General features: G+C 35.2%; 419 protein-coding genes, 1 tRNA gene, 31 pseudogenes, 5 riboswitches and 5 other annotated features (2 of these 461 running past the window's edge). Of the genes and pseudogenes, 119 read left to right on the top strand and 332 right to left on the bottom strand.

The window, feature by feature from the left end; translation table 11 throughout:
- From AB1279_RS11930 to AB1279_RS11910, 5 genes are all read right to left on the bottom strand, one after another.
- Window positions 1-376: the 5' portion of a serine hydrolase gene (locus AB1279_RS11930; protein ID WP_429758945.1), read on the bottom strand. Its footprint begins 284 nt before the window's first position; the window shows 376 of its 660 coding nt (coding positions 1-376); it begins with the start codon at window positions 374-376; its stop codon lies off the left edge, out of view.
- On the bottom strand, window positions 376-1,086 hold the full coding sequence (locus tag AB1279_RS11925) for a nucleotidyltransferase domain-containing protein (protein WP_429761372.1): 711 nt from the start codon (window positions 1,084-1,086) through the stop codon (window positions 376-378). The genes AB1279_RS11930 and AB1279_RS11925 overlap by 1 nt, the downstream gene beginning before the upstream one ends.
- A 764-nt stretch (window positions 1,087-1,850) precedes the next feature.
- A complete protein-coding gene (locus tag AB1279_RS11920; RefSeq protein WP_429749517.1) occupies window positions 1,851-2,222 on the bottom strand; it encodes a DUF1304 domain-containing protein in 372 nt (123 codons plus the stop codon).
- 41 nt (window positions 2,223-2,263) lie between these two features.
- Window positions 2,264-2,902 carry a nitroreductase family protein gene (locus tag AB1279_RS11915; RefSeq protein WP_429758944.1) on the bottom strand — a complete coding sequence of 213 codons (639 nt, stop codon included), beginning with the start codon at window positions 2,900-2,902 and terminating at the stop codon, window positions 2,264-2,266.
- Window positions 2,903-2,916: 14 nt separating this feature from the next.
- Window positions 2,917-3,351, bottom strand: a complete 435-nt coding sequence (locus AB1279_RS11910) for a MarR family winged helix-turn-helix transcriptional regulator (protein WP_429749513.1) — start codon at window positions 3,349-3,351, stop codon at window positions 2,917-2,919.
- Window positions 3,352-4,599: 1,248 nt separating this feature from the next.
- Between AB1279_RS11910 and AB1279_RS11905 the strand changes: the two genes are divergently transcribed.
- Window positions 4,600-5,769, top strand: a complete 1,170-nt coding sequence (locus AB1279_RS11905) for a serine hydrolase domain-containing protein (RefSeq protein WP_429758943.1) — start codon at window positions 4,600-4,602, stop codon at window positions 5,767-5,769.
- A 210-nt stretch (window positions 5,770-5,979) separates the two neighbouring features.
- Here the strand turns inward: AB1279_RS11905 and AB1279_RS11900 are convergent, their stop codons facing one another.
- A complete protein-coding gene (locus tag AB1279_RS11900; protein WP_429758941.1) occupies window positions 5,980-7,395 on the bottom strand; it encodes an amino acid permease in 1,416 nt (471 codons plus the stop codon).
- Between the two features lie 447 nt (window positions 7,396-7,842).
- Here AB1279_RS11900 and AB1279_RS11895 point away from each other — a divergent pair, with 447 nt between their 5' ends.
- Complete coding sequence (locus AB1279_RS11895) at window positions 7,843-7,902, top strand: hypothetical protein (RefSeq protein WP_413789164.1); 60 nt, start codon at window positions 7,843-7,845, stop codon at window positions 7,900-7,902.
- A gap of 84 nt (window positions 7,903-7,986) precedes the next feature.
- On the opposite strand, the gene AB1279_RS11890 is transcribed toward AB1279_RS11895, so the two are convergent.
- Together AB1279_RS11890 and AB1279_RS11885 are read right to left on the bottom strand one after the other, a co-directional pair.
- Entirely contained in the window at window positions 7,987-8,895 is a 909-nt protein-coding gene (locus AB1279_RS11890) for a DMT family transporter (protein ID WP_336480813.1), read from the bottom strand.
- Window positions 8,885-9,297, bottom strand: a pseudogene (locus AB1279_RS11885) (CcdC protein domain-containing protein). The gene AB1279_RS11890 and the pseudogene AB1279_RS11885 overlap by 11 nt, the downstream one beginning before the upstream one ends.
- 281 nt (window positions 9,298-9,578) lie before the next feature.
- Between AB1279_RS11885 and AB1279_RS11880 the strand changes: the two are divergent.
- On the top strand, window positions 9,579-10,115 hold the full coding sequence (locus AB1279_RS11880) for an NAD(P)H-dependent oxidoreductase (RefSeq protein WP_429758940.1): 537 nt from the start codon (window positions 9,579-9,581) through the stop codon (window positions 10,113-10,115).
- Between the two features lie 94 nt (window positions 10,116-10,209).
- Here the strand turns inward: AB1279_RS11880 and AB1279_RS11875 are convergent.
- Window positions 10,210-10,455 (bottom strand): annotated as a pseudogene (locus tag AB1279_RS11875) (hypothetical protein); the annotation flags it as partial.
- Between the two features lie 520 nt (window positions 10,456-10,975).
- Here AB1279_RS11875 and AB1279_RS11870 point away from each other — a divergent pair.
- Window positions 10,976-11,803 carry a peptidoglycan-N-acetylglucosamine deacetylase gene (locus AB1279_RS11870; RefSeq protein ID WP_429758939.1) on the top strand — a complete coding sequence of 276 codons (828 nt, stop codon included), beginning with the start codon at window positions 10,976-10,978 and terminating at the stop codon, window positions 11,801-11,803.
- A 213-nt stretch (window positions 11,804-12,016) separates the two neighbouring features.
- Here AB1279_RS11870 and AB1279_RS11865 read toward each other — a convergent pair whose 3' ends face one another.
- The 5 genes from AB1279_RS11865 to AB1279_RS11845 form a co-directional block, all read right to left on the bottom strand.
- Complete coding sequence (locus AB1279_RS11865) at window positions 12,017-12,910, bottom strand: RNA polymerase sigma-70 factor (RefSeq protein WP_429758937.1); 894 nt, start codon at window positions 12,908-12,910, stop codon at window positions 12,017-12,019.
- A 37-nt stretch (window positions 12,911-12,947) separates the two neighbouring features.
- Complete coding sequence (locus AB1279_RS11860) at window positions 12,948-14,129, bottom strand: NAD(P)/FAD-dependent oxidoreductase (protein WP_429758936.1); 1,182 nt, start codon at window positions 14,127-14,129, stop codon at window positions 12,948-12,950.
- A 144-nt stretch (window positions 14,130-14,273) separates the two neighbouring features.
- Complete coding sequence (locus AB1279_RS11855) at window positions 14,274-14,750, bottom strand: YbaK/EbsC family protein (protein WP_429758934.1); 477 nt, start codon at window positions 14,748-14,750, stop codon at window positions 14,274-14,276.
- A gap of 144 nt (window positions 14,751-14,894) precedes the next feature.
- Complete coding sequence (locus tag AB1279_RS11850; RefSeq protein WP_429749492.1) at window positions 14,895-16,523, bottom strand: ABC-F family ATP-binding cassette domain-containing protein; 1,629 nt, start codon at window positions 16,521-16,523, stop codon at window positions 14,895-14,897.
- Between the two features lie 322 nt (window positions 16,524-16,845).
- Entirely contained in the window at window positions 16,846-17,706 is an 861-nt protein-coding gene (locus AB1279_RS11845; protein ID WP_429758932.1) for a hypothetical protein, read from the bottom strand.
- Between the two features lie 236 nt (window positions 17,707-17,942).
- Here AB1279_RS11845 and AB1279_RS11840 point away from each other — a divergent pair, with 236 nt between their 5' ends.
- The gene (locus AB1279_RS11840; RefSeq protein WP_429758930.1) at window positions 17,943-18,182 is read left to right on the top strand and encodes a helix-turn-helix domain-containing protein; all 240 of its coding nucleotides are present in this window, start codon (window positions 17,943-17,945) and stop codon (window positions 18,180-18,182) included.
- Between the two features lie 91 nt (window positions 18,183-18,273).
- Window positions 18,274-18,753: a PH domain-containing protein gene (locus tag AB1279_RS11835; RefSeq protein WP_429758928.1), complete on the top strand. Its 480-nt coding sequence runs from the start codon at window positions 18,274-18,276 to the stop codon at window positions 18,751-18,753.
- A 35-nt stretch (window positions 18,754-18,788) separates the two neighbouring features.
- Here AB1279_RS11835 and AB1279_RS11830 read toward each other — a convergent pair whose 3' ends face one another.
- A complete protein-coding gene (locus AB1279_RS11830) occupies window positions 18,789-19,160 on the bottom strand; it encodes a hypothetical protein (RefSeq protein ID WP_429758927.1) in 372 nt (123 codons plus the stop codon).
- 266 nt (window positions 19,161-19,426) lie between these two features.
- Between AB1279_RS11830 and AB1279_RS11825 the strand changes: the two genes are divergently transcribed.
- Together AB1279_RS11825 and AB1279_RS11820 are read left to right on the top strand one after the other, a co-directional pair.
- Entirely contained in the window at window positions 19,427-21,022 is a 1,596-nt protein-coding gene (locus AB1279_RS11825) for an AHH domain-containing protein (RefSeq protein ID WP_429758925.1), read from the top strand.
- 22 nt (window positions 21,023-21,044) lie between these two features.
- Window positions 21,045-21,614, top strand: coding sequence for an imm11 family protein (locus tag AB1279_RS11820; protein ID WP_429758924.1), 570 nt, complete (start codon window positions 21,045-21,047; stop codon window positions 21,612-21,614).
- Window positions 21,615-21,730: 116 nt separating this feature from the next.
- On the opposite strand, the gene AB1279_RS11815 is transcribed toward AB1279_RS11820, so the two are convergent.
- The 13 genes from AB1279_RS11815 to AB1279_RS11755 all read right to left on the bottom strand — a co-directional run bounded on the left by AB1279_RS11815 (window position 21,731) and on the right by AB1279_RS11755 (window position 29,834).
- Complete coding sequence (locus tag AB1279_RS11815; protein ID WP_429758922.1) at window positions 21,731-22,540, bottom strand: M15 family metallopeptidase; 810 nt, start codon at window positions 22,538-22,540, stop codon at window positions 21,731-21,733.
- Entirely contained in the window at window positions 22,540-22,767 is a 228-nt protein-coding gene (locus AB1279_RS11810) for a BhlA/UviB family holin-like peptide (RefSeq protein WP_429761370.1), read from the bottom strand. Before AB1279_RS11810 ends, AB1279_RS11815 begins: the two co-directional genes overlap by 1 nt.
- Before the next feature lie 63 nt (window positions 22,768-22,830).
- A complete protein-coding gene (locus AB1279_RS11805; RefSeq protein WP_429758921.1) occupies window positions 22,831-23,067 on the bottom strand; it encodes a hypothetical protein in 237 nt (78 codons plus the stop codon).
- Window positions 23,068-23,210: 143 nt separating this feature from the next.
- On the bottom strand, window positions 23,211-24,077 hold the full coding sequence (locus AB1279_RS11800) for a hypothetical protein (RefSeq protein ID WP_429758919.1): 867 nt from the start codon (window positions 24,075-24,077) through the stop codon (window positions 23,211-23,213).
- 301 nt (window positions 24,078-24,378) lie between these two features.
- On the bottom strand, window positions 24,379-24,756 hold the full coding sequence (locus AB1279_RS11795; protein WP_429758917.1) for a hypothetical protein: 378 nt from the start codon (window positions 24,754-24,756) through the stop codon (window positions 24,379-24,381).
- 79 nt (window positions 24,757-24,835) lie between these two features.
- On the bottom strand, window positions 24,836-25,288 hold the full coding sequence (locus AB1279_RS11790; protein ID WP_429758915.1) for a hypothetical protein: 453 nt from the start codon (window positions 25,286-25,288) through the stop codon (window positions 24,836-24,838).
- A 33-nt stretch (window positions 25,289-25,321) separates the two neighbouring features.
- Window positions 25,322-25,846: a hypothetical protein gene (locus AB1279_RS11785; protein WP_429758913.1), complete on the bottom strand. Its 525-nt coding sequence runs from the start codon at window positions 25,844-25,846 to the stop codon at window positions 25,322-25,324.
- 69 nt (window positions 25,847-25,915) lie between these two features.
- A complete protein-coding gene (locus tag AB1279_RS11780; protein ID WP_429758911.1) occupies window positions 25,916-26,143 on the bottom strand; it encodes a hypothetical protein in 228 nt (75 codons plus the stop codon).
- 41 nt (window positions 26,144-26,184) lie between these two features.
- Window positions 26,185-26,466: a hypothetical protein gene (locus AB1279_RS11775; RefSeq protein ID WP_429758909.1), complete on the bottom strand. Its 282-nt coding sequence runs from the start codon at window positions 26,464-26,466 to the stop codon at window positions 26,185-26,187.
- 31 nt (window positions 26,467-26,497) lie between these two features.
- Window positions 26,498-26,938, bottom strand: coding sequence for a hypothetical protein (locus AB1279_RS11770; protein ID WP_429758908.1), 441 nt, complete (start codon window positions 26,936-26,938; stop codon window positions 26,498-26,500).
- A gap of 199 nt (window positions 26,939-27,137) precedes the next feature.
- The gene (locus AB1279_RS11765; protein ID WP_429758906.1) at window positions 27,138-28,118 is read right to left on the bottom strand and encodes a tyrosine-type recombinase/integrase; all 981 of its coding nucleotides are present in this window, start codon (window positions 28,116-28,118) and stop codon (window positions 27,138-27,140) included.
- A gap of 444 nt (window positions 28,119-28,562) precedes the next feature.
- A complete protein-coding gene (locus AB1279_RS11760) occupies window positions 28,563-28,775 on the bottom strand; it encodes a hypothetical protein (RefSeq protein WP_429758904.1) in 213 nt (70 codons plus the stop codon).
- A 618-nt stretch (window positions 28,776-29,393) separates the two neighbouring features.
- Window positions 29,394-29,834 (bottom strand): Lrp/AsnC family transcriptional regulator, encoded by a 441-nt coding sequence (locus tag AB1279_RS11755; RefSeq protein ID WP_429758903.1) that lies wholly within the window; start codon window positions 29,832-29,834, stop codon window positions 29,394-29,396.
- Window positions 29,835-30,357: 523 nt separating this feature from the next.
- Between AB1279_RS11755 and AB1279_RS11750 the strand changes: the two genes are divergently transcribed.
- Entirely contained in the window at window positions 30,358-31,224 is an 867-nt protein-coding gene (locus AB1279_RS11750) for a GNAT family N-acetyltransferase (RefSeq protein ID WP_429758902.1), read from the top strand.
- A gap of 148 nt (window positions 31,225-31,372) precedes the next feature.
- On the opposite strand, the gene AB1279_RS11745 is transcribed toward AB1279_RS11750, so the two are convergent.
- Window positions 31,373-32,596 carry an MFS transporter gene (locus AB1279_RS11745; protein ID WP_429758900.1) on the bottom strand — a complete coding sequence of 408 codons (1,224 nt, stop codon included), beginning with the start codon at window positions 32,594-32,596 and terminating at the stop codon, window positions 31,373-31,375.
- Window positions 32,597-32,883: 287 nt separating this feature from the next.
- Here AB1279_RS11745 and AB1279_RS11740 point away from each other — a divergent pair, with 287 nt between their 5' ends.
- The gene (locus AB1279_RS11740) at window positions 32,884-33,087 is read left to right on the top strand and encodes a hypothetical protein (RefSeq protein WP_429749421.1); all 204 of its coding nucleotides are present in this window, start codon (window positions 32,884-32,886) and stop codon (window positions 33,085-33,087) included.
- Between the two features lie 78 nt (window positions 33,088-33,165).
- Here the strand turns inward: AB1279_RS11740 and AB1279_RS11735 are convergent, their stop codons facing one another.
- The 8 genes from AB1279_RS11735 to AB1279_RS11700 form a co-directional block, all read right to left on the bottom strand.
- A complete protein-coding gene (locus tag AB1279_RS11735; protein WP_429758898.1) occupies window positions 33,166-34,338 on the bottom strand; it encodes a GNAT family N-acetyltransferase in 1,173 nt (390 codons plus the stop codon).
- Window positions 34,339-34,463: 125 nt separating this feature from the next.
- Entirely contained in the window at window positions 34,464-35,756 is a 1,293-nt protein-coding gene (aroA, locus tag AB1279_RS11730) for a 3-phosphoshikimate 1-carboxyvinyltransferase (protein ID WP_429758897.1), read from the bottom strand.
- Between the two features lie 24 nt (window positions 35,757-35,780).
- Window positions 35,781-36,881 (bottom strand): prephenate dehydrogenase, encoded by a 1,101-nt coding sequence (locus AB1279_RS11725; protein WP_429761369.1) that lies wholly within the window; start codon window positions 36,879-36,881, stop codon window positions 35,781-35,783.
- Window positions 36,874-37,968, bottom strand: coding sequence for a histidinol-phosphate transaminase (hisC, locus tag AB1279_RS11720; RefSeq protein ID WP_429758895.1), 1,095 nt, complete (start codon window positions 37,966-37,968; stop codon window positions 36,874-36,876). The genes AB1279_RS11725 and hisC overlap by 8 nt, the downstream gene beginning before the upstream one ends.
- A 15-nt stretch (window positions 37,969-37,983) precedes the next feature.
- Window positions 37,984-39,156: a chorismate synthase gene (gene aroC, locus AB1279_RS11715; RefSeq protein ID WP_429758894.1), complete on the bottom strand. Its 1,173-nt coding sequence runs from the start codon at window positions 39,154-39,156 to the stop codon at window positions 37,984-37,986.
- A gap of 99 nt (window positions 39,157-39,255) precedes the next feature.
- Window positions 39,256-39,487, bottom strand: a binding site (T-box leader).
- 7 nt (window positions 39,488-39,494) lie between these two features.
- On the bottom strand, window positions 39,495-40,571 hold the full coding sequence (locus tag AB1279_RS11710) for a bifunctional 3-deoxy-7-phosphoheptulonate synthase/chorismate mutase (RefSeq protein ID WP_429758892.1): 1,077 nt from the start codon (window positions 40,569-40,571) through the stop codon (window positions 39,495-39,497).
- A gap of 142 nt (window positions 40,572-40,713) precedes the next feature.
- Window positions 40,714-40,948: a binding site (T-box leader), on the bottom strand.
- Between the two features lie 55 nt (window positions 40,949-41,003).
- Window positions 41,004-41,236: a binding site (T-box leader), on the bottom strand.
- Window positions 41,237-41,335: 99 nt separating this feature from the next.
- Complete coding sequence (locus AB1279_RS11705; protein ID WP_429758890.1) at window positions 41,336-44,851, bottom strand: DUF4020 domain-containing protein; 3,516 nt, start codon at window positions 44,849-44,851, stop codon at window positions 41,336-41,338.
- 206 nt (window positions 44,852-45,057) lie between these two features.
- The gene (locus tag AB1279_RS11700; RefSeq protein WP_429758889.1) at window positions 45,058-45,303 is read right to left on the bottom strand and encodes a DUF2651 family protein; all 246 of its coding nucleotides are present in this window, start codon (window positions 45,301-45,303) and stop codon (window positions 45,058-45,060) included.
- Window positions 45,304-45,414: 111 nt separating this feature from the next.
- Between AB1279_RS11700 and AB1279_RS11695 the strand changes: the two genes are divergently transcribed.
- Window positions 45,415-45,864: a YndM family protein gene (locus tag AB1279_RS11695; protein ID WP_429761367.1), complete on the top strand. Its 450-nt coding sequence runs from the start codon at window positions 45,415-45,417 to the stop codon at window positions 45,862-45,864.
- Between the two features lie 384 nt (window positions 45,865-46,248).
- Window positions 46,249-47,424 (top strand): oxalate decarboxylase family bicupin, encoded by a 1,176-nt coding sequence (locus AB1279_RS11690; RefSeq protein ID WP_429758887.1) that lies wholly within the window; start codon window positions 46,249-46,251, stop codon window positions 47,422-47,424.
- Window positions 47,425-48,050: 626 nt separating this feature from the next.
- Here the strand turns inward: AB1279_RS11690 and AB1279_RS11685 are convergent.
- From AB1279_RS11685 to AB1279_RS11670, 4 genes are all read right to left on the bottom strand, one after another.
- Window positions 48,051-48,755, bottom strand: a complete 705-nt coding sequence (locus AB1279_RS11685) for a YoaK family protein (RefSeq protein WP_429758885.1) — start codon at window positions 48,753-48,755, stop codon at window positions 48,051-48,053.
- Between the two features lie 507 nt (window positions 48,756-49,262).
- Window positions 49,263-50,288 (bottom strand): DUF2332 domain-containing protein, encoded by a 1,026-nt coding sequence (locus AB1279_RS11680; protein WP_429758883.1) that lies wholly within the window; start codon window positions 50,286-50,288, stop codon window positions 49,263-49,265.
- Between the two features lie 495 nt (window positions 50,289-50,783).
- Window positions 50,784-51,764 (bottom strand): NAD(P)-dependent alcohol dehydrogenase, encoded by a 981-nt coding sequence (locus AB1279_RS11675; RefSeq protein WP_429758881.1) that lies wholly within the window; start codon window positions 51,762-51,764, stop codon window positions 50,784-50,786.
- Between the two features lie 537 nt (window positions 51,765-52,301).
- A complete protein-coding gene (locus AB1279_RS11670) occupies window positions 52,302-53,633 on the bottom strand; it encodes a D-serine ammonia-lyase (RefSeq protein ID WP_429758879.1) in 1,332 nt (443 codons plus the stop codon).
- Between the two features lie 184 nt (window positions 53,634-53,817).
- On the opposite strand from AB1279_RS11670, the gene AB1279_RS11665 reads away from it, so the two are divergent.
- The gene (locus AB1279_RS11665) at window positions 53,818-54,372 is read left to right on the top strand and encodes a helix-turn-helix domain-containing protein (protein ID WP_429758877.1); all 555 of its coding nucleotides are present in this window, start codon (window positions 53,818-53,820) and stop codon (window positions 54,370-54,372) included.
- A 511-nt stretch (window positions 54,373-54,883) separates the two neighbouring features.
- On the opposite strand, the gene AB1279_RS11660 is transcribed toward AB1279_RS11665, so the two are convergent.
- The 3 genes from AB1279_RS11660 to AB1279_RS11650 are packed head-to-tail and all read right to left on the bottom strand — an operon-like array spanning window position 54,884 to window position 56,486.
- A complete protein-coding gene (locus tag AB1279_RS11660) occupies window positions 54,884-55,387 on the bottom strand; it encodes a GNAT family N-acetyltransferase (RefSeq protein WP_429758875.1) in 504 nt (167 codons plus the stop codon).
- Between the two features lie 27 nt (window positions 55,388-55,414).
- Window positions 55,415-55,936, bottom strand: a complete 522-nt coding sequence (locus AB1279_RS11655; RefSeq protein ID WP_429749391.1) for a cysteine hydrolase family protein — start codon at window positions 55,934-55,936, stop codon at window positions 55,415-55,417.
- Entirely contained in the window at window positions 55,911-56,486 is a 576-nt protein-coding gene (locus tag AB1279_RS11650) for a GNAT family N-acetyltransferase (RefSeq protein WP_429758873.1), read from the bottom strand. The genes AB1279_RS11655 and AB1279_RS11650 overlap by 26 nt, the downstream gene beginning before the upstream one ends.
- 172 nt (window positions 56,487-56,658) lie before the next feature.
- Here AB1279_RS11650 and AB1279_RS11645 point away from each other — a divergent pair, with 172 nt between their 5' ends.
- A complete protein-coding gene (locus AB1279_RS11645; RefSeq protein WP_429758871.1) occupies window positions 56,659-57,207 on the top strand; it encodes a DUF1572 family protein in 549 nt (182 codons plus the stop codon).
- Between the two features lie 93 nt (window positions 57,208-57,300).
- On the top strand, window positions 57,301-57,582 hold the full coding sequence (locus tag AB1279_RS11640) for a hypothetical protein (protein ID WP_429758869.1): 282 nt from the start codon (window positions 57,301-57,303) through the stop codon (window positions 57,580-57,582).
- A 128-nt stretch (window positions 57,583-57,710) separates the two neighbouring features.
- Here the strand turns inward: AB1279_RS11640 and lsrB are convergent, their stop codons facing one another.
- Genes lsrB through AB1279_RS11620 form a run of 4 tightly spaced genes read right to left on the bottom strand, consistent with a single transcriptional unit; the run spans window position 57,711 to window position 62,201 of the window.
- The gene (gene lsrB / locus AB1279_RS11635; protein ID WP_429758868.1) at window positions 57,711-58,754 is read right to left on the bottom strand and encodes an autoinducer 2 ABC transporter substrate-binding protein LsrB; all 1,044 of its coding nucleotides are present in this window, start codon (window positions 58,752-58,754) and stop codon (window positions 57,711-57,713) included.
- Entirely contained in the window at window positions 58,751-59,746 is a 996-nt protein-coding gene (locus tag AB1279_RS11630; protein WP_429758866.1) for an ABC transporter permease, read from the bottom strand. The genes lsrB and AB1279_RS11630 overlap by 4 nt, the downstream gene beginning before the upstream one ends.
- Window positions 59,743-60,711, bottom strand: coding sequence for an ABC transporter permease subunit (locus AB1279_RS11625; RefSeq protein WP_429758864.1), 969 nt, complete (start codon window positions 60,709-60,711; stop codon window positions 59,743-59,745). Before AB1279_RS11625 ends, AB1279_RS11630 begins: the two co-directional genes overlap by 4 nt.
- The gene (locus AB1279_RS11620; RefSeq protein WP_429758863.1) at window positions 60,708-62,201 is read right to left on the bottom strand and encodes a sugar ABC transporter ATP-binding protein; all 1,494 of its coding nucleotides are present in this window, start codon (window positions 62,199-62,201) and stop codon (window positions 60,708-60,710) included. The genes AB1279_RS11625 and AB1279_RS11620 overlap by 4 nt, the downstream gene beginning before the upstream one ends.
- Before the next feature lie 199 nt (window positions 62,202-62,400).
- On the opposite strand from AB1279_RS11620, the gene AB1279_RS11615 reads away from it, so the two are divergent.
- From AB1279_RS11615 to lsrF, 4 genes are read left to right on the top strand one after another with little or no spacing between them, the layout of a single operon-like run.
- Window positions 62,401-63,333: a sugar-binding transcriptional regulator gene (locus tag AB1279_RS11615; RefSeq protein WP_429758861.1), complete on the top strand. Its 933-nt coding sequence runs from the start codon at window positions 62,401-62,403 to the stop codon at window positions 63,331-63,333.
- On the top strand, window positions 63,333-64,895 hold the full coding sequence (gene lsrK / locus AB1279_RS11610; RefSeq protein ID WP_429758860.1) for an autoinducer-2 kinase: 1,563 nt from the start codon (window positions 63,333-63,335) through the stop codon (window positions 64,893-64,895). Before AB1279_RS11615 ends, lsrK begins: the two co-directional genes overlap by 1 nt.
- Window positions 64,896-64,920: 25 nt before the next feature.
- Window positions 64,921-65,277 (top strand): cupin domain-containing protein, encoded by a 357-nt coding sequence (locus AB1279_RS11605; RefSeq protein WP_098307047.1) that lies wholly within the window; start codon window positions 64,921-64,923, stop codon window positions 65,275-65,277.
- A gap of 13 nt (window positions 65,278-65,290) precedes the next feature.
- Window positions 65,291-66,073, top strand: a complete 783-nt coding sequence (gene lsrF, locus AB1279_RS11600) for a 3-hydroxy-5-phosphonooxypentane-2,4-dione thiolase (protein WP_429758858.1) — start codon at window positions 65,291-65,293, stop codon at window positions 66,071-66,073.
- Window positions 66,074-66,195: 122 nt separating this feature from the next.
- Here lsrF and AB1279_RS11595 read toward each other — a convergent pair whose 3' ends face one another.
- From AB1279_RS11595 to ppsA, 3 genes are all read right to left on the bottom strand, one after another.
- Complete coding sequence (locus tag AB1279_RS11595; protein ID WP_336480851.1) at window positions 66,196-66,393, bottom strand: DUF4083 family protein; 198 nt, start codon at window positions 66,391-66,393, stop codon at window positions 66,196-66,198.
- A gap of 81 nt (window positions 66,394-66,474) precedes the next feature.
- A complete protein-coding gene (locus tag AB1279_RS11590; RefSeq protein WP_429758857.1) occupies window positions 66,475-67,044 on the bottom strand; it encodes a DJ-1/PfpI family protein in 570 nt (189 codons plus the stop codon).
- Window positions 67,045-67,673: 629 nt separating this feature from the next.
- Window positions 67,674-70,274, bottom strand: coding sequence for a phosphoenolpyruvate synthase (gene ppsA, locus AB1279_RS11585; protein WP_429758856.1), 2,601 nt, complete (start codon window positions 70,272-70,274; stop codon window positions 67,674-67,676).
- A 796-nt stretch (window positions 70,275-71,070) separates the two neighbouring features.
- On the opposite strand from ppsA, the gene AB1279_RS11580 reads away from it, so the two are divergent.
- Window positions 71,071-72,489, top strand: coding sequence for a PQQ-dependent sugar dehydrogenase (locus AB1279_RS11580; protein WP_429758855.1), 1,419 nt, complete (start codon window positions 71,071-71,073; stop codon window positions 72,487-72,489).
- Between the two features lie 242 nt (window positions 72,490-72,731).
- Here AB1279_RS11580 and AB1279_RS11575 read toward each other — a convergent pair whose 3' ends face one another.
- The 9 genes and pseudogenes from AB1279_RS11575 to AB1279_RS11535 form a co-directional block, all read right to left on the bottom strand.
- Window positions 72,732-72,944, bottom strand: a complete 213-nt coding sequence (locus AB1279_RS11575; protein ID WP_429758853.1) for a hypothetical protein — start codon at window positions 72,942-72,944, stop codon at window positions 72,732-72,734.
- 256 nt (window positions 72,945-73,200) lie between these two features.
- On the bottom strand, window positions 73,201-73,572 hold the full coding sequence (locus AB1279_RS11570) for a GntR family transcriptional regulator (RefSeq protein ID WP_429758852.1): 372 nt from the start codon (window positions 73,570-73,572) through the stop codon (window positions 73,201-73,203).
- The gene (locus AB1279_RS11565; RefSeq protein WP_429758850.1) at window positions 73,569-74,225 is read right to left on the bottom strand and encodes an ABC-2 transporter permease; all 657 of its coding nucleotides are present in this window, start codon (window positions 74,223-74,225) and stop codon (window positions 73,569-73,571) included. The genes AB1279_RS11570 and AB1279_RS11565 overlap by 4 nt, the downstream gene beginning before the upstream one ends.
- Window positions 74,218-75,072 carry an ABC transporter ATP-binding protein gene (locus tag AB1279_RS11560; RefSeq protein WP_429758849.1) on the bottom strand — a complete coding sequence of 285 codons (855 nt, stop codon included), beginning with the start codon at window positions 75,070-75,072 and terminating at the stop codon, window positions 74,218-74,220. Before AB1279_RS11560 ends, AB1279_RS11565 begins: the two co-directional genes overlap by 8 nt.
- 691 nt (window positions 75,073-75,763) lie before the next feature.
- Window positions 75,764-76,078 carry a DUF3892 domain-containing protein gene (locus tag AB1279_RS11555; protein ID WP_429758847.1) on the bottom strand — a complete coding sequence of 105 codons (315 nt, stop codon included), beginning with the start codon at window positions 76,076-76,078 and terminating at the stop codon, window positions 75,764-75,766.
- A gap of 49 nt (window positions 76,079-76,127) precedes the next feature.
- A pseudogene (locus AB1279_RS11550) lies at window positions 76,128-76,199 on the bottom strand (tyrosine-type recombinase/integrase); the annotation flags it as partial.
- A 12-nt stretch (window positions 76,200-76,211) separates the two neighbouring features.
- Complete coding sequence (gene adaB, locus AB1279_RS11545; protein WP_429758845.1) at window positions 76,212-76,757, bottom strand: methylated-DNA--[protein]-cysteine S-methyltransferase; 546 nt, start codon at window positions 76,755-76,757, stop codon at window positions 76,212-76,214.
- Complete coding sequence (locus AB1279_RS11540) at window positions 76,741-77,379, bottom strand: bifunctional transcriptional activator/DNA repair enzyme AdaA (RefSeq protein WP_429761365.1); 639 nt, start codon at window positions 77,377-77,379, stop codon at window positions 76,741-76,743. The genes adaB and AB1279_RS11540 overlap by 17 nt, the downstream gene beginning before the upstream one ends.
- Window positions 77,380-77,467: 88 nt before the next feature.
- Window positions 77,468-78,181: a 2OG-Fe(II) oxygenase gene (locus tag AB1279_RS11535; protein ID WP_429758843.1), complete on the bottom strand. Its 714-nt coding sequence runs from the start codon at window positions 78,179-78,181 to the stop codon at window positions 77,468-77,470.
- Between the two features lie 207 nt (window positions 78,182-78,388).
- On the opposite strand from AB1279_RS11535, the gene alkA reads away from it, so the two are divergent.
- Window positions 78,389-79,300, top strand: coding sequence for a DNA-3-methyladenine glycosidase II (alkA, locus tag AB1279_RS11530; RefSeq protein ID WP_429758841.1), 912 nt, complete (start codon window positions 78,389-78,391; stop codon window positions 79,298-79,300).
- A 664-nt stretch (window positions 79,301-79,964) separates the two neighbouring features.
- Here the strand turns inward: alkA and AB1279_RS11525 are convergent.
- From AB1279_RS11525 to AB1279_RS11515, 3 genes are all read right to left on the bottom strand, one after another.
- Window positions 79,965-80,459 (bottom strand): GNAT family N-acetyltransferase, encoded by a 495-nt coding sequence (locus AB1279_RS11525; protein WP_429758839.1) that lies wholly within the window; start codon window positions 80,457-80,459, stop codon window positions 79,965-79,967.
- A gap of 158 nt (window positions 80,460-80,617) precedes the next feature.
- Complete coding sequence (locus tag AB1279_RS11520) at window positions 80,618-81,181, bottom strand: GNAT family N-acetyltransferase (protein ID WP_429749358.1); 564 nt, start codon at window positions 81,179-81,181, stop codon at window positions 80,618-80,620.
- Between the two features lie 14 nt (window positions 81,182-81,195).
- A complete protein-coding gene (locus AB1279_RS11515; protein ID WP_429749356.1) occupies window positions 81,196-81,579 on the bottom strand; it encodes a VOC family protein in 384 nt (127 codons plus the stop codon).
- A gap of 121 nt (window positions 81,580-81,700) precedes the next feature.
- On the opposite strand from AB1279_RS11515, the gene AB1279_RS11510 reads away from it, so the two are divergent.
- Window positions 81,701-81,946 (top strand): DNA alkylation repair protein, encoded by a 246-nt coding sequence (locus tag AB1279_RS11510; RefSeq protein WP_098311155.1) that lies wholly within the window; start codon window positions 81,701-81,703, stop codon window positions 81,944-81,946.
- 404 nt (window positions 81,947-82,350) lie between these two features.
- Here AB1279_RS11510 and AB1279_RS11505 read toward each other — a convergent pair whose 3' ends face one another.
- The 5 genes and pseudogenes from AB1279_RS11505 to AB1279_RS11485 form a co-directional block, all read right to left on the bottom strand.
- Entirely contained in the window at window positions 82,351-83,265 is a 915-nt protein-coding gene (locus AB1279_RS11505) for a D-alanine--D-alanine ligase (protein WP_429757444.1), read from the bottom strand.
- Window positions 83,266-83,270: 5 nt separating this feature from the next.
- Window positions 83,271-84,719 carry a PLP-dependent aminotransferase family protein gene (locus AB1279_RS11500; RefSeq protein ID WP_429757445.1) on the bottom strand — a complete coding sequence of 483 codons (1,449 nt, stop codon included), beginning with the start codon at window positions 84,717-84,719 and terminating at the stop codon, window positions 83,271-83,273.
- Window positions 84,720-85,338: 619 nt separating this feature from the next.
- Window positions 85,339-85,566 (bottom strand): annotated as a pseudogene (locus AB1279_RS11495) (DUF4822 domain-containing protein); the annotation flags it as partial.
- 34 nt (window positions 85,567-85,600) lie between these two features.
- On the bottom strand, window positions 85,601-86,062 hold the full coding sequence (locus AB1279_RS11490; protein WP_429757446.1) for a nucleoside deaminase: 462 nt from the start codon (window positions 86,060-86,062) through the stop codon (window positions 85,601-85,603).
- Between the two features lie 44 nt (window positions 86,063-86,106).
- Window positions 86,107-87,399: a purine/pyrimidine permease gene (locus AB1279_RS11485; protein ID WP_429757447.1), complete on the bottom strand. Its 1,293-nt coding sequence runs from the start codon at window positions 87,397-87,399 to the stop codon at window positions 86,107-86,109.
- 292 nt (window positions 87,400-87,691) lie between these two features.
- Here AB1279_RS11485 and AB1279_RS11480 point away from each other — a divergent pair, with 292 nt between their 5' ends.
- The 3 genes from AB1279_RS11480 (at window position 87,692) to AB1279_RS11470 (ending at window position 90,053) form a co-directional block, all read left to right on the top strand.
- The gene (locus AB1279_RS11480; RefSeq protein ID WP_429757448.1) at window positions 87,692-88,591 is read left to right on the top strand and encodes a LysR family transcriptional regulator; all 900 of its coding nucleotides are present in this window, start codon (window positions 87,692-87,694) and stop codon (window positions 88,589-88,591) included.
- Window positions 88,592-89,002: 411 nt separating this feature from the next.
- Window positions 89,003-89,368, top strand: coding sequence for a PH domain-containing protein (locus AB1279_RS11475; protein WP_429757449.1), 366 nt, complete (start codon window positions 89,003-89,005; stop codon window positions 89,366-89,368).
- Between the two features lies 1 nt (window position 89,369).
- Window positions 89,370-90,053, top strand: a complete 684-nt coding sequence (locus AB1279_RS11470) for a DUF4018 domain-containing protein (protein ID WP_429757453.1) — start codon at window positions 89,370-89,372, stop codon at window positions 90,051-90,053.
- Between the two features lie 192 nt (window positions 90,054-90,245).
- Here the strand turns inward: AB1279_RS11470 and AB1279_RS11465 are convergent, their stop codons facing one another.
- The 7 genes from AB1279_RS11465 to AB1279_RS11435 all read right to left on the bottom strand — a co-directional run bounded on the left by AB1279_RS11465 (window position 90,246) and on the right by AB1279_RS11435 (window position 95,154).
- The gene (locus AB1279_RS11465) at window positions 90,246-91,373 is read right to left on the bottom strand and encodes an alkene reductase (protein WP_429757450.1); all 1,128 of its coding nucleotides are present in this window, start codon (window positions 91,371-91,373) and stop codon (window positions 90,246-90,248) included.
- A gap of 123 nt (window positions 91,374-91,496) precedes the next feature.
- Entirely contained in the window at window positions 91,497-91,787 is a 291-nt protein-coding gene (locus tag AB1279_RS11460; RefSeq protein WP_429757451.1) for a putative quinol monooxygenase, read from the bottom strand.
- Window positions 91,788-91,874: 87 nt separating this feature from the next.
- Window positions 91,875-92,513, bottom strand: coding sequence for a nitroreductase family protein (locus AB1279_RS11455; RefSeq protein WP_429758838.1), 639 nt, complete (start codon window positions 92,511-92,513; stop codon window positions 91,875-91,877).
- 35 nt (window positions 92,514-92,548) lie between these two features.
- Window positions 92,549-92,977 carry a MarR family winged helix-turn-helix transcriptional regulator gene (locus AB1279_RS11450; protein WP_429758837.1) on the bottom strand — a complete coding sequence of 143 codons (429 nt, stop codon included), beginning with the start codon at window positions 92,975-92,977 and terminating at the stop codon, window positions 92,549-92,551.
- A 401-nt stretch (window positions 92,978-93,378) separates the two neighbouring features.
- Window positions 93,379-93,843, bottom strand: a complete 465-nt coding sequence (locus tag AB1279_RS11445) for an NUDIX hydrolase (RefSeq protein ID WP_429758836.1) — start codon at window positions 93,841-93,843, stop codon at window positions 93,379-93,381.
- Between the two features lie 71 nt (window positions 93,844-93,914).
- A complete protein-coding gene (locus tag AB1279_RS11440; RefSeq protein ID WP_429758835.1) occupies window positions 93,915-94,556 on the bottom strand; it encodes an FMN-dependent NADH-azoreductase in 642 nt (213 codons plus the stop codon).
- A gap of 127 nt (window positions 94,557-94,683) precedes the next feature.
- Window positions 94,684-95,154 (bottom strand): N-acetyltransferase family protein, encoded by a 471-nt coding sequence (locus AB1279_RS11435; protein WP_429758833.1) that lies wholly within the window; start codon window positions 95,152-95,154, stop codon window positions 94,684-94,686.
- A 146-nt stretch (window positions 95,155-95,300) separates the two neighbouring features.
- Here AB1279_RS11435 and AB1279_RS11430 point away from each other — a divergent pair, with 146 nt between their 5' ends.
- Window positions 95,301-95,753: an NUDIX hydrolase gene (locus AB1279_RS11430; RefSeq protein WP_429758832.1), complete on the top strand. Its 453-nt coding sequence runs from the start codon at window positions 95,301-95,303 to the stop codon at window positions 95,751-95,753.
- A 32-nt stretch (window positions 95,754-95,785) separates the two neighbouring features.
- On the opposite strand, the gene AB1279_RS11425 is transcribed toward AB1279_RS11430, so the two are convergent.
- Window positions 95,786-96,697 carry a DMT family transporter gene (locus AB1279_RS11425; protein ID WP_429758831.1) on the bottom strand — a complete coding sequence of 304 codons (912 nt, stop codon included), beginning with the start codon at window positions 96,695-96,697 and terminating at the stop codon, window positions 95,786-95,788.
- 124 nt (window positions 96,698-96,821) lie between these two features.
- Between AB1279_RS11425 and AB1279_RS11420 the strand changes: the two genes are divergently transcribed.
- Entirely contained in the window at window positions 96,822-98,267 is a 1,446-nt protein-coding gene (locus AB1279_RS11420; protein WP_429758830.1) for a PLP-dependent aminotransferase family protein, read from the top strand.
- Window positions 98,268-98,279: 12 nt separating this feature from the next.
- On the opposite strand, the pseudogene AB1279_RS11415 reads toward AB1279_RS11420, so the two are convergent.
- Window positions 98,280-98,465: pseudogene (locus AB1279_RS11415) on the bottom strand (aminoglycoside phosphotransferase family protein); the annotation flags it as partial.
- 24 nt (window positions 98,466-98,489) lie between these two features.
- Complete coding sequence (locus tag AB1279_RS11410) at window positions 98,490-99,293, bottom strand: VOC family protein (RefSeq protein WP_429758828.1); 804 nt, start codon at window positions 99,291-99,293, stop codon at window positions 98,490-98,492.
- A 365-nt stretch (window positions 99,294-99,658) separates the two neighbouring features.
- On the opposite strand from AB1279_RS11410, the gene AB1279_RS11405 reads away from it, so the two are divergent.
- Both AB1279_RS11405 and AB1279_RS11400 read left to right on the top strand, forming a co-directional pair.
- Entirely contained in the window at window positions 99,659-100,558 is a 900-nt protein-coding gene (locus AB1279_RS11405; RefSeq protein WP_429758826.1) for a sulfite exporter TauE/SafE family protein, read from the top strand.
- Window positions 100,559-100,864: 306 nt separating this feature from the next.
- Window positions 100,865-101,058: riboswitch (Lysine riboswitch) on the top strand.
- Between the two features lie 107 nt (window positions 101,059-101,165).
- Window positions 101,166-102,635, top strand: coding sequence for an amino acid permease (locus tag AB1279_RS11400; protein ID WP_429758824.1), 1,470 nt, complete (start codon window positions 101,166-101,168; stop codon window positions 102,633-102,635).
- A 231-nt stretch (window positions 102,636-102,866) separates the two neighbouring features.
- Here AB1279_RS11400 and AB1279_RS11395 read toward each other — a convergent pair whose 3' ends face one another.
- Window positions 102,867-103,184 (bottom strand): protealysin inhibitor emfourin, encoded by a 318-nt coding sequence (locus AB1279_RS11395; protein WP_429758823.1) that lies wholly within the window; start codon window positions 103,182-103,184, stop codon window positions 102,867-102,869.
- 38 nt (window positions 103,185-103,222) lie between these two features.
- A complete protein-coding gene (locus AB1279_RS11390; protein ID WP_429758821.1) occupies window positions 103,223-104,284 on the bottom strand; it encodes a M4 family metallopeptidase in 1,062 nt (353 codons plus the stop codon).
- Between the two features lie 330 nt (window positions 104,285-104,614).
- Here AB1279_RS11390 and AB1279_RS11385 point away from each other — a divergent pair, with 330 nt between their 5' ends.
- Window positions 104,615-104,917: an iron-sulfur cluster biosynthesis family protein gene (locus tag AB1279_RS11385; protein WP_429758819.1), complete on the top strand. Its 303-nt coding sequence runs from the start codon at window positions 104,615-104,617 to the stop codon at window positions 104,915-104,917.
- 76 nt (window positions 104,918-104,993) lie between these two features.
- On the opposite strand, the gene AB1279_RS11380 is transcribed toward AB1279_RS11385, so the two are convergent.
- From AB1279_RS11380 to AB1279_RS11335, 10 genes and pseudogenes are all read right to left on the bottom strand, one after another.
- Window positions 104,994-105,725, bottom strand: coding sequence for an NAD-dependent protein deacylase (locus AB1279_RS11380; protein ID WP_429758818.1), 732 nt, complete (start codon window positions 105,723-105,725; stop codon window positions 104,994-104,996).
- 68 nt (window positions 105,726-105,793) lie between these two features.
- A complete protein-coding gene (gene pcp / locus AB1279_RS11375; protein WP_429758817.1) occupies window positions 105,794-106,441 on the bottom strand; it encodes a pyroglutamyl-peptidase I in 648 nt (215 codons plus the stop codon).
- A gap of 14 nt (window positions 106,442-106,455) precedes the next feature.
- Window positions 106,456-107,418: a DUF979 domain-containing protein gene (locus AB1279_RS11370; RefSeq protein ID WP_429758815.1), complete on the bottom strand. Its 963-nt coding sequence runs from the start codon at window positions 107,416-107,418 to the stop codon at window positions 106,456-106,458.
- A 1-nt stretch (window position 107,419) separates the two neighbouring features.
- Window positions 107,420-108,115, bottom strand: a complete 696-nt coding sequence (locus AB1279_RS11365; RefSeq protein ID WP_429758814.1) for a DUF969 domain-containing protein — start codon at window positions 108,113-108,115, stop codon at window positions 107,420-107,422.
- Window positions 108,116-108,142: 27 nt separating this feature from the next.
- Window positions 108,143-108,898 (bottom strand): 5-oxoprolinase subunit PxpA, encoded by a 756-nt coding sequence (gene pxpA, locus AB1279_RS11360; protein ID WP_429758813.1) that lies wholly within the window; start codon window positions 108,896-108,898, stop codon window positions 108,143-108,145.
- The gene (locus AB1279_RS11355; protein ID WP_429758812.1) at window positions 108,895-109,893 is read right to left on the bottom strand and encodes a biotin-dependent carboxyltransferase family protein; all 999 of its coding nucleotides are present in this window, start codon (window positions 109,891-109,893) and stop codon (window positions 108,895-108,897) included. The genes pxpA and AB1279_RS11355 overlap by 4 nt, the downstream gene beginning before the upstream one ends.
- Complete coding sequence (gene pxpB / locus AB1279_RS11350; RefSeq protein ID WP_429758811.1) at window positions 109,890-110,597, bottom strand: 5-oxoprolinase subunit PxpB; 708 nt, start codon at window positions 110,595-110,597, stop codon at window positions 109,890-109,892. Before pxpB ends, AB1279_RS11355 begins: the two co-directional genes overlap by 4 nt.
- Window positions 110,597-111,364, bottom strand: a complete 768-nt coding sequence (locus tag AB1279_RS11345; RefSeq protein WP_429758810.1) for an IclR family transcriptional regulator — start codon at window positions 111,362-111,364, stop codon at window positions 110,597-110,599. Before AB1279_RS11345 ends, pxpB begins: the two co-directional genes overlap by 1 nt.
- A 257-nt stretch (window positions 111,365-111,621) precedes the next feature.
- Window positions 111,622-111,735, bottom strand: a pseudogene (locus AB1279_RS11340) (replication-relaxation family protein); the annotation flags it as partial.
- Window positions 111,736-112,232: 497 nt separating this feature from the next.
- Window positions 112,233-112,379 (bottom strand): annotated as a pseudogene (locus AB1279_RS11335) (terminase gpP N-terminus-related DNA-binding protein); the annotation flags it as partial.
- 339 nt (window positions 112,380-112,718) lie between these two features.
- Here AB1279_RS11335 and AB1279_RS11330 point away from each other — a divergent pair.
- Window positions 112,719-113,075: pseudogene (locus tag AB1279_RS11330) on the top strand (DUF3914 domain-containing protein).
- 632 nt (window positions 113,076-113,707) lie between these two features.
- On the opposite strand, the pseudogene AB1279_RS11325 reads toward AB1279_RS11330, so the two are convergent.
- Window positions 113,708-113,791, bottom strand: a pseudogene (locus tag AB1279_RS11325) (IS6 family transposase); the annotation flags it as partial.
- A gap of 89 nt (window positions 113,792-113,880) precedes the next feature.
- Between AB1279_RS11325 and AB1279_RS11320 the strand changes: the two are divergent.
- Together AB1279_RS11320 and AB1279_RS11315 are read left to right on the top strand one after the other, a co-directional pair.
- Complete coding sequence (locus tag AB1279_RS11320; protein ID WP_429758809.1) at window positions 113,881-114,060, top strand: hypothetical protein; 180 nt, start codon at window positions 113,881-113,883, stop codon at window positions 114,058-114,060.
- A 69-nt stretch (window positions 114,061-114,129) separates the two neighbouring features.
- Window positions 114,130-116,442 carry a M20/M25/M40 family metallo-hydrolase gene (locus tag AB1279_RS11315; RefSeq protein ID WP_429761363.1) on the top strand — a complete coding sequence of 771 codons (2,313 nt, stop codon included), beginning with the start codon at window positions 114,130-114,132 and terminating at the stop codon, window positions 116,440-116,442.
- A 156-nt stretch (window positions 116,443-116,598) separates the two neighbouring features.
- Here the strand turns inward: AB1279_RS11315 and AB1279_RS11310 are convergent, their stop codons facing one another.
- From AB1279_RS11310 to AB1279_RS11235, 16 genes and pseudogenes are all read right to left on the bottom strand, one after another.
- Window positions 116,599-116,847, bottom strand: a complete 249-nt coding sequence (locus AB1279_RS11310; RefSeq protein WP_429758808.1) for a hypothetical protein — start codon at window positions 116,845-116,847, stop codon at window positions 116,599-116,601.
- A 338-nt stretch (window positions 116,848-117,185) separates the two neighbouring features.
- Window positions 117,186-117,911 carry a thioesterase II family protein gene (locus AB1279_RS11305; RefSeq protein ID WP_429758807.1) on the bottom strand — a complete coding sequence of 242 codons (726 nt, stop codon included), beginning with the start codon at window positions 117,909-117,911 and terminating at the stop codon, window positions 117,186-117,188.
- Window positions 117,912-117,926: 15 nt separating this feature from the next.
- Window positions 117,927-118,601, bottom strand: a complete 675-nt coding sequence (locus tag AB1279_RS11300; protein ID WP_377884923.1) for a 4'-phosphopantetheinyl transferase family protein — start codon at window positions 118,599-118,601, stop codon at window positions 117,927-117,929.
- Between the two features lie 273 nt (window positions 118,602-118,874).
- The gene (locus tag AB1279_RS11295) at window positions 118,875-133,757 is read right to left on the bottom strand and encodes a non-ribosomal peptide synthase/polyketide synthase (RefSeq protein ID WP_429758806.1); all 14,883 of its coding nucleotides are present in this window, start codon (window positions 133,755-133,757) and stop codon (window positions 118,875-118,877) included.
- Window positions 133,747-140,223, bottom strand: a complete 6,477-nt coding sequence (locus AB1279_RS11290; protein WP_429758805.1) for an amino acid adenylation domain-containing protein — start codon at window positions 140,221-140,223, stop codon at window positions 133,747-133,749. Before AB1279_RS11290 ends, AB1279_RS11295 begins: the two co-directional genes overlap by 11 nt.
- 2 nt (window positions 140,224-140,225) lie before the next feature.
- On the bottom strand, window positions 140,226-144,782 hold the full coding sequence (locus tag AB1279_RS11285; RefSeq protein WP_429758804.1) for an amino acid adenylation domain-containing protein: 4,557 nt from the start codon (window positions 144,780-144,782) through the stop codon (window positions 140,226-140,228).
- A gap of 14 nt (window positions 144,783-144,796) precedes the next feature.
- A complete protein-coding gene (locus AB1279_RS11280; protein ID WP_429758803.1) occupies window positions 144,797-146,050 on the bottom strand; it encodes an MFS transporter in 1,254 nt (417 codons plus the stop codon).
- A gap of 207 nt (window positions 146,051-146,257) precedes the next feature.
- A pseudogene (locus tag AB1279_RS11275) lies at window positions 146,258-146,525 on the bottom strand (DDE-type integrase/transposase/recombinase); the annotation flags it as partial.
- A gap of 367 nt (window positions 146,526-146,892) precedes the next feature.
- Complete coding sequence (locus AB1279_RS11270) at window positions 146,893-147,789, bottom strand: NAD(P)-dependent oxidoreductase (protein WP_429758802.1); 897 nt, start codon at window positions 147,787-147,789, stop codon at window positions 146,893-146,895.
- Window positions 147,790-147,871: 82 nt separating this feature from the next.
- Window positions 147,872-147,951: riboswitch (ZMP/ZTP riboswitch) on the bottom strand.
- A gap of 384 nt (window positions 147,952-148,335) precedes the next feature.
- A pseudogene (locus AB1279_RS11265) lies at window positions 148,336-148,458 on the bottom strand (IS6 family transposase); the annotation flags it as partial.
- Between the two features lie 91 nt (window positions 148,459-148,549).
- Entirely contained in the window at window positions 148,550-149,155 is a 606-nt protein-coding gene (locus tag AB1279_RS11260) for a hypothetical protein (RefSeq protein WP_429758801.1), read from the bottom strand.
- A 272-nt stretch (window positions 149,156-149,427) separates the two neighbouring features.
- Entirely contained in the window at window positions 149,428-149,706 is a 279-nt protein-coding gene (locus AB1279_RS11255) for a hypothetical protein (RefSeq protein WP_429758800.1), read from the bottom strand.
- A 597-nt stretch (window positions 149,707-150,303) separates the two neighbouring features.
- On the bottom strand, window positions 150,304-150,846 hold the full coding sequence (gene lepB / locus AB1279_RS11250) for a signal peptidase I (RefSeq protein WP_429758799.1): 543 nt from the start codon (window positions 150,844-150,846) through the stop codon (window positions 150,304-150,306).
- Between the two features lie 13 nt (window positions 150,847-150,859).
- Window positions 150,860-151,540, bottom strand: coding sequence for a copper homeostasis protein CutC (locus AB1279_RS11245; RefSeq protein ID WP_429758798.1), 681 nt, complete (start codon window positions 151,538-151,540; stop codon window positions 150,860-150,862).
- 60 nt (window positions 151,541-151,600) lie between these two features.
- Complete coding sequence (locus AB1279_RS11240; protein WP_429758797.1) at window positions 151,601-152,755, bottom strand: acyl-CoA dehydrogenase family protein; 1,155 nt, start codon at window positions 152,753-152,755, stop codon at window positions 151,601-151,603.
- A 233-nt stretch (window positions 152,756-152,988) separates the two neighbouring features.
- Window positions 152,989-153,615 carry a YdcF family protein gene (locus AB1279_RS11235; RefSeq protein WP_429758796.1) on the bottom strand — a complete coding sequence of 209 codons (627 nt, stop codon included), beginning with the start codon at window positions 153,613-153,615 and terminating at the stop codon, window positions 152,989-152,991.
- A 538-nt stretch (window positions 153,616-154,153) separates the two neighbouring features.
- On the opposite strand from AB1279_RS11235, the gene AB1279_RS11230 reads away from it, so the two are divergent.
- On the top strand, window positions 154,154-154,582 hold the full coding sequence (locus tag AB1279_RS11230) for a hypothetical protein (RefSeq protein ID WP_429758795.1): 429 nt from the start codon (window positions 154,154-154,156) through the stop codon (window positions 154,580-154,582).
- A 203-nt stretch (window positions 154,583-154,785) separates the two neighbouring features.
- Here AB1279_RS11230 and AB1279_RS11225 read toward each other — a convergent pair whose 3' ends face one another.
- From AB1279_RS11225 to AB1279_RS11210, 4 genes are all read right to left on the bottom strand, one after another.
- On the bottom strand, window positions 154,786-155,283 hold the full coding sequence (locus tag AB1279_RS11225; protein WP_429758794.1) for a GNAT family N-acetyltransferase: 498 nt from the start codon (window positions 155,281-155,283) through the stop codon (window positions 154,786-154,788).
- Window positions 155,284-155,293: 10 nt separating this feature from the next.
- Window positions 155,294-155,878 carry a GNAT family N-acetyltransferase gene (locus AB1279_RS11220; RefSeq protein WP_429758793.1) on the bottom strand — a complete coding sequence of 195 codons (585 nt, stop codon included), beginning with the start codon at window positions 155,876-155,878 and terminating at the stop codon, window positions 155,294-155,296.
- Window positions 155,879-155,983: 105 nt separating this feature from the next.
- Window positions 155,984-157,189: a M20 family metallopeptidase gene (locus AB1279_RS11215; protein WP_429758792.1), complete on the bottom strand. Its 1,206-nt coding sequence runs from the start codon at window positions 157,187-157,189 to the stop codon at window positions 155,984-155,986.
- Window positions 157,190-157,282: 93 nt separating this feature from the next.
- Window positions 157,283-157,387: riboswitch (SAM riboswitch) on the bottom strand.
- A gap of 75 nt (window positions 157,388-157,462) precedes the next feature.
- On the bottom strand, window positions 157,463-159,745 hold the full coding sequence (locus AB1279_RS11210) for an AAA domain-containing protein (protein ID WP_429758791.1): 2,283 nt from the start codon (window positions 159,743-159,745) through the stop codon (window positions 157,463-157,465).
- 171 nt (window positions 159,746-159,916) lie between these two features.
- Here AB1279_RS11210 and AB1279_RS11205 point away from each other — a divergent pair, with 171 nt between their 5' ends.
- From AB1279_RS11205 to AB1279_RS11195, 3 genes are all read left to right on the top strand, one after another.
- Entirely contained in the window at window positions 159,917-160,378 is a 462-nt protein-coding gene (locus AB1279_RS11205; protein WP_429758790.1) for a GNAT family N-acetyltransferase, read from the top strand.
- 82 nt (window positions 160,379-160,460) lie between these two features.
- Entirely contained in the window at window positions 160,461-160,634 is a 174-nt protein-coding gene (locus AB1279_RS11200; RefSeq protein WP_429761361.1) for an IS3 family transposase, read from the top strand.
- An 11-nt stretch (window positions 160,635-160,645) separates the two neighbouring features.
- Window positions 160,646-161,140 (top strand): kinase, encoded by a 495-nt coding sequence (locus AB1279_RS11195; RefSeq protein ID WP_429758789.1) that lies wholly within the window; start codon window positions 160,646-160,648, stop codon window positions 161,138-161,140.
- Window positions 161,141-161,305: 165 nt separating this feature from the next.
- Here AB1279_RS11195 and AB1279_RS11190 read toward each other — a convergent pair whose 3' ends face one another.
- The 10 genes from AB1279_RS11190 to phaZ all read right to left on the bottom strand — a co-directional run bounded on the left by AB1279_RS11190 (window position 161,306) and on the right by phaZ (window position 171,559).
- A complete protein-coding gene (locus AB1279_RS11190; protein ID WP_429758788.1) occupies window positions 161,306-162,685 on the bottom strand; it encodes a sensor histidine kinase in 1,380 nt (459 codons plus the stop codon).
- 1 nt (window position 162,686) lies between these two features.
- Window positions 162,687-163,358 carry a response regulator transcription factor gene (locus AB1279_RS11185; RefSeq protein ID WP_429758787.1) on the bottom strand — a complete coding sequence of 224 codons (672 nt, stop codon included), beginning with the start codon at window positions 163,356-163,358 and terminating at the stop codon, window positions 162,687-162,689.
- A gap of 96 nt (window positions 163,359-163,454) precedes the next feature.
- Window positions 163,455-164,702 carry a DUF1015 domain-containing protein gene (locus AB1279_RS11180; RefSeq protein WP_429758786.1) on the bottom strand — a complete coding sequence of 416 codons (1,248 nt, stop codon included), beginning with the start codon at window positions 164,700-164,702 and terminating at the stop codon, window positions 163,455-163,457.
- A gap of 165 nt (window positions 164,703-164,867) precedes the next feature.
- Window positions 164,868-166,040: a phosphoglycerate dehydrogenase gene (locus tag AB1279_RS11175; RefSeq protein WP_336480920.1), complete on the bottom strand. Its 1,173-nt coding sequence runs from the start codon at window positions 166,038-166,040 to the stop codon at window positions 164,868-164,870.
- A 12-nt stretch (window positions 166,041-166,052) separates the two neighbouring features.
- Complete coding sequence (gene serC, locus AB1279_RS11170) at window positions 166,053-167,135, bottom strand: 3-phosphoserine/phosphohydroxythreonine transaminase (protein ID WP_429758785.1); 1,083 nt, start codon at window positions 167,133-167,135, stop codon at window positions 166,053-166,055.
- A 486-nt stretch (window positions 167,136-167,621) separates the two neighbouring features.
- Complete coding sequence (locus AB1279_RS11165) at window positions 167,622-167,813, bottom strand: DUF378 domain-containing protein (RefSeq protein ID WP_429749242.1); 192 nt, start codon at window positions 167,811-167,813, stop codon at window positions 167,622-167,624.
- 137 nt (window positions 167,814-167,950) lie between these two features.
- On the bottom strand, window positions 167,951-168,151 hold the full coding sequence (locus AB1279_RS11160) for an NETI motif-containing protein (protein ID WP_429758784.1): 201 nt from the start codon (window positions 168,149-168,151) through the stop codon (window positions 167,951-167,953).
- A 4-nt stretch (window positions 168,152-168,155) separates the two neighbouring features.
- Entirely contained in the window at window positions 168,156-169,331 is a 1,176-nt protein-coding gene (locus AB1279_RS11155; RefSeq protein WP_429749240.1) for an MFS transporter, read from the bottom strand.
- A gap of 248 nt (window positions 169,332-169,579) precedes the next feature.
- Complete coding sequence (locus AB1279_RS11150; protein ID WP_429758783.1) at window positions 169,580-170,593, bottom strand: phosphotransferase; 1,014 nt, start codon at window positions 170,591-170,593, stop codon at window positions 169,580-169,582.
- A gap of 69 nt (window positions 170,594-170,662) precedes the next feature.
- Entirely contained in the window at window positions 170,663-171,559 is an 897-nt protein-coding gene (gene phaZ, locus AB1279_RS11145; RefSeq protein WP_429758782.1) for an intracellular short-chain-length polyhydroxyalkanoate depolymerase, read from the bottom strand.
- Between the two features lie 199 nt (window positions 171,560-171,758).
- On the opposite strand from phaZ, the gene AB1279_RS11140 reads away from it, so the two are divergent.
- From AB1279_RS11140 to AB1279_RS11130, 3 genes are all read left to right on the top strand, one after another.
- Window positions 171,759-172,175: a MarR family winged helix-turn-helix transcriptional regulator gene (locus AB1279_RS11140; protein ID WP_429758781.1), complete on the top strand. Its 417-nt coding sequence runs from the start codon at window positions 171,759-171,761 to the stop codon at window positions 172,173-172,175.
- A 17-nt stretch (window positions 172,176-172,192) separates the two neighbouring features.
- Window positions 172,193-173,392, top strand: coding sequence for an MFS transporter (locus AB1279_RS11135; protein ID WP_429758780.1), 1,200 nt, complete (start codon window positions 172,193-172,195; stop codon window positions 173,390-173,392).
- Window positions 173,393-173,485: 93 nt separating this feature from the next.
- Entirely contained in the window at window positions 173,486-174,742 is a 1,257-nt protein-coding gene (locus tag AB1279_RS11130; RefSeq protein WP_429758779.1) for a serine hydrolase domain-containing protein, read from the top strand.
- A 45-nt stretch (window positions 174,743-174,787) separates the two neighbouring features.
- Here the strand turns inward: AB1279_RS11130 and AB1279_RS11125 are convergent, their stop codons facing one another.
- The 4 genes and pseudogenes from AB1279_RS11125 to AB1279_RS11110 form a co-directional block, all read right to left on the bottom strand.
- Window positions 174,788-175,156, bottom strand: coding sequence for a hypothetical protein (locus AB1279_RS11125; protein ID WP_429758778.1), 369 nt, complete (start codon window positions 175,154-175,156; stop codon window positions 174,788-174,790).
- Window positions 175,153-175,314: pseudogene (locus AB1279_RS11120) on the bottom strand (flavodoxin family protein); the annotation flags it as partial. The gene AB1279_RS11125 and the pseudogene AB1279_RS11120, both read right to left, overlap by 4 nt.
- A gap of 91 nt (window positions 175,315-175,405) precedes the next feature.
- Window positions 175,406-175,510 (bottom strand): annotated as a pseudogene (locus AB1279_RS11115) (NAD(P)H-dependent oxidoreductase); the annotation flags it as partial.
- 292 nt (window positions 175,511-175,802) lie between these two features.
- Complete coding sequence (locus tag AB1279_RS11110; protein WP_429758777.1) at window positions 175,803-176,102, bottom strand: hypothetical protein; 300 nt, start codon at window positions 176,100-176,102, stop codon at window positions 175,803-175,805.
- A gap of 68 nt (window positions 176,103-176,170) precedes the next feature.
- A riboswitch (SAM riboswitch) is annotated at window positions 176,171-176,269 on the bottom strand.
- A 147-nt stretch (window positions 176,270-176,416) separates the two neighbouring features.
- Here AB1279_RS11110 and AB1279_RS11105 point away from each other — a divergent pair.
- Window positions 176,417-176,608: a hypothetical protein gene (locus tag AB1279_RS11105; RefSeq protein WP_429758776.1), complete on the top strand. Its 192-nt coding sequence runs from the start codon at window positions 176,417-176,419 to the stop codon at window positions 176,606-176,608.
- Window positions 176,609-176,757: 149 nt separating this feature from the next.
- Here the strand turns inward: AB1279_RS11105 and AB1279_RS11100 are convergent, their stop codons facing one another.
- The 7 genes from AB1279_RS11100 to rraA form a co-directional block, all read right to left on the bottom strand.
- Window positions 176,758-177,228 (bottom strand): VOC family protein, encoded by a 471-nt coding sequence (locus tag AB1279_RS11100; protein ID WP_429758775.1) that lies wholly within the window; start codon window positions 177,226-177,228, stop codon window positions 176,758-176,760.
- A 374-nt stretch (window positions 177,229-177,602) separates the two neighbouring features.
- Window positions 177,603-178,289 carry an ECF transporter S component gene (locus AB1279_RS11095; protein WP_429758774.1) on the bottom strand — a complete coding sequence of 229 codons (687 nt, stop codon included), beginning with the start codon at window positions 178,287-178,289 and terminating at the stop codon, window positions 177,603-177,605.
- A complete protein-coding gene (locus tag AB1279_RS11090; protein ID WP_429758773.1) occupies window positions 178,265-179,917 on the bottom strand; it encodes an ABC transporter ATP-binding protein in 1,653 nt (550 codons plus the stop codon). Before AB1279_RS11090 ends, AB1279_RS11095 begins: the two co-directional genes overlap by 25 nt.
- Entirely contained in the window at window positions 179,896-180,774 is an 879-nt protein-coding gene (locus AB1279_RS11085) for an energy-coupling factor transporter transmembrane component T (RefSeq protein WP_429758772.1), read from the bottom strand. The genes AB1279_RS11090 and AB1279_RS11085 overlap by 22 nt, the downstream gene beginning before the upstream one ends.
- Before the next feature lie 6 nt (window positions 180,775-180,780).
- Window positions 180,781-181,557: a DUF4430 domain-containing protein gene (locus AB1279_RS11080; protein WP_429758771.1), complete on the bottom strand. Its 777-nt coding sequence runs from the start codon at window positions 181,555-181,557 to the stop codon at window positions 180,781-180,783.
- 52 nt (window positions 181,558-181,609) lie between these two features.
- A complete protein-coding gene (locus AB1279_RS11075) occupies window positions 181,610-183,262 on the bottom strand; it encodes a DUF4430 domain-containing protein (RefSeq protein ID WP_429758770.1) in 1,653 nt (550 codons plus the stop codon).
- Between the two features lie 463 nt (window positions 183,263-183,725).
- The gene (gene rraA / locus AB1279_RS11070) at window positions 183,726-184,211 is read right to left on the bottom strand and encodes a ribonuclease E activity regulator RraA (RefSeq protein WP_429758769.1); all 486 of its coding nucleotides are present in this window, start codon (window positions 184,209-184,211) and stop codon (window positions 183,726-183,728) included.
- 121 nt (window positions 184,212-184,332) lie between these two features.
- Between rraA and ybaK the strand changes: the two genes are divergently transcribed.
- Window positions 184,333-184,806, top strand: a complete 474-nt coding sequence (gene ybaK, locus AB1279_RS11065) for a Cys-tRNA(Pro) deacylase (RefSeq protein ID WP_429758768.1) — start codon at window positions 184,333-184,335, stop codon at window positions 184,804-184,806.
- 344 nt (window positions 184,807-185,150) lie between these two features.
- Entirely contained in the window at window positions 185,151-186,449 is a 1,299-nt protein-coding gene (locus AB1279_RS11060) for a histidine--tRNA ligase (RefSeq protein WP_429758767.1), read from the top strand.
- A 226-nt stretch (window positions 186,450-186,675) separates the two neighbouring features.
- On the opposite strand, the gene AB1279_RS11055 is transcribed toward AB1279_RS11060, so the two are convergent.
- The 9 genes and pseudogenes from AB1279_RS11055 to AB1279_RS11015 all read right to left on the bottom strand — a co-directional run bounded on the left by AB1279_RS11055 (window position 186,676) and on the right by AB1279_RS11015 (window position 193,409).
- Window positions 186,676-187,284: a hypothetical protein gene (locus tag AB1279_RS11055; RefSeq protein WP_429758766.1), complete on the bottom strand. Its 609-nt coding sequence runs from the start codon at window positions 187,282-187,284 to the stop codon at window positions 186,676-186,678.
- Between the two features lie 238 nt (window positions 187,285-187,522).
- Window positions 187,523-188,287 carry an SDR family oxidoreductase gene (locus AB1279_RS11050; RefSeq protein WP_429758765.1) on the bottom strand — a complete coding sequence of 255 codons (765 nt, stop codon included), beginning with the start codon at window positions 188,285-188,287 and terminating at the stop codon, window positions 187,523-187,525.
- A 56-nt stretch (window positions 188,288-188,343) separates the two neighbouring features.
- Window positions 188,344-189,999, bottom strand: coding sequence for a putative ABC transporter permease subunit (locus AB1279_RS11045; protein ID WP_429758764.1), 1,656 nt, complete (start codon window positions 189,997-189,999; stop codon window positions 188,344-188,346).
- A complete protein-coding gene (locus AB1279_RS11040; RefSeq protein WP_429749207.1) occupies window positions 189,992-190,717 on the bottom strand; it encodes an ABC transporter ATP-binding protein in 726 nt (241 codons plus the stop codon). Before AB1279_RS11040 ends, AB1279_RS11045 begins: the two co-directional genes overlap by 8 nt.
- Before the next feature lie 243 nt (window positions 190,718-190,960).
- A complete protein-coding gene (locus AB1279_RS11035) occupies window positions 190,961-191,155 on the bottom strand; it encodes a hypothetical protein (protein ID WP_429758763.1) in 195 nt (64 codons plus the stop codon).
- Between the two features lie 38 nt (window positions 191,156-191,193).
- Window positions 191,194-191,499 carry a hypothetical protein gene (locus tag AB1279_RS11030; RefSeq protein ID WP_429758762.1) on the bottom strand — a complete coding sequence of 102 codons (306 nt, stop codon included), beginning with the start codon at window positions 191,497-191,499 and terminating at the stop codon, window positions 191,194-191,196.
- Window positions 191,500-191,672: 173 nt separating this feature from the next.
- Window positions 191,673-191,831, bottom strand: a pseudogene (locus AB1279_RS11025) (tyrosine-protein phosphatase); the annotation flags it as partial.
- Complete coding sequence (locus tag AB1279_RS11020) at window positions 191,828-192,667, bottom strand: hypothetical protein (RefSeq protein WP_429758761.1); 840 nt, start codon at window positions 192,665-192,667, stop codon at window positions 191,828-191,830. The gene AB1279_RS11020 and the pseudogene AB1279_RS11025, both read right to left, overlap by 4 nt.
- 130 nt (window positions 192,668-192,797) lie before the next feature.
- Window positions 192,798-193,409, bottom strand: a complete 612-nt coding sequence (locus AB1279_RS11015; RefSeq protein WP_429758759.1) for a GNAT family N-acetyltransferase — start codon at window positions 193,407-193,409, stop codon at window positions 192,798-192,800.
- 508 nt (window positions 193,410-193,917) lie between these two features.
- Here AB1279_RS11015 and AB1279_RS11010 point away from each other — a divergent pair.
- From AB1279_RS11010 to AB1279_RS11000, 3 genes are all read left to right on the top strand, one after another.
- Window positions 193,918-194,757 (top strand): DUF2785 domain-containing protein, encoded by an 840-nt coding sequence (locus AB1279_RS11010; RefSeq protein WP_429758758.1) that lies wholly within the window; start codon window positions 193,918-193,920, stop codon window positions 194,755-194,757.
- 148 nt (window positions 194,758-194,905) lie between these two features.
- Window positions 194,906-195,355: an NUDIX hydrolase gene (locus tag AB1279_RS11005; RefSeq protein WP_429749193.1), complete on the top strand. Its 450-nt coding sequence runs from the start codon at window positions 194,906-194,908 to the stop codon at window positions 195,353-195,355.
- Window positions 195,356-195,487: 132 nt separating this feature from the next.
- Window positions 195,488-195,778: a hypothetical protein gene (locus AB1279_RS11000; protein ID WP_429758757.1), complete on the top strand. Its 291-nt coding sequence runs from the start codon at window positions 195,488-195,490 to the stop codon at window positions 195,776-195,778.
- Between the two features lie 211 nt (window positions 195,779-195,989).
- On the opposite strand, the gene AB1279_RS10995 is transcribed toward AB1279_RS11000, so the two are convergent.
- A complete protein-coding gene (locus tag AB1279_RS10995) occupies window positions 195,990-196,961 on the bottom strand; it encodes a tryptophan--tRNA ligase (protein ID WP_429761359.1) in 972 nt (323 codons plus the stop codon).
- Between the two features lie 56 nt (window positions 196,962-197,017).
- Window positions 197,018-197,231 (bottom strand) — a binding site (T-box leader).
- Between the two features lie 140 nt (window positions 197,232-197,371).
- Between AB1279_RS10995 and AB1279_RS10990 the strand changes: the two genes are divergently transcribed.
- Together AB1279_RS10990 and AB1279_RS10985 are read left to right on the top strand one after the other, a co-directional pair.
- Complete coding sequence (locus AB1279_RS10990; RefSeq protein WP_429758756.1) at window positions 197,372-198,526, top strand: 1-deoxy-D-xylulose-5-phosphate reductoisomerase; 1,155 nt, start codon at window positions 197,372-197,374, stop codon at window positions 198,524-198,526.
- Window positions 198,527-198,588: 62 nt separating this feature from the next.
- Window positions 198,589-199,038, top strand: coding sequence for a GNAT family N-acetyltransferase (locus AB1279_RS10985; RefSeq protein ID WP_429758755.1), 450 nt, complete (start codon window positions 198,589-198,591; stop codon window positions 199,036-199,038).
- An 86-nt stretch (window positions 199,039-199,124) separates the two neighbouring features.
- On the opposite strand, the gene AB1279_RS10980 is transcribed toward AB1279_RS10985, so the two are convergent.
- Entirely contained in the window at window positions 199,125-199,646 is a 522-nt protein-coding gene (locus tag AB1279_RS10980) for a CGNR zinc finger domain-containing protein (RefSeq protein ID WP_429761357.1), read from the bottom strand.
- A gap of 139 nt (window positions 199,647-199,785) precedes the next feature.
- Between AB1279_RS10980 and AB1279_RS10975 the strand changes: the two genes are divergently transcribed.
- A complete protein-coding gene (locus AB1279_RS10975; RefSeq protein WP_429758754.1) occupies window positions 199,786-200,973 on the top strand; it encodes an MDR family MFS transporter in 1,188 nt (395 codons plus the stop codon).
- Between the two features lie 240 nt (window positions 200,974-201,213).
- Here the strand turns inward: AB1279_RS10975 and AB1279_RS10970 are convergent, their stop codons facing one another.
- From AB1279_RS10970 to AB1279_RS10935, 8 genes and pseudogenes are all read right to left on the bottom strand, one after another.
- The gene (locus AB1279_RS10970; RefSeq protein ID WP_336480963.1) at window positions 201,214-201,762 is read right to left on the bottom strand and encodes a DUF2179 domain-containing protein; all 549 of its coding nucleotides are present in this window, start codon (window positions 201,760-201,762) and stop codon (window positions 201,214-201,216) included.
- A gap of 367 nt (window positions 201,763-202,129) precedes the next feature.
- Entirely contained in the window at window positions 202,130-202,486 is a 357-nt protein-coding gene (locus AB1279_RS10965; protein ID WP_429758753.1) for a MerR family transcriptional regulator, read from the bottom strand.
- A 13-nt stretch (window positions 202,487-202,499) separates the two neighbouring features.
- Complete coding sequence (locus tag AB1279_RS10960; RefSeq protein WP_429758752.1) at window positions 202,500-203,240, bottom strand: SDR family oxidoreductase; 741 nt, start codon at window positions 203,238-203,240, stop codon at window positions 202,500-202,502.
- Window positions 203,241-203,719: 479 nt separating this feature from the next.
- Window positions 203,720-204,439: an MOSC domain-containing protein gene (locus tag AB1279_RS10955; RefSeq protein ID WP_429758751.1), complete on the bottom strand. Its 720-nt coding sequence runs from the start codon at window positions 204,437-204,439 to the stop codon at window positions 203,720-203,722.
- Window positions 204,440-204,918: 479 nt separating this feature from the next.
- Window positions 204,919-205,482 carry a YdhK family protein gene (locus tag AB1279_RS10950; RefSeq protein ID WP_429761355.1) on the bottom strand — a complete coding sequence of 188 codons (564 nt, stop codon included), beginning with the start codon at window positions 205,480-205,482 and terminating at the stop codon, window positions 204,919-204,921.
- Window positions 205,483-206,048: 566 nt separating this feature from the next.
- A pseudogene (locus AB1279_RS10945) lies at window positions 206,049-206,279 on the bottom strand (IS6 family transposase); the annotation flags it as partial.
- 300 nt (window positions 206,280-206,579) lie between these two features.
- A complete protein-coding gene (locus AB1279_RS10940; protein ID WP_429758750.1) occupies window positions 206,580-207,539 on the bottom strand; it encodes an AEC family transporter in 960 nt (319 codons plus the stop codon).
- Between the two features lie 11 nt (window positions 207,540-207,550).
- Complete coding sequence (locus AB1279_RS10935) at window positions 207,551-209,254, bottom strand: NAD-dependent malic enzyme (protein ID WP_429758749.1); 1,704 nt, start codon at window positions 209,252-209,254, stop codon at window positions 207,551-207,553.
- A gap of 371 nt (window positions 209,255-209,625) precedes the next feature.
- Here AB1279_RS10935 and AB1279_RS10930 point away from each other — a divergent pair.
- Window positions 209,626-211,056: pseudogene (locus AB1279_RS10930) on the top strand (IS4 family transposase).
- Between the two features lie 458 nt (window positions 211,057-211,514).
- Here AB1279_RS10930 and AB1279_RS10925 read toward each other — a convergent pair.
- The 5 genes from AB1279_RS10925 to AB1279_RS10905 all read right to left on the bottom strand — a co-directional run bounded on the left by AB1279_RS10925 (window position 211,515) and on the right by AB1279_RS10905 (window position 215,711).
- Complete coding sequence (locus AB1279_RS10925; protein ID WP_429758748.1) at window positions 211,515-212,087, bottom strand: histidine phosphatase family protein; 573 nt, start codon at window positions 212,085-212,087, stop codon at window positions 211,515-211,517.
- Window positions 212,088-212,258: 171 nt separating this feature from the next.
- Window positions 212,259-212,975 carry a class I SAM-dependent methyltransferase gene (locus AB1279_RS10920; RefSeq protein ID WP_429758747.1) on the bottom strand — a complete coding sequence of 239 codons (717 nt, stop codon included), beginning with the start codon at window positions 212,973-212,975 and terminating at the stop codon, window positions 212,259-212,261.
- A 153-nt stretch (window positions 212,976-213,128) separates the two neighbouring features.
- Window positions 213,129-214,451: a hemolysin family protein gene (locus AB1279_RS10915; RefSeq protein ID WP_429758746.1), complete on the bottom strand. Its 1,323-nt coding sequence runs from the start codon at window positions 214,449-214,451 to the stop codon at window positions 213,129-213,131.
- 123 nt (window positions 214,452-214,574) lie between these two features.
- A complete protein-coding gene (locus AB1279_RS10910; RefSeq protein ID WP_429758745.1) occupies window positions 214,575-214,982 on the bottom strand; it encodes a MerR family transcriptional regulator in 408 nt (135 codons plus the stop codon).
- 177 nt (window positions 214,983-215,159) lie between these two features.
- Window positions 215,160-215,711, bottom strand: a complete 552-nt coding sequence (locus AB1279_RS10905) for a cysteine hydrolase family protein (protein ID WP_429758744.1) — start codon at window positions 215,709-215,711, stop codon at window positions 215,160-215,162.
- 125 nt (window positions 215,712-215,836) lie between these two features.
- On the opposite strand from AB1279_RS10905, the gene AB1279_RS10900 reads away from it, so the two are divergent.
- Complete coding sequence (locus AB1279_RS10900) at window positions 215,837-216,259, top strand: Lrp/AsnC family transcriptional regulator (RefSeq protein ID WP_429758743.1); 423 nt, start codon at window positions 215,837-215,839, stop codon at window positions 216,257-216,259.
- 141 nt (window positions 216,260-216,400) lie between these two features.
- Complete coding sequence (locus tag AB1279_RS10895) at window positions 216,401-217,333, top strand: DMT family transporter (protein WP_429758742.1); 933 nt, start codon at window positions 216,401-216,403, stop codon at window positions 217,331-217,333.
- A gap of 55 nt (window positions 217,334-217,388) precedes the next feature.
- On the opposite strand, the gene AB1279_RS10890 is transcribed toward AB1279_RS10895, so the two are convergent.
- On the bottom strand, window positions 217,389-217,847 hold the full coding sequence (locus tag AB1279_RS10890; RefSeq protein ID WP_429758741.1) for an Lrp/AsnC family transcriptional regulator: 459 nt from the start codon (window positions 217,845-217,847) through the stop codon (window positions 217,389-217,391).
- Window positions 217,848-217,985: 138 nt separating this feature from the next.
- On the opposite strand from AB1279_RS10890, the gene AB1279_RS10885 reads away from it, so the two are divergent.
- Window positions 217,986-218,162: a DUF1272 domain-containing protein gene (locus tag AB1279_RS10885; protein WP_429758740.1), complete on the top strand. Its 177-nt coding sequence runs from the start codon at window positions 217,986-217,988 to the stop codon at window positions 218,160-218,162.
- Window positions 218,163-218,307: 145 nt separating this feature from the next.
- Here AB1279_RS10885 and AB1279_RS10880 read toward each other — a convergent pair whose 3' ends face one another.
- Complete coding sequence (locus AB1279_RS10880; protein WP_429758739.1) at window positions 218,308-219,132, bottom strand: hypothetical protein; 825 nt, start codon at window positions 219,130-219,132, stop codon at window positions 218,308-218,310.
- Between the two features lie 472 nt (window positions 219,133-219,604).
- Between AB1279_RS10880 and brnQ the strand changes: the two genes are divergently transcribed.
- Complete coding sequence (brnQ, locus tag AB1279_RS10875) at window positions 219,605-220,972, top strand: branched-chain amino acid transport system II carrier protein (protein ID WP_429758738.1); 1,368 nt, start codon at window positions 219,605-219,607, stop codon at window positions 220,970-220,972.
- Between the two features lie 29 nt (window positions 220,973-221,001).
- On the opposite strand, the gene AB1279_RS10870 is transcribed toward brnQ, so the two are convergent.
- The 3 genes from AB1279_RS10870 to AB1279_RS10860 are packed head-to-tail and all read right to left on the bottom strand — an operon-like array spanning window position 221,002 to window position 223,722.
- Window positions 221,002-221,655: a hypothetical protein gene (locus tag AB1279_RS10870; protein ID WP_429758737.1), complete on the bottom strand. Its 654-nt coding sequence runs from the start codon at window positions 221,653-221,655 to the stop codon at window positions 221,002-221,004.
- Window positions 221,656-221,695: 40 nt separating this feature from the next.
- Window positions 221,696-222,796, bottom strand: coding sequence for a DUF58 domain-containing protein (locus AB1279_RS10865; RefSeq protein ID WP_429758736.1), 1,101 nt, complete (start codon window positions 222,794-222,796; stop codon window positions 221,696-221,698).
- Complete coding sequence (locus tag AB1279_RS10860; protein WP_429758735.1) at window positions 222,793-223,722, bottom strand: AAA family ATPase; 930 nt, start codon at window positions 223,720-223,722, stop codon at window positions 222,793-222,795. The genes AB1279_RS10865 and AB1279_RS10860 overlap by 4 nt, the downstream gene beginning before the upstream one ends.
- 274 nt (window positions 223,723-223,996) lie before the next feature.
- Window positions 223,997-224,228 (top strand) — a binding site (T-box leader).
- Window positions 224,229-224,548: 320 nt separating this feature from the next.
- Between AB1279_RS10860 and thrS the strand changes: the two genes are divergently transcribed.
- Window positions 224,549-226,471, top strand: a complete 1,923-nt coding sequence (thrS, locus tag AB1279_RS10855) for a threonine--tRNA ligase (protein ID WP_429761354.1) — start codon at window positions 224,549-224,551, stop codon at window positions 226,469-226,471.
- 75 nt (window positions 226,472-226,546) lie between these two features.
- Here thrS and AB1279_RS10850 read toward each other — a convergent pair whose 3' ends face one another.
- The 5 genes from AB1279_RS10850 to AB1279_RS10830 form a co-directional block, all read right to left on the bottom strand.
- Window positions 226,547-227,434, bottom strand: coding sequence for a TraB/GumN family protein (locus AB1279_RS10850; protein ID WP_429758734.1), 888 nt, complete (start codon window positions 227,432-227,434; stop codon window positions 226,547-226,549).
- A 276-nt stretch (window positions 227,435-227,710) separates the two neighbouring features.
- The gene (locus AB1279_RS10845) at window positions 227,711-227,959 is read right to left on the bottom strand and encodes a hypothetical protein (protein ID WP_429758733.1); all 249 of its coding nucleotides are present in this window, start codon (window positions 227,957-227,959) and stop codon (window positions 227,711-227,713) included.
- 28 nt (window positions 227,960-227,987) lie between these two features.
- A complete protein-coding gene (locus AB1279_RS10840) occupies window positions 227,988-228,728 on the bottom strand; it encodes a WecB/TagA/CpsF family glycosyltransferase (RefSeq protein WP_429758732.1) in 741 nt (246 codons plus the stop codon).
- Between the two features lie 83 nt (window positions 228,729-228,811).
- Window positions 228,812-229,678, bottom strand: coding sequence for a PhzF family phenazine biosynthesis protein (locus AB1279_RS10835; protein ID WP_429758731.1), 867 nt, complete (start codon window positions 229,676-229,678; stop codon window positions 228,812-228,814).
- A 168-nt stretch (window positions 229,679-229,846) separates the two neighbouring features.
- Window positions 229,847-230,593: a Nif3-like dinuclear metal center hexameric protein gene (locus tag AB1279_RS10830; protein WP_429758730.1), complete on the bottom strand. Its 747-nt coding sequence runs from the start codon at window positions 230,591-230,593 to the stop codon at window positions 229,847-229,849.
- Window positions 230,594-230,764: 171 nt separating this feature from the next.
- Between AB1279_RS10830 and AB1279_RS10825 the strand changes: the two genes are divergently transcribed.
- A complete protein-coding gene (locus tag AB1279_RS10825; protein WP_429758729.1) occupies window positions 230,765-231,808 on the top strand; it encodes an ArsR/SmtB family transcription factor in 1,044 nt (347 codons plus the stop codon).
- A gap of 4 nt (window positions 231,809-231,812) precedes the next feature.
- Window positions 231,813-233,045, top strand: coding sequence for an MFS transporter (locus AB1279_RS10820; RefSeq protein WP_429758728.1), 1,233 nt, complete (start codon window positions 231,813-231,815; stop codon window positions 233,043-233,045).
- A gap of 636 nt (window positions 233,046-233,681) precedes the next feature.
- Here the strand turns inward: AB1279_RS10820 and AB1279_RS10815 are convergent.
- The 6 genes from AB1279_RS10815 to AB1279_RS10790 all read right to left on the bottom strand — a co-directional run bounded on the left by AB1279_RS10815 (window position 233,682) and on the right by AB1279_RS10790 (window position 240,312).
- Window positions 233,682-234,404, bottom strand: coding sequence for a ZinT/AdcA family metal-binding protein (locus AB1279_RS10815; protein ID WP_429758727.1), 723 nt, complete (start codon window positions 234,402-234,404; stop codon window positions 233,682-233,684).
- Between the two features lie 470 nt (window positions 234,405-234,874).
- Complete coding sequence (locus AB1279_RS10810) at window positions 234,875-236,308, bottom strand: IS4 family transposase (protein WP_429758726.1); 1,434 nt, start codon at window positions 236,306-236,308, stop codon at window positions 234,875-234,877.
- 104 nt (window positions 236,309-236,412) lie between these two features.
- A complete protein-coding gene (locus AB1279_RS10805) occupies window positions 236,413-237,123 on the bottom strand; it encodes a class I SAM-dependent methyltransferase (protein WP_429758725.1) in 711 nt (236 codons plus the stop codon).
- A 383-nt stretch (window positions 237,124-237,506) separates the two neighbouring features.
- Window positions 237,507-238,943, bottom strand: a complete 1,437-nt coding sequence (locus AB1279_RS10800; protein ID WP_429758724.1) for an IS4 family transposase — start codon at window positions 238,941-238,943, stop codon at window positions 237,507-237,509.
- Window positions 238,944-239,071: 128 nt separating this feature from the next.
- On the bottom strand, window positions 239,072-239,746 hold the full coding sequence (locus tag AB1279_RS10795; RefSeq protein WP_429758723.1) for a GNAT family N-acetyltransferase: 675 nt from the start codon (window positions 239,744-239,746) through the stop codon (window positions 239,072-239,074).
- Window positions 239,743-240,312, bottom strand: coding sequence for a hypothetical protein (locus tag AB1279_RS10790; RefSeq protein WP_429758722.1), 570 nt, complete (start codon window positions 240,310-240,312; stop codon window positions 239,743-239,745). The genes AB1279_RS10795 and AB1279_RS10790 overlap by 4 nt, the downstream gene beginning before the upstream one ends.
- Before the next feature lie 185 nt (window positions 240,313-240,497).
- On the opposite strand from AB1279_RS10790, the gene AB1279_RS10785 reads away from it, so the two are divergent.
- The 3 genes from AB1279_RS10785 to AB1279_RS10775 all read left to right on the top strand — a co-directional run bounded on the left by AB1279_RS10785 (window position 240,498) and on the right by AB1279_RS10775 (window position 242,473).
- Window positions 240,498-241,094 (top strand): TetR/AcrR family transcriptional regulator, encoded by a 597-nt coding sequence (locus AB1279_RS10785; RefSeq protein WP_429758721.1) that lies wholly within the window; start codon window positions 240,498-240,500, stop codon window positions 241,092-241,094.
- Between the two features lie 229 nt (window positions 241,095-241,323).
- A complete protein-coding gene (locus tag AB1279_RS10780; protein ID WP_098136413.1) occupies window positions 241,324-241,923 on the top strand; it encodes a TetR/AcrR family transcriptional regulator in 600 nt (199 codons plus the stop codon).
- A gap of 4 nt (window positions 241,924-241,927) precedes the next feature.
- A complete protein-coding gene (locus AB1279_RS10775) occupies window positions 241,928-242,473 on the top strand; it encodes a hypothetical protein (protein ID WP_090914491.1) in 546 nt (181 codons plus the stop codon).
- A 369-nt stretch (window positions 242,474-242,842) separates the two neighbouring features.
- Here AB1279_RS10775 and AB1279_RS10770 read toward each other — a convergent pair whose 3' ends face one another.
- The 12 genes from AB1279_RS10770 to AB1279_RS10715 all read right to left on the bottom strand — a co-directional run bounded on the left by AB1279_RS10770 (window position 242,843) and on the right by AB1279_RS10715 (window position 255,787).
- Window positions 242,843-243,856: a DMT family transporter gene (locus AB1279_RS10770; RefSeq protein ID WP_429758720.1), complete on the bottom strand. Its 1,014-nt coding sequence runs from the start codon at window positions 243,854-243,856 to the stop codon at window positions 242,843-242,845.
- A 175-nt stretch (window positions 243,857-244,031) separates the two neighbouring features.
- Window positions 244,032-244,709 carry a GntR family transcriptional regulator gene (locus AB1279_RS10765; RefSeq protein ID WP_429758719.1) on the bottom strand — a complete coding sequence of 226 codons (678 nt, stop codon included), beginning with the start codon at window positions 244,707-244,709 and terminating at the stop codon, window positions 244,032-244,034.
- A gap of 116 nt (window positions 244,710-244,825) precedes the next feature.
- The gene (locus AB1279_RS10760) at window positions 244,826-245,068 is read right to left on the bottom strand and encodes an EamA family transporter (RefSeq protein ID WP_429758718.1); all 243 of its coding nucleotides are present in this window, start codon (window positions 245,066-245,068) and stop codon (window positions 244,826-244,828) included.
- On the bottom strand, window positions 245,032-245,499 hold the full coding sequence (locus AB1279_RS10755) for a hypothetical protein (RefSeq protein WP_429761352.1): 468 nt from the start codon (window positions 245,497-245,499) through the stop codon (window positions 245,032-245,034). Before AB1279_RS10755 ends, AB1279_RS10760 begins: the two co-directional genes overlap by 37 nt.
- A 539-nt stretch (window positions 245,500-246,038) precedes the next feature.
- Window positions 246,039-246,584: an N-acetyltransferase family protein gene (locus tag AB1279_RS10750; protein ID WP_429758717.1), complete on the bottom strand. Its 546-nt coding sequence runs from the start codon at window positions 246,582-246,584 to the stop codon at window positions 246,039-246,041.
- 855 nt (window positions 246,585-247,439) lie between these two features.
- Entirely contained in the window at window positions 247,440-249,782 is a 2,343-nt protein-coding gene (gene helD / locus AB1279_RS10745; protein ID WP_429758716.1) for an RNA polymerase recycling motor HelD, read from the bottom strand.
- 465 nt (window positions 249,783-250,247) lie between these two features.
- Window positions 250,248-251,129 (bottom strand): aminoglycoside 6-adenylyltransferase, encoded by an 882-nt coding sequence (locus AB1279_RS10740; protein ID WP_429758715.1) that lies wholly within the window; start codon window positions 251,127-251,129, stop codon window positions 250,248-250,250.
- Window positions 251,130-251,354: 225 nt separating this feature from the next.
- Window positions 251,355-252,275, bottom strand: a complete 921-nt coding sequence (locus AB1279_RS10735) for an MBL fold metallo-hydrolase (protein WP_429758714.1) — start codon at window positions 252,273-252,275, stop codon at window positions 251,355-251,357.
- Between the two features lie 366 nt (window positions 252,276-252,641).
- Entirely contained in the window at window positions 252,642-253,289 is a 648-nt protein-coding gene (locus AB1279_RS10730; protein WP_429758713.1) for an ABC-2 transporter permease, read from the bottom strand.
- Complete coding sequence (locus tag AB1279_RS10725) at window positions 253,279-254,145, bottom strand: ABC transporter ATP-binding protein (RefSeq protein ID WP_429758712.1); 867 nt, start codon at window positions 254,143-254,145, stop codon at window positions 253,279-253,281. Before AB1279_RS10725 ends, AB1279_RS10730 begins: the two co-directional genes overlap by 11 nt.
- Entirely contained in the window at window positions 254,142-254,525 is a 384-nt protein-coding gene (locus AB1279_RS10720; RefSeq protein WP_429758711.1) for a GntR family transcriptional regulator, read from the bottom strand. The genes AB1279_RS10725 and AB1279_RS10720 overlap by 4 nt, the downstream gene beginning before the upstream one ends.
- A 365-nt stretch (window positions 254,526-254,890) precedes the next feature.
- Window positions 254,891-255,787 (bottom strand): PhzF family phenazine biosynthesis protein, encoded by an 897-nt coding sequence (locus tag AB1279_RS10715; RefSeq protein WP_429758710.1) that lies wholly within the window; start codon window positions 255,785-255,787, stop codon window positions 254,891-254,893.
- 444 nt (window positions 255,788-256,231) lie between these two features.
- Here AB1279_RS10715 and AB1279_RS10710 point away from each other — a divergent pair, with 444 nt between their 5' ends.
- Window positions 256,232-256,639, top strand: coding sequence for a DUF2809 domain-containing protein (locus AB1279_RS10710; protein ID WP_429758709.1), 408 nt, complete (start codon window positions 256,232-256,234; stop codon window positions 256,637-256,639).
- Window positions 256,640-257,042: 403 nt separating this feature from the next.
- Here AB1279_RS10710 and AB1279_RS10705 read toward each other — a convergent pair whose 3' ends face one another.
- A complete protein-coding gene (locus AB1279_RS10705; RefSeq protein WP_429758708.1) occupies window positions 257,043-257,186 on the bottom strand; it encodes a hypothetical protein in 144 nt (47 codons plus the stop codon).
- Window positions 257,187-257,418: 232 nt separating this feature from the next.
- Between AB1279_RS10705 and AB1279_RS10700 the strand changes: the two genes are divergently transcribed.
- Window positions 257,419-257,877 (top strand): GNAT family N-acetyltransferase, encoded by a 459-nt coding sequence (locus AB1279_RS10700; protein WP_429758707.1) that lies wholly within the window; start codon window positions 257,419-257,421, stop codon window positions 257,875-257,877.
- Window positions 257,878-257,935: 58 nt separating this feature from the next.
- On the opposite strand, the gene AB1279_RS10695 is transcribed toward AB1279_RS10700, so the two are convergent.
- The 5 genes from AB1279_RS10695 to yeiL form a co-directional block, all read right to left on the bottom strand.
- Window positions 257,936-258,175 carry a DUF3977 family protein gene (locus tag AB1279_RS10695; RefSeq protein ID WP_429758706.1) on the bottom strand — a complete coding sequence of 80 codons (240 nt, stop codon included), beginning with the start codon at window positions 258,173-258,175 and terminating at the stop codon, window positions 257,936-257,938.
- 370 nt (window positions 258,176-258,545) lie between these two features.
- Window positions 258,546-259,901: an FAD-binding oxidoreductase gene (locus AB1279_RS10690; protein ID WP_429758705.1), complete on the bottom strand. Its 1,356-nt coding sequence runs from the start codon at window positions 259,899-259,901 to the stop codon at window positions 258,546-258,548.
- Between the two features lie 545 nt (window positions 259,902-260,446).
- The gene (locus tag AB1279_RS10685) at window positions 260,447-261,811 is read right to left on the bottom strand and encodes an FAD-binding oxidoreductase (protein ID WP_429758704.1); all 1,365 of its coding nucleotides are present in this window, start codon (window positions 261,809-261,811) and stop codon (window positions 260,447-260,449) included.
- A 509-nt stretch (window positions 261,812-262,320) separates the two neighbouring features.
- On the bottom strand, window positions 262,321-262,812 hold the full coding sequence (pssA, locus tag AB1279_RS10680) for a CDP-diacylglycerol--serine O-phosphatidyltransferase (RefSeq protein WP_429758703.1): 492 nt from the start codon (window positions 262,810-262,812) through the stop codon (window positions 262,321-262,323).
- Window positions 262,813-263,072: 260 nt separating this feature from the next.
- The gene (gene yeiL, locus AB1279_RS10675; RefSeq protein WP_429758702.1) at window positions 263,073-263,771 is read right to left on the bottom strand and encodes a transcriptional regulator YeiL; all 699 of its coding nucleotides are present in this window, start codon (window positions 263,769-263,771) and stop codon (window positions 263,073-263,075) included.
- 95 nt (window positions 263,772-263,866) lie between these two features.
- Here yeiL and AB1279_RS10670 point away from each other — a divergent pair, with 95 nt between their 5' ends.
- Window positions 263,867-264,289, top strand: coding sequence for a DMT family transporter (locus AB1279_RS10670; protein WP_429758701.1), 423 nt, complete (start codon window positions 263,867-263,869; stop codon window positions 264,287-264,289).
- Window positions 264,290-264,302: 13 nt separating this feature from the next.
- Window positions 264,303-264,767, top strand: coding sequence for a DMT family transporter (locus AB1279_RS10665; protein ID WP_429761351.1), 465 nt, complete (start codon window positions 264,303-264,305; stop codon window positions 264,765-264,767).
- 39 nt (window positions 264,768-264,806) lie between these two features.
- Here AB1279_RS10665 and AB1279_RS10660 read toward each other — a convergent pair.
- Window positions 264,807-265,055, bottom strand: a pseudogene (locus AB1279_RS10660) (aminoacyl--tRNA ligase-related protein); the annotation flags it as partial.
- Window positions 265,056-265,116: 61 nt separating this feature from the next.
- A complete protein-coding gene (locus tag AB1279_RS10655; RefSeq protein WP_429758700.1) occupies window positions 265,117-265,626 on the bottom strand; it encodes a GNAT family N-acetyltransferase in 510 nt (169 codons plus the stop codon).
- A gap of 487 nt (window positions 265,627-266,113) precedes the next feature.
- Between AB1279_RS10655 and AB1279_RS10650 the strand changes: the two genes are divergently transcribed.
- Window positions 266,114-267,799, top strand: a complete 1,686-nt coding sequence (locus AB1279_RS10650) for a M4 family metallopeptidase (RefSeq protein ID WP_429758699.1) — start codon at window positions 266,114-266,116, stop codon at window positions 267,797-267,799.
- Window positions 267,800-267,983: 184 nt separating this feature from the next.
- On the opposite strand, the gene AB1279_RS10645 is transcribed toward AB1279_RS10650, so the two are convergent.
- The 8 genes from AB1279_RS10645 to AB1279_RS10610 form a co-directional block, all read right to left on the bottom strand.
- Entirely contained in the window at window positions 267,984-268,418 is a 435-nt protein-coding gene (locus AB1279_RS10645) for an NUDIX hydrolase (RefSeq protein ID WP_429758698.1), read from the bottom strand.
- A gap of 144 nt (window positions 268,419-268,562) precedes the next feature.
- Complete coding sequence (locus tag AB1279_RS10640) at window positions 268,563-269,381, bottom strand: energy-coupling factor transporter transmembrane component T family protein (protein WP_429761349.1); 819 nt, start codon at window positions 269,379-269,381, stop codon at window positions 268,563-268,565.
- A 5-nt stretch (window positions 269,382-269,386) separates the two neighbouring features.
- Window positions 269,387-271,081, bottom strand: coding sequence for a DUF3744 domain-containing protein (locus AB1279_RS10635; RefSeq protein WP_429758697.1), 1,695 nt, complete (start codon window positions 271,079-271,081; stop codon window positions 269,387-269,389).
- A 10-nt stretch (window positions 271,082-271,091) separates the two neighbouring features.
- Complete coding sequence (locus tag AB1279_RS10630) at window positions 271,092-271,643, bottom strand: ECF-type riboflavin transporter substrate-binding protein (protein ID WP_429758696.1); 552 nt, start codon at window positions 271,641-271,643, stop codon at window positions 271,092-271,094.
- 426 nt (window positions 271,644-272,069) lie between these two features.
- Complete coding sequence (locus tag AB1279_RS10625; RefSeq protein WP_429758695.1) at window positions 272,070-272,966, bottom strand: manganese catalase family protein; 897 nt, start codon at window positions 272,964-272,966, stop codon at window positions 272,070-272,072.
- A 77-nt stretch (window positions 272,967-273,043) separates the two neighbouring features.
- On the bottom strand, window positions 273,044-273,304 hold the full coding sequence (locus tag AB1279_RS10620) for a YuzF family protein (RefSeq protein WP_429749098.1): 261 nt from the start codon (window positions 273,302-273,304) through the stop codon (window positions 273,044-273,046).
- Window positions 273,305-273,443: 139 nt separating this feature from the next.
- Window positions 273,444-274,109 (bottom strand): bacillithiol biosynthesis deacetylase BshB2, encoded by a 666-nt coding sequence (bshB2, locus tag AB1279_RS10615; protein ID WP_429758694.1) that lies wholly within the window; start codon window positions 274,107-274,109, stop codon window positions 273,444-273,446.
- A 12-nt stretch (window positions 274,110-274,121) separates the two neighbouring features.
- Window positions 274,122-274,472, bottom strand: coding sequence for a YojF family protein (locus AB1279_RS10610; RefSeq protein WP_429758693.1), 351 nt, complete (start codon window positions 274,470-274,472; stop codon window positions 274,122-274,124).
- 265 nt (window positions 274,473-274,737) lie between these two features.
- Here AB1279_RS10610 and AB1279_RS10605 point away from each other — a divergent pair, with 265 nt between their 5' ends.
- A complete protein-coding gene (locus tag AB1279_RS10605; RefSeq protein ID WP_429758692.1) occupies window positions 274,738-276,063 on the top strand; it encodes an ArsB/NhaD family transporter in 1,326 nt (441 codons plus the stop codon).
- Window positions 276,064-276,098: 35 nt separating this feature from the next.
- On the opposite strand, the gene AB1279_RS10600 is transcribed toward AB1279_RS10605, so the two are convergent.
- The 12 genes from AB1279_RS10600 to AB1279_RS10545 form a co-directional block, all read right to left on the bottom strand.
- Window positions 276,099-276,326 (bottom strand): hypothetical protein, encoded by a 228-nt coding sequence (locus AB1279_RS10600; RefSeq protein ID WP_336481010.1) that lies wholly within the window; start codon window positions 276,324-276,326, stop codon window positions 276,099-276,101.
- A 14-nt stretch (window positions 276,327-276,340) separates the two neighbouring features.
- Window positions 276,341-277,600: a threonine ammonia-lyase IlvA gene (ilvA, locus tag AB1279_RS10595; RefSeq protein ID WP_429758691.1), complete on the bottom strand. Its 1,260-nt coding sequence runs from the start codon at window positions 277,598-277,600 to the stop codon at window positions 276,341-276,343.
- 203 nt (window positions 277,601-277,803) lie between these two features.
- Window positions 277,804-278,505: an MgtC/SapB family protein gene (locus tag AB1279_RS10590; protein ID WP_429758690.1), complete on the bottom strand. Its 702-nt coding sequence runs from the start codon at window positions 278,503-278,505 to the stop codon at window positions 277,804-277,806.
- A gap of 196 nt (window positions 278,506-278,701) precedes the next feature.
- Complete coding sequence (locus AB1279_RS10585) at window positions 278,702-279,898, bottom strand: multidrug effflux MFS transporter (RefSeq protein ID WP_429761347.1); 1,197 nt, start codon at window positions 279,896-279,898, stop codon at window positions 278,702-278,704.
- A 364-nt stretch (window positions 279,899-280,262) separates the two neighbouring features.
- Window positions 280,263-281,711, bottom strand: a complete 1,449-nt coding sequence (locus tag AB1279_RS10580; RefSeq protein WP_429761346.1) for a M36 family metallopeptidase — start codon at window positions 281,709-281,711, stop codon at window positions 280,263-280,265.
- A 255-nt stretch (window positions 281,712-281,966) separates the two neighbouring features.
- The gene (locus AB1279_RS10575; protein ID WP_429758689.1) at window positions 281,967-282,263 is read right to left on the bottom strand and encodes a hypothetical protein; all 297 of its coding nucleotides are present in this window, start codon (window positions 282,261-282,263) and stop codon (window positions 281,967-281,969) included.
- Window positions 282,256-282,828 (bottom strand): MarR family winged helix-turn-helix transcriptional regulator, encoded by a 573-nt coding sequence (locus tag AB1279_RS10570; protein WP_336481014.1) that lies wholly within the window; start codon window positions 282,826-282,828, stop codon window positions 282,256-282,258. Before AB1279_RS10570 ends, AB1279_RS10575 begins: the two co-directional genes overlap by 8 nt.
- A 287-nt stretch (window positions 282,829-283,115) precedes the next feature.
- Complete coding sequence (locus tag AB1279_RS10565; RefSeq protein ID WP_429761345.1) at window positions 283,116-283,610, bottom strand: N-acetyltransferase family protein; 495 nt, start codon at window positions 283,608-283,610, stop codon at window positions 283,116-283,118.
- A 470-nt stretch (window positions 283,611-284,080) separates the two neighbouring features.
- Entirely contained in the window at window positions 284,081-285,427 is a 1,347-nt protein-coding gene (locus AB1279_RS10560; protein ID WP_429758688.1) for a glutamine synthetase family protein, read from the bottom strand.
- The gene (locus tag AB1279_RS10555) at window positions 285,421-286,626 is read right to left on the bottom strand and encodes a M20 metallopeptidase family protein (protein ID WP_429758687.1); all 1,206 of its coding nucleotides are present in this window, start codon (window positions 286,624-286,626) and stop codon (window positions 285,421-285,423) included. The genes AB1279_RS10560 and AB1279_RS10555 overlap by 7 nt, the downstream gene beginning before the upstream one ends.
- Window positions 286,613-287,977 (bottom strand): APC family permease, encoded by a 1,365-nt coding sequence (locus AB1279_RS10550; RefSeq protein ID WP_429758686.1) that lies wholly within the window; start codon window positions 287,975-287,977, stop codon window positions 286,613-286,615. Before AB1279_RS10550 ends, AB1279_RS10555 begins: the two co-directional genes overlap by 14 nt.
- 15 nt (window positions 287,978-287,992) lie before the next feature.
- A complete protein-coding gene (locus tag AB1279_RS10545) occupies window positions 287,993-289,165 on the bottom strand; it encodes an amidohydrolase family protein (protein ID WP_429758685.1) in 1,173 nt (390 codons plus the stop codon).
- Window positions 289,166-289,432: 267 nt separating this feature from the next.
- On the opposite strand from AB1279_RS10545, the gene AB1279_RS10540 reads away from it, so the two are divergent.
- Window positions 289,433-291,217 carry a sigma 54-interacting transcriptional regulator gene (locus AB1279_RS10540; protein ID WP_429758684.1) on the top strand — a complete coding sequence of 595 codons (1,785 nt, stop codon included), beginning with the start codon at window positions 289,433-289,435 and terminating at the stop codon, window positions 291,215-291,217.
- A 281-nt stretch (window positions 291,218-291,498) separates the two neighbouring features.
- On the opposite strand, the gene AB1279_RS10535 is transcribed toward AB1279_RS10540, so the two are convergent.
- Window positions 291,499-291,648 (bottom strand): hypothetical protein, encoded by a 150-nt coding sequence (locus AB1279_RS10535; protein WP_429758683.1) that lies wholly within the window; start codon window positions 291,646-291,648, stop codon window positions 291,499-291,501.
- 198 nt (window positions 291,649-291,846) lie between these two features.
- Between AB1279_RS10535 and AB1279_RS10530 the strand changes: the two genes are divergently transcribed.
- Both AB1279_RS10530 and AB1279_RS10525 read left to right on the top strand, forming a co-directional pair.
- Window positions 291,847-292,365, top strand: a complete 519-nt coding sequence (locus AB1279_RS10530; RefSeq protein WP_429758682.1) for a GNAT family N-acetyltransferase — start codon at window positions 291,847-291,849, stop codon at window positions 292,363-292,365.
- A gap of 53 nt (window positions 292,366-292,418) precedes the next feature.
- Complete coding sequence (locus AB1279_RS10525; protein ID WP_429758681.1) at window positions 292,419-292,862, top strand: DinB family protein; 444 nt, start codon at window positions 292,419-292,421, stop codon at window positions 292,860-292,862.
- Between the two features lie 97 nt (window positions 292,863-292,959).
- Here the strand turns inward: AB1279_RS10525 and AB1279_RS10520 are convergent, their stop codons facing one another.
- The gene (locus AB1279_RS10520) at window positions 292,960-293,871 is read right to left on the bottom strand and encodes a VanW family protein (protein ID WP_429758680.1); all 912 of its coding nucleotides are present in this window, start codon (window positions 293,869-293,871) and stop codon (window positions 292,960-292,962) included.
- Window positions 293,872-294,266: 395 nt separating this feature from the next.
- Between AB1279_RS10520 and AB1279_RS10515 the strand changes: the two are divergent.
- Together AB1279_RS10515 and AB1279_RS10510 are read left to right on the top strand one after the other, a co-directional pair.
- A pseudogene (locus AB1279_RS10515) lies at window positions 294,267-294,484 on the top strand (hypothetical protein); the annotation flags it as partial.
- A gap of 115 nt (window positions 294,485-294,599) precedes the next feature.
- Entirely contained in the window at window positions 294,600-295,661 is a 1,062-nt protein-coding gene (locus AB1279_RS10510; RefSeq protein ID WP_429758679.1) for a DUF3900 domain-containing protein, read from the top strand.
- Window positions 295,662-296,047: 386 nt separating this feature from the next.
- Here the strand turns inward: AB1279_RS10510 and AB1279_RS10505 are convergent, their stop codons facing one another.
- Window positions 296,048-296,356 carry a hypothetical protein gene (locus AB1279_RS10505; protein ID WP_429758678.1) on the bottom strand — a complete coding sequence of 103 codons (309 nt, stop codon included), beginning with the start codon at window positions 296,354-296,356 and terminating at the stop codon, window positions 296,048-296,050.
- Window positions 296,357-296,389: 33 nt separating this feature from the next.
- Window positions 296,390-296,977 carry a hypothetical protein gene (locus AB1279_RS10500; RefSeq protein ID WP_429758677.1) on the bottom strand — a complete coding sequence of 196 codons (588 nt, stop codon included), beginning with the start codon at window positions 296,975-296,977 and terminating at the stop codon, window positions 296,390-296,392.
- Window positions 296,978-297,534: 557 nt separating this feature from the next.
- On the opposite strand from AB1279_RS10500, the gene AB1279_RS10495 reads away from it, so the two are divergent.
- Window positions 297,535-297,601 (top strand) — tRNA-Val (locus tag AB1279_RS10495).
- A gap of 3 nt (window positions 297,602-297,604) precedes the next feature.
- Here the strand turns inward: AB1279_RS10495 and AB1279_RS10490 are convergent.
- From AB1279_RS10490 to AB1279_RS10480, 3 genes are all read right to left on the bottom strand, one after another.
- Complete coding sequence (locus AB1279_RS10490) at window positions 297,605-297,790, bottom strand: IS3 family transposase (protein ID WP_429758676.1); 186 nt, start codon at window positions 297,788-297,790, stop codon at window positions 297,605-297,607.
- 164 nt (window positions 297,791-297,954) lie between these two features.
- Window positions 297,955-298,206, bottom strand: a complete 252-nt coding sequence (locus AB1279_RS10485; RefSeq protein WP_429758675.1) for a hypothetical protein — start codon at window positions 298,204-298,206, stop codon at window positions 297,955-297,957.
- A gap of 214 nt (window positions 298,207-298,420) precedes the next feature.
- Window positions 298,421-299,683: an ATP-binding protein gene (locus AB1279_RS10480; RefSeq protein ID WP_429758674.1), complete on the bottom strand. Its 1,263-nt coding sequence runs from the start codon at window positions 299,681-299,683 to the stop codon at window positions 298,421-298,423.
- Between the two features lie 485 nt (window positions 299,684-300,168).
- On the opposite strand from AB1279_RS10480, the gene AB1279_RS10475 reads away from it, so the two are divergent.
- Window positions 300,169-300,339: a spore germination protein gene (locus tag AB1279_RS10475; protein WP_429761344.1), complete on the top strand. Its 171-nt coding sequence runs from the start codon at window positions 300,169-300,171 to the stop codon at window positions 300,337-300,339.
- Between the two features lie 412 nt (window positions 300,340-300,751).
- Here AB1279_RS10475 and AB1279_RS10470 read toward each other — a convergent pair whose 3' ends face one another.
- The 3 genes and pseudogenes from AB1279_RS10470 to AB1279_RS10460 all read right to left on the bottom strand — a co-directional run bounded on the left by AB1279_RS10470 (window position 300,752) and on the right by AB1279_RS10460 (window position 303,067).
- On the bottom strand, window positions 300,752-300,916 hold the full coding sequence (locus tag AB1279_RS10470) for a hypothetical protein (protein ID WP_429758673.1): 165 nt from the start codon (window positions 300,914-300,916) through the stop codon (window positions 300,752-300,754).
- Window positions 300,917-301,175: 259 nt separating this feature from the next.
- A pseudogene (locus tag AB1279_RS10465) lies at window positions 301,176-301,280 on the bottom strand (Rpn family recombination-promoting nuclease/putative transposase); the annotation flags it as partial.
- 224 nt (window positions 301,281-301,504) lie between these two features.
- On the bottom strand, window positions 301,505-303,067 hold the full coding sequence (locus AB1279_RS10460; RefSeq protein WP_429758672.1) for an alpha/beta fold hydrolase: 1,563 nt from the start codon (window positions 303,065-303,067) through the stop codon (window positions 301,505-301,507).
- A gap of 970 nt (window positions 303,068-304,037) precedes the next feature.
- Between AB1279_RS10460 and AB1279_RS10455 the strand changes: the two genes are divergently transcribed.
- Complete coding sequence (locus tag AB1279_RS10455; RefSeq protein ID WP_429758671.1) at window positions 304,038-305,852, top strand: serine hydrolase domain-containing protein; 1,815 nt, start codon at window positions 304,038-304,040, stop codon at window positions 305,850-305,852.
- A gap of 161 nt (window positions 305,853-306,013) precedes the next feature.
- On the opposite strand, the pseudogene AB1279_RS10450 reads toward AB1279_RS10455, so the two are convergent.
- Window positions 306,014-306,106 (bottom strand): annotated as a pseudogene (locus AB1279_RS10450) (IS6 family transposase); the annotation flags it as partial.
- Between AB1279_RS10450 and AB1279_RS10445 the strand changes: the two are divergent.
- Window positions 306,107-306,245: pseudogene (locus tag AB1279_RS10445) on the top strand (IS6 family transposase); the annotation flags it as partial.
- A 494-nt stretch (window positions 306,246-306,739) separates the two neighbouring features.
- Here AB1279_RS10445 and AB1279_RS10440 read toward each other — a convergent pair.
- Window positions 306,740-306,991, bottom strand: a pseudogene (locus tag AB1279_RS10440) (recombinase family protein); the annotation flags it as partial.
- 126 nt (window positions 306,992-307,117) lie between these two features.
- On the opposite strand from AB1279_RS10440, the gene AB1279_RS10435 reads away from it, so the two are divergent.
- Entirely contained in the window at window positions 307,118-307,624 is a 507-nt protein-coding gene (locus tag AB1279_RS10435) for a GNAT family N-acetyltransferase (RefSeq protein WP_429758670.1), read from the top strand.
- Window positions 307,625-307,839: 215 nt separating this feature from the next.
- Here AB1279_RS10435 and AB1279_RS10430 read toward each other — a convergent pair whose 3' ends face one another.
- Both AB1279_RS10430 and AB1279_RS10425 read right to left on the bottom strand, forming a co-directional pair.
- Entirely contained in the window at window positions 307,840-308,133 is a 294-nt protein-coding gene (locus AB1279_RS10430; RefSeq protein WP_429758669.1) for a hypothetical protein, read from the bottom strand.
- Between the two features lie 1,322 nt (window positions 308,134-309,455).
- On the bottom strand, window positions 309,456-311,420 hold the full coding sequence (locus AB1279_RS10425; RefSeq protein ID WP_429758668.1) for a hypothetical protein: 1,965 nt from the start codon (window positions 311,418-311,420) through the stop codon (window positions 309,456-309,458).
- Window positions 311,421-311,947: 527 nt separating this feature from the next.
- On the opposite strand from AB1279_RS10425, the gene AB1279_RS10420 reads away from it, so the two are divergent.
- The gene (locus tag AB1279_RS10420) at window positions 311,948-312,187 is read left to right on the top strand and encodes a hypothetical protein (RefSeq protein WP_429758667.1); all 240 of its coding nucleotides are present in this window, start codon (window positions 311,948-311,950) and stop codon (window positions 312,185-312,187) included.
- 172 nt (window positions 312,188-312,359) lie between these two features.
- Here AB1279_RS10420 and AB1279_RS10415 read toward each other — a convergent pair whose 3' ends face one another.
- The 3 genes and pseudogenes from AB1279_RS10415 to AB1279_RS10405 form a co-directional block, all read right to left on the bottom strand.
- Entirely contained in the window at window positions 312,360-313,076 is a 717-nt protein-coding gene (locus AB1279_RS10415; protein WP_429758666.1) for a carbonic anhydrase, read from the bottom strand.
- 693 nt (window positions 313,077-313,769) lie between these two features.
- Window positions 313,770-313,958: pseudogene (locus tag AB1279_RS10410) on the bottom strand (IS6 family transposase); the annotation flags it as partial.
- A 9-nt stretch (window positions 313,959-313,967) separates the two neighbouring features.
- Window positions 313,968-314,636: a poly-gamma-glutamate hydrolase family protein gene (locus AB1279_RS10405; RefSeq protein ID WP_429758665.1), complete on the bottom strand. Its 669-nt coding sequence runs from the start codon at window positions 314,634-314,636 to the stop codon at window positions 313,968-313,970.
- Between the two features lie 78 nt (window positions 314,637-314,714).
- On the opposite strand from AB1279_RS10405, the pseudogene AB1279_RS10400 reads away from it, so the two are divergent.
- A pseudogene (locus tag AB1279_RS10400) lies at window positions 314,715-314,822 on the top strand (DDE-type integrase/transposase/recombinase); the annotation flags it as partial.
- Between the two features lie 764 nt (window positions 314,823-315,586).
- Here AB1279_RS10400 and AB1279_RS10395 read toward each other — a convergent pair.
- Complete coding sequence (locus tag AB1279_RS10395; RefSeq protein ID WP_429758664.1) at window positions 315,587-315,787, bottom strand: hypothetical protein; 201 nt, start codon at window positions 315,785-315,787, stop codon at window positions 315,587-315,589.
- 946 nt (window positions 315,788-316,733) lie between these two features.
- Window positions 316,734-317,441: an IS6 family transposase gene (locus tag AB1279_RS10390; protein ID WP_429761342.1), complete on the bottom strand. Its 708-nt coding sequence runs from the start codon at window positions 317,439-317,441 to the stop codon at window positions 316,734-316,736.
- Between the two features lie 195 nt (window positions 317,442-317,636).
- Between AB1279_RS10390 and AB1279_RS10385 the strand changes: the two genes are divergently transcribed.
- Complete coding sequence (locus AB1279_RS10385; protein WP_429758663.1) at window positions 317,637-318,512, top strand: CPBP family intramembrane glutamic endopeptidase; 876 nt, start codon at window positions 317,637-317,639, stop codon at window positions 318,510-318,512.
- Window positions 318,513-319,030: 518 nt separating this feature from the next.
- Here the strand turns inward: AB1279_RS10385 and AB1279_RS10380 are convergent.
- Together AB1279_RS10380 and AB1279_RS10375 are read right to left on the bottom strand one after the other, a co-directional pair.
- Window positions 319,031-319,396 carry a carboxymuconolactone decarboxylase family protein gene (locus AB1279_RS10380; RefSeq protein WP_166703039.1) on the bottom strand — a complete coding sequence of 122 codons (366 nt, stop codon included), beginning with the start codon at window positions 319,394-319,396 and terminating at the stop codon, window positions 319,031-319,033.
- A 74-nt stretch (window positions 319,397-319,470) separates the two neighbouring features.
- Complete coding sequence (locus tag AB1279_RS10375) at window positions 319,471-320,142, bottom strand: Crp/Fnr family transcriptional regulator (RefSeq protein ID WP_429758662.1); 672 nt, start codon at window positions 320,140-320,142, stop codon at window positions 319,471-319,473.
- A 190-nt stretch (window positions 320,143-320,332) separates the two neighbouring features.
- On the opposite strand from AB1279_RS10375, the gene AB1279_RS10370 reads away from it, so the two are divergent.
- Entirely contained in the window at window positions 320,333-321,040 is a 708-nt protein-coding gene (locus AB1279_RS10370; protein WP_429758661.1) for an IS6 family transposase, read from the top strand.
- A gap of 224 nt (window positions 321,041-321,264) precedes the next feature.
- On the opposite strand, the gene AB1279_RS10365 is transcribed toward AB1279_RS10370, so the two are convergent.
- The 4 genes and pseudogenes from AB1279_RS10365 to AB1279_RS10350 form a co-directional block, all read right to left on the bottom strand.
- On the bottom strand, window positions 321,265-321,429 hold the full coding sequence (locus tag AB1279_RS10365; protein ID WP_429758660.1) for an anti-repressor SinI family protein: 165 nt from the start codon (window positions 321,427-321,429) through the stop codon (window positions 321,265-321,267).
- A gap of 16 nt (window positions 321,430-321,445) precedes the next feature.
- A riboswitch (cyclic di-GMP riboswitch) is annotated at window positions 321,446-321,542 on the bottom strand.
- A gap of 149 nt (window positions 321,543-321,691) precedes the next feature.
- Complete coding sequence (locus tag AB1279_RS10360) at window positions 321,692-321,817, bottom strand: hypothetical protein (protein ID WP_377882929.1); 126 nt, start codon at window positions 321,815-321,817, stop codon at window positions 321,692-321,694.
- 558 nt (window positions 321,818-322,375) lie between these two features.
- Window positions 322,376-322,771 (bottom strand): annotated as a pseudogene (locus AB1279_RS10355) (group-specific protein).
- A gap of 64 nt (window positions 322,772-322,835) precedes the next feature.
- Window positions 322,836-323,087 carry a hypothetical protein gene (locus tag AB1279_RS10350; protein WP_429758659.1) on the bottom strand — a complete coding sequence of 84 codons (252 nt, stop codon included), beginning with the start codon at window positions 323,085-323,087 and terminating at the stop codon, window positions 322,836-322,838.
- 340 nt (window positions 323,088-323,427) lie between these two features.
- Here AB1279_RS10350 and AB1279_RS10345 point away from each other — a divergent pair, with 340 nt between their 5' ends.
- Complete coding sequence (locus AB1279_RS10345) at window positions 323,428-324,048, top strand: phosphotransferase enzyme family protein (RefSeq protein WP_429758658.1); 621 nt, start codon at window positions 323,428-323,430, stop codon at window positions 324,046-324,048.
- 293 nt (window positions 324,049-324,341) lie between these two features.
- Here the strand turns inward: AB1279_RS10345 and AB1279_RS10340 are convergent, their stop codons facing one another.
- Window positions 324,342-325,772: an IS4 family transposase gene (locus AB1279_RS10340; protein ID WP_429758657.1), complete on the bottom strand. Its 1,431-nt coding sequence runs from the start codon at window positions 325,770-325,772 to the stop codon at window positions 324,342-324,344.
- Window positions 325,773-326,020: 248 nt separating this feature from the next.
- On the opposite strand from AB1279_RS10340, the gene AB1279_RS10335 reads away from it, so the two are divergent.
- The gene (locus tag AB1279_RS10335; RefSeq protein WP_429758656.1) at window positions 326,021-326,644 is read left to right on the top strand and encodes a kinase; all 624 of its coding nucleotides are present in this window, start codon (window positions 326,021-326,023) and stop codon (window positions 326,642-326,644) included.
- Window positions 326,645-327,188: 544 nt separating this feature from the next.
- Window positions 327,189-327,797, top strand: a complete 609-nt coding sequence (locus AB1279_RS10330) for a GNAT family N-acetyltransferase (protein ID WP_429758655.1) — start codon at window positions 327,189-327,191, stop codon at window positions 327,795-327,797.
- Between the two features lie 293 nt (window positions 327,798-328,090).
- On the opposite strand, the gene AB1279_RS10325 is transcribed toward AB1279_RS10330, so the two are convergent.
- Window positions 328,091-328,792 (bottom strand): MerR family transcriptional regulator, encoded by a 702-nt coding sequence (locus AB1279_RS10325; protein WP_377881883.1) that lies wholly within the window; start codon window positions 328,790-328,792, stop codon window positions 328,091-328,093.
- Between the two features lie 148 nt (window positions 328,793-328,940).
- Here AB1279_RS10325 and AB1279_RS10320 point away from each other — a divergent pair, with 148 nt between their 5' ends.
- The 3 genes and pseudogenes from AB1279_RS10320 to AB1279_RS10310 all read left to right on the top strand — a co-directional run bounded on the left by AB1279_RS10320 (window position 328,941) and on the right by AB1279_RS10310 (window position 332,909).
- Entirely contained in the window at window positions 328,941-329,435 is a 495-nt protein-coding gene (locus AB1279_RS10320; RefSeq protein ID WP_429758654.1) for a DUF6022 family protein, read from the top strand.
- 182 nt (window positions 329,436-329,617) lie between these two features.
- Window positions 329,618-331,053: pseudogene (locus AB1279_RS10315) on the top strand (IS4 family transposase).
- Window positions 331,054-331,559: 506 nt separating this feature from the next.
- The gene (locus tag AB1279_RS10310) at window positions 331,560-332,909 is read left to right on the top strand and encodes an alpha/beta hydrolase family protein (RefSeq protein ID WP_429758653.1); all 1,350 of its coding nucleotides are present in this window, start codon (window positions 331,560-331,562) and stop codon (window positions 332,907-332,909) included.
- A 195-nt stretch (window positions 332,910-333,104) separates the two neighbouring features.
- Here AB1279_RS10310 and AB1279_RS10305 read toward each other — a convergent pair whose 3' ends face one another.
- From AB1279_RS10305 to cspB, 10 genes are all read right to left on the bottom strand, one after another.
- Window positions 333,105-334,016: a DMT family transporter gene (locus tag AB1279_RS10305; protein WP_429758652.1), complete on the bottom strand. Its 912-nt coding sequence runs from the start codon at window positions 334,014-334,016 to the stop codon at window positions 333,105-333,107.
- On the bottom strand, window positions 334,006-334,404 hold the full coding sequence (locus AB1279_RS10300; protein ID WP_429758651.1) for a MerR family transcriptional regulator: 399 nt from the start codon (window positions 334,402-334,404) through the stop codon (window positions 334,006-334,008). The genes AB1279_RS10305 and AB1279_RS10300 overlap by 11 nt, the downstream gene beginning before the upstream one ends.
- 401 nt (window positions 334,405-334,805) lie before the next feature.
- Entirely contained in the window at window positions 334,806-336,134 is a 1,329-nt protein-coding gene (locus tag AB1279_RS10295) for a glycosyltransferase family 4 protein (RefSeq protein WP_429761340.1), read from the bottom strand.
- 39 nt (window positions 336,135-336,173) lie between these two features.
- Complete coding sequence (locus tag AB1279_RS10290; RefSeq protein WP_429758650.1) at window positions 336,174-337,229, bottom strand: phosphotransferase; 1,056 nt, start codon at window positions 337,227-337,229, stop codon at window positions 336,174-336,176.
- A gap of 6 nt (window positions 337,230-337,235) precedes the next feature.
- On the bottom strand, window positions 337,236-338,411 hold the full coding sequence (locus AB1279_RS10285) for a carbamoyl-phosphate synthase (protein ID WP_429758649.1): 1,176 nt from the start codon (window positions 338,409-338,411) through the stop codon (window positions 337,236-337,238).
- 15 nt (window positions 338,412-338,426) lie between these two features.
- Window positions 338,427-339,728: a glycosyltransferase family 4 protein gene (locus AB1279_RS10280; RefSeq protein WP_429758648.1), complete on the bottom strand. Its 1,302-nt coding sequence runs from the start codon at window positions 339,726-339,728 to the stop codon at window positions 338,427-338,429.
- Window positions 339,725-340,381 (bottom strand): PIG-L deacetylase family protein, encoded by a 657-nt coding sequence (locus tag AB1279_RS10275; RefSeq protein ID WP_429758647.1) that lies wholly within the window; start codon window positions 340,379-340,381, stop codon window positions 339,725-339,727. Before AB1279_RS10275 ends, AB1279_RS10280 begins: the two co-directional genes overlap by 4 nt.
- 362 nt (window positions 340,382-340,743) lie before the next feature.
- Window positions 340,744-341,286 (bottom strand): AarF/UbiB family protein, encoded by a 543-nt coding sequence (locus tag AB1279_RS10270; RefSeq protein WP_429758646.1) that lies wholly within the window; start codon window positions 341,284-341,286, stop codon window positions 340,744-340,746.
- Between the two features lie 508 nt (window positions 341,287-341,794).
- Complete coding sequence (locus AB1279_RS10265; protein ID WP_429749040.1) at window positions 341,795-342,649, bottom strand: exonuclease; 855 nt, start codon at window positions 342,647-342,649, stop codon at window positions 341,795-341,797.
- A 135-nt stretch (window positions 342,650-342,784) separates the two neighbouring features.
- Window positions 342,785-342,985, bottom strand: a complete 201-nt coding sequence (cspB, locus tag AB1279_RS10260) for a cold shock-like protein CspB (protein WP_429758645.1) — start codon at window positions 342,983-342,985, stop codon at window positions 342,785-342,787.
- 536 nt (window positions 342,986-343,521) lie between these two features.
- Here cspB and AB1279_RS10255 point away from each other — a divergent pair.
- Window positions 343,522-344,634, top strand: a complete 1,113-nt coding sequence (locus AB1279_RS10255; RefSeq protein WP_429758644.1) for a phosphodiester glycosidase family protein — start codon at window positions 343,522-343,524, stop codon at window positions 344,632-344,634.
- Between the two features lie 54 nt (window positions 344,635-344,688).
- Here the strand turns inward: AB1279_RS10255 and AB1279_RS10250 are convergent, their stop codons facing one another.
- From AB1279_RS10250 to AB1279_RS10240, 3 genes are all read right to left on the bottom strand, one after another.
- On the bottom strand, window positions 344,689-345,306 hold the full coding sequence (locus tag AB1279_RS10250; RefSeq protein WP_429749035.1) for an acetate uptake transporter: 618 nt from the start codon (window positions 345,304-345,306) through the stop codon (window positions 344,689-344,691).
- Between the two features lie 57 nt (window positions 345,307-345,363).
- Window positions 345,364-345,792 carry an NUDIX domain-containing protein gene (locus AB1279_RS10245; RefSeq protein WP_429758643.1) on the bottom strand — a complete coding sequence of 143 codons (429 nt, stop codon included), beginning with the start codon at window positions 345,790-345,792 and terminating at the stop codon, window positions 345,364-345,366.
- 251 nt (window positions 345,793-346,043) lie between these two features.
- The gene (locus AB1279_RS10240) at window positions 346,044-346,499 is read right to left on the bottom strand and encodes a ferritin family protein (RefSeq protein WP_429758642.1); all 456 of its coding nucleotides are present in this window, start codon (window positions 346,497-346,499) and stop codon (window positions 346,044-346,046) included.
- Between the two features lie 130 nt (window positions 346,500-346,629).
- Between AB1279_RS10240 and AB1279_RS10235 the strand changes: the two genes are divergently transcribed.
- Window positions 346,630-347,382 carry a (S)-benzoin forming benzil reductase gene (locus AB1279_RS10235; RefSeq protein WP_429758641.1) on the top strand — a complete coding sequence of 251 codons (753 nt, stop codon included), beginning with the start codon at window positions 346,630-346,632 and terminating at the stop codon, window positions 347,380-347,382.
- 25 nt (window positions 347,383-347,407) lie between these two features.
- Here AB1279_RS10235 and AB1279_RS10230 read toward each other — a convergent pair whose 3' ends face one another.
- From AB1279_RS10230 to AB1279_RS10205, 6 genes are all read right to left on the bottom strand, one after another.
- The gene (locus AB1279_RS10230) at window positions 347,408-348,247 is read right to left on the bottom strand and encodes a GNAT family N-acetyltransferase (RefSeq protein ID WP_429758640.1); all 840 of its coding nucleotides are present in this window, start codon (window positions 348,245-348,247) and stop codon (window positions 347,408-347,410) included.
- 71 nt (window positions 348,248-348,318) lie between these two features.
- The gene (gene argH, locus AB1279_RS10225) at window positions 348,319-349,827 is read right to left on the bottom strand and encodes an argininosuccinate lyase (protein WP_429758639.1); all 1,509 of its coding nucleotides are present in this window, start codon (window positions 349,825-349,827) and stop codon (window positions 348,319-348,321) included.
- 100 nt (window positions 349,828-349,927) lie between these two features.
- Window positions 349,928-351,037, bottom strand: a complete 1,110-nt coding sequence (locus AB1279_RS10220) for a serine hydrolase (RefSeq protein WP_336481053.1) — start codon at window positions 351,035-351,037, stop codon at window positions 349,928-349,930.
- A gap of 113 nt (window positions 351,038-351,150) precedes the next feature.
- Window positions 351,151-352,098 (bottom strand): nucleoside hydrolase, encoded by a 948-nt coding sequence (locus AB1279_RS10215; protein WP_429758638.1) that lies wholly within the window; start codon window positions 352,096-352,098, stop codon window positions 351,151-351,153.
- A gap of 522 nt (window positions 352,099-352,620) precedes the next feature.
- Window positions 352,621-354,063 (bottom strand): sodium/pantothenate symporter, encoded by a 1,443-nt coding sequence (gene panF, locus AB1279_RS10210; protein ID WP_429758637.1) that lies wholly within the window; start codon window positions 354,061-354,063, stop codon window positions 352,621-352,623.
- A gap of 2 nt (window positions 354,064-354,065) precedes the next feature.
- Window positions 354,066-354,344, bottom strand: coding sequence for a YhdT family protein (locus AB1279_RS10205; RefSeq protein ID WP_429749022.1), 279 nt, complete (start codon window positions 354,342-354,344; stop codon window positions 354,066-354,068).
- A 420-nt stretch (window positions 354,345-354,764) separates the two neighbouring features.
- Here AB1279_RS10205 and AB1279_RS10200 point away from each other — a divergent pair, with 420 nt between their 5' ends.
- On the top strand, window positions 354,765-356,249 hold the full coding sequence (locus AB1279_RS10200; protein ID WP_429758636.1) for an aldehyde dehydrogenase family protein: 1,485 nt from the start codon (window positions 354,765-354,767) through the stop codon (window positions 356,247-356,249).
- 491 nt (window positions 356,250-356,740) lie between these two features.
- Complete coding sequence (locus AB1279_RS10195) at window positions 356,741-357,247, top strand: hypothetical protein (protein ID WP_429758635.1); 507 nt, start codon at window positions 356,741-356,743, stop codon at window positions 357,245-357,247.
- A gap of 714 nt (window positions 357,248-357,961) precedes the next feature.
- On the opposite strand, the gene fabG is transcribed toward AB1279_RS10195, so the two are convergent.
- Window positions 357,962-358,702 carry a 3-oxoacyl-ACP reductase FabG gene (fabG, locus tag AB1279_RS10190; RefSeq protein ID WP_429758634.1) on the bottom strand — a complete coding sequence of 247 codons (741 nt, stop codon included), beginning with the start codon at window positions 358,700-358,702 and terminating at the stop codon, window positions 357,962-357,964.
- 134 nt (window positions 358,703-358,836) lie between these two features.
- Between fabG and AB1279_RS10185 the strand changes: the two genes are divergently transcribed.
- Window positions 358,837-358,986, top strand: a complete 150-nt coding sequence (locus tag AB1279_RS10185) for a YfhD family protein (RefSeq protein WP_429758633.1) — start codon at window positions 358,837-358,839, stop codon at window positions 358,984-358,986.
- A gap of 20 nt (window positions 358,987-359,006) precedes the next feature.
- On the opposite strand, the gene shc is transcribed toward AB1279_RS10185, so the two are convergent.
- The 4 genes from shc to AB1279_RS10165 all read right to left on the bottom strand — a co-directional run bounded on the left by shc (window position 359,007) and on the right by AB1279_RS10165 (window position 362,743).
- Window positions 359,007-360,866, bottom strand: a complete 1,860-nt coding sequence (shc, locus tag AB1279_RS10180; RefSeq protein WP_429758632.1) for a squalene--hopene cyclase — start codon at window positions 360,864-360,866, stop codon at window positions 359,007-359,009.
- A gap of 100 nt (window positions 360,867-360,966) precedes the next feature.
- Entirely contained in the window at window positions 360,967-361,392 is a 426-nt protein-coding gene (locus tag AB1279_RS10175; protein ID WP_429758631.1) for a divergent PAP2 family protein, read from the bottom strand.
- A 78-nt stretch (window positions 361,393-361,470) separates the two neighbouring features.
- Window positions 361,471-362,400, bottom strand: coding sequence for an EamA family transporter RarD (gene rarD, locus AB1279_RS10170; RefSeq protein WP_429758630.1), 930 nt, complete (start codon window positions 362,398-362,400; stop codon window positions 361,471-361,473).
- Between the two features lie 94 nt (window positions 362,401-362,494).
- Window positions 362,495-362,743, bottom strand: coding sequence for a DUF1294 domain-containing protein (locus AB1279_RS10165; RefSeq protein WP_429761339.1), 249 nt, complete (start codon window positions 362,741-362,743; stop codon window positions 362,495-362,497).
- Window positions 362,744-362,988: 245 nt separating this feature from the next.
- Here AB1279_RS10165 and AB1279_RS10160 point away from each other — a divergent pair, with 245 nt between their 5' ends.
- A complete protein-coding gene (locus AB1279_RS10160) occupies window positions 362,989-363,480 on the top strand; it encodes a CarD family transcriptional regulator (RefSeq protein WP_429749011.1) in 492 nt (163 codons plus the stop codon).
- A gap of 659 nt (window positions 363,481-364,139) precedes the next feature.
- Here the strand turns inward: AB1279_RS10160 and AB1279_RS10155 are convergent.
- From AB1279_RS10155 to AB1279_RS10135, 5 genes are all read right to left on the bottom strand, one after another.
- Window positions 364,140-364,283: a phosphonate ABC transporter permease gene (locus tag AB1279_RS10155; RefSeq protein ID WP_429749009.1), complete on the bottom strand. Its 144-nt coding sequence runs from the start codon at window positions 364,281-364,283 to the stop codon at window positions 364,140-364,142.
- Window positions 364,284-364,339: 56 nt separating this feature from the next.
- Window positions 364,340-367,702, bottom strand: coding sequence for a tubulin-like doman-containing protein (locus AB1279_RS10150; RefSeq protein ID WP_429758629.1), 3,363 nt, complete (start codon window positions 367,700-367,702; stop codon window positions 364,340-364,342).
- Between the two features lie 17 nt (window positions 367,703-367,719).
- Window positions 367,720-369,822 (bottom strand): vWA domain-containing protein, encoded by a 2,103-nt coding sequence (locus AB1279_RS10145; RefSeq protein ID WP_429758628.1) that lies wholly within the window; start codon window positions 369,820-369,822, stop codon window positions 367,720-367,722.
- A gap of 376 nt (window positions 369,823-370,198) precedes the next feature.
- Entirely contained in the window at window positions 370,199-371,242 is a 1,044-nt protein-coding gene (locus tag AB1279_RS10140; RefSeq protein ID WP_429758627.1) for a P1 family peptidase, read from the bottom strand.
- Window positions 371,243-371,311: 69 nt separating this feature from the next.
- Entirely contained in the window at window positions 371,312-371,647 is a 336-nt protein-coding gene (locus AB1279_RS10135; protein WP_429749001.1) for a hypothetical protein, read from the bottom strand.
- A 177-nt stretch (window positions 371,648-371,824) separates the two neighbouring features.
- Here AB1279_RS10135 and AB1279_RS10130 point away from each other — a divergent pair, with 177 nt between their 5' ends.
- Window positions 371,825-372,232: a hypothetical protein gene (locus AB1279_RS10130; protein WP_429758626.1), complete on the top strand. Its 408-nt coding sequence runs from the start codon at window positions 371,825-371,827 to the stop codon at window positions 372,230-372,232.
- 132 nt (window positions 372,233-372,364) lie between these two features.
- Here the strand turns inward: AB1279_RS10130 and AB1279_RS10125 are convergent, their stop codons facing one another.
- The 5 genes from AB1279_RS10125 to AB1279_RS10105 all read right to left on the bottom strand — a co-directional run bounded on the left by AB1279_RS10125 (window position 372,365) and on the right by AB1279_RS10105 (window position 379,627).
- Window positions 372,365-373,084, bottom strand: coding sequence for a class I SAM-dependent methyltransferase (locus tag AB1279_RS10125; RefSeq protein ID WP_429758625.1), 720 nt, complete (start codon window positions 373,082-373,084; stop codon window positions 372,365-372,367).
- Between the two features lie 221 nt (window positions 373,085-373,305).
- A complete protein-coding gene (locus AB1279_RS10120; protein ID WP_429758624.1) occupies window positions 373,306-375,012 on the bottom strand; it encodes a peptide ABC transporter substrate-binding protein in 1,707 nt (568 codons plus the stop codon).
- Window positions 375,013-375,537: 525 nt separating this feature from the next.
- Window positions 375,538-377,241: a peptide ABC transporter substrate-binding protein gene (locus AB1279_RS10115; protein WP_429758623.1), complete on the bottom strand. Its 1,704-nt coding sequence runs from the start codon at window positions 377,239-377,241 to the stop codon at window positions 375,538-375,540.
- A 692-nt stretch (window positions 377,242-377,933) separates the two neighbouring features.
- A complete protein-coding gene (locus AB1279_RS10110) occupies window positions 377,934-378,740 on the bottom strand; it encodes an ABC transporter permease subunit (protein WP_429748993.1) in 807 nt (268 codons plus the stop codon).
- On the bottom strand, window positions 378,737-379,627 hold the full coding sequence (locus tag AB1279_RS10105; RefSeq protein WP_429748991.1) for an ABC transporter ATP-binding protein: 891 nt from the start codon (window positions 379,625-379,627) through the stop codon (window positions 378,737-378,739). Before AB1279_RS10105 ends, AB1279_RS10110 begins: the two co-directional genes overlap by 4 nt.
- 163 nt (window positions 379,628-379,790) lie before the next feature.
- Here AB1279_RS10105 and AB1279_RS10100 point away from each other — a divergent pair, with 163 nt between their 5' ends.
- Window positions 379,791-380,381 (top strand): TetR/AcrR family transcriptional regulator, encoded by a 591-nt coding sequence (locus AB1279_RS10100; protein ID WP_429748989.1) that lies wholly within the window; start codon window positions 379,791-379,793, stop codon window positions 380,379-380,381.
- Window positions 380,382-380,408: 27 nt separating this feature from the next.
- On the opposite strand, the gene AB1279_RS10095 is transcribed toward AB1279_RS10100, so the two are convergent.
- From AB1279_RS10095 to AB1279_RS10025, 15 genes are all read right to left on the bottom strand, one after another.
- The gene (locus tag AB1279_RS10095) at window positions 380,409-381,560 is read right to left on the bottom strand and encodes a branched-chain amino acid ABC transporter substrate-binding protein (protein WP_429754274.1); all 1,152 of its coding nucleotides are present in this window, start codon (window positions 381,558-381,560) and stop codon (window positions 380,409-380,411) included.
- A gap of 198 nt (window positions 381,561-381,758) precedes the next feature.
- A complete protein-coding gene (locus AB1279_RS10090; protein ID WP_429758622.1) occupies window positions 381,759-382,787 on the bottom strand; it encodes an oxidoreductase in 1,029 nt (342 codons plus the stop codon).
- A gap of 352 nt (window positions 382,788-383,139) precedes the next feature.
- Complete coding sequence (locus tag AB1279_RS10085; RefSeq protein WP_429758621.1) at window positions 383,140-384,609, bottom strand: RNA-guided endonuclease InsQ/TnpB family protein; 1,470 nt, start codon at window positions 384,607-384,609, stop codon at window positions 383,140-383,142.
- Between the two features lie 201 nt (window positions 384,610-384,810).
- On the bottom strand, window positions 384,811-385,539 hold the full coding sequence (locus tag AB1279_RS10080) for an ABC transporter ATP-binding protein (protein ID WP_429758620.1): 729 nt from the start codon (window positions 385,537-385,539) through the stop codon (window positions 384,811-384,813).
- On the bottom strand, window positions 385,539-386,315 hold the full coding sequence (locus AB1279_RS10075; RefSeq protein WP_429758619.1) for an ABC transporter ATP-binding protein: 777 nt from the start codon (window positions 386,313-386,315) through the stop codon (window positions 385,539-385,541). The genes AB1279_RS10080 and AB1279_RS10075 overlap by 1 nt, the downstream gene beginning before the upstream one ends.
- A gap of 10 nt (window positions 386,316-386,325) precedes the next feature.
- Window positions 386,326-387,609 (bottom strand): branched-chain amino acid ABC transporter permease, encoded by a 1,284-nt coding sequence (locus AB1279_RS10070; RefSeq protein WP_429758618.1) that lies wholly within the window; start codon window positions 387,607-387,609, stop codon window positions 386,326-386,328.
- 9 nt (window positions 387,610-387,618) lie between these two features.
- Entirely contained in the window at window positions 387,619-388,605 is a 987-nt protein-coding gene (locus AB1279_RS10065; protein ID WP_429758617.1) for a branched-chain amino acid ABC transporter permease, read from the bottom strand.
- 66 nt (window positions 388,606-388,671) lie between these two features.
- Window positions 388,672-389,874, bottom strand: coding sequence for a branched-chain amino acid ABC transporter substrate-binding protein (locus AB1279_RS10060; protein WP_429758616.1), 1,203 nt, complete (start codon window positions 389,872-389,874; stop codon window positions 388,672-388,674).
- Between the two features lie 142 nt (window positions 389,875-390,016).
- Entirely contained in the window at window positions 390,017-392,440 is a 2,424-nt protein-coding gene (gene parC, locus AB1279_RS10055) for a DNA topoisomerase IV subunit A (RefSeq protein ID WP_429758615.1), read from the bottom strand.
- Between the two features lies 1 nt (window position 392,441).
- Window positions 392,442-394,406 (bottom strand): DNA topoisomerase IV subunit B, encoded by a 1,965-nt coding sequence (parE, locus tag AB1279_RS10050; RefSeq protein WP_429748979.1) that lies wholly within the window; start codon window positions 394,404-394,406, stop codon window positions 392,442-392,444.
- Window positions 394,407-394,929: 523 nt separating this feature from the next.
- The gene (locus tag AB1279_RS10045) at window positions 394,930-395,343 is read right to left on the bottom strand and encodes a CoA-binding protein (protein WP_429748978.1); all 414 of its coding nucleotides are present in this window, start codon (window positions 395,341-395,343) and stop codon (window positions 394,930-394,932) included.
- A gap of 72 nt (window positions 395,344-395,415) precedes the next feature.
- Window positions 395,416-396,630, bottom strand: coding sequence for a S1C family serine protease (locus AB1279_RS10040; protein WP_429748976.1), 1,215 nt, complete (start codon window positions 396,628-396,630; stop codon window positions 395,416-395,418).
- A 176-nt stretch (window positions 396,631-396,806) separates the two neighbouring features.
- Window positions 396,807-397,484: a response regulator transcription factor gene (locus tag AB1279_RS10035; protein WP_429748974.1), complete on the bottom strand. Its 678-nt coding sequence runs from the start codon at window positions 397,482-397,484 to the stop codon at window positions 396,807-396,809.
- Between the two features lie 15 nt (window positions 397,485-397,499).
- Window positions 397,500-397,952: an anaerobic ribonucleoside-triphosphate reductase activating protein gene (gene nrdG, locus AB1279_RS10030; protein ID WP_429758614.1), complete on the bottom strand. Its 453-nt coding sequence runs from the start codon at window positions 397,950-397,952 to the stop codon at window positions 397,500-397,502.
- Window positions 397,949-399,817 (bottom strand): anaerobic ribonucleoside triphosphate reductase, encoded by a 1,869-nt coding sequence (locus AB1279_RS10025; RefSeq protein WP_429758613.1) that lies wholly within the window; start codon window positions 399,815-399,817, stop codon window positions 397,949-397,951. Before AB1279_RS10025 ends, nrdG begins: the two co-directional genes overlap by 4 nt.
- Before the next feature lie 316 nt (window positions 399,818-400,133).
- Between AB1279_RS10025 and plsY the strand changes: the two genes are divergently transcribed.
- Both plsY and AB1279_RS10015 read left to right on the top strand, forming a co-directional pair.
- The gene (gene plsY, locus AB1279_RS10020) at window positions 400,134-400,736 is read left to right on the top strand and encodes a glycerol-3-phosphate 1-O-acyltransferase PlsY (RefSeq protein ID WP_336481090.1); all 603 of its coding nucleotides are present in this window, start codon (window positions 400,134-400,136) and stop codon (window positions 400,734-400,736) included.
- A 107-nt stretch (window positions 400,737-400,843) separates the two neighbouring features.
- Window positions 400,844-401,134: a HesB/YadR/YfhF family protein gene (locus AB1279_RS10015; protein ID WP_429758612.1), complete on the top strand. Its 291-nt coding sequence runs from the start codon at window positions 400,844-400,846 to the stop codon at window positions 401,132-401,134.
- Window positions 401,135-401,158: 24 nt separating this feature from the next.
- Here AB1279_RS10015 and AB1279_RS10010 read toward each other — a convergent pair whose 3' ends face one another.
- A complete protein-coding gene (locus AB1279_RS10010; RefSeq protein WP_429748968.1) occupies window positions 401,159-401,578 on the bottom strand; it encodes an acyl-CoA thioesterase in 420 nt (139 codons plus the stop codon).
- Window positions 401,579-401,687: 109 nt separating this feature from the next.
- Between AB1279_RS10010 and AB1279_RS10005 the strand changes: the two genes are divergently transcribed.
- On the top strand, window positions 401,688-402,977 hold the full coding sequence (locus AB1279_RS10005) for a LysM peptidoglycan-binding domain-containing protein (protein ID WP_429748966.1): 1,290 nt from the start codon (window positions 401,688-401,690) through the stop codon (window positions 402,975-402,977).
- Window positions 402,978-402,994: 17 nt separating this feature from the next.
- Here the strand turns inward: AB1279_RS10005 and tlp are convergent, their stop codons facing one another.
- The 6 genes from tlp to AB1279_RS09975 form a co-directional block, all read right to left on the bottom strand.
- Window positions 402,995-403,222: a small acid-soluble spore protein Tlp gene (tlp, locus tag AB1279_RS10000; RefSeq protein WP_429748964.1), complete on the bottom strand. Its 228-nt coding sequence runs from the start codon at window positions 403,220-403,222 to the stop codon at window positions 402,995-402,997.
- Between the two features lie 105 nt (window positions 403,223-403,327).
- Window positions 403,328-403,462, bottom strand: a complete 135-nt coding sequence (locus AB1279_RS09995; protein ID WP_429748962.1) for an acid-soluble spore protein N — start codon at window positions 403,460-403,462, stop codon at window positions 403,328-403,330.
- Between the two features lie 42 nt (window positions 403,463-403,504).
- Entirely contained in the window at window positions 403,505-403,648 is a 144-nt protein-coding gene (locus AB1279_RS09990; RefSeq protein ID WP_098309921.1) for an FbpB family small basic protein, read from the bottom strand.
- Window positions 403,649-403,921: 273 nt separating this feature from the next.
- Window positions 403,922-404,812, bottom strand: coding sequence for a 3'-5' exonuclease (locus AB1279_RS09985; RefSeq protein WP_429758611.1), 891 nt, complete (start codon window positions 404,810-404,812; stop codon window positions 403,922-403,924).
- Window positions 404,813-404,976: 164 nt separating this feature from the next.
- Complete coding sequence (locus AB1279_RS09980; RefSeq protein ID WP_429758610.1) at window positions 404,977-405,552, bottom strand: TlpA family protein disulfide reductase; 576 nt, start codon at window positions 405,550-405,552, stop codon at window positions 404,977-404,979.
- A gap of 742 nt (window positions 405,553-406,294) precedes the next feature.
- Window positions 406,295-407,050, bottom strand: coding sequence for a sulfite exporter TauE/SafE family protein (locus AB1279_RS09975; protein ID WP_429758609.1), 756 nt, complete (start codon window positions 407,048-407,050; stop codon window positions 406,295-406,297).
- A 572-nt stretch (window positions 407,051-407,622) separates the two neighbouring features.
- Between AB1279_RS09975 and AB1279_RS09970 the strand changes: the two genes are divergently transcribed.
- A complete protein-coding gene (locus tag AB1279_RS09970; RefSeq protein ID WP_429758608.1) occupies window positions 407,623-407,961 on the top strand; it encodes a YmzC family protein in 339 nt (112 codons plus the stop codon).
- Window positions 407,962-408,035: 74 nt separating this feature from the next.
- On the opposite strand, the gene AB1279_RS09965 is transcribed toward AB1279_RS09970, so the two are convergent.
- Window positions 408,036-408,212, bottom strand: a complete 177-nt coding sequence (locus AB1279_RS09965; protein ID WP_429758607.1) for a hypothetical protein — start codon at window positions 408,210-408,212, stop codon at window positions 408,036-408,038.
- Between the two features lie 106 nt (window positions 408,213-408,318).
- A complete protein-coding gene (locus AB1279_RS09960) occupies window positions 408,319-409,152 on the bottom strand; it encodes an alpha/beta hydrolase (protein ID WP_429758606.1) in 834 nt (277 codons plus the stop codon).
- Between the two features lie 343 nt (window positions 409,153-409,495).
- On the opposite strand from AB1279_RS09960, the gene AB1279_RS09955 reads away from it, so the two are divergent.
- On the top strand, window positions 409,496-410,875 hold the full coding sequence (locus AB1279_RS09955; protein ID WP_429758605.1) for an aldehyde dehydrogenase: 1,380 nt from the start codon (window positions 409,496-409,498) through the stop codon (window positions 410,873-410,875).
- Window positions 410,876-411,188: 313 nt separating this feature from the next.
- Here AB1279_RS09955 and AB1279_RS09950 read toward each other — a convergent pair whose 3' ends face one another.
- From AB1279_RS09950 to AB1279_RS09935, 4 genes are all read right to left on the bottom strand, one after another.
- Complete coding sequence (locus AB1279_RS09950) at window positions 411,189-411,554, bottom strand: hypothetical protein (protein WP_429758604.1); 366 nt, start codon at window positions 411,552-411,554, stop codon at window positions 411,189-411,191.
- 478 nt (window positions 411,555-412,032) lie between these two features.
- Entirely contained in the window at window positions 412,033-412,926 is an 894-nt protein-coding gene (locus AB1279_RS09945) for a mechanosensitive ion channel family protein (RefSeq protein WP_429758602.1), read from the bottom strand.
- Window positions 412,927-413,420: 494 nt separating this feature from the next.
- Window positions 413,421-413,849, bottom strand: coding sequence for a YkvA family protein (locus AB1279_RS09940; protein ID WP_429758601.1), 429 nt, complete (start codon window positions 413,847-413,849; stop codon window positions 413,421-413,423).
- 59 nt (window positions 413,850-413,908) lie between these two features.
- Window positions 413,909-414,463 carry a GNAT family N-acetyltransferase gene (locus AB1279_RS09935; protein ID WP_429758600.1) on the bottom strand — a complete coding sequence of 185 codons (555 nt, stop codon included), beginning with the start codon at window positions 414,461-414,463 and terminating at the stop codon, window positions 413,909-413,911.
- Window positions 414,464-414,757: 294 nt separating this feature from the next.
- Between AB1279_RS09935 and AB1279_RS09930 the strand changes: the two genes are divergently transcribed.
- Window positions 414,758-415,093, top strand: a complete 336-nt coding sequence (locus AB1279_RS09930) for a hypothetical protein (RefSeq protein ID WP_429758599.1) — start codon at window positions 414,758-414,760, stop codon at window positions 415,091-415,093.
- Between the two features lie 154 nt (window positions 415,094-415,247).
- Here AB1279_RS09930 and AB1279_RS09925 read toward each other — a convergent pair whose 3' ends face one another.
- The 6 genes from AB1279_RS09925 to AB1279_RS09900 form a co-directional block, all read right to left on the bottom strand.
- On the bottom strand, window positions 415,248-415,751 hold the full coding sequence (locus AB1279_RS09925) for an N-acetyltransferase family protein (RefSeq protein WP_429758598.1): 504 nt from the start codon (window positions 415,749-415,751) through the stop codon (window positions 415,248-415,250).
- Between the two features lie 73 nt (window positions 415,752-415,824).
- The gene (locus AB1279_RS09920; RefSeq protein ID WP_429758597.1) at window positions 415,825-416,496 is read right to left on the bottom strand and encodes an HAD family hydrolase; all 672 of its coding nucleotides are present in this window, start codon (window positions 416,494-416,496) and stop codon (window positions 415,825-415,827) included.
- Window positions 416,497-416,589: 93 nt separating this feature from the next.
- The gene (locus tag AB1279_RS09915; RefSeq protein WP_429758596.1) at window positions 416,590-417,156 is read right to left on the bottom strand and encodes a hypothetical protein; all 567 of its coding nucleotides are present in this window, start codon (window positions 417,154-417,156) and stop codon (window positions 416,590-416,592) included.
- A gap of 309 nt (window positions 417,157-417,465) precedes the next feature.
- Entirely contained in the window at window positions 417,466-418,485 is a 1,020-nt protein-coding gene (locus AB1279_RS09910; protein WP_429758595.1) for a zinc-binding alcohol dehydrogenase family protein, read from the bottom strand.
- 300 nt (window positions 418,486-418,785) lie between these two features.
- Window positions 418,786-420,240 (bottom strand): sodium:solute symporter family protein, encoded by a 1,455-nt coding sequence (locus AB1279_RS09905; RefSeq protein ID WP_429758594.1) that lies wholly within the window; start codon window positions 420,238-420,240, stop codon window positions 418,786-418,788.
- Between the two features lie 16 nt (window positions 420,241-420,256).
- The gene (locus AB1279_RS09900; RefSeq protein ID WP_429758593.1) at window positions 420,257-420,463 is read right to left on the bottom strand and encodes a DUF3311 domain-containing protein; all 207 of its coding nucleotides are present in this window, start codon (window positions 420,461-420,463) and stop codon (window positions 420,257-420,259) included.
- Between the two features lie 397 nt (window positions 420,464-420,860).
- On the opposite strand from AB1279_RS09900, the gene AB1279_RS09895 reads away from it, so the two are divergent.
- Window positions 420,861-421,088 carry a hypothetical protein gene (locus tag AB1279_RS09895; RefSeq protein WP_429758592.1) on the top strand — a complete coding sequence of 76 codons (228 nt, stop codon included), beginning with the start codon at window positions 420,861-420,863 and terminating at the stop codon, window positions 421,086-421,088.
- A 138-nt stretch (window positions 421,089-421,226) separates the two neighbouring features.
- Here AB1279_RS09895 and AB1279_RS09890 read toward each other — a convergent pair whose 3' ends face one another.
- Complete coding sequence (locus AB1279_RS09890) at window positions 421,227-421,508, bottom strand: hypothetical protein (RefSeq protein WP_429758591.1); 282 nt, start codon at window positions 421,506-421,508, stop codon at window positions 421,227-421,229.
- 656 nt (window positions 421,509-422,164) lie between these two features.
- On the opposite strand from AB1279_RS09890, the gene AB1279_RS09885 reads away from it, so the two are divergent.
- The 4 genes from AB1279_RS09885 to AB1279_RS09870 all read left to right on the top strand — a co-directional run bounded on the left by AB1279_RS09885 (window position 422,165) and on the right by AB1279_RS09870 (window position 424,620).
- Window positions 422,165-422,626: a MarR family winged helix-turn-helix transcriptional regulator gene (locus AB1279_RS09885; protein ID WP_429761337.1), complete on the top strand. Its 462-nt coding sequence runs from the start codon at window positions 422,165-422,167 to the stop codon at window positions 422,624-422,626.
- Between the two features lie 157 nt (window positions 422,627-422,783).
- Window positions 422,784-423,608, top strand: a complete 825-nt coding sequence (locus tag AB1279_RS09880) for a class I SAM-dependent methyltransferase (protein ID WP_429758590.1) — start codon at window positions 422,784-422,786, stop codon at window positions 423,606-423,608.
- A gap of 177 nt (window positions 423,609-423,785) precedes the next feature.
- The gene (locus AB1279_RS09875) at window positions 423,786-424,028 is read left to right on the top strand and encodes a hypothetical protein (RefSeq protein ID WP_429758589.1); all 243 of its coding nucleotides are present in this window, start codon (window positions 423,786-423,788) and stop codon (window positions 424,026-424,028) included.
- Between the two features lie 64 nt (window positions 424,029-424,092).
- Window positions 424,093-424,620: an HXXEE domain-containing protein gene (locus AB1279_RS09870; RefSeq protein ID WP_429758588.1), complete on the top strand. Its 528-nt coding sequence runs from the start codon at window positions 424,093-424,095 to the stop codon at window positions 424,618-424,620.
- A gap of 45 nt (window positions 424,621-424,665) precedes the next feature.
- Here the strand turns inward: AB1279_RS09870 and AB1279_RS09865 are convergent, their stop codons facing one another.
- Complete coding sequence (locus AB1279_RS09865; RefSeq protein ID WP_429758587.1) at window positions 424,666-425,439, bottom strand: Cof-type HAD-IIB family hydrolase; 774 nt, start codon at window positions 425,437-425,439, stop codon at window positions 424,666-424,668.
- Between the two features lie 303 nt (window positions 425,440-425,742).
- Window positions 425,743-426,834, bottom strand: a complete 1,092-nt coding sequence (locus AB1279_RS09860; RefSeq protein ID WP_429761336.1) for a DUF3626 domain-containing protein — start codon at window positions 426,832-426,834, stop codon at window positions 425,743-425,745.
- A gap of 683 nt (window positions 426,835-427,517) precedes the next feature.
- Here AB1279_RS09860 and AB1279_RS09855 point away from each other — a divergent pair.
- Window positions 427,518-428,852, top strand: a complete 1,335-nt coding sequence (locus AB1279_RS09855) for an MFS transporter (RefSeq protein WP_429758586.1) — start codon at window positions 427,518-427,520, stop codon at window positions 428,850-428,852.
- Between the two features lie 995 nt (window positions 428,853-429,847).
- On the opposite strand, the gene AB1279_RS09850 is transcribed toward AB1279_RS09855, so the two are convergent.
- Entirely contained in the window at window positions 429,848-430,018 is a 171-nt protein-coding gene (locus tag AB1279_RS09850; protein ID WP_429758585.1) for a hypothetical protein, read from the bottom strand.
- Between the two features lie 51 nt (window positions 430,019-430,069).
- Between AB1279_RS09850 and AB1279_RS09845 the strand changes: the two genes are divergently transcribed.
- The gene (locus AB1279_RS09845) at window positions 430,070-430,219 is read left to right on the top strand and encodes a hypothetical protein (protein WP_429758584.1); all 150 of its coding nucleotides are present in this window, start codon (window positions 430,070-430,072) and stop codon (window positions 430,217-430,219) included.
- 326 nt (window positions 430,220-430,545) lie between these two features.
- Here the strand turns inward: AB1279_RS09845 and AB1279_RS09840 are convergent, their stop codons facing one another.
- The 6 genes and pseudogenes from AB1279_RS09840 to AB1279_RS09815 all read right to left on the bottom strand — a co-directional run bounded on the left by AB1279_RS09840 (window position 430,546) and on the right by AB1279_RS09815 (window position 435,073).
- The gene (locus AB1279_RS09840) at window positions 430,546-431,196 is read right to left on the bottom strand and encodes a 2OG-Fe(II) oxygenase (RefSeq protein ID WP_429758583.1); all 651 of its coding nucleotides are present in this window, start codon (window positions 431,194-431,196) and stop codon (window positions 430,546-430,548) included.
- A 221-nt stretch (window positions 431,197-431,417) separates the two neighbouring features.
- A pseudogene (locus tag AB1279_RS09835) lies at window positions 431,418-431,701 on the bottom strand (Rpn family recombination-promoting nuclease/putative transposase); the annotation flags it as partial.
- A 71-nt stretch (window positions 431,702-431,772) separates the two neighbouring features.
- A complete protein-coding gene (locus tag AB1279_RS09830) occupies window positions 431,773-432,747 on the bottom strand; it encodes an alpha/beta hydrolase (RefSeq protein WP_429758582.1) in 975 nt (324 codons plus the stop codon).
- A 199-nt stretch (window positions 432,748-432,946) separates the two neighbouring features.
- Window positions 432,947-433,294, bottom strand: a complete 348-nt coding sequence (locus AB1279_RS09825) for a VOC family protein (protein WP_098311049.1) — start codon at window positions 433,292-433,294, stop codon at window positions 432,947-432,949.
- A gap of 385 nt (window positions 433,295-433,679) precedes the next feature.
- A complete protein-coding gene (locus AB1279_RS09820) occupies window positions 433,680-434,150 on the bottom strand; it encodes a hypothetical protein (protein ID WP_429758581.1) in 471 nt (156 codons plus the stop codon).
- A 214-nt stretch (window positions 434,151-434,364) separates the two neighbouring features.
- A pseudogene (locus tag AB1279_RS09815) lies at window positions 434,365-435,073 on the bottom strand (IS6 family transposase).
- Between the two features lie 348 nt (window positions 435,074-435,421).
- Between AB1279_RS09815 and AB1279_RS09810 the strand changes: the two are divergent.
- Window positions 435,422-436,189, top strand: coding sequence for an arylamine N-acetyltransferase family protein (locus AB1279_RS09810; RefSeq protein ID WP_429758580.1), 768 nt, complete (start codon window positions 435,422-435,424; stop codon window positions 436,187-436,189).
- A 19-nt stretch (window positions 436,190-436,208) separates the two neighbouring features.
- Here the strand turns inward: AB1279_RS09810 and AB1279_RS09805 are convergent, their stop codons facing one another.
- The 4 genes and pseudogenes from AB1279_RS09805 to AB1279_RS09790 all read right to left on the bottom strand — a co-directional run bounded on the left by AB1279_RS09805 (window position 436,209) and on the right by AB1279_RS09790 (window position 440,234).
- Window positions 436,209-436,391 carry a hypothetical protein gene (locus tag AB1279_RS09805; RefSeq protein WP_377884145.1) on the bottom strand — a complete coding sequence of 61 codons (183 nt, stop codon included), beginning with the start codon at window positions 436,389-436,391 and terminating at the stop codon, window positions 436,209-436,211.
- Between the two features lie 223 nt (window positions 436,392-436,614).
- Window positions 436,615-438,081, bottom strand: coding sequence for an amino acid permease (locus tag AB1279_RS09800; RefSeq protein ID WP_429758579.1), 1,467 nt, complete (start codon window positions 438,079-438,081; stop codon window positions 436,615-436,617).
- A gap of 378 nt (window positions 438,082-438,459) precedes the next feature.
- A pseudogene (locus tag AB1279_RS09795) lies at window positions 438,460-438,990 on the bottom strand (aldehyde dehydrogenase family protein); the annotation flags it as partial.
- A gap of 20 nt (window positions 438,991-439,010) precedes the next feature.
- The gene (locus AB1279_RS09790; RefSeq protein WP_377882335.1) at window positions 439,011-440,234 is read right to left on the bottom strand and encodes a cystathionine gamma-synthase family protein; all 1,224 of its coding nucleotides are present in this window, start codon (window positions 440,232-440,234) and stop codon (window positions 439,011-439,013) included.
- 686 nt (window positions 440,235-440,920) lie between these two features.
- Here AB1279_RS09790 and AB1279_RS09785 point away from each other — a divergent pair.
- The gene (locus AB1279_RS09785) at window positions 440,921-441,565 is read left to right on the top strand and encodes a GntR family transcriptional regulator (protein WP_377882342.1); all 645 of its coding nucleotides are present in this window, start codon (window positions 440,921-440,923) and stop codon (window positions 441,563-441,565) included.
- Between the two features lie 101 nt (window positions 441,566-441,666).
- On the opposite strand, the pseudogene AB1279_RS09780 reads toward AB1279_RS09785, so the two are convergent.
- Window positions 441,667-442,020: pseudogene (locus AB1279_RS09780) on the bottom strand (DDE-type integrase/transposase/recombinase); the annotation flags it as partial.
- Window positions 442,021-442,104: 84 nt separating this feature from the next.
- Between AB1279_RS09780 and AB1279_RS09775 the strand changes: the two are divergent.
- A protein-coding gene (locus tag AB1279_RS09775; RefSeq protein WP_429758578.1) for an IS3 family transposase occupies window positions 442,105-443,294 on the top strand; the annotation gives its coding sequence in 2 pieces (ribosomal slippage) (window positions 442,105-442,405 and window positions 442,405-443,294; 1,191 coding nt in all).
- Window positions 443,295-443,331: 37 nt separating this feature from the next.
- On the opposite strand, the pseudogene AB1279_RS09770 reads toward AB1279_RS09775, so the two are convergent.
- Window positions 443,332-443,688: pseudogene (locus tag AB1279_RS09770) on the bottom strand (IS6 family transposase); the annotation flags it as partial.
- Window positions 443,689-444,329: 641 nt separating this feature from the next.
- Here AB1279_RS09770 and fabZ point away from each other — a divergent pair.
- Window positions 444,330-444,767 (top strand): 3-hydroxyacyl-ACP dehydratase FabZ, encoded by a 438-nt coding sequence (gene fabZ, locus AB1279_RS09765; RefSeq protein WP_429758577.1) that lies wholly within the window; start codon window positions 444,330-444,332, stop codon window positions 444,765-444,767.
- 251 nt (window positions 444,768-445,018) lie between these two features.
- Here fabZ and AB1279_RS09760 read toward each other — a convergent pair whose 3' ends face one another.
- Window positions 445,019-446,119: a hypothetical protein gene (locus tag AB1279_RS09760; RefSeq protein WP_429758576.1), complete on the bottom strand. Its 1,101-nt coding sequence runs from the start codon at window positions 446,117-446,119 to the stop codon at window positions 445,019-445,021.
- A gap of 719 nt (window positions 446,120-446,838) precedes the next feature.
- Between AB1279_RS09760 and AB1279_RS09755 the strand changes: the two genes are divergently transcribed.
- Window positions 446,839-447,174: a darcynin family protein gene (locus tag AB1279_RS09755; RefSeq protein ID WP_429758575.1), complete on the top strand. Its 336-nt coding sequence runs from the start codon at window positions 446,839-446,841 to the stop codon at window positions 447,172-447,174.
- A gap of 454 nt (window positions 447,175-447,628) precedes the next feature.
- Window positions 447,629-447,790: a hypothetical protein gene (locus tag AB1279_RS09750; protein WP_429758574.1), complete on the top strand. Its 162-nt coding sequence runs from the start codon at window positions 447,629-447,631 to the stop codon at window positions 447,788-447,790.
- 685 nt (window positions 447,791-448,475) lie between these two features.
- Here the strand turns inward: AB1279_RS09750 and AB1279_RS09745 are convergent.
- Entirely contained in the window at window positions 448,476-449,096 is a 621-nt protein-coding gene (locus AB1279_RS09745) for a recombinase family protein (protein WP_429758572.1), read from the bottom strand.
- Window positions 449,097-449,588: 492 nt separating this feature from the next.
- Here AB1279_RS09745 and AB1279_RS09740 point away from each other — a divergent pair, with 492 nt between their 5' ends.
- Complete coding sequence (locus AB1279_RS09740; protein ID WP_429758571.1) at window positions 449,589-450,191, top strand: DUF6241 domain-containing protein; 603 nt, start codon at window positions 449,589-449,591, stop codon at window positions 450,189-450,191.
- Window positions 450,192-450,387: 196 nt separating this feature from the next.
- Window positions 450,388-450,549, top strand: coding sequence for a DUF4240 domain-containing protein (locus AB1279_RS09735; RefSeq protein ID WP_429758570.1), 162 nt, complete (start codon window positions 450,388-450,390; stop codon window positions 450,547-450,549).
- A 321-nt stretch (window positions 450,550-450,870) separates the two neighbouring features.
- Here the strand turns inward: AB1279_RS09735 and AB1279_RS09730 are convergent, their stop codons facing one another.
- Window positions 450,871-451,206 (bottom strand): winged helix-turn-helix transcriptional regulator, encoded by a 336-nt coding sequence (locus AB1279_RS09730; RefSeq protein WP_429758569.1) that lies wholly within the window; start codon window positions 451,204-451,206, stop codon window positions 450,871-450,873.
- Window positions 451,207-451,318: 112 nt separating this feature from the next.
- Here AB1279_RS09730 and AB1279_RS09725 point away from each other — a divergent pair, with 112 nt between their 5' ends.
- On the top strand, window positions 451,319-452,191 hold the full coding sequence (locus AB1279_RS09725) for an epimerase (RefSeq protein ID WP_429758568.1): 873 nt from the start codon (window positions 451,319-451,321) through the stop codon (window positions 452,189-452,191).
- Window positions 452,192-453,047: 856 nt separating this feature from the next.
- On the opposite strand, the gene AB1279_RS09720 is transcribed toward AB1279_RS09725, so the two are convergent.
- The 3 genes from AB1279_RS09720 to AB1279_RS09710 are packed head-to-tail and all read right to left on the bottom strand — an operon-like array spanning window position 453,048 to window position 455,266.
- Window positions 453,048-454,313 (bottom strand): FtsW/RodA/SpoVE family cell cycle protein, encoded by a 1,266-nt coding sequence (locus AB1279_RS09720; protein ID WP_429758567.1) that lies wholly within the window; start codon window positions 454,311-454,313, stop codon window positions 453,048-453,050.
- 7 nt (window positions 454,314-454,320) lie between these two features.
- Window positions 454,321-454,728, bottom strand: a complete 408-nt coding sequence (locus AB1279_RS09715) for a PadR family transcriptional regulator (RefSeq protein ID WP_429758566.1) — start codon at window positions 454,726-454,728, stop codon at window positions 454,321-454,323.
- 4 nt (window positions 454,729-454,732) lie between these two features.
- Window positions 454,733-455,266, bottom strand: a complete 534-nt coding sequence (locus AB1279_RS09710) for a sigma-70 family RNA polymerase sigma factor (RefSeq protein WP_429758565.1) — start codon at window positions 455,264-455,266, stop codon at window positions 454,733-454,735.
- A gap of 973 nt (window positions 455,267-456,239) precedes the next feature.
- On the opposite strand from AB1279_RS09710, the gene AB1279_RS09705 reads away from it, so the two are divergent.
- Both AB1279_RS09705 and AB1279_RS09700 read left to right on the top strand, forming a co-directional pair.
- Complete coding sequence (locus AB1279_RS09705) at window positions 456,240-458,054, top strand: M3 family oligoendopeptidase (protein ID WP_429758564.1); 1,815 nt, start codon at window positions 456,240-456,242, stop codon at window positions 458,052-458,054.
- A 24-nt stretch (window positions 458,055-458,078) separates the two neighbouring features.
- Window positions 458,079-458,537 carry an NUDIX hydrolase gene (locus AB1279_RS09700; protein WP_429761334.1) on the top strand — a complete coding sequence of 153 codons (459 nt, stop codon included), beginning with the start codon at window positions 458,079-458,081 and terminating at the stop codon, window positions 458,535-458,537.
- Between the two features lie 742 nt (window positions 458,538-459,279).
- On the opposite strand, the gene AB1279_RS09695 is transcribed toward AB1279_RS09700, so the two are convergent.
- From AB1279_RS09695 to AB1279_RS09685, 3 genes are all read right to left on the bottom strand, one after another.
- On the bottom strand, window positions 459,280-459,726 hold the full coding sequence (locus AB1279_RS09695) for a GNAT family N-acetyltransferase (protein WP_429758563.1): 447 nt from the start codon (window positions 459,724-459,726) through the stop codon (window positions 459,280-459,282).
- Window positions 459,727-459,819: 93 nt separating this feature from the next.
- Window positions 459,820-460,287 (bottom strand): NUDIX hydrolase, encoded by a 468-nt coding sequence (locus AB1279_RS09690; protein ID WP_429758562.1) that lies wholly within the window; start codon window positions 460,285-460,287, stop codon window positions 459,820-459,822.
- A 134-nt stretch (window positions 460,288-460,421) separates the two neighbouring features.
- Window positions 460,422-460,721, bottom strand: a complete 300-nt coding sequence (locus AB1279_RS09685; protein ID WP_429758561.1) for a DUF3888 domain-containing protein — start codon at window positions 460,719-460,721, stop codon at window positions 460,422-460,424.
- Between the two features lie 93 nt (window positions 460,722-460,814).
- Between AB1279_RS09685 and AB1279_RS09680 the strand changes: the two genes are divergently transcribed.
- Window positions 460,815-461,373, top strand: the start of a protein-coding gene (locus AB1279_RS09680) for a translocation protein TolB (protein WP_429758560.1). It continues 656 nt past the right edge of the window; 559 of the gene's 1,215 nt are visible here — the first part of the coding sequence; it begins with the start codon at window positions 460,815-460,817; its stop codon lies off the right edge, out of view.

Raw genomic sequence — 461,373 nt, 5'->3', positions numbered from 1 at the left:
TAAAGTTAAATACACTAGTTGGTGTTCCGCAATTCTCATTTATACTTGTATTATCTTTGTTTACAATAATATCGAGTCCTATGTATTGTAATTCAATATTAATTTCATTTATATCGATTTTTTCTAAAATATAATCATACGCTTTCCTTGAATGTTTACTAATAACTTCTTTGATCATTGTATGTTCTATATATTCACTTTTTTGAAATACAATACTTCCTACAATCCACTTTGCAATATTCGCTAAAGGGAATTTTTTATTTTCATTTATATATAGGCTTTCCTTTGTTTTTGTGTCATATAAATACAAACCCAATTCCATAGAAATTGGAATGAGTTTTTGCACATCTTTTACAAAAAATTTTCTATGCTCCATCACTTTTCCACCTTACCTATACAAAAACCATCAAAGAGCCTTCCTCCATACATATCTAACATGTGATTAACAAATACGATAATTTGACCTTTTTCTCCTGTTTTATAAAATTGTTCAAACACTGCTACAAACTCTGTAGCGAACTGCTCATCGTATTTCTTTAAGGTCTTCATAAACCATTTTGATTGTCCAGTCCAACAATTATTCATTCGCAATACGAATTCATGAACAAGATTTGCAAGATGATTTGCGATAAACAATTCCTCTTCTCGTTTTGTTGCACCTATAAAATCGTCTAACACATCCGTAATAAAATATCGTTTCTGTTGTATCGTTTCTTCTGTCCAAGATTCAGGTCCTTTTTCTAATAGTTGCTGCGCCTCTTTCTTTATCGCTGGTATGTTCCCTTTTATATCTTTTAACACAATTCCTTCTACAACCAGCTGTGGTAAAGAAGGACGACCGCGTTTACAATCACTCTCAAAAAACTCTTTATAAGATGTAAAGTTGTGCACAAACACCTCGACAGGCCACCCATAAGTTATGAAAGATTCACGATATGCAGACGAAAGCGTGCCATCAAAAATAATAATATCCAAATCCGAAGTTCTTGTTCCTTCTCCTCTTGCAATACTTCCTCCTAAAAGTGCCGCATCACAAGTTGGAAATTGAGATACTAGAACTTTTTTAGCTGCCTCCATTGGTTCCATTTTCATATATACCCCTCTTATTTTGTTTTCTCTGTCTTTTATTTAATTCTTACGATATATTCGACATTTATTTCTTTTTTCCTATTTTTAAAAAAATATGGTATGTGAAATTATTAAAAATAAGTACCTAAAATGTTACTCGTCTTAATCATTGATATCTCACTACTTTTAGGCGGTAAAATTCCTCATGTTTCAACCAAACATTAATAAAAAAATGAAAAATTCCTCACTGATTACAACTGAATTTTCATTAGTTACACCTTAAGTTATCTCAAAAAACTCTTAACGATCCTATACAGCTTGCTGTCTACTAAAACTATATTTTATGAGAAGCATGTACTCTTACCTTTCTTTAAACTCTCAGTTTAACTGAAAATTTTTATTTTAGTTATAGAAGAATTTATAAGATGTTAGTAGACCTATTTCTGAAATTTAATTTACAAACTTATTATGGTACGTGAAATTATATAGATTTGATTTAATAAAATATGGATGAAGATACGTTGTTGTCCGTAGAAATTCCACACTTCAAGCGTTAGTTAGGTGGGGGGAGTTCAATTATTTAACGCTATTGATTATTAGCTTAATAAAAAGGGCTCTCATTTTAAATATCTATACAAAAACCATTGATATCCGTACGTATACATGATATCAATGGTTTTCACGAGTTTAACATTTTGTATCTTTTGTAAAACTTAGTATGATTAATTAACATTTTTATATTTTTTTCAAAAATGGGCTCTTATTATTGAAAAGATTGGGTTCTATATCACAGCCAAAAGGATAACCAGTGCTAAAACAGCTGGAAGTCCCTGTTTTACAATAATTGACTTGTTGGATGTAATGCCTCCGAAAACGGCCGCCACCACTACACAAATTACGAAAAACAATTGAATCATATGACCAATTGGATTGAATCCAAGTATGAGTCCCCAAATAAGCCCAGCAGCTAGAAATCCATTATATAGACCCTGATTTGCAAACATGACGGCTACGTTCCGATCTCCTTCTAAATGCTTCGGTAATTTGAAAGATCGTTTTGCCACCTTTGAATCAATAAAAAACATTTCAAGAATCATAATGAATAAATGCTCTAATGCTACGATTCCCACTAAAATCGCCGCAAGTATTTCCACACACTATTCTCCCCTCTCTGTTCCATCATATCAGTTTTATATTATTTCCATTGTGCAATTCTGTCGACTGGGAGACGGTATGAAGCATATCCTTCATCTGCTGCTTTTCCGATGGATAGAAGCATAACTGGTACATAACGTTCTTTATCTAATCCGAAGACTTCAGCGATATTTTCTTTGTCATAGCCCCCAATTGGATTTGTATCGTATCCATGTGCACGCGCTGTCAGCATTAACTGCATGGAGACAAGACCTGAGTCAATCAGAATAGTTTCGCGATTCTCTTGCATTGGAAGCTTTTCAAAATGTGCAGTCAACGCTTGTACTTGTCTGTCTTTTACCTCTTGCGGCATATATCCTAGTTCAACAGCTTTTGAATAAATTTCTTCTATATAGTCACCATTGTTCATATCTGCAAATACTGCTATGACAGCAGATGAAGTGGAAACTTGTGATTGATTAAATTTAGCAAGTTTCGCAAGCTTTTCTTTCCCCTCCGCGCTTTCGATAACAAGAAAACGCCATGGCTGTGCATTAACTGAAGATGGTGCTGTAGTAGCTTCCTTTAATATTTCGGTCATCTCTTCTTTGCTGATTTTGACTGTTGGATCATAATTACGTATGGATCGACGTCCTTTCATGATTTTCATAAAATCGTTTGTTTTTAATGTAGTTCCCATGTATAAACACTCCTCTATGCTTTAATCTTCTCTACATTTTTTTGCATTTGTGACAGTATATAAATAAGTACATTGCGTTCTTCCACACTGACATTAACAAGCATTTCCTTCATAAAACGTTCCTTTTCTTTCTTGGAAGACTCGATTTGTTCTCGTCCTTGCTCAGATAACCGAACAAGTGTTATACGGTTATCTTCAGGTTTCTTTCTTCTTAATACTATTCCTTTGGCTTCAAGCTGTTTAACGTGTCTGGTGATGGCTGCGCCATCAATATTCACCTTTTTTTGAAGGTCGCTTTGACTAATTTCATCAACTTGATAGAGCAATGCGAGTAATTCTAATCGAGATTGACTGATGCCAGTGCATGCTTCAAACTTCGTACCAATTACTTTGTTCAAACTTTGTAGCTTATATAAAATTTCGGCTTCTTCTGAATAATATGTTGCCAAAACTCACCCCTTCTTTCTTACCGAAAATTAATTGATATATCAATAATTGATATATCAATAATATACATCCCTCTTTCTAGTTTTGCAAGTTTTTTTGCTTAATTAGTTTTATTTTGTTCCATCGGCTTTATATTTATCCACAATATCAGTTTGCATCTCTAGAAATCAAAAATATTTTCAGTTTCTTCTGATAATCAGATATAACTAAATATATATAGGAATTCAGCTACATCACCATCAAGTTAAAAGATTAGTTTCCCCAAAACGAAAACTTTATGTCTTTATAATAATGAAACTCATTTTTATTGTTTTGGAGGTAGTCCATTTTGTTAGCTTGATGGGTATGGGGCGAGCCCCCTCTTATAGCTTTTTCATTATTATTCATCTTACAGTTTTAAAGGGCAATACTACATACAAACTGTAGTATTGCCCTTAGTTTTTTAGATTAAAATGCAACTATTTTATTGCCTTTGTACATTTTTTGAAGAATTAGAACGATATGTAACACCCGTATTCTTAGAAAAACTTGCAAGAAAAATCGAATTATTAAACAAACCTTTTCTTGAAATTAAATATAGCATCTACTGCTTTCTTATAACCCCCAGCTTCGTTAAGAGACTTCCTATTTTGATACGCTGCTTCTTACTCAACGGTATTTTGGGAATGATTTTTGGTTGGCTGTATCGGAAGCTAGGATTGCAATATGCGATGATTGCACACGTTTTGTGTCATGTTACTCGTTATGTTGTCCTAGTATGCTTTCTGCTTTAATAGTGATAAAGGTTCGATACAAGCTATCACTTCAAGTGTAGTGACAACCTAGAGTCTTACATAAAGAATAATAAAGAGGAAGGGAAATAAATTCATTTATTTTCCTGTTGAACAAATCCTATTTTTCCGGCACAGAACCTTCTTATACCCTATTATAGAAGCTATTTTGAACGTAAGTAATTTGTAAGGAATGAGTAAGAAAAAAGAAAGTTTCATTGTATATGATAAAAATATAACGAGGTGTGAAAGGCGGAATAGATATGACGTATATATGAAAAACAAACCAGTTAACAAGAGTATTTCAAGAAAAAGAAGTAATTTCTGGAGTTAGCATACATGTGAAAAAAAGAGGGATTTACCGCTTGTTAGGACAGAGTGGCGATAGTAAAACAACATTTATGGAGATGATAGCTGTGTGATTAATATGGAACAGTAAGCAACCACCTATACAATATTAATAGAGGAGAGGAATGCCTTATGAAAATGCGTAGTCAAATTACATTTGCAAGCCTGGCTCTTTTAATAACTGGAAGTTCCCTGCTATACACATCGCCAACTTCAATTGTAAAAGCAGAGCCGACTCAAAATGTATCTAGTTCGTTACACACAAGCACTCAACGAGATCGTAATTCCATCAAACAAGCAATGCGGGATACATTGCAATTTGGATTCCCGGGAATACTTGCTAAAACTTCTGAGGGTGGAAAAACGTGGGGTTATGCGGCTGGGGTAGCGAATCTGAGCACTAAGAAACCAATGAAAACAGATTTTCGTTTTCGTGTTGGTAGCGTGACGAAGACGTTCACCGCAACGGTTGTACTTCAATTAGCTGGAGAGAACCGCCTGAATCTAGACGCCCCCCTCGAAAAATGGTTGCCTGGTGTTATTCAAGGAAACGGATATGATGGTAAACAGATTACTATCCGGCAGATATTGAACCATACAAGTGGTATCGCTGACTACTTAAAGTCAAAAGACGTTGATATGATGAATACAAAAAAAACATATACCGCTGAAGAAATAGTGAAGATTGGGCTTTCTCTGCCTCCAGACTTCGCCCCTGGAAAGGGCTGGTCTTATTCAAACACAGGATACGTATTACTGGGTATCCTTATTGAAAAAGTAACCGGAAACAGCTATGCGGAAGAGATTGAAAATCGGATTATTGAACCACTTGAATTGTCGAATACATTTCTACCTGGCAATTCAAGCGTTATTCCAGGCACTAAGCATGCCCGTGGATATATCCAACCAGACGGAGCAAGTGAGCTAAAAGACGTTACTTATTATAACCCAAGTATAGCTAGCTCGGCTGGAGATATGATTTCTACCGCTGATGACTTAAACAAATTCTTTTCTTCCTTACTCGGTGGCAAATTACTAAAGGAACAGCAACTAAAACAAATGCTTACTACAGTTCCTACAGGACGAGCAGAAATTAATGGATATGGTCTTGGAATCTATGAAACTAAGCTTCCAAGCGGTGCCTCGATATGGGGACACACAGGTGGCATTCCAGGTTTTGTTACTTTTGCTGGAGGTACACTTGGCGGCAAGCATACGTTGGCCGTCAATTTGAACAGTACGGGTAGAACTAACAGTCCCGATCCTTTTAAAAATATTTTACTTGCTGAATTTAGCAAGTAGGCAAAAAAGAAAACCGGATAAATTTTGTCATAGTTTTTATAATTTTAAATATATCTTTCTGGTTCAAAAACCCCCAACTTACTCTAAAAATAAACTTTGGGGTTTTTGGAATTCCAGCGGCAATCCAACGCTATTAAGCTAATAAAAAAGAACGAATTTATATAAAAACGTTCTTTTTTATTATATTTAATTCTACTTTTCCAGTGATTATTATCTCGCTATTTTATCATGTACTTTTGACATTGTTTCCTCTTTTAGATTGCTGTGCTTTATCGAATAAAGAAAATAGATCGTTGCTCCAATGACTAACCAAATACTAAAGTATATCCATGTTCTTAATGGCAAATTTAGCATTAAGAATAAACAACATATAATTGATATGATTGGTAAAACAGGTACAAATGGCACTACAAATCCACGCTTTAAATTTGGATGTGTTTTACGAAGAATAATAACTGATAAACTAACCAGCGAAAACGTTACCAAACCACCAATATTAACTAAATTAACCAGTTCTTTTAAATTGATAAACCCAGCTATCACGGAACTTCCTATTCCTGCCAATCCGACTGTAAAGGTTGGTGCTCCAGTCTTCTTATTAATCTTCGCAAGTGATTTTGGTAACAGTCCATCACGACTCATTGCAAAGAATACTCGAGTTGCTGCGTACATACTCGAGGAAATAACAGCCATAAGGCCAATTACAGCCCCGGCAGCAATTACACCACCGACTTTTCCTTGTCCTACAACTTCCATTGCATAAGCCATAGCTTCAGGTACATTTAATTCTTTATAGGAAACCATCCCTGTCATAACAAGACACACTATAACGTAAATAAGTGTACATATGATTAACGATACAATAATACCAATGGGAAGATTACGTTGTGGATTTTTTACTTCTTCTGCCGAAGTGGCTAATATATCAAAGCCCATAAAAGCAAAGAATACGGCTGCTCCACCAGCAAGAACTCCACTTAAACCGTATGGTGCAAATGGTACCCAATTCTCTGGCTTTACATAGAATATACCAACCATAATAAATAATACAACCATTCCAATTTTAATTAGCACCATTATGTTATTAATACGTTTACTTTCCTTCGTACCACGCGATAACATCCATGTTAATAGCAATGTAATGATTACCGCTGGTAAATTCATAATACCACCTTGTGATGGAATCGTTAACAGAGATTTGGGTATCTCTAATCCAAATCCACTTATTAAATTGTGGAAATATCCTGTCCATCCACCAGCGACAGCCGCTGTTGCCACGATATATATTGAGAGTAACGTCCAACCTACTAAATGAGCCACAAACTCACCGATTGTTGCGTAGGAGTACGTATATACACTACCTGACGTTGGGAGTGTAGAAGCAATTTCTGCGTAACATAATGCTACAAATCCACAAACAATCGCTGCGAGTATAAATGAAAAAATAACTGCTGGACCAGCATCTTTTGCTGCTACTAATCCAGTTAACACCAGAACTCCCGTCCCAATTATCGAGCCTATTCCTAACATAATTAAATCAAATGCTCCTAGTGTTTTCGTTAAGCCCTTGCTTTTATTATGCTCTAACAATTGTGTAACAGATTTCTTTTTTAATATCTTACTCATATCCCCTGCATCCCCTTTAAAAAATACGGTATATTCTTCTTGTTCTTGTTGCATCCCCTTAAGTTTATTTAGAATTTAACTAAAGCCAAGTTATCAATTTTATAGTGTATAGGTGTATGGTATTTGATAGACTTATTAATGCTTTTTCCAAATTCTTTATATGAATCGATTCCATTAGCATTGATTAATTATAGTTATCTAATTCCATTGTTTTACCAACCTTTTTAATTTATAAAACTAATTTGAGTGAAGGCTAAAATGTTTTATTTTTTTGAATATTCAAGTCGGATTTTGATTATCTTTGTCGAATCATACCGATTTATTGTAATTAAGGATCATTTATTTGTAAAGTGTTATTTTTTATGAATCTCTTACGATAAAAAAGATTCATAATCGTTTGAAAGTAGCAAGACCGGAGAAAAAATATCACAGAGAGCATTAGCTGAAATGGTAGAAGTATCTAGGCAAACAATTAGTTCTATTGAAATAACGTTTTACGGCTTTTAATTTCTCTCCAATTGTAAATTTAGCCATAAGAAAAAGCACCCCAATTGTTAGAAAGTGTCTAACAATTGGGGTGCAGTACATTATTTAGGATTCTTTTTGTAGATTTTTAATAGGAACATTTAATTTGATTTTTCGATTAGTCATATAAACTCCCATTAGTATAAAAATTAATCCAATGATTAATTTCCAACTTATAGCTTCACTTAAAAGAATATATCCCCAAAAAATAGCTGATACTGGTACTAAATATGTAGATATTGAAGCAAAATCTGGGCTTCCTTTTTGAATTAAGTAAAAGTAAAGTAAATACGCTATACCTGATCCAAATACACCTATTCCAATTAATGCGCCTATATGATGCCATGATATCTTAGTTAAAATTTGAATTGGATCTTCTAACAATAAAACTATGAAACCGCTACATATACTACCGACTAATAGTGTGCCTAAAGAAATTTGAAACATGGACATTTCTTTAAGATAACGTTTTGTTATATGGGTAGCTAAACCATAGCAAAATGTTGCTGTCAACATAGCGAAAAAATTTAAAGAATTTACTGAAAAAACATTAGACAGATGTAAGTCCGAGAGAATTAAAATACCTATGAATCCAATAAATAAACCTATAAGTTGATTGCGATTAGAACGTATACCAAAAAATAAAATTCCTAAAATCATTGTCCATAAAGGTTGGGTTGCATTTAAAACGGAAGCTAAATTACTAGTCATTTTTTGTTCGCTAAAACAAATAAGTGTCCATGGAATTACAGTATTTAGTATTCCTACAGAAATTAAAGGTATAAATGGAATTTTCCCTTTAAAAGATTTGCGGAAAAACGGTATAAGTACAATTAGTGTTATAACTCCAAAAGTTGAACGTAAAAATGCTACAACTAAAGGGTTAAAATCTGCAACTAACACCTTGAAATAATAGAAAGACCCTCCCCAAATAAGACTTAACATAATGAGTGCAAGGTATAATTTACGAGACATTTCTTCCCCCCTCTTTATTTGTATAGATTCGGTTTTTATATATTCGCCAAAAGTTGAAAAATGAAACAATTTTCCAAGGTAAAATATATCCGAGTGCTGCGGTTACAAACAGTGCTACCTCAGTATCCGTACTGAGCCACTTTAAATAACCGCGAAGTAGAAATCGGATAATAAAAACAATAATAAAGACGATGATGAAACTTCTATTTTTTGTAGCGTAGATATGTTGATCAGACCGGAGTTCATAGTAGTCGTTCGAATAAGTGGAATAGATAAAAGAAATCCAAAGATAAGTGCACAAATCCATTCCCAGCCAGCAGCATGAATCTTTGGATTCAAATTAATGGGAATACTAGGTAATAGCAAATATAATACATAATAATATTTCTTTCCATTTACCACCTATAACATCAAGAGTTTCCTCAATAGGAAAATTGTATTCTTTTGTAAAATCTCCCCTCCCTACAATAGTTTTAAATCTAAAGGTCATGAACAAGGTGCTAAGCCCCTTTCTTCTCGTTTTTATAGGAACCATAAAGTTCCTATAGCACTTTAAAGTGCCTACTTTAAAGTGTATAGTTAAAAGATTAGTATATACCATATAATATCAATATTACCAAATGTTGTACAATATCAAAATGGTATTGATGTTATCTATTATTCTTTGAAAAGAGGGAGAATTTATGAAAACACTTGTAATCATTGCACATCCAAATATTGAAGAATCTCGAGTGAATAAACGTTGGCTCGAGGAAATTAAAAAATATCCAGAAGATTTTACTGTACATGAAATATATAAACGTTATCCAGATTGGAACTTTGATCTTGAATATGAACAAAATCTATTATTAGAACATGATCGTTATATTTTTCAATTTCCATTCTATTGGTACAGCTCTCCCCCGTTGTTAAAAAAATGGTTTGATGATATTTTTACATACGGATTTGCATATGGTTCTAAAGGGGATAAGCTCCAAGGAAAAGAGTTTGGTCTAGCAATTTCTGCTGGTGTAATAGAGAGGGAGTATCAAGCAGGTGAAGCAAATGAGTATACATTAAGTGAATTATTAAAACCTTATCAGGCTTCATGCCTTTATACTGGTATGAAATTCTTACCGACTTTTGCTGTATATGGTGCGGAACATAACTTAACAGATGAAAAGTTAGAAGAAAGTGCTAAAAACTACATTCTTCATATGCAGAATCTTTCTAAAAAATAAGAGTTTAATCATCTTTTTTTTCTTAAAGATAAAATTGTCATTTAGGGTCCTGAATATAGGACCTTTTTTTTGGTTCTGGTGCAAACATGATTTGTTAGAAACATAGAACCTCAATATCCTTTTCATCCATAAAATATGATGCTAATCTAAACAATTTATGTATGAACTCAACTTTATTTCGGGCAGACTTTACCCCTTGGTGAACTTGTCCCTTTTTCATTATATGCATGGCTTCGATACCACTTATCATCCAAGAAGCCGTTTGAAAGGACTTTAATCCTAACATCGAACGAACTGGCTTCTTTATATCTTATGCTATGATATTGTTAAGATATTTAGCTACGGTTAGGTTCCACTTTAACTGGAGCCTCTTTTGGAGCAATCAGTAATACTTTATCTACTGAAACAGCTTACTTATCTGACGCTTCCGCTGCTGCTATAAATTCTACTACTGGAATTAAACTAATAAGCGGACTTGCTAAAGGCGGACAAAGTTCATCATTAGATAATTTTCCTGTTAACATTGTTCTAACAGATGTAACCCCAGTTACGTTAGCTGTGATGCCACTTTCTAGTAGTGCTTGTGTTAACGTAGTTTTTCGTACCCACGAGGATTGGTGATATTTTTATAATTTGTAAAATTACAACTTCATAATTCCCCTCCACTCCAACCTTTTATAGATTCTAAATAGTAACAATTTTACTACCTTATTAATAAATAAAAATTAAAAAATCTCACATGCAATCCATAAATCACTTTCATATTTGTAAACATATTTTTTTACAATACTATACATAAAATTGCTAATATAATAGAATGAAATAGAATGGAATTATTAGAAATAGAAAGAAGGACATTTATGCGTAGCAAATCATCTCTTGTAACCTTATTTAAAAAAGCTTTTATTGTGTGCATAGGAATTTCGTGCATATATGCGGTATCTGGAGGATCGAAACACATTGTAAATGCTAGTACTGAAGATTCCTCACAATCAGTTCAGCCAGTAAGTGAAATACAAACTGTGCTAGCTCCAAAGCAAGTACCCGATCACTATAATGGTCAAGTTAGAAAAGTAGCTTATCTTACTTTTGATGATGGACCAGGAAAGTTTACAGCTCAATTATTAGATATACTAAAGCAAAACGATGCGAAAGCCACTTTTTTCCTGATTGGTTCTAATGTTAAAGCATACCCCGATTTAGTAAAACGTGAAAAATCAGAAGGACACTATGTTGGGATGCACAGTATGTCTCATGACTATAATAAATTGTACAAACAAGGCGGTTACGTAAATGAAATGACAGAGGATCAAACATTAATCGCCAACATTCTTGGTTATGCTCCAAAATTAACACGCCCACCATACGGTTCAATGCCGGGACTTACAGAGGCTGAGAGAAATCAAGTTGTTGAAAAAGGTTTGCGAGTATGGGATTGGACAATTGATTCTTTAGATTGGAAATATAATAAAATACCGGTAGATGCTGCTTCTGCTAAAGTTGTACAAAATGTACTTAACGGTGCTAAATCCGACAGAGAAGTCATTCTTTTACACGATATTCATCCGCAATCCGTTGCTGCTGTACCTGCTATTATTAAAGGGTTAAAGGAAAAAGGTTATGAGATTGACAGTTATAATGAAAATGAACATTTCCCACTAAACTTTTGGCATGATAAACGAATTTAACATGGTAAAAGGCTTAAATTCTATACAACAGAATTTAAGCCTTTTATATTTTCATAATAAAGTGAAACTTTCATCAGTAGGGGACTTATTGCTCTTTAATACGGATAAAGTTACATTTTTCATACAGTATATGAAATTAAATTATATCTAGTTTGCAAAGCAAATGAGCTATAATTAACAGTTCCTAATCATATAATTTATTTCTTAACCGGCTTAATGCGCATCAATATGCAAATGTTTTAACTTATCCGGATTTAAAATATTATAAATAGATTTAATTTTATTTCCTTCAAATTCAAAACTTAATACTGCCTGTATCCCTATATGATTTCTTATTACAATTCCACTCCACCCATTTACTTCTGTTTGGATCATAGAATAATCTTCTTGACTAGTAAGAAATTTAGTTACTAAAGAAATAAGAAGTTGTTTTACACGTGCTACACCATAAATAGGTTTTACTGCAGCTGTAACTTTTCCACCACCATCTGCATAGTAAGCTACATCTTCCCGAAGAATTTCCATAACTTGATTTGCATTACCCTGCTGAATAGCGTTTATAAAACATGTGATTACTTGTTTATGATCTACCTTTACATTTTCAATGGCAATCTGCTTTTCAAGTGCTGGAAGCATTTTTTTCAACCTGCTTAAAATTTTACGGCAATTCGCTTCCTTTTTTTGTACAATTTCAGCAATCGTTCCATAGTCATATTCCAAAATTTCACGGAGTATAAAAATCGCTCTTTCAATTGGATTTAATTGTTCAAATAATACAAGCAAAGCGTATGAAATATCACTTTTCATCAATACTTCCTGCAATGGATCTGTTTCTATCACAACAGTTGGTTCTGGCAGCCATGTCCCAACATATAATTCTCTTTTTTTCTTAGAAGATTTCAATAGATCTAAACAGCGATTCGTAACCAATTTACACAAAAATGCTTTTACATTTGAGGTATGCTTCATTTCATGTTCATTCAACTTTATAAACACATCTTGGATAATATCTTCTGCATCAGCAATGCTCCCCATCATTTTATAAGCAAATGAGAAAAGAAGAGGTTTATATTCGGTATACAATTGACTTAGTTCAGCGTTTTCCATAGAAAGAAAGCCTCACTTTCTATTCGATTCTGCATAATTAGACAAGTAAACTCGCTTGATCCCATGTTCGTTCTCGAATACGAGCACCAATCTTTCCTGATAAAATAAAATCAAGTCCCCATTTTTGGACCCAAACAAAGCCATTATTAGGTCCGAGACTGATACAATATAATTTGACCGGATACGCTTTGTGTGTAACAGAATGAGATATTCCGCATATCTCATTCTTTAAGATTTTACTTAATCTCATTGCTTGAGGAATCGCTTCTTTACATGTCATTCCATCCACTTGATTCGTCTTCTTATCAACAATTCTAGCGCAGTCTCCGACTGCATATATAAGTGAATGTCCTTTTATACAGTACGTATCAGTAACTAATATTTGATTCTCATTTGACAAAGGAAGATGGAATGTTAGGATAATAGGATTCACTTTAACACCTGGTGTCCAAACACATTCTCCCGCTGTATATGTTGTTCCATTTGTACAAATTAATTTACCATTTTCAAATTGCTTCACCCTCGTTTTAGACACAAATTTTATCCCGATTTTTTTAAGTTCGTAAGCTAATCTCTCACTTACCTTTACTGGCACCCCTTGTAATAAATGTTCTTTTGAGTCAAACAAAATGACCGCTATCTCACCAGGATTAAGCCCTGCTTTTTGAGCTTCTTCTTTAAACCAAACGCATATTTCTGCAGAAGTCTCAATACCTGTAATCCCTCCGCCAACAATAGCGATCCGTAGCAGTTCACATCTCACTTCTCTATTCTCTTCTGCTTTGGCTAATTGAATTAAAGAAAGCAATTTTTGTCTTATTTCTAAAGCACTCTTCACGCTTCTTAATGTTGTCCCGCCTAGCGTACTAGGAATTTCTTGGATAACACTCCCTAGAGCCAAAACAAGATAGTCATATTGTATTGTTCTTATTTGTTCATTTTCTATTTTTATAGCAATCTCTTTCTCAGAGTAATTACATGCTATCGCTTCTCCTTTTATATATTCCATTCCATCTGTACAATACCTTTTTAGTGGAACTTTTAAGTCTGCATCTTCAACAACTGATTTAAACAACAAAACTTTTCGGAAATGAAACGAATTTTTATCTACTAAAGTAATTTCCACTTCTTTTCCTATTAAATGACCTAATTCTTTTTTTAATCCATTTAGCAAATTAATACCAGCAAAGCCTCCACCTAAAATAACAATTTGTTTCATTTTAATTCCCCCTTTATCCTTAAAACGATTTCACCTCCTGACTTGTGACATATTGAAAAGGGAAATTAAGAAAAAAACTACCTGTCCCTCCAATGAATATAGGAACAGGTAGTTTTTTTAAAATATGCATTCCATTTTAGTGGTTCATTTTATACAAATTACTTGGCCCTGTGTCATTTGTACTAGTTCATCAGGTGTTAAACGAAATATTGCTTTCGGGTGCCCCGCAGCAACCCAAATCACATCATACTGCAAAAGATCTTCATCAATGAATGTCATAATAGGCTCTGTATGTCCTAATGGCGGAACACCTCCGATTACAAATCCAGTATGTTTACGTACAAAATCAGCATCAGCTTTTCCTAATGTATCATCTAGCTGTTTCGTAATTTTCTTTTCATTAATTCGATTTATTCCACTCGCAACAACTAACAGTGGTTTATCGATTGTTTTGAGTCTAAAAATAATTGATTTACCAATTTGCGCAACTTTGCAGCCAATTGCTTCTGCTGCTTCTTGAGCAGTTCTTGCACTGTCTGGTAATTCTATTACTTGGTTTGCATATCCTAGCTCTAACAATTTATTTTGTACCCGTTGTGCACTTTCTTTCAAATCTTTCATGTATTTCATTCCCTTCAACTTTCTAAAATACTTACTATCTATTCTTTTTAAAAAGCAGAGACTCCTCTTATTGTGCAACATCAATTTTACCTTTTCCATAAAACATAAAAAAGCATCCCCTTCATAATAAGGGGATGCTAGCAGTTATTTTGCTTCTTTATACATCGCTGCTACTTGCTTTTGAAGCTCTTCGTTCTCTAAATACTCATCATATGTCGTTTGTTTATCAACAACACCGCTTGGCGTTACTTCAATAATTCGGTTTGCAATCGTTTCAACGAACTGATGATCATGAGATGTAAATAGAATTGTACCTTTAAATGCCATTAAACCGTTGTTTAATGCTGTAATAGACTCAAGGTCTAAATGGTTCGTTGGATCATCAAATGTTAATACGTTTGCACCGCTTAACATCATTTTAGAAAGCATACAACGTACTTTTTCTCCTCCAGATAAAACAGAAACGTTTTTCTTTACTTCTTCACCAGAGAATAACATACGACCTAAGAAGCCGCGTAAGAAACTTTCAGATTCGTCTTGTGGTGAAAATTGACGTAACCATTCCACTAAGTTATACTCACTATTTTTGAAGAACTCAGAGTTATCTCGTGGGAAGTATGCTTGAGATGTTGTTACACCCCATTTAAATGAACCGCTATCTGGCTCCATTTCACCCATCAGGATTTTGAATAATGTTGTCATCGCAATATCATTACGGCCGATAAATGCAACTTTATCACCTTTATTTAAAGTGAAATACACGTTATCTAATACTTTTTCACCGTCAATTGTTTTTGAGATGCCTTCAACTGTTAATAAATCATTACCTACTTCACGCTCTGGTGTAAAACCAACGAATGGATAACGGCGAGAAGATGGTTTAATATCATCTAATGTGATTTTTTCTAATAATTTTTTACGAGAAGTTGCTTGCTTCGCTTTTGATGCGTTCGAACTAAAGCGCGCAATAAAGTTTTGTAATTCTTTTACTTTCTCTTCTTTTTTCTTATTAGCATCTTGTGTTAACTTTAATGCTAATTGACTAGACTCGTACCAGAAGTCGTAGTTACCAACATAAAGTTGAATTTTACCAAAGTCAAGATCCGCCATATGCGTACATACTTTATTTAAGAAGTGACGGTCATGGGATACAACGATAACTGTGTTTTCAAAGTTCATTAAGAAGTTTTCTAACCACTGAATTGCTTTTAAGTCTAAATGGTTGGTAGGCTCATCTAGTAATAGAATATCTGGCTGACCAAATAACGCTTGTGCAAGTAATACTTTTACTTTCTCTGCCCCTGTTAACTCAGACATTTTTTTCGCATGAAGGTCTTCACCAATGCCTAGCCCTTTTAAAAGGATTGCAGCTTCTGATTCTGCTTCCCAACCATTTAATTCAGCAAATTCGCCTTCTAACTCAGCTGCGCGCATACCGTCTTCATCACTGAAATCTTCCTTCATATAAATCGCATTCTTCTCTTGCATTACTTCATAAAGACGTGTATGCCCCATAATAACTGTTTCTAATACAGGGAATTCTTCATATTCAAAGTGATTCTGTTTTAAAACAGCTAAACGCTCACCTGGTGTAATATGAACATCTCCTGTTGATGGATCAATTTCACCAGATAGAATTTTCAAGAATGTAGATTTACCAGCACCGTTTGCTCCAATTAAACCGTAACAGTTACCTGGTGTAAATTTTATGTTAACATCTTCAAAAAGCTTACGATCTGCAAAACGTAAACTTACGTTACTTACTGTAATCATGTAGTTCCTCCTAGTAATACCGCTGCATCCAGCGTTTTCTCACCCGTTAATTTAAAAAAGACAGATTACGATTCACGTATTTTAAACTGTATCCATATTATACCGTAGTAATTATAGTAAAGACAATAGATATGTTAAACGCTTGATTTTACTGAATTTTTAGCGGAATATTTACACTAGTAACTAAACGTCATTTTTTATATTGATAGCTTACACCCTACTATTTTTCGATTCTACTATCGTTATTCCGAAATAACTATTATACCCATTCTTGTTACTCCCAACAGCCTGTCCTCTTTCGATTCATTAACGTGTTTTCACGTTACTTAAAATTGACGTTAGCTTTTCCTCCACCATCATAATCATACAATTCCTCAAAATATCGTTCCCGAAACTTCTTACGCATAATTCCGTACATATAACCTTTGAGATCTCTCACTTTCCCCATCTTAATCCCTCTGATAGCCTGTCTAAGGCTCTGCACACCAATATCAAGTTTAATATCATGTTCATTCTCATAAGCATTCTTGTAAGCACAGATTTCTACACGTTGCCACAATGACTCAATAGTTTTAGCAGAGTTCCAAAAACAACTTGCTAACTTAGTAAATTCACTTGGTACACGCTCAGATATAAATTCTGCTGTCAATTCTTGTGGTTCTTCATTTACTTTTACACATTCAGATTGATTAACAATGGTATCGTCTATATTACGTTTTTTTATATCTTTTTTGTTGCTAGTTTCAAAAAGATTACTAGTTTCTGCTACGTCAATTTTCTCATCGTTCAGTACGTCAGCTTGTTGAGAAATTGTATTCCCCTTCGCTTCTTGCGATGGATAACGCTGAAATACATAAACATTATGACATTGCTTGCCTTTGCTAAACGTGTTATTAACAACAATCATACCGAACTTCTTTGCCTTCCGAAGCATACGTTCAAATGAAGATCGTGATATCCCGATATCATCTTTATGAGTAGCTGCAATAATAGTTTGTATCTTTGCATTAGATACACCAGGAAACTTGCTACAATATCTGATTAATCGCTTCAATACTACTAATTCAGACTTAGTAAACAACTCTTTTACATCAATCATCCACATTTCAATATGGTCATTGAAATTTTTTAAATCACGAAACTGTGATAACTCTGCATATTGATTAATGTTTCCCGGTTGCATCCTTTTCAGCCTCCTTCTATTAAATTTAGACATAGTTAAAGAAAGGTACCTCTACTCGTTGATAATTTAAAGATGTACCCTTGATATTCTTAAATTAACCCGAAAAGTTTAACTATTTAAGTTAAAAATATAACTCAAATAGTTAAACGTCAACTGTAATTCTTAAAAAGTTTTACTACTTATTAAATTTTATGTAAAATAAACTTAGGATAATGGTTTATCGGAGGTATTAATTTATGATATTCACGTTAGGAAAAACGTTGGATGAATTGGGGATTACAAAGAATAAACTTGCGGTTGAAGCGAAGATTCGCCCAAATACGATTAGTAGTTTAGTTAACGGGGATGCAAATTCTATTCGAATAGATACATTACAAGCCGTACTTGATACTTTGAATATACTAGCTGCTGAAAAAGGTTTTGATAAGGTTTACGGAATTAAAGATGTGGTCAAATACGAGAAGGACGGTGAATAAGGCGTCCTTTTTTTATTTTGGAGAAATTTACCGTTTTTTTTTATATAATTAATCCATATTCAACCAATTATATACACAGGAGTGACTTTAAATGGGAGCAAAGTTTACGAAGTTAAACGAGCGATACGGAATTATAGAATATCCAGTAACACTTACTGAAATGATAGAGATTTCGAAAGAGTTTCCGAAAACAGAACGTAAATTTTATGAATTTGCATTTAACGCTTTGAATAAAGTAATGAAGAAAAATGAAAAGATTTATACATTTGAAGTCGCTCATCCAAAGTTGACGAAAACGGGCTTTATTGTGGTCGGAGAGCATAATCTTTATTTCGTTACGATGAAAGGCGGTTTATTTGGCGGTGCTGATGCGGAACTTGTAAAATATAAAGATATCAAAAACGTAGACTTCGATATAATACAAGGGCCATTTGGTGTATCTCTTATGAACACTGGAATTCTATACTTAGAAATGAAAGGATTACTCGGAGAAAAAAAACGTACAATCCGTAATATTCCTGACTATAATCTTGATTCCGTGGTAAAAGCTGTTCGTGATAGATTAAAATAAGAAAAAAAGAAGCCGCCTCCAAAGGCGGTTTTACTTTACATCGATTCCTCCAACTCAGCTTCCATCTCATCCAATACATTTTCCTTCAGATATAAAAACGCCCCTACCTCTTCCTTAGTCATGCCCCGATAGTCATGTATGCCGTTTAATAACAACCAATCAGCGTCACCTACTATATTTCGATAACGTTTCTGATTTATTTCGTTCGGTATCATCATAAGCATTTCTTCAAGACTAGCAATCATGAATCTACTATGATCTTCACCAATAAAATACACTGTGATACCATCAGTAGCTTTATGAATTTCGAAACGATATGTACTGTTACCACGTTTAACTTCTGCAATGTGCCATATTAACTCTTGCCCTTCTGATACGGATACATCGTACATTTGTGTTTGATTCATTTGTTTCGTTTCCTTTTACTGTAATTAGTTACATGTAAAATTTTAGCGAACAAATATTAACAAGCTGTAAATGCAGTATAAATTTTCCATTAATATAACTACCTATCTATTATTTACTAATATGGTATAATTTTCTTGGCAAATACTTAGACAAGGGTGAATGTCATGGTACAAATAAAAGTAACGCATGAAAAATTGGAAGTAGTAGAAAGTTTAGAAAATGTCCTTCACCATCAACGTCAAAAATTAGCACAGGAGGTGAAGTCATGAGTTTAAACATGTATCTAGGAGAAGTACGAGCTCAATCACAAAGTATGAATGCCATGTGTGTTGCAACGATTCAAGGCATGGAACAAGCCATCAATTCGATTGACGCCTTTGTATTCGATTCTGTTTTGCAAGGACAAACTTACGACAGTGCAAAAACATTCTTTGCACAAACTTTTCGCACTTTAGCGCAAGGGATCATTTACTTATGTGAAGAACTAATTCGTCAAAATGATGCCTTTCCGAATGACTTTCAATCACAGGTAACCTCAACAGATGTCATCGAGCAAGAAATACGTGATCAAATTCGAGAGCTTGAGCAAGCAATAGCAGCGCTGGAAGCAATGAGTGAAGACATGCCGGGCGCGCAAGCGATGCTACAGATTTATTATGCGATGCTACGAAAGCTTCAAGAAAAGTTGGAACATCTGTATGCATTCAATTATACTTCTAGTAGTAACTACGATACAGCACTCCAACTAGCTGCCAACGTCGCGCAAGGTCTTGCGCAAGTTCAAGGCGGGAAAGGTTTCAGTCCCGCAAGTGGTACATTTAGTGTACAAGAATTGAATATGGGATGGACGGCATCTATTCAAAAGATTACAGAGGATAAGGCTCGTGAAGTTGAGAAACTTAAAGAAGAAAATCCTTCTGAAAAATCCAACGTAGAAAAATTTTTGAGTGGCGTGTGGGATGGTGCAGGACAAGCTGTTGAAGATACAATAGATGGTATAGTAGCATTAGGCGATGGGGAAACATGGAAAAACATGGGGGATGCTGCGTTGCACCCTATTGATACCCTTAGTACCATGTATAATGTATTGTCAGATTCATTTATTAATGATGTAATAAATGGTGATTTAGAAAGTGGTACAAGATGGTTTAGTTATGCCTTAACGCAGATAGCAATAGGGGCGCTTGGTGATAAAGGAATAAGTAAAGTAACTACACTAGCAAAAGGTGCGAATCTCTCAAAATTCTCACAAGGCATGTCCCAGGTTGCGAATAGATTAAATATGGGAGATAGACTTGCTTTTGCTGATATGGGTGAGCTTAATGTAAGGTCTAGTTTTGGTTCTACTGCTTTTAATCAAGCTGAGGATGCAATGGTATTTGCTAAAACAGGTGGAGGAACTGGAGTCAAGACTACACAAGAGGTAATTCAAGATTATGCAGATAAAGTTCTCGATAGAGTAGATGTAAAAGGTGAATATAGTTCATCAACTAGTGCATCTAAAGTATTGCGTGAAGAACTTAAGGATGCAGGAATCCAGCCGCCACCATATCCCAATGCGGCACACCATATAACCCCTTGGAATGACAGTAGAGCTGTTGAGGCACAAGAATTATTAGAAGAGTTTGGAATACATCATGACTCTGCCGCTAATGGAGTGTTTTTACCTTATAAAGTTAATGAATATGTGACTAGTGAAACGTTACACATCGGAAGACATTCTCAAGAGTATATAACAGAGGTCATAGACGCACTAACTAGAGTTTCAGAATTTGGTGGTACTCAAGCTGATGCAGTTGAAGCTTTGCATAAAATTAGAGAACGTTTATTAGATGGTACACTAAAGTTGAATAAGGAATAATAATATTTTAAGGATGATGACAATGAGAATTTGGGAATTGAAAAGTTCAACTGATGATTATCAGTCTTTTCACTTATTAAACTATAAAGAGGACAATAAATATTTTAAAAAACAATTTAATTCCAAAGAAAAGTTATCAAATTCTTGGGCGGATATTTTTATTAAATTAGAAGACGAAGGGGCTCGTAGTGATTGCCCTATTTTTTGGGGGAAATCTGGCGTACGAATGATTAGTGAGAAAGCAAAGCAGATACTAGAGCCATTAATAGGTGCTAGCGTTGAGTTTCTACCATTAATTCATAGCATAACAAATGAAAAATATTATGCTATTCATGTTTTAAATGTGTTAGATGCACTTGATAGTGATAATACAGTATTCGAAAAACTAAGCTCTGGGTTAATAATAGGTTGTGAAAAATATTCATTTATTCCTAGTATTGTTCAAAATCAAGCAATTTTTAAAATATATATAAACAAAATTATTCATCCTACCGCTGTTTTTGTATCAGATGAATTTAGAAACGCAATTTTAGAAAGTGACTTAAAAGGTTTTGAGTTTGTTGAGGTATGGGATTCAGAATTGAATATGTGATTAAAGTGCTCGTTCTATCATGTTAATGAGGCATGGAGATCATGATGGTTGATATTACTCAGATAAATGTTAAACTAATAAAAATCCGGCTCAATGTGATATGAGTCGGATTTTTATTACTTAATCATCACGTATTTACCATCTATCCACTCATTAGCACCAATACAGTAGTACCCGTTTAGCTCCGCCCATACAATCCATTCTGTACTTGGAGCAACAGTTTTAACATATTGTCCGCTACTATATGGAGAAGTATAAGTGTTCACCCCGCCCACTGGTGTTACAACTGCAACATACTGTTCCAATGTTAAAGCCGATTCAGGAACCCACGTTTCATTTGCGATACCAATCATTCCATTAGCACGACAATATGCAAGGAATGTTCCACCATGATATGTGGTTTTGTAATAAACACTACTCACTTGTGGGAATTTATAAGCATTTACACCATCAGCGAGCTTCACGCGACCGAATGAACCATCATAAGGATTATTTGCGTTTGTCCAAGGTTTTACTTGTACGTCTTCGACTTCACCTGTGTCTGTGCCATATCCATAATAGTTATATTGTAAATGTGGTGAGTCTACGAAACCGCCTGTCCAGTCGCCACCCCTTTCAAATCCAATTTGTTTTGCGTATTGGACTGCACCGTACCATGGCTGTTTAGTGTAACCGTTCCAGTCTTCTGAGCCGTCAGATTTAATTGGAACAAAATCTAATGCCTGCCCTACAAGATGGTAGCTCCGCATTGTCTGTGAAGCACGGTTAGCAACGTTTTGTTTTTGTTGTTCAACTGTACGAATAGTTTCATAAATTAAGACTTCGATATTTTTATCTAAGCAATACTGATACCATTTGAAAGCTGCTGCTTTTGTATGATCCGCTAACTTATTTAAGTTATTTACATTTCGGGTATGATATTTCATTACTTTGCATCTCCTTCAAAAATTTTTTGCTTAATTTCCGTTACGTCTTTCGATAATGAACCAAAGGCTGCTGCTTGAGTTTCGATTACCTCCTGGTTCTTCTCAATTACTTGCTGGTACTTACCTTCGCGCTCCTTACTTTCCTTACGCGAATCAAAAAATAGCCAAACAAAAAGGACTGCTAACAGTCCCTGCGATAACGCTAATTTAAAAATTTCTTCTTGTATCGTTTTCCACGCTCCTTTTAAGCAAAATAAAAAGACGAGATATCTCGTCTTTTAAAAAAAATATTAATTACAATCTTGATATTTAATTTTTCTACCGTCTGTTCGACCACTTATAAGTGTTACTCTTGGAGAATTACTCGCCCTAACTTTATATTCCTTATAGCACTCAGGACAATAATACTCTTCGGATTCATTATGACCATCTTGCGTAGGTACTTCTACTCTAAATTCACATCCACAAAAGTTGCAATTATCTTTATAATCCCTATAAAATGAGTTTCTTGCTGCCCAGTCTGACATTAGGACCACTCCTCCTTATTTTGTTTTATATGTATATATAAATTATAAGGAATTATCAATCCTAATGCTTAATGAAAATTATTATAGTGCTAATCTTAATTAGTTGCATATTTCGGTTCTAAAGTGCAATAAAAAACTCTCAATTATTGAGTACTTTTTATTGTTTTTTCATAAAAATCTACACCTTCAATAAAATGAAAAATACAATCAACCACTGTATCATATGCAAGTTTAGTTTCTTCTTTTGTTGCAACTAATTTAGTGCCGTGTGCAATATTATTCCTCCATTTTAAAACTTTCTTTTCCCAGTTGTTCCATGAAGAACAAGATGAAAGTTTAATTCCATATAAATTGTTCATTAATGGATTAACCTTTGTTGGCATTTCAGTTGAAACCAAAAACCGTGAGATACTGTCATTGTCTAATCCTATCTTTGTATACCCTTCTGATAGAACCTTATCGATATAAGACTCAAAAGCAATCTCAGACATCATAATACTAGTAAGATACTCTCCAGACTGATAATGATCATATGCATAAGAAAGAAAGTGCATCCAAGGCTCTTCGTAATCTTCTATTTTAGCATGTATAAAAAGCATTAGACGAGAGACTGTTCCAAATACATCTTGATTACTTTCATCAGACAGTGAAGTATAAATCTTAAAACCATTAGTATCTATGTCAGTAGCACCAGCAACAAATGGTCCCATAGGAAAAATAGATATCTTAAATATCTTTTTAATACTAGCTGGTAGTTCAATATACTTGGTATACCCAATCTTAATTTCTATAATTTGCTCAAACATATCATTAGCTAGAAAAGAATTAGGAAAAATTCTTTCCTCTGCTTTAAGTCCATTCTTAACCCCTTCATAAAATGAAAACTCATTTTTACACTCAGGATCTTGGCAAACAATAATTGGTTTATTGAAATCGTCTTCGGTTAATGACCACCCTCTTGTACACTTATTACATTGAATAGAAAAAGCAACAAGTTTTGAATGTTCCATATTTCCTCCTATACTCCATTTAGATTCTATTTTTTTTACAAAATCATATCATATAAGGTTAATATAGAAATTTAATTACAAAATAAAAAAGCCTACTATTGTACGCCTGTGATTAATATTTGAGTGGTCTAGATTATTACATCAATTTAGATATTTACCGTCAAAGGATATGAGAATATTAAAGTATAAGCCTACACTACATAAATAAATTCGTAATATCCTTTTTAGGAAGGGGTTAATTTGAAAACCTTTGTGTTTATTAATTTTCTTTATATTATCCCCCTTCCTAAAAAATTATTTGTTAGGAGTACATGTAAACATCAATAAATTCTGGTGTAATGTTCCATGCTAATTTAGGATAAGGTATTTCATATCCATAAAGAAATTTAAGCGTTGTGTAAGCACGATTAATGATTAATCCAGGCCCACTCTTATTAGTGTAATAGTCTTCAATAATATCTTTTATTTGACACACATTGAGTCCATCTGGTTCATTTAAATAAAAACGTTCAATTAAGATATGTTGCTTATTTTTATCGTCTTCGGCAACTTTCTCTTCTTGAAGAATAGAAGTAGCAACTAAATTAGCAAAATGCTTACTACCATAATCATGAACCCACGCAGTGTCCTTGATATGTTTATTAAAATCTTTTTCAAATTGATCATATAATTCTTCCATTTGCGTACCTCCTATACTAAGAAAATTATTTCTAAGGTATCAATAAATCTATTTGTTGAAAATTCGAATAGTTTATTTGTTATTTTAAGTATTTGTGATAAATATCATGATCTTTTTCTGTTCCGTCCAGACCATCTCCATCAAAGTCTTTTATATATGGATTATCAGGATCGTTATTAGTATCGATATTTGGTCCATCAAACATAGAAGAAACTAATGATATTGCAAACCATATTATTAAACCGATTGGAATCAATATAGCAGCAAGGCATCCTAGAGCTGCAAGATCGCTTGGTAATGATTCTACTTTTCCAGCACTCAATGAAATATCTTTGATAACATTAGTTTTATCAATCTTAATAAATATTGTTTTTTGGTTTTCTCCTTCTTTAAAATAATACCTTTCGTATTTCCCTGCCTTTCCAACTTCAACTTCTGTTGCGTTTGAAAGTTCAAAGAATCTAATTATCTCATCTGCGTTATAAGGTTTTTTGCTAAAATTCTTAACAAATTCATCATATACATTTATCATAATATCCCCCTACCCTAATATAAAATAGGGATTTTATCCAATTACCGTAAATTCATCTGCCTCATATTCGAACTCTTCTTCATCTTCAAATTTAATTACATACGCTTCTCTCTCGTCAACCTCTAACAACGGAGGAAAATAGTCAACAATTATACCTTTCTTCCCTTTGTGCTTCTCCCATTCTCCTTCATAAGACCATTCGTAATCCTTTTCTTGCGGATTACTTATAAGAACCTTCGTTCCATTTTTATATGTCCTAGAACTATGTTTTAAAATTAGATACTGTAAATCATTCTTTTTATCAATTGCCCAATTGTATAAGAGATATATGGGGAGGGAAATCACTAATGCACAATGAAAAAATATTTTATATCCTTTTTCCCCAATATGATCAATAATTTTTGCTTGGTCTTTTGTGCTTTCCCATAACGTATCATCTATTTCTTTATATTTCTGGTTTCTATATAAATTAATTAATTTGTTATTCTCATCAACGATAGACTTACTAGTTATAATACCAATCGCTAGATAAACAATTATTGCTATAATACCAATCATTTCATCACCCCTTTAAATAAAACTCTTATTTTATTCAACTATTGATATGATTGTGAGTTCAGTACTATCTCAAATTATTTTATTTCTTGATCTTCTATCAAAAACAATTGCTGGCAAATCTTTATAAATGCCTAATTCTCCAAAGTCTACTGTATATTCTTGTAGCCTATTCTCCTCTTCACTCTTTCTATCAATAACTATTCCATTTTTCCCTCTTATTTCTTCATTTGCGAAAACTGCTTGTTTGCTTATTCTTACTTTCTTACCTACGTCAAACATCCACGGAATCATACTCATAATATTGGCTCCTTATTATATAAAATTAAACCTTTATTTAATTAGAATCCGATGTATTCAAATGAATCTACTTTTATATATATTATTTCGTTAACCTTAACAGCCTCTTTACCTATAACAAGAAACCCCTCTGCATTAATTGGATCTTCAATAAATTTAAGTAGTTCATGTTGAATCATTTCTTCTTGTTTAGATTCAAGAGAGTTAAGCTGCTGATTAAGCTGGATATCCCTCTTGGTATGAATGCAAATACCATACTGAATTTTTGGTCCATCTGCATCCTCAATATGTTTTAATGAAATGACATCAGTTAACTTTTTCATTACTACATCCCCTTTGTATAAAATATAGTTTTTATTGATCATCTCTTCTATAACGTGGTTTAAGAACACATTGTAATGAACCTTCTAAAGCTAACCTTCTATGATAGCCTGTACATTTTGTCCAATAAATACGAACATTACCTTGAATAGATTTAAAGAAGTTTATTCGAGGTGTTGGTTTATCTTTGTATAGTTTTTCAATGTGTTTATGTATTCGTTTTTGAATCCAACCTTCACCAACGTATACTACTTCTTCTACAGTAGAATCAACAAACACGTACACCCCTCTTTTATCTTTAGGGATAAATTCTACTACTTTGTTCTTAAGCTGCAGACCTTTCCTAGAGGCGTCATTTTCATTATATTTATAATCTATATTAAAGCTAGACCAACTTTTAGATGTAAGTGGGAGTAAAGAATTCTCTAAAAGAAATTGCTCTAGCTTCCTATCAAATTGTTCATTGTTAATCATTCTAAAATATTTCCTTTCACACGATTTAAAAACAATTTTTCTATATTTTTACTATTAAATAATACCATATTTTTCTTTAATTATCTTAATCTACCTCTTATTTCTACTAAATGATTCCTATACGTCTATGGCTCACATATTTTCACAAAAACAAAAAAATAACGCCACTTGTTAAAGTGACGTTTTATTCTTATACTATCTATAATTTTATCGATTTAAGCGGAGAGAATTGTTTATGAAGTTTCGCTACATCGTCGTACATGAATTGTACATACCGTCTCGTCATAGAAATATCGGTGTGTCCAAGAATATGCTGTAACGAAAACAAATCTCCACCGTTCATTAGATATAACTTAGCACATGTATGCCTGAATGTATGCGGACTAACCCTTACGTTTTCTATTTTTGCTTCCCGACCGTAACGCGTAATCATTTGATATAGCCCACGTTGTGTAAATGCTTCTCCTGACATATTACAAAATAGCTGCTTAGTGTGCGCCTCTCCTCTAACGTTTAACCATCGCTTGATAGCCTTTTTCGTTTCTTCTGTAATCGGAACTTTACGCATACGATACGTTTTGGTGTGTTTCACTAATATTGTATTTTCTTCCCATAAGACGTCAGTAACTTCAAGATTTAACAACTCATTTTGACGTAATCCACACTCAATTAACACGATACATATTGCGTAATTACGTACGCCTGTCCAGGTCGTTTTATCTATCGCATTAAAAAATCTCGTAAGTTGCTGCGGTGTAAAAGTGATGATTTCCTTCATTCTATCCTTGAGTAACTTAACGTTTTTCATCGGATAATTAGGAATCATCTCCTTTTCGTATAGCCATTTCACGACCGTTCTGAATGCACGTAATCGAATATTAATAGTTGACGCTGATAACTTCTTTACGTTCTTCATGTAGAGTATTATATTATCCTCTACATTAGTTTTCGTAAATTTATGCGGTGGCATATCGATTATCTCTTGCTCTTCTAGGTATCGAAATATCATCCGCATTTCCTTTTCGTAGTAAAATAAAGTCGCCTCTCTAAGACCGCGTAATTCACCGTCTTTCGTAAACGAATCCATCGCTTTATCCCACGATCCGACATAGTCATGTTTCGCTTCACCAACTAACTCTAACTCTTCGTCATTTGAGTAACGACTGCGTTTTTTCCTCATCGACTACTCCTCCTTTATAGCTTGCGACTAGCTAAAAAGATGAACGTAATCTGTCCGTTGGTACATAAGTACTTGTGAGCGATAAGTTACATTCGAATTCAAACACGATCTGCAAAACGTAAACTTACGTTACTTACTGTAATCATGTAGTTCCTCCTAGTAATACCGCTGCATCCAGCGTTTTCTCACTGAATGTCCTAAAAGTCGCAGTTTGCAACTCACTTATTTTAGACTATAGCCATTATATAGTAGAACTTAGATGGAAGGCAATCATAGATTAACCATCAATAAGGAAATCCAATAGAAAATTATATTTTTTTTAATTCAGATTCAATAGAAACCTAAACTTTGAATTAAATAAACCTAGATACATCTTCATCATACACATACACCTTCTAAGTATAATAAAGTATTAAATTGAATTTCAGGGACATACTAAAGAGATTACAAATTCTTTTCCAAGAATAGAAGAACCTCTGTTAGCAATTTAACAGAAGTTCTAATAGAGTGTTCCTGATTATTATCAATGACATAAAAATTTTCTTTTTCTCCTATTTGGGCCAGGTTATAGTTCATGAAGTTAAAGCTCGCTAAAGATTGCTTTAAATCTGATGCAAATGAAGTTTTAATATTTTTGCTAGGAATATAAATAAACATCTCTTTTTCTTCTATGATAAATAGTAAAAAATATCTATACTAAACATTAGGAATTTTTTATAAAATATTTCTCAATTTACTATATATACCATAATATGTTAAATTAAATTTGAAAAAGGAATACTTTTTCGTCCCTTTTTTAAACCTCGAATGCAATACGATGGTGACACTCGTAGGAGTGTCTTTTCTTTTGTACGTAAAAAACTTCACTATGGAGCATAATTAGGCATTATACTTTTTGGATTTTCTATATTCCCCTGTGTGAAAAACAATTTATATAACAGCTCCTTGTATCCTTCGCATAGCTTCTGTTTTTCCTCTTCATCAATTGGGCACTTCAAAAACTACAAATTTATAGCCATTTTTTGTTTTTCTTTTGGCCATCCCTATCACCACTATTAAATTCGTATTCGGCGATAGAAAAATTTATGTGTGATTTAACGCTTCAATTATTCATCCTTTTATGTAACACTTATAGCGACTATAGATTCATTTTCTACAAGGAAATCAAAGAGCTTTCAGCAGTAATTTCCTCGTCTTTCTTTCATAAATTTCGCTTCACTATACTATACATTTAATGTCGTCTAAACACGATTCTCTTCCTATGAATGTATATTACTATTCTGAAAGAACCTCAGGAAGCATAACTTTTTGTTCAAAACGCGTAGACAATACCATCAAAATGGTTGGACGACCATACTTATTACATGAATCGCTAAAAGTCTCTAGTGATTCCGGAGAACTTGTAGCCACTTTTAGCAAGTAATTATATTGTCCGCTTATTCTGTATAAATCAATGACATGCGGTGACTGTCTACAAAACTCAACAAATTGATTACAGTTATTTGCTTGAAAAAGAATAAATGCAGTTGTATCTTTCCCTAACTTTTTTCGTGAGACAACAGCTTGATAATTCTCAATAATCCCCTTATCTTCTAACTTCCGAACTCTTTCCTTAACGGCTGGCTGAGTCATATTTACTTCTTTTCCCAAGTCCACCATTGACATCCGACCGTTATTTTGTAGTAACTCTAATATCTTTGAATCAACTTGATCCATATGCAACTCCCCTTTATTTTTATAAACTCAACCCACTTATTTAACAATAAAATGAAAGTAATCTAACTAAAACAACTTATTAATTGCATGTAAATTATACATTCTTTCCCATAAAATATCAGTATCAATTAAAAAGTGATCAAAGGAGATGTTAATGTATGAGCTATCGTCACAATCGAAATGGTTCCAATGTTTTAAAGATACAACGCAAAACTTCCAATTTTGATGCTTGGAGATATGAGTCTATTTATAAATATTCTCCTCTATTTTCGTATAAAAAGCTTTTCAAAACTTTTTTTCGTATCTTTTCCACAAAAACAAAAAATTAAATAACTAAAGTTATTGATATGAAGAAAACTATTATAAGTAAACAATTGACTCATCTTTACACCACTAAAGGAATATTTAAATACAACTAATTCTATTAGTTGTATTTATCTAGTTTTTCGACATTTTATTTTTTGAATTTTTCGTAAAATTAAATTATCATGAATTAAGACCTATTGAAGGCGGAGGGATTGTTGTGCAGAGTCAAATTGAGTTTCAAATATACAATTTTTATAAAGAAGATATACTTAGTCTTATTGCTCTTTCAGCTTCAGTTGGTTGGGATTATGACGAGGATGAAATCAATACCATTATGTCAGCAGGTACTATATATGGGCATAAAACAGAGCAAGGTGAAATTATTTCAAGCGCAGCCCTTATTCCTTATGGAAATAAGTTAGCTTCTATAGGAATGGTAATTGTAAATGAAAATTACAGAGGATATGGATTAGGTAAGAAGGTTATACAAGCTTGTATTGATTCAGTACCTAATAATGTCACAATTATGTTAGCTGCAACTGAAGAAGGCTATCCTCTTTATAAAAAATTAGGGTTTCAATCCGTTACTTGTATACATAAATTAATAAGTGATAACAATAATTCATTTTACCACATCAAAAAAAATCATGATTACGACATTGTTCCGTTAACTGATACTTATTTTAATGATGTACATAAATTGGATCAACGTGCAGTCGGAGCAGATAGAAAATTGTTCCTTAAATCTAGAATTAAACAAGCAAAACAAGGAGTAGTAGTCAGAGCAAAAAATGGAGATTTAATTGGCTATGGATTAAGCATAGAGGGACCAATTCATTTAATTCTTGGCCCCATTGTAGCACTTAATCATGATGTAGCAACTCATATCATTCATCACCTTACTACAAGCTACAAAGGAAAACTTAGAATAGATGTGCTTGATGGGCAAAGTTCATTTATAACATACTTAGAACAATGTGGATTTAAAAAAGTAAGCCAACCACCAATAATGATTAAAAACTCAATTCAATTACCAAGAAGAAATGGTACACTTTATGGTATTGCTGCTCAAGCTTTCGGCTAAAAAGTTTACCCCGCATTAACGGACAGTAAAACCCCCACTGATGGAAGCTTCACTTTAGCATTTCAAAAATAACTAAATCCTAATTTCTCGGTTTTATAAACGAGGAATTAGGATTTCTTTAACATTGTAAATTCGTATTTTCTCGGCTCTATCCAATTGTATTATGAACATTTATTTCCTCATTTTTTGTTTTAAGTAAAACAAAAGATAACCCCGCTGATATACAAATAAGTACAGCGCCAAATATATACACCATTCTGATACCTAAGTATTCAGCTATGAGCGCAATTATAAAAATAGAAAGACTCGAAATCGTTGATAATAGAACGCCGCGAGATGCATATACTTTTGGAAGTAATGACACATCTATATTTGTTTGAAATGCAGTTTGCTGCGCAACATCTCGTATTTGATATGCCGGTCCCATCGCAATACAGAGTACAAGGGATAAGAAAGGAATACTACTAAGCCCATATAATAAAGTAAAAATGCTAAATAAAAAAGATCCCGCTGCCATACTGAGTATAAGATTTTTTTGAATCTTTTTTGCTAAATATATTGTTATAACCCCTCCTACAATTGTACCGATATAATAGCAAGCATTAATATAGCCCCACCATTGTTCTCCTTTATGAAGTATTTCTTTTACATAAACCAATGTAATCGTACCAACCCATATTTGACCTGCAATCCCTTCAATTACATCCATTAACGTAACTAATCGCAGAGTTGAGTTACTCCAAAGGTGAATCCACCCTTCCTTCATGAGAGTCCATTTGGATGCATCTTGATTTTGTGTCATCTGATCATAAAGAGAGCGAATTGCTATATACAAACAAACAATAGAAATCCATAACAAGACAGCCGTTATTAGTAAAGTAGGAATATGTCCTATTTTTACGACAATAAATCCTGTCAGAGTATAACCGCCAATTTGTACCGCTTGATTGGAAATGCTTAACAAGCTATTAGCTTTTACGAGTTCTTCCTTTAAAATAATTTGGGGGACTATAGAATTTAACAAGGGACTTCCCCATCCTTCTACGAAAGAAAGTATCAATATGTAAGTGAATAAAATATAAATATGAGAAGTTAAGAATGTAAATCCTAATAGTAATAAAGTAATCAAAATGGTTTTAGTAATTTGTAAGTTTACAAGTGCTTTTGACATTGAAGTATTTTGTAGGATTAGTGGTGCTGAAAAGCCAGCTAGTAATCTTGTAAGGGCCTTAAAAAAGGGAAATAAAGAAGCGAATAATACAGATTCCGTTTTCTGATAAATGTAAGTCGTAATGACCATGATGTATACGACATCAGCTAACGAAATGCTTGTTTGAGCTATCCAAAATGAATAAAATCTATAATTTTTCATCGTCACCTCCAGATAAGAAATATAATTTAATTAAAATAATTATAAAATAAAAAATATTAAAAATAAACAAAAATATAAGATAGATATAAAATTTTTAGGAATAAGCGATGGATAATTGAACTCTTTTATGTATGGGGAGTAAACGCGAAACACCTGCGACTTGAATGAATATGAAGATTACAAACAGAGAGTAGAACTTCTATAAGCTTAACTAAATTTCACTTGCACATTTTAATCAAACAAAAGAATATACTATTGCATATATAACCTTTTGGAGTGAACTTATCATGAACCTCTTTCCAACAAGGGTTGTTGCTGGTACTCCTGTAGTAACCCCTTCCGTTCACGTTGCCGCTTTTCATACGGCAAGTCCTGTTGTAGGAGTTGTAACGCCATTCATCTGGCCATATCCACCCATTCACTTATCGGTAACACATCCACAAATCATCTATCATTTCCATCATATTCCTTCAATATATAGAAGATATTGATGAACCGCTTAATTTTAAGAACGTAAAAAGCGCTGCTTTCACGTAGCACTTTTTACATTCTTTATCTATTTACAACAATTAAAAGAAATCATAAAAAAATGGTTGCTCGGAAGGAATTAGGTTTTCAAATTGTTTTATGTCTTCTTCGGTTCCAGAAATGGTACCTATTTGATTTAATTCCCATGGACTTTTATAGCCGAAAAGAACTGTAGACAAGGCATTAATATTTAGTTGTATACCTCTTTCTTTCAATGTTTCAGCTTCTTCTTTGCTTACCATTACTACTTCTTTATCTCGGAATATGATTGTCTGATTATTCCAAGGTGCAAATGAATCAGAAATATGTAAAATAAGCTCTTCTTCGTTGTTCTCCCATACAAATGGATATTGCTTTAAAAAACGCTCAACATCTACGATTCTAACCATAAAGTAAGGTTTTATTTCAGCCTTAATACGAGGCTCTTGCAGTGAAAACAGCAATGGTTCTTTTTCATGAACGACTATCTCAAGTTCTTTAATCATTGAATCATGCTGGCAAATGAAATTCCATAAAGCCGTTCTAGCTTCACTGTTTAACGGCACAAATTCTTCTACTTTCATCTTAGAACTCTCTATTTTATAAAGCATATAACCTGTAGGCTCATCAACTTGATTATAATAAACCGCTGCATGCAGATCACCATAAACAAAATCCAACCAGAAATCCTGATTACGAACTAACATACCAGAATATTTCTTCGCAAATTGCTCATATACGATTTCAATCTCTTTCAAATGTGATTCCTTATTAAAACGTTTTATTCTTCCTTGTACGTGTTCTTTCATTATTAAATCAGCTTTTGATAATGAACATACAAAGCGATTCGCAAACAACTCCCATCCATACTTCCTGTAAAAAGAAACAGAAAATGGGTGTAACATTGAAACGCTATAACCATCTTGTCTCATCGTATCTAAAACATGTTTTAATAGTTTTTTTACATAACCGTTTCGTCTAAATTCTGGATATGTAGCTACCCCTGCAATTCCACCCATTTTAAATTTTTCTTCACCTAAAAATATTTCAAGCGGGATAAGGTGTAATTTTGCCGCAATCTCTTTTTCTTCTAATATCCCAAATATTTGATGGTATTTTTTAAAAAGCTGCAGACGTTTTTCAATTTGATCTTCTGATACGTTATATTGAAAGGCGTATTCAGATAGTCTGAGTGCCTCTCGGTGTTGTTCTTCCGATAATTGAATAACTTCCATGCTATTCTTCTCCCCTCATCATATCGCTAACTGCGCATGTACAATACATTAAATATAACATACTAATCAGAAAAATATAAAAATACAAACTTTACAAACAAAAACCCGGTAGATTCTATATCAATCTACCGGGTTTTTACCTTCAACTTCTCAATCTCTTCAAAAAAGTTTGGATACGATACTCCAACAGCTTCCGCATCCTGGATCATTGTCTCTCCATTTGCAATGCAGCCAGCTACTGCAAGCATCATTCCAATTCGATGATCACCATGACTATTTACTGTATTTCCCTTTAATGATGTTTTCCCATAAATAATCATACCATCATCCGTCGCTTCGATACGTGCTCCTAATTTTGTTAGTTCTTCTACAACTGTATCAATTCGATTTGTTTCCTTCACCTTTAATTCATGTGCATCTTTGATAATAGTAATCCCATCTGCTTGTGTTGCTGCAAGAGCGATAATTGGAATTTCATCAATTAATCTTGGAATCATATCGCCGCCAATCTCAATCCCTTTTAACTGTGATGTTTCAATTATAAGATCAGCAACAGGTTCTGCAGCATCTGTATCACATAGTTCAATGGTTAACTTTGCTCCCATTTTTGTAAGAACATCAATAATTCCCGTTCTTGTTGGATTGATTCCAACATTTTTTAATGTAAGTTTGCTATTCGGAGTGATGGCACCACTTACTAGGAAAAATGCAGCCGAGGAAATGTCTCCTGGTACATGAATGTTCGTTCCTATAAGCTGTTGCCCACCTTCTATTGAAACTTTTGTTCCATCTCGTTTTACTTGTACACCAAATGCTTGAAGCATTCTTTCCGTATGATCTCGTGATATATGAGGTTCTGTAACACTTGTTACACCCTGCGCTCCTAGACCTGCTAATAAAATAGCAGATTTCACTTGAGCACTTGCAACAGGTGAAATATAATCAATCGCTTGAAGATTTCCTCCTCGTATCGTTAGCGGTGTATACGTTCCGCCTTCTCTTCCATCAATTATTGCTCCCATTAGACTAAGCGGTTTTGTAACACGTTTCATAGGTCGTTTTCCGATTGAAGCATCACCTTGCAAGCAAAAATGAAGGTTTGTATTCGCTAGTATTCCAAGCAATAAACGAATCGTTGTACCAGAGTTTCCAACATCAAGTACACGCTCTGCTTCTTGTAAACCTTCAATTCCTGTTCCAATTACTTCTACCTCATCTCCATTTTGCGTTATCGATACACCCATTTCACGAAAACAAGAGATCGTACTTAAACAGTCTGCCCCTGGTAAAAAGCCTTTAATCGTTGTTTTTCCGTGAGCGATTGCGCCAAACATAACAGAACGATGTGAAATTGATTTATCACCTGGAATAACGATCGTTCCTTGCAAGCCTTCTATAGCAGTTTGTACAGTTTCCATATTTACTACGGCACCTTCTTTCATTTATATACTTTCATATGTTTGATACTCTTCATGCTGTAAAGATTGCGTCGCTTTCATACGATCTTCTTCTGTTTGAAAGCTAATACGTAACACCCCGAGTAATCCTTCACGCGCTTCTAGTATTTGCAAGTTCGTAATACTAATCTCTTGTCTTGCAAGTATGCTTGTAATATGCGCTAACGCCCCTATTTTATCTAAAACATCCACGTATAGATCATGATAAGCAGGAATCGCACCACTTTTACGAACTGGCATGGAATCACGATATTCTTTTGCATTTGCAAAGTAAGTGTGTAGTACTTCGGCATCTCCTTCTGCGACTGTATGCTGCAATTGCTTCATTTCCATAATCCATTCCTCTAATAACTGTAATAAATGCGGACGGTTTTGTCTTACAATATCGCTCCACATTTTTGGACTACTAGAAGCAATACGGGTAATATCTTTAAAACCGCCAGCTGCCAACATATGAATTAATGGATTATCACCCGCATGTTTTTCTACTTGTTTGACTAATCCTGCAGCAATTAAATGAGGAAAATGACTCACAACACCTGTTACATAATCATGTTCTTCTGTATTTAACACAAGAAAATGTGAATGCGTTCCCTTTAACCAATCTTTTAATTGTTCGACTTTCTCCGTCTGAACAGTATTCATTGGCGTTAAAATGTAGTATGCATTTTCAAATAAATGTGCCTTTGCACTTTCTACACCCGTTTTATGAGATCCTGCCATCGGGTGTCCACCAATAAACGGAACACCGTTTGTCAGTAACATTTCTGCTTCCTTCATAATTGTTCCTTTTGTACTTCCAACATCCGTCACAATAACATCTTCACGTAATTGGAATGATGCAAGTTTTCTAAGTAACTTAGTTGTTTCTTCGACAGGAGATGCAAAAATAATCAAATGCGCCTCTTCACACATTGTTTTTAAGTCCACTCCCACCTCATCGATTACATTCAATCGTTTTGCACGTTTCGCTTGTTCACTTTGAATATCATAACCAGTAATGGTCACACTATGTTCTCGCTTAATTGCTAAGGCAAGTGAACCACCAATTAATCCTGTTCCAATCAATACAACTTTTTTACACATGCGCCTCATCTCGAGACCTGCTATTATTAAAGTGTTGTTTTAACACTGCAATCACTCCTTCATTTTGCTCACTCGTGCCAATTGTAATCCGAACACCATTTAGGAACGGACGAATGATATACCCAGCGTGTGCACAAAGTTCATAAACTGTTTGCGCATCTTCTAACGGTATAAAGATAAAATTCGTTTGAGATGAATAAAACGGAATCTCATTTTTTTTGCAAAAGCTCTCATATTTCTCCAGGCCTTCTCGATTTGCCCGAATTGTCTTTTGTAAAAATGATTCATCATTCCATGCAAGTACTGCAGCTTTTTGTGCGAGTGAAGACACATTAAACGGAAGACGAACGACATTCAATTTCTCGATTATTGTTTCATTTCCAATTGCATAACCAACTCGAAATGCTGCTAATCCGTATGCTTTTGAGAAAGTTCTTAATATAAGAAGGTTCTTATACTCTTTCAGCAATGAAATTGTATCTGGAAAATCACTCGCAGTGACATATTCATAATATGCTTCATCAATCACAACTAATGTTTCTTTATGAACCTTCTTCATGAATTCACGTAATTTTCGGTCATTTACATATGTTCCGGTTGGATTATTTGGGTTACAAATCCAAACAATCTTTGTTTTTTCATCCATGACTAACGCAATTTCGTCCAAATTGTAGACTCCATTTTGGAGCGGAATTTCTTTCACTTTACACCCCTCAATTATTGCATGATGACGATATTGTGGGAATGTTTCTCCAGCCGTAACAACGTTATCTCCTTGGCAAAGCAGCGTTCGGCTAATGATTTGAATGACTTCATCAAGCCCGCTTCCGCATAAAATTTTTTCCTTCTTAACATGTAGTTTTTCCGCAATCGTTTGACGGAGTTCAATCGCTCCTCCGTCCGGATATAAGGCATGTTCATTCCACTCTACTTGTAATCCTTCTATTACAAGAGGTGAACAGCCAAATGGATTCTCATTTGAAGCTAATTTTCCAAATGAATGAACACTATAATCTTCTTGCATTTGTTTTGCTGATTTACCCGGTTTATAGGGTTGCAGCGTTGCTATTTGTTCTTTTACTTTCATAAAAGTTCCTCCTTTTTAAAATTCTTTGGCGTACTTTTTATGCTGAGCAATATTTTGTTGAATAAGATCCATACGATCTTTCCCAAACTGTTCTACTAATGCAGTTGCCAACTCCCACGCAACTACTGCTTCTGCTACTACACTTGCTGCTGGTACTGCACAGCTATCTGAACGTTCAATACTTGCCTGAAATGCTTCCTTCGTATCAATATCTACACTTGCAAGTGGTTTATATAATGTAGGAATTGGTTTCATTACACCTCTCAAAACAATTGGCATTCCTGTCGTCATTCCACCTTCTAATCCACCAGCGTTATTCGTTTTTCTTGTGTAACCCGTTTCTTTATCCCATATGATTTCATCATGTACAGTACTTCCTGGCTTTCTTGCTGCATCAAAACCAATACCAATTTCAGCGCCTTTAAACGCATTAATACTCATGATGGCTGCAGCTAATTTTGCATCTAATTTCCGGTCATAATGAACGTAACTACCAACACCAACGGGCATTCCTTCAGCAATTACCTCAACAATGCCACCAATGGAATCTCCATTACTTTTCGCTGCATCAATTGCTTCCATCATCGCTTGCTCTGCTTCTTGGTCTAAGCAGCGAACAGGTGAGTTTTCTGAAATAATCTGCATCTCTGCTAATGAGACGTGTGGAACTTGATTAACTTTCACACCACCAATTTCAAGCACATGCCCTGCGATAGTTACTCCCAATTCTGTTAAAACTTTTTTTGCAACAGCTCCTGCCGCTACTCTAACCGTTGTCTCTCTAGCAGAAGAACGCTCTAATACATTACGTATATCACGATGGCCATATTTAATTGCTCCATTTAAATCGGCATGCCCTGGGCGTGGTTTTGTAATCGTTCGTTTCATTTCTTTACTTTCTTGTTCAGAAATAGATTCAGCTCCCATCACTTTTGTCCAATGCTTAAAATCATCATTTTTCACAACCAATGTAATTGGTGATCCAAGCGTATAACCATGACGCACACCGCTTACAATCTCAACAGTATCCGTTTCAATTTGCATACGTCTTCCGCGGCCGTGACCTTTTTGTCGTCTTAATAACTCTGTATTTATATCTTCTGCAGTTAAAGAAAGACCAGAAGGAACACCCTCCAAAATAACTGTCAACTGCGGACCATGTGATTCTCCAGCTGTTATATATCTCATTATTATTTCTCCTTTACGTTTTCATCCCGCCCTAACGGCCAGTAAGACTTCCACTGCCGGAAGTTTCACTTTATAAAAAAACCCCTACTGATTTTATTCAGTAGGGGCGATGATATCGCGGTACCACCCTAATTATAGACAAGTATGTCTATTTCTTTTTATTGTTAACGATCATATTGACCGTCTTTCCCTTCATAAAGACTTGTATCTTTACTACGAAAAAGATGCTCCAGGGTTGTAATTCACGTTTATCTTTGTACTGATTTCCACCAACCATCAGCTCTCTGTTACAGGAAGATAAATGCTACTGTTTCCCTTTCAACACAATATCTATTTAATTATGATAATTTATTTTTAAATCCTTTTAACTCTTCCATGAATGCATGGAACTGCGGAATATCCATTTGCTGTGCGGAATCTGATAATGCAACCGCTGGGTCTGGATGCACTTCTGCCATAACTGCGTCTGCACCGATTGCTAGTGCTGCTTTCGCAGTTGGAAGAAGTAAGTCTTTTCGTCCTGTTGAATGTGTTACATCCACAACAACCGGTAAATGTGTTTCTTTCTTTAAAATCGGTACTGCTGAAATATCAAGTGTATTACGCGTTGCTTTTTCGTATGTGCGAATACCGCGCTCACATAAAATAATTTGATCGTTTCCTTGTGCAATGATGTATTCTGCTGCATTTACAAACTCATCAATTGTCGCTGCTAAACCACGTTTTAATAATACTGGTTTATTTACTTTTCCAACTGCTCTTAATAAATCAAAGTTTTGCATATTACGAGCGCCCACCTGAATCACATCAACGTAATCAAGCGCCATTTCTACATCATTTGGATTTAAAATCTCACTAATAATTGCTAAATCAAACTCGTCTGCTACTTGACGTAAAATTTGTAAACCTTCCACTCCTAATCCTTGGAAATCATAAGGAGATGTTCTCGGTTTGAAGGCACCGCCGCGCATTAATTTTATACCTTGTTCTTTCATCGCTTGAGCAACTTGACGAACTTGATCTAAACTTTCAACTGCGCAAGGTCCCATAATAAACGTTTGTACGCCGCTGCCTAATAATTCACCCTTTACATCAACAATTGTATTTTCTTGTTTCTTTTTACGTGAAACTAATAATGCTTTACGATTATCATCTTCTTGTAATTCTAAGCTTGCTTTAAAAATTGTTTTGAAAATATGTTGCACTGTAGATGTTTCAAATGGCCCTTCGTTTTGTTCAGCAATCATATCAAGTACTTCACGCTCACGAACAGGATCGAAGCGTTTCGTACCTTGCAGTTTCTTTTGTTGACCAATTTCTTGAACAACCTTTGCACGCTCATTTAATAAGTGCAGAAGTTGTAAATTAATTTCATCCACCTGTTTACGTAATTGTTCTAATTCATGATTTCCCATTGAAAATTCCTCCTTTTATCTTTTGAAAATATATAATAAGGGATTGAAAATTCCCTATTTTCTGAACCTAATATTTGTAACAAAGTAAGTTTGGTAACGATTCCTTGTATGAAATATACAAAAAATCCCTACTGATCCAATCAGTAGGGACGATTATTATCGCGGTACCACCCTAGTTGCAGACAAATGTGTCTACCTCTCATTTTTGTTAACGATCATATCGACCGTCTTTCCCTTCATAAAGACATCTACCTTTACTACGAAAAAGATGCTCCAGGATTGTAATTCATGCTTGTTTGTGTACTGGTTCGCAGCAACCACCAGCTCTCTGTTACAGGGAAACAACCACTACTCTTTTTTCCTATCATCGCGCTTATTATTTTATTTTCATGTAGGTCCGCATATATGCAAAAAGTCCCTACTGATCCAATCAGTAGGGACGATTATTATCGCGGTACCACCCTAGTTGTAGACAAATATGTCTACCTCTTTTCTTTGTTAACGATCATATCGACCGTCTTTTCCTTCATAAAGACATCTGCCTTTACTACGAAAAAGATGCTCCAGGACTGTAATTCACGTTTACCTTTGTACTGATTTCCACCAACCATCAGCTCTCTTTAACAGGGAGATAAACACTACTCTGTTCCCTTCAATGCTTTATTTTTATTAAGTATTGATTTGTATTATAAAGTGTTATTTTTAACCATGTCAACACTTTTTTATTATTTTTTGAATTTTTCTCTCCCGCTGCATCGTATGTCTCACAATGATAAAGGCGAATCATTTATATTTTGATTTATCATTCCAATACGCATCATCTCATTTTGAATACACTCAAATAGCATATTTTCGAGCTTTGTATCATCAAATAATTGCCGAAGCTGAATCACTTCATTTTCAATACTCCCTGCATCATTTATCTTTGTTAGTAAAATGAAAAATAATTTTGCATATATACAAGGTTTTTGACGAATTAGCTCACTCTTTTCTAGCATCTGTTTGAACAAACATTTCAATTCCTGTTTTTCCTCATACAGTGAAGAGATAGAAAAATACGATAAAACGGCTTCAATCCCTTTTTCAGTAATAGCATCCATATATAATACAAATCGCAGAAATATGATATACTCTCTCTCTGATATCATACTCATTTTGGGGCGTTCTATTAAAAAGTTCGCAAGCCAATCTTGCCAAAATTTTTGTTGTTCTTTTATACTCAATGTTTTTACATAATAAGATACATTTTCTATAAACTTTATTTTCCTTACCTCTTCTTCCTGTATAAAAAGAGTGTACAACCAGTCTATTTTTTCATCCCAATATAAAATACACTTTAAAAAGACTAGACTTAGCCATTTCATAAATACCTCTTGTGTTTGTTTATTTAACAAATGTAAATTGCAAACCGCAAAAGAAATGTATTTCTTTGTTTGTATGAATAAAGGCAAATTAATTTGAGTATTTACAAAACCAGCCCACGCATATTTTGTTTCCTCTTCACTTTGCTGCAAATCTAAATAAGGAATCATATACTTTCTACACCATTGCTTCTCGATATGATATAAAAATGTTAAATCAGCTGTTAACCTAGCAATCATTATATTTACGTAGTATGTTTTTTTTCGCATCTGCTCTTCAAATAAATACAAATACGCGTGTATATTACGATCATATAAATGTTCATATGCAAGCAACTTTAATAAAACTGCTGTTATTTTCCCTACCGGATGCTGAACAGCCTCATTGTAGTAATCCGTTTGCTCTTTTCTTCTTCCTTGCTCTCCTTTCATTACAAGAGGAAACAACGAAAAAGCAAGTTGTTTTACTGCCCGAATTGTTTCTTCTTGAAATTCTTCTAAACGATTGCTTTTTTCATACAGAAAACTACTAATAAGCCAATGATAAGTAGTATGTCGAACAAATTGGTGTAACAATGGTAAAATCTCTTGCACTTGCTCATTTGTTAATTTTCGATAATTTCGCCACTCCCGCATTAATACAAACCACACTTCTTTACTCACTTCTTTATATCTAACTAATTGATATGCTAGAGAAATACTCCATTGCACATTCGTTTTGCATGCCTTAGAAAGCATCTCTAAAAAATGATGCTTCTCAAACAATCCTTCATGTGAATATTGAAGAACTTGCCTCAATATTTCTTCTTCTCTCATATGTAACAAACCATCAGCTGTTAAATTGCATGTAATCGGCTGCAACATACGCTCTTCTTGTAAATCTGGAAACTGACTCGACGAAAAATGAGGGAATTTCTGTTTCATAAAATCATATGTTTGTTTTGTAGACCCGTTAGCTGGAGCACACATGTAAAGCCAATCTATTAAGTTGCAAGCTCCAAAATAAGTTTTCGCTTCAAACTGTTTCACTATGTTACTTAGCACTTTTTGTTTTGTAGATTCAGATGCACCTTCATAATGATTCTTTAACAGTTGAAACACTTCATGCTTGCAAGAATCTTCCGTAAGCATTCCATGCTGTAATAACCATTCTATTTTTTCATTTTGCGTTCGAAAAACAGTATGGTTCATACTATGAATTGCAATTCTCTTTTGCAGGATGCTTCCAAATTCAAGCATAAAAGTAATATAAAAATTTGCTTTTTCTTCATAATGGGCACAAACATATTCCATACAGTCTCTAACAATATTAATTAAAAACGAAAACTCACGTGGCTGGCTATCTTGCTCATGCGGTTCAATTGCACTTCGTAATTCACTAACTGTGTCATGAATTTGAAGTGACTGCTGTTTTAACGCTAATCTCTGTATTTTTTCTAATCCAGTCTGCAAAATTGGTATAGCAAAATAAGAAAGATGCGGCTTCATTTTCACTTCCCATATAGACTGCATCCTTGAAAAAGTTACAGCTGACAGATGATTCGTTTCCGCTAACTCTACAATATCCGGCATCTCCTGTTCCCATTGTCGAATTCGTTTTAATTTTAGTTTTCCATCTAACATAAAAGTTAGTAAAAGAACCATAATTTCTTTATGCTCTGGGTACACACACTTCTGAAGTAAGGAAGGTAAATTTTCAATAAAAAACTCATTTGTTTTCGCTTTTTCTAATAATAATAAAATCCATTTCGCAAATGAAACCGTATGTATCGGCTGTTCCATTTCTGCTAAACATACACATATCGTATTCCATAACAAGGCGGATATTTTCGTATTATTTTTATACATTAACTGAAATAATTCATTTTGATGACTTACTAAAAAATGATTTACAATCCACTGTGCAAGCAATTGATCTTTCTCAGAAGTCTCAGCTTCTTCCGAAAATAAATTTCGTAATTGTCCCTCTTTTTCCAACCATTCCACCCATTCGTAGTCTCTTGCAAACTCTACAAAATAACGGAGTGTTTCAATTTTTTTTACAGATTGTTTAATATAAGACAGCTGCTCCTGCTCTAAAGATGGTGGAGCCGTTACAATATCACGAATTCGTGTTCTTTTTGTAATATAATTATCCCCCATTAGCTCTGCCCATCGTTGTACGGCCTTTGCTAATGATTGATGATTTTGTGCCTTATTCGGATATACAATCGGCTTAATCCCTAAATGCTCCCAATGATATGTATTTTCTCCTTCTGCAACAAATGCATATCGTCTCGTACTAGGTGGTAATCCAGTTGCTAAATACTTCATAACAGGATCATTATGGCTATAACCAATAAACAAAACCGTATAATTAGAAAATAGGTCTACTAAAAATCTCCTTGCCCATCCTTCTGTTAAGTAAGCCCTTCCAAAATCACCATCTGTCAAAATTAAATTTTCTTTTTCTTGTTCCACATTGCCATGAATATACGCCAATCCTTTAAAAGCTCTTCCAGTTGGAAGTGCCGGGGCATAATACATATTCACGTTACGCTCCGATTCTTCAAGCACAGTTGTAAAATGCTGATCAAAATTTGTAGTCACAATACGAACATTCTCATCAGCCGCAAATAACTGCAAAATAGAATGATGCAATGGATTTGGCTTTGAATACGCTACATGAACAAGATTCTTAGCAATCTGATGAACATCTTTCGTTTTCGCAATTTTTCCAAGATAATAATCGTGCGGCTCATTTTCCTCACGTTTTTCTACATATAGAGCGTTCGCAATATAATCAACTAAATCATCAAAATTCGGTAAGTTTGAATTTCCTTTCATAGATACTCCAGCTCCAACAAATACCACGAGTTTCCCTTGTTCGAGTTTATCAAATAGTTCATCTGGAATTTCTACCTCTGAAGTAATCCACATTTTTATCTCTCCTTACCTAAAAATGTTAATTTTCTCTTTTTAATATAACATTTTTTGTGTTTTTTTAACATTCAGATAAATGGAAGGTAATAAAAATTTTCACTTTTAAAAATCAGTTCTACCTTTGAGAGTAATCTTTCATTTTTCTTTTAGTTCATTCAAAAACCCTTCAACTTAAAGTTAAACAGCAGTTCAAATCACTACATTCATTTAGACAAAATATATTTGAACAAAAGCCCAACTAATATCGATAACACTGGATATGCAATTACCCAAAAGAGAAATGATTCATTTGCATACATAAGCATAAAGACCAATGAAAGCAAAAATATGATTAAGGGCATAACAAACAATCTTTTTAACCTTACATAAGCGATTGCACTTAAAACTACCGTAATAACTGGAAACAAAATAAGTATTAAAAACATTGGATTGATTAATAATTGAGTCATTATCTCACTCCTATTTAGGTATATAAACACCTTACCATTTGAACTTTAAAATTCCATGTATAAACTCCCTTTTTTTCATTCAAACTAAATAGAAAAAGAGAGGTTCAGATGATGAATCATATTACTATTCTGCTTTTAAAATTTGTATCCTGCATGATTGCTTTTGCAATTGGCTTGGATTTTTTCTTTGATGCAACAATCGTTGACATCTTTTCCTTTAGTCTATTTATCACAATTGCCTCGTATATGTTAGGAGATCTAATCGTCTTACCGCGAGCGGGAAATACTGCTGCGATCATGGTTGATTTTCTTTTCACTTATATGAGTGTATGGATTTTCGGCAGCGTACTTCTAGATAATTATATGCAAATTGCTTGGGGAAGTATTTTATCAGCAATTGTAGTTACAGTAGCAGAAGTCTTTGTTCATCGTTATTTATTAAGTCGTATTTCCACTGAGCAAACAAGCGAAAGAACAGGTGTTAATTTCCACCGATCGCTAGCTTATGGAACAGAGTTTGCTGAAGAACAGAATGTTACAGATGCAAAAAAACGGAAATAATACATTTCGCACAGCTATTTACGATAATATTCTATCAAAGATAACAAAAAAGTGATCTCTCACAGGATCACTTTTTGAATTACAATAAGTTATAGTCGTCAGTAGTTACTAACCTTAAATTCAATTGAAAAAATCCTGAGAACCATTATTTTTACTGACAGACACAGAAAGTGAAAGTTTTGAAATATGGTTAAGCTAACTGTCCGTTCCATTTGAACTTCCGATGATGCTATGTTAACTTGATGTGAATAAGATGTACATCGTCATTTCCTCGCCTCTCCCTTTATTCTGTATATCTGCATACCAAACACGTTTATATCATATATTGGTACAAGCAATAATACAGGCATTGCAGTACATTGTAATGAGAAAGGAGCATGTTTTGTGGAATCACGATCTTCGAAGAGAACTGAGTATGGAAATATACCACACCCTATAAGAGATGATGGCGCTGGCGCGACCGATTTTGGTCCCCGGGACATCATGCGAGATATTGAAAACCCTGACATGTTAATTCCACCAGTCACCGACGCCGGAACGATTCCTAATTTAAAGTTCTCTTTTTCCGACACCAATATGCAGTTAAATCATGGCGGTTGGTCACGGCAAATAACAGTTAGAGAACTACCGATTGCGACCACGCTTGCGGGAGTGAACATGCGGCTGACACCCGGCGGTGTGCGTGAGTTACATTGGCATAAGCAAGCTGAATGGGCCTACATGATTTTAGGGCGGGCACGAATTACCTCGGTCGACCAAGACGGAAGGAATTTTATAGCCGATGTTGGCGCGGGGGATTTGTGGTACTTTCCATCCGGAATTCCACACTCGATTCAAGGACTGGAAGAAGGTTGCGAATTTCTGCTCGTGTTCGACGATGGCAGCTTCTCCGACTTCGATACCTTCTCTATTACTGATTGGTTCGCCCACACACCAAAGGACGTGCTGGCTGCGAATTTCGGTGTACCGGAAAGCGCCTTTGCTCATATCCCTACAAAACAGCGATACATTTTTCAATCAAGGGTGCCTGGCTCACTAGAAAGTCAGAAAGTTTCAGATCCTTACGGTACTGTGCCTAAAAGCTTCACACATCGGCTACTTGCACAAGATCCGATTGTAACTCCGGGCGGAACAGTACGTATAGTTGATTCCACCAACTTCCCCATTTCAGCTACAATTGCAGCGGCGTTGGTGGAAATCAAGCCAGGCGGAATGAGAGAAATGCATTGGCATCCGAATAACGATGAGTGGCAATATTACCTCACCGGAACTGGACGCATGACGGTATTTGCAGCGAATGGCACAGCCCGAACTTTTAATTACCGGGCCGGCGATGTTGGGTATGTACCGTTCGCCATGGGACATTACATCCAAAACACAGGTCATCAAAGTCTATGGTTTCTGGAGATATTCAAGAGTAGTCGCTTCGCTGACGTGTCATTGAACCAATGGATGGCGCTGACTCCAAAAGAGCTAGTAGAGGAACACTTACATGTAGGTCCAGAATTGATGAACGCGCTACGCAAGGAAAAATGGCCTGTCGTCAAGTCAAATAGATGATTGTGCTTTCTTTTGTTAACGATTCATTCAACTTCGGATAACACTAATATGTAAACATCCCCTCTTCAAGAAGCGATCTGAAGGGACTTTTAAAGACTTTGTGATAATTTGGTTTTATGTTCACAAAAGGTGCTTTCATGTACAGAAACTACCTTTTCAGTCTACAACTATTTTTAATCGTCTAATACTCTTTTCTATAGTCTAAAACATTTTTTAATGAAACACCTGACCCCTGGTTCAAAAAAAAACCGAAATTTAGATTATTCCGATTCATCTTTTTTATAAACAGTTAAACATTTTTCAAAACGGTACAACTTTTTTATACACAGTTAAACTTTATTTCAATCCAACAACTTAAATGGATGTAGTAATGAAAGGACGGAAAACCCATAAAAAATAGGTGTACCAACCAAATTGTTGATACACCTTAAAACTACATTGTTAAACAACATGTGGCGTCGTGTAATCATATTGTCTAGTTCTTAATAATTACAGATTTAGTATTACATATTATTCTCAGGATTTTTTATCAATTTGAGGGAATTCTTTACCGATCTACGATTTAAATGTTACCAACGCGTTGCACTCCACATGAGGGATTATCAAAGCAGCATTTTTCAAACTTTTCATTTCAACGTTACGGATTTTCTCCAATAACCTTTATCTTTATGATACAAAATAAGAGCAATCACTAAAATTCCGGATGCAATCCAAATAGATTTAATCCCTATATGAGTGGTGGAAAAAGTCCCTAACAGCACACCAAATATAAAAGAAAAAATGATAACAAGAAATTCTGTAAATCGTTTTTTCTCTTCCTGATCATGTTCTTTGAATGCTAAATATGCTGCCTGCGTTGCAATTCGAAGATTACCTGTTGTCATCGTTGAACTGTAGGCCCACTTGTCTAGTTTATTAAAAGTAGAGATCTGTAAAGATGATACAAACGAAATACATACTGTTACTACTATGTTAGGTATACTCTTTGGCAAGATACCTACAATGATTAAAACAATACATTCTAGTATAAGAATAGAGCGTCTATAACTATGTAATAAATGCCTTATGTGAGGAATCTTTACTACTTCGGATATCAAAACACCTAATATAAAAGCTAAGATAGGAGGGATATAAAGTAAAGCATGTTTCCACTCTCCATTAGCTGCTCTTATAGCGAGTAGTACTACATTTCCTGTCTGTGCATTGGCGAACACTCCGTCCCTGCTAATGAAAGTGTAAGCATCTAAAAAACCTCCAACTACAGCTAGCAAAACACCCAAATAAACAGAGTTTGAAGATAATGAGGGGATCGTACTTAGTTTGTCTTTCATATTATTATCTCCTTGTACCTTATATTGAAAATATTCATTTATAGTTAATATTCTATTTATACAAAAGCAGCGTTCCTTTAAAATCCTTCACAGTAGAATAGCAATCCTTATCTTGATTTCGCTTCCCTTTTCTTTTTCCCATATTAGCTATAACAATGTATAACCATACCAAGTTTTTTTACTATAATCAACACAATTATTTAACATATTTTACTCGTTTCATTTCTTTCATATTCAAAGGTATTACCAACATGACAATCCCAGAGCACGTACAGACCGGCGATAGCCCTTTATCAAAAATAACCCCAAAAGTGTTCTTACACAGAATCACTTTTGGGGTTACCGTAAGTTATAGTCATCGGTAGGTTTAATTTCAATCGGGAAAATTACATCTATGCCTATTTTAGTTAATTCCTCCTGAATGTAATAACAATGTTCTGCTCGAATAGTTACTAATATCTTTTCTTCATGGCGATTTTAGCCATAAAAATTTTTCCCTTAATATATCTACTTCATGTTCCACTCAAACCATCTACCATGTCCATCTGTTTCTCCAATCGTTTGATTATATTCTATACCATTTAAGAAATAATCAAGATGAAGTTTTCTATCCCACATGTTGTTGTAAAGATGAAAAACATCTCTTTTACTTCCAATCGTTTTTATTTTTTCTATTAATTCATACTTAGAATCCTCTGGTATTTGATTTGCAACGTGAGTATGGAAAATACAAATAGCAGTATCATTTGGAAGTTTTTCTACAATATTTGTGAGTAATGCCACTCCATCTCCTTCTATAAGTTTTACTGGATTCTCGATCAAACATTTTGCTGCACTTTCAAAAAGTGCTAACCTTTCTTCATGTTCAGGCCAAATAAGCGCTTTTAACCATAAATAATCTTCTGAATCGTTTAAGTTACTAATATGTAAGTCTAATCCTACCTTTGAAGCTACTGGAGGACTAGTTAAAAGAAATGGCGGTGTATGATTTCCTTTTATTTTAGATGTTATATGGACATTTGAGTCTTTATCTCCATAAAGCTCGTTTGTTCCATATGAATAACTATACTTGTCCCATAACAATTGCAGACCAGCACTTGTTCCAATTTCTATTAGTGATAAAGGTTTCTTTACAACATTGTAAATATAGCAAAAAATAGGATATAGATAAGCCGAGCGTCTCACTTCATTAGTCTGTACTAATTTACTTTTTAGGAGTGAAACAATTTCGTCTCTATACATTCGACAAAAATCCTTGAAATAAATAAAAGAATCTTCTATTTCTCTTGGATGCTTAGTAATGCTTGGATAATACTCTTTTAAAATATGTTCTTTTCCTTTTAACAAAAGATAATGAACAGCCCCTAAAAATAAATTAGGCACTGGTTGTCCTTCTCGAGAATTTGCACTTAACTCTATCAATTCATCATCTTCTGAAATTTTAATAGATAAATACTCATAAAGTTCACTTGAACCCCTACATTCAACTTTAGCAAAGTTCTTAAATCGTTCAGATAGTTGAGATTTATTCAAATTAATTCCTCCTTGCCAGTTAGAATTTTCTAAATTTTAAAAACATACTCATTATAACTGAAACTGAGGTTATGGTAAATCACTATTGCCACATTTTTGTTATGGCAATATATAAAACCATAAAGAAAGAATAAAAAAAATAAGGCTCTTTTCGTCAAAATTATTGCTAATGAAATAAAAAGAGTATCCTCCTTAGAAAATACATTCTTTAATTTCAAATTGACAAGCCAATCCGCTTTGAGAAGTTATCGTTATAAAGTAAAACTTCCATCAGTGGGGTTTTACTACTCGTTAATACGGTATAAAAAAGAAAACTCACCTGAAATATTGACGAGTTTTCTCTGTTATTTTCTAGATCCTTATTAAACTAAAGCCCCGTTACTTTAAATAGATTTCTTCACAAACTTATTATTAATTATATGGTGACTTACACTACTAAGCTCAAAATATTTTATTCACCTAAGGGGCATTCATTTAGTTCTTCATTTATTGGGATTAATTGTTATATTCCACATTTATGATGACATTTCCCTTCTTGTGCCCTTTCTCTACATATCTATGAGCTTCAACTATCTCTTCAAACTCATAGTACCTATCAATAACTACTTTTAACTTCCCCATCTCAACAAGTTCTTTAAGAAAGTGCAGTGCTTCTGCAGTTTCAGGTGGATTTCGACTCAATAAAAGTTTCTTGCTGCTTGTCAATTTAGTCCATAGCATTTGAAGGCTTGGTAGCGGTTCAGTGACATTTATATATGTACCATCCTTCTTTAACACTTTCATACAAGCTGAAAAGGAACTCTTGTTTACCGCTTCAAAGATAACATCATATTTCTCGTCTGTCCTTGAAAAATCTTCTGTTGTATAATCAATTACCTGGTCGGCTCCCAGAGATTTTACCAATTCTAAATTCGTGGTACTGCATACCCCTGTAACGTTTGCTCCGAAATGCTTGGCAAGCTGAACTGCATAACTTCCTACACTTCCTGAAGCGCCATAAACTAGAACCCTTTGACAGCTTTGAATATTAGCTTTTCTAAGAAAATACAATGCTGTGCGTGCTCCAATTGGAATGGCAGCCGCTTCTGCAAAAGTTATGTTGGAAGGTTTAATAGATACAGGACCATCTTCCGGCAAACACTTATACTCGGCATAAGCACCAAAACCCGCCAGAGATGCTGCAAAAACCTGGTCACCTTCCTTAAACGTTTTGACACCTTTTCCAACTGACTCAACTTCTCCAGCTAACTCCATCCCTAATATCTCTTTTTTAGGTTGTCTAAAACCAAGTGCTATTCGGGCAGGCAGCCAAAAAGCGAGAGGAACTGTAAAACTCCGTGACCGAATATCTGCTACTGTTACGGTTGTCGCTTTTACTTTTACCAAAATTTCATTTTCTTTAGGAATAGGTTTTTCTACCTCTTTCAGTTGAAGAACTTCAGGGGGACCGTACTTTGTGTACACAATTACTTTCATTTATCCACCTCTAATCCGTTATATTCATTAATATGATACGCATATTACGGATAAATAGACCAATGGTTCACTCTCTAAAAATTGTTCTTAAACTTTCCTGCCCTGTCAGTTTAATAGATATTATTCTTTTCTATTAATTTCAATATAAATTTTCTGACAATTATTAGGAAAGACCGTTTTTTTTCACTATTTGTGGTCAGTAAGACTCCCACTTCAAGATTCAAAGAGAAACGAGGAAGATAGGCGGGAGAGAACTGCTGGAAACAATGTAATTTTAATCGCATTAAATAACTTTAATTGTTCAGATTTCGATAATTCTGAGAAACCTTGGTATACGTTTTGCCACATAATTACCGCCGCCTAGACCGTAATTATAGTAAGATTCTTGAATCATTGGTAAAAAACAACAATCCACCATGAAAACAGCCAAAAATAAAAAGTACACCACTTAAAATAAGTGATGTACTCATAAATATAAGTTACTTTAACCTGCAATAAAGATTCACTTAAAAACCTTTCTTAATTTTGCAGTTTTTTTTAGCCTCTTTTATAATATTCTTCCATAATGTGAGGTGGAACCATTCCTCCACCTGTTCCCCACATGATATGCGTTGCTTGCTTCATTTTTTCTTGCAGATAATTTTCTTGTATATATTGCTGTTGTTTAAACAATTGAACCGGCCCGTATACACTTGCCAATGCTGACGGCTCTAATTTGATTCCTTCTGTATCGACAAAAGCTTTTAATAGTCTATATAATTCCTGATCGCTAACTGTGTAGCATCCACTTAGCAACGGTTCAATTACTTTTCCTACAAATCCCGATGCTCTTCCTACCGCAAGACCATCAGCTTCTGTAACATTATCAATACCAAAGTCTTGGACGGAAATTTCATCATGAAGACCTGTTAGTAAACCAATTAACATACATGGAGAATGAGTTGGTTCCGCAAAGAAGCAATGTACATGATCACCAAACAATAATTTTAAACCAAATGCTACGCCGCCAGGACCTCCGCCGACACCGCATGGTAAATAAACAAATAACGGATGGTCAGCATCAACAATAATATTTTGATCCTGCAGTTGCTTTTGCAAGCGAGAAGCAGCTACAGCATATCCAAGAAACAGATTTTTTGAATTCTCATCATCAACGAAATAACACATAGGGTCCGCTTCTGCTTGTCTTCTTCCTTCTTCTACTGCTTTACTATAATCTGCTGCATACTCAATAACTGTAACATTTTTACTTCGAAGTAAATCTTTTTTCCACTGTTTTGCATCAGCCGACATATGAACTGTCACATTAAATCCTAATTTTGCACTCATAATGCCAATACTAAGCCCTAAATTCCCGGTTGAACCTACTGCGATTGAATATTGTGAGAAGAACGTACGGAATTGATCACTATCTAAAATGGAATAATCATCTTGTTTATTTAATAAATGATGTTCCAGAGCTAAATCTTCCGCATGTTTAAGAACTTCGTAAATGCCACCTCTTGCTTTAATAGATCCTGATATCGGAAGCTGACTATCACATTTTAGTAACAATTCACCTACGATATGTTGCTCATACTCTTGTTCTAGATGTTGTTTCATAGAAGGAGTTGCCACTAAAGGAGATTCAATGATTCCACCCGTATTTTTTGTCTCAGGGAAAGCTTTCGCAATATACGGCGCAAATCGTTTTAACCTTTCCTCTGCATCCTTTACGTCATCTGTAGTAAGAGGTGCTTTTTTAATTCCTGTTTCAAACTCTTCTTTATTAGGGTTAACCCAAAATACTTCCTCCGTCAAAACGAGTTGATTTAGTAAAGGGTGCTTTTCTTTTAAGATTTGTATAGCTGTGCTATCATACTTCTTCATTTTTGAATTCTCCCTTCTTTATCCTTACTTAATTAATGTTAGATGTTAGCATTTTAAAATTTAATTTTATTTATTATAATTAAACTAAATTTAACACACAAATGAAATTAATTAAATATATATTAATAAATTTAAATTAAATTTAATCAAAATCTTTAATAATTCATATACAAGGAGAATCAACATGAATGATATAAATGTCGGACAAAGAATAGCAGAATACCGAAAAGCACAAGGCTTGAGTAGTCGAAAACTAGCAACACTCGTCAATGTCACACCTTCTATGTTAAGTCAAATCGAAAAAGGATCTGCAAATCCATCCTTGCAAACCCTTAAATTAATATCTAACGCATTAAATATTCCTATGTTTAATTTCTTTTTGGAAGATACCAGTGCTCAAAGTTTAGTTGTAAGAGCCGATCAACGAAAAAAGATTAGTTTTCCTGAAAGTGAACATTTGTCATACGAATTACTATCTCCCGATTTAACTGGAGCTCTTGAACTTGCTCTTATGACTTTATTACCTCAAGCCTCTTCTTCCGAAAAACTACTAGAGCATAAAGGTGAAGAAATCGCCTTTGTTTTAGAGGGAACTGTTACTCTATATTTAAATCAAGAAACATTAACTTTATACATAGGTGATAGTGTAAAAATCCCATCTTATATGAAGCATAAATGGGAAAATCCGTATAAAGAGAAAGCAGTAGTAATTTTTGCAATTACTCCTCCTACTTTTTAACTCTGCATGACATTGACTAATTTCGGCGAGAAAAACTGTGTAAGGACTTAATGAAAAACTAAATTTACTCATAAATAAGCCATCATTTCTAGGGATTTATGTAGCTTTGAAAAAAAAGTTTGATCAAAAATACCTCGCAATCCTAAATTTTACGATAAATAAACAGAATCCATTTTGAAAAAAGATTGATCAAAATGGATTCTTCTAAGCAGATTTAAGCTTGGTTTTTATAAAAAAGTTTGATCATTTCTACCTATGTTGTTCTACAATCGCACCCGATTGTGGAAGATCGTCGCTTAAATCTTATTCAAGATAAGTACTCAGTTAATGTAATAAGATTTTTTGTCCAGTCACCTTTTTTTGTCACTGCTTCAGCAGGAGTAGATGCTCCGTATTGGTTATAGTTTGTCTCTATTTGGGTTATAAACCAGTCCTTTTACCTGTATCTGGATTCTCCCCTAAAGCAATGACCTTTTCTCCTTTTCCATAGTTTCGGATCAGTTCGAAATCTCTAAAGATCGCGTACGTTCCAAACTATCTCGCCGCGCTCGTCCCACGTACTGTGATGCCGCTCAAATCCTATCTTTTCTAGCACCCGGAGGGACGCAACATTCCAAGCACCTACAGTCGACCAAAGTCTGTTGCGCCCGGTAGCAATCGTAGCGTCCAGCACAACGGATGCTGCCTCAGTCGCATAGCCTTTACCGTGAACACTGCGGAACAACTCGTATGCAATCTCCGGCTCTTCAAGTGTGGAACGACCGATAATCAAGCCACAGTATCCAATGAAATCGCCTTCGTCTCGTCGGCGAATAGTAAGAAGGGAAATACCATTTTCGACTGCTCTCTTGCGCATCTCGATAATCCGGCTACGGGTGGCGTCAAGGGTTGGCATGTCCACACCACGTTCGCCAATTAATTTTCTCATCCAGGCTGCATCGGATTCCTCCCACATACTCAGGTCAAGTCGTTCGGTTTTCAGCTGGAACGCCATAGGTTCAAAGAAAGCTGTCATAGTGGAAACCTCCTAGTTATTATTTTTCTAATTTAACTTTAAATCTTGAACATTTACTATATTCGCAAACCAGGCTAACACTTTATTATGGTGCTGAATGATATCTTCTGCACGTAATTGCTCTGAATCAAACGTACTATGTGCACCATGAATGAGTGTTACTTTATACCCTTCACTAAAGGCACGGCGAACGGTTGTATCTACACAATATTCGGTTTGCAATCCACAAATATAAAGATGTTCAATTCCTTTTTCTTGCAAAACTTCCCGAAGGTTCGTTTCATGAAAAGAATCAGGTGTTTCTTTTTCCACTACAACCTCATTTGACATCGGAGTAATTTTAGAATGAATGTGCCAACCTGCTGTTCCTTTTTCTAATGGATGACCCTTAGATCCATTATGTTGCACATAAATAACAGGAATTTCATGCGAACGACATTTCTGAATTACCTCCTGCAAATTTTGTAATAAGCTAGAGCCATTATGTACAGGGATACCTACTGTATACATTCCTTCTTGCACATCAATTACTACAAGTGCTCGTTTCATCAGCAAATTCTCCCTTCTTTTTATACTCCATCATCCAACAATCTTCCAATACTCCTTCATGTAATTCATGCTCTTTCAAAACTTTTACTTTTTGAAAACCACACTTTTCATAACAACGAATTGCTCGTTCATTACTTACTCTTGGATCTATCGCAATCGCTACTGCTCCTAATTCATTCATAATATATGTAATTGCAGCTTGCACAAGCTCTGTACCAATTCCTCGATTCCAGTATGCTGTTTCTCCGATAAACTGATCGATCCCCCATACATTTTCTTTCTCACTATATCCATATAACGCTTTCCACTCTGCATCTAAAGGATACATTTGTATATAACCAATAGATCGCTCTTTGTATTCTACAATACACTTTTTCTCTTTATCTTCTGAAATACTTATATAACGCTCTCGAACTTGTTCTGGTGATTGTGGTTTGTCTCGTCCTTCATAAAAACGTAAAATTTCAGGGTTTGATAACCAATTTGATAATGTTTGAACATCATTTTCTGTTACGTATTGAATAGATAGCTCTCCTTGTTGAAATAACATATGATCATTCCTCTCTTGCAACATTACTGTATTCGACTTTTAATGAAATAACCCTTCCTTATGAAAGTAAGGGCTGTTAAGAACTTTATTTTCCACTACGCTCAAATAAAAGGTTAAAACAGGTACATATCGAATCCTTTATAAAAAGTATTTTTTTAGGAAGGTGTTTATAATGGGAATTGAAAAAGAGTATTTACGCTGTGTATTAAAGACATTTCAGTCTATGAAAAAATTAGGCGAAGATACTATGGATCAATTAAGTTATGAAGAACTCCATATATGTCCAAATAAAGAATCGAATAGTATCGGCATTATCGTCAAACACATGTGGGGAAACATGCTTTCTAGATGGACTGATTTTTTAACAACAGATGGGGAAAAATCAACTAGAAACCGTGATGATGAATTTACTGGGGAATTCCCCTCTAAAGCGGCCTTATATGAGGCATGGAATCAGGGATGGGAAGTTTTATTTACAGCATTGAATAGTTTGAAAGAAAACGATTTAGAAAAGACAATCCATATACGCGGAGAGACTCATTCTGTAATTGAAGCCATTGAAAGGCAAATATCACATTATTCCTATCATATTGGCCAAATTGTATATGTAGGAAAGTTACTGAAAAACGAGGAATGGAAATGCCTCTCTGTTCCTAGGGGAAAATCGATTGAATATACGGAAAAGCTCATGAGTAATAATAACAATCTAGAAAAGAAATAAAAATTGTGTACTATAAAAGGGGCTACATCTGCTCCTTTTGTTTCTATATCTAGAAAACCCTTTTCAGTCTAAGTTATTTAAAGGAGAGTGATTATGAAGCCATTCAGCATATGGTCAATAGGATTTATTGTTTTAGGGCTACTTTTATTCGGATTAAATTGGATTATAGAGGGATATTTTGAACCTATTGTCCTTATTGGGGGTATTTGTTTATTAATTGGAATTATATTAAGTTTTATCGCCATTGCTAAAAAGGAAGCAGGAAGATTAAAGTTTGTTTCATTAATGTCTTTTTTTATTGTTCTGTTTTTAATCAATTGGTTTGAACCTTTCCAAGTTATTCGTATTATAACTTGGCTTAAAAATATAAGCTAACTTAATGGTTATAATAATTAACAATGTTATTTAATAGAGCCGTTCCATAAAAAAGAGCAACCATATTAGGTTGCTCTTCATTTGAAAATATTCATCATTATAATTAATTTTTCTTTATAAACACTCTATTAAAAATTATATTTTTCAATGTTATCCTTTGTAAACACAACCCGTTCCGGCAATACTATAATTCCATTTCCTTCTGCTTCATAATCGTACCCTTGAATCGAATTTGGCTCCACCTTCACTTTTCCAATACCAGGAACTTCAAAACTGTCACCGACTTTTAATTTTTTACCCTTTACAACCATTTCATTTGCAACATAGGTTGCAAGTGCACCTTGTTGTTTTACATCCCACAAGCCAAACTGTTGAACTGTTCCGCGTTTTACGTAATCACGCATAACATTAGGTGTTGAAAAGCCAGTCACAACGACTTTCTTATCCACTTTTAAATTTTCTGCGGCTTGTGCCATTGCTGGTAATGCAGTTGCATCAGGACAAATGACAGCATTAATATCTGGATATGTTTTCAAAATACTTTCACCTACTGCTAGTGATTTTTGAGCATTATTTTCACCATACTGGGTAGTCACAATTTCCCAATTCGGATATTTTTCTTTTATAATTGCTTTCGCTTTTGTAACCCATTGATTCTGATCTGTTACTGTTGGACTAGAATAGAAGAATGCTACTTTTCCTTTATCACCAATTTGCGAAGCAGTCATTTGAATAAGCAAATTGGCCAATTGTTCTGGTGTTCCTTGACTAATATAGAAAGATCGATCTTTCGGATTAACATCAGAATCCCATGTTAATACTGTAATCCCCTTTTTCTTTGCGCGTTGCAAAGCTTGTGATAAACCATCGACAGAAGTAGATGAAACCATAATCGCATCATAGTTTTGGTTAATAAAGTTATTAATATATTTTACCTGCCCTGATACACTTGCCTCAGAAGGTCCATCGTATTTTAAATTTACACCAAGCTTATCCGCCATTTCTTTTGCGCCTTCTCCGCCCGACGTAAAGAAACCGACTCCAGTTAATTTTGGAATAAAGGCAAATTTCACATCTTTTGATTTCTTCCCATCTGATTTTGTATTTGTACATGCCATCATAGAAACAACAAACACCAATAAAACGATGAATACACTTAGCTTCTTTTTCATGTTGTTTCCTCCCTATGTGAAACAATTTTTTTGATAAAGAAATATCTTATCTTGGAATGGCGTACCATAACAGAAAGAATTAAAATAAAACCGATTACAACATTAGATTGCTCATTTGTTAATCCTGTCATCTGCAACCCATATTGCATAATTCCAATAACAATACTGGCAAGAACAGTTCCTACTATACTTCCTTTTCCACCAGTAATAAGAGCACCGCCTAATACAACTGCTGTAATGACTGGTAAAATTGCTTCATTTCCTAAATCCGCTCGAGCTGAACCAAAGTAAGCCGTTAGAAATATTCCACCTAATCCACCGCCTAAACCAGAAAGCATATATGCTAAAATAACAATTCGCTTAGTTTGAATTCCAGAATATTTAGCTGCTTTTTCATTCATGCCTATTAAAATTACATACCGACCATATTTTGTATAGCGCAGCAGAATAGAGAATAAAACAGTCATAATAAGGAGTAACCAAAATAAATTAGGAATCCCTAAAAATATCCCATTTGCAAACTGAACATATGAATCTGGCAATCCGCTAATTCCTTCATATCCAGTTGCTTTAGAACCACCCGAAATTACAAGAGCGATACCCGAATATAAAAACATTGTTCCTAAAGTTATAACTAACGGTTCAACAGATGTCATTTGAATAATAACACCGTTCAAAAAACCAGCTAATACGCTTATGATAAGAGCAATTATTACAGCAATAACAATAGATACCCCATTTATCCACAATACACCGATAAGAATAGATGTAAGCCCCATAACTGCACCAACTGAAACATCGATTCCTCCCGTAATAATGACAAATGTCATCGGTATCGCGGCGATTGTAATAAAAATAAAATCATTAATACTAAACAATAAATTCCCTATATTAAAAAAATCTGCATTTAATAAGCTAAAAGCGGTAAACTCCATACATAACAAAAGAAGGAGTGCTCCCTCCCAGCGAAAGAGCCATTGAATAGACTTCATACTTCCACCTCCCTCTGCCTCTGTTTCCTCCATTTTTGTACTACGCTATCCAGAATAATAATAAGTAATAATAAAAATCCTGAAATTGCGTTGTTCCAAAAGGCTAGGATTTTTAAGTATACTAATGAACTACTAATCACCTCTAAAAACAATGCGCCTAAAGCTGCACCAAAAACTGATCCCGTACCACCTTTTAAACGAATACCACCAAGCACCGCAGCAGCGATTACTTGCAGTTCAATTCCTGTTCCTGTTTGATTCGGTACAAACCCAATATTCATAACAAATAGACATCCAGCAATTGCAGCAGTAATGCCTGAAATCATAAAGGCTAAAATTTGCACAAACGATACCGGAATCCCAATCAGTCTTGCACCTTCTTTGTTATCTCCTACCGCATAAAAATATCTTCCGAACGACATCTTCGTTAGGAAAAGATAAGCAGCTATTAATAATAGTCCGATGAACCAAACTGTTATCGGAATCCCTAACCATGTTACGGAAGATAATTTTTTATAGTCATTGGGAATATCTTCGATCCATTTTCCTTCTGTATATATAATCATCAAACCTCGAATAATACCAAGCATTCCTAACGTCATAATAATTGCTGGAACATGAAACTTTGTTACACCTACGCCATTTATAATTCCAATAAACGCACCGAGCAAAAGTGTAATTATAATTGCACTAAAAGCATTATTTCCACCCGTCAAAAACATTCCACATAAAGCAGCACATAAACCCATTATTGATCCTACCGAAACATCAATATTTTTTGTGAATAGTACAAATGATTGACCAATTGCGAGAATGATTAGGATAAGACTTGATTTTAAAATAATCGAAAAAGAATCAAATTGAAGAAAATCTTTGTTCATTACACTAACAAAGATAATATAAAGAAATAACAGCCCTACAATAGAGGTTTCACGCATTTTCAATATATATGTAACATGTTTCATCCATTTGAAACCTCCTCTCCCCCATAAGCCGAACGTGTAATGCGATCCAATGAAATGTCTTCCTGTTCTAAATGTGAAACGATATTACCATTTCGCATTACATACACACGATTTGCTAAATTCATAATTTCTTCTAAATCTGAGGAGATCAACAATACCGCTAAACCATTTTCTCTTAGTTCTTTAATCGTGTCATATATTTCTAACCTTGCTTTTGCATCGATGCCACGCGTTGGTTCATCTAAAATAATGAGCTTAGGCTGACAAGCAAGATATTTCCCTAACACTACTTTTTGTTGATTGCCTCCCGATAAAGACTCTATGCTCTGATTTATATCGCGAACCATAATTCGAAAATTTTTAATATACCCACGCGTTAAAGCGCTTTCTTTTTCTTGATTTAAAAAAAATATACTTAAACGATACAAGAGAACAGAGGTCATATTTTGTTGTACAGAAGCAATTGGAAAAATCCCATGCCCCGCTCGGTCTTCAGGTACATATATAATTCCTGCATCAATTCTCTTTTTTGTTGACCAAGTTGTAATTTCATTCCCATCTAATAGAACGTTTCCTTCAGTTGCAGATGTAATGCCATATAATACTTCAGCTAGTTCCGTTCTTCCCGCTCCCACAACACCAGCAATTCCAACAATCTCTCCTGCTTTTACTTCTAATGAAATATCTCGAAATCTATGACTCGATAAATGATTTACTTGTAACACTTGCTTCAACGACGCTGCCCTGTTATTTAAACTCTCTCGCTTTTGAATTTGCTGGTAACCTTCTGGCAGAAGTCCCTGTAATAGGATATCGTAAGTAAATTCATTTACATTACCTTGGTTAGAAATTACACCGTCTCGTAAAATAGCTACTTGATCTGCAATTGCAAAAATCTCTGGAAACCTATGCGTAATATAAATCATGCCAATTCCTTGTTCTTTCAAGTTTTTCATCACAACAAATAGACTCTTAATTTCATTTGCTGTTAACGTCGATGTAGGTTCATCTAAAATAAGAATCTCTGCCTCTCTTATTAATCCTCTAACTATTTCTACTAATTGCTGCTGTGCAATAGACAACAATGAAGCACGTTCACCAAGCTTTAGATCCCAGCCAAGTTGTCTCATAAGTACATCTAGTTTCGTCCGAAGCTCTCTTTTGCTTTGCCTCATACCTAATAGAATATTTTCTTCAATAGTCATATTAGGAAAAATAAGCGGTTCTTGCGGAACTAAATAAATACCGTTTCGATGAGCTTCAGATGGACTGGAAAATGTAACAGACCTCCCTTTTATTTTGATTTCTCCTTCATCATACGTGTACAATCCTGTCAATATCTTCATTAACGTTGACTTTCCAGCCCCGTTACCACCAACTAATGCAAAAATATCCCCTTTCTTTACTGTTAAATCGATTCCTTTTAGCACAGGTTGCTGTAAGAATGCTTTTTTTACATTTTTAACTTCCAATAAAGGAACTTGTTCCAAGCTTCTTTCACCTACCTTTAATAGGAAACAATTTTTCAGGAGTTAATTTTTTGCTCTACTTGTTTTGTAGCATTGTATATCCTTTTCCTCATATCTAGAACTTATTTTTTCTCAAGTAAATCTCCCATTACAGACGGTATAAATAAAAATATACTTACATATGTTTAAACATCGGTCATTTGTTGAAAGGATGAAAAGCATGACACAGTTGAACTTTGAAGAAAACTTGTTAACAAAAGCTGCTTGGTATTATTACAAAGATCACCTTACCCAACAAGAAATCGCCTCATTACTACATATATCTCGGAACAAAGTTGTCCGTTTATTAGAGAAGGCTCGAACTGAGGGAATCGTTACATTTCATATTAAAGGTACTGGTTTACACTGTTTAAGTATAGAAAGAGAACTTGTAAAAGCATTTCAACTAATAGATGCTTTCATTATTCCAACCCCAAAAGAAAATCTTTCTGATTCACTCGGAAAAGCAGCAGCACAATATTTAGAAACGCATTTGCAAAACGGCGACCTACTTGGTATTGGCTGGGGAGAAACAATCTCAAAAACATTAGAAAATATCAATTTCGATTCATCTATGAATCTTTCTATTGTTACACTAACTGGAGGAGTAAATTATTACCTCCCTAAAAAACAAAATTATCTCAATCAAGTACATGGACAGCTCCATATTATCCCTTCACCATTTTTAGCTTCTACGAACGAAATGGCGAACAGTATACTTTCAGAACCATCTGTGAAAGACATATTACATGTTGCATCATTTGCAAATACTGCTGTTGTTGGAATCGGCGGACTATCTCCTGATGCAACTATTTTGAAAGAAGAAAAAATGACTCTTCGTGAAATGACATGCATTCGGAATCAAAATGGTGTTGGCGATATCCTTGGGCAATTCTACAACATTCATGGAGATATTCTAAATTTATCTCATCATAAACGACTCATCGGTACGCCTCTTTCTATACTTCGAAATATGAAGCATGTTGTTGGAGTAGCTGGTGGAAGACAAAAAGTTAATGCAATTTACGGAGCATTGAAAGGCAGGTACATTCATACATTGATTATCGATGAGGAAACAGCCCTTTCTTTATTGGAAAAGGAGAGTGGAATATAATGGCTGCTCTATTAGCTTATGATGCCGGAACTGGTAGTATCCGAGCTGTTTTATTTGATTTACAAGGTAATCAACTTGCTGTTAGTCAACGAGAATGGGTTCACATAGAAAACCAACGATACCCAGGTTCAATGGATTTTGACGTAAAGGAAAACTGGAAGCTTATTCAAGACTGTACAAAAGATGTGCTACAAACAAGTGGGATTCCTCCTTCTTCTATTCAAGGAATTAGTGCAACCAGTATGCGCGAAGGATTTGTTTTATATGACAAAGATGGTACTGAAATCTGGGCGTGCGCAAATGTTGATAACCGTGCTGCTGCTGAAGTTACACAACTGAAACAAATACACCCTCACATTGAACATGATGTATATACAATATCAGGGCAAACGTTCGCTCTAGGTGCATTACCAAGGTTACGATGGATTGCGAAACACCAACCAGAGATTTATAAGAAAGTACATTTTATTACCATGTTAAATGACTGGATTTTATATAAACTGTGCGGCGTATTACAAGTTGACCCTTCCAATGGATGTACAACGGGAATTTTCAATTTACAAAATAGAAATTGGGCTCCAGAATTAGCAACCCAATGCAGACTCTCCTCTGTTCTCTCACCACAAATAAATGAAGCCGGAACTCTTATTGGAAACGTAACAAAACAAGGCGCAGCGGAAACTGGATTATTCGAGGGAACGCCTGTTGTTACTGGAGGTGGAGATGCGCAAATGGCTTCTCTCGGTTCTGGAGTTGTCAAAAGCGGGCAAACATTCATTTGCGGAGGAAGTTTTTGGCAACAAGAAGTAAATGTAAACCATCCTGTACCTGATCCAAACGCTCGTATTCGTGTAAATTGTCACGTTCTTCCTACACTTTGGCAATATGAAACAATTGCCTTTTTTCCGGGCCTTGTTATGCGCTGGTTTCGGGACGCTTTCTGTCAAGAAGAAAAACAACGAGCAAAAGAACTAGGTATCGATGCTTACGAATTATTAGAGGAACAAGCAAAGCATGTCCCAGTTGGATCACACGGTATCATTCCGATTTTTTCTAATGTCATGAACTATATTTCTTGGCGCCATGCATCTCCCTCTTTTATAAATTTAAGCTTAGATTCTGAACAATGTGGGAAGAAGGAAATGTTTCGAGCAATTGAAGAAAATGCTGCTTTTGTAACATATGGAAATTTAAAATTAATTGAAGAATTAACAGGACAGTTCCCAAGAGAAGTAGTTTTTGCTGGGGGGGCTTCAAAAGGAAAGCTATGGTGTCAAATTGTAGCTGATGTATTAGGCGTTCCTGTAAAAGTACCAATAGTGAAAGAAGCTGCTGCTTTAGGAACAGCAATAGTTGCAGGAGTTGGTGCTGGTATTTATCATTCAATGGAGGCCGTTTCTGAACAATTTGTAAAATGGGAGACAACTTATATACCAAATATCGAAAATCATCAACAGTATCAAGAATTATATCAAAACTGGAAAATTGTATACCAGCAGCAACTACAATTAGCTGATCAAGGGTTTACTTCTCATATGTGGATTGCACCTGGCGCTCTGTAAATTGTTACATAAAGGAGTGAAAAACATGCTAAAAGTAAATGAAGAAGATTTTTCTTACCGCTTCGGTGATAATGGACCAAAATATTTAGTGAAGGGACCTAATATTGATATAGGTGTTGTCGTCATTAAACCAGGGCAAGATTTTCAAAACCATTATCATACAACTTGTGAAGAAATTTTTTATGCATTAGAAGGTGAAATAGATTTCTATATTAATCATGTAAAAGTTCCTATTAAACAAGGCGATGTCTTACAAGTTCGTCCTCATGAATCTCACTATCTCATCAATCGTTCTTCTCAAAATTTTAAAGCGCTCTTTATTAAATCGCCTCATTTGCAAGAAAAAGATACTGTGCAAACAGAAAATCCAAAATGTAATTAAGGAGTGATATCCTATGACTTGGGGATTTCAAAATCGCTTACATACTATTTTACCTGACGGAAAAGCAGTTATGTTGGCAGTTGATCACGGATACTTTTTAGGACCAATTCACGGTTTAGAACAGCCTCATGAAACAGTAAAAAGCTTACTCCCATATACAGATTCCCTATTTTTAACTCGCGGTATTCTTAATTCTTGTATACCGGGAGATTGTAAAACTCCAATGGTCCTTCGTGTGTCAGGTGGTGCCACTGTAGTTGGAAAGGATCTTGCTAATGAAACAATTGTTACTCCAATAAAAGAGGCACTGCGTCATAACGTGGCTGGAGTTGGCGTATCCGTCTTTGTTGGATCTGATTATGAAACACAAACTGTAACAAACCTTGCCAATGTTGTATCTGAAGCACATGATTACGGTTTGCCCGTATTAGGAATTACTGCAGTAGCAAAAGAACTTCAAAAACGAGAAGCACGCTTTTTAGCACTAGCTTCACGTGTATGTGTTGAAATGGGCGCTGATATTATTAAAACGTATTACTGTGAAGGCTTTGAGAAAATCACAAGTACATGTCCTGCCCCAGTCGTTATTGCTGGGGGACCAAAATTAGATACAATCGAAGCAGTGCTAACAATTACATACAACGCACTGCAAGAAGGCGCAATCGGTGTAGATATGGGACGGAATATTTGGCAATCCGATCATCCAGTTGCTATGATTCAATCTATTCATGGCATCGTAAAAAATGGATTGAATGTAAAAGAAGCTCTAGAATTATATAATACTATTATAAATTAAATACTCAGATAGCATTTATGTTCGATATATTTATTATTATTAAGAACAAGAAACATGGTTCATCCACATTTCTTGTTCTTTTCTAATTTTAAGATATTCTTTCGCTTGTATAATTGAAAATATTAATTTTTTTCTTTCTCCTCTAACATCCCAATAATTTTATCCAATTTCTTTTCAATTTCAACTAAAGAAGCTCTTTGACCAGATTGATTGACGAGTCGAGATCGTATAAACGCTCCAAGTGAAACAAAAAATAATATGATTAAACCGAAAAAGAGAATACTAAAAATGATATTTATGATTGAAAAATGATCTACCATCCTATCTATCCCCCTGTTTCTTCTTTATTTTTAGAATTTGTTAATTTTTATTGTTAATATTCTACTTAAAAGATTGTTAAATTAAGAGGTTATTCCCTTACAAAACTTTAATGTTGAATCTAATTTTTCTTTCTCGTTCAACAAACCCATTAGTTGACAAATAGCTACTGCAAACTCTGCGAACGCAGTACCTTTTGCGGTTATTACTGTGTTTTCCACTTCAATATCTGTTCCTGTATATATTGATCTTTCAAAAAGTGATTTATGATTCTCATATGTATTTTGAAGGCACGTAAATTTTCTACCGTTAAGTATACCTGCTTTCGCTAACAAGATTGCAGAAGCACATATAGAGGCAATAGGAATATTTGAATTAAAAGCGCTCATTAATATATTACTAACAATACCTTCATCTAGTATTTCACGAACTCCGTCTCCTCCAGAAATAAGAATTAAATCAAGCTCATCTACTCTAATTTCAGGCAAAGACGCTTCAGTTTGAGTCCATAATCCACCAATACTTTCTACTGGTTTACCATCTACGGAAACAGTAGTAATTTTTGCTTTCCCCACTTTTCTAAGCAAAAATAATGCGTGAGCTATTTCAAAATCAGCATATTGCGGATAGACAAGAAACAATACTTTTTTCATGCGATAACCCATCTCCCTTATATTTGTTATTTTATTACTTATAGAACTTTAATTCAGTCCCCCTATTGGATAATATTGTTATTTCCAGACTATCATATGTGGTGTAAGTGTAAAATAAGTAATTTTCCACAATCATTTTGGTTACAGTTTCATTGTAGCTACACTATTTCACTACATCTAAGAAATGTAAAAAACATAAATAACGGGTTAGAGTTCCATAATCGTGAGAATAATCAATAAAAAACTTATATAATAAAAGTAGTAATATGAATCTACTACGGTAGCTTTGGAATAAAGTTTGATTAAATTAACTTAATAAGCCTTAATAAAAGAACAAATAGAAAAAGCGTGTTTTGAAAAAAATTGATTAAAACACGCTTTTTTTATATTCAATTGAATCATCCTTTTATAAAAAAGTTTGATAATTTTTGTGATTCTTTCTCAATTAAAGCGCCCTTTAACAGAAGACTCAATTTCAAGATAATCTTAACAGATATTAATATCGATCTTCAGTTACTGCCCCCTTATTTGTCCTAGTGACCAGGTTCTTACAATAGACCGTAAAGCACCATGTTATCAATGATTCTCCTAATTCGAATTCTCTTCTTTTATGGTTTAAATGTAACGAATTATAGTATTTCTATATACCCTTCTGTTCCATTCACCCTGATCCTTTGTCCATCCTTGATCAGTTTCGTAGCATTTTCCACCCCAACAACTGCTGGTAAGCCATATTCACGTGCGATAACTGCTCCATGAGTCATCAGTCCACCAACTTCGGTGACTAGGCCTTTTATGGATACAAACAATGGTGTCCAGCCAGGGTCTGTAAATGAGGTGACTAATATATCTCCATCTTCCAGATCAGCATCTTCTAGGCTTAAAATGACACGTGCTCTTCCCTCTATAACTCCGGAAGAAACTGGCAGACCTACAAACGCTTCGGCTGGGAGATTTTCTCGTTTGTACTCACCTGCAATGATTGTACCTTCAGACGTGATAACACGTGGAGGAGTAAGTTTTTCATATAATTTGTACTCGTCTTTTCGTTTACTGATGATCTGGTAATCTAGTTTATTTGTGCGTACAACTTCGTGAAGTTCTTCAAAAGTGAGATAGTATATATCTTCATTTTCACGAATAACGCCCGCTTTTACAAGTTGTTCGGCTTCTTTTAGTAAAGCCTGCTTATAAATGAAGTAGCGATTAATCATGCCGTATTTTGGATATTCACGATAACCAATGAAATTCCGGATTAGGTCGATCATTCGTTTTGTTTCTTTAGCTTTTTGTTCACCATCCGGTAATTGCTTCAATCGATCTAATAACTCTTGTTCTTTTTTCAAAGCTTCCTGTCGCCCTTGCTCAAATTTCCGATGGCTAGCATTTGGCTCAAAGTTTTTGATGTTACCCAGAATCATAGGGACAAGTGTAATTGGTTTTTCACTCCATCTAGTTCTAGTAATATCGATTTCTCCGGCACATCGCATTCCGTATTCGTTGAAAAAAGCATAGAAAGCGTCTCTAGCTTCCTGTCCACCATCAAACTTAACCAGTTCATCCAAAAAGTTATCATCTTTTACATGTTGTAAATAATCAATTACTTCTGGATAAGGACGAATCACATCTGCGACATCCAATAGTGCTAAACCCATTTCCGAAGTAATGTTGTTTGGTACAGATTGAGAAAGCGTGTCTGCTGCGTTTTTTTCACCTAACCACTCGTTCATTTTTTCATTGACCCATGTTGAAGCATTTATGGCAGCCATAAATACAGCTGAACTTTGTGGGTCAAATAAAATCTTCTTTAATTCCTGAATATCTTCTAGAATAAAATCAAATAAATCTGATCCTGATTTCATTTGGATGTTTTGTTTTAACTCTTCTATGGATGTTTGACTACGCTTAATCAAATCAGAAACGATTGATGGATTAGTTTCGATTTGTGCCAGCATATCTGTATTGCCTCTTCTGGGATTTGGTGCTTTATTATCATTTGGTAACGATTTTATAAAGTCTCCTCGACCAATGATGTTCATAAGTGCGTCTTTCATGAGCGGATCGTGTTGTCCCATGGCATTTAATAAAATGTTTCTATTGATAGATGAAGCCAGTTGATGTGTGACATCAACAAACAACCTCCCACCAGCTTTACGCATAGGAGCAGGAGTCGTTAGCAGGAAAAATGACAATCCCAGTGGTTTTATGGGATCGGTCATCATTTGTTGGTGACCGACAGATACGTAAACGTGATTTTCTTGATCATTTGCTTCAGGGATGGGGAAAAGAGTCGTGATTGGACGACTCTGGACAATGTAAAATGTATCATCAGCCAAACACCATTCGATATCCTGTGGGCAACCAAAGTAAGCTTCGATCTGTCTTCCTGTGTGTGCTAGTTGTAAAATTTGTTGTTCAGTAAGTGTTTGCGTCTTTTGCTGCTCGTGATCGATCTGCTGGGTCTCTGTGCCCCCTTCTTTTAAGGCGTAGATTGCTAGTTTTTTGGTTGCAATCATTTTATCGATGATCTTTTCTTCTTGCACCTTATAGCAATCGGCAGATACTAAGCCGGAGACAAGTGCTTCTCCTAGTCCAAAGCTAGCATCGATGGATAGCACCTTTCGATTGGAAGTAATCGGATCAGCAGTAAATAAAATTCCTGAAGCCTGTGGGAACACCATCCGTTGAATAATAACGGATAAATACACTTGGCTATGGTCAAATCCGTTTTGCATACGGTAAATCACGGCACGATCCGTAAATAGGGAAGCCCAACATTTGCTGATGTGCCGCAAAATGGATTCTTTTCCGATGATATTTAAATAGGTGTCTTGCTGCCCGGCAAAAGAGGCATATGGTAAATCTTCAGCAGTTGCACTGGAACGCACTGCATAAGCATGTTCATCGCCAAACTGAGAGAGATAGTAAGCAACAGCTTTCACAACATCGGAAGGAATCTCTACTTCCATAATGATTTTCCGAATCTTCCTGCTGATTTCACCAATTTGATCTCGATCCCCTACTTTTAACAGTGTTAGTTGATCCAGTAATTGATGAAGCTCCACATTTTTCCCAATGACTCTTTTATATACCTCAGTGGTAACACAAAATCCTTCTGGCACTTGTATTCCATGAATCTTCGATAGTTTCCCCAAATTCATGCCTTTGCCACCGACCAACATTTGTCTCGTTTTATCGATTTCCCGAAACTCTAGTACATATGGTTTCATTTCTTTCCCTCCCATTTATCGCTCAATACCAAGACGAATCATATGACAAAAATTGTTCATCTAATCAACCAATTACGCTGTCCACTCGTTCTTGCTCCTGGCGAAGTTCCATATTCATATCAAACACTCCTTTAAAAAAATAAAAATAGGAGTTGACTAAAAAGGATTTTATGATGTATAATTATAATAGGGATAATTTATACAAAAATCCATTATTGGTGCATCTATATAAATTTAACACAGTTTCTCATTTTTATCAATGTATTTACACGCCCATAATTGTCGCAAATTCAAAGGAAGAAAATCCCCATTTTACAAGATAAATGATTCACAAGAAATGATATCCAAATATCCAATCATTTCGTGTAGCGTCAGGAAAATACGGAATTACAACGTTAAGAAATTCCAATATTAAAAGCCCAACTTCTTAGTATTAATATTAAGAAATTGGGCTTTTTTCGTTACCCTATTAAAGAGCCCGGTTGTGGAAGATCTTATTGAAGATAAGCACCCGTTACTTTAAGTGATTCATTCACAATATTATTAAGTAAATTCCCTTTTACTTTCAGTAATGTACTGAAATCCATACAGTAAAAACACCATCTACAATTGTGTTGAGTAATATAAACAGTTTGAAATTTCCATTTATCCATCTTAATATCCACATAGAACCTACCAAAAACGGACCAATATTAAAAGGAAATCCCCCTAATTCCCCGTCCCTAATTTGATACTAATAGCACAATTCTAATCATATTCTTATAAAAGAAAACTATAAGAAGGAGTGTAAAATTAGTTGATAAAAGTTAAGGTTCGTTTACGACCCATTGTAAGTAAGATAAATTTACCCACTGTTTTGAAAACAACTATACTTCCGGGTGACTCAATTGAAAGATTATTTATTGCAACCCAGGTAGGAGAGATCTTTTACATAGGAGACGGAGTTATAAAGACTTTTTTAGATATTCGCCCGCGAGTCATAAAATTAGGTACTTCTGAGGAAGGTGTTTCTGGTAGTGGATATGATGAACGGGGATTGCTAGGGCTAGCATTTCATCCAGAATTTTATTATAACGGTCTGTTTTATCTTCATTATTCAGTAGCTGGAACACAAGGTCCAGGTGCTCTTCCTGAACATTTTAAGCCTAACCCGTGTGATCCCAGAACTTTAAACCTAAAGTGGATAAATAGAGAAACTCAATATGATCATATTGATACAGTTGAAGAATGGATTTTACAATCGAATGGTCAACCTCAAAAACGACGGACATTACTTAACATAAGAAGACCATTTTTTAATCATAATGGTGTCAATAGCTTAAACTTTTCACCTGAAACCGGAAAACTTGTTTTAACAACTGGTGATGGTGGAGCAGGCTATGATCCATTTAATTTAAGTCAGGATGATATGGAAATAGCCGGTAAAATAATTGAAATTGATGTAGTTAAGAATACATTTATCAATAATCCACCCGTAGTCACGCGTTTTAATGAACTTCCCGCACCTATTCAGGAAACGCTTACGGTAATTGCCAAAGGGGTTCGTAATATAACAGGCATTTCATTTCAAAGGTTTTATAATCAGTATATCAAATATGTAGGGATTGTCGGACAGGATTTGGTAGAGTCGATTTTTTCATTCGTTCATTATAAACCAATACCGGTTACTCAGCTTATCCAAGCTTCTTTAACTGACCAAGAAGGACTTATTAACTTTGGTTGGCGAGGGTGGGAAGGTGCTTTTCCTACTTCGTTTATAAGGAGCTGTTCTGAGAATCCGCCTTTGAATGAGAAAACAATTGCTTATTACGATGAAACAGTAAAAACTCTAGTAGGGCGTCTACAGCCTTTAACTAGTTATTTTCATACAGATCCCAGACCCGATAAGTTTGGAGGAACTGCACTTACAGGAGTCCAGCCATATATGGGGAATGGAATCCCAAATTTAACGGGAAGCGTTGTGTTTACCGATTTTGCCCGAAAAGAAGAATCTCGACCTCCGGTTAGAGGGGTTTTAGCTTATACCAGGGTAAGTACAGATTGTAAACTAAATGATTTTAGTGTTATTGAAACCGATTATAATTTTGGGTCTCAATCAGCTTATTATGTTAGTTTGGGAACGAATCTGGATCAAACCAGACTATATTTAGGGGCTTACTGCTCTATGAAAGTGACTGATTTTAACCAAGGTACTGTTTTTGAAATTGTTCCGTGATTTAAATTCGACGGCTGGAGTATTTGTCATACATTTACTACATTCATGACGATAAAGACAAAGAAGGAGAAAATTTCAAAATAGAGTGAATTGTAGCTTTAAAATAAAGTTTGTTCAAAAATACCTCGCAAACCCACGTTTTATGATAAATAAAAAGAAAACATTTTGAAAAAAGATTGATCAAAATGTTTTCTTCTTCAGCAGACTGTAGCCTGGCTTTTATAAAAAAGTTTAATCATTTTCTACCTGTATTGTTCAACAATCGTGCCCGATCCGATTTTCCCTTGTTCTTTTTGAGTGATTGCCCATCCTTGAGCCATCCCTGCCAAAATGCCTAATACGACTCCCACTAATAACAACATCCATTCAGTCGTTCCAATGCTGTTCGTCGCAATGGACCACACATTCCCGATAATAAGCAGCAATGCTCCGATAAAAAATGTTTTATCTAACATTTTCACTACTCTTCAAACCCTTCTGATTCTTTTACTGAATACTATCAACTTGTGTTATAGAATCAACTCTATCCATTTCAAACCTCCGACTTGCGCAGTATTTTATAAATTATGGTAGCGCAGATAGTAAATACTGAAACGAGCCACATTAGAAGTCATTGGTTGAGAAAGTTAGGATGATAAGAACATATTTCGTTAGCCTCCCTACTCCCTTCCGCCACGCAAAAAGAACACATTTCGTATCACAACATTTTATTTAAACTGTATAAGCCTTCTTCAAAAGTTCAATAACTTCTTCTATTGTAAGACCAAAGGATTTGTAGTATGAAATGTCGCTAACCATTTGCTTTATGACCATTTCGTTGCGTATTCGCAGTATCTCATCGGGTGAGAATTCGGCTACAAAGCACCCTTTACCCGTTATTGTATTTATCAAACCGCATCGTTCGAGTTCTTCCCAAGCTTTCTTTACAGTGATGATACTAATACGAAGTTCCTTGGCTGCTTGTCGAATTGGTGGTAAACAATAGCCGCTTTCTAATTCGCCTTTCAAAATTTGGGCGCTGATTTGTTCGAAAAGCTGCTGATAAATTGGCTTTTCCGATGTGTTCGAAATTGCTATGTTCATTGTATCTCCACTTGTAGGAATCGCTTATACGCAATTCGATAAGCAATCATGGTGAATGAAATAAATATCACGATTCCTGCGATCAGGATGGATATTTGAAGCGCCATATTGTCAGCACCGCTACCATTGAAAATGTCAGACACAAAAGAATTCTGGATTCCGAGCCATTGTGCAACTCCGGCAAAAACCATGGCAGCTGTAACGGATGCAAAGGTTGCTTTACCAGATTTATACGCTGTCTTGTAATACATGGAAATAAAGAAGATGTTGAAGATCGCGAGCATGACAAAACATAGTCCCCAAAAACCCATGTGCGGTGCGAAGAAATAGTAGGTTTGATTCGGATATAAGCGAATATTAAACATTCCAAAGATAATTGCACTAACAATATGCAATAATTCCAGAATGACAATAACGAACACCCTCGCTTTCACCATGTCTTTTCTGGTTACAGGCATCATAGTGGTAAATATCAAATCGTTCTGAGTTCTATATCCTGCAAACATAATCGGTATCGTTATCCAGCAAAAATACAGAATGACAATAAAATATAACCAACCGGGAATAAGCATTAATGCACCCATCAAAACAGGTAATACAAAAAACATGGGATTCAGGCCTAATTTTAACTCCTTCATCACTAAGTTATACATACATATCCTCCTTTCTTGAGAAGTAAATCATGATTTCTTCGAGACTCGGCGTGGTTGCTTTAATATCGGAGGAGGGATCGAAGTCTTTGGAATGAATCAATCCCGTAAAGCCAAATGAATTTATTTTGTAGGAAATCAACTTTTCTTTCACCTGATTTAGTTGATTTTCGTTACCATTTAGTAGGCGATATGAGGTAATAAATTCATCTTTCTCAGAACTGTTGATAATTTGACCGTTTTCGATAAAGGTAATAAAATCCGCGCATTTCTCCAAGTCGGATGTAATATGAGTAGAGAAAATAATGCTGATCTCGCCATCTATCACGAGCTCTTGAAAAATATCCAACAGATCATCTCTTGCGGCTGGATCGAGTCCGCTTGTCGGTTCGTCTAGAATGAGAAGCTTCGCCCCATGGGATAAGGCAAGGGCCAAACTGTACTTTACCTTCATCCCCGTCGACAATTCACACATTATTTTGTTTTCATCCAATTTAAATCTTTGTAAATAGTTGTAATAGGTTTCATCATCCCAATTCGTGTAGAACTTCTTAATCACATTGGTCAACGTCTTCATTTTGCTTCGAGTATAAAAGTCAATGCCGCTAAATGCGTATCCGATTTCCTGCTTCAATTCAATCTCGTGTTCGGCAATGTTCTTGCCTAAAATACGTACCTCGCCGCTATCAAGATGAATCATATTCAAGATCGATTTAATGGTGGTTGTTTTTCCTGCGCCATTAGCACCGATAAAGCCCATAATATAACCCTTTTCGAGTTGAAACGATACATCCTTTAACTCAAAATTTTGATATTTCTTATTTAAATTTCTAATGTCTAATGCCAGCATATAGAACCTCCTTATGAATTGTGTATACCGTATATGCACAATATATGTCAGAGTACTTATTAAGTTGACTATCAAATTTTCCAATATGCACACATTTTTCATGCATCACAATAGTAGGTCAAGGATTAATAGATAGAGACTTACTAAAGAATGGTGAACATAAGCAAGCAGTTATGATAAACAAAAACATATATCAAGAGTATATAATCGTTAGGAAAAACGCTCTTAGGGTCATGGTAGACGGAAAACTAGAAGAAATTATATGTAGGTGATAAAACATTTAAGAAAACAGAAATGGAGATATATTCGAAGTCAGTAAGTACAAGGGTAAAATTGAAGTTAACCCTAAGTACGACTATAACGAGTAATATGTGTAGAGTGTTGTTTTGGAATAAAGGTTGTTCAAAAATGTTTTGCAAACCCTAATTTAGTGAGAACCAAAAAGAAACCATTTTGAAATACTATGGTCTTTAAAATTACATAGTAAATCAAAATGGTTTCTTATCCAGCAGGTTTATGTTTCGGTTTTATAAAAAAGTTTGATCATTTTCTGCCTGTGTTACTCCACAATCGCGCCCTATAATTGAATAACTGATGGTTTTCTTACAGCAAGTTTACGAAGACCACAGTAAATTAGTAAAGTAAAGAAGAGAATATTCAAATTCACATTCTCTTCTTGAGGTTTACCCGTTTAAAAAGAAGGTAAGTTATCTAAGTTATTTTCTTTCATACCATCAGGTTCACTACGTATAATATCCCTGCCATACTTATGAAATACGTCCACATGAGCTAACTTCCCTGATTTTGCTTCATCAAGAGCAGTAATATAATCTAATTCTCTTCCACTACTTGTTTTAAAAGCAATAATATCATCCTCATCATTTTTACGAACTGCAACAATTTGTTCTACTCCTGAATCGACTTCCTCAACTACTTCCAATTGAGCTTGGTCTTCCCCTTGTTGTAAGTATTGATTATAAATTTTTTGAAAGTCTTTTTTATCCATAAAATCCACCTCCAAAACATTTAATTAGTATGTTCGGAAGCTATTCGTTTTATGTACTATGCTCAAGTAAACTTTGAATCACATCAATTGATGCACCGTTATTTATCATATGCGTTGCATAGCTGTGTCGTAATTAATGCGGATGTATACTCTTTTTAATTCCAGCTCGCTTTTCTAGATCCAGGAGCAGTGCCTTCATTTCTAATCCGCCCCGATAGCCAGTTAATGAGCCATTCTTTCCTATTACACGATGGCACGGTACAGTAATTAATACCGGATTAGCCCCAATAGCCGCGCCAACAGCACGAACAGCTGCTGGTTTATTTATATCATTTGCAATGTCGGAATAGGATTTCGTCTGTCCATAAGGAATTTCACAAAGTGCATTCCAGACTGCTAGCTGAAATTGCGTACCTACGTACTCAAATGGAACAGTAAAGGTTTTCCGCTTTCCTTCTAGATACTGAGTGATTTCAACGACATAGGGTTCAAGCTTTTCATCATCTTCAACAAGAAGACTTCCTGGAAAGCGTTTCTTAGCCCATTCGAACAATTCCTCAAATGGTTTGTTCTGTGAACCTACAAACACAAGCCCCTTTGAAGTTGAAGCAATATAAAAATTCCAATCCTTAAACTTTAGTAAAGACCAATAAAGGATTGGTTTATTCTTTGTTTCCATTGTACTTTTCCTCCATTTTACTCATTTGACGAAATTGTGCTGGTGTCTGTCCAGTTTTCTTTTTAAATAAAGTAATAAAGTAAGGCGCGTTAGCCATACCCACACATATGGCGATATCTCCAATCGCTTTATTTGTCTGAATCAAGTACTTTTTAGCCGCGTGTACTCTAACTTGTTGCATATACTCAACCGGCGTAATGCCTTTAATCTTTTTAAATGTTCGATGCATATGATACGGACTCCCATAACAAATATCTGCTAACGATTCTAGAGTTAATTTTTCTGTGAAATTTTTATCAATGTATTCAGTAATTAAATCAACCCACTCGCTATCAGGCAGATTTTCATTAGTGGGCTTGCAACGTTTACAAGGGCGAAAATTTGCGCAGAGAGCTTGTTCTGCGTTTAGAAAAATGCATACATTTTCTTTTTTCGGAACGCGAGATTTACAGGATGGTTTACAGAATATCCCTGTCGACTTTACAGCGTAGAAAAATTGATTATTGTACGCTGCATCATTATTTATAATTGCTTGCCACTTTTCATCTGTTATCATTTCTACATCATTCGAAATTCTATGATCATGGCTCCCTTTATGTCCGTTATTGATACTATCCGGCATTTCTCTCACCTCTCCTTACAATATACTCCATATAAATTCAGAATGTACAATTCTAGGAATGGAATAGCAGGATATTGAAGTTTAATTTTTATTTAGAATCGTGAAAAATGATTCCAAGACCGTATCGTTCTCCAGAAGTAACCGTGCTTACTCCGTGACGAACCGTATTTTTGTAATACCCTTTTTTACCTAGAACAGGTTTATGGTTAGTAGGAAAGATCAACGCACTGCCTTGTTCTAAAGCAATTACATGTCCCCTACTCTGAGCACGAGGAATTTGTTCCACTAATAGAGATTCTCCACCGCAAAAGTCTTTATCTCGTTGATTTAATACAAATACTACTTGAAACGGGAAAAATATGTCGCCATATAAATCTTGATGCAAACAATTAAACCCGCCTGTTTCATACTTTATTATTAAAGGTGTCGGTCTAGTTTGTTCATATTCTTCACAGGTGTTCAAAAAATCTTGAAGATGATCTGGAAACTGTTCTGTTTTCTTTAAATAACCCAGCCATCGATTGGCTATTTTGGCCAATTCTAGATAAAAGGACTCTCTTAAAATTTGGATGATTTCAGGTAATGGATAGGAAAAATATTTGTACTCCCCATTCCCAAAGCGATATCTCGTCATATCGATTGTCGTTCTGTATGACCCTTCCTCACAATACAATTCTATGAAGAATTCACATTCCTCCTTTGTTAAAATCGCTGGAAGCTTTGCAAATCCTTGTTCATCTAATTCATTATGAATTGAATCCCAATTTAAGTTTTCGACACGTGTTTTTATATCTTGGACCATTTTTATCCACTCCTATTTAGCATTCTTGATAACTAACACTATAACCTCATAAATTGAAAAAAATAAGATATTTAGAATGTAATAGCAAGATAACAAAATTAATAAAGATTATTATGTGATAAAGTAAAATTTCAATCAGTGTTAATTTTCTTGTAATTATTTTGTAAAGAGTATAGAAAATCGTAATAAGGTGAGGAGAATGAAAAAGTGACATGGCATGAAGTCAATGATGTTATTGTAATTACATTACCTGAAAATTTCGACATAAATGCTAACCTAGACTATCTAACAAGGGAAAAAAATGAATGCATGTATGAAATAGAGAACGATATAATTACAAAAGTTATAGCCATCGGGGAAATTCGGTCCTTAGTACAGGTAAGCGTAATCAATAATAAACAAATGGTTGTTCAATTCCTAAATGATTCTAGACCCATTGAAAAGTGGAAACGGGAAGAGATTGTAAAATATATTCATGAATGGTTTGATCTTGATAACGATTTAACGCCATTTTATGAAATGGCAAAAGCAGACCCATTACTTAAAATGACTGCCCGAAAATTCTATGGATTGCGAGTTATCGGCATTCCCGATTTATTTGAAGCCTTATGTTGGGGAGTTTTAGGGCAACAAATCAACTTAGCCTTCGCGTACTCCTTAAAGAAGCAATTTGTAGAAGAATTTGGCGATTCCATCGAATGGAACGGTAAAAAGTATTGGGTGTTCCCACCGTACGAACGAATTGCACAGTTAACACCTACCGACCTAGCAGATATTAAAATGACGGTAAAAAAAAGTGAATATATCATTGGAATTGCCAGATTAATGGCAAGTGGAGAATTATCGAGGGAAAAATTAATGAAAATGAACTTTAAAGATGCTGAAAAAAATTTAATTAAAATACGAGGAATCGGTCCTTGGACAGCCAATTATGTTCTAATGCGCTGCCTCAGGTTCCAGACAGCTTTTCCAATCGATGATGTGGGCCTTATTAATTCGATAAAAATATTACGTAATATGAACCGAAAGCCTACAAAAGATGAAATCTTAGAAATATCGTTTCCATGGAAAAACTGGGAATCATACGCTACCTTTTATTTATGGCGTGTCCTTTACTGAATAATTACAACTTAAACCGGAATGTACTCAATGAATACTCCCCTACTTAACTTCGTTTGAAGTAGGGGTTTCTAACGTATCGAACACTGCGGAACGCTTAACGTTAGTGGAGTTGACACAATGGTGTGCTATAGACACCCAACCCCTCTATCCCATCAGTCTAGCTTTTGGGACTGCTTATGAGCCTACTGCAAGATTCCTAAGAATCATCAATGCGTCTTCGGCTACTTCTTAGGCTTGAACATTTTACATAGCAGAGCCAATAAGTACCTGCTACAACCTCATACGTTCAGTTTTCAAAGTACAACTTGTACATGGAAAATTATAATATATGAGTATATGTTTTGCTACGCAAAAAGGCCAATTCATCTCCCACCTATTTGTTGGTGCTACGCACCTTCACACAAATTGAGGGAGGAATCTTCTTGGCTAAAATAATAAAAAGAGAATGAACTTTAAAACCTAATCCCTTCATTAATTAATCCTATATAAATATACAAGCACCTTGTTTAGGAACAACAAGTATAAGACAAACTTTTTAAAAGGTGCTGTTTGCCTTCTTAATAGGGATAGATTAGGGAAACCCTAGCCTATCTGGAAGCCTTGACTCTTCCAGATTATGGCCCGATTATTGAACAAAGAAATACTCTATATTATCTTTGAGTTAGGAAACAATGTATTTATAAAATTTTTTGTCCACTTGCATGATAGGGAAATTGATAGGTAACTTGTTAAATTCTATATTTTCGAAACGATGTTTTTCATAAAACCTATGGGCTGCTACAAATTGCAATGTCGTTCCTAAATATATTTCTTTCACTTCTTTTGTTTTTGCCCATGTAATTGCATTATGTAATAAAAGACTGGCCGTTTGAAATGTCTTTCCTCTAAAGTCCTTTTTTACAAACATTTTTCTTAATGCTACTTGATGATTGCCAATATCTAAAAGAGCGATAGTACCTACAACTTTTCCTTGATAAAGTGCGATCCAAAAGTTACCGCTTCCGGATTGGTAAACACTTTCTATACTAACTAAATCAGGTTGGTCTTCTTTTGAAATAGGAATATTATATTCATCTTGTTGGATGGAGAGAATTAAATCTAAAATTTGAGATTGATAATCAGAAGAATATTCTTTCAAGGTAAGGTTATCGTTCATATATAACACCGTCCAATATAGTTTTAGATTTAAAATAAAGTTCGATAATTTATAAAAAAGTCTGATCATTTATAAAAAATTTTGATAAAAATATATATTTTGCAAGACCTAAAACTAGAGGTTTAGGTCTTATATTGTCTTTATTCATATTCATGTAATTAACGCACTTTTTGAAATAATGTTGCCCATTCTTCCTGCAGCAACGAATACATAATCGCATCGTGCTCGACATCATTTTGAATCATATATTTTCGAAGTAACCCTTCTTCCGTAAAGCCTGCTTTTTGTAATAATTTACGAGATAATTCATTTTCCGGGTATACAACAGCTGAAATCCGCTTAAAATAAAGTGTTTCAAACCCATATGTAAGAATAGCTTGTAATGCTTCTGTCGCATATCCCTTTCCCCAATATGTTTCATCTAATTCATAGCCGATTTCAGCACGTTTATGCTTGTGATTAATTAAATGAAATCCGCACGAGCCAATTAATTGATCTGTTCCTTTTAATACGATCCCCCAACGAAATGCAGATCCCTCTTCATATCTTTCTCTAAAATTCCGAATCACGTTTTTTACTTCTTCTATATTTTGAAACGAATCCATTCCAAAATAACGAATAACAGGTTCTTTCGTAAAATAATGAAACATCGCATCTGCATCTACCAACGTTAATTCCCTTAATTGCAAACGATTTGTTTCTAAAATAGGAAACTTTCGCATACTCTCCCGCTCCTTTAGTCTAATGAACTGCAAATTTCAATATAATTTCCATCCGGATCAGAAACGTAGGAAACTGTTTGTCCCCATGGTTTTGTAACAGGCTCTACTAACACCGTTACTCCTTGTTTTTTGAAGTTATGTATTGTTTCCGTAACATCATCGACCACAAATCCAATCTCAAATGTAGATGATTCCGATAACGTTTTCGGAATTGATAAACCCGTTAACTCTTGAACATCATTTCTACTATTGATTGCCAAAATTGTAGAACCTGTATCAAATTCAACATATGTACCGTGCTCACCCTTTATCGGTAGCTGTAATATATCACGATAAAAACGGATGCATTCCTCATATTGCTGTGCATATAAAATGATGTATTTCATTTGAAGTTTCACATTCTTCTCCTCCTTTACATTCTTACTATTTTGACAAAAAATGCAGAAATCCTTTATAGGGTTTTTCCTTATGAATAAACTCCGCCATATCAACAAATGCTAACAATGGAGGTGTGTTGATATGGAACCAATGCTTTGTCCAAATTGTAAAACAAACCGAACAAGATTTAATATCATTGAACAAACAGCAAAACCAGTAAAATTAAACCCACAAACTGGTCAAATCGAGGAAGAGTATACAAACGAAAATATGAGTGCATTTCATATGGCCTACCAAGGTCCTACATATCGCGTACAATGTGCTGCATGCGGCTTAATTGAAAACCCAGAACAATTCATTAAACCGGCGCAAAACCAATCATTTTAGTCTTTTAAATAAAAAAGTTGCTTGTAAAATAAGCAACTTTTTTCACTTTCGATGAAGTTCGATTTATCCCGCTATTTCGTGGGCAATCCCTCCCTATAAAGTTTGATCAAACATACTAATGGAACGAGGTTTTTTACAATAAACAAAAAGGAATCCATTTTGAAAAAAGATTAGTCAAAATGAATCCCTCTATATTATTGATAAATGTGGACCTGGATGAATTCGAAGTCACTTGAAACAAATGAATAATTCTTGGGGAGAATATAAGACATAGTATTCTTTCCAAGAATCATATTTTCCAATACTATTAAAATACCAGAAAGAATAGAACAGTTGTGCTCCCAATAGATCCAAAGCTCCTGAATCAACAATTAATTTTAACACTACAGTTAATTATGTTTCTATTAAAAGCCTTCGTTTCTCCTAACCCGTAAGGAGGTTTCAATAATCATATCCAATAGCTTACTATAGGTGATCCCCACCGCATGAGCACTTTTTGGTAGTAAGCTATTTTTTGTCATCCCCGGCAATGTATTCACTTCCATTACATATGGGATTCCATCTTTTATAATCATATCAACTCTAGCATAAACACTACATTTTAATGCTCTATAACACGCCATTGCAGCCTCAGCGACACGCTTTTGCGTTGTGACCGGAAGTTCTACAATCTCTTCAATCGTAGCCGCATCATCATATTTCGCATGATAGTCAAAGAACTCGGCCGTATGTTGAATCGAAATAATTGGCAAAAGTTTTCCAGCCAAAATGGAACATGTAATTTCTTCGCCCTTTATATATTTTTCAATTACGATTTCAGAATCCCATTTCAATACATCCTCAAGCGAGGATAGTAAAGACTCCTTATCGTATACGATCTTTACCCCTACGCTGGAACCACCCGAATTAGGTTTTACCACTAACGGATACCCCATTTTTTCGACTTCATCAAGCTGAAGTTCTTCCATATTCGAAAGATGAATCCAATCCGGGGTTTGAATTCCTTCATAACGAATCAATTTTTTCGACATATTTTTATCCATACAAATACCGCTTGATAACATGACACTTCCTGTATATGGAACACCGAGCGATTCCAGTGTACCTTGAATTGTACCATCCTCCCCATATTCTCCGTGAAGCGCCAACAAGGCAATATCGATATCCCTTACCTTTTCAATAAGCTCTTTTTTGTTATTTAGTTGAATAGGCACAATTTCGTACTTACTTTTATCCAAATGTGCAATCATTTCTTCCCCAGTCATAAGGGATACTTGTTTTTCGGAAGACACGCCTCCCATAATTACGCCAACTCTCACTTTTTTCAACTCCCATTTTCATTTTTCAATGTATCTCCAATTATCTTAATTCCCTTAAGAATATCCGCTTCTTTTAACCGAGAGAATCCTAATCGAAACGTATTACTTCCCTTTTCATCCGTGTAAAAGACGTCCCCAGGAGAAAAAACGACTCCCTTTTCATAGCATTTTTTCAAAAGTGTACGTGAATTCATTCCTTTTTCTAACTCTAGAAAAAGATGAAGTCCCCCATCCCCAGTCATTCTTTGAAAAGGAATATATTGATGACAAGCATGAACAGCTAGTTCATATTTTTTCTTATAAACTGACTTGGCCTTTTTTAAATATTTTTCAAAATAACCATCATGTAAATATTGATAAAGCACTGCCTGATCCAGTGTAGATGTATGAATTGTTCTTGCCCTTTTCACACTTTCCAAGCAATGAATTAATTCTTTATCTGCTAAAATCCATCCAACACGTAATCCTGGAAAAAGAATTTTTGAAAAACTGCTGATATAGATAACATTGTTGCCGGACCCAGCGAATGTTAATAGGGGTGCTAGATGAGAACCCGAATAACGCAATTCCTCATTAAATCCATCCTCCACGATAGGGATCCCATATTTCGAAAAAAGATTCATGATTTCAGTCCTTTTTTCTGAGGATGTGACAATTCCAGTCGGATTATGATAAGACGGGATTAGATATGCGAAGTCAAAATCCATTTCGGATAAACTTTTCTCAACTTTATCAATATCAATACCATCATCCTTCATTTCAATCCCATGCACATCAAGTCCATGTAATCGAAACAGTTTTAAGGCAGCATGATGGGTCGGGTTTTCACATATAATACGACCGGATTTCTTCGCTAAAGAAGACAATAAAATATCCAGCCCTTCGGTGAAACCATTCGTAATCAAAATATCCTTATTGGAAATATTTACCCCTTTCATTTCCATATAGTGAAGAAGGTAATCAATGAGAGGTTTATAGCCTTTTGCGTATCCGTAGTTCAAAACGATATCCCCTTCAATGGACATTCGATTCAGAAAAGCTCTTTTAAAATTTTCAACATCAAAAAGCTTTTCGTCTGGAGCAATGCTATTAAATGAAATCATGCCTTTTTCCCAGCGAACACCGTGCTTCATTAAATCTAATTCATCAGCTAACAAGGTAACTTCATTGACCTTTTCTTTCCAGTTTAGTTCGATGGATGGAGTTTTGGATGTTTTAACTTTTCCTATAAAATTTCCTTTTCCCTTTATTGCATAGATTAAACCTTCTTGTTCTAAATCTGCGTAAGCAGTGAGAACAGTATTTCTGCTGACCGATAAAAATTTACTAAGTTCTCGGGTAGATGGAAGCTTCTGGTGTTCCAGCAGATGTCCTTTCATAATCATTTTTTTCAAATAATCCTTTAATTGAATATAAAACGGACGATCATCCACAAGTTTAAAATCATTAAACACTCCCTTGACCCCCTTGCTATCATTTTGGCATAACTATATCTATCCTAAAAGATCCACAGCATATGTATTTTCTTTAACCAGCGGTATGGTTTTCGGTACCATTCATACAACTTTGAGATAAAGAATGCTACAAATTTAAATTCACTTCACCCTCTTATCCAATAATAAGCTAAGCTTTTTTAATGTAGTGTAGCGCTATCCTAAGGGAAAGTAAAAATTCCCTCTTAATAATAGTACTATTTTTATACCGTAAACAGTTGTTTTTTATCTTTTAAAACACTTACAGGAAATTAGTATTTTTTAAGTCTTAATGTAGCTTTGAAATAAAATTTGATTGAAATAATTGTTGCTTTAAAATAAAGTTTGTTCAAAAATACCTCATAAACCAGCATTTTACGATAAATAAAAGAATCCATTTTGAAAAAAGATTGATCAAAATGGATTCTTCTCTTACAGATTTAGGTTTAGTTTTTATAAAAAAGTTTGATCATTTCTACCTATGTTGTTCAACAATCGCGCCCGTTTGTTGAAGATCACTGAAGCTTCTATTAGCTAGTTAGTTTAAGCAGAAAGCTTCACACTCTTTTGTTCTATTCCCTTCTTGTCTGCATACCAAGCCCTATCTAGTGAATTTTGGTTTAAGATCACCTTTATAAGGTTCATGTTCAACGAATACAGTTATGCCCTTGCCATCTTTGTCTTTACCAGTTCTTTTATACGTAAATTTATTATTATTAAGTTCGGTAAGTTCAAGGGCGGCGCCATACTTATTATTTCCAATTGAAACATGGGCTCTTATCTTATTCCCGTGTACAACATCGAAGTAGCCATAATCACCGCGGCTTTTTCTCTCGGAAAACACGTTTCGTTAACTATATAATTTATTTATTCTTTTCTTTCCAAAGAGCAAAAGGATTCTTTTCATGATGATTTTTATCGAGCTTTAATAATTTAATGTCTCGTTGTTCTTTTGGAAGAGATATTTGCTGATAAACGTATTTTGTTCCTAATCCAATTTCTTCTTCCTCTTGTGCAGTATAGGAATAATAAACATGTTTAAGGTTCGCCCAGTAAATGGCACTTAAACACATCGGGCAAGGCTCCCCGCTTGCGTATAGTATACAGTCGGAAAGATCAGATGTACCAAGAGTGCGACAAGCCTGACGGATAGCTAGAAGTTCAGCATGCGCAGTGGGATCGTGTGTTTTAAGAACATCATTTACTCCCTTTGCAACAATCTCACCATCTTTAACAATCACCGCACCAAATGGTTTTCCTTTTTTGTTTTTAGTATTGTCGTAAGCTAACTCGATTGCCAATTTCATAAATTCTTCGTGACTCATTTAAAAACACTCCTTTAAAAATTAAATATTAAATATGATTTTTTTCACTCATGTTTTTTTGTTTTCCATAGTTGTTCTAGCACAATTACGATGATCGTACCAACAATGAGACCATTGCTTAAAATATATTGGAGAATAGTAGGCAGACCATGAAATATTCCCTTAGGAAGAAACATTAATCCAATACCGATTAGTAATGTGATTCCTAATATAGTTAGCCGACGTTGATCTAATTCGTCTTTCAAAAGGGATTGAAACGAGATCCCAATCATTTGGACAAAGGATGCTAAACTTACGGCACAAGCAATAGGGCCGGGAAGCATAGCTAAGAAGTTGACGATTGCCGGAACAAAGGCTATACCTGCTAAGGCTAAACTTGCTATTAGGAAAGGCATTATTCGTTTTTGCTCGGTTATTCGGATAAAACCCGCCGATACTGGCAATGGCACAATTCCAATTGTCGAAAAAAGAGCTGATATAACATGTGTAATACCGCCTGCCCAACTGGCGCGGTTAATGGTTTGTTTTTCGGATTCTCCTGATTCTGGAACCACTTGTTTAACAGCCGTAACGGCCGCTATCATATTAGAGACTAAAATAAACGTAAATATAATTGAGGTTATAACCATTCCAGCATTTAAATTCGGAGTCCCCCATGCAAAAATGTCTGGTAATTTAATGAAGGAAGCCGGTGCGGAAATCGTATTGGGGGTTTTTCCTAATAAGAAATATAGTAACCACCCAAATAAAATCCCTAACAGTACAGAGTAACTTTTCATCCATCCTTTTCCTTTAATTGATAGCACTATCACTAGAACAAATACGCCAAATGAAATCGCTGCAATTTGATAATCTAGGTTGGACTGTCCTTGTATTCCGAACATTCCCTCTAAAAAAACACCACTAAGTTGAAGACTCAGAATCAAAAGAAAAGAACCAGTAACTAAAGGAGTGAACAAAAACAGCAGCCGGTTAACCAGGCCGGTTATGCCAAGAATAACTAGTAAAAATCCTGTAACCAGCAAACCACCTTCTAAAAGTTGTAATGTTTCTTTCGTACTTTCCCCCTGTTGAATCGCCATACCCGCTAAAATGACAAATACACTGACCCATGAACCTGCAGGTCCGTCAGCGATCGGATAGCGATGTCCAAGCCATCCTTGTATAAAAGAGCTAATGCCCACCACAAAAAAAGTTCGTTGCATCAAATCGGATATTTCCTCGGTCGATAAATGAAATACTCCCCCGATTACGATTGGTAATGCAACAGAAGTGGCCAGCAGGAAAAAGAACCATTGAAATATGCTTAAAGCGCCGTAAAAACGTTGTTTCTCCATATCGTTTCACCTTCATGTTAAAATATTTATTTTTTTCAAGTACCAATAGAAATTAGTTCTAATTAGCTTAAAAATAAAGATTTCCCGCAAGAAAATCTTTTATTAACCTATCTCGATGTTCTAGCTAACATCTGCAAAATTTTTTTGCTTAAAAATGCATCGCGGTTTAAAGCCGTTGCGGGAAATTTCTTTTCATCTAAAATTATGATATCTTAGAATATGGTATATGAAAAATATAAAAAAAATTGATTTTACTTAAGTTTTTCATATAAGAAGGGGGTTTTTTCCATCTATGAATATTAGACAACTGCGATATTTCATAGCAATTGTAGAAGAAAGAAAAATTTCTGCTGCCGCTGAAAGACTTCATATCTCCCAGCCTCCGCTAAGCCAGCACCTGAAAACAATGGAAGATGAATTAGGAACGAAATTAATAGAGAGAAGTGGGAAATTTTTAGAAGTGACGGAAGCAGGAAAAGCCTTATATAAGTATGCGCTACAAATGACTCAGTTAATGGAAGAAGCCAGAATGGAGGTAAAGGAAGTCGGAAACGGGGTAAGTGGAAGACTGACGGTAGGTATCAATACTTTTTCGGTAGCCGGATTACCTGAGTTACTTCACCAATTTCACAAAAAATATCCTAAGGTTACATATAAAGTTCATCAAAATGAATCATCTCATCTTTGTCAATTAGTGAGAGACAGGATTGTAGAGCTGGCGATTATACGATTACCGCTCGAGTTAGATGATTTTTCAACTATCCATCTTTATACAGAACCTTTTTACTTTATTACTTCAAATAAAAAGCATCCTTTTAATCATCAGGTTATGCTTGCTGACATTCAAAACCACCCCCTGATATTACCGAGTACAGAAGGATTGGGAATTCATTATATGATCTTGGAAGCATTTTCGAAAGCTCAACTACATCCGAACATTATTGCCGAGTGCTCTGACATCTCCCTTTTATTAGATTTAGTCGCTTGTAATTTTGGAGAAGCTATTGTTCCGGAAACCGTCATTAAACAATACAAAAACTACAATATCCAGGTTTTCAAAATTACAGATACAGAGCTATCTGCATCTATGGGCTTAATATGGCTGAAGAATCATTATCTATCAAAAACCGCTCAAAACTTTGCAAAACTGTTAACGGGGTACCTCCAGCAAAACACGAATTTACAGCGGTAAGAATATTCCAGCATTCAAAATCCCAATCTCTCAGTGTCATAATTGAGAAATTGGGATTTATTTATTCAACTATATGGCCCGATTGTTGAATACAATGATTGGTATTTTTTAAACAACTTTATTATTTTTCAAATGACTTTATTGTCATTTCACAGTCACATATTAGTTATATGTAATATGTGACATCCTTTATTTTTGATAACTTTTTACGATTTAGGTCTTGATAGCCATTTGTTGCTACTCAACAGCTCCTTAATCCGCCTTTCAGTTCAGATCTTCTTTTCATTTTTCACTATAAAAACGCCCCTTTAGATAAACAGATCCAAAGGGGCAAAACATCGTATCTTCTTTATAAACACCGTGACTTTATTTAAATGATATAATCCTCATATACAGAAAGAGGTGATCGCAATGCCAACATTACTAGATACAGTAAAAAACTTACTCCATGAAAATGAGACGATCCTTTTTTACACACAATGTTCTCTTTCTTTATTTCTGCATAGAGGGCCATCCATGCCAGGAGTAATACTGGCAACAAATAAAAGAATATTATTTGTATATAAGGAGAAAAACAAATTTAATTCTCAAAGATATGAAGAATACTTATATGAACGTATTGGAGAAGTAAAAGAACATCCTTATTTCTTCAGCTCTCATATGTCTATTTACTACAACGATGATTGGGTACGTTTTGAAAAAATATACGATCAAAATATAAGAAAACAACTTTGTTCAATCATACAACAGCAAATTGTAAGTAGCTCATTAACATAGGATTACAAGTTTCAATCAAAATCAACAAATGATGCGATTATTATCAATTACAGCCATTGCGATTGTTAGTTTTTTATTTATACCTATAATCGCTTATGTACGGATAATTATTGCTTATGTGATGCAATGGATTGCTTTAGGGGCTGGTTATATGTTAAATCCGCTCTTTCTATCAGCTGAACTTAGTCATAAAGCCGATTCTTTAAATAGCAAATTAAATAAAGGTGACGCACCACCTCCCCCACTTCCAGAAAAATATAATCCATTAAATTTACAATCTATCACAGTTTTTATTATCATAATTATCGCTATATATGTAATGTGGAAAATATTTAAGAAACGACATGAAATAAACTTTGGGCGTATAACTTCCTACGAACCTATCATTGTTACATCAGAACAAGGGAGAATACAAAAGCGAGACCGAAAGTTACGACCACCAAACAATGCAATTCGCAAAGAAATTTTTAATTTGGAAAAGAAACTAAAACCACCATTAAATCGGCTACGCGGTGAAACAGTTGAACAATGGATGAAAAGACTTTATAGAGACGAAGAGGTCTCCATTCAATTTGATGTGATTATCGATGCATATAACGCTACAAGGTATGCAAATCGTGATGATACTGAACTTCTCCAGAAATTTAAAAGAGAAGTTCATACATTATACAAATATCGAAAATGAGTGAAAGAAAAAAATAAGCTTGAATCTCAATACTACTAAAAACCTCGACTTCTCCTACTGGAGTCATCGAGGTTTTTAGTAGTATGATAAGGGTAATATAAATTCGGTTCCCCCTATCATGCTATTTTCTCTTATATTTTTTGCTTACATAATAAAAGAAGAGCACCTTATGTGCTCTTCTTTTATTATTATTCATATTAATGTAGCAAGATGCTGCTTTGCATCGTATTCCTCTAAACTTTCCCCATGTTTAACACGATGAACAAAATCCGGATTAGAAATCAATGGTCTACCAAATGCCGCTACATCAATTGTACCTTCTTGTAGTGCTTCTTCTGCCTCTTTTGGATTTAAATTCCCAACTCCTACAATTATACCATCCCAATATTTACGAACTAATTGATGTAAGTTTTTTCCGTCAGCTATAACTTGCGTATAATTCATTGTTGAAGGATGAATCATCGTTAATCCTACTTCATAGAACATCTCTACGAAAGTTTGAATTGCTGCTTCAGGATTTTCCCACATGTAGCTAGGGTTATCACCTTTAAATGCCGAAAAACGAATAAGCGTTTTATCTGCACCAATCGCACTTATAACGGCTTGCAATACTTCTTTCATAAATGTTAACCTTTGTTTTAAATCTCCGCCATATTGATCATTTCGATGATTCGCAAATTCATAAGCAAATTGATCAATTAAATACCCATGTGCCCCATGAATTTCTACCCCATCGAAGCCTGCTTCTATCGCATTCCTAGCAGCTTGTGCATACTGTTCGATAGTCTCTTGAATTTCTTCTACTGTCATCGCTTCTGGCGTATCAAAAGGCTTCCGAAAACGTGGGACATTTCCTTGTGCCGCAATAGCTGAAGGTGCTTGTGGTAAGAATCCACCTGTTAGTTCATGATGGCTCATACGTCCTACATGCCATATTTGCGCAATAATTGTTCCACCTTCTTCATGTACTGCATCTGTTACTGACTTCCAAGAATCAATTTGCTCCTCGGTATAAATACCTGGGACACCTGGATTCCCCTTCGCTCTTGGGCTAATTACTATTCCTTCTGTAATAATTAGACCAACACCATCTGCCGCACGTTTCCGGTAATACTCGGCTACATCAGCTCCAACTACCCCTGTCTCATCATTAGCAAAACAACGCGTCATCGGTGCCATTGCCACACGATTACGAAGAGACCAAGCTCCAATTTGAATCGGATCAAATAACTTTGTTTCTTCCACGTTTTGAAATGATCCCCAATTGGTTATATTCGTGCCTTCATAGATACTGGCTATTTTATTATTTGAATTTGTCATCTTTCTTCCCCCTTAATTAAAAATTTCGCTTACATTTCATTAAAAGATAGAAATTGTCTATAACCGTATCATAATTTTTCACAAACTAGTGCGTCAATTTATACGCTCTCCTTGTTATTACCCTTATAATGGTTTTCCATCAAAAGCTTTTATATCTAATGGTGCAACTAAAAATTGATTTGCTTTGCCAACAAACGAAGTGAAATGCTCACTCTTATTGTGATTAGCAACTACTTCTGCATTTTCCCATACCTCTACCATTGTATAGACATTTTCTTTTTCGGTATCCTTATACAAATCATAAGACATATTTCCACTTTCTTTTCTTGACCCACTAATTAGCGGCTGAATCTCATCTAAAAACGCTTCTTGTTTTGCTGGATCCACATGAAATTTAGCATGAATTATAATCATAGTACTGTCTCCTCTCACTTTTCTACTTGTATTTATATATAAAAAAGTCAATCACGCAAATGATGAAACCTTGTGCTCTTCTATCAATTACTTCCACTGAGCAATTTTATCAATTGGAAGGCGAACTGATGGGTAACCACTGTTAGCTGCTTTTCCAATTGATATTAACATAACTGGTACATAACGATCCTTATCTAAGCCAAATACCTCTGCAACTTTGTCTTTTTCATATCCACCGATTGGACATGTATCGTATCCGTGAGCACGAGCTGAAAGCATAAGTTGCATCGCTGCAAGACCCCCATCAATTAAAACTACGTCTTTCATATCTTCTCGAGAAATTGTTGAGAAATAACCTTTAAGCTTCTCCATTTGACTTTCTTTTACGTCTAAAGGCATATATCCAAGTTCAACTGATTTACTGTAAATTTCTTCACCATTTTCAAAATTATTCAAATCACCAAAAACAGCAATCATTGCTGCTGAAGTTTCCACTTGACGTTGATTAAATTTAGCAAGCGGAGCAAGCTTTGCTTTTCCTTCAGCACTATCAATTACTAAGAAGCGCCATGGTTGCATATTTACAGAAGATGGTGCAAGAGTTGCTTCTGTAAGGATCTCTGTCATTTCTTCTTTACTAATTTTCACAGTAGGATCGTAATTTCGAATAGAACGTCGACCTGTTATAATTTCTGTAAAATTATTTGTTTTTTGTGTGTTAATCATAGTTGAATGCTCCCTTTTTCTGTCTAATAATGATATTAGAATTCTTTTATATTTTTTTGAATGCGATTTAACATATTTAGAAGGTTATCCCGTTCTTCTTCGTTAAAATCCTTTAACACAGAAGTGGCAAATCGCTCTTTTTCCTCTTGAAAGGAATGAATTTTATTCCGACCAGCATCCGTTAAACTAACAAGGGTTATTCGATTATCATTCGGATTTTTACGTCTTGTAATCATTTCGTTCGCTTCAAGTTGCTTTAAATGTCGGGTAATTGCTGCATTGTCAATATTGATTTCTTTTTGAAGTGCCTTTTGACTTATTTCATCTACTAGATAAAGTTGATGTAAAAGTTCCAATCTAGACTGGCTAATCCCCGTACAACCTTCGAATTTCGAACTAATGTCCTTATTGAGGAAATGTAATTTATATAAAATAACCGCTTCCTTTGAACATGAATCGCTCAAATTACCACCCCTTTTTAGGCTGCCTAAAAATTTGATGCATCAATAGTTGATACATCAAATAATATACTTGAGTTTTATTTGAAAAGCAATAATTTTGTTTTTATCCTCTTTTAAATGAGCAGTTATCCTCTCTCCTGCTCAAAATTATATTTACTATTCCCTCTGCTCACCAGAATTATCATTCAACTATATTTCCGCATGTACAGTTTAGAATCGGATGTCTTTTATGCTAGACAAAACAATAATACACTCTTCTTATTCTCCTCTGACCTATATCCAATTTTTAAAAGATAGGATTTCACAAAAAGAGACTGCCCCAAAAGGCACATATGTACCTTTTGGGGCAGTCTCTTTTTGTTTGAAATTATACGTAACCTTAACCGTACTGAGCCATCTTTCTTTTAGCTTGTCACAATATGTTCTACACACTGCGGTAAATGATCTAGCTTTGTTTTTAAAAAGGCAGGCTGCATATTAAAACGATTGATTTCCTCTAGTGGAACCCATTGAAACTCAAATTCTCGTCCGCCATCTTCTCTTATAAAAGAACCCGTTTTTGGAATAGAACAACCTGTTAAATGTGTTTCATAATAAAAGCCTATTTCATGAAACTCATGATTATCATAAGTAAAAAACTTCTCAACAATCCACATTAATCGTTTTACATTTGCATCCACTTCTAATTCTTCTTTCAGCTCTCTTTTAAGAGCAGACTCACTACTTTCAAGCATTTGAACTCGTCCGCCAGGTAGACACCAAAAGTTATCTCCCTTCCCACGATGAAGAAGAACCTTTCCATTTTCAATACACACAGCTGCTACTCGATAATTAAAACGTTTCCCATCCTCTGTAAAAACAATATCCATCCCGATCCCCCCTATCTAATAAATAAAAACCCACAAATTCCATTATAAGAAATTTGTGGGTTTTTTTCTAATTATTCAAAAAAACCTTTTGCAACTTCTCTCGCGTGTGCCATTGCTTTTTCTTTAATATTCTCTGCCTCATCCGGCATTTGATTCATACCTTCTACAATAATAGATTGTACATCTTCAATTCCAACAAAGCCCATAATCGCTCGAAGATAACGATCTCCAAATTCTACTTCTGTTGCTGGCCCTTCTGAATATATACCACCGCGCGCTTGAATATGAACGGCCCTTTTACCAGATAACAAGCCAACAGGACCTTCTGCTGTATACTTGAATGTTTTTCCTGCCATACAAATTGTGTCAATATATGCTTTCATAAGCGGTGGAAAGCTAAAATTCCACATCGGTGTTACAAATATATATCTATCCGCTTCTACAAACTGATCTGTTAATTTATTAATTGCAGCAATCTTACTTTGCTCTTCTGTAGAAAGATTTTCAAACGCTGTCCCTTTTTGTAGCTTTCCCCATCCATTAAGTACATCCGCATCAATATATGGAATATGAGTTTTGTACAAATCAAGATCAATAATTTCATCATTTGGAGCCTCGTGACGATATGCTTCTAAAAAAGCTTGTCCAACTGTAAGTCCATACGATTGATCAGTTGGTTTCGGATTTGCGGTAATGTATAGAACTTTACTCACTTGTTATCCTTCCTTTCGAAATATAAATTCAACCCTCCTTATATTGCCTTTTATCTTGATTTTTATTAATAATTTTGTATCCGTTAGAAAGAATCCTCTTGAAGGTGGGGTTTTCTTGGCAATTTTTCTATAAATGTTTTATAAATAACACTCGACTTCCACCTTGTCCATCATAATTTGTATGTACAGATACACCCTCTATTTCACTATCACCTTTTTCAATATCAAACCCTACATCACGATGAAATTGAATGGATTTTTGATTAACAGGAGATGTTACTGCTTTTACAACGTGACGACCATTGGAACGAACGGCATCAAAAAAGGAGGAATACAGTGCTGATGCAATCCCTTGTCTTCTAAATTTCGGATTTACACCAATAAAATGAACGTATGCCTCGTCCTCAAAAGTTTGCGAGAAAAAACCACATAAAAATCCTGCAATTTCATGATCTTTTTCAATAATATAACTAGTGTCTTGAAAATGAACAAAAAAGAGCTTTGGCAGCATGTCTGCCATCTGTCTCCCGCCCCACCAATCATTCATAACAGACTTAATGATAGTATAATCCTCTGGCGTAATTTTTCTAATATGCATATGTCATGTCCTCTCATTTCTCACTTAATATTTACGTTATTCGACATGGAGGTGTGCTTTCCTTTATAGCTTAGAAATTCAGCTTTGGAGGTTCATATCAGCATATGCGATAATACAATTAAAACAAATGAAGTTAGGTGAAAAGTGTGCAAATGAAACCTTCTTTTGGCGATAAAAAACAGGATATAGAATACACCTCACGTCCGAGCTCCTATGCCATTATTTTCAAAGAAAATACCAATAAAATAGCAATCATTCAAAAAGGAGTAAGATATTTTTTACCGGGCGGCGGAATAGAAAATAATGAAACAAAAGAAAACTGCTTACACCGTGAATTATTAGAGGAATTAGGCTGGGAAATTGAGGTACACCACTATATCGGAAATGCCGAGCGCTACTTTTATGCCGAAAAAGAAGATATACATTATTTAAATGATGGCCATTTTTACATATGCAGCAAAATACGAGAACATCATGTTCCTATTGGAGATGATCACATCTTATATTGGGTATCTTCTTCTGAAGCACAGCAACTTCTTGTTCACGATCATCAACAATGGGCCGTGAAGCAAGCAATCTTATTATGCAAACAAAAATGACCACTCCTCTCAGGACGTGGTCACTTTTCATACTAACTTACCTTTTTTAAATTGAGTGCCGGCTTTTTCACTGTTCCTTTTTTCACAACATATAATCCAGCGAAAATAACAAGTCCACCAAACAATTGCATAATGTTCACCTGTTCGCCTATCGTTACAGCTGCAAATATAACCGCGAATAATGGAACAAGATACATATAAACCATTACTTTTGTTGAACCAATTTTACTAATTCCAACGTACCACATTGCAAGCCCAAAAATCGTTGCAAATACAATAGAATATCCTAAAGATCCCCAACTCAGCATATCAGTCGGCCATGTTAAGGAGTCTACATTCATAAAGCAATATAAAACAAGCGGAACAATTCCTAATAATGTTGACCAAGCAGTTACTCGCATAGCAGAATATTTCGTAATTAGCGGCTGAGCAAGAATCGGATACCAGCCCCATGCGATCGACGCAACTAATCCTATTATATTTCCAAGCCAAGCGTATTCATATGTAGACTGATTCGTATGTCCTGTTAATAGCACAAGCGCTGCCCCGCAAAAAGAAAGCATAGATCCGATTTGTATTTTCAGAGAAAAACGTTCTTGTTTATGCAATACAGCTAAAATTCCCGTAAAGATTGGTGACATTGCAATTAGTAATGAAGCGTTCGTCGCAGATGTATATTTTACTGAAAGCATAAACAAAGTTTGATATAAAGTTGTCCCAACAATACCAACCACTAGAAGTCTCATCCAGTCTTTTCTCTCTATACGTAATGAACGTTCCATAATAAAAGTGATAAGTAGCAAAATTGGTGATGCAACTAAAAATCGCATACTATTAAATTGAATGGATGACATATATGTCACGCCGTATTTTCCTATCGTATAGTTTGCTCCCCATACTAAAGCAACTGACATTAGAAGCCATTCCATTTGCCTTTGTTTCATCCAAATCTCCCCTTCCTTATTTAGCATAGTAAAATTGGGCCGTTGGCACACCGTCCAATTGGCTGTTTTTTCACCCATCCAATTTGTTATAATGATGATAATGAAGGAATAAGGAGACATTACAATGAAATGGAAGTTAGATTCAGATAGTAAAATTCCGATCTATCAACAAGTTGTCGATTATATTGAAAGACGTATTATGTACGGAGAGCTTCCACCTGGAAGTTTTCTCCCTTCAGAACGTAAGCTAGCAGAGCAACTTCAAGTGAATCGAAGTACAATTACAACAGCCTATAACGAACTACGTGCAATGGGAATTGTTGAAAGCACAACAGGAAAAGGAACAAGGGTCAGTACACAGATGTGGGGTGTATCTCCGAAATTCGCACCAAATTGGAGAGGATTTGTGGAAGGCGGGACGTTTTTGCCTAACTTACCACTTCTTCGCTACATTCGTGAGCAAGTGCAGCAAAATGAAAATATCATTGACTTTGCAAACGGTGAGCTTGGATGTGATTTGTTTCCGCATCACCAATTACAAGCAATTTTACGCGAACAACCGTTAACACAATCATTAAGCTACGATCATCCACAAGGCTACCTCCCTTTACGAAAAATTGTAGCTAAATATATGAAGGAACATTTACAAATTGATGCAACTGAACAATCGATTATGATTACTTCTGGTGCACAACAAGCACTGCACCTTATTGTGCAATGTTTATTAAATCCAGGCGATGCAGTAGCATTTGAAAGCCCGTCGCATTGTTATTCCTTACCGCTTTTCCAATCGGCAGGCATTCGTATTTTCCCATTACCTGTCGATGAACATGGCATTCATCCAGACGATGTACATGAACTTTATCGAAAGCACCGAATTAAAATGATTTTCTTAAATCCCAATTATCAAAATCCAACAGGGACACTCCTTCATCCAAAAAGAAGGGAAACACTTCTATCCTTATGTGCCGATTTACGAATTCCAATTGTTGAAGATGATCCTTCTAGCTTATTAACATTAGAAAATAAAGAACAAGCATGTTCAACTTTAAAATCAATTGATACGAACGGAACAGTCATTTATGTTCATTCTCTATCTAAAATGATTGCACCAGGATTACGAATCGGCTGGCTCGTTGCTCCGCAGTCCGTTGTTGAACGACTATCAGATGCGAGGCACCAAATGGAGTTAGGCTTAAGTATCTTTCCGCAATGGCTTATGCAACAATTTTTTGAAACAGTTCCGTTTGAAACACACTTACAAAAGCTACGCTATGAATTATTACAAAAAAGAAATGTACTAGTAGACGCATTACAATGCTCATTACAGAAAGAACTCTCATTTCCCATGCCAACAGGTGGAATTTACATATGGGGAAAATTGAAACAACCTGTTCAAGAAAAGCAGCTGATTATGCAGAGTTTAAAACAACAAGTTGCCTTTATGCCTGGCAGTATTTTCGGTGCAGAAGATGGTTATATTCGTCTATCATACGGAAAAGTAGATATAAACTATATTACTGAAGGGGTCTCTCGACTTCAAAAAGCAATCAATTTTTGTTATTCGTAAAGGCTTCCAACATTACGATTGGAAGCCTTTCGATTTATACCAATTTGGGATATAAGATGTAAATCCGTAATGATCATCTATAATCATATTCAAACGTTTTTTCATTATATCAACACGATTTGGGGTCATTTTATAAGACCATACAATATCCGATGGAAAAATCATTGCAGCATATAGTGTGTATAGCTTCCAAAAATATTACTTCGTTTACCTTGATTCCCCCTAAAATATGTACATACCATTCGATATCTGATATACACTCGTATTTTCCTTGCCTCCTTGAAACTCTACAGCAAATGGTATCTCCCCGCAGTTCTGTAATTGATTCTGAACTACTCCATTCCCTATCGGTTCACAAAATTGAATTGTTATTTTCCCAAGAGAAAAACTTCGAAATACCGCATTCCACTCTTTATCTATTTTTGATGTACTCATTTCTATTTGCAATAACTCTTCCCATAGTTTGCTTGTTTCATTTACATTATTAACAGCATAAAACACCGTTTTCATTCCAATTACATTATTGTCATGAAGTGAAATCGCTCCTTTTTTCTGTAAATCTGTTCTTCTATTTTGATCCGATTCACCCCACTCAATAAAAAACGGGAATCTAGGACCACTATCTTCCTGTTCAATGAATAGCATTTTCCAACTTAATAGAGTACCATCTTCCCTTAAACGTTTTCCCTCAAACGGACCATTTATACGAAACCCCTTTTCCAACAATTTCTTAGCAAGCTCCTCCATATGTTCTGTACGCAGTGCAATTTGGATCATCCCTTCTCCTTTTTGCAACTTATGAACAGTTTGCTGAATGAGGGGATTCTCTGCCCTGTTTGCAACTTCATTGTTCTGAACAGCTAAAAACTCAATATACGCTAAATCAAAATAACATAAGCTATTATATGTCCCCCAATTCGTATGCTCTCCCCCTGGAACTGTATGAAATCCGAGTACTTTCATTTGATTTATTACATCAGCTGGAGAGCATTGAACTACGTGAACAAGATGATCAAACTGTAACATCTTCTCACCATCCTTACTTTTAATTATTTTTAGTGTATTACTTTTCATTTATTTCTTGCAATTCAAAATTTTAATAAAAACCCAGTTGATTTATACGATTAATGTGTATTATAATAAAAAAATTAGAATATGATAAAGCTGATTGGAAAACCAAAGGCTCTTTTCTCACTAGAGAAAGGAGCCTTTTTTATTTTATCTTGCTACTTTTGGACAGTAAGACCCCACCTTAAGATTTTGAGAAGTCACAGGAAATAGATGGGATATAACCGCCCGTAAAAACTTGATTGATTCAACTAACCATTAGTAGAGGATAAAGAATCTCCACTGATGGAAATTTCGCTTTATTATAAACGGAGGTTTTAAACATGCAAAAATTAATTGTCTTTGCCATCATTGGTTTTTTTGCTCAACTCATTGATGGAGCTTTAGGAATGGCATATGGAGTAACGTCTTCCTCATTATTACTCATGTTTGGAATTGTACCCGCTGTTGCTTCAGCATCTGTTCATTTAGCCGAAGTTGTTACAACTGCCGCATCCGGCATCTCACATATCCGATTTGGAAATGTCGATAAATATATCGTTTCAAGACTGACATTACCAGGTGCAATTGGCGCTTTTGTAGGTGCTTGCTTTTTAAGTAACTTACCAGGAAATTTAATCAAACCGTATATTTCAATATTTTTATTCGCGTTAGGTGTATATATCTTATTAAGATTTATTTTACAAAAACAAGTTGTTCAAACAAATAACAAACGTCTGTCTGGTAAGCAATTAATTCCACTTGGCCTTTTTGCAGGTTTTGTAGATTCAACAGGCGGTGGAGGCTGGGGACCTATTACTACTCCTGTTTTACTTGCACGCGGTAATGAAGCAAGAAAAGTTGTAGGTTCTGTAGATACGAGTGAATTTCCTGTCTCATTAGCTGCCACATTGGGATTTTTCATTTCTCTTGGCTGGGCACAAGTCAGTTGGTTTTGGGTATCTGCTCTTATGCTTGGCGGTATCATTGCAGCACCAATTGCTGCATGGCTAGTACGAATTGTTCCTTCTCATTTACTTGGAGTACTTGTCGGAGGACTCATTATTTTCACCAATATCCGTACGCTATTAACAACTTTTAAAGTAAATCAAGATATAATATTTCTTGCTTACATTGCAATAGGTCTTGTCGTTACAATCGCACTGATTATTACGATTCGTAATCAATCACAACATACAAACAAAAAAATTGTATATAACAAACAAAAACAAGTTTCCCCATAAAGGGAAGCTCGTTTTTGTTTTAGTCTCCTCTTCGACAATATATTTTGTCGAAATTTATTTGTCTCAATTTTCTGTTAATTTTAAAGGATTTTTTGAAACATAATGCGAAACTATTGTATAACCTTTTTCATCGGGAGGTTACTTATTACATATTTTTTAGGATCGGGACGAATTTTGAAAGCGCTTTTCCAAAATAACCATTCTTTTTCTCTTTTTTTCTACAAAAAAATCCTTGCAATATTCTCAGAAAATCATTACAATTGCGATATATTAAAAATCATAGCAATAGAGAAATCCTCATCAATCCGATGAGGTAGAGGTTGCGGCTTTTATTAGTAGTCCGGACGAGACACAGAGAACGTCAATAACTCCGAATGAAAGGAAAAGCTGCCGAAGTTTATACTTCTTCTCTGGAAGTATATGCTGGGGCTGTTTTCGAATAGGAACAGAACTGTCACGTTTACAAAATTACCGTGTAAGCGTGGGGCGCTATCTTAACGGAAGGTATGATGGGGTGGTTATTTTTGAAATGCTCCGCTAAAGTCCTTTGGCGGTTTTTTTTATTCCCCCCGCTCCTTCCTATCTTACAAGAAAAGGAGTGTTGAAAATGAATGGCGCAACTACAAAAGTTACCTCTACGTCTACAAATCAATCTGCACAAACACATGGCGAGCTAAAACGCGGATTGAAATCTCGCCATCTTACAATGATTTCACTTGGTGGTACAATCGGAACAGGTTTATTCCTAGCAAGCGGTGGTGTTGTCCACACGGCTGGTCCTGGCGGTGCTCTCGTCGCCTATGCTGCAATTGGTATTATGGTATATTTTTTAATGACAAGTTTAGCAGAATTAGCATCGTACATTCCTGTAGCAGGATCATTTAGCACCTACGCAACAAGATTTGTTGACCCATCTCTTGGGTTTGCATTAGGTTGGAACTACTGGTATAACTGGGCTATCACGATTGCAGCTGAACTCTCTGCAGTTACATTAATTATGAAGTTTTGGTTCCCAAATACCTCTTCCCTGCTTTGGAGTGGGATTTGTTTAGCTATTATGTTCCTTTTAAATTATTTATCTGTCAAAGGATTTGGGGAAGCTGAATACTGGTTTGCACTTATTAAAGTTGTAACTGTTATTGCCTTTTTAATCGTCGGTTTTCTTATGATTTTCGGTATTATGGGTGGAGAGCCTGTTGGTTTTAAAAACTTCACAGTTGCAGATGCACCGTTTAGCGGCGGCTTCATGGCAATCATCGGTGTATTTATGGCAGCTGGATTTTCATTCCAAGGAACAGAATTATTAGGAGTTGCGGCTGGTGAAACTAAAGATCCACAACGCAGTATTCCAAAAGCAATTCGCAGCATCTTTTGGCGAATTCTACTGTTCTATATTTTAGCAATTCTTGTAATTGGTTTACTCATTCCATATACAGACAAAAACCTTGCAGCAAGTGATGTGACAGTAAGTCCATTTACACTTGTATTCGCTAAAGCAGGTGTTGCCTTCGCGGCATCAGTAATGAACGCCGTTATTTTAACAGCTGTTCTGTCTGCTGGTAACTCTGGTATGTATGCAGCATCACGTATGCTTTGGGATCTAGCAAACCAAGGTAAAGCACCTAAATTTTTAGGAAAACTAAATAGTCGTGGTATACCTGTAAATGCATTGATTGCAACATCATTAGTTGGATGTGCTGCTTTCTTAGCTTCTTTATTCGGTGATGGCGTGGTCTACGTATGGCTCTTAAATGCTTCTGGTATGTCAGGCTTCATCGCTTGGATCGGAATTGCGATTAGTCACTATCGTTTCCGCAAGGCATACATTGCACAAGGAAAAGACTTAAATGACTTACCATATAAAGCAAAATGGTTCCCATTCGGTCCTATCTTTGCATTTGCATTATGTGTAATCGTTATTCTTGGTCAAAACTACGGTGCATTTACGGGAAAATCGATTGACTGGAACGGTGTACTCGTTTCATATATTGGCCTACCTCTTTTCTTAATACTTTGGCTAGGTTATAAATTTACAAAGAAAACAAAAGTCATTCCATTAGATAAATGTGAACTTTAAAAATAACAACCTATCAAGTCATTTTATCAAGACCTAAATTCAAAAAAACTTAAAATATAAAGGACCTAACATATTATATATGACTAATATGTTAGGTCCTTTTATTTTTGGTAATGATTTTTGAAACCAAATTCGAATAATACTTTTCTCTAGTTAGATAGAAATAAAGCATCATAAACGGTCGTTTATGGTGCTATCGAATTTCCTAAAAGTATCTTTGAAACAGGGAAATTATTCTTCCATTTTTTCTGCAATCGCCAAATTACGTAAATAATCCAATAAAGGTTGCACTTCCTGTGGAGCTGTTACATCGGTAAATGAAAAGGATTTTGACTCTTTTCCATCTTCTATCCTTAGCTGATAAGAAAAAGCATCGGCTCCTTTGGTTGTAACAACCTCTAATTCACTCGGTTTGAGATTAAAAATATTAGCTTGCTTGATTAAATCAAGTAATTCCTTAGCTATTTCCTTTGGTAATTCGACCGTATTTGTCTGAAAGGTTAAGTGGAGATTAGCGATCCCCCCAATGCAGCTAAACTGGATATGCATATTAATATTAAGCCTCCAATTCATGATAAAGAATATGTCTAAGAAGGCAGTCCCACCGTTTTAAAAGCAGATTCTACTGTTTTTGCAGCCGTTTTAGGAACTTCTCCACTATCAACAAGTTTTTGCGCTGCTTTAATTACGATTTGTGCAAATTGATTGAAGTTTGTAGTTGTAAATAAATTTTGTATTGCATTATACCATATCAAAGCTGCCTTATCTGTTCCAATCTCCATAGATACAAGATAAAACACCTTGTTTGGTATGCCACTATTGATATGGACGCCATGGTGATCAAGATCTCCTTGATAATAATTTTTCATATGATCAGGTTGCATATCCTTACCCATTAGTCGGTTATCAAATGCAGTACCAGGTGCTTTCATTGAACGAAGGGCTTGTCCTTTTAGTGTTGGTCCCATTATATCAGCACCAATTAGCCAATCCGCATCTCGTGCTGTTTCCTTTAAATAAGATTGCTTAATTGCTATTCCGAACACGTCCGAAATATGTTCATTCAAAGCTCCAGGTTGTCCTTCATACTCTAATCCGTTAGTGAATTGAGTAATACCATGTGTAAGCTCGTGCCCAATAACATCGAGTGAATTTGAAAAACTTGTAAAAATAATTCCATCTCCATCACCAAACACCATTTCATCACCGTCCCAATAGGCATTCTGAAAGTTATGCCCATAGTGAACATTCAGAATGAGATCTAGCCCATTGTCATCAATAGAATTACGGTGGAACACATTCTTAAAATAGTCACGTACAATTCCAGCATAGTCGTACGCATGGTTAACCACAGTATCCCCACTTGATCTGTCTCCTTCTTTTCTAACCTCATTCACTCTAAGATTTGTTCCCCCTTTGCAATCGTATACATGGCGAGCAGACTCACCTCGCGTTCCTGTTCCAGCATCAGTTAAGGAGACAACACCATCAATATCATATTCTTTCAAAATTCTACGTTTTCGAACTTTTAGGCTTTTCTCTAAAGTAATTCGCGCTGCTTCTACTTCATTTTGTGCTAAATTCTCCAAAATATAGTTAGGTACAATAAAACATTTGCAATTATTATGCGTACACCGTTTTGTATGCAAGTTTTACACCCCTTCCTAATAGTAGTAAAAACAACTCGATTAGCTTTCTCTTATTACATTAAGTTGAAACACTTTATAGTAGAGCTTTTCTAATAGCCTAATCTTGCTTGTATATAATTCTTCTACTATTTATATAGTGATTCCTTGTTTCTTTCCTATTTTATATAAACATTGTGACTTTATTTCAACCCCATAAAGCCGAAATCTGTATTCCCACGAACAACATAGTATGTTTAACTTTCGTTTATAGGTTTTCTTATGTGTCCGAGTAGCCGGTTTATTATATTTTTGCCATAATAGAATGAGAGTTTAAGAAAAGGAAGGGATTACATGAATATTCGTGTTACAAATACAGCAAAAGAAAAACTGGAACAATCACAAAACGAAGGGAAAATAGTTATTAGGGTAAAAGGAACTATAGGCAATACATGCACTGTCTATGTGAATATCGATTTAATTGTCGATGAATATCATGCAAATGATGTCGTATTTGAAGACGAACAGCTTGTTGTTCAAATTGATGACTTCACAAAAGATTATATCGGAAACACAATGACACTAGACTACAATACAGGTTTTAAAATCACAACACCAAGTGAAACGATTGTTTATGGTTTATCGTTGAAAAAATAATATAAAAATGTAATGTTCAAAAAAGAGAATGCACATATGATCGTTCCATATGTGCCCTTCTTTTTAATTTTTTAGTTTACTTCTCCTGGTCTAAAAATCCATTCACATATTCCCCTATTGTTTCATGAAACGCATAATCAAAATACGATTCTTGCCCCGTTCGCTCGTCATTAATAAGGATTGTCGTTGCCCCCATCTCTCGTTTTGCTATTTGTGGGAATGACGCTACAGGCTGTACTTTTAACGACGTTCCCATTACAAGCAATACATCTGTTTCATACAAGCGTTCAATGGCTGTTTGAAATTGAGGCAATGTGTCTCCATATAACACAACGTCAGGATTTAAAATAAAATTACACTTCTCACAGCGCGGTACTTCATGTGCAATCATATATTGTAAGTTATATTTCGTACGACACTTTGGACAATGAGCAGATTGTAATGTACCATGTAAATCAATGACACGTTTACTTCCGCCCAATTGATGAAGTCCATCAATATTTTGTGTTAAAACAACAAGATCTTTTCCGCTCTCTTCTAACTGCGCAATAAATACATGTCCTCTATTCGGCTTATATTGATGAAATGTTTCAATTTGAAAGATTGCCTTATAATGTTTCCAAAAATCTTTCGGGTTTCGATTATAATATCCTCTTGATAAATACATTTCTACATTTGCATCTGCATACAAACCGTTTGCTGATCGAAAGTCTGGAATCCCACTCTCTGTACTTGCACCTGCTCCAGTTAACACTGTAATTTTCTTAGCATTGTCAATAATAGAACGCACTTCTTCATAATGCTGCACATCATTCACCTCTTGTATATTTCTTCTTTCATTATAACAGGCATATGCAGCAATTTGGAAAATTCCCCTTAGTGTGTTGTACCTTCTGCTACTACTATATCTATTTCTACTTCCAAAGCTGTTTGTATTAAAAGCTCTATTCCTTTTGTAATGTTAGAAAGCGACATGCTCGGTTGCCCAGGATATGCACTCGCCTGTTCTGGTAAAAACGGAATATGTACAAAACCACCAGAAATATGATCTTTCTGTTTTGCTAATATGTGCATTAGTCCGTAAAAGAGATGGTTACAGACAAACGTCCCTGCTGTTTGGGAAACAGATGCTGGAATCCCTCCTTCACGAAGTTGCTTCACAATCGATTTTATGGGAAGTGTTGACCAATACGCCACTGGACCATCCTCAATCACTGGTATATCAATCGGCTGATTTCCTTTATTATCAGGAATTCTTGCATCATCTACGTTAATTGCAACGCGCTCAACTGTAATGTCGGAACGCCCTCCTGCTTGTCCAATACACACGACAAGAGCTGGGTCTACTTCATCAATATAAGATTCTAGCATTTGTAAGGATGTATGAAAAACAGTAGGAATTTGTTTACTAACGATTGTATATTCTCCTATTCTCTTTTGATCAAGTTGTTTAGCAACTTCCCAAGCAGGATTGATTTTTTCTCCTCCAAATGGTTCAAATCCTGTTAATAAAATTTTTTTCATCAATCCCCCCCCCTTTAAAATCGATATACAAGTGCGTACATAACAAGCATATTAATGATGAAAATAGCAACGGCAACTGGCGCTTGCGCTTTAATAACAGCATTTTTATCTTTAAGCTCTAATAACATTGCTGGAACAATATTAAAATTAGCAGCCATCGGCGTTAACAATGTTCCGCAATAACCAGCAAACATACCAAGCGCTGCCATAATCGCTGGGTTTCCGCCGTGCATTTGAACGATAAGCGGCAAGCCAATCCCGCCCGTAATAACAGCAAAAGCAGCGAACGCATTTCCCATTACCATTGTAAATAACATCATTCCTAAGCAATATGCCATGACAGCCACGAATGGATATTCAGTCGGCAATACTTGTCCAACTAAATCCGCTACTACTTGTCCAACTCCAGACTTAGCAAATATTCCGCCAAGAGCAGCAAGCATTTGTGGTAAAATAACGGCCCATCCTACTGCTTGCAATAAACGGCTTCCTTCTTGAACTGGCTCTGTCACTTTTGCTTTTGTAATAGCCATCGCAAAAGCAAAAGCAACTAATGCACCTAATGCGAGTGCAATTAGCGTTACTTTTTCAGGATCAACAACAAATATATTTCCAAACTTCAGTTTTCCAAGAGTGAGCGTTCCGATAATAGTAAACAAAGGAATTAATATAGCTGGCATGAAAATTTTATTTCCTAATTTTGCTGCATGTTTTACACGCTCTGCTACTGGTGCTCCTTGTTCATTTGATTTTGTTACTTTATTTAATGATGCTAAAATAACCATAATTAAAACGAGACAACCGACATAAAACGAAGGCATGATACTTCCAAATAAAAATGTAATAGCAAACAATGCCCAAAACAAGCTAGAACCAAAACGATTCGGATGTTGACGATCAAAAGCAACACGAATTGCAATAAAAGCAACAATAATACCAAGTAGATAATAAATTGTATCCAGTGTAATTAATTTCACGCTACATCGCCTCCTTATTTTGATTCTCTTCTTGTTTCATAACGTCATCTATATGTCTATCAATTTGACGAAAACGAATCCAACTTACAATAAATGCAGAAATCGCTGTTGGAATCCCCCATAGTGCCATATCCCATACACCTACATGCATACCGACAGAATCAAAAAAACCTTTCATTAATAAAATAGCTCCTGTTGCAATAAAAATATCTTCTCCAAAAAACCATGCTGTATTTTCTGCAGCTGCTGCAGTTGCTTTAATTTTTTCTTTTAACTTGTCTGGAAGTTTTCCATAACGAGCATGTGCTGCCCCTTCCGCCATTGGTGCAACAAGTGGTCTTACTGTTTGCGCATGTCCTCCAATGTTAAGCCCGATCGCTGCAGATGCTTCACGGATGGTAAAATACGAGAGAAGAACACGTCCCGTCGTTGCTCCTTTTGATTTTGTAATCAGTGTTTCCGCTCGTTCTTTCAATCCGTAACGCTCTAAAATCCCAATAACAGGAAGTGTTAATAGAATTGGCATGGACATATATCGATTTTCTATAAAGAATTTCCCAAATAAACTTATCACTTCATGAAATGACATACCAGATACCATTCCTGTTACAATTCCAGCTACCATAACAACTAACAATGTATTAAGTCGGAATAAAAAACCAATTGCTACAAGTAAAATTCCAATCAATTTCACCATATGTAATCCCCCTGTCTTTTCTACGTGTTAAGGTGCACAAATTTTAATTTGTGCTTGCTGCAGTGCATTGTAAATGCTTTTCGCATAATCCACGGCATGCAAGCCATCCCCATGAATACAAATTGTATGTGCTGCAATTGAAACGATAGTCCCATCAACAGCTGGAACATTCCCTTTTTGCACCATTTGCAATACTTGTCTTATCGCATCTTCTTCATTTGTAATCAATGCATTCGATTCTGTACGATTTGTTAAAGTTCCGTTACTTTGATATGTTCGATCTGCAAATACCTCTTCCACAACACGAAGATTATATTTTTCTCCTGCACGCACAAATTCACTACTTGCTAATCCGAATAAAAGAAGTTCTGGATTTACTTTATAAATAGCTTTTGCAATGGCATTTGCGATTTCTGAATTTACTGCTGCTAGATTATAGAGTGCACCGTGCGGTTTAACATGGTTCATTTTTCCACCCAATGCACGAATAAACCCGTCTAATGCCCCGATTTGATAAATCATATAATCATACACTTCATCTGGTGAAACATGCATCATTCTTCTTCCAAAACCTATAAGGTCTGGTAAGCCTGGATGCGCACCTATTGAAACACGATATTCTAGCGCTTTTGCAACTGTACTATGCATAACTGAAGGATCACCTGCGTGAAATCCACATGCAATGTTTACTGATGAAACATAAGGTAGAATCGCATCATCATTTCCTATGTTATAGGCTCCAAAACTTTCTCCTAAATCACAATTTAAATCTACTACCTTCATGATTTCTCTCCTTTTAGCTTAATGAACATTTTTAAAAGATTTATTGTTTGTTCTTGTTTTATATATAGCTTCTGTGCTTCTATTACTGAAATTTTTGAAAACGATAGATAATCTCCTGGCTTTAATTGTGCAAGCAGCGGTATATCAATTGAAATTACATTAGCAATTCGTGGATATCCACCTGTCGTTTGACGATCTGTCATTAATATAATAGGTTGTCCTTCAGGTGGTACTTGGATTGTCCCGTGCGTCACAGTATCTGATAACAATTCTAATTTTCCCTCTACCATTACCTGCTCCCCGTCTATACGATAGCCCATTCGATCTGCATGATTGGAAATTTTAAATTGCTTTGTAAAAAAAGAACGAAGACTCTCTCCCGTAAATCTTTCAAACTCTAACCCTTCCACGACACGAATCTCTGGACAATGATGATAGTTTGGTAAACAATTAGAATTTATTCCCCACATCGTTGTATCTCGTCTTTCATTTACAAGCTGCTGTATAAGACGCTTTGCCCAAAGGGAAGGTGTACCTATTTGCAATTGATCCCCTTTTTGTAAAGCACGACCGTCCAATCCGCCTAAACTTGCTCGCATATATGTACTTTTGCTCTTCATTACAGCTGGAACATGAATTCCACCAGCAAATGCTACATATGCTCTGCATCCTGACTGAATTTTCTTAAAACAAAGCATACTTCCCTCTTTAGCTAATACCGGGCGCCACAATGGAACTCGTTTTCCATTTAAAAGCGGTTCCATATTCGCACCGCCAATTGCAATTAATGTCGTCTGCTTAATTAACAGCTTTGGCCCAATAATTGTAATTTCTAATCCAGCTTCTCCTTCTTCATTCCCAACTAACATATTTGCAATTCTAAGTGCAACTGTGTCCATCGCTCCGCCAACTGGTACACCGTATTGTTGATATGTATGTCTACCTAAATCTTGTACAGTCGTCAACATTCCTTGTTGTAACACCTCTATATTCATACATTCTCATCCTCCCATTGCTGAAATTCTGTTTCTGTTATGGGGATGAAACGTAAATACATACCACTTTGCAGATAAGTAGGCGGTACTTTTTGAGGACGAAATAAAGAGATCGGTGTGCGTCCGATAATATTCCATCCACCCGGTGTTTCAAGTGGATATATACCCGTTTGACTTCCACCGATTCCAACAGACCCTGCTGGAATCTTTAATCGAGGAGTATGTTTTCGGGGAGTTGCAATCCGTTGCGACATACCTCCTAAATAAGGAAATCCTGGTGTAAAACCGAGCATATAAACAAAATAAGTGGATTCACTATGAATACGAATTACATCTTCTATTGTTAGCCCATGATACTTTGCTACTTCTTCCAAATCAGGGCCGTATTCTCCGCCGTAACAAACTGGAATAGATATATATTCATATTCTTTCATTTCCTTATGATTCTCAGCTTTTAAAAGGGACTGCACATGATAACAAACATAATCATATGGTGACACATTCATCTTTTTTTCCCTATACAATGTGTAGGAATCATAATAAATAGTCACAGATGTATAAGAAGGAACACATTCTATCATCCCAGCAAACGGTTCATTTTGTAACGCCTCAAATAAAGATTGTACTTGTTTATAAATTTCCATATCGATTTTCTGTCCAAATGTCACGACAATTGCTTGATCACCTAATGCTGAAAACTTCATTATTCTCCTACCTTCTTTTCTTTCCATCCTAATTCTATTGATACTTGCTTCGTTGTTTGGGTAAGACTTTCAATCCATTTTATAATTGCTGTTTCATTATACTCAGCTTCTAGTCCCGAAATACTCATGCCCCCAACAACCATATCATCACTTCCAAAAATCGGAGCAGCTACAGCCGCTGTATGATTTTCAAGCTCTGAATAACTAATGGTATAACCGTTATCCTTTGCAGTTTGCAACATATTACGTAGTTCATTTTCATCTGTAACCGTGCCCTTTGCAAATGGAACAAAAGTTGTATTGTTTATATAATTTTCTTGCTCTTCTTTTGAGAAGTATGTAAGCAAAATACGTGGACACGCTCCGGCATACAACGGAGCTCGCCGTCCAATAGCTGTATAGACACGTACAGGTTGATCACCGTCAATCTTTTCAATATAAATGGCTTCATTACCATCCTGAATAATTAAATTAACTGCTTGTCCAACTTCTTTCTGTAACTTTTTCATATAAGGCTTCGCAATTTTCCGTAAAGATAACCTCTCTGAAACAAGCTGACCAAATCGTAAGAAAACAAATCCTAACCTGTATGCACCATCTATTGTTTTTTGCAACAAACCCATTTCTTCTAGAGATTTAATAAGACGGTGTACGGATGTTTTAGGCATATCAGTCAATTTCACCATCTCGGCTAACGTTAACGTATCATGTTGATAAAATAATTCTAAAATGCTCATTGTTTTCACTGCTGTTTTGTTATAACTCATGAAGTCCTCCTTTGTTCCATATTCCGGAACATTAATTCCAATTTTCGAAACAGAATATCTGTTTTAAATTATAAAATATTCTTTCAATTCAGACAATGTTTTTTTATCTTTATTATGAATAAAATAGTTATGCAAGATTATTTTTTAATACTTGATATCTTTTTAAAATATGATAAATAATCAAGGATATATCAGCGACATTTTATATCTTTTTTGTATAAGTGTTAGCAAGTTCGTTTGCAAACTTGTTAGCACTTTTATATTTCTTGAATCAAATAAATCTTCGTAAACACATCATACTTAGTGGTCATTCGCTCTAGCTTCTTTTCTCGATAATAGGTAACTGTAAAAAAATGAATTACAGGAACTTTCCAACCACTCATTATATTCCAATTACAAACTCTTCAGATATTTCTTCAGATGATAGCGATATTATAAGTACATATAACAACAAGTATGCTTTTACATACGACTTAGTTGTCAGTATTGAAGCAGATTCCAAATATATCTCACAAGTTAAACAGATTATGGTGAATCTAAGTATAGTTAAATTAGATAAAATGAATAAAAATAATAAGACTTCGATCAAGTGTCAGTATCATTCCGAGCTGGACAAGAAAATAAACCTTTTTATATATTTGATACCGATGGAAAAGGCCATCAAATAGAATAAAAATAACCCAGCCCACAAAGGAGCTGGGTTTCGTTATTTACTTAATCATTACAAATTCTCCCTTAATCCACTCATTTGCACCAATACAGTAAAATCCGTTAAGTTCTGCCCAAACAATCCACTCTATATTAGGGTTGCGATTACCGACTACGTTTTTGTTTCTTTTTGAGTACATCCATTTTCTTTGGTTTATCATTTTGTATGCACACTTTTCCGATTCCAATTGTACCTGGTCTTCCATGATTTAATTGTATTAATGCTCACTTCATATTTCTCAGCAAGTTCCTTATATTTCATTCCTTGCATATAAGCTTCTTGTGCCAACTCGTATTTTTGCTTCACGTCACATCACCACACCACCTCTATATTCATTAGGAAGTAAAATGTTTTAATTCATCCATACGATAAACTCTTGTATATATCAAAACTATTTCTAATGACTTTAATATAGTTATATATTTAACTGGCACGTTATTCCAATCTGTTTTCGTACCTTTTTTAACAAATCCTTTCTTTTGAACCTAGCTTCCTTAAGTTCTTTTTTTATGTAAAATAAAAAAGCAGCTATTAAGCTACTGTAAATGCTAATACAAATGGTATTTTAAATTTTCATTTACATTTTACCCCAAAAAATGAATGCTATTTTATTTTTATATATAATTATTAAAGGGAGGTGTAAAAGTGAGAATTGGACTGTCTATAAATACAATGTATCAACCTGAAAAAACAAATCATTCAAACGTCGTGGAAAATGATAAAAATAATCTCTCTACTAATAAAGTTAATGACAACAAACCAGATGATTCTATTAAATTTGATATTTGATTATCTGATAAAGAAACAAAAAAACCTAACCATAAGTTTACTGAAGTAGATTTGTGGAAGATGTTAAAAGACAAAGGTGTGCCATTATGGATCATTTTATAGATTCCAAAAAAATTCCATTCTGAAAAAGACAAAGAACCTAATAATGCTACAAGTAGCTCTTCTAATACATTTGAATCTGTAAATGAAACTAGATTAAATGAAGTAATATAACTTAAACGCTATCTTAAAAATATGGGTTTAAGTTATATTATTCGGAATGACAAAAGGAATCCTTATGGGTTCCTTTCCCTATGCATCAATCTCATCTTGTGTGATTCCTATATAACGTTTCGTCACTTCCTGGGAAACATGATTAAAAATTGTCATTTGATACGCCACATCTTTTGTCCTCTTATCTTCGTTTGTTTCGCGGTCGCAAGTCCATCAACTTGTCAACTTCCTCAGCTGTATGTACACAATATAGTAAGAACAATCCATATGTGATGATGAATGTTAGCCACGCCATCTATTTACTCCTTATCAATTACTATCTTTAGTTGATTCATATGTACTGTTAGTTTATCTATTATGTTTGAATAGAGATATTCATTTTCCTTACATATGCCTTACAATGTTGTAATATCCTACCCTATTCAAATGTCCATTTTGTTCAGTAATTATGTAATTTTCATACAACAAAGAAAATAGCATCCATTATGGATGCTATTTCTTAAAAGCTTATCTTTTTAACAGTTTCACTTACAACATCAACAAGAATATCTCTAAACGCTGTTCCTATTTCTGCTCCGAATCTTGGTGCGAATTTTTTAAACCTTGTAGTAATATGTTTCATCCATCCTTTAGAAATCATTTATTAGCTTAAGATGAGATCTTACTCTTTCATCTAATTCTAACCCATATTGATGAACCCAACAAATAATTATTGTTCACCCCTACTTACCATTTGGCTACGCCCTTCACATTTCTTGAGGTGGGAATATTCTCGCCTATTTTAAATAAATATAGAGACTATATAATGCAGGTATCAACAAACCAAGAGCAAGGCAAAAAACAGAACAAACCACCACATTTATTCCAAAAAAACAAAATTCAATCTTATTCTGCCAAGAATAATAACGGAAATACGGCAGTCATGAAAAAAGGAAGCTGCCAAAACTTGAATTTACTTGCTTTATCTAAAATCGTCCCTGGTTGATTGTTTACACTTTATACTTCGCTAAAAAAAATTTTTCTCAACTTTAAGGAGGAATTTTAATTGGAACCAGTGCCATCTACCCAAACGAAGCTACAAGCTCGTGAAGACACGAAAAAAAATGCACTTATTTTCATTACTGTTGTGGCTATTCTTATTGGAACTATTTTTGTGAGTTTATTACAACTTCAGCCACCAAAGGTTGTACCAGCTACTGGTTCAGCAAATAAGTTTTCTGCAGAGAGAGCGCTCTCCCATTTAAAAGAGTTTGCTGTAAAACCACATCCTCTTGGATCGGTAGAACATGACAGAGTTCGAGACTATCTTGTTCACAGTTTAGAAGAATTAGGATTAAATCCTGAAATCCAAAAAGCCAATTCTTTAAATAGTATTGGTAGATGGATAGTAGGCGGCACAGTGGAAAACATTGTTGCCAAAATAGAAGGAACGAACTCTACAAAAGCGATTATGCTTGTTGCACATTATGATTCTGAATCAGGATCACCAGGTGCAGCAGATGATGGTGCCGGAGTGGCTGCCATCATCGAAACAGTAAGGGCCTTAAAGGAAATGGCACCTCTTCAAAACGATGTCATTATACTCTTAACAGACGGAGAAGAAAATGGATTACTTGGAGCAAAAGCATTTGTAGAGGGACATCCTTGGGTAAATGATGTCGGATTAGTGTTAAACTTTGAGGCACGGGGAAACGAAGGCTCCTCTTTTATGTTTGAAACAAGTGATAACAATAGTTGGCTAGTTAAGGAGTTCGTTCAACATACTTACACACCTGTCGCTCATTCCTTCCTCTATAGTTTATATAAGCAAATGCCAAATGATACTGATTTCAGCGTGTTTAAAGAAGCCGGTCTTAAAGGTTTAAATTTTGCCTTTGGTGATGGGGTTAGCCATTATCATACAACCAGCGATAACTTTCAAGAGCTAAGTTTAGAAAGTCTCCAGCATCACGGCGAATATATGTTACATCTTGTCACCCATTTTGGAAACGTCAATCTCACTCAAGCTCATGAAGGGAATCAAGTTTTTTTTAACATTTTGGGTTCCAACATGATTACCTACTCAGACAAATTTGTTATTCCGATTATGCTTTTGGCGGTAATTCTTTTTGCCGCTACGGCCATACATGGATATTGGCTTAAGAAACTATCCCTTCTTGGAACATTTGCAGGTTTTCTTGTTTTCATCATTGGCATCATCGGGTCTTTTGCCATCGGATCAGGATTATGGTCTGTACTCACCTTTATTTTTACGGATCAAGAATGGTTAATGAGAACCGATAAGATGGTTGGTACCCTTTATCTCATCAGTTTTTCCATTATTATCTTTGCTTTCTTGACTATCCTTTATGGGCTGGCTCATAAAAAAATCAAAACAGGCAGCTTAATGATGGGTGCCTTATTTCTTTGGTTAATCCTTTTAGCTGCCTCGAGTTTTTTGCTCCAAGCAGGCAGTTATGTGTTTGCGTGGCCACTATTATTTGCTCTAATCTGCGTTAATATTTTGATTCGTTTAGATGAGCATTCATGGAAAAGTTATCTTGTTACAGCTGGTTTTGCCGTCCCAGCATTCCTTATTCTATCACCAGTTATTTATCTCTTTAAAGAACTCATGTCCATGCATATAGCTGGTGTGCTCATGGTCCTTGTTTCTCTTTTAGGTGCCATGCTGGTATCTATTTTCACCACCTTAAAAATAAAATTCAATTGGGTGATACCATCCATCTTCTTAGTTACAGGATTATTGGTCATGATCACTAACAGTATCAATCTAAAAAACATGCCGACAGCGGAACATCCACAAGCAAGCGATATTGCTTATTTTATGGATGCAGATTCAAACAAAGCATATTGGGCGGCCCGTCAGCCATTAGATGAATATACATCGAATTATATTAATGAAAATGTGAAGAAAGGCCATACGTCAGAATTTTTTCCTATTTTAAACTGGGATGCAAGTTATACCCAAGCTGATTTATATGACATGGAAGCACCTAGTGTGACGGTATTATCTGATAAGGTTGAAGGTGCCAAGCGGACAATAGAATACCAATTGAAAACGAATCGCAATGCTGAAGAATTGTTAATGAAATCTTTTTCAACGATAAATGTATCTCAACTGATCATCAATGGAAAAGAAGTGGAGTTGAAGCAAAAAGAATTCACAATGAAATCGCCATTTGAATTCAATTACGTTCTAAGTCAAGCCGAAGAGTTACATGTAAAGGTAACCGTAAATGCTAAAGATTCTATAGGGTGGATGATAGCCGATCGTTCTTACAGCATTCCAGAATCAAAAGGGGAACGGTCGTCAAAATACAGTACCTATGGGGATAATTCATACATCATGAAAACGATTAAACATTAATGATTATTAAATAAAGGCCGACATATACAATGTTTGATTCTCCAAACTAGTATATGTCGGCCTTTTAACGTATTTCCGAAAGAAGTTTCCATCTTCAAGCGCGTGACGGGCAAAAGCCCAGCGGTAAGGTGGGGATGAATTTCTGTTAGGTATAGCCTAACTGATTTGTAAGAACTGCCAATTGTTCGTATGGTGTATACGTTCTATATCTGACATCTTCACTTGCTTATAAGATTTAGAAGGATTTTGAATATATTGTCCGTTTATATCTTGTACGTATACCATTTTCCCTGTAAATCCTGGCACAAATCCTACTTGTCCAAATACTTTCACCTTATCACCTAAATACATTCCATTTACATGGGGTGTATTTTTATTGTTTCGTTTTGCACTTATATTCTTCATTTTTCTTTTCTTGCAGTTGTGTTGGATGGGCAATTGCAATCGCGTCATTTACAATTGTTTGGAATTGCATCATAAACTGTCATTGAACAGTCCATATAGGTTCTATGTCTCTATCAAGTGTTTTTGCACTAGAACCTTAAGACGTATATATGCGTACATTTACCCCGCCCAAAGAATGTCCTACCAAGATGTAAGGAGGCCTAATATTCAATCGAATAAGGGCTTCTTTCCAATCTGTTACCCTATATGTACTTGTTCTAAGATTCGGGCTTTTTCGCTTTTTCCTAATCCAGTCCTATCATAAACGAGTACATCTGTAAGTGTAGAAATTTCAGACACTATATACTCCTACGTTTTGGAATAATCAACTCATGTGCTTTTTTTATAATATTGGCTATTTCTTGAATATTTTCATATAGAAAGAAATGTCTACCTTCAAAAGAGTGAAATGTACACAAATTATTTGTATATTCCTCCCATTTTATCACCTCATCATATGTAGTAAATTCATCGTTTTTTCCATTAAATATAAGAAAATCAATATCACATGCTTGTCTATTGTTGTCATGTATATATGTCTCCACAATTTTAAAATCTGCTCTTAGAATGGGGAGAAAAATTTCCATTAACTCTTCTGATTGAAGTACCTCGGATGGTGTACCCCCCATTGCAATAATTTCTTTTTTTAATTGTTCGTTAGATAGATTATGTCGGATATTTTTTATTTTACTATTTGGGTGATTTCTACCGGACAAAACAAGAAATTCAGGCAATACGTTATTAGAATCCTGTATTTTTTTGGCTACTTCATAGGCGATCAAACTTCCCATGCTATGCCCGTATAGAATATAGGGCGAATTATCTAGCTGCTTAACTATACTATTATGGACATCATTTACGGCCTCTTCCATACTTTGATACAAGTTTTCTTCAATTCTATATCCTCTACCAGCTAACTCTATTGGGACTACCTCAATATATGGATTAAAGTAATTTTTCCATTTTGAGTAACTAAACGCAGATCCCCCAGCATGTGGAACGCAAAAAAGTTTAGTCTTCTTCATTATTTTCTCCTTACTTTAAAATTTGTTTATATTTTGTCCAATTGTATAAATGTCTTTAATTATTATCTCCTGCGGTAATTCATCACGTGTTGCACAAGCAGCTACCTTATAATTTGCCTCAATATTATATTGTCTAAAGTAAAAGTTTTGAGATATATTCTTGTATGAAATTAAAGTTCGTGAATCTTTTTTTATAGAGAATGAATTTAACGGGATATAAAGTCCTTTCCCAATTGTTTTTATATAGCTTTCTTTTAATGTCCATAAATCATAAAAATAATTGACTTGTTCATCAGAATCTATATTAGATAAATCATAAAATTCTTCCTCTGAAAAAAATTCATTTGCTAATTTAAGAGCCTCTATTTCTGAAACTTTTTCTATATCAATACCTACATTAGAATTTGCAGTGGCACAGACCACCCATTCTCCTGAATGCGAAATATTAAAATGAAAGTCAGAAAGATTTTCAACAAAAGGTTTTCCGTACTCATTATATATAAATCTAATTTCTTCATTATTAATTTTATATTTTTGGCAAATTAGGGAACGGATTAGTAAATCTCCTATCAAAGTCCTATTAATGTCGCATAAATTTAATAAACGCTTCATTCGTTCTCTCTTCTCATTTGAAATCAAGTTACTAAATTGATTAAACAAATGTTTTTCAATATTCTTTGGTATTTTCACAGCGTGAATTTGTATGATAAATCACTTCCTTTTTAAAAGGATGGCTTCCTACGTATACGTTATAGAAATTCAATTGCATATTATATCTTGTCTTTATTCAAGTCCAAATACAGTAGAAAAGGTGCATATTTACATATCAATGAAAATATACACCTTTCCTCAGCAATATCATCAAAGCATTCGCTTCTGGTACAAAAACTTCAGAGAATTTACATAGGTTTCTATGTCCCTTTCAAGCAATTTCCGTTCATAAAGTTGCATCTTTTGTGCTCTCTACTTTTCTTTTAACGAAAGGAACATCTTTTTTATTCCTCCTAATTCATTTAGTAGATACTTAGCTATCTTTTCAACTGCGGGAGAGGCTACTATTTCTTCGTGTGATCCAGGGACTGAATACTTATTCACTCTTCCTTTTAATAAAGGCTCCCAATCTGTAAACAACTCTTTGCCTTCCTCAGCACTAAAGTAGATAACTTCCCCAAAGTATGGTATCAAATCATGTTCTGCCATTAAATTCAGACATTTCCTGTGAGCATTGATAACTTGCTTCAAATTCATAAGATCTCCATCAGGCGGGAGTACTCCTTCCATAATTAATCGCTCCACAAGCCTTTCCTGTTGATGGACTGGTTCTCCTTCCTGCTCTGTTGGATCTAAATGAATGAAATGCTTAGATATATATGAGAGCATATCCTCCCTTGTTTTGTGATCCTGCTCTGAAGGTACTTTACTATCCATTAGTACCAACAACTCAACTTCTTCTCCTTGATTCCTTAGTACAGTTGCGATTTTATAAGCAATTGCACCGCCTAAAGACCATCCTCCAAGACGATATGGGCCTTCTGGCTGAACACGCTTTATTTCTTCGATGTAAAGTTGAACTACTTCCGACAAGGTCAACTCGTCTATTTCTCTCTTTTCTATGAGAGGATTCTGTAAACCATAAAATGAGCAGTGGTTCTTAAGCAGTCTTGCTAGTTGAATATAACAAAATACATTCCCCATAAACGGATGAACGCAGAAGAAAGGTCTTTTCTCTGATTCTTGTAGTGGAACCAGCGACGATACAGATTTTGTCATATCATGCTTATCACGAATAAGACATGCGATTCCTTCCACTGTTGGATTCTTAATCAATGTAGACACCTTAATCTCTTTTCCAAACTTCTCTCTTATTTTTGAAATCAATTTGATTACAAGGAGAGAATGTCCCCCTCTATTAAAGAAATCATCATTTACATAGACATCTTCTGTCTGTAGCAAATCCTGCCAGATTTTAATCAGCTGATATTCAATTTCATCCCTTGGAATGATTAGCGTAGAGAAGTTATTTTCTCTTTGAATGGTTAAGCTGTTCAATGCCTTTCGATCAACTTTTCCATTCGTTGTAAGAGGAATCGTTTCTACCTTAATAAAGTGTGCGGGAACCATATAATTCGGTACTTGTGTCTTGAGATGTTCACGCCATTCATGCATACTTCCATCTCCAACTACATAAGCGACCAATCTCTGCTCTCCTAATTTATCCTCTGTTACCAAGACTACTGCTTCTTTCACCAATGGATGACTTTCTAAATTTGCTTCAATCTCTTCAAGTTCAATACGGAAACCTCGAATTTTCACTTGATTATCGATTCTTCCCAAGTAATCTAAATGACCATCAGATAAATAGCGAACCAAATCTCCCGTCCGATATAACCGTTCTTCTTCATTAAATGGATGTCGGATGAATCGTTCAGCTGTTAACTCTGGGCGATTCAAGTATCCTCTCGCTATACCTGCACCACCAATATATAGCTCACCTGTTACACCAACTGGAACAGGTAACAAATTTTTATCCAATACATAGACTTGAACGTTCGGCAACGGACGCCCAATGGTTACTCTCTTACTATCTTTTTTGATAGGATAGAATGTTGCATCAACCGTACATTCTGTAGGACCATATACATTATAAAAATCAATTTTTTCAGTCTCTACTAGCTGTTCCCATAATGACGGTATAATTGCTTCGCCACCGACCAATATCTTGCTTGGTACATGAACATCATCGCACGTTTCTAACAATCCGCCATCTATAAGTAATTGAAGTAATGAAGGTGTCATATCAAACATTTCCAACTCATTCTCCCTAATATAGGACACAAATTGTTCCGGATTAGTGCGAACTTCGCTTGGAATAATATACAAACTTGAACCATACAACAGCATTTGTAATTGCTGAATAGATACATCAAAGGCAATTGACGCATTTAAACCGACGCGCATATTATTAGGTATCTCATATGAGAAAACTTCTTTTTGTAAACCATATGATAGGTTTATTACAGAATGGTGCTGCACTAAAGCCCCTTTTGGATTCCCTGTTGAACCAGAAGTGTAGATAACATACGCTAAGTTTTCCCCTGTTACCTCACATATTGGTGAAAGTTTGCTTTCTTGTGAAATCATTGCTTGATCCCTATCTAAGCAAACTGCCTTGATTTCTTTTGGTATCCAACCTTCTAATGCCTCATTCGTAACTAATACTTGAATTCCTGTGTCTTCCAAAATATATCGTAGGCGACTTTCCGGATAGGATGGGTCCAATGGAACATAGGCTGCCCCAGCTTTCCAAATTCCCATGAGGCCAACAACCATCTCAACTGAACGATCGAAACAGAGGCCAACCAATGACTCTATCCCAATTCCACATTTCTGAAGATAATGGGCCAATTGATTAGCTCTTTCATTAAGCTCCCGATACGTTAGTTGCTGTTTTTCATCTACTACTGCCACCGCATCGGGTGTACGATTCACTTGCTCTTCGAATAATTGATGAATCACATTCTCCCGTGGATAGGATATAGCATTATCATTCCATTCTTCCAATAGTTTTCTTTGTTCAGCTTCCGTAATATATACCAGCTCCGACAAAGTTTGATCAATGTTTTTGAGCATTTGCATTAACACTTGGTGTAAATGGTCCAACATTCGTTCAATAGTTAATCTATTAAACTTACTACGGTCATACATTAACTTTAACGATAACTGGATTCCTGGAACTACAGCCAACCCTAATGGGTAGTGGGTTTGTTCTACTCCTTCCAATTCGCCAATTTCCAGATTTTCTGAAGACTCCTCTTTCACTGGATAATTTTCAAACACATATAAACTATTGAACATCGGTGTTCCCCTAGGAACTTCACTCCAACCCTGAATCTCTGTCAAAGAAGCATATTCATATTGTCTTCTTTCTATCTCTTCCTCTTGTATCTTCTGCAACCAATCTATTACTTTTATATCATCCATCAATTGAATTCGCGCCGGTGACGTGGTAATGAAAGGACCTACGATGTTTTCAACATCAATAATCTCCGTAGAACGCCCTGAGCTTGTTACACCAAAGACAATGTCATTTTCTCCACTATAACGGCTCATGAGATATGCCCATGCACCTTGAATTACCGTACTCAAAGTAAGTTTATTTCGTTTCGCCCATCCTTGTAACGCTTGGGTCTGCTCTTCTGATAAATGAGTAACCTTCTCTGAGTAACCTTTTTCTTCCTCTTTACTTTCTAAGCCCAGCAAAGTTGGTGCAGTAAAACCTTTAAGTTTCTCTCTCCAGAATTGTTCCGCCTGCTCCTTATCTTGTTCTCTTAGCCATTGGATATATTTCTTATATGGCGATGACTTAGGTAAATTCACAGCTTCTCCATTCATTCTCTTTTGATAGAATGTAAGTAATTCATTAAAGACCAGTGGCAAACTCCATCCATCCAGCAAAATATGGTGATGTGTCCAAACAACCCGATATTCTTCCTCACCTTCTTGAATGACCGTTACCCGCATCAATGGCGCTTCTTCAAATAGGAAGGCTTGTTTTCGATCTAATGCCAAGAAGACTTTTCTTTCTTCCTCTATCTCTTCAGTTGTCATTGTGCGCCAGTCTTCTTTGTTCACCTTAAATGGAATATTTTCATATACCACTTGTAAAGGTTCTTCAATTTCGTCCCAAACGAATACTGTACGAAAAATTTCATGCCGCTGAATTACGGATTTCCACGCCTGCTCAAAAATAGGAATATCCATTTTCCCTTTAATCATAAAACTTAATTGCACTATATACGGTGCAACATGTTCATCCCCTTGGTCATGCAATGTGTGGAAAATCATACCTTCTTGTAAAGGTGATAGTGGATATAAATCAGTAATTGGATAGTTCTTTCCACGATTCATCTTAGTTAGTACTTTTGTCAAACTCACTTGGTTAAGATTAGTCATCCCAAAATCCGAAACGGTCAGTGCAGATTCTCTATCTGAGGATTGAATCAATCTGCTCAGTTGATGAAGCATATTCTGTGCAATGCTTTGAATCGTTGATTTCGTGAATTGTCCAACATTGTATACCCAAGTGAACTGAAGTTTTCCATCCGTTACAACCCCAATCACATCAATTAAATGCGATCGCTTGGAACCGGAAGCATGATCTAAACGCTTAAATTCGTTCTCCGGAATAAACATTGCATCGTTAGAAAACATTTGGTCAAATTGTCCAAGATAGTTAAAACTAATAGATGGTGTATGTTGAGAGCCCAATTGCTCACACATTGTTGCGTTCATGTAACGCAACACTCCATAGTCAACACCCTTATTAGGAATTTTGCGTACTTGTTCTTTAACTGCTTTTAATGCTGCAATTGGCGTGTTGGCACCAGCAATATTTAAGTGAACAGGATAAATACTTGTAAACCATCCCACGGTTCTCGATAAGTCAACATCTTCAATAATTTCTTCTCGCCCATGCCCCTCTAGATCCACGCTCAATATCGGCTGTCCTGTACATACTGCCGTAGCTTGTACCAATGCTGCTAATAATACTTCATTAATTTGGACACGGTAAGTGCTTAAAGTCTCTTGCAATAACATACGGGTCTCATTCTCATCTAGCACCACAGTAATTTCCTCAGTTACTGCACTTACTGGATCACTTATAGTAAGATCTACTGGTAGCATAACTACTTCTTGTTCGGACTGCCGCTCCCAGTAATGCAGCACTTCTTGCGATATTCCAGATTCAGCGTAATGATGTAATTTCTCCGACCACTCTTTAAAAGATGTACTCTTCATAGGTAATTGGATTTTCTGCCCCTGAATCGCTTGATTATAAGCTGTTTGCAGATCTTCCAATAAAATTCGCCAAGAAACACCATCCACGGCTAAGTGATGAATCGTCCAAAATAATCGGCCAGTCTTCTCACCTTCATCAAAATACACCATTCTCATTAACGGACCATCATGTAAATTCAAACTTCCTTGTGCAATGTTAATCTCTTTTTGAATAACTTGATGCCAATCGTCTTCCGACACTTCGTCTAATGAAATGACAGTCAGCATCAATTGTTCTTCTATTCCTTCATTCCACTGTTTCCAGGCCCCATCAGGTAAACGTTCATATCTTAAACGCAGGACATCATGATGAAGTAGAAGATTACGCACTGACTTCTCCAGTGATACTATGTCCAGTTTCTCTTTTGTTCTAAAGAACATGGATTGATTCCAATGATGTGGGTTAGGATGATTTTGTGCAAAAAACCTTTGCTGAATAGGTGTAAGTATCGTATCTCCAGTTATAATTCCCTGTTCGGCCTGTATACCTTGTTCTTCTTTGACTACTTGTGCCAATCCTGCAATCGTTTGGTGTTCAAATATTTGTTTTGGTGTCAATTGTAAACCAGCTTGCTTCGCACGGGAGACAATCTGAATGCTAAGAATTGAATCCCCACCAATTTCAAAAAAGTTATCATGAATACCAATACGTTTTGAACCCAGCACACGTTCCCAAATGATAGAAAGCATATGTTCACGTTCATTTCTTGGGGCCACGTAGCCTTCTTTTGTTCCTTGATAATCTGGTATAGGCAACGATTTCCGATCAACCTTTCCATTTATGGTTAGCGGCAAATCTTCCATTTCGACAAAGTAGGAAGGTATCATATGGATTGGCAGTTTTGTTTTAAGATACTCGCGCCATTCTTCTAAACTGCCTTCGCCCACTACATAAGCTACCAGCCTCTTATCTCCCGACTGATTTTCCCTAACGGTTACAACTGCCTCTTTTACCAAGTAATGCTCCTGTAAGGTCGACTCAATCTCCCCAAGTTCAATTCGAAATCCTCTAATCTTCACTTGATTATCCATTCTTCCTAGATAGTCTATATTACCGTCAGGAAGATATCTCACGAGATCTCCCGTTCTATATAACCTCTCGCCTTCTTTGAATGGATGGGAAATAAATCGTTCGGATGTTAACTCTGGACGATTCAAGTATCCCCTCGCTAGACCTGCTCCTCCGATATAAAGTTCACCCATCACACCAACTGGAACTGGTAACCAATTTCTATCCAATACATAAGTTTGAACGTTCGGCAACGGACGCCCAATTGTTACTCTCTTACTATCTTTTTTGATAGGATAAAATGTTGCATCAACGGTACATTCTGTAGGACCATATACATTATAAAAATCAATTTTATCAGCCTCTACTAGCTGTTCCCATAATGACGGCATAATCGCTTCGCCGCCGACCAATACCTTACTTGGAACATGAACGCCATCGCACGTTTCTAACAATCCGCCATCTATAAGTAATTGAAGTAATGAAGGTGTTATATCAAAGATTTCTAATTTGTTCTTCCGAATATAAGCTACAAACTGTTCCGGATCACTTCGAACTTCATTCGGAATAATATACAAACTTGAACCATACAACAGCATTTGTAATTGCTGAATAGATGCATCAAAGGCGATTGACGCATTTAAACCGACATGCATGTTAGATGGTATCTCATGTACGAAAACCTCTTTCTGTAAACCATGCGACAAGTTTGTTACAGAATGATGCTGTACCAAAGCCCCCTTTGGATTCCCGGTCGATCCCGAAGTATAGATAACATACGCTAGGCTTTCTCCTGTTACCTCACATTTTGGTGAAAGAATGCTTTCTTGTGAAATCATTGCTTGATCCCTATCTAGACAAACTACTTTGACTTCTTTAGGTATCCAATTTTCTAATGCTTCGCTCGTAACTAATACTTGAATTCCAGTGTCCTCCAAAATATATCGGAGGCGACTTTCTGGATACGATGGGTCCAATGGAACATAGGCTGCCCCAGCTTTCCAAATTCCCATGAGGCCAACAACCATCTCAACTGAACGCTCAAAGCAAAGTCCAACCAATGATTCAGTCCCAATCCCATATTGCTGAAGATAGTGGGCCAATTGATTAGCTTTTTCATTCAGTTCTCGATACGTTAACTGCTGGTTTTCATCTACCACTGCCACCGTGTCAGGTGTACGATTTACTTGCTCTTCAAACAGCTGATGAATCGCACTTTCTTGTGGATATGCTACGGCATTATTATTCCACTCTTCTAACTGTTTTTGCTGTAATCCTGATAGTATAGGCAACTTGGCTAATGATTTATCAGGATGTTCCACGATTAAATTCAACCAGTTTCCAAAATGTTCAGCCATAGATTCAATAGTTAAACTGTCAAATAAATCAGTCCTATAAACAAAATTAAGCAATAAACCCTCTTCCACTTCTGCAGCAGTTAAACTTAAATCAAACTTAGCGATTGGAGCATTGCTCTCCATTACTTCTATATTTCGTCCATGTAGCTCTGGTAGCTCCTGTCCCGTATTTTGCAAAGTAAACATGGTTTGGAAAATCGGAGAATGACTTATACTTCGTTCAGGTTGAATAACCTCTACAATTTTCTCAAACGGAACATCTTGATACTCATACGCCTTCAATGCTTTTATCCGCACCTGAGACAACAACTCTTGAAATGTCGGTGCGTTACTTAAATCAGCTCGATAAACCAACGTGTTGACAAAGAAACCAATTAATCCTTCAATCTCCCGATAATTTCGATTTGCAATTGGGCTGCCAATAATAATATCCGATTGTCCTGTATAACGAGCAAGGAAACTTTGATACGATGCCAATAAGGTCATGAAAAGCGTGGCCCCTTCTTGACGACTTAGTTCGTTTAATTTATCCAGTAATGAGCGTGACAACAACACATTATGAGTTAATCCATGGTGGGTTTGCACTGGAGGACGCGGACGATCCATCGGCAACATTAAGACTGGTAACTCACCAGATAATTCTTCCTTCCAATATACAAGCTGTTGATTTAGCACTTCATCTTTCAACCATTCTCTTTGCCATTGAGCAAAATCGGCATATTGAACTGGTAGTGGTGCAAGCTCTGCTGGTTTTTCACCAATCGCCTCCTCGTAAAATGCCATCCATTCTTGGAGCAAGATCTCCATCGACCATCCATCTGAGATAATATGATGCATATTACACAGAAGAACCCATTCTTCTTCTGAAATTTTCACGATTTGTCCACGGAACAATGGCCCTTGTTCTAAGTCAAATGGAGATTCGACTTCAGTTTGAATCCATTGCTCCAACTCTCTTTCTCTCTCCTCTAATGAAAACTTAGTTAAGTCCATATGCGGAAGAGGGCGGAAAATATACGGTTGAATCTGCTGCACAGGATGACCGTCCACTTCATGAAATACCGTCCGCAAAGATTCATGACGCTCTATCAGCTGATTCCATCCCAACTCCAATGCTTCAGGTAACCAATTCCCTGTAAGGCGGCATACCATCGGCATATTATAAAGTGCACTATTAGGTGCAAATTGATCAATAAACCATAAGCGCTGTTGGGCATAAGAAAGCGGAATATTATTTCCTCGTTCCATCGGCATCAATGGTGGAATTTCTCGTTTTTCGCTCCCCTTACGTAACTGATCCATTCGTTTCGATAATGCCTCGACCGTTGAATATTCGAACAGTTCACGTACCGGTAATTTGATTTGAAAGACTTCCTGTAAGCGTGAGACCACTTGTGTAGCAAGTAGAGAATGACCACCAAGCTCGAAGAAAGAATCCTGAACACCAATGTTTCCTATTCCTAGCACTTGACTCCACACTGAAGCGATAAGTTCTTCCAGCGGAGTTCGTGGGTATACAGTATTTTCAGTAGATAGTTCACTAAGTATAGGCAATGCCTTCAAATCAAGTTTTCCATTCGGTGTAAGTGGTAAAAATTCCATCTCAATAAAGTTTGTTGGAACCATGTAATTTGGTAAATGTGTTTGTAGATGTTCTCGCCATTCATGGACACTTCCTTCACCGACTACATAAGCTACTAATCTCTTGCCACCTTTATTATCCTCTCGTACCAATACAACTGCTTCTTTCACAGAAGAATGTGCCTGCAAAACTGCTTCTATTTCTCCCAATTCAATCCGGAAACCACAAATTTTCACTTGGTCATCTATACGACCATGGAACTGGAGAGTACCATCAGCAAGATAACTTGCTTTGTCTCCGGTGTAATAGAGACGTTCTCCTGACTTGAAAGGATGTGGAATAAATTTTTCCTTTGTGAGATCCGGACGATTAGCATATCCACGCGCAAGACTCTTCCCTCCAATATATAGATCTCCAATTACACAAATTGGTACTAGCTGAAGATGAGAATCTAACACATAAACTTCTGTATTCGCAATCGGTCGACCAATCGATGGCGTACCTGTTGTCACTCCTACAGGTACATAGCAATCTGTGGTAACGACTGTATTTTCCGATGGACCATACTGATTAATTACCGAAAAAGGAATATCGTTAGATGGATACTGTGTTAATTGATCCCCGCCCGTAATGATAAAACGAAGATCAGTCTTCTCTGGCCAAGATAATTTCAAGAGTCTTTCCAGAATAGGCGTAGGTGCAAAACTAGCTGTAATTCGCGAATCAATAAGCCAGTCCCTTAGTGCTTCTGGATTAATTCTCAATTCCTCTGTTGACAAGTAGAGTGCTGCACCAGCAGTTAGATACGGCCAAATCTCCTGGACAGCCGAATCAAAAGCAATGCCCGCAATCTGAGTCGCACGATCCTCTGCTGTAATACGATAAACTTCTTGATGCCAAGAGACCATATTCATTAATGAGCGATATTCAACCATGACACCCTTTGGCTTTCCTGTAGAACCAGAGGTATAGACGATATAAGCTAAGTTCTCTGGATTTATCTGTCGCTTTGGTGCGATTACACTTTCTACTGTTAATTCTTCTAACCTCACCATCTCAACCTGTTTGGAAAGGCCTTCTTGTCCTTCTGCCGTCACTACAATTTGAATTCCTGCATCTTCAATCATGTATTCTAACCTCGATTTTGGATACAACGGATCTAAAACGACATAAGCCCCACCAGCTTTTAATATGCCCAGTAAACTTACCATGAGCTCAGCCGACCTCGGAAGATAAACTCCAACGACTGATTCTGGAGCGACTCCTTTTCGCTGTAAAACATTTGCCAACTGATTTGCTTGTGCATCCAGTTCACCGTAAGTCCACTCTTTTGTTTGATCAACCACCGCAATCGCTTCAGGACGCCTTGCTACTTGTTCCTCAAATCTGTCGCAAATAAGGCCTTGTGGGGACATTTCCATTACGGTGTCATTCCATGTTTCTAATAACAAAGTACGCTCAGGTTCCGATAGCATGCTCAGACTATGCAACGGATTTTGCGGGTGATGGGAAACTTCGTGTAGCCATTTCTCAAAGTGTCCTGCCATCCGTTCAATAGTTGTAGCATTGAATAAATCTTTATTGTATTCAAAAGTAAATAGTAATCCCTCTTCCGACTCAGCTACCATTACACTTAAATCAAACTTTGCGATCGGACTATGGCTTTCTATCATTTCAATACTTCTACCAGATAACACCGGGAACTCTTGTTTCATATTTTGCAAGATGAACATAGTCTGGAAGATTGGCGAATGACTTGTACTCCGCTCTGGTTGTACAACTTCTACAATTTTTTCAAAAGGGATATCTTGATATTCATACGCCTTCAATGCCTTTTGACGAACCTGAGACAGAACATCCTGAAATGTCGGTCTACCACTCAGATTAACCCGATAAACCAGCGTGTTGACGAAGAAACCAATTAGTCCTTCAATTTCTCTATAATTTCGATTAGCAATTGGACTTCCGACCAGAATATCTTCTTGTCCCGTATAACGTGATAGAAAACTTTGATATGCAGCCAACAGCGTCATGAAGAGTGTAGCCCCTTCTTGACGACTAAATTCGTTCAATTTGTCATGTAGCGCGCTTGGCAGAACCAGGGTGTATGTCGACCCGTGATGAGTTTGTATTGCGGGACGCGGGCGATCCATAGGAAGTTGGAGTACAGGAAGCTCTCCAGACAATTCTTCCCTCCAATATTGCAGTTGTTGATCAAGCACTTCCTCCTTCAGCCATCCTTTTTGCCACTGAGCGAAGTCGGCATATTGAACCGGTAATGGTTCAAGTTCTGCTACCTTTCCATCCGTGGCTTTCTCATAAAATTCCATCCACTCTTCAAGTAGGACTCCCATTGACCATCCATCTGAAATGATATGATGTAGAGTACAAAGGAGAATCCATTCTTCCTCTCCCACTTGCAAAATACTTGTCCTGATCAGTGGACCCTCGCCTAAATCAAATGGCACTTCTGTTTCTTGTTGAATCAAACGTTTAACTTCTGCTTCTCGATCTTCTGGAGAAAGCATAGTTAAAACCGTTTTAGGAATTGATCGAAAAGCATACGGTTCAATTTGCTGCACGGGTTGACCGTTCACTTCATGAAAGACTGTCCGCAATGATTCATGACGCTCTATTAGCTGATTCCATCCCGTTTCTAATGCCTCAGGTAGCCAACTCCCTGTTAGGCGGCATACCATTGGCATATTGTAAAGTGCACTATTAGGCGTAAATTGATCGATAAACCATAAGCGCTGTTGGGCATAAGATAGCGGAATAGTTTCCCCTCGTTCCATCGGCATTAGTGGAGGAATCTCTCGTTTTCTATCTCCTTTACGTAACTGATCTAATCGCTTTGCCAATGACTCCACCGTTGCATGCTCAAATAGTTCACGTACCGGTAATTCGATTTGAAAGATTTCTTGTAAGCGTGACACTACTTGAGTAGCTAGTAGCGAGTGACCACCAATTTCAAAAAAAGAATCCTGAACACTAATATTTCTTATACCCAACACTTGACTCCATACAGAAACGATAAGCTCTTCCACTGGTGTTCTTGATGAAGTAATATCTTCACTTATGAACTGTGCCTCCAATTCCAGTAAAGCTTTTCGATTCACCTTACCATTTGGAGTGAGTGGCATCGATTCAATTTGGAAAAAATATGCTGGAACCATATAATTTGGCAATTGCTTCTTGAGATATTCACGCCACTCTCCAATATCCCCTTCACCCACTACATAAGCTACTAACTGCTTATCTCCTGGTCGATCTTCCTTCACCAACACGACAGCCTCTTTTACAGATGAGTGATCATGCAAAGATGCTTCAATCTCTCCCAGTTCAATCCGGAATCCTCTGATTTTCACTTGGTTATCTATTCTTCCAATATACTCCAAGTTACGATCATTCATATATCTCACCAGGTCACCCGTTCGATATAATCGTTCCCCTTCCTTAAAGGGATGCGGAATAAAACGTTCAGAAGTTAACTCTGGTCGATTGAAGTAGCCACGTGCCAAGCCTACTCCTCCAAGGTAAAGTTCCCCCGCCACACCAATCGGTACCACCTGTTGATGTTGATCCAACACATACAACTCTGTATTATCAATTGGACGACCAATTGGAATAAGCATTGGTTCTTTTTCTAAATCACAATCATAATAAGTCACATCCACAGTTGCTTCGGTAGGGCCATACAAGTTAATTAACTTCGTTTGCTGAACATCGTAAAATACCCTCTTAAACCGACGAACCTGTTCAGTGTTTAATGCTTCTCCACTAGTAAAAACCTGATTTAAAGACGATACATCCCTTTTCAAATTATATTGTTCCATATAATCCAAGAAAGTAGATAACATCGACGGGACAAAGTGCATGGTGGTCACATGATATCGTTCGATATACTCCTCAATCACCGCAGGATCTTTCTCTCCTCCTGGTGGAAGCAAACAAACACGTGCTCCTACAAATGACCACCAAAATAATTCCCAGACAGAAACATCAAACGAAAACGGTGTCTTTTGTAGGATTGTATCCTCCTCAGATAATGGATATTTTTTCTGCATCCACTGTAGGCGGTTGATAACCGAATGATGTTCAATCATTACTCCCTTCGGATTTCCCGTCGAACCCGAAGTGTATATGATATAGGCTAAGTTATTTGCTGTTACTCCACTCACCGGAGCCAAATTACTCTCTTTGGAAATCATTACTTGATCCCGGTCTAAACAAATTGCTTGAATATCTTTAGGTAACCAGTCCTGTAGTTCCTCTTTTGTTAACAGCACTTGAATTTGTGAATTCTCTAAAATGTATCTCAAGCGGTTTTCGGGATAACTTGGGTCCAGTGGGACATAAGCTCCACCTGCTTTCAAAATCCCAAAGAGACCAATAATCATATCAGGAGAACGTTCAACACATACACCGACCAATGATTCAGGTCCTATACCTCGTTTTTGTAGATAATGTGCCAATTGGTTCGATTTTTCATTGAGTTCTTGATACGTTAGCTTGCCATCTTCATAAACTACCGCCACTGCATCAGGTGTACGTGCAACTTGCTGCTCAAATAGCTCATGAATCATACACTCATGACCATAAACTACGTCAGTATCATTCCATTCTTCTAGGAGTTGTTTCTGCTCTGTATCCGATAACATTGACAGCTTTGTATATGATTCATCTGGATGATACGCGATTTCATTTAACCAGTTCTCAAAATGGCCTGCCATACGTGCAACGGTACTACTATCAAATAAATCCGTGTTGTATTCAAATGCGACAAATAGACCTTCTTTCACTTCGTAAGCAGTTAAACTCAAATCAAATTTTGCAATAGACATATTACTTTCTACCATTTCGATACTTCTACCAGATAGATCTAGTCGTTCTTGTTTTATATTCTGTAGTGTAAACATGGTCTGAAAGATAGGAGAATGACTCATACTTCGTTCAGGTTGCACAGCTTCTACCACTTTTTCAAACGGTATATCTTGGTATTCGTAAGCTTTTAACGCCTTTTTCTTTGTTTGATTCAAAATCTCCCGAAAAGTAGGGGTGCCACTCAAGTCTGATCGGTAAACCAACGTATTAACAAAGAAACCGATCAATCCTTCTACTCCCTTATGATTCCGATTTGCAATCGGACTTCCGACTAGAATATCTTTTTGCCCCGTATAACGAGCAAGAAAGCTCTGGTATGCAGCCATTAAAGTCATAAATAAGGTAGATCCTTCTTGTCGACTTATATCCTTCAATTGACTGAGTAATCTATTAGGAAAAATCACGTGATGCGTATCCCCAGTGTAAGTTTGCGTAACCGGTCGAGGTCGATCCACTGGCAGTTGTAATATAGGAAGCTCCCCAGACAATTCTTCCTGCCAATACGTAAGTTGACGATTTAACACATCACCTTGCAACCACTCCTTTTGCCACTTCGCAAAGTCTGCATATTGAATGGATAGTGAACTTAATTTAGCAGGATTCCCGCCCGTTTCTTCTTCATAGAAAGCAAGTAATTCATTCATGAATATACCGATGGACCAAGCATCAGAAATAATATGATGCATCGTACACAGTAATAACCATTCACCCTTTCCTAATTGAACAAGCTGGTAACGAATTAAAGGGCCATTCATTAAATCAAATGCTTCTTGTGCTTCTCTCGCAATTAAACTATTTACCTCTTTTTCTTTCACTTCTAGAGGAAGGTGAGAGTAATCCCTTACAGATAATGTTCTAGGAAGGAATTCGACAATATGTTGTACAGGTTGTTCTCCTACTTCCTTAAAAACGGTTCGTAATGATTCATGACGTTCAATGAGTCGATTGAATCCCTTTTCTAATGCTTCAGGAATCCAATTTCCTTTTAGACGCCATACCGTTGGAATATTATATAAAGAACTGTTTGGGTTAAATCTGTCCATAAACCACAAACGTTGTTGTGCATAAGACAATGGGAGCGCTTCTTTATTCTCCTTTTTTTGCATTTGCTTCTGAAGCCAAGCTCTCTTCTCAGGAGAAAGTGAACTCAGCTTTGCAAGTAAATCACTTTTCATTTTTTACCCCTTCCTCAACCAAATTACTCTCGAATATCCCTTGTGCTTCTTCCTCTGATAGCTCTTCCAATTGCTTAAGAAGTTCAAGTAATTCTTCATCATTACTCACTTCTACTTCTTTTTGAATATAGTCTTGAAGACTCCTATTCTCCTTACTATCATTCTGCATTTCTTGCTTTTTGTTATAGAGCAATTGATCAATCTGTTCTGCCAATTGCTGCACCGTATGAAACGTAAATAAATCATGCAATGGTAACTCGATTCCAAAAGCCTCCTTAAGATTGGAAACAGCTTGCGTAGCAAGTAATGAATGACCACCGATTTCAAAAAACGAATCCTGAATTCCGATACTTTCCATACCTAAAACTTGATGCCATATTGAAACGATTGTTTTTTCCGTAGGTGTACGAGGAGCAATATAACCATTCGCTCTCTCCTGTCTCTCTGGTGCTGGTAAGGTCTTCCTATCAATTTTCCCATTTGGGGTGAGTGGAAATGCGTTCAATCCGACAAAATAGTCAGGAACCATGTAATTTGGTAACTGGGCCTTAAGATAATCACGCCACTTATGAGCATCCCCATCTCCAACAACATAGGCAACCAAACGTGGATCACCAGGATAATCTTCCCGCACCATCACAATGACTTCGCTAACTAATGTATGCTTTTGTAATGTCGCTTCAATTTCTCCTAGTTCAATCCGGAACCCACGAATTTTTACCTGATGATCGATTCGGCCAAGATACTCCAAATTTCCATCCGGCAGATACCTTACTAGATCTCCAGTCCGGTATACTCGCTCTCCTTCTCTAAACGGATGAGGTATAAAACGCTCTTTTGTTAAGTCAGGGCGGTTTAAGTATCCACGTGCTAACCCTGATCCACCAATGTAAAGCTCACCAACTACACCAATTGGAACCATTTTTTGTTCCGCGCTCAGTACATATACTTCTGTATTGAAGACTGGTTTACCAATTGGTGGTACCCTATGAATGACACTCTTTTCTAATTCCATATATGTGGAATACGTAGTATCTTCGGACGGTCCATATAGGTTGTACACCTTCTCAATCGTACTTCCCTCGTATAAGTCTTGAACAAGTGAATATGGCAATGGTTCTCCAGCCAAATTCATCACCTTTACCGAAGAAGGGATTGTTTTTGCTCGAACCAGTTCCTTTGCTGCTGATGGCACAGTATTGACCAAAGTCACACCCTTGGTAGACAACTTGTCTAGATGTAGAGCATTTTCAGCGACAATCACTTTACCACCCATCGTTAAGGGAACAAACACTTCAAAAACGGATAGATCAAAGGATAGCGAAGTTGAAGCCAATACTCCCGCTAAATCCTTTCCGGAATATGTGTGATGCGCCCAATGAATCATTGTTACTGTATTCCTGTGCTCAATCATTACCCCCTTTGGATTTCCAGTGGAACCTGAAGTATAGATAATATAAGCTAAGTTATCGCCCGTCACTTCACTCGTACACACTGTAGTTACTTCCTGTTCTATTTCTGCTCGATCACGATCAATACAAATCACGTCAACAGATTTAGGTAAAACCATTTTTTGTTGTAACTTTTCCTGTGTCACCAATACCTTTATATGGGCATCCTCTAAAATATATTGCAATCGACTTTCCGGATACGTTGGATCAATTGGGACATATGCTCCTCCTGCCTTTATAATTCCTAAGAGACCGACAATCATCTCGGAGGAACGTGTAACGCAAATTCCAACCAATGATTCGCATCCTACACCATTTTTCTGTAGATAATGTGCCAACTGATTCGAGCGTTCGTCTAATTCTTGATATGTTAGTTCTTCATCTTGGCACACTACTGCAATTGCTTCTGGTGTTTTTTCCACTTGTTCTTCAAACAATGTATGAATCGTACTTTCTCGTATATCTACAACACCTGTTTCATTCCATTCCTCTAGTAGTTGCTTATATTCTACTTTTGATAATATATTCATTTCCGATAATACATCTTTTGGATGAGAGACAATTTGATATAACCAATGTTCAAAATGACTTGCCATACGTTCAATGGTTGTATCATTAAACAAATCAGTATTGTATTCAAAGGTTAGAGATAACCCTTCTTCCGTCTCAGAAGCAAATAAACTCAAATCATATTTCGCAACAGAAGTATGACTCTCCATAAGTTCCATGTGTCTTTCAGATAACTGAGGAAACTCTTGTTTCGTATTCTGTAACGTAAACATGGTTTGAAATATCGGTGAATAACTTGTATTCCGTTCCGGTTTTACGGATTCTACTACTTTCTCAAATGGAATATCCTGATACTCGTATGCTTTTAGTGCTTTTTTTCGTATCTGCGACAAAAGTTCTTGGAACGTCGGATTTCCACTGAAATCAGCTCGATAAACCAACGTATTTGCAAAGAAACCTATTAATCCTTCAATCTCTTTAACATTTCGATTTGCAATTGGGCTTCCAACCAAGATGTCGTCTTGTCCTGTATAACGAGAAAGGAAGCTTTGATACGCTGCCATCAAGGTCATAAATAAAGTGGATCCTTCTTGCAGACTTAAATCTTTAAGCTTTTCTTGTAGGGAATTCGCCACCATTAAGGACTGACTCGCACCACGGTGGGTTTGAACCGCAGGTCGAGGACGATCCATCGGTAATTGTAAAACTGGTAACTCCCCAGACAATTCTTCCTTCCAATATTGAAGGTGCTGATCCAGATTCTCTTCTTTTTGCCATTCCTTTTGCCACATGACAAAGTCTGCATATTGAACAGATAACTCGTTCAGTTTCACAGGTTTTCCGCTTAGTAATCCTTCATAAAAAGCCATCCATTCTTCAAGTAAGATTCCCATTGACCATCCATCCGAAATAATATGATGCATCGTACAAAGGAGAACCCATTCTTCCCTGTCCACTTTCAATATTCGTGTTCGAATCAGAGGACCTTGTCCAAAATGAAATGGTTCCTCCGCTTCGTTTTGAATGAGTCGTTTCATTTCTCTTTCTCTATCTTCCAAAGAGAAATTTGTTAGATCTGTTTGAGGGATAGGTCTGAATACATGAGATTGAACCCGTTGAAAAGGTTCACCCTTATGTTCTAGAATTATTGTTCGTAATGCTTCATGACGATCCAACAACTGATTCCAACCGGCCTCCAATGCCTCAATTGACCATTTTCCTGTTAAGCGGCAAGCTGCATGAATATTGTACATCGCACTATTTGGCATTAATTGATCAATAAACCATAGGCGTTTCTGTGCATAGGAAAGTGGGATAAATTCTTTCCGCATCATAGGTAAAAGGGGTGGAACCTCTCGTTTTTTATCTTCTTTGCGCAACTGATCTAATCGTTTCGCTAATGCTTCCACTGTAACGTGCTTGAAAAGTTCACGTAGCGGGATTTTAATTTGGAACAATTCTTGTAATCGAGAGACAATTTGAGTAGCCAGTAGTGAGTGTCCACCCCGTTCAAAAAAGGAATCATGAATACCGATATGTTCTGTTCCTAATACTTGACTCCAAACCGAGGCAATTAGTTCTTCCGATGGTGTCCGAGGCAGAACATTTAAATCTCCTATCGGTTGCTCATCAGGTGCTGGTAAGGCCTTTCGATCGATTTTCCCATTCGGAGTAAGCGGGAACTGTTCTAACTCCACAAGATGAGCTGGAATCATGTAATTCGGCAATTGGTTTTGTAGATACTCTCGCCACTTTTGAGTATTTCCATCGCTTATTACATATGCAACCAATCGTTGATCGCCCGGACGATCTTCTCTAACTAATACGACAGCCTCTTTAATAAACGAACATTTTTCTAAAGTCGCTTCAATTTCTCCTAGTTCAATCCGAGAACCACGTATTTTTACTTGATGATCCATTCTCCCTATAAATTCTAAATTTCCATCTGCTAAATATCTTACTGAATCTCCTGTTCGATATAGTCGTTCTCCCAATCGAAATGGATGCGAAACGAATTTTTCTGCAGTGAGATTCGGACGATTTAAGTATCCACGCGCTAAACCTGCACCACCAATATATAACTCACCCTCTATCCCTATTGATTGCAAGCGTTGAGCTTGGTCTAATACATATAATTGCGTGTTCTGTATCGGCTGCCCAATAGAAACAAATTCTTGATTAGGTTGAATGTCAAATGCATTTACATAAATAGTGGCTTCCGTTGGTCCATAAAAATTGGTTAATTTTACTTGTCCACGATGATTCCATTGCTGTTGAAATCGTCTAACCAATCCTGAACTTAGCTCTTCTCCACCAGAAAATACATGACGTACGGACGAACATTTCATGTTCAATTCAATATGGTTGAAGTGATCTAAGAAAACAGATAACATCGAAGGAACAAATTGAACAATAGTAACCTGATGTTTTTCAATCACATCAGCTATAATGGAAGGATCTTTTTCTCCACCTGGAGGTAGGAAAGATACACATGATCCCACGCTAATACCCCAAAATAACTCCCAAACAGATACATCAAATGAGAATGGGGTTTTCTGCAAGACCACATCCTTTTCAGAAAGTGGATATTGATGTTGCATCCATTCTAGGTAATTAATCACTGAATGATGCTCAATCATCACTCCCTTTGGATTTCCTGTAGATCCTGAAGTATACATAACATACGCTAAACTTCTTCCTGTTACACTACTTGTACATGGGGTTGATTCTTCTTTTTCAATTGCGGTATAATCTTGATTCATGCAAATTATTTCAACTGGTTCAGATATATATAATTTTTTAGAATTTTCTTCCGTCACTAGTACTTCGATTCCAGCATCCTCTAATATATAGCGAAGCCGACTCTCTGGATAAGTAGGGTCAAGTGGAACATACGCTCCTCCTGATTTTAGAATCCCTAATAACGCTATCATCATTTGTAATGAGCGTTCCATATATACCCCGACTAGAGACTCTGGACCTACACCACGCTTTTGTAAATAATGAGCTAACTGATTCGCACGCTCATCCAACTCTTTATAGGTAATTTGTTCAGTCTCATAAATAGCTGCGATTGCTTCTGGCGTTTTCTTAACTTGCTCCTCAAATACCGTATGAATCATGCCTTCAGCTGAATACCTTACTTGAGTATTATTCCATCCCTCTAGTAACTGTGTCTGCTCTTCCATCGTTAAATGGGTGATTTCGGAGAGATTTGAATCTAGGCCTTTCGTCATCTGAATTAATATTTGCAATAAGTGACCCTGAATCCGATTTATTGTTTCTTCATTAAAATAGCTTCGGTCATACATTAACTTTAAAGTAATTTCCTTACCAGGCATTACAATGAGTGTTAAAGGATAATTTGTTTGTTCTGCACTTTGAACCTCTAGTAATCTTAAATCATCATTTCTCTCATCTTGAATTGGATAATTTTCAAACACATACAAGGTATGAAATAAGGAACTATTCCGCGGAACCTCACTCCACCCTTGAATATCAACCAACGAATTATACTCATATTGTCTTCGTTCCATTTCTTTCATCTGTATATTACGAAGCCAATCTACTACTGATGTATCATCCGTTAATCGAATTCTAGTAGGTAATGTGTTAATAAATAGACCTACCATATTCTCTGCTCCTATCAAATCAGTAGGACGTCCAGAGCTAGTTACGCCAAATACGATGTCAATTTCACCGCTATACCTACTCATCAAGTAAGCCCATGCGCCTTGTACTAACGTATTCAATGTTAATCGACTATTTCGTACCCACTCTTGTAAATTCTCAGTAAGTTCTTCAGATATTTGATAAACACACTCCCCATAACCCTTATCCTGTCCTTGATCCTTTCTTTTCATCGCTAATGGCGTAGGTGCATAAAATCCTTTTAATTCTTCTGTCCAAAATTTCTCTGCTTGACTTTGATCCTGTTTATTTATCCACTGGATATATTTTTTGTAAGGAAGAGATTTAGGGAGATTCAACAATTCTCCCTTTACCATCTTGAGATAAACTTCCATCACTTCACTAAAGACTAATGACACACTCCACCCGTCTAGCAAAATATGATGATGTGTCCAAATGATTCTCGTTTCCTCTTCTGCTTCTTTAATCGCAGTGACTCTCATCAATGGTGCTTCATCCAATGAAAATCCTTTTCTACGATCCGCAGTCAAAAACTGGTGTAATTTCTTCTCCTTCTCCTCATTTGAATGGGCACTCCAATCCTCTTGATGAATAGTAAAAGGAAGACGTTGGTAAACTGCTTGCAGAGGTTTTTCAACTTCCTCCCACACAAATACTGAACGTAGAACTTCATGTCGATGAATAACATATTCCCAAGCCTTTTCAAAAGTAGCAACATCCAATTGCCCCCCGAGCAAGAAGCCTACTTGTACAATGTAGGAAAAAGAATGTTCATCATCTTGATCGTATAAAGTATGAAACAATATTCCTTTTTGCAAAGGTGATAATCCATATATATCTATAACGTCTCCCATCTTTACACCCTCTTCTTTGTTAATTTAAGTAATACTTTGCTTAAGCTTTCTTCCGTAAGGTCCTCCGCATCAGCAAAATCTGATACTGTAAAAGCAGACTCTGTTGTTGGTTTATTTATAAGTTGACGAAGATGCCTCAACATACCATCTGCTATCGCTTGAATTTTTAATCTAGAAAATTGTTCCCTACTATACATCCAAACAAAATGTAACTTCTCATCTTTTACCATACCGATAACCTCAATTATGTGAGATGGCTTGGAATCTGGAGCATGATCTAAAAATGTAAACCCTGTCTCTTGCATAAACAAAGATTCCTTTGAAAACACTCGATCAAATTGGCCCAAATAGTTAAAGCTTATTGAAGGCTTTTGCTGATAAAACGGAAGTAATTCTTTTTTCAAGTAACGTAAAATACCATAATCAACTCCGCGATTCGGAATTTGACGCAATTGATCTTTTACAGCCTTTAATCCTTCAATAGGTGTTTTAGTTCCTTGAAAATTTAGATGAACAGGATAAATACTCGTGAACCAGCCCACTGTCCGTGATAGATCAATACCTTCAATCATCTCTTCTCTCCCGTGTCCTTCTAGATGAATAGAAACCGTTTGCTGATTTGTACAATCGACAATAGCTTGTCCTAATGCCGCCAATAGTACCTCGTTAATCCTGGTCTTATGAGTCACTGGGACTTCTTGTAACAATGCGTGTGTTTCTTCTATTTCTAAAGTCCTCGTCACTTGATCAATCGATTCTTCTGTTGTTTCTTGTATTGGGTAGTCCATTGAAATTGTCATCGTTTCTTTTTCTACCTGTTCATTCCAATAATCTTGTACTTCTTTTGAAATAACCGAATCACTGTATGTCTGAAGTCGTTCCGACCACTCTTTAAAAGATGTACTTTTCGCAGGTAAGTGAACTCCTTGACCTTGTTTCATCTGGTTATATACCGCCTGTAAATCTTCCAATAGAATTCTCCACGATACTCCATCTACTACTAAATGATGAATCACCCAGAATAGTAGATCATTTCCAGTCAAGGTGTCCTCAAAGTAAACTACTCTCATTAACGGACCAGTAACTAAATTAAAACTAGCTTGATTAATGTTCATCTCTTCTTGTATTATTTTATTCCATGCTTGTTCATTAGCTTTGTTCCGTTTTACCACATGAAGTACTGACTGCTCATTAGTCCCTTCATTTCTCTGCCTCCACGTTCCATTTGGTAACTGTTCGTACCGGAAACGTAAAGCATCATGATGTTTGAGTAAATTTAATATTGCTCCCTCTAGTAATTTCACGTCCAATCTCTCTTTTACTCTTAAAAGCATCGATTGATTCCAATGCTCCGGACGTGGATGTTCTTGCTCGAAGAACCAGTACTGAATTGGAGTAAGAGGCACATCTCCTGTCACAATTCCCTGCTCCGCTTGTACTCCTTGCGTTTCTATAGCCACTTGTGCCAACTCGGCAATAGTTGGGCATTCAAACATTTGCTTTGGAGTAAGCTTTAATCCCACTTGACTTGCTTGAGATATGATTTGAATACTGAGAATCGAGTCGCCACCAATTTCAAAGAAATTATCATAGATTCCCACCTTTTTAACACCTAATACTTGCTTCCAGATGGTAGCCAGTATCTGTTCGTTACTATTCCGGGGAGCAACACATTCACTGTTAATCTTCTTGTCCTCCGGCATAGGTAAAGCCTCACGATCAACTTTACCGTTAGCTGTTAGTGGAATGGCTTCCATCGTCACAAATCCCGAAGGGACCATATAGCTCGGTAGTTTCGCTTTAAGATACTCTCGCCACGCACCTATGTTTCCATCTCCTACAACATATGCTACTAATCGTTTATCACCCGGTTGATCTTCTCTAACAATTACAACAGCCTCTTTTATAGATGCATATGAATTTAAAGTAGATTCAATCTCCCCAATCTCAATTCGGAAACCACGTATTTTAACCTGATGATCAATTCTTCCACGATAATCCAGATTCCCATCCAGCAAATACCTCGCTAAGTCTCCTGTCCGGTATAATCTTGCTTTCGGATCACTACTAAATGGATGAGGTATAAAGCGCTCTGCAGTTAATTCAGGTCTATTTAAATACCCACGTGCAAGCCCTGCCCCGCCAATATAAAGCTCACCATCTACACCTATAGGTACAGGTTGTTGATAAGAGTCTAATATATACACTTCTAAATCTGGAATCCGCTTTCCGATATTACTTCTTGAAGCATGCTGCACATCATCTTGAGTAATTGGATAATATGTAACATGAACTGTAGTCTCTGTAATTCCATACATATTAATTAACTGCGGTTCTTTCTCTCCATACCTTTGAAACCATGGTAACAAGCTAATAGGTTCTAACGCTTCTCCGCCAAATATCACATAACGCAGCTGCAAGTTTTTATTCTCATCTTCTTGTTCACACACTTGTATTAATTGCCGAAATGCGGAAGGTGTCTGATTTAGAACTGTGACTTCTTCCTCTACCAATAATTGATAAAAATCCTTAGGCGATCGACTAATCCAGTACGGAACAATAACTAATTTCCCACCATATAATAATGCTCCCCAAATTTCCCATACTGAGAAATCAAATGCATAAGAATGAAAAAGCGTCCAAGTATCTTTTTCATTAAACTGATACCAACAGTCCGTCGATTTAAATAAACGAATGACATTGTGATGCTCTATCATAACGCCCTTTGGATTCCCTGTTGATCCCGAAGTATAGATTACGTAAGCTAGGTTTTGAGAACTTACATCAGAAAACGGCAAGGTCTTACTTTCCTGCCCAATCTCATCTCGATCACGATCCAGGCAAATTGATTTAATATTTTCAGGTAACCATTTCAATTCTTTTAAACTTTCTTGCGTTACGAATAACTGGATGCTAGCATCCTCTAAAATATATTGAAGTCGCTGCTCTGGATATGTTGGATCAAGTGGAACATAAGCTCCACCAGCCTTCAAAATCCCTAAAATACCTACAATCATTTCGAGAGAACGTTCAACGCACAGTCCAACTAAAGTATCAGGTCCTACTCCTTTTTTCTGTAGATAATGAGCTAACTGATTTGCACGTTCATTTAGCTCCCTATAAGTAACTCTCTCTTTTTCATACATAACTGCAATAGCATTTGGATAAATCATCGCTTGCTGTTCGAACAATTCATGAATAGTTACTTGAGGTAGAAAATCAAATTTAGGACTGTTGAACTCTACTAAACTTTTTCTTTTATCTTCTTCAGAAATGATATCGATTTCAGTTACCTTCTGTCTTGGATTTTCAAACGTATTTTCTAATATTGCTAACATAACTTTAAAAAAACGTTTTATCTCTTCATTAGAAAATAGCTCTTCACGATAATCAATATGTACATGTAAAGAGTCTATATCAATCAAATTCTCAATATGCACTGCAAAATCTTGTACTTCTTCTCGGTTTGGAATCCATAGTGAGTCACCACTTTCATCACGATCTCTATAATCAATCGTAGTTCCGAAAAGTCTCACATTGCTGTTATTCTCTTTATTAATCTGCTTTAATAACAAATCAAATGGATATTTCTGATGTCGTAATGATTTACTTTGTTTTCTGGACACTCTACCAATAAATGAAAGCACTTCTTCTTCTGGATCAATATCCATTCTTAGAGGAACTGTACTCACCATCATTCCAATTAATTCTCGTTCCATTTTAGTCATACGGTTGCCATAAGCCATTCCTAATGCAATATCAAGCGATGAGGTCCACCGATACATAGACAACGAGAAAGCAGCAACAAAAAGGGTATATAAACTAAATTTGTAATCTTCTGAAAATTTTTCTATCTTTCTCTTCAAATGCTCCGATAATATAAACGTCTCACGTGATGCTTTGGTACTAACTTGATACGTATTATAGGGCTTCAATCCGGTCACAGATAGAAGTGTTTTAAATTCCTCTAACCAGAATTTTTGATCTTTTTGAAAACGACTACTATTCAAGTATGTTTGTTCATTGGCCAGAAATTGAACATATGAATTGTTAATTTCGCCTTCCTCAGTCTCGTTATGCATCTCATAATAATATTTTGCAATCTGACTGGTAAATATTTGGATTGATAAACCATCCATGATAATATGATGAACATTTCCAAAGACTGCACATTCATTATCGTTTAATTTTATTAAGGCGAAATAGTATAAATCCGAATTAAATAATGTAAACGTTTCTTTTGTTTTCTGTTCAATCCATTTTTCCAGCAAATCTGAATCTTCCACGGAACTAAAATCGAAAAACTCAAATTCTTGTTCTTCATGTTTAACAAAATATTGCTCAGGTTCCTGATGCCCATTTTCTTTTAGTCTGATGCACAGACCATCATTTTCACTGATAACACGATTCACAACTCGGTTTAATTTTGAATAATTCATTTTTCGATGAAGTTTAAACAAGAACCTTAAATTACATATCCCTTTATCAGAATGAATAAATTCTGTATACCATATTCTCCTCTGTGGGTGACTTAATGGATAACATTCCTCATTGGTCATAAAAAATCTTCCCTTCAAAAATTATTTACTCTTATAGGTTCGTGTTTATGTTTAGCCCATAAATATTTCTGCAGTGAAACCCCAATTGCTCCAATGGTAATAAGTCCAATCCCTCCATAAACATAGAGTTGAGTTACTCCAAACAAATGAACTAATGGGCCACTCATAGCAGGAGAAATAATTAAAACTGCATTTGTTAAACTACTTTGTATACCAAATACTCTTCCTACTTGATCTTGATCGGATTCTATTTGTAAAATAACTTGATTAGATACAAGCATTAGTCCACTTCCAATCCCAGCAATAAAACTAATCAGATAGGCCAAAACGAAGACCGTACCGGGCGTTATCAAGCCGATCCCCCCAAAACCAATTCCCATTAAAACCATGCCCCCACATACTACCCAGCCATATTGAAATTGTTTTAATTTCTGAGTTAGTAATGCACCGAGTATTCCCCCAAGACCAATAATAGAAATGATATATCCCATTTTACTTTTATCATGTGGAAATAAGCTCTTAAATAAAGTAGGGAACTGTGAGTCTACTAATTGTAATACTGCCATAGCTATTGTAACGAAAATCATAGTTGATAATATTATCCGATTAGATAACACATAACCCCACCCTTGTACCCAAGCGGTCCAAGTGCTTTGCTTTTGCTTTTCAACAAGTTCTTTCGATATAGTTTCTTTGAATTTTATTGTGGGTATCAGAACTAAAGTAGCTAATAAACAACTTATAGCTCTTATAATGAGGCAGAACTCTGGCTGAAACCAGCTTAGCAACATGCCTCCTATAAGTGGACCTACTATCTTGGTCCCCTGCTCTACTATTCCATTGATACTTACTGCTTTAGTAAGCAAATCAGGGGACACAATCTGTCTTGTTAGTGTTTGCTGTGCAGGATAATAGAAAACAATAAAAATAGAACGAATCATTAATGCCACTAAGAGCCAGTGGATATTTTGTACAAATAAAAGAGCAATTGTTATTAAGCCAACCATAAGATTACAAAACATCATGATAGGAATTTTCCTAAAACGATCTGCAATCACACCTGCCCATGAACCAAAGATAATTCCGGGAAGTGCATACGCAACAGGAATCAATCCAATCATGGTAGGGTCTACTTCCCATTCAAAACCAACAATAGTCATAATAGCTAACATATCAATAAACACACCAAGCATAAGCAGTGAATACGCAGAGAAAACCTGTAAATAAATTGTATTTCCCCATAGACTTTTTGAGTCAGTAGTTTTCATAAAAACATGCTCCTTAAATTTATTAAAATAAATATTGGACTGTCATATTTCCCTAGTTTTTCCATGTTTTCTAACTACTATAATATCACATGAACTTTTCTCCTCCATCCTTCATAAAGTTGAAAAACTAAAGTTAGAAAATTCCGTTAAAACAATTTAAAGATACCATTATTATTTATACGGTTCTGTTGCAAAGTTTCTTAAGAGTTAAAAATTCAGGTTGAGTACGATTAAATCACAAGCAATTGTAAGTAACTTTCGCAATTCATTGTACGTTGAAAAACCGCAGTTTGGCCGTAAACTGCGGTTTTGTTTATATAGCATGAATGGTTTCGATTCCTTTCAAGGTACGTGAGGTGTGGCGATGATTTTGAAATCCTGAGGATTTTGAAAAACGTCGCTTGATATATCTATGATCCTATTCTATAAGATTATTCAAATGCTTGATTTTGCAGTGAGTAGTATAGGTTAGAAAAGGAAATATCGTTCGATTTTTTTTGAGTTAGAAGTTCAGATAACAAAATGTGAATATTATACGTTAAGAAATGAAAAACCAGCCGCCTATTTAGGAGCTGGTTAACATAACAATACTTATTAGTAGCAAAACAGAAGAGGAACTGATTCATGATCTTATAAGTCAGTTCCTTTTCCGCTTTTCTTTATAATATATATAGAATTTCATAATAGTAAAAAAACAATATTTCTCCCCTGTCCCTAGTATCGGCCCCACCTACGCCAGATACCTTGATAGCCACTCGTGCCATCCTACCCATTATTATCATATAAGGACCACTTGCTTGGAGTATTTTCTCTTCTAGTAAATAAATTTTATATTAGAGTTACTAAGATTTATGTGAAAGTTGTTTATCTAATAGTTTGTACAATGCTTGGGTTCCATTATTTTCTGCTCCTTTGTCAGCGAGCTCATCATATAATGATTTAGCTAATTGTAATCCTGGTGTTGATAATCCCATTTCTTTTGCTGATTCAAGAGCAATTCTCATATCCTTTATAAAATGTTTAATATAAAATCCTGGTTCAAAATCTCCATTAATCATCCGAGGAGCTAGATTACTAAGAGACCAACTTCCTGCTGCTCCTGTTTCAATACTTCTTAATACATCTTTTGGATCAAGACCTGCTTGCTTAGCGTATACCATTGCTTCACAAACCCCTATCATATTTGAAGCAATAGCAATTTGATTACACATTTTCGTATGTTGTCCTGCCCCAGCTTTTCCTTGTAAGATAATATTAGTTCCCATTAGCTCAAATATAGGTTTCATTGCATCAAAATCTTGTTGTTCTCCTCCTACCATAATGGCTAAAGTTGCTTTTTTGGCCCCAATATCTCCCCCTGACACAGGGGCATCTAATGTATAAATTCCCTTCTCACGGGCTATTTCGTAAATGTTTTGCGCTAAAATAGGACTTGATGTAGTCATATCGATAACATATGTACCTGGTTTAGCGTGGTGTAAAATCCCTTTTTCTCCGAAATAAATTCCCTCTACATCTTTCGGGTAACCCACCATTGTAATAATAATATTCGCTTGAGCAGCAATTTCAGCTACAGTTTCTTTCCAAATGGCACCATTTTCTATTAACTCTTGAGAACGGGCAGGAGTTCGATTATAAACTAAAACTGTATATCCTGCCTTTATAAGGTGGGTAGCCATACTTTTTCCCATAACACCTGTACCAATAAATCCGATGATTGCATTTTTAGTATTATACATACTTTACTTCATCTCCTATTTTTGTTTTTAATCATTCTCAAAAACAAAAAAGTATTTGATTGTTAAGTTACTTACAATCAAATACTTTTGCCCAGGCGTACGACTATATGAACTATACGCTTCCTCGTGGTACTCCACGCTTCGCCAGTTACGTATAGAGGAATTATACTTAGACTGATTATAAACCAATATACAAAAAAAATCAAATATTTAGATTAATTTCCCGCAAGAAAAAGGGAAAGAAGAATAATGAATATTCTATACATATACGATTAACATGACATACCATTATCAGTAGTTCTCCTACTTTCCAAACCCGCATTATTCCTATAATTTATACAGTCCATAAAATTTCAGGTTGTACATGTTTTTGTGCAATACAAAAACAACAAGGATTTTAGTATCCTTACCGTTTATTTCCCAATCCGAAATTGTATAAAATCTTGCATAAAAACATCAGGAAAGCATTGGAAATTAACTCATGCTATAGTATACTTTAAATGTGCGAAATGTAATTTTGATCCTGAATAAAGTAATAATGTACCCTCTTAGGATCGAGGCATGCATAATACCTCCATATTCCTCCATCATTTCCACCAAATCACGAAAGCTCAGTTTGTACCGTAGATACCATCTTACATTAATAAAAGTATCATCTTTTAAATGTATAGTTCCTACTAGGACTTGTTTTAAAAATAAAAATGAAAAAATTTCAGATGTGACGGGTCATTCTACAGTTAATCGTCTCCTCTATTCAATCTTAGTAGTTGAACACTCCTAAAGAAGAAATTGCGTCATTCCATCCATAATTATTCAGGTTAATTGTATATCCCCAATAAGAATAGTTGTCCCAAGCATAAGTAGCTCCTCCATAACTAGCATGTTCCCAAACTCTTGTATAGCCACTAGCTGCAGTACTAATTGAAGAAATTTGATCGTTCCAGTAATTACCGACGTAATTTGTGTAAGTTCCTATTGCATAAGAAATACGGGATCCACCTTTATTAATATCCCAGTAGAAATCAGTATAATTTGGTCCAGTACCCAGAGTAGTCAAGTTTTCTTTCTTGATTAGTTCTGCTTTTGGATTTTTATATTCACGGTGTTTTTCGTATTCTTTATTTTGAACAAATTGCTGAAATTCTTTTTCATTGGTGAATCCATACTTAATTTCTTTTCCATTCAGATCTTTCGAGAAGAAGATGTGTTTTACTTGACTATCTTGGACGGGAGAACTTGCTTTTTCCCCATTAATCAAAACAAATTGACTTTTCCCCTCTTCAGCAAAGGTTGAGGGTACTGAAAAAAAGACTGCAACTATAGCAAAGCACATCATAAAGACAACCGACTTAAGATTTCTTCTCATCAAGATCACCTCATAAATGTATTTTTAGGATATTTATACCTTTTTGTAATAAAAAGAAAATAATCCCCTTAAGTATTCTACTATTCTTAAATCTGATTGAATTTCTTACTTTAGGAGTTTGGAAACGATTTGTAGAATGACCCGCCACATCTGAAAACTTTTCACAAATAAAAACTATTGTTATTGATTGAGGGAGAACACTAATTGAATCTGGTTACAGTGTCTCTCTTAAACAAAAAAGTTGATTTTTAAAGTTTGTTTTTTGACTTAACCTAAAGATTATTACTTGATGAATATTTATCCATCCGAAAGTTTACATAGGAATATGTTCCACCACCTATTGGTTCTACATTAAAATTATATATATCACCGGCCATTTCTCCTCCAAATCCTGCAGTATCTGTATCAAATTCCATTTTTCTTGAATTTAACAAATTATCCGAAAGAATTTTCCTTCCTCGAGCGTGTACAGGGCGATAGCCCAACGTACATATACTATTTTTAGGGGTAGGGACTACCCTGTTAGCTTGGTAAACATAAGTGGCTAGCAAAAGCACTTACTTCCCAAGAAGCTCTCACTTCAAGCGTCAGCTAAGTAGTGAGTAGTTCACCATCTGATGTGTTAGAAATATTTACTGAATTTAATGTAGGTGAATTGCTTTCCTCTGCACTAGCTGCAGTTGTTCCTATTAATCCTAACCTGCTTAATCCAATCACTCCTGCTAAAGCAACTCCTGCAAGTTTTTAACATTCCTCATTTTCAAATCTCCTTTTTTAAGTTTTTTTCGGCTTATAACCACAATGTACATCTATATACAAAAAATGTAAATATATTACAATTTTAGAAATAAAATACCTAATATTAAGAATATTTAGTTAAGATTCATTATTTTTTAATAATGATATATTAATATCTTTATACCTTAAATTAGCATATAAAAAGCACTATGATTACATAGGATTTGAGGCGTTAATCGAGCTACCCCTTCTTTTCCGCTTCATTGAGAATGGTATCTATCAACAATTTAAAGATGCAGTAAAAACATTCGCAAAAAGCATATTTGGATAAGCAAGTTTGCAAAATGTTTGCAAATACAAATAAAAAAGCAATCAAACTCTAAATGAGTTTAATTGCTTTTTTCAAACTATTATAACGCTCTAACATGCTGCAGTGGCCAAAATACCATTGAACCTTTCCCAACAATTTGTTTTTCAGAAACAAAACCAAATGCTCGGCTATCTTTAGATACTTGACGATTATCTCCCAATACAAATACATAGCCTTCAGGAACTGTTTTCTTTCCAGTTATCTCTTCTAACGTAAAGTCAGGAGTCAACTGCCCTCCAGATAGTTGCTTTTTATATTCATCTAAATATGGTTCAGCAACTGCTTTACCATTTACATATAAAACATCATTTTTATACTCAATTGTGTCTCCAGGTAAACCAATCACTCGTTTTACTAAATCATGCCCTTCATTCCCATGAAAGACAATGATAGTAAAACGATTTAACCCTTGTAGACTATATCCAATTTTATTCACAACCATTCTCTCATTATCTTTTAGCGTTGGCATCATAGATTCCCCTTGCACAAGCGACGGTGTAAATAAAAATGCACGACAAACAATTGCAATAATTAAAGCTAGAGCTATACTTTTAACCCATGACATAATCTCACTTTTTTTCATCTAGATATCTCCTTTAACAACTAATCAGTTTTACAATTTCTCGTACATTTTGAACGACAACGTCACCAAAGCACGATTTTCCTTCTCTCACTGCTGTACCAACGTGGGCTTGTGTACTTCCAGTATCGCGTAACAATTTCTGCACATTTTCATTCGTGACACCACTACCAACAACGATTTGTATTTGTCCAGCACTTGCTTGATTCATACTGCGTAAAACAGCAATGTTATCTTCTATTTTTCCTTTTCCACCAGATGTTAAGATATGTGTAATCTTATTAAACTTCCGCAATATTTTTACGCCTTCTACTAAATCTGTCAGTTCATCAATTGCTCGGTGAAATGTCACATTCATTTCATCAACTACTTCTAACAACTTCCCTAACTTTTCTACATCAATTTTATGATTTTCATTCAAAACACCTAAGACAACACCAGTTGCTCCAAGTTGTTTTGCGATGCGGATATCCTCTTTCATTAACTCAATTTCTTCTTTAGAATATACGAAAGATTTGGCATGTGGACGAATCATTACATGTACAGGAATGGTAACGGCTTCTATTACATTTTTTATTAATGCATAACTTGGTGTAAGCCCGCCTTCTGTAAATGCTGTAATTAATTCTATCCGTTCCCCACCACCACGTTCAATCCGTTTTGCATCTTCTAAGCATGTTGCAATAACTTCTAACATATGTATTCTCCTTTTCATACACCACTTGCCTTTATTATATACGAAAAGGAAAAACATTTCCTATTTTTCAGTTTCAAAATCTTGCAATGCATGATGCGCTAATAGTGAAATTGTCGCATCATCCATCGGAGGATTATGAAGTCCAGCACGTACGTGTAAGTAATAGCGATGTAACGGATTTTTCTCAGATAAACTTCTTGCCCCAACAATACGCATCGCCTTATCTACAATTGAAATTGCCGCATTTGTCACAGTATACTTCACCGCGGCCATCTCTGCTTGCAAGCTTCGTTTACTTTCTTCTTCATACTGCTTTGCAACACTATACAAAAAAGAACGGGCTTGCATCATTTCTAATTCTATTTCTCCTATTAATCTTTGAACATTTGGTAACGTTGCTATAGGTGCTTGTATACTATTTGGTTGATACGTTGCTGCAAATTGCAAGGCATACCGACGTGCAGCTTGTGCAATGCCAAGATAACAAGCTGGAATATGCAACTGCCATCCTCTTCTCTTTTCCCTCTTACGCGGAGAAATAATCTCTACAAAATATTTACGCGGAATCACTACTTGTTCTAAAACTAAATCATGACTTGCTGTGCCGCGCATAGCTACACAATCCCACGTTTCTTCAATTGAAACACCTTCTGTATTACGCGGGACAAGAAATTCCCCTACTTCCTCTGTCCCTTCTATAGATGCTGAAACGAGAAAGTAATCTAGTACCGGTGCCATTGTTGTAAATGTTTTTCTGCCAGAAATAATCCAAGTATTCCCCTTTTGAATAGCTGTTGTCTCCGGTTTTCCTCCTCGTGTTGGACTGCCCGTATTTCGTTCCGTTGCTGCACGGTTTACAAGTGCTCCGCGTTTCACTTTCTCACAAAGCCAAGAAAACACTTTTTTATCCCATGAGCGATTTTCCGAAAGTTCTTGTATAATTCCAAGGTGCCAACCCATGCATAATGCTGTTGCTCCATCACCTTGTGCAATACATTCCTGAAATAGCAGAAAATCATATAGAGATATTCCCGCCCCACCTTCGTCCTGTGGAACAGTCCATGCTGTATACCCAATTTCTTTTAAATCTTCTATATTTTCAAAAGGAAATGAATACAATTCGTCTAACTGAGGTTCTCTATTTGAGAATAGAGTGATATATGGTTGTAATTTACTTAATCGCTTTTGTTGCTCTCTCGATCTTACAAACTCCATTTCATCAGTCCTTTCCATTTCATGCTAAAATTATTATATGCACACTGTTCTCTTTAGCTACCTTTGTTATCTCACACTAATAAACTATCAAGACCATACTGATGGATGTTTCGTTATATACATTATTTCCTTTAAACATATAATCTATCTTTTAATTGTTGCACTATTCCGATGAAAAAACAATGTTTTAAATATAAAAAAGATCTCCTAAAAACATTAGGAAATCTTTTCTTTTAATCACCTTTAAAAAAACGAACAGGCAAGGATGCAACATAACCGATATAAGAACATAGTTCTTTGAAAAAGAACGGTAACTCTGTGTCTAGACTACGATAAGCAGACGTTGGCGTTGGTGAAGAATATGCATCCATACCGAGATGCTTTGCAATTTGCATCGCTCGTTTCATATGAAGTGGATCACTTACAATTGTATACGTTTGTAAACCATGTTCTTTTCCAATCTGCAGAGCATTTTTTAAATTCTCTTCTGTATAACGTGATTCCGTTTCAATTAAAATATCTTCCTCTTTTACATTATGCTTTAATGCATATATTTTTGAAGTACGCGCTTCTTCTAATTCCGTTTCAAATTTCGTACCACCTGTAAAAATAATTTTTTTAACGTGCCCATTCTTATAAAGAGAAATGGCATGATTAATTCTCTCGCGAAGTACTGGAGACGGTTTTCCATTCCACGACGCGGCTCCTAATACAATCGCAGCATCCGTATCAACTCGATCTGTCTTAGAACGATAATGCCAAATATCATACGCCGCATAGCTCACAAATACAATAATGAAACCAAGTATAAATAAGAGTGCCTGTACCACCCTTATTTTTATACTTCTTTTTTTCTTCATAAAATTACAGCCTCCGTATTTCCTACATACTTTATACTAAAATTCGTTTAATCGAATGTTCATTCAATTTATTATTTGAATTGATTTGAAAGAAGATGTTTTCCCTCATAGCAGTTCTATAAAAGAGTTTTCAATAAAAAGAGGTTTTTATATTTCACACTTACATTCGTGGTCTATTTATAATAATAACAACTTATATTTCTCTCAAATTCTAACACTTCTATATTGTAACGAATTTTTTTAAAGAATGGAACGTTGAAACAAAAGTATATAAAATACGTAATCATTTTGTAAGAAAAAATACCCTTTTGCATCACTGGGAATTGCTAATGTGTTTGTAAGTTGCTTCATTACAATCACTGCTATCTTTGATTTGCATTGCATGCGCAGTATACATCACAAATTCAATTTGTATGTTTCTCCTAAAATTCTTCACATACAGCCTCTTGATGAGAAAAACATGAGAGGGACATGAGAAAATTCTAATGAATGCCTTATAAATTTCGCATATATACATTAAGAAAGGATGGTGAGGGTTATGTCAGAAGAATTCAAGAACGAAACAAACGATCATGAGCAGGTGGAGGCAAATAAAGAAATGAAAAAAGAATTGAAGCAGGAATTGAAAGAAGAATTCATGGCCGAGCTTCATCGCGGTACGTGGAAAAGTAAGAAAAAATGGAAAATGATTGGCTGTGCTTGTGCTACGTTGGTGGTAGGATTCGGTCTTGGTTTTGCGACTAGTCATGCCGAAGAGCATCATGAAGGATTTCATCACGGCAAACACGAGGAATGGAACGAACATAGCAAACATTTCAACAAAAGAAAGCACGAAGACGGGAAAGAGTACAAAGAAAAGAATGATGTCCGAAAAGGGCAAGGGACAGATATGAAACCCGATAAACCAGAAAAACAACCGAAGCAGCCTGAACAAGATGCAAAACAACCAGCAGATGCTTCGAGATAAAAGTAACAATAGAAAAAGCAATGGAAGAACGAATTCCATTGCTTTTTTAATTTTATTTCACTATTTTTTCGGTTCGTTCGCTACTCTTTCCATCCCAGATCGCGAGCATTGCTGTCTAGTAACTCCAGCACTCTTTACGGATGAATACATAGATTCGAACTGGAAAGGTTTCTTACATGTTAGAAGGCATTTCTCTCAATCTACTATTTCAAAATCCAATATTTCATATGATCTTCCTGTAATACGCAACAAAAACCTGATTTCTCTAACACTCTTGCAGAAGCAGTGTTACTTATTAAACATTCCGCTTTAACCGTTGTCACATTTTGCTGGTTTAATAACCATTGTACAAGGCCTTTTGTCATTTCTGTAGCATAGCCTTTTCCTTGGTAATCTGGAACAATACTATAGCCAATCTCAACAATACCATTTACATCTGGAGCGCCCTTGCACCCCATATCACCAATAATTGTATTGTCTTCTTTATGAATAATAAGGCCACTCCATTGACTATTATCTGGCTTTTCACGTAATCGCTCTGCTTGCCACGGTAAGATTTCTGCATAATCAGGCATTGGCCATTGATTAGCAACTTGGTAAGGTATTATTTTCGAAAGTTCCTCAGTTCCTTTTATTGTAGCTTCCACTAGTTCTAGTGTGAAAGAAATCATTTTTAAACGTTCTGTTTCTATATATGGCATCTTTTTCCTCCTACTTACATTTTACACTCATTAATTTATTTTCTAATTGTTCTTTTACACTTGGCCAATCTTCTGAAATAATACTATACACAACAGCATCTCTCACATACCCATTTGGAAGTAATCGTTCATTTCGAAGTATCCCTTCTTTTACTGCACCTAATCTTTCAATAGCGCACTGTGCCTTTTCATTCCGAGCATCTGTTTTAATTTGTACACGTAGCATGCCTAACTCTTCGAATGCATATCGAAGCATCATATATTTACACTCTGTATTTACACTTGTTCTTTGCACGCTTGGACTATACCAAGTATGTCCGAGTTCTGTTGTTTTGTGTTTCTTTGATATGTTGTATAACCGTGTCGTTCCTACAATCTCATTTGTCGTTTGATCAATCACAATAAACGGAAGGTCAACTCCCCTTTTATACTTTTCTACTGATTCTTCAACTAATCTTTCCATATCTTCAAAGCAATCCATTTTTGTTATTAAATATGTCCAAATATCTGGATGTTTTTCAATAATGGAGTACAATGAACATGCATCATTTATAGATAATAATTGCAACTTTGCTCGATCATATACAATTTCCACAGGACAGTCCTCATTTCTTTTCATCTTAATTATATAATAATATTAATTATATAAATTTTCAAAATAATAATCCTCAGACATTTTTCGTCTGAGGATACCTTTTCTTTATTCTTCTTGCTTTTTCCCATTTTCAAACTCTTGTTTAATGTTTTCTAGCAATGTTTCCTCTGTAATTAAACGGTAAGCAGTTAGCGCTAACGCATTTGCTCCAATGATTAATGCCTCATCTCCTCTTGCAGAGCGTGCTGCTTCTCGAAATGCATCTGTATGTGCAACTAAATCATCGCGTCCAATTTTAATGTAAGGATGAATTGTCGGAATTGCTTGGCTAACATTTCCTGCATCAGTAGAACCAATACCTACCCGTTCATTACGATGAACCTCTTCTCCTAAGCCTTCTAGTTCTTCGGCAATTATCGCATTAAAAGCTTGATTAATTACTAAATTATCAATCTCATTTTGAAATTGTTCAATCTTTACTGTTGTACCAGTCGCAAGAGCGGCCCCCTGTGCAATATTACGTACCTTTTCTGTAATTTCGGTGCATCGTTTTCTCGTTTTTGCTCGAATAAAGAAACGAGCTGATGCATAATCCGGGATAATATTGGGCGCTTTTCCTCCATCTGTAATAATCCCATGAATACGCACGTCTGCAGGCAATTGTTGACGAAGTGCATTAATACTATTAAACAACTGAATAACAGCATCTAATGCATTAATTCCTGCTTCTGGAGATGAAGCAGCATGAGCTGGCTTGCCGTAAAAATGAAAATCTAGTGGATCTAATGCAAGGGATGGACTAGTTGTTGCTGTTTTCCCGCTTGGATGAATCATAAGTGCTGCATCAATCTCTTTAAATAAGCCTGCTTTTACATAGCTTCCTTTTGCACTTCCATTTGGTCCTCCTTCTTCTGCTGGTGTACCAAACACAACGACTTCTCCGCCAATTTCTTCAATAACTTCTGACAATGCAATTGCAGCTGCTGTACTAATTACCCCAATTAAATTATGTCCGCAAGCATGACCTAGACCTGGAAGTGCATCATATTCTGCTAAAAAAGCAATTGTAGGTCCTTTCTTTCCAGAACTTTTTCTTGCAATAAAACCCGTTTCATGCCCAGCGATATGATGCTGAAGTTGAAAACCAGCACTTCCTAGCAATAAACTAAGCGTTTTTGATGCAAAGAACTCCTGATTTCCTATCTCTGGATTATCATGAATAGCATGACTCGTTTTCACATAAATCTCTTTTTGCTCTTCGATACTTTGTGCAATTTTATTTCGATGTGTAGTAATTTGTAAAGTTCCCATTTTTCATTCCCCTTTCAATCTTTTAAATAAAAAAACCTCTTTCTAAGAGATAGAAAGAGGCCTTAAAGTATACACAATAAATCTATGCCATCTTTCTTATCTTTCAAGCCTTGCACTTGCTGGAATTGGCACAGTATTCATAATGAATCCGCTGCCGAGGCTTCAAAGGGCCAGTCCCTCCACCTCTCATGATAAGAAATTATAAGTATTCGTATTGGAATGTGTTAAATTATTTTAATTCTAATTTCATTACATTTAAAAGTCAAGAAAATTCTATATTTTTATATCTAAAAATCCTTTTAATACTCCAATTGTTTGTGGAGCTTGTAGTCTCGCTACAATATATGGAAACTCCGGACTGCCATCAAATATCATATGAGCTGTTAATGGAGCACCTATCCACATTATTTCATCATCAATGATAACAAATGGCATCACTTTGTTTTGGCGACGTGCTTGTACGTTTTTTATTGGAATTGCACCTTCTGTATATATAATAATAGATGCTTCTGCACGTACTAACGCTTGCCAAATCCTCTTATCCATACGGCTTGAATTCGGGATGGACACAATAATTTTCTTTTTTGCTGAAATAATATCTTTTAATAATACTTTCGTTTCTTCAGCGCTTGTTTGTACAAACCATCGCAATCTCTTTGTAATTTTCCGCTCTAGAAACGTTCTTGATGTTGTACGATCATATACATTTCCTTGCCTTTGTAGGTGCTGCGTTAAATGAGATAAGGCTTGTTTTCGCGAAAGGTTTTGCTTCATATATTGACAATCTGATAACTGAATAAACTTCCCTCTTGCTCTTGTTACTGCAACATTAACAAGTCGATGGTTTTTTTGATCAAAAAACAGCACACCTGGGCGTTCTTGCGGATAACTATCAACTGTATCGAACAAAATCATATCACGTTCAGATCCTTGAAATTTATGAACGGTCGCTGCTAGCACAGGTGTATTTTTGAACTTTGTTTTTTGAAGAAATTCACGGATACATGTTGATAAAAAACGGGCCTGAGCACGATATGGTGTAACGATACCAATTGACGGTATTCCATCCATCAGGCCAATTAACATAAGTTGCATCGCTATTAGACCTGAAAAAATATTATAACGTGAGCTAGAGATAACATCTTTTAATGAATAAGCTCCGATATTACTTGTATCTAGTAAAACTGCTGCCTCCCTCATGAAAGGCTGTAAGTTTGCAATATCGTTACGGGATGTGACTGATGAATGGTCGAACACTTCATTTTTATAAATAAATTCATTTGTAAAACTTGAAATATGCGGATGCATACGACGCTGCTCTTGCAACATGTATAAATTCGGATGCTTTTTATGATCGTTTACAGATTCTACTATACCTGCATGATAAAACACATCTTCTTTTAACCATTTGTTCACAAGTTCATGATTTGATAAAGCAATCGGTGGTAATTGTAGAAAGTCGCCGCAAACGACAATTCGCTTTCCTAAAGAGGCTGCCAATGCTATTTGCGGAACATATGCCATACTGACTTCATCCACGACTACAAGGTCAAACGTTCTTTCGTAAACAAGCGAATCGATTGCACATTTGGATAATGTTGCCCCAATGACTTTTGCATTTTCAATATACTCTTTTTCAACTTCTTTCACTTTTGCTTTTTGCTTTCGAAGTTCTCCTTCTATTTCCTGCATTCTTTTCTTTTCAGAAGAAGTCGCTTTGTAAGAAAGGATTTTTTGTCTTAATTCTTGTCTTAATTCTTCTAAATACAGCCGTTCTTCTTCCCATTCTGCATTTGTCGATTCAACTAATCGCGTGGTAAGTAACGTTTCATGATCGCGAATTTGTTCATTTTGACTAAACCCATAGCGAATAACGTCTCCTGGTACCCATTTTTCTTTTTTCTCAATTTGCTTTGTTACTTCGCTCATTAATACATCAACTGCTGCATTACTATGAGCTAATACAAGAACAGATTTTCCACTTTGATAATGAGCTGCAATAATTCGTGATAAATTGTATGATTTTCCTGTTCCTGGCGGTCCCCAAATGTAAGTTGTTGCATTATAAAAAGCACGGTATGCAAGTTCATTTTTCGCTTTTTTCATTTTCATAATATGCTTTGGTGTACTATCACCTTGTAATAACCGTTTCACGCGCTGACGTCTTTGTTTATCTTTTCTCACTTCTTTTAAACGCTCTTGCAATTGCTCTAACAGTTGCCACGGTTCACTATATAACGCTGCTTCATTAATATGGTGCTGCAAGTAACAATTAAGTTTCACTTCAATCTCTAGCCCTTGAACAGATAGCACTTCCCCTGTTGCTTCGTCACCGTCAAATTCAATCCGAATTGGTGTTCCATCCGGTAAACTTACTTCAGAAATAAGCTGGAATATATATACACTACTTTCATAGTCTGTATATAGAAAACGTCCATTTATAATTGATAGTTTACTTCCACCAACCGTTTTCCAATGTTTAATTTCATATGCTAACGCTTGATGCCACTCTTTCATCGTCTCTGTTAATGAAGGAGTTTGCGCAGGTGTAATCATGTCTATGTCTCCTTCCTCTACCTTAAAAAACATACTTTCTCACTATACCACAAATCATAGCTTATCCCTATTGCTGTTTCATTAGCAGCTTTATCTCATACCTTTAAATAAGATATAATAAAAAAACTACTAGAAATCCTCAAAATCTATCTTAATAAAAAAGGTGATATTATGAGAATTAGTGAAACAAATAATTATGAAATAATTGCAAAGCTAAATGAACCTGTACAAAACTTACATGCATCATTATATCCTGAATATTTTCACCCTTATCGCTACGATGCGGTAAAAGATTTTTTTCAAAATATGATTGATAGTCCTAGTTTTATTTTTTTACTGTTAGAAGAGTCTAATCAATCTGTCGGATATGCATGGTTAGAGCTTAAAAGTTATCCAGGCAATGCTTTCAAAAAAACATATACATCTATATACATACATCAAATTAGTGTCCTAGAAACATATAGAAATAAAGGCTATGGCACACAATTACTGGATTACATTTACAAAATTGCAAAAAACAAAAACATAAACATGATAGAACTTGATTATTGGCTGGCTAATACTACTGCTAAACAATTTTACGCAAAAAATGGATTTGATTTATATCGTGAATTCGTTTATAAAAAAATATAATATCATGATTTTTCATATCCCCTGTATCTAGAACTAATATTACATAATACTTTTATTCCAATATTTCTAATTAAAATCCAGAATTTTCACTATTGTCATTAAATACGAATACATACGAAAACAAATGACTTATCGAAGTTTTAAAGAACTAAAACAAGCTGTAGACGAGTATATTCACTACTATAATCATGAACGAATCAAACCAAAATTGAATGGGTGTAGTCCTGTTGAATATCGTCTGATGAAAGCTATATAGGAGATGAGAATTTGAAATCGACATTAATCATTCTTCGAGGAAACTCCGCAAGCGGTAAGACAACAATCGCGAAGAAACTACAAGAATATTTCGGTCAAGGGACGCTTTTGGTTTCTCAAGATGTGGTTCGCAGAGAAATGTTGAAAGTTCATGACACAATAGGTAATCTATCTCATGATTTAATTCGTCAAATCACTGAATATGGAAATGGAAAATGTGGATTTGTCATTTTAGAAGGAATACTAAGCAATCGAAAGTATGGCGATATGTTGAGAGAATTAGTGGATTATTTTGATGGTAACGCATATGCATATTATTTCGATTTATCACTCGAAGAAACAATTAGACGACATAATTCTAGGGATAAAAGAAATGAATTTGGAGAAGATTTATTGCGTCAATGGTATACTCCACATGATATCATTAAGGTTAAAAGAGAAAGAATCTTCACAGATGATATGACGCAAAAAGAAATATTCAACATTATTCTTAACGACGTCAAATAATGAAAATCGGAGTGGAAATCTCCACTCCGAAAAAAGTCTAACTTTTTGGGAGCAGTATAATTTGCTCCTTTTTTAATGTTTACTTAGTGTATAATGAACCGCTAAATAGTACAGTTATTATTTTGTATCTCCAAGCCAAAGCCATGACATAATTCAGAGAATCTTTTACGGTTTTGGAAGCTGAATTGTAAACGTTGTACCTTCACCTTTTATACTATGTACAGTAATATTCCCTTCATGAAGATCAACAATTTTTTTCACAATCGAAAGGCCTAACCCACTTCCTTCAATTGTTCTATTTCGCGCTTCGTCAGCTTTGTAAAACCGCTCAAAAATCTTTTCTATCTCCTCTTCACTCATACCTAGTCCTGTGTCAGAGATAGTAAAATGCAATTCCGTTTCTTTCTCTTCCCCATAAAACGAAATGGTCCCGCCACTTTCTGTGAATTTAATACTATTCGTCAATAAATTTGTCCACACTTGATGGAGCAAATTTTCATCTCCATACACTTGCATACTTGGAACATCCAATTCAATCGCGACATCTTTTTCGCGCCATTGCCACTCTAACATAAAAATAACATCTCTTATTTGCTTTCCGGCATCAAACATTTTCTTATCCAAAACTTGTTCTTCTTTGTCTAGAGATGCAAGCGTTAATAATTGTTTACACAAACTAGACATACGCCTACTTTCTGATTCAATAATTTCCAAATAACGTTTACGCTCTAATTCACTCATATCATTTGTTTGTAACGTCTTCGAAAACCCTTGAATTGACGCAAGAGGTGATTGAAATTCATGCGAAACGTTTGAAACAAACTCTTGCCGCATCCGATCTAAGTCCTTTAAGCTTTTTGCCATTTTACGAAAGCTGACAGCCAGTGTTCCAATTTCATCTTTCCGATATTCCGGCAGGGCTATTTCATACTCTCCATTTGCAATTTTCTTAGTTGCACTCGTAAAAAGTTGAATAGGACGTACAATAAACCGAGCTGCAACCGCAATACAAATAATACTTAATCCAACAGTTAAGCATATTAATACAGCAAAGAAAATGCGCATTTCTCCAAATTGCTGTTGAATATCAGGACGAATAAAAAGCGCATAGTTTTTCCCATCATGTTGAATCGGAATTCCAATACTATTTAAAAGCTCATTATCAAAAAAACCTGTTATAAATAACCGCGCAGGGTACGTTGAAATACCATTGTATGTATGTCCTTTTAATACACTCTCTATTGTTTTTTCACTCACATTAATTTTTCGAAATGCATTCCCATATCGCTTCCCTTGTTTTTGATCATCTACAACATAAATTTCAAAACCAAGCTTAGAAATAGATTGTAAATACTCCTCTCGACTTTTTTCATCGGACTTTTCATATAAATGTTTAACTTCTTGAGCATATTTTAAAATCTTTTCACTGTTATATGGTTTCAAATAAATATGATAATACACATTCGATAATAAAAAACCAATCATACTACTGGCTAACATAATAACGATAGAAATCATAACAAATCGTGAATACAATGATCGCATTTTATTTCAACTCCAATTTATATCCAAGACCACGCACCGTCTTAATTTGAAAATCATCTGTTCGCTTAGAAAAACGATCTCGCAATCGCTTAATATGTACATCTACAGTGCGTTCATCTCCCGCAAAATCAACTCCCCATACAAGTTCAATCAATTCTTCTCGGGAAAAAATTCGTCCTGGATAACTTGCAAGCTGTGATAGTAACTCAAATTCTTTTAGCGGTAATAAAATGGTTTGTTCTTGACAACGTACTTCGTAGCTTTTTCGATCGATTGTCGTTCCATGTAATTGAATAATATCTGCATTTAACATTTGATAACGACGTAACAATGCTTTCATTCGAAATAATACTTCCGCTGGTTCAAACGGTTTTACAATATAATCATCCGTTCCAACAGAAAAGCCCTTTTCCTTATCTATTAACTGATCTTTTGCCGTTAACATTATAACTGGTATATCATAATATTTTCTAATTTCTTCACAAAGTGTAAAACCATCCATATGCGGCATCATAATGTCTACAATTGCCAAATGAATTGTTTCTTTCTCTAATATAGACTGTGCTACTTTTCCATCTTCAGCTTCCCACACTGTATAACCTTCTTTTTGAAGGTGATAACGTAGAAGTTCTCTTATATGTAAATCATCATCAGCTAATAAAATATGTATCATGTATCTCGAGTCCTTTCCTTCAGTTAGTACGACTTTACATTATAAGATTGATACAAAATATGCAAGAAAAAAAGAGAAAGCAATCTGCTCCCTCTTCTACTCTAACGAATGAATAAATAAACCGCTGCGAAGCTTCGGTTCAAACCACGTTGATTTTGGCGGCATAATTTCTCCTGCATCCGCAATATCCAGTAAATCTTCCATTGTTGTTGGATACATGGAGAAAGCAACAGCCCATCCTTCCTCATCAACCATTCTTTCTAGCTCTTTCAGCCCGCGTATTCCTCCTACAAAATCAATTCTGTCATTTGTACGAGGATCATCAATATGTAAAATCGCATGTAACAACTGTTCTTGTAAAATGGATACATCTAATCTTTTTACAACATTCTCTGCATCATACATATTTGCTTTTGCAGTCAGCTTATACCATACTTTATTCAAATACATCCCAAATGTATGACGCTCTGCTGGTTTATATGGTACTAAATTTGCTTTTTCTACATAAAAAGCTTGAGAAATTTCTTGTAAAAATTGTTCTTCTGATAACCCGTTTAAATCCTTTACAATGCGATTATAATCCCAAATCGATAATTCATCTTTCGGGAAAAGTACAGATAAAAAGTAATTAAATTCTTCTTTACCTGTATAATTAGAGCATGCCTCACGGCGCATCATTCCAACTTTTACAGCAGATGCTGAGCGATGATGACCGTCAGCAATATATAAAGAAGGTATTTCCTCAAACTGTTCTATTAATGTAGCAATGACTCTTTCTTCATGAATAATCCACGCTTTATGCCTAATTGCATCATCTGCCGTAAATTCATAAACTGGGCTATGCGTCGCTTTCCAATTCGCGATGACATTTGCAATTTCACTTTTCCCGCGATATGTTACAAAGATGGGGCCTGTATGAGCATTACAAACGTCAACATGACGAATACGATCTTTTTCTTTTTCAGGTCTTGTCTTCTCATGTTTCTTAATGGTGTTGTTCATATATTCATCAATTGATGTACAAACAACGAGTCCAGTTTGAGAACGACCGCTCATTGTAAGCTCGTAAATATAAAAACATGATTTCTCTTCTTGTATAAACACACCTGTTTCAATCATATGTTGCAAATTGCTCTTTGCTTTCTCATACACAGCGTTATCATAAGGTGAAATAGATGGATTTAAATCAATTTCAGCCTTATCAATATGTAAAAACGAATAAGGGTTATTTGTTGCAATTTCTCGTGCTTCATTACTATTGAGTACATCATATGGAAGAGCAGCCACTTCATTTACGTGCTCTTGTACAGGGCGAATTGCCCGAAATGGTTTAATTGTTGCCAATGAAATCTCTCCTTTATCCCGCTATTCGCGGTCAGTAAGACCCCCACCTCATAATTCAAGAGAAACGAGGAAGATAAGTGGAAGATAACTGCCCGTAAAAGCCCGATTAGTTAGGCTTTCCAGCAGTGGGGGATGAAGAGCTCCCCCACTGCTAGAAGCTACACTTTATACAATCATCCGAACTGCTACGACACCTGTAATGTTTCTAATTGTTGCAACAACATCTTCTTTAACAAACTCATCTATCCCATTATCAATATCAATCATTGTATATGCAAAAGAGCCTTTACTACGATTGATCATATCAGCAATATTAATATGATGATCTGCCAAACACGCTGTAATTTGACCCACCATGTTCGGAATGTTTTGATGCGCAACTGTAATCCGTTTCTTTCCAATGTAAGGAAGTTCTACATTGGGATAATTAACCGAATTACGAATATTTCCAGTTTCTAAAAAGTCGCGCAGCTGCCGAGATGCCATAACCGCACAATTTTCTTCTGACTCATAAGTAGATGCTCCGAGATGCGGCGTTGCAATAACATTTTTCATTTGTAGCACACGTTCATTAGGAAAATCTGTTATATAATGCTTCACAATGCCCGCCTCAAGTGCTTGCTCTAACGCCGTTTCATCAACAAGCTCTCCACGAGAAAAGTTTAAAATACGAACTCCCTTTTTCATTACTTGAAGTGCAGATTCATTAATTATGCCTCGCGTTTGTTCAACTAATGGAACGTGCAAAGTAATATAGTCACATGTTGCAAAAATTTCATCTAAACTGAATGCTCGCTGCACTTGTCTGGATAACCGCCAAGCTGTTTCAACAGAAACATATGGATCATAACCAACAACATCCATCCCTAAAGAAAGAGCATCATTTGCAACAAGAGCTCCAATTGCTCCTAGTCCAATAATGCCAAGTCGCTTTCCTGCAATTTCTGAACCAACATATTGTTTTTTTCCTTTCTCGACAAGCTGCGGTACCTCTTCCCCTTGCAAGTCTTTTGTCCATACAACCCCATCTACAATATTACGAGATGACATAATTAAACTCGCAAGTACAAGTTCTTTTACCGCATTCGCGTTAGCCCCTGGTGTATTAAAAACAACAATGCCTTTCTCTGTACAGCGCTCAACTGGTATGTTATTTACACCTGCTCCCGCTCTGGCAATGGCCTTTAACTGCTCTGAAAACTCTTCATGATGCAATGAATAGCTTCGCAGCAAAATACCATCAGGCTGCTCAATTGTTTCTCCTACTCTATATGTATCTGTTGAAAAAGTAGAAATTCCTCTTTCAGCAATTTGATTTAACGTTTTAATATGAAACATTTCTTCATCCCCTTATTTGTGTTTCTTTTCAAATATATGCATAAAATCCACAAGCGCTTGTACGCCCTCTATTGGCATTGCGTTATAAATACTAGCACGCATGCCGCCAACAGAACGATGCCCTTTTAATGTTTCAAAACCATGTTTTTTCGCTTCTTGGATAAACAATGCATTCTTTTCATTCGAAGATGTTGTAAATGGAATATTCATTAAAGATCGATACACAGTATTTACTGGTGAAGTGAATAAACTTGATTCATCTAAAAAATTGTATAAAATTGCTGATTTTTCATAATTTCTTTTCTCTATTTCCTCCACGCCGCCTTGCGCTTTCAGCCATTGTAAAACTAACTTTGTTACATAAATACTAAAGGATGGTGGAGTATTATAAAGTGAATTATGTTTACTGTAAGTTTCATAGTTTAACATAGTCGGACAAGAAGAATTTGCAGAACCAATTAAATCTTTACGAACGATTACAACCGTTAACCCCGCAGGTCCTAGGTTTTTCTGTGCCCCGGCATAAATAAGGCCGAATTTTGTTATATCATACTCTTCGGATAAAATATTTGAAGACATATCGGCAACGAGTGGGATTTCTCCTGTTTCGGGAATATTGACATAACGTGTACCTTCAATTGTATTATTCGTTGTAATATGCACATAATCTATTTCTCGAGAGAAAAGTGTGCTATTTATCTCTGGAATGGATGTAAATCGGTCATTTTCTGAAGATGCAATAACCGAAACAGTTCCGATTTTTTCCGCTTCTTGAATCGCCTTTTTTGACCAAGAACCTGTATGTACATATGCTGCATGCTTATATCGTTGCATTAAATTTAGTGGAATCATGGAGAATTGTAAAGATGCGCCTCCCTGTATAAAAAGCACTTCATAATTTTCAGGGATATTCATTAATTCACAAAGCAGGTCTTTCGTTTCGTCTACAATGTCCTGAAATGCTGTAGATCTATGGCTCATTTCCATTATAGACATACCTGTTTCATGATAGTTTAATAATTCTTTTTGTACTTGCTCTAAAACGGGTATTGGAAGTATAGATGGTCCAGCTGAAAAATTGTATACTCGATGCATCTCATTCTCCTCTTTCCTATATTTTTATAAGTTTTTAAACTTTCTGAATTATAACTTATATAAATTACTTGGTCAAACCGTTTTTCTTATTTTATTCTAAGACGTATTGGAACCGTTCTCACAAGTAATTTGTCAAAAAGTAAAACTGCCATTGGTGTTGTTTCTTCGTCCCTCATTGTTAGGGGACTCGTCCAATTATTAGATCTACTCTCCTTTACTTACCTTCAAATTTTTGCACTAGAACCTTCATTAATTTATAATTAACACTACAGAATCTCACCAACAAGTACATTGTTTTACAAAAGATTTTTAAATATCAGAAAAGTTATTTTTGAACAAAAACTTCAAGATAATTGTAATGAATCTCTAAACCTTTGACATACTGCTGTGCTAGCCCTACCTTCTAAATATTGAAGCGAGTAAATCAAAATACAAAAAAGTGTTAAGCACGTCTGCTTAACACTTTAAATAATAATTGTATAATTGCTAATTACTTGCAAAAAAACGGTCGTAGATTTGATACAGTGCAGAAAGACCAATAAGCCAATAAACGGTGTCAACAAGTGCTGGCATAGAACCAAAAAGTTTTTCTACTAGATTAAAATCTAACGCCACAAATAACCAATTCAAACCGCCAATAATCACCAGAATTGCTGTAAGGTAAGACAAAAATTTCATTATGATTGCCCCCTCGGTGAAAAATGGTGAAAGGCCTTTCGCTATATTATATGTGGTATATTCTGAAATTTGCACATTTTTTCTAAAAACATTTCTAAACATTAAAACAGAAATAGAAACTCCTTCGCAAGATCTCTTTATTTTACCTTTCCCTCAAATATTATTTTTCGTCCACACGGCTCTACAACAGTTTTCCCCTCTCTTTTTACCTCATGAAAGATAGGCTCTTCCATTCGACGAGAAGGTATATATCCTTCCTTTTCCATTCTTTCTAGACACTGCGCAATTGTTTCATCTGGTAATACTTCAAATTTTTTCTTTTTTAATTGTTTTGTCATTATTTTACCTACTTTCTACTTTCCTCACGACTGATTGAATTCTCATATATGTCATATAAATAATTGATATAACTGCCATGACGATCATAACAGCAAGAAAGAAGCTTGTATACTGTATTTTCTCTATAAACAGTCCACCTAATACAGGACCCGAAATGCTTCCGATACTAAAGGCAATTCCGCACAAAATGTTTCCTGCTGGTAGTAAGTGCTTTGGTAATAAATCTGTCATATAGCCGAGCCCAAGTGAAAAGCATGATCCAATGACCATACCCCCAATTAACATAAACGCAAATACAAATCCATAATATTCATCAAATACGGCTGCTAACAGAAAAATTAATGTACTAATGCTAAACGACCATGTTAGAATACGCTCCCTTCCATACCGATCGCTAAGCATACCAAGTGGAATTTGCGTAATAATTCCACCAATAGAAAACGCTGGCAATAAAAGTGAAATTTGTTCAACTGACCAACCTTTCCGCATTACATATACAGGCAAGTTACTATTAAGCATCGCTTCCAGTGCTCCATAAGCTAATGGTGCAAGCAGTGCAATCCAACCAATCACCAACACTTGTTTATAGCGCTGCAAAGAAGATTCACTTTCTCGATTCACTTCTCCTTGATCCGGAAATGTATTTTGCGTCGGAATCAGTAATAACCAGCCTATTAAACAAAGAACTGTTGATACAATAAACGGGGTTGCAATACCATATTGTACTGTACTTGCTAGGTACGGACCGATTGCAAAACCGATACCGAAAAATGCTCCGTAAATGGAAACTTGTTTTCCTACTTTATGCGGGCTTGCAGTCGTTGTAATCCATGTTTGCGTCCCAACATGAAGCATATGATCTCCAACTCCAACTAAAAAGCGAAGAACAAACCACACCCAAAAAGAAAATGTTTGTGTAAATAAAAATAGTGCTCCAACAACAATAAAGCCTCCAATTACAATAATCGGCTTCATCCCAAATTTTTGCATCGGTTTCTCAAGCCAAGGTGAAATAACAAGAATACCAATATATAATGCCGAAGCATGAATGCCATTAAAGCTTGAGCTAATCCCTTCCTTTTCAAAAATCATTGCAATTGCTGGCAACAACATACCTTGTGAAAGTCCAGATATTGCAACAATTCCAATCATAATCCAAAATGTATACCTTCTCCCCATTTTATTACGCTCCCTCTTTGAACTCACATCCTTTATTATAGCTGTTTTATCTATAAATCGTATACTCTCAATTTTCACAAAATAAAGCTAGAAGTCTAAACTTCTAGCCCTCATCCTTTCCCTATTTGAGCTTTTACATATGGCTGCACATGATTTTAATTTCAAAAAAACAGCCACTCCATTGAGGGACGGCTGTATTCTTTAATTCTTTAATCCATTAAATCACTCTCTAATTGAAGAAACTTAGTCTACAACTCATTATTTAACCAATTCAATAATTTAAGAATTGTATCTGCATAGTGCCTAATTTCATTTATTGTTTCTATTACTTGGATGGTTCCCATCTGCTGTTCTTCTTCGTCTGTACATTCAATCCATAAAGAACGTTTTAGATTGTATTCAAGCCACCCTAATTTGCCTGAAAAGCCATTTGCTAATACTATTCTCCAGTCTGCTTGTAGTTCACCGTATCTCTTTTTATATCCGCTTATAAAAGAAAAAAATCTTTGTTTATCAATGTCCCCTTTTTCATTTTCAGACCAATAGATTGCCGTTTCAATTAAGTCTTGCATTGGATGTATATAACCAGCTGATTCCCAATCAATAAGGACTGGATTGTATTGGTTCCACAGAACATTCTTAGGATCTAAATCCCTATGACTAATAACCATATTTGATGAAAGAGATTCAGATGCACAAATTGCCTCCGAGTTCCAATTACTAAGGTTATCGAGATTTTCAAGGAGTAACTTAACCCATTCTGAACTATTTTCTTTACCTTTTTGCAAATAATAATTCCAATTAGTTGACTGTCCATTATCAAATCCATCATTTGTTATGTTTAACTCTGAAAAATCGGCTTTATGTATTTCTGCAAGAATTGTACCTACTTTTTCGCAATGAATATTATTGATTTCATATGGTTTCAGACTTTCACCTTCCATCCAATCAAACACAAGATAAAAATGATTGTCTACTTTTTGTAAGACATCTCCATTATTTTTTTTTGCTGGGAGAGTTGGAATGTTATTAGACAAGAAATTGGCTATTTTTTCTGAATTGATATAGTTTCGCATTGCCGTTGGTCTAAGCATTATTTGAGGATTTAAAAGTTTGATTGCATACTTTCCTTTCGTGGTTTCAACAGCATACATTCTATGTAAAAGCCCACCAGAAATGGATTCGGGGGCATTCAATAATTCACCAAGTTGAGATGTTTGACACAAATCCCTAAATTCCAATTTATATTGTAAATCGCCCATTTTCTCACCTCCCCTTTAACCTTTTACGAAAAGAGCCATTTCCAAAAGGAAATAGATAGGAATCATTTACTACTCTTTCAAAAACGCAGTCATTTCATTTATAAACACTTCTAAACAATCGATAAATGGAGAATGTCCACAATCCTCTAGTACGACTAATTTTGCATTTGGCAGATGCTTTGCCAGCTCTTCACCAACTGCTTTGGGAACAACATAATCACGATCACCTTGGAGAACTAATGTTGGCGTTTGAATACGATTCACATTCCCGTTTCCAGCTACAACTCCGTTATGTTCATCTGATATATTGAATGTTACAAGCGCATAATTTACATCAACAAAATTACGCTGCGTTAACATATCATCAAGATATTTTTCATACCGCTCTGGATCAGGTTGATGCTTGGTGTAGATAAGCAAATTCCATATAGTGCGATAATATTGCTTATTCATTTGTTTTAAAGCTTCCACAACAGGTACAATTTGAACAGGATCTTGAGAAATTTCTTCTTTTGTTTTTAATAAGTTTGAAACAATTGGCTGACCGTTTATATCTTTCTTAAAAATCGGATATCCTTTCATCCCTACAGATTCAACTAGTATGAGTTTTTTCACATCCATCGGATAAGAAGCTGCAAACTGCATAGCAACTCCTCCCCCCATTGACCATCCTACCAATGAAAAATCTTTCAATTGCAATTCATTCACAAACAGCTTTACATCTTGCGCAAAATCGTTTAAAGAATCTATAGGCTGATGGTAAGTTGAAAAACCAAAACCACGTAAATCAAGAGCATAAATATGATAAGAGTCTTGTAACTGTTCTATAACTAAATCCCAATGTTGTGAAGATGTCATATTCCCATGAATAAGTACTAATATTTCTGTTCCATTTCCCACTTCTTGATAGGCAATTGTTTCTCCGTTTGATAATACTACTGACTTCATACTTGCAGGTTTAATCATTCTCTTTGCCCCCTCAAATTTATTAATAACACGCAAATAAAAGACTGAAAATTCTAAACATAATAATACCATATAGAATATATGTTCTCAATCTAAAAATTAACGTACTTTTAACATAAGCATGGCGAACAGACTACTAGACAATTCAGAAAAAAGAGGCTATAGTTAGCTAGGTAACTAATTAGGAAGGAATAAAAATATGGACGAAAAACAACACTTTTTTCACGTCGTCAGCCAAACTTCTCGAAAATTTTCCAAGAAGTTTAATGAGCGTGTTTCTTCAACTGGTTTATACAGTGCACAGTGGGCTGTAATCTTCAGATTGCATCAAACTGGACCTTGCACACAAACGGAACTGTGCCAATATTTAAACGTCGAATCTCCAACAATGACTCGTACTCTAACCCGTATGGAATCAATAGGTTGGATCATTAGAAAAGAAGGAAGGGATCGACGCGAAAAGCTCATTTCTTTATCAGAAACAGCACGGGAAATGATTCCAATGTGGCAGGAAGAAGTAGACTCATTTGAGGAAAAAGCACTGCAAGATATTAACACTGAAGAACTTCTTCGTGCTTTTGACGTACTACAAAAAGTAATTCGTAATCTTGATTAGAAATTGGAGGGATGACTATGGAAAGTCAAAGACTTTGGACGAAAGACTTCATCGGAACATGTTTGAGTAGTCTATTTCTCTTTTTAACATTTTATATGCTCATGACAACCTTACCTATGTATGTCATCGACGGACTAAAAGGAAAAACTGGAGAAATAGGTCTAGTTGCAACAGTGTTTCTAATTTCTTCTGTACTTTGTCGACCATTTACAGGTAAATGGCTTGATGATTTAGGAAGAAAGAAAATTTTATTTATCTCGCTCTCACTCTTTTTAGCTGCAACGGTGATGTATTTCGGTACGCAAAGCTTATTTTTACTGCTTACCCTTCGCTTCTTCCATGGCATCGGATTTGGAATGGCAACGACAGCTACTGGTACAATTGTAACAGATGTAGCACCAGACCATCGACGCGGTGAAGCGCTCGGCTATTATGGAGTATTTATGAGTTTACCAATGGTTATTGGTCCTTTTTTAGGATTAACTATCATTTCTAAATTCTCATTTACAGTTTTATTTATCGTTTGTTCTATATTTTCTATGCTTGCTTTTCTATGCGGACTATTAGTAAACATTCCTGAAGAAAAAACAACTGTGAAAAAAGAAACGAAACGTATGCAGTGGAAAGATTTAATCGAGCCTTCAACAATTCCAATTGCTGTCACAGGCTGCGTACTCTCCTTTGCCTATAGCGGTATCCTTTCATTTATTCCGATTTATGCAAAGGAACTTGGCATGGCCGATATTGCAAGTTATTTCTTTGTCGTATATGCAATTGTAGTTGTTAGTTCTCGTCCATTTTCAGGTAAAATATTTGATCGATTCGGAGAAAATGTTCTCATTTATCCCTCTATTATAATATTTATGATTGGAATGTTCACTTTAAGTCAGGCGCAAACGCCATTTTGGTTACTTGCTGCTGGTGTACTTATCGGATTTGGATACGGAACCTTGATTCCAAGCTTCCAAACGATTGCGGTTAGTGTCGCACCACACCATCGACGCGGAACTGCAACAGCTACTTATTTCTCATTTTTTGATACAGGTATTGGTATTGGATCTTTCGTACTAGGTATTATCGCAGCACATTCAAGCTATCATAATATGTATTTTATTTCTTCTATTATCGTTGCATTTACATTACTTATTTATTATTTCCTTCACGGACGAAAACAAAAGTTCAAAAAGCAAACAACACAAACAAAATTATCTGCTTAATGATATAAGAGAGAGTAAACTTCTATGTTTACTCTCCTTTTTTTGCTCATAAAGATACTTATACCTTATAATGAATGCATAAGGAGGCTTGTTATGAGATTTAAAAAATACCCTCTAATTTTAATCGTTTTGATTTTTTTATTTATATTAACTGGTATGAACTTTACGTTATTCAAACAAAATAAAGTTTATTCCTCAAAACAAACAGTAACGAAAAAAAATTGGTTACAAGACCCCTATCTTCGTTGGTCTTATTCACATATGCGAGAATTTGCTTCAACAAAAGTTGTCGCTAAAAATCCAAATTATATCTCTCCCCTTCCAACTAACTCGCAAAATTTGGATGATTTACAAATTACAGATGAAAATAACAATGATACGACCGTTCTTCAATTATTAGAAAAATACAAAACAGATGCTTTCATTGTCTTGCACAATGATAAGGTTGTATATGAACGATATTTTTATGGATATAAAGAAAATGAACCACACGGTATGGCTTCGTTATCAAAAGTATTTACAGGGCTTCTCATTAGCACACTCATTGAAGAAGGAAAGTTGCAACCCGATATAACTGCAGAAACTTACGTAAAAGAATTACAAGGAACACCATTTGGAAAGGCAACAATTCAACAACTACTAGATATGCAAGTTTCTGCAAAATATCCAACTCACAGCTTTAAACAAGCTGGATTATCTAATCAAGATGCACAATTATATTTAGCGAGTAATCTTCTTCCTCGCGGCAAAAACTATGATGGACCGTTAAAAATTTATGACATGTTGCTAGAAGCAAACGAAACTGCTGCTCCTGGAGAGAATTTTTCATATAATAACGGTTCCGCCGAAACACTTGGATGGGTAATTCGTACTGTGACAGGAAAATCCCTAGCAGACATGGTAAGTGAACGTTTTTGGTCACAAATTGGAGCCGAAGAGGATGCTTATTATGTTGTTGATGAAACAGGAGTGGAACAAGCAAGCGCGGGCTTAAATGCAACCGCTCGGGATATGGCAAGGTTCGGAAAAATGATTGCGGACAATGGCGTATATGATGGAAAGCAAATTATTTCTTCTTCTATCATTGATGAAATTAAGAATATTAAAAAAGACAAACTTCCAGTTGGAGATGGTGAAGCATATTCTTACCATAATCAATGGTGGATCCCGCATAATGTAGATGGCGCATTCGAAGTACTTGGCAGTTATGGACAACGATTATATATCGATCCAACTGCAAATATGGTTATCGTTCACTTTTCATCAAATGCTAATCATAACGGAGAAATACAATCCGTATATGGAGATATGTATTTACAAATCGCTAAGTATTTACAGCAAAAACACTAAAATTAGATTGAAATTCTCAAAATTTTTGTCACGAAAAGAGCTGTCTTACGGCAGCTCTTTCTCTATAATCGTAATTACATTTTTCCATTGTTCTTCTGAAAAGCATAAAGGTTTTAACTGAAATAACATTGAGCACAAATCTTCTATATAACGAACATTTTCTTGTAAAAATTCCCACCGCAGCAACTTAGGTATATACAAATCTGCAACCTGTTTATTTTGTTCTACTAAAATGTCTACTTCTCTCTCACAAATCCCCATTATAAGATATTCTTCCCGCACTTCTTGTTTGACTTTAGAAAATTGCTTGCTATTCTCTTTTATCCCTAATAAACAAGAAAGATAAGAATAAAACAAGTCATCTTCTCTTTTACATACACTCATAATTTTATAAATCTGTTCTTTATTTTTCATAATTTTGCCGCCTTCTCATATATCTTTTGCAGCCATTTCTCTCTTTTTTCTTGTTTACTACTTTTCACAGATTGAAATACAGAACACTTTATGTTACGTATCCCACAAAAGGACAATATTCCTTTCTTCATCACAATCCATTCAGCTGATCGATATGAAAACTCCCGCCACTTATCTCCTTTGGATCTTGAAGTGAGGGTTTCTCGTGTATCACCTTCAAAGGATGCTTAACACGAGCGAAGTTGACACAGTTACAGAGTGATTTGTTTTTTGTAATTCTTGTTCCACATATTTCAAAATAGCAGCGTTGAAACTTGATGGGTTTGGATGTGCGTATACAATCAATATATTCATTGCAAACAACATCTTTTCCATCAATTCCCTTTTGACTTTTCGTGGGTCCACATGCTATTCTAATACATGTCAAAGGGCAAGTCCCTTCGGCAAAAACAATGACACCTATTCGGCGATGGTGTCTTTTTTATTTATTAGCCGAGAACGCCCATCTTTCGGGGCACATTTAATTTTCGAACACTACACACTCAACACCATTTCCTTGTAAAAAGACTGCATAATACAGTCTTTTTATCTACATACCTCAAAGATAAGTGAATTTTCAAATAAATTATAACATAAAAAAGAGAGATCAACTCCCTCTTTTCTCTTTTACTATGTAGTAAATCCTCTTATCATCTATATATTGGTGCGGCTCTGCTAAAGTAATTTTCCCATCCAGCTTTAGTTCATCGAGTAACCGCAGTAAATAAAATTGCTGCAGCATCTTTTTCGCGAATTTCCCTTTATGTTCAGAAGCAATATACTCTTGAATATCCAATAACGTAATCGGCTCTTCTTGTTCTTCCATATATTCGTAAATTGCACTGCGCAACGTAATATATTTCTCAAGTGTCACAGTTATGTCCACTCCTTTCTTCTCGTTGTCCATCTTTCATTATCGGTTTTTTAGCAATAAAAAAACCTCTTCGATAAGAAGAAGCGGAACATATCTCTTCCTTCTTATCTTTCAGAACAAAACTGTTCTGCTGGAATTAGCACCTGCATTGCGGTTGCTGGGTTTCATCGGGCCAGTCCCTCCACCTCTCTGGATAAGAAAATATTCACTTTATCCTTTACTATAATCAATATAACTAAAAAAGTCAATTCTTATAAGAATTATCAGGATTTATTTTTTTAGAAAACTATTATATTTTGTTTCGTTGTGCTCATACTACAAATGTATAGACCAAAGGAGGTGCAATCATGCAAAAAAATGCACGCGGTCATGTTCAAGATTCTTGCCAAGCATTACATGAAGCAAAAAACTGTTTACAAAGCGCCTTGCAAACAGTCGAGAAATCAGATAATCGTCAACGTATTGAACAATCTTTACAAGCTGTCCAGCATGCGCTGCAACAGTGCGATAGTACGGCAGAAATTTTATCCCAAGAATGATATAAAGTAAAACTTCCATCAGTGGTAATTTTTCTTCTTCATCTCCCGCTGATGGAAGCTCTCGTCAAGCCGATCTCTTACGATTTATTATCCTCTCTAAACGCTCAGAACCATTAGAATTTCCCTTCTATATTTTTCACTTATTCTATCTAATCATAATTTCTTTTTTCATGATTCTGTTTTTCCCATTCACTTAAGTATGGTGCATATCCGAGGTCATTGGGTTCATCAGATAATAAAGAAATAAACTCCAGCTTATTTCCATCATAATCGAGAAAGTAAACACTCGCTGCTGGCATCCAGCTTTGGACAATGGGTTCTTGATTCCCTTTTCCTTGGCTTCCAATCACTTTTATCCCTCTCTCTTCTAGCCATTTTTTGGATTTTTTTAAGAAATTCAATTCTACCTCGAAAGCAAAATGATTGAGCTGAATAGAAGCATCACTTGGCATTTCCCATAATCCTAGCATTTGTCGTCTATCTTCTCCTATCCAAAAAAAGGCCACTTTCCTTTCAGGTGATTTTCTCGCTAGCTTTAGTCCCAGTTTATTTTGGTAAAACTCAACCGCTCTCTCTAAATCCCTTACATATAAATGTGTTTCGTATATATTCTTTATCATGTTTTACATCCTTTCTTGATAAGATGTAATGTGTTACAACTGCTATCAATAATAGTTTCTTCGAATAAACAAAAGAGACCATGTAAAATATCAGTCTTTTATATACCATTAGTATATAAAAATATAATTTCCGCAACATCCATCTGTTGTATGATTCTTCTATCTATAAATGTAATACCATAGTATGAATATATAGGATTCATTCCCCTAAGTTTTTTATTAGAAAGGTACGATAAAAAAGACACCCCCTACACAAGGTAAGTAGTGTCTCAAAAGGCAAACGAATATGTAAGTCGCGATCCTACTGTATATATTTATGTCTTATAAGAAAAACTTATTCCCTATTTACTTGAGAAAACATACGTTGCATTTCCTCATTCTAATATACCGTACTTCTTCTTAAAGCGTGCCAATATTTTAATCCAGGATGTGCTGAACACCCAAAGAAAAAATACATTGGAAAGTGCATGTGCAAGATCAAAATAAAAACTTGTAATATACGCCTTTATAAAAGTATCCCATGTTAGTTCTTTCAAAAAACCAATAAGAAACCATAAATTCATAACCCAGTTAAAAGCAAATCCTGCAATAAATCCAAAGAGAACTCTTCCCCATAATGTTTTCATCATCCACGTATGACGTAGCAGTCCTGCTGAAAAACCCATCATACCCCAGCAAAACATTTGCCACGGGGTCCAAGGTCCTTGCCCTAGGAATATATTAGAAACTAACGCAGCTGTTGCACCGATAAGAAAACCGGTCTCACTACCAAATACAATTGCTGATACAATAATAACAAACGAAGTCGGTTGTACACTTGGAATGAAAGAAAATGGAACGCGACTAATCGCAGCAATTGCCGCTAGGACAGCTACAAGTACTATTTCACGAGAAATAAAAGCTTTTTTCTCAAAACGCACATAAAATGGCAACATAATCACAATTAAAAAGAAAAGACTGCACCATATATAATATTGATCCGTCACAAAAGACGTAAATAAAAGTGTAATAATCAACACTAAAAAAACGACTACAACTATACCAGCATATCTTTTGGACACGCCTCAAACACATCCTCCCATGTTAAAGCATACGGCAGTTGTTTACGAATAAAACGATTAACAGATGTTGTATAAAAAAAGTTCTCACTAAAAAAGCGGGCCGGTGTTTCTTCCATAATAATTTTCCCATCAAATAACATGATACAGCTATCCACATATTTTGCTGCAAACTCAATATCATGCGTCGCCATAACAATCGTCGTTCCTTCTTTTTGTAATTGCTGAAACAACTCGCCAACCTGTTCTTTCTTGCCTGGATCTAATCCCTTTGTCGGTTCATCTAATAATAATAGATTTGGCTTTGACAATAACACTGTACAAAGAGCGATTAATTGCTGTTCCCCGCCGCTACAATCATGTGGATGGCGATTACGAATAGGCAAGATTGAAAACTTCCGAAGCATTTCTTCTACTTTTTCATTCGCTTCTTTTTTATACAATTGTTGCGCACGGCTAAAAAGCTCGTCCCAAACAGTATCATGTGTAAAATGATAGTAAGGATGCTGCGATACATAGCCAATTTTTTTAAAGCGCTCTGTTACTTCTATTTTATGAATTAACTTACCTTCCCAAATCACTTTTCCTCTACGACATTTTTGCAAGCCAGCTAAAAGTGTTAATAACGTTGATTTTCCAGTACCATTTTTTCCAACAAGCGCTGTCCATTGTCCCTGTTTAACCGTCAGCATCAAATCCTGCAAAATGAACGGTCCATGTTTTTCATATTGAAATGAAACATGTTTTGCTTGTAACAGTACATCCCTCTTTTCTGCATGTTGCGTAGGGGTATCATACTGAAATTCATTTAAAATCGAATGAATTTGTTTTTGTGCATCACGAACTGTAAACGGAACATTTTCAGCCTTCCATTCTAAAAACAAACGTGGAATTTGCGGAATATATGGGCGAAATGATTTTACTTTCCACATTTCCGGAATCACTTCATTTGGTTTTCCATCATAGACAATGGTACCTTTATCCATAAAAACAATTCGGTCGGCGAGAGGAACCACTTCGTCTAAACGATGCTCACTCATAATAATTGTAATTCCTAGTTCTTCATGAATTCGTTTCAATAGTCCTAAAAAGTCTTTTGCTGCAATTGGATCTAGCTGTGCTGTCGGTTCATCTAATAGCAACAATTTAGGCTGTAAAACAAGTACAGCAGCTAGATTAACGAGCTGCTTTTGTCCACCAGATAACGCATGTACAGATTGATGCAACATATCTTGAAACCCCAAAAAACTAATTAATTCAGCAATTCTTTTTTGAATGACAGTTGTTTCATAGCCGACATTCTCAAGGGAAAATGCAAGTTCTTGAATTACTGTATCCATCACAAGCTGATTCTCCGGGTTTTGAAATACCATCCCGATTTCTTGAGCCGATAATAAATCTGGTATTGAATGTAAACATTCCCCATCATAATACATGCTGCCTTCTCTCATTCCAATCGGGAGAAGCTCTTTTTTGAAATGTTTTAATAACGTCGTCTTGCCGCAACCAGAGCGTCCTGCCAACACAACAAATTCTCCGTGAGAAACTGATAAAGACACATTACATAAAGCCGCAGACTCCTCGTCTGCATATGTAAACGACAAATCTTTTATTTCTGCATGCGCCACCATAACCACTCCCTTCCTTCTACTAGAATTGGTAGACTTATATACATAAGAAATAGAATAAAGAAAAATAGATCACTTTGTTGTAAAAGGAGTGATTCTACTTTTGGATAAATTAGTAAAACACCATATCCCATACTTATTCCAAAAAGACAACATACAAATAAAATTACTAACCAAGTAAGGACAAACCAATCCCTATGTTCCATACGGTATCGAATATATGTACTTCGTTTTGTCACTCCAAATCCGCGTGCTTGCATAGAATCAGCGGTTTGAAGGGCCTCTTCTAATGAACAAACTAACAATACTTGCAACAGCTTCATGCCATTCTGTGCCCTTTCTTTCAGAGAACCCGCATCCACTTGAACTCCTTTTGACTTTTGCACAAGTGTAATATGAGTGAGACGTCTCATAAATAAAGGGACGAAACGAACGGTAATCATTGTAAGCAATGCTACTTTCGGAGAAATACGGGAAAATAAATATAAAAACTTATGACTTGATATCATTTCATTATAAGAAGCAAACGTAAATAAAATCACCAACAATGATAACGCCATTGTGCATCCATAAATCACTGCTTCTAATGTAATCGGATTATAACCTATATAAAATAAAATTGTACTGCCCCGGTGTGTTAATAACGGATTTATAATTGTAATTATAAGAGCGAAAAAAAGTGAACTTGGTAACATTTTTTTCATTTTTTCTCCATTACCTTGTATGATATTTAATATAAGAATCATACAAATTGCACCAATTAAAAAAACAGGGTGAAGGCATACCATACATAGTATAATCACCCCTACATAATACAGAAAGTTGACGAGCGGATGCATAGAAGAAAATGCTAGTTTCATTGACCCTTACCGATCTTCTTTCCTATAATCTAACGTGTAAAACCATTCAATTTTGTCTCCTTGCTTCACTTTATACTTACCTGCACCCATATTAGCAACAACACCATTTACACTATATTTCCAACCACTTCCGCTTCCTTTATCTTTCTCATATAAATTATTAATCCCTTGAACATATACACCATTCCCTGAACCAGTATATTCCATTTGAATACCCTTTTGCTTCATTGTACGAGCTAATACTTTAAAAACAGTATCTCCCTCTTGAAGTTCTACTTCCGCCCCCCCTAAGATTGTGCTTTGATCATCACGTACTGATATAGTAACCGTCTTTACCTCTGGTTTTGGTTCCGGTTTTGGTTCCGGTTTTGGCTCCGGGGCAGGTTGTACCGGTGAAGGCGTCCCTTCAGAATGGCCCTGTGCAGACTGTTGGTTTTCAGCTGGTTGTTGCACATTTTCCTGCTTCGGCGTTTCTTTCGGCTCATTTACAGCTTTGGATTTTTCTTGAGATTGTGCTTTTTGCTCTTGATTTTGTGATTGTTCTGCGTTTTGTTTTTGCGCTTGATTCTGTTCGATAGATTTTGAATCTACAGCTTTTTCTTCTTGTGACTTCTGTTCTTCTGAAGATTGCTGTTCTTGTTTCTGTTCCTGTTTCTTTTCATCTTTTTGCTCTGTTTGTTTTACGGCTGTCTTTTTATCTGTCTTTGCCTCATTTTGACTACACCCAGTGGTAAAACTAAGTAAGAAAACAGACAACACAAGCCATTTCAGTATTTTCATCATTTCTCACACCTTTCGTAATAAAATTAGGAGCAAATATTTGCTCCTAATTTCGTCAAGCTGCTTTTCTTCTCCAGATTACATATGCAGCGCCAATGCACAGTACGCCAAATGCAGCTGGCATAGCAGTATTTAATCCAGACATACCTGTTTCTGGTAAACTATGTTTTTCTACTTTCGCTTCCTTTTGTACAACTTGATCTTCTGCGGTCACAACAGGCTGTTTATCCGCTTGTTTTTGCTGCTCCTCTGTTACAGATTGATTATTACTAGTTGGTTGTTTCGGCTCTTCCGTTGAGTTATTCCCTTCATTAGTTGGTGTTGAAGCTTTTGTCCAATCGAAAATAGAACCTTTACCATTTAAATAGTTCTTATACTGAACAAGCGCTAACATCGCTTGCTCAGTTGCCATACTATCTTCTTCAGTATCAGTTGGCAACCATTTAAATCCACCATTCTCTAGTTGATAAGATAGTAAATTTTGAACCGTATTATGATTATTTTTTGTATATGTAGTACTTGTTGGATCTATGTCAGCTGCTGCAAGTCCAAGAACAACTTCTGCTACACTGTTAGCATTTTCTACACCACCGGATGTAAATCCACCTTTATCTGTCTGTGTACTCGCTAAATATTGCTTCGCTTTTTCTAATGCTTGCTTTACTGTCGCTTGATCTTGATATGGTGCTAATGCTGAGAAAACCATGCCAGTTACATCAGCATCACTTGGTTCCTCTAATTTCCCCATATACGCCCATCCGCCATCTGTATGCTGTGATTTTAAAATTGCATTTACTAATGTATCGCGGTTCCATTTCGCGTCAGCTGGCACGTCATATTTTTTTGTATCTAATGCAAGTAGACTAAAAGTATACCCTGTAATAGAATCTATTTTCTCAAAGTTATATAATTTTGAAATTAAGTTATTACCAGCAATATTTGTTGGATCACCTTCTACTGCTGAAACTGCTAAAATTGTACGTGCTAACTCAGTGGAAGAAAAGCTGTTTTCTTTCTCTTTAATACGCTCTGCTAATGATTTTAAATAGTTTGATTTTATCTCTTTAGAAACCTCTTGACCTGACTGAGCTAGACTAATCACTACCCAGTCACTATCTATACCATCTTTCATCATCTTTTGTGCAGTTTTTACAATTGCTTCATCAACTTGCTTCGTTAGATCACCTTTTGTAGGTTCCTGTGGTTTTGGTGTATCAGGTTTGTCTGTACCTGGTTTGTTTGTATCAGGCTGTTTCTTACATGTACCAAGCTCATCTAACACTTGCTGCAAAGTTTGCTGACTCATATTGTTCCAGTCTAAAACAAAACGATAAGCTACAACATCTCCAGCTTCTAGTTTATAGCTATCTGCCCCAACCATCGGAGATTTGTTATTCACTTCATAAGACCAGCCGCTCGTTTCACCAGCCATTAATCCATCAATACCTTTAACGTATACGCCATACTTCGTGTTTTCTGCCGTTACTTTACTCCCCATTTCTTTTTGCAGTAAACTATAGGCCGTTTCTCCGTCTTGAATTGCAACTTCTTTTGGACATAGCATAATTCCTTTTTGTGAATCCCCAACAATTGCTAACGTTGCTGTTTTACCTTCAGCAAAGACAATATGTACGGTATTTGCAAATGACGAGAAAACGAATGCAATCGTCATAAATGACATGAATAACCATTTTTTCATGTTTGCCATACTATTTATTCCTCCCTTTCCTAAAAATTGCATAAAAAAAATACCCACAAAGGGCGCGCATAAACTCTCTTCAAACAAGGGTTCAATGGATGCACAGCACCTCTATCTCAGTAGGTTGTTGCATTTGCATAGGTAGGGTACCCAGCTTATGAAACAATAACTTTTTGCATCCTCCGATGAAAAATGTAAAAAGTCTTCTCATTTATAGTAGCGAAATAATATAGAAATTCCGCCAAAATCCCTCTTTTACATAGTGAAATACTATGACCCTATATAATTCACAATATTACAAAATTCTGTACTATTTTACTATTTTTATATTTTTTTGTCTATCATTTCTCATATTTACTTTTTAAGCATACTAATATTCTTGGAACTCCCTTTTTAAAGTCTTATATTGATGTACATTTGTATCTAAAAATATTTCTATCATTATTTACATTCAAATTTCCTTTTCTTCACATCATGACTCATGATGAATCGCTTTTTTACATACAATCACACCATCTTCATCAACATAGACATAATCTCTTGGAATCCAAGAAACTCCCCCAAAGGAAACAGGAATATTTGTCTCTCCTTTCCCTTCTTTCACACTACGTTTTGGCATTGTTGCAATCGCTAGAATACCGAGTTCAATTTTACTAAGTTCTATACAATCACGAACACAGCCATATACAATAATGCCTGCTAATTCTCTTTCCCTTGCAATGTTTGCTAAATTATCACCAAGCAGCGCACAATTTGTTGAGCCATCTCCGTCCACAACTAACACTGTACCCTTAGGTAACGTTTCTAGCGCTTGTTTTACAAGTACATTATCATCTTTTACTTTCACTGTTGCAATTTTTCCGTGAAACTGCTTTTTCTTTCCGTATGATTGAAACAGAGGCTTACATACTTGCACTTCAGTTTCATATGCATCATAAAGATCAGTCGTTCTCCACATCTTTTTCCCTCTTTTCTTTTCAAAATATATGTTACATATTCTTGTCCTTTCTTATTTTCCCTGTCTTATTTTGCGAAATTTTGTATACTAAAAAGAAGAAATAAAAAAGGAAGTGTGTAGAATGAGTACTAAAACAAACGCTTGTCGTTTATTAGATAAGCATAAAACTCCATATACAATACATGAATATGAGTGGGATGAGGAAAACTTAGATGCAAAACATGTTGCTAAACAAGTAGATTTACAATTAGAACAAGTCTTCAAAACCCTCGTCCTTCGCGGAGATAAAACTGGGGTAATAATGGCTTGTATACCTTCACATAAAGAACTCAATTTAAAAGCATTAGCGTCTGCAAGTAAAAACAAAAAAGTAGAAATAGTTCCAATGAAGGAAATACTAGGATTAACAGGATACATACGCGGCGGTGTTTCACCTCTTGGCGTGAAAAAAAATTATCCACTCTTTATTGACGAATCTGCTGCAATTTTAAACCCAATTAGCATTAGCGCCGGGAAAAGAGGCTTGCAAATCTTTATTAATGGTGCAGACTTTATTAAAATAAGCAATGGCACACTTGCATCTATTACTTCATAAAAAATCTGTCTCATACATGAGGCAGATTCTTTACTCTTACTACATTTTTTTATAAGGTGAAACTTCCACATGTGAAAAGCTTACTGCCTGACAGCAGTGAAATGAAAAATTATTTGATAATTCAAACTAAATTTGGTATGATATTAAAAAATTTAAGGAGAGATTGCTTATGTTAAATCGTAATACTTCTTTCCAACTTCATCATCATACATAACGCCTTGTATCCGAAGAATTTTTTCTTCGTGGGTACAGGGCTATTCCTGTTACCCACGAAGCGACTATAAAGCTATGTGGGTATTTTTATACCTGCATAGCTTTTTTTATTTTCAAAAGGAGGAATAAACATGAATCTACAAAATGTAAAAGGAACAAAAGACTATTTACCAGAAGAACAAGTGTTGCGTAATACAATTAAACGAACTTGTGAAGAAACATTTGAAGCTTACGGCTGTAAACCATTAGAAACTCCGATTTTGAATATGTACGATTTAATGGCTTATAAATATGGAGGAGGTGCTGAAATTTTAAAGGAAATGTATACCCTGCGTGACCAAGGAGATCGTGAACTTGCACTGCGTTACGATTTAACAATTCCTTTCGCAAAAGTTGTAGCTATGAATCCAGAAATCCGTCTTCCGTTTAAACGTTATGAAATTGGAAAAGTATTTCGTAATGGCCCAATTAAACAAGGAAGATTTCGAGAGTTTATACAGTGCGATGTAGATATTGTTGGAGTTGAATCCGTTATAGCAGAAGCGGAATTAATGGTAATGGCTCTCGACATATTTAAAAAATTACGCCTAGATGTAACCATTCAATATAACAACCGCAAGCTATTAACAGGAATATTACAAGCCATACAGATACCTAAATCACAAATACAAGGTGTTATTTTATCTGTAGATAAATTTGAGAAAATCGGTATTGAACGTGTAAGAAATGATTTAATAAATCGGGGAATACAAAGCGAAACTATTGATACATTATGTAAAACGTTGGACACATTTATGTCTATGCAGCTCTCTGAGTTTGAAAAGGCATTCCCTAATTCACTTGTAAAGGAAGGAGTTACTGAACTTCAAGAACTTAAACAATACTTAATTGCACTTGGAATTGAATCTAATACAATATTTTCTCCTTTTCTTGCAAGAGGTCTCACAATGTATACAGGAACGATTTATGAAATCTTTGTAACTGATGGCAGTATTACCTCTAGCATTGGCAGCGGTGGTCGTTATGATCATATTATCGGTGCATTTCGAGGCGATAATAAATCTTATCCAACAGTTGGAATTTCATTTGGTTTAGATGTCATATATACGGCTCTCTTACAAAAAGAACTTGCATCCCCTTCTGTCGATGTCTTTATCATTCCACTTGGAACACAAGCAGAATGTTTAAAAATTGCACACACACTGCGAACAAATGAGAATTTAAAAATAGAGCTTGAACTCACAGATCGTAAACTAAAACGAGCTCTTAACTATGCAAACAAAGAAAATATTCCATATGTGCTTATTATTGGTGAAGACGAAATAAATGCAAATGTCGCTGTTTTACGAAATATGGAGGAAGGAACTGAACAAACTATCCCGCTAGCTTGTATTGAAAATGGAACTTTAAAGCAATTTTTATATCGTTAACGAGTAGTTCTAGAGAACAAGAAGTGGGTGAAAATCGCCCCGCTTCTTATTAGTTAAACCCATCCCATATCTACTTCACCCATATACTTTATTAAAAAATTGTATTATGTATTTTACAACGAATCTTAACTAAAAATAAAAGAAGAAACGTACAAATCTGCTACGTTTCTCCTTTTATAACACGGATTATATATAAGAGAAGATTTATTTTCGCCTTCATTGCCAATTAAAGCTTATTCAAAAGTTGATTTAAATCTTGCTTTGTTTTCGTAGTTAACGTTTTTATTTTCTTTAAATCTTGTTTCTGTTTGCCCATTTCAACAATTAGTGGGTATAAATTTAGCTCAATTGATTTATAATCGGATGCATGCTTTGTTTCAACTTCTTTCTCCACTACATCCCATTTATCAGTCAGCTGCTTTCCTAAATTATTTACAGTTTCTTGCTTAGGATTTGCTTTCAATTGCTTGTCCACTTCTTCTATTAACTGTACAACTTCTTTTACTCCACTTTTCATACTAGCATTTTGCTTTGCATTTGTTGATTTTGTTTCTTTTGTTCCGTTTTTCTCATTTTTCGTTTGTTCTGTATTCGTTGATTTCGTTTCAGTTTTCTCATTTGTTGCTTGTTCTGCACTTGTTGTTTTTGAGTCCTTCTCTTCATTTTTACTCGTATTTTTTTGTTCTGCGCTTGTTGTTTTCGCTTCTTCCTGAGCGTTTGTTTGTTCCTTTTTACTTTGGTTTGCTTGATCTTTCTCTGTTGAGGTACCACAAGCTGTAATGGAGAGCATAGCTCCAACTGCTAATGAAGCAATCGATATTTTTTTCAAATTCATAATAAGCCTCCTAAAATTACAATTTCACCTCCCAAATAGTTTTCTATATACTTCCAAAAACTCCTTTTTATTATTAATTAAAAATACAAGTTTCTCAATAAAGTGAAACTTCATCAGTGGGGTTTTCTTCATCCCGCACTGATGGTTAGCCCTCACCAATCGGGCTTTTACGGGCAGTTATCCCCCACCTATCCTCTTCGCTTTTTTCTCTATCTTGAGGTGGGGTCTTACTGCCCGTTCATGCGGGATAAAATCCTCCCGTCGAATGAATAACCTGCCCCGTCACCCACGCTGCTTCTTTACTTGCTAAAAAAGCAATCAACTGCGCTGCATCCTTCGGCTCTCCAACCCTTCCTGTCGGAAATCTTGTTGCAAGATATTGTTTCATTTCTTCATTCATCCACCCTGTATTCGTTGGTCCTGGATTAACCGCATTTACTGTAACCCCTTTTTTCGCAGCAGCAGGTGCAACTGAAGCTGTAAATGTTTCAATAGCCCCCTTTGTTACAGCATATGCAAGCTCATCTGGCATCGGTCCTAAAGATTGTCCAGACGTAAGGTTAATAATTCTCCCGCCTTTTTCTTTTGTAAAATGCTTTATAAATAGTGAACTTAATAAAATTGGTGCTCTTACATTCACTGTATAATGTGAATCTAACTTTTCCACATCGATTGACTCATAATTTGTATTTACAGAATACGTAGCGTTATTTACTAAAATTGTCGGCTCTCCCAAACGTTCAGATACCATATATAACAAACGGTTCGGCGCATAAGAATGTGCCAAATTAATCTCAGTCATATCACAACGCACACCAAAACTTTCAATTTCTTCTTTTAATAAAAACGGTTCATCCCTCTTCATTCCCCAAGACATCGCTTTATCATAGCGAGGCCAATAAGTAAAAAAGATATCTATCCCTTTCTGAGCCAATTCTTTGCACACAGCTGCTCCAATACCATGTAACCGCGTTGCACCTGTGACAATTGCAATTTTTCTCATAGCGACTTCTCCTCTCACATAATAAATCCTCTGTATAGTAACAGAGGATTTACGATTTATTTAATATTTGCTAGAATGCGTTCAGCACCAAGTTGTAAACTACGAGACACAATAACATTTACAATAGTAAAAACAACTAGGATACTTAAAAACATACCCCACATTCCAATTCCTAATAAGAAGAATAACGCACATACTCCACCTACAGTAAGACCAACTAATAATATATTAACAAGAAAATTCCAAAGCGTAGTATAACGACCTTTAAACATTTTTTGTTCGGTATCCCAATGAATATCAGCTGTTTGCGCATCCCAGCGTGTGCCAATTAAATTGTTTAACCATAACCCATTTGCACAAAGCAAAAACCAAAGTAAGATAAATACCGGTGACACACCGCCTACAAAGATAAGCACAAGACCAAAGATAGCTAAAATAGTGGTATTAATGAGCCAAGCTGTAAATACTTTCGCAAAGAAAATCCCTTCTGCCTTGACTGGTAAATAGCGATTGATATACCAAGTGCGACCTTCTCTTGAAAAAGATGTTGTGGCAATAACGTTTGATCCCATTAAAAACATGCCTGCACAAAAAGCAAGACCAAGCGCAAGACTCGCTGTTTCACTATCTTTTGCAAATTTATTTAACCAAGCTAAGTTGCCATCTTGCACAAAAATAATAAAGAAAAACATAATTGGCATAACAAATGTTTGCACAATACAGTTAATAAAGAATTGTGGCGTGCGGATCAAGATACGAAACTCTTTTTTCACATATGCTTTCCAATGTGAATTTTGCACAGTAGCTTTATTAAAATTCTCAGAAGAAATCACTTCTTTTTTTGCAGTACTATTCGAAAGTCCAATAACTCCTTTTAAATATGTACGCTCCGCAATATAGAAAAACAATACATAAAATGCCAATGAAATGATAGCGAAAAGAAGTAAATATAAAATTCCTTTCCACGAAGTACTTTCTATTAACGCCATTGCACCAAAATATGTTGTCGGAAAATAATTTGTCATTTCTACTAGAAACGAAGATTGATTGTTTGCAAAATAATCTGCAGTCATTTGTCCAGACGCAGCACTTCTATTCTTCCATTGCATAAATATATTGATGCCAACAACCATCAACAACGTAAATAAGCCCATCAACATGTTGCTTCGATCTTTATTTTTTGCGATATTTGTATAACGCATAATGACTGTCATGAGAAGCGAAGCAAGAACTAACGGAATAATCGGGAAAAATATGTAAACAATTAAAACGTAAACATAATATGTAATAAAAGCACCACTTTGCAATCCATACACAATGAAGACTGGAAATAAAACAAACGAAGCCATCACATATTGTGTAATTAAAACTGTAATAAATTTCGCAGTAATAATATGGGCTGGCTGAAGTGGTAATGGTAATAACATTTCAACATCATCACTATAATAAAATACCGTTAAAATTGTCGTAATACTAACTACAAATACCCATATACTAGCGATAGCTAACCCCATACCAATAAGTAAGTTTTCTTGACCAACTTGTTTTAATCCCACGTACATTCCATTTGCAAGCGGACCAATAAACAGAAATCCAACACACATAAGACCAAAAAATGAAAGTAAATATACAACACGCTTCTTCTTATCGGTTAACATGTCAGCATAATTCATTTTTAATAATATTTTTGTTAACATCCAAATTTTATTCATTTCCCGTCATCTCCAAGAACATTTTTTCAAGAGATTCATTAGATTCAAAGTGCTCTCGTATTTCTGCTAAATTCCCCTGAAATTGAAGTGTTCCTTTATTAATAATCGCAACTTGATCACATAATTTTTCAGCTACTTCTAGCACGTGTGTTGAAAAGAACACCGTTTTCCCTTTATCAGCGTGTTCACGCATCATTTGTTTTAATATAAATGCCGACTTTGGATCCAATCCTGTCATTGGCTCATCTAAAATCCAGACATCTGGATCATGCAAAAGAACTCCAATAATAATAATTTTTTGGCGCATTCCATGTGAATAACTTTGAATTTGGTCAGACAATGCACTGTACAAATCAAAACGCTCTGCTAGTGTTCGAATCTTTTCCTGGCGCACGTCTTTCGGAACATCGTACATATCCGCCATAAAATTTAAATATTCAATCCCTTTTAAGCGTAAAAACATATCAGGACTGTCAGGAACATACCCAAATAACTTTTTCGCTTCAAGCGGCTCTTTTGTAATGTCTTTTCCATTTACAGAAATTGTCCCGCTATCAAGGGAGTGAATACCCGTTATCATCTTAATTGTCGTTGATTTCCCTGCACCGTTTGGGCCTAAAAAACCAAATATTTCTCCGCTTGGTACTGTTAAATTCATATCTTTTACTGCAAATGTACTACCATTATAACTCTTTGATACATTAATAATTTCAATCATTAATATCCATTCCTTCCTTTGTTTACCAAAAATCTACAACTTAATTATAACATAATATTTTTTTATTTTTATAACTTTTCAGATTCATTAACGATTAACATCTTAGGATTTATCATTTTCAACTTACATACTTTATTAAAAATGATAAAAATCGAAGTGAATTATTTCTAAAAAATCAATAACAAAAGAAAGAGAGTGCTAATATGTTGCACTCTCTTTCTTTTTCTACTACACCTTATTTTTTTATCCATAAAAAAATATATACAAAGCTAATCCAACTACCAAAATGACCCCTAGAAAAAGATAAATGATAGAAAGTCTCGCTATATTCCCTTTTGTCGAAGTCCCATAATCTTCTTGCTCACTTTTCCCAACCATTATCGTTCCAATAACCGTTAATCCTACTATTATTAACATTACTAATATCCATTTTAGCATGTCCCTATCCCCTCCCTTAGTTACGGATTTTATACTATTTATAGTGTTAACAACGCGGATATATTTGTAAATATTTTGATGGTTAATAAAATAACAACTGTCTGTTTATACTGAAGTATAATTTGCGGAAACAATGGACGCGAGATATTCTTTGTTTCATATGTAAGATTACTAAAGTGAAGCAATTTGTTACAAAGAAAACGAATCTCTTCTATGTATGATGGAATATGAATCTTCATACCAACAAATAAACTTGGCAATGCACTAATTAAAATCATACCGATACAAGTAAGTAAAAGCTGTATACATAATAACCCAACTCTTCTTCCCCAAGTAGCTACCATAACCCCTCCTAATTTCTTAATTTTCACAATAATTTTACCATAAATAACCAATACGCGTAATATGTATTTTTATATATATAAAGTTGTAATTGTACTACATGAAAACTAGTAGAATAAAAAAGAGAGGGTCTAAAAATCGATTTCATCGCTTTTTAGACCCTCTCCCTTATATCTTATCTTTCTTCTAACAATAAATCACGTAAAGCTTCTAACTGTTCTTTCGTAAAACCAATCCCGTTTTCAGTATATTGCTCCACAGAACCATACACATTGTTAATTTCATCAACTGCTGCTTGTAAATATTCCACTCTAAGCTCAAACATCGCACTTAAAAAGAAAAGATTTCTTGTATATTTGTAAAGGACGTGCACGGCGCCCCTCGAAATACATACGCAATTTGTTCATCCCCAAAATCTTGATATACAACTGTACCTCTTTGGCGATGCACATAGTATTCACAGTTTCCAATCTTTTGCGGGGAACTATAGTTTCTGATCCATGAGGATACAGGACGATAGCTATAATTTGTATGCCGACATGCCCATAACGCATATAGCCGCTCTTTTGTATCCCAGTATATATACTGTGTTTCATGATTACCAAAACCAACAGACTCTAGCTCCCATGAACATGGTACTAAAAGCGGTAATGATACAAAGTCTTTTTCTTCTGGAGAACACCATATAGAACAACGGTTAATTTCTCCCATGCCATCTTCTTTATGAGATTGAAAACTCAAACGATGAAAGGGTAATTTTATTTGTTGTTTTGCTGTCTCTAATTCAAATGGTTGTAATCCATACAAAAATTCCTCCATCTGATGTTGTTCTATAACTCCATCATCAATAGAAATTTCAATTTGCATTTTCCACTTAGAAGTGACGTAACTATCGTTTCCTTTATAATTTATACCACGCCAATATGTTAGTGTGTTATATCGAAAACACTCCCCCTGCCCTTGATACAAACAACTATCAGGAAAAGTCGGTTCCATAATATCCAGAAAAAACTGTTTCACACGAAACATTCCTGAAGGTGTTATCACCTGAAACCAAAGCGTTTCCCACTTTCCACTCTCCTGTCGTTGTGATATGTGTTCTATATGCCAATCTGGAAATAACAATTCAGGATATAACGGAATTATTCTTTTAAATGTTTGTTTTAACACACAATTCCCCCTTGATTTAACCCGTAAAGGCCCGATTCGATTTGATGGACTTTCCATGAGCGGGAGATGAAGCCTCTCCACTCACGGAAGTTTCACCTTATTTCTTTAATACTTCGAAGGGGAGCTCTACTTATCCTTGTCCAATCACCCTTGTATATTTCTCTATCTTCCCTAACTGTATACAGTTGTTGTTTGAAAACACTCGTTTCATAGTATCGTTCATCTCATCTGTGCTACCAATGTAATAAGAAGCACCTATTTCTTTTAAAATGTACAGTGCTTTTTCATGCAGCATTGTACCATATCGTTTACCGCGCATATTCGGAACAATACCAAGGTAAAACAATCTTCCTTCTTCTATCGTACCTGGCTCTATATGTGGAAGAATAACTCCTACTGGGCCGTCTTCTTGAAAAGCGACTAAACAATGTTCATTCCATCTGCCGCCAATTTCTGTTTGAAAAGCATATAATAATTGATCTATAGATAATGTTTCTTTCGTATTTAAAGAATATTGCATAGATTCCAGCCAAATTGTTTTAAATATGTCTTCTCCTACTTCATCTATTGTTTTCAGCGTAAACGGAACTTCCACATCTGTAACATCAGATAAATCTTTCAGTACCATAACACAACTTTTTTGATGCTGAAATTGTAAACTCTGAAACACCTCTTCATAATGTGTATAATTTGGACTTTTTGATGAAATAACGAAATGTAAATGTAAAACCTCTTTCCCCATTGCTTTTTCAATCCAATATTGTACAATCTCTGTAACTTATTCCTTTGTATAAGAAACTGTATTATTTTCTTCAATTGTAATATAATGCGGTTCTCCTACTAATACTTTAAAATCTCGTTCCATATTAACCAATTGATTCATTCTTTAACCTCTTTCTGTAAAATTTTTAAAATAACATATTTTCGATTGCATGAGCAGGAGTTTTTATGAATATGTAGAATATTAGACATTTAATGTTTATAACGTAAAAATTCCATTAATAAAAAATTTCTTCACCCTTCATCAATGATTAACCTGAACAATTAGGCTTTTATAAAGTGAAACTTCTATCAGTAGTTTTTTCATCCACGACTAATGGAAAGCCCACTTAGTCGGGCACATACCAGCAGTTATCTTCCACCTATCTTCCTCTTCTCTTTTTAATCTTGAGGTGGGAGCTTACTGTCCGTTAATGCGGGATAGACACTAGAGTGTCTTATCGATAAAGCTATAACGAGGGGGAGCACCATTGAATACCATTATGTTGCAGCAATTACTAGAAACCATTCAAAAAAACGGATATTTACTACCTCAAAACATAGATTTAAATCAATTAAGCTTACATATGCTAGAGCATATCGGAACATTAGACGGTAACTTACGTGATCAACTGATTTACTCTACATTTTCTCATCTCATTTCACGTGATTATTTTCATGAAGCTCAGTTAGAAAAATTACTGATACTAACTTTAGAAGAAAACTATTTGTTTTATGGCATCACTTCCGATAACACAAATAGTGTGTTTACACGTTCTTCTACAACATTATTAATTGCATTAATATTATGCGCAGATAATAGAACAAACTTTTTAACAGAAGAAACTATTATTACCGTAAAAGAAAAATTAGTAGACTATATGAATCAGGAAATTGATTTACGAGGGTACATACAACCTTACGGGTGGGCACATAGCATCGCTCATGCATCAGATGCTTTCGATGCCCTTATTCATAATCAAAAATTATCGGCACAATATTATGACGAACTAACACATTGCCTTTTAAATAAAATATTCGTTTATTCCATTGTATATCATTTTGATGAGGATGAGCGTATTATTACCCCTCTTCTTTCTATGATATCTCTCGGTTTCTCGCAAAAGCAGCTATTCGATACAATTCGCGTCAAACTAAACTTGCTGCCACTATATAAATCGAGACTCCCAATCAATGAATATTGCAATTTATGTTCAAATGTGAAAACTTTCTTGCGTAGTTTATATTTTAGAACAGTAAATAATCTTCAATTTACTTATATAACAGCACAAGCAGAGGTGATGTTAAAAGAACTACCAACATTTTATTAAAATGCAAAGGAAAAAGGCATTATTTTAGCAACATGTCAGGCAAGATTAGGTCATTCTGCTCCGATTTTAGAAAAGTTAGGATTTACTACTTACGAAACATACTTACAATTTGCACGTATGTAATATAAACAAAGGAAAAGGTGTATATATGGGGTATATTGAAGAAATGCGCAGCTTAGTTGGAAATCGTCCACTCATTTTAATAGGTTCACATGTAATTATACTAAACGAAAACAATGAAGTACTCCTTCAGCTTCGCAGTGATTTCAATTGTTGGGGCATAATTGGCGGTGCACTTGAATGCGGTGAGACGCTAGAAGAAGCCGCTAAACGAGAAGTTTATGAAGAAACAGGTTTGCTTGTTAAGCATTTAGAGCTATTTCAAAATTTTTCTGGGAAAGAATTCTTCAATGTTTACCCAAATGGAGATCAAGTATATGGAGTTCTCGCTACATATATTTGTCGTGATTTTGAAGGAACATTACGTATTGATCACAATGAATCAAAAGATTTGCGATTCTTCCCTATTCATGATCTTCCTACAAATTTAGGATCATTACATAAATTAATTTTAGACACTTTTTTAATAAGTATATAAATGAAAGGTATGTATATATTTTTATATAAAGCTCTCAAAAGAGAAAAAGACTTAATCCCTGTAAAAAATGGGATTAATCTCTTTGTTTACTACGTATAATGATATGTTATGTAAACTTCATATGTATAGAGTATGCAAAAGGAATTCCCCTTCCTGAGTACGAAAGTAATAGGGGATTATGAAGCAACAATATTCTCAAAACACAGTCATAATAGAACTTTAGGAGAATCATTCGTAACAAATAAACAGTTTGATTATCTCGCTGAAGGTCTTTCAAGTTTGCAATTCCTAAACAATATGTATATCCCAAAAATAGAGCTCCCAATCATTGAGTCACTGAATGATATTATCATTCATAAAGTGGATCCTTTAAACACATTAAATGACTTATTTATGAGACCACTTAAGAATGAATTTTATTGAATAAATCACTTAAAAAATATACTCATTGACTTCCGATAACACTAATTATGTGAATGGAAAATCCCTTCAGTTCTTCTGAAGAGATTTTTAAAGGTTTTTCAATACTTTGATTTTATGTTAACAAAAGGTGCTTTCATGTACAGAAAACACCTTTTCAATCTACAACTATTTTTTAATAAGACAAAAGGAACGAAATCTTTTCCTATTCACATTAACACCCAATCCGTTTTTTTATTTCCATTAAATTCTTCTTAGCAATTTCCCTTGCACGTTCTGCTCCTTTTTTGAGTGCTTCTTGAAGCAACTGCGGTTCGCTCATATACATTTCATATTTCTTTCTTGGTTCCTCTAACTCCCGATTAATAACTCGAAGGAGCTCTTTTTTTACATCCCCCCAGCCGATGCCTGTTGCATATTGTTCTTTCATAATTGTAACTTCCTCAGCTGTCGCAAACTCTTTATACAACATAAATAATGTTTCAAGTTCCTTCGGTTCACTTGGTAAAGATGAATCCGTTTTAATCTTGAAAATAAGCTTTTTCAACTTTTCTGCCTCTTCAAATAGCGGAATAACATTTCCATAGCTTTTACTCATTTTCCGTCCGTCAAGACCTGGTACAATTGCCCCTTCTTCTTGAATGATATACTTTGGCAATACAAAACTTTCACCGAATGCGTTATTAAAATACGTTGCGATATCTCTTGCAATTTCTACATGTTGAATTTGATCTTTTCCAACTGGAACGTAGTTTGATTGAAATAATAAAATATCAGCAGCCATTAAAATTGGATACGTATATAATCCCATGTTTACACCAGTATCTGCATCTATCCCTGCTTCTATATTTTGATCAACCTTTGCCTTGTAAGCATGAGCTCGGTTCATTAAACCTTTTGGAGTAAGACAAGCTAAAATCCAATACAATTCTAAAATTTCCGGTACATCTGATTGACGATAAAAAATTACATGCTCATCTAAGCCTAATGATAACCATGTTGCTGCTACTTCCTTCGTATATTCACGAAATTTCATTGGATCTTGCACTGCATTTAATGCATGATAATCAGCAATAAAATATAATGCCTCTCCTTCTCTCTGTTTAGAAAGCTGTAAGGCTGGTTTAATTGCTCCAATATAATTTCCAAGATGCGGATGTCCAGTTGGTTTAATTCCTGTTAACATAACACTTTTATTCACAACTACTCCTCCTTTATCACGCAAAAAAGTCCCTCAATCCTAAAAAGGACGAGGGACTCCCGCGGTACCACCTTTATTAGCTACAAATACATAGCTCTCTTTACGATTCGAATAACGTCGAAATAACCGTCATAGCCTACTCAGTTCAGCATGAAGCTCCAGAGTCCATTCCATATTTTTCTTTTACTGATTCCCACCAACCATCAGCTCTCTGTAAAGTTCCAAATATGTACTCTTCTCCATCATCGCTTTTTCTTTTAAATTTTCCTTATTATACCATAGTTATTTTTCATATAAAAGAGAACTTTCTGTCTTATTATGCAGGACTTTTCTTTTTTTTATCTAATTAGATAAAGGTTTACGGAAAAGATTCATACAACTATGGAGGATTTATTATGGTAAAATACATTTCAATTCTTGGATCAACTGGCTCTATTGGGACATCAGCACTAGATGTAGTCGCTGCTCACCCAGAACACTTTCAAATTATCGGGCTAAGCGCAAATCAAAATATTGATATGCTAGAACAACAAATACAAACATTTCAGCCGCGCATTGTAAGTGTGAGTACAAAAGAATTAGCACATACACTGCGCTCACGAATTTCTACTCAAACAAAAGTGGTATATGGAGATGAAGGATTAATTGAAGTTGCTACGCATCCTGATAGTAATCTTGTCTTAACTTCTGTCGTTGGTATAGCAGGACTACTTCCAACAATCGAAGCACTAAAAGCAAAAAAAGACATTGCAATCGCTAATAAAGAAACGTTAGTTGCAGCTGGACACATTGTTACAGAATTAGCAAAGAAAAATCATTGTCGCCTTATTCCCGTAGATAGTGAGCATTCTGCTATTTTCCAGTGCTTAAATGGTGAAAATTATAAAGAAATTGAAAAGTTAATTGTAACAGCGTCTGGCGGTGCATTCAGGGGTAAAACACGCGAAGAAATGGCACTGCTCAAAGCGAAAGATGCGTTAAAACATCCAAATTGGCTAATGGGAGCAAAATTAACAATTGATTCTGCAACATTACTAAATAAAGGGTTTGAAGTAATGGAAGCGCGCTGGCTATTTGATGTTCCCTACGAAAAAATCGATGTTATGATTCATAAAGAAAGTATTATTCATTCCCTTGTAGAATTTGTAGATGGCTCTATTATGGCTCAGCTCGGAGCACCTGATATGCGAATGCCTATTCAATATGCATTCCACTATCCATCGCGTTTACCATCTGCCTTCAAAAAATTAAATTTATTAGAAGTTGGCAGCTTGCATTTTGAAAAACCTGATTTAGAGAAATTCCCTTGTCTCCACTACGCTTATGAGGCTGGGAAAGTTGGTGGCACAAAACCAGCTGTACTAAATGCTGCGAATGAAATTGCAAATGCTTTATATTTACAAGACAAGATTTCATTTTTTGACATCGAAAGAACAATCTATTCTACATTAGAAGCTCATCATAATATTGCTAATCCTTCATTAGAAGAGGTATTAGTAGCTGACCAATGGGCACGTCAATATGCCAATGAATTACTTGTAAAAAATTAAAACTGGTTATACGGTAAAGTGAGAATCCTATATTCTCACTTTTTTATAAAGGGGGCCTCTACTTGATTCGAAAATTATCTCCTTCTTCTATTGAAGAAGCTGCTGGAATTTTAGAAGTTCAAATTCCAGCATATAAAATTGAAGCACAGTATATTCAAAACAATTCAATTCCTCGATTGTATGACACAATTTTTGATATCCAAAATTGTAATGAAATCTTTTATGGATACTTCATTGATGATACTTTAGCTGGGTTTATTTCATTTCTATATAAGGATGATGTTGTTGATATTCATCGCCTCGTTGTTTCCCCTACATACTTTCATAGAGGAATTGCAACAGCACTATTGCAACATCTATTTCAACTACATGAAGAAACAACACCTTATATTGTACAAACTGGTAAGAATAATACGCCTGCCGTTGCTTTATATAAGAAACATAATTTTATAAAAACAAAAGAAATTACATTACCAGATGGTCTGGTTCTTGTACAATTAAAAAAATCATAAAATAATTTGTTTTAAAAAAACATTTTATTGCTAGAAAGCAAGAGAATAGCCGAAACTTTGCAGAACTGCAAGCCTCGGCTATTTTACTATTTGATATAACTTGAACTTGCTTTTCTCTTCGCGCGATGCCTCTTCACTTTTGCAATTGTTCCGCAAGCTCTTCCCCCTTCTCCTTCAGCATACATACCGCACCAGCGTTTACTACCGTTACGAGATTGATCATAAAACACCCACTGACAATCCGGACAAGCTTTCAATCTTCCCCACTGTTTATTTACAATAGCAGAGGCAATAATCCGTAACAAAAATGTATATAAATTTTCCTCACCAATTGCTTGATATGTAATCGCATCTTCTCCATCCTCAAGGCTTACTTGTAATGGATACTTCTCGAACAACAGCTTTAACGACTTCTGCTGTTCAACCGCCCCTCGAATGGTTGCGCGGAAACTTTTTATTTCCTCGACCGAACCAAATGATAACTCTTCATTCCATTGTTCATTCATAAACAAATATACATTTTCTTCTGTTTCAAAAAAATCAACCGGTTTTCTCGTTTCATTTGGGATTCTCCATGTATTTAAAAACGCTCTTATACTTTCTAACATCTCTGGTGCAGTTTGGTTGTTACTCAAAATCACCACCGACTTTCCATCGTTTACTTTTTTTCTTATTTTCAATATAATCATAACATAAAAATGTTAACCATTAAAAATAATAGAAGGTTAACAAAAAGGAGTGGATATTTTGAAATCTTTTTCATTACCTATTCGGTTTGTATTATTTTCTACTTTTTTTATGACGCTTGGTCATTTTGCGGTAATGGCTTTTCTAGCCATCTATTTATCTAATTCTTTACATTTTTCTGCTATGCAAGTTGGCACAATTTTAACAGCGCTTACAATTACCTCTCGAATATTTCCGTTATTTACAGGAATACTTGCAGATCGGGTTGGTTATATCATCATGATGATAACTGGAACCATTTTACGAGGTATTGGCTTTCTTTCTCTAGGAATATTTTCTGGATTTTACACTATTATGCTTGCAACTATATTCATCGGATTTGGAACTGCTTTTTATGAACCATCTGCACGTGCTATTTTTGGTTCTCAACCTGCTCATATAAGAAAGGATACGTTTACATACTTAAATCTCTTTCTAAATGGCGGAGCAATCATTGGGCCGATCGCAGGAAGTGTATTGCTTCATTGTAATCCGCTGTATCCATTTTTACTTACAGGATCACTCATGTTCGTTCTAGCATTCCTATTTTTTCTTCTTAGATCTCACTTTCATGTTACTGTACATGAAACACAACTATTAACAGGAATAAAAGTAACTATACAAAACAAGATCTTTTTATCTTTTTCACTCATTATGGTGTTTTTTTATACGATGTTTACACAACTTACGGTTGCACTACCGCTTCATATGAATAACATAAGCCACGATCAAAACTTAGTAGGACTCGTTATTACGATAAACGCTATTACAGGCTTTTTATTTATGATTGTTTTTAAACATCTTTTCAAAACATATCATCCACTTTCTCTTGTAAAACATGGTGTATTACTAATGGGAATCTCTTTCCTTCTCATTCCCATCTCTTTTCATCCATATTGGCTATTGGTGTGTGTTATTTTATTTACTATCGGAGAAACACTTGTATTGCCTAATGCGGATATTGCTGTAGCAAACTTTAGTAACGAACAATACACAGCAACCTATTTTGGTTTCTTTCAATTATCACTTGCCCTAGGATTTACTATTGGAAACTATACAGGGACTTTCTTTACGAAGTATTGGCAAGACATGAGTTTTCCTTGGATTATTTTTGGTCTTTTAGGCGTGGTTGGATTTTCACTTCTTCATTTCTTGAAACGAAATGTAAAAGTAAATGAAGAACCATTGAATATAAAACAGAGTATGTAAATATCTTATCAAGACCCAAATTAAAAAAACTTAAAATATAAAGGGCCCTAACATATTATATATGACTAATACGTTAGGGCCCTTTATTGGTGATAATGAGTTTTGAAACTGAATTTGTTGGTAGTCCCTCTCCTATTAAACTAGCAAGTCAGACCCTAAGGTGTTCAACAGAAGAGAATGTTCCTTCTAACATGAAATTAATAAGAGAAAAGGCCAAGCCACTCAGCTTCGCCTTTTCTCTTATGATGCCTGATCATCTTTATTCTTCATTAACGCACGTTTTTTCATCGCTTTTGTTAAATATCCGCCCTTGAAAGAGCGAATTTCGTAAGAAGCCATAAATGCTTTCGGTGCGATTTCATTAATAATCTCTAACAACTCTTTTTCACGCGAACGTTTTGCTACAATATCTAAACGATAGCGCTCAGAATTAATTCCTTCTCCGATGAAGACTGTCACACCAAATCCTGCATGTCTTAGTGCGATCACAAGTTCTTCGCAACGCTCTAGTAAACTAACATTATACGTAATATATCCAATAGCTAATTTGTTTTCAATATAACCGCCAAGTAACAAGCCAGCACTAAACCCAAGGACATAAGCTACAATATTCATCATGTTTGATAAATCTTGAAATACAATTCCTAAACTAACAATATAGATGACTCCTTCTAGCAACCCAACACCAGCAGCGGACTTTGTTTGATTCTTTACAAGCAGAATAGTACGGATTGTTAAAATTGGCACGTAAATAATTTGCAGTAAGAAAATAAGTAACGCTTGTAACATATGTATCCACCTCTTCCTAAAAGTCTGTTGTCATAATAACACAAAAAGTTGTAAGAAAGTGATGAATTTTATTTATTTTCTTTCTATTCTAATTCGAAAATTTCAAAAATAACAAAGAAAAAGAATCCTAGATTTAGGATTCAATCTAATAATTAGTTCTTGAAATCATAAAATTTCTCAAAATGGGGTATCGTCACATGCCTATCAACCTAATATTTTGAGGTGCCCCCAAAACAAAAAATTTATATTACTTTTTTGTTTTATAGATTATTAAATTCTTTTATCACATGAATATTTCGTTCAAGCTCAAATAAAAAGGAAATCATGATTTTCTCTAATTCAGCTTTATTTAAAACATCATCAATGATTACAACATATTTTTATAAAAATTAATTTTATTATTTAGCATATCAATATAAGACATCAAATGATCCATTTGTGATTTGATGGTTTCTTTTTGATTATTTAGCATTACAATGCGCTGATCAATTGTTTCATTCCCCTGCATAATGAGAGCAACAAACTTCTTAATATCCACAATAGCCATACCCGTCGCTCGAAGACAGCATATAAATCTAAGTAACTCAAAATCTTCTATTTCATAAATGCGTATACCATTGTCATTGCGTTTTACAAAAGGCATAATCCCTTCCTTTTCATAATATCGCAAAGTATGGATAGATAACCCTGTTGCTTCGGATATTTGACCAATTGTATAGCTCATTTTTTATCCTCCATTATAATTCTTGATTTGTTGGTCTCACAATCATTTCATTTATAGCTGTATTTTCTGGTTGTGAAATGGCATACTGGATCGCATTTGCAATAGATTCAGGAGGTAATGCAATTTGCAAACCCTCCTCAATATCTTTTTTGATTTCTTCATTAGTAACGGTATTTACCAACTCTGTTACCACTGCTCCAGGAGAAATAATCGTCGTGCGAATATTATTTTTTGCTTCTTCTTGTCTCAAAGCTTCTGTGATTGCTCTTACAGCAAACTTTGTACCTGAATAGACAGCCCATGACTTGTTTACGATGTGTCCTGTAACCGAAGATACATTGATAATATGACCTCGTTTTTGTTCTCGCATGTACGGGAGAACAGCACTAATACCGTAAAGTACACCTTTGATATTAACATCAATCATCTGGTCCCATTCCGCTACTTTTCTTTCGTGTAAATATGAAAGAGGCATGATGCCTGCATTGTTGATTAGCACATCAATTTGTCCAAAGGTATTGAAAGCAAAACGAGCAAGCTCTTCTACTTCCTTTTGGCAGGTTACATCAGTTACCTTGAATTCAGCCGTTCCACCTTGTTTGTTTATGTTTTCTTTCAAGGCTTGTAATCGCTCCCCACGTCTAGCAGCAAGAACTACCTTAGCACCATTTTTAGCTAGTACTTTAGCTGTTGCTTCGCCAATTCCACTAGAAGCCCCTGTTAAAACGACTACTTTTCCTTCGACATTCAACATGTTATTCAACCCTTTCTTTCTGTAAGATGCTGTTTATTATAATAGCTAGAGCTCACTCTAGGTCAAGGGATTTGTTAAAAAATGTATCCCAATCGATGTCAGAAGCATTCAGTCGCCAGTTACTAGGGTCTCACCACATGCCCATCAACTTAAGAGAACAACTCCACCCCAAAACGAAAAAATAAGCTTTTTTATTAACAATTAGCACAAAATCTCGTTCTGGGGGTAGTAGTATTTTCTTAGCTTGATAGCGATGGGGTACCGCCAATATTTTGAAAAAAACACGCTAAGCAAAAAATACAATAAGCCATCCATTTGGACAGCTCATTTACATAATTATCGTTAGCAGAAGTTAAAAATTTTTAGTTTCTCATCAAATTAAGGATTTTATAAAGTTTCCAAAATGCAAAAATCACAATTGGTGCTACGGATTAGCGATCTATATCATTCCTAGCATACAAAATCAGTGTTATTGAAGATTATTCTAATATGATAGAATCTCCAACATTTATTTTTCCTGGTTTTATAACTGATGCATAGACTCCAAAATGATTATTTCTTTTTTGTACAACAGTTTTTAAGAGAGTCTTTTCCAATGTTAATGTGTTGGGATCAATGGTAATAATCATGCAGCGTTCACAGTGTCTTACTATTTCTAATTCTGCTTCCCCTATACGTATACATTTTCCAAACCATGTATCTTCTACGAAAGGAATATTTTCATATAATGAGAATATCAAGTTTGGACGAAATCTCCTATGATTCACATCTTGTCCCCACATTGTACCCATTTCTTGTAATGACGTATCAGTCACAATTAATACATGTTCTTCTTCAATTGCACCTAGAGGTACTTGTTGAGGTGAGTATTGTATACCTTTAATTTTACGATTTGATTTTTGTTCTAATTCTGTAAGTAATTCTTGATTTCCCCACTTGTATATTTTTCCTTCAGGAGAAACGATTTTGATTGGTGGATATGTATCCAAAGATTCTTCTCCTATAAAACTCGCTGTATAACCAAGCATTTCAGGAAATTGTGTTGCGGTTAAATACTTTTCTGGTCTTGTTTCATCCAAAAAGGCATGGCTTCTATCTCCATATAAGCCATAGGACGCAATGTAAGTTTGTTGAACATTTTCTCCGCGAAATGACTTTATTGGATGTCTTATAATTTCTTTTAGTTCTCCAATTATCATATCTCTACTCCTTTTTTACTTAATCTTATCTCTTAATTATATAATCAATTGGAATTAGTTACCTTATGAATATAGTATTCATGCTTGGTTAACATAACGTAACATTATTGGTAGTATCCAAAAAAATCTTACTTCTTATCTTTTTTCAGATAAAAAGTGAGATTTTTTGTTTTAGGGGCAACTTGATTTCTTAGCTTGACGGGCATGGGGAATCGTCGGGAAAATGCGGATTTACAACGCTAAGGATATGCAGGATTTCATGCAGGATACGAGAACGATTTGAACTGCCAAATGCCGTTGTGACAGGGATGTATGAAATCCTACATACAGTGGAAGGAACGGAAGGCTGGCAAACTCTTGGTATGAATGGACTTCTGGGATTTAGTTACTTTGGTAAATCGACGTCTCTGCATTGATAACCCTTTAAGGAAATCAAAAACCGATTTCAAGTTAGAAATCGGCTTCAAAATATAAATTATTTATTTTGTTGAAAGTTCATTTTCTGTTACCCATTTATGATTGGTTATCTTTTCTCCACCAGTAGTTGGAGTATAATCAATCATATAAACAGTAGTCTTTTCCGCTGAATCAATTGTTCCCTTTGCACCCATCATACCTTTCATATGGTCTGCCTCTAAAGTGACTTCAGTACCAGGTTTCAAGGTTTCATCACCTGCGTTTTTAATTTCCTCTTGAATGACCCATTTATGATTGGTTACCTTCGCTCCACCAGTGGTTGGAGTATAAGAGACCGTATAAGCTGTCGTATCGTAAGCCCCCACAACCGTTGCTTTCGTACCGTTCATGCCTTCCATGTGGTCTGCCTTTACAATAACTTGACTATCTACTTTATAGGTTGAATTTTTTTCTTCTTTTAGGCCTTTTGGAATTTCGCCAGAGCTTGAATGATTCATGTCACTCATAGTCCCATGTTTCATATTTTCCATGCTGGATTGGTCGTTCTTCTTAGTAGCTGTAGAACATGCTGCTAAGGAAAAAGCAGTAACAAGACTAATAAGTAATAACGTAATACGCTTCCTTATCAAAAATTCTCCTCCTCTGCACTTTGTCACAAGTATAGTAAAACAAAAATGTGCAGAAATTATGGAGTCCGATTAGTTTTCGTTCAACTACACTTCTTCATACTATTTGAATGAAGAAGGGAAAGCTGATTGTACGAATGGGAAGTGACAAAAACAACAAGAGTTTTTGTCACTTCCCATAACGAGAATTATGTATATGCGCTATCCATATGGGGGGCTTATTGTATTTATTGCTTAGCCTATTTTTTCCAAAAATACTGGCGGTATCTCATATCCATCAACCTAAGATTCTTAAATATCTCCAAAACGAAAATTTTATATCCCTACGATTATTTATGAGCATTCAATTCATTTTTTTCGTTTTGGGGAAGAATGGATTTCTTAGCTTGATGGGCATGTGTCAGTACCCCATCGCTATCAAGCTAATAAAAAGAAATGCCCCCTAGAATGAAAAAATACGCTATTCTTTCTGTAGAATCATAGGAAAGGATGGCGTTTTTTATGTCTGTTTCTGTGTATGACGAATTACAACTATTTGCTCAAGAGATTCAAAGTTTTTTATCTCCATCATCCAAATGCCAAGATAATCGTGCAGATTTATTTTTTACTTTCCAAATTTGATAGATGAGATTTCCATATTCATGAACCCATCGCATGATGGTTGTTGGGTGCACTGAAATACCACGTTCTTTCAGGATTTCAGATACATCACGATAACTTAAAGAAAAACGGCAGTAGTAGCCGACAGCTACTAAAATAATATCTTTCTTGAATTGTTTTCCTTTAAAATATCTCATGTCTGATTCTCCTAGATCTAGATCCTGTTTTCTAGAGTGTAGCTTCATGTAGAAAATTTTGCAACAGAACCGAAAAATGAACGTGGTAATTGAGATTAATATAAAAAATTTTGTCTTCATATAAACCTGCCTAAAGTATTTTTTAGGATTAAGTTTACCCATACAGAAAAAACGATACATAGTTCATGACAATTTATTCTCCCAGTTACCACAGTGCAAGAACAAATAAAGTGAAACTTCCATCACTGGGGGTTTTCTTCATCCCCCAGTGATGGTAAAAAAAACTTGTCGCTTTTTTTTCTACGTTAACCAAGTAATTAACAACGGAAGCGTAAGTAAGGATAAAATCGAGCTAATAACAAATGCAGATGCCGTTTCATTTTCTAGACTTTCAAATTTGAGCGCAATCATTGCAGCAACAGACGATCCAGGAAATGCTACTAATAAAACTGCCTTGGTTACTTCATCTGAAGATAGACCCATTAAAAACACGATTCCAAACATTATTATAGGTTGAATAGCAACTTTTAGCACAGCAATACTAAACGCCTCTTTACTGAATGAAATTTTTCCAATTCCAACGGTTACACCAACTGCAAATAGTGCTGCTCCTGATGTAATACCCCCTATTTGCTCAAGCATCCCTTGTAAAAGCTTTGGAGATTGAAATCCACATAACGTTAAAATAACACCGATTAAAGGAATGCAAGCCAACGGCTCAGATAACCCATGTAAAATTGAATGAACTGTTACTTTTACTAAACTTTCTTTTTTTTCTTCTTTTTTCTTTCTGTTTCTTTCACCTATTGTTCCTAAAATCGTTGCTAATGGATCGAGTATCGCATTTACCACAATTCCTGTGATTGCAATAGGAATGGCCACTGCATTAGCTCCAAATATACTTCCCAACACAGGGATTCCCATAAAAGCAAATGAAGGTTGTGTAGAATTTAAAGCAAACATAGATGAAGGTGTCAGTGTGTATTTAAACATGTACTTCATTACAATTAATAAGACTAAAAAAAAGCCAATGATTCCTAAAAGAAGCGTTACTAAAAATGGCCACTCATCAATCAAATTTCTTCTAGGAGTTGTTGTAATTCCTACGAAAAGATGAGCTGGCAATGCAAACTTGGTTACTAACGTATTTAACCCTTTTGATGTTTGCTTATCAAATTTTTTAAAATGGCCTGCTAGATATCCAAGTATGATCACGAAAAAAATAGGAATGAGGATTAGAAAGATTTGACCTATGCTCACTTACCTTCACCTCACTCATTCATTGATCTAATCGTCTTATATTCTGGTTTCCACATGGCTTCTCCCACTAATTGTTCTACATATTGTTCTTGGACTGTAGATACACCGTCTTTAATAGCAGCTTTTCCTACAGCTATAGCCACTGTTTTCGATACTTTCTGAAGATCTTTAATATTCGGAAGCAACGTATCTCCTTTTGTTTCGGTTTCAGCTATATGAGCCACTACATTTGCAGCTTCAGCGAACATTGATTCGGTAATTTTTTTAGCTTTCACGACAATTGCTCCAAACCCGAGTCCCGGAAACACAAATGCATTATTAGCTTGGCCAATTTCATATATTTTTTCTTTGTACTGCACTGGATCAAACGGACTTCCTGTGGCAATTAATGCTTTCCCATCTGTCCAATTTATAATGTCCTCGGGAATAGCCTCAGCTAATTTAGTTGGGTTAGACAAAGGCATAATTACAGGTCGTTCTACATGCTTAGCCATTTCTTTGATAATTTCTTCCTTAAACGCACCTGTTACACCTGATGTTCCAATTAAAATAGTAGGCTTCACTTGCTTAATAAGCTCTAACAAAGAGATTTTATTGTCGTTATCCTGTTCCCAATCCTTTATTTCCTCTAATTTACGGGCATAAGGCTGTTGAAATGAAGCTAAATCTTGCATATCTTCTGTTAATAATCCTCTATAATCATATGGCCAAAACCTGTCATATGCTTCTTCTTCTGAAAGACCCTCAAGTACCATTGCACTATGAATTCGATCAGCATTTCCAATGCCTGCAGAGCCTGGTCCAAATACAACAATACGTTGATCTTTTAGTGAAGTCTTTGTAATTTTTAATGCTGTTAATACAGCAGCTAAAGTAATCACACCAGTACCTTGGATATCATCATTAAATGTTAAAATACGATTTCCGTACTCTCCCATAATGTGTCTGGCATTTATATTCCCAAAGTCCTCCCAATGCAACAGTGCTTTCGGAAATTTGTTCATTATTTTAAGTATGAATTGATCAATAAATTGATTATAAGCAGTACCTTTCACACGCTCATGACGATTACCTAAATAAAGCGGATCTTTGAGTAGCTCTTTATTATTGGTTCCCACGTCTAACACAATGGGAAGAGCTCTACTTGGATCAATCCCAACAGCAGCTGTATATACTGCCAATTTACCAACTGTGATATTAATCCCACCAACACCCCAATCGCCGATTCCAAGAATACTTTCTGAGTCTGTTACGACGATTAAATCAATATCTTCTGCGCGTAGCTCCATATTTTCTATCGCTTTATCCATCGTATTTTCCTCATTAATTGATAAATAAAGACCATTCGGACGATGATATTGATGACTATATTCTTGAATGGATTGTCCAACTGTTGGTGTATAAATAATCGGTAGCATTTCACTTAAATGATCTTTTAATAACCGATAAAACAAGACAACATTTCGATTATGCAAATCATTCAATAAGGTATTTTTTTGTAAATCATCAGACGCGTTCTTAAATTGTTGGTAAGCTCGCTTTACTTGTTCTTCTAATGTCAAAACTGTAGGAGGCAATAATCCTTCTAAATTAAGGTCTCTTCTTTCTTCTTTCGTAAATGCAGAGCCTTTGTTTAAATAAGGAGTTAATAAAATAGATTTCCCCTTTAGTGGTGTTTGAATGAAACCATCTTGAACTTGATCATTGGAACTCATATGTTAATTCCCCTCTATTCGTCAATAATGTAAAATTTCATCAACAAAAACTTTGTTGTCTATGGATATTATTTATGTTTAACAAAGAATTATTCTTTTCACATGTTATATTTTTAAACTGAGAAGTACTCTTTTAATCTTTAAAATAACAATTTGAGTTCTAAAAAGAGCGCAGATACAGAGCTTATGGCCTGTATCAAATAGGAAAGTGAATACTCATTCGATGTGACTATGTGCAACTCGAACGTTTCACAAAAAAAGTGTAGAAAGGCGTCCCACCCCATCGCTACCAAGCTAGCAAAACTAAATTTCCTTAAAATGAAAAAATACGCTATTCTTTCTGTAGAATCATAGGAAAGGATGGCGTTTTTATGTCTGTTTCTGTGTCTGACGAATTACAACTATTTGCTCAAGAGATTCAAAGTTTTTTATCTCCAAATACCTTACGAGATCTTGCTAGAGATGTTGGTTTTGTACAATGAACCAGTAAGTATCAAGCAAAAGATTTAGTAGCTTTATGTGTATGGGTGAACCAAAATGTAGCTATGACTTCTTTAACTCAGTTATCTAGCTGTTTAGAAGCATCAACAGAAGTACTTATCAGTCCTGAGGGACTGAATCAACGATTTAATAAGGCGGCCGTCCAACTTTTACAACACCTACTAGCCGAACTACTAAGCAAAAAATTGGCCGCATCTATGCCGATTTCTTCTCCATACACTTCTGTTTTCAAGCGTATTCGTATTTTAGATTCAACTGCATTTCAACTCCCGGATGTATTTTCATCGGTTTATCCAGGTGCAGGAGGATGCAGCCATACAGCTGGGATGAAAATTCAACTTGAGTATGATTTGTTAAGTGGACAGTTCCTACATATTCATACAGGTCCAGGTAAACAACATGATCGCACTTACGGCTCTCTGTGTGTCCCAACTGTGACAGCGAATGATTTATGTATCCGAGATTTAGGTTATTTTCATTTAAAAGACCTTCAATATATACAAGATAAAGAGGCCTACTATATCTCTCGTATTAAGTCGAATACACGTATTTATCAAAAAAATCCTAACCCTGATTATTTTCAAGATGGAAGAATTAAGAAAGGTACAGAGTATATACAGATAGATATGGAGACATTAATGAACTCCCTTCAACCAGGACAAACATGTGAAATAGCTGATGCTTATGTGGGAATGATTGATAAAGTGCCAGCTCGTGTAATTGTTCATCGATTAACAAAACAACAGCAACAAAAACGATTACAAGATCAAGCTATAAGAGAAAAAAAGAAAGGAATGAAGTATTCTCCTCGTAGTAAACGACTCAGTGGTATCAATGTATATATGACAAACATCCCTACAGATATTGTCCCGATGGGACAGGTACATGACTGGTATTCTTTGCGTTGGCAAATTGAAATTTTATTTAAAACGTGGAAGTCATTCTTTCAAATTCATCATTGTAAAAAGATAAAACGAGAACGATTGGAGTGTCATTTATATGATCAATTGATTGCCATTCTACTCTGTTCTTCTATCATGTTTCAAATGCGCCAATTGCTCCTCATGAAGAAAAAACGAGAGCTTAGTGAGTATAAAACCATATATATGATTAAAGACTATTTTCTTCTTCTATTCCAAACTATACAAAAAAACACCCAAGAGCTATCAAAGGTGTTACTTCGCCTGTTCAATCTCATACAGCAAAACGGGCGGAAATCTCATCGATATGAGAAAAAAACGGTCTTTGATATATTAGGTGTCGTTTACAATTGTACCATGTCTGATAATCAAGCCGCTTAATTCAAAAAAGTGAAACCCGTTAGGTTTTATTTCGTATGCAAATCTTTCAATCAACTAAATTTGCCCTTTAGAAAAAAGAAACAATCTAGCCTAAAATTGACTTTGTATAAGCTTAGCTTGATGGTGATGTGTCAGTACCCCAAAATGCATAAAAAACACGCATCCTCCCTGGTACAGGTGTATTTGCGTGCACCTGCCATTCACATGTATTGCAAGGATTGCTGTAGATTTGTTTGGATCTATAGTTTGTAGAACCGAAAAAGCGCTACAGCACTGCATTGAGATCGTATGTACGTAAACTGGTACTTAACTCAATTTGCTATCACACCGCACAGATGCAAGGCATTCCACATAAAAACATTGTGTTGTACTGTTACTAACACACCTGACAATCATCGTCAACATGATATTGGTGTTATATGAGGTTTCAACCTTCCTCAGTTAATTAATATTCAAAATCATTCTGTCCACAATTTCTTTATATCAATTAATTGTTCGTCATTAAATTCCATCTTGTATACATCCGGTTTTGATGTCTGCATTAAAAATTCAAATCCATATTGACTATCAAAATATCCCATCATTAAAGTCATGACAAGTCCATGAGTACCAATTACAATTTTATGACCTTTAAAATTTTTTAATATATCTTTCAATACTGCTACAGATCGGCTCTGACAATCTGTATTTGATTCTCCTCCGAGTAATGAAAAATCTGGATTGGAAAACATCTTCTTTACAAGTGGATACAATTCCTTATCTGATATTATCTTATCTTCACTTGAAAACATACATTCTCTAAGGTCTTCGTATATTAATATTTCTTTACCATAAAAATGAGCTAAATTCTCTATCGTCAACACAGCTCGACTATATGGACTTGAAATAAACGTTTCTACTCCTTCATCTTTCAATAATTCAGTTACTCTATGCGCATCAAGCCTCCCCTTCTCAGTTAATCCACGCGTTCTTTCGTCCCCTTCTATTTTAGGTGATTCGCCATGTCTAACCATGTAAATATATGTATACATAATTCCTCCCCTGAAAATACTTACAAATAATAGATTACTATGACTTTATATAACAACTAGTATCCGCTATACTCTGTTGTGTTGTAAGACTATTATTCTATGACTACATGACCTAAGATTTAACTTGAAGAAAGCTTACAAGACAATAGTTTTTTCCAGATTCTCACGCTATTAGATTTTCTTTTTCTTCGCTTTTATAATTAAAAAACTTGGCTGTTTCATTAATTTTTCATAAGATGATGGATAATTTCTTTTCAATTCTTCTGTAGGAGTTGGTTCTATCATTTTTTCAATTTCAAAATGAAGAAGTGTGTTATTTATAATGTCTTGCAATGGCCGGCGATAAAAATACATATCAACATATTTACCGCTTTTCTTCCATTTATCATGAAGCAATTCGCGCTTAAAATATTCCTTTTCCTCTGATAAATGTATGTCCATTGCTGGATGATGAACGGAGAACAAAAATGTTCCATTTGGCTTTAATATTCTCATAAATTCAGCAAATGTTCGTTCCCAATCTGCAATATAGTGAAGAGCTAAAGAGCTAATAATGCTATCATATGTACAATCTGCAAAAGGTAACGTATTTTCAAAATCTAATTGATAAACCTCAGCTTTTTCTCCTACTCTTCGCTTCGTAGCAGCAATCATCTCTGAACTTATATCCATCGCGGTTACATCTGCTCCCCGATTAAGAAACTGTTCTGTATACCACCCTGCCGCACAGCCAGCATCAAGTACCTTCATTCCTCTCAGATTATCAGGAAACTGATTCATCATAGCTGGACGTTCGTAATCTGTATTATACGGACTTTCATAATCGACGCTATGTTCATAATGGCCGGCAAGTATGTCATACGCGTCAATAATTTGTTGTTTATTCATATCCATCCTCCTCTAACTTCAAAAGACGTAATTTTCATTTTATCACATATCCAAACAATTAAGAATATTGAATTATCTAAAAAAAAAAAAAAAAAAAAAAAAAAAAAAAATCAATTAATCTCTCACACTTTGAGACACAAGAAAAAGCAGCAACTATACAGTTGCTGCTTCTTCTTGTTGTAAATCTATTTTACGAATTTCAATACGCTTAATTTGATGTGCGTCTTTTTCTAGAACTTTGAATTCATATCCTTCTGCTTCAACAAATTGTCCTTCTTGAATTTCGTGATTTTGCGTCATCACCCAACCGCCAATTGTATCAACTTCTACTTCATCAATGTGTAATCCAAATAAATCTTGAATCTCACTAATTAACACTTTTCCGTCGACAATTTTATGATACTCATCAACATGATGAATCGGAGGATGCTCATCTTCATCATATTCATCACGAATTTCTCCAACGATTTCTTCCAATATATCTTCAAGCGTTACAATTCCCGCTGTACCGCCGTATTCATCATACAAAACAGCCATTGGAATTCGCTTTTTCTGCATTTGCAGAAGTAAATCATGAATTGGAATAGTTTCCATTACTTCAATGATAGGACGCATAAACGTTCGGATAGATGGTAGATCTTCTTTATCATTTTTCATATAACGAATAAAGAAGTCTTTTACATTCACCATACCGATAATATCATCTTTATCTTCTCCAAAGATTGGGTAACGTGTATACTTTTCACTTCGGATAATTTTCATATGATCTTCTACTGAATCTTCAAGATAGAAACCAACGATTTCTGTACGTGGCACCATAATCTCTTTCGCAAGACGATTATCAAATTCAAAAATATTGTTTACATATTTATACTCCGCCTGGTTAATTTCACCATTTTCATAGCTCTCTGAAAGAATTAAACGTAATTCTTCTTCCGAGTGTGCTACTTCATGTTCAGAAGCTGGTTTTAATCCGAATAAACCAGTTACAAGACGCGCTGATGTATTTAACATCCAGATAAACGGGAACATGATTTTGTAAAATATAATAAGCGGTGCTGCAAACAACATTGTAATTGTCTCTGCTTTTTGAATTGCTACTGTTTTCGGTGCTAGCTCTCCAACAACAACATGTAAAAAGGTAACTGTTGCAAATGCAAGAATGTACGATACTGAATTCGCAACCGTTTCTGAGAAATGTAGATCTTGAAATAACGGCTGTAATAAACGATGAACCGTAGGCTCTCCAAGCGATCCGAGCGCAAGAGCTGTAATGGTAATTCCTAACTGACACGCCGATAAATACTCATCTAAATTTGTTGTTACCTTTTTGGCTGCTAACGCGCCTCGTTTTCCTTCTGCAACAAGTTGATCAATGCGGCTTGAACGCACCTTAACCATAGCAAACTCTGTTGCCACGAAAAATCCAGTAAATGCGATTAAAATCGCAATCATAACTAAATTAAATATTTCCAAAGAATCCCCCTTAGTTCGAAAACTAAGGTGTCCACCTCCTGTATGAATAATTGCTTTTTTTACTCTCTAAATCTAGAAAATAAAACGCTATACAGAAATTAAAAGGGTGGATAGCTCTACCTACTATAAAAGTAAGATAAGAGATTGTATTAAAGCTGTCGTTTGAGTTGATAAATGTTTCGTTAGTTTTTCGCGCTGTGAATCTGTTAACCCATCTAATAACGGTTTTAATTCTACTAATTCCGTCTCCAAACGGTGGATACGATCTGTTACGTCATTTACTTGTTCCGAAACGTTTTCATTAACACCGAGCAGCTTTTTTTTCTCCTCGATCCTATCCTTAATTTCAGAAAGCGGTATATGCATTTCTTTACATCTCTCAATAAAACGTAATGTTTCAATTGCTGTTTCATCGTAGTAGCGATAATTAGATTGAGATCGCTCCGCTTTCAAAATACCTAGATTCGTATAATAATCAATCGTTCGTTTCGAAACATGAGCCATGTGAGCCAACTGTCCGATTCGGTACACCTTCCCAACGACCTTCCCTCCCTATATATGTTAAAAACATCATACAATACATAAACTGTACAGTCAAACGTTATGGTTAAAAGGAATAATTTATAAAAATATTAAGATTTATCTTCACTCAAACAAAAATAAAAAAAGAAGCTACTATACACACCGTATAGTAACCTCTTTTTCCAATTACATTCTACTTAATAAAAACTCTTCTGTTTCTATTACTTTCGCAAACATATTATCTAAAGCACCCATAAATGCCGCATGCACATGTTTGGCTTGAATCGTTTCATTGCGAAATATGAGATTCTTTGTCGTACAAGCATCTTCAATTACTGTGCATCCAAACTCTAAATCACTAGCAGCTCTAACCGTTGTATCAATACACATATGCGTCATCATTCCGCATACCACCAAATGTTCAATGCCCTCTCGCTGAAGTAACTCTAGTAAATTTGTTCTCCGAAAACTGTTTGGATAATTTTTTTGCACGACATATTCATTGTCAAGAGGCGCTACATAAGGATGAATTTTTACACCTTCTGTATTCGGAAGAAAAAAAGTAGCCCCTTCTTTTACTGAAATATGTTGCACATGAAATACAGGTAAATTCATTTTTCTAAAGAAGTCTAACACTTTCTTTGCATTTCTTGCTGCCCTTAATGGTTCATGTAATTCAAATCTTCCACCTGGAAAATAATCATTCTGAATATCAATTAATACCAGTCCTGTCATCATTATTAGTCCTCCAATATTTCGAAAATTAAGTTATAATCTTATTATAGATCTTTATTGAATTCGCGATAACATTCTCATGAAAGACTTTAAAGTCATATGATTTCACCATGAAAGGGTTTGGAACCATGATTGATTCAACAGACTTACAAATACTTGATTTACTAAAGAAAAATTCACGAATGCAGTGGAAGGATATTGGAAAAAATATTCATATGACAGGTCAAGCTGTTGGAAACCGTATTAGAAAAATGGAAGATGAGGGGTTGATAAAAGCATATACTATTTTAGTAGATCATCTAAAATTAGGTGTGCAGTATACAGCTTTTATTACTGTTTTCATGAAGACAAATGAACACGCAAAATTCACTTTCTTCATCACAAATACAGATTCAATTGTAGAAGCCCATAAAATAAGTGGTGAAGGATGTTATTTACTTAAAGTACAAATAGACTCCCAAGAAAATTTACACAATTTATTAAATGAAATTTTAATCTTTGGCAACTATCGTTTAAACTTGTCAATTCATCAAGTAAAAGAAACTTACTAAAGATAGAAAGGAGAATAGCGATGTATTACAACAACTTATTCGAAAATGATCAGCCAGTAATCCGTCTCTAAGACGAGCATAAAATGCTTCGTCTTAAGGATATCTATCTCTAATCCTAAAAATAGACGGAGGTCGTATTATATGAAACATTCATTAATTGGTGCATTTTGTTTATCGCTTGCTGCAAGCATTTGGGGAGGTATGTATGTTGTAAGTAAGTATGTACTAGACTTTGTTCCCCCGCTTACACTTGTTTGGTTACGTTTCGTTATTGCCTTTACAATTTTGTTTATGATTTTACAAATAACGCAGCGAAAACAGAAAACAAAGATTCCGATTGGGAAAAAAGATTGGTTATTATTTGTCTGGATTGGTTTTATCGGTTATTTCGTCTCCATTACATTTCAATTCATTGGAACAAAATTGTCTGATGCACATACGGGTTCTTTAGTAACATCAGCAACACCAGCCTTTATGATCATTTTTGCAAGAATAATAGTAAAAGAACGTATTACCATTCGCAAGTTCATTTCTGTACTCCTAGCAACTATAGGTGTTGTCATTGTCATCGGATGGGATATAGAAATCGGAACGTATTTCACCGGAACACTCATCTTAGTCGGGGCTGCTATTACGTGGGCATTATTATCGATTTACGTCAAAATCGCCTCGCAACGTTTTTCTTCCTTAATCATTACAACGTATGCGATATTTTTTGCGCTTTTGTTTATTACACCTTGCATGGTATGGGAATTACAATCTAACAGCATACAAAGTCTTAACACATTTATAATCATAGGGATTTTATACCTCGGTATCATTTCAACTGCCGGTGCATTTTTTCTTTGGAATAAAGGTATGGAATTAATGGATGCAGGAATTGGCTCACTCTTTTTCTTCTTTCAGCCCCTTGTTGGATCATTTCTTGGATGGTTACTACTAGATGAAGAGTTAAAAACTACATTCTTCATTGGAGCTGCGCTTATTGTAGTGAGTGTTCTTATCGTTACAATTGATAAAAGAAAGACATCTTCACATAATAAATATACAATTCTATATACCAATGATAAATAAAGAAAACAAGGGTGGTAAATGCCATCCTTGTTTTTTTCATAGTTTATTTTATTCGTTACATCTCATCTGGACTATAATAATCTAACACATTATTACCTATTCCTACCTCTGAAAAAATAACATGTGTAACAGTTTCAGAAAATTTTGAAATATCATCGATAAACGCTTCTACTTCTTGAAAGCTTCGAACAGAAATTTTCGCTATATAGTTAGCAGGCCCTGCTACGCGATAACAAAAAACAGCTCTCGGATAAGCTTTCATGTATGCTCTAAACCTTTCACACTGTCCATTTTTTGTTTTCACTTCTAATACAGCATGAATATTAAAACCTAACTTATCATAATTAATTTTTGTCGTATATCCTTCAATAATCCCCTCGTCCTCTAACTTCCGTACTCTTTCAGCCACGGAAGGCGCAGACAAATTAACTTTTTTAGATAGTTCACGAATGGAAAGACGAGAATTTTGATTTAAACATTGTAAGATTTGTGCGTCAATTACATCTATTTTCATTTGTAATGTTCCTCTCATAAATTCGTTTTAAACACAAAGAAAAGTCTTAGAATACATTATTAACAGAAAGGAAAATAGCTCCATTCTATATTATCATATAATTATAAAAATTATTTCTCTATGTAAGGAGGAAACCCCGTGGCACTAGAAATGAAAGTAAATTGTCAAACTTGTAACACCGCTCTTCGAGGAGATTCAGAAGCATACATATGTGTGTATGAATGTACTTTTTGTCCACCTTGTACAGAGAACACACATCATGTCTGCCCAAATTGCGGCGGCGAATTAGTACGAAGACCAAAAAGAAAGAAATAAAGATTTCTCTTCCACATAGTAAAAGCGCAAAATCTATAAGACTTTGCGCTTTTACTTTTGTTTTTTCAACATTTGATTCCCTTTATCTTTTCTAATGATGACTTCTGCTAAATTTTTATATCCACTCTCTCTAAAAAGAGTCTTTTTATTTATGTATTAATTTCCCTTCAAGTGCGTCAATATATCTTTTCGCTGATTTTTGAACAGCTTCATTTGCTTTTTCCTTCACAATTCGATGGAATGCATTATACAAACGATTAAACCTTAATTTTCTTACTCTTTCAGCCATATCTTTCACCTTACTTGCTGGCAATGGAATTAGATTTGGATAACTATACATGAAGCTTACCCAGCTTTGATCAGCAACAACCTGAATAATATCCCCAGTTAATAATATTCCTCTTCCTTCATCTCCAGTTTCCCAATGTAAAACTGCGCCACCAGTAAAATGTCCGCCTAAACGATGTACTGTAATATCCTCGGAGAGTTTTAAAGATTCTCCAGACCAGAATATAATACGATTACTTGAGCGCATCACCCATTCTTTATCATCTTCATGAATGTATATAGGAACATCAAATCGTTCCCCCCATTCTACTTGAGTAGAATAATAATGCGGATGCGATAAAGCAATCGCGTGAATTCCTCCTAACTCATTCACTTTTTCTACTGTCTCCTCATCAATATAAGCGATACAGTCCCATAACAAATTAAACTTATCTGTTTGAACTAAATAAGCAGTTTGACCAATTCCAAATCCAGGTTTCGTTGTAATACTATGTAAATGTTCTTCTTCCTTTAAAATCTCATTGTTATATGTCTTACTTTGCTGTAAGTTTTCTAAAGTTGTCCATGATTGTCCCATTGGATTTACATATTGGCGTTCTTCATTACAAATTATACAGTTTACAGGCGGTTCTTTATAAAGTGGATACTGGACACCACACGTTGTACAAACATAATGCTGCATACTATTTCTTCCTTTCTCATTACATTGAATACAAATTAATCCAAAATATTATGAACAATACGTGAAATTAAACTTCTATATTTCAATAACTTAACGTTTAAGTAACAAAATCCCTCTCCAAACTCTCATTCCTATCCATAATATCACATTTTTTGCCTTTTATTCTATATTTTCTGAAAACAACCTCTTAATTTTATTGAATATTTAATTTATTATTTTATTTGTTATAGAAAAATAATAATTACCATAAAATATCATATGATAAACCACTAAAAGAAAGCGCTTAACAAGCGTAATTGATTAAATTTTCTATACAATAAAAATGATAGAAAAAATAAATTTACGAAAAATTCATTTTTGTCTTGCATAATAATTTATTTTTGTTATTATCGTTAGTGATTCGACAAAAAATGACTTAGTATTGTAATTGTTGTACAAAAAATTCAAAATATTTAAATTCGGAGGTTTTTTCGTGTCAAAAAATGTGCAAACTTCACATATTTTTGTGATTGGGCTTATGCTCTTTGCCCTTTTCTTTGGAGCAGGTAATTTAATTTTCCCTGCTATGTTAGGACAAACAGCAGGAAGTAACGTATGGGTTGCAACCGCAGGATTTTTAATTACAGGTGTTGGTGTACCACTACTTGGTGTATTAGCGTTTGGTGTTTCAGGCAGTGATGACCTACAAGCAATGGCAAGTCGTGTACACCCTTTGTTTGCGAGTGTATACACTTTTATTCTTTATTTAGCAATTGGTCCTCTTTTCGCTTTACCTAGAGCAGGAAGCGTATCCTTTGAAATAGGTGTAAAGCCATTTGTAGGAGAAAATAGTGGTCATTTACCTTTAATTATTTTCACTATTCTGTTTTTCGGGATTACTTGTGTACTCTCTTTAAACCCTACAAAAATCGTTGATGTTGTTGGGAAATTTTTAACTCCAATCAAGTTAACATTTATTGGAATCTTAATTGTTACCGCAGTAATAAAGCCAATTGGTGATATTCAAGCACCAACACAAGAATTTGTAACAAATTCTTTCTTCAAAGGCTTTCAGCAAGGCTATTTAACAATGGACACTCTCGCAGCTTTCGTATTTGGTATTATCATTATTAATGCGATCAAAGCGAAAGGTGTAAGTGACAAAAAAGAGATTATAAATGTTTGTATAAAAGCGGCGATTATCGCAGCTGTCGTATTAATTGCTGTTTACACTTCACTTGCATTTATGGGAGCTTCTAGTGTTTCTAAATTAGGACATTTAGAAAATGGCGGCGAAGTTTTATCAAAAGTAGCAAATTACTACTTCGGTTCTTTAGGAAATTTACTATTAGGATTGATGATCTCTGTAGCTTGTTTAACAACAAGTGTTGGACTTACAACAGCATGTTCATCCTACTTCCATAAAGTATTTCCACAAATATCATATAAAACGTTTGCTGTTATTTTAGCTGCTTTCAGTGCTCTTATTGCTAATCTTGGCTTAACAGAACTGATTACCATATCTGTACCTGTATTAACAGCGATATATCCTTTGGCGATTATGCTAATTTTCTTAACGTTTTTACATCGATTGTTTAAAGGAAGATCAGAAGTATATCAAGTAAGTTTACTATTCACTTTTATTGTAAGTATCTTTGATGGACTGAATGCGGCAAATTTGAAAGTTGATGCAATAAATTCCTTATTCTCTCGCATCTTACCTTTATATGATGCTGGATTAGGATGGATCGTTCCAGCACTCATCGGAGCTTTATTAGGCTATGGAATTAGTTTATTACGAGTGAAGAATAATCCTAATGTGGATACTTCTCATGATCTTGCACGTAAAAAAACATCCTAAACTTGTTAAGTTTAGGATGTTTTTTGCTTTTAATTTTTTTCTGTCCATTTTTTCAATCGGTGTATTTCTTCGCTAGAACCTATTTTTCGTCCATAACGTACCTGCTCGTAAATAGATATAATTTCATCACTTCTCTTTATACGAGATAACCATCGCTGAATCGTTTCAAACGGACGCCTCTTCTCATATTGCGGCAACGTCTTCTCCCACTCAATTAGAGCCACTCGTATTTCCTCTTCTGGAAGAAACGTACACTCTCCCGCATTTTCATGATTTTCTCTTTCACTTTCTATAACCTTTATATCCTTTTTCATCAAAGAGTTTACAATTTTTTTCTTTTTACGACGTACAAAATAGGTGATAATAATACTTCCTAAAACAAGTCCACCGATTATAGTATATACAGCTGTACTTTTCTGAAATAAACCTTCCAATCCCTTGTTCTTTTTTAATAACGGATTCTTTTTTATTACTTTTACTTTTTTTCCATCTGTTCCGTCATCTTCAATCTCTTTTTCTGGTTCATCATTAAAATAGATTGAATCCACACTTTCCTCTTTATTCGGATGAATAAACCGCTGAAACTTTTCTTGCGTAATCACAGCTCCTTGCGACAAAGCAGTTGCTATGATTAGTAAGCAAAGACAAATCATAATACGAACAAAAATATAGTTCTTTCCCAAACGTCATGTAACCTCCCTGCTTTCAATACGTTTATTTAATTTATTTCACCACTTGTAGCCATCCCCCATGTTTTTCAGGTGGATTCCCAATAATAATCGGAATAGCTCCAACTTCTTTCAGCCGGAAGCCAGTTTGATAGAAATAAGACGAGGATAGCGGAACATCTCGATCTGTTAAGGACGACAATAATTGTAATGTTTTATGTAATTGTTTTCGGTATTTACCAGACGTTATATGGACAATTCCATTTTCGCACATACTATTCACCCATAGCTCAAATGAACAATCCTGTGCTATTAGTTGCCGGCAAACGCCCGCTGTTACTTCAATTAAATACTCTATATCTGGACGCAGTGTATAACCCGTTGAACCTAATACATTTAAATAGACTGCGTACCGATCACCTTGCGTATATTCATATTTTTTTGCACTTAATACACCTGTTTTTGCCGTCGCTCCCCAATGTATAGAACGAAATGATTCTTGTTCATATGCTTTTACTCCAATGATTTTCGTTTCATCATAAAGAGGAGATACAGCCGCAGTTCGAAATCCATGCTTCCAGCTGTTTGTTTCTGGAATATTTACCTTAGCAATGCGAGGATATATACGGAAACACGGAAGATGTTGTCTACTTATCGGTATGTGAATTGTAATAAACCGAAATGGATCGGACAAAATAAGTTCTGCTTCTTGCCAGCTATGTAATCCTCTTTGCTGTGCTGATACATGTAAATCTATTTCTAACGTTTCCTGTTTTTTCAGCTGCAAAGGAATGCGATAAGAATGAACCGATTGTTCTAATTCTCCTTCTGACCATATCCATTTCATATGTTCATCTGAGCGGAACCGAAAGGCAACTTCAAAAATCGGCAGTTTTGTTGGATTTACAATGCGTAAACGGCAATGCCCAGTCTCATCAATAAAGAGACGTTCATGTTGTTGCGTTATTTCACAATATAGTTGTGAAGCCTTGCGAACATACCAATGAGCAAAACTAACCATAAGCAAATAAAAAAAAGCAAGTACAAACAGAAAGAAATTTTGTACAAATAACCACATTAGTACTGTAACAAAGGCAACTATCACTGCAACATACGTTTCCACAAACGGACGTTTAATTGTTAATTTCTCTTTCATACGTTCTCCACTGGAACAGCTACTTGTTCCAAAATTTCTTTCATTACATGTGCTTTCGTTGTTTTCATATCCCCCTCAATGCTAAGTGTTAAACGGTGAGAACAAACATGCTCTGCCAATGTATAAAAATCATCAGGTGTACAAAATTCTCTCCCTTTTAATAACGCACGAGCTTGTGCTGCTCGCATGAAAGCTAACGAGCCGCGCGGGCTTACCCCAATTTCAACGAGTTCATGTTGACGTGTCTTTTCCACAATATCAAGTAAGTAATCTTCCACTTCTTCATGAATTTCGACCTGCTTCGCTTTTTCTTGCAAAGAAAGAATGTCTGCAAGAGACACAACACTTTGTAAGCTGCGGAGCGGATCCTGCTGGCGGAAACGGCGTAACATCTCTTTTTCGTGTACTCGATTTGGATATCCTTGACGAATCGTTAATAGAAAGCGATCTAACTGAGCATCCGGAAGCGGAAAAGTACCCGCAGATTCTAATGGGTTTTGCGTAGCAAGTACAATAAACGGCTGCGGCAGCACATGCGTTTCTCCAGCAATTGTGACAGTACGCTCCTCCATTACTTCTAATAAAGCAGACTGCGTACGCGGAACGGCACGATTAATTTCATCGACCAGCACAATATTAGCGAAAATCGGCCCCATTCTCGTTTTAAAATCCGATTCTTTCATATCAAAATACTCTAAACCTACTACATCGCCCGGCAATGTATCTGATGTAAATTGGACACGTTGGAACTTCCCATCTATACTTTTTGCAAGACTTTTCGCTAATGACGTCTTCCCTGTTCCTGGGACATCTTCTAGTAAGACATGTCCGTTTGCTACCAATGCAATCATAGCTAAATCAATAACCTCTTCTTTTCCTACAATCACTTGCGAGACATTTTCCCGAATTCTTTCTAAAATTGACATACTCTCTTCATCCTTTCCCTCTGTTTTTGATATTTTCTGATATTTATTTGTAGTATATCAAAATCCATATATTTACTGTTTATTTTTTGAGATTTTTTGTAAAATAAGTTTTCTTTTTACATATGATATAGAAACAATACATGTTGTACTTCTTAGTCAGCTTATATCAATCGTATAATCAAAAAATTCCCTAAAAAAGTCACAATTTATTTAAAAACAGGTTTGCAAAAATAATTTAAATATTGTATATTATGAATCAACATACAAATGTTATAAAAAAGCAACGAAAAGGACACGAGGTATTCTTTACGGTTTTACAGAGAAGGAAGAATTGCTGAGATCTTCCTAACGCAGGAGAATAACTTACCACCTTGGAGCTGTATTGGGGAATTATAGTATCCAATGCCGTAGACGCTACGTTACAGCGCATGGAGCCATCTGCACTTTTTATAAAGTACGATGGGAATCTGGGTGGAACCACGGGTATTAACGCACTCGTCCCTGTTTTAGGGATGAGTGCGTTTTTTATTTTCTCAATTTCATACAACAATTGGCAACGAAAAGGACATGAGGTATTCTTACGGTTTTACAGAGAAGGAAGAATTGCTGAGATCTTCCTAAACGCAGGAGAATAACTTACCACCTTGGAGCTGTATTGGGGAAACATAGTATCCAATACCGTAGACGCTACGTTACAGCGCATGGAGCCATCTGCACTTTTTATAAAGCGCGATGGGAATCTGGGTGGAACCACGGGTATTAACGCACTCGTCCCTGTTTTAGGGATGAGTGCGTTTTTTTATATTCATAAAATGGAGTGATAATGATGAGTGAAAAAATGATTCAAATTCGTTTTCCAAATGGTCGTGAACAGGATTACGTGAAAGGAATTACATTAGAAGCAATTGCAGAATCAATTAGCCCCGGGCTAAGAAAGAAAGCTATTGCAGGCAAAGTGAATCATCAATTATTCGATTTACGCAGAGGCATACAGAAAGATGCAGAAATTGAGATTTTAACTTTAGAATCAAAAGAAGGCTTAGACGTGCTGCGACATACTGCAGCCCATATATTAGCACAAGCTGTCAAAAGAATACATGGTCACATCAACTTAGGAGTTGGTCCTGTTATTGAAAATGGATTTTATTATGATATGGATCTTCCTAATAGTGTTGCGGTTGAAGAGTTAGTTCAAATTGAACAAGAAATGCAAAAAATTATTAATGAAGATTTAGAAATTCAACGAATCGAAGTGAGCCGCGATGAAGCAAAGCAAATATTTGAAGAGCTCGGTGACCATTTAAAACTAGAGTTATTACAAGATATTCCTGCCGATCAAAACATAACTCTTTACAAACAAGGTGAATTTCTCGACTTATGCCGCGGACCACATTTACCGTCTACTGGCTTTATGAAAGCTTTTAAATTAACAAACGTTTCAGGAGCATATTGGCGCGGTGACAGTAATAACCAAGTCCTTCAAAGAATATATGGGGTTGCCTTCCCTTCTAAAAAGGAACTAGATGAGTATGTAATTTTTTTAGAAGAAGCTGCAAAACGTAACCATCGTAAATTAGGCAATGAATTAGAATTGTTTATGTTCTCTGAAGAAGCTCCAGGAATGCCATTTTATTTACCAAAAGGACAAATCATCCGAAATGAAATGGAAGCTTTTTTAAGAGGGATTCAACAAAAGCGTAATTATCAAGAAGTCCGTACTCCTTTTATCATGAATCAAAAACTATGGGAAAACTCTGGTCATTGGGACCATTATAAAGAGAACATGTATTTCACAGAAGTTGATCATGGAAAATTTGCTTTAAAGCCGATGAACTGCCCTGGTCATATGCTGATGTTTAAAAATAAACTGCACTCTTATCGTGATTTACCAGTTCGAATAGCTGAATTCGGCCAAGTCCATCGCCATGAATTTAGCGGTGCTCTAAATGGACTTCTCAGAGTACGTACATTCTGTCAAGATGATGCCCATATTTTTGTAACACCTGAACAAATTGAAAATGAAATAAAACAAGTCATTGATTTAATCGATTACGTATATCGTACATTCGGTTTCCAATATGAAGTTGAGCTCTCTACAAGACCGGAAAATTCAATGGGCGACGACGAGTTATGGAATAAGGCAGAAGGTTCCCTGCAAAATGTACTAGAACAACTAAATTTCCGCTATAAAATTAATGAAGGTGACGGAGCATTTTACGGTCCGAAGATTGACTTCCACATTAAAGATGCTTTAAACAGAAGTCATCAATGTGCAACTGTACAACTTGACTTCCAAATGCCAGAAAAATTCAATTTAAGCTACATTAATGAGAAAAATGAAAAACAACGTCCTGTTGTCATTCACCGTGCTGTATTCGGTTCACTTGACCGATTCTTTGGAATCTTAATTGAACATTTCGCCGGAGCATTCCCAACATGGTTAGCTCCCGTACAAGCAAAAATTATTCCTGTATCAGTTGAGGTGCATGAACAATACGCAAAAGAAATAGAAGAAAAGTTAAAGGATGCTGGTGTACGAGTAGAACTTGATCTTCGCAATGAAAAACTCGGTTATAAAATGCGAGAAGCACAAGTTCAAAAAATTCCATATGTTCTTGTTGTTGGCGATCAAGAAGCTGAGCGTAACGAAGTAAATATCCGAAAATTCGGGGAACAACAATCTTCAGCTGCACCATTTGATGAATTCCTTGTAAACATTCAACACGAAATTCAACATAAAAGTTTATAACATAAAGGAAAACGTGAGAAAGCCCAAAAATCATTGCAGCTTTCTCACGTTTTCATGTATATGATGCACTATAAATTATTTTGTAATTGTATAACCTTTCTTTTTCAGCAAAGTTAATACACCATTTTCCCCTTCTAAATGTCCTGCACCAACAGCGACAAAATGAACATCTCCGCTTATTATAAACGCTTCAAGCTGCGGTACCCACATCGTATTTCTTTCTTTCACTAAATATTCATCAATCTTTTCATTACTTTGTTTTTTGAATTCCTTCTGTACATCTCCTTTTTTATAAGCTTCCATCAACTTTATGAATTGTTCTTTTGCAGCTTCTTTTTTGGGAAGCTCTTTAATTAACTGATCAGCATCCTCATCGGGATATGCTTTTTGTAAAAATTCAAACTGCATCGCGATACTTTCAAGTGATTTATTTTCTAAATTTAATTCTTTTCCTAGTTGAACTAGCTGATTGTCAACACCAAGCGTTGCATCAAATCCACTTCCTTCTAAAGCGGCCAGTGACAAACTATTAGAAACATACCAAGGTCGATAATCTTGTAACGATTCATATGGAATACCATAATCTTGTACAACTTCATTTAAATGCGTTTTTGCCTCTGGTGATAATAAACTATCCAACTTCTTATTATCGCCTAACTTAGGCGCATTCAATAATTGCTCTTGACTTTCTCTGCTCATAACATTATTCATATCAATCTCAGTTACAAGATATTTCGAACTTTTCATTGCTTCTTTTATTTTACTTGGGAATGGATACATCCCTTTTTCTCCTATGTGAACCGTGCCTAATATATACAAATGATTTCCGTTTTTTTCAACTTTATAAAACGGCCACTTTACATTTACCGCCGCTTGCTCTTTCTTTTGCGTAGTAGCAGCACAACCTACTACCATGAAAGATAAAAAAATTACAAACAATAACTTCCATATCCCTTTTAGCATATCGTCTCCACTCTCTTCTCCTTGGTTTCATATATTAAAAACACTATCATTACAACATAAAGTACAAAGCAAATATTCAATGCCTCGTCTTTACTAATCCATTTGCATTGATTTCTTCTTTCTCTATATCTATTTTTGTACCTGTCAATTACCACATATCAAAATTTATATACTTTTAAAAAATTCAGTATTATTATGATGGATTTATTTTATATGATCGAGGAGAAAGTACGCAGAGAAGCCAAACATGAAGAGTCCCCTTTATTTTATCTTATTTTAATTTTTAAGATAATGAATCACTTCATTTATGTAACTGTCTAAAGGTTGTCTAGAATCAACAATTACATAATGATAATCAGATGGTTTTTTACTATTTTCAATCCATTTCTTAAATAATTCTTCAGATTCTACATGTTGAATCTGACTGATCATTCGTTCCCGATTTTTTAATCGATTATCGATTTCCTGCATATCATTCAGAAAACATTCAACATATTTGTATTTTGCATGATGTTTCTTATACAAAGGTGTCCCCTTTTTCCGCTAGTGAAACTTAATTCGTTATGTTTCTAACCCTCTCTGCCAGAACTGATAGCAAAAACTTCGGAAGTACAAGCTGTCGTTTTATTCTCTTAGGTTGTGTTATCAATCTATATAACCATTCTGTTCCCGTATCTCTCATAACCTTTGGCGCTCTTTTCACATTACCCGATAAAATATCAATCATGCCTCCTATACCTATAGACAAAGGAACATTTAATTCTTGAAGATTATTATAAATGAACATTTCTTGTTTCGGAGAGCCTAAACCTACAAGTAGCAAATTTGGTTGGAACTGTTTAATTTGAGCTTTCACTTCTTCCATTTGTTCTTTATCTACAAAGCCATGCCGTCCTTGAAAAATGGCATGCGGAAAACGAGTTTGTAGATTCTCTATTGCTTTTTCATTATTTTCTGGTGCAGCACCAAAAAGATACACACGATACCCATTTTGATTACAATACTCTATTAAATCGTGAGTTAAATCTGCACCTGTAACTCGTTCTTTCAACGGTCCATTTAAAATTTTAGAACCTATTACAACACCAATCCCATCAGCTGTTATTAAGTCTGCGGATAATAAAATATTTTTAAGAGCTGATGTCTGATTAGCAGACATCACAATTTCAGGATTCGCAGTAACAATGAATCTAGGTTTCTCTCTCTTGTCTGACAACCAATCTTTTAATTGATTTATTACCTCGTTATATTTCAAGCTACAAAATGGTATCCCTTTTATATACTGTTGTTTCATTTCTTTAATATACTCTCCTTCATATTTCCATAATTATGTAAAAAATACACTTTTTCACTATTTAAATATTTTATCACAAATATTTAAATAGACATATTTGTTTCTTGAAAATGAGAAGCAAAGCCTCCTACTTGAACATCTGTAATATTACCAAGGTTAATAGATACATTTACAACAACCTCTGAAGGTTTATCCATTACATACCCTTGCTCAAAGGTAAAGGTATTATGTTTTTTAAAATTGTTATTTTGCCGTATTAAATAACATGCTAGTGCGGCATTTGATGTACCAGTAGCGCTTTCTTCTGGAATATCAAACAGAGGTGCAAAGTTTCTGCAATGAGCTGTAGAATTATGTAGTGTTTCCAGCGTAAATACATGATAACCAGTTACATTATATTTTTTACTTATTTCAGCAATTTTTTTCATATCAGGAGTAACCTCTAGCAGATCCGAAAGTCTCCTTACAGGTATAATAATATCGCGTAAGCCTGTAGATACAATTTGAATGGGCATGTCAGATATTAGTTTTTCTTCATCTAAATTTAAAGATTTGATAATCTCTTCACAGGGAAGTATTTTAAGAAAATCAGGGAGATTTTGTTGTAAAGATATCATTCTATTGTTATGCACCTGTACATTTAGTATCCCTGCTTTTGTTTTTATTGTGTATACCCTTTTCGTTATTGCTCTAATCTGAGCTAATAAGGAGAAAGCGGCAATTGTAGCATGTCCACATATAGCAACTTCTTCATTAGGTGTAAAGTATCTAATCTCGTAATCTGAATTTGCAGAAGAAAACACAAAGGCGGTTTCAGAGAAATTTAGTTTGTTTGCAATAGCTTGCATAGCTTCTGTTGTAAGACCCTTTGTATCTAAAACAACCCCAGCTGGATTCCCACCTTTTTCATCTTTAGTGAAGGCATTTAACATATATGTTTTGATCTTCAATCTATTTATCCCCTTCCCCATTTTATTATGTTATAGATGTAGAAAGTGACATATATTTCATACAGATCTAGTTCATTTAAGATATATCCATAGCAAATAAAGAGGCTTGCACCTTATTCTTCAAGGTAAAGCCCTATTTAGTGATTTTATACAAAACATATTAATCTATTACTCTATATGCTCTTCATACAATTGAACAATCTCCATAGAGTTATCCAACCCCTGCAGCTTCTTTACGAAACTTTCCACACCAAATATTTCTGTAAATGTATGACTACCTGCGATAAGATTAATATTTTTAAACTGTGCATACTGAACTGTATATAACGTCTTTTCTCCTGTGATGTATGTATCACAGTCACTGTCTAACGCAGCTTGAATATGATCAGTTGAATGTCCTGCTCCTGTTAAAATACCAACTCGTTTTACTTCCTTATCATTATTTTTCCATGCCTTCACCTTTTCACCAAGCTTATTCTCTATTCTCTCGACTAGCTGCGAAAATGGAATTGGATCTGTATATTCGCCAATGCCAGGTAATTCATCATCATCATAAGAAGAATAGCTTACAATTTTATCAATTTCGATTACATGAAACAACGACGTACACGTTCCAAATTCAACAAAATCTAACGGTGAGTGTATCCAGAAGTGATTGATGTTATATTCTTTCAGTTTTCTTATACAAGCTTCTTCCATTCCATATAAGAACTCCCATGCAGCGTGATGCGTAATCATCATATCTACATTCTCTTTCTTTGCTTCCTCAATTGTTTCGAGCGTTAAATTTGTTGCATAACCTATTCTACTAAACTCTTCATTACTCACGTTTGTTAGTCCAAACTGATCTCCGTACTTATGTAAATGTTCTCCAAATATTTCTTCAATATTTTGCTTGAATTGTTGTATGTTCATATTTTTCTCATCCCTATACTTTTAATGTATTTTAATCATATACAAATTCTTCACTGTTCTTGAAAAACCTTCCTTTAACTCTTAAGTTTCATATACTTCATTTTAATAATTCGAAATTTATTGAAAATATAATTCTAAAAATATAGAATAAACTAAAAAGGAGGATGAACAATGAAAGTTATGAATTTAAATGCGACAAGAGAAACGTATTCTGTTCAAATTAAACATTCGATTTTATTCGAAATGGGATTAGGTATTGCGGCTTACACGTATTACGATTTTCACCATACTTTTGAAAAGCCGATAGATTATTGGAGGGACATTGAGAAAAAATTATCTGCTGCCGTTCAAGAAGAACTTCAATACACACACAAGCACAATACATGGTTCGCTTTACTGCAGTTACTTCACTCCCGTTCTTTTGATTCTCTTGAGAGCTTTTTTCATTTTCTTGACGAACTAACTGAAGAGGAATTACGTTGGCACTTTCTACCTTATATCGGATTACAGCATGAAGACAATCGAAGAAAAGCATCACGTAAAGAAGAAACAGCTATAGCTTCCCTCATAAAAGCTTGTCAACATCACAAGTTTTTCCCGGCATATATCAAACATATTTCATCTGTCGATACTTCCGTACTTAAACGACACTTGAAAATCATCTCTAAAGGCTGGCATGAAACAGTGATACAGCCTAACTGCATAAAGTTTACTAACATGCTTGAGCGTGATGCCCAGCAAAAACGTGCACTTCAATCAACTTATCATCCAGAAGAACTTGTCAAATATATAACGGGTAGTACATATCAACCTGAACCTTCTATTCATCAAGTCATACTTATCCCACAATATGTGTACCGGCCTTGGAATCTAGAAACGACTTTACCAGGGATTAAAGTGTTTTATTATCCCATTTCAGACGATAACGTGAGTTTAGTAGAAGATCCTTATACTCCGCCTTCTACATTAGTTCATAGTTATAAAGCACTTGGAGATGAAACGCGATTAAAAATTATAAAGTTGCTAACAGAAAGAGATCACTCACTTCAAGAACTAACCGAGCAACTCAAAATTCCAAAAACGACTCTTCATCATCATTTGTCTTTACTTCGAGCAGCACGCATCATTAACGGCAAAGGTTCTCGGTATTATATACAGCTTGACCACTTAACTTCTCTTCAAGAAAAGTTACAGCGTTTTCTTGGAAAGGGGTGAAGAGATGGAGCAACGTCAATCTGTATTTACTAATCGTTCCTTTTTATGTTTATGGCTTGGGGAAACCATTTCTGAACTTGGAGGAGCGATAGGAGCTCTATGTAATTCGCTGTTATTGTACGAACTGACTGGATCAAAATCAGTTATGGGAACGCTATGGTTAACGTACTTTATCCCGTCTTTAATTCTTCAACTCTTTATCGGCCCTTTCATTGACCGGATAAGCCGTAAATATATTATGCTGTGTTCTCAAATTTTAAGAGGGATTGTGTTCTTCTTACCCGCTCTTCTTATGTTCTTGGGGCAGATTGAAATATGGAGTTTATTTGTCATTCAAGTGGTACTTGGGATTCTGCAGCCTCTTTATGTTCCAGCTGCATCGGCCCTGCTTCCTACTATTGTACAACATGACAAATTAACACAAGCCAATTCCTGGATTGATGGCACAATGCGTACAATGAGTTTTTTAGCTCCTACATTAGGAGGGCTCATAATCGCTTACATAGGAGCTTTGTCTACTTACATAGTGGTAGGAATTTTATTTCTTATAAGTGCCGGTAGCCTTTCTTATCTCCATGAGCCTTCGGTTATACACGATAGTAAAAAGGCGACTTGGTTAAAACAAATCATTGCCGGATATCTATACTTTTTCAAACAACGTCCGCTCATTTGGCTTGGATTCTTTACTTCTTTAGTCCAATTTAGCGTCGGGGTAACGATGGTAATCAATGTTCCTTATATAATAGAAGAATTCAAAGGAACATCTTTTTCATACGGCCTTTTTATGGGAAGTTTTCCTTTAGGGTATGTGGTCGGCTCTTTCTTAGTAGGTAAATGGAGAAATAAGTGGTCGCTTAGATATATCATGCTTTCAGGTCTATTCATGGGCGGACTATCCTTTTTCTTACTTGGCTTAGTAACATCCTTTCCCTTTGCCCTTTTGTGCGAATTTCTAGGAGGTATTTGTTTTCCATTTTTCAATATTCACCAAACAAGTCTCCTTCAAAAAAACGTTCCTTCTCATCTTATGGGACAAGTGTTTTCTGTTCGTCTCTTTCTAATTCGGGCTACTATGCCTTTAGGTATTTTATTTGCGGGACAAATTGTTGAAGTCTCTGGCATCCGTCTTTTGTATATCATGATTGGTAGCTTTATTCTCATTCCTGCTTTATTCGGTATGCTCTTGCCGTTCTTTTCTTTTTTAAATGAAGAAAAAGATAGCGGTATTCATATTTAGTTTTCTTTATCACATCAAGAGACTGAGATGTTATTGAAAGTTCTCATTCGAAAAAATCGGAAAACAACTTTATTGAACCTATTGAGAATTGGTCTAGAATGGCTTTCGTTGGTTGTGAGAACTAGAAATGGTTAGTTCATTAACATACCCCACGCCCATCAAGCTAAAAATTGGTTGTTCCTCAAAACGAAAAAATGAACTTAATTTTCATAAATAAATGTAGAAAGAAAAAATTTTCGTTTTAGGTGTATTTCAACATCTTAGCTTGATAGCGATGGGTATCACCACATCGCCATCAAGTTAAGAAAAGAAAATACCCCAAAACGAAAAAATAAGCTTTTTTGTTACAAGTTAGTACAAAATTTCGTTCTGGGGTACTATAAAATTTTAGCTTGATGGGCATGGGGTGGGACGCCAAATAAAAAAAGCGTGTTTTGAAATAAGATTAATCAGAACACGCTCCTAATATTGGTAAATGTTTAATTATTTTTGCGCTCCTGATTCCATTAAAGCATTTGTTAATCTAAGAGAATATTTTTTATGGTTAGCTTTTTGAGTATTAAACAGTGTGATTCTGGATTGATAACCTTTGAGTCTTACATATTTGTGAAAGAAATATTCATCGTAACTCCTAATTTAATGCTCCATCATCTCATGGACAATATCATGTCCATCCATTTTTGATGGGTAGTAGGTAGGCCAGTGTATGACTTCATCCAATAAAACTTTACGATCGTCTCCCCAATAAAGATGGTAATGACTAGCTTTATTGGGATAGATACTATGATCACTAAATTGAATATACTGAGGAACTCCTTCAGCTTTTTCTGCTAGTTTAAATATGTATCTTACACCTCTATTTCCCGAATCATATGTCAGAATTTCGTACCCATCATAGATATACTTACCAGAATATTCTTCTCCATTTTTGAAAAACGTTACAATATTCCCTTGAATCACAATACGGTTAACATCTGTTTGATACCCTTCATTATAATACTCCTTATATTCTTTAGCTGTCATTTTACCTGTATGTTTCGCTTTATAAGCAAATACCTCATCAAGCGTTCCATCTTGTAGATATGGATATACAGATTGCCAGTCTCCTTCCCAATCGGAGAGTGATCGTTCTTTCACTTGGCTGTCTTCAAAATATCCTTCATAAATTTTTTTTGTTTCTTCATCATGTACATGACTATGATCGTGCTCATGGCCGTGATCGTGTTTGCTTTCATGTGTGTGACTTTCAGATGTTTTATTCGACTCGCCTTCGGATGAACTTGAAGTCTGACAGCCTACTAATACTAGTAGTGAACTAATAGTTAATATGCCTACCCTCTTTACAAATAAAATCTTCATTAATAACACTCCTTAATTTAAATCGTAATCATTACGATTTAAATTATACATATATCTTGACTAAACATCAAAAGAAAAATACCTCAATATCACTGAATAAATGACCCTATCCCTAAATCTTCGTAGATTATTACAAATGGTTCTGATACAAAAACTTCAGGGCAATTGCAATGAATCTATAAAATTTCGATAATTTAAGACCATTACGAGACAAAAACTCCACCAAACGGCAGTAACAAATAACCAGTTGCTTAACGTACAGGGAATCGGTTATTTTGTGTCTAAAATGTGTCTAAACGTACAATTTTCTTTTTTTGATATGGTGACCCCATGCCCATCAACCTAAGGTTGGGTATTCCATGAACTTCCGTTCTTATTGCCTACATGGGGTCTACATGATTGATATTTTGTTTATTTATTTTTAAAAATACGCATTCCAAATAAACCTTGATAAGGTGTATTTTTAAAGGTTATGCAGTTTTCTGCTTTAGATTGGATACAGTGCATTGGTAAACAACGCCTAAAATATCAAAGACTGTCTTTTTCTCATATCGATGGGATTTCCGTCCATTTTTCTGTAAGAGATCAAACAAACGAAGGAAAATTTTTGATACTTCTTTGGTGTCTTGTTGTATAGCTTCATATACTAAGTACAGATGATCTTGAATCATATAAATCGCTTTATATTCACTTAATTCTTTTTGTTTTTTCTGTAGTAACAGCTGTCGCATTTTGAACATAGTGGAAGAACAAAGAAAAATAGCGATTAACTGTCCATAAAGATGACATTCTAGACGCTCTCTCTTAATATTGTGACAATGATTGATACCAAAAAGAGACTTCCATGTTTTAAATACAATCTCTATTTGCCAACGTAAAGAGTAAATCTCGTGAACATGTTCCATCGGAACAATTTCCCACGGTATGTTGGTAATATAAACATTGATTTCTGTTAAACGTTTACTTTTTTCAGAGTATATAACTCCTTTTTTCTTTTCAATATAAGATTGCTGTTTCCTACGTTTATGAATTTGAGTTGATGTAAGTCTGTATATTACAACTCGTGAGGGTAATTTTTGTTGTCCAACATAGGCATTCCGAATTTCATAAGTATCCCCTGGTTTTATCTGATGCATGATATCTTCAAGATTAAGTAAAACATATAACGATTGCTTTTTTACCGTCCCATCCCGAAAGAATTCTGGAGATTCATTTTTTATATATACTCTATTATTTAATTTTAACCGTGAAACATAGAATACCCCTCGTTGATCCATTTGGTCTAAATCTTTTAGAGAAAAGTATCCTAAATCTCGAATACATAAATCTCCTGGTCGTAAGGTATCTAAGCACTCTGTACCAAAGGTTTTATCATTATTTTTACCTGGTTCCATTTGAAAATTGAGGAATTTCCCACTATGTAAATCATACTCTAGTTGAACCTTAATACCGGCTGTTTGTGCACATCCTCCTGAACCAGGATAAATAGGAGCCAAATGATTGGGTACTTGAAAAATAGTAGCATCTAAAATTCGTATACGTTGAAAATAAGAGGTGTATTGGTTTGAGATTTGAGACGAGTCGTTTAGTTTACTTTTGATTAAAAGGGAAAATACACGCTGCAAAAATAAAACCGCGCATCGGTTAAAGCGTCGATTAAGCCCTTCTGGACTCATAAGTGTAGCTGTATTTGCATAAAGCTGACTACATAATCGAGTAAGAGAATCACTTGCTACCTGTTGACTAATCCAGATACATAAAGCAGCTAAGTCTTGTGCGCCATACTTACTTTTACGTTTTACAAAACCTGTCTCTTGTGCAAGTTGTTGAAGAATATGTGGAGATAGATATCGCTGTAGTTCTTCAGCGAACAAATGAAACTCATCTTGAGTCGATAGATTCATACAAAAACGCCATCCTTTCTTTATATTTCTACAAAAAGAATAACGTTTTCTGTGAATTATGGGTATAAATTCATCTTTGATTGATAGTAATGTATGATGGCCCCTTATAGATTATTTTTTCTCACAGCATATGTGATTGCATTTGTTTTTAATAAAACAGACTTTTCATTTCGAATAATTTTATATTCGAGTGGTTTTACCATGATACTCAATACTTCCCAACCATCATATATTTGTCTTAATATATTCATCATTTCTTCTGTTGGAATGTTTATCTCCATTAGTGCATCCAATTTTTTATTGGTGTCCATATCAATTTCTTCAACTTCAGAATTTACAATGATACAATTTATTCCGTTGTACTTCGTTCCATCTGCCATTCGTTGAACAACTTTTCCAAATACCTCTTCTGATTGGACATGTTCTAAACTTGAAACTGCAACAATGAAGTCGAAGTTATTAGGCTTAATCTCATAGTTTCCTATATCAGCTTTTTCAGTTTGAATTACTTCTTGAACTTCATATTCCTGACTATATTCATTTAATTTTTGCAAAGCAGAGTCTAATACATCAACACACACAACTGTACCGCCATTTTCTTTTATAGCTTGAGCCAATGGGATACTATTTCTACCCACTCCAGAACCTAAATCAAGCATATTAAGATTGTCTTTGCCTTCAAACAATGGAATTAGATCTATTACCGTTTTTACAGGTTTATGTAGCCACGAACCTTCTTCAAACAGTTTATAATTATCATAACAATAGTCGTGATATTTTTTCTCTTCTTTTCTTATAAATTCAATTCTGTTCATTGTTTTTCCTCATTTCTCAAATTATGTATTCTATAAAATACTGTAACAGATTTAATATAACTTTTTGAACTATCTTAGCTTGTTACTTGAAGAAAAAAAAGATGAATCATATATACATGTGAGGTTGACATAACCACTCATTATTGAAAGTATCAAAAAAAATCTCACTTCTTATCTGAAAAAAGATAAGAAGTGAGATTTTTTGTTTTGGGGGCGACTTAATTTCTTAGGTTGATGGGCATGTATGGTGACCCCATGCCCATCAACTTAAGAACGGAAACAAAATGAACTTTCGTTCAAATAAACTAAAAAACCCTTAAAACACTTTTTATCCTTAAAAATGAGCATGCCAAATAAACCTAGGTAGGTATTATTTTTAAAGGTTATGCAACTTTCTTTTGTTTTCTAAGTCCACTATACTCATAGATAACACCCATAATATCAAAGACTGTTTTCTTCTCATATCGATGAGATTTCCGCCCGTTTTTCTGTAGTAGGTGGAATAGGCGGATTAGAATCTTTGTTATTTCTTGGGTGTTTTTCTGTATAGCTTGATACAACAGATGTAAATAATCTTGAACCATTCCAATCGCTTTATATTCGCTTAATTCTCTTTTCTTCTTTTTCAAAAGAAGTTGACGCATTTTAAACATAATAGAGGAGCACAGGAAAATAGCGATTAGCTTTCCATATAATTGGCACTCTAATCGCTCCTGTTTTACATTGCGATAATGGTCTATTTTGAAGAGTGATTTCCACGTTTTAAAAACAATCTCTATTTGCCAACGCAAAGTATATAATTCATGTACCTGTTCCATCGGAACCCATTCCCAAGGTGTATTCGTCACGTACATGTTTAATCCCGCTACAACTTTACTTTTCTCTGAGTACGTTCTATTTTTGGATTTTTCTTTTTCCGCGATTTTTGCTTGTCGTTTTTGAAGTTGCTTTTCTGTTAGTCGGTTAAAAATAACACGTGCAAACAGCTGTTGTTTATCACCGATATAAGCATGTTTTAATTCAAATGTTTCTCCAGGCTGTAGTTGATTTAAAATTTGTTTCACATCTATTTGTATGTATTCTGATTGTTTCTTAATTGCACCATTTTTAAAGCATTCTGGGTTTGGATTTTTCACATATACATTCGTATTCAATTTTAAACGAGAAATATAGTATGTACCTCGTTGATCCACTTGATCTAAGTCTTCCAATGAAAAATAACCCAAATCACGAATACATAAATCCCCTGGTCGTAAGGTATCTAAGCATTCTGTACCAAAAGTTTTGTCATTATTTTTTCCTGATCCAACTTGAAAGTTAAGAAATTCCCCACTGTGCAGATCATATTCTAATTGAATTTTGATTCCAGCTGTTTGGGCACACCCTCCAGAGCCTGGATATATATTCTCTAAAGCATTTGGCACTTGGAATAAGGTAGCATCTAGGATACGAATTCGCCCAAAATAAGAGAAGAGATGATTAGAAAATTGCGTTTGTTCACATACTTTTTGTTGTAACAGTAAAGAAAAAATATGTTGTAAAAACAAAACTGCTTTAGCATTTAAACGTTTATTTAAGCCCTCAGAGCTGAGTAAAGTACCAGTAGCTGCATGAAGCCTACTACATAATCGTACTAAGGGATCACTTGCTACTCGTTGACTGATCCAAATACAAATTGTAGCTAAGTCTGAGCCAGAAAACTTACGTTTTCGCTTTATAAATCCGATTTCTCTTGCAAGTTCTTCTAAAAATATAGGTGTAACATATCGTTGTAATTCTTCTGCAAATGGTAGTAGTTCATCTTGAATCGAGAGATTCATAAGAAAACGTCATCCTTTCTAATTTAGCTTGTTTAGAAAGGATAACTTTTTTTTGTGTTTGAAGGTATTAAAATCTCTTGAGTTGATGGGCATGTAAGGTGACCCCTAGTATGAAATTCAAAACCACTTCATAAATAATTCGAAATCTCAGAATCTCTATTGCCCGAGCTCTTTTTCTGATAGAACATGCAATACACGGGTACCATGTCAATTTGTGTTTCTCCGCTTAGAGCAAATCCGAATCTCCGGTACAAACTTACATTTTCAGCATTTTCCGTGTCCAGTGCGACTCCCTGCGATTTATTATCCGTATGTACCGTATGCAATAGGTGTTGCAACAGAGCCTTACCGATTCCCTTGCCCTGGTTCTCCGGGTTTACTCCAATCATGATAAGGTAGTGATGCGCCATTTTAGGAGCAAATGATCTTGTCACTCGCATATAGGAATTGAGGCGACCTAAAGTTTTTCCAGACAGTTGAAAAAACAATGGAATCAACCTCCCGATTAGTAATGCTCCTCCTGTTATATTTTGAAGCCTGCTAGGTTGCGGTTTTTCAACGGTGTATACGCCAAGCAAGTTTTTATTTTCATACAAGCCCCACACCTCTTCATTGAGCATAAAGCTTTTATCAAACATAAAGGACACAAAAGCTGTCACGCTATTTCTTGCTTTTCTATCAATCTCCGAATCACCAAATACATGCAGGAATAAGGGATCTTTGGCAAATGCCTTGCTCATGAGTGATACGAATAAGGGCTTCTCCCGTTTGGTGAGCTTGGATATTCGATACGGAGCACTCATGCTTTTTCACCTGTGTTGTTGCTTGTTTTCTCATAATGATCAACGGCAAAGCTAAATAACACTTTAAGCATAAATAATAAGCAGATGATCAACATATAGGGCTGTATATTTGGCAGCATCGGTATCCAGCCAAGACCAACAGACAGGAGCAAGCCTGCAATAAATCGTTGTGAATGCTTCCCAATCAGAGCATTCACGATAAATGCTCCTGCAATCGTATAAGCCCAAACCCCGATCGAATACCAAATATCTGTATGTAAGAGAAGCGCAACAAGAATGATATGAAAGTGTATCGTAATGAATACGATTCGATTTGTTTTGCGTGCTGCATAAAAGTTGCTGGTTGAAGCTGTAAAGTTGGCTACGCATCCAGAAAAAATATCGAATATCAACAATAATGCCAGGGCACTGCGCCAAATCGGCAAGTTGTCTGTGAGTTCAGGGAATCTCAAATATAACGCAATGGTTAGCAATCCACCGAAAAACAGTATGGCTAGAATAGACCCAATACTTTGTTTTTCACCGAACACATCATGTAAAAATGAAGGAATCCGAATTTGTTTCATACAAGCACACTCCCATCATAAGTTAATGTTTGCGAACATCGTGTTGAATAAAAAAGATATATAGTAAATATACTATTTTACTACAAAATTATTATAAATATTTAAAATTGAGATTTCAATATATTTGTACTCCTTTTATTGAATTACTCTAAAACTTGGGCTACACTACAAGTGAGGTGGAGCATATGAACGGATTCGAAAGACGAAAACAGAACAAAATTGAGCAAATATACAGTTCCTCATTTGAATTGTTCTCCAAATATGGTTTTCAAAAGGTAAGCGTGAATGAAATCGCTCAAAATGCGAATGTTTCTCCCGCTACCATTTATAACTACTTTGGAACAAAAGAACAGCTCTATGCCGATATGCTTATAAATTGGATGGACAAACAGTTGGAGAAGTATGAGAAGATTCTGAATTCAGCGTGTTCCTTTCCTGAAAAGACGAAGGAAATTATGCTGCTAGAAGCTAAAAATTTACAAATTTTATCGGATAAGTTTCAGAAATCCCCATTCTCTGAGGTGAGTGGGTTGATGCAAAGGCTGGAGAGCTATAATGAGCAGAAGGTCATGCAATTTTTTATGAAGTTTGTCACGATTGGAAAGCAAGAGGGTTACATTCATAGAGATCAAACAGAAGATATTACTATGCTGTACTTCACGATGTACAAAAATGAGCTGGGTCGGCATTGGGAAGCGTCGAATCAAGAACGCATAACGAGAAATATGGATCAATTGATGGAATTGTTTTTCTATGGGTTGGTCGGAGAGAAGCAGAAGTAGGACGAAATTGGAAAATTGACTGTCTGTCCTGTTACGAAAAACCGTATCACAAATAGGGGTCACAACAAAATAGGAAAGGATGGCGTTTTTTTACACTTTGGGGTAGAGAAAATTCTTAAGTTGATGGGCATGTATAGTGACCCCTACTACATCTAAAGCAATATGTTCATATTGTTTTAGGTACCTTTTTTATAATATAATCATATTATAAAAAAGGAGGAGGATATGAATGCCTAAAATAGTTGATCAAATACAAAGGAAAAATCAGATAGCCACTGCTACTTGGCGTGTAATATTAGAAAAAGGTATCGATAAAGCTTCCATACAGCAAATCGCTGATGAAGCAAACATTTCGGTTGGACTTGTTCAGCATCATTTTTCTTCTAAAAATGAATTAATTCATTATGCAATGAATTTAGTATTGAATCGAATGGAAGAACGGGCAAAAACTCGTACAAGTGATTTTAAGGGAACAAAAGAAGAAGCACTTAGAAGATTAATGAAATTTATTATTCCTACTAATAAAGAAGAAATGTTGGAAGGGAAGGTTTGGATTATATTTCTGGGTATATCCTTTAGTTCCCCAGAGCTTCTTGAACTTCGGAAGAAAATGGATGACCATACGAGGTATCTTATGGGAATAATTCTAGATTTAATGAAGGATCTAGGATACGTCACACCAGGCTATAATAGAGATTTTGAATTGGAGATACTGTACGGATTTATCGATGGGCTAGTAATTCATGTCCTTCAAACACCAGAATCATATTCAGAAGAAAAAGTAAATCAACTTATTGAGTATTATTTAAAAGAAAAAAAAAGGGATTAATCGCATGAATAAAGTTTTCATTATTATTCTTGTAGTCGTTATTGTATTGATCATTAGGCAGCTTATCCCTAAGAGAGTAGATAGCTTCGATCTTCTTGGTATACCAATCATGGCTATAATCAGAACTTATATTGGTCTTCCAAATAGATTGGACTTTATAATTACAATTGAATTAATTAGCTTGCTTATCTTAGGAGCGATAGTTGGTTATTGGCAAGCTAAGAGGGTGAAAGTCTTTCATCATAACAATCAATTATGTAGTGTTGGAGGCTATACCTATATTATCGGATGGATTATTATGCTTTTGGGAAGAATTGTTATTTTATTGCTATTCGACCTTAACTCTCTCATATCGAGATTTCATGCAGGACATGAACAATTTACGAATGAAATAATTAAAGTTCTTTCTCATGCTGGAGATTGGTTAATATGGTCTACTATCCTTGCATCTTCCATAATGTATACCGTTACCTTATATAAGGATCACCCGGATATCAAGAAATTTATACATGCTCGTTTTAAAGAAATTAAACAACGGATAAAACATTAATTTAACTAACACGAATTGTGAAAGTATGTATTCGTTATTATAGGAGTGCCACCTATACCCAGCAACTTAATAAAAAACGTTATCCTTTCTAATAATCTAGCTTGTTTAGAAAGAATAACGTTTTTTATTTTTTAGGATAGTGAATATTCTTAAGTTGATGGACATGTGGCGGTACCCCATCGCTATCAAGCTAAGAAAATACAACTACCCCCAGAACGAGATTTTGTGCTAATTGGTAATAAAAAAGCTCATTTTTTCGTTTTGGGGTGGATTTGTTCTCTTAAGTTGATGGGCATGTATGGTGACCCCTATTACTCTTCACGTGTTTTAGGAAGGAGAATATTTTCGGATAAAAAGTCGGGATTTCTATTATTTGGGATTAGTATTAAGATTTTCGTTATTTAGTACAGTAATAGTGTTTTCTTTTTCTACAGGTTTTCTACTTAATAAAATCACTACAATAATGATACATATGGCCCCAATGATTTGGAAAAATAAGAAAGGAATATGCAAAATAAGTACAGATGAAAGAATTGAAGAAAGTGGTTCAGTACAGCCTAATAAAGTAGTTTCTTTAGGTGAAATGTATCTAATACTATCTAAGAATAGGTAGAAGGCAATTAATGTTCCAAAAATAACTACAAAAGTAATTAGTAATAGCGTATTTAAATCGATGTTCCCAATCGATTCCAAAAATATTATTTCTTTTTTAGAAAAGTAATGAACTAGTGTAACGCCTATTCCTCCTATAATCATACCCCAACCAACTAAAACAGCAGAAGACCATTTTTTTAATAAAGATTTGGAATAAAGAGTATAAAAAGCTAAAGATAATCCAGATAAAACTCCCCAAACAATTGCAGGGACTGATACAGTTAGGTTATCTATTGAGCCATTGGTTAATAATAAGAAAGTGCCCAAGGTTGCAAATGTTATTGCTAAAACATCAATTTTAGTAGGTAAGGCTCTAAATTTGATAATCAGATAAATTGTAATAAAAATTGGAGCTAAATATTGTAAAATTGTTGCAACTGCAGCATTTCCTTCGTTAATAGATGCAAAATAAGTGTATTGTACCCCCAGCATACCAAATATCCCAAAAATAATGAGCTGAGTAACATCATGTTTATTTTTCCAAATTGCAACAATTTCGTGTTTATTTTTACTAAAAAGTGAAACAAATAATAATATAAATCCGGATATTAATAAGCGAATTGTAACTAACCATTCAGTGGAAATTTCTTTTTGCTGAAAAAGTTGTTGAGCTACGGTTCCGGATAATCCCCATAAACTAGCACCAATTACAACCATAATCATTCCTTTAATTCGATCTTTATTAACTTTATTCAAATAAAACACCTCCAATAAATTAAACACTTCCATTTAATTTTAGATAAACATTTAAAATATATATTGAATGCAATATATCGCAATGGTTAAAAATTTTATGATAACTTCAAAATATAACTCACTAGATACATTTGTTGAATTTTACCTAATGATAATTTGTCATATAGATTATGTGGAATTATAGACTAAATATATTTTATACAGCTAATTATAAATCCTTAGAAGCTAAAATATTTTGAACATCTTTCATTGGACGTAACCAGTTATTAGACATAGTATTTTCTAGTAATGATGAGTCACCAATTTCTAATGCCCTAATAATACTTGTGTGTTCATCTATAGATTGTCTATCATGAATTACGTTTTGAAAGAAAATATACTCAAAACGCAAGGCATGAAGATGTAAGTTTTCTAAGAACGGTTCAATGTATTTGTTCTTTGAAATCTCAACAATTAGGTTGTGAAATTTCAAGTCTAATATTAATGCGTTTTTAGAATCCATTTTCTCAATAGCTTGTTTAAACTCTGTATTTATTAACGTAAGTTCTTCAATGTCACATTCCTTAATATTATTAATGGCTTGTTTCCCCACGAGGGTATGTATGCTTGCAATAGTTTCGTAAATTAATGGCACATCTTCTACTTGAATTGGAGCAATTTTAGTTTTTTGTCCTGGAACCATTTCAACAAGCCCAGAAAGTTCTAAAACTTGAAGTGCTTCTCTTACTGGTGTTCTACTTACACCTAAAGCCTGTGCTAGTTCAGTATCATTAATTTTTTCATTAGGTCTTAAAACACCTTCAATAATCCAATCTTGTAGTTGATTTAAAACAATGCTTTTTGCAGAAAATCTTGTTTGTTTATTAAAATTTTTAGGAATAGGCATGATATGACACTTCCTTTTATTCATTTTGATTTCGATAATATATGATATACGGAATAAAATAAAGAATAAACTATAAAAGTAAAAGGTTTAACAACTGTATTATTTAAGTTTTTTTGTTACTTATTAACTAGCGATAGGGTTCTTTCAATTGGTGGATTGAGTTGAGTTAATAATACAAAAACTCCAATTAGACAAAAAGCCCCTATTGATTCAGAAGCTGTGTATGAAATTTTAAAAAATAATACAGAAAATAGAATTGCAGTCAATGGTTCAATACAAGAACATAAGCAAATATCTTTAGGTGTAATATAATTTGTACTTTTTACATAAAAAAACGATGTAAGAATAGTTCCAAACACAATAATAAAGTGTTGATTGAGACTGTTTTAAAAATAGATAACAGGATAAATTCATTTGTAGAAAGCTTATTTAAAAGTAATAATGCAATACCTCCAATTACCATCCCCCACCCTAACACTATAAGTAATGACCATTTTTTACATAGATGATCTAACTGATTTATGTAAAATGCAAATGCCACACCAGATAATGTCCCCCAAAGTATAGCTAGTATAGAAACATTTAATTGGTAAATTGAGTTTTTTGTGAAGAAAAGATAAATTCCAATCATGAAAAATAAATATGCAAGTAACTCCCTTTTATTAGGAGAATTATCATTTTTAAGAATTAAGTAAATACCTAAAAAGACCGGAGCTGAATAAAGTAGTAAGGTTGCAACGGTAACATTCCCCTCTTTAATGGATGAAAAGTATGTATATTGAGTACCCAGTACACCAATTGTGCCAAACAGAATAATTTTATTGGCATCGTGTACTGACTTCCAAATATTTAGTATATCATGACGTTAGTTGCCAAAAAACGAGATAAATAATATTAGGATTCCAGAAATAAATAATTTTACTGCGACAATTGATTCTACGGAGAGATTACTCTGAACAAAAATTTTCTGAGCAAGAGCTCTGGATAAACTTCCAAATAAAGCCCCTAATACTATTAAACAAAGACCTTTTATTTTACAGTGTATATTTACTTTCATTATATCCCTCAAAAGGAATTATACAATATGTAATATATCACGTATTGTATTTATTAATGAAGAACATGATTTGATTTAGTAATAGTTTTTACAATTTTTTTATGTATGTTCTATACGAGGTACCGCCAGAATTTTGGAAAAAAACACGCTAAGCAAAAAATACAGAAAGCCGTCCAACTGATGTACACCTCCAATTGTTATTCGTGTCTAACAATTAGGGTGCACATCAAACAGGATGGCTTTACTTTTTACATAATTCTCGTTATTGGAAGTCAATTTGTTTTATTTAGTTCTGTATCGTACAACACCGAAATGTCATTCCAACCATAAGCTACATCGTCTACTACTGTTTCTCCAAACGTACTGGTTCTGCGAATATATTCCTTTCCACTCATTCGTTTATAAAAACCAAGTCCAGACTTATTTTGCTCCATGACCCATACGAACATAGAATGTATACCGCTTTCCTTAAAGTGCCGAGCAACAGCTGAAAGAAGCTGTCTGCCTACACCGAAACCTCTACAATCCTGTAAAAGATATAGTGCATATAATTCACCAGTAAAATGTTCCTCCTCAATGCTTCTTCCTGATGCAAAGCCTACAATTTTTCCTTTATCATTCATGGCAACATATATAAAAGACTCATTCTCTTTATCCAAAAACTGATTCCAGCGTTTTTCAGCCTCTTCGTATGATAATTTATCGAGATATTGATCTGGCACTAATCCCCGATACGTAGTTTTCCATCCATCTACATAGACCTTTGCTACACCTTCTATATCCTGTTTACTTGCTTTTCTAATCTTCAAATGAACCACCTTACCTAAAAAAGAAATTTATTAGAAATGATTATACCATTTCTTATTTTACTGATTACTCCATCATTACTAAAAAAGTAGTGTATATCCTATACATGCTCGGTTAACATAACGTAACATTATGGGAAGCAAAGAAAAAGGCGAATTCCTACTCTTACAAGGGGTTCGCCTTTTTCTTTTTCTATGACTCTATTCATTTTTTTATGCATTCCTATCCTGACATAGGCTTTTGGGTTCTCGTTTGTTACCCGATTAGCCGAAAAACTGTATAAAATCTTGCATGCTCTTAGCGTGGGGTTTTTCCAAAATGCTGGCGGTACCCCTTATAGATTTGTGATGCACTCAGACCTAAAGAATTTGTTTTGGGGATTACTCAAAACTTTAACTCGATGGGTATATGTAGTTGTGCGCCTACAGCATTTGATATTGTTGTTTTGCCGGTACCTGCTTTTCCTCTAAATAAGATTACTTGTTTCATCATTCCATATCCTTTCTTTTAAGTGTTCTCCATATTCGACATTTTGTGAAATAATCCTTCTTTTTAGAGGGGTCCCGCCACATACCCATCAAGCTAAGATTTTATCGTACCCCCTAAACGGAAATTTTGTGTTTTTTATAGCACCGAAGTTCATTTTTATCGTTTTGGGGGCAAGCTATTTTGTTAGGTTGATAGGCATGGGGTATCACCAGCAAAACGCGGATTTACAACGGTAAGGGTATTCCCATATTAAAACCCCAATCTCTCAGTGATATAAATGAGAAATTGGGATTATTCAATTTAATAATGACAAAACCACATCTCTATTTTTATTTACAGTGGTACATGAAAGTAAGAATCCGCGGAACAGTCCCTTGTTAAGTCAAGCTTAGAAGTAAACTTTCCGGCGTCACGTTGAGCAAAAACGGGCTCAGTTCGCCTACACTGTAAATTTGTAAGTGATGCATAGCCCGGGTGCAAGCAGTGTAGAACAATCTGCGCAGGCTCTCATCACCGTATACTTGTGCCGATGCATCATAAATGATGACGGCGTCGAATTCGATGCCTTTGGCCAAATACGCTGGTATGACAACAACGCCTTGTTCATATTCAATCGAGCCGTTCTTCACGAGTTTAATTTTATCAACGTCGCTAAGGGCCTCGTATGCAGCGATGCTTTCCGCAGCAGATTTACATATAATCGCAATCGTATTATACTGCCGCTTCCGCAAGTCTGTGACTTTGGCAGCGATGCAGCGGTGCAGTTCGGCACGATCCGACAATTGCGTCAGCGCAGGCTTCTCGCCGTCGCGTTCAAAAGCAGTAATCCGTTCGCCGCCAGGTATGAGTCCGCGTGTAAATTCGGTGATCGGTCTTGTGGATCTGTAGCTGCGGGTCAAGTTGATTGCATCCGTTTCATCCGGTCCATATAAGCCAGTAAGTGTGTAGAAATCGACCATTTCGCTGGCATGGGCGAATATCGCCTGGTTAAAGTCTCCAAGTACGGTCATCTTTGCCGAAGGAAATAAACGTTTCAAAAACTCAAATTGAAACGGAGAATAATCTTGTGCTTCGTCTACAAGCACATGTTTGATTGAGACGTTTGTCTGAAACCCTTGAATCAGTTCTTTTAAAAGTAAAAACGGAGTAGCATCTTCGTAAAACAGTTTTCCTTCACTCAGCATTTTCAGCGTCAACAGGCAAATATCCTCCCACTCTTCAGGTGTTTCCCCGGCAATCCACAGTTTAATCCGTGCTGGATCGGCGAAAAGCTGCTTGTATATTCCCGTAAAATCGACGAAACGAAGCGTTCGGATCCATTTGCGCAGCGGCTTCAACTTCTTGCGAACGATCATACGTCCGAGCACTTTGATTTCTCTCTCATAATCGTCAAGCGAGTCTTCCGTAAAGCCTCGTTTTTTCTGTAAGTAGGTATAAGCCTTTTGATACTCATCTTTGCTAAGCAACTCGATTTCTTCCTGTACCCATGACTTGGTCAACTCGAGTTTTTCGATTTCATCTATTCGCTCGTTTAGCCATTCTATCAACTTCTCAATCCTGTTGTGAAAGCGAAGCGAGGTGTCGCTGCTATAAAACCTTTCCGCGATTTGTTTGGCAGAGACGACCGGTTTTCCTCTGAATTTAATTCCTTTGAATAACATGCCCGATAATTCTAGCGACTGCCTGTATGTTTTGATCGTCTCGAAAAAACGGGTCGATGCCTTAAATCGGATGCTCGCAGTCCTAGTCCGGTAGGAGGAATCATCCGATGCAGTCAACACATATTCCAATTGCTCATAAGGACCCTCAACTTGAAATGCGTTGCTCAGCCGATGGTTCAAATATTCCTGGAATGTGGCCTGCTGCATATTCTCTTCCCCGAGTTCAGGTAACACATTGGATACGTAGCTATTAAACATCGAGTTAGGCGAAAATAAAATGATTTGATCGGCTTTCAGTCTATCTCGATACTTATAGAGTAAGTAGGCGATCCGCTGCAGGGCGGCCGATGTCTTGCCGCTGCCAGCGGCGCCTTGAACAATGAGCAGCCGCCCGCGATCATGCCGAATGATCCGGTTTTGCTCCCTTTGGATGGTGGCTACTATGCTGTGCATATGTTTGTCTGTGCCTTCGCCAAGCACCTGCTGTAAAATCTCATCTCCAATGGTGAGACTCGTATCGAACATTGATTTAATAACGCCGCCGCGGATAATATATTGCCACTTTTGATCTAACAATCCATGAACTACTCCTTCTGGTGTAACGTACTCAGCTGGACCGGGCGCGTAATCGTAGTAGACGCTCGATATCGGTGCTCGCCAGTCGTAGATTAGGAAATTCTCTCCTGTTGTATCCGTAAGTGTAGAGACTCCGATATAGATACTTTCCACTTCGGAAGTTCCTTTTTCGATGAAATCAATTCGACCAAAATAAGGTACTCCCTTCATTCGGTTCAGTACGGACAGCCGATTGAAGGCGTGCCTGTGGGTACTTTGGCTTACGGACAGAGCTTGAGCCTGTTGTCTTAAGCCAATGATCGTCTCAAGATAATCGTCAAAAGTATCTATGTTAACCTTGACGTCATCCCAAAAGTGTTTACGGATATTGAGTACTTCTTTTCGACGCTGGCTGGTTTCGTCTTCTATCTTGCTGATTTGCTCCGTGATTGTCTCCATTACGCTGTCCAATCGTTCTTGCTCCTGACGAAGTTCTGTGTTCATATCATGCACTCCTTAAAAAAAATTAAAAATGAAGGTTGACTAAATAAGATATTTTTTGTTATAATAATAATTGGGATAGTTTATATTTTTTAAGTTTAAAATTGTGTTTCTATACTAATTTATCACAGTTTCTCAAGTTTATCAATGTATTTAACATCACCACCGCTATGATAGATCATAATTGTTGTAAATTTATAGGAAGCAACAAGCTATTTTAAAAGATACATAACTCACAAAAATGATATCCGACTATACGATCATTTAAAGTAAGGTCAGATGAATTATAATTAATTGAGAAATCCTTCAGAGAACCTATCGAGCATTATACAATATTACGGTGAATTTTCTGCGTGAAGTATAAAAAAACAACTATTCCATTGAGGAACGGCTGTTTTCGTTTTTCCATTAAAGCCCCCACTAGTTAAATAGTTTTTCGGAAAAATTCATAACTTACATATAGATTACTTAAAGTATTTCCTTTGCATCAGAAGGTAAATTCCTCACATGTTTAAGATATTTCGTCATATTTGTATCGTCATCAATTGAATATGTAAACAATAAGTGATCTGCCACATCTTCTGCTAAAGTTCTAAACAATTCACAAGTGACAAATATAGAATCCCAAAAATTCTCATAATCATTATCAGAATAAGTTTTTTCATACGTCTTCCAATATGATTCAGGAAGATACTTTTTGAAATACTTACCCATTTTTCCCGTTGAAACATGGAAGTCATGTTTTAGGCCAATCCACCAAGAAACCATCTCATCCAATCTAACCCGTATTACATGTTCAAACATTTGCTTTGCATACGGCAATTCATCACGCCAAATTCCTTTTGCAACGTTTTGCAGGCACCACCAAAAATCACTACAGCAACTCATAAACATTGGTTCTGTTGGCTCTTTTACATGATAATCAATATCTGTGGGAGCAGGAATAAGTGGTAGAATGTTGTCCTTATCTAATAATGGAACTGTAAGTTTATCATTGACATATCCCTCAATCATTGTATCTTTCGTTTTAATATGAAGGTCAATACGATTCCCATCTGTAAAGAGCATTAAATACCCATAAGACTTATCAAAATCCGTATTCATACCAACTGATGTATTATTTTTATCAGGCTCTTGTATCATAAGTAAATCACCAAAAGTATGAATCCATGTCTTATCTTTTATAAAAGATGCTGTTTCCGTCACTACGTAAACAATATCGTAATCCTGAAAAATATCTTTCGGAGCATTAGCATTTGTTCTTGAACCATTCATATAGACTGCTCGAATTCGTTCATCTTTTTTAGCTACTCCTAGTATTAAATCAAACATTTCTTTTTCACTTCTCATTGCTATTCACCTCAAATTCCTGTTTCTATTGAGCAACTTCTCTTTATAGGTATTGTTGAAATATCCTGTACCTTTCGTTTAATAGCACAGGTTCTCGTCGTTCTTCTAACTTGTATACTTCATCATAAACAGCCGCAAAAAAACTAGAGTGTAGCTTAAATTAGATATTTAAATACTTAAAAGAGGTTGTCCAAGTGAAATTATTCGGAAAACCTCTTTTTTGATTCAACAATTCAATATTTCTTTTAACATTTTAAAATTTTGTTGATAAATCTCTGGCGAATCCCAATTTTTGTAGTCATGAGGTAATTTAATATTTTCGATGTCATTGTTCTCTCGTGCAATTACAGTTAAATCCACTATATAGTCTATTACTTTCGAAAGATTTGTTTTTGTTCCAATTGAACCATGTCCTGGAACCGCTATGTCAATATCCATCTCCCCAACTTTTTTCAAAATATGAATCCAATTCTCTAGATTCGATTCTTCAAAAAATGTTGGGTGGCAATCAACAAATAATAAGTCACCCATGAATATCACTTTCTCTTCTGGAATATAAAGAATTGCGTCACATAACGAATGTCCTCCGCCTAATGTGAAAAGCTTTGCACTACGCTTACTCCCATGAAAAGTTATTTCATCTATAAATGTTTGGTGTGGTAATACTAATTCAAGAGTTAGCAATGAAACTTCCAATTCACTTAAAAAATTTATTTGGTGTTCTAACTTTATATCATTGGTTTGATTTACTTGGTCTTTTAAGGAATGAATATAATTTCTTAGACCTTGTATATCATTTTTCTGCTTATTGATTCTCGATGGATGAATATCCTTCATTTTTTCGTATGTAATTTGACTTGAAATAATATTACTTCCCTTAAACGTTTGGTTACCTCGAATATGGTCTCCGTGCCAATGACTATTTATAACCCATGTAACTGGTCGATTCGTTATTTTTTCTGCAATATACTTTAAATCTTCCGCAGCTTGTTGTGTGTTACATGTATCAAAAACTATTGTTTTATCTCCTAAATCAATAAAACCTGCATTTGCTACAGCTCCACCACCTTCTCTTGCTATTGCAACGTATATCCCTTCACTAACTTTTTCAAGGCTAAAATGTTTACTAAAATATTCTTCATTCATTTTCCTCTCTCCTTAAATTCCAATTTTACCTATTATTTCGATATTTAAGTAAAGATGCCTTTAAAAAATTCATTATTATCGTAACAAGATTTTGATTAAACTTTTTATATTAACTGTGCCATGATTATTGGAATAATAAATTATACTTAAAAATTCTAGTTTAATATGTTTAATTTATGATCTTATGTTTTTAGGTGGAAAATTTGTAGTTTTGGTAATGAAGTATTTAAGTAGCTTATACAGAGGTTTATAAATAGATCTAAAGGAATACCATTTCCACTCTTTCTTAGGGTAGCATAAAATAATCGCGAATTTACAACGCTAAGCATATTTCCTTATGCTACCCCTATTATGTTTAAAACTTAATTATAGATCCTTTTTTGCATATATCTTTAGAGATATAACCATTGAAATAAAACCAATGACTAACGAAATGAAACAAGGAATCCATGCCTGAATCGTTTGTGAAAATGGAAATGTGATTGTAAAACTAATATGACTTGATTGAAACCATTTTATAAGAGTAGGAAATACAAAGGGTGTTAAAAAGATAATAAAAAACGAAATAAATTTTGTTTTTTCATAGCCAAATTTAAATTGAACAGGAATTAGTACCCCAAATATTATACTAAGAATTAAAAATGTTATTCCAAGGGCATTGATGTTTAATTTTTCTATGCCCGATGGCACGATAACTGATGTAATAATGCGGATGATGACACTACAAATGAAAATAACAAAAATAAAGAGATATTTTGCTTTTACAAATGCATTTCGTGTATATGGAGTCGCACAAAGATAAGCGGCCCCTTTGTACTTATCCTCAGATTTGGATACCGTACCGAACAAAATATACTCCAATAAAAGCACTGTTAAGAGAAAACTGATAAGACCACCGTCGCTTAATTCTAATTGTGAAGAAATGTAAATAGGGGCGATGGCAGCAAAAACAAGTAAAGTTAACAAATACTTTTTGACTAGCATCAAATCTTTTATTACTAGATTAATTAACATTTTTATCACCCCCGATATAAGTAAGCATAATATCCTCTATCGTTGGTCTTTCCATCAAAACATCAGGTATGAGTCGACGTACGTCTTCTTTTTTATTGGTAATCCCTTTAAATCCATATGGCGATTGATGCAAAGTTAAAAAAAGTTTTTGCGTTTGTTCATTAATAAAGCAATTGTCCCCTTTTACCAGTGCATGTGTATCCAGCAACTCATCTTTCTCTTCATTAAGTAAAATCCTACCATCATCAATTAAGATGACCATGTCAGCAATTTTATCTAAATCAGAGGTGATATGAGTGGAAAAAAAGACACTTTTCCCTGGGTCTTTCATAAAGTCGAGGAGAATATCCATTAATTCACTTCGCACCAATGGATCTAGACCGCTTGTTGGTTCATCCATAATTAATAGATCTGCATGATGAGAGAGCGCTAAAGCGACCGCATACTTCATTCGCATACCTTTTGATAAAGTGGCAATTTTCTGATCTAGTTTTAAATCAAACTGGTTTATGTAATCTAAAAAAACTGATTCGTCCCAGTCAGTATAGCAAGGAGCAATCACATTTTTCATTTCTTTCAATGTTAACTCTTCATAAAAATACCCTTCATCTAACACGATACCGATTTTATTTTTCGACTTTCTTTCATTATCACCCATATCCTTGCCTAAAAAATTAATTTTTCCGGAATCCTTCAAAATAAGACCTAGGATTGCTTTGATTGTCGTAGTTTTCCCAGAACCATTAGTACCGATAAAGCCCGTAATGCAGTCTTTATTTAGTGAAAAAGTGACATCTTTTAAAGAAAAACTATTATAAGCTTTATTTAGATTCTTCACCTCTAAAACAGGGTTCATTTTTCATTCCCCTCCTCTAAAATTAAATCCAGCATTGAATGAAGATCATCTGTGCTAATTCCTAAACCTCGGGCCATTCGACAGACTTCTGCTAACTTGACTTCCACCATGTGACGCTTGGATTCCATTAACATCTCTAAGTTTTCTGGTGCCACATAGGATCCTTTGCCAACTCTGGTTATAATAAATCCTTCAGCTTCCAGTTCGGCATAGACTCTTTTGGTTGTTAGGACACTTACATGTAGATCGTTGGCCAATGAGCGGATCGAAGGTAGCTGCACCCCTTCTTTTAATTCATTATTAAAAATTGAAGTTTTAATCTGATCTTTTATCTGCTGATATAAAGGCTGATCTGATACGTTACTTAAGATAATTTTCATTAGACACCCTCTTTATTAATAACTGTTATGGTCAAAGATACACAACATACACACTATATACACTTAAAATTATAAATGATTAGAATTGGAACAACAAGGTATTATAAAAGAGAGAATTGAAGAAAAACTATATTATTGGATTAACAAATATTTATGAAGTAAATTTAGAGCAATACTTTCATTTGAAAAAAGAACTAATATAAATAAGCCATCAGACTTAGAAACCGATAATTAACCTGATAAAATATAAAAGTTACTATTACTGCAAATACTTGAGGCATTAAATAAAAATAAGGGCAACTCCTTTTAATCGGAAGTCCCCTTTGTTATTTCATTAAAAACGACAAAATATGATAAATTCATTTTTATAAAACAACTTCAAACTCACCCACATACACTGCACTTCCTGAAATCTCAACCTCTAAAGTATCATTACATTCTTTACTTACTATTACTCTCACCTGTCCATCTTTCCCTATTTCATGCCCTTGCTCTACTAAAAATTCTCTTCTATCTTTGAATTCATCATCAATGAATGTAATATAGTATGCTCCCATAACTCCAGAAGCTGTACCAGTTACCGGATCTTCAATAGTACCAGCATATGGTGATGAAAAATGACGTGCGTGCATATGAGCATTTGAATCATATGCTTCTAAACAGAAAGGATGAATCGAAGCGCGAGGCACTTCTTTTAAAATAGATGGAAATAACTTGTTGTTAGGTTTCATCTTTTTAAACAACGCAAGCTTTTTCACTGGAACTAATAAAGTCCAATTCCCTGTACTTCCGTATACAATTGGCAACTTATCTTCTAAATCATTCTCATGCAGACCTATGGAAGCCGCTAATTCTTCCCTTGAGCCATGGAATTTTTGAAACTGTGGATTTGCTTGTTTCATCGTTATGTATGGTCTGCTATTTAAATCCATCTCTACTTGTATTGGTAAAACTCCTGCTTTCGTTTCAATTGTGAATTTTCCTGTCTTTTCTATTAAACCTCTAGTTTGTAATGCGTAAACAGCAGCTACAGTTCCGTGACCACAAAGATCCATTTCATATCCTGGCGTAAAGTAACGGATTCTCCAGTCTGCCACATTGGACTTCATTAAAAACGCAGTCTCATTAAATCCAACTTTATAAGCGATATTTTGCATCTCATCATCTGTTAGTTTGTCAGCATGTAAAACAACTCCTGCTGGATTTCCCTTATTTGGTTTATTGCTAAATGCATCGTAATGATAAACTGTTACTGTATTCAATTGATCCATCCCCTGACATAATGTTCGTAAAAGCCAATTAATTTATTAACTTATTGCTATAGCTTATTGACCTTCCTCCCCTCACTATCTAATATCCCCTTATTTCGAGCATAAAAACTAAACCTAATTTTTTCAATAAAGAAGGTATATCCGAACCACACAAAAAAATACAACTGTAAAAAAATAACGAAGCAGCCCCTTTTATACGTTTCATACCGCTAATCCACTATATAAATAACGATTGAACAATTCCCTATATTGTTATTCATCTTTATAATATATAAAAATCCCTCTCGTTACAGGAATGATATAAACTACAATTGAATAGTTACATGATACTCTATTCATTATCTGCAACACGTAACACCATGTTAATGTATAAGCAAAAAATATAAATCATTAATCTATTAATTTCCGAAAAATACTTTTAGGAGAAATTTACATATGACATATAAACGCAATCGATTACTATACGCAATGATGACCATCATTGTAATTGTATTAGGACTATGCTCAAGAAAAATTGCTTATGTGCTACCACATATTTTAAATACATACTTAGGCGATGCACTGTGGGCGTTAATGATTTTTGTTGGTTTTGGTTTTCTTTTTAAAGGAGCTCATATAAAAACCATTGCGTTACTGGCTTTATCATTTTGCTATATCATTGAATTTAGCCAACTATACCATGCTAGTTGGATCGATCATATTCGAGAAACAACTTTAGGTGGATTAGTATTAGGATATGGCTTTTTATGGAGCGACTTATTAGCTTATGCGATAGGTATTGGAGTAGGTGTGATAAGCGAAATGTTATTTGTACTGATTCGAAAACCTAGCAATCTTACATAAACTAATCTCCAGATCCGAATTCATACATATGGCTAATACATGTAAGCTTAGATTTTCCACGTATTAGCCTTTAATACTTCTATATTCCTAAGCACGCATTTCATAATCTAATAATATAAGTTTTTCATTTATTTGATGTTCTTCAACCACTTTATACCCGCACTTTTCATAAAAATGATGATTTCGAACATTATCTTTCGGCGTATCTCAACTCCACTTTACTGCCTCTGGAAATTCTTTTTGAACTAAATTCATAATTTGACTACCTAATCCTTTGTTTTAAAAATTTGTTTTCAAAAAGATTCGATTGATTCTATAATGTTGATCATTTAGATCCCTTACATCAATCCCACCTGCAATTTCATTATTAATCCAAATCGTATAGTGATGAAACAGCTCGATCTTACGCATTAATCTCAACTTTCTCTGTCGCAGGACTAGAATCATAGTCTTGATACTTTTCTAAATCAGATTGAAATGCCTCTTTTTGAATACATAATAATTCTTCTGCTTCTACTAGCTTCGTTTTTGCTAACTTTATATGCATGAGACTCCCCCTAAAATATTTTCTCAATTATTACCATAATAACAACTTTATCAAATATTCCAATAAGCATAAAATGTTTTATTTTATGAAATAACTTCTCTCCTGCTCTGCTACCTTAATTTTCGAATTTGTTTTTTCTCATCATCAATCCTTTATCATTTAAAAGCAATAATGCAGGAAATGGCTATTTCATAACGAAATGAATTATGAAACAAAAGGAGGCAGTATATATATGTACATCTATCATAACGGACTCATTATTCGCGAAGGAACGAAAGGAATACCAGCTTCTGCTGTGAAGAGTTTGTTTCAGGATGCTGGCTGGGTTGGAAATCATATCCCTACATGGCAAGATGAACGTTTCACTTTAATATTCGAAAATTCTACTTGGGCTTTTACAGTATGGGATCATGAGGAAATGATTGCGATGATACGAGTTATATCAGACCAAATTATGGCTGCTATGATTATGGACGTAGTCGTAAAAAGTGACTATAGGGGACAAGCGATAGGTAAAAAGCTTGTAGAGTTATGTTTACAAAAGCTCCCCCATGGTGATTGGTTTGCGAATACTTCAGCAAATAACTTTGATTTTTATAAAAAATGTGGATTCGAAGTAAGAGATCTTTCTCAAAATGGTGCTTGTGCATACTATGGATTTACAGAAGCAAGAAGACAAGGACATAGATAAAAATGAAAGGAATCAAAAGGTTGCATACTGCACACTTTTGATTCCTCTCAATCTCTACTTATCTCCTACTTACAACCCCAAAAATAAATTTGAATTCGTTACGATTCTTTTTCATTTTCTTAAAACCTTCTTTTATATCTATAATAAAACAAGTTTTCCCTATCCAGCACCTCATATATACCGATTCAAAATGAATCGGCCTCACAATACCACACTGCTCCGTCTCAGTTCCATCCTCATATTCTATTTCCGTCCTTACAAGCCATTTATTTCCGATTCCAAACTCAATATACTTCAATGTAATTCTCCCTATTAAAATGTTTATCAGTTTACAGATTAACATAATTATATTATGTTAACTTTTATTTCTTACATTCTCTCTTAGCATTATTCTTGTTCTATAAATACAATATAGAATCCTTCTTTTATTGCTTATTAACAAACCATAACAGTTTCATTTAGAACACTGACCTTCATCAAAACTATTAAATGCATTGTCATAACGCTCATTTTGTGACAATGCATAAAGAACAATAACCCTTTTTAAATAAAATTCAACTTTTGAAGGAGCCAAAAATTATGTAGCAATCTATCATCGAAGAGTTTAACTTTAAGGACAATGCTTAATAATCTTGCTTTTAAATAGTAAAAAGGATTGGCCTCCCCCTTTAGTTCTTCAATAAGGAAGCGGGAGGAATACTCTGTGGGAAATTAAAAACGTTCTTAGGATCATATTTGTCCTTAACTCGGGTTAGTCGCTCAAAATTGCTACCGTAGTAAACCTTGGGCCATTTCTTGATGGATAGATCTGGTGTGTTGACGTAAACTCCATTGGTAAAAGGGAGCAGTGCCCTGCGCAAGTCCTCCACCCAGCGAATACCTTTGGCAGCCCCTTCCGATTTACTCCAAGTGGCAAACAGGGTTACGTTAGACAAAGCCTTGCGGTAGAAGTAGGCCGTAGCACGGTTCGATATTTCCGCTACTGCGCCACCCACTCCATGAAAAAAGACAGAGGTTGTAGAATAAGGTGGCGGGTCATTGATAAATCGTTCAATTGTAGTAATTGCTTTTTCAGGCAACAGGCGATAAACGTAAGGTCCTACACTCTTAAATGGTAACGGAGTCGCCGGCTGGCGAGCATATATCAAAGATGCAGCTTCTAACCAAGGAAGATCTTTTATGGTTACCTTTAATGGAGTCCCAGCTCGCAGTAACGGCTGCAATAGGGTTCGTAATTCTTTAGCTGAGCCGAGAAAGACACCTTGCATTAACAGTGACGGCTGAACCCCTAAGGACATAAAGAGGGTCGGTGTAAGCCGCTTGTCAGCAGTAGGTAGGGTATAGTCTTGCCATACTCGCAGCACAGACTTCAGATCCTGTAAATCCCAACTTATTTCTGCATAACCGACCGTCTCAATCTGATGTGTGCGGAAGCGGAAAGAAGTACAGATGCCAAAGTTTCCGCCACCGCCCCCACGCGAGGCCCAAAACAGATCAGAATTGTGATTATCATTTGCGCGGATTATGCAACCATTTGCATCGACCAGCTCTAGTTCGAGTAGGTGATCTAAAGTTAACCCCCACGGCCGAGATAGAATGCTATGGCCGCCACCCAAGGTGACACCTGCGATACCTGGAGTAGGACAGACCCCGCTCGGAACCACCAATCCTTCAGATCCAAGTTCCTTAGTTAAGACGAAATTCCTCCAACCAGTTCCCACTGTAGCGATGCCTTGCTTATGGTTCACTTCCATTTGGGTCATCTCACTGACATCAATCACAATTCCAGCGTCGACGACTGACAAACCCTCGTAGTTATGGCGGCCTGAGCGTATACGGATTGGTACGTCCCGATAACGTGCCCAACGTACTGCGTTTACTACATCTTGCGTTTTCTGAGCGAAGACGATAACCAGCGGGTACCTGTTGAAGAATGTATTGAACTCCTGACGTGCAAAATTGTATTGTGGGTCACCTGGTACCACGATGCGTCCGGTTAGTTCGGGTTCCTTATCAAAAGTCATATGCACTTTCCTCCTTATCTTAAAGCTCCGTTCCCATTTGATGATTATGAAATAAGATTGGAAATTAGTATTGTTATCGTAAGAATAGTTTGATTTGGGATTCCGACACATATCCTTCAAGCCAATCTAATGATGTGCCCCTAATCCATAAATACACTATTCTTTTAGTAAAACTATTGAAAAGGGTGATGTTTTTATGGATATTTCACTAACAGAAGAGGTGCAACTCTTCGCTTTAGAATTACACTATCATTTATCCCCCTCTGAATCCCTCGGCATAAGGTTTCACTGGAAATATAGTCTAAGATAAGCAGTGGCTTTTCAACGCGCCACTTCTCTCTTCATGTTATCGCAAGGCTAGTTGAAAGGAAAAAAGGTCATCTAAAGCGTATGATGACCTTTTCATTTTATATATAAGGAGATGTAAAAGTTCAATTGAAGTACTTGAATGCAAGTCTATAACCTCACTCCCCCTGCAGTACGAGTATTTTTAACATTAGGAAGTGCACTCCTCATCTCTAGTACACTATATCTTAATGGTTACTCTATTTATCAGCTGGCGGAATGCTCTGAGGAAATTTGAAAATATTTTCTGGATCGTATTTTGCCTTCACTTGAGTCAACCGTTTGAAGTTGTTGCCGTAGTATGCCTTTGGCCATTTCTCAATTGAGAGATCCGGTGTATTGACGTACACCCCTTGAGTAAATGGAAGCATCGCCTTACGAAAGTCCTCTACCCATCGGATACCTGGAGCAGCCCCATCAGGTGTATCCCATGTGGAATATATTGACATGTTTGATAGTGCTTTGCGATAGAAATATGCTGTGTTCTTGCTCGGCACCTTGGCTACAGCTCCACCCAGGCCGTGGAACAAGACGGCTACCGAAGAAGTGGGAGGATCGCTAATAAAGCGCCGAATTATGTCGATCGCTTCATCTGGTAGCAAGCGTTCGATGAAGGGACCTACGCTCTTGAAGGGTTCAGGAGATACCGGTTGGGTGACCGCTATTCGTTCTACCGCTTCAAGCCAAGGAATCTCTTCGATGAACACCTCTTGCGGTGAGCCAACTTGAAGCAGTGGTTGCAGCAATTTACGAAGCCTTTTAACCGAACCGAGGAACACTCCTTGCATGAGTAGAATCGACTGCAAGCCTGAAGCTATCGTGAGAAGAGGAGTGAGTCTTTCATCAGCGTCAGAAACTGTGTAGTCTTGCCAAGTTCGCAGCACCGGCTCTAGGTATCGTAGATCCCAGCTGATGTTAGCGTAGGCGACCTTATCAATTCGATGTGTGCGAAAGCGAAAGGAGGTGCAGATACCAAAATTTCCGCCACCGCCTCCGCGCGAGGCCCAGAACAGATCGGAGTTTTGATCGGCATTAGCGCGGAGCACTCGGCCGTTGGCGTTGACCATCTCCAGCTCAAGCAGATTGTCACAAGTTAGGCCGAGCGACCGTGCTACGATGCTCTGACCGCCGCCCAAAGTGAGACCTGCAATACCTGTGGTAGCACAGAGTCCCCCCGGTACCATTAGCCCCTTGGCTCCCAGAGTCTCATATAAAGCAAAATCCCGTAATCCAGTCTGCACAGTAACGGTACCGCGCTTGCAATCAATATCTACCCGGTTCATCTCACTAACGTCAATCACTATACCGGCGTCAACGACCGACAAACCCTCGTAACTATGACGGCCTGAGCGTATACGGATTGGTACATCTCGATAACGTGCCCAACGTACAGCATTGGCCACGTCCTGAGTATTTTGGGCAAAGACGATAACCAGAGGAAACTTATTGAAAAAGGTGTTGAATTCCTTTCGAGCCGCATTATATTCCGAGTCGCCTGGTATAACGATACGTCCAGTCAGTTCGGGTTCCCTTTCCCATCGATTCGATTTCTTTTCTCCGCTCATCCCTATCACTTCCTTATCATTTAAGAATTTTCTGGTGCTCAAATTTTTTAAAAGAACAAAAAATTGTAATAAGGTTGTCAAGCTAATGTCAAATCATTCATGCAGGATATGTTAAACCTTTATGTGGTAAAGTACACCTTTAATCAATGTATTATAATCTGGAATAAAGTATGTAGCTAAAACGGAGTGGTTTTATGGGGAGTAAAATCGAGTTCACTCTGCTTTGGAACTGATGTATCTGGAAAACTACATTCTCAAGGTACTTAGAGGAAGAGGAATTGAGTAAATAACTATAGATACGAATTGAAAAGTATGCTTTTTTTCATTTGACACACTCTTTTCTTGTTTTGCACTCCAAAAAGAACATACGTTTCTATTTATACACTTTAAAAAACAAAAAAAAGCGATTCATCCCCCACCTCCGCTTTGCGCTTGAGCTGGGGGATGAATCGCCAGATATGATAAACAATATTCCATAAAGTCTTGATGGTAATGGGGCAAAACCAAAATTAAAGTTTTTTAAATCTAATTGGACTTACCATTAAAAGAGCGAGGATTAAGGTAATCCATGCATTACTATATGAAAAAAATCCCATACCAGCCAATGGTAATCCAGCAGCTGGAATAGGTAATCCCTTAAAATATCCAATAGTTGGTTTCACACTAAATTTAGCTAATCTTAAAGCACCCATCGTTGGGAAAAGGATAAATGCCAAAGAAGTTAAAATAGATGGTGCTGCTATCGAATGAAATAGAAGTGCAGGAGCAACTCCAAAACTAACAATATCAGCTAAGGAATCTAATTCTACGCCAAACTCACTATTCACTTTTAATTTTCTCGCTATCCTTCCATCAATAAGATCTAATACAGCCGAAAAGAAAATAAAAATGGAGGCTACTTCCCAAAAGCCACTCATATTCAAGGTAATTGAAAAAACACCGCACAATAAATTTCCAAGCGTAAATAAATTAGGTACATTTTTTACTATCCGATTGAACAAGATTGTCCCCCCTAAGTTGATCAAACTTCCCATTTATATAGCATTTTCTATATATTCTTCTGTTATTCCTAAAATTACATGACCACTGTACGCTAAGCTAATTTCGACAAGAAAAAAGCCGATTTCCTGTAGTTAAGGAAAATCGGCTTTTCATTATTCTAATTGTTGTATTCCTCTTATAAGAGCTAGTACTAGCATCGCTAACAGTCCCTATGAATGAGCTGGAGTTATAACCTCGTTGTACTTATATCATCGTATGTTTAATTTTGTTTATACACATCCGCCGCCAACTCTTGAAGTAAAAGCTCATCTTTCAATTCGAAATAACTCCCCTTCTTTTCTAACGCCCCTTTATCACAAAGAATATTTAATGTTCGTAGTAAATGCCGATAACTTGTTCCTAACAACTCCGATATTTCCGTTAAATTCCCTTGAAATATCAATGTTTTTTCTTCACTCTTAACCCTTTCACCTGTTGCAAGAATGTAACTCGCTAATCGGCTCTCAAGTGGATACAGTAAATTAATGGAGCTATTTTGAGCAAGTCTAGCAAGTTTATGGGCTAAAGAATCACAAATAAAACTTAAAAAGGTCGCATCATGAAGTAAACGCGTTCTAATTTTTTCCAACGGGATTCCAATACAATAGGAATCCTCGATCACTTGAACATTTGAAAAGGTTTTTTGAGAACGAACCAATTCTACATCTCCCATTACTTCAAACCCATTATAAAAAGTTAATAATAAAGATTTACCGTTACTTAAAGTCGTATATACCTTCGCTTTTCCTTCTACGAAGAAGTAAAGGTAATGAAGCGTTTCATTTTCTCTACATATGTATTCATTCTTTTTAAATAACAACAATTCCATCACAGTTTTTATATCATGACTAAAAAAATCTTCAATATTATTCTTTTGAATATACTCGTCTAACTTCTTCGAATCATATATTTTTTTCATAAATCTCCAAATCCCCTTTTCACTATGACATATGTCATAATACCCGATAATCCAATCATGTTAAATTAAGCTTAAAAATGCAAGGGGGAAATGCTATGTATAAATTACTTTCTGCACTTATTGGTGCACTCATTGCACTTATGATTCCACTAAACGGTATCTTAGCAGAAGTTATAGGAAATTATAACGCCAGTGTTCTTATTCATACTGTTGGATTAATTGCGGTTATTATTATTTTACTAGTAGGTAAATTTAAAATTAAGATTCATAAAGGAATTCCGCTCTACTTATATAGCGCAGGAGCTATCGGGGTATTCACCGTACTATTTACCAATATTAGCTTTTCAGCACTCGGTGTATCCTTAACGATTGCTTTAGGCTTACTCGGTCAATCGATTACTTCTATTGTCATCGATCATTTCGGATTATTAGGAATGAAAATTGCGAAGTTTGAAAAAAAGAAAATGGTCGGTTTACTACTTATTGCTTCTGGAATTGTTGTCATGAATATTTTTTAATGGAGGAAAAATGATGTTATATATATGTATTGCCATTTTAGCTGGATGTTCCGTTGTAATCGCAAGGGTAATTAACGCAAACTTAGCAACCAAAATCGGAATTTTCCAAGGTACTTTTTTCAACTATATTACTGGTCTCGCTTTTTCTTTATTATTTTTAATTTGTAGTAGTGAATCTTTTAACATGTCCTACACGACATTGCAATCCATACCGTTTCTCGCTTATTTAGGTGGTTTAGTAGGTGTTGTAGTAATTGGATTATCAAACTATATTATCCCTAAAGTATCTTCCTTCTATTTGACATTACTCATTTTTATTGGTCAATTAGGTATGGGAATTATCATTGATTTTTTCAATTCACATGAACTATCGATTGGTAAAATCGTTGGAGGTCTATTCGTATTAATGGGACTCACATATAATTTAATCATGGATCGAACAGATATATCTGTTCAAAATAAGAAACAAGCCTATTGAGGCTTGTTTCTGTTATTTTCATCCGAAACTTACGCCTTCTTATTTGATAACTTCTTTTCCACCCATGTATGAACGTAATACTTCTGGAATCACAACTGATCCATCTTCTTGTTGGTAATTTTCTAAAATTGCTGCTACTGTGCGCCCTACCGCTAATCCAGATCCATTTAACGTATGCACAAATTCTGGTTTTGCACCTTGTGTACGACGGAAACGTATACCTGCACGACGAGCTTGGAAATCTTCACAGTTTGAGCAAGAAGAAATTTCACGATATGTCCCGTAGCTTCAATGTCATATGTTTATGTAAATGATTTGAAACCATTGAAATTATTTTTTATTACAATAATCAAGTTTGTATGAGTAGACCATTTGGACGAAGACGACTCATCATAATTTCATCAATAAATTTACCGTTTGCTTTTAAACTCCCCTTCTTTATTCCTTCTTCTATAAACCCAAACTTTTCATACAGCGCTTGTGCGCCAGGATTTGTTGCGAGAACGCCAAGTTCCACTCTTTCAGGCATTAGCCAATTGTCTGTAAGATCGAGAATTTTTGTAAGCAATGCTTTCCCAATTCCCTTTTTATGATATTCACTATCTACACCCATAAATATATCTCCCGAATGCGATCTTCTGCCTTGTCCTTGCGTTAAACCTACAAATCCAACGACATTACCATTAAGCTCCGCAACAAATTCAAATTGATTGGGCCCTAAATTACGAATTCTATTTTCCATAGCATCTACTCTCATACTTGGCATAAAAACCATATATGGTAAAACCTCATCTTGTATACAAATCCGATGAATTGCACTAGCATCCTGTATGTGAACGGGACGAATATTCACTTCCATTTCAACATCTCCTTCAACTAAAAGGGTAAGATCATTTTGGAATATTCTACACAACATCCAAAGATTCCTACTTAATCCTTACTCATTCCTTCCATTCTCTTGTCAAATTCGACAGAACTCACAGTAACTCCAGATACACACACCTTAAAAGCTAGCGTAAAATTAGGATTATGTTCTTCAGAATTTTTAAACGGGACAGATGAAGATCGTCAAACTGTAGCAAAAGCATAGGAAAAAGCACTAACTGGCAGTGGGCTCGCTCCCATCGACGTTCATACACCCTTATGGTTGTAGAGTCATCACTTTCGGTTTCAAAAACATTATGAGGTAAAAAATAGCTTGGAAAGATGAGAGGATTTACAATGAGTAAATTCTAGAAAACTTGAGAAATAAATTATTTGAATTTTCGTTATTTTATTACCAAAAACTTAATGCTACTATTAATCTGTTCTCTTTTTTCAAAATTTTGGTTAGGGGGAAAAAAATAATGAAGAAAAAAAGTCTAGCGTTTGTGTTAGCGGCTGGAATGGCAGTGACAACGTTTGGAGGGACAAGCTCTGCATTTGCGGATTCAAAGAACGTACTTTCCACAAAGAAATACAACGAGACAGTACAATCCCCAGAGTTTGTATCAGGTAATCTAACAAGTGCATCAGGAAAGAAGGCAGAATCTGTTGTATTTGATTATTTAAATGCTTCTAAAAAAGATTATAAACTAGGTGAGAAAAGTGCAGAAGAATCTTTTAAAGTACAAAAGGTTATAAAAGATCCTGTTGGAGAAGCAACAGTTGTCCGTTTACAGCAAATGTATGAAGGTGTACCAGTATGGGGATCTACTCAAGTAGCTCACGTTGGAAAAGATGGTGTATTAAAGGTTGTATCAGGCACAGTTATGCCTGATTTAGATAAGAAAGAAAAGTTGAAAAACAAAAATAAAATTGAAGAAAAAAAAGCGATTGCAATCGCACAACAAGACCTAGGATTCACTCCAAAGTATGAAGTAGAGCCATCTGCGGACTTACATGTATATCAAAATGGTGCGGAAACAACATATGCGTATGTAGTGAAATTAAATTTCTTAGATCCAGAGCCAGGAAACTATTATTATTTCATTGAAGCTGATAGCGGTAAAGTTTTAAATAAATATAATACAATCCTTAATGCGGCGAATGAAAGTAAGGCACCAGTTGAACCTGCAGCTGGGGCTACCGCTAAGCCTGTAACGGGAACAAATAAAATTGGCACGGGTAAAGGGGTATTAGGTGATACAAAGTCTATTAATACAACATTATCTGGATCTAGCTATTATTTACAAGATAATACACGCGGTGCAGTAATTTACACATACGATGGAAAAAATCGTACGACTCTTCCAGGAACGTTATGGACAGATGTAGATAACATATTTAATGCTACTCGTGATGCAGCGGCAGTAGATGCGCACTACTATGCTGGTGTAACATATGATTATTATAAAAAAACGTTTAACCGCAATTCTTATAACGATGCTGGTGCACCATTAAAATCTACGGTTCACTATGGAAAAAATTATAACAATGCCTTCTGGAATGGGTCACAAATGGTGTATGGTGATGGAGATGGAACTACATTTATTGCATTTTCTGGAGGAATCGATGTTGTCGGTCATGAGTTAACACATGCCGTTACAGAATATAGTTCAAACCTTATTTATCAAAATGAGTCTGGTGCGTTAAATGAAGCAATCTCTGATATTTTTGGAACATTAATAGAATACTATGATAACCGTAACCCAGATTGGGAAGTTGGAGAGGATATTTATACGCCTGGTAAAGCTGGAGATGCGCTTCGTTCTATGAGCGATCCAACAAAATACGGTGACCCAGATCATTATTCTAAACGTTATACAGGAACAAGCGATAATGGCGGCGTTCATACAAATAGTAGTATTATCAATAAAGCGGCTTACTTATTAGCAAATGGCGGTACACACTATGGTGTAACGGTGAATGGTATTGGTAAAGATAAAGTAGGCACAATTTACTATCGTGCAAATACACTATACTTAACTCAATCTACAACTTTTAGTCAAGCACGCGCTGCCTTAGTACAAGCAGCAGCTGATTTATATGGCGCAAACTCTGCAGAAGTGACGGCTGTGAAACAGTCTTATGATGCAGTTGGTGTAAAATAGGTTCCACTCCCTTTTATATAGTGAAAGAGGCTGTTCCAAAAGTGAAACTTTGTGGCAGCCTCTTTCTTTGTATATAAATCATGTTTTTCTGATATAATCAAGTCACCACAGCCAAACCAATCAAAAGGAACGATTCTCTTATGTCTATAACAAAGTCCCTATGTATGCTAACCTTTTCTCGATTTTATTTGGTACCTTCAAATGCATAAAAAGCTAATGTTTTATTAGAATCAGAATGTATTTTTAGTCTCTCATATAAAGATGGCATTAATTCCTTTACTGTTTCACTATTTGCCCATCTTACTTCAATAATATCATTATCAGGGTCATTGATGTTTATTTCTCCATCAATGATTTTTGCATGAAAAGTAATGATTAAAGCATGATGACCTCGTTCTTCGAAGAACACTTCTCTAACGGAACTCAATCCAGTAACAACAATATTAAATCCTGTTTCCTCTTTTACTTCACGGATTACAGCCTGTTCTAAAGTCTCTTTCCCTTCAACTGCCCCGCCTGGAAGACTCCAATAAAAAGAATCACTCTTTATGTTTTTAACTATTAATATATTATCATTGTCATCCTGAATGAAGGCAGAAACCACGTTAACCCTTTTCAAAAACAACTCCCCCTTTTGAAGTTTCCCTACTGATAGCTATATCAATTATACTAAAAGCAAAGTAAAGAATGCATGAATAGACTCGATTCATTCTTTAAAAAGGGAAACTTAAAAGGAGCAAGCCATCAAATATTCATTTAATGTTCATAAAGGATACCAAAACGAATTAAAAATTGTGAGTTTCAAATAGATAGCAATAATCAGAGTGCATATCCCAATAAGAAGTGCCATATAATCAAGAGGCTGCATTTCCGTCCTATAGTACCAAGTCCGCTTCTCCTTTTTTCCAAAACCGCGTAAATCCATAGCATTCGAAACAGTATCAATTCGATCCAATGAATGTATTACAAGCGGCCAAAAAATCGTCATTCGATTATTAATGCGTTGAAAAAGGGATGCTTCTCCTTTATGAAATGGAATTCCCCTTGCTTCCTGTGCATGTTTAATGAGTTCGTATTCCGTTTGTATATTCGGAATGTAGCGCAGTGCAATATTAATCGCATAGGCAATTTTATAAGGCACTCCAATTTTGTTTAAGCTGCTTGCAAATTGACTCGGATGTGTTGTGTAAATAAAAATAAGTGTAAACGGTAATAAGGTAAAATATTTTAATGATAGTGTTATTGCATAAAAAAGAGTTTCCAGTGTAATAGCCGCATAGCCAATATGGAGAAGTGACGTATATGTACCTGTTAGCTCCGATCCATGTGTTGGAGTAATGAGTAAAATCATGACAGAATTTAGAATACTAAATGTGAAAATAACACTAAAAATAATCAATATGCTGCGCATTGGAATTTTTGCGATGCCTAGTAATATGCAGCCGATTAGAAATAAGCATAATAAAATACGAAAATCAAAAAATAAGAATGTGAGAATCATCCATATAATAAATAAAATTAGTTTTACAGCACCATCCATACGATGGAAACACGATTTTCCTTCTATGTATATTGTCCCCATCTTACTCATGGATGATCCCTCCTCCTCGCTTCCATATAAGATTGAACAAATAGCTGCGGAATTGGCATATTCCCATGTTTCGCTAAGCTAGTAAGTGAGCTCTCACGGAGGTTTGCCTGCTTTAAAATACGCTCGTTTGCCAACACGGTAGTTACTGCATCATCAGCAATGATTTCTCCGTTATGCAGTACAACCGCTCGATTTGCGTATTCTAGCGCTAAATTCATGTCATGTGTAATGAATAAAAAAGCCATTCCACGTTTTGCTAATTTTCGTATAAACATCATAAACTCTTTGTAATGAAAATAATCTTGCCCTGCAGTTGGTTCGTCTAAAATAATAAGTTTGGGATTTGTAACAAGAATCGAGGCTATCGTTAAACGCTTTTTTTGTCCATAACTTAATGCTTGTACCGGCCAATTTCGAAATGGATATAAACCACAAATTTGTAATGCATTTTTTACTTTTTTCTGCATTTCTTCTGAAGCATTCTTCAGTTTTACCGCAAATGCAGCTTCTTCCCAAACAGTTGCTTGTGTAATCATGTGATTAGGATTTTGCATCACATAAGCGATGACCTCTCCCCGCTTTCGAATTGACCATGTTGAAATATTAGTTCCTTCTATAAAAATCTTACCTTGATGGTTTTTTTTCATTCCCGTCATGATATGAGAAAATGTTGATTTTCCAGCACCGTTATTTCCTAAAAGAGCGAGTACTTCTCCTTTGTATATAGACATAGATACATCCTTCAATGAAAAATTTCTATTTGGATATGTAAACGTTACATTTTCTATTTTACATATACATTCTTTTTTAGATATTGCTGTATGCATTGGGTTTTGTAACATCCATTTTGATAACGTTTCATGTAATGTATGAGAATTAATATTTTCTATTGGATAAATCTCTTCATTCGAGAATGGATATTTCAATGTTTTTAATGCTTCTATATATACAGGCTCCCTCAGCCCCGCTTTTTGTAAAACATTTGTATGTAATAGATCACTCGGTGCTTCAATTGCGACAATACGGCCATTTTCCAAAAGAATAATTTTATCTAAATCGAGATCGAGCATTTCTTCAATTCTATGCTCAATAATGATGATCGTTTTATTCGTTTGTCTATGAATCTTCTTCATAAGTTGGATTGCTTTTTGACTGCTTACAGAATCTAAATTCGCTAAAGGTTCATCAAATAGCAAAATCTCAGCATTTGTAGCTAGTATGCCTGCTAGAGAAACGGATTGTTTTTGTCCCCCTGATAAATCGTGAGGGCTATGTGAATGGAACTTGATCATGTCTACTTCTTTAAGTGAACGTTTCACAATTTGTTTTATTTCCTCTTGCCCTGTACAATCATTTTCCATTGCAAACGCAACGTCTTCTTCAACTGTTAATCCGATAAATTGGGAATCTTGGTCTTGCAGAATCGTTCCAACACGTTGACTTAACTCGAATATACTCGTATGCCTAGGGTCTATACCACACACCGAAAGCTCTCCTGTACTTGTCCCTTCATAAGAAAAAGGAATGAGCCCATTAATACAATGAGCTAATGTAGATTTTCCTGATCCACTTCGACCAGCGATTAACACTTTTTCGCCAGGATAAATCTGAAATGTAATGTCCTGTATCGTTGGTTCAGCTACGCTTTTATATTGAAATGTGAATTCTTCAAAAGAAATAATAGGTTTCATATGTATATCCCTACTTCTCAATCTTTAATTGCGTATTCTTTTTATTCGCTTTCACAAGTCCTAACACAATTGGTAAACCGAGGATGAAAAATACGAGAACATCTGCGATAATCGCACCGCCTACTTGAATAGCAATTTTATCAAACGGTTCACCCATAATGAAAATGTCAAATGCACCCGCAAATATAATCCCTAAAAGAATACCAATTACACCTGTACTAGAAAGGTAGATAATATCTCCTTTACTGTACGTCCCATTTTTCACACTAAATGTAGCGCGCTTTTGGACAAACCCCATAAATAAACCTATGATTCCTGAGCTTAACACCCAGCCCCACCAAATGCCCCAGCCAGCAATGGCATCTGTGATTGTATGACCAATTAGTCCAATTAATAAAGCTGTAATTGGTCCAAAGATAGCACCGAAAATCGTTAATAAAGCAAGCGCTGGCTTAATAAAAGTATTCGGCGCAATGGAAAATCCCCATAATCCTAATACACCGTATATCGCTGAACCAATTCCAATTGCAACAACTAGTTTTGTAGAGAGTGTTTTATTCATTTATTGCCCCCCCTCCCGTTATATAAACTTACTTTGAATAACTTCTATGATTTGTATAGACGCTATCAAATTTATATGATGCAGCAGCGTAAATTATGTTTACTATATATACCTTTTGTACATATTGAATCCGACGTTCTAAACCCCTTTTTTGTTTGATGAAGCATGAGCATGTATGTCTATAGTTTGTTACATGTTTAATCTTAAAATGTGATGAACCTCACTTTCCCGTATACACCGTCTTCCGATACATTCCTAATTTTCACTTCTCAAATGATTTTTATAGATATTTTTAATTCGATAAAAATCAACAAATACAAAAAAATGAAAAAACCAATTCACATCGGCTTTTTCATTCAAAATAAAGCATAATAATTTACCCTCTACTAGTAACGGATATTTTTATCCCTTTCCAAATCCTCCCCCCTACAACCCAGCCGACCTTTGCAACCTTCTCGCAATTTCAAAGAAATCTTCCTGCGATATCCCTGGAGCAAATTCTTCTGGTAATTCATCTAAGTCTGGCATTGGCGCACCTTGAGGGGGACCATCAACAACTTGAAGCGGCTGCCCATCTTCCGGGTGTTTTCCTTTCCAAATTTTATTTAAATCTGTGTAATCATTATCACTAAAACGGTACAGTCTTAAATGGGCACCTTGATCTTCAAAGCGTTTTGCCACATCGAATGCTTTGTTAGATAAGTTTGGAATTGGGAGCATTTTTGTCACATCCACACCTGTTGCTACTTCTAACGCTTTAGCGTATGCCAAAACATGAACACCGCCGCGGACAAGTAAATATCCAATTGCTTCTTTCGCTGTTGGATGATCTGTCATTTCATAAACACGCATTTTGTTTGTCCGTGCTCCACATTCTAGGAAAAAGTTATGCAATAAGTCTAGTATTAAATTCCCACTATTAAATACATAATCTCCAGTCCATGCTTTTCCCATCGAGTCACCAACAAGAGTTGTTTGTGCTGTTGAAATAAAGTGCTGTATATTACGTTTATCTTTCGCAGCTTTCATTGATCCAATATCAGGATCTCCGGCATGCGTTGTTCCAGTTAAACAAAGGTTAATTGCAATTGAAATCAACTCAATATGTGCAAATTCTTCCGTTGTTATATTGGCAATTAAATCATAAAATGGCTTTAATTTCTTCTTCCCGCGAAAGTTAAAAGATTGAAACAGATAGTTATTTAGTGTGGACATCTCACCAAAGCGACCACCTAGCAATTCTTGCACCGCAGCTGCTGCATTTGCATCAGCATACTTCGGATCGGGGAGTGGAATAATTAATTTATCAATTCGTTTAAACATCAGCATGAATCCCCCTTATCTTCATCATTGCCATCATTACTGATGTATGAGGGATTAAGGTTGTTTCATGCACATGATCATTCCGGCATTACCCAAACAATTTGCTGCATCCGAATAAAGAAAGGTGTCTCCTTTTCTTCAATTACAATATGATCTGGTTTAACAGCTCTTAATATGCCATGTACGCTACCACGCATTGTATCCACAACAACATTTTTTCCAACAATCATTTGTAACGTTTGCACAACATACGGATCAACACTAGAAACCACTTCTCCGCTCAACTCATAACCATTTCGAAAATCTCCATGCACATCTTCGTATGAATAATCATCCATAATTATTACCTCCTCTTTCTACAATTCGCTTGTATTGTATGAAAGGGATTAGATAGATGTGCCTATCTAACAAAAACGAGATGCCATAATTATGGCATCTCGTTTTTGTTTCATAAGCTGAAAAATTTACTTTTCTAGCTTACGATTCCCATTTATACGTCCAAAATTGTTCACTCTGTAACCACTTTAATGTCGCTGGGTCTTGTTTTTTTAGCTTTGCTTCCATTTCTTCTAACATCGCTTCTGTTTGTGAACGATGTGCACGAAGCGCCGCTAATTTTTGCTCTAATACGTCGCTTATATCGTTAATTACATCTGGCTTACCTAATACTTCTTCACGATTTTTCGTAATCGCCACTGCATGAATAACTGGACGCTCTTCTTTTGGCATACGTTCTACCGCACGAACAGCCGCGCGTCCAAATGCATTATGATCTGGATGTACACCGTGCTCTGGGTAAAATGTAATGATTAGGGAAGGATTCACATCACGAATCACTTCTTCAATTTTATCCGCTACAAAGTCAACATCTTCAAATTCTAATGTTTTATCATGGAAACCAAGTAAACGTAAGTCTACGATGCCCATTGCCAAACAAGCTTCTTCTAATTCCTGCTTTCGAATACTTGGAATCGTTTCACGATTTGCAAATACATTTTTCCCCATATTACGTCCCATTTGCCCAAGTGTTCCGCAAGCATACGTAACAGGTACTCCATTATTTCGATATTGACGAATTGTTCCTCCCGCTGCAAATGATTCATCATCTGGATGCGGAAATACTACAAGTACGTGTCTTTCCATAATCTCCACTCCTTATGCAAATGGCGTTAAACTTAATTGCAGCGCAACTGCTAGACGCCCTTTTTCATCATGACCTGCTAATAACAGACGATTTTTTTCATCTTTTTCCCAATGCGTCACACCTTCTGCATATACCCAGCCATGCTCCATTTTCAAACCAATACGGTATGGATTCGTTCCCGTGATTTTACCGCGTTCAAAACGAATTACTGCATTACGCACAAATGCCCCAACTGTCATCGCTTTTTCATTTACATGCGAAGCATATGCGCCGTTCGTCGTTTCTAAATGAAGGTATACATCGTTATTTAGAAAACGTTCAATTTCGTTTTGCACGACAGAAGTATCTGTAATTATTTCCATCGGATTTCACCTCTTTTAATCAGTTTACGAAAAAACAATGTAAATTGCTATCTCTTATAATAGAGGACAATGGTTACTTTGCCTACTTTTTTGCTTTTTTATTTTTTATATTTAATACGGTATGTGAAATTCTATATTTGATCTATTCTGTATCTCCATTTCTTTCTGTATGCGAATTTGCTACAATAAAATTTATGCAGAGGGATATATTTCGACAATTTTATACACTAACATGTATAGATACTTAATAAAGAAGGTGAACACATTGGAACATTCAGCACATGAAGTTGCAAACTGGCAATATTACTTTGCCATTGCTGTATTTTTAGTAACATATGGCTTTATTATCTCAGAAAAAATTAACCGTGCTGTCATTGCTTTGCTTGGTGCTGCCATTATGGTGATTATGGGAATTGTAGATTTACATACTGCCTTTACTACACATATTCAATGGGAAACCATTACTCTATTAATCGGGATGATGATTCTTGTACATATTACAAGTCAATCCGGTGTCTTTGAATATGTGGCTATTAAAGCCGCAAAAGCAGCCGGCGGAAAACCAATTCGAATTTTACTGCTCCTATCCCTTTTAACCGCAGTTGGTTCTGCCTTTTTAGATAATGTAACAACTGTTTTATTAGTTGTACCTGTTACATTATCGATTACACGTATTTTAAAGGTACCTCCTGTTCCGTATTTAATTTCAGAAGTATTATTCTCTAACATCGGCGGAACAGCGACACTTATTGGAGATCCTCCAAACATTATGATTGGATCTGCAAATAAGCATCTTGATTTTAATGCGTTTTTACTAAATTTAGCACCGATTGTTGCTATTATTGCTGTCGTTACATTACTTATTTTATATGTTATGTATCGCAACAAATTAAAAACAACAGACGAACAAATTCAGAAACTGATGTCTTTAAATGAAAAAGACTACATTCGTGATCGCAGTTTACTCGTTAAGTCCTTATCTATTTTAGGTTTAACAATACTTGGATTCATTCTTCATTCTATTATTCATGTTGATGCTGCCGTAATTGCGATGACTGGTGCAGTCCTTTTAATGCTAATCGCTGTAAAAGAGCACGAAATAGAAAATGTATTTGCTCATATTGAATGGGTAACAATTTTCTTCTTTGCAGGTTTATTCGTTCTTGTCGGTGCACTTGTTGATATTGGGCTTATTTCCTCTCTTGCAAAGAAAGTATTAGATGTAACAAACGGAGATATTGGCTATGCATCCATCTTAATTTTATGGGTATCTGGCGCAGCTTCTGCCACAATTGATAACATTCCGTTTGTAGCAACAATGATTCCGCTTATTCAAAACTTAGCAAGCGGCCTTGGACTTTCTGCAGATTCTCCGCAAATTGAGGTACTATGGTGGGCATTATCTCTTGGAGCTTGCTTAGGAGGAAACGGTACGCTAATTGGTGCCTCTGCCAATGTCGTTGTAGCAGGAATTGCAAAACGTGAAGGATATGGTTTCTCTTACATGGAATTCTTAAAAATCGGGTTACCACTAACCATTGTTGCATTGCTTCTATCACATGCATATATTTATTTACGTTATTTAATGTAGAAAGGTTTGCAGCATGAGCTGCAAACCTTTCTTTTTCACCAAAAGATACCTATAACTGCAAGAGCCCCTATAATTATACCTCCAACTTGACCAATCATTGTTGGTGTCCATTCAATTCCCTTTTTCATTTGTACAACTGGTCTTTCATGCCGCAGTTGCTGCACTTCTGCTTGCAGTTGATGAATGGAGCCATGCAATTCCTTCACAAGTTCTTTCAATTCACCTATTTCTTCTTCAGCTGACTTCTTTTTTTCTAAATTCATTTTCAATACCCCTTTTAAATCAATAAATTGAATAATGTTGGATTGTGATTGATTTCCATATAACGTACTCCCTGTTCCTCCATTCGTCTAATAAGAGGCTCATAATCTTCTTTTTGTTGTAGTTCGATTCCAACTAGAGCCGGACCATTATCTTTATTGTTCTTCTTCGTATACTCAAAACGAGTGATATCATCATGAGGCCCGAGAATGTTATCTAAAAACTCACGCAAGGCACGGGGACGCTGCGGAAAATTAATAATAAAATAGTGCTTTAGTCCTTCATAAATTAACGATCTCTCTTTCGTTTCCTGCATCCGACCAATATCGTTATTACCACCGCTCACAATACAAACAACTGTCTTTCCACGAATTTCATCTTTATAGAAATCAAGCGCGGCAATCGGCAAGGCACCAGACGGTTCTGCAACAATCGCATTTTTATTATAAAGTTCAAGCAATGTCGTACATACCTTCCCTTCTGGTACAGCAACAATATCATCTAATATCCGTTTACAAATCTCATATGTAAGATGACCAACTTGTTTAACTGCTGTTCCATCTACAAACGAATCAATATGCGGCAGCGTAACAACCTCTCCTTGTGCAAACGCCTCTTTCATAGAGGCAGCACCTTCTGGTTCAACCCCAACAATTTTCGTTAAAGGACTAATCCCTTTTATGTATGTTCCAACTCCAGCTGCTAAGCCTCCTCCGCCAATTCCCATAAACATGTAATCAATCGTACAATCCGTATCATGTAGAATTTCTACACCAATCGTCCCTTGTCCTGCAATCACATTTGGATCATCAAACGGATGAATAAACGTTAATCCCTGCTCTTCACAATATTTCACAGCTTCTCCATAAGAGCTATCAAACGTATCCCCTTGCAGCATCACCTCTACGTAATCCCCTCCAAAAAAGCGCACTTGTGATACTTTTTGACTTGGTGTTGTATTTGGCATGAAAATTTTTGCTGGAATTTGTAATTTATGACATGTATAAGCTACACCTTGTGCATGATTACCCGCACTAGCACATACAACTCCCTTTTTTAACTCTTCCATCGGTAAATTGCTAATACAGTTATAGGCACCGCGTATTTTAAAAGAACGAACAACTTGTAAGTCCTCTCGTTTTAAATATACGTTACATTGATATTTCTCTGATAAAATAGGATCTCGCTCTAAAGATGTATTTCGAATCACATCTTTTAACGTATTATACGCAACGAGAATATCTTCAATTTTAATCATTTCTTTCACATTCTTCATATCTTTGACCGCCTCACTGTAGAATTTAAAAAGTTTTGTTTTACATTATACAGAATAATCTAAATATTTCAAATGAAGTTTAAATAAAAAATGAATCAACACAGTGCCTATGTTGATTCATCCTTTCATGATTGCGTTTCCATTTTAAATATTTGACCTTTGACATGTACCAAATTTATTTTTTTCATTTTATAAAAAAGCTATTAATCAACCTCTTGCCCAGAAATGGATTTCCATCCAACAGCTGTAACATCCACTTCTAAACTAAGACCATTCACCACTTTTTCAATTACAGCTGTTTTCTTAGCATCACAATGTAAAACTGCTCGAATCATGATTTTTTTACCTTCTTCAATCTCTTCACTATGTAGTTCTCTTAATTCTATTGCTTCTGTATCTAGCATTTGCATTAGCAACAACCTAATATGTACTTCGTCTTTATTAGAGCACGTTGCAGATAACACATAATTCATTTTCTCTGGCATTTGATCAGTTGATTTTTTATTCATAAATAACGCAACTGGACGAAGGAAAATATTAGCTAATAAAACTCCAAACGCTCCTAGTATAGCTACTTTTAAAAAACCTGCTCCGACAAGAGTCCCAACAGCTGCAGAACACCATAATGTTGCAGCGGTATTCAAACCACGAATACTAAAGCCATCCCGAATAATGACGCCCCCGCCTAAAAAACCAATTCCACTAACAACTTGAGCTGCAATCCGTGTTGGACTAGATTCCCCTGTCACAATAACTGACAATAAAACAAACAAGCATGCTCCTAATGAAACTAAAGCATTCGTTCTTAGCCCTGCCATACGATGAAGCCACTGGCGTTCTGTTCCAATCAGTGCTCCTGCCAATATAGCTACAAATATACGAAGTGCCATCTCTTGCAGCATCATCTTTTTTCACCTCTATCTATGTATAAAGAAGGATTCTGTATAAAATCCTCCTTCTTATATTTTACCTTAGTTCTCATGGGAAGGGAATTAACTGCTATTTATCTATGTTCTTAGCATTAAAACAAAAGCAACACAGAAACTGTGCTGCTTTATAACGTATAACATTACGATACATAATAATATCGAAATGAAATTTTTAATTATTTGTTCGTTTTGTTAAAAGAATAAAGCTAAGCATCGCACCGATATGACAACAAACAATCGTAATCCCCATCGGTACAGCTGTCTGTTCTCCTTGAATACCAACTAAAGGTGCTACTACAGCGCCGGATATAAAAGGTAAAAGTCCTAATAAAGCTGCGGCACTTCCTGCTGCTTTCTGCTGATTCTGCATCGCTAACGTAAATCCAGTTGTCCCAACAATCCCTACGCTAGAAACAATAATAAAGAAGCAGATTAACACTCCTATTAAAGAAGGTGCCAGTAAAATAATAAGAAGAAGAGTGATACCTCCTAGCAATGCAAAAAGAAGTCCGACTACCAATAAAGTACGTTCTTTAATTTTCCCTGCCAAACGCCCTGTAACTTGAGATGCAATAATAATACCAAACCCGTTAATCGCAAAAAACAAACTATATAATTGCGGCGAAGCACCAAAAATATTTTGAATAACAAATGGTGATCCTGAAATATAGGCAAACATCGCTGCTGTAATAAACCCTTGAGAAAGTGCGTATCCCATAAATACGCGATCTTGTAATAATCGTTTATAATGAGATAAACTCTCTCCCCATCCGCCTGCTGTTCTTTTCTCTGCATGTAACGTTTCTGGCAAGATAAAAATAACACTTAATAACATAAGTCCACTTAATACACCTAATACAATAAACACCCAGTGCCAAGAAGCAAAATTTAAAATTTGTCCGCCCATAATAGGCGCAAAAATTGGTGCCGCTCCGTTTACCAGCATTAAAGCAGAAAAGAACTTTGTGAGCTCAGATCCCGTGTACAAATCCCTCACAATAGCACGAGAAAGTACAATTCCTGCTGAACCGGCCGCACCTTGAATAAAGCGTAATACAATGAGCAACCATACAGACGGTGTCAACGCACATAAGAAGGATGCAACCGCATAAATAACAAGACCAATTACAATCGGTTTTTTCCTCCCTTGACGGTCACTCCATGCACCAACCCACAATTGGCCTAACGCAATTCCTAACAAACATGCCGTTAAGCTTAACTGCGTAAGTGCGCTTGTTGCGTGCAAATCGTCTGTTAAAGCTGGAAAAGCTGGAAGATACATATCAATAGAAAGTGGACCAATCGCAGATAGACTTCCAAGAATGATCGCTAAAATGATTCGTTTATCTTTTGCGACTTGTACTTTCATTTGTAATTCTGTTTGCAATCATATAACCTCCTTTTTATTTGCTCTACTAAATAAGAATATAGAATAACAAACAAGATGTAACTATATTAGTTACATCTTTGTTTTTTGTCAATACATTTATCCGATATTTTTCCAATTAACAAAATAAAAAAGGATATCCACAAATGTCGATATCCTTTTATCTTCTAGAATTTCAGTCAAATTCCCTTTATATTTGTCAGGGGCTGCTCATACATATCACTATGACAAGTATACATTGTTGCCTTGCCTTATCTTCTCTTACAATGTGCTCTATGTTAATTACAAATATTTTGCTTCACTGAAAACAATATTACCTACTTAGACAAAACACTCCTGACAATTTCTAATTCGTACTGATGCCTCGCGCCGTCCAAATACGATCAATTTCCGCGCCGTGCTGCCCTCCGTAAAGAAGAGCATCCGCTTGTTTAATTGCTCTCGCTCCGTCACGGAATGTAGCGTTAGGAGTAAGGGACCAATGCGATTGCAAAATGATTTTTGTCGCAATATCGCGTCCAAAAGCTTGCGCCATGTCATACTCACCTTGCGACCAAATTTCGCCGTCCGCATGAACTTCATTTACAATATCTTTCGGATACACTTTATTATTGTCCAATCTGCGAAGACAAGTTGGGTTCGTATTTGAATATGAAGTCGAATCCCATTCTCCGATACACGCTTTTCCGTAACCTGTATTTGATACAGCATCTTCATAAGTAGCTCCCAAGAAATCTCCAAAACCTTCTCCCATGGCTCCACCTTCCGAAGAATTCCCAAATCCAGCAACTTGATTATCTTGAATGGAATGACCGTATTCATGAGCAATAACCCCTGCATCTTCCGCATCATCAACTCCGCCGGAACCGAATGTCAGTGCCTTAGTCGTAGGAGAATAAAAAGAGTTATCAGCTGTAGATGTATTTACATTTGCTTTAATAGAACGGTTGTTAATATTATTAAAGCCCAGTTGTTGTATATATCGCTGCAAAGTATCAATGTGATAATATGTCATAACATCTTCAAATCTATCATTTGAACGTGTGTAATTATATTGAAGAGAGGCGGAATATGTTTTTACTTTCGACGCAATTGTTACATAATCTCCAATTAAATATCCCGATCCATTGAGGCCTTTTAAAGTAACTGTTTTGAGTTGATTATTCAAAGCAGCCGAATCTGCATCATTATTATCAGCTAATCCAGCCAAACTACCACTCGTCACTACAGGATTTGGCAGAAACACTTTTCCTTGTCCATCTACTTTTCGGTTTAAGTCTTTTTTCTTAAGCAGCTTTCCGTTTTCTGCATCAATAAATGTTTCCCACGCACCGAACGGCTTATGAGAGTGGATCACAATCCGATACACCGGAATTGCCACACCTTCTTCGATTATATACCCAAACTCACGTGTAGTCGGAGCCCATACATTTGTATCATCAGCTTCAATATACTGAGTAGATTTACCTTCTGCTTCCTTTTCACTTAGCTTTTGCTTTATTTGCTTAACACCCTGTACAGGAAGGTAATCTGAAACTGCCAGTACACCTTGTCCTCCTTTGTTGAGTGTGACTGTTACTTGTCTAGAAAACACAGGAGATCCATTTACCGTTTGTTGAAATCTAACATAAGATGCCACCTGTGTATCTGTCGTAGAAACATATTGCAAATCTGATAAATCTGCCTTTAAAGAATACTGAGCAGCGTTCGCTTTTAAATATTCGGTTGCCTGTACTTGAGGCGAAACTGCCTGTACCTTTACTTGTGTTTCCTCTACTGCAGAAGCAGTGGACATAATACCAAAAACCAACGGAATTGCCGTTGCAACCGCGACAACTTTTTTCAACAAAACTATCACTCTCCAATTTTAAAATTATTTCGAACGTACGAATAATTCTATAGGAGATAATATTTTACCTTTCCAATTTCTACGAACCTAATGAAAGTAAGATTTTCTCAATAATTTTGTATAATACAGGGAATATTTCAAAATCTATTATTCATGATAAATTGAAACACTAGTATTTATAGTATGTATTCCTTTCTTAGATCATTTTTTGATAAGGCTAATAATGAGCAATAAGGCATTACTTAAAATGCTTACTACACCTATCCAAAATAGCCAATATGTTGCGGTTAGCCAAGAAGCGGCTATGATGAGTAGCGCAATGGCAATTGATACACAATTGTCAATCCAGCTTCGTTTCTTATTGCGATGAAATTTATGGTTGGCCTGAGAAATAGATTGCTGGACTGTATTCTTAACATAATAGACTTTTTCTTTAATCTTATTCTTAATATCTTTTGCTTTCTGATGAAGCGTATTACTAATATAAGATTCATTCACAATCCGCACCCCCATATCGGCGTTTTGAAAACTCAGCCAAGACTTTTTCCTGATAGGAGTTCAACTGTTTCTGCTCATCAACTTCGAAATTTGCATTTTCTTCAAAACCATCTTGTTCTTCGCCGTCGAATCGATAGAGCTTTTGTAATAATCTCCAAAATGTTTCAATTTCGTCAGTCGTGAAATCGTGAAACATATCCGCTAAAAAATAGGTGGACTTTTCCGAACAAACAATTAAAGCTTTTTTTCCTTCAGGAGTAATCTCAATATTGATAGAGCGTTTATCTATTTTACTCGGCACAGTTTTAACATAACCTTTTTTCACAAGGCTTGTAATCAACTTGTTAGTGGTCTGTTTTGTTGTACCTAGCTTTTTAGCGATATTAATAAGTGTAGTTCTTTCGATTGGCAAATGTGCAATAGCAATTAGAGCCATATGTTGTCGGGCAGTTAATATCTCCATATATTCGTCCCCCCGCGTTTGAACCTTATTGACAACAGAAAACAAAGTCGCGTAACTTTGCTGCATAAAATGTAGTTCTTTCATTAAAAAGTTAATATCCATATTTAGCTCCCCTTCATATTAGTCACCATGTTTACAAATATAAAATACTATATCCCGCAAAACATGTCAACATGGTGACCATTTCTGCTTGTATTAACTTTTCTAGAATTAACAATGATTTTTTATTCATTTCCCTAAGTCTGTAAAAATGCAAAAAAGCCCCACTATGTATTTCGAAAGTAGGGATTCCTTTTGTTTAAAGATTTTTCTTTTTTCTCAAAACACTATACTACATTTAAAGGTTTTGTTAAAAATTGCACCAAAAGTTTAACGAATGAAAAAAGTTACTAAATACATTTATAATAAAAAACCGTTGTATGTAATTCTCCGTTTGCTGATTCAGCATAGCATGGAATCTTCCCCGCTTCAATAAATCCTAATGATGCATATAGTTTATTGGAAGGATCTCCTTCTCTTGTATCTAATACTAACAAAGATCTATTTTCTTGATTTGCTCTTTCTTCTACTTTTTGCATAAGGGCACGTCCAATTCCATTGCGTCTGAATGTAGGATGCGTCATTAACTTTCCAATTTCAGCTCGGTGACTTCCATTTTGCTTCGTACTTAAATGCAATTGTACGCTACCTGCTACTTCATTGTTGATTCTTGCGATAAATAGTATAACTTCAGGACTTAACACGGTTTCCCAGTACTTTATCGCCTTTTCTTGTTTCATTGGCGGTAAAAAGCCTATTGATGCCCCGTCATCTACTACTACTCTCAAAAGCTCTGAAAGCCCCTCAATATCTTCGTCAATTCTTTTTACTTCTTCTATTTCCATCTGATGAACCAATTCATCATTCCCCCTTTTCATATATAACGTAACTCATTTGTTTTAACCAAAAATATTTTTAGCCACCAGCCAACTACACCATCTTTTTTTAATTCATTATTTTACGAAAACTCATTCGACAAAATACCTTATTATCCCTCTTTTTGTAACTAATCCGCTCTTTAACACATAAAGTGAAACTTTATTCAGTGGGGGTTTTCTTCATCCCAATCGGGCTTTTACAGACAGTTTAGCTCCCACTTATCTTCCTCGCTTCTCTCTCAATCCTGAGGTGGGGGTCTTACTGCCCGCGAATAGCGGGATAAAAAAAAGATAAGGTAGAAACCTTATCTCATAGTATATTTACTATTTTTTGAGGATATGCCCGCACTTTTGAGATTGTGAGAATCAATATAAGAACAACTTTTTTATAATGATTCAAGTATTTACAGATTCCCTTCTCAACCGCATCTTTTTATTTAGAACCTGGAAGAGAATAGTCTTAATTCCCAATCACTTACTTGTCTAATATATTTATCCCATTCTGATCTTTTAATTTTAATAAATTCCTCCCAGATTGACCTTCCAATAGTTTCAGCCAAGATTGTGTCTTCTGCTAAATGATTTACTGCTTCATTTAAGTTTCTCGGCCCCCAAGAAATTCCTTTTTCTTTTAATTCAATATCATCTAACTTACTGATATCCACATCCATCGGTTCACCTGGATCCATTCTGTTTTGAATCCCATGGAGACCCGAAGCTACTAAACAAGCTGCAAGCAAATATGGATTGCACGTTCCATCTGCACCCCGAAATTCAAATCTTCTTGCTCTTGCTTTGTCAGGAATTCTTACTAGTACTGAGCGATTTCTGGCTCCGTAACAGATGTGGGCTGGTGCCCAAGATCCGGACTGCATCCGTTTATACGAATTAATACTCGGGGCGCCGATTGCAATTAGAGATGCTCCATGTTTTAAAAGTCCACCTATAAAATGATAGGCTTTTTCAGACATATCTAACCCTCTTGAATCTGTGGTATTTTGGAAGATGTTCTCACCAATTTTATCAAATATACTAATATGAACATGCAGTCCATTTCCCGGTAAGTGTTGGAACGGTTTAGGCATTAATGTGCCTATCATCCCCTTATCCCTAGCAATTTGTTTAAATAAATGCATAAATGTTACTTGATCATCCGCCGCTTTCAAAGCAGGAGCGTATTTCAAATTTATCTCTAATTGCCCAGGGCCATACTCGCTGGAAACTTGTTCTGTTTGAACACCCATCTTTTCCAAGGAATAAACAAAATCTTGAACAAAATCTTCTTGAATGTCTATGCCATCTGTAGAAAAACAATGGCTTTTATCTGCTGGCTCTAGTTTTCCATCTATTTCTTTAAGTAAATAGGCTTCCTGTTCAAATGCCATATACATGTTTCCGCCTAAGAGTGTTTCTGCTTCCGAAAGCAGGCGTTTCAATGCGCTTCTTGGACATCCCTCCCATGGTTCTCCGTTTTCATCAACTAAATCACAAAGCATTCTTGCTGTATTTTTCCGATAAGGAAGGATAGCGAAAGTACTTGGATCAGGTACCGCAAAGAAATCTCCATCGTTTGCTCCATACGTAGGGTTGGGAATATATTCATCAAAACAATCGAAACTCATAATTGCTGTACTAAAGTTAATTCCTTTTTCCATTGCGCTGTTAAGTTGAGAAGCACGGATTGTTCTTCCTCTCGTCATGCCAGCATAGTCTAAAAATTCCACTCGAATAAATTCAATATTTTCTTGTTCGACGATTTTTAAAACATTTTCTTTTGTTAACATGTTGATTGCCCCCCTTTTAGTAATCTTCTTAGTACACTATAAGTAAAGATCTTAACGCCCACTGAAATAATCTGATCATCAAATTGAAACTCAGGATGATGTAAATCATAACAAGGCTGATCTGTTTGTCTAATACCTAATCGGAAATAGGTACTCGGAACCTTTACAGCAAATGCACCAAAGTCATCTGCACCCATTGAAGGATCTTTCAATACATAAACTGAATTCGCACCTAATAATTCCTTTATTCCTTCTTCGATGCTATGAGTTAATGCTTCGTCATTTATCACCGGCGGATGGCTATATGTATATGTAACATTGGCTTTGGCTCCATACGAATTCACTATACCTTTAACCAGTTGAATAATTTGTGATTTTATCTTCTGTCTCGTTTCCATAGTTATGGTTCTTGTTGTTCCTTCTAGGACTACCTGATCCGCAACTACATTACTTGCCGTCCCGCCTTGAATTTTCCCGACATGAATCACTACAGGCTCGATAGGATTATGGCTTTTCGTAACAAGAAGAGAAAGAGCCTGAAGAACATTAGCGCTAATGGCAATAGCATCAATACCTTGATGCGGACGTGCGCTATGCCCTCCTTTTCCCACTATCTCAATCACGAAATTATCACAAGAAGCTGTAATGGCACCGTGCTTGATACCAACGGTTCCGAATGGTAAATGGGGCCATAAATGAAGAGCAATCATTTCATCGATCAAAGGATTCTCCAACACTCCTTTTTGTATCATTTCTTCTGCTGCGCCATCTGCTTCCTCACCCGGTTGAAAAATACAACGGACTCGTCCACTAAATCTATGTTTGAATTGAAATAACTGATAGACTGTTCCTAATAAAATAGCGGTGTGGCCATCATGCCCGCAAGCATGCATGACTCCATGATTTTGAGAAGAAAAGAAAAGGCCCGTTTTTTCTTCAATCGGCAACGCATCGATGTCTGCCCGCACCCCAATATGCAATCCCTCTCCCATTTCTCCAATAATATCAACGACAATCCCTGTTTCTCCAACTTTTTCGTACGGAATCTTCCATTCTTGCAAGCATGAAATGATATACTCGCACGTAGCGTATTCCTGAAAGGAAAGTTCCGGATACTGGTGGATATGTCTTCGAATACGAGTCAATTGTTCCGTCATTTCCTCACTCAATTCTATGTCTTGTTTTTCAATGGTTTTCAATGTGTTCAGAACCCCCTTTTTTAATTTCTATCTTCCCTGCTTTCACTTTTTGAAGCACAAACATATATACGGCCCCTATTAGAAGCCAAACAGATCCAATTTCAATCGCAAGCCGATCCATTCCATACACTACATAACCAATGATAATTAACCCAAAAAGAGGAAATACAAGGTGTTGAATAAATTTTTTTGATTTTTGGCGAATGATATAATGATTAATTACCGAAATATGCAATATAAGAAAACCGATCAACGCTCCAAAATTAACAATATTCGTTAACATCCCAATGCTATTTTCAAACGCCATTCCTACAGAAAAAGAAACAATAGCGACTAGAAAAGTACTAATATATGGTGTTTGAAATTTCGGATGAACTTTTGCGAATACAGAAGGTAGTTTACGGTCACGCCCCATGGAATAAAGAAGTCGGGAGATGGCTGCCTGAGATGCAAGTGCGCTGGCAATTCCCCAAGAAAACACTGTCGCAATGAGTGTCAAATTTTTCAGCCAGCTCCCCCCAGCCAATTCAGCTGCTTGATAGAAAGCTGTATCTAAATTTTCAATTTTTAATCCGCGGATAAGATCACTTGCGACCCATGTTTGAGATATAAACAATACGCCTGCAATCAACAAAGTAAGTACTGTAGCTCTACCTACAATTTTGTTACCCCCTTTTACTTCTTCAGAAAGTGTGGAAATAGCATCGAAACCTAAAAAGGATAGCACTGCTATTGAAACTGCCCCCATAACCATGTGTAGATTAAACTTGCTAGAATCATATATAGGCTTGATTGTTAGACTAGTACCGCCTACTCCTTTATATAAAGCAACCAGCCCGAATATTAGAAAAATAGCTAAAACCATAAATTGTAAAACCAAAATAATTTTATTTGCTTTTGCGGTAAATTCTACCCCGCGAATATTAATGAAGGTATTAAAGGAAATAAAGAGAACCAACCAAAACCAAACCGGCACTTCTGGAACCATTCCCGCTAATGAAACTGCGCTGACAACATAAGTTAAAGCAGGTACAAGAATGTAATCTAGCAAGATTCCCCAACCAGCAAGAAAACCAACATACTCATTAATCCCTCTTTGTGCATAAGTGTAAACGGAACCTGCCATCGGAAAAGCTTGGGACATTTTAGCATAGCTCAGGGCCGTAAAAATCATTCCAATCATACCAATGATATAAGTTAGGGCGACCATACCCTTCGAAGTGTCAGAGATATAGCCAAACACACCAAATGGAGCAATAGGAACCAAAAAAATCAGCCCATAAAATACAAGATCCCAAAATGTTAATGTCCTTTTTAATTCCTGTTTATAACCGAATTGTTCGATTGACATCTCTAGCTCCTCCCTCTATCTAATATTCAATTGCAGATTCTTTTTATAAACCCTTTCAAAATTTCTAAACAAAACCATTTCGCCAATCCATTGGGCTGTCTCTACATTCATATAATCAGAATCAACCCAATTATTTAAAACTTTCTCAAAACATTCCTTAAATAAATGCACTCCAAACCAATTCATTTCAGGCACAGTAAAAGCATCTGACCCATACATGACCTTATCGAAAGGAGCAAATTCAAACACTTGAGAAAGGATTCGTTCAACTCCATGACCAGCGAAAGGATTTTGCAACGAAATATCCATATAAACATTTGGGAGAATACTTACAATAAAAGCCGCTTCCTCAACCCAAGGATATCCCCCATGAACAAGGTGAACCTTCGTATCGATGTATTTTTTATCCCTAAGCATGTTTATTAAAAAACTCGGACTCGCTTTCGGCAAAACAACTTCTCCATCTCCAATACCAGTATGGATATGCATAACCTTATCTGCATCTGTACATTCTTCCATCGCAATATGAAGGCAATAGTCACGAAAAGCTTTCACTTCTGCTCGATCGTTCGCTTGAAATTCTTGGTATTGATCCCGAGCCATCTGTTCATTCATCTCTGAAATTTCCAGTCCACTTCTATACGCAATAATCGATTTTAAACCAATAACATCAGATTTCTGTAAAGCTTGTCTTAAATCTAGACGGTACCTTTCACTAAATTCCTCAAAACGATCACATTCTTTGCATAAATGAACCATAACAGGTTCAATTCTATGAATTTCCCATATTTTTGACCCACACAGATCTGCAAACTCATCTTTATTTAACATTGGCATTGGATATCCAAAATCAGTTACAACTCCAGTAATCTTAGCGTCCTGAAACAAATTCCTTGTATATCTCCTAAAATCACCAGCATATTTATTTCTGTTATTTACTACTTCCACCAGGTTAGGCTCACATGAAAAATATTTTGCAAGTCGTTGAATCAAAATCTGAACCCACATATTAATTCCCGGAAAAGGTTGATTCTTATTTTGCATATAGTTGTTTGTCGCGCGGGTAGGTATAACAGATAAAGATAGCTTCCTAACGAATTCCTCTACTGTATAAGGTTCTTGATTAGCAACAAAAGGATGAGCATGTACATCAATAGCATGAATATGTTGTAAAGATACTTTATTCATAAATAACCTCCTCTAATTTTTTAATTATTCTCTATGCAACATTCATGCCAAATAAAAAATACTAATTATATCAATATTTATCAGAATTTTTAAAATAAAAATACGAAAAATATTCTCCAAATGAAAAATATTCATCGAAAAATATTTTTCTATGACCGCCGGAAAAAAAATTTAAGAATCAGATTATCACTTTTGGTATAATTATAAATATTCAGATTATTTATATTTTCTCTATTCTATTGAATATTTATAAAGGTGGTGAACGCAATGACTGATTTTTCCTTTCTTCCCTTACATAAGGTTTGGAATTCCAGTTTTGATTGTATGATTCTCACTGGTGAACAAGGAGAAATCCATTCTTTAAACCGATCTGCTGCACGTTTATTTTCATCAAGTCCAAGTAACATAATCGGAACTTCTATCCATGAAATTTTCCCTGCAGAGGAATTGAAAAAAAGTTTTCAGTTCAAAAAAGAGAAAACAGGCATCACACTTTCTCTTGGTACCCGGCAGTTAATTGTAAATACTTCAGTTATCCAAATCGATTCTGAAACTGTCTACTACCTTCTTAATCTCAAAGACAATACCCAGATTCAACAATTGCAATATCAACTTCAACAAATGAATGAAACAAGGCATTTATACGAAGTAATATTAGATCAACTTGAAGAAGGAATCACGGCAATTGATCAACAAGGAAAAATTATATTTTACAATCGAAAAATGGGAGAAATTGATACGGTTGAACCTGCATCGGTACGAAATAAAAGAATATTAGATATATGGCCAATGGAGGAAAATTCCAGTACCCTTCTTACGGCTTTGAACACAGGGAAGACACTCAGCCATCGAGAAAATCATTTTACTACCAATGGAAAATCGGTCACAACTCTTTCAAAAACCGTTCCTTTATTTCTAGGGAATAAAAAAGTTGGAGCTTTAGAAATTGCAACTGATATTACAAAGCAAAAACAATTAACTGAAACCATTTTTCAATTACAACAACAAACAAAAGGAAGTTCTGCTCCTTCCGATTCTATGTTAGCTCGAAAAAACAATACAAGATTCCAATTTGATAACATTATATTTTCTAGCAAACAATTGAGACAGACGGTTGAACAAGCAAGAAGAGCTGCACGGTCTAATTCAAACGTCTTGATATTCGGTGAAACTGGTACGGGAAAAGAATTATTTGCTCAAAGCATTCATAATGAAAGCCCGCGGAAAAACAAGCCCTTTATAGCCCAAAATTGCGCAGCATTACCTGAGTCATTGCTTGAAGGATTGTTATTTGGAACAAGTGTAGGGAGCTTTACCGGAGCAACAGATAGAGCAGGACTGTTTGAAGAAGCTCACGGAGGAACTTTATTGCTTGATGAGATTAATTCTATGGGAACGAACCTTCAAGCAAAGTTACTTCGTGTTTTACAAGAAAGAAAACTTCAACGCTTAGGTTCATCTAAAGTTTTAGATATCGATGTGCGAGTTATTACTACAATTAATGAAGATCCTCTTGAGGCTATAGCCAATGGGAAACTGCGAGAAGATCTTTATTATCGGTTAGCGGTAGTAAATATTGTAATTCCTCCCTTACGAAATAGAAAAGAAGATATACCTACTTTAATAGAGTATTTCATCAACAAACATTCTACTTCCTTAGGTGTTAACGTCACAGAGGTCGATGAAGATGTTTATCAATTTTTCATGAACTATCAATGGCCAGGTAATGTTAGACAATTGGAGCATTCGCTGGAGGGAGCTTTAAACTTGATTTACGATGAAAGCGCCATTTCATTTGAACATCTTTCTCCTACATTTAAAAACAAAATGATTCAACAAATCAATCAACCATCCATTCAAGAACATTCAATTCTTTTCAAAAGCCTGCCGGAACAAATTGAGCATCTTGAACGGGTCATGATTGAACAAGCAATACATGAATCCCAAGGAAATATTACCAAAGCAAGTGAACAATTAGGAATTCCAAGGCAAAATTTAAATTACAAAATCAAAAAATACAAAATTACCTATCTCAAAGGATCATTTCGATAAAGTGAAACTTCCATCAATAGGATTTTCTTGATCCCATCCCCCACTGATGGTCAGTTAAACCAATCAGAATCTTACTACCCGTTAGTGAGGGGTAAAATTTAACAAATAAAAACAGCCATCATCGTTTTTTAATGAAGATGGCTGTTTTTGTGAAAGGAGTATTCTGCTTTCTATAAAAAGCTTTTTCAATTATTATCTTGATTTCTTTCTTCCATGACTCCACTGCCAATTAACAAGCTCCATACACCCCATTATCGTTATGTAACTCCGTAAGTTTTTCCTTAGTATATGCTCATCACTGCTTGGTGGTATCGCTCTTGAATTTGTTTTAAAAACGTCTCACCTAATTCAGTCATTCTGCCTCCAATAATAATGAATTCTGGATTCAACATATGTGCAATATAGACCAACCTAGTAATGATATACTGCAAAAATTGATCATATACCTCTTTCGCTTCTTCGTTTTTGATATACTCTATAATTCCCGCACTATTTATTGCCGTAAAAAAACAATTATCTATATATGTCAAAAAAGCAAAAAGGAAACTGGCATCCTTAAAAATTCATAATATAAATAGAAATGCATTTATGTTAATATTATAAATATTCTTTACAAAAGGGGTATGAAAATGAATATTACATTAGTAAAACCTACACTTACATTACAAAATGAATACTTAGATTTCTATCAAGAGTGGAAAGATAGCGGCGAGGATATGGTACCATGGGTCATTAGTAAAGACCCTTCAGACTTTCATGGAATGATTCAGTTTCTACTAGATTCAGAAAAAGGTGAAAATATTCCTGAAGGCTGGGTACCCGATTCCACTTATTGGTTGGTTACAGAAAATAAAAAAATTGTTGGTGCTGTGAATATCCGCCACCAATTAACAGAAAAATTATTGAATTGTGGCGGACATATTGGTTATGGTATTCGCCCTTCTGAAAGACAAAAAGGATACGCTACTACTCTGTTAGCTTTAGCATTAGAAAAAACGAAAGGATTAGGCATTCAAAAAGCTCTTGTTGTCTGTGATGAGAATAATGTCGGTTCTGAAAAAACCATTATTAAAAATGGCGGTATACCTGATTCAAACTATATCGAAGAAGATGGGAATGTTATAAAAAGATATTGGATTGAACTATAACATATGAAGTAACGATATATTCATATGAAAATCCTTAAACAGGAGGAACTCCCATGCCTACATTAGCATCTGAATTAGAGAGTATTGTTTGTAGTGTACCTACTAAGTTTGACTCTCTTTCTCATGTGGATGATAAACCTAATCCATCTAAATGGTCTAAAAAGGAAATATTAGGCCACCTATGTGATTCTGCGAGTGTGAACCATAAACGTTTTGTTGATATTCTCATTTCTAAAGAACCTATTACAATACATGGCTATAATCAAGATTTATGGATGCAAGTACATAATTATCAGCATACATTTTCAACCGAAGAAATACTACATTTATGGATTTCATTAAACAAACGAATCTTAAAACTTCTAACCAATGTTACAGAAAAACAATGGCAGCTTCCATGTAAAACAGAAAATCAAAACATAGTAACATTGGAATGGCTAGTTACTGATTATATTGAACATATGAACCATCATTTCAAACAAATATTTGGCGAATAAAACGATATGTACGAACAAAAAAAGATTTCAGCTTAGTACTGAAATCTTTTTTCTGTTGCTTTATAAAGTGAAAATTCCCATCAGTAAGGGTCTTACTTTATCTTACAGCACGTATCTCTGCGATCAATTTCTGGCCTTCTATATACATCACAAGCTTAACTGGGGTATCATTTTGATTTTCAAATACTAAATCTAAATAAGGATACGCAATCGTTGCATCTCTGCCTTTAGGTACATAGCCTACTTGTTTGGAATGTGTTGATCTCTCTACCATTGTTAATCCTGCTTGATCTGCAGCATTAAACAGCGTAGAAGAAGTTTGGCATACACCACCGCCATAACCATCTACTAATTTACCATCTACAATCTCTTTTCCTAATTGGTACCCTTTATCAGGTGTTGTATCACCTACTAAAGCATTAAAGGAAAATCTATCTCCCTTTCCTAATACAACTCCATTGACAGTGCTTGCAGATAAACGAATATTTTCTATTCTACCTCCCGTAGAACCTCCTAAATTCGTTTCATATCTCCCTAAAACTGCTCCGTTGCCACTTCCATCTTCTTGTGTTGCTACAGGCTTTTTCTCCACAATCGGCAGCTGATAAGAAGAATCCCACAACCCTACATTCGTCAATTGATCGATTAACTCTTTTTCCATTAATTCATAAGAGGGTTTTCCTTCTATCCATTTACCATCACTTGTCATACGAGAAGGAACCATCTTTGTATCAATACTCTTTCCAATTTCGCTAACAACCTTAGTAACTTCCTTTTTAAATTTCTTCTCATCTTCAAAATAGCCTAAACTTGCTAAATCGATTTTTTTTACTTCTTTTCCACTTCTTCCATCTACTAAACTTATACTTTTATTTACTTCTTCTTTAGCTTGTGCAACATTCCCACTTGCACCACTCACTAATGTAACCTCGCTAGCCTTCGGACTACATCCGCTAACTACGCTTATACATAGTGCTCCTAACATCAAACCTCGAACCTTATGTAACAATCTACTCTCTCCTTTTATTCTCTATCTTATTCTATTTCCAATTCAAACAAGTCTATGTATGATCACATTATTTCATAATATTACTTTTATTACATTATCGTTACATTTCTGTCATACTTTAAATTACTCTTTTCTTTCTTAAATGTCTACATATATTTACTAAAAAATCTTTAACTTTGTTAAAAATTTTACCCACCTTTTCTATCCATTATATACCAATGAGCGCATTGGAGACAATTTTTATCCATCAATATTTTACTATATTAATAGTACGTAAATTTCTAATGAATAACGACTCATTTTAAGGAAAAACGTTATAATAGCCATACGGAAGGAAAAGGTACCCTGTCATAATAGGTTTCCACCATGTCGGCCATCCTCTCCCGTATATACAGTATGATAGGTTCAACCAATTTATCCCGCTATTCGCAGACAGTAAGCCCTCCACCTTATTTCCAGGTAGTGGCGGCCGTGTAAATGCGCTAGAGAAGTAAACCAACTTCAACAAGTTATAGAACGTCAATCACGCCGCTTAAATAGACTAATTCAACGTCTACGCGTTGTTGAAAACAAATTAAACCTTCCATTTACAGCATACGAAGATGAATTTTAATATATAAAGCAAAAAACTAAGAAAGGAAGAGTCCTCCCTCCCTTTCTTAAATTGACGAATGTTTTCTCCATCTCTATACTGAAAAGAGTTAACGAAACGAAACAAGGTGATAATCATGGATTTTGAAATCAATTTTCTCTCCTTTTACGTCGTACAAGTAGACGGACAAGGTGAACAGGCAGATAAACGCTATAAACATTTTCAAACGTTAGATACAGAAGAATACGAAGACAGTCCGCTAAAAGACTTTCTAGACGGTGAATTATTAAAAATCTCAAAACGAAAAGTAGACCGTCATCCCAAAAGCGAACAAGTACCAACAAAAATCGGCCGCTTTATCGTTGAAGTTGGACATGAACTAGATTCAAATCCGAACTACAACCTATTTAACCGCATTCGCTTTGCAGAAACGAAAGAAACATTCAAGGATGTAAACGAACCGCTCGTTTATACATATATTGATACAAGCGCTGTACGGGGCGGTGTATTTCTCGTTGCTCAAGCAAAGCTTCGCAAATACTTCGACGATCCGTTCGTCTTTGTGATGAAATGTGACTTCGAGCCAAAAGTCGCTTCTATCTCTGATGAAGCAACACTAATCCGAAACGTCGAAATGGCAATCACAACGAAAAACATGAAGTCGATTCAATACCCATACATGCCAGAAGAAGGCATCGTGGAAGGTGGCGAACTAAAAATCCACCAAGCATCCCACGCCCGCTACTTCGAAGACTTCTTAAAATTCGTAGAATACGAGCGTTCCATGCCAGAAATTATGAAAACACAAGTTATGGATATGGTATACGACCAAATTGAAGACGTCTTTGAAGAAGGTACAGAAGAACGGGAACAATTCGACCAAGCGATGGAAGTATGGGCAGCAAGTCCAAAGCGTGAAATTATGGAGCATTTCACAACAGAAGAAGTAATGGAAGCAACCGCACAAATTGTAGAGCATACCCCTGAGATCGAATTAAAGCTAAAGGCAGACCATATTTCTGTAAAGGCTTTGCTTGCAGATTTTGGAGACCAGATTCATATTGCAAAAGTTAATGATAAATATGTACTGATGATTGAAGCGGATTCGCTTACATTTGAAAAAGGTTTCTCCCCTATTGAGTTTTTGAAGCCCGATGAGCTGGAGAAGGTTGTAGAGCGGATTGCGAGGAAGTTGTGATTTGAGTACGTTTGTGGCTAAAAAGAATTAAATAATATGGCCCTATTGTTTGTACTATATTTCATTCAATTAATCATTGATATTCAGATACTTCCACTACTTCACAATAATATAAAAATAATAAAAGACTACGGATAGATTTATTATTCGTAGTCTTTTTTATTTACAAGGAAAATACATACGTACGTATTCCAATTACCATAGCATAAGCAGACTTTTGTATTATATAGCATCTCAATTTCAAACTTTAACTTTTCGTTTACCTCTTATCCTACTTTGATTTGGAGTATTACACACATACTACAGGCTCTACTTAGTATTGTTCTCATCATCCTTTCCTTAGCCCAATATTTTGCTACGATAGTCTTTTTCATTTGGTCATTCATTTATCTACCATCCCATCTTCTTGAATAGATTTTTAAACCAATCTTGTATGCAATCCATGTAGCAAGAGCAATCCCTACCATTGCAAAGAATTTAGGGAATGTCCATATTAGAAGCAATAGTAGAGGAATCCATATGAAGAGCAATGACAGGAATCCTAATATAGTCTCCCCTGTATCGCTCATCGTGCTTCTTTTTCTCGATGCTCTTCCTCTTCTCCGTCTGCTAGGCGCTAAATTAATGCTAATACTTTTAGTTATGTTTGGGTTGTTTTTGTCTGTAGTCACGTATATGCCTATTTTTCTAGTCATTACTCTTCCTCCTATTACTCGATTTGGCGACTGCTAGTACCTTACTAGTCTTACAGCTACTTGAGTCTTGATTTTATCCCCATTAGAGCAAGACCAGTCGTTAAATACATGGCTCTCTAAAAACATATCTGCAGTAGTTTCCCCACTAGGGTTGGATGCGAAGAAATTACCTTCTCGACCTGCAGTAATCAATTGGTAGTCTCCTGCAGGGAAATCTTCTCCTACGACATATTCCCCTGCCTCTAGTGCTATAAACCCTCCTTTATCCTGTACCTTGGGCATTGGTTCACGGATACAGTGATTGTCTACCCAAACTCCGCTCATCTCTTTTTCACAATCATACTTGTTGTCATAAGGGTCATTAGCATTGTCGTCAGAAGTATCATCACGAGTGTTGTTATGAGTATAATATGATGAGTTATCTTCTTGAACTTGTTGCACATTAGAATCATGTACAGCCACCACTGATATAAGTATCAAGATAGCGACAACCCAAAACAATGCCCACAACAATATTTTTCGTCCCAATTCATTTCTTGCTTCTTTCGCATCCTCCTTGGCGTTCCCTTTCAGAATCCAAACGAGCAAGCAAGCTATTAAAAAGGCTAATACTAAACTCATTACGTATTCACTTCCTCAATCTTTACTCTGGATTGCTTTCCCAATTAAATTATGATGGCATCACCTCTTCCTTCAAGAAATCTAACTCATAAGCGCTCATCTCTTTTTCAATTTCATAGATTTCAAAGCTTTTATCGCGATTCCCCTTAAATTCCCTATATTAATATATCATATTTTTAATCCATAACTTACAAAATGTAAGATTCTAATTCGTACCATTGTTCATAACTTCCTCTTTCAAGAATCCTAATTCATAAGGTTCTATTTCTATTTCGGCTTCACGCTCTCATATTTCTTCTCGGACACTCAACATTTCCATACCATGTGTCTGAACCAACCTATGCTTATTCTCTCTGCAAGTCCCCCTCTGATTGTGAAAACTATCGCCCCTCTACACAAAAAAGGAATGAGTCACCCCATTCCCTTTACCATTATACAGCCAGTTAAGAACATAAATTTGTGGTCACAAATGGTCACAGAACTTACAATAACCACTGCTTTTTTAATAGAATTTCACTTACATAAATCCATGAAAATGCCTTTAAATCAACGTTTGCCCCGTAGCTCAGCAGGGAGAGCGCCACCTTGACAGAGTGGAGGTCGCTGGTTCGAACCCAGTCGGGATCATTAATACAGAATAATACCCTCCTTGATAATAAGTGGTGGTGTTTCATAATGCGTATTTTTATGATTGATACAAATCCTCATTTTTCTAAGGGCGGCTGTAATTCTTTGATATCCATAACAGGGCTTATGACATAGACAAACTCTCTTAATTATCTCCTCAATTTTATTTTTAGAGCCCTGTACCATTCTTATCTAACGGTAAAATGTCAAGCACGGTAATTCTAACACTTTACACAATTCTTTTGCTTTCATTTTATGTTTCACTTCATTCCATAGCTGAACGACTAGAATGGGTTTCAACGCCTTTAGATTTCCAGATACTTTCCCTATACAAGTAATTTGGGTTTCAATTATTTATTATTCAACTGTAGTTGTACTATTTCACTTAATTCTTGAAATCCCTTCCCATAAGAATATTGTTTTCCTACAGGCCGACTAAAACGATACGTTTCACCTTCACGATGCCACTTCATCCAAGTTTTAATCTGTGCTTTATTTTTAATTCTTAATTGATCCATAATTTCTTTGTTTGTGTACCCTTGTTTTTTCAGCTCGATTGTTTTCCATTTAATTTCTTCTGAATAAGATTTTCTCGTTCCCACAAAAGAAACACCTCCGTATATTCGCATTTAAATTAAATACGAATATACGGAGGTGTTTTTTCCTTGTCTTATTTCATTGGGTCACTTCAGTGTTTTTTCATGTCCCACTAATAGGGTTCACTTTAATCTAATTGATAGCTATTTTATATTTTTTGACTCTAGAATCAATTTTTTCTACATCTCTCAGCGTATTCTAGAACTAATCTGAGAAAATTCATTCACCTATGGAAACTGGAAGTATAATATCAACTGTTGTTCCCTTATTCATTTCACTTTTTATATTTATACTTCCTTGATGATCTTTGATAATCTTATAACTAACCATTAAACCCAAACCGGTCCCATTTTCTTTTGTTGTATAAAAGGGTTCGCCCAACTTAGATATTAAGTTATTTGGGATCCCAGGCCCATTATCAATAAAACGAATACGTACGCTATCTTTTTTTAATTGTATAACCTTAATATATATTTTACCGTTATTTGGAACAGCTTCTATTGCATTTTTAAAAATATTTATAAAAACTTGCTTTATTTGATTTCTTTCACATTTGACCAAAATAACGTTCGGTTCAAACTCTTTCATGACCCCTATATTTTTAACATTGGCGATTGTCTCAAGCAAAGTTATTACATCTAATAATAAAGATGTGATATTTTCATTCTGATAGGTAGTAACTTGAGGTTTGGAAAGTACTAAAAATTCACTAACAATGAAATTGATACGCTCGATTTCTGATAACATGATGTTATAATAATGTTTCTCTTTATCTTCTGAATCCTTATATTGAAGTAACTGGAGAAAGCCTTTTATAGATGTTAGGGGGTTTCGAATTTCATGTGCTACTGCTGCAGCTAATTCACCTACGATCGAAAGTTTTTCAGATTTCCTTATGAGTTCCTCTTTATCTTTTAATTCTGTAATATCTCTAACAATTACAAAAATGCCTACCATTTTATCCTCTATTAAGATAGGTACACTCTTCATGCTTACTAGTATACAATGTCCGCTTTTGATCATACACCTGCACTCTACCATTGAAGACTTCCCTTTTCCTATTTCTAAAAAGTGCTCTTGAACTTTATACAAATCTTCTTTGTTTATAAGATCTTTAAAAGACATTTTTGTTAACTCTTCTTCACTATATCCCGTTATTTTCCCGGTTACATCATTAACAGATATAAAATTTCCATTTAAATCTAAATGTATGATTGCATCCATATTATTTTCAATAAGGCTATTTAACTGCTGCTCCCGACCTTCAATATCTTTAATATTTCTTTGAATTAATTTATATAATAAAAATCCCGTTGCAATAACAAAAAGACATCCTTTTCCAATACTTATCCAAACAACACCATATGTATTAAACTTTGTTAATGTCCAATCAGTTATACTAATCCAAAAAATACTAGATAAAATATATATACTAGATATTTTAAACGAGACTTTCCTACTACGGCTAACATTATTTTGCATTTATAGATTCCTTTCCTAATTGACCAATACTTACTATAAATATCTCAAAATCCCGATGTTTTTGATAAGTTAGTTTTGAGCCATTTTATACGATTTGATTACACAAAAAAGGAGTGACCTGATTTCCAATTCTATTAACCTCATCTTATGATATTAATCAAACTTACTTCATATGAGAGAATGAAAAGGATGATCGAGATTACTCAATTTCATAATATCAAATTCTTTAAAGGGGTTGAATGCTTATCGAAAATGCAAATCATAGTAAAATTATCAATATATTTTAAAAATGTAAATTTTAACTAATGAAATGCACCTAAAAATACCAATTGATGTTATCAGTAATTTTTATTTGCGGTAAATGGGATCTTACCACATCGCTATCAAGCTAAGAAAATACAGCTCCCCCAGAATGAGATTTTGTCCTAACTTGTAATAAAAAGGCTCATTTTTTCGTTTTGGGGTGGATTTGTTTTCTTAAGTTGATGGGCATGTATGGTAACCCCTATAATGTATCCCTGAAAGTAAATTCGAAACTTTATAACGGATCCGACGCATCTGACATTGCTTTTGTTCTTAATACCTTTAACAGTATAAGTAGTGCGAATACATTTGATTCAGATGTAGCTGATCAAAATCAAATTGGAACAGTCTAAATTTACTTATCCTTTTCTCTCCACTGCATATTATTTCAAATCCCGTTTATACTATAGCTATTTTCAAATAATTGTAGCGAAGCGACCCCATATTTCTATTGTAGAATAGTCAGCTTTTACTAGCTACTCTTTTATTGAACTTGTACCACTCTCCTTTTCCTTATCATTTCACATTTATTTTTCATTATTTCCCTCATGGAAATCGGAATAACTTTTCCAAACACCATTACACCTCATTTCTCTACAAAATGAAGTTTTTGTTCACAGTATCGTAAAATTCAACATACATTGTTACATTAATATATATGTTAAAATCATTACATAAATCAATTAATAATCCTTGTTCAAAAGCCCCGCAAGCCCTGACACCCCCCTATTCAGTCAGGGCTTGTTTTATATTAGAATGAAGTTTTTATATGGTTTCTAGTATTTCCACACGTCGTAAATATTTAGTGGAAAAGTATCCAACAAACCCTTCTAAAAACACTACTGATGCACCGTTATACGCTGTAAACTCATCTGTTTTACACGTCCATATTTTTCCATCATAACACTTCGCTTCTAAACAGGTATGCATTATCACTGTGCCACCTTTATTCAACCTCTCTCATTCTCCCTTGCTACTAGTTGCGATAAGTAAGATATTCATTTTATCAATAAAAGGGATAGTAATGTCAATGTCATTTTAGACAGCAATTTTTATAGCCATATTTGCAGGAATAATTGCCGCTAACTACCTCCACATATCTGCTTCGCGCTCGAGGTGAGGATCTTCTCGCCAGATATGATAAAAAAGCTTTGCGAACGTTTTCGCAAAGCTTCCATAATTACGTACACTATAATAGTAATTTTCGTACTTCTTCTGTACTTAGACCAGTGAATTTTGCAATATCTTCTAGAGGCATTCCATTTTTATGCATACCACGAATTAATTGTGCACGCTCAGCTAATTTACCTTTTTTAGAGTAATAGTATCAGTATGTCCAAGTTTAAGAGATTACTTGCAAGAGTTTTAGAGTTTTTGCACCAGAACCATGTATCTAGAAGTCTATAAAAAACCCCAAGAATTTGGAGTTTTCTGATGGATAACTTCTTCCTTCAACAACGTAAGAACATGGTCGCTCAGCGACCATGTTCTTAGATTCTATCAACTTATTACATTGATTTACTTCGGATTGGATTGGATCCAATCAGCTATATCGTTGATCACATATTCTGGGATGTTCGTTGGAATAAAATATTCTTCAGGTCTGCTCATCGTACCCTCTCCCTCCGTAAAGAAATGGTTGAGCTTAGGATAAAGCCGATAATCTACATTGTTTCGATTCGCAAGCTGTTCTTTCCAAATGGGAATTTCAAAATTTGATACTACTTGATAATCACGTTGTCCCTGGATGATAAGAAGTGGATCCGTTTGTTCCTTCGCCATTTCTGCAGCCTTGATTTTACGGATGGAATTCCAGAACACCACCTGTCCCAGCTGGAATCCTACAGGAGGATTTTCACCGGAGAAATTAGGATCATTTAGAAGCTCAAACTGTCCTTTCATAAACGTATGTAACTCAGGTGTCAATTGTCCGATGGAAAGGAGATAATCGAATTGGTCCATGACAACATCCTGAATAGTGCGGGCAGGGCCGCCCATGACAATTGCGCCGGCAATGTTTTGCCTCTCGTCTTTATTGAGCATTTGAGGAACCATCATGCCTCCTTGGCTGTGGCCGAGAATGTAGATTCGGCTATTATCTATTTTCTTTTCGCTTTGTAGAAAGCGTACCGCAAGCAGAGCATCATCAGTCGTTTCTTTATCAACGGTATGATTGAGATCTGTCATCGTTTTTACAGAATGCTCGAACGTCCGCTTATTATAGCGAAGAACAGCAATTCCTTTGGAAGCGAGGCCTTGTGCCAAATCACGGAAGGGCTTCAAAGCATAGGCTGTTTCATCTTTGTCACTAGCGCCTGATCCTTGGACAAGGACGACTGTCGGAAAAGGTCCCTTTCCTTTAGGGACAGACAGTGTTCCAGGCAACGCGAAGGGGCCTTCTCCTATCACAATTTCCTTTTCAGTAAATGAGTTGGGATGACTGTATGAAGGTTCTCCTGCAACCGTAGGACTCAGTTGGATGTTTACTAAAAAATCATCTACTTTTCCTGATGGATCAAGCCTGACCATTATTGGAACGGTTGCTTTTTCAAAAATGAGCCCAATTTCCACATTTGTATGAACTGGATTTGATTTCTTTAGTTCCACTGCCCCGAAACCAATGAAAGAACCGGCATTTAATTGCAGTGGAAGTGTGTTCCAATAAGCTTCTATCCACTGTTCAGATATTCCTTTCTGTAAAGCGCTCGAAGTTGATTGAAGAGCACTTTGATAATTACCCATTTGCATATCTCGTACAAACTTAAAGGCCGTCAATACAGATCGATTCTTCCGTTTTGCAATTTCTGTAAGAGGATCCTTTATACCCTGGTTTGAGCTGTTTGTCATTTCCGTCGCAGCGACAAGCTTGCGGTCCAGGGAAGTTCCGCACCGATTGATGAGCAAGTCAGGAGAGTGAAGCGTTCTCACTGCATCGATCTTTTTTATCTCATCCAATTTCTGACAAACTAAATCATCTGATTGAGAATTTGCTTCTTTCCCAAATGCACTAGCGGGAATACTTAATATACATATTAGCCATACAAGCAATAGTTTCTTTCCAATTTGATTTTTCAACCTCATATTTTCCAATTTTCTCCTTTGTTATCATATTTCTAAAAATCTATGCTAAGTTTAGAAACGTTCGATGCAAAAGCAGCCTTCTCAAACCTGAAAACGGTTAATCTAAGATATTGGATAGAAGAATTTTACTCCTTTAAGTGATTTTTCCTCATTCATCTCTCCTTCCGTAAAAAAAAGAACCATATTTTTACATTCTATATTAAATCCTCTTAATCCTTTGTGAGAGATAGAAAATGGTATTAGTGCCTTATTTCCTTTTCTCTTTTGGATTCAATCTGGAAACGCTGATCCGACCCTAATTTTGCCCGCTTCTTTTAGACAAATGCTAAATTGTTAAAAGTTCTTATTTTAATTCCGGGCATTACCGCCAGGAATTAAAATAAAAGCCAGAGAATGAATGTATTACCCTGTTTAATTTTGTGGAGCACCCTACATCCATCAACTTAAAAAAAGTAAACACCCCCAAAAAGAAAAAAAGAGCGGACTTTGCCAAATAACTAACTGCAGAGCAAGAAAATTTTCATTTTTGGGGTACTACAAAACCTTAGCTTGATAGCGATGTGGCGGTACCCCTAGCTAAGACTTAGGTCTTAAAATGATTTAAACCTTTAGATCGTTATGAATGATAAGGTGTAATGATATGATTATATTAAAAATATTTTCCAATAATATACATTTGATTAAGAGAGGATAATACCGCCTTACTCATTAGATTGCTTAATTTGAGTACTTCATAAATAGATTTCTTGTGAACTACTCATCACTTAGCTAACGCTTGAAGTGGGAGCTTCTTGGGAAGTAAGTGCTTTTACTAGCCATTTATGTTTACCAAGCTAACGGGGTAGTCCCTACCCCTAAAAATAGTATGTGTACATTGGATTATTGCCCTGTACACGCTTGAGGAAGGAGAATTCTTTCGGATAATTTGTAAAAAAAAGAAATAACAGCGTCTTTTGGGAGGGAAATGACTTTGAAAAAAATTATTTTATTAATCATGATTCTTTGCTGTTACAGTCTCTCATATCCAATCGTTTCCTTGGCTGCTCCACCTTCAAACGATGAATTAGCAGACTTTGTCGACTCGTTCTTCCGTGAAAAAATGGAGGAGTATCATGTTCCGGGAGCAGTCGTCACGATCGTAGAAGGAGGCAATATCCGAGTCCTAAACGGTTATGGATATGCGGACCTAAAAGAACGGAAAGCTGTCGATCCTAAGCAAACCGTCTTTCGATTAGGATCGATAGCCAAAGTGTTCACGACTACCGCAGTCATGCAGTTAGCAGAGTCAGGAAAGGTGGATCTCTATAAAGACATTAAAAAGTATGATCCTACATTGAACATCCAGTACATAGACGGCCACCCCATTACACTCCACCATTTGCTGACCCATACTGCAGGATTTTACGAGAAAATCACCGTTGGTCGAGATAAAGAGCAGCAACTTCCATTGGCAGATGCCATTCATCAATACCTAGCTGACGTGGTTCGCCCTCCCGGACAGGAAATTTCTTATAGTAATCAAGGAATGTCGCTGGCGGGCTACCTTGTAGAGAAAGTATCGGGTGAAAAGTTTGAACAGTATATGAAAGAACATGTATTTAACCCTCTTGACATGGGAAGCTCTGGCTATAGTCCCGATGAGGAAACAGACAGGTTAGCCAAAAGTTATAATTATGGCCATGACAAAAAGTATATTCCTGTCTCATATGCCTACATCCATCATTTACCAGCAGGCTCGTTTCAATCGACTGCAGAGGACATGTCACATTTTATGATTGCCCAGCTTCAAAAGGGCAGGTTCAACAACCAACAGTTGTTTTCGGAGGAAACCGCTACAGAGATGCAGAACCGACATTTTACTCCCAATAAAGATGTACCTGGGATTGCGTACGGCTTTTATGAACGTTTTCAGAACGGACTGCGCATTATTGAGCATGATGGGAGCATTGATGCCTTCAATTCTATCATGCATCTGATTCCTGCTGAGAATACAGGGATCTTCATTTCAACCAATTCCAATACCGGTGTTCAATTGGCAGAAGAGTTTATCAGGGATTATTTGAATCGTTTTTATCCTGAAGGTCAAAAAAAACCGGTCTTAAGGGAGAATCCGACTTCTGCATCGAAGCTTAAGAGTTTAGAAGGATATTATGTACCTAATGGGCCTATGGTAGAGGGACCGTTCCGATTTGCACAAAATTTTTCCACTAGTAAGCTAGCAGTTAAGAGAGATGGTGTTATTACGATAAGCAGCAGTGGGAAAAGTACCACATATGTTGAGACGAAACCGTATTTATTTCAGGAGAAGAAGGGATCCGAGCTCATCTACTTGAATAAAGATCATCATACGTATTCGGCAAGCTCCACTCCGATCATGCTGTATCGCCAAATGCCCGGATATTCCAACCCAATCGTGAATGTCATTTTGATGGTTGGATTTATACTTGTGTACCCTATACAGATTCTAACTGCTTTAATCATACAGGTATTCTCTTTCATTCGAAAAAGAAAAAAAGCATTCCCATGGGTTATTACGTTTGCATCGGTCCTGTTTATTTTGTATTTTATGTTTGTAATATCGATTCCTGAGCTTTTGATCAATGCTATTCCAACCTGGTCCTATATATTGATTTACCTTCCTGTCATAACGCTGACCCTTCTGGTTGCTTTTACAATATGGCAATTAAGGAGAAAAAAAACAATCGGTCGTGGTCAATACGCGTTCGTAGCTGTAACTGCCATTTTTACGTTATATATGTATGCTTGGGATTTTTTTAAAATCTAAAATATGTTTTCAGAAAACGTGGTTTTGGAAGAAGAAATGGAATTTTTATATAAAGGGAGATTTACAGGACAATATTCAAACATTGGTAAAACCCCAGAAGGCTCTGGTGCAAAAAACATTTGATAGAGACATAGAACCTATATGGACTATTCAACGATAGTTTATGATGCAATTCCAAACAATTTATGAATGACTCTAACCTCATTTTGGGCAAATTTCAACCTTTAGTGAAGTTGCCCTTTTTTCATCATATTTTTGTCAAATCCGCAGGATTTTAAAATCTTCGTCATGCTTCACGTACTATTAAAGGTATTGAAACCATTCATGCCCTATATAAAACAAAGGCGGAGTCTCTTTGAAGACTTCGCCTTTGTTTTATATAGGGGGTACTAATGCATTGCCATCAACTTAAGAGAAGTAAACACCCCTAAAATGAAAAAATGAGCGGACTTCTCAAAATAACTAACTATAGAGAAAGAAATTTTCGTTTTGGTGACACTTCAAAATATTAGCTTGATGGACATGGGGTCCCGCCACACATCCATCAACTTAAGAAAAGTAAACACCCCAAAAACGAAAAAAAGCTGACTTCTTAAATAACTAAAGGTACAATTCGTTTTCATAGTTCACATAAATTTCAAAATTATAATCCCAAACTGGTAATATTTGTTATATAATAAAATTATTAAGACAGTTCTTCTTAGGTTATTATGTCTTATAAGATTGTTTATGTAGCTCTATGATTTACCCTACCCTAAAAAGAACTTGTAGTGATTTCTACAAGTTCTTTTTGTTTTTCTGGTTAAACATGGATGAAATAGTATGTAATTCTGTGACGTGTTTGATAGGCATAGGAGAGCAACACAATTCATTGAATTTCTACCTCTCTAATTTTTGATTCTTTCTTCATACTGTTTGGCAAGTTTATAAAATGAAGAACGTTTGATGCCATACTTTTTCATCGCCCTTACTGTTGTAATTGAACCGGATTTCCATTCCTTATAAGCTTCAATAAATGCTTCTGTTATTTCGACAGGAGGGCGTCCCAAGTGTTTTCCTTGTTTTCTGGCAAGAGCAATTCCTTCAGCTTGGCGTTGTTTAATATCAATGCGCTCTTTTTCTGCAAAGGCTGATAATATTATATTTTTAAAAAAAGGAAAGGTAGTAGAAACAGGTACTCGTGACGAATTAATAACGAGACATTCTAAATATGCCGAACTATATAAGTTGCAAGTTAAAAAGTATGTTTGAATGGGAGAGAGGAAATGAGTAAGATAGACAAACTAGTTTGCTTTCAAAAAGAAGATATTGATGTCATGGAATCTTGGTTTCAGGATGCTGAGACTTACCAAAGACTGGGAGGGATTCTACCTTTAAACGATTGGTACAAATTTGTCAAAGAAAATGAAAATTACGTAGTATGGATGGCTAAAAACGGAAATAAAGTCGTAGGAATTACTATGGTTGAAGTAGATGAAGATCACACAGGAAGTATTGCTATATTAACGAATCCGTCTTTACGTGGAAGGGGGATTGGTAAATCCTTAATAAAAAGTACGCTATTATTGGATGAAATGAGTCACGTCAGGAAATGGTTTGCAGGAATTGAGGCTGATAATAAAGCTTGTTTAAAATGTTTTCAGACGAACGAATTTGTATTTGAAAGTCTATATCCTGATGAAGATGGCTATTACTCGCTCGTATACTTTGTTAAATGTAATAATAAAGGCCGAAAAAGGTTCTGGTGCAAAGATGATTTCAAAAAAACATAGGACATGAATTTCCTATTAACTTACGGATTATGCTGCAATGCCAAACAGTTTATCAATGAATTCTTTTCGATTTTGGGCAGACTTCCCCCCTTGGTGAACTATGCCCAAAATGAGGTTGAAGTCATTTATAAGTTATTTAAGTTAGCTACTTAACCTCAAGGTTAATAGAATATTGCTATTCTATGATTCTAGCGAATTATTTTTGCACCAAAGCCTTAGTTTTCTTCAGAAGCCTTTAGTTGATGGATATATTCCTGAAATTGTATCCAAGTTTGCTGATGGTGTGGCAATACAGAATACTCGAGCTCTAAAGCATCTAATCCAAACTGAGATGTTGCTCTTTCCTTACCCGTTGGTTCAATAATTTCTGCAGCTTCTAACATGATAAATGGAGTTTGGCGAGTACTCCAAAACAAAGATGTTCCTTCCAGTGCTAGACGAATCAGCTCCCGTTTGTAGGGTGCTGGTAAATAGGTAATCCGTTGCCACATTTCTTGATCTGTTAACATGGATTCACGCTCCTTCTATATAACCCACTATTTTCTATTTTCAAAACATATATAAGTATATTTTATCTTTATAGAAAAAGAGGGAAAAATCTGGTGTTTCATTAAGCTAGTCATAACATGAAAGATGAGTTCTGTTTTTATACATGAGTGAGAGGGAGAATGGGAACGGGTTATCTGCCTAGGCCCCCTCACTCGTAACAACCGAAGGGCGTTAGTACTTTATCCATCCTAACGCCAACCGCAATTCATCTCCCGCCTATCGTTGGGCTATCGCCTTGTATACGCTTGAGGAAGGAGAATTCTTTCGGATAATTTGTTAAATTATTTATCCTTCAATTAGAATATTTAAAAGGTGAGTATCTATATCTTTTTTCAAACATTCATTTAAAGAATATATAACCTGATCATTTTCTTTACTTTTATTTAACTTTTTACAAATAGTTTTCTGTTTTTTATTATTTTCATTTGGAAATTTATCTTTTGAATTATTAATGGTATATCTAATTTCTTTTCCATATATTTCATACAGATTGCTCTTCAAAAAATTACAACTTACATTTCATGAAAAAATATAAAATTCTAAACCTTTCAGGAATTCATGATCAAAATATCAGCGTCCTACATATGTTTAAGAATTATAGTTAGATATAACAATGCTTTTATTTTCCTTTAATAGATTAAATATAAATAAAAATATAGGTTTTTAGGTAAGAAGGCCCCCAATTCTTCTATATTTACCTACAATTACATTTTCACTAATTTATTATGATATCGATGTTGATTTAAAGTAAATTAATGAAAGTAGCGAATCAGCTGCTTTTTATTTTGCATAAAAAAAGAACCTAGAGTAGTCTAGGTTCATCCAAAGGAAAGATACAGTTAAAAAAAGATTAGAGCATCTTAATACTAAAATATAAATAAAATATATGCAAGAGTTTATCGTGAGGAAAAGTTAAAACATTTTACTTCCTACTTTAATAGGGGACACATCACCGAAAGTGAAAAATTGCACGCTAAGCAAATTCGAGTTTCATTTCGAATATGCTTATTAAGTTTGAAGAAAATCAACAATCAAGTTTAACAGAGCCATCTTAATAAGGGTATCACCACATCTCCATCCAGCTAAGAAACTCATTATTCCCCAAAACAAAAAAGTTAGCTGAATTCTCATAAATAACTATAAAATAATAAATTTTTCGTTTTGGGGATACCTCAAAACTTTAGCTTGATGGGCATGGAGTATTGATGGTAAAACGCGTATTTTATATGCCAAGGATATGCATATAAAATACGCGAAATGACGGCTGTACCTCTTTATTGGTTCATATGTTGCTGTCAATGACAGCAACCTTGTCACTATCCATAGGACATATCCAACCTAATTCTTTTATTTTTAAGACAAAAGGATGCAACTTACTTAATGTACAATGCCATTCTTTTTTTTTCGTTAATTCATTATAATAAGCTTCAGCAGAATTCGCTCCTTTAATCCAATAAATAAATTGAATAACTTCATCATATTTCTCATGCGCTAAAACAAAATGACTTTCTGTCTCATATCCGTTTTCCCAAGCAAGCTGTAATGCTTGAGAAAATTCAAACGAATCATAAAATGCTGTAAACCATTTACGTAATGAATTATATGTCTTCATAATACTTCTCGGAAAACGCTCTGGATACAAATCATGTAACATTAAATATGGATTATATCCCCAATAGTCGTATACAGGCATAGCAATTCTATGGTTTTTCATCCATTCAATATCATAGACACGTAGTAATTGTTCATCAGTTAACTTCTCTTTTTCCTCAATCGTCCAGCGTAATGCTTCTAATCCTTTTTCTTTTGACCAAAAACCTTGACAAACCCTTTGTAATTCCCATTCTTTAAATCGATTTGGGTATAATTCATCTAACATCGCATAAGGTTTACCCCAAAATTTATGAAAAGGAGTTACTAACCTATTCTTTGTTAACCACTGGATACCAAATACTTGTAATAATTGTTCATCAGTTAACTTCTCTTTTTTCTCAATCGTCCAACGTAAAACTTCCAATCCCTTTTCTTTTGTCCAAAAATTCCTAGGAACAACACTAAATTCCCATTCCTTAAACCTTCCTGGATACAAATCATTTAGCATCGCATACGGACTTAATTTCCAATGTGTCATTAATGGTGTAATTAATCTATTTTTTCTAACCCATGCTAAGTTGTATACTTTTTTTATTTCCTCGTCTGATAATTTCTCTTTTTCTTCAATTGTCCAACGCAATACTTCTAAACCCTGTTCTTTCGTCCAAAAATTTGAAGATGCATGCTTCAACTCCCACTCTTTGAACTTTCCTGGGTACAAATCATTTAGCATTGCATACGGGCTACAGTTCCAAAACTTGCAACAAGGGGTATTAATTCTTTGCTTTTTAAGCCATTTTTCCCCGTACACTTGAAGTAGCTGTTTATCTGATAACTTCTCTTTTTCTTCAATGATCCAGCGTAGTGCTTCTAATCCTCTTTCCTTCGTCCAAAAGTTTGAAGGAGTAAACTTCAATTCCCACTCTTTAAATCTACCTGGATACAAATCATTTAGCATTGCATATGGACTACTTTTATAAAATAAAGAACAAGGAGAAGCAAGCTTATGTTTACCTAACCATTTTTGATTATACAAATTTATTAATTCTCTATCTGATAACTTCTCTTTTTCTTCAATGGTCCAGCGTAGTGCTTCTAATCCTCTTTCCTTCGTCCAAAAGTTTGAAGGGGTAAACTTCAATTCCCACTCCTTAAATCTACCTGGATATAAATCATTTAGCATCGCATACGGGCTACAGTTCCAAAATTTGCAACAAGGGGTATTAATTCTTTGCTTTTTAAGCCATTTTTCCCCGTACACTTGAAGTAGCTGTTTATCTGATAACTTCTCTTTTTCTTCAATGGTCCAGCGTAGTGCTTCTAATCCTCTTTCCTTCGTCCAAAAATTTGAAGGAGTAAACTTCAATTCCCACTCCTTAAATCTACCTGGATATAAATCATTTAGCATCGCATACGGACTACTTTTATATACAAGGAGTATCATACCACCTAATTTGTATTTTTTAATAAGAGCTATAGTCCAGTTTTTTTTTATTTGATTCTCATCCCATTGTAAAACGGTTTCAATTAGATGCTTTGTAACCCTTCTTGCCAACAGGTTTTTATCTTCCTCACTCCAAACATAGTGAGGAAAATTATCTCTTTTACTATCTAGAATTTCTTGATAAATTTCTTCTATTCTAAGTGCATCCAAAAAATCACCCTCTACTGAACATTTGCGACATTTAATTCCATTTTAAATAAAAAATTCCTGTAATTCATTATTTTGTTACAGAACAGGATACTTTGCCCCTAATCACAGCTATGCTGATACTGAGCCGATTATGAATAAAAAATGCTCCTCGGAATATACTGGACGGGGTACCGAAAACGGAACGGAAATAAATCACGCTAAGGGTTTTTGAGTCGTTTTAGTACTAATTGGGGTACAGCCTATTGCTATCAAGCTAAGATTTTAAAGTACCCCCTAAATGAAAATTTTGTGTTTTTTATAGCACGAAGGTCATTTTTATCATTTTGGGGCAACCTGTTCTGTTAGGTTGATAGGCATGGGGTTAATATTTTCGGTAATTTGAAAGTAAACTAATATTCAAAAGTTTACTTTCATAAAGATAGTATTTTTTGAGAAGGCTCTTTTCTCAAAAATTGTTGCTATTAAGAAGATTAGATGTATTATACTAATAACAGAAAACTGTTGCTCTTAAATTAGGAGGTGTTTGAATGAAATTATTAAAGAGATTGGGTGTTACTTTCGGTTCGTTAATTTTGACAACGGGCTTACTATTCACAATTGGGCATTTATTTTCTATTCCGATATTAATGTTTCACTACGAATATACTAATGACGAAAGTGGCTTCTTTATCTCAGGTGGGTCTTTGCTTCCACTTGTTATTAGTTTAGTTGTTAGTTATTTCGCAGAAAAGTTCTATGTTTATAAACACCAACAAAAACTTGGATAATCCAAGTTTTTGTTGCCTCTTTTAATGATGAAACAGTAAGACATACAAAAACGCCATCCTTTCTTATGATTCTACAGAAAGAATAGCGTATTTTTTCATTTTAGGGGGTATTTTGTTTTGTTAACTTGATAGCGATATGGCGCTACCCCAACATGGATACATTCTAAAATCTTTATTTTTCTAAAATGACCCGATTGTATAAAGGTTGTACTTCACGGGAATTATCTGAATAATATTTTTGAAAAGTTTGTAGCTGATTTTTTGAAATTTCTACTGGTTGTTTTAATACATACCATTCAACATTTTCTGTATAAGGTGCAGTTGTTAATGATCCTAAATAATGATAATAATTTCTTTCTTGTGGAAGCAATTGTTGTATATTAATAGTTGTTGTAGGTGGTAATTCTATTTTTTTGTTTTTTTGAATTTGGTCTAAAATAGTTTGAAATGCTTCATTTTTCGAGCCAATTGTGAAAAATACACCTAGAACAGCAAGACGACCGGATGAGCTTTTGTTAACAAAATGAAGCTCCATTTCATATTGTTTTCCATCTATTGTATGTTCACTTGGCGCGTGAAAATGAAATTGTGTTAAAGAAAATTGTCTACCATTAATATTAGCAATTCCATCCTGATTTTTTACTTCAATAGTATGGCCATTATCTTTTACGGAAACAAATGAATTGTTGTAATTTAGATCTAATGTTCCTATATCATTCATTGATTTTACATTATTAGATACAATATTAATCGGTGATTGATATTTACCCGATTCAATTATGTTAGATTTCGATTCGTTTTTTTCTTTTGTTGTTTTTAAAACATCATTAGAACAAGCACTAATTATAATGCTAAAAACAATCAAAAATGAAAATAACTTTATTTTCATAATATTTATACACGTCCTTTTGAATTATTTAGAAGAGCATAAAAAGAAGTATAGTAAATCATATCATGAGTAAAAAAAATAAAAATTTCATTTTTTGTCTTTATTAAAGGAAAAAATGAAATTTTGGTGTATGTCAACGGTACCGGACCTAAGGGGCATACGGCAACAATTCTTTCTTTTTTGAGCCACTCACCAATTTTGTTGTAACAAAAAGGATTAAAAGCAATAATGTTACGAATTATTTTAGATACAGTATTTTGTTACAGATAACTTAACAGTTAAGACACTTCGTATTTTTGGTAAAAATGTATTGCTATGACCTAGTTTTACACGTATCTCAGCTGAATTTCAACATGATTGATAAGGTTAATCCTTCAACTGGACTAGATTCATTTTAATATGGCTCCCAAAGGAAAGAATCGTTGCCGTACCCCATCGATATCAACCTAAGATTTTAAAGTATCCCCTAAACGAAAATTATAGCACCGAAGTTCGTTTTTATCGTTTTGGGGAACAATGAGTTTCTTAGCTGGATAGAGATGAGGTCCCGCCATACATCCATCAACTTAAGATTTTAAAGTACCCCGAAATGAAGAGAAAGTTGTTACTCTATGTTTCTAACTAACATTTTTGCACCAGAACCAAATCAATTATATTACCTTTGGAATTTATCGTACGATAGAGATATATTCATTGCGATTTTACCTTGATATACGTTTCATCAACTCACCAAGAATCATTAACTTTCTTTAATTGACGACTTATCCGCTTGTCCAATTCAGAACTATACTGATGTATCCATCGTATAATGATCGTATGAGGGATAGATTGTCCCTGCTTTTCCATCATTTCTACGAAGTCACAAAAACTTAAATTGTACCGAAATTACCATCACTTTGACTCAGCTATCGCTGACCGAATGGCATTACTGAATTTTTCCATCTTGGAATTATCATTTGTAAGCTCGTCGCGCAAAGCAGTGGTAAGCTCCAGTTGCACGCCTTTTAGGTTTTTACCCTTATTTACGATATTCTCCGGGTCGGTCCCTCCGAGATTGTCAGGTGTAGTCCCAATGCCGAAACCTGCGTCGGACAATTTACTCAAAATATTCTTCTTTAATTCCTCATCAAGTCCACCCATGTAAACTAGTTTTTCTGTTCCTTTCGCACCATGGATAGAAATAACTTTGTTTTTTTGTGCTGTCATTCCCAGAGCTATTGGGTCGTCATAATGGGTAGAAGTTAGATGCAAATCATTTCGCTCATCGTTATTTAAATCTTCATATTTTTTAGCATTAAATATGTAGTAACTGTAATCACTTAGGGCAATTTTTTTTGCAATTTGGTCCGTTCCAGATTCAATCCTTCCACCGTGGATTGCTAAAATGATTGCATCAGCACTTGGTATATCTTGGGTTTCAATGGTATAATCTATACCTTTTTGGTAATGCGTCGACAATTCTGCAAAGTTATTGTATACATCCGATGCGGCTGAAGCTGTAGACACAGCGAATGCTGAAGCAGTGAACAAAGATGTCAGAGCTAACATGAATTTTTTCATTTCAATTCCCCTTTTTATTTGAACTCTCACTTGTATGATCCTGAATTCGGAAAATGAATACGTGGTCATCTCAAGTGAACAAATGACTCCTGGAGAGTCAATGAAACGTATATCATGGTAAAATCACAATGGATGTATCTCTATGGTGCGGTAGATTTCGAAGAACAAACCATTGATTTTTATCTGTTGTGCAATTGCTTGTTTTTTAACCATAAATTCACTTATTTTTTATATGAGGATTAATACACACAAAAGTAATTATAACTTATTTTTATAAAATTTTCCATATTTATCCATATATTATTGTAACATAACTTCAATCATATGGTATTAGGGGTCGCCATACATGCCTATCAACTTAAGAAAAGTAAACACCCCAAAAACAAAAAAAGAGCTGACTTCTCCAAATAACTAACTGTAGAAAAAGGAAATTTTCATTTTGGGGGTACTTCAAAATATTAGGGGTCACGTCACATCGCAATCAACTTAAGAAATTGATTGTCCCCCAAAACGAAAAAATGAGTCGAATTCTCATAAATAACTGTAAAAAGGTAAATTTCTCGTAATGGAGATGTCTCAAAATGTTAGCTTGATGGCGATGTGGTGCTACCCCATATAGGAAACTACAAGAGAAAGCATAATAAAAAACACACGCCAAATTGGAAAATTTTTCAGATGTGGTGGGTTATTCTGCGAATCGTTTCCGTACCCCTAATATAGTAATAGTACTAAACAATTACTAAAAAAATCCGTCAAAAGGACGGATTTATCTAGGTTAGATATTTATTTAAAGAAGGTGTTAGAATCCATTCTATTAATGGTTATTTCAGTATTAGTTCTGTAAACCAATCATTTATGCAATCTACTGCGTCTTTGGATCTCATCTCATGTGTAGAACATATATTTGTATCGACTAGAACTTGTTGCGCCAACTACTTTCCCCCTCTCACCTATTCCCATTCATCTCTACTTGCAATACGAAGTGATTCTTCGATGTGTTCTGGGTTAAAATTTCTTCCTGAACCAGCAATTTTATTTAGTAATTCAAGTTTTTGTTCTGTCGTAAGTTCTTTTTCTTCTTCCTGTTGAGGATTTTCTTTTATACGATATGGTTTAAAGTGAGATTGACTTCCTAAACGTTTCTTGTTCATAAATTCCCCACCTTCTGTTCGTATTTAGTAACATCTTAACACAAAAATTCTAATAATGAAGGTGCTCATCATAGTGAAAAAAGCACAATACCACCTCTGAAGATTAAACAGACTATAATGAGAAGAGGATACTATGTCCAACATAAGGGCATATATCCTCTTTTTTCTTACATAATATATTCCATAATTAGATATTGAAAATAAAGCAGCTATATTATTGGAGGATATGGCAATGAATATGAAATTTAACTTAGGTAGCGATTTAGAAACTCCAAACCACACTGAAACCATTCCACTATATTCCATATTATCACTCCTCATTTTTTTAGAGTACCTGGTAACCCTTCTACTCCACCCTTGTATCTGTAATGAGACCACATTTGTAAGCTTCTTACAAATGTATCACAGTCAAGTTATGTGTCTATTATCTCTAATATTTCATTATGCGCTCGCTTAGACCCCGGCGCACGATGATGTTTTCCTAGTGGATTAATAAACTCAACATCTTTTGTTGGTATTCTCAATTCTTGGATTTGTTTAGCACTTATCCCCCATCTTTTAAAAGTATGGGCTCTTGCAATCATTAACCACTCATGTAACTTCCCAGGCGATCTCAATCTTGAAGAAATTACTTTTTTAACTTCAGGATTACTCCACGCTATCTCTAATTCATCTAAAGTTATATTATCAAACCACCTAACAAACTCACCATCTCTTACACTAGGAATATCTTTTGGGTTATAAATATTAGTACGAGATGTAATTTTAACAAAATTATTTTGAATAACTTCCGATTTCCTTTGATTTGGAGTTTGTCTTTTTACTGTAGTATCACCCGTACCCTTAAAATAAAAAGCACTCGTTTCCTATAATAGCAATCAAGGATTCTGGTGCAAATACTTAGGAAAGATATAAAGAAGCAAAAGTTTCCTAGTGGAATCTAGTCTTAAGCAGAAATTCCAAATAGTTGATGGATGAAATTCACTTGATTTTGGACAGACTTATCCAGTAAAACAGGTTGCCCTTTTTTTACCATATGCATAGCTTCTATTCCAGAAATAATGTATGTAGCTGTGCGAAAGGATTTCAATCCTAACATCGAACGAACTCGCTTTTTAATAAACCGATGATCTTGTTCCACTATGTTATTGAGATATTTCACTTGCCTTAGTTGGATGCCTAATGGCATCTTTTTTTCTTTTCTCAATTCTTCAACTGCTATAGGATAGGCTGGATTCTTATCGACCGTCACGACACGAGGCTCAGAGATATGAAAAGACTGCAAAGCTTTCTTGAAGAATCGCTTTGCAGCCTTTTGGTCTCTTGTTTTGCTTAGGCAAAAGTCAATGGTGTTTCCTTCAGAATCCACTGCCCGATATAAATACATCCATTGACCTTTTACTTTGATATACGTTTCATCCACTCTCCATGAATCATTTGTACGTTTTAGATGACGACGAAGTCGCTTGTCTAATTCAGGACTATACTGATGAACCCAACGCATAATCGTTTTATGAGCAACGATTATGCCCCGTTCCGCCATCATTTCCACCAAATCACGAAAACTTAGATTGTACCGTAGGTACCATCTTACTGTTAATAAAATAAGATCAGGCTGATAGTGTTTCCATTTAAACAAATTTTTCTTTTCCATACCGATCACACACCCTTTTAGAGTAATAGTATTAGGATGTCCAAGACTTAAAGATTACTTGCAATTACCCTGAAGTTTTTGCACCAGAACCAATTTAGATTTGTTAGCTTGATAGCAATGTGGCGGGACTTTAATAAATGGTTATTATTGGTATTTAGATGTTATAATATAACAAAAAAAGCTGGAGGAATTAATTTGAATACATCAATGAATACAATGAAAATTCGTCATATAATCGGGTGGATTTTAGTAAGTAGTATTAGTTTAATATTTCTTTCACGTGCATCTCTTTTTAATAATATTGCTCCTTGGGTTAAACAAGACGTTATATTGTTTAGCATTATTTATTTGGTTCCAATCTTATGGTTTTATAAAAAATGCAAAAAACAAAAGATATACTTTTATTCTAGCTTCTTTTCAAAGCCTTCTGAATTCCCTATTAAAACAATGATTGCAACTGTTATTATGCCATTTTTTTTAGTTATAGGTATAACCTTACTTTTATTAGCAATAGTAATGAGTTTTAATGTATCGGAAGGTACAGATAAAGCAATTGTATTAGGATCAAAAAGTAGTCTTCAATTTTTGATAAGTAGTATTCTAAATGCTTTAATAGCACCAATAGCTGAAGAGATTATATTTCGTGGATATTTACTCAACAGATTAAGCTTCAAATTAGGAGTTAAAAAAGCAATTATCATAAGTTCTATTGTATTTGGAATTTTACATTTACAAAGCGTATTTGGAGCCACTATTATGGGGATTAGCCTGTGTATATTGTATTTAAAAACGAAGAGTCTTATAGTACCAACTATTGTTCATATGATAGCTAATATTTTGGTAGTATTTAAAGATACTTTATTATTTATCAGCCCTTCTAAATTATCTACATCTTCAACACCAGACTTAGATACATCTATAGGTTTTATTGGTGCATTCTTATTCATTGGAATTGGATTACTATGGTTTATTCCTTTTATAAAAAGCAATTGGAGTTATTGTATTGAAAAAGGAATACCTAGTTTTACATATGAATCCGATATAAAAACTAATAAGAAGCAATCTTTATAATAAAAACCAAACGGGATCACTTCCTTTTTATCGAGATAAAATCCTTAATTATTCCTAAGATAAAAACTGCGTTATCCTCTCTATAATTTTACAAAAGAATGACGTTTTTATCGTTCTGGGGGGGGACTCAAAACGAAATTTTTACCTTTTTACAGTTATTTATGAGAATTCAGCTCATTTTTATCGTTTTGAGGAACAATCAATTTCTTAAGTTGATAGCGATGTGGTGCTACCCCATTGCCATCAAGCTAAGATTTTATGATGTTCCCCAAAACGATAAAATGAATACTTATGTGTAAAGGATACACATTTTTCTTGGATATAAGTATTTAAACATAATAAAGTCATTTAATTTTGATGTGAAAAACGAAGGGTAATGCTATTTATGAATGATAGCTTTACCCTTAAAAGTTGTTTAATTTTTAATGTAAGATACTTCACTATACTTAAAAACATACCAATAAAGCCGTTTAAATCTAAATGCTATCCCATTATAAATGAATAAACAAAACCATTTACTATAGCATATTGTTTTTCTCATACGCATTTAAGGCATTTACACCGTGACTCAAGGCTGCTCCGGCTTTTACTGCAGATGCAACGATAATTGCCTCCAAAACCTCTTCCATAGTTCCACCATATTTCTTATACTTGTTTACATGAACATCAATACAATAGGGACAACCAGTCGTATGAGCCACCGCAATCGCAATAAGTTCCTTTGTTTTCGTTGGTATTAATCCAGATACAAACGCCTCCTTCTCAAATGTTAAAAAAGCTTTTGAGGATGCTGGTGCCATTTTTATAAGCTCATTAATTCGTTTTAAATAAGAATTTCGATAAAGAACATCGTCTCCTTTGTAAAGACCGTTTAGATTTTCCATGAAGATCTTCCTTCCTTAATGAATGTTGTCCTCATTATCATATAATCTAAAAGAGGAGAATTTCTGTAACTATATCACAGAAAACGGCTAAATTTTTGTTGTAGGGCCTTTCGTTGGATGTTTACGATTTTTCCGCGATGTAAAGTAAGAAGTCCCTCCTTCTCGAACTTCTTTAGTGTCCGGCTAACTACTTCCCGTGCTGTACCTAACTCAATAGACAACTTCTCGTGGGTTATGATTATCTCGTCGGAATATAGAGAGGTATGTTTAATGAGATAATCTGCAATCCGATCGTCTATCCCTTTAAAAGCAATCTCTTCTACAAGCTGAGTCACAGTTGACATTTTACGAATAAATAATCCGTATATAAATCTGCTTAACGAATCGTATGTATGTATCCAGTTCCGAAAAGTTTCGGCCGGTATGATTAAGGCTTCAACATCGCTTTCGACTGCGGCAAAAGCCTCATAATCTAAATCACCCAATATGCTAGCTATCATCATTAAACAAACGCCGCCGCTCTGAACCCGATAGAGGGTTATCTCCCTGCCATTCTCTCCAACCCTATAAATGCGTACACAGCCATCCAAAATAAAAATAGCATGGTGTAAGCGATGCCCCCTTGCAAAAGCTACAGGAGTGGTTGGAACTTGCACTACAGAAATATCAGTTCTATTCCATTCCTTAGCTTCAATAGAGGACAGGCAAGGGAAACATTTTATAACCTGATTTAGTTTACTGATCATTTGTTCCTCCTAATCTTTATTAAATCCATGTTTAAATAACTTTTTTGGTGCTTAACGGATTAATAAAATAATATCAGAAAGGGTGGATTTCTTTTTTTGGTTCTGGTGCAAAAACTTCAGGACAATTGCAAGTAATCTCTAAAACTTGGACATACTGATAATATTACTCTAAAAAAGGGGCACGATCAGTATGGAAAAGCAAAATTTGTTTAAATGGAAACATTATCAGCCTGACATTATTTTATTAACGGTAAGATGGTATCTACGGTACAATATCAGTTTTCGTGATTTGGTGGAAATGTTGGAAGAACGAGGCTTCTCTATTGCTCACACAACCATCATGCGTTGGGTTCATCAATATGGTCCTGAACTGGACAAGAGAGTTCGTCGTCATCTTAAGAAAACCAACGATTCTTGGCGAGTGGATGAGACCTATATCAAAGTCAAAGGACAGTGGATGTATCTGTATCGTGCAGTTGATTCAGAAGGAAATACCATTGATTTTTATCTAAGTAAAACAAGGGACCACAAGGCTGCAAAGCGATTCTTTAAGAAAGCCTTGCGGTCTTTTCATGTTTCAATACCTCGTGTGATTACAGTTGATAAGAATCCCGCCTATCCTGTGGCGATTGAAGAGCTGAAGAAGGAGAAAAAGATGCCTTTAGGCATCCAAATAAGGAAAATAAAATATCTTAATAACATCGTAGAACAAGATCATCGCTTCATTAAAAAGCGGGTTCGTTCCATGTTAGGATTAAAGTCCTTTCAAACTGCCAAACAAATTCTTGCAGGAGTAGAAGCCGTGCATATGATGAAAAAAGGACAAATCCTCCAAGGGGAGAAGTCTGTCCGAAATCAAGTAAACCTCATTCATCAACTATTCGGCCTTCCAGCATAAAATAGATTCTACTAAGAAACGTTTCGCCTCTTTATGCCTCTCCTGAAGTATTTGCACCAGAACCAGCAACTTAATAAAAAACGTTATCCTTTCTAATAATCTAGCTTGTTTAGAAAGAATAACGTTTTTTATTTTTTAGGATAGTGCATGTTCTTAAGTTGATGGGCATGCACTATCCTAATAAGATAATCAAGCCACTTTTACGAACAGAACCTCTTTAAGAGTTAATTACTGCATATCTTGTTCTGTTCACTGAAAAAAAAATTACGTACTTCATTAACAGTCAAGCCCATTCTTTTGGCATCAAGAATTAATTCTTGCCATTCTAAATCAATAAAACCTGGTTCTTGCTCTTGATCTTTAACTTTTTTTTCAACCTGATTTTCCATCTAATCCCCCGTTTGCACCGGTAGCCCAGCCATCATAATGAAAATATCATGTTTATCACCTTAGACCTGGAGCTTTGCGTCCTTATCTTTCGATAAGTTTGCCTTTATCGATCAGATACTTCCTGCTTATCTTTATGTAGCTACTTATTGATATTATATAAAGAACCTAAACTTATGCACAATAGAAAAATAGGAAAAAAATCCTATTTTTCTATTCTAAGCAATTTCATAAAAATACTTAAACGGATGTAGAAAATACTTATTATTTGTTTTCTTTTTCAGTTTTTTTTAACTCCAAAAAAGCTTTAAATTCTTCTTTCGAAATACCAGCTTTCTGTAATTCCTCAAGTAACAAAATCCAATCCTTATCCAATTTTATGTTCTTCACCTGTATCCTCCAAAAATTTTAATTTATATCATAAGATATTTTACCAGATTAACATCTCTACAATATAGAAATATATTAGTTCAACTTGATTTCTCGGGTTCTGGTGCAAAAAGGCTGTAATGATAAGGTTTTGTAATTCTTAGCGTACAATTTTCTCAGAATAATATAGTGACCGGTTCTATTGCACTTCGCATAATATTTCACTATCTACACATATTACAAACATGCTAGACCACAGCCTGTTTCCTCTTTAGGATGAGCAATTAGCTTTTGCTTTACCAATATTTACATAGATACATTTTTTTGAAAGTTTGATATCTTACAAATAATTCCTCATGTGGCTGTTATACCATCTCCCTAGCTAGTCGAGGTTAGGGAGTTTTGACTTTTTCATGGGGTACTGACTGAAAAACGCGGATTTTATACGTTAAGACAATTTCTAAAAGTGAAATCTCATCTTCACTATTGTAAAAACACAAATAGTCCCCCGCAATAGGTGCTAGTTGACGTAAAATTCGTTATTGGAAGTTACTTTGTAGCTGTAAAAGGTGTTTCGATTCAAATAACATACACCTTTAAGGTCAAAACCTCTATTAGTTCATCTATACTGCCTGTAACATGCTCGACTTGTGGTAGATGATAAAACGTACTCGTTGTTTCAAAGTTGTTAAATTCCTCATCGGGCGAGTAAAGATATATTTTCTTGCCTGTACCTAAAGCAATTCCAAATTCAATGTGACTCCCTTTTCCTGCAGGCAGTAGCACTACAATAAAATCTGATTCTATTACAGCATTTTTCTCAGCTTGACCTATGTTTATTAAGTCAGTAAACGTTGAGGCTCTTTCATTTTGAGTCTAATCATACGTATGAGTGAATCCTTTGCTTTTTAGTTTTTCGCTAACATATCTAACGTTATCTTTGTTTTGAAAATTTGATGCCACATAGAATTTCATTGGTTTCCTCCATATCTAAAGTTTTTTATAACAAACCCCTCTCCAGAATAGAGAGGGATCTTCATTATGTAGAAACGCAAAAGTCTTGTACTTTCTTAACGAATGCCTTTGCATTGCTGATATAGAAATAATAGTTTCCTTTTTTCGTATGAAGCATAACTGTATCCATTCCACGATCAATAGCACCTATAAATGTACCATTAGATGGTGCATAGTCTGTTGGAATAGAAACACCTGTAATATCCTCCTTCTTGAAAACAACCTTGGAGAGCAATGGTGAGAGTATAATTTCATCATTTGTAAATTTGTATTTCATATATACTTCCTCCTTTTCCTTATTGTACCATTATGAAGAAGCGATTAGTTATGGGAAGCAAGAAAAAAGGCGGACCCTTATTCTCACAAGGAATCCACATTTCTCTTTTCCTATGAATCTATGCATCTTTTTATACATTCCTATCCTGGCGCGGTTTTAGGGTTCTCCTTTGTTACTGAATGAGCTGAAAAACTGTATAAAATCTTGCATGCTCTTAGCGTGGTTTTTGAGTCATTTTAGCCTTGTTTTAAATTGTGTTGCGTTAGCAACCGATTTGTCGAAATCTGCTTAACGTGGGTTTTTTCCGATTTGCTGGCGGGACTCCATATTGGTGATGTTGTTGGTAGAAATCATTCCTCGTCTTTTCGGAAAAGCAATTGCTTCTATCCACAAAGAAATGCTTGATGTAGAAATAGCAATAAATTTTGAACACAAAAACCTATATAATCAAGTCTATAATTGGGCGGTTAGAGAAGTTTTAAAAATAAATCAGGATGAGGAGTTAAAAGAAATTTATCTTGATTTGGAAAAAGATTTGAAAGAAATAGTTGAGAAGTTGCCAAAGCAATTAATTCATCGGGATGCTCATCTTTCAAATATAATATTGAAAGATCAACATGTTTCAGGAATTATTGACTTTGAAATTGCTGAGGTCAATGTTAGAGTGTTTGATCCATGTTATTGTTGCACAAGTGTTCTAAGCGAAATTTTCTCTATTGAGCCTTTGAAAGAGCTTTGGTTTAACTTTGTTCCAGAACTGTTTAGGGAATATAACAAATTAAACCCTTTAAATGAACTTGAGATCCAATCCATACCAAAAATAATGCTGGCTATACAAACTATATTTATGGCTTATTTTGTTAACTATCCGACCATATTTGAGATTAACAAAGATATGTTTCTTTGGATATATAAAAATCAATCTAAGCTTACAAATACAATAATAAGATGCTCCGTCTAGTACAAGAACCATAATAAAATTTGTTGCTGTTGTACATCATGGCAAATACCTATTAGTAATTGGACCCGATTCTCCTTAGGATAGGAAAATCGGGTTTTTATATTCAAAAAAATGTATTAGCGTACGCTATCCGCGTTTTGACGTCAGGACCCCATGCCTATCAACCTAAGCATTAGTTATGTAACTACAACCAGCGTAACTAGCCATATCATAGGTTGCTGTATAAGCCCTGTGCTTCTTTTTCTTAAAAATAGACACGACAAACAAGCGTCCAATTTGGACGTTTTTTTTGCTTATGCAGCTGTTTTCATTTTCCCTCTTTGCTCATATACAATACCCAGAATATCAAAAACGGTTTTCTTCACATACCGGTGGGATTTTCGCCCGTTTCTCTCCAAGAGCTTGTACAGACGAAGAAATATGCTTGTTAATTGTTGAACACCCTGTTGAATAGCTTGATACAGAAGCGGCAGATAGTCATGTATCATATAGATCGCTTTGTATTCACTCAGCTCCTTTTTGCGTTTTCGCAGGAGTAACTCCCGCATTCGAAACATAGTTGATGAGCAGATGAGAATGCGGATGAGTTGCCCATAGATATGGCACTCCAGCCGCTCTATCTTCACTTTTTTACATACATGAATGGCAAAAAGGGATTTCCATGTTTTAAATAGAATTTCTATTTGCCAGCGCAGGGAGTAAAAGTCATGAATTTGGTTCATTTCTACATATTCCGCAGGAATATTCGTACAGTAGAGATTGATGGCACTGAGCCGTTTGCTTTTTTCTTTATAAATGATTCCCTTTTTCTTCTCCCTCTTTGCCATATCCTTTTCCCGATTTCGCATTTGTTGTTCCGTCAGCCGATACAGGATAACTCGCGCGGGAAGCTTTTCATACATGCCAATATACACCTCTGATAATTCAATGGTTTCTCCGGGTTGTAACGTTTCTAAGAACTGTGCGACATCAATCTGAATAAATTCGGAATGCTTTTTTATTGTTCCATTGCGAAACTTCTCAGGATTAGGATTTTTGTAATAGATACGAGTATTCAGTTTCAGTCTTGAAAGAAAATATGCTTCCATTTCAGCAATGTCCCGAAAATCTTCTAACGAAAAATAGCCAAGGTCTCCAATGCGGACATCATCTTTTTCCAGAGAATCTATACACTGCGAACCATATACCTGGTCATTTTCTTTTCCTTCTCCTACATGAAGATGAAGTACATCTCCACTCAATAAGTCACATTCAAAATGAATTTTCACGCCAGCTTTATGAGCACTTCCACCAGCACCTGCATAATTACCTGCGAATATATCAGGTAATTGAAATACGGTTGAATCGAGTACACGAATGCGACGAAAATGTTCCGTATGAACACCAGAAATAGCAGGTTGTGTTGCAATCTTCTTTTGAAGCAATTCAATGAGAATGTCGTGCAATAGTTGAACAGCAGCGGGATTAAATCGTTCATTCAGTCCTTGTGGACTGATAAGTACCTCTGTCGCAGCTTCTAATGTGCTGCATAATTGATTAAGAGAGGAAGATGCAATTTTGTGACTGAGCCAGACACACAGTGACACAAGGTCTTGCCCATTGTACTTACTTGTCCTGCGGACAAACCCTACTTCTTTTGCGAGTCTGTGAAGGATTTTAGGGGACAAATGACTATATAGTTCCTGTGCAAAGAGTTGCAGTTGTTCGTGCAATGAAGTATCCATAAAAAAACACCATCCTTATCAATTACTCTACTAAAAGGATAGCGTATTTTAGGCATATAGGGATACATGTGGAAATTAGCTTGATGGGCATGTGCTTAAACCCGCTAAACGAAACAAACGCAATGATTCTATTAAGAAAAATGATAGCATAACAAGGTTTTTGGAGATATTTGTAGAATAATTGTCTGTAATAAAAGAAAAATTAAGTTTCCTTAGTTAAGAAAAGGGCAGAAAGGACAATAATTTGAATGGATAAATGGGATTGTTTAAAGCAACAAATAAAAGAAAAGTACAAAAAGCATAATATAGATAGACCTTTTGTTCTTGCGATAGATGGTTTAAGTGGTGCTGGGAAAACGACACTAGTACATCAACTAAAAAATGTCCTAGATAATGTAGTAATTATCCATATAGACGACCATATTGTTGAGAAAGCTAAGAGATATAATACAGGGCACGATGAATGGTTTGAATACTATCAGTTACAATGGGATACTAATTATCTAAAAGAACACTTATACGACAAATTGTATCAAAATGAAAAGTATTTATCTTTGCCATTTTACAACAAGGAAAAAGATACATTTACACAGAGAACGATAAAGATACCACCTAAAAGTATTATAATCATTGAAGGTATTTTTCTTTTGAGGGAAGAATGGAAAACATTTTATGACTACGTAGTATTCTTAGATTGCCCTAGAGAGATAAGATACGAGCGTGTACTTCATCGTGATACATACATAGGGGATTTGGAAGAGCGATTAAAGAAATATCAAAATAGATATTGGGTAGCAGAAGATTATTATTTAAAAAAGCAAAAGCCTTTAGAATTTGCTCATTTCGTTCAACAACTAGCGGAGGCTGATTAATAATTATTCGTTACTCTAAAAAATAAGCATATTCGAGTTTCATTTCGAATATGCTTATTAAGTTTGAAGAAAATCAACAATCAAGTTTAACAGAGCCATCTTAATAAGGGTATCACCACATCTCCATCCAGCTAAGAAACTCATTGTTCCCCAAAACAAAAAATTCAGCTGAATTCTCATAAATAACTATAAAATAATAAATTTTTCGTTTTGGGGATACTTCAAAACTTTAGCTTGATGGGCATGGGGTCCCGCCCACATTTTAACGAAAATATACGCTAAGCAATTTTCGACATCAAAAAACGTTGATTTTACTACTCTAAGCAAATTATTAATCTCAAAAACGTAGGTATTTGAGACAGATGCATTTCAGTGTAAAAGGTGCTGAAAAAATCCTAAATAACGTCTCAAAACTCATCTTTAAATCAAAATCTCAATTCAAATTGTGTTATTGAGTTTTGAGAATCCTTTAGCGTATAAAAACGTTAAAATGTGCGTGCTACCCCTATAGGTATTACACTGTAGAAAGGACTTAATTTAAACTATGTTAACTACACTCCCAATAATCATGACTAAAAATGGTCAGAAATTAAAAAGTTCATTTACTCGTATTGAAGAACGGTTAGACTTCATCACTTTCGATATAGAATTTCATGAACACCTTAATAATTCTAAGGTTGGAACTGCTACATGTTGTATTAAAGAAGATCATTCAGAAAAAACAATTCGAATTCATATTACTAGTTTAGATGCAGAGCCTATTGGAAAAGGTGTTGGAACAGCTATGGTATATTCTATATTCAGATGGACTTACTTTAGCTACCCTGGTTATGAACTCTATTTCAGGGGTAAGCTGAATACAGCCTTTGATGAAGAATATTTAATAGGTTTTTATACAAAAGTTGGCTTTACTGTGAAAAATGGCTACTTTAATCTAATAGTGCAAAGAAATGATATCCATATTTTCTGTACAGATACTGAAAATAGAGTATCTGACATGTATTTCGCTTTCATGATTAAGCAAAAAGATCACTATAACAATGTACTTGATAACTTTCAAAATGATTTCCAATCTACTTTGTCAGATATCCAAACGCAATTTAAAACAATGTCATTAGTATCATTTATTAAACAACGCTATTTTCAACGTTAATAGTCTAAAATATTTTTTTATCAGACAATATTTAGATATTTTTATTTTATCGTAGTTTAGAGTAGTAAATTCAACGTTTTTTTGTATCGAATTTTGCTTAGCGTATATTTTCGTTAAAATGTGGGCGGTACCCCATGCCCATCAACTTAAGAAAAAGAAATGCCCCCAAAACGAAAAAATGAGCGGCTTCTCAGAATAGCTATCTGTAGAGAAAGAAAATTTTAATTTAGGGGGGATATGAAAATATTAGCTTGATGGTGATGTGGAGGTACCCCATATTAATATTTTCTTAGTTATTTTAATCCTAACTTTGCACATAATCGATACAAAAAATATAGTCCATGTAACTGTTCTTGATTACGTTTATTTAAATGTTGTTGGCACTCCTCGACAATGCTTTTTGCCCCTTCAATATTGTATTCCTCCAAATTTCTAATAGATTTTTTTAATTGAACAATTTCGTGTGAATACACAGCTTTTTGTGTAAGCTTCATTAACAAAATTTTAATAAACTGATATGAATTAAAGTAGCGATAATTATTTTCACCTCTCTTTGAATTAACATATCTCTCTTTTTCCCAATATCGTATAGTAGAAGTAGAAATTTTCGCTTTATTTGCTACCTCTCCAATCGTCATTAGGTTATTTGCTATCGATTGAGAATCAATGATATTGTTTAGGTCTTTTATTATTCTAGTAGCTAACTCTTTTTCTTGATAGGTGACTGCTTGTATCTCGTTGATTATCCAGAGTGCAGAATTCAGATTTTTTTGTTGCAGTTTTTTTAATACAGCTGTTGTTATTTCCATTCCAAATCCAGGTGACATGGCTACTATACATTCAAAATATGCTAAATGTTCCTCCGTATAGATTCGATATCCTGTACCCAACCTTTCTGTGGTTGGGATAATCCCCCTTGTTTCGTAACTTCTTAAAGTGCTAGTACTTAAATTTAGCCTTTTCGCAATATCAATAGGCCTTATATTATTCTTCATTCTTTTTCATCCCTGTCAACATTAAATTTATTATAAAGTTTATCATTTTATCCCCTCTAAAATAAGTATATACAATTGAAAACTTTATAATTGGCTTTAATGTTATAAGATTAAGGAGTAAGTAATAAAAAATGATGGAGGGATCTAAATGTCAAAATTAAACATTCAACCCGAAATGTCAATTGAAGAGTTAGGACAAAAAGTATCTGGTTATCTAAAGGACCATTGGGAAGAAGTTCTTGCAAATACCATTGAGGAACTCCAAAAATTATTTCCTGAGTATGAAGATGCTACGTATGGTATGTACTTAGATAAACTACTTCCCCCAGCATGGAAAGAGCTTGAGAATGCTGGTTTTCAGTCTGCTGAAAAAACAAAAGAAGATGACTTTATTATTGCTGGGTGCTTAAATTTTAGAAATTCTATTGAAAAAGCAAAATGGGGAACGCCTGATCATGAAAAGCGTATCTTTTGGATTGTCATTGAAAACCAAAATAAACAATTAATTGGTACTTTTCTTTTTGAACTATCTCATTCTCATGTAAATTTCAACCTCCCTTCAGCTCCAAAACTAAAGACTTTTACAAGTACTGAAAGAAATGAAATTATCCAAAAAATTCTAAGCCTAAACGAAAATTCTTGATGTTTCTAAAATCAGACGCTAATGCAACACCATTTATTCAAAATAGCCCACTTTTTTATGCAACATAATTTAAGAAATAGGGGTCACCATACATGCCCCTTAACTTAAGAGATTTTAATACCATTAAATACAAAAAAACGTTATTCTTTTTGTAGAAATATACAGAAAGGATGGCGTTTTTTATGAATCTTTCGATTCAGAGTGAACTACAATTATTTGCTGAAGAATTATATGAACATCTCACTCCTTCATTTTTGGAAAATCTTGCTAGAGAACTAGGTTTTGTACAACGGAAACGTAAATTTTCAGGGCACGATTTAGCTACTATATGTGTTTGGATTAGTCAACGAGTAGCGAGTGATTCTTTAGTGAGACTGTGTAGTCAACTTCATGCTGTTACAGGAACACTCATGAGTCCAGAAGGACTCAATAAGCGTTTCAATAAAAAAGCTGTTTGCTTTTTAAAACACATTTTCTCTACATTGCTAAAAAGTAAAATTTGTGAAACATCAGTGATTCCAAGCTCTTCAATCGCTTATTTTCAACGAATTCGTATTTTAGATGCAACGACTTTCCAAGTGCCAAAACATTTAGCTAGTGTGTACCCTGGGTCAGGTGGTTGTGCACAAACAGCTGGTATAAAAATTCAATTAGAATATGATTTACATAGTGGTCAGTTTTTAAATGTTCAAATTGAACCAGGGAAAAATAATGATAAAACCTTTGGAACAGAGTGTTTATCGACATTACGCCCTGGTGATCTATGTATTCGGGATTTAGGCTATTATTCACTAGATGATTTAGATCAAATGGATCAACGTGGCGTGTATTATATATCACGGCTCAAATTAAATAATATGGTGTATATCAAAAATGAATTTCCTGAATACTTTCGAAATGGGACAATAAAAAAACAGTCTCAGTACATCAAAGTTGATTTAGAATACATTATGGATACCTTAAAACCAGGGCAGGTCTATGAAATAAAAGAAGCTTATATTGGAAAGGATAAAAAACTATTCACTCGGGTGATTATGTATCGATTAACAGAAAAACAACTTCATGAGCGTATGAAAAAACAAGTGTATACGGAAAGTAAAAAGGGCATTACATATTCGGAAAAGAGCAAACGATTAACTGGAATGAACCTATATGTTACCAATATCCCCTGGGAGATTGTTCCGATGGAACAAATCCATGATTTTTATTCTCTCCGCTGGCAAATTGAAATCATCTTTAAAACTTGGAAATCCCTATTTCAAATTCATCATTGGCAAAATATTAAACAAGAGCGATTAGAATGCCATGTTTATGGAAAACTTATTTCCATTTTTTATGTTCTTCTATTATGTTTAAGATGCGACAATTAATTTTACAAAAGAAGAAACGGGAATTAAGTGAATATAAAGCAATTGGAATGATTCAAGATCATTTACACATTTTATATCAAACCATGCAGCAAAACACTCAAGAAATAGCAAAGGTTCTTATCAGTCTGTTCCACCTTCTACAGAAAAATGGACGGAAATCTCACAGATATGAGAAAAAAACTGTCTTTGATATTTTGGGTGTTGTCTATGAGTATAATGAATTAAAAAAACAAAAGAAAGCTGCATAATTTTAAAAAAGATACTTATCTAGGTTTATTTGATATGCTCATTTTTAAAGGTAAAAAGTGCTCTAAGAGTTTTTTAGTGTATTTGAACGAAGGTTCATTTTGTTTCTGTTCTTAAGTTGATGGGCATGCGTCAGGACCCCTTAGAGTAGTAAAATCAACGTTTTTTCGTGTCGAAATTTGCTTAACGTATGTTCGTTAAAATGTGGACGGGACCCCATGCCCATCAAGCTAAGGTTTTGAGAACCCTCCATAACGAAAATTTTATCTTTTTACAATTATTTATGAGAATTCAGCTTATTTTTTCATTTTGAGGTAACTTGTTCTTTTCAGCTTGTTGGCGATGGAGTAGTACCCCTTATGGAAGGTGACAATTTTGTAAGAATACAAGCTTAATTTGTAAGACAAATACATGTTTTCTTTAACCATATTCTTCTAAAATAATATACGATCTAGTACAACAAACACTACAGTTCAATTGAATAATGTATAAGGAGGAATGAAAGTATATGAAGACATTATTACGTGTTACAACTGCTACAACTGTAATGCTATCAATAGTACCTTGGACTATTGATAGTGTATACGCAGAGCCTACTCTAAAGATTGGAGAAGTAGTTACCGTAAACGACAAGCTCTTGAAGGAGAATGCCAAGAAGTTTGTATATCTATTACAGACGGGAAATTTAGAAAAAGCCCTACAATACACAAATAATACATTCACTGAAAAAGATATTCCTAATTCCATCGTTTTGTTCATGAAGAACCTATCTTCTTACCAGATCGTACAATCAAATTTTTCTCGTAATAACGTGCATTGTACAGTCACTTTAACATTTCAAAATCAACAGTCTACCATACCAATAGAAGTGAAATTTGATAAGAGAGGGAAGGTCGATGATTTTTATGTTAATTTCCTATATTCTAAGCAAGAGTACCAGTTACCTAGTTATGTAAATCCTGATGTCTACGTTGAAAAGGAAGTGACGATTGGAAGCGAAAAGGACGCTGTACCTGGAACACTAACAATTCCAAAAGGAAAAGGTCCCTTCCCTGTTGTCATACTTGTTCAAGGAGATGGAGAATTAGATAGAGACTCCTCTATATTCGCCTTAAAACCATTTAAAGATATAGCCCTAGGTTTAGCTAGTCAAGGGGTAGCTGTTCTTCGATACGAGAAAAAGACACGCGAACATTATATACATACTTACCGAACATACTCAGTGCAAGAAGAATTTGTAGAGGATGCTTTAGCATCTTTGCAACTTCTAAAATCCATGCCATTTATTAATAAAAATAGCATATTTGTTGCGGGACACAGTAGAGGAGGATTGATGGTTCCACAAATTATAAGTAAAGCTCCCCCCGGTAGTTTTGCAGGTGGAATCATTCTTTCGTCCCCTAACCCTTCTATTACGGAGATCGAGTCCTATTTTGAAGAAGATTCAGGAGGAATGATATCAGAGGGAGAAATGGAATTTTACCGAAGTCAGTTACAATTGCTTAACCAACCAGATTTTGATCCAAGCCACCCACCGGAGCAATTCGTTTTACCTCCAAATGCCCATTGGTGGTATAGTGTAAAAGATTATAGGCCAAGTTCAGTTGTAAGAACCCTAAATATACCCTTGCTTGTCATGCAAGGAGGAGCAGATTTTCAAGTTCCTAGTTCTCACTTAGAAAAATGGCGGTCAGCGTTGCAAAATACTACAAATGCAACATTTAAACTGTATCCAGACCTTAATCACGGATATACAATAGCGGGAGAAAACAAGACCGTTCAAGACTATATGCAACCCAAGCACGTCCCCTTTTATGTGTTAAATGATATAAAACGATGGATAACTTCCAAGCCATAAAATTAATTTCATGGAAAAATACGAGGCGTCGCTATAAAGCTAACAAAACAAAATTCCCTTAAAATGAAAAAATACGCTATTCTTTCTATAGAATCATAGGAAAGGATAACGTCTTTTTTGCTTTATGGGTAGTGTAAAACCTTAGCCTGATAGTGATGTGGTGCTACCCATATATAGTCTTTATCAAATTTATTCTTATAATGAAGCTGAAACTTTTTGTTTTCTTTTCAAACGTAAGAATCCAGAAGCTGTTAGAACTCCTAAAATAACTAAATATGTACCTACTATTTGAGGTAATGAAATAGTAGCACCAGTTATAATAGAAAGAATCATCGTGACTACTGGAACTAAGTTGAAAAATAAAGACGTGTTACTTGCACCAATAGTAGCCATACCTTTATTCCACCAAAGGTAGCCTAATACGCTCGTAAATAGAGCCATGAATAAAATAGCACCCCAAGCTGAGAACGTAACGTAAGATAAAGGGTGAGGACTTGGTAAAAAGACCGTTAGTATCGTAAGGCAAAGAGACCCAATTACCATCGTATAGGTGGTTGTCTCCATTGAAGAACTACCATTTAAATATTTTCTTCCTAATACACCGTATAAAGCCCAACATATATTCCCTGCTAAGATCAGTAAATCACCTTTAGAAAAAAATAAAGTTCGAATAATTTCTAATGAACCTTGAGTGAGCACCAAAATAACACCTACTAAAGCAAAAGCCATGCCAAGCATTTGCTGTTTTGTAATCGGATTTTTTAAAATAAAATATGCAAAAAGTGCAGTTACTAAAGGATTAGTTCCCATAATCAATGCCCCATTTAAAGGCGAAGTATACTTCATCCCTAAAAAGAAAAAAGTGTTGAATCCAAAGATGCCTATAATACCAAGTAAGGTATACATTTTCCAATGGGTCTTAATGATTCTTATCTTTATTTGTTTTTGAAATCCCAAGATAAGTACCATAACTAATGCAGCTATACCAAATCGCCATGCTGCAGCACTTACAGCTGAGAAATAGTGAACAGAATACTTAGCCAGGTTGAAAGTAGCCCCTGTAAATACAGCAAAACCTATTAACATAAGATATATCTTACTCTTCACCTTTTAAGCCTCCAATCATCGTTTCATATGTCTCTAATTTCACCTTCGCCACATTCATAACCGTTTCAATCTCTTGTTTCTGCTCTTCTAAAAGGAGTAGGTGTTTCTTTAAAATATATACTCGGATTTGAATCTTTTTTAACTGGATGTCATTAGAATCAATATTTTCTAGAAGACATCCATCCTTTAGAAATTCTTGGATATCTTCTAAAGACATTCCTGTTTGCTTTAACATTTTCATGAATTTAAGTAATCTAATTTCACCTTCTGTATATCTTCTTTTCCCACCCTTTCTTAATGGAGAAGACAATAGACCAATCTTTTCATAATAGCGCAAAGTATGAGCCGTGAATCCTGTTTTTGTAGCCACTTCTGATATACTATACATTTTCATTTCCTCCTTTCTTTACATGCTACTACTTCGACTCAACTCTAAGTCAAGGATTAAATAACAACTAGAGGAAGAAAAAATAAAAAGGTACGGAATTTTTCCGAACCTTTTCGTTTAATTTACATAAGTCTCATTATCAGTGATCAACGATGCATAAAATTTTTGTTATGAGGGTAATTAAAAATCTTAGCTTGACGGGTATGGGCTACGTCCCCCTAAAAATATTAATTAATATCCCTCTTCTTATAATTTGGATAATCATTATTTTCTGCCTTTAATGATGCTAGGCTCCTATAGGGAAGTAAAGTGTACACTTAATATTAATGTATACTTTCGTTTTTTCATTTAGGGTATACATAGATTCATCATTCCTTCCACGAATGCATTCCATACAGGTTCTACATATCGCTCATAAAAGATTGATAGATTTTTTCAATCTTTGAGACCATCACATCTTGCGTAAGATGTTGTCGTGAATAGGCCTGAGCCTCTCTTCCTAAAGTTTCACGCAGACTCTTATTCGTTAAAAGCAATTTAAGAGCATTGGAAAGTTGTTGCACATTGCCTGGATCACAAATAATCCCTGTTTTTCCGTTTTGAATCATTTCTGGTATACCACCACAATTTGTTGTAATAATAGCTTGACGAGAAAGCATAGCTTCAATAACTGAAATTGGAAAATTGTCGTTAATGGTAGGTAAAACATAGATTTCAGAAGAAGAAAGAATTTCTGGTATATCTGTTCTTCTGCCAAAGAACTTAATATTGTCGAGACCAAGTTGTAGCACTTGGGTTTCTAATCTTTCTCTCATAACACCATCACCAACAATCCACACCTCTACATTAGACAAATCTTGTCGAATTCGCGAGAGCGCTTTCAAAAAAATATCATGACCTTTTCGAGGAGAAAGACGGGAAACACAAGAAATTACAACATTATCATTACACTTCTCTTTAGATATAGAAGGTAGATGAAAATGTATACCTGTATGAACAGTAATCAATTGTTCTGTCTTTGCCCCATATTCTTCTAAAGGAGAATGAAAGGAATTACTAATCGTTATAATTTGATCCGAGGCTCTTATTCCCTGTTTTTCAATTTCACTAAAATACGCTTCTTCAATTGATCCTTTTTTTATTTTATCGAACTTTAATCGACTTCTTGTAAAATGCCCATGTGGTGTAAAAAAAAGAGGTTTTTTATATTCTAAATTTAGTTGTCCTAATAAAAAGACAGCAAATAGATCTTCTGCATGAAACACATCATATTGTTCTAGACTTCTTTCTCTTAAAAAAGACTTGAACACGTTCAAAAAGCTCGTGTTTTTTATAATTTTTTCATTAGCTGTACCATATCGTTGTAACATAAAATCCCTTGCATGTTCAGCAGCTTGCGGAATATCTTGTTCTAGATGAACTGATGTCATTTGAGTAGGAGAGATAACATCTACGTCATGACCATATTTTTCAAAACCTGTTTTCAAGGAAGTAATATAGTTTGATAATCCCCCTGTATTTGGATATCTAAAAAATGTTACATAAAGAATTTTTAATTTTTTTGTTTTACTTGGTATACTATCTTTTTTGATCCCAAATGTCTGAAACGGTTTGATTCTATAATTTTTTTTACTATCTATTTGATAATATTCATCCATGATTTTTAGCAGACTCGCATGGAAAGGATAAATAGGTTCATTTCGCTCTTCCTTTGTTGTATTCAGAAGTATCTCCTCCTAACTCAGCTGATGGTGAAAGTTTTATATATGCTATAAACCTAATTCTTTTCCCCAGGTTGAAATTTTTTCAAGATGATACGTCAATAACTCACCGCCACGGTTATCGAATATTCTTCGTAGCTGGGTATGCAGTCCCTTTTCTAATGTTCTCTGCAAATATGCCATTTTATAAAGATTAATTGGAGCATTTTTAAATGTAATACCATTCTTCTTCATTTCTTTTGCATAGAATTCTACACAATGTGTGCGAATTTCTTCTGCACGGCCCTGCCAATCTTTTCTGAATCCTAGTAATATTTCAACTAGAACAACCATGTCAAACCAGACCGGAGCATATTTCGTTGACTCCCAATCGATAAACTGAATATTCCAGTGTGTATTTAATGTCATATTGTTGCTGCATATATTTTGCATATGAAGATCACCATGCGTTATCGATGAACCATTTTCAAATAGTTCCGGAAAAAAATCTGGTCCCTTATTACATAGTTTTATTAGCGATTTATAATGAGGTTTAATAACCTCCCTTAACCGGTCGTCTTTCATCGCATCATCGAGAAAATCAATTGTCTTTCTAATGTATTTAGCTCGATCGCTCCTCATGCGGCTCGATTCATAAATAGGGAGCCAAGATTCCCAAACATCTTTATGTTTTTTAACCTTGTCTTCAAATGTATGTGCATGAAGCTTGGCAACAGTGGGGATAATGTAGTCAAAATGTTTCGGAGAGAAGGTGATCTGACCGCGCACTTGGCGTATAAATTCCATAAATATCCATGTTTCATTTCCATTTTGTTCAATGAGATATATTTCAGGAAGAAATTCTTTCAATATAGGATAAGCTCTATCATATATATTAATCTCTACTTCATTTTTGTAATCTGATGAATTATATACTTTTAAAATGATAGGATAGTAACCAACTTTTGTTTGAAGAGATAATTTGTATATACTGCTTCTTCTTGTTGATTTTAGACACTCCATTTTTTCAAGATCAATTACAACTCTCTTATCCATTGAATAAGAGAGTTTTTCTGCAACTTTCATTTTTTCAAAATGATAAGATAATGTTTTTGCCTCGTACAAATGTTTTCATTCCTTTCGCTTTCGTTTCCAGGCGTTTTTCAAATGCGACCATGTACTTCTAATGAATGGCATTGGATCATCCCACGCAAACAAAGCAAACTCTTTTTTGCCTCGCAATCCTTTATAAAAGTCCTTCAACGTCATTTCATCTCTTTTTTTCTTATGGCGGAATGTTAAATAATACCGTACAAGATAGATCCATTTGATACCGTCTATTTGTTGAAGTCTTGGCGCTGGATTTTGCTTAGTTAAATATAAATAATACATGTAAACAAAATCGATGCCAGCAGGTCCTGTTAAACTATGCGTTAACCAAAAACGAGGGTTTATTTCGATAAACTTATAAACACCATCGCGAGGGTCCTTTTTAAACTCTGCCATAGCGATCCCTTTAAGGTTAATACTTTTGAAAAAAGGTAAGCATATATCCACTAATTCTGGGACCTGTTTACTAACGATGTGAGCCCCTGTTCCAAATTCTGCTGGGAATTGATGATTCTTTTGTAAAGAAAATAACGCTAGTAACTCCATGTTATCGTCATAAAATGTGGCAACTTTATAAAAACATTGATTATCGCCAGGAATAATTTCCTGCAGGATGAGTTTTCCATACTGTCGATACGATTTATACTCATTTCTAAGTTGGTCTGGATTTTGTATGAGAATAGCCTTCTTGTTTATCTTTTTTCGAAATTCATGTCCTAAAATCGGCTTTAATATACAAGGGAAATCGAGGCTCAGTATCGCTTCTTCCAATTGTTCTCCCTTCTCAATCACATACGTTTTAGGGCATGGAATATTATGTTTGACTGCGAGTTCATACATTTTATATTTATTTAGCGTTTCTTCAATCAATGAATGCTCAGGAAACAAAAATAAATAGTATTTAGACAGCTCCATTCGATATTTTGAAATGAATACCACATAATCATCTGCACCTGTATACAAAACGGGTTTCAGTTTAAATTCTTTAGCCAAGTTAATTAAAAAAATGAGCAATTTCTTTTCTTCATATAAAGGGCTTGGGCATATTCCACATGAAGCGAGGCGTGACTTTCCTATTTTATAAGGTTTCTCTACATCAAATGCATACACGCTAATTCCTTTTCTCGCTAAGCTTCTAATAATTCCGATTCCGTTGGCACTTAAATCCAGTACAACTGCTGCATGTTCATGATTCATAGAATCCTTCCCCACCTAAATACTTTTGTAGATTTTTTCAATATTTGCTACCATTGTCTCTCTAGTTAAATGCTTCTTAGCGAACGTTCTTGCATTTTTACCTAGCTGCTCTCGTGCTTGCTCATTTTCAATAACGAATTTTAATGCGCGTGCCAATTTTTTTGCATCTCCTGCATCGACAAGGATGCCTGTCTTAGAATGTTTAACCAGTTCAGGTATACCTCCCGACGGCGTCGAAATGACACAAACTCCACTATGCATTGCCTCAATAATAGAAATAGGTAGGCTATCATTTAAAGTTGGAAGTACAAAAATATCGCTTTTACTTAAAATGTCTGACACATCATTCCTTTGTCCTAAAAACTCCACCATGGAAAGATTCAAATCATCAACTTTCTCTTCTAACTTATCTCTCATCTCACCATCTCCGACAATGAGCAATTTAACGTTATCAGTATATTTACTTCCCATCTGCGAAAGAGCGTCAAGTAATACATCATGCCCTTTTCTTGGACCTAATCTAGCCACACATGTAATAACGAGTTTTTTATTCTCTGATGTATTTTTTGCACGATACTTATCAGGATAATCAATACCTGTCAGTACAGTTGTCATGTTCTCTTGTTTTGCCCCCAACTTCATTAATGGCTCACGAAATGAATCACTGAGAATAATAAGGTGATTAGCAAATTCAATCGCCTTTCTTTCCAATACTGTATGGTAGGCTTCTTCTAGCGAACCTTTTTGAAATAAGCCAAATTTAAGTCGGTTAAAAGTAAACATCCCATGAGGTGTAAATAGTAATTTTTTTCCGTAATATTCATTAATTCTTCCTAATATATTTGCTGTGAACAAGTCTTGCGCATGGAGGATATCATATTTTTTAATTTTGATATTTTCAAGCAGCATTTTTTCGAAGGTATACATATTTTTGAGGTTCCTGACAATTGTACTATTATAATTTTCATAACGAGTTTTTAAAAACTTTTTTAATTGGGGAACAACTGCTTCACGCACGTTTTCTACTCGGCTTTGGGAAAATTGGTTAGGTGAGACAATGTCGACGTGATGGCCCTGTTTTCTTAAACCTTCACTTAGTGCTGTAATATAATTAGATAATCCACCAGTATGAGGATAATCCCAAAACGTAGCGATTAATATAGATAGATTTTTCTTTTTAGACATCTTTGCTTCTGTATATTTATAACGTTCTTGCTTTGTACTCTTCTTTTTTTGTGATGAGTATGAACGAATTCCAAAATATTCATCCATTGTTTTGACTACATATGGATATGGAAACTCAAGCTTCATTTTCATTTCCAAACCCTCCTTATCACTTCGAACGCTTCGGCGTATGGTACACCAATTGTCATTCCCCTAACTCTTCCTAAGTATTGAATTCCTTCGTATGAACGTGGATGAGGAAAATCTCTCATTTCTACATCATAGTGTTTAAGCGCAGCAATCTTTGAATCTATTTGATCTGTAATGTTGACAAAATAATTAGGCTTGAAAGATTTATCATTCGTGTGAATATTCCACTCACTAGAGGAAACGGTTTCAAATGTAATCAATTCTATCGGTTGTTGGTTTGGTAAAGGTCGAGTCGCAGTCAAAACCGCTTGAAAAGTAATATGATGATCAATATTGAGGTCTCCATAATGATGAGTGAAGATTTTGTTTGGTTTATAAATCTGTATTAGTTTTTCTATTTCTTTCGTTAATTGATGCAGCGGGATCAATTCTAATTCTAAATTAGCATTCTGGAGAAATATCACTTCTTCAATACCTATCGTCTTATTTGCACATCGGCCTAGTTGCTGTATGTGATGAGCTTCCTCTTTTCTTCCTAGAGCAGTAATAATTGAAACTACGTGATGCCCTTCATCTACTAATCTTTTTAAAGTTCCGCCAGATCCTAATAACTCATCGTCAGGATGTGCGCCAATGACTAAAATACGTTCTTTCATTAGTATTCTCACTCCTTGTACTTCTTAATTTATGATTGATACCGCAAAAAGAAACCGTCATTAGCGGAAAACCTGCTTTTATTTATTACTAATAATAAATACTTCAGCTGTATAATCTATTGAGGTTTACATGTGTATTTCCGTCTTACATGATATAGAAACCCTGCCATTACTGAAAGTTCTCTTTCCCCTTCAACAATAGAAATATCTTTCCAATTAAGTACATACCAGTAGTTACTCTGCCATTTTCCTCCCAATCTTAAGGAAAGAAGTCTTATCGCCTACAAATTCTGAAAAACAAGCGTTCAGTGGTTTTAACATTAAAAAGTATCACTTCCAAGACGCCTCGTTTTTTATCGATATTACATCCATTTATTATAAAGAGAAGGCTGTATATTCTTCACATGGTTTAAAAAATCCTGTGCTAGTCCAAATTTTTCAAGCCCCTTTAATAACTTAACTGGAACCTGAATATTTGCAGTAAAAGCTCTTTTATGGTCAATGACTTTTAGTTGACCCTTTTCATTTATTAAAACATGTCTCACCTCAGCATCCCATCTAGTAAATCCTATCTTTTTTAATTCATTCAGCATCATTAAGATTTTCTTAGTTAATTCTTCTGTCATTTTTTGTTCTCTTTTCAAGTAACCGGCAAGAGAAATACCATGTATATACTCCATAACAATATAGTTTTCCCCATACTCATAAAGCCGTGGAATAATAGGTGATGATTGTCCAATTATCAAGGCTTTCAACTCTTTTTTTTGAGTTTCTTCCTGATAAAACATTTTCACGCATTTATCATAGGCTAATTCATATACTTCTCCATCTCTCCCATTCCCAATGAGCTTACATTTTTCCACATCTCCTCTACTTATTATTCTTTTTTTAAAGTATGATTTCATTTTATTGCCCCTTCATTATAATTTTGAAAAATTATATATCATCTCACATTCTATGATTCATCCCTTACATATGTAACCTAAACTAATATATATTTTTATAAATTAATTCAATTCATATATTTTTTAGTAGATACTATTTTAAAATCCTAAAATATATTAAAAAACAATAAAGTAACAAATGAAAAGGAGCGTTCATATTAAGAAAATAGGAAGTTTACAATTTATCGTTTGTGGGTTATTTTTAGATTCAATAAGGAGCAACTTTTCATTATTGAATCTAAAAATAGGAGTTGTTATCTTCACAAATTCACATTTCTATTCCTTTATATTGATATAAAAATAATTATTATTTTAATATATTGAATTAACGTTTCTTAGTCTTAATGTGTATGTTTATCCCGCATTTACGGGATAAACAATTCCTTTCATAACAAACCATAATATCATTTTTTTTTGCTGTCCCCTTCACAGGAATACTATTTCAGAATTCCTGTTCTTCTTATAATTTTTAGTGTGTTTTATTCCCTTGATCATTATTATTCATTGCAGCCAATACTTGAAGTTGCTGTTTAGCTTTCCTCAAAGCAGTATGAAAGTAATTTTGTAACAGCCGTAAGGTCGTATGATCGAAATAATATTGATCAGATACATTCTCCCATGTCTTGCTATTTATGAATGTATCCCATGTAAGGTGGGAATATCCATTTTTCTTTACTTCTTTAAATACCCATCTCTTCATTTTCTTTTTACCCTTATCTGTTAAAGAGCCATTTTTTACGAGTATGAGTTCTAAGCTTTTCTTATATTGTTTATGAATATCCTTTTGTTTAGCTGCGGTGAGAAATATATTCGCGGTGTTCTTAGCATCCGAAAAGGCACGGTGTTGTTTTCCTTCCCATTCTAAAGCCAATTGTTCCACTGCAAGTTTCAAACTTGGTGGATTTAGAAATAATCCTTCATATGCATGAAAGACAAACCTCTGTAAATCAAATCTTCTTTCTTTCTCAAGATCAGGACATTCCACATTGTGTCGTACACAATCTTCCGTGAGAAATCCATAATCCTCTTTCCCCCACGTTACAAACATATAATCTTCTCCAACAAACTCCCGAAATCGCTCAATTACCTTAGGGAATTTTTCTACACCTTTTACATCTTGCTTTGTAATTCCTGTTAATTTGGTTGTATGACGAGATAGAGATGCCGATGGTTTCACTAACGAAGAGAAAAACTCGATAATGCTCATTGTACTTGCTTCAATCTTGATAGCTCCAATATCAACAATTTCCGTTGGAGCATCTGATTGGTAAGGTCTAAAATTCCGCTCAATATCAAATACAATATAATATTTTGGTTCATACATACTACATACCTCTTCCTTATCTCTTCTTAACATTATATCCCCAATCTCTAATATGTATTAAAAAACAATATTGCAGTTGTTCTATTTTAAGATACAAAAAAAAAGAGAAGGGAGTTCCCTTCTCTTTCATTTCAATTACTTTTTAGTTACGTTAGTAGCTTGTGGTCCACGGTTACCTTGTTCAACTTCGAAAGTAACTTCTTGACCTTCTTCTAAAGTCTTGAAGCCTTCGCCTTGGATAGCTGAGAAGTGAACGAATACGTCTTCTCCACCTTCAACTTCGATGAAACCGAAACCTTTGTCAGCGTTAAACCATTTTACTTTACCGTTTTGCATGAAAAAATCCTCCTAAATTATGTACCTTCATGTACATGTCCATTTTCAACCACTTTACAAATAATAATTAGACATTAAAAAAACTGCAACCCAGAGAAGATTTAACATTGCTATCCCCTCTTAAGTTACAGCTTATTTAAATCTCTATGGTATTAAAAGTAAAATGGTTTAACACCACTATACACCTTTATTAGAATAAAAGCAAACTTTTATTCCATGTTTTTTTATAACCTCAGTAGTTGGTTGACTAACATCTTTCATTTCTTTATTTTTTCTATTGAATTAGCTTGGATTTCTTTTCTCTTGCCCTCCCACCACATAATGTGCATTCTTGTTACTAAAGCTCCAGCGTTCACTTTTTTCATTCAGTCATTATTTATCTGACTGTTTCCATCATGATTTAGCGATTTACATTCATATTTACCTCTTGTCAAATTACTCATATCATAATATTGTATATGAGTCTACAAATCAAATAAAAAACGGCTTGCTACACATAAGACTAAATAATGAATTATATAAGAGGAGTTCACGAAATGAAAAAATATCTCAAAAGAGCAATAAAAATATCCTCCATTTTATTACTTGCTTTCATTTTAATTGGTGCTGGTATTTTGTTTGGTACTCCCTATGGACATAAATTACGTGTAATTGCTGCGGAAAGTATTCTAACCTCACAACACCGTGATTTAGCAAAGTTCACTTTCTTATCACAACAAGAACTGGATGATATTTCAACTTCCATTAATAATCCAAAATGGCTAAATAGCGAATCTCTTGGTTTGCAGAAGCTTTCAAAAAAACAATTGGAAGAGAAAAAACATATGCCGCTTCATGTGAAAATCGAAACCGTTCAAGAAAAGTATGCCGATCACTATTTCGAAGGTAAGCTTATGACAATTAGTAATCCTTTTAATGTAAAACTTGTAACGCAACAAGGTACAGAAGGTAAAGATGTTGGTGAAAAAATTTACGTGATGGCAAAGCGAAATCACGCACTTGCTGCAGTAAATGCTAGCGGATTTGCAGATGAAACGGGACATGGGGGCGGTAAAGTCGGCCTAGGTATTGTTATCGAAAATGGAGAAGTCATTCATACACCAAAAGACATAACTACGCCAACTCTTATCTCAGGTTTAACAAAATATGGGCAAATGATAACAGGTAATTACTCTGCACAGCAATTACAGAATAAAAATGTTGTTTCTGCAGCTGGTTTTATGCCCCAACTTATCGTAAATGGCGAAAAAATGCTTACAAATGACGGAGGCTGGGGATATGGTCCGCGAAGCATTATGGCTCAAAAGAAAGATGGCACGATCATGTTTCTTATCGTAGATGGTAGACAACCTCACAGCATTGGCGCTTCTTTAAAAGATTGTCAGGACCTTTTATATGACAAGGGAGCTGTAAATGCGATGGCTATGGATGGTGGTTCTTCTGCAACTATGTATGCTCTAGGAGATATATTAAACATTCCTTCCACTTTATCTCATAAGTCTCGTTATCTCCCAAACTGTTGGGTTGTAACTGCCAATGAAAATCAAAAAGTGGATGTAACAATTGACGGTCACGCAGCAGACAATACAAAAATTGCAGAAATTATGGGAACATCTACTGTTGCTTCTAGCGAAACAAAAAGCAACTAAGTATCTTACAGATACTTAGTTGCTTTTTTTCTGTTTCATTCATACTGTTGTGGTTTATTTTTTGAAGATACCAAATGGCTTACCAACAGGTAATACAACTTTTCCGAAGTGCGTATTTAATACTGCAGCTGCTGATCCATAGAATGAAAACAGTGAAATAAGCATTTCAGAAATTGCTGCTAATTTATGCATGGCATGTGGCATAACACCTAAAGTACTAAATGAAAGACCAATAAATAAGAAATCAATAAGTACAAAAATCATAAATAATACTTTATGTGTTTCCATTGCGCCAATTGTCATAAATAAGCTGAAAATTAAGTAACCAACAAATGCTACTCCAAGTTGCTTTGGATCCACAGTTGCTGCTAGTTTTTCGCCAAATACTCCAAGTTGAATTAACCATGAAGTCCCAACACCAAACCAGAACAATGCAAATCCACCAAACGCTGTTGTACCAAATGTATTATTGTGCTTTGCATCGTTAATGCATGCAAATAATTGAGCAAAACCTCCTAAAAAGATTGCCCATGGCAATACAAATGAAACACCACTTGTAAAGCCAAGTTTTTGCGAGGACGCAACAAGTGTAACCATTGCAAGTCCAAATAATCCAAGTGCAGACGGATCTGCTGTTGTCATTTTCACATGATGTGTAGTTTGCTTTTCCATAAAAACCTCCTGATTTAAACACATACTTGAATACAATACTGAAATCAGAAGGCACTGTCAATCCTTTTTATTAATACCTATGAATTGCGAATCTTCATATAGTTCATACACATATTCCCCTACTTCTAACGGTTTAATATTTATGTTTAATAAGTCCTTTACCGAGACCCATATCGGAATATATTCGCCTCGTTTCCTATCATTTTTCACATATTCCTCACCTTGTCCGTTGCCAAATGTACCACCAACAATTATTGCTTCGTAAAAATATTGTGTTCCGTTGTACTTAACTGTTGTTGCAAGTTTTTGGAGCTGTACATGTAAGCCAAGTTCTTCATACACTTCCCTAATTATTGCTTCTTCAGTGGTTTCTCCTTCCTCAATTCCCCCTCCAGGAAAGACGTAATATACCTCTTCATCCCAAATGCGTTTTATAAGAGCTAATTTTCCTTCTTCTACAATAATTGCTGCACTTCGGTCTCGCATCCTTATAGCACCTCCATATAACTAACATTTTCTTACTAGATTGGATCATCCCAAAACTTGATCGTATGAAGCGAAACTTTCATCAATGATTTCCCCCCATCTATCTTCCTCGCTTCTCTCTCAATCTTGAGGTGGTGGGTCTTACTGCTCGCAAATTGCGGGATAAACCCATTTTATGTATTTTTGTTTCTTCCAGAAATTTCGTTTATTGATCATAAAAAAACTAGACAAAATTGTCTAGTATCCTTAAGTTATGATAGAGAAGATAATAAAAAACCAAAGCGTATAGCATGCTCTATTTCGTCTGTCATCGCCCGAAAGAAAACATCTCGAACTGCTAAGTTTTGCGTTAATAAATAAGCATTTCGGTAATCTTCATACGCTTCCAGTTCATCTTCATAAGCACGTTCTAACCCTTCTTTATAAGAAGAATATTGAGTTTGCACTACTTGATACGTTGGTTGCTGTCCAGTTAGTGTTGTATACAATTGTATAAATTTTTGTAAATGTACTTTTTCGTCTTCCAATGCATGTAAAATATCTTTTTTATGTCTCGCATTTGGTGCTTCGTTTACAAGCCGACTATAAAAATCAATCGCAGCAGCTTCGCCTTTAATAGCTTCTAAAATAGCTTGTGACACTTGGTTATACATTCCCTCATATACCCGGTATAGTTGATTATACGAATTAGGGATTACATAGTACATACCTACTCCTCCTCGAAATCATGCATTACTTTATTGTATGTAGACGCATTCATTTCGTTCAGTTTAGTTTCGCTTATTAAAAAGGAATATCTTATACTATTACATATATAGTGAAAGAAGCTTTAAATATATGCGTTATGTAATATTAACAGGAACTTCTCGGGGATTAGGTGAAGCAATTGCTACACAATTATTACAACAAGGAACGAAACTCATTTCTATATCACGTAAACAAAACGAACAACTTATCGAAAAAGCAAAATACCTTCATATTCCATTTGATTTTTATTCGTTTGATCTACAAGATGTTCATCAAATTGAAGCATTGATGGAAAATATTTTTTCAAACATCGATGTAAAAACGGCATCTTCTATTCACCTTATTAATAACGCTGGTATGTTAGCACCAATGAAACCAGTTGAGCGGTCAGAAAGTGAACAATTAATTGCAAATGTCCATGTAAATTTAGTAGCTCCTATGTTACTTTCTTCAGCCTTTATGAAGCATACGAAAGACTGGAATGTGGACAAACGAATCATTAACATCTCTTCTGGCGCCGGACAAAAACCATACTTTGGCTGGGGAGCATACTGTACCGCCAAAGCTGGTATTAATATGTTTACAAAATGTGTTGCAGCAGAAGAAACTGATAAAGGCTATCCTGTAAAAATTCTTTCTTTTGCGCCAGGTGTTGTAGATACAGAGATGCAAACCGAAATAAGAGAAACATCAAAAGAAGACTTTATTCATGTAGACCGTTTCTTAGCTTTGAAAGAAGATGACCATTTACTTTCACCAAATTATGTAGCCAAAGCCGTTATTGACTTATTAGAAACAGATAATTTTCAACAAGGTGGTGTTGTACGCATTGATGAACAATAGAAAAACTCGCTAATAGCGAGTTTTTCTATTGTTTAGATTTTAAAAATAATAGAATTGACTCCATAATTAGTTCATAACCAATTTCTTGATAGATTTTGTTAGATGTAGGATTAGCTAGATCAGTATATAATGAAGTCGTTGCATACCCATTGTCTAACATATATTGACTGAGCGCTGATACACAGTTTAAAGCATAACCTTTTTTACGTTCTGCCTTTGGAGTATATACAAAATTTATTGTGATATTATGCTTTGTTGGTCTTGTAACAGCTGCCATTGAAACTAATTGTCCTTCTACTTCCCACCCGAACAAACGTTGACTTTCAATTAATTCAGCGGCAGTATGCACTGCTTCTTCCTTTGTAATTGATAAATTTACTTCTTCACAAAAGCAGTATACCCAATCTTCAATTAGATCTTGTTCTTTTAATTCTATTCGACGGAAAACCCCATTATTTTCGGCTTTTTTCATTACCTGCTTTAACCCGTATACCCCTTGCTTCATTTTGATTTGAATCGATTTATGTTGAAAATCCGCGAGTTGTTCTGCTAAACATTCTACCATCTGTTTTTCTCCAATTAATCCGGGCAAATCAGGATATGCAATTGCTAGTTGCTGTGCAATTTCTCTTATTTCATCCTTTTCTAAAGGCGCAGACTTTGCTACAATGGCTTGCTGATGATGCGTTTGAAGCATAACGAATACAAGCTCTTCCCCTTTTGTAGCCGTTGCCATAAATAAGGGAAGCTGCGAAGACCGTAACACACCCAATATTAAATTATTCTCTTGTTCATATGCTTCTAAAAAAGGAAGAATATCATTTTTAAATTGTACAAAATTCGTATATACATTTAGTTGTATCACTATAATCTCTTCTTTCTTTCCTAATCTATAGTGATATATTGGCGATTTACAAGTTAAATCCTTCTTTTATTTTATAAATGAAGGATAGTTGCAACAAGTTTATTGACTTGTTCTTCAGCTTCAGCAAGTTGTTTCTTCACGTTCTCTAGCCGCTCTTCCTGCTTTGAACGATTCTCTTTTCTCTCTTTAATCATTCGCTGCATTTGTTGTAAACTCGGTCCACCGTATACAGTTCGCTTTGCAACAAACGAATGCGGTGAAATGATTTCATTCCACTCTTCTTTTGTTAATACAACCTGTAATTCCTTTTGTAAATGCATATTAACATCGACAATATTTAGTTCGTGTAAATCTTTTTTCTGTTCTTCCGAAAGTTTAGCTATATAACTTGCTGTATAATGAGCACGGCGAAATGGAATATCATACTGCCGGGTTAGTGTATCAGCTAACTCAGTTATGGTAATCGCATGCTTTTTTGCACGACTTTGTAATATTTCCTTTTCAATTGTCATCGTGCGCACTACCGCATTCATTACACAAATAACTCGAATCGCTTTCTCAAATCCTTCATATAAATGGGGCTGTAAATCATCTTCTGTATCGACAATATCTCCAAACGGTGTATTATGAATCATTTGAAAAACAGTAAATGCTTCTCCCCAAGCGCTACTTGCAAGAGACCTTGCATGCTCAATTGATACTGGATTGCGTTTTTGCGGCATAATACTACTAATTTGTACATAAGGATTTGCAACTGTAATACCGTTATACTCTTTCGTAGCTAATAATAAAAAATCTTGGAGCCATCTGCTTGTATTTGTCATCGTCATCATAAGCGCGCTGCTTGCTTCTAATAAATAATCTGTACTTGCAATTGCGTCGTATGAATTTTCAATTACCTTCGAAAAACCTAGAAGATCCGCAACACGCTTTCGATTAATTGGAAAACTTGTGGTCGCAAGCGCTGCGGCTCCTAAGGGAGATTGATTTACAGCATGATAAGCGGTCCATAAACGCTCCGTATCACGTTGCATCACATCATAAATAGCAAGCAGATAATGACCAAACGTTGTTGGCTGAGCTGGTTGTGTATGTGTATATGCCGGCATAATCGTTTCCATATGTTCCTTAGCTCGCTCTAGCATACTCTCTTGCAGTAGCATAAAATGCTCGATGTATTGCAGGAGATAACGTCGTAAACTCATACGATACATCGCTACCCCCATATCATTTCGACTTCGCCCAATGTGCATATTGCTAACCACATCACTGTCTGCTTCTTGTTGAATCAAATGCTCAACTAGAAAAAAGAGATCTTCATACTCCTTTCTGTATACTAGCTCGTCTAATGGGACAGTTTTTACTTTTTCTACCGCTGCTACAATTTGCTTAGCATTTTGTTTTTTTAGCAACCCTTCTTCTAGCAACATAATGACATGCGCATGATGAATTTGAAACATGTCATCCAATAAATAATTCTTTTGAAAACAGAATATATGTTGTAGTATACAATCAGCATATGTTCTCCCCGGAAAGACTACACCTTCTCGCTGTAAAAACTCCTCGCTTCCCTCCCGCATTTTAAATAACTCCCCTCGCTTATTAATTATTAATCATCATACCCAGCTCCTAAAAAAATGTGTTTATCCAAAGAAAAAAACCGATGTATATACATCGGTTTTACTTAATAACAGTTGCTTTATATTTATCGTTTTGTAATATCTGAAAATGTAAATTTGATAAATGCTTACGTAATTCAGCACTATCTTCCTCATTTATATTATTTGCCAAAAAGACAATTTCTGTGCAGTTTCCACGTTTGTCTGTTGCATATACAGCTTTAGATAAAGACCATGGTGTATACCCATTTTTTTGACCTGCATGTCGAAAATGTTGACGATACTTTTTCCCTTCCATATCTGATTCTACAAGTTGTGACCATTCTTTTTCTTCCACTTTTGTAAAACCTTTTTGATGGTTTGCTTTCTCTAATAAAATCATATAGTCATTTGCAGAAGCAGCCGGAAGTCTATCTGACCAAATTTTCTCGTACTTTTCTCCTAAGAAAAGCGGAATTTCATTTTGCAGCTGCGGACCTTTTTGTTTTAAACGCTCATGTATCAGCATCGCATAACGACAATATTCTTCTTGCGGCATCGTTCTTAACGTATGTGCTAATTGTTGCTTTGGAACATGTAATTCCTTGTATAGATAGCCCGGAATATACAAAGATGAAACAATTGGGAATAATGGCTGATGTGATGGTAATCCCAATTGTTTTATATTTCCATTAATATTCTCTATACCAAGGCGGTCCATTAAATACTCTGTATTTGCATTTGAGCTAAATTTCATCATTCCTCTTGCTACTTGTTCTAGCGTAACTACATTTTCTTCTAAAAGTCCTTTTTTCATTAAAACATTTTGCCATTTCTCATGAGCACCGCCATCCGTATTTGGAACGTAATAACGATTAATATCGTCTATCGACACAAGCTCATTTGGATCAATTTTCCCTTCCCCTACTTGTTTTGTAAACTCCAACGCGACAATGAGCTTCATCGTACTCGCTACAGGTAATACAACATTAGGGTTTATAGAATACACCAATTTATCATTTCGCATCACTAGCAATGCGCTGTTTTTTTGATCTTTATTTTCTTCTACAAATGATGCAACATATTGTGCATCATCATTATTTGAACTCCATGCTTTTTTCACAAAAAAATTACTTGAGATAATAAATACAAATAAACAAAGTATTCCTATACATAACCCAATTGTCTTCAAATGGAATTCCTCTCCTAAACTTTGTCTTGTAATCTATTATAATATATTATTCATATGCAAAACAATAGAGGCAATCTATAAACAGATCGCCTCTACTATAACTTGTATACTGTCTACGTCATAACTCGAATAAAATCTTCAAGAAATTTTTTATAATGTAATTCCCAGCCAATTCTGACCCATTTTTTCATCGATTCTGCCCTTGGCTGTGGTCTAAAGTCGGCAATACTTTCACCTTTTGCAAGACCATCAATATCAACTTGAACACGACGATATACATATTCTATCAAGGAAGGATTAGCAACAGCCATCATTGTTACAACATCATGAATTGGACTTCCAGCTATGTTCGGATTTAATTTTTTATAGGCTTTATAGTAATAATTAAAAATTGGTTCGATTAATTTATTAAAATTTGTTTTTGCATTCTTTGTAATATATGGAACAGTATCAGGAGTAATGACTGCTTCATTTGTTACGTTCAGTGGAATTAACGAAACATTCTCAGCATATTGCATTACTAAATTTGAAGCAATCGCATCTCCGTGAAAATTCGCTTCTGCAACAGGGGTAACATTGCCTGGAACAAGAAATGCCCCGCCCATTATGTAATACTCTTTTACGCTTTTCATCAATTCTTTCTCTAAAATAAAAGCCGTTGCTAAGCTTGTTGAACGCCCCGCATCAACAATAATAAGCTCTCCTTTATATCTGTTAATAATCTCAAATATCTCACAAAACAGTTTCACATTCGCTTTAATTGTTTCAGGTGGACGAATAGGCCCTAATCCTTCCTGTCCATGTATTTCTGGATAGTATGTTATAAATTCTCCTGATAAAGGAATTTTTGCCCCATTAATAATTGGAATATCTTCCCTTCCAGCTATTTGCAATAAATAAGCAGCATTATTCGTCGCCTGCTCTTGAGTAACATTGCCATACCCTGTTACAACACCAACAATATCGATATCAGGGTGTAATAACCCATACATGATTGCTAATGAATCATCAATACCAGGATCTCCAAGAAACAGTACTTTTTTCAAAGCATTCAACTCCATCCTATCAACTGCTATTACTATATGAATGAAAAAAAATGTACAGAAGTAAAATCCAAACGATTTTTTATCCGATACGAAAAAGATCATAAACAAAAAACATACTGATTTTTATGCTACTCTTTTAGTAATGTTAGATTCTTATGCCAGAGAAGTGTTTAATAAAAAATATCCAAATCGTAGTTATGGATTATGGAATGCAGAAATATTAGAGGTTACACGAATAACAGATGGATTTTCTCAATTTGATTTTATAGTGAAAGTCTAATATGACACTTATACGGGTCCACATAATCGACCAGAAGGTCTTGTTACTAAAACTTTTAATGTGAAAATTGAATGGGTTACTGTAATTGAAATCAAAGGATAATTTCTGAATTTATTATTCAACTAACGGATACTTTAATTTAATAAAAAAGACAATACATATTAGTTATATAAAATATGTATTGTCCTTTATGAATCGAGATTTTTTTAATTTAGTTCTTGATAAGAGACAACTCTTGCTCTTTTTATATAAAGACTTTAAATTTGTTGCTGCAACTTACGTGAAAACAACGTGCTTCCTATAATATAAGCAATAAATGCTAAACAAACCGGAAATACAACCGTATGAACACCAAGAGGATTCGGAAGCAGCAAATGAAATCCCATATAAGAGCCAACTCCAACAACAATCGAAGCAAGGGCTCCGGCAGCATTTCCCCTTCTCCAATACAACCCGAGCACAAGCGGCCAAAGGAACGCTGCCTCTAAACCACCAAAGGAAAATAAATTTAACCAAATTAAGAAATCAGGAGGTTTAATCGCTGCAGCATAAACAAGTAATCCAACAATTGCTGTAATCCATAGCGTTCCTCTTTTTACTGTTTGAGCAGCAGCATTTTCGTTTATGTAATTTACATAAATATCTTTAATAATGGAAGAACTCACAAGCAATAACAATGAGTTAACTGTCGACATAATAGCCGCCATTGGAGCTGCTAAGAAAATACCAGCAAGCCAAGGAGGCAATACTTTCATCGCTAGCAATGGCATTACTTTATCAGGCACACTCACTCCTGGTAAAACAACACGGGCAAATACACCCGTTAAATGCATACCAATCATAATTGTACCGACGACAACAGTACCGATAATTAAAGCTTGATGCATCGCTTTTGAATTTTTATAAGACATGGCTCGAATACTAATTTGCGGCAAACCTACCACCCCAACGCCAATCAAAATCCAATATGAAGACACGTATGCCTTTGTTAAACTACCATCTGCTCCAAATGGCGTAACTAAATTGGGATTAATCTGTACAAGCTCGTGCATAATATTCGAAATACCACCGCCCGCAATAATTGTACCAATTAAAATAATTGTTGTACCGAGCAGCATAATAAGACCTAATATTGTATCCGAAAGCGCAACAGCACGAAATCCACCAATCAAAACATAAACAAGTACAAAAAACGTAAAAAGAAATAAAGACGTTGTATAAGAAAGACCTGTTAACGATTCAATTAATCTTCCGCCGCCAACCCACTGCGCAACGGTTGCTGAAAACAAGAAAATAATAATACATAACGCTGATAAAATAACAACAGCTTTATTGTTGTATCTTCCTTTCAAGTAATCAATTAACGTAATAGCTTCCATTTTTCTTGCAGTAATCGCAAATTTCTTTCCAAGTACAGTTAGTACAATGTAACCCGTTACAACTTGTATAGCCGACAACAATACCCAACCAAGCCCCATGTTATATGCAATTCCAGGTCCACCGATAAAGCTACTTGCACTTCCATACGTCGCAATCATCGTCATTGCTAATAATAGTCCACCAAGTTCGCGCCCGCCTAGAAAATACTCTTGCAAAAATTTGTTATGCGCGGTCGTTTGAACACGTCTCGCCGCATATACACCAATTAAAAACACAACAACAAAAGATAACATCATTGGAATAATTACATACCAGTTCATTTTCATTCCTCACTCTTTTCTTCCTCATCAAACGAAACATCTTGAAATACGAAACGGACAACAAATACAATAAGTAAAACCATTACAATAAACCCTACTATACAACTATAAAAGAACCAGGCCGGAAACCCTAGTATATATGTATATTCTTTTGGATTGCCACTACCTAATCCATATGCGAAACCGTACCATATTAGAAAGTTGATAACAGCAAGTCCAACTCCGATCCACGCTTCACGATGTGCGATACGAAAACGCGGATCATCATGATGTTGATTCATTTCTTTCTCCTCCTTTCACGATGTATTATTGTACCATTGTTTGTATCGTTTTTCCTATAAAAAAAGCAAAATGAATATCTCTTGTGAATCATATTAGACTTACATTACAAAATTACATATTTTTAACAATTTTAATATAAATAAGATTGAAATTTCTGATTTTTTAAGTTACGATTGAAATTGGATGTCCTTCACCTAGTTTATCCTGCACTAACGGTCAGTAAAACTGCTCTCCCAGGATTTTGAGGGAACAAAAAAGATATATGTCCGTAAGAGCCCAATTGATTCGACTAACCATCAGTGGGAAATGAAGAAAAAACATTGATGGAAGTTTCATTTTATCCCGCAACTCCTCTTTTCTTTGGAATAAATGCAGTATTTTGCTGCATTTACATTATATATTCTTTAGGGGGTTATACAATGAGTCAACTAGCTGTGAATCTCCATGAAAAAGTAGAGAAATTTTTACAAGGAACAAAGAAACTATATGTAAATGGAACTTTCATTGAAAGCGCTTCCGGAAAGACATTTAAAACACCAAATCCAGCAACTGGCGATACGTTAGCTGTTGTATATGAAGGCGGTCGTGAAGATATCCATAAAGCAGTCATAGCGGCACGCCAAGCATTTGATGAAGGACCATGGTCACGTATGAGCGGAGCTGAGCGCAGCCGCTGCATGTACAAGCTTGCTGATTTAATGGAAAAACATAAAGATGAGCTTGCACAGCTTGAAACACTTGATAACGGAAAACCAATTCAAGAAACAACAACTGCAGATATTCCTCTTGCAATTGAACATATGCGTTATTATGCCGGATGGGCAACAAAATTAGTTGGTCAAACAATTCCTGTTTCAGGAGATTATTTTAATTATACACGCCATGAACCCGTTGGTGTTGTGGGTCAAATTATCCCATGGAACTTCCCGCTTTTAATGGCGATGTGGAAGTTGGGTGCAGCACTAGCAACTGGATGTACCGTCGTACTAAAACCAGCAGAACAAACTCCTCTTTCCGCATTATATTTAGCTGAACTGATAGAAGAAGCTGAATTCCCAAAAGGTGTTATTAACATTGTACCAGGATATGGTGAAACAGCTGGTCAAGCTCTTGTTAGTCATCCTCTCATTGATAAAATTGCTTTTACAGGCTCAACTGAAGTTGGAAAACACATTATGAAAGAAGCATCCCAATCATTAAAACGCGTAACATTAGAGCTTGGTGGTAAATCACCAAATATTATTTTACCCGATGCTGATTTATCGCGTGCAATTCCAGCAGCACTTTCTGGCGTTATGTTTAACCAAGGACAAGTATGTTGTGCTGGATCTCGCTTGTTCATTCCAAAGAAAATGTATGATAATGTTGTTGCAGATCTTGCCTTATACTCAAAGAGCTTAACGCAAGGATCTGGATTAGATCCACAAACAAATATTGGTCCCCTCGTATCAGAAGAACAACAAAATCGAGTAATGGGCTATATTGAAAAAGGAAAAAATGAGGGAGCAGAAATATTAGTTGGTGGAAATAAACCTTACGAACAAGGTTATTATGTTGCTCCAACAATTTTCGCAGCTGTACAAGATGAAATGACAATTGCGAAAGAAGAAATTTTTGGTCCTGTCGTTGCTGCAATGCCATTTGATGACATTGATGAAGTTATTGAACGTGCGAACAAATCAGCATATGGATTAGCTGCTGGTTTGTGGACAGAAAATTTGAAGAATGCGCATTATGTTGCAAGTAAATTAAGAGCTGGAACAGTGTGGGTAAACTGTTATAACGTCTTTGATGCGGCCTCTCCGTTTGGAGGTTATAAACAATCAGGTCTTGGGCGTGAAATGGGTTCTTATGCGTTAAATAACTATACAGAAGTAAAAAGCGTTTGGATTAACTTAAACTAAAAAAAGTCTTACCAATTGTTCTATTTAGATTCAAGAAATTTGAATCAATCTTTGTTTCACCAAGAGCAAATATATAATGTTACACATTATATATGAATAAAAGAAGAGGATAGATACAAGCAGAATAATTCTGTATGTTCTATCCTTTTTTGTACTACAAATGCCCTCATTTGCCACAACATTTGGATTGGCTGTCCTCAAATAAAGCCCCAATTGTTGAAAAAAATATGTAATGAAACTTAGAGTAATTTAACTAGGAGAACTTACATTTTTGGATCCCACCATATGCCCATCAACCTAACAGAACAGGTTGCCCCCAAAGTGATAAAAATGAGCCTTATTTTTATAAAAGACACAAAATTTTCATTCTGGGGCATTATAAAATCTTAACTTGATGGCGATGGGACTAACCTCAGAAAGATCTAAATTCCACAATAAAAAGCAGAATAATGTAATAAACTTTGAGAAAAAATACCTTTAGAGGTGATTTTATGCGTATATTATTTCTTAGCTTTTTGTTTCCGTTGATTCTGCTATCACATACCAATGCCACATTTGCTGAAACAGAATCTAACCAATTAGAAAGCCAAATAAGTTCATTTATGTCAGGCTTGCAAACAAAAACACCTAAACAAGCTATAGAATTGTGGATATTAGGTGTAAAAAATCGAAGCGGTGCTGTTCAATTCGCCATGTTGTCACCGTCACTTCAGCAACAGACACAGAAGAAATTCGAGCAAAGTAGTTGGGTAACCGGGCAATCAAGTCCGTGGGTTGATAATTTCCGTTTTGTAAAAGTAGATAAGATTAGTAATACAAAATGGAAATTTACAATTGCATATGATTTAATAACCTCATTTGCCAAAATTGAAAAAGGACAAAAGATTATTACTGTAGAAAAAAATTCAGATCCAGGCAGCACTAACTGGTTTATAACGAAGATAACTTCAAAATATAACCCTTCTGAGGCATTTACCCCTGCTGAAACTATAATTTAATCAAGCATATTTTGAGACTAACTCCCCCTACTATTTTGGTGGAATTTTTTTGATTATAAAAAGACCTCATTTATAGGGAAGCTTTTCAAGAGAAAATACCTTCAGTATCCATATATAGTTCATAAGGTTTATTTTTTATTTAACATTGTTATTAAATTGATAAAATTTTGATAAAGGAATAGTGTTCTTTTTCAGTAAAAATCTTTATTACTTAGTAAAGGACTTTTTTTCTTTTTCATAACTATGAATTTGAAATAGAGTTACGATGTTTGTAAAAAAGACGCGAAGTTTTGAATAAAGTTACGACGTGTATAAAAAAGATAAGATGCTTTATCTCTTAACTCAAAGAAATCGAAATAAGTTTTGATTAAACTTTTTTATCCCGCATTAACGGGCAGTAATACTCCCACCTCAAAATTCAGCGAAAGTAAAGAAGATAGGTGGGAGATAAACTGCCCGTAAAAGCCCGATTGGTTCAACTAATAATCAGTGGGGGATGAAGAAAACCCCCACTGATTAAAGTTTCACTTTATAAAACTGAAAGATTATTTAAAAGAAAGGATTCATTTTGACTAAACTATATCCAAAATGAACCCTTTTCATTTACTGTAAAATACGTGTTTACGAGATACTTTTCATCAAACTTTATTTCAAAGCAATAATTAAGCTAAAAGGATAGCAAGACCTTTTCCCTGCTCTATGCCTTACTCCTTTTTATACTTGTAACCCACCACTTACATTTAGTACTTCTCCAGTAATGTAAGAAGCAAAATCTGATGCTAGAAAGGCAGCTGCATGTGCAATATCTTGCGGTGCCCCGATTCGCCCCGCTGGAATGGCTGCAATCATCTTTTCCTTTACTTTATCCGGTATGGCTTGCGTCATATCGGTATCCATAAATCCAGGACAAATTGCATTACATGTAACACCAAATCCAGCTGCTTCTTTTGATGCTGTTTTTGTAAGCCCAATTACACCTGCTTTAGCAGCCGCATAGTTTGCTTGGCCGATATTTCCTTGCCAGCTAATTGAAGAAATATTAATAATACGTCCATATTGTTGTTTACGCATATACAAAAGTGCTGGTTGCATACAGTTAAATACACCCGTTACATTTACTTGCAATACTTGCTCCCATGCTGTTTTTTCCATTTTATGCAACATTGCATCTCGTGTAATTCCAGCATTATTTACTAAAATATGCAATGCACCGTATGTTTGAATCGCATACTCAATTAGCGATTTTGCATCCGCATGGCTGCTTACATCACAAACATACGCCCTTACATCATATCCTTCTTGTAACAATTGTGTTGTCGCACTGTTTAAAGCTTCTTGATTCATATCGCTAAGTAATACTTTCGCTCCTAACGCGCCAAATACACGTGCAATTTCTTTTCCAATCCCTTGTGCTGCACCTGTAACAACAGCTGTTTTCCCCTCTAAAAAATTCATCTTTCTCCCTCACTTTTTCTATGTATTTTCTATATATTTCGTCTTATATATTTCATTCTCCTTTTTTGCATAAAAAAGTCTATTTGTGTCACACTATAATTGCAACTTAGCAAAACACAAGGAGATTGTGTGAGATGAAAAATAAGAATTCACAGCAAAACAAAGTATCTGATGGCATTGATGTTGAGTTTTCTCAAGAACTCGCTGACCAAGATGACTTAGAAGCTCAAGCTCGTGCAGATGCTGCAGATGCACGTCAAAAACACCAACCAAACAAAAAATAAACCGAGGACATATTCTCGGTTTATTTTTTATATTTTTTCACATAATGCGCAAAGGTAAGTAAGGGAAATAAGCGATGATAACTATGATAACGAATATAAAATTCCCCAGGCAATCCTGCTCCAGTCGGATATTCAATATGTTCTAAAGAATGCTCTAACAAATAATTGATTCCCTTTTGAATACATGCTGTTTCTGTATCATGTACAGCGATTAAGGCATCTAAAGCCCATGCCGTTTGAGAAGGTGTACTAAAAGGTATTGAAATAAACCGCTTTTCTTTACTACTCCTGCACGATTCTCCCCAGCCTCCATCACGATGTTGAATCGTTTCTAACCACCGCGCTGCTTTTTCTAACGTTGGATGATTTGCTGGCAATCCGTTTGCACGCAGACCTGTTACAGCAGCCCATGTACCATATATATAACAAACTCCCCATTTTCCATACCAAGAACCATTTTGCTCTTGAGTACGGAGGAGCCATTGCATTGCCTGATGTAAATCATTTGCACTTATTTTATTTGGCGCATAAGTTCCAAAAAACTCAAGTATCCTCCCTGTTAAATCTGCTGTAGACGGATCAAGAATCATATCTTCTGCACTATCGAGAGGAACATGCGCAAACATATGCTTATCAACATCCTTCTCAAACGCTCCCCAGCCTCCATCTTTATTCTGCATTCCAAGAATCCACTGTATCCCTTTATTCCAAGCTTGTTCTACTTTCTTATCTTTCTTCGCAATGTAAGTAAGTGAACGTAGCGCCGCTGTTGTATCATCACAATCTGGCACAATGGTATTCGCATCAGTAAATCCCCATCCGCCAGGAGGTAAAGAAGGTGCATGAACACGCCAATCCCCATAAGAAGTATGCTGCTTCTTTAATAAATAACGATTTGCACGTTCAATCATTGCATCATCTTCTGACACATTTGCTTCTTGCAAAGCATAACTTAAAAGAGCAGTATCCCACACTGTTGAAGGTGTGTTTTGCAAATGGACACCATTTTTTGTATTCCATATGTACGACTGTATCCCTGATACAGCTTTCTCAATAATAGGAGAATGTATAGAATGACCGAGAGCAAGGAGAGCGTAAATCATATAAAAAGTAGCGCTCGCGTATGTGTAAAGTGTTCCATTTCCTTCTATACGTTCTAGCATAAAACGTTCCGCTGCTTTATATCCTTTTTGATGAAGAGAATAAGGATAAGAAATGAGCTTTTTCCCTTCTAATAAAATTGTTTGCAGAACAGAAGAGCGTTTATTATGAAACCAATTTGATTTATTCGCACCCGCTATGTAACTAAGATTAGGAATCATATTTTCTTCTATTACAAATTTCTTATTCATACAAATGAGCGTAGGAACGAAATGAATACGTGCAGTATTACTCAATTCATACATACTAAACGGGGAATGATCCGGTAAAAAGAAAAAAGGCATGGGAAAATGAAACAATGCAGGGTAACCGTATTGCCCATGTAAGGCTAACATAAACTTCGTCATAAAGTGAGCGTTTGTAATGCCACCTTGTTCAAGAATAAATTGTTCTGCACGACGCATCATACGGTCTTCTTTCTTAAATTTCCTAGAAGCTAACAATGCAGCATACACTTGAATTGTAGCAGAAAGATTTCCATTCAGCTCATCTTCATACAATTTCCATGTCCCTTCATTTGCTTGTAAAGAACTAAGTCTTGTCACAAATGGCTCTATTTCTTTTTCTCTTCGCAACATACGTAATAATAGAATCATATGACAATCGGTTAACGGGGATCCTTCAAAACAAAAACGCCATGTTCCATCTCTTTGCTGCATCGTACGTAACGCTGTAATTTGTCTTTCCATTTCCTGTTTTACTTTGTCATACAGCAGCATAGATGTCCCCCCTCTTTATTGAATCCATATACAATATTCAATAACATACGTAAATATGTGTAAAACAAAAAAGCAAAGTGAAGTTCATTCTTCACTTTGCTTACGAACAATACCAAATCGCAACAACAATTCCTAAAATTGCCCCGACAACGACTTGATATGGCGTATGACCGACAAGTTCATTCAATTTTTTATACTCCGTTTGTCTCCCATGAAAAAAGTCATTTAAAATTTTGGCTTGTTTACTTACAGCAAGCCTCACTCCGGATGCGTCATACATGACAATAATCGCAAAAATTGTCGCAATTGCAAATACAGAGCTCGTAATTCCTTCTTCAATCCCAGTTGCTATTGCTAATGCTGTCACAGTAGAAGAGTGAGAACTCGGCATTCCACCAGAAGCAAAAAACTGTGCAAAATCAAATTCTCTCTTTTTTACTAAAGTGATTATAACTTTTGTAAGTTGTGCTAAAAACCAAGCAATCACTGCAGACATTAATGGATTGTTATGTAAAATTGTTTCCATAATTTGCACCTCACCGCTTATAATGGAATATCCTTACTTACATTATAAAGAAAACGGCATACATAATACTATGCCGTTTTACGAAACTTTTGCAGATTTATTTTTTATAAATTTTGGCTGCTTATTTAACATAAATTTCGTTTTCGCTATCGAAAATGTAAATAACGCAATCCAAATAAAGAAAAATGCTATCATATGAGTCCCTGTAAAATGTTCATGAAAGACGAAAATTCCTAATACAAGACTGATTGTGGGTGCAATATATTGCAAAAATCCGACCATTGATAACGGAATAAGCTTTGTACCTTTTGCAAAATATAAAAGCGGTAATGCAGTAACAATACCAGCACCAGCTAAAAGTAACGTCGACGTAATTGAAACCGATCCAAACGAACCAATTCCTTGAACACCTAACATCCCTAAATATACAAGAGCAATCGGCATTACAATCATCGTTTCCATCGTGAGCCCAATCATTGAATCATAATCTAATAATTTCTTTGATAAACCATATAAACCAAATGTACATGCCAACGAAATCGCAATCCACGGAATGGATCCATAGCGAACTGTTAAAATTGCAACCCCAAATGCCGCTAACCCTACGGCAACATATTGCCAAAAATTGAGTTTTTCTTTTAAAACGAGCGTGCCAAGTAAAATGCTTACAAGCGGATTAATATAATAACCTAGACTTGCTTCGATGACATGATTATGATTAACAGCCCATATGTACACAAACCAGTTCCCGCTAATTAATATAGAAGCAACAGTTAATGACATGAATAATTTAGGACGTTTAAAAAGTTGCACAAGCTCATTCATAAATTGACCAAAACGTTTGCAAATCAATAAAACAAGTAACATAAAAGCGAATGCCCAAACGATGCGATGAGCTAAAATTTCTTCTGCAGGAACTTCATCTACCAATTTCCAATAAAGCGGCAGAATTCCCCACATCATATATGCACTTGTCGCATATATAATTCCCTTTTTTTGCGCTTCCATTTGACTCCCCTCTTTTCTTTTTTCTTCATTATAAATTGTCCTTCTACCTTTTTACAATTTTCCGCTACATAACTTTTTTACACGGACCGTCTTACTATAATATCCAAAAGATATACACCCCTGCAGCCGCAAGAAATGGAATACCAAGCACAAACTTATTTTTATGTGTTTTATGATGAAACACATACATCCCAATCCAAGCTCCAATTCCTCCCCCTGCTGCAGCAACCAAAAACAACGTACTCTCCGGCGTGCGCCACTGTTTCTTCTTTGCTTTTCTTTTATCTAGTCCCATCATCATAAAAGCGAGAACATTAATAATTACAAAATAACCCCATTTCAGCATATTATTAAACCTCTTTCATACATTTTTTCAATCAATTATTTATCCTGCTACTTTTGGGCAGTAAGCCCCCACTGATAGGAGGCTCAATTTATTATACACTCATTTTATTTTTTAGTTTTATACATATGTAACAATGATTTTACCTAGCCAAACAAAAAATATTGACTATGATAATATTTTTGTGATAATATAAATAATTTTACTTATCATCTTATATATGATAAACTTAAAAAGGTTACCATATGGAGGTGGATTATTTGTTTCAAATTGGCGATAAAATTGTTTATCCAATGCACGGAGCAGGTGTGATTAAAGCCATAGAAGAAAAAGAAATCCTAGGAGAAAAACAAAAATATTATGTAATAAGAATACCTATTAGTAATATGGAAGTAATGATTCCGATGAAAAAAATGATACAATCACGTATACGATTAATTGCCGATATGCTTACATTAGAAAATGTATTACTTATTTTTCAGTACGGCGAATCAGATGATTCACTCTCATGGAAGCAAAGATATACCCAAAACATGGAGAAAATGAAGACGGGTGAAATACAAGAAGGTGCTGAAGTAGTTCGCGACTTAATACGTAGAAATAAAGTAAGGGCGCTTAATGCAAGTGAAAAACAAATGTTAGACAACGCACAAAAAATTTTAATTAGTGAATTAAGTTTAATTAAAGGAATTACTGAAAATCAGGCAATTGATTTGTTAAATACGAAAGTCGGTTAGGTAAAGAAATCCTTCTAAAACCGTTTTGAACTTGATTTTAAATTATATAAAATACCTAAAACGACAAAATAGCCTAACATCTATTTTGTTTTTTTTGCTTTATGTACCTCAATATGATATGATTACAAATACGATTTGATTATAGAAACATTACCCTCTAAGAAAAAATTCTTTTTCCTCTAAATGAATTATTCTCACCACTTTTATTCTCATACTTCTAAGTATACGATGAGGTTCATTTATCCAAGCATTGTTTTTGGATATCCCGATTCATACTGGCACGGTCATCGGAGCCGTAAGGACGAAAGAGAGGTAGGGCTTTCGTTGTTTTGAGGTTTCAAAAACGATAATGAACATTTACTGTTCTTATCTTCCATTTTAACGTAAAAATGATAACAGATTTAAATATATGCTTATATTTGCTCGGTTCATATAAATAGGAAACACATCTTTAGTAATATTTTAAAAGGTTTTTATATGAAAACAATCAAGACAGGAAAATGGTTTAATAGTGAAAAAGGATTTGAATGTACGAAGTACCAAATGATAGTAATGTTACAGTAATTTGCATTCAAACAAGTTAACAGAGGTCAAAATCTAAGAATGTTGTAAAACTATAAGAAAACGAAAAGAACATGCAGTAATTTACTGCATGTTCTTTATCGTTTTTCTACAGTTTCTTTTTCATCTCGATTCATACATTCATCAATAGGTTGACTATCTTTTCCCTCCATACAAATCATCGCATGATAAATTTCTGAATATAAGCCAAACACTTGATATACACTTCCAAGAAACGGCATGAGAATCCCTCTTTTCCAAATAATAAATTCCAAAGTTAAGGATTCCCTATCTTTTCCTAAACATTCGCATTAGTATCTTCCTCTTCTATTTGAACGTTAAGAAGATGTAACCATTTCTTATACGGTGCACTGTTTGGATCTACAAATTCTTTTGCATATGAGCGATTCCATAGTTGCTTTACAAATAAAGTCGCTTCTTTTTTTGCTGCTGTTTCCGCTCCGGTCCCGTAATAAGCTTTAAAATATTGTTCAATTTCATTAACAAGTAATCGTAACAATTCGTCAGATGTTTCTTCTAATGTCGGATCATATTTTGCTTCCTTATCGTACATCAAGATAACATCTAAAATATTGTGAACATGTTCTTTTCGGAGCCATTTTATATCTTGCGCACCTAACAGAAAGGAATGTGTATATAAATGTCCTCCGTGCTGCAATGCTTTTTCTTGTTCCTCTTCAAAACGAGAAATGATATTTTCATATATAAATGGGTTATGAAGCAGTGCACGATGCAATTTATATCCTTCATTTGTTACATTTTTCCCCATCGATTGAATAAGAGAACTTCGCCCCACTCCGTTATATTGGTAAACAAACTGACCGTCCACAGCGGCAAGACTAATCCAACGATATATATATGCATACAATAAAGCACGATTACACTTATCATAATCCAGTTTTGTTTGTGTAGCATTTAAGTCAGGCATAAAAGCAGGTAAGTGCCAATACTTATCAAGATGCGGTGTTAAATTCGATTTGCGAACGTTTAATTTATTTACACGGCGATAATAAGACTGAAAGTAATCTCCCTTCTCATTCACATAACCATTTGCAATATGTCCAGACGATAATTTCGGAAAATCTTGCAGCGACAATCCATAATGCGCACGGTAACATACAATTTCATACGGTGAAAAGGCTGCATCAACCGTTTCCTTTTCCTGGAACATCTCTTGTAACGTTTCTTCATTTAATCCTTGATGAACGAGCGGATGAATACCCCAATATTGCAATTCACGATGATGCGCAACTTTCGGTATAAATGGGCTTGCTAGATGCAGCAAATCTTCAATTTTTTCACTTACATACTCTGTCATATCACGCTTTTGAATAGCCGCTTCTTTCCGCAATGCATCAATAATATTTAATTCTAATTTATCTCGGTAGCGATCTTGTAATTCCTGCTCACAATATGTCAAAATATGTTTCCGATAAAAATCTTCTACTTTTTGTGATTGCCCTTCCTCTGCTTGCGCTCCTCTGCAATATTCACGATATAAACTCATATAAATTTCAGCAGATATCTCTTTTGGCAGCACACCATTGTTTACATGGTGATGAATATCCTTCCACATCTCTTCCTGCATTCGCTCATCTGCTAATACATATACATTTGTTGGATTGGTTTTCCCTTCAAATTCTTTACTACGTTTTTGAATGTCTAATAATAAATTTTCACGAGTTTCTTGTAAATTATCAAAGAAACGCTCCCAATATTGAATCATTTTCTCTACAGCTTGATATAAAGATTGATATACAAGCTCTAGTAACATTTCTTTTCGATATTCATTTAATTTGTGTATATATTGAGTTATAATATCTTGAAATTCTTTTCGAAATGTCCGCTGGTCATTGTGAAACATTTTCCCAAACCAATTTTGCTGCTGCGCCAATTCAACACGTCTAACGGCTGTTACCGTTCCTTCAATATTACTTACATTAAACTTTTTATCATAATTTTGGATAAGACTGCGCTTTTGTTCATTATTTTCATGTAGCCGATTCATTTTTTCGGTTAACAATTTACGAATTTCGTATAACATGTAGCGTGCAGCCACAGGGTGAACAGGATCTGTTTTCTTTAAAAACCATGTATTCAACTGATATGACTGTCCCTCTGAGCCGCTTGGTGTAAATCGATCAGCTTCAATCATATCATATATCAACGTTGTTACATGCTCATGCACACGACTTGGTATCGCATACGCATATAAACGCACAGCGTGGTCTACTCGTGCCACTTCACCTTTCATTTGTTCAGCAATTTTCAGCTTTGCAGCTGAAATTTTACACTCTCTCTGCAAACGATTTAACTCTTCATCTTTTTGTACCGTACGCTGCACATAATTTTCTACTGCTTCTAAAAATAATTTTGATTTTGATACACCAATCTTTCCGCCTTCTGCCCCTTCACGCGTTTCATAATACATTTGCTTATAAAATACATGTGCCTGTTCTGGACGAGTCGCCAAATGTTCTAAATCTTCTAAAAAACTTTTCCCCCGTTCAGGCTTTTCACGCTGCATGCCGCGGCGAACGTCTTGTTCAAACCGATTTTTCTTATCTTGAAAAAGTCGATCTAAATGAAGCCATGATTCATCTAATCCTTGTACCGCCCACTTTAAAGCGCAATAACGAAGAACATTTTCGTATGGATAAACAAGTTTTGCAGCTCCTGCTCCGCAATAACGAGCTTTACCATTTGAATCAGCAAGTTGTTGAATTTGATTATCTTCTTGTGCAAAATGACTCGTTGACATCGGACTAAATAATTGTAAATAAATTGTATTTGTCATTTGTTCCATATAATCAGACAAACTATGCAAATGATGACCATGTAAATTTTCATAATCATATAAGAAGCAATAATTGTATGGTAAATGATGCTGCATAATGGTATGATTTGTGCGTCCATCTTCATCCACTTGATCAGGACGATATTCTAACTCAATTGTAACGCCCCCGCGACGTGATAATTCTCCTGTAGATCCTAAAGTAATTGCATGTAATTCTTTTAATGATGCATATCCGTTTGCCTGCACTGATTCAAATTCTTTGCCGCTTATTGTACGCGTTTTAACGAGAACATCAGGAAGTAAAAAAGCACCGCGAATTAAAATGTTATGATGTTGCAACTTTTTTCGAAGCATTTCTCGTAAATATAGAGCAATTTGTAGAAACATACCAGAACCTGTGCCACCAGCTAATGACGTAACAATAATAACGCGCACACCATATTCCGTTGTATCACTTGTTACGGGGAAAATCTTCTCAATTTCTTGCCAAAAAGTTGTTAATTTATCTTCCTTCATCGCTGCGCGAAGTGCCAATCGAGAAATAACCCGAAGTTGACCAGCACCTTCCGTTAATGGTTTATCTAGTACAGTCGGGTCAATCGGAAACCAATCTGGAATCGTTGGATCTTCTGCCATATATTCGCGCGGTGTTTTACTGGAACTCGTTTGTGTCACAAATTTACGAATATGCTGAAAGTGACTTAACGTATTAATATCTGTATCAAATACGTGCATCGCTACTTTTTTACGCCGTTCCTTCGGAAGTTTCCGGTAAATATCATGTGTAACTGTACTTCCAATTCCGCCAAGTCCAATTAAAATTGTTGGTACTTGAAAATCCATGTGAACCACCTTCCTATTTATTCACATTCATATCTGTATACTTCTTTTCCATAGCCGCGATCAATAACAACCATTTCGTTCGGATATAACGTTTTATGCTCGCGTCCTACTTCTTCATCTGTTAGAAACATACCATCGATCACCATGCCTGGTACTTGAGAATCTTTCGTAACAAATATAGATTTTGATCCTTTTTTTGCAATTAACGTAACAGACTGCACTGTTTTCCGTTCCGCTCGAAATGGAATACCAAAATAATGATTCCACCATTTCGTTCGCAGTGATTCTGGTTCAGATTTATATAACCAATCTTCCGCAATAGATTGATCCCATTCATAATACATAAGCGCTTTTCTATGAAAACGCGGACGAACTATCCACCCAATGATAAGAGTTACAATAATGAATAAGATGATACTAAATGGTAAAACGAACTGAAAAATGGTCGCATAACGCTCTAAAAAAGGAACGTCAATAATAGACAACGAAATTTGTTTACTCACTTTTTGCGATTGTGAATCTCGTAATGTGATGGTAGCTTCTATGATGCCGGTATCTGTAAAATTAAATGTGTTGGAGTAATAAGGACGAGGATATACATATATTTGATTTCTATTTTGCTTTAACTCATAGTTGATAGATTTATGAAATGTAATAGTAGCTGTTTTCAACAATTCCCTTACTTCTGCTTCTGACATTGATTCTTCATTTAACAGTGGCTGTATAATAAATGGTGCGCTATGTTCTAAATTTGTAACTTTTTCTTTATAATTCGTTGTAACTACTTTTAATGATAGTTTTGGTTTTGGAACAGCTTGAATACGAAATTCTTTCGTTTGGCGATAAAACCCTTTTATATTCATGTACACATTTCCACGTACCGCATCTTTTCCTATCTTTGTTTCATAGTAGAAGGCTTTTCGTTTCCCATCCCATTGCATCGAATGCATTTGATTATTTATTTCTATTTGAGCAGTAAAATATGAGGCATCTACCGGTACATTTGTTGGTTTTGCTTCTATAATTGCTGTTTTATCTTCATAGATTTGTTCTGTTTCTTTTTTCTGTTCCTTTCCTTTTTCATATACAGAAACGGTATAATCTAATGCCGGTTCTACCAGTGCTTTCATATTTTCCTTTGTCACTGCTTGATCAATTTCTACTATATATTTCCCCGGTTCCATTACAGCATTATTTTTAGGTATTATATGTGTAATTCCACCATATAATCCGATTCCCGCTGGTGCTTGAATCGAAAATCTCGATTGTAAATTAAGCAACCCTTGTATATTTTGGACATGATACGGTATGTTCTGAGAAGATTGACTAACAAGTGTAATTCGTTTTAACGGAAATGGTGTTGTAATTTCAATCTTGTTTTCTATTATATTTGTTTTCACCGCTTCTTCTACTGTTGAAAACGGATCACGATTTGCTATTAAGGCAGCCGCTTGGTTGACACTGTGGACAACACCATCTTCTCCACTTGTAGGGAACACGATTCCATTCATCTGTTGTTTCCAAATATCTTTAAAGACATTCATTTGCGCATATTCTTGCACCCCTAAATTTTCTTCCATTGTAATTAATACTGCATGTAAAGAAATGTTTTTTTCTTCCATTTCTTTTTTAAAAGTACTGAGCGTTTCTGAAATCCTTTTTTTTCCACTACCATCTTGTTTTTCTAGCTCATTAAACGCTCCATCTGTTAGAATAATAAGCCAAAATTCACGATTCGCATTCACCTGAACTTGCCTCTTAATAGATTGGATAGCTGTTTCCACCGATTGAAAAGGTGTATTAGCACTCTCATTCCATGCTTGAATTTTTTCAATCTCCCCTTGCCGCTTACTATTCTCCAACGAAACTGCTATATCTTGCGATGGATGACTCATTGGGACATAGGAAAACGTATCTTTTTCATCTAACAATGCAATCAAACTTTGCAATGCATAATTTGCATATTTCCAACGATCATTATTACGCATACTACCAGAATCATCATATACAAGTGAAACAACGCGCTGTCTCGCTTCTTCTCCTTTCGCTAAACTAGAACAAGGACTAATACATATGAGTAGTAAAAACAAAATAGATGTGGCTATGATTCGAATATACATGTTGAAGCTTCGCCACCTTTGTAGACAAATTCCTATGTTTAAACTTATGAGACGAAATACAAGATATGACTTGTATTTCGAAAAACAAATAAAAACATAATATTATTATGTAAACTGATATTTAATAAAAAACCGACTCTATGCAGTTTTTTATTTTCTTCTAAATTCCATCACAAATTTCTTTCTCATCCAATATTTCTGCCACTTCTCATTGAAGTACACTTCAACTTCCTACGCTATTACAATGTGTCACTTTTCGGTTTAATTTATATTTGTTTCTATATATTAATGAAAAAAACTGACATCTATACTTTGGAGTTTATATGTAATAGTAATAAATAGAGCTCCACTCAATAACTCATTTCAGTTTACATAATTAAATTATTTTAAACTTTGGTATATCTTTTAGATTTTCATAGGATATCGCCTCTAATTTTCTTTTCCCTCTCCCTTCTATCGTTTCCGCCATGCATAAAGCATTCAAAATTGCCTCCTCCACTGCTTCAATTGTCATCGCAAATATATGAGAAATTTCTTCCCCATCTTCACGTAAAAATTGATATTGTAATAATTCAGTAGTAGGCGTATGAGAAATACGATTTGCTGTTGAAAAGGCAATAACGATATCTCCACTCCCATGTGCTCCGTAAGAACCTGCCTTTGCAAGTCCAAAAGTCGCTCGCTTTGCTATGCGCTGTAATTGTCTATCACTTAATGGTGCATCAGTTGCGATAACTATCATGATAGAGCCATCTGGCATAGTTTCCTCGCTCTCATTTCGAATATATAAGTCTTCTTTTCTCCCAAAATTCGTAACAACTAAAACCCCCACTGTATACGTTTCTTTTGTAAAGGTTATTTTGCGTGAACTTGTACCAATTCCGCCTTTATATCCAAAACAAGCCATTCCTGTACCGGCTCCCACACACCCTTCTTCTACTAGACCATTTTTTGCATTTGTAATGGCCTCAATTGCGTGCTTTGGTCTTACATAAAGCGTTCGAATGTCATGTAAATATCCATCATTACACTCTCCAACAACAATATTTACAGTTCCAGTTGTATCACCAATTTCTTCATTCTGCTCTAGCATATATCGTAATGTCCCTTCTAATACAGGAGCAACCCCAAATGTATTGGTCAACATAATCGGACTTTCAAGTACACCTAGTTCTTGTATTTGAATCGTTCCAATCGTTTTTCCAAAGCCATTAATAACATAAGAACTAGCAAATACTTTTTCACGAAATATATTTCCATCATGCGGTAAAATCGCCGTAACACCAGTACGAATATGCATTTCTTCCTTCAAAGTAACATGACCCACTAAGACACCTTCAACATCAGTAATGGCATTCCATTTTCCTACATCATATTTTCCAATTTTGACTCCTAGTTCACGTAACCGCACTCGCTTCATACTTTCACCTTTTTCTTAATTTTCTATCTTTTATTATAACAAAAATGAGAGTGCAATCTACATGCACTCTCATTGTTTTACGTATACTTCTACAACTGGATTTTCTTTGTGATCAGCATGAAGACGAATGTTACTTTCTTTTACATTGTAGATATCCGCCAATAGTAATACTGTTAATATGTTTGGAAATTTGCTATCTGTGCCATATTTTCGTTCAAGTGCTTCCTTATACTCAAATGCAAGATCTCCTTGTATGTATGTATACACTTCGAATCCATCTTGTAAATCACATACAATGGTATCAATAATATCAGCTCCTACTTGACGTGTCATCTCTTTTCGAAGTGCATCCGTTAATGCATCCCATGACATTTCATACGTTTGAAATGTATCTGAATGATTCATTTTTTCCGCTCCTTTTTATCTCACCCTAACAGGGAGTAACATTTTTCATTACTAGAAAACAGTCCTTCCTTATCATTCCCGTTTTTCACAGCAATTATGATGGAATAGACAAACGTACAAGCCACTCTTGTTCCTTTATCATATCGTAATATTGGAAAGAGAAAGGAGCAAAATTATATGAGTTCTCATAAACATTATCATACATGCCGGCGATATTATGGACGAGTCGTACGTATTGAAGATTATAAAGGTAATATCCATATTGGAAGAATTGTTGATCTAACAGGTGAATCAGTATGGATTGAACCCGTTCATCGCAAGCGATTTGACCACGGGTTCGGCTTTGGTGGCTTCGGCTGTGATTTCTGTGGTGGTTTAGGTGGATGTAACCATTGTGGATGTGAATTTGATGACTGTAGATCTGGTAGATCTCGTAGATCTCGTGGATGTGATAGATGTGGATTTGATGACTGTAGATGTGGATTTGGTGGCGGATTTGGTGGCGGATTTGGTGGATTTGGAGCCGTTGAACTTGGTCTTGGATTTATTTTCGGTATTTCATTAGCTGCTTTATTTTTCATTTAAAGAAAAGCCAACATATTTGTTGGCTTTTTTTAATAAAGTGAAATTTCTATCAGCGTTTTTTCATTCCCCGTAAAAGCCCGCTCAATCGGACTTTTACGGGGAATGCACTTCACCATTAATCAAAATTCCACTTTATTTTTGGCAAATAAAAATTCGGTGTCCTAATATATGCTTGTATTGATGTACAATTTGTTCATGCGCAATCCATGCGTGATACAGATCTTGTGAAATAAAATCTGATATATCCCATTCTTGTTCTTCTACAGGTGCAGAAATTGTTGCTGCAATGGTTCCGCCTCCAAGTACACGTACCGTTTTAAAATTTGCTTGTTTAAAGAGTATAACCCATTCTTGCTCTGTTAATAACTCCTCCATTCCATATAAAGTTACTATATTTTTTTCTTCATGTACTGGCAAATGATGCTCAATTACCAATTCAATAACAAGCAGCGCCCCGCCATATTGTAATACACGATAACATTCATTTATCGCTTTTCTTTTATTTGTAAACGCAAGAACGGATTCTCCTAATACAATATGAAACAGTTCATCATGAAACGGCAGTTTCTCTGCTTTTCCTGCAATGAGTTCAATATTCACTCCATCCTTATTCCATCTCTTCTTTGCTTTTTCAACCATCGTTTGATCCATTTCAACTGCACTTACAATTGAGCCATATTGTTTCACAATATAAGAAGCTGTCTTACCCGTTCCACATCCAATCTCTAATAATTTTGTATGCTGGTCTAATGAAAGCTGCGCTAACAATTGCTTTGTAAGCGCAAAACCTCCTGGATGTGCACTGCCAATACCAAACGCTGCTAGGAAATCTAAATAAGAATATTGTTTCATATCCATCTCCTTCTATCTCACATGTAACGGGCATATTAAAAAAAGAGCTATCGATAGAAGATTCTTGCCCGTAAAGACCCAATTCGTGGGGTTAACTATCATAAAGTGCAACATTTATTCATGAATGTTGCACTTTATTTCGTACTGCATATGTATTCATCACACTTCAAAATGTGCACATAAAGAAAGAGGATACGTCACCGCATCCTCTTTTCAAATAATTATTTACTGTCTTTTTCAGTGATATATGCCCATTTGTAGCTGAAATCACCACCAACATTATGCTTGATAATGTTGTGTACAGTTGGACGTTGTAAGTAAGAAGTTCCGCGTTGGTACAGCGGTGCAATTGCAGCATCATCAAGTAACATCTTCTCAGCTTTTCCAAGTTGTTCCCAACGAGTTTTCTCTTGCGTTAACAATGTTGTTTTACCTTTTTGAACAATGTCATCATACCCTTTATTTGAGTAGCTCATTTGGTTATGAGAGTTTGTTGTTTCAAACATATCAATGTATGTCATTGGATCTGCATAGTCAGGACCCCAACCAGCGTAAGAGATATCAAAGTCTTGATCTGTTTCTAGTTTTAATTTTTGCTTAAATGGTTGATTTTTCAAGTTGATTTTTAAGCCTGGTAAGTTTTTCTCTAATTGCTCTTTTAAGTACTCACCAATTTTCTTCGCATTATCAGTATCGTAGTTTAATAATTCAAGTGTTACTTCGTCTTTACCTAACTCTTTCTTCGCTTCATCCCAAAGTTTTTTCGCTTCTTTCGCATCATACGTTACAGCTTTTACATCTCCATTCATTTTACGGAAATCTTTATCATCTGGACCTTTTACGAAATTAGCTGGTACAAGATAGTCAGCTGGTTGGGAACCATCATTTAAGATTACATTCGCCAACGCTTTCTTATCGTATGCTTTTGCAATTGCTTGACGAAGTTTTTTGTTCTGAAGCGGTGTATCTTGTTGCTTCAGACGTTTTTCATTTAGGCGCAAGAAGAATGTAGACGGCTCTAAATAGCTTCCAAATTCATCTTTCTTCGATTTATATTTATCAACATATTCAGCAGCCAAAGTAACACGATCAGCTTGACCACTTTCATATAAGTTAACACGAGTAGATAACTCTTTTACAACACTAAAGTTGATTTCTTCTAACTTAACTGATTTCTTATCCCAATATTGATCGTTTTTCTTCAGCTTCCAACCTTGTTCGTGTTTCCATTCTGTCATAGCAAATGGACCATTGTATACTATGCTGTCTGCTTCTAGGCCGTACTTCTCGCCTTTTTCTTTTACAACTTTTTCATTTAATGGATAGAAAGAACCAAATGTTGTTAATTCAACGAAGTATGGAACTGGGTTGTCTAATTGTACTTCTAATGTATAATCATCAACAGCCTTTACACCTAAAGAATCAACTGGTGCTTTCCCTTCGTTGATTGCCTGTGCATTTTTCACATCATACATAATAAATGCGTATTCAGCAGCCGTTTTTGGATCTAATAAACGTTGCCATGCAAATACGAAATCTTTCGCTGTTACAGGATCGCCATTTGACCACTTCGCATCTTTACGAAGCTTGAATGTATATGTTTTACCGTCATCGCTCTTTTTAAATGATTCAGCCATACCTGGAGTTGGTTTTTGGTCTTTATCCAGGCGATATAATCCTTCCATTACGTTGTTTAACGCAAGGAAAGATACTTGGTCTGTTGCTTTAGAAGAGTCCATAGACGGAATTTCTTGCGTTTCTAGTAAGTTTAACACTTGTTTGGATGCTAACTTACCTTCTGTTTGTTTCTCATCATTTTTTGGCTCTGTGCTTGCTTTTTTGTCCCCTGACCCTGAACACGCTGTTAAAGCCATGCTCATCGCCAGCACTGGCGCTACTACAGCTGTGATTTTTTTAATCTTTTTCATTTTGTACCCTCCCTAATTTTATGTACGATACTACTTGTGAGAAACTTTTTGATAACTTTATGTTTCTATATAGTTATCAGAAAATTTCTATTAATTAATATTCTACTAATTTTTTAGATTTTGTAAAGTGTTATTATTAAAAAAATTTAAAAAATTATTTTTTTACAGTAATATTTATAATCATTCTGTAAAACAACTCAAGAAAAAAGGTATCCCTTTACTATATGGATGCTTAGGTTCTTTTATTTTATTACTATTTTAAAAAAAACACACAAACCAATTATTTACAAAATATCGAATTCTTATACATATCCTCTTTGTGATATTTTCATTTTGCACTCTTGTATTTCTAACAAAACTTTCTCATTATTAAAAGTCTTAAAATCATTTCATTACAGTAATATATGATCATTCTATGAAATGAAGTAGAACTTCCATTTAGTGTACTGCGTATGTATTCATCACGCTTCAAAATGTGCACAGCGAAAAGAGGATACGATATCGCATCCTCCTCTTTTCAAATAATTATTTACCTTCTTTTTCAGTGATATATGCCCATTTGTAGCTGAATCTGCTACCAACATTGTGCTTATAAATATTGTGTACAGTTGGACGTTGTAAAAATGCCTTTGAGCTTTGAAACATCGGTACGATTGCTGTTTCATCCTCAAGTAGGATTTTTTCAGCTTTCGCCATTTCTTCCCAACGTTTTTTCGGATCTGTTAGCCATTCACCTTGAGATTTCTTAATGATGTCGTCATAGTTCGCATTTGAATAGCTCATTTCGTTTTGTGGATTTCCTGTTTGGAACATATCTAAGAATGTCATTGGATCCGCATAATCTGGGTTCCAGCCCGCATAAGACATATCATAATCTTGTGCTGTTTCTAATTTTAATTTTTGCTTGAACGGCTGAAGTTTAATATTGACTTTTAAACCTGGTAAGTTTTTCTCAAGCTGTTCTTTTATGTACTCACCAATTTTCTTTGCACTATCCGTATCATAGTTTAAGAACTCAATTGCTACTTCTTCTTTACCCAATTCTTTTTTCGCTTCTTCCCAAAGCTGTTTCGCTTTCTTTACATCAGTTTTTACACCTGTAGATTTAAATGTTTCACGGTAATCTTTTCCATCTGGGCCAGCAGCAAACTTTTCTGGAATAAGAGCGTCTACTGGTTTAGAACCATCATTTAAGATAACATTTGTTAATGCTTTTTTATCAAAGGCCATTGCAATTGCTTCACGAGCTTTCTTATTCTTAAGTACTGTATCTTGACCGTTACGCTTTTGATTTAAACGTAAGAAGAATGTTGCTGGTTCTAACTGCGTTCCAAATTCATCTTTTTTTGCTTTATATTTATCAACATATTCAGCTGTTAAATCGACGCGATCAAGTTGGCCGCTTTCATATAAGTTCACACGAGTAGATTGTTCTTTTACAACACTCCAATTGATTTCATCTAACTTAACATTTGCTTTATCCCAGTACTGATCGTTTTTCACTACTTTCCAGCCTTGCTCATGCTTCCATTCTGTCATTTTAAATGGTCCATTATAGACCATCTTATCAGCCTCTAGACCATATTTATCTCCATTTTCTTTTACAACTTTCTCATTTAATGGTAAGAAAGATGTAAATGCTGTTAAGCCAAGAAAATACGGAACAGGATTATCTAATTCTACTTCTAATGTGTAATCATCTACTGCTTTTACACCTAAAGAGTCAACTGGTGATTTCCCTTCGTTAATCGCTTTTGCATTTTTTACATCATACATAATGAATGCATATTCAGCAGCCGATTTTGGGTCTAACAGACGTTGCCACGCAAATACGAAATCTTTCGCTGTTACAGGATCACCATTTGACCATTTTGCGTCTTTACGAAGTTTAAATGTATATTTTTTACCATCATCACTCTTTTTATAAGATTCTGCGACACCTGGAGTAGGCTTATTATCTTTATCAAGACGATATAAACCTTCCATCGTATTCCCTAACATAAGGGAAGAAACTGTATTTGATGATTTTGAAACATCCATTGTAGGAATTTCATTTGCTTCCACTAAGTTTAATACTTGTTTTGCCGCTAACTTACCTTCTGTTTGTTTGTCCCCATTTTTTGGTTCTGTACTTGCTTTTTTGTCCCCTGCCCCAGAACATGCTGTTAGTGCCATACTCATCGCTAATACTGGTGCTACTACAGCTGTGATTTTTTTCATCTTTTTCATTTTATACCCTCCCTAATTTTTATGTACAATACTAACTAAAAAAATTTTCCGATAACTCTATGTTTCTATATATTTATCAAAAAATTACTACCAATTAATATTCTACTAATTTTCTGAATTTTGTAAAGTGCTATTATTTAGAAAATAAAAAATTATTTTAATACAGTAATATTTTTAATCATTCTATGAAATAAACTAAGAAAATGGCATCCCCTCCCCCTTCAAGATACGGAATACTATAACTCTTTTATTTATTACTACTTTGTTAAACTAATATAAGACAATCATTTGAGTGCTGTTGTATTTTTTTACATATCTTCTATTTAGCACTTTCCTATATTCCTTTCGTATTGCCGAAAAAACTTTCTCATGTTTTATCAGACAAATTCATCTTTACTACTCACAACAATAGCAATCTTCTTATTCTTTCTTACACTAAATAAACCTATTTTGATGTTTCAATATGTAAGCTGTCGCTATACATAGCCACATACTCTCTCCCACCTAAATTTATGACGGTTTCTCCACGTGAATATATTATTTTAATTAATCTTTTTCAGAATCAAATATTTTCTTGAAAATTAAGTAATTATTACAAGAAGAAAAGATCAAAAAACAACCTTATCTCAGTTGAATAGTGAAATAAGGTTGTTTGTATTTTTTATAATGTTTACATAAAGTGTATTGCATCTTTATAAAGGCAAGTCTCTTCTCTTAAACAGCATAATAGCCGCTATAAAAAGAAGAAAAGATGCTGCAAGTAAACCAATACTTGACGGCCATATATTATAGCTTCCATCAACAATTTCTTGCGGTCGATACAAGTTAAATATAGATAACTTTCTCATCCAGTCCAATTTATCACTCAATTTCCCTAACATATCAAGTCCATAAAACAATACTGTTATTCCTGTAGAAATGCTTAGTGCTTTCTTTTCATCATCAAATAAACAGGAAAAGAAAAATGAATATGCACAAATTACAAGAAATACAAGTCCACCAAGAAGATTGAGTTTAAAAAATAATACTTGATCAAGAGATACCTTTTCAATTAGCCATTCTGCCCCGACTAAACCGCCAAGATAAGTAGCTATAACGATCGTAAATAACCCTATGATTAAGACAGATGCTTGTGTCAAAATTACCTTTGTACGTGAAACAGAAGTAGATAATAAATAAGCCATTGATCCTCTATCAACTAGATGAGCAACTAGTTGTGTTGATGCTAAAATACTATATATCATCAACAATAAAACAAAAATTAAACCATAATATTCTCCAGCTAAAAAATCATTCAATTGTTCAATCCCTTTTTCGAATCCCACTGCTTTTAATACCCCTTGAGGCATCGCTTTCAGTATTTCATCTAATCCCTTTACAGATGAGAATGATGGAAAGATCCAAATTAGTAACCATAAATAAAGAACTGAACCGACAGCATAGTTCAAAATCATTTTGGCATTTGCTTTTAAACTAGCAACAAGTAACGCTTTACTCATAACCGATTCGCTCCTTCCTCATCATAGTAATGCATAAAGATATTTTCTAAATCCATTGTTCTCATCTGAAAACCAATTACATCGTGCTGCGCTAATGTTTGAAGAAGCTCATTATAATTTCCCTGTACAATAATCGAGGCTGTATTCCCTTGCACACTATCAATTTGTAGTATCGTTTTCTGTAATGCTTGCAATTGTTCTTGTGAAGATACTGTCACATCAATAACTTGCCTTTGTTTTGCTCTCAAATCATGAATATTTTCTACTGTCAGTAACTTCCCGTCTTTAATAATCCCTACCCGATCACATGTCCGTTCGATTTCTGTAAAAATATGAGACGACATAAAAATTGTTTTTCCTTTTTGTTTCTCTTCTAATATAAGATCAACAAATAACTGTTGCATAAGCGGATCTAATCCTGAAGTCGGTTCATCTAAAATGAGTACTTCCGGATCATGCATAAAGGCTGCTACAATCCCTACTTTTTGCTTCATTCCTTTAGACATTTTTCGAATGGGCGTTTTCACGTCAAACTGGAAGCGCTCAATTAATTCATCACGTCGACCATTACTTTTCATACCACGCATTCCTTGCATAAGTTGCAGAAATCCCAATCCATTCATTCCTTCTATAAAAGAAATCTCTCCTGGTAAATATCCAACCCTTTTTTGAATTTCAGCCGCATCCTTCCAGCAATCCAATCCGAACATCGTCGCTGCTCCAGAAGTAGGTTGTATAAATCCCATTAAATTACGAATTGTTGTTGATTTTCCTGATCCGTTTGGTCCTAAATAACCAAATACTTCGCCTTCTTTTACTTGAAATGAAATATCGAATAAGCCTTTTCCATTTGAAAATTTTTTCGTGACATTTTGAACGATTAACATGATTCCACCTCATTTTTTGAAATATTAAACATTTTATATTTCAAAATTATTATACTCCTCCGTTATAAGAGAATCAATATTTTTTGAAATTTAATAAAGCCTATATTTCAAAAATATTGTTTCCTTTCTTATCATCTTGTATATTTAAGTGGAGGTGATTCATATGAACGGTTTTGAAAAGGTGAAAAAAAAGAAAAAGCAGGCTATTAAAGCAGCTGCATTAGAATTGTTTTTTAAATATGGATATAAAGAAGTAAAAATTGAAGATATTGCAAAACAAGCGAAGGTTTCACAAGTTACAATATATAATCATTTTGGAAGTAAAGATGCTTTATTTCGTGAACTCATTCAAGAGTTTACCATTCAAGAAGTTCATTATTATGAAGAACTGTTCACGAGCGACTTATCTTTTCAAGAAAAAATACATCGTATTATGACTCGAAAATTACAAAGTGTGACTCGTTTACATCCTGAAATGATTGAACAAGCAATGCAAACAGATGAAGAATTGCGTAATTTTCTATTTACATATCAAATGGAAAAAGCGCTTCCCCTTTTTCTTCACTTTATTGAAGAAGCACAGCAGAAAAAAGAAATTAATCCAGATCTTTCAAAAGAAATGATTTTGTTATATATCAATACATTTTCTAAAATGAGTGATCAATTCGTTGCACACTTAGTTGGTGAACATCGCGAACAGCAAACAAAAGAAATCCTCACAATGTTTTTCTATGGACTTTCTAATCCAAACTAAAAACCCGGCCTCGGCCGGGTTTTTTCCTTATTTACTTACCTCTCCTTCTTGCGTTCCTGGATATTTCGCACCTTCATACTTATAAATGTAAACCTTCGCAAATTTGTTATCACCTTTTTCATCGAAAGCTACTTTCGTAATAACACCATCGTATTCTTTAATAGCACGAACTGCATCACGTACTTGTTCACGTGTTGGATACTTTCCATCATTTTTCTTAATAGCATCTTTAATTCCTTGTAAAATAACGCCAGCTGAATCATATCCATATGCAGAATATGCTTCCACATCTTTTTTAAACTTCTCTTTATATTCTGTTACAAATACTTTCCCTTTATCTGTTGCTGTTGGTGCTGTCGCTACTGTTGTATAATACGTATCTTTTAACCCATCTTTTGCAACTTCTGCCATCGTCGGAGAATCAATACCGTCACCGCCCATAATTGGTGCTGTAACCCCTTTTTCACGTGCTTGTTTTACTAAAACAGATCCTTCTGAATACATACCGCCAAAATACACAAGATCTGGCTTTTTCGCGACAACTTGGTTTAGCACACCACTAAAATCTTTCTCACCAACTGTAATCCCTTCATAACCGACAATTTTTGCTCCTAGCTTTTCTGCTTCTTTTTTAAATGCATCGGCTAATCCTGTACCGTATGCTGTTTTATCTTGAATTACAAAAACATTTTTTGCCTTTACTGTTTCAAGCGCATATTTTGCTGCCGCTGGACCTTGGAAATCATCTCTTGCAACAAGGCGTGCAACAGTCTTTAATCCACGTTCTGTTAATTCAACTGCCGTACTCGATGGCGATACCATAACAAGATTTGCTTTCTCGTATGTTTCAGAAGCGGCAATAGATACACCTGACATTAAATGTCCGACAACACCTAATACATCTTTATCAGCTGCGACAGACTGAGCATTAGCAACCCCTTTTTTCGGGTCACCTTGATCATCTTGCGGAACAAATTGTAATTCAAAACCTAGTTTTTTAAACTCTTCTTTTTGTTTATCTACTGCAAGCTGCGTTCCAAGCTTAAGGGCTTCTCCAAACGCAGCTGATCCACCAGAAAGAGGGGATTCAGAAGCAATTTTAATTACTTTACTTGTCCTTGCTTCATTTTTCGTAGAAGCTGAATTATCAGTTCCTTTACTCGTACACCCTGCCATCATTCCCGCTAATAAAACCCCTGATAACAAAAGCGATATCTTTTTCTTCACAGTACTCCTCCCAAATTCATAATATTCCTAATATTTAAAATATTAATCTATACATAAAAGTTGTACAATAAAAATCGTTAGCGTTTTCTCGTAAAATTCCGACATGATTTGCTAACATACAAAAAGAAAGAGTCAGCACATACACTGACTCTACCATTTCACTATCATTCCTTGCTTACTACTTTGTAAACAAGCTGTAATAACACGAATTACATTTAGAGCTTCCTCAGCAGTAACAGGTGGCTTTTCTCGTTTCATTATCGCATCTCGGACACCTTTATAATAGTTCTCATAACACCCGATTTCTGTTGGAATATGAATTTCTTGTTCCTCTGTAGAAAGAACAGTATACATATGCATAGCATCTTCTCCATATCCTTCATCACCAGGTTTCTTTCCTGCCTTTAGCTGCTCTTCTTGGGGATCCATTCCATATTTAACAATCGAACCTTTTTCACCGTGAATGCTAAAATGTGGTCCTGCATGTTTAACGTGACTACCGCTATGAAGAATCACACGCATTTCTTCATAATGAAGAATAATATGAAAATAATCATCTATTTGTGACCCCGGACGCTGATTGACAATATCTGCATAAACTGCTTCCGGCATTCCAAATAGATGTAACGCTTGATCAATGAGATGTGAACCTAAATCAAACAACATCCCTGATCCTGGTAAATTATGTTCTCGCCAGCGATCGCGAACATGGGGGCGAAATCTATCAAAATGAGCCTCATACGTATAAACTTTACCGATTTTATCATCTTGTAATAGTTTTTGAACCGTTCTGAAATCGTTATCAAAACGGCGATTATGATATACACTTAACACAACACCATGCTGCTCTGCTAATGCTATCAACTCTTCCCCTTCTTCAACAGAAACAACAAAAGGCTTTTCAACAACAACATGTTTACCGTGAAGAATTGCCTTTTTTGCATATTCAAAATGTGTTGTATTAGGAGATGTAATAATAATAAGATCAATGTTCTCTTGCATAACAAGCTCATCAATTGTTGTCACAACTTCTACATGTGGAAATGATGCTTTTACTTTCTCTTCTTGTGAAGAAACAATCGCACAGATTTCGTAATCTTCAATCGTTTGTAGCAGCGGAATATGGAAGGTTGTACTAGAAAAGCCGTAACCTACAATACCAACACCTATTTTGTTCATAAAACCCCTCCAAATTATGTATGGAATATGATGAACTTTTATTATATCAACTTATCTTTTTTCTACATAATGTTTTGCTTTCTATATAAATCCAAATTAAGAAACCGATATAAAACCATTCTTTTTAGGTGGGCGAGAGCATCTGGCCATGCATAGAAGCGGTCAGGGCCTTTTTCTGCCACATGCGAAGTTCAAACAAAGGGAGAAAACAAGTGCACACTCCTCTTTCTCTGCATAGCATCAATCTATATATATAAAATTAAAATATATTTATATAAACAAAATTGATAGTGGTAACATGAATACTCCCCCACTTAGCAAAGCTTGAAGTGGGGGTTTCTAACGTTTCGGCCTAACGGACGATTAACGTCAGTGGAGTTAACACACTAGCGAGCTGTTTCACGCCTAACCCCTCTATCCCGTTTGTCCATGCATTCGGGACTACTTTTCGTAAAATATTCGCCGCAGCGTTTACGTCTGCGTTGATTTCGATGCCTTTTGCAGAACGATACATACCACGTTTTATTCGTTTTCCTGAAAAAGTTACATTTTGGTCATTTGTTCCATACGTTGGAATAAAGTCATGATCTAGAAAACTTGCTTTTGACGTGTACGATTCCTCGGTTACAATAACTTGAATGCCTACTGCATTTGCTTTGTATGTAATCATTCGAATCAATACACGATGCGAGATATGGCAAAACGTTTGATTATTTTTCTTTCCCATATTCGTTTCTTGCTTCCAACTTTTATTTTGACCAATAACGATTTTGCAAACTCTCTCTTCTTGAGCCAGTTTTACAATATGATGACTAGCTTTATGGAAGATGTCTTTTATTTTCAGGTAACGCTTTTGATGAAGTTTTTCTATTCTTTTTGAAGTAAAAGGTCCTTCCTTTGTTTGTTTACCTTGCCTGAGAACACTTGTAAAGTGACTCTTCATTTTGTTGTAATATTGATTTATGCTTTTGACGTGTTTGCCCTTAACAAGTACAGGCTTCATACCTGTGTTTGTTACAATGGTTGCAAGATTATCAATACCTAAATCAATACTCATATAACGACCATTCTCTTCGACGGATTGTTGTTCTAAAGGAACATCTACCACCAATTCCACTACATATTCATTGTATTTTGGAATGACACGAACTTGCTTCAATTTACCTTCATTAAACCCTAATTTCCCAATGTTTAATTGCAATTTTGTCTTTGGAAACTTTAAAAACTTATCATTTTTAATGACACAATCTTGGTTGGTATACAAGATTTCCTTTTCAGAAGAACGAATATACTTTGGAATTCTAGGTTTTCCCGTATATTTGTTGGGATTCTTTTTATAATCTTTTAAACTAGCAAAAAAAGACTTCCAATTTTGGAATACATTTTTCATGATGGATTGACTAGATTGCGTAGGTAAAGCACGATAATCATTCTGAATCATGGCTTTAAATAATGCATCCAGAAAATGATAATCTACATAAGGTTTTTCTGTAGTTGGTTCTGAAAACAAATTACATTTCACTTCTTTTTGTTTTTCCTTTGGTTTTGTTTTCTCTTTTTCCAATTTCTTTTGATAGGAAAGAAGTTGCGCATCATTCACCTCCCCTATGTTTTTAGAAATCGTATCCAAAACTTCTTTTTGTAAAGGTTGCAACTCCTTATCTTGTGTCAAACCTGTATACACTTGTCGTATATAAAAGTTTGTCGTGTTGTACATATTCTTAGCATTTTGGCAAGATTTTTGAAAATAGGAATACATACGATGCCCTTTTTTAATCCAAATCTGAAGAGCTTTATAATTTTTTTGATTTTCCATTGTCATTTTTTACACCTCCTTATTAAGGATATTATACCAAAACAAGAACGTATGTTTCTGTTTTTTGAACATAAAATATTTTTTTCGATTCACCTCACCACCTTCACATATGTTTAGAGGTGGGAGTCCTCTCGAAAGATATGATAGATTATGAGGAACTTCTCTTCTACATGTCAAAAAGCCACCCTACTTAGGGTAGCCCTCATACTATGCTAAATAAGCTTCTTTCACAAATTCATTATGCATCAATGACTTTCCTTCTCCTACCATTTTAATTTCCCCTGTCTGAATCACATATCCACGATGTGCAACTTGCAGCGCTTGATACGCATTTTGTTCAACAAGTAGAATCGTCATTCCTTCTTTATTAAGCTCTGAAATAATTTCAAAGATTTGCTCAACAATAATTGGCGCAAGTCCCATTGAAGGTTCATCTAACATAAGTAAATGAGGCTGGCTCATGAGCGCACGTCCAATTGCAAGCATTTGTTGTTCACCACCACTCATCGTACCGCCCTTTTGTTCTAGCCGTTCTTTTAGCTTTGGAAAATAGTGAAAAGTGCGCTCCATCCGTTCCTTCACTATTCTTTTATCCTTTACTGAAAATGCCCCCATCTCTAAATTTTCTTTTACTGTGAGGCGTGAAAAAATGCGTCTCCCCTCTGGTACATGAGCAATTCCGGATAATGCTGTTACATGCGGGGATTGTTTCGTAATTTGTTTACCCTCAAACAAAATTTCTCCTGACTTCGGTATAACAAGGCCACTGATTGTCTTTAATGTCGTTGATTTTCCAGCCCCATTGCATCCAATAAGCGTTACAATTTCACCTTTTCCTACAGAAATATTAATACCTTTTAACGCGTGAATGCCACCATAATACGCATTTATATTGGTAAGCTCTAGCAAAATACTTCCCCCCTTTTTATCGCGCATTACTTCTCTAACACTGCACTTTTCCCTAAATACGCTTCAATAACTTTTGGATTATTACGAATATCTTCCGGTCTTCCTTCTGCAATTTTTTCACCATGATCTAGCACAATGATATGTTCAGATATCTCCATAACAAGTTTCATATCATGTTCAATTAATACAATTGTTAGGTCCAGCTCTTCACGCATACGATAAATAAGCGCTGTTAATTCCTTCGTTTCCTTCGGGTTCATCCCGGCCGCTGGCTCATCCAATAGTAGCACTTGAGGTTTTGCCGCAAGCGCCCTAGCAATTTCAAGGCGCCGCTGTGCCCCGTACGATAAATTTTGCGCTTCTTCATTTAATAAGTGAGCTAAACCAACATATTCTAGAAGTTCGTATGCCGTTTGCTGGGCTTTTTCCTCTTCTCTCTTTACCCCTGGCAGGTGTAACAAAATTCCTAAAAGATTACTTTTCAAATGATTGTGAAGTCCTACCATGACATTTTCAAGTACCGTCATATTGTTAAAAAGACGAATATTTTGAAACGTACGGGCAATGCCATGCTTTGAAATACCATGCGGCTTCAAACCAGTTATTTTTTCTGCACCAAGTAGAATATCCCCTTCATCGGGCTTATACACGCCTGTTACCATATTAAAGAAAGTCGTTTTCCCTGCTCCATTCGGTCCAATTACAGCAGTTATCGATCCTTTGTTCACTTTCATATCAACACTTTTCACTGCAACAAGCCCGCCAAACCGCTTTGTAATATTCCGAACTGTTAAAATCGTCATATCCTCACCCCTAGGCTCCAAATACATTCTCTTTTTGTGTTTTCGATTCAATTTGTTTTATCCTACCTTTTTTCAGCTGCTCTTCATTAAATTTCCGATTTTTCGCAGGTATGAGTCCTTGCGGGCGATACAAAGCAAATAAAATTAAAATTCCCCCAAAGATAAAACGCTGCATTTTAGCTGGAGAAAGTGCATCCGGGATTGCAACCGTTCCACTTAAGTTTAATTGGTTTAACCAGTTTGTTAATTCAGTAAGTACTTGTAAATTTAAAATCGTCATAACTGCTGCTCCTAAAATAACCCCTGGTACACTCCCCATACCACCAAGTAATACCATAACAAGAATTGTAATCGACTCTAGCAGCGTAAAACTGGTTGGATCGACGAAAGTTTGTTTTGCTGCAAAGACAACTCCCATCATTCCTGAAAATGATGCACCGATTGCAAATGCTAACAGCTTTGTTTTCACAAGAGGAATTCCCATCGCTTGGGCGGCAATTTCATTTTCACGAACTGCCTTCCAAGAACGGCCTATTTTCGAAAACTCTAGTCGTTTTACAATAAAGATCACAAGTAGTAAAATACCGAGTACAATGTAGTACACTTGACTTGATTGCAAAAATGTAAACCCAAATAAAGAAGGTGGTTTTACAGAAGATAAACCCATTGCACCATTCGTAATATTAACCGGTTTATCTAGATTATTAAAAATAATACGGATAATCTCCCCAAATCCAAGTGTTACAATTGCTAAATAATCGCCTTTCACACGCAACACCGGGATACCAAGTAAGACTCCAAATATTGCCGCAATAAAACCGCCTAGTAAAATAAAAATCCAAAAGCTTTCTCCTGACAATGGATATTGACCGAATGGCATAAAATTATTTGCTTGAGCTGTTGCAAAAATACCGTATGTGTAAGCTCCTATTGCAAAAAAAGCGACAAATCCTAAATCTAGCAATCCTGCAAAGCCGACAACAATATTTAACCCTAGCGCCATTGCTATATAAATTCCAACTAATGTCGCCACTTCCATATAAGACTGATAAGCAGGACCACCACTGGCTGTGAATGGAAGCAATATAACTAATACAAATAACCCTATTAACCATTTCCATTTACTGTGTAAATTTGTGTAATACAATAATAAAAGAGACAATAATAATAGTAGAAATGCCGTTACTGACTTTTGTGCAAAATATAGACTCGCAGCAGTTATGCCCATATAAAGGACTAATAATATAAGTTGCATCCTCGTACTTTTCCTTATCATTTCCAGCCATTTTGTCATTATCATCACCTACACTTTCTCGGCAACTGCTTTGCCGAAAATACCTTCTGGTCTAAAAATTAGAACGAGAATTAAAATTCCAAAGGCAAACACATCCTTATATTCAGCTCCCAATATTCCAGAAGACAAGATCGACAAATTTGCAGCCGCAAACATTTCTAACAGCCCAAGCAGTATACCGCCAACCATCGCACCTCGAATATTACCAATTCCGCCCAGAACAGCTGCTGTAAACGCTTTCAGACCTAAAATAAAGCCAATGTACGGGTCTATTGTTCCATATTGCACAGCAAACAGTACACCTGTTGCTCCGCCAAGCGCGGAACCGATAAAAAACGTAAGAGAAATCACCTTATTCACATTTACTGACATTAACGAAGCAGTATCACGATCTTGCGCAACAGCACGCATCGCCATTCCCCACTTTGTTTTATTAACGAAAAAGTCTAGAGAGAGCATCATAATAACCGCAAGAATGAGTAGAATAAGTGAAGATGTTTTAAGTTGAGCGTTATTAAAAGAAGACATAATTGCTGAAGCCTGTACTGTAATTTGATCATTGAATAAGGTAGGACCTGTTATAATGTAGTTTCCTTTTTTTAATTCAGCAATAAAACGAACGATATCTTGCAGCAAAAAAGAAACACCAATTGCTGTGATTAACGTAATAAGTTTCGGTGCTTTTCGAAGCGGTCGATACGCGACCCTTTCAATCCCCATCCCAAGAAAACCCGTTATAAGAGATGTTGCAACTAAAACAAGTAACAACGCTAGCAAAGCTGGCATAACCGTCATCCAACCAAACCCCATAAAAACAAGGAAAATTGTTGTACCAATAAAAGCACCCGTCATAAAAATTTCTCCATGAGCAAAATTGATAAGTTCTAATATCCCATATACCATCGTATATCCTAACGCAACAACTGCGTACACTGCACCAAGTGTTAACCCGTCAATTAGCACTTGAGGAAGTGTATGCATGATTTCTCCGAACATAAAATTTCCTCCTTTTTATTTTTCTTTAAAAAAGGTACGGAACATAAGTACCGTACCCATATCACCTTACTTTTTCTCGACTTCTCCTTCTTGTCTTCCTGGATATTTTTGCTCTGCAAATTTATAAATATATACTTTTGCAAACTTATTATCACCTTTGCTATCAAACCCTACGTTTGTTACTGCCCCTTCAAAATTATTTGTTTTCCGAACAGTATCGCGCACTTGTTCTCGAGTTGGCATTTTGTTGTTATTTGCTTTAATCGCATCTTTCACTCCTTGCAGAAGTACACCCGCAGCGTCATAACCATAAGCTGAATATCCTTCTACTTCTTTATTAAATTTGCTCTTATAATCATCTGCGAATTTCTTTCCTTTTTCCGTCGTTTTCGGATCAGCAGCGATAGAAGTATAATACGTATTCTCAATAGAGTTACCTGCAATTTCTAACATCGTTGCTGAATCCATACCATCACCGCCCATAAAAGGAACCGCAAGGCCCTTTTCACGGGCTTGCTTCACTAACAGCCCACCTTCTGCATATAGACCACCAAAGTAAATTAAATCAGGTTTTTTCGCTAGTACTTTATTTAATACACCATTAAAATCTTTTTCTCCAACCGTAATAGATTCATAGCCTGCAATCGTTCCACCTAATTTTTCAATTTCTGTTTTAAATGCTTTAGCTAAACCTGTTCCATAAGCTGTTTTATCATCAATAATAAAAACGCTTTTTGCCTTCAGTGTTTTTAACGCAAATTCTGCTCCAGCAGGACCTTGAAAATCATCTCTTGTGCATATACGATTTACTACTTTCAAATTACGATCTGTTACTTCAACAGCAGTATTTGTAGGTGATACCATAACAACATTGTTTTTCTCATACACTTCAGAAGATGGAATCGCAACTCCTGAATTCATATGTCCAACGACACCGAGTATTTCTTTATCCGCGCCAATAATTTGTGCGTTCGCAACACCTTTTTTCGGATCAGCCTGATCATCATATGGCACAAGCCTTAGTTCATATCCTAATTTTTTAAACTCTTCTTTTTGTTCTTCTATCTTCAGCTGTGCACCAAGTTTAATTGCTTCCCCCTGCGTTGCTGAACCACCAGAAAGCGGTGATTGAGTCGCAATTTTTATGACCTTTCCACCTCCCGTACTTGCTGTATCAGCATTACCATTTGTTTTATCACTGCATCCTGTTAATAAGCCAAACATACATACCGCCGAAAGAACAAAAGCAAAATTTTTCTTTTTTATCACCCATATACCCCCATTTTAGTTTTTTCTAAATATTTAAAATATTTAGTTAAATAATAATGGAAGTATTTTATTTGTACAACTACTATTCTTCAGACAAATTTAGACAAAAACGCCCGACTTATTATATAAGTCGGGCGTTTTCTTACTGTTCTTTTTTCTGCGGCCACGTTTCCACAACAAGACCAACATCACTTACATCTATTAATAAACTTCCGTTACTGTAACGATCCTTATTACGAAGTGTATTCGTATCAATTTCTTCTATTATCTGCTTTTCTGTTCGCATACAAACAACTTCATCTGCTCGAACAACTTCTACACCGACAATGCGATATGGATTCTTTTTCAATTCTTTAAAGATAACGAGTCCTCGTTTTGCTCTCGTTGATTTTTCAATTTCTGTTGCTTTTAATCGTTTTACTGCGCCTCGTTGCGTAACGAGAACGAGCTGATCTTTCTCAGAATTGATAGGAAGACCGCATACAACGTAGTCATCTTCTTTCACATTCATTCCTTTTACACCAGCTGCTCGCACGCCAACTGGACTCACTTCTTCTTCATTGAAAACAAGTGCATATGCACCGTGCGTTGCAAGAAGAATATCTTGTGTTCCATCTGTAACAAAAATATCAACGACTTCATCATCTTTCTTTAAATTAACCGCGACAAATGCACGTGAATAACGCTGCACTTTATATTGATTTAATTCTGTTTTTTTAATCATTCCATTTCTAGTCACAAACGTAATAAATCGCTTCTCTTCGTCAAAATTCGGAACAACAGTTGCAAAGACGAGTGTTTCATCTCGGTCAAGCGAAACAATATTCGCAACGTGCTGACCTAAATCTTTCCAGCGAATATCTGGCATTTCGTATACCGGAAGATAAATATAATTCCCTTTGTTTGTAAATAAAAGAATTGTCGCGGTTGTATTTGTATCAAAGCGTTCGAGTAAGATATCGCCCTCTTTCATACCAAAGTCTTTTCCGTTCGATGCATTATGCGAGCGCCAACCAGTTCGCTTTACATATCCTTCTTTCGTTACAGTAACGATGACATCTTCATGTGGAATCATCACTTCCACATCAATTTTGATTTCTTCAATCTCTTCCTCAATTACAGCACGACGATTATCACTATACGTTTTCTTTACTCTCTTTAAGTCCGATTTAATCACTTGAAGAAGTCTTTTTTCACTTTGTAAAATCGCTTGTAATTCTGTAATTTTCGTTTGTAACTCTTCGGCCTCTTTTTCTAACGCTGTAATGTCTGTATTTGTTAAACGGTACAATTGCAGTGATACAATTGCTTCTGATTGTGCTTCTGTAAAAGAGAATCTTGCACTTAAATTATTTTTCGCATCACGTTTATCTTTAGAAGCACGAATTGTTTCAATGACTTTATCTAAGATTGATAAAGCTTTCATCAAACCTTCCACGATATGCTGACGATTTTCCGCTTTTCGCAATTCATATTGCGAACGACGTGTTACAACTTCTTTTTGATGCCCAATATATGCATCTAAAATCTTTGGTAATGTCATTAGTGTAGGGCGGCGATTATGAATTGCTACCATATTGAAGTTATATGGTATTTGTAAATCTGTATTTTTATATAAATAATTTAAAATACCTTCTGCATTTGCATCTTTTTTCAATTCGACAACAATACGAAGACCTGTACGATCCGTTTCATCACGAACTTCGGCAATTCCATCTAGCTTCTTATCTAAACGTAGCTCATCCATTTTCTTTACAAGATTTGCTTTGTTTACTTCGTAAGGAATTTCTGTAATTATGATTTGCTGCTTCCCACCACGAATCGTCTCAACTTCCGCTTTTCCGCGGATGATAATTTTTCCTTTTCCTGTTTCATATGCCTTCTTAATCCCATCAAGCCCTTGGATAATCCCACCTGTCGGGAAGTCTGGCCCTTTAATCAGCGTTAATAAATCGTCTACAGTACTGTTTGGTTTATCAATGCGCAGCATTGTTGCATCGATAACTTCTCCAAGATGATGCGGCGGAATTTCTGTTGCATAACCGGCTGAAATTCCCGTAGATCCGTTCACTAAAAGATTTGGAAACATAGCTGGTAATACAACTGGCTCTTCACTTGTATCATCAAAGTTTGAAACAAACTCCACTGTTTCTTTATCAATGTCACGTAATAACTCAGAAGCAATTGGTGATAAACGAGCTTCTGTATAACGCATCGCCGCTGCCGGATCACCATCGACACTACCATTATTTCCATGCATTTCAACTAATACATTTCGTACTTTCCAATCTTGGCTTAAACGTACCATCGCTTCATACACGGACGAATCACCATGCGGATGATAGTTACCAATTACGTTACCAACTGTTTTGGCAGACTTACGAAACGGCTTATCATTTATATTTCCTTCTACATACATAGAGTATAAAATACGACGTTGTACTGGTTTTAAACCGTCGCGTGCATCTGGAAGCGCACGGTCTTGAATAATATATTTACTATAACGTGCAAAGCGGTCACCAAGCACATCTTCAAGCGGGAGGTCATGAAACTTCTCTGCTTGCATGTTATTCCACCTCCGTTGCTATAATCATTTCATTTTCTAAAATATTTCCTTCTTCCTGCATACCAAATTGAACATTGCGCTCAATCCATTTACGGCGCGGTTCTACTTTATCCCCCATCAATGTAGCAACCCGGCGATCTGCTCGTGAAGCATCATCAATTTTAACGCGAATTAATGTGCGCGTCTCTGGGTTCATCGTTGTTTCCCATAATTGGTCCGCATTCATTTCACCAAGACCTTTATAACGCTGTAGAATATAACCTTTTCCGACCTTTTTCGTGACTTCATCAAGCTCTTCATCAGACCAAGCGTATTCAATGACTTCACTTTTCCCCTTCCCTTTACTCACTTTGTATAAAGGAGGAAGTGCAATAAATACTTTACCTGCTTCAATTAGCGGCTTCATATAACGATAGAAGAATGTCAATAGCAGTACTTGAATATGTGCACCATCTGTATCGGCATCCGTCATAATAACAATTTTGTCATAATTAATATCTTCAACAGAAAATTCCGCTCCAACACCGCCGCCAATTGCATAAATAATCGTGTTAATCTCTTCATTCTTAAAAATGTCGGCGAGTTTTGCCTTTTCTGTATTAATAACTTTACCGCGCAGTGGAAGAACGGCTTGGAAGCGACGATCCCGGCCTTGTTTTGCAGAACCGCCTGCCGAATCACCCTCTACTAAATATAACTCGTTCTTTTGTGGATTACGCGACTGCGCTGGTGTCAGCTTTCCGCTCAATGTTCCTTCTGAACGTTTCTTCTTTTTGCCACTGCGCGCTTCTTCACGCGCTTTTCGTGCTGCCTCACGAGCTTGTGCTGCTTTAATTGCTTTTTTCACAAGAAGCGTAGCCACATCGGGATTTTCCTCTAAAAAATACGCCAAATGCTCTGACACAACAGCATCAACAGCTGAACGCCCTTCACTTGTTCCAAGCTTTCCTTTCGTTTGTCCTTCAAACTGAAGCAATTCTTCTGGAACACGAATGGAAACAATGGCAGCTAACCCTTCACGAATATCCGTTCCTTCTAAGTTTTTATCTTTCTCTTTTAACAAAGAAACTTTACGTGCATATTCGTTAAATACACGTGTCATTGCTGTTTTAAATCCAGCTTCGTGCGTACCGCCATCTTTCGTACGCACATTATTAACAAAGGAAAGAATGTTCTCAGAGTATGCGTCGTTAAACTGAAAAGCCAATTCCGCTTCAATTCCATTTTGCTCTCCTGCAAAATATACAACTGGATGCAATGGGTCTTTCTCTTCGTTTAAATAAGAAACAAACGCTTCAATACCCGTTTCATAATGAAACACATCTTCTAAATCGTTGCGTTTATCCTGAAGCACAATTTTCATGCCTTTTAATAAAAATGCTGATTCACGTAATCTCTCGCATAACGTTTCATAATTATAATTCGTTGTGCTAAAAATCGTTCGATCAGGTTTAAAATGAATCGTTGTTCCAGTATCTTTTGCTTTTCCGATTTTCTCAAGTGTCGTAACTGGAACACCACCATTTTCAAATCGTTGTTCATATACGTAACCATCTCGTTTAATTGTAACAACAAGCCACTCCGACAACGCGTTTACAACTGATGCGCCAACACCGTGCAAACCGCCACTCGTTTTATAACCGCCTTGTCCAAATTTACCACCTGCATGAAGCACAGTTAAAATGACTTCTGGTGTCGGTTTTCCAAGCTTATGCATTCCTATCGGCATACCGCGCCCTTTATCTACTACACTTATACTGTTATCTTTATGTATTACAACTTTAATTTCATCGCCAAATCCCGCTAATGCTTCATCAACGGAGTTATCTACGATCTCATATACTAAATGATGCAATCCGCGGCTATCCGTACTCCCGATGTACATACCCGGGCGTTTCCGAACGGCTTCAAGACCTTCTAGCACTTGAATTGCATTTTCATCATATTGAAATTGACGCTTAGCCAAACTCCTTGCCCCTTTCCTACCAAAAAAATCAGAACATATGTTTTCTATTATAGAATAACGCTTTTTACTCACTTTTGGCAAGTTACGTTATTTCTTTTATATACTATTTTCATAAGAAAAATCCTTGCTTGTCACAAGGATTCCTCTACGCTACTATTTCAGAAAAGTAATCGTTTGTCAACGAAACATGGATATGTATTCCAAAAACAACTACATACTCCACCATTTAATAATCAACAAAATGATAATAATCCAAAATGGAGTGACAAGCAGCAATCCCCAAAAACAACCTTTAAAAAACTTCATGATGAACACCTCGTCCATCTGCTCCTCCCTATTATACGAATAGGAGCTCAATAAATTTCACAAATACGATCTATCCCACTATTTTGAGTAGTATCCTCCTCAAAATCCAGAGCAAAGTGAGGAAGATATACGGGGAATAACTCCCCGTAAAAGCCCGATTAATGAGAACTTTCCATCATTGGAAGGCGAACCGCCCCCCAATGATAGAAGTCTCACTTTATCTTGTCATTGCATGTTCAACTTTAATGCAACGATCCATAATGACAGTATAGCCTTTTTCTTTCAAAAAACGATATGTTTCCTCATCTTGTATACCTAATTGTGCCCAAAATGTATCCGCTTCAATCGCAGTAAACTCTTTGGCAACATCCATTAAAAACTCAGAACGACGGAATACATTAACGATATCAACATGCTCTTTTATTTCAGCTAACGATTTTACCGCTCGTTCTCCTAATACAGTATCTACGTTTGGATTAACAGGAATAATACGGTATCCTGCATCTTGCATCGCTTTTGACACCATATAAGAAGTACGTCCTGGATTATCAGATAATCCGACAACCGCAATAGTCTTACTATTTTTTAAAATCTCTCCAATTTCCGTACGAGTTGGATTTTCAATTGTCATATGTAATCCCTCCTGTTAGTTTAGTATAGCCGATAAAGAAAGTCTCTTTCAACATGAAAGAGACTTTCTTTATTAATTCGTAGTACCACTATCAGCTAGTGTTAATGTTTTCGTTATTTTCTCACCATTTCGATACGCTGTCACTTCTAGTTTGTCGCCTACTTTTTTCTTCTCATATAAGTATTTACGGAATTGAACTGCATTTTCTATTTTTTGACCATCAAAGGCAACGACAACATCATATTGCTGTAATCCTGCTTTTTCTGCTGGTGATCCTGGAGTAATTTGTCTTAACAGAACACCACTTGTTACATCTTTAGGTAACTTAAATTGACCTAATGCATAACTTGGGATTTCATCAAGACCCATTACTGTAACCCCCATAACAGGTCGTTTTACCTCACCATATTTTTCAAGAGAGTCAATTACTGGTTTTGCTACATTAATTGGAATGGCAAATCCAATTCCCTCTACTGCTTGCTGTGCAATTTTACTAGAGTTAATACCAATTACTTCACCGTTTTGATTGAATAGGGCACCACCGCTATTCCCTGGGTTAATCGCAGCATCTGTTTGAATAACTTGTGCTTGCCAATCTGGACGGCCATCCCCGTTAATATCAACCGGGATTTCACGATCTTTACTACTAATAATCCCTTCTGTTACACTTCCATCAAAGCCAAGTGGGTTACCAATTGCAATCGCAGATTCTCCTGCACGAATTTTATCTGAATCGCCAAGTGTTGCAATTTTATTAACATTTTTTCCATCAATCTCAACAACCGCTAAATCTAACCAAGGATCTTTTCCTACTAACTTCGCTGGCACATTCGTTCCATTACTCAACTTCACTTCTAATTTATTTGCACCATCTACAACGTGGTTATTTGTCACAATAAGTGCCTTATCTCCAACTTTTTTATAAATAACACCTGATCCTGAACCAGCTTCAGCTTCTTGTCCTGCTGATTGAGAAAATGGATCCATATTTTTTTGGAAATTCATTACACCTACAACTACTTCTTTTGCTCCTTCAATCATACCAGGGAGATCTGTTGCACCTTTTGTTTTATTAACAACTGGAACCGCCGTTCCCTCTACTTTTGTTCCAGAAGAAGATGAAATCACAGAGTTATTTGTCCAAGGCATATACGGAGCTGCAAAACTAATTGTAACGGCACCAATAACAGCACCGACAACTCCTGTAAAAAAGTATCCTTTTTTGCTGCTCGATTTTACTGTTTCCGTACGAGTTTCATTCGTTTCTGTTTGATTATAATATCCCATAACTTATTTATCCCCTCTCTACTTAAATCGTATTTTTAGTATAATCACGGTTTGTGTCCTTTCTGTGAACTCATCGTGAAATCCAAACAAAAAAATACAATCATATTTCATAAATAATCAAGTATAAAAAATTGTACATACAATTAAGTATAAGAATGTATAGATAGGCACCAATATTACTCTTCAAACTTATATCCGACACGAATAACTGTACCAATATGTGTTGCTTTATCTCCTAATTTATTACGAAGTTTCTTAATATGTGTGTCTACTGTACGATCATCTCCAAAGTAATCATACCCCCAAAGTTGATCTAATAAATGTTGACGAGATAATACAATCCCTTTATTCTCCATTAAATAAACAAGAAGCTCAAATTCTTTATGTGTTAATGTAATCTCTTCACCGTCTACCATTACAGTACGCGACAAACGATTCACTTCGATACCTGCAAGAGAAAGTGTATTTTCTTCAGCTTGACCTAACGCACCATCCGCACGTTTTAATAATGTTTTAGCACGTGCAACTAAAATTTTCGGACTAAACGGTTTTGTTACATATTCGTCTGCTCCTAATTCAAAGCCAAGTAAAGTATCATCCTCATCAGAACGAGCTGTTAACATAATGATTGGTACCGCTGATTCTTTTCTTACACGTCTACATACAGACCAGCCATCAATTTCTGGCAACATAATATCTAATATAATTAAATCTACCGTATGCTCATCAAACCGTTCTAATGCTTTCTTTCCATCTTCAGCTTCAATAACTTCAAAGCCCTCATTCCGAAAATAATCGCTAACAATTTCTCGCAATCTTTTTTCATCTTCAACAAGTAAAACTGTTTTATTCAATTCTATCCCGTCCTTTTACTCCTTCAATCGTATAATACGTTGATTTGAACTTCCGCGAAACGGTAATGTAAGGTCTCGCTTCGCTAGCTCAAACCTTCCATCTACTAATACATCTGCATACTGCAACAATTCTATCATATCATTATTTCGTGAATTCTGTATCTCCTCTAATGTATAACCTGTGTAAATCCATAAATTTTTTCTCATTTTTTTTACTGCTTTTGCTATTGCTTTCACTTCAGCAGCTTGAAAAAATGGATCTCCACCTGAAAATGTTACATCAGTAAGGGGGTTTTTTTCAATTTCTGTTATCATTTCTCCTTTTGTAATCTCAGTTCCATTACAAATATTCCAAGACTGTGGATTATGGCAGCCAAAACAGCGATGCGGACAGCCCGCAAAAAATACGACTGTCCGCAACCCTTCACCATCTACTACACTATCATGAATGATATTCATTACTCTCATATATGTTTCACCCGATCCGCTTCTTCACTTCGCTTCGCACTGTTCCACTTTGACATATCTCCTACAAGGTATCCAGTAATGCGGCGAATTCTTTCAAAATAATGTTCATCTTCATTGCTACAGCTTGGACATTCATTCCCAATCACACCATTATAACCACAACATTTACAGCGGTCCACTGGGTGATTAATGGAGCCATACCCTACACCACTTTGTGCCATTGCCTTTACAATTTGCTGTAATGCTTTTTGATTATGAACAGCCGCCCCGTCCAATTCAATATACGTAATATGACCACCATTACAAAGTGCATGAAACGGTCCTTCTAAACGAATTTTATCAATTACTTGAATAGGATAATAAACTGGAATATGGAATGAATTTGTATAATAATTATGATCCGTTACACCTGTAATCGTTCCAAATTCAGCTCGATCTTTTTTAATAAATTTTCCTGATAATCCTTCTGCCGGAGTAGCAATTAACGAGAAATTCAATTGATATTTCTCTGTTGCTTCATCCATTTTCTTTCTCATATATTCAATAATTTCATATCCAAGCTTCCATGACGCTTCATCTTCCCCATGATGTTTTCCCGTTAAAGCAACTAAACATTCTGCAAGGCCGATAAAACCAATACTTAATGTACCTTGTTTTAAAATTTCAGCAACACAATCTTCAGGTTGAAGTTGTTCACCACCACGCCATACTCCTTGTGAATATAAGAATTGAAAATCTCTTGCTTTTTTCGTCGATTGATAAGAAAACCTTTCTAATAATTGACGAACACCTAGGTCCACATAATCATTTAGAGCTTCAAAAAATACTTCTTTTGTTTCACTGATGCATGCTAATTTCACTAAGTTAATAGATGTAAACGATAAATTCCCTCTTCCAATCGCTGTTTCTTCTCCATGAATATTAGACATAACACGAGTGCGACACCCCATATAACATACTTCACTTTCAGGACGGCCATCATAATGTTCCGCATTAAATGGTGCATCTAAAAATGAGAAGTTTGGAAACAATCGTTGCGCTGTCGTTGCTAATGCTAGTTCAAATAAATCATAATTTGGATCTTTTTCTTCAAAATTTACACCTTTTTTTAATTTGAAGATTTGAATCGGAAAAATAGGTGTTTCTCTTTTTCCTAATCCAGCCTGCGTTGCTCGTAACAATTGTTTAATCAATAATCTTCCTTCTTTTGATGTATCCGTTCCGTAATTAATCGAAATAAATGGAACTTGTCCTCCGCCCCTGCTATGCATGCTATTCGAATTATGAATAAATGCTTCACATGCTTGGTACGTATCATTTTCTGTTTCTTTCCACGCAAACTCTTCTACTTGTTTAACTGTTAATGGATATGTTGCTAAACGTTTTTTATTTCTTTCAAACGTTTTTCTCACATATGGTGCTAAATCTATATCAAACAGCGCAAATGATTGACCACCATGCTGCATATTTTGATTCGCTTGAAAAATAATAGAGGAAAGTGCCAACGCACTTTTAATATCTTGTGGCTGTCGCATATATCCATGGCCTGTATGAAACCCATTTTCAAGCATTTGAGCTAATGGAATTTGCGAACAAGTTGTCGTACCTGTTGCATAAAAATCTAAATCATGCGGATATAAAATATTTTGATCAATTGCTTTTTTCACTTCTTCAGAAAGTAAATGTTCAATCGCATAATACTTTGCACTCTCAGATGCAAATTTCCCCATCATCCCCATCGGAGACCGGCCATCAACATTCGCATTTTCCTGCATTAAATCTTGTTCATTTGCATAAACGATTTTCGTAAAAATATCCTTTAGGTTCTCTTCATATTTACTGTTTTCTTCTATCACTTGCTTCATTCCTTAAACCCCCAACAACATCTTGTTCATTTACTATCAAAATGATACAACATATAGTAAGAGCAAATATGTGAAAAATGTAACATTCTGTGAAAATTTTTTAAACATTCATCGAACCTTTTATTTTTCCCGCATGAACGGACAATAAGAGTCCCATTAGTGAATACTCTCCATCAGTGAGAGATGAGGAACCCACCACTAATAGAAGTTTCACTCTATAAAAAAGAAATGTGTTCTTTACAAATGTATGGTACAATATACGGGAAAAACTCTTTTTACCCTTTATCAACACATTTGAATAAAGGAGACTGAACTTATGCTTACATATCTTTTATTTATCGTTGCCTATTTACTTGGCTCGATTCCATCTGGACTTGTCGTTGGAAAAATTGGCTATGGAATCGATATTCGCGAGCATGGCAGCGGAAATTTAGGAGGAACGAATACATTTCGTACATTAGGGAAAAAAGCGGGTTTCATTGTTACAATTGCTGATATTCTAAAAGGAACATTAGCTACAGCTCTACCGATGATTTTCGGTTTACATATCCATCCTCTATGGTTCGGATTAGCTGCAGTACTTGGTCATGTATACCCAATTTTCGCAAAGTTCCGCGGAGGAAAAGCAGTTGCTACTTCTGCTGGCGTACTATTATGCTACGCGCCAGTTACCTTTGTAGTACTAGCCGTTATCTTTTTTACCCTACTATTTACGACGAGATACGTTTCACTTTCTTCTATGTTAACAGCTATCGTTGCTGTTATTGCAGCAATTATAAACGGGGATAAAATCTTCATTGTTGCGATGTGTTTATTAGCTGGTATGGTTATTTATCGACATCGTGCAAATATTGGACGAATTATAAATAAAACAGAGCCAAAAGCAAATTTAACAAAGAAACAACAGAAACAAAAGTAGGATTGTAACCCACATAACGCAAAAAGAAAACGCAAAGCATATAAATGGCGTCTTTTTGCGTTATTTTTTATACTAAAAGAAAAAGTGATTATGTTGGAGGAACACAGATGAACATTTCAGTATCAAAAGAAGCAGTAAGCTGGTATAAAAACGAACTTGGTTTACAAACAGGCGATGCTATTCGCTTTTTCGTACAATACGGTGGATGTAGCACTGTTCAAAAAGGACTTTCATTAGGAATTCGTAAAGATAATCCAGTTACTCCTGCTGTACAAGTTCAAGAAGATGGCATTACTTTCTTTATTGAAGGCGATGATGAATGGTTCTTTGACGGACATAATTTATCTGTTACATTCAGTAATGATGATGATTTTCCGCAATTTCATTATGAAAAATAAAAACGTGGCCTAAGCCACGTTTTTTCATTGTTTTTTAATCTTCTCGTATGTTTCATACCACTCTGGGTACAATTTTTTAAAGGATACTGGACGAAAGCCTTCTTTTTTTGCACAAATATTTGTTGTAGATGCTGTAATACAACGTTCGCCGTTTCCATTATAAATTTCATAGCCGTAAATAACACGTAGTGGACTCACCGACTCCACCCATGTTTTCACAATTGCTTTTTCTCCGTAACGCATTGCTTTTCGATATGTAATTTGCAAATCAAGTACAGGAGATACAATCCCATCATTCTCCATTTCAACATATGAAAACCCTAAATCTTGAATTAATTTCGTACGCCCAAGTTCTAACCATACTAAATAATTCGCATGGTACACGACACCCATTTGATCCGTCTCTGCATAACGAATATCAATTTCGTGTTCTGCTACAAACATATTTTTGTCTCCTTCTCGCTTGCATTTCTTTCTACACCTTTAATCATAATACAGAGAAACTGAAAATAAAATAGAAGCGGCGGATCTTTTTCCTTAAAGGAGTGAGCATATGCTACAAATTATAACTGTGCGAAGCGGTGATAACGTATATAAATTAGCACAGCAGTACGGAACAACCCCAGAAACAATTGTGAGAGATAATGGATTAAATCCAGCTCAAACACTCGTGATTGGGCAAGCATTAATCGTGAATACGGAAGGAAATACTTATTATGTACAGCCTGGCGATAGCTTATATAAAATTGCCTTAACCTACAATGTCCCTGTCGCCAGCTTAGCAAAAGTGAATCATTTATCATTAAAATCTGCACTCCAAGTCGGACAGCAGCTATATGTACCAAAAGGAACAAAAAAAATCATTGAATCCATTGCCTATTTACAGCCGTCCACAATTCCGATTAAAGAAAGCTTAGTTACTTCCACCAAAGCTATCAATCCATATTTAACTTACTTAGCCTACTTTAGCTTTGAGGCAAAGCGTGACGGAACGCTAAAAGAACCTACACAAATATCTGAAATCGTCACAATTGCAAAACAAGGGCAAACGATTCCGATGCTCGTTATCACAAACCTTGAAAATGGAAGTTTTAGCCCTGAATTAACAAGCATTATTTTACGCAATGAGACAATTCAAAATACGCTCATTACAAATATTTTACAAACAGCACAAAAATATGGAATGCGTGACATTCATTTTGATTTTGAGAACCTTGCACCAGGAGACCGCGAAGCATATAATCAATTTTTACGCAAAGTAAAAACACGTCTACCAAGAGGATATACGCTAAGTACAACTCTCCCCCCAAAAACAAGTTCAACTCAAAAAGGTGCAGCTGCAGCTCAGGACTATAAGACACAAGGTGAAATTGTTGATTTCGTTGTCATTATGACATACGACTGGGGATGGCAAGGTGGACCGCCTCTTGCAGTTTCTCCAATTGGTCCTGTCAAACAAGTCATTCAATATGCAAAATCACAAATGCCGCCACGTAAAATTATGATGGGACAAAACTTATACGGATTTGATTGGATTCTTCCATTCAAAGAGGGAAATCCTCCTGCAAAAGCACTTAGTTCTGTTGCTGCTGTTGCACTTGCTCGGAAATATAATGTACCAATTCAATACGATTTCACTTCACAAGCTCCGCATTTTAATTATTACGATGAAAACGGAGTAAAGCATGAAGTATGGTTTGAAGATGCAAGGTCCGTTCAAAGTAAGTTTAATTTAATAAAAGAACAAGGTATTCGCGGTATCAGTTATTGGAAAATCGGGTTACCATTCCCGCAAAATTGGCGTCTCCTTACTGAAAATTTTTCCATTACAAAAAAAGGCTGACAATTGTCAGCCTTCTCTTATTTATTACGATATGCAGCTTCCTCTTTAATCTCTTTTCGCATTCCTTCAATACTTTCCATGCGGCGCTCATTTTTCGCTTCGATTTCTGCGCGGTCTTTCGCATTAGAAAACTCCGCAGCTTCCCTTGCTTCGTTCATATTTTCAATTGTGTTATATACTGCCTCTTGCAATTTCTCAACGTTATCACTACGATCATCTGGATTTGCTTTGTTTTGTTCTGGCATGCTGTCTTCCTCCTTTATTGAAAATACATACAACATTAGTTTGTAAAAAATATCTTTAATTATGTATGCAAAAAAAGAAGGAGAATGCTTCCATTCTCCCTCTCTTTAACCGTTATCAACAATCGGTTGTTTCCCTGATTTGTCTTGCATTTGTTTTCCTTTATTACCGCCAGCTGCTCTCGATTGCATTCCAATCTGGTTTGGAGCAAAATCTTGTGGATGTTTCTTTGGATTACCCATAATATCGCCTCCTTACAGCTAGTATTATACTAGCTATAAGAATTATTCAGCCTGCTTGAAAATACGCGTTTCAAATCGCTTCTCTAATTTTTCTTCAATCCGTTCAATTGCATCACGATCATTAAGTAGCTGCCGCTTATTTTCCATCACAAGTTCTTCAAACGTTCTCCGTCGATTTCTTCTCATACTGTTCACCCTTTCTCTTTCGTGTTACTAGTATGAACAGTTAAAAAACTCCCTAATCAGATTTATGTGAAAATTTTATTTTTAGCATAATTAATCCATTTAACCACAATATAAACTGAAGTATTGTAAACAACCTTTGCACTTATCTTGCTATTCATAGGCAATAAAGTGCAACTTCCATCAGTAGGAATCTTACCGCTCGTTCATGCAGGATAAAGTTTTAAAAAACAAAGAAAACAAGTGTGGGATGCCCACACTTGCAGAAGTTTCATTTTATGAACGCTGCAAAGTCTTCATTCCCTCCTCATACGCGGCAAGAATGAGGACTTCAAAAGCAACCAAATCCTCAGGCTGATCAATCATAATTCTTGTAACACCTAATTCACTTTTTGTAGCAGGTTCACATATAACAGTTGGATACACAGCTACTATTTCCTCTTGCTCTTTATTCGTTAATACGTATTTTTTTCTTCCCTTTAGTTTGATTCTTACAAATGAATAAAGCGCTTTGATATCCAAATAATTCCCGACACAAGCATGGCGAATAACTGTTGTGTCTTTGTTATGCATTTCCAATATTTCTTTTATGATTTCAAAGGCTCTTTCTTCTTCCTTTGTTAAACCTTGAGAAATCACCTTCTTTTCTTTTCCATTCTTCTCTTCTACACATTTTTGATATACGGCAGCGCAAGTGAAACAATCATCTAATGCATTATGAGAGCGTACTTGAATATGTAAAAATCGTTTCAATGTTTCTAATTTATGATTTGGTACATGTTTTATATATCGTTTTGCTAAACTAAGTGTATCCAGCACTATATTTTTTGGTGTGCCGAGTCCTAATCGTTCCATATTACTCTTTAAAAACCTCATATCAAAAGAAGCATTATGAGCAATAATCGTATCTTCTCCAATAAATGCAATAAATTCGGGTAAAACTATATCAATTGTCGGAGCACTTGCAACATCAAAATTCCGAATACCTGTCAACATTGTAATGCGGCTCGGAATCATCTTCTCTGGATTCACATACGAAACAAATTGATCGGTACATATATGATTTCGATACCGAATCGCAGCCATTTGAATAATATTATCTTGATAAGGATTAAATCCTGTTGTTTCAAAATCAATTACAACATAATCACTTGTGAAATTCCCCATAATCTTCTCCTTAGCTTTTTATTTACATTATAACTTAACATAATGAAAGAAGCTCAATTAGCATTTAAATAGAAAATAGGAATGGCACATATACCATTCCTACTTTCATCTTTTATTCCGCTATTCGCGGGCAGTTATCCCCCCACGCGGATAGAAGTTTCACTTTATTTTAATTTTGCGACTCTTTTCTCCATTTCTTTCACCGTCATCGGTCCGATAAATTTATCCTGGATAACTCCTTTTGTATCAATAAAATATGAAGTTGGAATTGTAATAACTTTATAGGTAGTCGTTACTTTTATATCTGTATCAAGAAGAATCGGAAAAGTAAGCCCTTTCTCTTGTGCAAATTTTTGGACCTTCGCTTTTCCTTCAGCCCCTTCTGACGCTGTATAATTCACCGCCAATACTTCTACATCTTTCTGATACTTATCATAAAATGCCTGTACATCCGGCATTTCTTGCTGACATGGACCACACCACGTTGCCCAAAAATTCACAATAACTTTCTTACCTTTTAAATCAGAAAGCTTCACCTTTGTACCATCAAGCTTGGACAATTCAAAATCAGGCGCTATTTTTCCAATTTCAATGCCATTTTGTGCAATTGCCTCTTTTACACCCTCTGTACTTTGCTTTTGATTGTCTGTTACTTGTGCTTTCTCTTTTCCAAACTGCTCATATATTGCATAACCAGCTAAACATACTAACACAACAACAATAGATATTTTCCGCCACATATGCACCATTCCTTATATTTTATCTTTATCCCCAAGATCCTCACTGATGAAAGTTTTACTTTATTTTAGCTTATACGGACAAAGATGGAAATATTCTCTATGGAAAGAAAAGCATATTTTTATAAAAATACAGAAATTCCCTATTTATTCATTTTATAATGCACCTATAAGATTTATCCCAAAGAATGTGTTTCAAATGAAAAAATGTCCAAATTGTAATGCTACATTTAGTAAAAATGTGAACGTAGAAGTGAAAGCAGCAGCGAAAGTAGCAAGAGAGTTTTCACAAAAAGAAGGGTTATTACAATAGAATAAATTTACAAATGCAAAAAAATCGTTTATATAAAAATTAAGTAGTTCAGTTTTTGTGGAGGAACCTTAGAAATAGCATACTAATTTCAAGACCAAATCACTATGTGATTTGGTCTTTTATATCCCCTGATATTACAAAGTTTTGACTGAATTTAGATATAAAATAGCAATGGAATTCGTATACTAAATAGCAGAGTAATAATGACTATTGTTATGTTGAAAATCGGGTACTAAAAGTGAACATTGCAAATCGAAAACGCCGATATATAATCATTAAAATGAGTACTAAAATAACTACAGGCGCGACCTTTAAATACCATGTAAAAGAATTTTTTAGATATATTCCCAATATAAATAACACAATCCAAAAACTTATACATAACAATTTACGGAAATAAATAACCCCACCTATCCCCCAGTATTTTAGTTTTTATTCTATTAATAACATACATCCCGCTAAAACAGGTGTCATAATCATCGAAAACTTCAAAATAACACGAGGTGCATAATTTGTAAATTTAGCTCCTATATATGCCCCTAGCATTGTTCCCATTAAAACTTGCACTAATAACATATAATCCAAATATCCTGCTGAGGTATATCCAACTCCTCCACCAATTGCAATTGGTAAAATAACCAGCATTGTAGTCCCTACTGACTGACGAATTGATAAGCCTAGTAATACCATTAATCCTAGTTGAATGAAAGGTGCTGAACCAATTCCAAATGCCCCTGCTAATATTCCAGTCGCACTTCCTAACAGAGCTCCTTTTCCTAATACATATGGGGATAACTGATCTGATAAACTAGTAGACAACCCTTTTTGATCTTGTACAAAAAACAAACGAATTAACATACATACCGCTGATAAAAATAACATAGCAGCCGTAAACCAATGAAGAAGTTGTTCAGGAATCCCAGCACCAATTTTAGATCCAACATATGATCCAAGCGCACCAAACCCTCCTACAACACAACCAATTTTCATGGCAACATTTCTTTCTCGATAATGACTCATCACTCCAGAAAGTGTTGTAAATGCCATCGCTGTTAATGATGTAGCGAGCGCTGTATGAATTGGCACGTGAAAGACGAGAGTGAGTACTCCAATAATAAACCCCGCTCCACCTGCTCCAACAAAACCTAACAAAATCCCCATTAGAAACATTGTAATAATAATAGCCACTTTCTTTCCCTCCAATAGCTCTATTATCCACATACTTCTTTTTTAAGCAAATAAAAAACCTCCACATGTAGTATGTAAGGAGATTATCTCATGGGTTATTTACAAATTGTAGGTGGGGAGTATTTGACGCTTACGGTTTTTATTTTAAAAATTCCATTCCCTCTAGAAGCTAAGTTAATAGTAACAATATTATATTTTGTTCTTTCTAGCTTTATTCTACGGCCACTCGTGTGCTCGCATAAAATAAAACAATATTAAAAACCAAGAGATACACTTGCCTCTTCGGTCAACAAGACAAAATTAAGATTTCAACCCTCATAATACGAGAAAACAGATATTTTCTAGTACAATTTAATACAACCTTCATTACATACGGGGACTTATTCCCAAAGCAATGTCATACAAATTAATAAATGATATCTTTCATACATGGCATGACAAAATCCCATGTGAAATACAACTGTTATAAACAAGACACTGGAAATCTTTTTGTTTGTCGCCACTACTTTTCATTTATTTGTATTTACAAAATATATATGTTAATACATTTAGAAAGTAGAGGAGTGAACCATATGGAAGAGCATCCAATTGCTAAAGAATTACGAATGATAAGGGTATGTCTCGTTATACTCATCATGGTTACATTATTTTCAGGTGGAGTCAAAGTGATTAAGACTTCTTCAAACCATCAAAACGTTCGACCTACAAATAAAGAAGTATATGACAAAAACAATATGACACAAATTGGAGAGAATACATTCGTTGTTAGAAACACCGATCCTAACAGCGGCGGTTACAATACAGTCAAAATCTTTACATACAATCCAAAAACAAACAAAATAACGCAAGTAAAAGAATTCAACTTTGGAAACTCCTTCAAATATGGATATCTATTAAATCAAAGAGAATAGAAGTATACAAAAAAAGAGATCGAGTAATGATCTCTTTTTTATATAGGTGTAAATCTAAGATAGAAAAATACAAGTTACGACCCACTTACATCCTTCCCGATGAAATGAGCACCTGATAAAATAAAAACAACAGATAACGTCCAGCCAATAATCCCTGAATAAGGAAGAATACCTTTCAATAAAAAACTACTTAGTGCCGCACAGCTACTCAGCAATAAACAACTTACACCAATTTTTCGGTTTGTTGACATGCCGCTTTCTCCCTCTCCGGTTTATAAAATTATATAATTGTCTTTATTCCTTTTCGGCACATGCAATTATATCTTAAGACAATTACATATAGTAATATCGTGTTTATTACAAAGAGTGAATGAAAACTTTCATTTTACTTAACGCAAGTTCATCTTGCAAATGAGCATAATGTCCACCATTTAATTCTTGAATATCAATACTAGGGTGCTTTTTCTTAACGTGCGCAATATTTCTCTTAATTTTATTTTGTAATTTCATAGGTTCCTGACTTCGATTACCATAAAACAATATACTCGGAACTTGTACAGAGGTTAACATTTTAGGAAGATTCGTTCGATATAGTGCTAACAGTAAACTAATACCCTTTGTATTGGCTGGTTGTTGATTTTTTATCGCTTGTCTTGTGTACTCATTATTTGGAAATCCATATTCTTCTATTTTGGTTTTTATTCTCTCTTCTGTCTTCTCTTCTCTTGACGTTGCATCTTCTTCTTTCCCTAATACCTTATTACCAAAATACCGATGAAAAAAACTAATAAACGGAACCATATATCCTAATTTCCCAAACATCTTCACAGGAAACAGCGGTATTTTATCATACCCTATGTCTAATAACATAAGTCCCGCTACTAGAGATGGATAATGGGAAGCATAAGCCAAACAGATGGCTCCTCCCAATGAATGTCCAATTAAAATAACTTTTTCCATATTCAGCTTAGTAATATAACGATGTAACCACGCAGCAGCATCTTCTAGTTTTATAACTCCATCCAAACCTTGACTTTGTCCAATACCAGGCAAATCAATCATATGCACTTGATAAGAATTTTTTACAGAATCAGCTATATGCAATCCTATATCACCTGACCAACCTGTTCCTGGAAGAAAGATAATTGGCTGACCATTTCCCACAACCCTTACAAAATGTTCATACATCATAATTTTCTCCCTTAGCAGTTCTATATTATAAATTATACAATATATTACCATAAATGAGTGAATATTCATTTTATTCTTTCGTAATTTACTCCTATTTCAATACATGATTAGAGCAGGAAAGATTATCCCATCTATCGAATACATTTTTTGTAAAATGAGAGTCACTTTCAAGAAACATGTACAAATTAATTCGAACCATGATGTTCATTCATGCAATAGCAATCGTTACATGCATGACATATACCCAAAAGGAGTGATTACCATTTCAGAAATCACACAAATACTGATTACTTGGGCTGAATGATCCAAGATTTACTTACTTGCTATTGGAGGGATTTCCCTAATGGTTGATAATATCCAACAACTCATTCAAGAGCATAGACAATTTTTCCATAATGATTATACAAGAAGTCTTCAATTTCGCCTTGAACAGTTAGAAAAATTAAAAAATTGTATTCGAAAATATGAAAATCAATTGCTAAACGCATTATATCAAGATTTACACAAAAGCGAGTTTGAAGCATATGCTGCAGAAATTGGTTTCGCATTTAACAGTATCAAGTTTATTATGAAATACTTAAAACAGTGGATGAAACCTCAAAAAGTAAAAACACCTATTCACTTTGCACCTTCCAAAAGTTACATAATAAAAGAGCCATATGGTACAGTGCTAATTATTGGACCTTTTAATTATCCATTTCAATCATTAATGGAACCTCTTATTGGGGCAATTGCGGCAGGAAATTGTGTAGTCCTCAAACCTTCAGAAAATGCACCAAATGTTTCAGCTGTAATTAACAAAATAATAAGTGAAACGTTTGATAAGCAATATATTCGTGTAATTGAAGGAGATAGAGAAACAACTTCTTTATTGATTCATGCACCATTTGACTATATCTTTTTTACTGGTAGCGTTCCAGTTGGAAAAATTGTCATGGAAGCTGCGGCGAAAAATCTTGTACCAGTAACATTAGAACTTGGTGGAAAAGGACCAGCTATTGTCGATGAAACAGCTAATCTCGATATAGCAGCCAAACGTATTATCTGGGGGAAATTCATAAATGCTGGACAATCCTGTATTGCACCTGATTATGTTATTGCACACAAATCTGTCAAGGTAAAACTGATTTCGAAAATGAAAGAAATCATCACAAACTTTTATGGATCAGATGTATCAAAAAGCAATGATTATGGTCGAATTATTAATGAGAGACAATTTGATAGACTTATTTCTATATTAGAACAAGACCAAAATTATATAGTATTTGGTGGAAATTCATCTAGAAGTCATTTATATATTGAACCAACACTTCTTGAAGTAAAATCATGGGATGATGCAGCTATGAAAGAAGAAATTTTCGGGCCGATTTTACCAATTATGGAGTACAATGATTTAGGTGAGGTCATTCATATGGTTAACAACCATCCCAAACCGTTAGCCTTGTATGTGTTTACTGAAAATAAAAATGTTGAAAAACAGGTATTAGGACGAATTTCTTTTGGGGGAGGATGCGTCAATGATACCATGTCACATATGGCTAATCTCCACTTGCCTTTTGGTGGAGTAGGAAATGCAGGGTTCGGTGCTTATCACGGAAAACATAGTTTTGATACTTTTACACATCGTAAAAGTATTTTAAAGAAAAGCTCAAAGATAGACTTAGGGCTTGTATTTCCACCGTATAAGAACAAAATTAAAATTTTGCGAAAGATTTTTAAATAATTAAGAAAGAAACTGTTTACTGAACATAGTGTATGGCAACCAAAAGTAAAATAGGAGTGGAATACCTAATTTAACTATTGCCATTATTATTTATGAAATCTGCCCCCACATTCTTAATACTAAAAAGGCATCCACTGAGAAACAGCAGATGCCTTTTGTGGTTTTAGCGTATTCGATTTTTTATGTAGGTTTTTTAATGACTTCTTCATGGTGATGTTGGGTTATATAAAAGTATTGGTACTCAAAAATCAATAATAAAGTTGTTTAATTCTTATTGAACTAAAGTACCCGTTACTCTATTTAGTTAAATAAGTTATTTATTAGAAAGATTGTCAATCACTTGAATAGCTAGTTTCAACGCTTTTATTCTTCTTTCTAAAAGCGTCCTTTGTGGACTACCAGCCTTTGACTTAACATAAATGTTCTCAATTGATGGAAGCAAACCAGCAAGAACATTGCGAGCTTCTGTTAAATCTTCCTGAGTATAATGATGGGGTCTTTGATTCCAAACGTTTTCTAGCATTACTAAGCCGATGCAAGCAGCTTTGAGTCGTTTCTTTACTAAGGTAGTATTTGCGCCTTTCTGAGTCATCTGTGACAAGGCATTTTCGAGTTTACTGATTGTCGATTGTAAAGATTTTATTGACTCCAATTTATCTACATTTGATATGTTTTCCATGTTAGTACTGTCCCTTCTTCGTTTCTGAATTATTTTGCTTGATAAAATCGTTAAGAACCTGATTTCACTCGCAATATTTTAACATAAATAACCAACACTCTTTGAGCGAGATTCTCAACAAACTGGTCCAATTGTTGAGCACAAGTTAACTAACACTCTTCAACTAACCTGCCTGTTAGTCCAATAGAAATTAAACAACTTTTTGTCACTTAACATAATGTTCCTTATTCCACTAACGCACCATCTCAAATTGCTATTTTTCCCACAATTAGTTATTCAAGAATTTGTCCCGATACATAAAGAATAAGCACAATTCTTGCTACAGAATTGCGCCCGAGTGCGGAAGTTACTTTTTTTAGGAGGAATTGTTTACCCCCTTAAGCTCATCGAAATCTGCCGGTCTACAAACCAAAATTCTAAATATAATCTCCAATCACACCTCATGAACTGACCTAGGTTCTCCAATCAGCTAGTTTCTTTACCTGCTTGGTGAAAGCTGCTCTCCAGGAATCTCCTGTAATTTTTCAGTATGAACGAACATATTCACTGCTGGCATTTGTACTTGATTCTCATGGAATATAGACATTAGTTCAAACCTTACTTGCCTGGAGGTTTCAAAGTACTCCTCAGGTTTAACCAAACCTACAATACAAAATTCATACCCAACATATTTAAGATTTGGATTTAAGTCTGTAACACCAACATATTGAAATGATTCAACAGCCTCGTCCCCTATCCTATATAGGCTTTGTTCCAATTTTTCATTGCAGACAACACATACTTTTTCTAACAATTCCTTTATTCTTGTAGGATCTTCCTGATAACTTACCGTAATCCGTTCAAGAACCCGCATCCAGCCTTTGTTAAAATTTTGTATCGTTCTAATCTCTCCATGTGGAATGGTAAGGAGCTTTCCCGACCATTCACGAATTTGCATAAAGCGAATACCGATCTCCTCAATGGTACCTGAACTTGTTCCGTTAAAAGTAACAAAATCGCCGACACGAAACTCTTTGTCCGTTAATCTTGCGAATCCTAATATAACATCTTTTAGCATCTGTTGTGCAGCAAAACCGATGACAACACCAGCAATCCCTGCACCTGTAAGAATACCTTTTATATCTACAAATTGACTAATTAGATAAAAAACAAGACTGATTAAAATTCCATACCTTAAAACTGAACGAATTACACTTTGAATCGTCTGTTCTACTTCTTCATCAAAAAAGCTGGACTTCCTAAAGAACCAATCAATAATACGGTTTATGACAAAGGAAAAAGTCATGAGGACCAAAGCAAATAGTATAAATCTTAAAAGTAAAAACTCCCTTACATAATTAAAAAATTCCTCAGTAACAGTTAATAAATTCATCCATCCACTTCCTTAACTATGTATTTTGATTTTTATTCACAGTTCATTTTCAACAATATGAACCTTTAACGAAACAACTTATTGTCACTCAACAGTTCCTTAATCGATCTTTCAATTCCAAATGTTCTTTTCTTTTTACTATAAATATACCCCTTTAGATTATTTAAAGAGGTATAAAGGTGCAATTTTTTTATAGACGGTACGACTTTATTTCAAATCCACATAAGTAATATTTACTCGTGGTAAATATCTAATTAAATCTATTCGTAACAAGGAATCAACAAAAAACGAGGACACTTCATTTAAACAAAGTCCTCGTTTTTTTGTTCATTATAATACTTATTTGATAATACGTAACCTCGACTGTCTTACTTGTGTTTCAAGATCAGCTAAATATGTTCTTGAAATATGTTTTCCTACTTCAATTGCGAATTTTTCATGATGTTGCTTCCCAACCACCATTGTTATAGTGAACATAGCCCATTCATAACCCATTAATGATTCGTATATGATAAAACAAGTTTTCCAATCCACACGAAAACAATTAGCCAAATACTAATAATAAGAAATCCTGTTATCCAATTCTTAGGTTTATTCATAGATGATTGTCCTTCTATTTTCCTTTTACAATCCTCTAATACTTCTTCAGGAATAAGCTTTAATGCCAAGTAAACGCCTAAAGGAACAAGAATGAGATCGTCAAGATACCCTAAGATTGGAATAAAATCAGGGATTAAGTCAATAGGGCTGAAAGCATAAGCAACAACAAGTATTGTAAATAACTTAGCATACCAAGGGACTCTTTCATCTCGATATGCTAAATACAGCACAAAAAGTTGTGTCTTTAAGTTTTTAGCCCATTTTTTCATTTTCTGTATAGTTGATAGCCCTTTTTCTGTTTGTACTCGTTTATTCTGACTCAAAATATCTCCTTCTTCATTTCATTTTTTTATAGTTTTCTATTCTTCAAGAAGGAATAATATTAGAGGTTACCTTCTTCCTCCCAATCTGTTTTCAAAATGGCATAAACTAAAGCATCATTTGATTGGCTCCCTTGATAAATGTAGCCTCTCAATAATCCTTCTTTCTGAAAACCTATTTTCAATAATAAATGAGATGATGCCTCATTTTCAGGATAGGTAATAGCTCCGATACGAAATAAATCTAATTCTTGAAAACCATATTTTAAAACCGCTTTAACAGCTTCAGATGCATACCCTTTCCTCCAAAAAGAAGGATGAATATCGTAACCAATTTCAGCTCGTTTACTCCAAAGTTGTAAATTATTAAAACCTACTGTACCGACAAAATCATTCGTCTCCTTCACAACGATTCCCCAGCGAATCGCACGTTTTTCTTGAAAATTTTTCACAAAAGAATCAATCATTTTAGCTGCCTGTTCTATCTCTTTAAAACAATTCATGCCATAGTAACGCGTTACCTCTTCAAGTGAAAAAATATCATATATACTTTGGATATATGATTGATCTATCTCAACTAAACTTAAACGGTCGGTTTCTAGAGTTGGGAATTTCATTGAAATTCTCCTTTATTCTGTTTTTCATTTATTATATCAAAACCCTTTTTATTTGCATGATAATTCAAATAATAATAAAGCGTATCCTCTAAAAACACTTAATAACAAAACGAAAGGAATATATATTTGTATAGTGGAATGTATTATTAAAAAAGAACGTACGTTAATATAACCATAGGGAATGTAATACAATGAGTCTAAAAATGTGACCTCAAAGACCTTTTATAAATAATACGGATACAGTTAGTAAGGATAAAAAAGGAATCTATTTGTTATGCAGAGGTGATTATAGTTGTGAAAAATCGTATCAGTAATTATACTGGAGGAATTTCGTCTGTAGGTATTTTTTCGCTTTCGATAATTTTCCTTTATCTTAACCCTTATACTGCGGAACCACCCAATCAACAAACTATTTTTAGTGTTTTCATTATACTATTACTTCCTTCTTGTTTAGCATTGGTTGCATTAATAATGATGAGAAGGCTAATTTTAATGAGTATTTTTTTCACATGGCTGTTACCGGCTACTATCTATTTAGGCATTGCTGCAATTCCAAGTATTTGGAATTTATATATTATTCTTCTAATCATCTACCTTATTTCTATCTTTTTAGTAAAAGCTGATAAGTAAAAATCCTTACCAGTACGATGTATTATTTCAATAGTATATAGGTAACGGTAATGAACTACGGGGGATCTTCCTTAAGTTTTAAAGTAAAAGCAAATTAAACATAAAATAAAAATTGCATTGGAGAAATCCGCTGCAATTTTATTACGTTTTGGAGTTATTGCAAATACAATGCCATCATAACATTATCTGCATATTGTCCGTTCTCAAATTTAATCTGTTTTTTCTCTCTACCTTCTTCTTTGAAACCTATTTTTTCATAAACGTTTATCGCCCGTTCATTTGTTGATATAACACCTAAACAAATTTTTTCTATGCCATCTTGTGTTTTTGCCCAATCTATTAATTGCAAAAGCATTTTTGTTCCTACACCTTGATTACGATAATTATCTAAAATCCCTATTCCAAATGAGCCGGTATGATTTAAGCGCTTCATTGAGTTTCTTGTAAATACTAAAAAACCAACAATACGTTCACTGTCTTCTGCAACGAATGTTACACCGCCCTGTTGGCTATTTGTAATTGTTTTCTTTTTCTGCGTTTCAATATCAACATGAAATTCTTCGCTTGTAGCAAGAAAAAACTCATTTTGAGAGATAATGCTTTTTCGAATATATAAAATGTCTTCTGCGTCTTTTTCTGTTGCCTCTCTTATGAGCAATCCAATTCCTCCAATACTATTTATCTACATGTTCAATTTTTAGTTTTTTGTATTCTTCTATACCATTGCTTTATTAAACTCTTTGGAACACATTAATTTTAGACAACAACTCTTGTAAATCATCAATTACATGTTCATCTGTAAATGGCTGTCCCCAAAATGTATCCTTCTTCCATATTGCATGCATTCCTATATTCCGAGCTCCTATTACATCATTCTCCGGATGATCGCCTACGTATACACTTTCTTCAGGACTGACTCTTAATCTTTCTAAAGCCCTTAGGAAAATTTCAGCTTGTGGCTTTTTTAGGCCCTCTTGCTCGGACACTAGTATAATATCCATATACTTCTCAATCTCTAGAGCTCGAATATTCAGTAACTGAAATTTAGTAAATCCATTTGTAATCATACCTAATAATAGTCCTCTATTTTTAAGTTCTTGTAAAACATATTCCATATGAGGAAAAGGAGTACAATGATGTTGAAAATTGGTTATGTAATCCTCTAATAATTGCTCCCAGGTTACACTCGAAATAGAATATTCTTGGAGTAATTGCTGATATACTTTGTCTTTCCAAACGTATCCTCTATGATCTAGTTCAATGAACCTCGTTACATATTGTTCTTCACGTATATGCTTAAATTCATTAATGTACCTTTTATATTGATCTCTAATAAAGAGCTTAAGAGAACAATCCCTATCTAATAGAGTTCCATCTAAGTCAAAAATCATAGCCTTAATCATTCTTTCTTCTCCTTTTCATCAGAATTCTTGCTACTATTTAAAATAAGTCCTAGATAAAAAAGCAAATTGTATACATAGTTGATTCACAGATCATCATTTTACTTCTTTCACTTTGATAGACATACTACCAATCGTACTCGTACCGTTTTTCATGGTTACCTTTACATCCCCTGCTTCTTTAAACGTATAAGGAGACAGTTCATAAATTTCTTTTACTTTAAATTTCTGATTCAAGTCTTGTATAGATCTAGCCGTAAGCAAAGACATTTTAGGCTCCCAAACTTCTTCTTTTCCGGATGGATACTTGATGAACATTCGAACATCTGCTGGGTGAATATCTTTCCAAAGTATTATATACATTTGCGTTTCTTGCCCTTTTTTAATCAATGTATCCGAATAATACCCTAACTCTCCAACGTTTCCAAAAACAGTATGTTTCTCATTGTTTACTGTAATATCAATAAACGGGAGTTTGTATGTCATTTTATGATATATTCCGTAAGCTATACAAAAAATAGAAATAATCGTAAGTCCTAGAAGAAATTTTTCCAGTTGTTTCCCTTGAAAACTTACCATCATAACTGAATTTGGAGCGATTTTTTCTGCTAATAAAAAAACAAGGATCACAATTAAAATTCCAATCCCAATAAAAATATACATACAATTCCCTCCCGCTTGATATATGTAAATTGCACCCCTTATAACGCTCTTTTACACCGCTCCATCGTTTTCCTTCCTTACTGCCATAAAAATTTTGAAAGCGAAGCAACTCACTCTACTACAACGATTCAATATTACTTACAAGATGTTTTCTGTGAAATAATATATATATGAGGAATCTTATGAAATTAGAAAAGAGCAGGCCATTTATTTTTGAAGAGGATAAACATAATAATTTTTCATCCATTAAAAAATGGAGCTATAATACATACAGCTCCATTTTCCATATATCACTATTCATTTATAGTTTTAAAATGTTTCTAATACGATTTTCCCAATCGTACTTCCTGTTTCAATCATCACATGCGCTTTTCTAATATTAGCAGCGTGAATTGGCGATAATGTCTCGTTTAATGTTGTTTTAATCGTATTTTGCTCAAGCAATTCACTAACTTGATTTAATAAAAGGTGTTGGTTAATCATATCTTCTGTATAGTACATAGGTCGTGTAAACATGAATTCCCAAACAAATGTAGCACTTTTACTTTTTAATAAACCTAATGCTAATGGTTTCTCATTTTCTACAATCGAACAAATCCCCCCTTGTGGTTTGATTACTTCTGCCATACCGTTCCAATGTTGATCCGTATTATTTAAGCAAAAAATGTAATCGACTTCTTCTATTTCAATCTGTGACAATTGTTCTTCAAATGATTTATGGTGATCGATCACATAATCAGCACCTAAGCTTTTAACCCACTCTTTCGTTTCATTTCGAGAGGCTGTTGTAATGACGTTAAGACCCGCCCATTTCGCTAATTGTATCGCAATCGAACCAACACCACCTGCACCGCCAATGATTAAAATATTTTTTGATTTGTTCTTTTCCTTATTATTAAAATCAATTGCTAAACGTTCAAACATTCCTTCCCACGCTGTAATAGCTGTTAAAGGTACAGCAGCTGATTGTGCGTGAGTTAAATTTTTCGGTTTTGTTCCAACAATTCTTTCATCTACTACATGATATTCACTATATGTACCAGGTCTTGTAATACTCCCTGCATAGAAAACTTCATCACCCGGTTGAAACAGCGTACAATCTTCCCCAACTTCTACAACAACACCACTAGCATCCCATCCAAGTATTTTCGGCTCTTCTTCTTTCTTATCTTTTGGCGCTCGAACTTTTGTATCAACGGGATTAACAGAAATGGCATGGATTTTAACGAGTAAGTCTCTCCCTTTCGGTATAGGTCTTGGTAATTCAATATCAATCAAACTGTTCTCATTTTCGATCGGTAAATATTCTAATAAACCAATTGCTTTCATGTTCATTTCCTCCGTTTAATAAAATTTGTCTTCTCTTTGCATTATAGATTGCAAATTTAAATTATGTAAGAAGGCACATTCATGTAGTATAGTATCATTAGTGTTACTGTTACCATCAATAAATATTACTATGGAGTGCTGTCTTTATGAGGAATAGAAAAAGCGGTTATGGTTGCCTTAATCATTATTTCTCTGATTGGATTATATTTTAGGAAATCAAGCATACACCAATACAAAATTAAATTGAAATAAAAAGCTGCATTATATCAGCTTCCTATCATTTTAAAAATATATTTAAGATTAGCTCCCTACATGTTTTTGTGACGAAATTGAAGGCTGACTAGAATTTTTTTGTTTTGTGATGGGAGCTACGAAGATTGGATTACTTTTAAATAACACACTGACTGCATATGCAACGATTACATTTAATAAAAGAGCAATAAGGCCGATATTTATATTGTAAATACTAATTTTCCCTATACTCATTCCAAGTACCGCCACATCTCCGGCAAGAATACCTGCGGCAATTCCAATTGGAGTAAGTTTACGAATAAAGAAAACACCGATAAATCCTGGAAGAATCTGTCCAAACCCATAATAAGCTGTATTAACAAGAGATATCATTAAGCTAGGGGCAAAAATCGTTATGGCCATAGATAGCAGTAAGTATAAGATGACTACACCTTTAATTGATTTTAGCTGCGCTTGTTCCGATATATTCTTTATAAGATTACGAGAAACTAAAGCACCAATGACAAGGCTAATCATAGATAGCACTACAATGCCTGATAACACTGCTCCTGCTGCAATGACGCCAATTAACCATGGAGGCAGCAAAGAAATTGCCGTAGCCATAAATGCACTGTTAGGTTTGTCTAGATTTGGTATTGTAGCCAGAGCAAAATACGAGATGATGATTAAAAATGGAAACATAAACATATAGAGCGGCATGACAATCTGTGCTTTTTTTACCGCTCGTTCAGAACGGCCAGTAAAAAACACACCTGTAACATGAGGAACTGCATAAAATGCAAATGCTTGAAAAATGATAGTTGAAATTGCAAAGTTCATATCCATTGGTTTATCAACTTTGACTAAAGCCCCCTGTTGTTTCGCCATTTCAAATAGGTGGGACACACTGCCAACCTTGTGTAAAACTGCTCCGCCTACAATCACAATAGCAAGAAACATTAGAATATCTTTTACGATAGAAATAATAGCCGGTGCTTTCACGCCTGATACCGATATGTATATATAAGCCATAACTCCAGCGATAATAGTCGCTACAGGAGCTGATAAGTGAAACCCCAGTGCATTTAAAGAAACAACCAGCCCTTCGAATTGTAATTGAGCCCATGGAATTAAAAAAATGAGTGCTGTTATCGTAACAGTCAATTCTAGACCTCGATGCGAATAATGACCTTTAAAAATATCCGCTATGGTCATTGCACCGTACTGCTTACCTGCCCGCCAAATTAAAGGTGCAAAGAAATAGCCGACAGCATAAGCCAGCAGGATATATCCTAAAAACCATATTCCATAACTTGGCCCTTTTGCATATACACCACCTGGAAATCCTAAAATAGTACCTACACCGTAAATTTCACCCACAGCTAAGAAAAATAGCAATATAGCGTTAAATTTTCGGCCTCCTACTAAATATTGCTCTACGCTGAGTTGCTCACTCTTCTCTCTTGAATATACAGCATACAGAATAGTAGAAAGTATGATAACAGAAAAAATAATTAGTGACATATGGTATCCCCCTTTTCTATAAATCCCCCTTCAGATTATGACGATCATACAACATCCAAGATAACCAAAGACAAAGCGATGTAAGCGGCAGCCATAGAAAAATCCAAAAATAAACGATCGGGAACCCCATGATGCTTATATTAGATGATGCAATAAATGGTAAGACACCAACAATAGCCGCAAACGGAATAATCATTCCAATAAAAATACTGCCGAACTTCATAGTGTACACCTCCTTTCAAAATAATATGACAATTTATAGAATTATCATTTTCTACATAAAATGGTAATTTCCTGTTTTGATTCAAAATTAATAACAACAATGAATATAGACCAAAACATATAAAAGCACGGCCGACAAGTAAAATCGGCCGTGCTTTTTATAAAGTCATAACTTATCTTACACGATTTTGGTGATATCGAAACATAAGAAGCCAGATGAGAGAACTCAATCATCCACGCCCTTATCAAAAAGTAAGACTAAATAGAAGAGATTTTAGTTATATACTATATATATCCAGTTAACAAAATATTCTATTTTATTTACAATTAAATAATATATTTTGGAAACCACACGAATTGTAATCTGAAAAATGGGTTAATAGAATAGGAGGAGTATTATGGCTCGTTGTACAAATTGTAAGGCGAGATGGAAAGCAAAAGATGTATGGTCTCTATTTTTCCAAAATGATGGTAAAGATTGTCCGTATTGTAATCAAAGACAATATATTTCAGCCGAAACCTTTCGTTTTTCAAGTGAAATTTTACGCGGCCTCTTTTTATTCCTTTTTCCTTTCTTCGTTGAACTAAGCGATGAGAGTCCTTTAGAAGACTTTAAGAAAAAATAATATAGATTTACTCCGTTTTACCTCCCCTTCTCTTTTTAAAAAATAGCCCTGTTAAATTTTAATGTTGATAATTGAGTAAATTAGAGGGAAACCCTTATATTTTGGTTTCCCGTTTTTATACTTTCGACTTGTTCGCTGTTAAGAAACATTTTTTAGCCAAGTAATAATTCGAAGTACCTGAAATGGTTCAAACCAAGTAATTAAAAACATCACAACGAAGAAAGAAATAAGTGATATGAATTTTAATGTTCCTTTTTCCCTTTTAGCAACTGCTATAAAACTTAGTACAATTCCAACTAAAAAAGAAATAAAACTAAAAAGGACAATCGATTCAGAATAGCCATCTATTATCGAATTTAATCCGAATAATAATAGCCCTATAAACATCAAGACTATTGACAAAACACTAAATTTTTTCATAATTCCACCTCCAAATATGATTTTACTATTTTAAGGAGTAAACGATAATTATTTTTTGTTGCATAAGAACTAACAATTACACGATAAACTTAGATAAGCGTAAGCTCTCATACAAATGTGATATTTAGTTAAATGTACCCCTAATATAAGACTAAACAAAAAATGAGAGCATGTATAACAACTCTCTCATCTGAAAGCAAGTTCTATTCAGCTGTCTTGTTACGAAACTTTCGTATATCTTTCATGATAAAAAGGACAGATAGGAAAACAACAGTATCACAGAGAAGCATAAAAAACATATTAAACATCGAGTTCCCTCTTGTTGATGCTATGGCACCTCCCAATCCAAAAAAGAGAAGCAAAGAGTTAGACGGATATAGATAATTCCTACGTATGATAACAAATACAACACTAAATATGACTAATATATATGTAACGTATTTCAACACTTCTACCAGCACTTCCATTACTTACTCACCCCATTTCATTCCTTTATATTCCATTTTATCATGTAATAAACAGAAAAAATATATTGTATTCATGTGGAATTAACATAACAACTCACTATATTCCCCCCTCGTTTTGTAAACAATCATTTACAATAAACAGAAGAAAACGTTTATTTTACCGAAAAATAGTAATATAATATTTACTAAATTGATGAAGGGAGAAAAATGATGGAGGATAAAGATTTAGTAAACGAATACTTGAATCTGTTGATGAATATGTTTGGAACTTTCAAATTATTATCCGAAAAATCAGCAGAATTTACACATATAGAACAACATGTAGTTGAGTATGTTTCCCAGCAAGGTAAACCTGTAAATTTGAAAACAATTTCTCAAAATTTAAATATACCGAAGCAACAACTTAGTGTTACAGTGCGTAACCTGGAGAAAGATGGCTATATAACAAAGAAACAAGATGATTTAGATAAACGAGCAATTTTAATTTCGCTAACGAAAAAAGCAGAAGATGTGCAACATGAACGATGGAAACAAATATATAACAATTTCACGGATAATCTCGAAAAATTATCTGATGAAGATCGACGTGACTTGTTGTACGGGTTGCATAAAACAAATAAAATGCTAGCAAAAATGATCGAGGATAATTAATCATGAAGTAAAGAGAACGTGTCTCGATTCATGGAATCGAACACAAAATCCCTTACGTAAGAATAGACTGAATTTATTTTCACAAATAACACTATTATTGATTCATTTTCTAGTACAACAGGAGTTCTGATACAGCAGTTTGAAACGGAGGATTTTTATGGTAAAAATGATAGATTTACAATCGGTTCAAGGTACTATGCTCATCCCTCTTTGGGGACGTGCCAATGGCAGCGAGAAGAATCCAGAAATTTTGGATGACAAGGAAGCTATTAACATTATCAAAGGATGTGATTTTGACTTTGCCGATATAGCCAAAACTTTTGGTGAATACGGCGGGATAACCTACATCGTTCGTGCTCGTAAAATTGATGACACAATCCGCAGATTCATCACTAAGTATCCTCGTGCTACCATTGTAAACATCGGCTCTGGGTTAGATACCACATTTTCAAGAATCGACAACGGGACGATCAATTGGTATAATCTCGATTTGCCCGATGCAATAGCTTTTCGTAAAACACTAATAGCAGATTCACCGAGAAATGTCAGCATTGCCAAATCTTTTTTTGATATTTCATGGTTTGACGACATTAAGTTTAATAAGGATGATGGAATACTCTTCGTCTCAGCAGGAGTTTTTTATTACTTTCAGGAAAGTCAACTTAAAGAAATGTTTTCCTCCATGGCACAGCGCTTTCCTGGCGGCGAATTGTATTTCGACGCGGAATCTAAATTTGCGCTTGGACTTTCAAACCGCACAGTTAAAAAGTCTGGCAACAAAGGCGCCATGATGTACTTTTACGTCAATAATCCAAAATCTATGGAAAAGTGGTCACCAAAAATAAAAGTATTAAGCTGTGAATCGTTCTTTAAAGGAATACCTACAAAAAAACAATGGGAAAGCAGCACACGCGTAATGGTACGAATTGTTGATCTTATAAAGATGCTAAAATTCGTCCATCTACGCTTTGAGGACAGATGAAAGTAACCCCGGAGACCTAATAAGATTACAAGGTATGAAAAATGCCAGTATAATTGACGGAATATTGATAATGGAAACAATGAAAAAACATGGCAAAGAGTTAAATATCTTTTAGGGATATCGATTTGTCTAATTGAATATATATTATGGAATCATTCATCAAAAAGGGGATATATGATGACAATATCAAAACTGATTCAAACCTTGTCATTATTAAGTGCTGTAGCTGTTCTTGTTGTCTCTATTTATGGTTTTATTACTGAATCAATCAGCTCCAATATTTTAATGATTCTACTATTTGTAATGACCGTACTTCAAGCAGTAAGAGCTTATCAATTAAAACAAAAAGCTACACTTATGCTTACCTTTTGGGTGTCTATATTTATACTCCTTGTATTAGGAAAAATGTACTTCTTATGATACAAAAATGAAGCCTTTAGTAAAGGCTTCATTTTTATTAAGTTAAAATTTTAGGGGGATGACAATGAATGAGATACAAGTGATGGTATGGCTTTTTCCAATACTTTTTATTTTTCACGATTTTGAAGAAATAATTTTCATACAACCATGGATAAGGAAAAACAGAGGCTATTTATGTGAAAGATTTCCTACGTTATCAAAAAGGTTATTACCTCATTTTGATAATATTACAACATCATCTTTCGCTCTTGGAGTGGCAGAAGAATTTATTTTAATTAGTATAATCACAATTTTTTCCTATGTAATGAATTGGTATAGCTTATGGCTAGGTTTGTTTATTGCATTTACTTTACACTTAGTAATACATTGCTTTCAAACATTGATCATACGAAGATATGTCCCTGCTATTATTACAAGCATTATTTGTTTACCTATCTGCATTTACATCATTAAGCATATAGTACAGTTATTCCCATTAGATACTATTGTCTTGTATTCAATTTTAGGCTTTATAATCATGGTGGTCAATTTAGGTATCATTCACAAAGTGATGGATATATTCAACAAATGGTTAGCACAATATGAACAGTAAAACATCACTCCAAACATAAATGAAATATCAGTTCTTTATGAACCCTTAAATAATCCCATACTTTCTTAGAGCAAAGTCGATTCCATCTTCACCTGACTTTTTCGTGATAAAATCTGCAACTGCTTTTAATTGTTCATTGCCATTTCCCATAGCAATCCCAAGTCCTACTAACTCCAACATGTCTATATCATTTCCTCCATCCCCAAACGCAATAGCCTCTGATTGATCAATGTCAAAATACTGTAAGACACTTTTGATAGCTAGAGATTTAGATACTTCTTCTTGCAATACATTTAAAACAAAAGGATGCCATCTGCTAAACGTTAAATGTGGGAACTTGTGAATGTATTTCTCTACCATTTCATCAGTAGCATACAAGCACATCAAATAGACCTCTTTATTATGAATATGTTTATTTATAGTTGGATAAGCATTCAATGACAACGTTTCATTTAATGCTGCTAGTATTTCTTTATCTTCTACACCGTTCATACTAAAATCTTCTGTAAAGAATGACAGCCCGTTATTCTCGATATATGCAAATTCAACCACTTCTCGAATGATGTTTTTATCCATTGGTACTTTATAAAGAACTTCTTGATTATGCTTCACATAAGCCCCATTTGCTGTGATGAACGTATCTACTCCTAATTTTCTTATTTCATCGCACATAGATAACGGTCTTCCTGTTGCTGCAACCACCCTTAACCCTTTGTTTTTCAGTGCTTTTATAGCCTCTTTCGTACTATCTGAAATACTACCATTTTCATGGTGTGTAAGAGTTCCATCAACATCAAAAAATACAATTCTATAATCCATAAGATAGCTCCTTTAACAAACAATAAATAAGTCAGAAGGTATGTACACAAAAAAACAAAAATATTCAGAAAAATATTCACTTAAATAATATAAGCTTAAATATATTAATTAGCAACATTTCTAAAGATAAGAAAAACATGACTCATTGTGAAATAAAATCAACGTCTGATTTTCTAACAGACACAAATTTCATTCTAAATTTTTCTTGTTTCGCTCTGTTAAAGATTATTGTTAATATTTCACAAAAAAGAAAAGAACCAACTTTTTGGTCCTTATCTACGTTTTCTTGAACTTACGCACCCTCTAGTTCAATTTCCGATTCGGCTTTCCATATCTCACTAAAACGTGCCATAATAATTTTAATTCCTGAAGCACCTCCTCATAAGTTCCGCGATCGCTCCAAGATACTGGATTGCGCTTCAAGCCCATTACAGCAGATCCAATTATGTTCGCATCAATAAAATCATTTCGTGCAATGCGTCTTGCCAAGGAAGGCATTGTTGGACCTCTAAAATCCGCAGGCACCTCTTCTACCATAAGTACAAAGCCCATATGCCAATTAAGATTAATAGAATACTTAAGGCATATTTGCTCTAAAGTTCTCCCTACTTGAGTGTCCTTGAATGAAGGATCTGCAACAAGTACTTCCACATCTTCTTTAAGAGAAATATCCCCATGAACCTGGGCTTCAATATAGTGGTTAAGATTGCGGTTTGCCTCTTTGTTTGCTAGGTCCGTAAACGGCCTTTCTAGATTAACCAATAAATGATTGATTAATCTTGCTGGCGTCAGATTTCTTTCACCAATTGCAAAATCTCTTAAGAACGCCTCTTCCAAGAGAGCAGCCAAAATGATGTCAAACTCTTCATAAGTCCCCTTTTCTTTTGGGTCTTGATGCGAATCCAAATACGTGTATGTAGAACGATGAGAAACCTCAGGGGATAATAGAAAATAGCATGATCCAAAACGTGGAGCAGGCCCATCTGGATGTAACATCAAATTTAGTGCCCCATATTTAGGCCGTTGATTATTGGTTGTGCCCTCCAGTTGATATGCTCCTCCAAAAATCCTTTTCTCCCAGAGGTCTCGTTCACCACCAGAGTAGGCGGAGACGCTGCCATTAGATAAAAATGTTTCAAACTGACTCTTATATATTCCCTGCTCAAGCAGTGCTTCAGCAACGCTTTTCATAGTCGAATCTGGTCTATCTGGATGAAAATGTAGACCAATCTTTGCGTGAGACTTTAAGTTAGCAACAGCATTCTCAAAAATTTCATCCGAGATATTAGACATTTTAAGTATGTGATGAATTGTTGCTTTAGCGTCATGTTTATAGTTCCTTGCATACTTTGTAATATGCTCCAAAGCCAATAGTTGAGACCTTGATAATTCCATGAATGCATCTCTCCTTTCAATAAATTTCCTTAGTATAATTTGTTCTCCTTGTATTTCAAATGAAGTTTGATTCACAATCTACTCCCCAAGCCGTAGATTTAAAAGTACTTAGCTAAAATTCAATATGAGATTTAATGAATCCTTCTGAAAAGTATTTCGATTTATTCTTTACGGAAAGCGTTTCAAATGTTTATGAATGGAAAAATATGAATTGTTATTCATGTGGATACACCCACACCGTGTGATATTCACAGTGCCAGTGCTATCTTCAGCACACATCTTTATATTGCTTTTATGAATTACATAAATATGATAAAATATTAGAAAAGACGGTATTTTCTAAATATTTTATTTTTTATAGTTAAGGAGGTGAAAGAACGAAACGAACATCTAGATATTCATGTTATATTTTCAATTTTCTAGCTTACTTAGAAAGCGGTGAGAAAAGATTCAGTTTCTTATAGGTTCAACACTTTGTGGAATATCACAAATCATAACCACACTACTTCACTTTTGGGATGAAGCACACAAAATTTAAAAGAAGTTATTGTTTTGGGACTACATAAAGGGTATTAAATTTTATCATTTGTTGTTTTACTTTCTTGTTTCATTTCAATGTGAATAACAAATCAAAAATCTACTATACTGTGCTAACATATCAATGAAAATAAGGGGGGCACATGATGAAGAATAAATATAGATATTTTATCATTTTAATGATCGTTCTCATGACTGTTATTAATTATATAGATAGAGGTGCACTTTCATATGCACAATCTGCAATTATAAAAGAATTTCACTTAAATCCTGTGAGTTGGGGGGCAATTCTCGGCTACTTTGGATATGGATACATTTTTGGTGCCTTATTTGGCGGAGCACTTGCAGATAAAAAAGGACCGAAATTTATGTGGATTCTTGCTGGTGCCAGCTGGTCAATCTTTGAATTAGGAACAATATTTGCTGGGCAAGTAGGCGCTGCGCTATTTGGCGGTTCAGCATTAGCTGGTTTCGCTGTGTTTCGCGTATTATTTGGTTTTGCGGAAGGCCCTACATTCTCAACGATGAATCGAACAATGGCTAACTGGGTTTCACCAAAGGAAAAAGGCTTCGCTGTAGCACTTGGATTAATCGGAACACCAGTAGGTGCCCTCGTTACTGCACCAATTGTTGTTGGTCTTCTCTCTGTTACCAACTGGAAGATCACGTTCATTATTTTAGGTATAGTAGGATTGCTATGGACAATCGTATGGTCTAAAGTCTTTACGGATTTGCCTGAAAACCATCCAAAGGTTTCAGAAATAGAGCTGCAAGAAATTCGAAATACGGATAGCTTACTTGTTGGTGAAAGTCAATTCGAAAACAATCATCAAATACATACACCTTGGTACCATTTTTTCAAAAACCCTACCTTAGTCATGAATGCCATTGGGTATTTTGCGTTTTTATATGTGAATATTTTACTATTGACCTGGACTCCTAAATATTTGCAAGATGAATTTGGATTTTCATTAGCCTCGCTTGGTTATTTAGGAATGATTCCATGGGTTGGTGCTATTTTCACAGGATTATTAGGCGGGAAAATTTCAGATAAAATACGTGAAAAAACGGGGAATCTGCGTCTTGCAAGATCTTGGTTTACAGTCGCTTCTTTATTTTGTACAGCTATCTGTTTTATGCTCATTCCGACTGTCAAGAGTCCTGCAATGGTACTCACCTTAATGTGCATAGGGAATGCATTCAATTACTTACCGAATTCGATTTACTGGACAGTTGTATTAGATACTGAACCAAATAAGGCAGGCACATTTGGCGGCGTAACTCATTTCATTGCAAATCTCGCTACGATCATTGCTCCAACTTTAACAGGCAGCCTTGTTGTCAAATATGGATATCAAGCAATGTTTATTGCCGCTGCAATTGCAGTCATAATAGGCATGATAGCCATGGTTTTTGTGAAACCAGGGAGACAAAACTCTTCATTAAGAGATTCTAAAGTTGTTCATAGTCAAAAAGCATAATGTGAATTGTTTTGATATTGACATATGGGATTGTGATCCCTCTAAAGATATCTGATTACTACAAGCGCGACGATTGCAAATGATTTGCAATTAAGAAAAAGGAAGATGACTCTCGTCATCTTCCTTTTTAGGTAAAAATAAATTTTTATTTAAAATATTGTTCATTCAGAACTATGGGCAGTGACAAAAATAGTGTTACTAACATATTATTCTCACCTTTTCTTCAAACGTATCTGTACAAACATACACCATTAAAAGAAATCCATTTCGATAAGTGGAATTGTTACTGTCCCTATTTAATAAAGACCATTACTTATATGTAAAGTTCTTGTTATCCTCATTGTATTCAAATAACTTTAGTTATCTAATTCACACTTTCACAATAAACGCAATTTGAATACTTTTGAAGAACCTTATCTAACACCCCAACTGGCATCCTTATACCTAATCTTATGTACCAATTTCACCCCATGCGGATAAAATCCCTTTGTATTCCGCAACAGTGTCGAAATAGAGGAAGTAAATGAGCCTCACATATCTATCTAGTTGCCTGGATGCAGACGCGCATTAATCATGATCGAAAGTAGAAGTTTATGTCAATGAAGATCTGTCTTTCATCTACGCTTGTTTATTCCCTCTTGAAATTCACTTTCAATTTTCCTGTTGATTCTTTGTACAAATATCGCTAACAATAAACCAACACTGAAGGAACCCATAGCCACTGAAAGTAGGGAGAATTCGACAATCCACTTCCTTATCAAAAAATAGATCCCCGCTACAAGATAGATACAGATTGTAAATTTGAGGAACGGAATCTTATACAAGAAGTATTGCAGAAAAAAACCGACTGGTATTGCAAACATGAACAAGAACACCGCATAAATACTTAAAATAAATAGGATATCTATGTATCTCCACCTCCAAAAGGAAACAGTAATCTCCCCGCAAAGAGCTATTATCCAATTTTGTCCTACAAACTGTATTTACTGTAATTTTTAAAAGAAAAGTAACGTGGCCATTAACGCTATACCTATACATACATAAAAATCTTGTTTCCATGTACCCTTTGCAAACAAACTCCACTTTCTTCTACCAAGAAAACTCAATGTTTTGGCAGTTAGAAACATGAATACAACTAAACTGCAAAACATGATTGCTTTGCCCATGTTTACTTATCTCCTTTTCGTTACATTTTACCATATATAGGAAGATGAAGTGTGGAAAAATTTGTTTTTATTCATGTAGCGCATGAAGCTGATGCTGGATCTCCTTCCGTACCACAAGTAGATTGGAAAGGAAATCATTCAATTTCAAAAACTAGAACCCCAATAGCTCCCGCTTTATCCGAAAAAATTCAAGCAAATTAACATCGAATATTAAATATTATTTCCCCTGGAATATATTCCGAAAACTCTATTTTGAAAACACGGCCGCTAAGGAATATCGGCCGTGTTTTTTTGTAAAATCATAACCTTTTTTATCAGCAGTCAACATATCTGGAATTCAATATAAAACCCCTTCATTTTAAAATTGAAGGAGTTTTATAAACCACTAAATATCTATTTCATAGGGGTTACTATTTCTTCCTTGTTTATGACTTCAATAGAAATTGGAGGAAATTAGAACGAACTTATTAATCTGACATATAATTCATATTATTTCTTACCATGAAAACTCGTAATTGAGTGGTATCTTAATACAAAGGTCTTCTTCTTATCCATTGCGTCGCAACCCATTTTTCACCTTTGCTAACAGGTGCACCGCCATGTAAAGTGAGCTTGTTTAATGATGCATCCTGATAAAAATATTCGAAATATACCGCCATTCCTTTTTTTGGAGATACAGAAAGGTTGAGTTTTGGAAAGAAAGTCTCTCCGCCTTCTTCTACATCATTTAAATACATAACAAGGGTACTAATACGATTGTTATTTGCTGCCGCACTGTTTTCTGCAAAAAAATCATAATGCGCTTTATATTCTTGGCCAACTGTATACTTTAAAATATGTAACCCCTCTCCATGTTCAACAGGAACATTCATGATTGAAGCGATTCGTCTTTCGATTCTAGTAACGGCCTCATTTTCTTCTAAAAACGTACCACTACTCGTCCGAATATCATTTATTTTGCGCGAAACACCAATTTTAGAACGTTTCATTTTATTTTTAGACATTTCAATTAACGTTTCACATTCTTCATCACTTAGTACATTTGCTAACACGACAATAAGAGGCTCTTCTAATCTTGAAATAATTTGGATTCCTCTATCCTCTGTTACAATTGTGTTTCCAATGTGGTTAAAAATCGTTAGTTCCTTATTTTCAACTGTTTGATTTTCCTCTGTCATGTTCCCATCTCCCTTAAAAATGATTGGATATTATGAATATATCATATATTTCCCTCTATTCACCTTATTCTGATAATAATAACGAGAGCTTTTCCGTTGTATGTTTTAACACAGGAAAAAATCTCGACTTAAACGGGAGCCGAAATTCATATTCTTTTCTGTTTCTTGCATTGTATTAAGGAGAGATGGTTAATGAAGCAGAAGAACCGTACTGGTAAACATGCTTCATAAGCTGTTCGGAAAGAAGAATCATGGCCCATATTTCCCCATTTATTGATTGCCTTTTGCAAAATTGGATCTCGATTCATCGCAATCTCCTCCAATGTTTGAGTTAAATATTCATCTTCATAGGCTGGTAACAGTAACATCATCGAACAAATACATTTTCCTACGGGTTTACTTTTTCTTCACGTCACTGTTTGATTAATTTCGGTATCTCTACAAAATGGAATACAATATCGCCACTTAATGCTTGTTGCGATTTTATATTCCACAATTGTCCGATACATTTTACGATTAGTGAAAAATAGAATCGCTGCAATCATCCATAATAAAAATACAAGTACTATCATGCTTTCACCCCACTATTCGAGCTCGAATAAAATCGATAGCATCTTGGGCAATTTTCTTACGATTAACTACAATTCCTGAATGACCACAATTATATACATACCGTCTAGGCCTTCCCCACGATTCCCATAAATGGCTTGTATCTTCAATATGAACGTATTGGTCGTGCTTTGCTGAAATTAGCAAAATATTATCTTTATTCATCATAGGAATAGCTTGACTAGAATCTATTATCTTCCAATATTCAACTAAATCTTTATAAGTGACTCCATTATCTTGTAAATCAGCTTTGATGTATTTACCAGGATTCGTCTTCCATATTGAATAAGAAAGACGGTTCGCATAAAATACGGAAACTAACACATCAATTTCTGATTCAACAAGAGCCGTTAAATTCGTAATAAATCCTCCTAAGCTAACACCAATTAAAACCACAGGCCCTTTTTTATTTTTCTTAATCCATTGTATCAATCCCCTTAAATCGGCTACAGCCTGTTGGGTTGATTGTACTGTTCGCTCAATATTGGCACTAATCATGTATTCTCCACTATATAGTGAACACTCCGGTTTTCGTTCAAAATGATATGGCAGCGTATAATAATACATATTCCATCCTAGGTCAATCATTTGATTATGAAATATGTTTTTGACACGTTTATTGGAATCCATTCGCCACCCGTGGACCAAAATAACATTAGTTGCATCTTCATTTCCAGCTAAAAACGCTTCTCCTGGTACAATATCATTGCATGAATACCCTGACTTAACATTACTATCATATAAAAATTTAACGATTTCATAATTTTGTTCATTCGAACCTTCAATACTGAATTGAATATCTACAGGTCCTGTCTTATAAAAAGTTTGAACATCTTCTCCATCCAAATTTGCTTTTGGAAAAGAAGAGAATTGGTATTCATTACTTCTTTTTTTATGCAAATCATATAAGGTGAATTGATCTATTATTTTTGAGAAAAACAAAAATTCTTCCTCCAATTCTATAATGAATCATGAAATATCGTAACTAGCAATTTAGTTTATCATCTCAACAAATCTCTGTAGGGCAGCCGAAAAAAGTACATCTTTTCTCATAATAAAAGGGGACCCTTTTCGTCGAGGTTCCCCATTCTTGTTCAACTAACGTCCCCAGTTAGCTCAATAGCAAATAAATTACAACTCGTTATTTCTCCCAAAGCTCGATCAGTCGACCTTCAGGATCTTCAATCCAAATAAACTTTCCAAATTCACTAATCTCTTTTTTCTTTGCAAGAGGTACACCAATATGTTCAAGGTGCTTAATAGTCTCGTTTAGATTATGTACTTGGAAATTTAACATCACTTGTTGTTCTGTTGGAAAATAACTGTCATTCTCGGTAAAGAAAGAAAAGATAGTCTCATTTCCTAATTGGGGTTTTATCACAGTCCCATTCCAATTTTCTATTTCAATCTTCAACACTTCACTGTACCATTTTTTTATAACTTCAAGATTCTTAGTTCTCCAAAATATTCCTCCGAAACCTTTTATCATCATATCTAACTCCTGTCTATCATCAAATTTTTAGCTATCTGACTACATTGTGTTTTACTAAATTGCTAAACGCCTTATCCATCCTTACACTCCCGAATACTTGTTCCTATATTAATTATATAAGGGGAACGGTGAAGTTTCAATTATCAACCTTTACCTTTAACACAGCCTTAATAAAAAGGCCCCGTTATAAAACGGATTTCTATGTGAAAAATTGCTTAGTGTACAAAATTCGCGTTTTGTTGGTGCTACCCCATTTCCATCAACCTAAGAAAAGCAAATACCCCAATAAGTAAAAAAATATAATGAGCTGTCCATATGGACAGCTCATTTACATAATTTTCGTTAGCGGAAGTTTTTTTATATTATCAAATTTGATTAGTTTCTAGAGTCTATCTCCATGAAACTTTGATTGAATATAGTACATCTCTCCATATTCAGAACTTAAAAAGCCAATATTTTGCTTATTTAAATCTATAATGCCCTTGAACATATTAGGAACGGTACAATCCCAATTTATTTCGGAATTCTTGTAAGGATAATTGTTGTTGTTAGGATTTGGTGTGTGAATATACACTGCATCTTGTCCAGCATCGTGTACCTGAATACATACCCAAGATTGATATGATTTATCTAGTGTTTCGAGTTCTGTTAATAAGTTGTTATAAAGAGTTATATGTGCTTTTATATGTTCTCTTCTAAATTTCAGACGTTTATTACCAAATCCCAAATAATCAAGATGAGTATGCCAAAAATCGAACCACGCCTCATTATCAAGTAAAATATTACAAGTATATATGTTTGTTTTTTTCCATAATTGACGAAAATAGCGTTTCTTTCCTCGAAATTTTTTCAAAGTTTTCCTCCTAAATTCTAAATTTTTTTAATTATATCATTTAGAAGAAGCAATCTGTTTGGGCTTTTTATCTGTATATTCTATACATGCTCGGTTAACATAACGTCTCATTATAGGTAGCAAAGAAAAAGGCGTCCCCTTATTCTCACAAGGGTTCTGGTGCAAAGATGATTTCAAAAAAACATAGGACATGAATTTCCTATTAACTTACGGATTATGCTGCAATGCCAAACAGTTTATCAATGAATTCTTTTCGATTTTGGGCAGACTTCACCCCTTGGTGAACTTGCCCTTTTTTCATCATATGCAAGGATTCAATGCCACGTACTATTGAAGTAGCAGTTTCATACGTTTTGAATCCCAGCATAGAGCGTACTCTTTTCTTAATGAAACGATGATCTTGTTCTACGATATTATTGAGATATTTCACTTGTCTCATTTGGATGCCTTCAGGCATCTCTTGCTCGTCTTTTAACTGTTGAATGGCTACAGGATACGCTGGATTTTTATCGACGGTTATGACACGAGGCTTAGAAACATGAAAAGACCGCAAAGCTTTCTTGAAGAAGCACTTTGCAGCCTTTTGGTCTCTTGTTTTGCTTAGTAAAAAAGTCAATGGTGTTTCCTTCGGAATCCACTGCGCGATATAAATACATCCATTGACCTTTTACTTTGATATACGTTTCATCCACTCTCCATGAATCATTTGTACGTTTTAGATGACGACGAAGTCGCTTGTCTAATTCAGGACTATACTGATGAACCCAACGCATAATGGTCGTATGAGCCATCGATAATCCTCGTTCCTCCATCATTTCCACAAGGTTACGAAAGCTTAAGTTGTACCGTAGATACCATCTGACAGTAAGAAGAATAATATCGGGTTGATAATGTTTCCACTTGAATAAATTTTGCTTTTCCATACTGATCACGCCCCTTTTTAGAGTACTAGTATCAGTATGTCCAAATTTACTAGATTTTTTGCACCAGAACCGTATGTCTAAGACTTAGAGATTACTTGCAATTACCCTGAAGTTTTTGCACCAGAACCATAATTTGCCTATAGATAAACTATTAAATTTATATTCGTAGCTTTTGGTTTGCCCCAAAAAGAAGTAATTACAGAAAAAGCATTTGTAATGACGCCTCCTATGTGAATCGTAATTTTTGTACCGGTACAGTTAAACGAAATGTACGTTGTTACAGTGCCCCTTAAAATTTACAATCAGCATATATTATTTAAACTTATAAATTTTTAAGGGGTGCTAAATATGACAAGTTTACAAGATCAGCTTTTCGCAAGATTAAATCTTAAAAAACGTAATGAAGTAACGTTTGAAGAATTACCTACTATACTTTTTTCGTTTGCGCATACTATACCATTTGAGAATTTAGATGTTATAGCACGTAATACGAATCAAATCTCTCTGGAAAACTTACGAGAGAAAATTTTAACTAGTTCCCGTGGTGGACTTTGCTACGAATTAAATACTCTTTTTTACTATTTCTTAAAAGACTGTGGTTATGATGTACAACTGGCATTAGGTACGGTTTATAAAAATGATATAAATGCATGGGCACTTGAGGATGGCCATATAACAATTATTTTAATCTTTGATAATGTACAGTATTTAATTGATGTAGGTATAGCTTCGTTAGTACCTCTTGTTCCCGTACCTTTTACTGGTGAGTCTGTTTCTTCAAAAAATGGTTCGTACCGGGTGAGACGAAAAGATACGAGTAAAGGAAATTATGTTTTAGAAAGAATAGATGCTGATGGAGAATGGAAAGTTTGTCATGCTTTTTATAAACATATTATTGATGAGATAGTAGTAAACGATGTTCAAAGAAGAGTGATAGAAGATGAGAAGTCTATTTTTAATAAAGGACCAATTGCAGTAAAGTTGACGAACTCTGGTCATGTTTCATTAACGAATACAAGTTTAACTGAAATTATTCATGGGGAAAAAACTAAGCGTGAAATTACAGAAGATCAATATAGAGAGTTTTTATATACTTTATTTGCTATTAAGTTATGAATAAACAAATAGCCGGTTCTTATTCAGAAGCGGCTATTTTTATTATTTTTGGTGTAAATGGTTTTGGTCTAATATGTTTTGGAAACTGCGGTATAGTTAATGTTTTTAATGTTTCCGCAGCTTCTTCATATGTATGAAAAATTGGTTCTTTTCCATCATCTCCTTGTAAAACTAGCCCTTCATCTCGGATTACATATGGCATAAAACCACCCCTTCTATTAAAGAATTATGTTCTTTTGCAGCAGAATGCTACGATTTAAAGTTTGATTTTCTTAATACATATAGGGGTACCGCCACATGCCCATCAAGCTAAGAATTCATAATTACCCCAAAACAAAGATTTTACACAAATTGCTCAATTTTATCATTTTTGGGTAGTTTATTTTGGTTAGGTTGATGGCGATGGGGCGCTACCCCTTTAAAGATTAATTGCAATTGTTTTGAGTTTTTTGCACCAGAACCATATTCTCAATATACTGATCGAGTTCATCATGGGAATCTATTTGATGCTTCTTTCCACGATTTTTCATATAGTAGAAAAAATAGCATAAAGCAATGAATGGTACTCCGCTATACAGGGCAATTCGTTGGCTTGGATCGAAAGCAAGACCTACACAAGAAGCGAAACATAAAACAAAAGCAGCGATTGGCACGAAAGGATAAAGTGGTGTACGAAATTTCAAATTTCTAATATTCCCACCCACTTCAAGAAATCGCTTACGAAACATATACTGCGATAAAGCAATTCCCATCCATACTATAACCACTGCAAATCCTGATATAGCCACAAGCACTACATAAACTGTATCAGGTGCAACTACACTAGAGAATAATGACAAGCAGGCTACTGCCATACTTACAATTAAAGCATTAAGCGGCACTCCTTTTGACGTTACCTTTCCTAAGAGAGGGCTTATTGTTTTTTCGTTTGAAAGAGACCATAACATACGGGTAGATGCATAGAGACCGGAATTGGCTACTGACAGTAAAGCTGTAAGAATAACAAAGTTCATAATATCAGCAGCATAAGGAATCCCTATATTATCAAAAACCATAACGAACGGACTTTCAATGACTCCCGCTTTTTTCCACGAGATTAATCCAGATAATACAAATATAGCACCAATAAAGAAAAAAACTGTTCGCCAAATTACGTTTCTAATAGATCGCGGAATGTCTTTTTCCGGATTTTCACTTTCTCCAGCGGTAATACCAATGAGTTCTGTTCCTGAAAAGGCAAAGTTCACGGAAATCATAGCCATAAAAACTGGAAGCAGCCCATTAGGAAAAAGACCTCCTTCACCGGTAAAATTTGAAAGCATCGGGGCAGATGCATTGCCGTTCATAGGAATGAAGCCAAACATCGCAGATCCCCCCAATACGATAAATAAAATAATGGTGATTACTTTAATGCCAGCAAACCAAAATTCTGTTTCAGCAAAAAATTTCACTGAAAAGGCGTTTAGTAGAAAAAGTGTAATCGCAAAGATGAAACTCCATATCCAAACGGAAGTTTCAGGGAACCATCTCTTCATCAATAGACCGGATGCGGTAAATTCCGAACCTACCGTAACCACCCAGGTAAGCCAGTACATCACACCAATGGTGAATCCGGTAGCAGGACCGATATACTTTGTAGCATATGTTTGAAATGAACCGGTTATCGGCATAGCTACAGTTAATTCACCAAGGCATAGCATGACAAGATACATAATCAGTGCGCCAACCAAATAAGCGAGAATCGTCCCCCCCGGTCCAGCTTGATTAATCGTATAGCCTGTGCTTAGAAAAAGACCCGTTCCAATTACCCCACCTAGCGAAATCATGAACAAATGTCTGCTTTTCATGGAACGCTTTAACTGATTTTGATCGATATTATTTGCGTCTAGCATCCAGTCGCCTCCTTTTTGTATAAGTAATACGGCTCCTAGTAAAATCTTTTCTATTTACTCTTTATATGGTATCCATCATCTGGTCAGTACCGATGACCTGGAACGCTACCTGGTTAATCATCTCCGCCATAACCGAGTTGACTGGCATATAGGAAATCTTTTTCGATTCGATATGACATCTACTGTCTCCTAAGATTTACACTTAGTTACCTGCGATTATATTAAGTAACTCACTCATTGCTATATGCTTCTTGGAGTAGATAATAACATATAACAATTGGGTATTTTTTCACAGAATAATCAGACTATTATCCGTGAAGATCGACCTATACAGGTCGATTCTTATAAAGCTATCATTATCACCATTAAATTGTCTTATTATCTTTTAGATGACATTTTAAAGCAAACAACCTTTGGTTCAGTCATCTCTTGAAGTGCAAACTTAATTCCTTCACGACCTAATCCAGAACCTTTCACACCTCCAAAAGGCATAGCATCTATACGATAATCAGAGCTATCATTTACCATAACCCCTCCTACATCCAGTTTACGTATAGCTCCCAACGCCTTATCTAAATCACGAGTGAATATACCTGCTTGCAGGCCGAAATCTACATTGTTAGATTGGAAAATAGCCGTATCGAGATCGGGAACGCTGTAAATGGTAACAACCGGTCCGAAAACTTCTTCAGTTGCCAGCTTGCAATCCGCTGGTACATTCTCTAAAACAGTTGGGTAATAAAAAGAGCCTTCACGTTTACCACCACACAGCAATTTTGCGCCTTTCTCAACAGCTTCATTAACCCAACTCTCAACCCGCTTTGCTTCCTTCTCTGAAATCATAGGACCCATGTCGGTTTCCTCTGATAATTTATTACCTACTCGATACTGTTGCGTACGGCTAATAAAGCTTCCAATATTAATATTTTTTATTTGGAGCTCCTGGTAACTGGTAGTTGTGACTCCAAATATGCAAAGGCTTGTTCTAAATCAGAAATAAGATCTTCCGTATCTTCAATTCCTACTGAGATACGAACCAAACCCTCCGGAATACCAAGAGCTTTACGTTCTTCGAGGGTACATTCGACATGACTAGTCGTTCTTGCAGGTCCGTATATAGTTTCAACAGCCCCAAGGTTTCCAGCTTTGTTTGCATATTGTAGTTTTGGCAATAAAATTTTTATGGCTTCCATTTCATCTTTTAATACAAAACTTAATACTCCGCCGAACCCCCTCATTTGTTTCTTTGCAATATCGTGATGTGGATGTGTTTCTAATCCAGGATAATAAACCGCTTCTACAAGCTTTTGCTTTTGCAAATACTTTGCGATTTCCATTGCACTCTTTTCTTGCTGCCGCACACGAAGTTTTAACGTTTTCATCCCTCTTAAAATAAGATAGGCTGACCACGGATCCATCGTCGCTCCATTGATTTCGCGATAATGATAGACTTTTTGCATCAGCTCTTTGGATCCGCACACTACACCACCTAACGCATCGGCATGTCCGCTTAAGAACTTAGTGGCGCTATGAATTACAATGTCAACTCCTAATTGAAGCGGATTCTGATTAATAGGAGTAGCAAAGGTACTGTCTACAATAACCAATGCACCCACAGATTTTCCAGCTCTCGCCATTCTCTCAATATCAGTAATTTTCATGGTAGGATTGGTAGGAGACTCCAAATATAAAACCTTACACCCTTTGGTCACTTCAGCTTCAATTTCTTCATGATTTCCTGTGTTGCATAACGTCACCTCTATATCGAGATTCGGCAAGAATTCAGTAAAGATTTTATTGGTTCCCCCATATGTATCTTTAACTGATATAACCCGGTCCCCTGGTCTTAAAAATGTATGCAGTGTGCTGCTAATGGCAGCCATTCCGGATGAGAAACCAATAGCTGCCTCAGCTCCTTCAAGGATTCTTACTTTTTCTTCTAAAGCTTGAATAGTTGGGTTCATCATACGGTTGTAAATATATCCAGGTCTATTTCCCATAGCAACCTCATGCCACTCATCTACGTCATCGTAATTGTAGGCTACACTAAGCACCACTGGAACTTGAGTTGCATTGTAAGCAAGTGATTCTTTTTCTCCCGCCCATACAGCTTTTGTACCGTCTTTTACAGCTTTAAATTTTTGCTCACTCATATATCTCTCACCTCTAAACTTTTATAACTTTGCTAACTATATCCTTTTATTATCCAAGTTCAACCAGATATATAATATATTATATATTGTATATTTTTTATTAAAAACTCCCCCCTTTGTCTTATATTTGTTACCACTTCTCCTTTTATTTGCTTAAATTTACTCTTTCTTAATTTTTCTAGTCTTAAGTTAATTGATAAGAATAAATAGTAAATCAGCATGAGTTAATTATACTAGATATACAATATATTTTATTTTGTATATTGTATATTATACAGAATAATCAGAAAAATTATTTGTACTACGAATTATACAATGGCCTTATCGCTTTTTCAATGTGTGATTACTCTAATTTTAAAAATATTTTCAGATTGAAAGTGTTTAGTTTTTAATAATATCAAACATGCTCTATATATTTGGACGTCTTAAAACAAGAACCAACAACGCTCCGCCTCTTCCTCATTTCTTCAATCCATTTAAAATATGGAGCTCTACGCGTCGATTCGCTATATATTAGAATTAGAGACTATAGGGATGGATGTAATAGTGAGTTAATATATTGCAATATAGTGGAGATATTGAAGAGTTTATAAGCTGGTGCTAATGTAAAAATGTAAGAACTTCTGCTTTTATATTATATATTGTATAATATATAATATTATCTTTTAACTTAGGGGGAAAGAACTATCAAAAACAGATACCACTCACTAAAAGATCATGTATATGATTATATAGCAAAAAGAATTCAGAATGGAACATTGCTTCCTAACCATAAGATAAATGAAGCAGCACTATGTGAGAAATTAGAAGTAAGCAGAACTCCTGTAAGGGAAGCTTTAATACAACTAGCTTCAGAAAATTTACTTGAATACCTTCCCCGAAAGGGATTTATCGTTAAAGAGCTTGATACCAAGAAGAAGCTTGATGTTTTTCAAATTGTTGGTGTATTGGATGCCCTAGCCGCCTCATTATCTGTAGAACATATCACAGAGGATGATATTGAACTAATGGAAAAGTTGGCTAAGCAAATTGACCTTTCAATTTCACAAAAACACTATTCAGACTATCAAAAATACCAAAACCAATTCCATAAAGTATATATTGATAAATGTAATAACAATACGTTAATTGAACTCCTTGCTTCTTTACAAAACAGTTTTGTTAGACAAATTTATTTAAGTAAAGATGAAGAAAAACTTTTCGCTGTATTAGAGCAAATGAATGAAGATCATAAACAAATTATCAATTACTTAAAAAAGAGAGACAGAGAGAATTTAGAGCGACTTATTAAAAATGAGCATTGGAAAATAACTCATATAGATATGATATAGGAGGTTCTGGCGCAAAAATCATTTGATAGGAAATAAACCGGTTCTGGTGCAAAGATAATTTATAAAAAACGTAGGATATGAATTTTCTGCTAACTTACGGATTATGATACGATACCGAACAGCTTATCAATGAATTCTTTTCGATTTTGAGCAGATTTCACCCCTTGATGAACCTGCTTCTTTTTAATCATATGCATCGCTTCTATGCCACTCAGTATGTAAGTGGCTGTACGAAATGATTTCAATCCTAACATAGAACGAACTCGCTTCTTTATAAAACGATGATCCTGTTCCACGATATTGTTTAAATATTTCTTTTGTCTGAGTTGCATGCCTGATGGCATGTTTTTTTCTTTCCTCAATTCTTCAACTGCTATAGGATAAGCCGGATTTTTATCTACTGTTATGACACGTGGCTTAGAAACATGAAAAGACCGCAAAGCTTTCTTGAAGAAGTGGTATTATCCCTTTTGAGTAGACAGTGTAAAAAGACTGTTTTTGATAAGTAAGTGTTACACTCTATTTGGAGGGGATTTTCTTTGGCTAAAAAAGGACAAACATTTCAACCGTATACAGAAGAATTCAAACGTAAGGCAGTCATGCTGTATGTAAATGGAGAAAAGAGTTATCAGATTCTGGCAAATGAACTAGGGCTTAGAAGTCCTACTCAATTGAAAGATTGGGTAAAGAAGCATAAGCAGGGTGAGCCTTTGGCTGATCAACGAGGGGGAGAATCAAGAGAACTCAATCCCTTTCATCGCTTATCTAAAACAACATTTAAAAGTATCGAGGAAGAAAGAGATTATTTAAAAGCGCAGGTTGAATACTTAAAAAAGCAGTATCCAAATCTACATGGGAAGGATGGGTTCCAAAAGTAAAACGTTTTGAGATCATTCACGAATTACACAAGAATTATCCTATTACCTGGCTCGTAACGATTGCGGGTGTTTCCCGATCTGGCTACTATAAATGGAGAGAAACGGAGAAAGTTCGAAAAAAAAGGTACCAATATGAACAACTCTTGAAGAAACATTTAATGGCTATCCATCATACACGTCCTTTTTATGGATGTCCCCGCTTGCAAATAGCACTGAAAAAAGAAGGGTTTCATGTGAATCATAAACGTGTGTATAGGTTAATGAAAGAGCTGAATATTCGGTCTGTAATTCGAAAGAAACGCCGTTTCTTTGGGCGGAAGGCCTCTATCATACAACCGAATCGACTCAATCGTGTATTTAAAACGAATAAACCAAACCGTCTTTATGTTACAGATATAACCTATCTAGATCTTGGAGATCGTTTCTATTACCTGTCTGCCATCCAAGATCTTTTTAATAATGAAATCGTCGCGTGGGAGCTATCCAAACGAAATGATTTGAAGCTGGTGAGTGATACTGTCAAAAAACTGGCTACAACAAGAGAAGTACAAGGAGCAATCCTTCATTCAGACCAGGGTTTCCAGTATACATCTAAAACATACAATGATCAAATTAAAACATTCGGGATAATAGGTAGTCATTCTCGCAAGGGAAACTGTCTAGATAATGCATGCATTGAATCCTTCTTTTCACATGTCAAAACAGAGAATATGTATTTTTCTGGATGTAAAACAGAAAACGATCTCTATCGAGCCATTGAGGATTATATTTGGTTCTATAATCATGAACGATTTCAGAAAAAACTGAATCAGTGTGCTCCAATCGAATATCGGAACACACTGATTGCATAGTCTTTTTTGAATCTGTCCACTTGACAGGGGTAAGACCAAAGCGCTTTGCAGCCTTATGATCTCTTGTTTTGCTTAGGTAAAAATCAATCGTACTTCCTTCGGAATCAACTGCGCGATATAAATACATCCATTGACCTTTTACCTTGATATACGTCTCATCTACTCGCCAAGAATCGTTTGTTTTCTTAAGGTGGCAGCGAACTCTCTTGTCTAGTTCAGGACCATATTGATGTACCCAACGCATGATGGTTGTGTGAGCGATGGATAAACCTCGTTCCTTCATCATTTCTACCAAATCACGAAAACTGAGGTTGTACCGTAGGTACCATCTTACAGTTAGCAAAAAAATGTCAGGCTGATAATGTTTCCATTTGAATAAATTTTGGTTTTCCATACTGATCATGCTCCTTTTTTAGAGTAGTAGTATCAGTATATCCAAGATTTAGAGATTAATTGCATTATCTTGAAGTTTTTGCACCAGAACCTACCATTATACCAGGTTCAATAAAATATCCCAATAGGGTTTACCCTATTGATACAAGAATTTTTACCTTAACGTTGTAAATCTGCAAAATCCTGATGCTACCCCATATAGTATTGTTTTTTCGGGGGATGGACAAAAACATCCAATTATCAATGTTAACGACATTTTGTTCGGGATAGTTGTAGCTTTGGAATAAAGTTTGATCAAAAACCTCTTACAAATCCACATTCTGTGTTACACAAAAAGACTCCATTTTGAAAAAAAGATTGATCAAAATAGAGTCTTTCTTTGTGACTGGATGTTCAATTTTTATAAAAAAGTTTGATCATTTTCTACCTGTGCTGCTATACAATCGCGCCCGTTTGTGGAATATGAGTTTTCACCAATGGCTGTAATTCTTACTTTTGACAGAATTTGTTTGTCCTCTTTACTATTTTAACACTTAGTTTTATAATTTAATACTAGGACCAGGTGCTAACTAGTGTAAATAATTTGAAACGAAAATAATGGTGATCAAATGCCAGATGTGAAAGTATAAAGGAGAGGGATTTATGTTCAATACTCAACAAATTAAAGAAATTATTCCACATCGTTACCCGTTTTTATTAGTTGATCGTATTCTTGAAGTAGAGGAAGGAAAACGCGCAGTCGGAATTAAAAATGTTACCGCTAATGAAGAGTTCTTTAATGGTCACTTTCCAGATTATCCAGTAATGCCGGGCGTTCTAATTGTAGAAGCGTTGGCACAAGTAAGTGCAGTTATTATGTTAATGAAAGATGAAAATCGAGGAAAGATTGGGTTGTTTGCTGGTATTGACCGTTGTCGGTTCAAGAAACAAGTCCACCCTGGCGATCAATTACGTTTAGAAGTAGAAATAACCAGAGTTCGTGGTTTAATTGCAAAAGCAAATGCTGTTGCTACAGTAGATGAAGAAGTCGCTTGTGAAGCAGAAGTTACATTCGCTCTTTACAACGATAAAAAAGCCTAAAGATTTATTATCATCTTCACCCTCTTTTCTATAGAATTTACTCTTAGACAAAAAATCACCTCTTAGGAGAACGATATCTCACGAGGTGATTTTTATCAAACTTATTTCTAAGTTATCGAACTTTATTACAAATTATGAATCTTTATTATAAAGTCACAATAATAAAGTTGTTTAATCTTCGGAGAACGAATTATGAATAATCGCCCCCCGTCAAGCATTTAATATAACATTTATTATAAAGTGGAACCCCTTTATAAAATCCTTATTTCCCTTTCTAGCATTTCTTCAATATTGTCTACATAATACGGTATCCTCACTAACCTAATACCATGTTCTAAACAATATTTATTCTTTATATGATCTCTACGTTGAATATTTTGAAATTCTTCTTCTCCACCCAAAAAATGATAAGGATTAAAGTGTTGTTCACCGTCATATTCAATCATTAGCTGCACCGATCCATCACTAGAAAATACCGCGAAATCAAATTTTAACACTCTTATATCTTTACAATCATCAAACCAAAATTGACTCTTAAATACTATATTTCGTTTCTCTAAATACTTCTGAATTCGCATTTCACCATGGCTTTGATTACAAAATGGACACCTTACTCCTTTTAAGAAATCCCCTGGTCTACTCATATATGTATTACTACATTTATTGTGCCTAAATTCAATTTTAGCATGAGCATTAACATATTCTTCTAGTACTGTATACTCCTCTTGAACAGCTTGATACACTTCCTTTAAAAATTGTTGATGTGACTTTTTAGGGGTACCATAACATTTAGGACACCGGTTCCCAAATAAAAAATCATTGGGCTTAACTTCATATTCATAATTACATATATTGTGTCTCATTAAACATTTTGTACTGGTATTAACATATTCCCCTAACACTGTATATTCCTCTTTTACAAGATCTCTAACTTCTTGTATAAATTGCTTAGTTGTTTTTTTATGATTCCCATAACACTTAGGGCACCTTACTCCTCTTAAAAAATGATTAGGTTTAACATGATACTCAAATCCACATGTATTATGTCTCATTTCAAGCTTTATCTTACTTGTAATATATTCCCCCAATACTAAATATTCGTCCTTTACTAAGCTATATACTTCTTCTTTAAACATAGCTGTAGTTTTTCTTAATCTACCAGCACATTTAGGACAACGTACCCCTCTAAGAAAATGTTTAGGTGTTACTGAATATTGATAGGAGCAAATATTATGTTGCATTAAAATTTTAGTATGATTATTAATATAAATTCCAAGTACACTATACTCATCCCCAACTTGTAAATACACTGCATTAATAAACTCTTCTTGCGTCCGTTTCCTAACTGTCATTAAGATTTACCCCTCTAAGGGGTCTAAGATCTTAAAGTATCACCAAAACGAAAAAATGAGCTTTTTTGTTACAAGTTAGTACAAAATTTCGTTCTTGGGGGTACTATAAAATTTTAGCTTGATGGGCATGCGGCTGTACCCCTAAAAGGAAAATCAGCAATTACTTGGGCAATTTTAGAGGATTGGGAAATGCCTATTTTCAATTAATGGGGCAATAACTCAATAATACAGCATAAAAGATTAATCTTTATTTAAAACCAATTTTACTTTAAATACATGTAAATGTAGATTTGAAATAAAGTTTAATGGTTTTGAAAAAAGACTAACTGTTTATAAAAAAGTCGTATCGTTTTGAAAAAAGTTTAACCGTTCATTAAAACGATGTGCCGAAATGATCTACATTTCGGCTTTTTTCATTGAACTATAGAAGCAGTTTAGTATAAAAAGAGTTAAGGGGATTTGAGGTATTAGTTTAAATAAAAAGATTGCTGATTTTATTATCTGCTGTTTATAGGCATTGGAAGTGTTGGAGCAACAGAAGATATTGTAAAAGAATAACTGGAATTAAAGAACAAAGTTGAATTTCCATATCTTTTTTTAGCTATATAAAACGGAGTAGTTCAACTTAAAAAATTTACAATATTATAAACATTCAAATTGTAATATATATTTTGCTATAATCTAAAAGTAAATAAAATTAGTTATCGAGGGGAATAAGTATGAATCATATCTTTATTGTTTTAGTGGAGTTTTATCCGTCTTGGCTTGCCATGACTCGTGAAGAGAGAGAGAAAAGGGCTAATGAACTTAAAGAAATTACTTTAAAATATCCCGAAGTACAGGTGCGTTTCTTTGATGCAGAAGCTTTACCTGGAAAAGATTATACAGATATTATCATTTGTGAAACTAATAACATTCAAAAGTATCATTATATGTGGGAAGAAATAAGAGATCACTCTGTATATACTGAGGGGCATATGAAGATTAAAAATGTTATAATGGGAATGGAAGAAGCTTATAAAAAGTTTGAAGAAGATTCTTTGAATAGCAATTAAAGAAATATAAAAAGAATAATGTAAAATAATCAATCTTTTTTATAAAAAATCAATTTAAATTTAAACTGTAGAATCCATTTTGATTAATCTTTTATCAAAATGGATTCCTTTTTTATGCTGTAAAATATGAGCTTGCTAAATATTTTTGATAAAACTTTATTTCAAAGCTACAACTGACGGCAAAACGCGGATTTTATAGGCATAAGGATATGCAGGATTTCATGCAAGCTACAAGAACGGTTTGAACTGCTAAATGCTGTTGTGACAGAAATGTATGAAATCCTGCATGCGTGGGAACGGAAATCTGGAAAAATCTTGGTATAAATAATTTTCTGGGATTTGGTTCCTGCTGATAATGATACGTTATGTTAACCGAACATGAATACCATATACTTCAAAAAATCTAAATAAATCGGTTCTTTCAAATGGTACAATGAGGAAAAGAGGTGAAGATATGGGACGTATTTTATTGGTTTTATCAACTGTTTTATCTTTCATAGTATCAATATTGAATTTTATAGACCAAAGGTATATAAACGGGATTTTTATGGCAGTTATTTTTGTTTCAGTCTTAATTGCTCTGATAACAGAACTTAGAAATAAAACCAAAGGATAAGATTAACGGTTCTGGTGCGAAAATAGCTTAATAGGAATATAGAACCTATTTGGCAATCCATCATACCCATAGGATTCCATATAATCATCAGTCATTTTGTTTAAATCAATAACTAGCTTGTTATCGATTATCTTCAACTCAAATTTTTCCATCCCTCATCCCTCCGCATAATATTTCACCATCTGCAAATACTACAAACAGGCTAGACCACAGCCTATTTTTTCCTTTGGGATGAGCAGTTAGCTTTTGCTGGCTGCTCTTTTACTTTCTTCATCCCTTACCATTCTTTTCAAGGAGATTGGTTCTGTTGCAAAATTTTCTACATGAAGCTACACTCTAGAAAACAGGATCTAGGAGAATCAGACATGAGATATTTTAAAGGACTTTATTGTAAATTAAGCAACTTTTTTGTCATTTAACATAATTCACATAACTTTCAAAATTACAATCTTTAAATGTTAATATTTGTTATATAATAAAGTTATTGAGGAATTGCCCCTAAAGTTAGTATGTCTAATGAAATTATTTGTTTTTCCCTAGTATGTACTTTAGCCCTAAAAAGAACTTGTAGTGATTTCTACAAGTTCTTTTGTATTTCCGGTTAAAAATGGATAAAATGGTATGCAATTCTGTGACGTGTTTGATAGGCATAAGAAAGCACCACATCCATTAAATTTTCGCCTCTCTAATTTTTGGTTCTTTCTTCATACTGTTTGGCAAGTTTATAAAATGAAGAACGTTTGATGCCATACTTTTTCATGGCTCCTACTGCTGTAATTAAACCAGATTTCCATTCCTTGTAAGCATCCGTAAAATCTTCTGTTATTTCAACAGGTGGACGCCCTAAACGTTTACCTTGTTTTCTGGCAAGAGCAATTCCTTCAGCTTGGCGTTGTTTAATATCAATGCGCTCTTTTTCTGCAAATGCTGATAATATTGTAAGGGTTGCTTTTTGAATTGCGCTCTGAATAACATCATTTGTACTTTCTCCAGTGTAATTGATGTTAATGTATGGTTCCTTTATAAATTGTAAATTTACTTTATGTTTTTCGTAATATCTAAATTCTTCTAATGTATCATTCATATTTCCTCCAAGTCTTGTCAACGAGTCAAACACAATCGTGTCTCCTGTACGAGCAAAACGTTTTAGCATTTGATAATTCTCTCTCTCCATATTTTTTCCAGATTCTTTATCAATGAAAATATCCCGATCCTCTATTCCTAAATCCTTCATATTCTGAATTTGTCGTTCTTCATTCTGATCTTTACTTGAAACTCGTACATATCCAAATTTTTTATGTTTCATATGCTACACCTCACTGTTAATTTTACCAAACATGTCCTTAAAGGTATATGAAAAATACGGATGTCTGTAAAGTGAGAAATAGACATTTATAGATGTGGTTTTTTATAGTATTCTATATATCTGTAAAGGTATACTTTTACAGATATATAAGTCTCAAGAAATATTTATACATAAAAAAGCATAACAGAACACTATTTGTTATAATTAGAATAATTGGAAATAAATAGTTACTGGGATATACGACAATTAAATAAGAGTTTAGAAATGAAAATAAAAAATGTATTGTGCTATTAGGTGAATAATATATATCTTTAAATTTCACTATATACTTTTATGAGACCCGAGAAAAACTTCAAAGAGAGCGTGATAATAAGCCTGATTTAAAGAGAGAGTATTATTGGCTTTCAGTTGAAAATTGATTATCGTTTAGCGGCCCTTCATCACATTAGATTAAGAAATCAGTTTTCAAAGATATTCGCAGGAGGATTTATTATGAAAAAGAAAATTACTTATAGTGTAATTGTTTTAGTTACTTTATCAGTAGGAACCTACATCACTCTAACATATAATGATAAAAAATTAGAAGAAAAAGTTCAGGAAAAACCTAAAGTTCAAACCATTCAAAAGCAACAAAAAGATAGTTATATAGTTAGCAATGATGATTTATCTAAAGCAGCTCAGTCTATTGGAGAAATCCAAAACGAGCAAACTATAAATGACATGATGATACATATGTCTTTCCAAAAACTCACATTCAATGGGAATAATCTTCATGTTCCTGGTACCCGTGATGTAGGTCGATTTCAAATGACCAAAGAAAACATTCAATACTTAAGAAACAACTTAAATGTTATCAATAATGATGAAAGACCAAAATATGAATCTATTCTGAACAAATGGTACGATGGAAATTTCGAATCTGCAGTTGAAGACTATAGAGAAATTCTTTATTTACGTTTTGGAAAAAAGCAAAGTGTGGAGGGATCTAACCTAGCCAAAAAAACTGATAGAGATGAAAAAGAGTTTATTCTCCATTTCTTTGATCAAGAAGGATTAGATATTCATAATAAAGAGTGGAAACAGGGAAAGTTGTAGAAATAAAACCAAATTTCACTCCACTAGGAAGTAAAATGTTTTAACTCCGTATTACGGTATTTCCTTTTGAGGTAGCACCACATCGCTATCAAGCTAAGAAAATACACCTCCCCCAGAACGAGATTTTTTCCTAACTTGTAATAAAAAAGCTCATTTTTTAGTTTTGGGGTGGATTTGTTTTCTTAAGTTGATGGGCATGTTGATTGGACAGGGAGAAGAAATATATAACAAGGTAATAAAAGACCCTGAATTTTTAGCAGAATACATACATGAAGATAACCTTGATGATGAAGGCTTCCCTCAAAATGAAGAATTGCTTTCGGTTGGGTTAGATGCCTATGCTTTTGGGATAGTGTAAAGTCAATTCGCAACTTTTAACTATTTATCAGAGGACTCTTACGATGTAGTATTTTAATATAGACCTGTTCTATAGATAACCAACTGTAAAAGTGATTTTGCCCAACTGGAAATCACTCAATTTACAGGTGGCTATCCATAATAAGGTTTCCTCTTTTACAGGGAGACGCTGTGCCAGCACCAAAATAACCTAGAACAATTGGTCACTGAACGGACAGAGGATATAAAGCGTAGTGAACGTTAATACCGGACGCTGGTTGAGAATCTGCCGGTAGTGATCTCGCGAAGTGAAGACAATATATTTTAAGCTCAGACTTCTTTTCTATTTCGAGCTTAAATGCTCCTTACCCCAGCTAAACAGAGCAACAATTATGTCCTTCAAACTCTCCCCGCTGGGAGTCAGTGAATACTCTACCCGTGGTGGTACCTCGGCATAGATTTTTTTGGCTACTATCCCCTGATACTCCAACTCCTGCAGCCGAGCCGAAAGTGTTTTCGGACTTATGCCCGCCACTGACCTCTTCAGCTCCCCAAACCTCCTGGTGCCGTTACAAAGTTCTCGTAAGATATGCAGGGTCCATTTAGAACTGATTAGCGCAAGGGTTTCTTTGATTAGGCAACTGGAATTATTTTCACAGCATTCTTCAATGTTTATCATATTAGTTACCTCCTGGAAATCAAATAACAAATATGTAACTACTTTACAATTTGAACTATTAGAAATATATTAGCATTGAAAAAAGAAAACATCAATAAAGGAGTGGATTAAAGTGCGTATACTAATAGCAGGAGCAAGTGGATTCGTGGGCTCAGCAGTAATGGGTTATTTGGCGAGCCAAGGGCACGATATCGTCCGACTGGTACGACATGATGCGAAAGCAGGTGAGATCCAATGGGATCCTGATGCTGAATCCATTGATGAGGATGGTCTCGAAGGTTTCGATAGTGTGGTTCACGTCGCAGCCCTTCCCAGTGAAACATGGACACCCGCTTTCAAAAAAAAGTGGTATTCCAATCGCGTTGGAACAAGCCGTCTTTTAGCTTCAAGCCTAGCAAAAAGAAAGCATAAGCCGAAAGTATTGATTTGCGCATCCGGAGAAACAATCTATTCACCATCAAATGACCAGCTCATAGACGAAGATTCACAACTTGCAAAAAATTTTGTGGGACGTCTTCACTTCGATGGCGAAGCAGCATGCACACCGGCTCTCGATGCTGGCATTCGCGTGGTTCATCTCAGATTTCCCACCATACTGGGTGGCTCAACTCTGAAAACCGCCATTCAAATCAATAGAGCTTTTGAAAGTGGCGAGCAATGGATGAGTTGGGTAAGTCGCGAAGATGTTCCAAGAATTGTGGATTTTTGCATTTCAACAGAGAGCTTGGCTGGACCGGTGAATGCAGCGAGTCCAAATGCGGTGAAAAACCGCGACTTTGTGAAAATACTCTCCAACGTAATTAATAAAGAATCTGGAAAACCAATCAGTGCATCTGAGCTCAGACAATTCCTGGGCGAAGCGGCCGATGATGTTTATTTGGTCAGCCGACGGCTTACACCTCGTAAGCTTATTGACGCTGGATACCACTACTGTTTTCCTGAACTTGAAGCAGCTTTGCGACATGAGGTCGGCTTGCTCGTGTAATGGGATCAGCTATATTCATGTGAAAATATCTTCCGAAATCGAAAAAGGTCTGGAAACTTCAGGAAATATAAATATCGGGTTGCAGATCCCGAATTTCGATAAAATAACCATTCTCTATTACGTTTTTACACGTATCTCGGTTGTACCCCTATACGGGGTACAACCAGCATTTTGGAAACTTCCCCACGATAAGCAAAAGAAATACAATAAGCCGCCCATATGGACAGCTCATTTACATAATTTTTGTTATTGGAAGTAGAATGATTTTAATTATTCCACTCGCTTCTTAGTAGGGGTATCGCCACATGCCCATCAACCTAACAGAACAGGTTGCCCCAAAACGAAAAAATGAGCTTAATTCTCAAATATAACTGTCGAGAGATAAAATTTTTGTTTTGGTGGTGCTTCAAAATATTAGCTTGATGGCGATGTGGTGCTACCCCATGCCTATCAACCTCACAAAATAGCTTGCCCCCAAAACGATAAAAATGAACTTCAGTGCTATAAAAAACACAAAATTTCCGTTTAGGGGGTACGATAAAATCTTAGCTTGATGGGTATGGGGTGGGACCCCCTTAGATAGTAACAATGTAATCTGTTGTAGCTTTGAAATAAAGTTTGATTAAAAACACCTCACAACCCCATATTTTACGATAAAGAAAAAGAATCCATTTTGAAAAAAGATTGATCAAAATGGATTCCACTTTTGAGATTGACTATTTATCTTTCATAAAAAAGTTTGATCATTTTTGTGATCTTTCCTCCATTAAAGCGCCCTATTCTGGAATAAGTTAAATACCCATGTCAGTGTAAAGTTTCTTTGTTAAATTAATTTAAAGAAATTTTAGATTCAATTCTAAATGAAACTACTTGATATCAAATTTTTACGTCGATACACACTTAACACGATACCCATTAAAAACGCATTAAACAGAGTTGGCATCAATCCATAGCTAATAAAAGGCAAGGATATAGAAGTGATCGGTAATAAGCCTAGGATCATTCCAACGTTATAAATGAACTGGACTACAAAAAGAGTCATTCCGCCAACAAGAAGCAATTTACCGTAACGATCATTTATTTTATAAGATATGACCATTATTCTTGCTACAAAAAGAGAAAGAATTAAGACAAGGATCAACGCAAGCAAGTACCCATAATAGTAAGTCAAACTTGCAAACACAAAATCAGTATATGCAGCAGGGATAGACTTTACATTTCCAGATGTACCAAACCAACCTGCTGACGACATTACCTCTTTTAAACGTATATACATAAACCCTGCGCCACCCGCATCTTGTTCCGGATTTAAATACCCTAAAAATCTATCCAAGTGGGGTCCTTTTAATGGGGACAAGAAAAATAAACCACTCATAATAAATAAACAAATTGGTACAACTGTAATGATCAATGTCTTTTTCTTACCTAGATTACTCCACCAAAGCATAACGAATACCATCATGGTATAGATAAAAATTGTTGAAAGAGTTGATACAATTAAAAATAAATACAAAGAAAATAAATACAAAATCACAAGATGCATAACCTTTAACCTACTGTTATTGAAAAAAGAAGCCCAAGCTAGAAGAAAAAACGGCACTGCCATTAAATATCCAATTGTGATGGGACCAGCTTTTATTAACGGTTCTCCAATCATTGAAGCGCCTGGAAAACAGTATAGCATCAAAAGGATAAGTACTCCAATTGTGTAAAACAGCCATCCCAGTCTCTCTAATTTCCGATAATCAATTAGCATCATCCCAAAAGCTGTTAGAACACCAAAAATAACAAATATCACCTTATTCATTAGTAAATCATTCGTATGTCCAAAAGCTACAATTGGCAAAAAACCTAGCCCCATAGCAGTCACTAATAAAATAATAATGAACCAATCAACCTTTGGCTTATGAAGTTTGTTAAGTTCTTGACCAAGCTTGATTGGACTTCCCATTTGTTCAACAGCCTTGTCTTCAGCAACTTCTTCACTTAACCCTTTCTCTATCCACATATTCTTCGTCTGTTTCAAGTGAAAATCCAGTTCAGTTGAAACAAGGTTCTTTGCTTCTTTTGATTTAATATGATTGGTAACTTCTTTTAAAAAACGCTCCCCTTTTTTATTCAAATTTGTCTCACTCCTGTACTAATCCTTTTAATATAAATCGTGCCTTTGTAGAATTTTTTTCTGCCTTTCGTAGCACCTTTCTTCCCTTATCATTTAATTGATAATATTTGGCTCCTGAATGATCCCAACTTGATTGGATAAAACGATTCTGTTCCAGACGATGTAATAAGGTGTATAAAAAACCTTCATTTCCTTCGAATTTTTGAACCCCTCTCCCACGCAATAGCTGTGCCAATTCGTACCCTGTTTTTTCATTCATGAGAAGTTGCAAAACTGCTAAAAGGATATCTTCTTCATTTTTGTATGATTGATTAATTTTTTCGTGTACCTGCTTTCGATGCTGATCAGAAAAACTCAGATGTTTAAAAGTTGTATTCTCCATTGATTTTCGTAGGCTTTTTAATCCATCTTCCATTTGATTATTCCTCCAATCCTTTCTTCAATAGTTCCTTAGCTCTTTTCAGTCTTGTTTTTATCGTATTTTCCTTCACTTCTATTACCATAGCAATATCTTTAATTGGCAACTCTTCATAATAAAAGAGATAAATCACTTCTCGATATTTTATCGGTAAATTCATTACTGCAGAAGCCAGCCTACGTTCCTCTGCATTTTGAATAACAATCTGTTCAACACTTTCTTTTTGAATCCCAATATACGTAGATTCATCCTCTGTAACAATTACCTTTTTGTTATACCAACTTTTTATATAGTCCTTACAATGATTAATGGCAATTCTCCATAACCATGTTTTTACATTTGATTTCCCTTTGTATGTATGAAGAGATTTATAACATTTAACAAATATATCTTGCGTTAAGTCCTCAGCGACCTCTTTATTATTCACATATGAATAAACAAGCTGTAAGATTTCCTGTCCATACTTGTTCATTATCTCATCTATAAGGTCCTCCTTATCTTCCATTTCAAACGCCTCTGCTGTTAATTCATCCACATCAGCTCCTCCTTCCCATTTATTAGACGACGCACTCCATTGAAAAGTTTTATAAATCCCTAAAAAAAAACGGTTGGCAATGTCCATACCGTTTTTTCAAACCTTTATTTCAAGCTTAATTTTTCTTTACTAAAAATAAATCTTTTATTTTAACAAAGGCATATCCCTTTTTGTTTTCTAAATAATTCTCTACTCTAATTTCTTATTTTACTCCATGAAATTCATTATCCTGCCACCGTTCGTTTAATAAGACTTACTCAATTAAATGGCCCGATTGCTGAATAAGAAAAAATCCTGCACATCAACACAGGATTTTGATCAAACTTTTTTACATATTATCAATCTTTATTTTAAACGATCAGACTTTTTTATAAATTATCAAACTTTGTTTTAAAGCCACATCTGTCTGTTATGAATCTCAAACGCATAATCTACAAGGTCCTAGCTCAGATGAAAAAGATGCAAAACTAGCAAAGCAAACTTTTTATTTTCCTTAAACCTCCGGAAGGAACGCGATTTGTATTTGGAACCTAAGCGGGACAACTGCAATAGTCGATTTGGATGAATTTTTTTTACATCTACCCGTAGCTTTAAATTTCTAATAACCTGTAAACGCTGTATGACTTTGAGAAAGGCTTCCGGAGAAGATTGGCCAGGGACCTCTCGAAGCCAAGCCAGTGTCGTTTTATTGTATACAGGACTTACTTTAAGTAGTGCATCCAGCTGTTGCTTTTGCGTATCACTTAGGGGTGATACTTTTCTCTTTTAACCAAAAACGGTCGTTTTTGGAACTATTAATAGTGTTTAATACATAATAAATATGGATATTTATGGTACAGTGATAGGGAGAGTGAATAGAAATGTACTTAAACCATTTGAGTAAAATAATGTAATAACACTCTAGGATATGATAAAATCAAGAATATACGTTCGGTCATTGTAGGGTTATTATAATTTAAGGGGGGAGAAATAATTGGAAGAAACAAAATATTTACAAGTTTGGAACTTAGATAATCTATTCCCAGGTGGAAGTGAATCATCTCAATTAAGTGAACATATAAAAGATTTAGATGTTCAGGTGAATAAATTTGAAGACAAACTAAATTTTTTTAATACCCCGCGAAACATAAATGAATCAGAAAAAGTTGCAGATTTACTTGATTACATAGGAGACATTCAAATTTATATATCACAAGCTAATTCTTTTATAACCTGTCTTCTTGCTCAAAATCCTAAGGATCAACATGCTATAACATTACAAGGAAAAATAACAGCAATATATACTCGTTTTGAATCTGCATTGAAAAAAGTGAAAAATACTTTAATAAAAACAAATCAATATTTGTGGGCGGACTTACTTAATACTGATGTTTTAGCAAATTACAAGTTCATACTAAATGAATGGCGTAAAGATACTAAAATGAAACTTTCAGATGAAGAACAAGATTTAGTGTCAGACCTTATGGTAGATGGGTATCATGCTTGGGGGCAATTTTATAATTCGTTTATAAGCAATATTAGAATTAAAGTTCAAATAAATGGTCAACAAAACGAATTATCAGTGGGGCAAGCTATAAATTTACGTTCACACCCTAGCGAAGAAGTTCGTAAAGAATCTCATACCGCTTTAGAAAATAAGTGGAGAGAAAATGAAGAATTATTTGCGAAAATATTAAATCATATTGCAGGATTTCGATTACAAGTTTACAAAAATTGTGGCTTAGATAATATAATAGAAGAACCCTTAATGAAAAATCGTATAAAAAAAGAAACGCTAAATGCAATGTGGTCTGCGGTTAATAAATTCAAACCCCCCTTCACTAACTACTTAAATCAAAAAGCAAAAATGAATGGTCATGAAAAAATGAAATCATTTAACTTTTGGGCACCTGTTACAAAGAGTGATCAAAAAATAAAATACGAAGATGCTGTTGATTTCATATTGGAGCATTTTAGTCAGTTTGGAACAGAACTAGAGCAATTTGCTAAACAGGCTTTCAATAAAGGTTGGATAGAATCAGAAAATCGCTCTAATAAGTCAGCTGTTGCTTTTTGTGCTGGGTTTCCACTTTCGAAGGAATCAAGAGTTTTTATGACATATGACGGTACGTTTACAAATCTATTAACATTAGTTCATGAGTTAGGTCATGCCTTTCATAACCATGCAATGAAACCTATTAATGGAATAAATAAACAGTATCCAATGAGTATTGCCGAAACTGCTTCAACATTTTCTGAGATGATTATTTTAGATGCTGCAATGAAAAAAGCGGGATCTACTAATGAAAAATTGTTTTTACTTGATGAGAAATTAAAGCGTAGTGTCATGAATTTTATGAATATTCATTCTATATTTTTGTTTGAAAAGAAATTTTACGAGGAACGTAAAAAGGGAATTGTTTCATCATCACGCTTAAATGAAATAATGCAAGAAGCAATAGATATAGGGTATGCTGGTTCCCTTGATAATGCTTCACTCCATTCATGGATATGGACACCACATTATTATATTACACAATCTCCTTTTTACAATTTCCCATATACATTTGGATATTTATTTGCATTAAGTATGTTTGCAAACGCAAAAGAAAAAGGGAAAGAATTTGAAAAAGACTATTTAAAATTGCTTCGTGATTCAGGAAGTATGTCAGCAGAAGATTTAGTAATGAAACACTTAGGAGAAGATATCACATTAGAAACTTTTTGGGAAAAAGGGATAAAATTATGTGTTAAAGATGTTAATGAGTTCATAAAATTAACTTCTTCACAAAATAAAGTGTTTCAATAAGTATAAAATACTGGAGGAAATAAAATCACTCAAAATGGGATTGTTTTAGTAGTTAGTATATCAGTATTTAAAGATGATAAAGTCTTAATAATAAAAGAAAATAAACCAACTGCCATTGAGAAGTGGAACTTTCCAAGTGGACGTATTGAATATGGTGAAGACATTTTCCATTCAGCTTGCAGGGAAGTAAAAGAGGAAACAGGCTTTGATGTAAAACTTAATAGCACAACTGGTGTATATAATTTTATCAGCAGTACAAACACTCAAGTTGTCCTATTTCATTTTAATGCCGAGGTTACTGGTGGTTTATTGTACCTTGAAGAAGAAGAGATCTTAGATAGTAAGTGGATTAATATAAATGAGCTAGTGAAATTTGATAATAAAGAACTACGCGAGCCAAGGGTATTAAAGCAAATAATAGATAATTTATTAGCAGAAAAGGTACATTCAATTAATATTTATAATAAACAATTGGGTAAATAATGATTATTTTGCTAATTGTAGAATTCTAATTTAATAGAAATCCCAAAAGTCAATTTCTTAACGTATAGGGGGTACCGCCCATGCTCATCAACCTAGGATTTTGAGACAGCCTCTTAACGAAAATTTTATCTTTTTACAGTTATTTATGAGAATTCGGCTCATTTTTCTCCTTTTGGGGAACAATCAATTTCTTAAGTTGATGGCGATGACCTTTCCAACTAGTTATGTCGCCACACTTTTAAATCGGTCAATCCAATGACTTAAATGAGCGCGATAACCGTTCACAAATATTCAGAGGTTTTAGTAACAGTTCTTTTTGTAAAGTAACACTTATTTTTGTCATTTCATTTTTTATAGGAAATTAAAAAAACTTGGCTGAATAAATCCAGCCAAGTTTTTTGTCCTTTACATTCCAATTTAATGAAAATGCAAAGCTTGAGTTACCTATTCACAATCACTGAGATTCATTTGTTATCGAATGAATAATTGTATAGATACACTAATAATTGTCGCTTTTCAACTAGTGTCGAGTGACAATTATTAAGTATACTCGCAATGCATGCAAAGTGCATAAATCTGTTTTGGATTTTATGTACAGTAACAATAATTAAGTATACTAATTCCACTTCAAAAAATAAGTATGTATATTTATTGTATAATAAAACACATCTGGTACGAGGGTAGTAAAATTATTTATGTATTTTATAGTCTCCAGAATATAGTAACAATTTTGCTCCAATTGTTAAATAATATTCACTTTTCGCAAACGCTTTACAAACCTATAACCAGTTACTTCGTAACCAAGAAATTTATATAGTTCGTGTGCTTTTACCCTTCTTTCACTTTTTCCACTTAGAAAATAAATAAAATCAGATCCTCTTTTCAAAGACCATTCTTCTACATATTTCATTAACGCTTTCGCAATACCTTGACCGCGATATTCTTTCTTTGTAACTAGCGATGTTATTTGAATCTTTTCATCGTTGTTTGTGTACGTTGTATGAATTGTTATTCCTATCATCCCTACTAAGTTATTATTATTTATTGCAACAAAAGTGTAATAATTTGGATTGGATTCGATACGTTCCATTCTTACTTTCATTTCATCTAATGAACTAGGATAACCTAAATCTGGCATTAAATCTGTAAATTGTTTGATGTCATCAGAATTATATTTTCTTATCTCCACTAAGGACCCCTCCACATTTTTTGTTGGTGCTGCTCTATTACTTCATCCCACTGATGTTAGCCATCTTGCCCTTTTAATTGAAGAAAAGAATTATTAACCAAGAATCGGCAGTTGTTTTTTCGATAATAAATCATTGACAAACATTTTATGTTCACTAAATATATTTTCTGGGAGCTCTTCAATTGGAAAAAATGTATTCTGTATGGACTCCTCGTTGCTTTCTACTAATTCTCCACTGTACCGTTTACAAATAAATGAGATTTGAACCAATGATACTTGATCTCCATTAGAAAATGTTTTGTCATATTGAGGACCAGAATAAAGCCCAAATAACTCAAGTTCGTTTAATAAAAGTCCTGTCTCTTCATAAACTTCTCTCCTGGCCGTATCCTGAACGCTTTCACCCAATTCCATAAACCCACCTGGAAATCCCCATTGACCATTATCAGAGCGTTTTTGCATTAGCACTCGATTTTCTTTATCAAAAATAATGGCACCCGCAACAACCATAATTACTTTTTCGTTACCAACCATCGACCTCAAATGTTGTATGTAATCCATTGAAACCATCCTCTCCGTCTTAACCCTAAATAAATTAGGATAAAACCTTCTTCAACAATCCTATGCTTTAGTTTTAGTATATTTATTCACAATTTTCATTTAATTTTAACATAAATCCTGATCCTTCGTATAAGTTAATATGGCTTTAAAGTAAGGATTGTTTGTTTTGTTTCCATCTGTACCACAAGCGGTAACTGACGCAATGTCCAAAGATGTCCCCGATCCCGAATCGATGCTTCCGATAGCTTGATCCCTTTCCCCCGTAATTCCTGTGCCACAATGCGCACTTTTCGTATCCCTGTATGGGTTCCATAATAAGGATGAACTCTAACTGTTACTTCATAAGCACCACCAACACCATTCAATTGTTTTACATTTATAAGCTCAGTCTCCCATCCCGCCCATTGAGGAACTCCCTTTGAAGCATCCTTCATAATTTATTTGTCCTTATGTACCTAGCGTTGTTGTATTTAGAGGCTGAATCTTAACCCTTAATCAGGACATCCTATGACAAGGAGGGATAATCAATGGTAATGAGGGTTTTATTAATAATATTAATCTTTTTTTGTTTTTCAACAATAGCTTCTGCTGAAGCACCACTTAGAGCTGCTTTTATCCGAGACCATCAGCTATGGATAAAAGAGGGAGATAAAGAAACACAACTCACAAAGGATCGGCATGTTTACTCTCCCCAATGGTCAAACGACGGTCGGTTTATTGCCTATTTGGATGGTGATGAACATGCTACAAAAACATATTTGTTTATTTATGATTCAAAGCAAAAAGAAAGCTACCAACCATATGAAACAATTGAAACAAGAAATTTTCAATGGTCACCGACTTCAAATCAACTAGCCTACAATGCGGGTGGTGTACTAAACATTACAAAAACAAAGAATGGACGACCAAAAGGTTTTGAGAATGTTTCTTTAGGTGTTAGCGACTTTGCATGGTTTCCAAACGGAAAAGAGTTCGTAGCTTCGTCACAATCCAATTTACTCCCTACTGGATGGGAACCAGTTCATCTTTTTAAAATTCCAGTAGACGCTAATCTCGATTCGAATAAAATAAAGCCTTTTTACACCA

This window comes from Bacillus sp. S14(2024) (genome assembly GCF_050473785.1).
Classification (GTDB): domain Bacteria; phylum Bacillota; class Bacilli; order Bacillales; family Bacillaceae_G; genus Bacillus_A; species Bacillus_A yunxiaonensis.
Note: the sequence above shows the minus strand (reverse complement) of the source record. Positions and strands in the feature narration are given on the sequence as shown.

Coding starts and splice junctions, on each gene's coding strand:
- AB1279_RS11765 (WP_429758906.1), bottom strand. CDS start 28,118: ATGAGGAAAAAACGCAGTCGTTACTCAAATGACGAAGAGTTAGAGTTA.
- AB1279_RS09715 (WP_429758566.1), bottom strand. CDS start 454,728: ATGGAAGATGGATTAAAAAGCCTACGAAAATCAATGGAGAATACAACT.
- AB1279_RS10235 (WP_429758641.1), top strand. CDS start 346,630: ATGCGTTATGTAATATTAACAGGAACTTCTCGGGGATTAGGTGAAGCA.
- AB1279_RS10725 (WP_429758712.1), bottom strand. CDS start 254,145: ATGAACCCTGTTTTAGAGGTGAAGAATCTAAATAAAGCTTATAATAGT.
- AB1279_RS10100 (WP_429748989.1), top strand. CDS start 379,791: ATGAACGGTTTTGAAAAGGTGAAAAAAAAGAAAAAGCAGGCTATTAAA.
- pxpB (WP_429758811.1), bottom strand. CDS start 110,597: ATGAAGTTTTCAGCATTAGGTGATCAAGCAATTGTCGTGACATTTGGA.
- AB1279_RS10600 (WP_336481010.1), bottom strand. CDS start 276,326: ATGAATTTAGAAAAAAAGAAGTCAGCTGAAGAAGAAATAGGTGAATTG.
- AB1279_RS11590 (WP_429758857.1), bottom strand. CDS start 67,044: ATGAAAAAAGTATTGTTTCTTGTCTATCCGCAATATGCTGATTTTGAA.
- AB1279_RS11835 (WP_429758928.1), top strand. CDS start 18,274: ATGGGAGCAAAGTTTACGAAGTTAAACGAGCGATACGGAATTATAGAA.
- AB1279_RS10500 (WP_429758677.1), bottom strand. CDS start 296,977: ATGAGTTTAGTATTAGCCTTTTTAATAGCTTGCTTGCTCGTTTGGATT.
- serC (WP_429758785.1), bottom strand. CDS start 167,135: ATGCATCGAGTATACAATTTTTCAGCTGGACCATCTATACTTCCAATA.
- AB1279_RS11465 (WP_429757450.1), bottom strand. CDS start 91,373: ATGACAAATTCAAATAATAAAATAGCCAGTATCTATGAAGGCACGAAT.
- AB1279_RS10280 (WP_429758648.1), bottom strand. CDS start 339,728: ATGAAAATGAAGCTTGAGTTTCCATATCCATATGTAGTCAAAACAATG.
- shc (WP_429758632.1), bottom strand. CDS start 360,866: ATGCTGCTGTATGACAAAGTAAAACAGGAAATGGAAAGACAAATTACA.
- AB1279_RS11295 (WP_429758806.1), bottom strand. CDS start 133,757: ATGAAAAGTGATTTACTTGCAAAGCTGAGTTCACTTTCTCCTGAGAAG.
- AB1279_RS10120 (WP_429758624.1), bottom strand. CDS start 375,012: ATGAAAAAGATTAAAAAAATCACAGCTGTAGTAGCGCCAGTGCTGGCG.
- AB1279_RS11860 (WP_429758936.1), bottom strand. CDS start 14,129: ATGAAACAAATTGTTATTTTAGGTGGAGGCTTTGCTGGTATTAATTTG.
- AB1279_RS10790 (WP_429758722.1), bottom strand. CDS start 240,312: ATGAAACAAATTCGGATTCCTTCATTTTTACATGATGTGTTCGGTGAA.
- AB1279_RS11845 (WP_429758932.1), bottom strand. CDS start 17,706: ATGCAACCGGGAAACATTAATCAATATGCAGAGTTATCACAGTTTCGT.
- AB1279_RS09825 (WP_098311049.1), bottom strand. CDS start 433,294: ATGATAAAAGGTTTCGGAGGAATATTTTGGAGAACTAAGAATCTTGAA.
- AB1279_RS11660 (WP_429758875.1), bottom strand. CDS start 55,387: ATGACAGCTTTCTTTGAACCTATGGCGTTCCAGCTGAAAACCGAACGA.
- AB1279_RS10115 (WP_429758623.1), bottom strand. CDS start 377,241: ATGAAAAAGATGAAAAAAATCACAGCTGTAGTAGCACCAGTATTAGCG.
- AB1279_RS10710 (WP_429758709.1), top strand. CDS start 256,232: ATGACATATAAACGCAATCGATTACTATACGCAATGATGACCATCATT.
- AB1279_RS11540 (WP_429761365.1), bottom strand. CDS start 77,379: ATGCCGGATAGTATCAATAACGGACATAAAGGGAGCCATGATCATAGA.
- AB1279_RS11480 (WP_429757448.1), top strand. CDS start 87,692: ATGAATATTAGACAACTGCGATATTTCATAGCAATTGTAGAAGAAAGA.
- AB1279_RS11700 (WP_429758889.1), bottom strand. CDS start 45,303: ATGACTCAATTATTAATCAATCCAATGTTTTTAATACTTATTTTGTTT.
- AB1279_RS11005 (WP_429749193.1), top strand. CDS start 194,906: ATGGGGTATATTGAAGAAATGCGCAGCTTAGTTGGAAATCGTCCACTC.
- AB1279_RS09805 (WP_377884145.1), bottom strand. CDS start 436,391: ATGCCATATGTAATCCGAGATGAAGGGCTAGTTTTACAAGGAGATGAT.
- AB1279_RS11260 (WP_429758801.1), bottom strand. CDS start 149,155: ATGAGAAGAAATCTTAAGTCGGTTGTCTTTATGATGTGCTTTGCTATA.
- lsrF (WP_429758858.1), top strand. CDS start 65,291: ATGACTTGGGGATTTCAAAATCGCTTACATACTATTTTACCTGACGGA.
- AB1279_RS11055 (WP_429758766.1), bottom strand. CDS start 187,284: ATGAATTTGAAAAAAATATCGATTGCTTCATTAGCAGTTGGAGCTATG.
- AB1279_RS11555 (WP_429758847.1), bottom strand. CDS start 76,078: ATGGATAAAAAAGACTTTCAAAAAATTTATAATCAATACTTACAACAA.
- panF (WP_429758637.1), bottom strand. CDS start 354,063: ATGAACTGGTATGTAATTATTCCAATGATGTTATCTTTTGTTGTTGTG.
- AB1279_RS11790 (WP_429758915.1), bottom strand. CDS start 25,288: ATGATAAATGTATATGATGAATTTGTTAAGAATTTTAGCAAAAAACCT.
- AB1279_RS09955 (WP_429758605.1), top strand. CDS start 409,496: ATGGTTGATAATATCCAACAACTCATTCAAGAGCATAGACAATTTTTC.
- AB1279_RS11615 (WP_429758861.1), top strand. CDS start 62,401: ATGACACAGTTGAACTTTGAAGAAAACTTGTTAACAAAAGCTGCTTGG.
- AB1279_RS11525 (WP_429758839.1), bottom strand. CDS start 80,459: ATGAACGATAACCTTACCTTGAAAGAATATTCTTCTGATTATCAATCT.
- AB1279_RS10630 (WP_429758696.1), bottom strand. CDS start 271,643: ATGAATAAAACACTCTCTACAAAACTAGTTGTTGCAATTGGAATTGGT.
- AB1279_RS11535 (WP_429758843.1), bottom strand. CDS start 78,181: ATGGTCCAAGATATAAAAACACGTGTCGAAAACTTAAATTGGGATTCA.
- AB1279_RS11710 (WP_429758892.1), bottom strand. CDS start 40,571: ATGGGAAATCATGAATTAGAACAATTACGTAAACAGGTGGATGAAATT.
- AB1279_RS10935 (WP_429758749.1), bottom strand. CDS start 209,254: ATGAGTTCCAATGATCAAGTTCAAGATGGTTTCATTCAAACACCACTA.
- AB1279_RS10840 (WP_429758732.1), bottom strand. CDS start 228,728: ATGAAACAACAGTATATAAAAGGGATACCATTTTGTAGCTTGAAATAT.
- AB1279_RS10090 (WP_429758622.1), bottom strand. CDS start 382,787: ATGAACAAAATAGGTGTTGGTATTGTAGGTTACGGCTTTTCTAGTACA.
- AB1279_RS10505 (WP_429758678.1), bottom strand. CDS start 296,356: ATGACTAGAAAAATAGGCATATACGTGACTACAGACAAAAACAACCCA.
- AB1279_RS10970 (WP_336480963.1), bottom strand. CDS start 201,762: ATGTTACAAGCGTTACTTATTTTCTTACTGCAAATTATTTACGTGCCA.
- AB1279_RS11140 (WP_429758781.1), top strand. CDS start 171,759: ATGGACGAAAAACAACACTTTTTTCACGTCGTCAGCCAAACTTCTCGA.
- AB1279_RS11670 (WP_429758879.1), bottom strand. CDS start 53,633: ATGAAGAAGTATGATAGCACAGCTATACAAATCTTAAAAGAAAAGCAC.
- AB1279_RS10510 (WP_429758679.1), top strand. CDS start 294,600: ATGGATTTTGAAATCAATTTTCTCTCCTTTTACGTCGTACAAGTAGAC.
- AB1279_RS11785 (WP_429758913.1), bottom strand. CDS start 25,846: ATGATTGGTATTATAGCAATAATTGTTTATCTAGCGATTGGTATTATA.
- AB1279_RS10620 (WP_429749098.1), bottom strand. CDS start 273,304: ATGGATGATTATTCATACGAAGATGTGCATGGAGATTTTCGAAATGGT.
- AB1279_RS11510 (WP_098311155.1), top strand. CDS start 81,701: ATGGAACCAATGCTTTGTCCAAATTGTAAAACAAACCGAACAAGATTT.
- AB1279_RS10215 (WP_429758638.1), bottom strand. CDS start 352,098: ATGGAGTTGAATGCTTTGAAAAAAGTACTGTTTCTTGGAGATCCTGGT.
- AB1279_RS11190 (WP_429758788.1), bottom strand. CDS start 162,685: ATGCGATCATTGTATTCACGATTTGTTATGATTTCTATCGTTATTATG.
- AB1279_RS10245 (WP_429758643.1), bottom strand. CDS start 345,792: ATGCGAGACCGAAGTGCAGCAATTATTGTAGAAGAAGGAAAATTAGCT.
- AB1279_RS09970 (WP_429758608.1), top strand. CDS start 407,623: ATGGAAGAGCATCCAATTGCTAAAGAATTACGAATGATAAGGGTATGT.
- AB1279_RS10150 (WP_429758629.1), bottom strand. CDS start 367,702: ATGGATTTTCAAGTACCAACAATTTTAATTGGACTTGGCGGAATTGGA.
- AB1279_RS11165 (WP_429749242.1), bottom strand. CDS start 167,813: ATGAAATTTTTGTCTTACCTTACAGCAATTCTGGTGATTATTGGCGGT.
- AB1279_RS11745 (WP_429758900.1), bottom strand. CDS start 32,596: ATGAAAAATTATAGATTTTATTCATTTTGGATAGCTCAAACAAGCATT.
- AB1279_RS11125 (WP_429758778.1), bottom strand. CDS start 175,156: ATGAAAAATAAAGAACAGATTTATAAAATTATGAGTGTATGTAAAAGA.
- AB1279_RS11060 (WP_429758767.1), top strand. CDS start 185,151: ATGAATCTACAAAATGTAAAAGGAACAAAAGACTATTTACCAGAAGAA.
- AB1279_RS10540 (WP_429758684.1), top strand. CDS start 289,433: ATGACTGATTTTTCCTTTCTTCCCTTACATAAGGTTTGGAATTCCAGT.
- AB1279_RS11830 (WP_429758927.1), bottom strand. CDS start 19,160: ATGAATCAAACACAAATGTACGATGTATCCGTATCAGAAGGGCAAGAG.
- AB1279_RS10785 (WP_429758721.1), top strand. CDS start 240,498: ATGAACGGATTCGAAAGACGAAAACAGAACAAAATTGAGCAAATATAC.
- AB1279_RS10545 (WP_429758685.1), bottom strand. CDS start 289,165: ATGAATAAAGTATCTTTACAACATATTCATGCTATTGATGTACATGCT.
- AB1279_RS10690 (WP_429758705.1), bottom strand. CDS start 259,901: ATGACTTTTGATAAGGAACCCGAACTAACCGGACGCATCGTGGTACCA.
- AB1279_RS11270 (WP_429758802.1), bottom strand. CDS start 147,789: ATGTATAATACTAAAAATGCAATCATCGGATTTATTGGTACAGGTGTT.
- AB1279_RS09875 (WP_429758589.1), top strand. CDS start 423,786: ATGACAATATCAAAACTGATTCAAACCTTGTCATTATTAAGTGCTGTA.
- AB1279_RS10640 (WP_429761349.1), bottom strand. CDS start 269,381: ATGGGGACAATATACATAGAAGGAAAATCGTGTTTCCATCGTATGGAT.
- AB1279_RS10965 (WP_429758753.1), bottom strand. CDS start 202,486: ATGAGCTATACAATTGGTCAAATATCCGAAGCAACAGGGTTATCTATC.
- AB1279_RS11825 (WP_429758925.1), top strand. CDS start 19,427: ATGAGTTTAAACATGTATCTAGGAGAAGTACGAGCTCAATCACAAAGT.
- AB1279_RS09690 (WP_429758562.1), bottom strand. CDS start 460,287: ATGGATTACATACAACATTTGAGGTCGATGGTTGGTAACGAAAAAGTA.
- AB1279_RS10530 (WP_429758682.1), top strand. CDS start 291,847: ATGAATATTACATTAGTAAAACCTACACTTACATTACAAAATGAATAC.
- AB1279_RS10010 (WP_429748968.1), bottom strand. CDS start 401,578: ATGTTTGTAGCAGAACACGAAATTGATATTCGTTATGCAGAGACGGAT.
- AB1279_RS10650 (WP_429758699.1), top strand. CDS start 266,114: ATGAAGAAAAAAAGTCTAGCGTTTGTGTTAGCGGCTGGAATGGCAGTG.
- AB1279_RS11685 (WP_429758885.1), bottom strand. CDS start 48,755: ATGAAAGACAAACTAAGTACGATCCCCTCATTATCTTCAAACTCTGTT.
- AB1279_RS11755 (WP_429758903.1), bottom strand. CDS start 29,834: ATGGATCAAGTTGATTCAAAGATATTAGAGTTACTACAAAATAACGGT.
- parC (WP_429758615.1), bottom strand. CDS start 392,440: ATGCAAGCAGAGAAGTTTCATGACCTCCCGCTTGAAGATGTGCTTGGT.
- AB1279_RS11915 (WP_429758944.1), bottom strand. CDS start 2,902: ATGGGAACTACATTAAAAACAAACGATTTTATGAAAATCATGAAAGGA.
- fabZ (WP_429758577.1), top strand. CDS start 444,330: ATGTTCAATACTCAACAAATTAAAGAAATTATTCCACATCGTTACCCG.
- AB1279_RS11175 (WP_336480920.1), bottom strand. CDS start 166,040: ATGTTTCATATTAAAACGTTAAATCAAATTGCTGAAAGAGGAATTTCT.
- AB1279_RS11460 (WP_429757451.1), bottom strand. CDS start 91,787: ATGATTATAATTCATGCTAAATTTCATGTGGATCCAGCAAAACAAGAA.
- AB1279_RS10670 (WP_429758701.1), top strand. CDS start 263,867: ATGTATAAATTACTTTCTGCACTTATTGGTGCACTCATTGCACTTATG.
- AB1279_RS11040 (WP_429749207.1), bottom strand. CDS start 190,717: ATGATTGAAATTATTAATGTATCAAAGAGTTATAATGGTAGTACATTT.
- AB1279_RS10110 (WP_429748993.1), bottom strand. CDS start 378,740: ATGAGTAAAGCGTTACTTGTTGCTAGTTTAAAAGCAAATGCCAAAATG.
- AB1279_RS11435 (WP_429758833.1), bottom strand. CDS start 95,154: ATGCATATTAGAAAAATTACGCCAGAGGATTATACTATCATTAAGTCT.
- aroA (WP_429758897.1), bottom strand. CDS start 35,756: ATGGAAACTGTACAAACTGCTATAGAAGGCTTGCAAGGAACGATCGTT.
- AB1279_RS10895 (WP_429758742.1), top strand. CDS start 216,401: ATGAAACATTCATTAATTGGTGCATTTTGTTTATCGCTTGCTGCAAGC.
- AB1279_RS10375 (WP_429758662.1), bottom strand. CDS start 320,142: ATGATCAGTAAACTAAATCAGGTTATAAAATGTTTCCCTTGCCTGTCC.
- AB1279_RS10590 (WP_429758690.1), bottom strand. CDS start 278,505: ATGATGCTGCAAGAGATGGCACTTCGTATATTTGTAGCTATATTGGCA.
- AB1279_RS11815 (WP_429758922.1), bottom strand. CDS start 22,540: ATGAAATATCATACCCGAAATGTAAATAACTTAAATAAGTTAGCGGAT.
- AB1279_RS11725 (WP_429761369.1), bottom strand. CDS start 36,881: ATGTGTAAAAAAGTTGTATTGATTGGAACAGGATTAATTGGTGGTTCA.
- AB1279_RS09905 (WP_429758594.1), bottom strand. CDS start 420,240: ATGTCACTAATTATTTTTTCTGTTATCATACTTTCTACTATTCTGTAT.
- AB1279_RS11410 (WP_429758828.1), bottom strand. CDS start 99,293: ATGTTACAGTTTGATCATCTTGTTCACGTAGTTCAATGCTCTCCAGCT.
- AB1279_RS11045 (WP_429758764.1), bottom strand. CDS start 189,999: ATGAATAAAATTTGGATGTTAACAAAAATATTATTAAAAATGAATTAT.
- AB1279_RS10265 (WP_429749040.1), bottom strand. CDS start 342,649: ATGTATGAACCAAAATATTATATTGTATTTGATATTGAGCGGAATTTT.
- AB1279_RS11455 (WP_429758838.1), bottom strand. CDS start 92,513: ATGATTAACACACAAAAAACAAATAATTTTACAGAAATTATAACAGGT.
- AB1279_RS11575 (WP_429758853.1), bottom strand. CDS start 72,944: ATGTTAGATAAAACATTTTTTATCGGAGCATTGCTGCTTATTATCGGG.
- AB1279_RS10775 (WP_090914491.1), top strand. CDS start 241,928: ATGAATAAAGTTTTCATTATTATTCTTGTAGTCGTTATTGTATTGATC.
- AB1279_RS09920 (WP_429758597.1), bottom strand. CDS start 416,496: ATGATTAAGGCTATGATTTTTGACTTAGATGGAACTCTATTAGATAGG.
- AB1279_RS11640 (WP_429758869.1), top strand. CDS start 57,301: ATGAAGCCATTCAGCATATGGTCAATAGGATTTATTGTTTTAGGGCTA.
- AB1279_RS10810 (WP_429758726.1), bottom strand. CDS start 236,308: ATGAATCTATCGACTCAAGATGAGTTTCATTTGTTCGCTGAAGAACTA.
- nrdG (WP_429758614.1), bottom strand. CDS start 397,952: ATGAGAGTAATGAATATCATTCATGATAGTGTAGTAGATGGTGAAGGG.
- AB1279_RS10865 (WP_429758736.1), bottom strand. CDS start 222,796: ATGAAAGAGAAATTAACAATTAAACGTCCGTTTGTGGAAACGTATGTT.
- AB1279_RS10850 (WP_429758734.1), bottom strand. CDS start 227,434: ATGCTAAAAGGGATATGGAAGTTATTGTTTGTAATTTTTTTATCTTTC.
- hisC (WP_429758895.1), bottom strand. CDS start 37,968: ATGAAAGTAAAAGAACAAATAGCAACGCTGCAACCCTATAAACCGGGT.
- AB1279_RS11130 (WP_429758779.1), top strand. CDS start 173,486: ATGAGATTTAAAAAATACCCTCTAATTTTAATCGTTTTGATTTTTTTA.
- yeiL (WP_429758702.1), bottom strand. CDS start 263,771: ATGAAAAAAATATATGATTCGAAGAAGTTAGACGAGTATATTCAAAAG.
- AB1279_RS10805 (WP_429758725.1), bottom strand. CDS start 237,123: ATGAACAGAATTGAATTTATAAGAAAAGAAGAGAAAAAATATCACGAC.
- AB1279_RS10075 (WP_429758619.1), bottom strand. CDS start 386,315: ATGACGATTTTAACAGTTCGGAATATTACAAAGCGGTTTGGCGGGCTT.
- AB1279_RS10955 (WP_429758751.1), bottom strand. CDS start 204,439: ATGATAATTGGAGAACTAAAAGAAATTATAAGACATCCAATAAAGTCA.
- AB1279_RS11855 (WP_429758934.1), bottom strand. CDS start 14,750: ATGAAAGATTTGAAAGAAAGTGCACAACGGGTACAAAATAAATTGTTA.
- AB1279_RS11645 (WP_429758871.1), top strand. CDS start 56,659: ATGGGAATTGAAAAAGAGTATTTACGCTGTGTATTAAAGACATTTCAG.
- AB1279_RS10330 (WP_429758655.1), top strand. CDS start 327,189: ATGTTAACTACACTCCCAATAATCATGACTAAAAATGGTCAGAAATTA.
- AB1279_RS11395 (WP_429758823.1), bottom strand. CDS start 103,184: ATGCATATCCAGTTTAGCTGCATTGGGGGGATCGCTAATCTCCACTTA.
- AB1279_RS11775 (WP_429758909.1), bottom strand. CDS start 26,466: ATGAAAAAGTTAACTGATGTCATTTCATTAAAACATATTGAGGATGCA.
- AB1279_RS11105 (WP_429758776.1), top strand. CDS start 176,417: ATGCAAAAAAATGCACGCGGTCATGTTCAAGATTCTTGCCAAGCATTA.
- AB1279_RS11820 (WP_429758924.1), top strand. CDS start 21,045: ATGAGAATTTGGGAATTGAAAAGTTCAACTGATGATTATCAGTCTTTT.
- AB1279_RS10300 (WP_429758651.1), bottom strand. CDS start 334,404: ATGTATAGTATATCAGAAGTGGCTACAAAAACAGGATTCACGGCTCAT.
- AB1279_RS11565 (WP_429758850.1), bottom strand. CDS start 74,225: ATGTATAACTTAGTGATGAAGGAGTTAAAATTAGGCCTGAATCCCATG.
- AB1279_RS10860 (WP_429758735.1), bottom strand. CDS start 223,722: ATGTCAATTTTAGAAAGAATTCGGGAAAATGTCTCGCAAGTGATTGTA.
- AB1279_RS10925 (WP_429758748.1), bottom strand. CDS start 212,087: ATGTATACATATATTTACATGGTTAGACATGGCGAATCACCTAAAATA.
- AB1279_RS10765 (WP_429758719.1), bottom strand. CDS start 244,709: ATGCCTATTCCTAAAAATTTTAATAAACAAACAAGATTTTCTGCAAAA.
- AB1279_RS10990 (WP_429758756.1), top strand. CDS start 197,372: ATGGTAAAATACATTTCAATTCTTGGATCAACTGGCTCTATTGGGACA.
- AB1279_RS09945 (WP_429758602.1), bottom strand. CDS start 412,926: ATGAATTTATTAACTGTTACTGAGGAATTTTTTAATTATGTAAGGGAG.
- AB1279_RS09910 (WP_429758595.1), bottom strand. CDS start 418,485: ATGAAAGCAATTGGTTTATTAGAATATTTACCGATCGAAAATGAGAAC.
- plsY (WP_336481090.1), top strand. CDS start 400,134: ATGCTTACATATCTTTTATTTATCGTTGCCTATTTACTTGGCTCGATT.
- AB1279_RS10435 (WP_429758670.1), top strand. CDS start 307,118: ATGAGTAAGATAGACAAACTAGTTTGCTTTCAAAAAGAAGATATTGAT.
- AB1279_RS11675 (WP_429758881.1), bottom strand. CDS start 51,764: ATGAAAGTAATTGTGTACACAAAGTACGGTCCCCCTGAAGTTCTTCAA.
- AB1279_RS10285 (WP_429758649.1), bottom strand. CDS start 338,411: ATGAATCATGAACATGCAGCAGTTGTACTGGATTTAAGTGCCAACGGA.
- AB1279_RS11780 (WP_429758911.1), bottom strand. CDS start 26,143: ATGAGTATGATTCCGTGGATGTTTGACGTAGGTAAGAAAGTAAGAATA.
- AB1279_RS10780 (WP_098136413.1), top strand. CDS start 241,324: ATGCCTAAAATAGTTGATCAAATACAAAGGAAAAATCAGATAGCCACT.
- AB1279_RS10160 (WP_429749011.1), top strand. CDS start 362,989: ATGGAGGTGGATTATTTGTTTCAAATTGGCGATAAAATTGTTTATCCA.
- AB1279_RS09755 (WP_429758575.1), top strand. CDS start 446,839: ATGAATCATATCTTTATTGTTTTAGTGGAGTTTTATCCGTCTTGGCTT.
- AB1279_RS09735 (WP_429758570.1), top strand. CDS start 450,388: ATGTTGATTGGACAGGGAGAAGAAATATATAACAAGGTAATAAAAGAC.
- phaZ (WP_429758782.1), bottom strand. CDS start 171,559: ATGATTAAACCTGCAAGTATGAAGTCAGTAGTATTATCAAACGGAGAA.
- AB1279_RS10320 (WP_429758654.1), top strand. CDS start 328,941: ATGTCAAAATTAAACATTCAACCCGAAATGTCAATTGAAGAGTTAGGA.
- AB1279_RS10585 (WP_429761347.1), bottom strand. CDS start 279,898: ATGAAAGTACAAGTCGCAAAAGATAAACGAATCATTTTAGCGATCATT.
- AB1279_RS09880 (WP_429758590.1), top strand. CDS start 422,784: ATGGTAAAAATGATAGATTTACAATCGGTTCAAGGTACTATGCTCATC.
- AB1279_RS10155 (WP_429749009.1), bottom strand. CDS start 364,283: ATGCCGTTTCTTGGAAGTGTATATCAAGTGTTTGGCTTATATTCAGAA.
- AB1279_RS10275 (WP_429758647.1), bottom strand. CDS start 340,381: ATGAAAGAACGTATTTTAGTCATTGGCGCACATCCTGACGATGAGTTA.
- AB1279_RS09745 (WP_429758572.1), bottom strand. CDS start 449,096: ATGAAACATAAAAAATTTGGATATGTACGAGTTTCAAGTAAAGATCAG.
- AB1279_RS10800 (WP_429758724.1), bottom strand. CDS start 238,943: ATGAATCTCTCGATTCAAGATGAACTACTACCATTTGCAGAAGAATTA.
- AB1279_RS10525 (WP_429758681.1), top strand. CDS start 292,419: ATGCCTACATTAGCATCTGAATTAGAGAGTATTGTTTGTAGTGTACCT.
- AB1279_RS11880 (WP_429758940.1), top strand. CDS start 9,579: ATGAAAACACTTGTAATCATTGCACATCCAAATATTGAAGAATCTCGA.
- AB1279_RS10580 (WP_429761346.1), bottom strand. CDS start 281,711: ATGTCCACTGCTTCTGCAGTAGAGGAAACACAAGTAAAGGTACAGGCA.
- AB1279_RS11705 (WP_429758890.1), bottom strand. CDS start 44,851: ATGTGGATTACTTCAGAGGTAGAAATTCCAGATGAACTATTTGATAAA.
- AB1279_RS09980 (WP_429758610.1), bottom strand. CDS start 405,552: ATGTGGCGGAAAATATCTATTGTTGTTGTGTTAGTATGTTTAGCTGGT.
- AB1279_RS10655 (WP_429758700.1), bottom strand. CDS start 265,626: ATGGAAGTGAATATTCGTCCCGTTCACATACAGGATGCTAGTGCAATT.
- AB1279_RS10560 (WP_429758688.1), bottom strand. CDS start 285,427: ATGTTAACAAAAGAAAATGTTTTAAAAATCGTCGAACAAGAAAATATT.
- AB1279_RS11385 (WP_429758819.1), top strand. CDS start 104,615: ATGAATATTCGTGTTACAAATACAGCAAAAGAAAAACTGGAACAATCA.
- AB1279_RS11355 (WP_429758812.1), bottom strand. CDS start 109,893: ATGAATATAGAGGTGTTACAACAAGGAATGTTGACGACTGTACAAGAT.
- AB1279_RS11425 (WP_429758831.1), bottom strand. CDS start 96,697: ATGAAACAAAGGCAAATGGAATGGCTTCTAATGTCAGTTGCTTTAGTA.
- AB1279_RS10145 (WP_429758628.1), bottom strand. CDS start 369,822: ATGTATATTCGAATCATAGCCACATCTATTTTGTTTTTACTACTCATA.
- AB1279_RS11655 (WP_429749391.1), bottom strand. CDS start 55,936: ATGAAACGAGCACTTGTAGTAATTGATGTGCAAGAAGGAATGTATACA.
- AB1279_RS09995 (WP_429748962.1), bottom strand. CDS start 403,462: ATGGGTAATCCAAAGAAACATCCACAAGATTTTGCTCCAAACCAGATT.
- AB1279_RS10065 (WP_429758617.1), bottom strand. CDS start 388,605: ATGTTCGGAGAAATCATGCATACACTTCCTCAAGTGCTAATTGACGGG.
- AB1279_RS09860 (WP_429761336.1), bottom strand. CDS start 426,834: ATGGAATTATCAAGGTCTCAACTATTGGCTTTGGAGCATATTACAAAG.
- AB1279_RS11030 (WP_429758762.1), bottom strand. CDS start 191,499: ATGGTAGCTACTTGGGGAAGAAGAGTTGGGTTATTATGTATACAGCTT.
- AB1279_RS09990 (WP_098309921.1), bottom strand. CDS start 403,648: ATGAGAAGAAATCGACGGAGAACGTTTGAAGAACTTGTGATGGAAAAT.
- AB1279_RS11015 (WP_429758759.1), bottom strand. CDS start 193,409: ATGGGGAAAGAGGTTTTACATTTACATTTCGTTATTTCATCAAAAAGT.
- AB1279_RS09890 (WP_429758591.1), bottom strand. CDS start 421,508: ATGAAAAAATTTAGTGTTTTGTCAATAGTCTTGATGTTTATAGGGCTA.
- AB1279_RS11240 (WP_429758797.1), bottom strand. CDS start 152,755: ATGGAGTTTGTAAGATCGAGAGAGCAACAAAAGCGATTAAGTAAATTA.
- AB1279_RS10735 (WP_429758714.1), bottom strand. CDS start 252,275: ATGAATGAAGAATATTTTAGTAAACATTTTAGCCTTGAAAAAGTTAGT.
- AB1279_RS11490 (WP_429757446.1), bottom strand. CDS start 86,062: ATGAGTCACGAAGAATTTATGAAATTGGCAATCGAGTTAGCTTACGAC.
- AB1279_RS11770 (WP_429758908.1), bottom strand. CDS start 26,938: ATGATTAACAATGAACAATTTGATAGGAAGCTAGAGCAATTTCTTTTA.
- AB1279_RS11150 (WP_429758783.1), bottom strand. CDS start 170,593: ATGGGCGATTTACAATATAAATTGGAATTTAGGGATTTGTGTCAAACA.
- AB1279_RS10415 (WP_429758666.1), bottom strand. CDS start 313,076: ATGAAAATAAAGTTATTTTCATTTTTGATTGTTTTTAGCATTATAATT.
- ybaK (WP_429758768.1), top strand. CDS start 184,333: ATGAGTACTAAAACAAACGCTTGTCGTTTATTAGATAAGCATAAAACT.
- AB1279_RS11365 (WP_429758814.1), bottom strand. CDS start 108,115: ATGGTGAAATTGATTGGAATTTTACTTGTAGCAATTGGTTTTTTATTC.
- AB1279_RS10815 (WP_429758727.1), bottom strand. CDS start 234,404: ATGAAGATTTTATTTGTAAAGAGGGTAGGCATATTAACTATTAGTTCA.
- AB1279_RS10380 (WP_166703039.1), bottom strand. CDS start 319,396: ATGGAAAATCTAAACGGTCTTTACAAAGGAGACGATGTTCTTTATCGA.
- lsrB (WP_429758868.1), bottom strand. CDS start 58,754: ATGAAAAAGAAGCTAAGTGTATTCATCGTTTTATTGGTGTTTGTTGTT.
- AB1279_RS09895 (WP_429758592.1), top strand. CDS start 420,861: ATGGCTCGTTGTACAAATTGTAAGGCGAGATGGAAAGCAAAAGATGTA.
- pcp (WP_429758817.1), bottom strand. CDS start 106,441: ATGAAAAAAATTTTATTAACAGGATTTGAACCATTTGGAGGAGAAAAA.
- aroC (WP_429758894.1), bottom strand. CDS start 39,156: ATGAGATATATAACAGCTGGAGAATCACATGGTCCGCAGTTGACAGTT.
- AB1279_RS11290 (WP_429758805.1), bottom strand. CDS start 140,223: ATGGGAGACGTTATAGATATATATGGATTATCACCTTTGCAAAAAGGA.
- AB1279_RS10740 (WP_429758715.1), bottom strand. CDS start 251,129: ATGAGAAGTGAAAAAGAAATGTTTGATTTAATACTAGGAGTAGCTAAA.
- AB1279_RS10130 (WP_429758626.1), top strand. CDS start 371,825: ATGAGTTCTCATAAACATTATCATACATGCCGGCGATATTATGGACGA.
- AB1279_RS10570 (WP_336481014.1), bottom strand. CDS start 282,828: ATGGATATTAACTTTTTAATGAAAGAACTACATTTTATGCAGCAAAGT.
- AB1279_RS10140 (WP_429758627.1), bottom strand. CDS start 371,242: ATGAAGCGAGTGCGGTTACGTGAACTAGGAGTCAAAATTGGAAAATAT.
- AB1279_RS10795 (WP_429758723.1), bottom strand. CDS start 239,746: ATGAGTGCTCCGTATCGAATATCCAAGCTCACCAAACGGGAGAAGCCC.
- AB1279_RS10830 (WP_429758730.1), bottom strand. CDS start 230,593: ATGAACATACAACAATTCAAGCAAAATATTGAAGAAATATTTGGAGAA.
- AB1279_RS09935 (WP_429758600.1), bottom strand. CDS start 414,463: ATGAAATTCCCAACTCTAGAAACCGACCGTTTAAGTTTAGTTGAGATA.
- AB1279_RS10490 (WP_429758676.1), bottom strand. CDS start 297,790: ATGGTACAGGGCTCTAAAAATAAAATTGAGGAGATAATTAAGAGAGTT.
- AB1279_RS10730 (WP_429758713.1), bottom strand. CDS start 253,289: ATGTTAATTAATCTAGTAATAAAAGATTTGATGCTAGTCAAAAAGTAT.
- AB1279_RS09810 (WP_429758580.1), top strand. CDS start 435,422: ATGACAAGTTTACAAGATCAGCTTTTCGCAAGATTAAATCTTAAAAAA.
- AB1279_RS11420 (WP_429758830.1), top strand. CDS start 96,822: ATGAAATGGAAGTTAGATTCAGATAGTAAAATTCCGATCTATCAACAA.
- AB1279_RS11205 (WP_429758790.1), top strand. CDS start 159,917: ATGAGAATTAGTGAAACAAATAATTATGAAATAATTGCAAAGCTAAAT.
- AB1279_RS11665 (WP_429758877.1), top strand. CDS start 53,818: ATGAATGATATAAATGTCGGACAAAGAATAGCAGAATACCGAAAAGCA.
- AB1279_RS11210 (WP_429758791.1), bottom strand. CDS start 159,745: ATGATTACACCTGCGCAAACTCCTTCATTAACAGAGACGATGAAAGAG.
- AB1279_RS11630 (WP_429758866.1), bottom strand. CDS start 59,746: ATGAAGTCTATTCAATGGCTCTTTCGCTGGGAGGGAGCACTCCTTCTT.
- AB1279_RS11215 (WP_429758792.1), bottom strand. CDS start 157,189: ATGGGAACTTTACAAATTACTACACATCGAAATAAAATTGCACAAAGT.
- AB1279_RS10475 (WP_429761344.1), top strand. CDS start 300,169: ATGGGCATGTATGGTAACCCCTATAATGTATCCCTGAAAGTAAATTCG.
- AB1279_RS10390 (WP_429761342.1), bottom strand. CDS start 317,441: ATGGAAAAGAAAAATTTGTTTAAATGGAAACACTATCAGCCTGATCTT.
- AB1279_RS10005 (WP_429748966.1), top strand. CDS start 401,688: ATGCTACAAATTATAACTGTGCGAAGCGGTGATAACGTATATAAATTA.
- AB1279_RS11890 (WP_336480813.1), bottom strand. CDS start 8,895: ATGTCTCGTAAATTATACCTTGCACTCATTATGTTAAGTCTTATTTGG.
- AB1279_RS10195 (WP_429758635.1), top strand. CDS start 356,741: ATGCGTATATTATTTCTTAGCTTTTTGTTTCCGTTGATTCTGCTATCA.
- AB1279_RS10105 (WP_429748991.1), bottom strand. CDS start 379,627: ATGTTAATCGTTCAAAATGTCACGAAAAAATTTTCAAATGGAAAAGGC.
- bshB2 (WP_429758694.1), bottom strand. CDS start 274,109: ATGGAAAGACACGTACTTGTAGTATTTCCGCATCCAGATGATGAATCA.
- AB1279_RS10610 (WP_429758693.1), bottom strand. CDS start 274,472: ATGGAAATAATTACAGATACTTCTGTCGTGCAAAACGAAATTGAACGT.
- AB1279_RS10920 (WP_429758747.1), bottom strand. CDS start 212,975: ATGAATAAACAACAAATTATTGACGCGTATGACATACTTGCCGGCCAT.
- AB1279_RS11625 (WP_429758864.1), bottom strand. CDS start 60,711: ATGAAACATGTTACATATATATTGAAAATGCGTGAAACCTCTATTGTA.
- AB1279_RS11850 (WP_429749492.1), bottom strand. CDS start 16,523: ATGATTACAGTAAGTAACGTAAGTTTACGTTTTGCAGATCGTAAGCTT.
- AB1279_RS10325 (WP_377881883.1), bottom strand. CDS start 328,792: ATGAAGAATAATATAAGGCCTATTGATATTGCGAAAAGGCTAAATTTA.
- AB1279_RS11345 (WP_429758810.1), bottom strand. CDS start 111,364: ATGAGTTATAACAAAACAGCAGTGAAAACAATGAGCATTTTAGAATTA.
- AB1279_RS09855 (WP_429758586.1), top strand. CDS start 427,518: ATGAAGAATAAATATAGATATTTTATCATTTTAATGATCGTTCTCATG.
- AB1279_RS10335 (WP_429758656.1), top strand. CDS start 326,021: ATGGATAAATGGGATTGTTTAAAGCAACAAATAAAAGAAAAGTACAAA.
- AB1279_RS11085 (WP_429758772.1), bottom strand. CDS start 180,774: ATGAAACTAGCATTTTCTTCTATGCATCCGCTCGTCAACTTTCTGTAT.
- AB1279_RS11870 (WP_429758939.1), top strand. CDS start 10,976: ATGCGTAGCAAATCATCTCTTGTAACCTTATTTAAAAAAGCTTTTATT.
- AB1279_RS10995 (WP_429761359.1), bottom strand. CDS start 196,961: ATGTTAACAGGAATTAAACCAACTGGACATCCGCATCTTGGAAATTAT.
- AB1279_RS10980 (WP_429761357.1), bottom strand. CDS start 199,646: ATGTTAGAAAGTATAAGAGCGTTTTTAAATACATGGAGAATCCCAAAT.
- AB1279_RS10185 (WP_429758633.1), top strand. CDS start 358,837: ATGAAAAATAAGAATTCACAGCAAAACAAAGTATCTGATGGCATTGAT.
- AB1279_RS10625 (WP_429758695.1), bottom strand. CDS start 272,966: ATGTTTAAACGAATTGATAAATTAATTATTCCACTCCCCGATCCGAAG.
- AB1279_RS10045 (WP_429748978.1), bottom strand. CDS start 395,343: ATGACAATTGAAAATCCAACTCGTACGGAAATTGGAGAGATTTTAAAA.
- ilvA (WP_429758691.1), bottom strand. CDS start 277,600: ATGAAGAATGTGAAAGAAATGATTAAAATTGAAGATATTCTCGTTGCG.
- AB1279_RS10205 (WP_429749022.1), bottom strand. CDS start 354,344: ATGAATCAACATCATGATGATCCGCGTTTTCGTATCGCACATCGTGAA.
- AB1279_RS11595 (WP_336480851.1), bottom strand. CDS start 66,393: ATGGTAGATCATTTTTCAATCATAAATATCATTTTTAGTATTCTCTTT.
- AB1279_RS11075 (WP_429758770.1), bottom strand. CDS start 183,262: ATGGCAAACATGAAAAAATGGTTATTCATGTCATTTATGACGATTGCA.
- AB1279_RS11400 (WP_429758824.1), top strand. CDS start 101,166: ATGAATGGCGCAACTACAAAAGTTACCTCTACGTCTACAAATCAATCT.
- AB1279_RS10365 (WP_429758660.1), bottom strand. CDS start 321,429: ATGGAAAATCAGGTTGAAAAAAAAGTTAAAGATCAAGAGCAAGAACCA.
- AB1279_RS09740 (WP_429758571.1), top strand. CDS start 449,589: ATGAAAAAGAAAATTACTTATAGTGTAATTGTTTTAGTTACTTTATCA.
- AB1279_RS10240 (WP_429758642.1), bottom strand. CDS start 346,499: ATGTACTATGTAATCCCTAATTCGTATAATCAACTATACCGGGTATAT.
- AB1279_RS11090 (WP_429758773.1), bottom strand. CDS start 179,917: ATGGTGGCGCATGCAGAAATAAAAGATTTGTCGTTTACATATGCAGAC.
- AB1279_RS10430 (WP_429758669.1), bottom strand. CDS start 308,133: ATGTTAACAGATCAAGAAATGTGGCAACGGATTACCTATTTACCAGCA.
- AB1279_RS11800 (WP_429758919.1), bottom strand. CDS start 24,077: ATGGAACATTCAAAACTTGTTGCTTTTTCTATTCAATGTAATAAGTGT.
- AB1279_RS11650 (WP_429758873.1), bottom strand. CDS start 56,486: ATGTTATTTCAACAAGGAGAGCTATCTATTCAATACGTAACAGAAAAT.
- AB1279_RS11740 (WP_429749421.1), top strand. CDS start 32,884: ATGAACCTCTTTCCAACAAGGGTTGTTGCTGGTACTCCTGTAGTAACC.
- AB1279_RS09840 (WP_429758583.1), bottom strand. CDS start 431,196: ATGACAGAGGAAAATCAAACAGTTGAAAATAAGGAACTAACGATTTTT.
- fabG (WP_429758634.1), bottom strand. CDS start 358,702: ATGAATTTTTTAGAGGGGAAAACAGCTGTTGTTACAGGTGCAGCACAA.
- AB1279_RS09900 (WP_429758593.1), bottom strand. CDS start 420,463: ATGAAGTTCGGCAGTATTTTTATTGGAATGATTATTCCGTTTGCGGCT.
- AB1279_RS11485 (WP_429757447.1), bottom strand. CDS start 87,399: ATGGAGAAACAACGTTTTTACGGCGCTTTAAGCATATTTCAATGGTTC.
- AB1279_RS10720 (WP_429758711.1), bottom strand. CDS start 254,525: ATGAAAATTATCTTAAGTAACGTATCAGATCAGCCTTTATATCAGCAG.
- AB1279_RS10175 (WP_429758631.1), bottom strand. CDS start 361,392: ATGGAAACAATTTTACATAACAATCCATTAATGTCTGCAGTGATTGCT.
- AB1279_RS10340 (WP_429758657.1), bottom strand. CDS start 325,772: ATGGATACTTCATTGCACGAACAACTGCAACTCTTTGCACAGGAACTA.
- rraA (WP_429758769.1), bottom strand. CDS start 184,211: ATGTGGAGAACGACTGATCTTTATGATGCATATGAAACTGAAGTGCAA.
- AB1279_RS10085 (WP_429758621.1), bottom strand. CDS start 384,609: ATGACAATGGAAAATCAAAAAAATTATAAAGCTCTTCAGATTTGGATT.
- AB1279_RS09950 (WP_429758604.1), bottom strand. CDS start 411,554: ATGGAAAACATATCAAATGTAGATAAATTGGAGTCAATAAAATCTTTA.
- AB1279_RS09790 (WP_377882335.1), bottom strand. CDS start 440,234: ATGAGTGAGCAAAAATTTAAAGCTGTAAAAGACGGTACAAAAGCTGTA.
- AB1279_RS10960 (WP_429758752.1), bottom strand. CDS start 203,240: ATGTTGAATGTCGAAGGAAAAGTAGTCGTTTTAACAGGGGCTTCTAGT.
- AB1279_RS10255 (WP_429758644.1), top strand. CDS start 343,522: ATGAAAAAATATCTCAAAAGAGCAATAAAAATATCCTCCATTTTATTA.
- AB1279_RS09730 (WP_429758569.1), bottom strand. CDS start 451,206: ATGATAAACATTGAAGAATGCTGTGAAAATAATTCCAGTTGCCTAATC.
- AB1279_RS11050 (WP_429758765.1), bottom strand. CDS start 188,287: ATGAGAAAAATTGCAATTGTCACAGGTGCAACGCGGTTACATGGTATT.
- AB1279_RS11520 (WP_429749358.1), bottom strand. CDS start 81,181: ATGCGAAAGTTTCCTATTTTAGAAACAAATCGTTTGCAATTAAGGGAA.
- AB1279_RS11155 (WP_429749240.1), bottom strand. CDS start 169,331: ATGGGGAGAAGGTATACATTTTGGATTATGATTGGAATTGTTGCAATA.
- AB1279_RS09685 (WP_429758561.1), bottom strand. CDS start 460,721: ATGAAGGATGCTTCAAAGGGAGTTCCTCAATGGGCGGGATGGGAGACT.
- AB1279_RS10635 (WP_429758697.1), bottom strand. CDS start 271,081: ATGAAACCTATTATTTCTTTTGAAGAATTCACATTTCAATATAAAAGC.
- AB1279_RS11000 (WP_429758757.1), top strand. CDS start 195,488: ATGCAAAAGGAATTCCCCTTCCTGAGTACGAAAGTAATAGGGGATTAT.
- AB1279_RS10095 (WP_429754274.1), bottom strand. CDS start 381,560: ATGATGGCAGGGTGTACGAGTAAAGGAACTGATAATTCAGCTTCTACG.
- lepB (WP_429758799.1), bottom strand. CDS start 150,846: ATGAAAAAAAGTGAGATTATGTCATGGGTTAAAAGTATAGCTCTAGCT.
- AB1279_RS10480 (WP_429758674.1), bottom strand. CDS start 299,683: ATGCAAAATAATGTTAGCCGTAGTAGGAAAGTCTCGTTTAAAATATCT.
- pxpA (WP_429758813.1), bottom strand. CDS start 108,898: ATGAAGGTAGTAGATTTAAATTGTGATTTAGGAGAAAGTTTTGGAGCC.
- AB1279_RS11475 (WP_429757449.1), top strand. CDS start 89,003: ATGCCAACATTACTAGATACAGTAAAAAACTTACTCCATGAAAATGAG.
- AB1279_RS11160 (WP_429758784.1), bottom strand. CDS start 168,151: ATGACAAAACAATTAAAAAAGAAAAAATTTGAAGTATTACCAGATGAA.
- AB1279_RS11405 (WP_429758826.1), top strand. CDS start 99,659: ATGCAAAAATTAATTGTCTTTGCCATCATTGGTTTTTTTGCTCAACTC.
- AB1279_RS11925 (WP_429761372.1), bottom strand. CDS start 1,086: ATGGAACCAATGGAGGCAGCTAAAAAAGTTCTAGTATCTCAATTTCCA.
- cspB (WP_429758645.1), bottom strand. CDS start 342,985: ATGCAAAACGGTAAAGTAAAATGGTTTAACGCTGACAAAGGTTTCGGT.
- AB1279_RS10070 (WP_429758618.1), bottom strand. CDS start 387,609: ATGACAAAATGGCTGGAAATGATAAGGAAAAGTACGAGGATGCAACTT.
- AB1279_RS11695 (WP_429761367.1), top strand. CDS start 45,415: ATGAATCATATTACTATTCTGCTTTTAAAATTTGTATCCTGCATGATT.
- AB1279_RS11320 (WP_429758809.1), top strand. CDS start 113,881: ATGCAGGTATCAACAAACCAAGAGCAAGGCAAAAAACAGAACAAACCA.
- AB1279_RS10685 (WP_429758704.1), bottom strand. CDS start 261,811: ATGAGCGGAGAAAAGAAATCGAATCGATGGGAAAGGGAACCCGAACTG.
- AB1279_RS10825 (WP_429758729.1), top strand. CDS start 230,765: ATGAAAGTTATGAATTTAAATGCGACAAGAGAAACGTATTCTGTTCAA.
- adaB (WP_429758845.1), bottom strand. CDS start 76,757: ATGGAAACAAAGAATAAACCAATCCTTTATTGGTCTTTACTAAAGTTT.
- AB1279_RS11230 (WP_429758795.1), top strand. CDS start 154,154: ATGTCAGAAGAATTCAAGAACGAAACAAACGATCATGAGCAGGTGGAG.
- AB1279_RS10040 (WP_429748976.1), bottom strand. CDS start 396,630: ATGGGATATTATAATCAAACAGAAACGAATGAAACTCGTACGGAAACA.
- helD (WP_429758716.1), bottom strand. CDS start 249,782: ATGAACACAGAACTTCGTCAGGAGCAAGAACGATTGGACAGCGTAATG.
- argH (WP_429758639.1), bottom strand. CDS start 349,827: ATGCGGGAGGGAAGCGAGGAGTTTTTACAGCGAGAAGGTGTAGTCTTT.
- AB1279_RS10310 (WP_429758653.1), top strand. CDS start 331,560: ATGAAGACATTATTACGTGTTACAACTGCTACAACTGTAATGCTATCA.
- AB1279_RS09965 (WP_429758607.1), bottom strand. CDS start 408,212: ATGTCAACAAACCGAAAAATTGGTGTAAGTTGTTTATTGCTGAGTAGC.
- AB1279_RS11865 (WP_429758937.1), bottom strand. CDS start 12,910: ATGGAAAACGCTGAACTAAGTCAATTGTATACCGAATATAAACCTCTT.
- AB1279_RS10700 (WP_429758707.1), top strand. CDS start 257,419: ATGTACATCTATCATAACGGACTCATTATTCGCGAAGGAACGAAAGGA.
- AB1279_RS11795 (WP_429758917.1), bottom strand. CDS start 24,756: ATGGAAGAATTATATGATCAATTTGAAAAAGATTTTAATAAACATATC.
- AB1279_RS09915 (WP_429758596.1), bottom strand. CDS start 417,156: ATGTATATTTTTATTGGGATTGGAATTTTAATTGTGATCCTTGTTTTT.
- AB1279_RS11280 (WP_429758803.1), bottom strand. CDS start 146,050: ATGAAAACTACTGACTCAAAAAGTCTATGGGGAAATACAATTTATTTA.
- AB1279_RS10470 (WP_429758673.1), bottom strand. CDS start 300,916: ATGCATACCTGTTTAGAAGCGAAGTGTTATGATGGAAAAATATGGACG.
- AB1279_RS10080 (WP_429758620.1), bottom strand. CDS start 385,539: ATGCGCGATAAAAAGGGGGGAAGTATTTTGCTAGAGCTTACCAATATA.
- AB1279_RS10350 (WP_429758659.1), bottom strand. CDS start 323,087: ATGAAATACAAATTTACAAATGATGAAATTATACTCTCACCATTGCTC.
- AB1279_RS09960 (WP_429758606.1), bottom strand. CDS start 409,152: ATGATGTATGAACATTTTGTAAGGGTTGTGGGAAATGGTCAGCCAATT.
- AB1279_RS10665 (WP_429761351.1), top strand. CDS start 264,303: ATGTTATATATATGTATTGCCATTTTAGCTGGATGTTCCGTTGTAATC.
- AB1279_RS11110 (WP_429758777.1), bottom strand. CDS start 176,102: ATGGACAACGAGAAGAAAGGAGTGGACATAACTGTGACACTTGAGAAA.
- tlp (WP_429748964.1), bottom strand. CDS start 403,222: ATGCCAGAACAAAACAAAGCAAATCCAGATGATCGTAGTGATAACGTT.
- rarD (WP_429758630.1), bottom strand. CDS start 362,400: ATGGAAGCGCAAAAAAAGGGAATTATATATGCGACAAGTGCATATATG.
- AB1279_RS10125 (WP_429758625.1), bottom strand. CDS start 373,084: ATGAAACAATATTCTTATTTAGATTTCCTAGCAGCGTTTGGTATTGGC.
- AB1279_RS11445 (WP_429758836.1), bottom strand. CDS start 93,843: ATGGATATTGTTTTTACAGAGGATGGGAAACGTTTTAATTATCGAGTA.
- AB1279_RS10880 (WP_429758739.1), bottom strand. CDS start 219,132: ATGCAGCATTATGTTTGTACAACGTGTGGTGTCCAGTATCCACTTTAT.
- AB1279_RS10025 (WP_429758613.1), bottom strand. CDS start 399,817: ATGAAGCAAGTGATAGAAGAAAACAGTAAATATGAAGAGAACCTAAAG.
- AB1279_RS10200 (WP_429758636.1), top strand. CDS start 354,765: ATGAGTCAACTAGCTGTGAATCTCCATGAAAAAGTAGAGAAATTTTTA.
- AB1279_RS11735 (WP_429758898.1), bottom strand. CDS start 34,338: ATGGAAGTTATTCAATTATCGGAAGAACAACACCGAGAGGCACTCAGA.
- AB1279_RS11900 (WP_429758941.1), bottom strand. CDS start 7,395: ATGAGTAAGATATTAAAAAAGAAATCTGTTACACAATTGTTAGAGCAT.
- AB1279_RS10395 (WP_429758664.1), bottom strand. CDS start 315,787: ATGAACAAGAAACGTTTAGGAAGTCAATCTCACTTTAAACCATATCGT.
- AB1279_RS10420 (WP_429758667.1), top strand. CDS start 311,948: ATGAAATTATTAAAGAGATTGGGTGTTACTTTCGGTTCGTTAATTTTG.
- AB1279_RS11570 (WP_429758852.1), bottom strand. CDS start 73,572: ATGAACATAGCAATTTCGAACACATCGGAAAAGCCAATTTATCAGCAG.
- AB1279_RS10550 (WP_429758686.1), bottom strand. CDS start 287,977: ATGTCAATCGAACAATTCGGTTATAAACAGGAATTAAAAAGGACATTA.
- AB1279_RS10405 (WP_429758665.1), bottom strand. CDS start 314,636: ATGAAAAAATTCATGTTAGCTCTGACATCTTTGTTCACTGCTTCAGCA.
- AB1279_RS09750 (WP_429758574.1), top strand. CDS start 447,629: ATGGGACGTATTTTATTGGTTTTATCAACTGTTTTATCTTTCATAGTA.
- AB1279_RS11285 (WP_429758804.1), bottom strand. CDS start 144,782: ATGACCAATGAGGAATGTTATCCATTAAGTCACCCACAGAGGAGAATA.
- ppsA (WP_429758856.1), bottom strand. CDS start 70,274: ATGAAACCATATGTACTAGAGTTTCGGGAAATCGATAAAACGAGACAA.
- AB1279_RS11100 (WP_429758775.1), bottom strand. CDS start 177,228: ATGATAAAGAATATATACGAAACACATTTATATGTAAGGGATTTAGAG.
- AB1279_RS10565 (WP_429761345.1), bottom strand. CDS start 283,610: ATGGAAATAGAAGAAGTAAAAAGAATTGACGAAGATATTGAGGGGCTT.
- AB1279_RS10370 (WP_429758661.1), top strand. CDS start 320,333: ATGGAAAAGCAAAATTTGTTTAAATGGAAACATTATCAGCCTGACATT.
- AB1279_RS10770 (WP_429758720.1), bottom strand. CDS start 243,856: ATGGAAGTGTTTAATTTATTGGAGGTGTTTTATTTGAATAAAGTTAAT.
- AB1279_RS10250 (WP_429749035.1), bottom strand. CDS start 345,306: ATGGAAAAGCAAACTACACATCATGTGAAAATGACAACAGCAGATCCG.
- AB1279_RS11760 (WP_429758904.1), bottom strand. CDS start 28,775: ATGTTTATTTATATTCCTAGCAAAAATATTAAAACTTCATTTGCATCA.
- AB1279_RS11560 (WP_429758849.1), bottom strand. CDS start 75,072: ATGCTGGCATTAGACATTAGAAATTTAAATAAGAAATATCAAAATTTT.
- lsrK (WP_429758860.1), top strand. CDS start 63,333: ATGGCTGCTCTATTAGCTTATGATGCCGGAACTGGTAGTATCCGAGCT.
- AB1279_RS09865 (WP_429758587.1), bottom strand. CDS start 425,439: ATGGATTATAGAATTGTATTTTTTGATGTTGATGGAACTCTTACACAC.
- AB1279_RS10820 (WP_429758728.1), top strand. CDS start 231,813: ATGGAGCAACGTCAATCTGTATTTACTAATCGTTCCTTTTTATGTTTA.
- AB1279_RS11225 (WP_429758794.1), bottom strand. CDS start 155,283: ATGCCATATATAGAAACAGAACGTTTAAAAATGATTTCTTTCACACTA.
- AB1279_RS10905 (WP_429758744.1), bottom strand. CDS start 215,711: ATGATGACAGGACTGGTATTAATTGATATTCAGAATGATTATTTTCCA.
- AB1279_RS09870 (WP_429758588.1), top strand. CDS start 424,093: ATGAATGAGATACAAGTGATGGTATGGCTTTTTCCAATACTTTTTATT.
- thrS (WP_429761354.1), top strand. CDS start 224,549: ATGAGTGAAAAAATGATTCAAATTCGTTTTCCAAATGGTCGTGAACAG.
- AB1279_RS11185 (WP_429758787.1), bottom strand. CDS start 163,358: ATGATACATATTTTATTAGCTGATGATGATTTACATATAAGAGAACTT.
- AB1279_RS09800 (WP_429758579.1), bottom strand. CDS start 438,081: ATGCTAGACGCAAATAATATCGATCAAAATCAGTTAAAGCGTTCCATG.
- AB1279_RS11080 (WP_429758771.1), bottom strand. CDS start 181,557: ATGATGAAAATACTGAAATGGCTTGTGTTGTCTGTTTTCTTACTTAGT.
- AB1279_RS11305 (WP_429758807.1), bottom strand. CDS start 117,911: ATGAAGAAGACTAAACTTTTTTGCGTTCCACATGCTGGGGGATCTGCG.
- AB1279_RS10900 (WP_429758743.1), top strand. CDS start 215,837: ATGATTGATTCAACAGACTTACAAATACTTGATTTACTAAAGAAAAAT.
- AB1279_RS11310 (WP_429758808.1), bottom strand. CDS start 116,847: ATGAAGAATATAAGTGCAAAACGAAACAATAAAAATACACCCCATGTA.
- AB1279_RS10135 (WP_429749001.1), bottom strand. CDS start 371,647: ATGAATCATTCAGATACATTTCAAACGTATGAAATGTCATGGGATGCA.
- AB1279_RS10705 (WP_429758708.1), bottom strand. CDS start 257,186: ATGCATATAAAGTTAGCAAAAACGAAGCTAGTAGAAGCAGAAGAATTA.
- AB1279_RS09760 (WP_429758576.1), bottom strand. CDS start 446,119: ATGACAGTTAGGAAACGGACGCAAGAAGAGTTTATTAATGCAGTGTAT.
- AB1279_RS11135 (WP_429758780.1), top strand. CDS start 172,193: ATGGAAAGTCAAAGACTTTGGACGAAAGACTTCATCGGAACATGTTTG.
- AB1279_RS10460 (WP_429758672.1), bottom strand. CDS start 303,067: ATGAGGTTGAAAAATCAAATTGGAAAGAAACTATTGCTTGTATGGCTA.
- AB1279_RS11035 (WP_429758763.1), bottom strand. CDS start 191,155: ATGCTAAAATGGATATTAGTAATGTTAATAATAGTAGGATTAACGGTT.
- AB1279_RS11235 (WP_429758796.1), bottom strand. CDS start 153,615: ATGAAGAAAAAAAGAAGTATAAAAATAAGGGTGGTACAGGCACTCTTA.
- AB1279_RS10015 (WP_429758612.1), top strand. CDS start 400,844: ATGAACATTTCAGTATCAAAAGAAGCAGTAAGCTGGTATAAAAACGAA.
- AB1279_RS11905 (WP_429758943.1), top strand. CDS start 4,600: ATGAAAATGCGTAGTCAAATTACATTTGCAAGCCTGGCTCTTTTAATA.
- AB1279_RS11840 (WP_429758930.1), top strand. CDS start 17,943: ATGATATTCACGTTAGGAAAAACGTTGGATGAATTGGGGATTACAAAG.
- AB1279_RS11805 (WP_429758921.1), bottom strand. CDS start 23,067: ATGTCAGACTGGGCAGCAAGAAACTCATTTTATAGGGATTATAAAGAT.
- AB1279_RS10270 (WP_429758646.1), bottom strand. CDS start 341,286: ATGAAATCATACTTTAAAAAAAGAATAATAAGTAGAGGAGATGTGGAA.
- AB1279_RS11605 (WP_098307047.1), top strand. CDS start 64,921: ATGCTAAAAGTAAATGAAGAAGATTTTTCTTACCGCTTCGGTGATAAT.
- AB1279_RS09850 (WP_429758585.1), bottom strand. CDS start 430,018: ATGGGCAAAGCAATCATGTTTTGCAGTTTAGTTGTATTCATGTTTCTA.
- AB1279_RS10890 (WP_429758741.1), bottom strand. CDS start 217,847: ATGAAAATAGATGTAATTGACGCACAAATCTTACAATGTTTAAATCAA.
- AB1279_RS09985 (WP_429758611.1), bottom strand. CDS start 404,812: ATGGGGAATTTCACAAGTGATTATGTTGTAATTGATTTTGAAACAACA.
- AB1279_RS11245 (WP_429758798.1), bottom strand. CDS start 151,540: ATGTTAGAAGTTATTGCAACATGCTTAGAAGATGCAAAACGGATTGAA.